General features: G+C 53.9%; 437 protein-coding genes, 4 tRNA genes, 3 rRNA genes, 1 other RNA gene and 5 pseudogenes (1 of these 450 cut by a window edge). 200 read left to right on the top strand and 250 right to left on the bottom strand.

The genetic code is table 11. From position 1 onward, the window contains the following. Positions 1-315: 315 nt before the first annotated feature. Positions 316-720, top strand: coding sequence for an MAPEG family protein (locus TURPA_RS13750; protein WP_014803907.1), 405 nt, complete (start codon positions 316-318; stop codon positions 718-720). A 40-nt stretch (positions 721-760) separates the two neighbouring features. After that, a complete protein-coding gene (locus TURPA_RS22015) occupies positions 761-2,161 on the top strand; it encodes an adenylate/guanylate cyclase domain-containing protein (protein ID WP_014803906.1) in 1,401 nt (466 codons plus the stop codon). Here the strand turns inward: TURPA_RS22015 and TURPA_RS13740 are convergent. Further along, positions 2,145-2,363: a ferredoxin gene (locus TURPA_RS13740; protein WP_014803905.1), complete on the bottom strand. Its 219-nt coding sequence runs from the start codon at positions 2,361-2,363 to the stop codon at positions 2,145-2,147. The two genes, TURPA_RS22015 and TURPA_RS13740, sit on opposite strands and share 17 nt — an antisense overlap. Positions 2,364-2,471: 108 nt before the next feature. Between TURPA_RS13740 and TURPA_RS13735 the strand changes: the two genes are divergently transcribed. From TURPA_RS13735 to TURPA_RS13715, 5 genes are all read left to right on the top strand, one after another. Then, a complete protein-coding gene (locus TURPA_RS13735; protein ID WP_014803904.1) occupies positions 2,472-3,767 on the top strand; it encodes a lysophospholipid acyltransferase family protein in 1,296 nt (431 codons plus the stop codon). Positions 3,768-3,776: 9 nt separating this feature from the next. Further along, positions 3,777-4,007, top strand: a complete 231-nt coding sequence (locus tag TURPA_RS23460) for a hypothetical protein (RefSeq protein ID WP_014803903.1) — start codon at positions 3,777-3,779, stop codon at positions 4,005-4,007. A gap of 104 nt (positions 4,008-4,111) precedes the next feature. Next, entirely contained in the window at positions 4,112-5,857 is a 1,746-nt protein-coding gene (locus TURPA_RS13725) for an acyl-CoA dehydrogenase family protein (RefSeq protein ID WP_014803902.1), read from the top strand. Between the two features lie 45 nt (positions 5,858-5,902). Beyond that, on the top strand, positions 5,903-6,292 hold the full coding sequence (gene queF, locus TURPA_RS13720) for a preQ(1) synthase (protein WP_014803901.1): 390 nt from the start codon (positions 5,903-5,905) through the stop codon (positions 6,290-6,292). Between the two features lie 3 nt (positions 6,293-6,295). Then, the gene (locus TURPA_RS13715; protein WP_014803900.1) at positions 6,296-7,018 is read left to right on the top strand and encodes a CPBP family intramembrane glutamic endopeptidase; all 723 of its coding nucleotides are present in this window, start codon (positions 6,296-6,298) and stop codon (positions 7,016-7,018) included. On the opposite strand, the gene TURPA_RS22010 is transcribed toward TURPA_RS13715, so the two are convergent. The 6 genes from TURPA_RS22010 to TURPA_RS13685 form a co-directional block, all read right to left on the bottom strand. Further along, on the bottom strand, positions 7,019-8,896 hold the full coding sequence (locus tag TURPA_RS22010) for a PP2C family protein-serine/threonine phosphatase (RefSeq protein WP_157210503.1): 1,878 nt from the start codon (positions 8,894-8,896) through the stop codon (positions 7,019-7,021). Between the two features lie 104 nt (positions 8,897-9,000). Beyond that, positions 9,001-9,117 (bottom strand): 5S ribosomal RNA (gene rrf, locus TURPA_RS13705). A gap of 91 nt (positions 9,118-9,208) precedes the next feature. Continuing rightward, positions 9,209-12,391: ribosomal RNA gene (locus TURPA_RS13700) — 23S ribosomal RNA — on the bottom strand. A gap of 578 nt (positions 12,392-12,969) precedes the next feature. Beyond that, positions 12,970-13,042, bottom strand: a tRNA-Ala gene (locus tag TURPA_RS13695). Positions 13,043-13,083: 41 nt separating this feature from the next. Then, positions 13,084-13,156, bottom strand: a tRNA-Ile gene (locus TURPA_RS13690). 296 nt (positions 13,157-13,452) lie between these two features. Then, a 16S ribosomal RNA gene (locus TURPA_RS13685) occupies positions 13,453-14,970 on the bottom strand. The 16S, 23S and 5S rRNA genes sit together here with 2 tRNA genes alongside, the layout of an rRNA operon. A 550-nt stretch (positions 14,971-15,520) precedes the next feature. Here TURPA_RS13685 and TURPA_RS13680 point away from each other — a divergent pair. Beyond that, positions 15,521-16,183 carry a TrmH family RNA methyltransferase gene (locus tag TURPA_RS13680; protein WP_014803898.1) on the top strand — a complete coding sequence of 221 codons (663 nt, stop codon included), beginning with the start codon at positions 15,521-15,523 and terminating at the stop codon, positions 16,181-16,183. A 34-nt stretch (positions 16,184-16,217) separates the two neighbouring features. Here TURPA_RS13680 and acpP read toward each other — a convergent pair whose 3' ends face one another. The 12 genes from acpP to TURPA_RS13620 form a co-directional block, all read right to left on the bottom strand. Continuing rightward, positions 16,218-16,460, bottom strand: coding sequence for an acyl carrier protein (gene acpP / locus TURPA_RS13675; RefSeq protein ID WP_014803897.1), 243 nt, complete (start codon positions 16,458-16,460; stop codon positions 16,218-16,220). A 158-nt stretch (positions 16,461-16,618) separates the two neighbouring features. Continuing rightward, positions 16,619-17,362 carry a 3-oxoacyl-[acyl-carrier-protein] reductase gene (gene fabG, locus TURPA_RS13670; protein WP_041949370.1) on the bottom strand — a complete coding sequence of 248 codons (744 nt, stop codon included), beginning with the start codon at positions 17,360-17,362 and terminating at the stop codon, positions 16,619-16,621. A 106-nt stretch (positions 17,363-17,468) separates the two neighbouring features. Beyond that, a complete protein-coding gene (locus TURPA_RS13665; protein WP_014803895.1) occupies positions 17,469-18,398 on the bottom strand; it encodes an alpha/beta fold hydrolase in 930 nt (309 codons plus the stop codon). 46 nt (positions 18,399-18,444) lie between these two features. Next, positions 18,445-21,168 carry an adenylate/guanylate cyclase domain-containing protein gene (locus TURPA_RS13660; RefSeq protein WP_014803894.1) on the bottom strand — a complete coding sequence of 908 codons (2,724 nt, stop codon included), beginning with the start codon at positions 21,166-21,168 and terminating at the stop codon, positions 18,445-18,447. Continuing rightward, positions 21,134-21,655 (bottom strand): hypothetical protein, encoded by a 522-nt coding sequence (locus TURPA_RS13655; RefSeq protein ID WP_014803893.1) that lies wholly within the window; start codon positions 21,653-21,655, stop codon positions 21,134-21,136. The genes TURPA_RS13660 and TURPA_RS13655 overlap by 35 nt, the downstream gene beginning before the upstream one ends. Positions 21,656-21,710: 55 nt before the next feature. Then, positions 21,711-22,229 (bottom strand): lipocalin family protein, encoded by a 519-nt coding sequence (locus tag TURPA_RS13650; protein WP_014803892.1) that lies wholly within the window; start codon positions 22,227-22,229, stop codon positions 21,711-21,713. Positions 22,230-22,310: 81 nt separating this feature from the next. Next, positions 22,311-22,874, bottom strand: coding sequence for a hypothetical protein (locus tag TURPA_RS13645; RefSeq protein ID WP_014803891.1), 564 nt, complete (start codon positions 22,872-22,874; stop codon positions 22,311-22,313). After that, the gene (locus TURPA_RS13640) at positions 22,871-23,449 is read right to left on the bottom strand and encodes a hypothetical protein (protein ID WP_014803890.1); all 579 of its coding nucleotides are present in this window, start codon (positions 23,447-23,449) and stop codon (positions 22,871-22,873) included. Before TURPA_RS13640 ends, TURPA_RS13645 begins: the two co-directional genes overlap by 4 nt. 19 nt (positions 23,450-23,468) lie before the next feature. Continuing rightward, positions 23,469-24,260 (bottom strand): substrate-binding domain-containing protein, encoded by a 792-nt coding sequence (locus TURPA_RS13635; protein ID WP_014803889.1) that lies wholly within the window; start codon positions 24,258-24,260, stop codon positions 23,469-23,471. After that, positions 24,257-26,008, bottom strand: a complete 1,752-nt coding sequence (locus TURPA_RS13630) for an NADH-dependent [FeFe] hydrogenase, group A6 (protein WP_014803888.1) — start codon at positions 26,006-26,008, stop codon at positions 24,257-24,259. The genes TURPA_RS13635 and TURPA_RS13630 overlap by 4 nt, the downstream gene beginning before the upstream one ends. Then, positions 25,996-27,828 (bottom strand): complex I 51 kDa subunit family protein, encoded by a 1,833-nt coding sequence (locus TURPA_RS22595; protein WP_014803887.1) that lies wholly within the window; start codon positions 27,826-27,828, stop codon positions 25,996-25,998. The genes TURPA_RS13630 and TURPA_RS22595 overlap by 13 nt, the downstream gene beginning before the upstream one ends. Next, complete coding sequence (locus TURPA_RS13620) at positions 27,825-28,286, bottom strand: NADH-quinone oxidoreductase subunit NuoE family protein (RefSeq protein ID WP_014803886.1); 462 nt, start codon at positions 28,284-28,286, stop codon at positions 27,825-27,827. Before TURPA_RS13620 ends, TURPA_RS22595 begins: the two co-directional genes overlap by 4 nt. Before the next feature lie 105 nt (positions 28,287-28,391). Here TURPA_RS13620 and TURPA_RS13615 point away from each other — a divergent pair, with 105 nt between their 5' ends. Genes TURPA_RS13615 through TURPA_RS22000 form a run of 4 tightly spaced genes read left to right on the top strand, consistent with a single transcriptional unit; the run spans position 28,392 to position 32,573 of the window. Further along, positions 28,392-29,795: a trigger factor gene (locus TURPA_RS13615; RefSeq protein ID WP_014803885.1), complete on the top strand. Its 1,404-nt coding sequence runs from the start codon at positions 28,392-28,394 to the stop codon at positions 29,793-29,795. A gap of 7 nt (positions 29,796-29,802) precedes the next feature. Beyond that, positions 29,803-30,651, top strand: coding sequence for a M23 family metallopeptidase (locus tag TURPA_RS24150; RefSeq protein WP_281054936.1), 849 nt, complete (start codon positions 29,803-29,805; stop codon positions 30,649-30,651). Positions 30,652-30,654: 3 nt separating this feature from the next. Continuing rightward, on the top strand, positions 30,655-31,659 hold the full coding sequence (gene hemB / locus TURPA_RS13605) for a porphobilinogen synthase (protein WP_014803883.1): 1,005 nt from the start codon (positions 30,655-30,657) through the stop codon (positions 31,657-31,659). Beyond that, the gene (locus TURPA_RS22000; RefSeq protein WP_014803882.1) at positions 31,656-32,573 is read left to right on the top strand and encodes a 50S ribosomal protein L11 methyltransferase; all 918 of its coding nucleotides are present in this window, start codon (positions 31,656-31,658) and stop codon (positions 32,571-32,573) included. The genes hemB and TURPA_RS22000 overlap by 4 nt, the downstream gene beginning before the upstream one ends. Positions 32,574-32,651: 78 nt before the next feature. Here TURPA_RS22000 and TURPA_RS13595 read toward each other — a convergent pair. The 3 genes and pseudogenes from TURPA_RS13595 to TURPA_RS13585 form a co-directional block, all read right to left on the bottom strand. Next, positions 32,652-34,163: pseudogene (locus TURPA_RS13595) on the bottom strand (FMN-binding glutamate synthase family protein); the annotation flags it as partial. Positions 34,164-34,287: 124 nt separating this feature from the next. Continuing rightward, positions 34,288-35,532, bottom strand: coding sequence for a homoserine dehydrogenase (locus TURPA_RS13590; RefSeq protein ID WP_014803880.1), 1,245 nt, complete (start codon positions 35,530-35,532; stop codon positions 34,288-34,290). 4 nt (positions 35,533-35,536) lie between these two features. Next, the gene (locus TURPA_RS13585; RefSeq protein WP_014803879.1) at positions 35,537-35,956 is read right to left on the bottom strand and encodes a type II secretion system-associated lipoprotein; all 420 of its coding nucleotides are present in this window, start codon (positions 35,954-35,956) and stop codon (positions 35,537-35,539) included. Between the two features lie 158 nt (positions 35,957-36,114). Here TURPA_RS13585 and TURPA_RS13580 point away from each other — a divergent pair, with 158 nt between their 5' ends. The 4 genes from TURPA_RS13580 to TURPA_RS13565 all read left to right on the top strand — a co-directional run bounded on the left by TURPA_RS13580 (position 36,115) and on the right by TURPA_RS13565 (position 38,965). Continuing rightward, positions 36,115-36,780 (top strand): FecR family protein, encoded by a 666-nt coding sequence (locus TURPA_RS13580; RefSeq protein ID WP_014803878.1) that lies wholly within the window; start codon positions 36,115-36,117, stop codon positions 36,778-36,780. 61 nt (positions 36,781-36,841) lie between these two features. Continuing rightward, the gene (locus TURPA_RS13575; protein ID WP_157210502.1) at positions 36,842-37,135 is read left to right on the top strand and encodes a hypothetical protein; all 294 of its coding nucleotides are present in this window, start codon (positions 36,842-36,844) and stop codon (positions 37,133-37,135) included. A 56-nt stretch (positions 37,136-37,191) separates the two neighbouring features. Further along, positions 37,192-37,893 (top strand): hypothetical protein, encoded by a 702-nt coding sequence (locus tag TURPA_RS13570; RefSeq protein WP_014803876.1) that lies wholly within the window; start codon positions 37,192-37,194, stop codon positions 37,891-37,893. Then, positions 37,877-38,965, top strand: coding sequence for a divergent polysaccharide deacetylase family protein (locus TURPA_RS13565; protein WP_041948523.1), 1,089 nt, complete (start codon positions 37,877-37,879; stop codon positions 38,963-38,965). Before TURPA_RS13570 ends, TURPA_RS13565 begins: the two co-directional genes overlap by 17 nt. Here the strand turns inward: TURPA_RS13565 and TURPA_RS13560 are convergent. After that, the gene (locus TURPA_RS13560; RefSeq protein ID WP_014803874.1) at positions 38,892-40,442 is read right to left on the bottom strand and encodes a hypothetical protein; all 1,551 of its coding nucleotides are present in this window, start codon (positions 40,440-40,442) and stop codon (positions 38,892-38,894) included. The genes TURPA_RS13565 and TURPA_RS13560 overlap by 74 nt on opposite strands. After that, a complete protein-coding gene (locus TURPA_RS13555) occupies positions 40,439-41,176 on the bottom strand; it encodes an EI24 domain-containing protein (protein ID WP_014803873.1) in 738 nt (245 codons plus the stop codon). The genes TURPA_RS13560 and TURPA_RS13555 overlap by 4 nt, the downstream gene beginning before the upstream one ends. 95 nt (positions 41,177-41,271) lie before the next feature. On the opposite strand from TURPA_RS13555, the gene TURPA_RS13550 reads away from it, so the two are divergent. After that, the gene (locus TURPA_RS13550; RefSeq protein WP_014803872.1) at positions 41,272-42,162 is read left to right on the top strand and encodes a prolipoprotein diacylglyceryl transferase; all 891 of its coding nucleotides are present in this window, start codon (positions 41,272-41,274) and stop codon (positions 42,160-42,162) included. A 3-nt stretch (positions 42,163-42,165) separates the two neighbouring features. Beyond that, a complete protein-coding gene (locus TURPA_RS13545; RefSeq protein ID WP_014803871.1) occupies positions 42,166-43,068 on the top strand; it encodes a hypothetical protein in 903 nt (300 codons plus the stop codon). A 17-nt stretch (positions 43,069-43,085) separates the two neighbouring features. Here TURPA_RS13545 and TURPA_RS21995 read toward each other — a convergent pair whose 3' ends face one another. Both TURPA_RS21995 and TURPA_RS13535 read right to left on the bottom strand, forming a co-directional pair. Continuing rightward, positions 43,086-43,643, bottom strand: a complete 558-nt coding sequence (locus TURPA_RS21995) for a nicotinate-nicotinamide nucleotide adenylyltransferase (protein WP_014803870.1) — start codon at positions 43,641-43,643, stop codon at positions 43,086-43,088. 8 nt (positions 43,644-43,651) lie between these two features. After that, entirely contained in the window at positions 43,652-44,911 is a 1,260-nt protein-coding gene (locus tag TURPA_RS13535; RefSeq protein ID WP_014803869.1) for a glutamate-5-semialdehyde dehydrogenase, read from the bottom strand. 106 nt (positions 44,912-45,017) lie between these two features. Between TURPA_RS13535 and TURPA_RS13530 the strand changes: the two genes are divergently transcribed. Next, positions 45,018-46,307 carry a SurA N-terminal domain-containing protein gene (locus TURPA_RS13530; protein ID WP_014803868.1) on the top strand — a complete coding sequence of 430 codons (1,290 nt, stop codon included), beginning with the start codon at positions 45,018-45,020 and terminating at the stop codon, positions 46,305-46,307. A 32-nt stretch (positions 46,308-46,339) separates the two neighbouring features. On the opposite strand, the gene TURPA_RS13525 is transcribed toward TURPA_RS13530, so the two are convergent. Genes TURPA_RS13525 through TURPA_RS13515 form a run of 3 tightly spaced genes read right to left on the bottom strand, consistent with a single transcriptional unit; the run spans position 46,340 to position 50,411 of the window. Continuing rightward, positions 46,340-48,625, bottom strand: a complete 2,286-nt coding sequence (locus tag TURPA_RS13525; RefSeq protein WP_014803867.1) for a PP2C family protein-serine/threonine phosphatase — start codon at positions 48,623-48,625, stop codon at positions 46,340-46,342. Then, positions 48,622-49,878 carry a hypothetical protein gene (locus TURPA_RS13520; RefSeq protein ID WP_014803866.1) on the bottom strand — a complete coding sequence of 419 codons (1,257 nt, stop codon included), beginning with the start codon at positions 49,876-49,878 and terminating at the stop codon, positions 48,622-48,624. Before TURPA_RS13520 ends, TURPA_RS13525 begins: the two co-directional genes overlap by 4 nt. A 17-nt stretch (positions 49,879-49,895) precedes the next feature. Next, positions 49,896-50,411 carry a hypothetical protein gene (locus TURPA_RS13515; RefSeq protein WP_014803865.1) on the bottom strand — a complete coding sequence of 172 codons (516 nt, stop codon included), beginning with the start codon at positions 50,409-50,411 and terminating at the stop codon, positions 49,896-49,898. 123 nt (positions 50,412-50,534) lie between these two features. Between TURPA_RS13515 and cysK the strand changes: the two genes are divergently transcribed. Further along, the gene (gene cysK / locus TURPA_RS13510) at positions 50,535-51,458 is read left to right on the top strand and encodes a cysteine synthase A (RefSeq protein WP_014803864.1); all 924 of its coding nucleotides are present in this window, start codon (positions 50,535-50,537) and stop codon (positions 51,456-51,458) included. A gap of 88 nt (positions 51,459-51,546) precedes the next feature. Here the strand turns inward: cysK and TURPA_RS13505 are convergent, their stop codons facing one another. From TURPA_RS13505 to aroA, 10 genes are all read right to left on the bottom strand, one after another. Continuing rightward, positions 51,547-52,296 carry an enoyl-CoA hydratase-related protein gene (locus tag TURPA_RS13505; protein WP_014803863.1) on the bottom strand — a complete coding sequence of 250 codons (750 nt, stop codon included), beginning with the start codon at positions 52,294-52,296 and terminating at the stop codon, positions 51,547-51,549. Between the two features lie 16 nt (positions 52,297-52,312). Continuing rightward, positions 52,313-53,956, bottom strand: a complete 1,644-nt coding sequence (locus TURPA_RS13500) for a carboxyl transferase domain-containing protein (RefSeq protein ID WP_041949362.1) — start codon at positions 53,954-53,956, stop codon at positions 52,313-52,315. A gap of 23 nt (positions 53,957-53,979) precedes the next feature. After that, the gene (locus TURPA_RS13495) at positions 53,980-55,938 is read right to left on the bottom strand and encodes a KUP/HAK/KT family potassium transporter (RefSeq protein WP_014803861.1); all 1,959 of its coding nucleotides are present in this window, start codon (positions 55,936-55,938) and stop codon (positions 53,980-53,982) included. A gap of 81 nt (positions 55,939-56,019) precedes the next feature. Continuing rightward, positions 56,020-58,002, bottom strand: coding sequence for a KUP/HAK/KT family potassium transporter (locus tag TURPA_RS13490; protein WP_014803860.1), 1,983 nt, complete (start codon positions 58,000-58,002; stop codon positions 56,020-56,022). Then, complete coding sequence (locus tag TURPA_RS13485) at positions 57,986-58,531, bottom strand: TlpA family protein disulfide reductase (protein ID WP_014803859.1); 546 nt, start codon at positions 58,529-58,531, stop codon at positions 57,986-57,988. The genes TURPA_RS13490 and TURPA_RS13485 overlap by 17 nt, the downstream gene beginning before the upstream one ends. Then, positions 58,531-59,328 (bottom strand): SDR family oxidoreductase, encoded by a 798-nt coding sequence (locus tag TURPA_RS13480; protein ID WP_014803858.1) that lies wholly within the window; start codon positions 59,326-59,328, stop codon positions 58,531-58,533. The genes TURPA_RS13485 and TURPA_RS13480 overlap by 1 nt, the downstream gene beginning before the upstream one ends. Before the next feature lie 6 nt (positions 59,329-59,334). Further along, positions 59,335-61,134, bottom strand: coding sequence for a DUF4350 domain-containing protein (locus tag TURPA_RS13475; RefSeq protein WP_014803857.1), 1,800 nt, complete (start codon positions 61,132-61,134; stop codon positions 59,335-59,337). Position 61,135: 1 nt separating this feature from the next. Then, positions 61,136-61,867: an ABC transporter permease gene (locus TURPA_RS13470; RefSeq protein WP_014803856.1), complete on the bottom strand. Its 732-nt coding sequence runs from the start codon at positions 61,865-61,867 to the stop codon at positions 61,136-61,138. Continuing rightward, complete coding sequence (locus TURPA_RS13465) at positions 61,864-63,525, bottom strand: S1 RNA-binding domain-containing protein (RefSeq protein WP_041948520.1); 1,662 nt, start codon at positions 63,523-63,525, stop codon at positions 61,864-61,866. Before TURPA_RS13465 ends, TURPA_RS13470 begins: the two co-directional genes overlap by 4 nt. A 153-nt stretch (positions 63,526-63,678) precedes the next feature. Continuing rightward, positions 63,679-65,667 carry a 3-phosphoshikimate 1-carboxyvinyltransferase gene (gene aroA / locus TURPA_RS21990; RefSeq protein ID WP_053332199.1) on the bottom strand — a complete coding sequence of 663 codons (1,989 nt, stop codon included), beginning with the start codon at positions 65,665-65,667 and terminating at the stop codon, positions 63,679-63,681. Positions 65,668-65,786: 119 nt separating this feature from the next. Between aroA and TURPA_RS13455 the strand changes: the two genes are divergently transcribed. From TURPA_RS13455 to TURPA_RS13425, 7 genes are all read left to right on the top strand, one after another. Beyond that, entirely contained in the window at positions 65,787-67,436 is a 1,650-nt protein-coding gene (locus TURPA_RS13455) for an MFS transporter (RefSeq protein ID WP_014803853.1), read from the top strand. A gap of 134 nt (positions 67,437-67,570) precedes the next feature. Next, entirely contained in the window at positions 67,571-68,512 is a 942-nt protein-coding gene (locus TURPA_RS13450; protein ID WP_014803852.1) for a ribose-phosphate diphosphokinase, read from the top strand. A gap of 17 nt (positions 68,513-68,529) precedes the next feature. Further along, the gene (locus TURPA_RS13445; RefSeq protein WP_014803851.1) at positions 68,530-69,165 is read left to right on the top strand and encodes a 50S ribosomal protein L25; all 636 of its coding nucleotides are present in this window, start codon (positions 68,530-68,532) and stop codon (positions 69,163-69,165) included. Positions 69,166-69,190: 25 nt separating this feature from the next. Continuing rightward, positions 69,191-69,820, top strand: a complete 630-nt coding sequence (pth, locus tag TURPA_RS13440) for an aminoacyl-tRNA hydrolase (RefSeq protein WP_014803850.1) — start codon at positions 69,191-69,193, stop codon at positions 69,818-69,820. A 7-nt stretch (positions 69,821-69,827) separates the two neighbouring features. Further along, the gene (locus TURPA_RS13435; protein WP_014803849.1) at positions 69,828-70,976 is read left to right on the top strand and encodes a PP-loop family protein; all 1,149 of its coding nucleotides are present in this window, start codon (positions 69,828-69,830) and stop codon (positions 70,974-70,976) included. Then, positions 70,973-72,016, top strand: a complete 1,044-nt coding sequence (locus TURPA_RS13430; protein ID WP_014803848.1) for a glycosyltransferase family 9 protein — start codon at positions 70,973-70,975, stop codon at positions 72,014-72,016. The genes TURPA_RS13435 and TURPA_RS13430 overlap by 4 nt, the downstream gene beginning before the upstream one ends. A gap of 279 nt (positions 72,017-72,295) precedes the next feature. After that, positions 72,296-73,597 carry an OmpA family protein gene (locus TURPA_RS13425; RefSeq protein WP_041948518.1) on the top strand — a complete coding sequence of 434 codons (1,302 nt, stop codon included), beginning with the start codon at positions 72,296-72,298 and terminating at the stop codon, positions 73,595-73,597. A gap of 1 nt (position 73,598) precedes the next feature. Here the strand turns inward: TURPA_RS13425 and TURPA_RS13420 are convergent, their stop codons facing one another. After that, complete coding sequence (locus TURPA_RS13420) at positions 73,599-76,559, bottom strand: ankyrin repeat domain-containing protein (protein ID WP_014803846.1); 2,961 nt, start codon at positions 76,557-76,559, stop codon at positions 73,599-73,601. Then, positions 76,556-77,857 carry a peptidoglycan DD-metalloendopeptidase family protein gene (locus TURPA_RS13415; protein ID WP_014803845.1) on the bottom strand — a complete coding sequence of 434 codons (1,302 nt, stop codon included), beginning with the start codon at positions 77,855-77,857 and terminating at the stop codon, positions 76,556-76,558. Before TURPA_RS13415 ends, TURPA_RS13420 begins: the two co-directional genes overlap by 4 nt. Positions 77,858-77,977: 120 nt before the next feature. Between TURPA_RS13415 and TURPA_RS23110 the strand changes: the two genes are divergently transcribed. The 5 genes from TURPA_RS23110 to TURPA_RS13390 are packed head-to-tail and all read left to right on the top strand — an operon-like array spanning position 77,978 to position 81,182. Continuing rightward, positions 77,978-78,430, top strand: a complete 453-nt coding sequence (locus tag TURPA_RS23110; RefSeq protein ID WP_014803844.1) for a Spy/CpxP family protein refolding chaperone — start codon at positions 77,978-77,980, stop codon at positions 78,428-78,430. Between the two features lie 15 nt (positions 78,431-78,445). After that, positions 78,446-78,940 (top strand): RNA polymerase sigma factor, encoded by a 495-nt coding sequence (locus TURPA_RS23105; RefSeq protein ID WP_014803843.1) that lies wholly within the window; start codon positions 78,446-78,448, stop codon positions 78,938-78,940. A gap of 8 nt (positions 78,941-78,948) precedes the next feature. Next, complete coding sequence (locus TURPA_RS13400) at positions 78,949-79,221, top strand: hypothetical protein (protein ID WP_014803842.1); 273 nt, start codon at positions 78,949-78,951, stop codon at positions 79,219-79,221. Continuing rightward, positions 79,214-80,011 carry a 4,5-DOPA-extradiol-dioxygenase gene (ygiD, locus tag TURPA_RS13395; protein WP_014803841.1) on the top strand — a complete coding sequence of 266 codons (798 nt, stop codon included), beginning with the start codon at positions 79,214-79,216 and terminating at the stop codon, positions 80,009-80,011. Before TURPA_RS13400 ends, ygiD begins: the two co-directional genes overlap by 8 nt. Positions 80,012-80,021: 10 nt before the next feature. Further along, positions 80,022-81,182: a GNAT family N-acetyltransferase gene (locus TURPA_RS13390; RefSeq protein WP_014803840.1), complete on the top strand. Its 1,161-nt coding sequence runs from the start codon at positions 80,022-80,024 to the stop codon at positions 81,180-81,182. A 5-nt stretch (positions 81,183-81,187) separates the two neighbouring features. Here TURPA_RS13390 and TURPA_RS13385 read toward each other — a convergent pair whose 3' ends face one another. Next, positions 81,188-83,290: a cyclic nucleotide-binding domain-containing protein gene (locus TURPA_RS13385; protein WP_014803839.1), complete on the bottom strand. Its 2,103-nt coding sequence runs from the start codon at positions 83,288-83,290 to the stop codon at positions 81,188-81,190. Positions 83,291-83,380: 90 nt separating this feature from the next. On the opposite strand from TURPA_RS13385, the gene TURPA_RS13380 reads away from it, so the two are divergent. From TURPA_RS13380 to TURPA_RS13305, 16 genes are all read left to right on the top strand, one after another. Continuing rightward, positions 83,381-85,222, top strand: a complete 1,842-nt coding sequence (locus TURPA_RS13380; protein ID WP_014803838.1) for a mechanosensitive ion channel family protein — start codon at positions 83,381-83,383, stop codon at positions 85,220-85,222. A 70-nt stretch (positions 85,223-85,292) separates the two neighbouring features. Continuing rightward, the gene (locus TURPA_RS13375; RefSeq protein ID WP_014803837.1) at positions 85,293-85,514 is read left to right on the top strand and encodes a tetratricopeptide repeat protein; all 222 of its coding nucleotides are present in this window, start codon (positions 85,293-85,295) and stop codon (positions 85,512-85,514) included. Between the two features lies 1 nt (position 85,515). Next, the gene (locus TURPA_RS13370; protein WP_014803836.1) at positions 85,516-85,881 is read left to right on the top strand and encodes a bactofilin family protein; all 366 of its coding nucleotides are present in this window, start codon (positions 85,516-85,518) and stop codon (positions 85,879-85,881) included. Next, entirely contained in the window at positions 85,881-86,801 is a 921-nt protein-coding gene (locus TURPA_RS13365) for an alpha/beta fold hydrolase (RefSeq protein WP_014803835.1), read from the top strand. The genes TURPA_RS13370 and TURPA_RS13365 overlap by 1 nt, the downstream gene beginning before the upstream one ends. Further along, positions 86,798-87,598, top strand: a complete 801-nt coding sequence (locus TURPA_RS13360; protein ID WP_014803834.1) for an SDR family oxidoreductase — start codon at positions 86,798-86,800, stop codon at positions 87,596-87,598. The genes TURPA_RS13365 and TURPA_RS13360 overlap by 4 nt, the downstream gene beginning before the upstream one ends. A 14-nt stretch (positions 87,599-87,612) precedes the next feature. Beyond that, positions 87,613-88,083, top strand: a complete 471-nt coding sequence (locus tag TURPA_RS13355; RefSeq protein ID WP_014803833.1) for an ankyrin repeat domain-containing protein — start codon at positions 87,613-87,615, stop codon at positions 88,081-88,083. Between the two features lie 65 nt (positions 88,084-88,148). Beyond that, positions 88,149-89,618, top strand: coding sequence for an FG-GAP repeat domain-containing protein (locus TURPA_RS13350; RefSeq protein WP_014803832.1), 1,470 nt, complete (start codon positions 88,149-88,151; stop codon positions 89,616-89,618). Next, positions 89,572-90,891, top strand: coding sequence for an aminotransferase class V-fold PLP-dependent enzyme (locus tag TURPA_RS13345; protein ID WP_014803831.1), 1,320 nt, complete (start codon positions 89,572-89,574; stop codon positions 90,889-90,891). Before TURPA_RS13350 ends, TURPA_RS13345 begins: the two co-directional genes overlap by 47 nt. Then, positions 90,888-91,655 (top strand): energy transducer TonB, encoded by a 768-nt coding sequence (locus TURPA_RS13340; protein WP_014803830.1) that lies wholly within the window; start codon positions 90,888-90,890, stop codon positions 91,653-91,655. The genes TURPA_RS13345 and TURPA_RS13340 overlap by 4 nt, the downstream gene beginning before the upstream one ends. Positions 91,656-91,657: 2 nt before the next feature. Then, a complete protein-coding gene (locus tag TURPA_RS13335) occupies positions 91,658-92,419 on the top strand; it encodes an ABC transporter ATP-binding protein (protein WP_014803829.1) in 762 nt (253 codons plus the stop codon). A 5-nt stretch (positions 92,420-92,424) separates the two neighbouring features. Beyond that, entirely contained in the window at positions 92,425-93,720 is a 1,296-nt protein-coding gene (gene guaD, locus TURPA_RS13330) for a guanine deaminase (RefSeq protein ID WP_014803828.1), read from the top strand. 1 nt (position 93,721) lies between these two features. Further along, on the top strand, positions 93,722-94,771 hold the full coding sequence (locus tag TURPA_RS21985; RefSeq protein WP_014803827.1) for an HhH-GPD family protein: 1,050 nt from the start codon (positions 93,722-93,724) through the stop codon (positions 94,769-94,771). A 123-nt stretch (positions 94,772-94,894) separates the two neighbouring features. Beyond that, entirely contained in the window at positions 94,895-95,995 is a 1,101-nt protein-coding gene (locus TURPA_RS13320) for a ferredoxin reductase (protein ID WP_014803826.1), read from the top strand. Between the two features lie 17 nt (positions 95,996-96,012). Further along, positions 96,013-97,182: a fatty acid desaturase family protein gene (locus TURPA_RS13315; RefSeq protein ID WP_014803825.1), complete on the top strand. Its 1,170-nt coding sequence runs from the start codon at positions 96,013-96,015 to the stop codon at positions 97,180-97,182. A 1-nt stretch (position 97,183) separates the two neighbouring features. Continuing rightward, on the top strand, positions 97,184-97,549 hold the full coding sequence (locus tag TURPA_RS13310) for a hypothetical protein (RefSeq protein ID WP_014803824.1): 366 nt from the start codon (positions 97,184-97,186) through the stop codon (positions 97,547-97,549). A 4-nt stretch (positions 97,550-97,553) separates the two neighbouring features. Beyond that, complete coding sequence (locus tag TURPA_RS13305; RefSeq protein ID WP_014803823.1) at positions 97,554-98,051, top strand: hypothetical protein; 498 nt, start codon at positions 97,554-97,556, stop codon at positions 98,049-98,051. Here TURPA_RS13305 and TURPA_RS13300 read toward each other — a convergent pair. The 13 genes from TURPA_RS13300 to TURPA_RS13250 all read right to left on the bottom strand — a co-directional run bounded on the left by TURPA_RS13300 (position 98,048) and on the right by TURPA_RS13250 (position 110,525). Continuing rightward, positions 98,048-98,695: an HAD family hydrolase gene (locus TURPA_RS13300; RefSeq protein ID WP_014803822.1), complete on the bottom strand. Its 648-nt coding sequence runs from the start codon at positions 98,693-98,695 to the stop codon at positions 98,048-98,050. The genes TURPA_RS13305 and TURPA_RS13300 overlap by 4 nt on opposite strands. Continuing rightward, positions 98,692-99,030: a c-type cytochrome gene (locus TURPA_RS13295; protein ID WP_014803821.1), complete on the bottom strand. Its 339-nt coding sequence runs from the start codon at positions 99,028-99,030 to the stop codon at positions 98,692-98,694. Before TURPA_RS13295 ends, TURPA_RS13300 begins: the two co-directional genes overlap by 4 nt. Next, entirely contained in the window at positions 99,027-99,218 is a 192-nt protein-coding gene (locus tag TURPA_RS13290) for a hypothetical protein (RefSeq protein ID WP_014803820.1), read from the bottom strand. Before TURPA_RS13290 ends, TURPA_RS13295 begins: the two co-directional genes overlap by 4 nt. A gap of 23 nt (positions 99,219-99,241) precedes the next feature. Continuing rightward, positions 99,242-99,415: a hypothetical protein gene (locus TURPA_RS23100; protein WP_014803819.1), complete on the bottom strand. Its 174-nt coding sequence runs from the start codon at positions 99,413-99,415 to the stop codon at positions 99,242-99,244. Beyond that, entirely contained in the window at positions 99,412-102,543 is a 3,132-nt protein-coding gene (locus tag TURPA_RS13285) for a type I restriction endonuclease subunit R (RefSeq protein WP_014803818.1), read from the bottom strand. Before TURPA_RS13285 ends, TURPA_RS23100 begins: the two co-directional genes overlap by 4 nt. 14 nt (positions 102,544-102,557) lie before the next feature. Further along, positions 102,558-103,988 carry an ATP-binding protein gene (locus tag TURPA_RS13280; protein ID WP_014803817.1) on the bottom strand — a complete coding sequence of 477 codons (1,431 nt, stop codon included), beginning with the start codon at positions 103,986-103,988 and terminating at the stop codon, positions 102,558-102,560. 96 nt (positions 103,989-104,084) lie between these two features. Beyond that, a complete protein-coding gene (locus TURPA_RS13275) occupies positions 104,085-104,321 on the bottom strand; it encodes a hypothetical protein (protein WP_157210501.1) in 237 nt (78 codons plus the stop codon). 114 nt (positions 104,322-104,435) lie between these two features. Further along, a complete protein-coding gene (locus tag TURPA_RS13270; protein ID WP_014801227.1) occupies positions 104,436-105,485 on the bottom strand; it encodes an IS481 family transposase in 1,050 nt (349 codons plus the stop codon). 26 nt (positions 105,486-105,511) lie between these two features. After that, on the bottom strand, positions 105,512-105,670 hold the full coding sequence (locus TURPA_RS23455) for a hypothetical protein (RefSeq protein WP_157210500.1): 159 nt from the start codon (positions 105,668-105,670) through the stop codon (positions 105,512-105,514). Then, a complete protein-coding gene (locus tag TURPA_RS21980) occupies positions 105,671-106,303 on the bottom strand; it encodes a hypothetical protein (RefSeq protein WP_157210499.1) in 633 nt (210 codons plus the stop codon). 103 nt (positions 106,304-106,406) lie between these two features. Then, entirely contained in the window at positions 106,407-107,606 is a 1,200-nt protein-coding gene (locus tag TURPA_RS13260; RefSeq protein ID WP_014803815.1) for a DUF6161 domain-containing protein, read from the bottom strand. Further along, positions 107,603-108,790 carry a restriction endonuclease subunit S gene (locus TURPA_RS22585; protein ID WP_174269954.1) on the bottom strand — a complete coding sequence of 396 codons (1,188 nt, stop codon included), beginning with the start codon at positions 108,788-108,790 and terminating at the stop codon, positions 107,603-107,605. The genes TURPA_RS13260 and TURPA_RS22585 overlap by 4 nt, the downstream gene beginning before the upstream one ends. Continuing rightward, positions 108,774-110,525: a class I SAM-dependent DNA methyltransferase gene (locus TURPA_RS13250; RefSeq protein ID WP_014803813.1), complete on the bottom strand. Its 1,752-nt coding sequence runs from the start codon at positions 110,523-110,525 to the stop codon at positions 108,774-108,776. The genes TURPA_RS22585 and TURPA_RS13250 overlap by 17 nt, the downstream gene beginning before the upstream one ends. A gap of 421 nt (positions 110,526-110,946) precedes the next feature. On the opposite strand from TURPA_RS13250, the gene TURPA_RS21975 reads away from it, so the two are divergent. Next, positions 110,947-112,359 (top strand): transposase, encoded by a 1,413-nt coding sequence (locus TURPA_RS21975; protein WP_157210498.1) that lies wholly within the window; start codon positions 110,947-110,949, stop codon positions 112,357-112,359. Positions 112,360-112,814: 455 nt separating this feature from the next. Here TURPA_RS21975 and TURPA_RS13235 read toward each other — a convergent pair whose 3' ends face one another. The 5 genes from TURPA_RS13235 to TURPA_RS13215 form a co-directional block, all read right to left on the bottom strand. Next, positions 112,815-113,102: a hypothetical protein gene (locus TURPA_RS13235; RefSeq protein WP_014803811.1), complete on the bottom strand. Its 288-nt coding sequence runs from the start codon at positions 113,100-113,102 to the stop codon at positions 112,815-112,817. Position 113,103: 1 nt separating this feature from the next. Then, the gene (locus TURPA_RS13230) at positions 113,104-113,379 is read right to left on the bottom strand and encodes a BrnT family toxin (RefSeq protein WP_014803810.1); all 276 of its coding nucleotides are present in this window, start codon (positions 113,377-113,379) and stop codon (positions 113,104-113,106) included. 148 nt (positions 113,380-113,527) lie between these two features. Continuing rightward, positions 113,528-116,248, bottom strand: coding sequence for a helicase-related protein (locus tag TURPA_RS13225; RefSeq protein ID WP_014803809.1), 2,721 nt, complete (start codon positions 116,246-116,248; stop codon positions 113,528-113,530). A gap of 219 nt (positions 116,249-116,467) precedes the next feature. Next, positions 116,468-117,004: a hypothetical protein gene (locus TURPA_RS13220; RefSeq protein WP_014803808.1), complete on the bottom strand. Its 537-nt coding sequence runs from the start codon at positions 117,002-117,004 to the stop codon at positions 116,468-116,470. Positions 117,005-117,032: 28 nt separating this feature from the next. After that, positions 117,033-119,285 carry an ATP-binding protein gene (locus TURPA_RS13215; RefSeq protein ID WP_014803807.1) on the bottom strand — a complete coding sequence of 751 codons (2,253 nt, stop codon included), beginning with the start codon at positions 119,283-119,285 and terminating at the stop codon, positions 117,033-117,035. A gap of 184 nt (positions 119,286-119,469) precedes the next feature. Here TURPA_RS13215 and TURPA_RS13210 point away from each other — a divergent pair, with 184 nt between their 5' ends. The 4 genes and pseudogenes from TURPA_RS13210 to TURPA_RS13190 all read left to right on the top strand — a co-directional run. Next, positions 119,470-120,411, top strand: coding sequence for a tyrosine-type recombinase/integrase (locus TURPA_RS13210; protein WP_014803806.1), 942 nt, complete (start codon positions 119,470-119,472; stop codon positions 120,409-120,411). A gap of 313 nt (positions 120,412-120,724) precedes the next feature. After that, on the top strand, positions 120,725-122,206 hold the full coding sequence (locus TURPA_RS21965) for a transposase (protein WP_157210497.1): 1,482 nt from the start codon (positions 120,725-120,727) through the stop codon (positions 122,204-122,206). Continuing rightward, positions 122,203-122,496: an HNH endonuclease gene (locus TURPA_RS13200; RefSeq protein WP_014803804.1), complete on the top strand. Its 294-nt coding sequence runs from the start codon at positions 122,203-122,205 to the stop codon at positions 122,494-122,496. The genes TURPA_RS21965 and TURPA_RS13200 overlap by 4 nt, the downstream gene beginning before the upstream one ends. A gap of 555 nt (positions 122,497-123,051) precedes the next feature. Next, a pseudogene (locus tag TURPA_RS13190) lies at positions 123,052-124,276 on the top strand (IS3 family transposase); the annotation flags it as partial. A gap of 104 nt (positions 124,277-124,380) precedes the next feature. Here TURPA_RS13190 and TURPA_RS13185 read toward each other — a convergent pair. Together TURPA_RS13185 and polA are read right to left on the bottom strand one after the other, a co-directional pair. Further along, positions 124,381-124,462 (bottom strand) — tRNA-Leu (locus TURPA_RS13185). A 66-nt stretch (positions 124,463-124,528) separates the two neighbouring features. After that, positions 124,529-127,393: a DNA polymerase I gene (gene polA / locus TURPA_RS13180; RefSeq protein ID WP_041949345.1), complete on the bottom strand. Its 2,865-nt coding sequence runs from the start codon at positions 127,391-127,393 to the stop codon at positions 124,529-124,531. A 90-nt stretch (positions 127,394-127,483) separates the two neighbouring features. Between polA and TURPA_RS13175 the strand changes: the two genes are divergently transcribed. Both TURPA_RS13175 and TURPA_RS13170 read left to right on the top strand, forming a co-directional pair. Beyond that, a complete protein-coding gene (locus TURPA_RS13175) occupies positions 127,484-128,467 on the top strand; it encodes an alpha/beta hydrolase (RefSeq protein WP_014803801.1) in 984 nt (327 codons plus the stop codon). 32 nt (positions 128,468-128,499) lie between these two features. Then, on the top strand, positions 128,500-128,940 hold the full coding sequence (locus TURPA_RS13170) for a hypothetical protein (RefSeq protein ID WP_014803800.1): 441 nt from the start codon (positions 128,500-128,502) through the stop codon (positions 128,938-128,940). A 170-nt stretch (positions 128,941-129,110) separates the two neighbouring features. Here the strand turns inward: TURPA_RS13170 and fliN are convergent, their stop codons facing one another. From fliN to TURPA_RS13155, 3 genes are all read right to left on the bottom strand, one after another. After that, positions 129,111-130,178 (bottom strand): flagellar motor switch protein FliN, encoded by a 1,068-nt coding sequence (fliN, locus tag TURPA_RS13165; protein ID WP_014803799.1) that lies wholly within the window; start codon positions 130,176-130,178, stop codon positions 129,111-129,113. Positions 130,179-130,228: 50 nt separating this feature from the next. After that, complete coding sequence (locus TURPA_RS13160) at positions 130,229-130,765, bottom strand: flagellar basal body-associated FliL family protein (RefSeq protein WP_014803798.1); 537 nt, start codon at positions 130,763-130,765, stop codon at positions 130,229-130,231. Positions 130,766-130,871: 106 nt separating this feature from the next. Continuing rightward, complete coding sequence (locus tag TURPA_RS13155; RefSeq protein ID WP_014803797.1) at positions 130,872-131,072, bottom strand: flagellar FlbD family protein; 201 nt, start codon at positions 131,070-131,072, stop codon at positions 130,872-130,874. A gap of 90 nt (positions 131,073-131,162) precedes the next feature. Here TURPA_RS13155 and TURPA_RS13150 point away from each other — a divergent pair, with 90 nt between their 5' ends. After that, the gene (locus tag TURPA_RS13150; protein ID WP_014803796.1) at positions 131,163-132,545 is read left to right on the top strand and encodes a YncE family protein; all 1,383 of its coding nucleotides are present in this window, start codon (positions 131,163-131,165) and stop codon (positions 132,543-132,545) included. Here TURPA_RS13150 and recN read toward each other — a convergent pair. Next, positions 132,542-134,317 carry a DNA repair protein RecN gene (gene recN / locus TURPA_RS13145; protein WP_014803795.1) on the bottom strand — a complete coding sequence of 592 codons (1,776 nt, stop codon included), beginning with the start codon at positions 134,315-134,317 and terminating at the stop codon, positions 132,542-132,544. The two genes, TURPA_RS13150 and recN, sit on opposite strands and share 4 nt — an antisense overlap. Before the next feature lie 117 nt (positions 134,318-134,434). On the opposite strand from recN, the gene TURPA_RS13140 reads away from it, so the two are divergent. The 6 genes from TURPA_RS13140 to TURPA_RS13115 all read left to right on the top strand — a co-directional run bounded on the left by TURPA_RS13140 (position 134,435) and on the right by TURPA_RS13115 (position 140,123). Further along, positions 134,435-134,833 (top strand): hypothetical protein, encoded by a 399-nt coding sequence (locus tag TURPA_RS13140; protein ID WP_014803794.1) that lies wholly within the window; start codon positions 134,435-134,437, stop codon positions 134,831-134,833. Positions 134,834-134,902: 69 nt separating this feature from the next. After that, positions 134,903-135,928 carry a phosphate acyltransferase PlsX gene (gene plsX, locus TURPA_RS13135; RefSeq protein WP_014803793.1) on the top strand — a complete coding sequence of 342 codons (1,026 nt, stop codon included), beginning with the start codon at positions 134,903-134,905 and terminating at the stop codon, positions 135,926-135,928. 2 nt (positions 135,929-135,930) lie between these two features. After that, positions 135,931-136,293 (top strand): aspartate 1-decarboxylase, encoded by a 363-nt coding sequence (gene panD, locus TURPA_RS13130; RefSeq protein WP_014803792.1) that lies wholly within the window; start codon positions 135,931-135,933, stop codon positions 136,291-136,293. 74 nt (positions 136,294-136,367) lie between these two features. Further along, on the top strand, positions 136,368-136,832 hold the full coding sequence (locus tag TURPA_RS13125) for a hypothetical protein (RefSeq protein WP_014803791.1): 465 nt from the start codon (positions 136,368-136,370) through the stop codon (positions 136,830-136,832). Between the two features lie 5 nt (positions 136,833-136,837). After that, positions 136,838-138,376, top strand: coding sequence for a hypothetical protein (locus TURPA_RS13120; RefSeq protein WP_014803790.1), 1,539 nt, complete (start codon positions 136,838-136,840; stop codon positions 138,374-138,376). Between the two features lie 163 nt (positions 138,377-138,539). Next, complete coding sequence (locus tag TURPA_RS13115; protein ID WP_041948514.1) at positions 138,540-140,123, top strand: LamG domain-containing protein; 1,584 nt, start codon at positions 138,540-138,542, stop codon at positions 140,121-140,123. A 23-nt stretch (positions 140,124-140,146) separates the two neighbouring features. Here the strand turns inward: TURPA_RS13115 and TURPA_RS13110 are convergent, their stop codons facing one another. Next, a complete protein-coding gene (locus TURPA_RS13110; RefSeq protein ID WP_014803788.1) occupies positions 140,147-140,998 on the bottom strand; it encodes a hypothetical protein in 852 nt (283 codons plus the stop codon). A gap of 182 nt (positions 140,999-141,180) precedes the next feature. On the opposite strand from TURPA_RS13110, the gene TURPA_RS13105 reads away from it, so the two are divergent. Further along, positions 141,181-141,831 (top strand): thiamine phosphate synthase, encoded by a 651-nt coding sequence (locus TURPA_RS13105; protein WP_014803787.1) that lies wholly within the window; start codon positions 141,181-141,183, stop codon positions 141,829-141,831. Here TURPA_RS13105 and TURPA_RS13100 read toward each other — a convergent pair. The 3 genes from TURPA_RS13100 to lptC are packed head-to-tail and all read right to left on the bottom strand — an operon-like array spanning position 141,828 to position 144,722. Further along, complete coding sequence (locus TURPA_RS13100; RefSeq protein ID WP_014803786.1) at positions 141,828-142,508, bottom strand: type 1 glutamine amidotransferase; 681 nt, start codon at positions 142,506-142,508, stop codon at positions 141,828-141,830. The genes TURPA_RS13105 and TURPA_RS13100 overlap by 4 nt on opposite strands. Before the next feature lie 43 nt (positions 142,509-142,551). Continuing rightward, positions 142,552-144,156, bottom strand: coding sequence for a murein biosynthesis integral membrane protein MurJ (gene murJ, locus TURPA_RS13095; protein WP_014803785.1), 1,605 nt, complete (start codon positions 144,154-144,156; stop codon positions 142,552-142,554). After that, positions 144,156-144,722: an LPS export ABC transporter periplasmic protein LptC gene (lptC, locus tag TURPA_RS13090; protein WP_157210496.1), complete on the bottom strand. Its 567-nt coding sequence runs from the start codon at positions 144,720-144,722 to the stop codon at positions 144,156-144,158. Before lptC ends, murJ begins: the two co-directional genes overlap by 1 nt. A 149-nt stretch (positions 144,723-144,871) precedes the next feature. Here lptC and TURPA_RS13085 point away from each other — a divergent pair, with 149 nt between their 5' ends. From TURPA_RS13085 to TURPA_RS13060, 6 genes are read left to right on the top strand one after another with little or no spacing between them, the layout of a single operon-like run. Then, positions 144,872-145,360, top strand: coding sequence for a hypothetical protein (locus TURPA_RS13085; protein WP_041948513.1), 489 nt, complete (start codon positions 144,872-144,874; stop codon positions 145,358-145,360). Positions 145,361-145,387: 27 nt separating this feature from the next. Then, positions 145,388-145,600, top strand: a complete 213-nt coding sequence (locus TURPA_RS13080; protein WP_041948512.1) for a hypothetical protein — start codon at positions 145,388-145,390, stop codon at positions 145,598-145,600. 34 nt (positions 145,601-145,634) lie between these two features. Further along, positions 145,635-146,633 (top strand): alpha/beta fold hydrolase, encoded by a 999-nt coding sequence (locus TURPA_RS21960; protein ID WP_014803782.1) that lies wholly within the window; start codon positions 145,635-145,637, stop codon positions 146,631-146,633. Positions 146,634-146,680: 47 nt separating this feature from the next. Further along, complete coding sequence (locus TURPA_RS21955) at positions 146,681-147,757, top strand: glycosyltransferase family 4 protein (RefSeq protein ID WP_157210495.1); 1,077 nt, start codon at positions 146,681-146,683, stop codon at positions 147,755-147,757. 21 nt (positions 147,758-147,778) lie between these two features. Further along, a complete protein-coding gene (locus TURPA_RS13065; RefSeq protein WP_014803780.1) occupies positions 147,779-148,711 on the top strand; it encodes a glycosyltransferase family 17 protein in 933 nt (310 codons plus the stop codon). Between the two features lie 5 nt (positions 148,712-148,716). Further along, positions 148,717-149,073, top strand: coding sequence for an antibiotic biosynthesis monooxygenase family protein (locus TURPA_RS13060; RefSeq protein WP_014803779.1), 357 nt, complete (start codon positions 148,717-148,719; stop codon positions 149,071-149,073). Here the strand turns inward: TURPA_RS13060 and TURPA_RS13055 are convergent. From TURPA_RS13055 to TURPA_RS21950, 3 genes are read right to left on the bottom strand one after another with little or no spacing between them, the layout of a single operon-like run. Beyond that, complete coding sequence (locus tag TURPA_RS13055; protein WP_014803778.1) at positions 149,039-149,914, bottom strand: glycosyltransferase family 9 protein; 876 nt, start codon at positions 149,912-149,914, stop codon at positions 149,039-149,041. The genes TURPA_RS13060 and TURPA_RS13055 overlap by 35 nt on opposite strands. After that, a complete protein-coding gene (locus tag TURPA_RS13050) occupies positions 149,892-150,758 on the bottom strand; it encodes a glycosyltransferase (RefSeq protein WP_014803777.1) in 867 nt (288 codons plus the stop codon). The genes TURPA_RS13055 and TURPA_RS13050 overlap by 23 nt, the downstream gene beginning before the upstream one ends. A gap of 2 nt (positions 150,759-150,760) precedes the next feature. Then, positions 150,761-151,513: a class I SAM-dependent methyltransferase gene (locus TURPA_RS21950; RefSeq protein WP_014803776.1), complete on the bottom strand. Its 753-nt coding sequence runs from the start codon at positions 151,511-151,513 to the stop codon at positions 150,761-150,763. 99 nt (positions 151,514-151,612) lie between these two features. On the opposite strand from TURPA_RS21950, the gene serA reads away from it, so the two are divergent. Together serA and TURPA_RS13035 are read left to right on the top strand one after the other, a co-directional pair. Beyond that, positions 151,613-153,202: a phosphoglycerate dehydrogenase gene (gene serA / locus TURPA_RS13040; RefSeq protein WP_014803775.1), complete on the top strand. Its 1,590-nt coding sequence runs from the start codon at positions 151,613-151,615 to the stop codon at positions 153,200-153,202. An 8-nt stretch (positions 153,203-153,210) separates the two neighbouring features. Continuing rightward, on the top strand, positions 153,211-154,287 hold the full coding sequence (locus TURPA_RS13035; protein WP_014803774.1) for a hypothetical protein: 1,077 nt from the start codon (positions 153,211-153,213) through the stop codon (positions 154,285-154,287). 18 nt (positions 154,288-154,305) lie between these two features. Here the strand turns inward: TURPA_RS13035 and TURPA_RS13030 are convergent, their stop codons facing one another. The 4 genes from TURPA_RS13030 to TURPA_RS13015 are packed head-to-tail and all read right to left on the bottom strand — an operon-like array spanning position 154,306 to position 157,717. Beyond that, positions 154,306-155,475, bottom strand: a complete 1,170-nt coding sequence (locus TURPA_RS13030) for an MFS transporter (RefSeq protein WP_014803773.1) — start codon at positions 155,473-155,475, stop codon at positions 154,306-154,308. Continuing rightward, on the bottom strand, positions 155,472-155,984 hold the full coding sequence (ispF, locus tag TURPA_RS13025) for a 2-C-methyl-D-erythritol 2,4-cyclodiphosphate synthase (RefSeq protein WP_014803772.1): 513 nt from the start codon (positions 155,982-155,984) through the stop codon (positions 155,472-155,474). The genes TURPA_RS13030 and ispF overlap by 4 nt, the downstream gene beginning before the upstream one ends. Before the next feature lie 54 nt (positions 155,985-156,038). Further along, a complete protein-coding gene (trpB, locus tag TURPA_RS13020; RefSeq protein ID WP_014803771.1) occupies positions 156,039-157,376 on the bottom strand; it encodes a tryptophan synthase subunit beta in 1,338 nt (445 codons plus the stop codon). Between the two features lie 14 nt (positions 157,377-157,390). Then, positions 157,391-157,717, bottom strand: coding sequence for an STAS domain-containing protein (locus TURPA_RS13015; RefSeq protein ID WP_014803770.1), 327 nt, complete (start codon positions 157,715-157,717; stop codon positions 157,391-157,393). Between the two features lie 162 nt (positions 157,718-157,879). Between TURPA_RS13015 and TURPA_RS21945 the strand changes: the two genes are divergently transcribed. From TURPA_RS21945 to rbfA, 4 genes are read left to right on the top strand one after another with little or no spacing between them, the layout of a single operon-like run. Further along, positions 157,880-158,443, top strand: a complete 564-nt coding sequence (locus TURPA_RS21945; protein ID WP_053332192.1) for a ribosome assembly cofactor RimP — start codon at positions 157,880-157,882, stop codon at positions 158,441-158,443. Between the two features lie 21 nt (positions 158,444-158,464). Then, the gene (gene nusA, locus TURPA_RS13005; RefSeq protein ID WP_014803768.1) at positions 158,465-159,868 is read left to right on the top strand and encodes a transcription termination factor NusA; all 1,404 of its coding nucleotides are present in this window, start codon (positions 158,465-158,467) and stop codon (positions 159,866-159,868) included. A gap of 33 nt (positions 159,869-159,901) precedes the next feature. Then, positions 159,902-162,115: a translation initiation factor IF-2 gene (gene infB / locus TURPA_RS13000; protein ID WP_014803767.1), complete on the top strand. Its 2,214-nt coding sequence runs from the start codon at positions 159,902-159,904 to the stop codon at positions 162,113-162,115. A 54-nt stretch (positions 162,116-162,169) separates the two neighbouring features. Continuing rightward, positions 162,170-162,721, top strand: coding sequence for a 30S ribosome-binding factor RbfA (gene rbfA / locus TURPA_RS21940; RefSeq protein WP_014803766.1), 552 nt, complete (start codon positions 162,170-162,172; stop codon positions 162,719-162,721). Here the strand turns inward: rbfA and TURPA_RS12990 are convergent. Next, positions 162,713-163,405: an SDR family NAD(P)-dependent oxidoreductase gene (locus TURPA_RS12990; protein ID WP_014803765.1), complete on the bottom strand. Its 693-nt coding sequence runs from the start codon at positions 163,403-163,405 to the stop codon at positions 162,713-162,715. The genes rbfA and TURPA_RS12990 overlap by 9 nt on opposite strands. Positions 163,406-163,629: 224 nt before the next feature. Between TURPA_RS12990 and TURPA_RS12985 the strand changes: the two genes are divergently transcribed. Next, a complete protein-coding gene (locus TURPA_RS12985) occupies positions 163,630-164,163 on the top strand; it encodes a hypothetical protein (RefSeq protein ID WP_014803764.1) in 534 nt (177 codons plus the stop codon). A gap of 30 nt (positions 164,164-164,193) precedes the next feature. After that, positions 164,194-165,228, top strand: a complete 1,035-nt coding sequence (locus TURPA_RS12980; RefSeq protein WP_014803763.1) for a serine/threonine protein kinase — start codon at positions 164,194-164,196, stop codon at positions 165,226-165,228. A gap of 25 nt (positions 165,229-165,253) precedes the next feature. Here the strand turns inward: TURPA_RS12980 and TURPA_RS21935 are convergent, their stop codons facing one another. Beyond that, a complete protein-coding gene (locus TURPA_RS21935) occupies positions 165,254-165,712 on the bottom strand; it encodes a truncated hemoglobin family protein (protein WP_014803762.1) in 459 nt (152 codons plus the stop codon). Positions 165,713-165,795: 83 nt separating this feature from the next. On the opposite strand from TURPA_RS21935, the gene TURPA_RS12965 reads away from it, so the two are divergent. Both TURPA_RS12965 and TURPA_RS12960 read left to right on the top strand, forming a co-directional pair. Beyond that, entirely contained in the window at positions 165,796-166,674 is an 879-nt protein-coding gene (locus tag TURPA_RS12965; protein ID WP_014803761.1) for a sterol desaturase family protein, read from the top strand. A gap of 8 nt (positions 166,675-166,682) precedes the next feature. Next, positions 166,683-167,705: a hypothetical protein gene (locus TURPA_RS12960; RefSeq protein ID WP_157210494.1), complete on the top strand. Its 1,023-nt coding sequence runs from the start codon at positions 166,683-166,685 to the stop codon at positions 167,703-167,705. A gap of 3 nt (positions 167,706-167,708) precedes the next feature. Here the strand turns inward: TURPA_RS12960 and TURPA_RS21930 are convergent, their stop codons facing one another. From TURPA_RS21930 to secG, 6 genes are all read right to left on the bottom strand, one after another. After that, positions 167,709-168,374, bottom strand: coding sequence for an energy transducer TonB (locus TURPA_RS21930; RefSeq protein ID WP_014803759.1), 666 nt, complete (start codon positions 168,372-168,374; stop codon positions 167,709-167,711). 89 nt (positions 168,375-168,463) lie between these two features. Further along, complete coding sequence (locus TURPA_RS12950) at positions 168,464-170,710, bottom strand: TonB-dependent receptor family protein (RefSeq protein ID WP_014803758.1); 2,247 nt, start codon at positions 170,708-170,710, stop codon at positions 168,464-168,466. 250 nt (positions 170,711-170,960) lie between these two features. After that, entirely contained in the window at positions 170,961-171,548 is a 588-nt protein-coding gene (locus tag TURPA_RS12945) for a cytochrome b/b6 domain-containing protein (RefSeq protein ID WP_014803757.1), read from the bottom strand. 179 nt (positions 171,549-171,727) lie between these two features. Next, complete coding sequence (locus TURPA_RS12940; protein ID WP_014803756.1) at positions 171,728-172,189, bottom strand: hypothetical protein; 462 nt, start codon at positions 172,187-172,189, stop codon at positions 171,728-171,730. 71 nt (positions 172,190-172,260) lie between these two features. Next, the gene (gene glpX, locus TURPA_RS12935; protein WP_014803755.1) at positions 172,261-173,217 is read right to left on the bottom strand and encodes a class II fructose-bisphosphatase; all 957 of its coding nucleotides are present in this window, start codon (positions 173,215-173,217) and stop codon (positions 172,261-172,263) included. A 5-nt stretch (positions 173,218-173,222) separates the two neighbouring features. After that, complete coding sequence (gene secG / locus TURPA_RS12930; RefSeq protein ID WP_014803754.1) at positions 173,223-173,615, bottom strand: preprotein translocase subunit SecG; 393 nt, start codon at positions 173,613-173,615, stop codon at positions 173,223-173,225. Between the two features lie 137 nt (positions 173,616-173,752). On the opposite strand from secG, the gene TURPA_RS12925 reads away from it, so the two are divergent. Genes TURPA_RS12925 through TURPA_RS12915 form a run of 3 tightly spaced genes read left to right on the top strand, consistent with a single transcriptional unit; the run spans position 173,753 to position 175,704 of the window. After that, positions 173,753-174,181, top strand: coding sequence for an OsmC family protein (locus tag TURPA_RS12925; protein WP_014803753.1), 429 nt, complete (start codon positions 173,753-173,755; stop codon positions 174,179-174,181). 11 nt (positions 174,182-174,192) lie between these two features. Beyond that, entirely contained in the window at positions 174,193-175,380 is a 1,188-nt protein-coding gene (locus TURPA_RS12920; protein ID WP_014803752.1) for a trans-sulfuration enzyme family protein, read from the top strand. 9 nt (positions 175,381-175,389) lie between these two features. Next, positions 175,390-175,704: a hypothetical protein gene (locus TURPA_RS12915; RefSeq protein WP_014803751.1), complete on the top strand. Its 315-nt coding sequence runs from the start codon at positions 175,390-175,392 to the stop codon at positions 175,702-175,704. Here TURPA_RS12915 and TURPA_RS21925 read toward each other — a convergent pair. From TURPA_RS21925 to TURPA_RS12885, 6 genes are all read right to left on the bottom strand, one after another. Beyond that, positions 175,679-176,899: an SAM-dependent methyltransferase gene (locus tag TURPA_RS21925; RefSeq protein WP_053332190.1), complete on the bottom strand. Its 1,221-nt coding sequence runs from the start codon at positions 176,897-176,899 to the stop codon at positions 175,679-175,681. The genes TURPA_RS12915 and TURPA_RS21925 overlap by 26 nt on opposite strands. Before the next feature lie 73 nt (positions 176,900-176,972). Beyond that, positions 176,973-178,463, bottom strand: a complete 1,491-nt coding sequence (locus TURPA_RS12905) for an alginate export family protein (protein ID WP_157210492.1) — start codon at positions 178,461-178,463, stop codon at positions 176,973-176,975. Between the two features lie 152 nt (positions 178,464-178,615). Continuing rightward, the gene (locus tag TURPA_RS12900; protein ID WP_014803748.1) at positions 178,616-180,214 is read right to left on the bottom strand and encodes a SulP family inorganic anion transporter; all 1,599 of its coding nucleotides are present in this window, start codon (positions 180,212-180,214) and stop codon (positions 178,616-178,618) included. A gap of 20 nt (positions 180,215-180,234) precedes the next feature. Then, entirely contained in the window at positions 180,235-180,786 is a 552-nt protein-coding gene (locus TURPA_RS12895; protein WP_157210491.1) for a hypothetical protein, read from the bottom strand. A gap of 82 nt (positions 180,787-180,868) precedes the next feature. Next, positions 180,869-182,059 (bottom strand): proton-conducting transporter transmembrane domain-containing protein, encoded by a 1,191-nt coding sequence (locus TURPA_RS12890; protein ID WP_014803746.1) that lies wholly within the window; start codon positions 182,057-182,059, stop codon positions 180,869-180,871. Further along, positions 182,056-184,662 carry a DUF2309 domain-containing protein gene (locus TURPA_RS12885; RefSeq protein WP_157210490.1) on the bottom strand — a complete coding sequence of 869 codons (2,607 nt, stop codon included), beginning with the start codon at positions 184,660-184,662 and terminating at the stop codon, positions 182,056-182,058. Before TURPA_RS12885 ends, TURPA_RS12890 begins: the two co-directional genes overlap by 4 nt. Before the next feature lie 527 nt (positions 184,663-185,189). Between TURPA_RS12885 and TURPA_RS21920 the strand changes: the two genes are divergently transcribed. Continuing rightward, positions 185,190-187,361, top strand: a complete 2,172-nt coding sequence (locus tag TURPA_RS21920) for a SpoIIE family protein phosphatase (RefSeq protein ID WP_014803744.1) — start codon at positions 185,190-185,192, stop codon at positions 187,359-187,361. Between the two features lie 3 nt (positions 187,362-187,364). On the opposite strand, the gene TURPA_RS12870 is transcribed toward TURPA_RS21920, so the two are convergent. Continuing rightward, positions 187,365-188,318, bottom strand: coding sequence for an alpha/beta hydrolase family protein (locus TURPA_RS12870; protein ID WP_014803743.1), 954 nt, complete (start codon positions 188,316-188,318; stop codon positions 187,365-187,367). Between the two features lie 107 nt (positions 188,319-188,425). On the opposite strand from TURPA_RS12870, the gene TURPA_RS12865 reads away from it, so the two are divergent. Together TURPA_RS12865 and TURPA_RS12860 are read left to right on the top strand one after the other, a co-directional pair. Next, complete coding sequence (locus TURPA_RS12865) at positions 188,426-189,514, top strand: MBL fold metallo-hydrolase (RefSeq protein WP_014803742.1); 1,089 nt, start codon at positions 188,426-188,428, stop codon at positions 189,512-189,514. After that, positions 189,514-190,701 (top strand): DUF8084 family protein, encoded by a 1,188-nt coding sequence (locus TURPA_RS12860; protein ID WP_014803741.1) that lies wholly within the window; start codon positions 189,514-189,516, stop codon positions 190,699-190,701. Before TURPA_RS12865 ends, TURPA_RS12860 begins: the two co-directional genes overlap by 1 nt. Here the strand turns inward: TURPA_RS12860 and nusB are convergent. The 3 genes from nusB to TURPA_RS12845 form a co-directional block, all read right to left on the bottom strand. After that, positions 190,679-191,209 carry a transcription antitermination factor NusB gene (nusB, locus tag TURPA_RS12855; RefSeq protein ID WP_014803740.1) on the bottom strand — a complete coding sequence of 177 codons (531 nt, stop codon included), beginning with the start codon at positions 191,207-191,209 and terminating at the stop codon, positions 190,679-190,681. The two genes, TURPA_RS12860 and nusB, sit on opposite strands and share 23 nt — an antisense overlap. Before the next feature lie 2 nt (positions 191,210-191,211). Next, on the bottom strand, positions 191,212-191,688 hold the full coding sequence (ribH, locus tag TURPA_RS22580) for a 6,7-dimethyl-8-ribityllumazine synthase (protein WP_014803739.1): 477 nt from the start codon (positions 191,686-191,688) through the stop codon (positions 191,212-191,214). 30 nt (positions 191,689-191,718) lie between these two features. After that, positions 191,719-191,791: transfer RNA gene (locus tag TURPA_RS12845), tRNA-Ala, on the bottom strand. 114 nt (positions 191,792-191,905) lie between these two features. Between TURPA_RS12845 and TURPA_RS12840 the strand changes: the two genes are divergently transcribed. The 8 genes from TURPA_RS12840 to TURPA_RS12805 all read left to right on the top strand — a co-directional run bounded on the left by TURPA_RS12840 (position 191,906) and on the right by TURPA_RS12805 (position 203,522). Further along, positions 191,906-192,556, top strand: coding sequence for a hypothetical protein (locus tag TURPA_RS12840; RefSeq protein WP_014803738.1), 651 nt, complete (start codon positions 191,906-191,908; stop codon positions 192,554-192,556). Then, positions 192,553-193,311 carry a FecR family protein gene (locus tag TURPA_RS12835; protein ID WP_014803737.1) on the top strand — a complete coding sequence of 253 codons (759 nt, stop codon included), beginning with the start codon at positions 192,553-192,555 and terminating at the stop codon, positions 193,309-193,311. Before TURPA_RS12840 ends, TURPA_RS12835 begins: the two co-directional genes overlap by 4 nt. Before the next feature lie 28 nt (positions 193,312-193,339). Then, positions 193,340-194,836 carry an alginate export family protein gene (locus TURPA_RS12830; RefSeq protein ID WP_014803736.1) on the top strand — a complete coding sequence of 499 codons (1,497 nt, stop codon included), beginning with the start codon at positions 193,340-193,342 and terminating at the stop codon, positions 194,834-194,836. Between the two features lie 7 nt (positions 194,837-194,843). Further along, on the top strand, positions 194,844-196,496 hold the full coding sequence (locus TURPA_RS12825) for a phytoene desaturase family protein (protein ID WP_014803735.1): 1,653 nt from the start codon (positions 194,844-194,846) through the stop codon (positions 196,494-196,496). Positions 196,497-196,686: 190 nt separating this feature from the next. Continuing rightward, on the top strand, positions 196,687-197,478 hold the full coding sequence (gene whiG / locus TURPA_RS12820) for an RNA polymerase sigma factor WhiG (protein WP_014803734.1): 792 nt from the start codon (positions 196,687-196,689) through the stop codon (positions 197,476-197,478). Between the two features lie 46 nt (positions 197,479-197,524). Then, the gene (locus tag TURPA_RS12815) at positions 197,525-198,346 is read left to right on the top strand and encodes a ribosomal RNA small subunit methyltransferase A (RefSeq protein WP_014803733.1); all 822 of its coding nucleotides are present in this window, start codon (positions 197,525-197,527) and stop codon (positions 198,344-198,346) included. A gap of 89 nt (positions 198,347-198,435) precedes the next feature. After that, positions 198,436-200,925 carry a cyclic nucleotide-binding domain-containing protein gene (locus tag TURPA_RS12810; RefSeq protein ID WP_014803732.1) on the top strand — a complete coding sequence of 830 codons (2,490 nt, stop codon included), beginning with the start codon at positions 198,436-198,438 and terminating at the stop codon, positions 200,923-200,925. 134 nt (positions 200,926-201,059) lie between these two features. Continuing rightward, positions 201,060-203,522 carry a TonB-dependent receptor gene (locus TURPA_RS12805; protein ID WP_014803731.1) on the top strand — a complete coding sequence of 821 codons (2,463 nt, stop codon included), beginning with the start codon at positions 201,060-201,062 and terminating at the stop codon, positions 203,520-203,522. A 68-nt stretch (positions 203,523-203,590) separates the two neighbouring features. On the opposite strand, the gene TURPA_RS12800 is transcribed toward TURPA_RS12805, so the two are convergent. Genes TURPA_RS12800 through TURPA_RS12790 form a run of 3 tightly spaced genes read right to left on the bottom strand, consistent with a single transcriptional unit; the run spans position 203,591 to position 206,672 of the window. Further along, positions 203,591-205,672 carry a hypothetical protein gene (locus tag TURPA_RS12800; protein WP_014803730.1) on the bottom strand — a complete coding sequence of 694 codons (2,082 nt, stop codon included), beginning with the start codon at positions 205,670-205,672 and terminating at the stop codon, positions 203,591-203,593. 15 nt (positions 205,673-205,687) lie between these two features. Further along, positions 205,688-206,176, bottom strand: coding sequence for an NUDIX domain-containing protein (locus TURPA_RS21915; RefSeq protein ID WP_014803729.1), 489 nt, complete (start codon positions 206,174-206,176; stop codon positions 205,688-205,690). Continuing rightward, positions 206,166-206,672 carry an acyl-CoA carboxylase biotin carboxyl carrier protein subunit gene (locus tag TURPA_RS12790; RefSeq protein WP_014803728.1) on the bottom strand — a complete coding sequence of 169 codons (507 nt, stop codon included), beginning with the start codon at positions 206,670-206,672 and terminating at the stop codon, positions 206,166-206,168. The genes TURPA_RS21915 and TURPA_RS12790 overlap by 11 nt, the downstream gene beginning before the upstream one ends. Before the next feature lie 108 nt (positions 206,673-206,780). On the opposite strand from TURPA_RS12790, the gene TURPA_RS12785 reads away from it, so the two are divergent. Further along, complete coding sequence (locus TURPA_RS12785) at positions 206,781-208,460, top strand: ABC1 kinase family protein (RefSeq protein WP_014803727.1); 1,680 nt, start codon at positions 206,781-206,783, stop codon at positions 208,458-208,460. A gap of 32 nt (positions 208,461-208,492) precedes the next feature. Here the strand turns inward: TURPA_RS12785 and TURPA_RS12780 are convergent, their stop codons facing one another. From TURPA_RS12780 to tuf, 35 genes and pseudogenes are all read right to left on the bottom strand, one after another. Continuing rightward, positions 208,493-208,891 (bottom strand): hypothetical protein, encoded by a 399-nt coding sequence (locus TURPA_RS12780; protein WP_157210489.1) that lies wholly within the window; start codon positions 208,889-208,891, stop codon positions 208,493-208,495. Between the two features lie 46 nt (positions 208,892-208,937). Next, positions 208,938-209,960 carry a Holliday junction branch migration DNA helicase RuvB gene (ruvB, locus tag TURPA_RS12775; protein WP_014803725.1) on the bottom strand — a complete coding sequence of 341 codons (1,023 nt, stop codon included), beginning with the start codon at positions 209,958-209,960 and terminating at the stop codon, positions 208,938-208,940. Next, positions 209,960-210,337, bottom strand: a complete 378-nt coding sequence (acpS, locus tag TURPA_RS12770; protein ID WP_014803724.1) for a holo-ACP synthase — start codon at positions 210,335-210,337, stop codon at positions 209,960-209,962. Before acpS ends, ruvB begins: the two co-directional genes overlap by 1 nt. Before the next feature lies 1 nt (position 210,338). Beyond that, entirely contained in the window at positions 210,339-213,032 is a 2,694-nt protein-coding gene (gene alaS / locus TURPA_RS12765; protein WP_014803723.1) for an alanine--tRNA ligase, read from the bottom strand. Positions 213,033-213,162: 130 nt separating this feature from the next. Next, positions 213,163-213,669, bottom strand: a complete 507-nt coding sequence (rplQ, locus tag TURPA_RS12760; RefSeq protein WP_014803722.1) for a 50S ribosomal protein L17 — start codon at positions 213,667-213,669, stop codon at positions 213,163-213,165. Between the two features lie 21 nt (positions 213,670-213,690). Next, a complete protein-coding gene (locus TURPA_RS12755) occupies positions 213,691-214,668 on the bottom strand; it encodes a DNA-directed RNA polymerase subunit alpha (RefSeq protein WP_014803721.1) in 978 nt (325 codons plus the stop codon). Between the two features lie 18 nt (positions 214,669-214,686). Continuing rightward, positions 214,687-215,316: a 30S ribosomal protein S4 gene (gene rpsD / locus TURPA_RS12750; RefSeq protein WP_014803720.1), complete on the bottom strand. Its 630-nt coding sequence runs from the start codon at positions 215,314-215,316 to the stop codon at positions 214,687-214,689. A 14-nt stretch (positions 215,317-215,330) separates the two neighbouring features. After that, on the bottom strand, positions 215,331-215,744 hold the full coding sequence (gene rpsK, locus TURPA_RS12745) for a 30S ribosomal protein S11 (RefSeq protein ID WP_014803719.1): 414 nt from the start codon (positions 215,742-215,744) through the stop codon (positions 215,331-215,333). A 15-nt stretch (positions 215,745-215,759) separates the two neighbouring features. After that, on the bottom strand, positions 215,760-216,143 hold the full coding sequence (gene rpsM / locus TURPA_RS12740) for a 30S ribosomal protein S13 (RefSeq protein ID WP_014803718.1): 384 nt from the start codon (positions 216,141-216,143) through the stop codon (positions 215,760-215,762). A 2-nt stretch (positions 216,144-216,145) separates the two neighbouring features. Continuing rightward, on the bottom strand, positions 216,146-216,262 hold the full coding sequence (gene rpmJ / locus TURPA_RS22575) for a 50S ribosomal protein L36 (protein ID WP_014803717.1): 117 nt from the start codon (positions 216,260-216,262) through the stop codon (positions 216,146-216,148). Further along, a complete protein-coding gene (map, locus tag TURPA_RS12735) occupies positions 216,259-217,071 on the bottom strand; it encodes a type I methionyl aminopeptidase (protein WP_041948510.1) in 813 nt (270 codons plus the stop codon). The genes rpmJ and map overlap by 4 nt, the downstream gene beginning before the upstream one ends. 1 nt (position 217,072) lies before the next feature. Then, a complete protein-coding gene (locus TURPA_RS12730; RefSeq protein WP_014803715.1) occupies positions 217,073-217,657 on the bottom strand; it encodes an adenylate kinase in 585 nt (194 codons plus the stop codon). Next, complete coding sequence (secY, locus tag TURPA_RS12725) at positions 217,657-219,033, bottom strand: preprotein translocase subunit SecY (protein ID WP_014803714.1); 1,377 nt, start codon at positions 219,031-219,033, stop codon at positions 217,657-217,659. The genes TURPA_RS12730 and secY overlap by 1 nt, the downstream gene beginning before the upstream one ends. A gap of 3 nt (positions 219,034-219,036) precedes the next feature. After that, on the bottom strand, positions 219,037-219,537 hold the full coding sequence (gene rplO, locus TURPA_RS12720; RefSeq protein WP_014803713.1) for a 50S ribosomal protein L15: 501 nt from the start codon (positions 219,535-219,537) through the stop codon (positions 219,037-219,039). Next, positions 219,534-219,716, bottom strand: a complete 183-nt coding sequence (gene rpmD, locus TURPA_RS12715; RefSeq protein WP_014803712.1) for a 50S ribosomal protein L30 — start codon at positions 219,714-219,716, stop codon at positions 219,534-219,536. Before rpmD ends, rplO begins: the two co-directional genes overlap by 4 nt. Before the next feature lie 101 nt (positions 219,717-219,817). Then, positions 219,818-220,393, bottom strand: a pseudogene (rpsE, locus tag TURPA_RS12710) (30S ribosomal protein S5); the annotation flags it as partial. Between the two features lie 9 nt (positions 220,394-220,402). Continuing rightward, positions 220,403-220,789, bottom strand: coding sequence for a 50S ribosomal protein L18 (gene rplR, locus TURPA_RS12705; protein ID WP_014803710.1), 387 nt, complete (start codon positions 220,787-220,789; stop codon positions 220,403-220,405). A gap of 11 nt (positions 220,790-220,800) precedes the next feature. Beyond that, positions 220,801-221,343 (bottom strand): 50S ribosomal protein L6, encoded by a 543-nt coding sequence (rplF, locus tag TURPA_RS12700; protein ID WP_014803709.1) that lies wholly within the window; start codon positions 221,341-221,343, stop codon positions 220,801-220,803. 6 nt (positions 221,344-221,349) lie between these two features. After that, complete coding sequence (rpsH, locus tag TURPA_RS12695) at positions 221,350-221,742, bottom strand: 30S ribosomal protein S8 (protein WP_014803708.1); 393 nt, start codon at positions 221,740-221,742, stop codon at positions 221,350-221,352. A gap of 7 nt (positions 221,743-221,749) precedes the next feature. Further along, positions 221,750-221,935 carry a type Z 30S ribosomal protein S14 gene (locus TURPA_RS12690; protein WP_014803707.1) on the bottom strand — a complete coding sequence of 62 codons (186 nt, stop codon included), beginning with the start codon at positions 221,933-221,935 and terminating at the stop codon, positions 221,750-221,752. Between the two features lie 13 nt (positions 221,936-221,948). Continuing rightward, a complete protein-coding gene (rplE, locus tag TURPA_RS12685) occupies positions 221,949-222,518 on the bottom strand; it encodes a 50S ribosomal protein L5 (RefSeq protein WP_014803706.1) in 570 nt (189 codons plus the stop codon). A 2-nt stretch (positions 222,519-222,520) separates the two neighbouring features. Then, a complete protein-coding gene (gene rplX, locus TURPA_RS12680) occupies positions 222,521-222,865 on the bottom strand; it encodes a 50S ribosomal protein L24 (RefSeq protein WP_014803705.1) in 345 nt (114 codons plus the stop codon). Positions 222,866-222,871: 6 nt separating this feature from the next. Further along, positions 222,872-223,264, bottom strand: coding sequence for a 50S ribosomal protein L14 (gene rplN / locus TURPA_RS12675; RefSeq protein ID WP_014803704.1), 393 nt, complete (start codon positions 223,262-223,264; stop codon positions 222,872-222,874). A gap of 27 nt (positions 223,265-223,291) precedes the next feature. Further along, positions 223,292-223,573 (bottom strand): 30S ribosomal protein S17, encoded by a 282-nt coding sequence (gene rpsQ / locus TURPA_RS12670; RefSeq protein ID WP_014803703.1) that lies wholly within the window; start codon positions 223,571-223,573, stop codon positions 223,292-223,294. After that, positions 223,570-223,800 (bottom strand): 50S ribosomal protein L29, encoded by a 231-nt coding sequence (gene rpmC / locus TURPA_RS12665; RefSeq protein ID WP_014803702.1) that lies wholly within the window; start codon positions 223,798-223,800, stop codon positions 223,570-223,572. Before rpmC ends, rpsQ begins: the two co-directional genes overlap by 4 nt. Positions 223,801-223,849: 49 nt before the next feature. Then, the gene (gene rplP, locus TURPA_RS12660; RefSeq protein WP_014803701.1) at positions 223,850-224,260 is read right to left on the bottom strand and encodes a 50S ribosomal protein L16; all 411 of its coding nucleotides are present in this window, start codon (positions 224,258-224,260) and stop codon (positions 223,850-223,852) included. A gap of 7 nt (positions 224,261-224,267) precedes the next feature. Next, positions 224,268-224,945: a 30S ribosomal protein S3 gene (gene rpsC, locus TURPA_RS12655; RefSeq protein WP_014803700.1), complete on the bottom strand. Its 678-nt coding sequence runs from the start codon at positions 224,943-224,945 to the stop codon at positions 224,268-224,270. Position 224,946: 1 nt separating this feature from the next. Further along, positions 224,947-225,285: a 50S ribosomal protein L22 gene (gene rplV, locus TURPA_RS12650; RefSeq protein WP_014803699.1), complete on the bottom strand. Its 339-nt coding sequence runs from the start codon at positions 225,283-225,285 to the stop codon at positions 224,947-224,949. A gap of 12 nt (positions 225,286-225,297) precedes the next feature. Continuing rightward, entirely contained in the window at positions 225,298-225,585 is a 288-nt protein-coding gene (rpsS, locus tag TURPA_RS12645; protein ID WP_014803698.1) for a 30S ribosomal protein S19, read from the bottom strand. Next, complete coding sequence (rplB, locus tag TURPA_RS12640) at positions 225,585-226,427, bottom strand: 50S ribosomal protein L2 (protein ID WP_014803697.1); 843 nt, start codon at positions 226,425-226,427, stop codon at positions 225,585-225,587. The genes rpsS and rplB overlap by 1 nt, the downstream gene beginning before the upstream one ends. A gap of 8 nt (positions 226,428-226,435) precedes the next feature. Beyond that, positions 226,436-226,720, bottom strand: a complete 285-nt coding sequence (rplW, locus tag TURPA_RS12635; protein ID WP_014803696.1) for a 50S ribosomal protein L23 — start codon at positions 226,718-226,720, stop codon at positions 226,436-226,438. 7 nt (positions 226,721-226,727) lie between these two features. Then, positions 226,728-227,423 (bottom strand): 50S ribosomal protein L4, encoded by a 696-nt coding sequence (gene rplD, locus TURPA_RS12630; protein ID WP_014803695.1) that lies wholly within the window; start codon positions 227,421-227,423, stop codon positions 226,728-226,730. Between the two features lie 11 nt (positions 227,424-227,434). Next, complete coding sequence (rplC, locus tag TURPA_RS12625; RefSeq protein ID WP_014803694.1) at positions 227,435-228,061, bottom strand: 50S ribosomal protein L3; 627 nt, start codon at positions 228,059-228,061, stop codon at positions 227,435-227,437. A gap of 35 nt (positions 228,062-228,096) precedes the next feature. Next, positions 228,097-228,405, bottom strand: a complete 309-nt coding sequence (rpsJ, locus tag TURPA_RS12620) for a 30S ribosomal protein S10 (protein ID WP_014803693.1) — start codon at positions 228,403-228,405, stop codon at positions 228,097-228,099. A gap of 8 nt (positions 228,406-228,413) precedes the next feature. After that, the gene (gene tuf / locus TURPA_RS12615) at positions 228,414-229,619 is read right to left on the bottom strand and encodes an elongation factor Tu (protein ID WP_014803692.1); all 1,206 of its coding nucleotides are present in this window, start codon (positions 229,617-229,619) and stop codon (positions 228,414-228,416) included. A gap of 645 nt (positions 229,620-230,264) precedes the next feature. Between tuf and TURPA_RS12610 the strand changes: the two genes are divergently transcribed. Next, positions 230,265-231,737, top strand: a complete 1,473-nt coding sequence (locus TURPA_RS12610; protein ID WP_014803690.1) for a flavin-containing monooxygenase — start codon at positions 230,265-230,267, stop codon at positions 231,735-231,737. 39 nt (positions 231,738-231,776) lie between these two features. Here TURPA_RS12610 and TURPA_RS12605 read toward each other — a convergent pair whose 3' ends face one another. Next, a complete protein-coding gene (locus TURPA_RS12605) occupies positions 231,777-233,756 on the bottom strand; it encodes an Ig-like domain-containing domain (protein ID WP_014803689.1) in 1,980 nt (659 codons plus the stop codon). A 209-nt stretch (positions 233,757-233,965) separates the two neighbouring features. On the opposite strand from TURPA_RS12605, the gene flgG reads away from it, so the two are divergent. The 12 genes from flgG to TURPA_RS12545 all read left to right on the top strand — a co-directional run bounded on the left by flgG (position 233,966) and on the right by TURPA_RS12545 (position 243,808). Continuing rightward, a complete protein-coding gene (gene flgG, locus TURPA_RS12600; protein ID WP_014803688.1) occupies positions 233,966-234,766 on the top strand; it encodes a flagellar basal-body rod protein FlgG in 801 nt (266 codons plus the stop codon). Positions 234,767-234,783: 17 nt separating this feature from the next. Beyond that, positions 234,784-235,401, top strand: a complete 618-nt coding sequence (locus TURPA_RS12595; protein ID WP_169314420.1) for a flagella basal body P-ring formation protein FlgA — start codon at positions 234,784-234,786, stop codon at positions 235,399-235,401. Further along, positions 235,398-236,084: a flagellar basal body L-ring protein FlgH gene (locus tag TURPA_RS12590; RefSeq protein ID WP_014803686.1), complete on the top strand. Its 687-nt coding sequence runs from the start codon at positions 235,398-235,400 to the stop codon at positions 236,082-236,084. Before TURPA_RS12595 ends, TURPA_RS12590 begins: the two co-directional genes overlap by 4 nt. Continuing rightward, positions 236,081-237,175, top strand: coding sequence for a flagellar basal body P-ring protein FlgI (locus TURPA_RS12585; RefSeq protein ID WP_014803685.1), 1,095 nt, complete (start codon positions 236,081-236,083; stop codon positions 237,173-237,175). The genes TURPA_RS12590 and TURPA_RS12585 overlap by 4 nt, the downstream gene beginning before the upstream one ends. A 132-nt stretch (positions 237,176-237,307) precedes the next feature. Beyond that, complete coding sequence (locus tag TURPA_RS12580; RefSeq protein ID WP_014803683.1) at positions 237,308-237,742, top strand: rod-binding protein; 435 nt, start codon at positions 237,308-237,310, stop codon at positions 237,740-237,742. A gap of 61 nt (positions 237,743-237,803) precedes the next feature. Further along, positions 237,804-238,613, top strand: a complete 810-nt coding sequence (locus tag TURPA_RS12575; protein WP_014803682.1) for a tetratricopeptide repeat protein — start codon at positions 237,804-237,806, stop codon at positions 238,611-238,613. Between the two features lie 10 nt (positions 238,614-238,623). Next, positions 238,624-238,989, top strand: a complete 366-nt coding sequence (locus TURPA_RS12570; protein WP_014803681.1) for a PilZ domain-containing protein — start codon at positions 238,624-238,626, stop codon at positions 238,987-238,989. Between the two features lie 10 nt (positions 238,990-238,999). Further along, positions 239,000-239,899, top strand: a complete 900-nt coding sequence (locus tag TURPA_RS12565) for an ABC transporter permease subunit (protein ID WP_014803680.1) — start codon at positions 239,000-239,002, stop codon at positions 239,897-239,899. A gap of 1 nt (position 239,900) precedes the next feature. Continuing rightward, entirely contained in the window at positions 239,901-240,668 is a 768-nt protein-coding gene (locus TURPA_RS12560; protein ID WP_014803679.1) for an ABC transporter permease subunit, read from the top strand. Between the two features lie 57 nt (positions 240,669-240,725). Further along, positions 240,726-241,652 (top strand): deoxyribose-phosphate aldolase, encoded by a 927-nt coding sequence (gene deoC, locus TURPA_RS12555; protein WP_014803678.1) that lies wholly within the window; start codon positions 240,726-240,728, stop codon positions 241,650-241,652. Between the two features lie 63 nt (positions 241,653-241,715). Beyond that, positions 241,716-242,636 carry an LpxI family protein gene (locus TURPA_RS12550; RefSeq protein WP_014803677.1) on the top strand — a complete coding sequence of 307 codons (921 nt, stop codon included), beginning with the start codon at positions 241,716-241,718 and terminating at the stop codon, positions 242,634-242,636. Between the two features lie 2 nt (positions 242,637-242,638). Next, positions 242,639-243,808, top strand: a complete 1,170-nt coding sequence (locus TURPA_RS12545) for a multiheme c-type cytochrome (protein ID WP_014803676.1) — start codon at positions 242,639-242,641, stop codon at positions 243,806-243,808. Here TURPA_RS12545 and TURPA_RS12540 read toward each other — a convergent pair. Next, positions 243,805-245,451 (bottom strand): SH3 domain-containing protein, encoded by a 1,647-nt coding sequence (locus TURPA_RS12540; RefSeq protein ID WP_014803675.1) that lies wholly within the window; start codon positions 245,449-245,451, stop codon positions 243,805-243,807. The genes TURPA_RS12545 and TURPA_RS12540 overlap by 4 nt on opposite strands. A 129-nt stretch (positions 245,452-245,580) precedes the next feature. Here TURPA_RS12540 and TURPA_RS12535 point away from each other — a divergent pair, with 129 nt between their 5' ends. The 5 genes from TURPA_RS12535 (at position 245,581) to TURPA_RS12515 (ending at position 250,174) form a co-directional block, all read left to right on the top strand. Beyond that, complete coding sequence (locus tag TURPA_RS12535) at positions 245,581-246,546, top strand: IS30 family transposase (protein ID WP_014801511.1); 966 nt, start codon at positions 245,581-245,583, stop codon at positions 246,544-246,546. Between the two features lie 117 nt (positions 246,547-246,663). Next, entirely contained in the window at positions 246,664-247,014 is a 351-nt protein-coding gene (locus TURPA_RS12530) for an ArsR/SmtB family transcription factor (RefSeq protein ID WP_014803674.1), read from the top strand. A gap of 59 nt (positions 247,015-247,073) precedes the next feature. Then, complete coding sequence (locus TURPA_RS12525) at positions 247,074-247,829, top strand: electron transfer flavoprotein subunit beta/FixA family protein (RefSeq protein ID WP_014803673.1); 756 nt, start codon at positions 247,074-247,076, stop codon at positions 247,827-247,829. A gap of 25 nt (positions 247,830-247,854) precedes the next feature. Beyond that, positions 247,855-248,802, top strand: coding sequence for an electron transfer flavoprotein subunit alpha/FixB family protein (locus TURPA_RS12520; protein WP_014803672.1), 948 nt, complete (start codon positions 247,855-247,857; stop codon positions 248,800-248,802). Positions 248,803-248,812: 10 nt separating this feature from the next. Next, a complete protein-coding gene (locus TURPA_RS12515; RefSeq protein WP_014803671.1) occupies positions 248,813-250,174 on the top strand; it encodes a thiolase family protein in 1,362 nt (453 codons plus the stop codon). A 77-nt stretch (positions 250,175-250,251) separates the two neighbouring features. On the opposite strand, the gene TURPA_RS12510 is transcribed toward TURPA_RS12515, so the two are convergent. Next, a complete protein-coding gene (locus tag TURPA_RS12510) occupies positions 250,252-251,052 on the bottom strand; it encodes a dienelactone hydrolase family protein (RefSeq protein ID WP_014803670.1) in 801 nt (266 codons plus the stop codon). A 44-nt stretch (positions 251,053-251,096) separates the two neighbouring features. After that, entirely contained in the window at positions 251,097-251,513 is a 417-nt protein-coding gene (locus TURPA_RS21910; RefSeq protein WP_157210487.1) for a fibronectin-binding protein, read from the bottom strand. Between the two features lie 129 nt (positions 251,514-251,642). Here TURPA_RS21910 and TURPA_RS12500 point away from each other — a divergent pair, with 129 nt between their 5' ends. Then, entirely contained in the window at positions 251,643-252,917 is a 1,275-nt protein-coding gene (locus TURPA_RS12500) for a DEAD/DEAH box helicase (protein ID WP_014803668.1), read from the top strand. Here the strand turns inward: TURPA_RS12500 and TURPA_RS12495 are convergent, their stop codons facing one another. From TURPA_RS12495 to TURPA_RS12485, 3 genes are read right to left on the bottom strand one after another with little or no spacing between them, the layout of a single operon-like run. Continuing rightward, entirely contained in the window at positions 252,918-254,012 is a 1,095-nt protein-coding gene (locus TURPA_RS12495) for a phosphatase domain-containing protein (protein WP_014803667.1), read from the bottom strand. It abuts the gene before it with no gap. Between the two features lie 12 nt (positions 254,013-254,024). Further along, positions 254,025-255,017 (bottom strand): inorganic phosphate transporter, encoded by a 993-nt coding sequence (locus TURPA_RS12490; RefSeq protein WP_014803666.1) that lies wholly within the window; start codon positions 255,015-255,017, stop codon positions 254,025-254,027. Further along, on the bottom strand, positions 255,014-255,661 hold the full coding sequence (locus tag TURPA_RS12485; protein ID WP_014803665.1) for a DUF47 domain-containing protein: 648 nt from the start codon (positions 255,659-255,661) through the stop codon (positions 255,014-255,016). The genes TURPA_RS12490 and TURPA_RS12485 overlap by 4 nt, the downstream gene beginning before the upstream one ends. 112 nt (positions 255,662-255,773) lie before the next feature. Here TURPA_RS12485 and hisB point away from each other — a divergent pair, with 112 nt between their 5' ends. Genes hisB through TURPA_RS12470 form a run of 3 tightly spaced genes read left to right on the top strand, consistent with a single transcriptional unit; the run spans position 255,774 to position 257,761 of the window. Next, a complete protein-coding gene (hisB, locus tag TURPA_RS12480; RefSeq protein WP_014803664.1) occupies positions 255,774-256,376 on the top strand; it encodes an imidazoleglycerol-phosphate dehydratase HisB in 603 nt (200 codons plus the stop codon). Between the two features lie 24 nt (positions 256,377-256,400). Continuing rightward, positions 256,401-257,024 (top strand): imidazole glycerol phosphate synthase subunit HisH, encoded by a 624-nt coding sequence (gene hisH, locus TURPA_RS12475; protein WP_041949309.1) that lies wholly within the window; start codon positions 256,401-256,403, stop codon positions 257,022-257,024. Then, positions 257,021-257,761 carry a 1-(5-phosphoribosyl)-5-[(5-phosphoribosylamino)methylideneamino]imidazole-4-carboxamide isomerase gene (locus tag TURPA_RS12470; RefSeq protein WP_014803662.1) on the top strand — a complete coding sequence of 247 codons (741 nt, stop codon included), beginning with the start codon at positions 257,021-257,023 and terminating at the stop codon, positions 257,759-257,761. Before hisH ends, TURPA_RS12470 begins: the two co-directional genes overlap by 4 nt. On the opposite strand, the gene TURPA_RS12465 is transcribed toward TURPA_RS12470, so the two are convergent. From TURPA_RS12465 to cutA, 3 genes are read right to left on the bottom strand one after another with little or no spacing between them, the layout of a single operon-like run. Continuing rightward, complete coding sequence (locus TURPA_RS12465; RefSeq protein WP_014803661.1) at positions 257,749-258,540, bottom strand: hypothetical protein; 792 nt, start codon at positions 258,538-258,540, stop codon at positions 257,749-257,751. The genes TURPA_RS12470 and TURPA_RS12465 overlap by 13 nt on opposite strands. A gap of 24 nt (positions 258,541-258,564) precedes the next feature. Beyond that, the gene (locus TURPA_RS12460; protein ID WP_014803660.1) at positions 258,565-259,449 is read right to left on the bottom strand and encodes a histone deacetylase family protein; all 885 of its coding nucleotides are present in this window, start codon (positions 259,447-259,449) and stop codon (positions 258,565-258,567) included. Then, positions 259,446-259,766, bottom strand: a complete 321-nt coding sequence (gene cutA / locus TURPA_RS12455) for a divalent-cation tolerance protein CutA (RefSeq protein WP_014803659.1) — start codon at positions 259,764-259,766, stop codon at positions 259,446-259,448. The genes TURPA_RS12460 and cutA overlap by 4 nt, the downstream gene beginning before the upstream one ends. A gap of 156 nt (positions 259,767-259,922) precedes the next feature. Here cutA and thrB point away from each other — a divergent pair, with 156 nt between their 5' ends. From thrB to TURPA_RS12440, 3 genes are all read left to right on the top strand, one after another. Further along, positions 259,923-260,897 carry a homoserine kinase gene (gene thrB / locus TURPA_RS12450; RefSeq protein ID WP_157210486.1) on the top strand — a complete coding sequence of 325 codons (975 nt, stop codon included), beginning with the start codon at positions 259,923-259,925 and terminating at the stop codon, positions 260,895-260,897. Between the two features lie 94 nt (positions 260,898-260,991). Beyond that, positions 260,992-261,804 (top strand): aldolase/citrate lyase family protein, encoded by an 813-nt coding sequence (locus tag TURPA_RS12445; protein ID WP_014803657.1) that lies wholly within the window; start codon positions 260,992-260,994, stop codon positions 261,802-261,804. Between the two features lie 58 nt (positions 261,805-261,862). Further along, positions 261,863-262,921: an NAD(P)/FAD-dependent oxidoreductase gene (locus TURPA_RS12440; RefSeq protein ID WP_014803656.1), complete on the top strand. Its 1,059-nt coding sequence runs from the start codon at positions 261,863-261,865 to the stop codon at positions 262,919-262,921. A gap of 66 nt (positions 262,922-262,987) precedes the next feature. Here the strand turns inward: TURPA_RS12440 and TURPA_RS12435 are convergent, their stop codons facing one another. From TURPA_RS12435 to TURPA_RS21905, 4 genes are all read right to left on the bottom strand, one after another. Beyond that, a complete protein-coding gene (locus TURPA_RS12435) occupies positions 262,988-263,911 on the bottom strand; it encodes a hypothetical protein (protein ID WP_014803655.1) in 924 nt (307 codons plus the stop codon). 36 nt (positions 263,912-263,947) lie between these two features. After that, a complete protein-coding gene (locus TURPA_RS12430; protein ID WP_014803654.1) occupies positions 263,948-266,617 on the bottom strand; it encodes an efflux RND transporter permease subunit in 2,670 nt (889 codons plus the stop codon). 1 nt (position 266,618) lies between these two features. Then, complete coding sequence (locus TURPA_RS24010) at positions 266,619-269,006, bottom strand: acyl-CoA dehydrogenase family protein (RefSeq protein ID WP_245536789.1); 2,388 nt, start codon at positions 269,004-269,006, stop codon at positions 266,619-266,621. Positions 269,007-269,113: 107 nt separating this feature from the next. After that, entirely contained in the window at positions 269,114-269,524 is a 411-nt protein-coding gene (locus TURPA_RS21905; protein ID WP_014803652.1) for a hypothetical protein, read from the bottom strand. Between the two features lie 122 nt (positions 269,525-269,646). Here TURPA_RS21905 and TURPA_RS12410 point away from each other — a divergent pair, with 122 nt between their 5' ends. The 7 genes from TURPA_RS12410 to TURPA_RS12380 all read left to right on the top strand — a co-directional run bounded on the left by TURPA_RS12410 (position 269,647) and on the right by TURPA_RS12380 (position 275,279). Next, positions 269,647-270,324 carry a DsbA family protein gene (locus tag TURPA_RS12410; protein WP_014803651.1) on the top strand — a complete coding sequence of 226 codons (678 nt, stop codon included), beginning with the start codon at positions 269,647-269,649 and terminating at the stop codon, positions 270,322-270,324. After that, the gene (locus tag TURPA_RS22565) at positions 270,318-270,953 is read left to right on the top strand and encodes a transposase (protein WP_014803650.1); all 636 of its coding nucleotides are present in this window, start codon (positions 270,318-270,320) and stop codon (positions 270,951-270,953) included. Before TURPA_RS12410 ends, TURPA_RS22565 begins: the two co-directional genes overlap by 7 nt. Positions 270,954-271,340: 387 nt before the next feature. Next, positions 271,341-273,788, top strand: a complete 2,448-nt coding sequence (locus TURPA_RS12400; protein ID WP_014803649.1) for a TonB-dependent receptor plug domain-containing protein — start codon at positions 271,341-271,343, stop codon at positions 273,786-273,788. Positions 273,789-273,833: 45 nt separating this feature from the next. Continuing rightward, on the top strand, positions 273,834-274,052 hold the full coding sequence (locus TURPA_RS12395; RefSeq protein ID WP_014803648.1) for a ribbon-helix-helix domain-containing protein: 219 nt from the start codon (positions 273,834-273,836) through the stop codon (positions 274,050-274,052). Then, on the top strand, positions 274,049-274,417 hold the full coding sequence (locus tag TURPA_RS12390; protein WP_014803647.1) for a type II toxin-antitoxin system VapC family toxin: 369 nt from the start codon (positions 274,049-274,051) through the stop codon (positions 274,415-274,417). Before TURPA_RS12395 ends, TURPA_RS12390 begins: the two co-directional genes overlap by 4 nt. A gap of 44 nt (positions 274,418-274,461) precedes the next feature. After that, positions 274,462-274,890 (top strand): DUF4399 domain-containing protein, encoded by a 429-nt coding sequence (locus tag TURPA_RS12385; RefSeq protein WP_041948504.1) that lies wholly within the window; start codon positions 274,462-274,464, stop codon positions 274,888-274,890. Between the two features lie 14 nt (positions 274,891-274,904). Further along, positions 274,905-275,279 carry a DMT family protein gene (locus tag TURPA_RS12380; protein ID WP_014803645.1) on the top strand — a complete coding sequence of 125 codons (375 nt, stop codon included), beginning with the start codon at positions 274,905-274,907 and terminating at the stop codon, positions 275,277-275,279. 98 nt (positions 275,280-275,377) lie between these two features. On the opposite strand, the gene TURPA_RS12375 is transcribed toward TURPA_RS12380, so the two are convergent. From TURPA_RS12375 to TURPA_RS12355, 5 genes are all read right to left on the bottom strand, one after another. Further along, positions 275,378-276,433, bottom strand: coding sequence for an alpha/beta hydrolase (locus TURPA_RS12375; RefSeq protein ID WP_157210485.1), 1,056 nt, complete (start codon positions 276,431-276,433; stop codon positions 275,378-275,380). A gap of 16 nt (positions 276,434-276,449) precedes the next feature. Then, the gene (locus tag TURPA_RS12370) at positions 276,450-276,986 is read right to left on the bottom strand and encodes a hypothetical protein (RefSeq protein WP_014803643.1); all 537 of its coding nucleotides are present in this window, start codon (positions 276,984-276,986) and stop codon (positions 276,450-276,452) included. Positions 276,987-277,061: 75 nt separating this feature from the next. Next, positions 277,062-277,613 carry a carboxymuconolactone decarboxylase family protein gene (locus TURPA_RS21900; RefSeq protein WP_157210484.1) on the bottom strand — a complete coding sequence of 184 codons (552 nt, stop codon included), beginning with the start codon at positions 277,611-277,613 and terminating at the stop codon, positions 277,062-277,064. 43 nt (positions 277,614-277,656) lie between these two features. Continuing rightward, the gene (locus tag TURPA_RS21895) at positions 277,657-278,229 is read right to left on the bottom strand and encodes a TetR/AcrR family transcriptional regulator (RefSeq protein WP_014803641.1); all 573 of its coding nucleotides are present in this window, start codon (positions 278,227-278,229) and stop codon (positions 277,657-277,659) included. A gap of 88 nt (positions 278,230-278,317) precedes the next feature. Continuing rightward, entirely contained in the window at positions 278,318-281,833 is a 3,516-nt protein-coding gene (locus TURPA_RS12355; RefSeq protein WP_014803640.1) for an HAD-IC family P-type ATPase, read from the bottom strand. A 160-nt stretch (positions 281,834-281,993) separates the two neighbouring features. Between TURPA_RS12355 and TURPA_RS12350 the strand changes: the two genes are divergently transcribed. Continuing rightward, positions 281,994-282,977: an HpcH/HpaI aldolase/citrate lyase family protein gene (locus tag TURPA_RS12350; protein WP_014803639.1), complete on the top strand. Its 984-nt coding sequence runs from the start codon at positions 281,994-281,996 to the stop codon at positions 282,975-282,977. A gap of 404 nt (positions 282,978-283,381) precedes the next feature. After that, positions 283,382-283,756, top strand: coding sequence for a hypothetical protein (locus tag TURPA_RS23450; RefSeq protein WP_014803638.1), 375 nt, complete (start codon positions 283,382-283,384; stop codon positions 283,754-283,756). Positions 283,757-283,914: 158 nt separating this feature from the next. Here TURPA_RS23450 and TURPA_RS24340 read toward each other — a convergent pair. The 3 genes and pseudogenes from TURPA_RS24340 to TURPA_RS12325 all read right to left on the bottom strand — a co-directional run. Beyond that, positions 283,915-284,124: pseudogene (locus tag TURPA_RS24340) on the bottom strand (GNAT family N-acetyltransferase); the annotation flags it as partial. A gap of 528 nt (positions 284,125-284,652) precedes the next feature. After that, positions 284,653-286,443, bottom strand: coding sequence for an AIPR family protein (locus TURPA_RS12330; protein ID WP_014803637.1), 1,791 nt, complete (start codon positions 286,441-286,443; stop codon positions 284,653-284,655). A 73-nt stretch (positions 286,444-286,516) separates the two neighbouring features. Next, positions 286,517-287,254, bottom strand: a complete 738-nt coding sequence (locus tag TURPA_RS12325; RefSeq protein WP_014803636.1) for a HesA/MoeB/ThiF family protein — start codon at positions 287,252-287,254, stop codon at positions 286,517-286,519. Positions 287,255-287,371: 117 nt separating this feature from the next. Here TURPA_RS12325 and TURPA_RS12315 point away from each other — a divergent pair, with 117 nt between their 5' ends. Further along, positions 287,372-289,363: a S1 family peptidase gene (locus TURPA_RS12315; RefSeq protein WP_014803635.1), complete on the top strand. Its 1,992-nt coding sequence runs from the start codon at positions 287,372-287,374 to the stop codon at positions 289,361-289,363. Between the two features lies 1 nt (position 289,364). On the opposite strand, the gene TURPA_RS12310 is transcribed toward TURPA_RS12315, so the two are convergent. The 5 genes from TURPA_RS12310 to moaCB are packed head-to-tail and all read right to left on the bottom strand — an operon-like array spanning position 289,365 to position 293,095. Beyond that, a complete protein-coding gene (locus TURPA_RS12310) occupies positions 289,365-289,799 on the bottom strand; it encodes a molybdenum cofactor biosynthesis protein MoaE (RefSeq protein ID WP_014803634.1) in 435 nt (144 codons plus the stop codon). Beyond that, a complete protein-coding gene (locus tag TURPA_RS12305) occupies positions 289,800-290,042 on the bottom strand; it encodes a MoaD/ThiS family protein (protein WP_014803633.1) in 243 nt (80 codons plus the stop codon). Further along, positions 290,039-290,953, bottom strand: coding sequence for a GTP 3',8-cyclase MoaA (locus tag TURPA_RS12300; RefSeq protein ID WP_014803632.1), 915 nt, complete (start codon positions 290,951-290,953; stop codon positions 290,039-290,041). Before TURPA_RS12300 ends, TURPA_RS12305 begins: the two co-directional genes overlap by 4 nt. Further along, on the bottom strand, positions 290,947-292,161 hold the full coding sequence (locus TURPA_RS12295; protein WP_041949301.1) for a molybdopterin molybdotransferase MoeA: 1,215 nt from the start codon (positions 292,159-292,161) through the stop codon (positions 290,947-290,949). Before TURPA_RS12295 ends, TURPA_RS12300 begins: the two co-directional genes overlap by 7 nt. Positions 292,162-292,177: 16 nt before the next feature. After that, complete coding sequence (moaCB, locus tag TURPA_RS12290; protein ID WP_014803630.1) at positions 292,178-293,095, bottom strand: bifunctional molybdenum cofactor biosynthesis protein MoaC/MoaB; 918 nt, start codon at positions 293,093-293,095, stop codon at positions 292,178-292,180. Between the two features lie 182 nt (positions 293,096-293,277). Here moaCB and TURPA_RS12285 point away from each other — a divergent pair, with 182 nt between their 5' ends. Continuing rightward, positions 293,278-293,901: an ACT domain-containing protein gene (locus tag TURPA_RS12285; RefSeq protein WP_157210483.1), complete on the top strand. Its 624-nt coding sequence runs from the start codon at positions 293,278-293,280 to the stop codon at positions 293,899-293,901. 9 nt (positions 293,902-293,910) lie between these two features. On the opposite strand, the gene TURPA_RS12280 is transcribed toward TURPA_RS12285, so the two are convergent. Genes TURPA_RS12280 through TURPA_RS12270 form a run of 3 tightly spaced genes read right to left on the bottom strand, consistent with a single transcriptional unit; the run spans position 293,911 to position 295,941 of the window. Further along, positions 293,911-294,630: a hypothetical protein gene (locus tag TURPA_RS12280; protein ID WP_014803629.1), complete on the bottom strand. Its 720-nt coding sequence runs from the start codon at positions 294,628-294,630 to the stop codon at positions 293,911-293,913. A gap of 9 nt (positions 294,631-294,639) precedes the next feature. After that, on the bottom strand, positions 294,640-295,491 hold the full coding sequence (locus TURPA_RS12275) for a 2,3,4,5-tetrahydropyridine-2,6-dicarboxylate N-succinyltransferase (protein WP_014803628.1): 852 nt from the start codon (positions 295,489-295,491) through the stop codon (positions 294,640-294,642). 3 nt (positions 295,492-295,494) lie between these two features. Then, positions 295,495-295,941: a hypothetical protein gene (locus TURPA_RS12270; RefSeq protein WP_014803627.1), complete on the bottom strand. Its 447-nt coding sequence runs from the start codon at positions 295,939-295,941 to the stop codon at positions 295,495-295,497. Between the two features lie 171 nt (positions 295,942-296,112). Between TURPA_RS12270 and TURPA_RS12265 the strand changes: the two genes are divergently transcribed. Further along, the gene (locus TURPA_RS12265; protein ID WP_053332184.1) at positions 296,113-297,621 is read left to right on the top strand and encodes a M16 family metallopeptidase; all 1,509 of its coding nucleotides are present in this window, start codon (positions 296,113-296,115) and stop codon (positions 297,619-297,621) included. Between the two features lie 2 nt (positions 297,622-297,623). Here the strand turns inward: TURPA_RS12265 and TURPA_RS12260 are convergent, their stop codons facing one another. The 13 genes from TURPA_RS12260 to TURPA_RS12200 all read right to left on the bottom strand — a co-directional run bounded on the left by TURPA_RS12260 (position 297,624) and on the right by TURPA_RS12200 (position 311,080). After that, a complete protein-coding gene (locus TURPA_RS12260; RefSeq protein ID WP_014803625.1) occupies positions 297,624-298,529 on the bottom strand; it encodes a tyrosine recombinase in 906 nt (301 codons plus the stop codon). A gap of 38 nt (positions 298,530-298,567) precedes the next feature. After that, positions 298,568-299,884, bottom strand: a complete 1,317-nt coding sequence (locus TURPA_RS12255) for an MFS transporter (RefSeq protein ID WP_014803624.1) — start codon at positions 299,882-299,884, stop codon at positions 298,568-298,570. Beyond that, positions 299,884-300,615 (bottom strand): hypothetical protein, encoded by a 732-nt coding sequence (locus tag TURPA_RS12250; protein WP_014803623.1) that lies wholly within the window; start codon positions 300,613-300,615, stop codon positions 299,884-299,886. The genes TURPA_RS12255 and TURPA_RS12250 overlap by 1 nt, the downstream gene beginning before the upstream one ends. After that, positions 300,581-301,837 (bottom strand): SAM-dependent methyltransferase, encoded by a 1,257-nt coding sequence (locus TURPA_RS12245; RefSeq protein WP_014803622.1) that lies wholly within the window; start codon positions 301,835-301,837, stop codon positions 300,581-300,583. Before TURPA_RS12245 ends, TURPA_RS12250 begins: the two co-directional genes overlap by 35 nt. After that, entirely contained in the window at positions 301,834-302,589 is a 756-nt protein-coding gene (locus TURPA_RS21890; protein ID WP_014803621.1) for a DUF1365 domain-containing protein, read from the bottom strand. Before TURPA_RS21890 ends, TURPA_RS12245 begins: the two co-directional genes overlap by 4 nt. A gap of 2 nt (positions 302,590-302,591) precedes the next feature. Beyond that, positions 302,592-303,845: an NAD(P)/FAD-dependent oxidoreductase gene (locus tag TURPA_RS12235; RefSeq protein ID WP_014803620.1), complete on the bottom strand. Its 1,254-nt coding sequence runs from the start codon at positions 303,843-303,845 to the stop codon at positions 302,592-302,594. Continuing rightward, entirely contained in the window at positions 303,842-304,630 is a 789-nt protein-coding gene (locus TURPA_RS12230) for a MerR family transcriptional regulator (RefSeq protein WP_014803619.1), read from the bottom strand. The genes TURPA_RS12235 and TURPA_RS12230 overlap by 4 nt, the downstream gene beginning before the upstream one ends. Continuing rightward, complete coding sequence (locus tag TURPA_RS12225) at positions 304,627-305,652, bottom strand: SAM-dependent methyltransferase (protein ID WP_014803618.1); 1,026 nt, start codon at positions 305,650-305,652, stop codon at positions 304,627-304,629. The genes TURPA_RS12230 and TURPA_RS12225 overlap by 4 nt, the downstream gene beginning before the upstream one ends. Before the next feature lie 43 nt (positions 305,653-305,695). Further along, entirely contained in the window at positions 305,696-307,330 is a 1,635-nt protein-coding gene (locus TURPA_RS21885; RefSeq protein WP_014803617.1) for a serine hydrolase, read from the bottom strand. Further along, positions 307,327-308,838, bottom strand: coding sequence for a S41 family peptidase (locus TURPA_RS12215; protein ID WP_157210482.1), 1,512 nt, complete (start codon positions 308,836-308,838; stop codon positions 307,327-307,329). The genes TURPA_RS21885 and TURPA_RS12215 overlap by 4 nt, the downstream gene beginning before the upstream one ends. A gap of 12 nt (positions 308,839-308,850) precedes the next feature. Further along, positions 308,851-309,387: a hypothetical protein gene (locus tag TURPA_RS12210; RefSeq protein WP_014803615.1), complete on the bottom strand. Its 537-nt coding sequence runs from the start codon at positions 309,385-309,387 to the stop codon at positions 308,851-308,853. Between the two features lie 116 nt (positions 309,388-309,503). Beyond that, a complete protein-coding gene (alr, locus tag TURPA_RS12205) occupies positions 309,504-310,628 on the bottom strand; it encodes an alanine racemase (protein ID WP_014803614.1) in 1,125 nt (374 codons plus the stop codon). Beyond that, positions 310,625-311,080 carry a nucleoside deaminase gene (locus tag TURPA_RS12200; RefSeq protein ID WP_014803613.1) on the bottom strand — a complete coding sequence of 152 codons (456 nt, stop codon included), beginning with the start codon at positions 311,078-311,080 and terminating at the stop codon, positions 310,625-310,627. Before TURPA_RS12200 ends, alr begins: the two co-directional genes overlap by 4 nt. A 77-nt stretch (positions 311,081-311,157) precedes the next feature. Here TURPA_RS12200 and TURPA_RS12195 point away from each other — a divergent pair, with 77 nt between their 5' ends. Beyond that, complete coding sequence (locus TURPA_RS12195) at positions 311,158-311,763, top strand: TetR/AcrR family transcriptional regulator (RefSeq protein WP_014803612.1); 606 nt, start codon at positions 311,158-311,160, stop codon at positions 311,761-311,763. Next, positions 311,760-312,464: a tetratricopeptide repeat protein gene (locus TURPA_RS12190; RefSeq protein ID WP_014803611.1), complete on the top strand. Its 705-nt coding sequence runs from the start codon at positions 311,760-311,762 to the stop codon at positions 312,462-312,464. The genes TURPA_RS12195 and TURPA_RS12190 overlap by 4 nt, the downstream gene beginning before the upstream one ends. Before the next feature lie 195 nt (positions 312,465-312,659). Here the strand turns inward: TURPA_RS12190 and TURPA_RS12185 are convergent, their stop codons facing one another. Beyond that, complete coding sequence (locus TURPA_RS12185; protein ID WP_014803610.1) at positions 312,660-313,163, bottom strand: Lrp/AsnC family transcriptional regulator; 504 nt, start codon at positions 313,161-313,163, stop codon at positions 312,660-312,662. A 124-nt stretch (positions 313,164-313,287) separates the two neighbouring features. Here TURPA_RS12185 and TURPA_RS12180 point away from each other — a divergent pair, with 124 nt between their 5' ends. The 3 genes from TURPA_RS12180 to TURPA_RS12170 all read left to right on the top strand — a co-directional run bounded on the left by TURPA_RS12180 (position 313,288) and on the right by TURPA_RS12170 (position 314,639). Beyond that, positions 313,288-313,572, top strand: coding sequence for a hypothetical protein (locus TURPA_RS12180; RefSeq protein WP_014803609.1), 285 nt, complete (start codon positions 313,288-313,290; stop codon positions 313,570-313,572). Between the two features lie 68 nt (positions 313,573-313,640). Continuing rightward, positions 313,641-314,102, top strand: coding sequence for a VOC family protein (locus TURPA_RS12175; protein WP_014803608.1), 462 nt, complete (start codon positions 313,641-313,643; stop codon positions 314,100-314,102). Positions 314,103-314,108: 6 nt separating this feature from the next. Next, a complete protein-coding gene (locus TURPA_RS12170; protein ID WP_014803607.1) occupies positions 314,109-314,639 on the top strand; it encodes a metal-dependent hydrolase in 531 nt (176 codons plus the stop codon). Here TURPA_RS12170 and TURPA_RS12165 read toward each other — a convergent pair. Next, a complete protein-coding gene (locus TURPA_RS12165; protein WP_014803606.1) occupies positions 314,623-316,035 on the bottom strand; it encodes a COG3014 family protein in 1,413 nt (470 codons plus the stop codon). The two genes, TURPA_RS12170 and TURPA_RS12165, sit on opposite strands and share 17 nt — an antisense overlap. After that, positions 316,029-316,613, bottom strand: a complete 585-nt coding sequence (locus TURPA_RS12160) for a putative lipoprotein (RefSeq protein WP_014803605.1) — start codon at positions 316,611-316,613, stop codon at positions 316,029-316,031. Before TURPA_RS12160 ends, TURPA_RS12165 begins: the two co-directional genes overlap by 7 nt. A gap of 103 nt (positions 316,614-316,716) precedes the next feature. Between TURPA_RS12160 and TURPA_RS12155 the strand changes: the two genes are divergently transcribed. Both TURPA_RS12155 and TURPA_RS12150 read left to right on the top strand, forming a co-directional pair. Then, the gene (locus TURPA_RS12155) at positions 316,717-317,364 is read left to right on the top strand and encodes a DedA family protein (RefSeq protein ID WP_014803604.1); all 648 of its coding nucleotides are present in this window, start codon (positions 316,717-316,719) and stop codon (positions 317,362-317,364) included. Next, on the top strand, positions 317,361-318,005 hold the full coding sequence (locus tag TURPA_RS12150; protein WP_014803603.1) for a TetR family transcriptional regulator: 645 nt from the start codon (positions 317,361-317,363) through the stop codon (positions 318,003-318,005). Before TURPA_RS12155 ends, TURPA_RS12150 begins: the two co-directional genes overlap by 4 nt. A 14-nt stretch (positions 318,006-318,019) precedes the next feature. On the opposite strand, the gene atpC is transcribed toward TURPA_RS12150, so the two are convergent. The 11 genes from atpC to TURPA_RS12095 all read right to left on the bottom strand — a co-directional run bounded on the left by atpC (position 318,020) and on the right by TURPA_RS12095 (position 327,643). Next, positions 318,020-318,442 (bottom strand): ATP synthase F1 subunit epsilon, encoded by a 423-nt coding sequence (gene atpC, locus TURPA_RS21880; protein ID WP_014803602.1) that lies wholly within the window; start codon positions 318,440-318,442, stop codon positions 318,020-318,022. 31 nt (positions 318,443-318,473) lie between these two features. Then, positions 318,474-319,865 (bottom strand): F0F1 ATP synthase subunit beta, encoded by a 1,392-nt coding sequence (gene atpD / locus TURPA_RS12140; RefSeq protein WP_014803601.1) that lies wholly within the window; start codon positions 319,863-319,865, stop codon positions 318,474-318,476. Positions 319,866-319,875: 10 nt separating this feature from the next. Beyond that, positions 319,876-320,742: an ATP synthase F1 subunit gamma gene (atpG, locus tag TURPA_RS12135; protein WP_014803600.1), complete on the bottom strand. Its 867-nt coding sequence runs from the start codon at positions 320,740-320,742 to the stop codon at positions 319,876-319,878. A 26-nt stretch (positions 320,743-320,768) separates the two neighbouring features. Further along, positions 320,769-322,295 carry a F0F1 ATP synthase subunit alpha gene (atpA, locus tag TURPA_RS12130; RefSeq protein ID WP_014803599.1) on the bottom strand — a complete coding sequence of 509 codons (1,527 nt, stop codon included), beginning with the start codon at positions 322,293-322,295 and terminating at the stop codon, positions 320,769-320,771. A 19-nt stretch (positions 322,296-322,314) separates the two neighbouring features. Beyond that, on the bottom strand, positions 322,315-322,926 hold the full coding sequence (atpH, locus tag TURPA_RS12125; protein ID WP_014803598.1) for an ATP synthase F1 subunit delta: 612 nt from the start codon (positions 322,924-322,926) through the stop codon (positions 322,315-322,317). Beyond that, positions 322,923-323,441, bottom strand: a complete 519-nt coding sequence (gene atpF, locus TURPA_RS12120) for a F0F1 ATP synthase subunit B (protein ID WP_014803597.1) — start codon at positions 323,439-323,441, stop codon at positions 322,923-322,925. Before atpF ends, atpH begins: the two co-directional genes overlap by 4 nt. 25 nt (positions 323,442-323,466) lie before the next feature. Beyond that, the gene (atpE, locus tag TURPA_RS12115; RefSeq protein ID WP_014803596.1) at positions 323,467-323,697 is read right to left on the bottom strand and encodes an ATP synthase F0 subunit C; all 231 of its coding nucleotides are present in this window, start codon (positions 323,695-323,697) and stop codon (positions 323,467-323,469) included. 20 nt (positions 323,698-323,717) lie between these two features. Then, positions 323,718-324,740 (bottom strand): F0F1 ATP synthase subunit A, encoded by a 1,023-nt coding sequence (gene atpB / locus TURPA_RS12110; protein ID WP_014803595.1) that lies wholly within the window; start codon positions 324,738-324,740, stop codon positions 323,718-323,720. Next, on the bottom strand, positions 324,737-325,021 hold the full coding sequence (locus TURPA_RS12105) for a hypothetical protein (protein ID WP_157210481.1): 285 nt from the start codon (positions 325,019-325,021) through the stop codon (positions 324,737-324,739). The genes atpB and TURPA_RS12105 overlap by 4 nt, the downstream gene beginning before the upstream one ends. 126 nt (positions 325,022-325,147) lie before the next feature. Continuing rightward, entirely contained in the window at positions 325,148-326,818 is a 1,671-nt protein-coding gene (locus tag TURPA_RS12100; protein ID WP_014803593.1) for an EAL domain-containing response regulator, read from the bottom strand. A gap of 6 nt (positions 326,819-326,824) precedes the next feature. Then, entirely contained in the window at positions 326,825-327,643 is an 819-nt protein-coding gene (locus tag TURPA_RS12095; RefSeq protein ID WP_041948498.1) for a hypothetical protein, read from the bottom strand. A gap of 133 nt (positions 327,644-327,776) precedes the next feature. On the opposite strand from TURPA_RS12095, the gene TURPA_RS12090 reads away from it, so the two are divergent. Continuing rightward, positions 327,777-328,346, top strand: a complete 570-nt coding sequence (locus TURPA_RS12090) for a hypothetical protein (RefSeq protein ID WP_041948497.1) — start codon at positions 327,777-327,779, stop codon at positions 328,344-328,346. Positions 328,347-328,366: 20 nt separating this feature from the next. On the opposite strand, the gene TURPA_RS12085 is transcribed toward TURPA_RS12090, so the two are convergent. The 6 genes from TURPA_RS12085 to TURPA_RS12060 all read right to left on the bottom strand — a co-directional run bounded on the left by TURPA_RS12085 (position 328,367) and on the right by TURPA_RS12060 (position 337,502). Further along, entirely contained in the window at positions 328,367-328,966 is a 600-nt protein-coding gene (locus tag TURPA_RS12085) for a glutathione S-transferase family protein (protein WP_157210480.1), read from the bottom strand. A 79-nt stretch (positions 328,967-329,045) separates the two neighbouring features. After that, a complete protein-coding gene (locus TURPA_RS12080; protein WP_014803589.1) occupies positions 329,046-329,942 on the bottom strand; it encodes a hypothetical protein in 897 nt (298 codons plus the stop codon). 123 nt (positions 329,943-330,065) lie between these two features. Next, positions 330,066-331,496, bottom strand: a complete 1,431-nt coding sequence (gene lpdA / locus TURPA_RS12075; RefSeq protein ID WP_014803588.1) for a dihydrolipoyl dehydrogenase — start codon at positions 331,494-331,496, stop codon at positions 330,066-330,068. 54 nt (positions 331,497-331,550) lie between these two features. After that, positions 331,551-333,215, bottom strand: a complete 1,665-nt coding sequence (locus TURPA_RS12070) for a phytoene desaturase family protein (protein ID WP_014803587.1) — start codon at positions 333,213-333,215, stop codon at positions 331,551-331,553. Positions 333,216-333,256: 41 nt separating this feature from the next. Beyond that, positions 333,257-334,336 carry a hypothetical protein gene (locus TURPA_RS12065; protein ID WP_014803586.1) on the bottom strand — a complete coding sequence of 360 codons (1,080 nt, stop codon included), beginning with the start codon at positions 334,334-334,336 and terminating at the stop codon, positions 333,257-333,259. A gap of 1 nt (position 334,337) precedes the next feature. Further along, entirely contained in the window at positions 334,338-337,502 is a 3,165-nt protein-coding gene (locus TURPA_RS12060; RefSeq protein WP_014803585.1) for a SpoIIE family protein phosphatase, read from the bottom strand. Positions 337,503-337,581: 79 nt separating this feature from the next. On the opposite strand from TURPA_RS12060, the gene TURPA_RS12055 reads away from it, so the two are divergent. The 6 genes from TURPA_RS12055 to TURPA_RS12035 all read left to right on the top strand — a co-directional run bounded on the left by TURPA_RS12055 (position 337,582) and on the right by TURPA_RS12035 (position 343,247). Then, positions 337,582-339,489 carry a D-arabinono-1,4-lactone oxidase gene (locus TURPA_RS12055; RefSeq protein WP_041948496.1) on the top strand — a complete coding sequence of 636 codons (1,908 nt, stop codon included), beginning with the start codon at positions 337,582-337,584 and terminating at the stop codon, positions 339,487-339,489. Next, the gene (locus TURPA_RS12050) at positions 339,482-340,528 is read left to right on the top strand and encodes an AraC family transcriptional regulator (RefSeq protein ID WP_014803583.1); all 1,047 of its coding nucleotides are present in this window, start codon (positions 339,482-339,484) and stop codon (positions 340,526-340,528) included. The genes TURPA_RS12055 and TURPA_RS12050 overlap by 8 nt, the downstream gene beginning before the upstream one ends. A gap of 72 nt (positions 340,529-340,600) precedes the next feature. Beyond that, complete coding sequence (locus TURPA_RS12045; RefSeq protein WP_014803582.1) at positions 340,601-341,560, top strand: NAD-dependent epimerase/dehydratase family protein; 960 nt, start codon at positions 340,601-340,603, stop codon at positions 341,558-341,560. A 10-nt stretch (positions 341,561-341,570) separates the two neighbouring features. Further along, positions 341,571-341,714 (top strand): hypothetical protein, encoded by a 144-nt coding sequence (locus TURPA_RS23445; protein WP_157210479.1) that lies wholly within the window; start codon positions 341,571-341,573, stop codon positions 341,712-341,714. Positions 341,715-341,730: 16 nt separating this feature from the next. Next, positions 341,731-342,273, top strand: a complete 543-nt coding sequence (locus TURPA_RS12040; RefSeq protein ID WP_014803580.1) for a DUF1697 domain-containing protein — start codon at positions 341,731-341,733, stop codon at positions 342,271-342,273. Positions 342,274-342,365: 92 nt separating this feature from the next. After that, entirely contained in the window at positions 342,366-343,247 is an 882-nt protein-coding gene (locus tag TURPA_RS12035) for a sterol desaturase family protein (protein ID WP_014803579.1), read from the top strand. Between the two features lie 3 nt (positions 343,248-343,250). On the opposite strand, the gene TURPA_RS12030 is transcribed toward TURPA_RS12035, so the two are convergent. Continuing rightward, entirely contained in the window at positions 343,251-343,706 is a 456-nt protein-coding gene (locus tag TURPA_RS12030; protein WP_014803578.1) for a WG repeat-containing protein, read from the bottom strand. A gap of 141 nt (positions 343,707-343,847) precedes the next feature. On the opposite strand from TURPA_RS12030, the gene TURPA_RS12025 reads away from it, so the two are divergent. Genes TURPA_RS12025 through TURPA_RS12010 form a run of 4 tightly spaced genes read left to right on the top strand, consistent with a single transcriptional unit; the run spans position 343,848 to position 346,190 of the window. Beyond that, on the top strand, positions 343,848-344,033 hold the full coding sequence (locus TURPA_RS12025) for a hypothetical protein (protein WP_014803577.1): 186 nt from the start codon (positions 343,848-343,850) through the stop codon (positions 344,031-344,033). Positions 344,034-344,043: 10 nt separating this feature from the next. Then, a complete protein-coding gene (locus TURPA_RS12020) occupies positions 344,044-345,183 on the top strand; it encodes an iron-containing alcohol dehydrogenase (RefSeq protein ID WP_014803576.1) in 1,140 nt (379 codons plus the stop codon). Next, positions 345,184-345,612, top strand: coding sequence for a hypothetical protein (locus tag TURPA_RS12015; protein WP_014803575.1), 429 nt, complete (start codon positions 345,184-345,186; stop codon positions 345,610-345,612). Between the two features lie 29 nt (positions 345,613-345,641). Beyond that, positions 345,642-346,190 carry a hypothetical protein gene (locus tag TURPA_RS12010; RefSeq protein ID WP_157210478.1) on the top strand — a complete coding sequence of 183 codons (549 nt, stop codon included), beginning with the start codon at positions 345,642-345,644 and terminating at the stop codon, positions 346,188-346,190. Positions 346,191-346,193: 3 nt separating this feature from the next. Here TURPA_RS12010 and TURPA_RS12005 read toward each other — a convergent pair whose 3' ends face one another. The 4 genes from TURPA_RS12005 to TURPA_RS11990 all read right to left on the bottom strand — a co-directional run bounded on the left by TURPA_RS12005 (position 346,194) and on the right by TURPA_RS11990 (position 350,908). Next, positions 346,194-346,613, bottom strand: a complete 420-nt coding sequence (locus TURPA_RS12005) for a GFA family protein (RefSeq protein ID WP_014803573.1) — start codon at positions 346,611-346,613, stop codon at positions 346,194-346,196. Positions 346,614-346,669: 56 nt separating this feature from the next. Then, positions 346,670-347,839 carry a glycoside hydrolase family 130 protein gene (locus tag TURPA_RS12000; RefSeq protein ID WP_217157563.1) on the bottom strand — a complete coding sequence of 390 codons (1,170 nt, stop codon included), beginning with the start codon at positions 347,837-347,839 and terminating at the stop codon, positions 346,670-346,672. 89 nt (positions 347,840-347,928) lie between these two features. After that, on the bottom strand, positions 347,929-350,223 hold the full coding sequence (locus TURPA_RS11995; RefSeq protein WP_014803571.1) for a glycosyltransferase family 4 protein: 2,295 nt from the start codon (positions 350,221-350,223) through the stop codon (positions 347,929-347,931). A 76-nt stretch (positions 350,224-350,299) separates the two neighbouring features. After that, positions 350,300-350,908, bottom strand: coding sequence for a class II aldolase/adducin family protein (locus TURPA_RS11990; RefSeq protein WP_014803570.1), 609 nt, complete (start codon positions 350,906-350,908; stop codon positions 350,300-350,302). 56 nt (positions 350,909-350,964) lie between these two features. Here TURPA_RS11990 and TURPA_RS11985 point away from each other — a divergent pair, with 56 nt between their 5' ends. Continuing rightward, the gene (locus TURPA_RS11985) at positions 350,965-352,140 is read left to right on the top strand and encodes a glycosyltransferase family 4 protein (protein ID WP_083847792.1); all 1,176 of its coding nucleotides are present in this window, start codon (positions 350,965-350,967) and stop codon (positions 352,138-352,140) included. A gap of 4 nt (positions 352,141-352,144) precedes the next feature. On the opposite strand, the gene TURPA_RS11980 is transcribed toward TURPA_RS11985, so the two are convergent. Continuing rightward, a complete protein-coding gene (locus TURPA_RS11980) occupies positions 352,145-352,966 on the bottom strand; it encodes a DUF3108 domain-containing protein (protein WP_041948493.1) in 822 nt (273 codons plus the stop codon). A gap of 212 nt (positions 352,967-353,178) precedes the next feature. Between TURPA_RS11980 and TURPA_RS11975 the strand changes: the two genes are divergently transcribed. Continuing rightward, a complete protein-coding gene (locus TURPA_RS11975; protein WP_014803567.1) occupies positions 353,179-355,539 on the top strand; it encodes a C1 family peptidase in 2,361 nt (786 codons plus the stop codon). A 60-nt stretch (positions 355,540-355,599) separates the two neighbouring features. Next, on the top strand, positions 355,600-356,040 hold the full coding sequence (locus TURPA_RS11970) for an acyl-CoA thioesterase (protein WP_014803566.1): 441 nt from the start codon (positions 355,600-355,602) through the stop codon (positions 356,038-356,040). Between the two features lie 21 nt (positions 356,041-356,061). On the opposite strand, the gene TURPA_RS11965 is transcribed toward TURPA_RS11970, so the two are convergent. Further along, a complete protein-coding gene (locus TURPA_RS11965; RefSeq protein ID WP_014803565.1) occupies positions 356,062-356,823 on the bottom strand; it encodes a hypothetical protein in 762 nt (253 codons plus the stop codon). Positions 356,824-356,869: 46 nt separating this feature from the next. On the opposite strand from TURPA_RS11965, the gene TURPA_RS11960 reads away from it, so the two are divergent. The 4 genes from TURPA_RS11960 (at position 356,870) to TURPA_RS11945 (ending at position 359,541) form a co-directional block, all read left to right on the top strand. Further along, entirely contained in the window at positions 356,870-358,288 is a 1,419-nt protein-coding gene (locus tag TURPA_RS11960) for an aldehyde dehydrogenase family protein (RefSeq protein WP_014803564.1), read from the top strand. Then, positions 358,285-358,557 carry a DUF1905 domain-containing protein gene (locus TURPA_RS11955; RefSeq protein ID WP_014803563.1) on the top strand — a complete coding sequence of 91 codons (273 nt, stop codon included), beginning with the start codon at positions 358,285-358,287 and terminating at the stop codon, positions 358,555-358,557. Before TURPA_RS11960 ends, TURPA_RS11955 begins: the two co-directional genes overlap by 4 nt. 73 nt (positions 358,558-358,630) lie before the next feature. After that, entirely contained in the window at positions 358,631-359,224 is a 594-nt protein-coding gene (locus TURPA_RS11950) for a hypothetical protein (protein WP_014803562.1), read from the top strand. A gap of 8 nt (positions 359,225-359,232) precedes the next feature. Beyond that, on the top strand, positions 359,233-359,541 hold the full coding sequence (locus tag TURPA_RS11945; RefSeq protein WP_014803561.1) for a hypothetical protein: 309 nt from the start codon (positions 359,233-359,235) through the stop codon (positions 359,539-359,541). Here the strand turns inward: TURPA_RS11945 and TURPA_RS11940 are convergent. Together TURPA_RS11940 and TURPA_RS11935 are read right to left on the bottom strand one after the other, a co-directional pair. Beyond that, positions 359,538-360,734: an EstA family serine hydrolase gene (locus TURPA_RS11940; protein WP_014803560.1), complete on the bottom strand. Its 1,197-nt coding sequence runs from the start codon at positions 360,732-360,734 to the stop codon at positions 359,538-359,540. The two genes, TURPA_RS11945 and TURPA_RS11940, sit on opposite strands and share 4 nt — an antisense overlap. A 58-nt stretch (positions 360,735-360,792) precedes the next feature. Then, complete coding sequence (locus TURPA_RS11935) at positions 360,793-361,032, bottom strand: glutaredoxin domain-containing protein (protein WP_014803559.1); 240 nt, start codon at positions 361,030-361,032, stop codon at positions 360,793-360,795. Positions 361,033-361,153: 121 nt separating this feature from the next. On the opposite strand from TURPA_RS11935, the gene TURPA_RS11930 reads away from it, so the two are divergent. Continuing rightward, on the top strand, positions 361,154-362,092 hold the full coding sequence (locus TURPA_RS11930) for a hypothetical protein (RefSeq protein ID WP_053332183.1): 939 nt from the start codon (positions 361,154-361,156) through the stop codon (positions 362,090-362,092). A gap of 25 nt (positions 362,093-362,117) precedes the next feature. Here the strand turns inward: TURPA_RS11930 and TURPA_RS11925 are convergent, their stop codons facing one another. After that, positions 362,118-362,966: an alpha/beta fold hydrolase gene (locus TURPA_RS11925; RefSeq protein ID WP_014803557.1), complete on the bottom strand. Its 849-nt coding sequence runs from the start codon at positions 362,964-362,966 to the stop codon at positions 362,118-362,120. A 96-nt stretch (positions 362,967-363,062) separates the two neighbouring features. On the opposite strand from TURPA_RS11925, the gene TURPA_RS11920 reads away from it, so the two are divergent. From TURPA_RS11920 to TURPA_RS11910, 3 genes are read left to right on the top strand one after another with little or no spacing between them, the layout of a single operon-like run. Beyond that, the gene (locus tag TURPA_RS11920) at positions 363,063-363,437 is read left to right on the top strand and encodes a response regulator (protein WP_014803556.1); all 375 of its coding nucleotides are present in this window, start codon (positions 363,063-363,065) and stop codon (positions 363,435-363,437) included. Then, positions 363,434-366,121, top strand: a complete 2,688-nt coding sequence (locus TURPA_RS11915) for a 7TM diverse intracellular signaling domain-containing protein (RefSeq protein ID WP_014803555.1) — start codon at positions 363,434-363,436, stop codon at positions 366,119-366,121. The genes TURPA_RS11920 and TURPA_RS11915 overlap by 4 nt, the downstream gene beginning before the upstream one ends. A 9-nt stretch (positions 366,122-366,130) precedes the next feature. Continuing rightward, the gene (locus TURPA_RS11910) at positions 366,131-366,706 is read left to right on the top strand and encodes an RNA polymerase sigma factor (RefSeq protein ID WP_014803554.1); all 576 of its coding nucleotides are present in this window, start codon (positions 366,131-366,133) and stop codon (positions 366,704-366,706) included. A 19-nt stretch (positions 366,707-366,725) separates the two neighbouring features. Here the strand turns inward: TURPA_RS11910 and TURPA_RS11905 are convergent, their stop codons facing one another. Next, positions 366,726-367,460, bottom strand: a complete 735-nt coding sequence (locus tag TURPA_RS11905) for an arginyltransferase (protein WP_053332182.1) — start codon at positions 367,458-367,460, stop codon at positions 366,726-366,728. A gap of 27 nt (positions 367,461-367,487) precedes the next feature. Between TURPA_RS11905 and TURPA_RS11900 the strand changes: the two genes are divergently transcribed. Further along, entirely contained in the window at positions 367,488-368,489 is a 1,002-nt protein-coding gene (locus TURPA_RS11900; RefSeq protein ID WP_014803552.1) for an aspartate-semialdehyde dehydrogenase, read from the top strand. 5 nt (positions 368,490-368,494) lie between these two features. After that, positions 368,495-368,908: a cytidine deaminase gene (locus tag TURPA_RS11895; protein ID WP_014803551.1), complete on the top strand. Its 414-nt coding sequence runs from the start codon at positions 368,495-368,497 to the stop codon at positions 368,906-368,908. Positions 368,909-368,984: 76 nt separating this feature from the next. Here the strand turns inward: TURPA_RS11895 and TURPA_RS11890 are convergent, their stop codons facing one another. Together TURPA_RS11890 and prmC are read right to left on the bottom strand one after the other, a co-directional pair. Further along, a complete protein-coding gene (locus tag TURPA_RS11890) occupies positions 368,985-369,884 on the bottom strand; it encodes an alpha/beta hydrolase family protein (protein WP_014803550.1) in 900 nt (299 codons plus the stop codon). A 98-nt stretch (positions 369,885-369,982) separates the two neighbouring features. After that, positions 369,983-370,837 (bottom strand): peptide chain release factor N(5)-glutamine methyltransferase, encoded by an 855-nt coding sequence (gene prmC / locus TURPA_RS11885; RefSeq protein ID WP_014803549.1) that lies wholly within the window; start codon positions 370,835-370,837, stop codon positions 369,983-369,985. Positions 370,838-370,950: 113 nt separating this feature from the next. Between prmC and TURPA_RS11880 the strand changes: the two genes are divergently transcribed. Next, positions 370,951-371,823 carry a M23 family metallopeptidase gene (locus TURPA_RS11880; RefSeq protein WP_014803548.1) on the top strand — a complete coding sequence of 291 codons (873 nt, stop codon included), beginning with the start codon at positions 370,951-370,953 and terminating at the stop codon, positions 371,821-371,823. Positions 371,824-372,100: 277 nt separating this feature from the next. Next, positions 372,101-373,195, top strand: a complete 1,095-nt coding sequence (dinB, locus tag TURPA_RS11875; protein ID WP_014803547.1) for a DNA polymerase IV — start codon at positions 372,101-372,103, stop codon at positions 373,193-373,195. 47 nt (positions 373,196-373,242) lie between these two features. Here dinB and dnaB read toward each other — a convergent pair whose 3' ends face one another. From dnaB to dapA, 5 genes are read right to left on the bottom strand one after another with little or no spacing between them, the layout of a single operon-like run. Then, positions 373,243-374,589 carry a replicative DNA helicase gene (dnaB, locus tag TURPA_RS11870; RefSeq protein WP_014803546.1) on the bottom strand — a complete coding sequence of 449 codons (1,347 nt, stop codon included), beginning with the start codon at positions 374,587-374,589 and terminating at the stop codon, positions 373,243-373,245. A gap of 41 nt (positions 374,590-374,630) precedes the next feature. Then, positions 374,631-375,956: a UDP-N-acetylglucosamine 1-carboxyvinyltransferase gene (murA, locus tag TURPA_RS11865; RefSeq protein ID WP_014803545.1), complete on the bottom strand. Its 1,326-nt coding sequence runs from the start codon at positions 375,954-375,956 to the stop codon at positions 374,631-374,633. A gap of 53 nt (positions 375,957-376,009) precedes the next feature. Continuing rightward, positions 376,010-376,303, bottom strand: coding sequence for a hypothetical protein (locus TURPA_RS11860; protein WP_014803544.1), 294 nt, complete (start codon positions 376,301-376,303; stop codon positions 376,010-376,012). After that, entirely contained in the window at positions 376,300-377,115 is an 816-nt protein-coding gene (gene dapB, locus TURPA_RS11855) for a 4-hydroxy-tetrahydrodipicolinate reductase (protein WP_041948492.1), read from the bottom strand. The genes TURPA_RS11860 and dapB overlap by 4 nt, the downstream gene beginning before the upstream one ends. Before the next feature lie 35 nt (positions 377,116-377,150). Continuing rightward, complete coding sequence (gene dapA / locus TURPA_RS11850; protein WP_014803542.1) at positions 377,151-378,062, bottom strand: 4-hydroxy-tetrahydrodipicolinate synthase; 912 nt, start codon at positions 378,060-378,062, stop codon at positions 377,151-377,153. Positions 378,063-378,194: 132 nt separating this feature from the next. On the opposite strand from dapA, the gene TURPA_RS21875 reads away from it, so the two are divergent. From TURPA_RS21875 to TURPA_RS11825, 5 genes are all read left to right on the top strand, one after another. Beyond that, positions 378,195-379,886 (top strand): peptidoglycan DD-metalloendopeptidase family protein, encoded by a 1,692-nt coding sequence (locus TURPA_RS21875; RefSeq protein ID WP_014803541.1) that lies wholly within the window; start codon positions 378,195-378,197, stop codon positions 379,884-379,886. Positions 379,887-379,959: 73 nt separating this feature from the next. Next, positions 379,960-381,591 carry an FAD-dependent oxidoreductase gene (locus TURPA_RS11840; RefSeq protein ID WP_014803540.1) on the top strand — a complete coding sequence of 544 codons (1,632 nt, stop codon included), beginning with the start codon at positions 379,960-379,962 and terminating at the stop codon, positions 381,589-381,591. Between the two features lie 59 nt (positions 381,592-381,650). After that, the gene (locus TURPA_RS11835) at positions 381,651-382,673 is read left to right on the top strand and encodes a hypothetical protein (RefSeq protein WP_014803539.1); all 1,023 of its coding nucleotides are present in this window, start codon (positions 381,651-381,653) and stop codon (positions 382,671-382,673) included. Between the two features lie 22 nt (positions 382,674-382,695). After that, complete coding sequence (locus TURPA_RS11830; protein ID WP_014803538.1) at positions 382,696-383,526, top strand: hypothetical protein; 831 nt, start codon at positions 382,696-382,698, stop codon at positions 383,524-383,526. Next, the gene (locus TURPA_RS11825; RefSeq protein WP_014803537.1) at positions 383,523-383,966 is read left to right on the top strand and encodes a hypothetical protein; all 444 of its coding nucleotides are present in this window, start codon (positions 383,523-383,525) and stop codon (positions 383,964-383,966) included. The genes TURPA_RS11830 and TURPA_RS11825 overlap by 4 nt, the downstream gene beginning before the upstream one ends. A 27-nt stretch (positions 383,967-383,993) precedes the next feature. Here TURPA_RS11825 and obgE read toward each other — a convergent pair whose 3' ends face one another. The 3 genes from obgE to TURPA_RS11810 all read right to left on the bottom strand — a co-directional run bounded on the left by obgE (position 383,994) and on the right by TURPA_RS11810 (position 385,835). Beyond that, positions 383,994-385,202 carry a GTPase ObgE gene (gene obgE, locus TURPA_RS11820; RefSeq protein ID WP_014803536.1) on the bottom strand — a complete coding sequence of 403 codons (1,209 nt, stop codon included), beginning with the start codon at positions 385,200-385,202 and terminating at the stop codon, positions 383,994-383,996. Then, the gene (locus TURPA_RS11815) at positions 385,195-385,554 is read right to left on the bottom strand and encodes a type II toxin-antitoxin system PemK/MazF family toxin (protein WP_014803535.1); all 360 of its coding nucleotides are present in this window, start codon (positions 385,552-385,554) and stop codon (positions 385,195-385,197) included. Before TURPA_RS11815 ends, obgE begins: the two co-directional genes overlap by 8 nt. A 62-nt stretch (positions 385,555-385,616) precedes the next feature. After that, positions 385,617-385,835: an AbrB/MazE/SpoVT family DNA-binding domain-containing protein gene (locus TURPA_RS11810; protein WP_014803534.1), complete on the bottom strand. Its 219-nt coding sequence runs from the start codon at positions 385,833-385,835 to the stop codon at positions 385,617-385,619. Positions 385,836-385,942: 107 nt separating this feature from the next. Between TURPA_RS11810 and TURPA_RS11805 the strand changes: the two genes are divergently transcribed. Continuing rightward, the gene (locus TURPA_RS11805) at positions 385,943-386,305 is read left to right on the top strand and encodes a cysteine rich repeat-containing protein (RefSeq protein WP_014803533.1); all 363 of its coding nucleotides are present in this window, start codon (positions 385,943-385,945) and stop codon (positions 386,303-386,305) included. A gap of 135 nt (positions 386,306-386,440) precedes the next feature. On the opposite strand, the gene TURPA_RS21870 is transcribed toward TURPA_RS11805, so the two are convergent. The 7 genes from TURPA_RS21870 to TURPA_RS11775 form a co-directional block, all read right to left on the bottom strand. Further along, on the bottom strand, positions 386,441-388,141 hold the full coding sequence (locus TURPA_RS21870; protein ID WP_014803532.1) for an InlB B-repeat-containing protein: 1,701 nt from the start codon (positions 388,139-388,141) through the stop codon (positions 386,441-386,443). A 189-nt stretch (positions 388,142-388,330) separates the two neighbouring features. Further along, positions 388,331-388,870 (bottom strand): hypothetical protein, encoded by a 540-nt coding sequence (locus tag TURPA_RS11795; protein ID WP_014803531.1) that lies wholly within the window; start codon positions 388,868-388,870, stop codon positions 388,331-388,333. Positions 388,871-389,168: 298 nt separating this feature from the next. Further along, entirely contained in the window at positions 389,169-389,327 is a 159-nt protein-coding gene (locus TURPA_RS23440) for a LuxR C-terminal-related transcriptional regulator (protein WP_157210477.1), read from the bottom strand. Next, the gene (locus tag TURPA_RS11790; protein WP_014803529.1) at positions 389,299-391,872 is read right to left on the bottom strand and encodes an Ig-like domain-containing domain; all 2,574 of its coding nucleotides are present in this window, start codon (positions 391,870-391,872) and stop codon (positions 389,299-389,301) included. Before TURPA_RS11790 ends, TURPA_RS23440 begins: the two co-directional genes overlap by 29 nt. Then, positions 391,869-392,915 (bottom strand): hypothetical protein, encoded by a 1,047-nt coding sequence (locus TURPA_RS11785; protein ID WP_014803528.1) that lies wholly within the window; start codon positions 392,913-392,915, stop codon positions 391,869-391,871. Before TURPA_RS11785 ends, TURPA_RS11790 begins: the two co-directional genes overlap by 4 nt. A gap of 188 nt (positions 392,916-393,103) precedes the next feature. Next, on the bottom strand, positions 393,104-393,784 hold the full coding sequence (locus tag TURPA_RS11780) for a response regulator (RefSeq protein ID WP_014803527.1): 681 nt from the start codon (positions 393,782-393,784) through the stop codon (positions 393,104-393,106). A gap of 49 nt (positions 393,785-393,833) precedes the next feature. Then, a complete protein-coding gene (locus TURPA_RS11775; RefSeq protein ID WP_014803526.1) occupies positions 393,834-395,618 on the bottom strand; it encodes a sensor histidine kinase in 1,785 nt (594 codons plus the stop codon). Positions 395,619-395,819: 201 nt separating this feature from the next. Here TURPA_RS11775 and TURPA_RS11770 point away from each other — a divergent pair, with 201 nt between their 5' ends. From TURPA_RS11770 to TURPA_RS11750, 5 genes are all read left to right on the top strand, one after another. Next, the gene (locus TURPA_RS11770; protein WP_014803525.1) at positions 395,820-396,695 is read left to right on the top strand and encodes a hypothetical protein; all 876 of its coding nucleotides are present in this window, start codon (positions 395,820-395,822) and stop codon (positions 396,693-396,695) included. Between the two features lie 22 nt (positions 396,696-396,717). Further along, positions 396,718-397,548 carry a hypothetical protein gene (locus TURPA_RS11765; protein ID WP_014803524.1) on the top strand — a complete coding sequence of 277 codons (831 nt, stop codon included), beginning with the start codon at positions 396,718-396,720 and terminating at the stop codon, positions 397,546-397,548. 108 nt (positions 397,549-397,656) lie between these two features. Continuing rightward, a complete protein-coding gene (locus tag TURPA_RS11760; protein WP_014803523.1) occupies positions 397,657-399,444 on the top strand; it encodes a hypothetical protein in 1,788 nt (595 codons plus the stop codon). After that, positions 399,441-401,258, top strand: coding sequence for a hypothetical protein (locus tag TURPA_RS11755; protein ID WP_157210476.1), 1,818 nt, complete (start codon positions 399,441-399,443; stop codon positions 401,256-401,258). The genes TURPA_RS11760 and TURPA_RS11755 overlap by 4 nt, the downstream gene beginning before the upstream one ends. Before the next feature lie 40 nt (positions 401,259-401,298). Next, positions 401,299-402,462, top strand: coding sequence for an ankyrin repeat domain-containing protein (locus TURPA_RS11750; protein ID WP_014803521.1), 1,164 nt, complete (start codon positions 401,299-401,301; stop codon positions 402,460-402,462). Positions 402,463-402,464: 2 nt separating this feature from the next. On the opposite strand, the gene TURPA_RS11745 is transcribed toward TURPA_RS11750, so the two are convergent. Together TURPA_RS11745 and TURPA_RS11740 are read right to left on the bottom strand one after the other, a co-directional pair. Then, a complete protein-coding gene (locus TURPA_RS11745) occupies positions 402,465-403,583 on the bottom strand; it encodes a multiheme c-type cytochrome (RefSeq protein ID WP_014803520.1) in 1,119 nt (372 codons plus the stop codon). A 118-nt stretch (positions 403,584-403,701) separates the two neighbouring features. Then, positions 403,702-404,343: an SH3 domain-containing protein gene (locus TURPA_RS11740; RefSeq protein ID WP_014803519.1), complete on the bottom strand. Its 642-nt coding sequence runs from the start codon at positions 404,341-404,343 to the stop codon at positions 403,702-403,704. 258 nt (positions 404,344-404,601) lie between these two features. On the opposite strand from TURPA_RS11740, the gene TURPA_RS21865 reads away from it, so the two are divergent. The 4 genes from TURPA_RS21865 to TURPA_RS11720 all read left to right on the top strand — a co-directional run bounded on the left by TURPA_RS21865 (position 404,602) and on the right by TURPA_RS11720 (position 409,070). After that, a complete protein-coding gene (locus tag TURPA_RS21865) occupies positions 404,602-405,441 on the top strand; it encodes an MORN repeat-containing protein (protein ID WP_053332181.1) in 840 nt (279 codons plus the stop codon). Next, on the top strand, positions 405,438-406,706 hold the full coding sequence (locus tag TURPA_RS11730) for an ankyrin repeat domain-containing protein (RefSeq protein WP_014803517.1): 1,269 nt from the start codon (positions 405,438-405,440) through the stop codon (positions 406,704-406,706). Before TURPA_RS21865 ends, TURPA_RS11730 begins: the two co-directional genes overlap by 4 nt. Before the next feature lie 112 nt (positions 406,707-406,818). Next, a complete protein-coding gene (locus TURPA_RS11725; RefSeq protein ID WP_014803516.1) occupies positions 406,819-408,096 on the top strand; it encodes a hypothetical protein in 1,278 nt (425 codons plus the stop codon). A 212-nt stretch (positions 408,097-408,308) separates the two neighbouring features. Beyond that, positions 408,309-409,070, top strand: coding sequence for a hypothetical protein (locus TURPA_RS11720; protein WP_014803515.1), 762 nt, complete (start codon positions 408,309-408,311; stop codon positions 409,068-409,070). Between the two features lie 7 nt (positions 409,071-409,077). On the opposite strand, the gene TURPA_RS11715 is transcribed toward TURPA_RS11720, so the two are convergent. The 5 genes from TURPA_RS11715 to TURPA_RS11695 form a co-directional block, all read right to left on the bottom strand. Further along, positions 409,078-409,665, bottom strand: a complete 588-nt coding sequence (locus TURPA_RS11715; protein WP_014803514.1) for a hypothetical protein — start codon at positions 409,663-409,665, stop codon at positions 409,078-409,080. A gap of 273 nt (positions 409,666-409,938) precedes the next feature. Next, an RNA gene (gene rnpB, locus TURPA_RS22560) (RNase P RNA component class A) lies at positions 409,939-410,367 on the bottom strand. A 155-nt stretch (positions 410,368-410,522) separates the two neighbouring features. Next, positions 410,523-411,371, bottom strand: a complete 849-nt coding sequence (locus TURPA_RS11705) for a flagellin N-terminal helical domain-containing protein (RefSeq protein WP_014803513.1) — start codon at positions 411,369-411,371, stop codon at positions 410,523-410,525. A gap of 378 nt (positions 411,372-411,749) precedes the next feature. Beyond that, on the bottom strand, positions 411,750-412,595 hold the full coding sequence (locus TURPA_RS11700) for a flagellin N-terminal helical domain-containing protein (RefSeq protein WP_014803512.1): 846 nt from the start codon (positions 412,593-412,595) through the stop codon (positions 411,750-411,752). 425 nt (positions 412,596-413,020) lie between these two features. Next, positions 413,021-414,130 carry a hemerythrin family protein gene (locus tag TURPA_RS11695; protein ID WP_014803511.1) on the bottom strand — a complete coding sequence of 370 codons (1,110 nt, stop codon included), beginning with the start codon at positions 414,128-414,130 and terminating at the stop codon, positions 413,021-413,023. Between the two features lie 127 nt (positions 414,131-414,257). Here TURPA_RS11695 and TURPA_RS11690 point away from each other — a divergent pair, with 127 nt between their 5' ends. The 3 genes from TURPA_RS11690 (at position 414,258) to TURPA_RS11680 (ending at position 416,402) form a co-directional block, all read left to right on the top strand. Next, positions 414,258-414,941, top strand: coding sequence for a DUF2461 domain-containing protein (locus tag TURPA_RS11690; RefSeq protein WP_157210475.1), 684 nt, complete (start codon positions 414,258-414,260; stop codon positions 414,939-414,941). Positions 414,942-414,982: 41 nt separating this feature from the next. Continuing rightward, positions 414,983-415,459, top strand: coding sequence for a hypothetical protein (locus tag TURPA_RS11685; RefSeq protein WP_014803509.1), 477 nt, complete (start codon positions 414,983-414,985; stop codon positions 415,457-415,459). A gap of 100 nt (positions 415,460-415,559) precedes the next feature. Continuing rightward, positions 415,560-416,402, top strand: coding sequence for an LEA/WHy family protein (locus TURPA_RS11680; protein WP_014803508.1), 843 nt, complete (start codon positions 415,560-415,562; stop codon positions 416,400-416,402). 27 nt (positions 416,403-416,429) lie between these two features. Here the strand turns inward: TURPA_RS11680 and TURPA_RS23790 are convergent, their stop codons facing one another. From TURPA_RS23790 to TURPA_RS11645, 7 genes are all read right to left on the bottom strand, one after another. Then, entirely contained in the window at positions 416,430-417,434 is a 1,005-nt protein-coding gene (locus tag TURPA_RS23790; RefSeq protein ID WP_169314419.1) for a hypothetical protein, read from the bottom strand. A 13-nt stretch (positions 417,435-417,447) separates the two neighbouring features. Next, positions 417,448-418,353 (bottom strand): hypothetical protein, encoded by a 906-nt coding sequence (locus TURPA_RS11670; protein WP_014803506.1) that lies wholly within the window; start codon positions 418,351-418,353, stop codon positions 417,448-417,450. A gap of 2 nt (positions 418,354-418,355) precedes the next feature. Then, positions 418,356-418,889: an RNA polymerase sigma factor gene (locus TURPA_RS21860; protein WP_014803505.1), complete on the bottom strand. Its 534-nt coding sequence runs from the start codon at positions 418,887-418,889 to the stop codon at positions 418,356-418,358. A 115-nt stretch (positions 418,890-419,004) separates the two neighbouring features. Next, the gene (locus TURPA_RS11660; RefSeq protein WP_014803504.1) at positions 419,005-420,282 is read right to left on the bottom strand and encodes a tetratricopeptide repeat protein; all 1,278 of its coding nucleotides are present in this window, start codon (positions 420,280-420,282) and stop codon (positions 419,005-419,007) included. Continuing rightward, positions 420,283-421,788 (bottom strand): PP2C family protein-serine/threonine phosphatase, encoded by a 1,506-nt coding sequence (locus tag TURPA_RS11655; protein ID WP_014803503.1) that lies wholly within the window; start codon positions 421,786-421,788, stop codon positions 420,283-420,285. Positions 421,789-421,794: 6 nt separating this feature from the next. After that, positions 421,795-422,130: an STAS domain-containing protein gene (locus tag TURPA_RS11650; protein ID WP_014803502.1), complete on the bottom strand. Its 336-nt coding sequence runs from the start codon at positions 422,128-422,130 to the stop codon at positions 421,795-421,797. Beyond that, the gene (locus TURPA_RS11645) at positions 422,127-423,062 is read right to left on the bottom strand and encodes a hypothetical protein (protein ID WP_014803501.1); all 936 of its coding nucleotides are present in this window, start codon (positions 423,060-423,062) and stop codon (positions 422,127-422,129) included. The genes TURPA_RS11650 and TURPA_RS11645 overlap by 4 nt, the downstream gene beginning before the upstream one ends. A 122-nt stretch (positions 423,063-423,184) precedes the next feature. On the opposite strand from TURPA_RS11645, the gene TURPA_RS11640 reads away from it, so the two are divergent. Beyond that, the gene (locus tag TURPA_RS11640; RefSeq protein ID WP_014803500.1) at positions 423,185-423,898 is read left to right on the top strand and encodes a PspA/IM30 family protein; all 714 of its coding nucleotides are present in this window, start codon (positions 423,185-423,187) and stop codon (positions 423,896-423,898) included. A 10-nt stretch (positions 423,899-423,908) separates the two neighbouring features. Here TURPA_RS11640 and TURPA_RS11635 read toward each other — a convergent pair whose 3' ends face one another. Beyond that, positions 423,909-424,703 (bottom strand): TrmH family RNA methyltransferase, encoded by a 795-nt coding sequence (locus TURPA_RS11635; RefSeq protein WP_169314418.1) that lies wholly within the window; start codon positions 424,701-424,703, stop codon positions 423,909-423,911. Positions 424,704-424,744: 41 nt separating this feature from the next. Here TURPA_RS11635 and pyrC point away from each other — a divergent pair, with 41 nt between their 5' ends. Together pyrC and TURPA_RS11625 are read left to right on the top strand one after the other, a co-directional pair. Next, positions 424,745-425,794, top strand: coding sequence for a dihydroorotase (pyrC, locus tag TURPA_RS11630; RefSeq protein WP_014803498.1), 1,050 nt, complete (start codon positions 424,745-424,747; stop codon positions 425,792-425,794). Next, positions 425,791-426,579: a DUF2490 domain-containing protein gene (locus tag TURPA_RS11625; RefSeq protein WP_014803497.1), complete on the top strand. Its 789-nt coding sequence runs from the start codon at positions 425,791-425,793 to the stop codon at positions 426,577-426,579. Before pyrC ends, TURPA_RS11625 begins: the two co-directional genes overlap by 4 nt. On the opposite strand, the gene TURPA_RS11620 is transcribed toward TURPA_RS11625, so the two are convergent. Both TURPA_RS11620 and TURPA_RS11615 read right to left on the bottom strand, forming a co-directional pair. Further along, a complete protein-coding gene (locus TURPA_RS11620) occupies positions 426,576-427,580 on the bottom strand; it encodes a 2-oxoacid:ferredoxin oxidoreductase subunit beta (RefSeq protein ID WP_014803496.1) in 1,005 nt (334 codons plus the stop codon). The genes TURPA_RS11625 and TURPA_RS11620 overlap by 4 nt on opposite strands. Positions 427,581-427,591: 11 nt before the next feature. Continuing rightward, a complete protein-coding gene (locus TURPA_RS11615; protein ID WP_014803495.1) occupies positions 427,592-429,454 on the bottom strand; it encodes a 2-oxoacid:acceptor oxidoreductase subunit alpha in 1,863 nt (620 codons plus the stop codon). 172 nt (positions 429,455-429,626) lie between these two features. Here TURPA_RS11615 and TURPA_RS21855 point away from each other — a divergent pair, with 172 nt between their 5' ends. Then, a complete protein-coding gene (locus tag TURPA_RS21855) occupies positions 429,627-432,719 on the top strand; it encodes a hybrid sensor histidine kinase/response regulator (protein WP_014803494.1) in 3,093 nt (1,030 codons plus the stop codon). Between the two features lie 4 nt (positions 432,720-432,723). Here the strand turns inward: TURPA_RS21855 and TURPA_RS11605 are convergent, their stop codons facing one another. Further along, positions 432,724-433,188 carry a TIR domain-containing protein gene (locus TURPA_RS11605; RefSeq protein ID WP_041948483.1) on the bottom strand — a complete coding sequence of 155 codons (465 nt, stop codon included), beginning with the start codon at positions 433,186-433,188 and terminating at the stop codon, positions 432,724-432,726. Between the two features lie 98 nt (positions 433,189-433,286). Between TURPA_RS11605 and sqr the strand changes: the two genes are divergently transcribed. The 7 genes and pseudogenes from sqr (at position 433,287) to TURPA_RS11565 (ending at position 443,401) form a co-directional block, all read left to right on the top strand. Then, the gene (gene sqr / locus TURPA_RS11600) at positions 433,287-434,522 is read left to right on the top strand and encodes a type III sulfide quinone reductase, selenoprotein subtype (RefSeq protein ID WP_014803492.1); all 1,236 of its coding nucleotides are present in this window, start codon (positions 433,287-433,289) and stop codon (positions 434,520-434,522) included. 66 nt (positions 434,523-434,588) lie between these two features. After that, on the top strand, positions 434,589-435,161 hold the full coding sequence (locus TURPA_RS23885) for a TusE/DsrC/DsvC family sulfur relay protein (protein ID WP_014803491.1): 573 nt from the start codon (positions 434,589-434,591) through the stop codon (positions 435,159-435,161). Positions 435,162-435,214: 53 nt separating this feature from the next. Beyond that, positions 435,215-437,620 (top strand): annotated as a pseudogene (gene ppsA, locus TURPA_RS11585) (phosphoenolpyruvate synthase). A gap of 148 nt (positions 437,621-437,768) precedes the next feature. After that, on the top strand, positions 437,769-439,379 hold the full coding sequence (gene aepX, locus TURPA_RS11580) for a phosphoenolpyruvate mutase (protein ID WP_014803490.1): 1,611 nt from the start codon (positions 437,769-437,771) through the stop codon (positions 439,377-439,379). Continuing rightward, positions 439,380-440,534 carry a phosphonopyruvate decarboxylase gene (gene aepY / locus TURPA_RS11575; protein ID WP_014803489.1) on the top strand — a complete coding sequence of 385 codons (1,155 nt, stop codon included), beginning with the start codon at positions 439,380-439,382 and terminating at the stop codon, positions 440,532-440,534. It abuts the gene before it with no gap. Position 440,535: 1 nt separating this feature from the next. Beyond that, positions 440,536-441,612: a pyridoxal-phosphate-dependent aminotransferase family protein gene (locus tag TURPA_RS11570; protein ID WP_014803488.1), complete on the top strand. Its 1,077-nt coding sequence runs from the start codon at positions 440,536-440,538 to the stop codon at positions 441,610-441,612. Between the two features lie 4 nt (positions 441,613-441,616). Further along, positions 441,617-443,401 (top strand): phosphatase PAP2 family protein, encoded by a 1,785-nt coding sequence (locus tag TURPA_RS11565; RefSeq protein ID WP_014803487.1) that lies wholly within the window; start codon positions 441,617-441,619, stop codon positions 443,399-443,401. Here the strand turns inward: TURPA_RS11565 and TURPA_RS11560 are convergent, their stop codons facing one another. Then, positions 443,402-445,321 carry an LTA synthase family protein gene (locus TURPA_RS11560; protein WP_014803486.1) on the bottom strand — a complete coding sequence of 640 codons (1,920 nt, stop codon included), beginning with the start codon at positions 445,319-445,321 and terminating at the stop codon, positions 443,402-443,404. 120 nt (positions 445,322-445,441) lie between these two features. Here TURPA_RS11560 and TURPA_RS11555 point away from each other — a divergent pair, with 120 nt between their 5' ends. The 6 genes from TURPA_RS11555 to mutS all read left to right on the top strand — a co-directional run bounded on the left by TURPA_RS11555 (position 445,442) and on the right by mutS (position 453,009). Next, positions 445,442-446,689, top strand: a complete 1,248-nt coding sequence (locus TURPA_RS11555) for a DUF2157 domain-containing protein (protein ID WP_041948482.1) — start codon at positions 445,442-445,444, stop codon at positions 446,687-446,689. After that, positions 446,679-447,227, top strand: coding sequence for a GDYXXLXY domain-containing protein (locus tag TURPA_RS11550; RefSeq protein ID WP_014803484.1), 549 nt, complete (start codon positions 446,679-446,681; stop codon positions 447,225-447,227). Before TURPA_RS11555 ends, TURPA_RS11550 begins: the two co-directional genes overlap by 11 nt. A gap of 66 nt (positions 447,228-447,293) precedes the next feature. Continuing rightward, entirely contained in the window at positions 447,294-448,058 is a 765-nt protein-coding gene (locus TURPA_RS11545) for an enoyl-CoA hydratase/isomerase family protein (protein ID WP_014803483.1), read from the top strand. 113 nt (positions 448,059-448,171) lie between these two features. After that, a complete protein-coding gene (locus TURPA_RS11540; protein ID WP_041948481.1) occupies positions 448,172-449,719 on the top strand; it encodes a peptide-binding protein in 1,548 nt (515 codons plus the stop codon). A gap of 31 nt (positions 449,720-449,750) precedes the next feature. Continuing rightward, a complete protein-coding gene (locus TURPA_RS11535) occupies positions 449,751-450,425 on the top strand; it encodes a phosphoribosylanthranilate isomerase (RefSeq protein ID WP_041948480.1) in 675 nt (224 codons plus the stop codon). A 121-nt stretch (positions 450,426-450,546) separates the two neighbouring features. Continuing rightward, positions 450,547-453,009, top strand: a complete 2,463-nt coding sequence (gene mutS, locus TURPA_RS11530; protein WP_425358590.1) for a DNA mismatch repair protein MutS — start codon at positions 450,547-450,549, stop codon at positions 453,007-453,009. A gap of 22 nt (positions 453,010-453,031) precedes the next feature. Here the strand turns inward: mutS and TURPA_RS21850 are convergent, their stop codons facing one another. Beyond that, positions 453,032-453,904 (bottom strand): fibronectin type III domain protein, encoded by an 873-nt coding sequence (locus TURPA_RS21850; protein WP_014803479.1) that lies wholly within the window; start codon positions 453,902-453,904, stop codon positions 453,032-453,034. Positions 453,905-454,124: 220 nt separating this feature from the next. Here TURPA_RS21850 and TURPA_RS11520 point away from each other — a divergent pair, with 220 nt between their 5' ends. Beyond that, a complete protein-coding gene (locus TURPA_RS11520; RefSeq protein WP_041949271.1) occupies positions 454,125-454,412 on the top strand; it encodes a 4a-hydroxytetrahydrobiopterin dehydratase in 288 nt (95 codons plus the stop codon). 41 nt (positions 454,413-454,453) lie between these two features. Here TURPA_RS11520 and TURPA_RS11515 read toward each other — a convergent pair whose 3' ends face one another. The 6 genes from TURPA_RS11515 to TURPA_RS11490 form a co-directional block, all read right to left on the bottom strand. Beyond that, positions 454,454-455,740, bottom strand: a complete 1,287-nt coding sequence (locus TURPA_RS11515; protein WP_041948479.1) for a hypothetical protein — start codon at positions 455,738-455,740, stop codon at positions 454,454-454,456. 55 nt (positions 455,741-455,795) lie between these two features. After that, positions 455,796-456,551 carry an outer membrane lipoprotein-sorting protein gene (locus tag TURPA_RS11510; RefSeq protein ID WP_014803476.1) on the bottom strand — a complete coding sequence of 252 codons (756 nt, stop codon included), beginning with the start codon at positions 456,549-456,551 and terminating at the stop codon, positions 455,796-455,798. A 12-nt stretch (positions 456,552-456,563) separates the two neighbouring features. Beyond that, positions 456,564-458,336, bottom strand: a complete 1,773-nt coding sequence (locus TURPA_RS11505) for an ABC transporter permease (RefSeq protein ID WP_014803475.1) — start codon at positions 458,334-458,336, stop codon at positions 456,564-456,566. A 1-nt stretch (position 458,337) separates the two neighbouring features. Next, positions 458,338-459,861, bottom strand: a complete 1,524-nt coding sequence (locus tag TURPA_RS11500) for an ABC transporter permease (RefSeq protein WP_014803474.1) — start codon at positions 459,859-459,861, stop codon at positions 458,338-458,340. After that, positions 459,858-460,568, bottom strand: a complete 711-nt coding sequence (locus tag TURPA_RS11495; protein WP_014803473.1) for an ABC transporter ATP-binding protein — start codon at positions 460,566-460,568, stop codon at positions 459,858-459,860. Before TURPA_RS11495 ends, TURPA_RS11500 begins: the two co-directional genes overlap by 4 nt. Before the next feature lie 368 nt (positions 460,569-460,936). Further along, positions 460,937-461,373: the 3' portion of a hypothetical protein gene (locus TURPA_RS11490; protein WP_014803472.1), read on the bottom strand. The gene runs 1,600 nt beyond the window's last position; the window shows 437 of its 2,037 coding nt (coding positions 1,601-2,037); the start codon falls outside the window, past its right edge — the gene reads right to left on this strand; the stop codon is at positions 460,937-460,939.

Raw genomic sequence — 461,373 nt, 5'->3', positions numbered from 1 at the left:
GTCCAATCCTGCCGTAAACCAAAAACGCGTCGAAATTGATCGACCCGTTGGGACTGCCCGGCAGGTCGAAATGTTCGACATTCCAGTACCACGATGAAACGACGAAATTCAGGAAAAGCGGGCCTAAGCCCGTTCATAGAGCGATTTACGCTTCGAAAATCGCGGAACTTTTCCTGAAATTCGTCGTTTTGCGACCTGCCGCGCAGCCCCGTTATTCGGTGCGACAGAATGCCGCAGCGAATAACGGGTAGTTTTAAGCGCTAGATCCTGCTGAATTTTGAATGTACTGCTTAAGGGCAAACCCACCAATAGGCTATGTTACAAAACTTCCCCATACTGTACTATCTGCTTGGTTCGACGCTTCTTTACTGGCTGATGCTGCTTTTTGCCAGCCTGTCGCATTCGCGCGGTTACACGATTGCGGGCTTTCTGCTGGCGCTCGGCAATCGCGACAACATGCCCGAACGAACTGCATTTATGGCCAGGGCCGACCGGGCCGCAAAGAATATGGGCGAGAATCTGCTCATATTTGCGATTGTCGCCCTGGCATCGGTGAGTGTTGGCGGGCAGCGCGACCTGGCCCTGCTCGGCGCACAGATATTCTTGTTCGCCCGCCTGGCCTATTGGCCGATCTACCTTGCGGGCATAAAATACGTGCGCACGGTGGTGTGGGGTATCGCTCTGGCGGGCGTAGGGTTGGTCGTAATTTCCATGATTTGATCCTTAGGCCGGCTGCTGCTTCGCGGCACAACACGCCGAGATGAAACTGCTCGCCCCAAAAAGCTGGCCACTCTTCTGGCCAATACCGATCGAGCATTACGATCACGTTAAGAACATTCTGACGCGTGAGCTCTTTTGGAACGTTCGCCTGGCGTTAAGCGGCCTTGGAATCGCAATAGCGCTCTATTATTGGTTGCTTTCGCGCGAGACCTCACTGGCGGGTCAGCTGAACATGATCGTAACGCAGGGCTTGGCCACTGCTGCTATTCTTGCTTACTTTATCTTCGGCGAAAATCTTGTCTCTCCGATTCGGCTCCGCATGGTAGTGGCTTCGGCGCTGGCGGCAACCTCTGGTGCCGTACTGGGACTGGGTCTTTATCTGCAGCTGCCACTTGTTCGTGACTTTTATAGCCTCACGACCATATTTACGATGATCGTAGGTGTGACAGGCGCGGCATCGTTCACATTCACGGTGAGCCCGCTGACCTTTTTGTGTTTCACCCTGCCCTTTGCGCTGCCTGCTTTCGTTTGGCTCTGGCGCTCTGCCCCCGGTATTGCTGGGCAGGTTCTGATAGCGATGGTTTTACCCTATTGCACTAGTATCTTCTTTCTGGTTCTGAGGGAATACCGCAGGCGAGTTAACCTCATACTCACCGAATTAAATCTGAAAAGAGAACAAGAACGTTCAGAAAGCCTTCTGCTCAATATTCTTCCGTTCGATACGGCGCAAGAACTGAAGCATCTCGGCAAGGCAGTACCGGTCGAATATGAGAAGGTTACAGTTGCCTTCACCGACTTTGTCGGCTTCACGCGCATCGCCGAGAAGCTATCGCCGCGCGACCTCATCGACGAACTCGACCGATGCTTCAGCTATTTTGACCAAGTGACAGAAAAATACGGGCTTGAAAAACTGAAAACAATCGGCGATAGCTTCATGTGTGCCGGTGGTCTGCCCCGAAAAAACACCACGCACGCAATCGACTGTGCCCTGGCTGCTCTTGAAATACAGGCTTTCATGAACCAGATGAAACAAATTAAGCACAACCAGGGGCTCGATTACTGGGAGCTGCGCCTCGGCATGCACACGGGCCCGCTCGTTGCAGGCGTTGTGGGCGAGAAGAAGTTTGCCTATGACGTCTGGGGCGACACAGTGAACACCGCAAGCCGCATGGAGTCGTCAGGCACAGCAGGCGCAATTAACATATCGCGCCCCCTTTACGAAGAGCTGCGTTTTCTGTTTACGTGTGAGTTTCGCGGCACGGTGAATGCGAAAAATAAAGGTGATCTGGAAATGTATTATTTGCGCGGCATTCGCCGGAAATTTTCGGTCAACGGCGAAGGACGGGTACCCAATGATCGCTTTCGCGAAATCTACAGCCGAATTGAACGGGGTGCTAAACTGGTACCGCGCGCAGGCCGAAAGACTACTCTTTCCACTTAATGCATTCGCCAGGGCAATCGTCTATCGATTCTTGAATTTTCGCGTAATCGGCCTCGGGCACTTCTGCATTGTTCACGTTCGCGCCGCTGTTGTGCGTTTCGGCGAGGTCGTCACTATCGAGGCGAAAATAGCTCGGATGTGTATCTGCGCAGAGGCTGCAGCTCGTACAATCGTCTTTCACCACGTGAACTATTTTGCTCATACAGATAAATTGTGAAAATAAAACACTCCGTCAAGTTTTTGTGCCTCGGGCTTTGCCCAACCCCGCGACAAGCCTTGACAACGCAAATGCTCAACACCATGTTTACCAATGCGCCTTTTTATACCCCCTGTCGAAAACCGCTTTATTCCGTGGCTGGCATCGAAACTCTATTTTCCGCTGCTCGCCGCGATGCAGAATATTCGCGAAGTGGTCATCAAACCCGAAGACATCGAGCAGCTGAGAAAATTCAAATCTGAAAGGCTGCTCTTCTTCACGAACCACCCTTCGACTGCTGAACCACCGCTCGTGTTTTACCTCGGGCGCTTGCTCGGCCAGCGCTTCAAGTTCATGGCCTCGCGCCAGGTCTTTAACTGGCAGGGTGGCGCGATTGGGTGGTTTATCCGGCGCATCGGCGCCTATTCGGTCATCGCCGGCGTGCCCGACCGCGATGCGATGAAACTCACCCGCAAGATTCTGAGCGAACCCACCGGCAAGCTCGTGATTTTCCCCGAAGGTGAACCCACCTCAGGTGAAGTCGATACGCTGATGCCATTTCAGCCGGGCGTCGCGCAGCTTGGGCTCTGGGGTCTCGAAGATGCACGCAAACTCGACCCGAACGCAGATATTAATGTCTGGTACGGATTTATGAAGTTCATCATCATTTCGCCGCGGGAAAAAATTCTGCACGATCTGAACAAGTCTTTGGTGAAAATTGAAAAGAAAATCGGCATTGCAGATCTGAACAAAGACAAACATTTGCTGCACCGGTTTCTGACCGTCGGCCGCTACCTGCTCGAAAAGGCCGAAAAAGACTTTGCTGTCACGCCAGAAACGGACAAAGGTTTTGACTTTCGCATCGGGCGCGTTCGCCACGCGATGCTCGACCGCCTCGCCGAGAAACTGCAGGCAGCAAATTACGACAAAAAAGAAGACGCAATTCGCAAATGGCGCAGCCTGTTTGCCCTCGTCGAACTGCACCAATTGAAATACCCAGACCCCAAACTGCCGAAGCTGAGCGCCAAGACCATTAAAGAGGCGCACAGCGACGCCGTGCAGATCTTTGACTTCATAGTCATGAAACGCGACTATATTCTTGATAATCCGACTCCCGAACGGCTTTACGAATGGCTTGACCGCTACGAATCTTACCTTTTCAAAAAGGTACCACGCGCACTCGGTGGCGTGCCCTCTCACCTGCCGAGGCGCGCACACATTCTGTTCGGCAAGCCTTACCAGCTTTCAGAACTCGTGACCGAAAACCGTCGCGACCGCAAGGCAGCCGTCGAAAATTTCACGAACAAACTACGCGCTGATATGCAGAAGCTGCTCGACGAAGCGCAGAGCCTCACAAAGCCGCTTTTCCCCGCAGAAGAAATACTAGCGGTTAAGTCGCGAATACAGTAAGTTGATCATATGAGTTCTCAATCCGCCTCGGCTGCACAGGGACTCAAGACTTGCAGCTGCGGTCACAATCGTCACCACCCTCTGGTGATTCGCAAGAACAAATACTCGCGCTGGGGATTTTTTGCTCTGCTGCTCGGCATATCTGTAAAACCAATCTTTGCGCGCTACCAGTGTACAAAGTGCAATGAACTCTTTGACGAGACCTCTGACCCGGTTGAGCTCAATAAGTACCTGATGTGAAGCGCGCCCCAGACGCTGTGGGTAGCTGCGCAAGGCATCTGCCTTGACGGCGTGTTTCGCCCGCAGAATAGGTCGAAAATTATCGACGCGTCTTCGGAGGACACATGATTCAGAACAACTATTTCGACAACAATGCAGATTTGCTCTTCACAGTTGACCATTTTGTCGACTGGGCGACGATTATTCCGCTCAAAGAAGAAGGCTTCAAAGATGCGGCCGAATATAAGGCGACGGGCGACAAGCACCTCGAATACGCCCCTGCAACTGTCGAAGAAGCACTGGAAGGATACAAAGCTGTTTGGCAGCAATCGGGCGAACTCGCCGGCATCGAAATCGCCGGGGCTGCCCGCTCGATGGAAAAGCACGGTCTCAAATTTAATAACGGCAAGGTGACGTTTCCGCCCGAGACGATTAAACTCATCGATCTGTTCGCTGGCTCAGGGCTGCTCGGCTATTCTATGGGCCGCCACCATGGTGGGCTGAACATGAACCTCACCGCCTCATCAATCGTCATGGAACTGGTTTCGCAGGCTGATTCTGCCTTTGGTATCACGCTCGGTTGCTTTAACCTCGCAGAAGTCATTGAGCGTTTCGGCAGTAAAGAGATGACCGACACCTGGGTGCCGAAGATGTCTGCCGGCGAGGTCACAGGCGCAATGGCGCTGACTGAACCCAATTACGGTTCAGACCTCTCGCGTGTGATGACCCGCGCAGTCAAAGACGAACAGGGGGTCTGGCGCCTCACGGGCACCAAGCGTTTTATTACCCACGGCTGCGGCGTCGGCGACCGCCCCAGCGTCATTTTGACGCTCGCGCGCTCAGGCGGCGCTGGCGCAAAGGGTTTGTCATTTTTTCTCGTGCACAGCTCAGAAATTGAGGTTGCGCGCATCGAAGAAAAGCTTGGCCTGCATACTTCGCCCACCTGCGAAATCGTGTTCGAAAACAGCAAGGCTGAACTGATCGGCGAAGAAGGCCTCGGCCTCGTTCGTTATGCAATGGGCATGATGAACGGCGCACGCATGGGTATTGCCGTACAATCGCTTGGTATCGCACAGGCAGCGCACGCCGAAGGCCGCAAATATGCTTCAGAGCGCGTACAGTTCGGCGCCACGATCGACCAGCTGCCGGCCGTGAAGCGCATTATCGAAGACAACGAAGCACTCTGCCAGGGCATGCGGGCGCTTGTCTATCGCGCCTGCGAAATTGTCGATAAGTACGACGGCCTCTCAAACAAGCTGCTGAAAGAAACCGGTGACGAGCGCGCGGTGCGCAAGAACGAAGAAGTTGTGCGCCTCGACAAACTCGCAAAACTTCTCACCCCGACTGCGAAGCTCTTCTGCTCAGAAGAAGCAAACTTCGTTGCCTACCACTCGCTGCAAATTTTTGGTGGGTCAGGTTATACCGAAGAATATGATATCGCCAAAATCTACCGCGACGCCCGCATCTGCACAATTTACGAAGGCACAACACAGCTTCAGGCTGTTGCCGCAATCGGCGGCATCGTCGAAGGTCTGCGCGAGGGCGGCTTTCTCATGGCGCACCTGCGCAGCGAAATCGGCCGGCTCAGCGACAGCAAGACGGCAGCCGCACTGACGGCTGACGTCGAAGCCCTGGCGAAACTGGTACCACAATACAAAGAACGCACCGAAAAAGAAGCCGTTTCCATCGACATGGTGGCGGCATTCTCGCGCATCTACGTTTCGATATTGCTGGCGCAGCAGCTGCAGATTGCCAAAGAGAAAGGCCTCAAAGAAATTGCCGAATCAAAAGCGAAGGTGTTTCCCCATTTTCATGTGATGAGCCGACGCTACCTGGCAGGCCTTACCGTGACATTGAGCGCGGCCGCTTAAAGAAAGAATGCCGGCATCGCCACGGTGCCGGCAACGTTAAAACAAATGGCTGAAACAGCGTACGAAGGGCGGCAAGGGCATATTCGGGCACTCGACCTGCCCAAAATCGACGTGTTCGAAAACATCTACCCTGACCGCGACTACAATATCAGGTTGGAGTTTCCCGAATTCACAGCCATTTGTCCGAAAACAGGTCTGCCCGACTTCGGTGTGGTCACGATCAACTATTCACCTGACAAATACTGTCTCGAACTCAAATCACTGAAAGAATATTTTCTCAGTTACCGCACTGTCGGCATTTTCCATGAGAACGTTGTCAACCGTGTGCTCGACGACATCATTCTCGCGGCTGATATGCGCAGCGCCGAAATCAGCGTCGTTTACAATCCGCGCGGCGGCATAACGACCACGGTCTCACGCAGCTACTCGCGCTAAGAGATGCAGCCTTCTGCCCTGCGTCCTCTTTGGCTGCGCTATCTCTCGATTCCGCTTTATCTCATAGCTGTCATGCTGCTGACACGCGCGATCATCTCGCTGCAGGGCCGGTTGATACCCGCCGCGACCATCTCGACCACAACCGGGATTGGCTTTATGGCATTGATGTACAGCGTCATCGCCCAAATGGTGGCTTTCTTACTGCCGGCACCCCTGCTTCTCTATTTCACAGGTGGCCGTAATTATACCTATCGCAAGACTGATTCACGCTACCTGGTTATTGCCTGTGCGCTGATTCTGCTCGTGATGGTATTGTTCAGCCTGCTTTACGCGGTACTCGATACCAAACCCAGCCAGCTCGCTTATCTGGATATGAAAGACATCCTCAAAAACCGCGGAGCCTTTCTCGTGCTGACCTCAGTCGTCGTACCAGCCTACGAAGAATGGGTATTCAGGGGCCTCTTTTTCGGTGTTCTCGTTACTGACTCTGAGCGCAGCCGCGACAGTGTGATAGCGGGGCTTTTTGTTTCTTTGATTTTTTCCGCTGTGCACGTAGAAGGAGCACACAGCCTCACGGCGCTGCCGCCCATATTCGCGATGTCACTCGTTTTGCACGCAATGACATTTCGGAGCGGAAGCCTCTGGCCGGCCTTCTGTGCCCATTCGCTGCAGAACCTGCTGGCCGCTTCAACGATGCTCGCTGCTGCCGCAAAAACTCAGGGCTGATCAGGCTGCGAGCCGCAGGTCAACGACGACACAGCTCGAATCGTCGTCGTGGTTCATCGAAGTCTGCGTGGCGTGTTGAATATCGCGATCCAGGGCAGCCAGAAGTTCTGGCGGCGCAAGCTGACCAGACTTCAGCAAAAAATTTTCGAGCCGTGCAACAGAATACGGACGCCCCTGAATCGCCCCGGCTTCAATAACGCCATCAGAATAAAGAAATAACCGTGAGTAATCGTTCATGCTGAGTTCGGCTATTTCATACGACATCTGCGGCAAAAAACCGAAGAATTTACCCTTCGGCTTCACCTTTTCAAGCCCTTGTCCGTCGCGGCGAAGAAGGTATATCGGCGGGTGGCCGGCCTGAGCGAAGAGTATCTTGCGCGCCGAAAAATCGAGCAGGCAATAAGCCGCTGTTACAAACTGCTCTTGCAGATGCGGGTACAGCGCGGCATTCATCTTTTGCATTAACTGGGCCGGGTTTGCAGCATTCTCACGCTGCTGCAAAAATACCGTATTGAGTGTGTTCACCATGAGCGCAGCGGCGATGCCATGCCCCGAGACATCTGCAATCAAAACACCGGTTACGTTCTCAGATATTTCATGAAACCCAAAAAAATCCCCGCCAATTATTTTCATGGGCTTGAACAGCGTTTCGATCTGCAGGTTCGCATTGCTTATGCTGCGGCGCGGCAGCGCGAGATTCTGAATCTGCGCAGCCAAAGACACCTCTTTTTTCCAGTCGCGCAGTTCTTCTTTCTCGAACGCAGACCGCTGCAAACGCTGGGCAAGAGCGAGGGCCACACAGATGACAGTCACAAGAAAACCTGCATCCGCAAATTTATATTGCGTGGCAGAATAAAAATAGAAAATAACGTCATTGAGTACCGCGACACCATAGGTCAAAAGACCAATCAGAACCAGCTGCGCGCCCTCGATATTCTGTCTCACGCCTTGTATCGCGCCGAAAATCGCAAACGCCAGCGACAGAGCCATAACCGTCACACCAAACGGCAGACCGACATTTAAGTATAACGGAATAAACACCGGAAAAGCAGCAACAGTGGCCAAAAACAACGCCATCGCACTGCCATACCAATATGCGAGCCGGCGAATCACCGGATAATGCAGCTGAAAATACCGCAGGGTAAAACCGGTGAGTGCAAACGGAAATGCTGCCACCAGTAGGTGTATCAGCGCCGCGTTAAAAATGAAATCGTTCCAGAGATAATAGCCAAGTCCATTCATGCCCAAGATATGCGCTGACATCGCCAATGACAGCAGCACATAATGCAGATTGGCGCGACGATAGTGCTTATCAGACACAAGGGCAAAATGAAAAATGGCAATCATGAACATGGCTGCCGATAAGAAGGCCGTCATCAGAAAAATGAAGTTATACTTCTCTTTTATCGCCTCAAGACCACCGAAGTAGATATGCGAATTGCCATAAAGCCCACCGCCGCCATGAAAGCCAGTGATATCGAGGGCCAATTCTTGCCGCAAACCCGCACGAAGCAACTCTGCTTTCACCGGGTACCACGAAAATGCCTCTGATGAATTCTGCGGATATCTGAATGCGGGCGATACTATTCCTTTGTCGGCGATCAGTTGGCCGTTTAGCGAGATACGTACCGCTGCCGAAACCGGCGGGAGAATAATCGCAAAATCACCGGTGCGCAATTCTGCAGGTATATCGATCGCCAGGCTAAAGCGCCCGTTGGCGACATTCTTGATGCCCTGCAGGCGCCATTCTTTATCGACGCGTAATTTGTGTGTGTCGGGGCCTGACGAAAACTGCCAAAAACCACGCAACGAAGTTGCGCCGCGATCAGCTAACCGTATTTCAGCAGTTTCGATGAAAGCAAATATGGGTGTGAGCACGAATGGCAGAAGCAAAAAACGGCTCACCACGCGGCAATGCAATCAGGTTTGCGCGCAAAGTAAACAAAAATTTTAAAACAACCCTTAAACGCACGACAACCCAAACCTGTGCGCGTCCTACTCTCCCGGGCTCCGAAGAACCGAGTACCATTGGCGATGCAAGTCTTAACTTCCGTGTTCGGGATGGGAACGGGTGTGACCCTTGCTCTATTGCGCACAGATTTGGGTTGTCGTTAATTTGATTTCGAATATGGTATCTCGAAGGGGGTTGTTAAGGGGGCGTAGCCCCCTTAAAATCATTCAGAGCATAATATGGTCAAGCCTCACGACCGATTAGTACTACTTGGCTCACAGGTTAACCCTGTTTACACCTATAGCCTATCAACCTGGTAGTTTGCCAGGGGTCTTCAGGATGGGGCGAACCCCACCAGGGAAATCTTATCTTGAGGGAGGCTTCCCGCTTAGATGCTTTCAGCGGTTATCCCTTCCGAACATAGCTACCCGGCGTTGCAGCTGGCGCCACAACCGGTACACCAGAGGTTCGTTCATCCCGGTCCTCTCGTACTAGGGACAAGTCCTCTCAAATTTCCAACGCCCACAGTGGATACGGACCGAACTGTCTCACGACGTTCTGAACCCAGCTCGCGTGCCGCTTTAATTGGCGAACAGCCAAACCCTTGGGACCTGCTCCAGCCCCAGGATGCGACGAGCCGACATCGAGGTGCCAAACCGCGTCGTCGATATGGACTCTTGGACGCGATAAGCCTGTTATCCCCGGAGTACCTTTTATCCGTTGAGCGATGGCCCTTCCATTCGGAAACCACCGGATCACTAAGCCCGACTTTCGTCCCTGCTCGACTTGTAAGTCTTACAGTCAAGCTCCCTTATGCCTTTACACTCTTCGCACGATTTCCAACCGTGCTGAGGGAACCTTAGGGCGCCTCCGTTACTCTTTGGGAGGCGACCGCCCCAGTCAAACTGCCCGCCTGACATTGTCCCTGACGTTGCTTTTATGTTCGAACCGGAGCCTTAGATAAATAATACTCGTTAACTCTTATCCTAAAAAATTTAGAAACAGAAGATTGTGAACCCAAGCACACGAGGTGCGAGGGCTTGCGCCGCTCACGGATGAGCGTTAAGCGCAGCTTTATCCTATCCAAGGCTCTTGTCGTCTTTTTACGAATTTGGCCGGCCAAAGGCCGGACAAATTCGAACACAAAAGTAACGCCAGGTTAGGTTTTCAATTTCGTAAGGGTGGTATTTCAAGGACGACTCCATCACGGCTAGCGCCGCAACTTCAAAGTCTCCCACCTATCCTACACATACAAAGCCGAAAACCAATGCCAAGTTACAGTAAAGGTTCACGGGGTCTTTCTGTCCCACTGCGGGTAGGCAGCATCTTCACTGCCACTACAATTTCGCCGAGATCCTCGTTGAGACAGTTCCACAGTCGTTACACCATTCGTGCAGGTCGGAATTTACCCGACAAGGAATTTCGCTACCTTAGGACCGTCATAGTTACGGCCGCCGTTTACTGGGGCTTCGATTCAATGCGTCGCATTACTGCTAACATCTCCTGTTAACCTTCCAGCACCGGGCAGGTATCAGCCCCTATACATCCACTTACGTGTTTGCAGAGACCTGTGTTTTTGGTAAACAGTCGCCGCGGACTCTTTATTGCAGCCCCTTCTCGCTTGCACGATAATGAGGCACCCCTTCTCCCGAAGTTACGGGGTTATTTTGCCGAGTTCCTTAACGAGGTTTCTCTCGCGCACCTGAGGATTCTCTCCTCGCCCACCTGTGTCGGTTTAGGGTACGGTTTAGTTCAAGTGTCACTTAGAGGTTTTTCTAGGCAGCATAGAATCAGAAACTTCGTGAAACCCGAAGGCCCACTCGATATCAGCTTTCAGCTCAACGACCGGATTTACCTGATCATCTCAACGCCTACGACCTTATACAGCCATCCATTAGGCTGATTCCCTATCTTCTTGCGTCACCCCATCGCTCAAACCACTTAAACTAAGCCCTGGAATATAAACCAGGTTACCATCGACTACGCCTTTCGGCCTTGCCTTAGGAACCGGCTAACCCGCAGCGGAGTTACCTTGCTGCGGAACCCTTGGGCTTACGGTGTGACGGAATTTAACCGTCATTTTCGCTACTCATGCCTGCATTCTCACTTCCTACCGCTCCAGCACTGCTCTCGCTATACCTTCGCCGCTGTAGGAACGCTCCTCTACCACGCCAACATTGCTGCTGACATCCGAAGCTTCGGTACTATGCTTAGATCCGTACATTTTCGGCGCCCAATCGCTCGATTAGTGAGCTATTACGCACTCTTTAAAGGGTGGCTGCTTCTAAGCCAACCTCCTAATTGTCTGTGCGATTGAACATCCTTTATCACTTAGCATAGATTTAGGAACCTTAGCTGTCGGTCCGGGTTGTCTCCCTCTCGCCAATGAACGTTATCACCCACTGACTCAGTGCTCGACTCTAACGTTGTGGTATTCGTAGTTTGCCTGGGTTTGGTAACCGGGTAAGGCCCCTAGCCCAAACAGCGCTCTACCCCCACAACGAAACATCGAACCCTGTACCTAAATACATTTCGAGGAGAACCAGCTATCGCTGAGTTTGATTGGCCTTTCACCCCCAGCCTCAGTTCATCTCAGAATTTTTCAACATTCACGAGTTCGGACCTCCATGGCGTGTTACCGCCACTTCATCCTGACCAAGGCTAGATCACTCAACTTCGGGTCTAAAGCATGCAACTTAAATCGCCCTATTCAGACTTGCTTTCGCTTCGGCTCCGGGACTTCAATCCCTTAACCTTGCTGCATACAGTAACTCGCAGGCTCATGCTACAAAAGGCACACGGTCACCCTTGCGGGCTTCCATACCTTGTAAGCGTACGATTTCAGGATCTATTTCACTCCGCTCTCGCGGTGCTTTTCACCTTTCCTTCACAGTACTTGTTCACTATCGGTCACTACCTAGTATTTAGCCTTACGAAATGGTCTTCGCAGATTCCCACGGAACTTCACGTACTCCGTGGTACTCAGGTACTGGCTCAAAGATCACACATGTTTCAGATACGGGGCTATCACCCGCTATGGCGTGTTTTCCCAAACACTTCTCTTACATGGCAATTTGGTAACTTTGCAGGTCCATTGAGGTGAACCCATGCCAGCCCTACAACACCAATGTCACAACGCCCTCAAGCTTGACATAACACCGGTTTAGGCTCTTTCGCGTTCGCTCGCCGCTACTAACGAAATCGTTTTTACTTTCTTTTCCTTCAGGTACTAAGATGTTTCAATTCCCTGAGTTTAGCCACTCCTTGCGGAGTTTATACGGTTTTGCCGTACAGAGTTTTCTCATTCGGAGATTCCCGGGTCAAAGCTTGCTTCCAGCTCACCGGGACATATCGCAGGTAACCACGTCCTTCATCGCCTGGTAGTGCCAAGGCATCCTTCGTACGCCCTTAAATACTTGACCATATTATGCTCCCTTCGACTCACTGAGTCGAAGATCTGTTATACGATCTTTTTGACACTTAATTCTTTTCCTCATATAGATACGATGGCTCGGCCATTCGGTCGGCGCTCGCGGGCATCGTGCCCGCGCCGACTGAACGACATCCTGTCGTATCAATGCGCGTTATTTTCTTAAATCTTCTTCAAAATTGTGTTGGATCAACAAGCAACGCTCGCGCGCCTCTTATTAATCCTCTACCCATATTCGTTGTCAAACTTCACTGAATCATCTCTATGATTCGGTGGTTTAGCTATGCTCGCCGTTAGGCGAGAGTACCTAAACAAGTAAGGTGAAGATAAGCTCTTCGACTTACTTGCTCAGGTTACGCTGTGGAGCATAACGGGAGCCGTCGCTTCGCGCCGGGCCTTCGGCTGCGAACCGTTGACTCGCCTGCGGCGTCCGCCGTTCCGGCGGCTCCAGAATGCAAACCTGGCGCTCTCCCAGCTGTGCAGTGGCGTTTCTACGAAATGCCTTTGCTCTGTCTTCGGTGCTAATGCTCCGCGTTTTCAATGTAACTTTAAGTCTTTACTTAAAGTTTGTGGAGCATAACGGGATCGAACCGTTGACCTCCAGAATGCAAATCTGGCGCTCTCCCAGCTGAGCTAATGCCCCTTAATAGGTATCAGCTCCGTCATCGGTGCTAATATCCCATGTGCGCCTGGCTAGAGTTGAACTAGCGACCCCTCGCTTATCAAGCGAGTGCTCTAACCACTGAGCTACAAGCGCATTATTGCTTGAAACTCTTAGTTACAGTCTCATCGCCAGCGACCGCTCGCTTATCAAGCGAGTGCTCTAACCACTGTGAGCGTCTTCGCTCTCTGGAGCGAAATGCGCAGCATTTCGCGGAAGTGCTACAAGCCCTTCGGCTTATATCTTCGCAGCGATAGCAATCCGCACTAGGTGCTACAAGCTCTACTTTTCAAAGCCCTATGGCCTTCGATCTGTTCTTCAAAAGACGGATAATGTACCTTGAGTCCCAAGGGAAATTCTTGCGAATCTTCTTGGTTCAACTGGTTTCCTTTTAAGGAGGTGATCCAGCCGCACCTTCCGGTACGGCTACCTTGTTACGACTTCACCCCCCTCGCCGAATTTACCTTAGCGACCTGCCTCCTTGCGGTTGGCAACAGCCTCTTCGGGTACCTCCAACTCGGGTGGTGTGACGGGCGGTGTGTACAAGGCCCGGGAACGTATTCACCGCAACATGCTGATTTGCGATTACTAGCGATTCCGACTTCATGCAGTCGAGTTGCAGACTGCAATCTGAACTGAGACCGGCTTTGTGGGATTTGCTCCACCTCGCGGCATTGCGTCCCTCTGTACCGGCCATTGTAGCACGTGTGTAGCCCTGGATATAAGGGCCATGCTGATCTGACGTCATCCCCACCTTCCTCCGGTTTGTCACCGGCGGTTTCTTCAGAGTGCCCAACTTAATGATGGCAACAGAAGATAGGGGTTGCGCTCGTTGCGGGACTTAACCCAACATCTCACAACACGAGCTGACGACGACCATGCAACACCTGTGAATCTGCCCTTGCGGGAAGGGGTATCTCTACCCCAGTCAAATCCATGTCAAACCCAGGTAAGGTTTCTCGCGTATCGTCGAATTAAACCACATGCTCCACCGCTTGTGCGGGCCCCCGTCAATTTCTTTGAGTTTCACCCTTGCGAGCATACTCCCCAGGCGGTATACTTAATGCGTTAGCGACGTCACTGATGGCGTTGAAACCACCAACAACTAGTATACAACGTTTACGGTGCGGACTACCAGGGTATCTAATCCTGTTTGCTCCCCGCACTTTCGCTCATGAGTGTCAGTTACGATCCAGATAGCTGCCTTCGCCATTGGTGTTCCTCTCGATATCTACGCATTCCACCGCTACACCGAGAATTCCGCTATCCCCTATCGTACTCAAGTTCGCCAGTTTTGGAGGCTGACTCTGGGTTGAGCCCAGAGATTAAACCACCAACTTAACAAACCACCTGCGAGCCCTTTACGCCCAATAATTCCGAACAACGCTTGCCCCATACGTATTACCGCGGCTGCTGGCACGTAATTAGCCGGGGCTTCAGACTGGTACCGTCACTCTACGCCCTCAACGAACGTAGTTCTTCTTCCCAGTCTACCGAAGTTTACAACCCGAAAGCCTTCATCCTTCACGCGGCGTCGCTGCGTCAGGGTTGCCCCCATTGCGCAAGATTCTTAACTGCTGCCTCCCGTAGGAGTCTGGCCCGTGTCTCAGTGCCAGTGTGGCCGATCATCCTCTCAGACCGGCTATCCGTCGTAGCCTTGGTGAGCCATTACCTCACCAACAAGCTGATAGACCGCAGGCTCATCTCGAAGCGACTATTGCTAGCCCTTTAACATCTCTGTACTATGCGGTATTAGCCCCGGTTTCCCAAAGTTGTCCCGCTCTTCGAGGTAGATTCCTACGTGTTCCTCACCCGTCCGCCACTCCCTGTATTGCTACAGATCGTTCGACTTGCATGTTTAAGACGCGCCGCCAGCGTTCGTTCTGAGCCAGAATCAAACTCTCCATTATAGTTTAATCAAGGCATCGCAAGCGATGCCTTGATATAAAACGGTGTTTGATTGACCCTTTAAACTGTCGCTGGACAGTTTTTGTCATTCATCATTGTTTGCGCGCCAAGTGAATTGGCGCGACTTTTGCTCAAGGTTCTTAAAGAAATTTACGAAGTCCTTGCGTCTGTATTGCTACAGATTCAAGCTTCATAACAATTTTCTATCATTATCCGTCTGTCAAAGAACAGATCATTCAGCTGCGCCAAACGCGTCTGAAGGTTCGCTAGAGACGCCGTAGGCGTCGTTAGCGGAGAGCCAGTTTGTGAACGCTCAACAGAGCGTCAACTAAATTGAAGTTTTTATGTCCCGAGATTAAGCATCTGCCGGTGGGCCCTAGGCCTTGTGGCAATGCAGTGAGGCCGATTACGGGCTCACCGTGATGAGGAGTATAGCCATTATGCGCAAAGTCGGCAAAAAGAATTGCAGTTATTATGTCACATCAGCGCCTTGAGACGACAGGGAGACATTTAAGGTTGACAGAGCTGCAAAAATGCCTGCCAATTCGGCACATGGTGACGGGTGACGGTGATGCGCGATTCTTAACTGAAAAGCGCCGCGAAAGATTGCAGGCCGCGCTCGCAAACCGCACGCGCCGCCTCACTGTTCTGCTGGAAGATATTTACGACCCCCTGAATGCCAGTGCAGTCTTGCGCACCGCTGACGGTCTGGGCATACAGGATATTCATATCGCCGAGAACCGCCATGCCTTCAATGCGCACGCAAAGGTTGCGGGTCGTGCGGCGAGCTGGCTGACGATTAAAAAATACCGCGAAAATTTCGCGAACACCAAAGTCGACTTTCGCATCAAGCCAGAGGGAGTGCAGCATTCCACAGCAGCCGCATTCGCCGCGCTAAAAAAAGATGGTTATACGGTGCTCGCAACGAGCCCACGGGGTAGATCCACCCCACTACGCGAACTCGACATCACGAAAAAATACGCGATTGTATTGGGCAGCGAACATTGGGGCCTCAGCGACTGGGCAATCGAAAACGCCGATGCTGCGATTGCGCTGCCGATGCTCGGGTTTACCGAGAGTTACAATATTTCTGTCACGGCCGCGATGATTCTTTTTTATCTGAGCGATCGTCTGCGCTCTGAGACTGTTGACTGGGGACTTAGCGAAGAAGAGAAAGAGCAGCTCTGGTCAGACTGGACCAGGCTGAAAAGATAGCCTGCCCAACCTGAGTCGGGCAGGCCAGCACAAATCAAGAGTGTTCTTCGATGTACTTCTGTACGTCGCCGACTGTCTGGATTTTTTCAGCGTCTTCGTCAGGAATTTCGATACCGAATTCCTCTTCGAGAGCCATGACGAGTTCCACTGTATCCAGTGAGTCTGCGCCGAGGTCGTCGATGAAGTGTGACTCGTTGGTCACTTCGCCTTCGTCAACTCCGAGTTGCTCAGAGATGATTTTTTTTACTTTGCCCATGATTTCTTCTGTTGAAGCCATTTGGGTCTCCTTTTGGGGCGGATTGAAAACGCGCAGCGTTTTCCCGCCCCAAAAGGAGCGGGGGGATTACTTAAGGGGCTTCGCCCCTTAAGATCCCCGCGTTGCGAGAACAAGTTCGTCCCGTATTTTATTTTGCCATAATTTTCATATTATCAAAATTATAGGCCGGCTAGTCCGCCGTTCACGTGAATGCACTGCGCGGTCACGTACGCGGAGAGGTCAGACGCGAGAAACAAGATGACTTTGGCGATGTCATCGGGTTCTCCAGGTCGTTTGAGAGGGATTGCGGCGATCATCTGCTCACGCAATTTCTCTGGAATTTTATCAGTCATGGGGGTTTTGATGAACCCGGGGGCGACCGCGTTGACGCGAATGCCCATCGGTGCGAGCTCTTTGCCGAGCGCATAGGTAAAGCCGAGCACGCCGGCTTTTGAGGCGCTGTAGTTAGCCTGGCCGGGGTTACCGCCTGCTGCTATCGAGCTGATGTTGACGATGGCACCTTTGCGCGCCTTGCGCATGTGGTTCACTGCCGCATGCGCGCAGTTGTATGTGCCGGTAAGGTTGATGTCGATGACTTTCTGCCACTGGTCGGGCTTCATGCGCAGAAACAGGCCATCCATAGTGATACCGGCGTTATTGACCAGAACGTCGATTTTTCCCCATTTTTCGACGGCTTTGTTCGCGAGCGCCTCTGCCTGATCATATTTTGACACGTCGCAGGCCATTGAGATTGTCTCGACGCCCATTTTGGCGATTTCTTGCGCCGTCTGCTCGGCAGTTGCCGCGTCGATGTCGGTTATGACAAGCTTAGAGCCCTGCGCGGCAAATTGCTCGGCAATACCGCGACCAATACCGCGCCCAGAGCCCGTTACAATGACCACTGCGTCTTTCAGGTCTTCAATCACCGTCTTCATAGGCCAATATTTGCCCCTGAATCATTGCGGCAACGCTTTGCGGCACCCAATGGCTAGCATAGTTCGGCAGATACAGAAATGTGAGATATCCCCCTTAATCTTCGATGCCCAGAAAACTCAAAATGGCCCGGTTTGCTTTGTCTTTTTCATCGACCGTGGGTATATGCCCCGATTTGGCGAAAGAGACGAATTTCGCGCCCGGTATCGCAGCACGAACGCTATCCGCATGAGCATAGGGCACTACCTGGTCGTGTTTACCCCATAATAACAGGGTTTTGATCTTGCGACGGCCGACGCTTTCATAGGTGGATTTCAGATCGGTCAGATTCATGTGCCGCAGGGTTGAGACAATTGCATCGTCGTAACCGGCAAAATCGGTCTGGATAAGCCCTGCCGCCTCAACTGCGGGCGGCACGCTGCCGGTAAAATTCAGCGGCAGTGATTTCGCCATGGCCTTGCGTGCAAGAATTCGGCCAGCATAGTCGCCGATGACGGGCAATTTCACGAGCCTCGCCGCAGCAGGCATTGGCATGGGAAAACCCGCCGGGTCGATGAGGATCAATTTTTCTACACGATCAGGGTAACGGTCGGTAAACTGCACCGAAATGGCGCCGCCCATCGACAGCCCGCAGAGCACGAATTTTTCGCTGCCGATGAGCTCATCAGTGAGTTCTTTGAGCTGACCGACAAAGAGGTCGGCACTGTATTTTACCGCGGGGCGGTCTGAAAAGCCCCTGCCGTAGAGATCGTAGCGCAGCACCTTAAAGCCCGCCGAAACCAAGGCGCGGTACGTGTTATCCCAGATTACTGAGGGTATTGAAAAACCATGCACCAGCACGACCGCCTGCCCTTCACCCTCACTGTATTCGAACGCCGTTTTGCCCGCCGACAGCGCGATCGACTTTTTGCCGAATTTCACGCGCGCTTCATCGTTCATCGGCGGTTTGCCGACGCGCAGCCAAACATAGTGGCACCACATCGAAATCAGCAGGGCGCTCAAAAGCCAGTAGAGTTTTTTTCGCATGCGCAACACCGGCCTGAAGCCGATGCGCCGTCAGTCACATTACGTTCTATTTCGTCGTGCGGGTATAGACGCCGTCCCAGTCAGGCGGCGGCGGGCTTGCCTTGTATGCTTCACAGCGCTGGATCAACTGTTCAGACGACTTATCTGCCGCATTGCGCAGTCTTTGCGCTTCTTTAAAGAAGCCAATCGCGCTATCCCAAGATCGTTGCAGGTACGCGTCAAGGCCCTGCTCATAGCGTTTCGCAAAATCAGCAATGAGCGCAGGCTCCTGGCCCTTGGGGCAGATAATCTGGTAAAGCGTCACCGGCGTGGTTTTGCCTTTGACCCGCACGACATCGAGCCTGCGCGTGAAAATGCGATCTTTGATCTGCGCGTAAACGGCATCTGTTGCCATAATGGAAACGCCATAATCTTTGCCGGCAGCTTCAAGACGCGCCGCGAGGTTGACCGTGTCGCCCATCATCGTGTACGATGCAAGGGCGTCGGTGCCCATAAAGCCGACTTTCGCAAGCCCGGTGTTGAGACCGATGCGAAACTTCATATTCTGTGCTTCGGGAATATAACGGTTCTGCGCTTTCCATTCTTTACGAAGTTCGACGAGCTTCGCCTGCATCTCAATCGAGGCCATGACTGCCTTATAGGCATGGTCTTCAACGTCTACGGGTGAATTGAATATTCCGACGATCGCGTCGCCGATATATTTATCGAGTACACCGTCATACTTTTTCAGAATGATCGTCATCGCCGAGAGGTATTCGTTGAGCAACGAGGCCAGTTCGGGCGAGGTCAGTTTTTCTGAAATGTTTGAAAAGGACGCAATATCAGAGAAAAACGCCGTGATTTCTTTTTCACTGCCGCGCTTGAGTGCGGCCAGGTCTTTCATGGCCTCGGTCACCACCACCGGATCGATCATCGACCCGAGAATGCCCTTGATCTTTTCACGCTCATTGAGCCCGCTCACCATCGAGTTCAGCGCGACGGTGAGCGTACCGAATTCATCGTTGCCGCCGTGCTCAAATTCAACCGCGAGATTGCCCCGCCCCACTTCTTCTGCACTGCGGATAATGCGTTTGATCTTCTGCACCACCACACCTGAGATATAAACCGCCAGAAGAATCGAGATGAGGCCGATCACGATCGCCGAAATGACAACCTTGTTGCGGTTGGTATTCACCAGCGCCACGCCTTCGGTGCGGTCAACCAGCGTACGCATAATGCCTGTCAGGTTATCTTGCAGAATGCCAGCCGCCAGTGTCGGTTGCCCGTCGCTGAACATCGGTTTGCTGTCGAGGTCCCATAAAATGGCTTCGGCCTCGCTGCGCGATCTCGCGATCTGTCCCTGGCTATAGAGGCGCTTGAGTGCCGGCGGCGCGGTTTCGCTGCGCGCCGAGGCCACCCATTTGCGCAGCTCGGCCCAGCGACGGCGCATGGCATCGCGGTCTTTGGCGACCTTATTGTACCGCTCGATCTCGGTTTCGTCGTTGCGGTAGCGCAGCAGAATCGAGTCTTCCCATGCCGAGTCGCGCAGAGTTCGCCACGCTTCAGCGCGCAAGTCTGTGATCTCAGGGTCGTTGCCCGGCGGAAAAGCGGCATCGATCGCCGCAGCACGTTCGGCGACAAGCGCAGTGTACTTTTTGTAGAGTGCGACGAAATCGTGATCGGTATAAGGCGGCCTCGGCGGTTTGAGCTCCTTCAGAATTTTTAAGCGGGCCTTGAGTTGCTGCGCGATTTCGGCAATACGCGCCGCAATTTCGGCGTCTTGCTGCATGAGCCGCTTCGCTGCATTAGAGGATTTTCCCGGTTCGAGCAGCGTTCGCGCCCAGAATGTTGAATTCGGGCGCTGAAAGAGCGGTGAATATAGCGTTTGCAGCTCAAGGCCCTGCCACTGTAGATTAATTGCATCTGAAGTGATTTCGCGCTGGGGAGCCTCAACGAGCCGCGTGTAGACCAGCCGCAGATTCGCGTCGAGTTCGGGCGTAGAAGTGAGTTCGCTGAGCGGCCCGGCCTTGCCGAGCAGGTTGGTGTCAAACGAAGGCTCGAGCCGGTCTTGGCCTTCAAGGTCTGTGACGGGAAAAGTCTGAATTCGAAACAGTTTTTGTTCAAGGCCCGCGTCTTCGATTACCTTGCGCTTCGCCGGAATCAGAATCGCCGCGAGCTTGCTGTCAAGGTTGGCACGCAGCTTAATCAGCTTCGCGGGTTCGGGCGTGTCGACAATGCTGCGCGCGATGCGCTGCAACGACTGCCACTGCGCGTTTGACAGCGCAGTCCCGGTATAGACAGCCATCTGCTGGCGAATGCGATTTTCAAGCGAACGCAGCTCAGATTCGTTAAGATATTTCGAATAGAATGTATCGACCCGGTAACGCACTTTCTTGCTGCCGAGCGCGCCGAACAGGTTCGTCTTGAAGAGTCCGAGGTTTACCTGTTTATCTTGCTGAACGACCTTCTGCGTCTGGTAGACCTTTAGCGCCTTTTTCTGTTCGGCGATCTGCTGTCTGAACTCTTCAATTTTGACGAGGTTGTGCGCAATGTTGTTGAGCTCTATGACGAGTAAGGATATATAGCGCTTTGAGATGGCAGCCTGTTTCTCATAACTCTCAGTCAGAATCGCAGTCTGCTGCCTGACCGTCGTAAAACTTAAGATCAGAATTGTCAGCGTAATGAGGCTGCCGGTAAAGAGCGCGAGCTTGGCGCGAATACCCGAGACGAAAATATTGAGAACTTTGCGCAGCACGTCAGTCAATCTCGTAGCTGTATTCGCAGTGCGCATGGCCGCGCGCCATCGTCACATGCACTTTGTGGCGAGTGCCTGGCACCAATTCTTTGAAGAGCTCTTGCCCTGCCGCCTCGCCCACGTGGCAGATGATTGTTGCACCTTCACGGCTGCGAAAGGGGCACGTATGCACGCGTCGAACAACACGCTTGTCGTTGATATAAAAATCGTCGCCGTAGATACCAGTCATGTTCTCGGCGAGCCGGGTTGCCTTCAGCGTGTCTTCGAGCCGGTGCTCGCCTTCGCTGCGGGCCAGAGTGAAGAACGGCCGCAGCACCTTGCCGGCGAGGCTTCCTGTTAAACGGGCGATCGATTCGAAAGGCTGCTCGGTCGCTTCACCGAACGCGCGGCGCGCCAGCATCAGGGGTTCGGCCCATGAACCTGCGATCGCGCGCGAGATTATACCCTGCACACCCTGCCTAAACCAAAGGTCGTCAGGCTTTTTTTTCGCGGCGGCGAGCTCGGTATCGGTTATCAACCCCATAGGCAGCGGAAATTGCGATGCAGCGGGCAAGGCGTAAAGTCGATTAAATAGCGTCTCAGTTTGGCCAGCGCTGTGGCACACGCTCGATTTTGCCCACATCGTAGCCGTTGTCAGCGAGAAACTTTATCATCGCGGCATAATCTGTTTCGCTGATCTGCGGGGTGCGCGCCATTATCCAGACATAATCGCGGCTAGTGCGCCCGATTACCGTCTGCGAATAATCTTCTTTCAGATAGCTGATCAGAAACTCGCTCTTGAACGGCCAGAGAAACTGCATTTTCCACTCGGCATTAGAGACACGATCGACAACAAACCCTTTTGGGCTATAGCGCTTTGCTTTACCTTCAAAACCATCGGCGCGAAAAGTGAAGACCGTATCGACGTCACCGTCGGCATTCAGCGAATATTCTTCGATCGCATTGTGTGCGCCCTTCTCGATAAACGTGGGTATATTTGCGATGACATACCATTTTCCCATGAACCGCGGCAGATCGACCTTCTGCACCTTCGGCATCGGTTGCGGTGTCGCGCAGTGCAAGGCAAAAAGAAATAGAGCAGGATACAGCCGTTTCATGCGCCACGCTTCCCGGGTGAAAAGCCGGCGGCAAGCACCACGCGTTCTTGCTTTGGACACGAAACCAGGCGCAAGGCCTTTTCAGTCGTTTCTTTTCAACCGCCAGAATTTTCTGAGTGCGCGCCAGCGGCGTCTGAGCCACGATTTACGCCGTGTCTTAAACCGCAGCCACGATTCGCGTATGTTTAGTCTGAGACGGAGCAGGTGCTGGTAGACTGCAGTCGATTTCAGACGTTCATAGATCCTCATCTTAAAGAGGGTAATACGCTGATAAATTTTTGCGAACCATGAAAATTGTAACAGTTTTGGCTTTGTCAGCTTGAAAATGCGGGCAACGAGTGCGGTGCCGACAATTTTTGCCGCGACCATCGTCAGAACACCCAGCGCGACGTGGCCACCTGAAACGAGCCAGAGTGCGACAAGCTTGACCGGAAAAAGCAGCACTGTCGGTACCAGAAAAACGGCGAGCGCGCCGGCTGGCGGCAGTCGCACGACAAAGGCTTCGAGCTGGTGAAATACCGGGAGGTGGCCGAGGTACTCTGCGAAGCGCTGAAGGTCGTCCCACAGCCAGTCTTCGAGCAACACGACGACTGCCGCAACTGCATAGAGCGGTGCGGTGATGACGCGCTTGAGAAAGTCTTTCAAGTGCGCCGTTTCAGCACGAGGCTGAATGCCAGAGCCTGTTGCATAATGCCCAGAGCTAAAAAGCCATGAAACCAGTTTTCATTCATGATACCGGCTGTGACGCCTGGCTTACCAAAAACAAGACCTGCGACCGAAACGCAGACAACGCTGATGCCAATCAAGAGCGGCAAACCGCGATACAATTTTTGAAATCGAATTGCCGCGAGAAGCCATACAAGCTGCGCGGCTAACCCGGCGAGCAGAGCATAGAGTGGCGAACCGATCAACAAGAGCGCCGGTAGCAAGAGTGCGGCAGCTGCCAGTAACCAAAACCGCCGTCCCCTGACCTCTTCTGCGGTCAGAAAAAAGCCCGCCGCGATCGCCGGCACGCCATATACAGATGCCAGCGCCGACGCCCATTTGTGCAGCTGAAGAAATTCGGGAAACCAGGCATATCGCAGCGTGCCGACTGCGGCAGCGCCTGCAATCAGCAAAAAGCCGAGCGGCGCCAGAACGTCAGATATGCGGTGCTGCTGCGAACGCGTGAAGGCATAGAATGCAGTCGCGCAGACCAGAAAATCAAAGAGAGCGAGCATGTGGTGCGCTGAAGGTCGCTCACAGAGAGTCGAGTATTTTACCGTAGCGGCTCTCAAGGCGTTCGGCCTCGGCGGCTTCGGGTAGCGAAAAAATGACGTGAGGCAAAGCGCTCAGAATAATTTCCGCTTTTTGTTCAATGGCCGCCGCGACGCGCCGAGCGCACACTTCGTCTGCCATCGTCAGTTTCAGAACCGCGCGGTCGATATCGGACATCAAGTCACCGGCAACGGAGCGATCGCTGCGGCAAAAGCATGAGACCTGGGGTGTCATCACGTCGCCAAATGCACTGGCCCAAAGCCCGGCAAGGTCGCCGAGCCGGTGCGCCTTGCCAGCCTCGCAGAGCAAGGTGGCCAATGGCTCAGGCAGCACTGCAGCCGCGGCATTACCCTGCTGCAACCGCCCGAGTATTTCGGGAATCTCACCGTTAACAAGTTCGATCGTACGCTGCGGGGCCAGCTTTTTGAACAACGCCCGCACCTGCAGATCCAGTGGGCTGCCGGTAAAGGGCAGCAGTAGCTGGCCATCGTGATTTACAAGTGAGGAGAAATCACGAATCTGAGCGTCGCGCACCAGCAGAGCCGATAATCCCCATATGTAGGTGCAGACGCGCTTCAGGGGAGCGCCACCACTAAACCGCTGCGTTTCGGTGTAGCCCGTGCAGAGCAGATCAACTTCAGACTGCGCAAGTGCGGCAAGCGCCGAGTTATGGTCAGTAAAAAATGCGAGCTGGTATCTGTCAGGAAAATCATGCGCGAGCAGCACAAATGGTGCGGCAGCGAAAGAACGAGGCGCGAGAATTCTGCGCATCATTTCTTGTAAACCGGCCGCGCATGGTATGTTGTATGCAAGAGCCGGTGCGCTTTTTCTGAAAGAGGTTTCTCCAGAAACTCATTGTAAACCTGCTGCACTTCGGCGTTGTCGTGCGAACAGCGCACAGCCTTGTCGCGGTCGTCGGCGAAGAGGCCCTGCATTCTTTTTTTGCGAATCGCATCGGTGACGCGATAGGGCTGGCCGCCGCCACCGATGCAGCCCCCTGGGCAGGCCATGACCTCGATGAAGTGATAGGGAGGTTCTTCACCCGTGGCTTTGGCACGACGCACCCGCTCGAGCACCTCGCCGACATGCCCGAGGCCATGCGCCACCGCGATGCGAATTTCTTCTTGCGCGATCACGACTTTAGTCTCTTTAATACCCTCAAGGCCGCGAATTTCTTCAAAGACGAGTTTCGGCATCTTTTCGCCGGTTAAAATAAACTGGGCGGTGCGCAGCGCCGCCTCCATAACGCCACCGGTTGTGCCGAACATCGTGCCAGCGCCCGAATAGCTACCTAAGAAGCTATCTGCTTTATGGTCTTGAAGATGACGAAAGTCGATGCCTGCCTGGCGTATCATGCGTGCGAGCTCGCGTGTGGTCAGCACCACATCGACGTCTTTGAAACCCGAGGCGAACATTTCGTGGTCGCGGGTTATTTCATACTTCTTGGCCGTGCACGGCATAATCGAAACCATTCGCATACCCGCAGGGTCGATGTTCATCTTCTGGGCATAGTAGGTTTTCGCCAGCACCCCCATAATCTGCTGCGGCGATTTGGTCGAAGAAAAGTTCGGTATAAAGTCGCTGTGCAGCTTTTCCATATAGTCTGTCCATGACGGGCAGCACGAGGTAATGAGCGGCAGTTCGCGCTTGCCGTGTTTGAAGCGCTCGACAAATTCGTTCGCCTCTTCCATGATTGTCACATCGGCCGAGAAATTTGTGTCGAAGACCGCATCAAACCCGAGCCGGCGCAGAGCCGCGTAGAGCTTGCCGGTGAGGTTTGTGCCTGGTTCGTAGCCAAACTCTTCACCGATGGCGACGCGCACCGATGGCGCAATCTGAACAACGGTGAAGTTCTCTTTACCCCGCAGAAAGTTCCATGCGGTTGCCGTCTCGTCGGCCTCAACGATCGCGCCAGTGGGGCAATGCGCCGAACATTGACCGCACATGACACACGGTGATTCGGCGAGCAGAATATCACCTGCAGGTGCCATGCGTGTCTGCATACCCCGGCCCAAAAAAGAAAGTGCGTGCACGTTTTGCACGTCTTGACAGATGTGTACGCACCGCCCGCACTTGATGCACTTGTCAAAATCGAGTACCAGAGAACCAGTTGAGGTATCTTTGCCGAGGCCCGAAAGCGCATGTCCCCAAAGGTCTTCACGAATGCCGAAGTCGGCGGCGAGCGTCTGAAGTTCGCAGCTCTGGTTGCGGCCGCAGCTAAGGCATGTATTGGGGTGGGTCGAGAGAATGAGCTCGAGAACGGTTTTGCGGATTTCGGTAATTTCACCGTCATGCGTCGTGATGCGCATTCCCTCTTCTACTGGTGTCGTGCAGGCCCGGGGCAGACCGTGAAGCCCCTCAACGCGCACGATGCATAGTCCGCACGCGCCGTTGGCGACCAAATCGGGATGTTTGCAGAGCGTGGGTATCTTGACCTGAACCGCCTGTGCGGCGTCGAGCAGCGTGCTGCCCGGCTTCACAGCGATCTTGATGCCATTGACTTCAACGGCTATTTCAGGCATGCTTCATACTCCGGGTGAAAGTATTTGAGTGTCGCAAAGAGTGGTGACGGTGCTGATTTTCCCAAACCGCAGAGCGAAGCACTCTGCATCGCGTGCGCAATCTTCTCGATTTGCGCGAGGTCGTCGTGCGATGCGTCATGTGCGAGCAGTTTGTCATAAAGCCGTTTCAGTTGAAATCCCCCTATGCGACAGGGTGCGCACAGCCCACATGATTCGTCAGTATTGAAACCGAGATAAAACCGCATCAGCTCGACCATGTTGACATCTTCGTCGAGCACGATCATGCCGCCAGAGCCGATGATCGAACCAAGCGCCGACATGTCTTCGTATGTGAGGGGCGTGTCGAGCAGCTGCTGAGGGACAAAACCGCCCGAGGGCCCCCCGGTCTGCACAGCTTTGATTTTTTTCCCGGTGGCGATGCCGCCGCAGAGGTTCTCGACAACTTCGCGCACGCTGGTGCCGAGCGGTACCTCGACGAGCTGCGTGCGGCGTATTTTACCAGAGACGGCGAAAAGTTTCGTGCCCTTTGATTTGCCCTCGCCGATGCCAGCATACCATGCACCGCCGCGCACCAAAATTTCGGGCACGGTGGCGAGCGTTTCAACATTGTTGATCGTCGTCGGCGCTCGGTGCAACCCACTGACCGAGGGGTAAGGCGGGCGGGGGTGCGGACTGCCGCGTTTGCCTTCGACCGACGCAATGAGCGCCGTCTCTTCGCCGCAAACATAGGCGCCGGCACCGAGGCGCACGCGCGCTTCGAACGAGAAGCTGCTGCCGAGAATATTTTTGCCGAGGTATCCCGCTGAAACAGCTGCATCGATCGCTTTCTGCACGCGCGCCGTCGCCAGTGGATATTCTGCGCGAATATAAAAGTAACCCTGGTTCGCGCCGGTGGCAAGCCCGGCGATGATGAGACCTTCGAGCACGCAGTGCGGGTCGCCCTCGAGCAGACTGCGGTCCATGAACGCGCCGGGGTCACCCTCGTCGCCGTTGCAGATGACGTATTTTTCGTCAGCCGTTTCGGCTGCGCTCAGCTGCCATTTTTTACCCGTTGAAAAACCTGCGCCACCGCGACCGCGCAGTCCACTGGCCAGAACTTCGTTCACGACTTTTGCCGGTGACATTTGTAAAGCCCGTTTTAGTGCAGTGTACCCCCCTGCAGCCTCGTAAGCCGCAATACTTTCAGGGTCTACCAGACCACAATTGCGGCTGGCAATGCGCAGCTGCGCGGCTTCTTTAACGACAGTGCCCACGTCGGGTATTTCTCCCCTTCGCACCATTGCGACCGCGTGCGCGATGTCATCGCGAGCGAGGTCGGCGAGCATTAGCCCACCGGGAAAGAACTGCAATGCGAAGCCGCGGTTGTAAAAACCGAAATCCGCAACTTCGATAATTTCTGTCTCTGGCCCGACGCAGGCCTTGAGTAGCGCGACCAGATCTTGATCGCCGTGCTGCTGCGTGTCGGCGCAAACGATACTCGCGACCGCCTGAGGCAATTCATGCCCCGGCGAGCGCGCGCCCAGCACCACATATTCATGCACCGAATTTGGCGCGGGCATACGCCCTTTTACTACAAACTCTTCAAAGATCTGCCTGACGTTTTGCCTGGTTAACCTGCCGAAATGCAGATGCGGCCTGCCCTCAATGAGAAATTCTGCCTGCGCATCGGCGTAGCACATGCCGGGCGTGCCTACCGCTATGACTTTGATCTCGCTGTACTTTGCCGTGAGCTCGCGAAGTTCGTCGAAAACGGCTGCAGCTCCGGCGGCAATGCCGCCTGAATCGAGCGCGACACGAATGAGGCCGCTGGGTTCTTTCATGCCTGCAGCCTGCCAAGTTCGGCGAGCATCTTTTGCGTTTTTTCTTCGTCGAGGTGCGTGCAGATGCGCTTATCGGCGAACGCCAGCGGGGCTAACGCGCAGCAACCGACGCAGCGCACCTCGCTCACGGTTATCTGCGGGTTCGCTGCTGCGTGTCTGCGCACAGCTTCGAGCACCGCTGTGCTGCCCGCGAGCCAGCAACTCGTGCCATGACAGACCACAACGTTGTGCTGCCCCGCCGGCGCCGTGCGAAAATAATGGTAGAACGTGATAACCTCGTAGATTCGCGCCAACGGTATGCCGAGCTTCTCTGAGAGCACGAGAGCCGACTCGCGCGGCACATAACCGTGCGCATCTTGAATCGCGTGCAGTATCAGAATGAGGTTGTCGGGTTCATCGGTGTAATGCTCCACCAGAGCCGCGACCTCTGCAATTGTCTTTTCCGCTGCCGCCGGCATTGGGGCATTCAATACAAGACCAATATATCCAGTAAAGCGAATAGTGCAGATTGGCACTAAGGCCCCTTAATTGACGGGGTGTCTCAAAATCGCAAGTTGCCGGTTATGCCATCTATATCGATCAGCCGCGAGTCTGAAACCCGCGTCAAAGCTGACATTACCGTAAACTCAGAAGAAATGAGACCTGCTGAAGAGCAGGCGCTTAAAAAAATCGGCTCACAGGCTGAAATCAAAGGCTTTCGCAAGGGCAAAGCCCCTGCCCACTTAATCAAAGCAAAGTTCGCCTCTGACATCAGGCTCGAGACCCTGTTTGGCCTCGTCGACCAGCACATCGGCGACGTCGAAAAGAAGATTGAAGAGCGCGTTTACCGCCTCGTGCGCATCGAAGATGTGCAAGAGAAAGGCGACAAGCTGTCGTTCGCGGTGAAAATCGACCTTTTCCCGTACGTCAAGGTCGGCAAACTGAAAGCCGCCCAGATGACGCGCCACTTTGCGAATATTGACGAAAGCGACATCGACGCCGAAATCAAAGACCGGCTTGTGCGCTACGCTGAATATCCCGACAGCGACGCGGCTACGGCAACGGCAGAGAAAAACGACAAACTCACAGTCGACTTTGAGATCTGGGTCGATGACGCGCCTTCGGGCGAAGTGAACAAAGACTTCGTGTTCGATCTCGGGTCGGGCACGCTGAGCCGCGAACTCGAACAGCAGATCGCCGAGCGCAAGGGCAAAGTCGGTGAGGAGTTCAAACTCAAAAAAGACATTCCCGCACAGCAGGACGGCGCCCCGCGCAGTTATGAGATCATCGCGACCATAAAGAAGATACAAAAGCCCAAACTGCCAGAACTCACTGATGCGTTTGTTGCCGAGAAGTTCAAAGGTTCTTCAACAGTTGCAGAACTGCGCGCGCGCGTTCGCACCGACCTCGAAAAGCGCTTTAATATCGCGCTGGTCCGTTCAGAAACCGACAAAGCGCTGAAGGCACTCGAAGAAGGCGCACAGTTCTTTCTGTCAGAAAGTTTCGTCGACCAGAAGCTCGAAGACTTTCTCAAAGAGCGCAACATGGACAAAGCCGAAGTCACCGGCCCACAGCTCGAGGGCCTCAGAAAAGCTCTCGGCGACCGTGAAAAGCCAGGCCTCTTGATGCGCCAGCTCATCAACGATGCCGAGAAGTACCACCAGAAGAAGAACAAGACTGACGAAACATATATTGGCGCGTTTAAGCGCTATATCCGCGAAGAAATAACAGCATTCGAAGGCCAGAATGAAAAAACCGATGCGCTGCTTGCCGAACTCGATGCGACCGTAGACAGCATGATAGCCGGCGAGAACCGCCAGTCTCCCTGGGAGTCTCTGGTATCGTCGTACCTGACCGTCTTTAGCCGTGATTTTCTGTTTCGTTATTTTGACGACGAAGGCATTGTCAAGAAGGGCAAGAAAATGCCGTATAAAGAGTTGTCAGAACAACTCGCCGCGTCAGCACCGGCTGAAAATGCAGGTGCCTAAAAGAAGCATGCTTTACCGAGCGCTGCAAATCGCGGCGCTACTTCTGCCGGTTGCAATTCACGCCGGTGCGAACCCTCACAGCAGCTGGCAGATTATGGCCGAAAAGGCACAGCAGCTGCTCGAACCCACCGAAGTTCAGATTGACAACAAACTCATTCAGACCTACCAGGGTTACGCCGGTGTGTGGATTACGAGCGGCGCAAATGTGGCGCTCAAGAAAGTCTGCCGTGACGGCATCTGCGACATGGGGCTTTTTCGCTCGATCAACGAACTCGCGAACGACCAGAAATATCTAAAACGGTCAGGGCTGTATTTTCTGCCCTACGCTGCTGCGCAGCTCGCAGCCTTTAAAGAATCTGGCGTTGAGAGATTGCGCCTGCAACTCAAGAAGGGCCAGTACCTCTGGCCGGTCATGGGCCTGCGCATCACGAGCCGCGTGGGCTCGCGCTGGGGTAAACTGCACGGCGGCATTGACGTTGCCGCAGCGCGCGGCAGCATCGTCGTTGGCGCCACCGAAGGCACGGTGATGATCGTGGGTGATCAGGGTGCATATGGTCATTGTGTGTTCGTCGAGAACCACGACGGCACGGTTGCCTGGTATGCCCACCTGACCGAATCGTATGTCAAGACCGGCGACAAGATCGCGCGGGGCCAGATCGTTGGTATCTCAGGCAATACCGGCCGTTCAACCGGCCCCCACCTGCACTTTGAAATGCGCACGCAACAGGGTATCATTCTCGACCCCGAACATTTCTTTTTTCTCCCTTATGAAGAGCACCTGAAGCAGGCACTCGAATACGAAAACGACCTTGCCACGCGCAACAAACTTGCTGCCAAACCCGGCGAAAAACTTTAGCCCATGGACACCCGGCCGCGACGCACGTACCTGAATGAAAGGCCACGGCGCAACAGAAACACAGCAGGCATTCGCGCCCTCGCCCGTGAGAATTTTGTCCGCGTCGACAAACTAATCGAACCGCTTTTTCTCATCGACGGAAATTCCAGAGCCGAACCCATCAGCTCAATGCCCGGCATCAACCGCCTCAGCGAAGACAAGGCGCTCAGCCACATTGAAAAATCGCTGGGCCTCGGTATTTGCAGCTTTATTCTGTTTCCCGCGGTTGATGATGCGCTCAAAGACAAGCATGCGTCATATTCATACCGCAGCGATTGTTTTTATCTGCGCGTAATTCGCGCGATAAAGCAGCGTTTTCCCGAAGCGGTTCTCATTTCTGACGTCGCGCTCGACCCTTACAGCAGCGATGGCCATGACGGCATCGTGCGCGACGGTAAAATTCTGAACGATGAAACACTCGAAGTTCTGGGAAAAATGTCGCTCGCCCAGGCCGAAGCCGGCATCGATATCATTGGCCCCTCAGACATGATGGATGGCCGCGTGGGTTTTCTGCGTGAAGCCCTCGATACCGCAGGCTTCACCGAAACCGGCATCATGTCTTATACCGCCAAGTACGCGAGCGCCTTCTACGGCCCGTTTCGTGATGCTCTCGCGTCTGCCCCCAAGTTTGGCGACAAAAAAACCTACCAGATGGACCCTGCGAACGCGGCAGAGGCACTGCGCGAAGCGCGCCTCGATGCGGCCGAAGGTGCAGATTTCTTAATGGTCAAGCCTGCATTGGCGTATCTGGATATTATTCACCGGGTAAAAGAAGCTACCGATTTGCCCGTCGTGTGCTACAACGTCAGCGGCGAATACGCAATGGTCAAAGCTGCCGCCGAGAAAGGCTGGCTCGACGGCGATAAGGCCCGTGACGAGATGCTGCTCGGGTTTTTTCGCGCCGGCGCCGATGCAGTGATAAGCTATTTCGCTCACGAGTTCGCCGCCCACAGGGCGGCTATCTCGTGAGCTATATCACTGCTGTCTTCTGGCAGATCGAAATCAACGCGCCGAAAGAGCATGCCGCAGAAATTGAAGAATTTTTTCTGAAATCGGGCGCGCAGAGCACTTTTGAATTGCTCTATGAAGAAGGCCGCACCTCGAACCTGATAGAAGACAACACGCAGCTTTTCTTTTTCTTTGCCGAAAATTTTCCCGCACGGGCTTTCGCACCGATGGCACTCGCGACCCTGGGTTTCGCCGACCTCGAGTTCAAAATCTCTCAGGTACAGTACGCCGACTACCTGAAAGAATTCGAGAAGTCATTTCGCGCTTTCGCGCTGACGCAAAAAACGGCGCTCGTGCCGCCTTGGGATGCAGAAAATGCCGATATCGGCCCCGGTTTCAAAAAACTCTGGCTGGTGCCCGGCATGGCGTTCGGCACGGGTAAACATGCCACGACGCAACTCATGGTCGAATTTATTGAAAAGACCATAAGGCCGAGCGACACCGTGATCGATATTGGCAGCGGCTCGGGTATTCTGGCGATTGCCGCTATGCTCTGGGGGGCTGCCTCTGCGTGGGGCGTCGACGTCGAGACGCTGGCAGTCGAATCCGCCGCGGCCAACAAGACCCTCAACGAAGAGCGCCACGGTGCGGCGTTTGCATGTGAATTCGCCGTAGGTGATTTTTCGACGTTACACGAGCGTACCATCGACCGGGCGAACACGGTGTTTCTGGCAAACATTCTGCCGAATATTTTCGAAGCGAATGCCGCAGATCTGAAATTTGCCCTCGCGAACTGCCGTGCATGGGCCCTTTCGGGAATACCTTCGGCACAAGAAGAGTCGTTCACCGCCTTTCTGAAAACGATTGCCCCAGGCTCATTCGAAATCCGCACGAAAGAAGACTGGCAGATTTATTTCTGTCAGAATAGTCTGTAGAGACACGCTCGGGTTATATGGGGGACGCGCTTTAAGCGCGCCTCTACGCCAGTAAATTTCTTACGCCACCAGCTTCGCCATTCCCGGAAAGACGACCTTGTCGCGCCTGTACTCAAGCACCTCGGTCAGGGTCTTGAAGCGGTTAAGGCCTGAGCTGATTTCAATATCTTCACCCGTAAACTGGCTGGGGTGCTCGTAGCCCGCCGCGTGGGCAAGCGACAATAATTCTTTTCTGAAACCCTTGATATAGCGAGCTGCGCGGTTCGTCTTATCGTCGACATCGAGGCCCCGCTGTAGCCACCAGTTCTGCGTCGCGACTCCCGCAGGGCAATGGCCATCATGGCACTTCTGTGCCTGAATGCAGCCGATCGACATCATCGCCTCGCGGGCGACGTTGATGAGGTCGCAGCCCATCGCGAGCGCAACCACCGCACGGTCGGGAAAACCCAGTTTGCCCGAGCCGATGAAACCGATGCGCTCAGAAATTTTCTGCTTCTGAAAAATCTGGTATACGCGCGCAAACCCTGTCTTAAATGGCAGAGCCACGTGGTCGGCAAAAGTGAGCGGTGCGGCACCGGTGCCCCCCTCGCCACCATCGATGACGATGTAGTCAGGCCCTTTTTTCGTCTGCTTCATGCGCTGCGCGAGCTCTTGCCAGAAATCAAGTTCGCCGATCGCGCTTTTGATGCCTACGGGCAGGCCCGTCGCCGCTGCAATGCGTTCGACGAAACGAATCATTTCATCGACCGTCGAAAATTCAGAATGAAAGTTGGGAGATATACAGTCTTTGCCTTTTGCAACCCCGCGAATCGCGGCGATCTCTGCAGTCACTTTTGTGCCCGGCAATATACCGCCCTTGCCTGGCTTTGCGCCCTGCGAGAGTTTAATTTCGATCATGCGTATCTGCGGGTTCTGGTCGACTTTCTCAACCACTTTCTCTAGTCGAAAGCCGTGCTCGTCGCGGGCGCCAAAATAACCAGTACCAATCTGCCAGACGACATCGGCGCCGCTCGTGTGGTAAGGGGAGAATCCCCCTTCGCCGGTGTTGTGCCAGCAATGCGCCAGTTTTGCCCCCTGGTTGAGAGCGCGCACTGCATGGTCGCCCAGCGAACCAAAGGACATCGCTGAAATATTCACGATCGAGGGGGGCCGCCATGCCTTGGGGCGTTTGTGCGACTCACCAATGACCTTGAGGCAGGGTATCGCCGACGGGTCGTCATGGATAATCACCGCCTTGGATTCAGGGAAAGGGAACACCGCATGCTTGATAATCGGGTAACCCGCTTCGTAAAGCTGTTCGGTGGTACCGAAACCAAAGTTGCTGTTCTGCCCTTTTGAGGTCGCATATACCCAGCGCCGTTCGGCACGGTTGAACGGCATCTCTTCTTTATCATTGGCAACCCAATATTGCCGAAGCTCGGGCCCGATCACTTCGAGCATATAGCGCAGACGACCCACTACCGGAAAGTTATGCTGTATCGTGCGCTTTTTTTGCGTCACATCTTTAATCGCCACGAGAAGAAGAAACACACCGAGAGCGCTGAACACGGTTTTTACCGGATGTTCTGAAATCCACTGCAATATTTCCATAGCGGCAAATCTACAATGCGAGACGAGACGCGCAAGTGATTTATGCAATTGGGCGAATGGCTAGACCCGGGTTTCAGACCCACGGGCACCCGATTGCGGGCAAATGATTCGGTAAAGCAGGCTATCAGCCCAGCACCGGCAAATAGACATGGTGCAGCACAATACTCTTTAGCGCATGAATTTCTTTGAGTGCCTTATAAAAACCGGAGCGTTTCTGTGCATGCGTATGTATCACGATATCCACTTCACCGGCCGCGACAGCGGAGTGATCTTGATGCACTGACGCAATCGAAAGCGCGTTGTTGCCGAGAATCTGCGCGATCGCCGCGAGCACGCCGGGCTGGTCTTTGACTCTGAGGCGCAGGTAAAACGCCGACGTAGTGTCGGCGATATTGGCGATCGGCAGATAGGTTTCAATTTTGCGCACCGGCACCGGGCTCGCCGCGGCGAGCTGCAGTTGAATCAGGTCAGAATAGACAGAAAAAGCAGTCGGAAACTTACCCGCGCCTTTGCCCATGAAGAGATGTTCTGCCGAATATTCGCCGTGAAACAGCAGTGCATTATTCTCGTACTCGATGTCATAGAGCACGTTCTGCTCGCCGACGAGGGCCGGCGTCACATGCATATAATGCTGGCCCTGAATCAGATTATACTCCGCCACGAGGCGAATGCGGTTATGAAACCGCTCAGCCCAAACGACGTCTTGCGCTGAAATTTCAGTTATGCCGCGCACTGGAATATTCTTGGCTTCGACCCATTCGCCGGTGATCAGCGAAGTGAGCAATGCGAGTTTCTGCTGCGCATCGTAACCACCGACATCAAGCGTCGGGTCGGCCTCGGCGAGCCCCTGCTTCTGCGCAGCTTCGAGCACTTCGCCATAGCTCAGGTGGTCTTTGCGCATGCGCGTCAGAATGTAGTTCGTGGTGCCGTTCACGATGCCCATGAGGCGCGTGATGCGCTCGTGGCGAAAGATTGTTTCAATATTGCGCACAATTGGTATCGCGCCCGCAATGGCTGCCTCGAAGGCGATGGTGCGCCCGTGTTCGGATGCAAATTGAAACAGCGCGTAACCATGTTCTGCCAGAAGCGCCTTATTTGCGGTAACGACATTCTTGCCGTTTTCGATGGCCGAGCGGACCACATACAGGGCGTCGTCGATGCCACCCATCAGTTCGACAACCGTGTCGATACTCTTGTCTTTCAGAATCAAGTTCTTGTCATCCGAAGCCTTGATGCCGGCGAGAAGTTCTGCCTTTCGCGCATAGCTGCGGTCGACCACCGCGACAGCTTCTATCGCAGGCTGCCGCTCGCGCAGAATCTGCAAGAGACCCTGACCAACCGTACCTAGACCGAAGATTCCGACGCGCATGGTTCTAACGGCCGCGGCGGCCGGCGGGTTTTGCCGCTTCACCCGGTGGCAGCTTGCCGGTATGCTCTTCAACCAGATCGGCAATGCGCTTTCGCAGCAGCTCTTCGCTGAACTTCTTGTCGGGAAAATCACCCTCGAACATCTGCAGAATGTTCTTGCCGTTGGCTTCTTCGCGCGGCTGCGAATAAGGGTATGCGTATACCGAGACATAATCGCCGGCTGTCTTGAAGAAGATTTTCACGCGCGCGCCCTTGTTCAGGCTGTCAAAATTGCCAACGTCGATGCGGTCTTTGACCACATAGATGCCCTCGTAGTCTTTGCTAATGCGCTGCACTTCTTCTTTGCGCACAAGTTTGCTGCCGCATGCGGCGACGAACGCCAGAGCCAGCAAAATAAACATATTGTAGACAGGCCAGCGAAGCATTCGTTCGGATGCAGATCGTTTTCAATACGTAAACAGATTTTCAGCATTCGCAGCTAAAAACAGATGAGCCAGAACGACCGTGGCAAAATTGTGATTGCCCTCACGTGGTGCAGGCCGAGCCTGCTGTCAGGGTAATCAAATTCCCCAGGGGAGATATTATGCAGTCAAAAAATCTATTCATCGCTGCCGTGGCTTTATTCGGCACTCTGAGCCTCGCCGCTGATGCAGGCAAACTGACCTTTGTGTCGGGACAAGTCGAAATTCATGACGGTAAGAGCTGGCAAAAGGCCGCGCTCGGCGCTCTGGTCAAAGAAAACGAAAAAATCCGTACGGGCAAAAAAGGCACAGTCATTATTAGCCTCAAATCGGGCGCTGCGCTGAAGCTCAAATCGGATTCACAGATTATTCTGAGCGCTGTGGGCGCTTCGACCACTATAGACGTCGAAAGTGGTTCTATTTTCTCAAAAGTCGGCAAGCGTCAACCGGGACAGACTTTTCAAATTCGCGCGCAGACGATGGTTGCGGCGGTTCGCGGCACCGAATTCTACTTTGCTTTCGGCAAGAAGAAATCAGATAAAGCCGACCTGTGGCTCTGCGTGAACGAAGGTCAGGTAAACGTCGTCGACACCTCAACCAAAAGTGACGTCAACGTGAACGCCGGCGAAGGTATTGTTATACCCAGCTCTAAACCGATTCCGAAGCCCAAAGCGTATGCGTGGACGAAAAAGCTCAACTGGAACATGGATGCACAGAAAGGCGCCGTCGAAGACACAACCGACCTCAAGGGTGCCTACAAAGATCTGCTGAAGCACAACTACGACTGACTTTATTCGGCCGGGCTCTCAATTCACCACAGCCCGGCGCCGATAGAGAGTGAAGATGAACGTGCGGATTTCCCATATATTCGTTATTCTTACTCTGCTCGCAATCGGCTGCGCGAAACCGAAGCTCAGCGTTCAGCCGTGCGATCTTGATCTGGGCTACTCTTCAAACAAGATGCACCTCGCCAACGTGCAGTTTCTCGGCGAAGACCGGTCGCACGACTGGTTTGAACTCTACCAGAACCTTGAGGCGCGGCGTACCAACCGTGCGGCTGCCGGCTGTATACCGCAAAACGAGACTGCCACGATTGAGCAGACCATTGAACGGCGCGAGCACTCGCTGAAGCACCTGCGCTGAAGCAAAATTCATCGGTTCATTTGATTCGGGCGCGCGCGCGGCCGATGATATAAGGGATGCGCCCCTGGCGAGCCATACTCGTAACCACCACCTTATGTCTCTTTGCGGCACAGACTCTGCACGCGGTGCCCTATACGTGGCAATCGAAGAACGGCGAAGCCGGTTTTGAACTTGATGTTCCCGAAGCGTGGCGCCTGCGCGAGTCGGTCAAGCGCAACGGGGTCATCACGCAGTTTCGCCGGCGCGATGCCCGCATCGAAGTGCGCAGTTTCGTCGGCAAAGATAAATCCGAATTTTCTGCCATTGTGAATCAGAAAGCGGCAAGGCTGGCGAGTGAATTCACCTTTGTTCGCCTCGTCGACGAACGCAATTCAAAATACCGTGAAGACCTGCATCTGTCGGTGTGGGAGTTCAAATCGAAAGGCAAACTCTATCGTGATGAAACCGGCATCGTGCTCGCCGATGCGGGCCCGGTTGTCGTATCGTGCGTCGTGCCTGCCGAAAAATACGCCGAGCTGCGCACCCACTGCGATAATGCCTTTTATTCTCTTTCGACAGGCGGCAGTGCACCGGCAGCCAGCAGCCAAAGCAAGGCCGATGCGCTTGCCGATTGGGCCCGCATCTACTACGTGAACATGCCTGGCAATCTGCCCGTACTCGCACCTGAGGCAGTCATGGGTACACAGCCTGCAAAAGCTGAACCCGCAAAAATCAACTATGACGAGAATTACATTCTACCCGATGAAAACAATAAATAAGCGCCACCCCTTCTGCTTTCTGGCCGCGGCTGCGATGCTTGCCATCGCACCTGTCGATTCGCCGCTGGGTGCTGAAACGGCCCGATTGCAAGAAGCGATCACTGAAACCGTGGCCGATCTTGAAGCGCTTTGGGCCGAAGAAGCCTGCGAGACAGTCATTGTCAAAAAAAAGGGCCACCCGCTTGCCACGGTTGCCTGCAGCGGAAATTTTGACAGGGCACAGCGCGCAAAATTTCTCGATGTGCTTTTTAAACATGCATTCGTTTTGCAGACCGAATCGTACCGCCTGCGACCGCAGCATGGTATGTATCTCTACAAGACTCTGTTTGGCCGGCGCGTGGTCTATTTCAAGCTTTTTGTTCGTAACGCGAATGACCTGTGGCCACGCAACCCGGTTGTCGGTCACCAGGTCGCACTTTACATACAGAACCTGCGCTCGCTCTCTGACCTGGTAAAGTGGCGCACTCTCGGTGTGCCGCTGAGTTTTGGCGTAACGCTCGGGCGCAGCGACACCGCCGCGATTTCTGAAAAGCTGAAAGAGTACCGCGAAGAGGTCTACCTCGCCGTGCCGCTCGAAGACGAAAATATCGAAGTTGCCGACGGCAGTCTGCTGACGATCAGCGACGCCTTAACACCCGAAAAACTCGACGAATATCTCAAAGACATCGATGAAGAGGGCGTTCAGGGTATCAGCCCGCTCTACTGTTCGCGGTTCTGCAAGAACGTGCCGGCGCTGCGCGCTCTTTTCGCGGCGATGAAAGAAAAAAACGGCGAGCGCGAGCTCACACTCATCGACGCAGACGCGCATACCGAGTCATCATTCTATCAAACGGCGCGCATTATGAACTTTCGCACCTTCAGGGCATACGTAACCTCACCCGATAAGGGAAACTTTTGCCAGGCGCTCGACGCGTTTCTGGCCGAACAAAAAGGCAGCGCCTCTCGCATAATGGCGGTCGACGCAGCCGACGCCGAGGCGTTTGCCTGCGTGAAAAACATTACGCGCCGCGAAGCGCAGTCTGCGGATTTTGTGAAGATTTCGCAGATGTCGGTGACGAATCCTTTCCGCTGAGCAGAAACACCTCAAGCAGATAGTTGCCGTCAGCGAGCGGCCGCAGCTGAATCTCGTAGCCATCGGGCAACCGGTACTTCACCTGCCCCAACGGCCAAGTGCCGCCTGCGCCATTGCCATGGCGCACTGAAAAACCCGCCTCAGCTAGTTCTATATCCACAATGCCGCCGAAATCGACGAGTTCGCAGCCAAACGGATTATCGACGGCGGTCAGGTGCAGCCGCGCGCCGTGCCGAATCGTGAGCGATGCGCTCGTCTGCCTTGCCGGCGGCATATTTTCGCGCGCGAGTTTTCTGGCGCGCAGGCGACCAATCTGGTGCAGCAGAAGCCAAATCAAGGCGATGAGGGCGATGACCGCCGCGATGAGCAACAGAAACAAGCCCTGGTATTCAGACGGGTGAGAGAGGGCATAGAGCGTTTCGGCGAGCCAGCTGTGCTGCGTGAAACGCACCTCACTTTTAGCCACCTCGATTGAACCGGCCAGTAGCTGCAGCGTGCCCCGAAAATAGGCCGTACCCGAAGAGCGAATCGCGAGTTCATGGTGCGCGGTCAGTTCTTTCGGCTGCGGTAAGAGAAAGTTAGCCGCAGCCGGCCTGCACCGCGAAGCCTTGTCGCAGTCGATTCTGTCGCCCTGAAAAAAGAAATCAACCGGCTCACTTAGGCTCTGCGGCACGAGCTTCAGGTGCAGCGGCGCGGTAATGAGCCGATCGCTGCTGAGCGTCACGCGCAGCGGCTGCGCCTCGTTCCAGACTGAAAAGCGCCCGTCGTCTGCGCTGAGAGCGACATCGGTTCGCGCGATGCGCAGCTCGGCAAGCGTATGGCCACCCGGTGCGTCAATACAGACATGCTGGCCCAGGTATGCGAGTTGTTTTGTGTCGCGAAAATTCAGCTTCAATGAGGATACACCCCATTCCAGCGGGCTTTTGGTCTTTGCGCCATCTGCAGACATCGCCGAGGCGACACACACCGCCCGCTGCCATTTTCCCTTTTCGAGGCTGACCGGCCGCGCCTCGAGAAAATGCAGGTTCAGGTTGCCCGCATAGTCAACGCCGGTCAGCTGTGCGAACTTGCGCCAAAGTTCGCCGCGCGGGTAAAGCCCTCTCGGCATTGCGGCATATTCGGGCGCGTCGTTCTCGACCATAAACGAGATTTTGCCGAGCATGGTGAACCATTCGGGAGACTTAATCAATTTGCCGATGTCAGAATCGCCCGGCCAGCGGTCTGCGCCCAGATAGATACCACGGTCAGATTCACCCAGTTTCGAAGCAGCCTTCGCTGCGTTGCCAACCTGCAGAAAATCTGAGACATAGACGAGGTCAACTTCTTGCGCACTCGTCAGCGGAATAAACTTGTAGAGTACTTTTTCATGCACGCTGCCGCGCAACCGTTCGTCCAGAAACAGGTGCAGCTTTGCCTCAAGCCGGGCCGTCAGCGACACAGCGAGAAAGCAGATTAGAGCGAGACTTTGTTTCGTCACCTTTGCTGCTTTGAGCTTTCTGCGAAAATGCGCGTCGCGGCAACCACACACAAGATCGGGGTGAACACAGCGCCGACTATCGGCACAAAAAGAAATACATGCGAGAACATACCGACGCCAACCGAAATCGCCCGGTAACCTTTCGCCATTTCACCAAATTCACGCGGTTTACCGAGCATCTCAAAGACATAGTCGAAATATGAGCGGCCGACAAAATAGCTCGACGTAAAAAAGTTGAGTATCGGCTGCAAGGGCCCGGTAAAAAGCAGCAGAAGCGCGAATATCGACTGCACCACGAGAATTTTCACGTTATACACTATCGACGAGAAGATGAAACCGATGAGTTCAAGGTTGCTGATTTTGATGGTGGTAACACCCTCTTTCGCGAGAATTTTTTCGACCAGCGGAGACAAAAACGGAATCACAATAATTGAGAATAACGCCATAAAGACCCGCAGCAGAAAAGTGAAAAAGAAATAGATGATCACGAGTTTCATGACGAATTGTAATCCTGCTATGAGAAATTGCAAGAATTGCGGCCAGTCGCTCACGTCGAAGGCGAGTTTATCTGAGATGTAACCCAGCAGATAGACCCAGACGAAAAAAGCCATCGCAACCACAATGGCGAGTGTGAGCAACAGGGGAATTACAGCGAAACCCCAGAGTTTGTTGTCAGACATGTAGCCGAAACTACTGAGCGGAGCGCTGAAGCCCCGTGCAATGCGTGCAAACATGCACTCAGGAAAAGTAATCGGTCGCCTCGACGTAAAGTCAAATTCGACGCGACCCTAAGGGATTGACGATGCGTTTTTCATCGCAGCAGTGCCATATGCTTAAACGTCTCAAATTTCTCGTCTATCTTCTGCCGCTCGTACTGGCCGCCTGCACATATAAAGAAGGTATGCTCAAGAGCACCATCGTTTCGTGGGCGCAGGTTTCGCCCTACGGTATTACCATGGCGCTCGCGTTCTATTCGGCCTTCTTGCTGATCGAACGCGAGTTTCCGCGTGTGGGGCTCAAGGTGCAGCTCGGCGACTATATTCTGCTCGCAGGTGTCGTCGGCGGCATCGTCGGCGCAAAAATTGCATATGTAATTGAAATCCGCAATACACCCGAGTTCATGCAGGGCACGCTCATGTCGCACCTGTTTTCGGGCGCAGGCCTTACCTGGTACGGTGGTTTTATTCTCGCGAGCAGTCTCATCATCTACATTCTGCGCCGAAACAAGGTAAATATTCTGTTCGGTATCGATCTGCTGGCACCGATGCTGGCGCTCGGTTACGTTTTCGGCCGGGCCGGCTGCATCTTTTCGGGCGACGGCTGCTACGGTGGGCTTTGCACAATGAACTGGCCAGCTCCGTTTTGCATGAGTTTCCCGAATGGTGCTGCAAGCTGGTCTGAATGGCTCATGAAACACAGCGACGGCAACCCACTCGCAACCGCGATCAACACCCCGTTTTTTGAGAGCGCATTTTCGTTTCTCTGCTTTGTGTTTCTCTGGTCCGTGCGCAAAAAGGACTGGCCTCTCGGCGCGAAATTCTTTCTCTATCTCTTTTTGCACGCGCTGTTTCGCTTCTCGATCGAGTTTATACGCCTGAACCCGCGCGACGTCTTTGGCGTTTCGCAGGCACAGTTTATTTCAATCATTCTGATGCTACTGTCGATGGGTTATGTCGTTTTCGCCTTTGTAAAGAAACCCGCGATGCTTAAGAACGGCTGACGTATGCCAGAAGATTTCGCCCGCAACGATAGCGCCGAAATTCTTCTGGTCTACCGCACAGGCGGCATTTTGGCGATCGACCAGCGCAACATTGCGCTGCTCGCACGCGTCGTGGCGAAGGCAACGCGCCCCATCAGCGCCGAAATTTTCTATCACCTGCCCGCGCGGCTCAGCGACTGGACCCAGCCCGCGAACGGCGTGAGGTATACACGCCTTAAAAACGCGGGCGAATGGCCACTCGCAGAACGCATTGCGCGCCAGGCAAATACGACGGTCATCGTTTTTGATGCCAGCCTGCTCATCGCCGCGCAAGATGTCTGGCATCTGGTCGGCTATGCGCAGCAGCACGCTCAGGTGCTGTTGATGCCGAGGCGCGTGGCGCGCAACCCGCATGAGCCCTTGTCTGGCTTTGCGATGCGCGAAGCACGCCTGCACCTGCAGCGCACCGTCTGGAATCGTGTTACCGACGCTTCGGCGATGGCTGTTTTATCGCCGCGAGAATCGGCGCGCAGCGTGCGTGCCCAAATTACCTACGCTGAGATTTTAAAGCAGGGCGCCGAGGCGGATCTGTTTGCGTTCTATGGCAATAGCCGTGCGGTTTCTGCGCGCCAATCGGTGCGCTGGCTGGCCACCACGTCGAGGACTATTGCTGCATATCGTCACTGGAAGGCGCATGGGGCGTTTGCGTCGGCTTATTCGCAGAAAACCCCGGTCTTTCATGTGGCGCAAATTGCCGTCTACGCGGCGACACTGCTCTGCCTGGCTGCCCCGGCGGCGGGAGCGATCGTTTTTGCCTTTGCCGTGGCGATTACTCCTACCTACTTTCTGACGAACCTAAACCTGCTGAATCCGCTGCAAACGGCTCGCCGCCTCGCGGCGCGGTTCTGTCTTTATTTCGTCGGTTAACCCTAGAGCGGCGGCGCTTAACGCACCGCTTCGGCGATTGCAAGCGCCGCTGCGAACCGGGCTTCGGGCCCGAGTGCCATTAGCTGATCACGCACGGCAGTCGAAGATTCATCGCAAGAAAAATCTGTAATCTGCTCATAGCGCAGATTCGGTAGATTGCTGATAGCAGAGCCCTGCCGCGAAAAAATGACGAAGCGATAGGCCAACGCAATGTCTGTGTACCGGTGCCAGCGCGGCAGCTTTTCAGCCTGGTCGCCACCAATGACGAGCACAGGCTTTTCATCGCAATATTTGCCGAGGGCCTCGAGCGTGTTGATTGTATAATGCGGTGGGGGCAAACGGCGTTCGAGCACCGAAAGTGTAACCAGGCCCGAAACGATCGCGTCGGCAAACATGACCCGCAGCAGATGAAAGCGCTGCCGGTAGGTGAAAGCTTTTTCTGCGCCGCGCAGGGGTGCCATGGGTGCCGGCATCACGATTACTTTCGCTTTCGGCGATGCTGCGAGCAGGTGCGACACGATCGCACGGTGACCCGCATGCGGTGGGTCAAAGGTGCCGCCAAAAAAATAGGTCATCTCGCCTTTCAGGCGCGCACTTCACCAGAACCGAGCGCCACGTAGCGCGTCGTCGTGAGATCTTTGAGGCCCATGGGCCCGCGCACATGCAGTTTGCCGGTGGCGATACCAACTTCGGCGCCGAGACCGAACTCGCCGCCATCGTGAAAACGGGTCGAACAGTTTACAAATACAGCGGCAGAATCGAGCGAATCGATGAACCGCTGCGACAGTGTATAATCATTCGTGATGATGGCCTCAGAATGTTTCGAGCCATATTGCAGAATGTGCTGCACTGCTTCGTCGAGATCGTGCACGGGCCTTATCGAAATCGCAAGGCTCAGGTATTCATGGCCAAACCCCAGGTCGTTCACAAAAGGTTCTGCGCTCGCACCGTTCGCCGCTGCCCAGGCGATACCAGCCGGGTTGCTGTGCAGTTTCACACCCTTTGCCGTGAGAGCTTTTAGTAATTCTGCTGCATGCGGCCAGCCGCTGTTAATGAGCAGACACTCCGCCGCGTTGCACACGCCGGGCCGTTGTGTTTTCGCATTCAACACAATGTCGATCGCCATCTGCAATGGCGCGTCTTTTTCGATATAAATATTGCACACGCCTTTATCATGCTTCACAACGGGTATGAGGCTATTTTCCGTGACGAACTGAATCAGTGCTTCGCCGCCGCGCGGCACCACGAGGTCTATCTGTCGCACGCAGCGCACGAGGTCGACAATCAGCGCCCTTTCGGTTTTTTCGATCAGCTGCACTGACTCAGCGGGCAGGTCATGCGCTTTGAGTGCCTCATGAAACAGGTTCACGAGCGCGCGGTTGCTGTGTATCGCCTCTTTGCCACCACGCAGAATCACTGCGTTGCCCGATTTCAGGCAGAGCGCACCGACATCGGTTGTAACATTGGGGCGCGATTCATAGATCATCGCGACAACACCCAACGGGGCGCGCACTTTGGTAAGTCTGACGCCGCTCGTGAGCGTGCGCCCTTCAATGACTTCACCTACCGGGTCGGGCAGAGCAGCAATTTCGCCGAGAGCCTTGCTCATCGACTGCAACACCTTATCAGAAAGCGTCAGCCGGTCTACCAGGCTTGCATCGAGGTTTGCCTCGCGGGCATACGCAATGTCACGGGCATTTTCGGCCTGAAGTTCAGAGCGCTTTTCGAGCAGCAGGCCGGCGAGGGTCTTCAAGACCGCATTTTTTTGCGATGTTCTGGCGACGCGCAGATCTTGCGAAACTTCAAGGGCATTATCGGCTATTTTGTGTATGTATTCGTTCATAGTCAGATCGGAATTCAGACGGAGTTTAGCGGCACTGCGTCATGAGAACCTGCTTTGCAGGCTTGAATTCAGTTTGCTGAGGTAAATCAAAAATCGAGACTGGCGAATGTCTGAATCTAAATCTACCCTCAGGGAAAAAATCGTCAAGGCCGGCACCTGGGCGTTTCTGGTATTTATTCTTATAATCATCGTCTTTATGTTCGGTATGCCCGACGTACTGGGCACGAAATCAAAAATCGACGCATACAACGCAGCCAAGGTGGGCAGTGATTATCTTACCAAAGGTGAAGTTTCTGAATACCAGAAACGCCTCGAAGAGCGTATGTCTCAGAATATGAAAGGCCTCGACGAGAAAAGCCGCAAAATGTTCGAAGACATGACTCGTGGCCGCGCGCTCGACGAAGCGATTGACCGCAAGGTCTTCACGCAGCTGCTCTCGCGCGCCGGTTACGTACCCGCAAGTTCGACCGAAGCGCGTGTGCTCGCCAATTTTTACAAGAAACAGTTTTCAGAATACATTGTGAACGGCAAACTCGACACCCAGCGCCTGAACGAATTTCTCTCTCAGCGGCGCATGAGCCTCGACCAGATTGGCAGAAACATGCTGCAAGAATATGGCCCTGCGAAAGCCTATGAGATGCTGCAGGGGGCGTCGTACGCCTCTGATTTTGCCACGCTCGACGAACTTCAGTTTGCAGCGACACAAAATTCATACCGCATCATCGCGATCGACGGGGCGGCACGCGACAAAATTCTGCGCGGTAAATTCAACCCGAGCGAAGCAGATATTCAGAACAAATTTAAAGTCGAATTTTTAAGCAAAGACCCCAAAGCCGTGCTCGATAATTCGAAACGAGAAACGATCAAAGCTTCGCTCTTCAGCGAGAAGCGCCAGGCGCTCGAAAAAGAATTCACACAGAGCCTCACAAACGCCTCTAAAGCAGGCATCGGTCAGGTGGCGGCTCTCGCAGCAGCGAAGGTCATCGCAATTGACGATGCCGGCCTCAGCACCGACCTCGACGGCAAAAAAGGCAAAGATAACGCAAACGTTGCACTTTCGCCGCTGCAACAATCGGATATTTTTATGCGCCAGCGGCTTTCGGCCCCGGTAGGTCAGGTCGTAGGCCCGGTGGATGCAGGCGGTTCTGTGTACTTCTTTGCCGTGGTGAGCCGTAAGTCTGTCGCGCTGCCGCCGGCCGCCGACTATGCAAAACTACAGACCAAAGCCAGCGATGAGGTGGCGAAAATCAAGACGCTGCCAAAAGATGTGTCATTCGAGAAAACGGCGGAAAATTCGGGTAAAACCAACTATGCGCAGCTCTTAACGGCTGCGCTCGAAATTCACCGCAGCAATATTCGCATCATACGCTACAACCAGACCGAAAAGGCAGAGTAGTCGCAGGTTGACTGATTCAGTCAGCTTCTAAATCAACTTTCACGGCGCTCATTGGCCTCGATGATGATGAGCGCCAGATCATCACTCTCTTGCCCTGAAGAGGTATAACCTTCGATGCGCTGGCGCAAGAATGCCAGTTGTTCTGCCGCGGGTTTTTCAAGCGACGACTCGACCCAATCGAAGAATTTTTTCTGACCGAGAATTTTTCCTGACTTGTTGAATACATCGAATGCCCCGTCTGAATAGAGAATCAGCCTCACCTTGCCAGCAGGCAGAGTGAGAACGGACTCGTGGTAGGTATTGGCGATGACTCCAAGAAGACGCTGGCTCTCTTCGAGTTTAATAAGGCCTTTCTCGGTATAGAGCAAAGCCGGATGCTGACCGGCGTTAATGTAGCGTAACGCCAATGAATCCTCATGAAACACCATCTGCAAGGCAAAAAGCGTGATGAATTCATTACCGCGGTAATTCTCAGCCAGGTAGGCATTCAGACCGCCGAGTGCATCTTTCAGGCTGGCTTTGCGGTCTGCCAGAGCACCCCTGAGGTAGGCACGCGCAAAGGCGACCAGATAGCCGCTCGATATGCCGTGGCCGCTGACATCACCCAGCAATACCACGAATGTCTGCGGGTCGATCTGCAGCAGATCGACGTAATCGCCTGTCACACTCTCGTACGCCCTGCTGTAAGACCAGAATTCAAAATGTTCAAATTTGCGGTGGCCCGGTATAACGCGCTTCTGAATGCGCGCGCTGTAAGCGAGCTCACGTTCGCGGCGGCGCAGCTTCACATTCTCGATCAGAAAAAGGTAATTTTGAATCAAAACCTCTGCCTCACGGATTACCTGGCGCATGAAGCGCACATCTTCACGGTAGTATGGCATATTTTCGCGCCGCTCTGAGATCATGATGCCGGCCTTGAATTTATTCATGCCGATAACCATGAATGCGCCCCTGCCCTGCAAGAAGTCACGCACCGGCCCGACAAAAGTCTGCGTCAGAACCGCGTAGCGGCTGCGGGGTACCCAGGTTCGGGCCTGAACCCAAAACGGGTCGTCGTCGGGCAAATAGACAATTTTGTCGCTGTCGCTGTCCCAGTTCGTGAATAGATCGCGGCTCATGACGACCTTTACCCAGTAACTGCCAAGCCCCTCGGTGAGGGAACCGGCAAGCCTTTCGATAAACTGCACGGCACGGCCGGGGTTTGCAATCTGCTGCGAACTCTGCAGCAAGAAATTATCGAGCACTTTACGCCGCGAGCTGCTGTATTGGTCGAGCGAGGTTAAGAGCGCAGTGCGCAGCGGATCGATCAGCAACAAAAACAAGCCCAGAAGCCAGATATGCCCGGCGCGGGTCATTTCGCTCTGGTAGATCTCTCCCAGGCTGAAGCCGATGGTGAACCAATAAAGAAAGCCAAAAAAAGCGAAATACATGAAGCGCACTGCCGCAAGGCTGATCGGTACATGAAAGCTGACCAGACCCCACCGCAGGCTGAGCGTCAGAAAAATGATCGGAAAAAGAGCGGGCAAAAAGAAGAGCGCGTTGTAGTTCACATCAACGCGTACCGGAAAATAATACAGCATGAAGAAGAATGCGGGCGGCATTGCGACTGCAAAAACCAGTGAAATATTGAATATGCGCTCGGCCCAGAGTTTTTTTCCCAGGCTCTGCTTTTCTTTATCCATTTCGGCCCGAATAAAGAGCGCGGCGCAATAAACGAAGGTTGCAGAAAACACCACACCCAGAAGTTTTATGAAGAATATTTCGGCCTCGGCAGAATTCACCGGATAGAAGATAGACATCGCCAGAGAGAATAGCAGAACCGCAGCATAGAGCACCCCTTGCGTCGCGAGCGAATAGACGCTGCGGTACATATAAAGAAAGGGCCCGATAATCAGTATGTTGAATGTCAGAAAAAAACTACCGGTGACGCGCAGGGTGAAGTAGTCTACAAAGAGCAGAAGGTATGTGCAGACAAACAGCGAAAACAAAATGTAAGCGCGCTCGAGGCGGCGCACGCGTGAAAAGATGTACAAGAAAATTCCCGTAAACCAGAAGAAGAACGCGCCGGCATAGATCGGCAAGAGCGCCTGCACGTATCGCAGCGTACCCGGCGGGCGCATGACCATCGGCTCATTGTAGGGGCGCAGGTACATCGCGTCAGACGGCAGATCGAAAGCCAGCGGTATCAACGCCAATGAATGCTCGGTTGTGAGAATTCGCGGCTGGCGCGTTTCTATGAGTTTTTTAACGGCCCCGACCTGCAGCACAAAAGCCACCAGCAGTGAGGCGAATGCAGCCCCCCAGAAAATGCGGCTCACGCGCGGCCCCCTGAAATCATGAGCAGCGGGTATTCACGCATACTCAGAATTACCTCTTTACCGGGGTAAAGATCGAACGCGCCCGAAGGCTCAAAGCCCCTGATGCCGAGCAGCCCGTTTTCTTTGATCCATGTCCAGCCGCTTTGGTCGCGGTAAGCCAGGTGACTGCCAAAAGTTATCAGCCGCAGCCGATTCTCGGCAGAATGAAACCCCACGAGAAAGCCCTCGAGCACGATCGCGCCGTTTTCATTTTCAACCAGGCTGCGGTTCATTGCAGAGGCAAGCCCTTCGACGTTGGTCTGGTTGCGGCAGAGTGAATAAAAATACCCCTGAGCTGAAAAAAGCTGCAGCGCATTACTGCGCGTTGAGGCGACATTCAGCCGCAGCAGCATTGCAAAATAAATGGCAGCACCGCCCTGCTCACCCGAACCCTGCGTGCAGCCAAAGATTGCGGCGAAGTGTTTCTTATCCCAGGCGGTGTCGAGCTTCTGTATGGCGAATGTACCTGCCTGGTAGTGTGAAACTCCGCTCAGGTGCCGTTCGATTCGCTCGGCGAGTTTAAACTCTTTCTTCAAAAACTCGCTGCGCGGTACTGTACGCTCAAGCTGTTCGTTCTCAAGCGCGAGCCCAATGCGGTGGGCCGCGTGGTCGATCAGCGGCAGGCGCGCCCGGTCGAGAATATCGTTAAAACCGATAAGACCGATGAGGCGGTCGCGAAACATTACCGGGGTGATGAACTTCACCTTGCGCGATTGCATATAATTTTTTAGCGGAGTCGAAAGGCTGCTGATCGCACGGCTCGTTTTGTCGGCGGCGATTTCGTCCCGAAACGCATCGGTGAGCTCGTCGCGCAGGCGCATCTTACGGGGTTTTTTACCCAGCGCGAAATAATAGATGAAATCTTCGTTATCAAAAACGAGCAGCCGCAACCTGCCGATACGCCAGGCACGAATGAGCCAGCTGAGAAAGTCGAGCACATCGCCGAGACGGGTGATGCGCGACACGCGGTTATCGAATGAGACGAAACTTGCCTGCGTTGAATAGCGTGCCCCAAGCCCCATGCGCGAGATAATAAAATCTTTAACGGGTTGGGCCACGAAGATATGCACGAACAGAAACGCGACGACGACGACCGGCAACTCGTCACGAAACTGCGAGATGGCAAATATCGCCGCCATGAGCGAAATGATATTCACCCCCAACGAAAGGCTAATTGCCCACCAGGGTAGAGACCGTACACGCTGCCAGAACATGAAAATCTTGTTGCTGGTTAAGGCTCAGGCCAGCGCGCGAGGCGCTGCTCGGCAAGCGCCCACTTCGCCCTTTGGGGTTCACTCAGAATTTCGAGGCCCTTATGGTAGCGTGTGCGGTGGTCTTGCAGCCACGCGCGCTTTGCAGTTTCAAATTCACGCACATCTTTTGCCAAGAGGCGCAGGTCGCCTTTAATTTCGTTGAGCGCCAGTTTAGCCTTTATGGATTCTTGCATCAGCCGCAGCCGGTCTTTCTTCACAGTGCAGATTTCTGTGCACTCGCGCGCCGCATTCTGCAGCGCGAGCCCCTGCGCGGCAGTCAGGCCGAGGCTCTGGCGATTGGCGGCAACGAGGCCGAGATCGGCGTAGACTTCTTCTCTGGTTTCGCGCACAAAGTAGTACGATTGAAAAATGCCGCAGCGCAGCGGCTGGTCGGTAGAAAAATCGAAATCCTCCCTCTTATCGAAACGGCATGCCGAAAGCGCGAGAGACAGCAGTACAACATAGGGGGCGGTGTATATTCTCGCCGGGAGCATTACATACACCTTTGCCCGCCGTTGCGGCGTATGTAAACAATAAAGTCAAAATCCGCACGCTAAATCTGAAAATCTGCGGCCTTAAACACTTGCCGCAGCGTCTGAAAGGCGCAATTCGGGTGCATGAAATACAAGAGCATGACCGAAGCAATCGGCAACACCCCCCATTTGCGCATCAATAAACTTTTTTCTGCCGACGCAGAAGTCTGGGTGAAGCTTGAGCGGCAAAACCCCGGCGCCAGCATCAAAGACCGCATCGCGCTGGCGATGATCGAAGACGCCGAACGGCGCGGTATCTTAAAGCCGGGCAGCGTCATTATCGAACCGACTTCGGGAAACACGGGCATTGGTCTCGCTCTCGTTGCAGCGGCGAAAGGTTACAAGCTCACGCTCGTGATGCCTGAGAGCATGTCGGTTGAGCGTCGCGCGATTATGGCTGCTTATGGCGCAAGTTTTGAACTCACGCCCCGCGAAAAGGGAATGAAAGGCGCAATCGAAAAGGCAACGGAGCTCGTGGCTTCGACACCCAACTCATGGATGCCGCAGCAGTTCGAAAACGAAGCAAACATCGAGGTTCACCGCAAGACTACAGCGCAAGAAATTCTTCGCGATTTTCCCGAAGGTGTCGATGTGATGATCACCGGCGTGGGCACGGGTGGTCACCTCACAGGTGTGACAGAAATTTTGCGCCAAAAATGGCCCAACCTGCAGGTTTATGCTGTTGAACCTGCTGCCTCGCCTGTGATTTCAGGCGGTCAACCCGGCCCCCACCCGATTCAGGGCATCGGCGCGGGCTTTATTCCCAAGAACCTCAAGAAAGATCTTCTGACCGGTGTGATTCAGGTGACCAAAGAAGAAGCATTTGAATATGCCAAACGCGCAGCGAAAGAAGAAGCGCTCTTTATCGGTATTTCGAGCGGCGCGTCGCTTGCCGCAGTCGCCAAGAAAATTCCCGAACTGAAAAAAGGTTCGCGCATTCTCACTTTCAACTACGACACAGGTGAAAGATACCTGTCAATCGAAGGCCTGTTTCAGTTACCATCGTAATTCGCCATGCTTCGACGAGCTCAGCATGACAATTGTCACCCTGCGACGCAGTCTCTGCCTGCAGAGCCTGTCGAAGGGTGAAGCCATCCTATTTTTTAGACTTTTCTAGAAACGTCTTCATGCGCGTTTGCGCGTCTTCGGTTGACCGCAGCTTGGCGAGTTCGTGTATCAGCTGATCGCGGCTCATGGGTTCAAAATTTTCGTATGCGTGCATCAGCCGCTTGGCGCTGCGCTGCGCCTGTTGGCCGGCTGACATAAGGCTCTGGCACAGCCGGTCGACAGTCTCATTCGCATTGCTTTCGCTCACAATTTCTGCAATCAGACCACTGCGCAGCGCCACCTGCGCGTCGAATACTTCGGCAGAAAGAAAATACCTTTTGGCAAACGCATTCGTCGTCTTGCGCAGAATATAAGGTGAAATCACAGCGGGTATTATGCCCATCTTCACCTCTGAAAAACAGAACCTCGCATTATCTGACGCGATGGCGATGTCGCAGGCAGCGAGAATGCCAAGCCCGCCGCCAAAAATGTTACCCTGCGCGTAGGTTACCGTCGGCACCGGCAGTTCGTAGATGAATTCAAACATGGCCGAGAGCTTCTTCGCATCGTCGCGGTTCTGCTCTTCTGAATAGCCTGCCTGCGCGCGCATGTAGTTGATGTCAGCCCCCGCGCAGAAAGACTTGCCGTTGCCGGTGATGAGCACCAGCCGCGCCTCTGCTGGTATCGATTGCAGCGCCTCGCCGAGCGATGCAATCATCGCGGCGTCAAACGCATTGTGTTTTTCGGGTCGGTTCAGCGTCACATGCCAGATTTGGCCTTCAAGTTTCTTTTCAATCATAATGAGGATCTATCCCTTACATGCGGTAGACGGGCTGTACAAAACTCTTGAGAGGCCTCATCGAAGCTGCTTCGAGCGCCAGGCGCAATACTTGCCGCGTTTCTGCCGGGGTAATGACGCCGTCATCCCACAGGCGGGCCGATGAATAGTAGGCACCAGACTGCGCCTCAAATTGCGCCGAAATCTTCTTTCTGATCTCGGCAAGCTCTGCTTCAAGCTTCGCCTTGTCTGTTTCTTTGCCGCTCTTTTTGGCCTCGGCAATCGCGGATTGCTCCCTTACGATTGCGAGCACACCGGCAGCTTCGTTACCCCCCATGACCGAAATGCGGGCATTCGGCCACATGAATAGCATGTCGGGTGAATAGGCGCGGCCGCACATGCCATAATTGCCAGCCCCGTAAGAACCGCCGATGATCACGGTAAACTTTGGCACGTTCGCATTCGAAACGGCGCTCACCATCTTCGCGCCGTCTTTCGCGATGCCGCCCTCTTCGTATTTTTTGCCTACCATGAAGCCCGTGATATTCTGCAGGAACACCAGCGGTATTTGCCGCTGGCAGCATAACTCGATAAAATGCGTGCCCTTGAGCGCCGACTCTGAGAACAGCACGCCATTATTGGCCAGAATGCCGACGCGAAAGCCGCCGATAGAGGCGAAGGCACAGACCAGCGTCTTGCCATATTCGGCTTTGAACTCCAAAAATTCGCTGCCGTCGACAAGTCGGGCAATAATTTCTCTCACGTCGAACGGCTTGCGGCTTTCGGCGGGTATTATGCCCTGCATTTCGGCGGGCGAATACACAGGTTCGGCAAATTCGGTGGAGCGTGTTCTGGCAAGCTGGTTGGTCTCTGGGCGTGGCAACGTGCTGATAATGCTGCGGGCTTTTTGCAGAGCGTCGAAGTCATCGATCGCATAGTGGTCTGCAACGCCCGATCGGCCGGTGTGCAATCTCGCGCCGCCCAGGTCTTCGGCAGTCACCTCTTCGCCGGTGGCCATTTTGACGAGCGGCGGCCCTGCAAGAAAAATCGTACCGTGCTTTTCGACAATAATCGTTTCATCGCACATCGCTGGTACGTACGCGCCGCCCGCAGTGCAAGAACCCATGACAATCGCAATCTGCGCAATGCCTGCCGCTGACATGCGCGCCTGGTTGTAGAAGATGCGGCCGAAATGATCACGATCGGGAAAAACCTCGTCTTGTTTAGGCAAAAACGCCCCGCCACTATCGACCATGTAGACACAGGGTAACCGGTTGAGTTCGGCGATTTCTTGCAGGCGCAGGTGTTTTTTCACCGTAATCGGATAATAAGTGCCACCCTTGACAGTTGCGTCGTTCGCCAGAATTGCAACGAGCCGGCCGTGAACATAGCCGAGGCCCGCGACGGCGCCTGCACCGGGAATGTCCTCACCGGGGTAGAGATCAAGACCTGCAAATGCGCCCAACTCTAGAAAAGGCGAACCTTCGTCGATCAGCCCCTTGATTCTGTCCCGGGCAAAAAGTTTGCCGCGCTCGGTATGGCGCTTCAGCGCAGCAGAGCGGCGCTGGGGTGAAGTCTGCTCAAGCTTCTGCGCATGCAGATTCAGGTGCGCTGCATACGCCTCGGCATTCGCCTTAAAGTCTGCGCTGTTGGCAGAAATGCGGCTCTCGAAGGCGGGCAGATTCATTTCGTCGATGATTGGCATCAGGTCAGTCTCTCCAATTGAAATTCGCGCGGCTTCGACACAATCAGGGGCACTCTTTCTATCTCAACTATCGATGTATCGAGCCCGAAGGCCTTTTCTTCTGTTGGACACAGCAGTTTAAGCATTTTATAGAAAGTCGTCACAACACGTTCGTACACGTTGAGCTGGTTATCATGGCTTAGCACGCGGTCGAAGATAATAAATCTGAAATCACCAAGAATATTCTTTTGGTTAAGCGATGCGTAGCGGCTCGTGATATCGACTATACCCTCTTCGACCAGCGCAGAGACGGCTTTGCGAAAGAACTGGTTGATGCGCGGCTCGACTCGAAAGCCGAGTTTGAATTCAATACGAATGACGTCGTTCGGCACGAGCACGTCGACCTTGTATGCCATCGTATAGGGTTCATCGGTCACGTCGACGTGCACGAACCAATAGACATCGGCACGTTTGGGCTGTTTAAAAAACAGCGAGTAGATGACCTTCCATTCGATTTCTGTCGGATTATTCGCCGAAGTGAGATAAACAAGATTCGTCGCGTATTTCGGCACCGAGGTATCGTAGCTGAGTTCGTGCAGAATATCAAAGTAATCAGATAAGGGCACAAACTCGACCAGGCGGTTTCTGATCTTGCGTGCGGCGTACCAAGACCACATGATGAAAAAGATTGCCGAGCCGATGACCAGAGTTACCCAACCCCCATGTGAAAACTTTTCGAGATTCGCGATCAGAAATGCGATCTCCACGCTGATAAATCCGAAAAAGGCGGTCATGGGCACCAGAAACGTTTTTGCGCGCACGGCCAGAAAAACAGTCAGCAGAATGGTTGTCATCATCATGTCGAACGTGATGGCCATGCCGTAAGCGGCTTCCATGTTTGCGGCGCGGCCAAACCAGAGCGTTACGGCAATACAACCAAACCAGAGCAGCCGGTTGGCGCTCGGCACATAGATCTGGCCTTTCAGATTCGAAGGATATTTGATACGAACTTTTGGCCATAGGTTCAGCCGAATCGCCTCGGCGATCAGTGTAAATGCGCCGCTGATGATCGCCTGCGAAGCTATCACGGTTGCAATCGTGGCGACGAGAATACCCACAGGCAGAAACCATGACGGCATCAGTGAATAAAAAGGAGTTAGGCCTCCCTGTGTTCGGCCGTTGATATCGAGTGACTGCCCCGAGATCGAGAGCAAGAAAGCCGCCTGCCCGGCATAATTCAGCAGCAGTGCAAGCTTGACAAATGCCCAGCTCGACCGTATATTTTTTAATCCGCAATGCCCGAGGTCTGTATAGAGCGCCTCGGCACCGGTTGTACAGAGAAACACCGCACCGAGAATCCAATAACCTTGCGGATATTCAGCAAGCAGGTGGTAGGCATACCATGGGTTCGCGGCTTTCAGAACCCAGGGGTTGTGGACCAATTGTCCGAGACCCAACACGGCGATCATACCAAACCACACAAGCATGATCGGCCCGAACCATCGGCCCACAATGTTGGTACCAAATTGCTGAAAGACGAATAATGCGGTGAGTATAACGACGACGATCTTGACCGTCGGTATGCCGGGTACGAGCGCTTCGAGGCCTTCGACAGCCGACGAAACAGAAATGGGCGGCGTGATCATGCCGTCGGCGAGCAGCGCGCATCCACCCACAACGGCGGGCACAATCAGCCAGCGGCTGCGCCGGCGCACGAGTGTAAAAAGGGAGAAGATGCCACCCTCGCCGTGGTTATCGGCACGCAGCGTCACCGTCACGTATTTGAGCGTGGTGACAAGCGTGAGAGTCCAGAATATGCACGATAACCCGCCCAGAATCAGCTCTTCGCTGAGCACCCGGGTGCCCGCTATCGCAGAAAACACATAGAGCGGTGATGTTCCAATGTCGCCGTAGATAATGCCGAGCGCGACAATCAGGCCCCCGAAAGAGATACGATGGTGTGAACCAGAATTTTGCATCAGCTTGTGAGTTGCGTTTTTCAGTTCATGCGCCGGCGATCAGTTCGCTGTGAATAACATTTACCCGGTTACAAGTCTAATTCATGACGCCGGGGGTTTATCAGAAGAAAGCTGAATATCGAGGCTGAATTCGCGGGGTTTTGAGACAATGAGCGGCACACGCTCAACCTCGACGATGGATGTGTCGAGCCCGAAGGCACGTTCCTCACCGGGGCACATGGCTTTCCACAGGCGGTGCAGTGACGTGACGATTTTTTCGTAAAAATTCAGCTCGTTGTCGTGCGTCAGCACCCGGTCGAGCACAACGAAGCGAAAGTCGCCGATGATATTTTTCTCGTGCAGCGAAGAGTAGCGGCTGGTGATGTCGACTATACCCTTTTGCACGAGTTCGGTCACCACCTTTCTGAAGTACTGGTTAATGCGCGGCTCGACGCGAAAGCCGAGCTTGAAGTCGACGCGAATGACATCGTTCGGTACCAGCACGTCGACGGTGCACGACCGTGTGTACGGTTCGTCGGTGACGTCGACGTGAACAAACCAATAGATATCCGCACGCTTGGGCTGTTTGTAGAGCAGCGAATAGATAACTTTCCATTCAATTTCATATTTGTTGTTCGCCGAAGTCATGTACACGAGGTTTGTCGCATGCTTACCTATCGAAGAGTCGTGGCTCAGGTCATGCAGCGTGTCGTAATATTCTTCGAGACGAACAAATTCGACGTAACGATTGCGAATCTTGCGCGCCGAATACCATGACCAGATTACGACGAAAAATATCAGGCCCATGACGAGTGTCACCCAGCCCCCGTGAGAAAATTTACCGAGATTCGCGATGAGAAATGAAACTTCGATACTGGAAAATCCCGCCAGAGTAAGCGCGGCAATCGGCCACCGAACCCCTCGCGAAAGCAGAAAGACTGTGAGCAACAGGGTCGTCATCATCATGTCGAGAGTGATCGCCAGCCCGTATGCGGCTTCCATGTACGCAGCCTTGCCGAAAAACAGGGTCACGCTGATGCACCCGGCCCAGAGCAGACGGTTGGCGCTTGGCACATAGATCTGCCCCTTGAGTATCGAAGGATACTTAATTCGTACCTTGGGCCAAAGATTGAGGCGAATCGCTTCAGCGATCAGCGTAAACGCACCGCTGATAATCGCCTGAGACGCAATGATTGCCGCGATCGTCGCGATACCGATGCCGATCGGCAAAAACCAGTGCGGCATCATCGAATAGAACGGCGTGAGACCGAGCCAGGTTTTGCCGTCCGCGGTCAGTGTTTGCCCGGCGAGGTCGAGCAACAGAGAGCCCTGGCCGAAATAGTTCAAGAGCAACGCGATTTTCACAAACGCCCAGCTCACGCGAATATTTTGCCGACCACAATGCCCAAGGTCGGTGTAAAGCGCTTCGGCGCCGGTGGTGCAGAGAAAAACGGCACCCAGAATAAAAAAACCCTGAGGATAGTTCACGAGCAGGTGCCATGCATGGTAAGGGTTCATCGCCACCAGTACATGCGGGTTGCGCGACAAATGCCATAGACCCAATACCGCGAGCATGCCAAACCACACTAGCATGATCGGCCCGAAAAAACGCCCGACAACATTGGTGCCGAACTGCTGCACGAAAAAGAGCAGCGTGAGAATCACCAGAACAATTTTGACGGTCGGTATACCCGGTATTAGGTAATCAAGACCTTCGATCGCCGACGACACCGAAATCGGCGGTGTAATCATGCCATCGGCGAGCAGCGCGCAACCGCCAATCACCGCCGGTATCAGCAGCCACCTGCCACGGCGGCGCACGAGAGTGAAGAGCGAGAAGATGCCGCCCTCACCTTTGTTGTCGGCGCGCAGTGTGACGATGACGTATTTGATCGTCGTGAGCAGGGTCAGAGTCCAGAATACGCATGAAAGAGAGCCGAGTACGAGTTCTTCAGATACTTTGCGGCCACTGAATATCGCCGAAAGAACATAGAGTGGCGATGTGCCGATGTCGCCATAAATGATGCCAAGCGAGACCAAAAGCCCCGCGGCAGTGACCTTGTGGTGTTTAATGCCTGATTCCACCCGTTACCTGCTCGAGCTGATCAAAAGTAATTTCGCTGATGTACTTACGGTCAAGCTGCCACCGGCCCGCCACGCGCTGAAAAACAAACGTCTCGGGAAAACCTGTCACACGCCAGCTCTTCAGCTGCGCCGCCTCTGCAATATATTGAGGATATCCCAGGTTAAACTTTCGGCTAAACGCATTCAGCTCTGACACAATTTCGTTCAGCGTCACTGCGCCCTGTGCAGGTTCTTTGTCTTGTGCCACAGCGCGCAGCGACGAACCCACGGCGACGAAGCGAAGATTTCTGGCGGCCGCGTATTTCTGCGCGAACGCTTTGAGCGCCGGCACTTCTTTCTCGCACGGCGGACAATCGGGGGCGTAGAAATTGAATACCACGGTCTGCACTTCAGGTGCCACAGACGCGAGACTAAATGAGCCATCGCCGGCGAGGGCTTTAAAAGCCTGCTGTTCATCGACAAAAGTTTCTTTGGCTTTGCAGGCCGAGAGCAGCGAGCATAATACGAGCGCTGCAAAGAAAGATCGCATCAGGTAACCTTCGCCTTGCGGATTACCCGCGCGAACAAACCGGGAAAAAACCGATGGAGCAACACGGCGAAGCGTTCTTTGGGGCCGGCAATGTAAATCTCATTCTTGCCTCTGACGATACCCGCGAGCGCCCGCTGCGCGCACTCTTCAGCACTGATGCCCACAGATTGCCCCGTATCCATGGTGCCCTGCTTCTTGCCCGAGCCGGTGCGCGCATTCAGCGACACATTCGTTTTGACAAAACCAGGGTAGACAATGCTCACCTGAATATTCTCTTTGAAGTTTTCTGCGCGCAATGCCTCATAAAAGCCACTCAAAGCGAATTTGCTCGCCGAATACCCAGAACGATACGGTGTGCCAAACTTGCCGGCAACGCTTGAAATGGTGGCGATTGAGCCCGACCTGCGGCTACGCATCGACGGCAACACGGCAAGAGTGAGCGAGATATTACCGAAGTAGTTCACCGCCATGATTTCTTCATAGACCTGAATCTGGGTCTCGGCGGCAAGCGATCGTTGGCTAATGCCGCCATTATTGATGAGAAAATCGATTTTGGAGAACTTTTTTAATACTGTTTTAACTTCAGCGTCGAATTTTTTGTACCGGCTCAGGTCGAGCGGCAGAATCAGCGAATTGGCTGGTGTGAGGCCTGAATCCTTCACAACCTGCACAAGCGCCGCTTTGTCGCGTGCTGAAAGTACAACATTGGCGCCGTGCCTGGCCGCCTCGGCGACGAGGGCTTTGCCGATTCCTGAACTTGCTCCCGTGATCCAGACTGTTTTTTGAGCAAGCTGCATTTGCGCTTATGCTTCCCGGTTTTCGGTCAGGCGCCGTTTTTTGTTGCGCACCACAATGTAGCCCACCAGAAGAATGAGCCCAGGGTAGATATACAAAAACAAGTGAAAAATGACCGTGTCTTTCGCGCCGGTGAGTTTCACTTTTTCGTCGTCATATTTGCCGGCAACAATGCCCGTCAGCTTTTCGTCTTCGGCGAGCCAGGCGATCGTGCGCAGGGCTAACTCTTTGTTCTGCTGCATGTCGATGTAGCGGTTCACCATAAAATCAGAATCTGTCAGAAAAATAAGCCGCCCCGAATTATTTTTCGCCTTCGCCGCCAGACCGATCTTAAAAGAAGCGAGCGGTTCTTTCTTGTCGTCGCGCATACCGTTTCTGATCGTATCAACCCAGCTCGTGAAATGGCTGAGCACAAAATAATTGATGTCATAGTCGGCATTCGTTTCGCTGCCGGTTTCAAAATACCCTGCACCGGGAAAAACCGTCAGTTTGCGTTCTTCAGGCCGCTTGACAAAAGGCGCTGTGATCGCGTGCTCAGAATAGTTCGCCGACTGCAGCGTGGTCTTACCGGGGGGCAGAGCATAGTCGCTGTGCAGGCGCTCTTTCGCAAGTTTCACCTTCAAAGGGCCGAGCAAGAAGCTGAAGTCTGCCGCCGATTCAGGGTCGACTGCAACCAGAATCTTGCCACCGGCATCAAAATATTTCTTGAGCTGCGTTTTCTCTGCCAGCGTGAAATCACGGCGCGGCCCGATAATCAGAACAGCGTCGGCCTCAGGCATCTTGCCGGGAAACCCTTCTTGAGGAGTCAGCTGTTTCACGTGGTGGCGCAGCGCGCGCAGATTTTCATCGAGTATCGCGATGGTATCGTCGGCAAAAGGACCTGAAACCGATTTTTCTTCATGGCCCTGGCTGTAATAGATGTTCTTGCGCTTGCCGCTGATCTGTAGAATATTGCTGACGAGCTCACGCTCAAAACGCTTGATCGCGTCTTCGTCGAGAATCTCAAAGCGCGTCGAGCGCGGCCCCTTGCCCGCTTCGGTTTCGGCGGCTTCGAGAAGAATGGTGCCAATGCGATCGACCTTCTTCTCATCAGCCAGATTTTTTTCCCGCAGCGGATCGATAAACGTATAAGAAATTTTTGCATTCGCTGCCGCAGCGTCGCGCAGCATCAGCTCGACATCTCGGTACATCTCGCTAAAAAATGGATAGAACGCGGTAACCTTAATCTCGCCGTCGATGCCGCGCAAGAGCTCGCGGCTGTCGGCTGAAAGCGAAAAGCGGCGCATCAGCGTCATGTCGACCGAAGCCGGCCGAATGTGCGCCCAGTAATTGAGCGCGACCAGCAACACCAGAAGACCGCCGCCCGTGACGAGTGCCTGCGTCGCGCCCCGGGCTTCGGTCTTCACTGCCATTGAAAGCAACAGGGTTACGATCGCGGTGGCAAAGCCTGTAAAATAAAGAATCTGCAATATCTGCCTGAGTCTCTCATAAAAAGTCTGAACCGATTCGCCCGCGACCTTCTGCCAAACTGCATCTGCCTGCGCGGTATAGAAGAACACGGCTGCGAGCATGAGCCAGTAGGCAAGCTGCAGAAGTCTGAAATGACCGTTTTTCTTATCTGCGCCTTTAAACGTCGTGTAGAGCAGCACCCCACAACCGACATAGAGCAGCGCCGCGAGAAAAAGCAGCATCAGGTATGCGAATGATTTGCCGCTGAACCCCGAGGCGACGTAGAAGAGCAACAGAACGGCGAGCAGCGCTGCGTTCAGTTGCTGCTTACCCAAATTGATGAGCTTTTCCACTGTCATGTCAACGCCACCTGCGCGATGCCAGCACCATCGACGCTGCGTACAGATAAAGAATGATGATGCTGAAATAGAAAAGCATATGCTTCACTGAAATCACGCCCTTCTCAAAATCCATAAAGTGCACGTAGAAACTGAGTTCTCGCAACACGCTCTTTAGCGGTTGGTCGATAAAAGGAGAAAAAAAACCAAGCAACAGAAAAAACACCAGATTCGCGGCGGTCATGAGAGCCGCCAAAAGCTGCGTCTTGGTGAGCGATGAATAGAAGGTGCCCATGGCCGCCACCGCAGCACCAATGAGCAGCACGCCGAGAAATCCGGCTGCGACATGCCCGAGGTTGCTGCCCCCAAAAACCACGACGAGTAAGGCGATCGGCAATGTCACCACAGCCTGCACCACCAGAAAAAGCAGTGCAGAAAGAAACTTGCCTGTGACAAGCTGCGCTTCGCTGATCGGCGAGGTGAAAAGCAGCTCGATCGTGCCGTTCATTTTCTCTTCGGCAATGAGCCGCATCGAAATCAGCACGCCCGTGATCATCGTCGTGCCCGAGAGCATGTAGAAAATGCGCTGCAACGCCAAAGTTGAAGTGCTTTCGTGGCGAATGTATGCGTAGCCCCACAGAAACGCGAGGCTAAACGAGATACTTAAGATGAAATACGCCAGGGGTGATTGAAAATAACTTTTGAGTTCGCGCCGGCAAATCTGCCAGACGACGGTCAAAGGGTTACGTTTCACGACACCAGGGTTTTCAGGTTGGCAAAGGGGCTCGTTGTCTCTGCCTTATTGGTATTCTCTTTTTCGAGGTATTGTCGCATTTCGATTTTCTCGAGCGCGTACGTTACGTCTTTAAGCGACAATGAAATCTTGCGGCTCTCGGGGTCAATGCTCTTGATGACTGCCTTGACCGGCTGGCCTTTGGTGAAGGTCTTCTTGTAGGTAGTCACCTGCTCTTTTTCCATCGTAGAAAGGTGTGCGAGACCTTCATAACCTTCATCAAATTTGATAAAGATACCGAAGTCGACGATGCCCGAAACGGTACCTTCGATGACGGTACCGCGTGGGTATTTGTCGCGCAGCTTTTTGTAAGGGTTCGGCAGCGTGTGGCGAATCGAGCACTGCACCTTGCGGTCTTCAGAGTTAATTTCGATAACCTTGAATTCAATCTCGTCGCCGATTTTATAGGTTTTTTTCGGGTCTGGTGCAGGTTCTGTCCAGCCGATGTCTTCTTTCTTGATTAAACCGTCGATGCTGTCGGTGATCGCAACGAAGATACCGGTATTGGTGAGGCCACGAATTTTGCCCTTCATGGTTTCGCCGATTTTGATTTCGGTGCGAATGGTATCCCATGGGTTGGCATGCAGCTGGCGCAGCCCGAGCGAGATGCGCTTGTCGTCTTTGTTGATACCAATAATCTTGGTCTCAACTTCTTGCCCTACTTTGAGAATTTCGTTCGCGTGGTTGACCTTGCGTGTCCAGCTCATCTCGGTGATGTGCAAGAGGCCTTCGAGGCCCTGGCCGAGCTCTATGAATGCACCGTAGTTCGCGACGAATGAAACCGTGCCCGTCACTTTGTCGCCCACTTTGAAGCGGGTGAGCACCGTTGACCATGGGTCGTCGGTCAGCTGCTTGAGGCCAAGCGACAGGCGGTTGTTCTCAGGTTCGATTTCCAGAACGCGCACGGTCACTTCTTGACCGACTTCGAGTTTATCTTTTGCGCTGTCGGCTTTGCGCTCCCACGTCAGGTTGCTGCGGTGCAGAAAACCCTCGATGCCCTGAACGTTCACAAAAACACCCGAGTTGGTGTGCTTGGTCACGATGCCCTGCACGCTGTCGCCGATGTGAATTTTGTTGCCGATGTCTTTCCAGACGGTAGCGTTCTGCTCGTCTTGAAAAATCTTGCGTGAAACTGTGCCCGACTTGCGGCGCTCATTGAGCTCGGTAATTTTGACGAGGTATGTCTGGCCGATGATGCTGACTTTTTTCGCGCCACGGTCACGCGGCCCGAGAAGGCCCACCGCAGTATGCGGCAGAAACATAAAGACGCCTTCAACATTCACCATGTAGCCATCGCGCATTGAACGCTTAATGAGTGCATTTACCGGCACTTGTTTTTCAAATGCTTCTTTAACAACTTCCCAGCCCTTGCGCAATTCGAGTTCGCGCTTCGAGAGCAAAACGAGGCCCGTGTCGCGGTCATAAGAGCGCACGAGCGCCTCGACTGTTTCGCCGACTGCGGGCTCGGTATCGAATTCACGAATGCCGATGCGGCCTTCAGATTTGCCACCCATGTCGATGATCGCAAATTCAGGAGTAATGCTGACGATCTTGCCGCTGACTTCTGCGCCTGAGCGAATATCTGCCACTTCTGTGTCAGTCTTAAAAACGTCTGCCATTGAGACGTTGCTGTCTTGGAAAAGAACCTTACGCGTTGCCATGGAAAACCACCTTATTCACCGGCCGCAATCTGACGCCCGGCTGCTGCGCCCCGGTCGTCGGCAAACACCCAGGCTGATGACTATACAATCAGCAAGTGGCCGCCGACCCGTTTACATCCGTGCACAACGGATATACGCGAGCATTATATCTGCCACTCGCTCCTGAGTTCGAGACGACGTGTCAATGAAAATGGCCTCATGGGCCGGCCTCAGCCCCCCAAATTCGCGATTTTCGTCGTCGCGGTCGCGAGCTTCAATCTGCGCCTGCACTTCATCGAGGGTAATGCCCGCCTGTTTCTGTTGAAATTCTGCCAGGCGGCGTGCCGCGCGCGTGCGGCTGTCGGCCGTCAGAAAGAACTTATAGGCCGCATCGACAAAAACATCGGTGCCCATGTCGCGGCCGTCGGCGACGAGTGAAAACCTGCTCGCGGCATCGACTAAAACTTCGCGCACCCGCTCGCGCAGGTAGCGCGCATCGGCAACGGGCTTAATGCGGCTCGCAATTTCGGGCGAACGCAGCTCATCGCCGAGTTCGCGCCCGGCAGCATAAACGTGCTGGCGGCCGTCGCTACCAAAAGATATTTCAAGGGGGATCTCAGAAAGATACGTCTTGAGCCCGCTGTTCGCTTCAATCGCTGTCGCCCAGTCACCGCTGCCGCCGAGCTGGCGAAATTTTTCATAGCCTGCCCAGGTAAATGCGCGATAGAGCGCGCCCGAGTCGATCTGGTTATACCCCAGCGCCTTCGCCACCATGTACGCAACTGTCGATTTGCCCGAACCTGCCGGGCCGTCGATGGTGATCACCTCGATCTTTTTGTGATCGGGCATCTTTCCCGAGGTCACAAATTGCAGTTTCTCGTAAAAAGAGGGAAAGCTCGTCTCTATCCACTCTTTGCCGTCGATCTTGAGGCCACCGCCGCCCGCAAGATTCGCGACTTCAAACGACATGACGATACGGTGATCCATGTGGGGTTCAATGGTGCCCGTAAGCCTGCGCTGTGGGTCGCCGGCAAGTTCGAGTCCGTCGTCGAATTCGGTAACAGCAACCCCGCACGCCTGCAGATTCTTCACCATGATGCCGATGCGGTCTGACTCTTTGACGCGCAGTTCTTTCGCGTCGCGGTACGAGAACCTGCCCGAAGCAAATGCCCCGGCAATCGTCAGCACGGGTATCTCGTCTATCAGTGACGGAATACTCTCGGCCGGCAGCTGAATGCCTTTGAGGCGCGACGAACGCACCATCACATCGCCACCCTTTTCGCCACACTCATCGCGCTGCGGCAGAATTTCAATCGCTGCCCCCATGTCTTTGAGTGCAGTGAGATAACGATCTCGAAACGGATTCAATAGCACACCGCGGAGCACCAGTTCGCTGTCAGGCACTAGGCTTGCCCCCACAGCAAAAAAGGCTGCTGAAGATATATCTCCCCATATTTTATATTCACGCGGCGCGGGCACCTGCCCCGCAGGCACGCGAATGGTATTGCCTTCACGCAGAACCTGCACTCCCGCGAAGCGCAGCATGTTCTCGGTGTGGTCGCGCGACGGAATATTTTCTGTTAGCGTAAGCTCAGCACCCGATGCGAGTGCAGCAAGCATCACTGCAGACTTCACCTGCGCCGAGCCCAGCGTTTCGGTAAATTCGACTTTGTGAATTTTCGTGCCATGAATGCGCACGGGCAGGCAGTCGGTATCGCTTAGCCACTCAAATTTTGCCCCGAGCTTCTCGAGGGGCGCCAGCACGCGGCGCATCGGCCGCTTTCTGAGACTCGCATCGCCATCGATCACGGCGCTCACCCCTTCGAGACCGGCGACAAGGCCCATGATGAGGCGAGCTCCCGTGCCAGAGTTGCCGCAATCAATCACGGTCTCTGGAGACCTGAGAGTTTTTAATCCCCCCGATTCAATGCGAAAGCTGCGGGGGCCCGTTTCGGTGACACGCGCACCGAGCGCCTGCATCGCCTTCAGCGTGTTCATCGTGTCGCCCGCATCGAGAAAATTCGAAATCGTCGAAGTGCCGCTTGCGAGCGTCGCCAGAATCGCAGCCCGGTGCGACAGAGATTTGTCACCGGGAAAAGTCAGGGTTCCGCGCATCGGCATGCCTCCTGAAAAAACAAAAGAGAGAGGCCGTAAAGAGCTAACGGTTTACGGAAATGCAGAATGCCTGAGCGAATCGGAGTTTACGGCGGCGCTATGGCAGGGTGCACCGGTCACCCACCATGAGCCAGAAGAAAAAAACCAAACATGCGCCGATGACACGCGAAGAGAAACGGGTGATATTCGCGGCATCGCTCGGCACAGTGTTTGAGTGGTACGATTTCTATCTTTATGGTTCGCTCGCGGGTATCATCAGCAAACAGTTTTTCTCGGGCGTCAATGAAACGACCGGGTTCATCTTTGCCCTCATGGCATTCGCCGCGGGCTTTGCCGTGCGCCCGTTTGGCGCGATTGTTTTCGGCAGGCTCGGCGACCGGGTGGGCCGCAAGCACACTTTTCTGATCACGATTCTGATCATGGGCATATCAACCGCACTCGTCGGCGTTCTGCCATCTTATGCGACGATCGGCGTGACGGCGCCCATTGTGCTCGTTTCGCTGCGGTTGCTGCAGGGCCTCGCGCTCGGCGGCGAATATGGCGGGGCCGCCACCTATGTCGCCGAACATGCCCCTCATGGCCGGCGCGGTTTCTATACGAGCTTTATTCAAACGACCGCAACCCTAGGCCTCTTTCTTTCTTTATTGGTAATATTAGGATGTCGCAGCCTCTTCAAGGCTGACTTCGATGTCTGGGCCTGGCGCATTCCGTTCTTGCTGTCCATTGCCCTGCTGGCGATTTCGGTCTATATTCGTTTGCAGCTCTCTGAATCCCCTGTCTTTCAGCGCATGAAGGCAGAAGGCAAGACATCCGCCTCACCCTTGAAAGATGCGTTTGCAAAATGGAAAAATTTGAAAATTGTTCTGTTCTCGCTGCTCGGCGGCACCGCGGGCCAGGCAGTGGTTTGGTATACCGGGCAGTTCTACGCGCTCTTTTTCTTATTGCAGATATTAAAAGTCGAAGCAGAAACGGCCAACCTGCTGATCGCGGGCGCGCTCTTAATCGGCACGCCGTTCTTTCTCTTCTTTGGGGCCCTCTCAGACAGGGTCGGACGTAAACCCGTTGTTCTGCTCGGCTGCCTCATTGCTGCGGCGACCTACTTTCCGATTTTTCATGCGCTAACTCAATATGCAAATCCCGCCCTCTACAAGGCGGCGCAGCAGAGCCCGGTCACGATTTCAGCCGACCTAAAAACCTGTAGCTTTCAGTTCGACCCGGTCGGTTCGGCGAAGTTCACGAGCGGCTGCGACGTCGCGCGCTCTGTACTCGCGAAACGGGCCGTAGCGTATCGCACAGAACCGGCGCCGCCAGGTTATGCTGCCAGCGTCAAAGTCGGCACGCAAGAGATTAGCGTGCGAAACGGCGGCAACCTCGGCACGGCGGAGTTCAAAGAGCACTTCGCAGCGGCAGAAAAAGAAATCGGCGCGGCAGTCACAGCGGCCGGTTATCCGCTCAGGGCCGACCCGAGTAGAGTCAATATCCCCATGGTGCTGCTGCTGCTTTCGCTGCTCGTGATCTACGTGACGATGGTCTATGGTCCCATTGCCGCATGGCTCGTCGAACTTTTCCCGACGAACATTCGCTACACTTCTATGTCGCTGCCCTACCACATCGGCAATGGCTGGTTCGGCGGATTTCTGCCGACCGTCGCCTTTGCGATGGTGGCCGCCACCGGCGACATCTACTACGGGCTCTGGTACCCTGTAGTCGTTGCGGCGGCGTCTGCGGTCATGGGCATCTTCTTTTTGCCCGAGACGCACCGGCGCGAAATCTGACGCAGTCTGGCAGAACCTGGCCGCCCGCCCGTCAGGCCGGCACCCGGCAGACATGCAGGGTGCCTGAAATAGTTTACAGCGTGTCTGAAAACCACAATCTAGCCGGTACGGTCCGTTGGCCGGCGAAAAATCTCATGGTCGAAGCTGAACTCAAAGTACTTGCTGGCCGGTCGAACCCGGGCCTGGCACAAGAAATCGCCGATTCGCTGGGCATTAAACTCGGCGGCATTGAGTGCAGGCGATTCAGCGACGGCGAAATTTCGGTTAAGATCTCAGAAAATGTCCGGGGCTCCGACGTATTTGTCATTCAATCGACGAGCAACCCCGCAAACGACAACCTGATGGAGCTCATGCTGATCGTCGACGCGCTGCGCCGCGCCTCGGCCCGGCGCATTACGGCAGTTATACCCTATTACGGCTATGCCCGGCAAGACAGAAAGGTCGAACCGCGCGTGCCGATTTCGGCCAAAGTTGTGGCCACCATGCTCGAAGCGATTGGCGTGAAGCGCATTCTTTCGATGGACCTGCACGCGAACCAAATTCAGGGCTTTTTCGAAATACCCGTCGATCACCTGTTTGGGGCGCCCATTCTGGTGAAGTACTTTAAAGAACTTGCGCTGGGCGAACTCGTGATTGTATCGCCCGATTCGGGCGGTGCAGAACGCGCGCGGTTCTTCGGTAAGCAGCTCGGTGCCAACATGGCGATTATCGACAAGCGCCGCGAACGCGCGAATGAAGCAGAAGTCATGAACATTGTCGGTAACGTTGAAGGTAAAAATTGCCTCCTCATCGACGACATGATCGATACTGCAGGCACAATCTGCAAGGCGGCGATTGCCCTCAAAGAAAAAGGCGCACTGAAGATCATCGCGGCGGCAACGCACGGCGTGCTTTCGGGCAATGCAATACAGAACCTGATCGGTTCACCCATCGACGAGGTCGTCGTTACCAACACATTGCAAATTTCTGACGAGAAGCGTTTTCCGCGTATGCGCGTGCTCTCTGTCGGGGCCATCTTTGGCACCGCAATACAGCGCATTCACGAAGAGCGTTCGGTCAGCTCATTGTTTCTATAAATCAGCAGGAGAATAAAATGGAAAAGGCAACACTCAAGGCTCAAAAGCGGGATGGCAAAATCGGCGGCAAGAATCTGCTGCGTGCGGGAATCATTCCTGCTGTGATCTATAACCACGGTAAGAGCGAAAATATTCAGATCTTCGAGAAAGACACGCGCAAACTGTTTGCACACGGCATTTCAGAATCGCGCCTCATCGACCTCGATATCGACGGCAAAATCGAACAGGTCTTCGTTAAAGACTACCAGTCGCACCCGGTCAATGAAATGGTTCAGCACCTCGACTTCTACCGCGTTTCGCAAGACGAAAAACTGCGCACGCGTATCGCGGTTCACGTCGAAGGCAAGCCCGAAGGCGTGAAGAACGGTGGCGTTCTCGAGATATTCCTGACCGAAGTACCATACGAAACGTACCCAAGACACCTCACAGAATTTCTGACAATCGACATTTCGCATCTCGACATCGGTGGTTCGATTCACGTCAGCGACGTTCAGCTGCCACCTGAGAGTAAAATACTCATGGATCCACAGACGGTTATCTGCCACGTGACGCATGCTGCTAAAGAAGAAGAGGCAGCACCTGCGGCTGCTGCAGCACCAGCAGCAGGCGCTGCGCCTGCTGCTGCGGCGAAAGCAGAACCTGCAAAGAAATAAACAGGGTATCGCATCCGCTGACTGAATGGCGCTCTCGAATCTAAAACTTGTAATTGGTCTCGGCAACCCCGGCGACCGATACATGAATAATCGCAAGAACATCGGCTTTAAAGTTGTCGATGTTCTCGCGAACAACACCGGCATTCAGATTAAAACGAAGAAAAAAAAGTCGCTGCTCGGCCAGGGCGACTTCGAAGGCCATGACATCGTGCTCTTGAAGCCACAGACCTTCATGGATCTCTCAGGCGAAGCCGTGCTCTACATCGCTTCGTTTCTGCGGGTGCAGGTTGCCAATATCATCGTCGTGCATGACGACATCACGCTGAAATACGGCGAAGTTGTCGTTGCGCAGGGCCCGCCAGAAATACCGAACATCGGCGTCGAGTCGATCGCGCGCGGCCTTAAGTCTGACAAGTTTGTCCGCATTCGCATGGGCGTTGGCCCGGTCAAAATTCGCGGCAAAGAATTTCCGAACCCCAAAGAAAACGAAATCAAAGCCTTCATGCTCTCTGACTTCACCCTCGAAGAGAATATGAAAATCATCGAAGTCATCAACGACGCCGAAGCGGCGCTGCGTTCGATACTGACGCAAGATATCAAAGACGTACTCGCGCGCTTCAAACTCGGCGCAAAATTCTCCAAGAACAACGCCTGAGGTGCCGATGCCACTCGAGCAAGGCCTCGCAGTGCTAACCCGCGCCGCTCAGGGACACAGCAATATCGTCGTGGCAATCTCAGGCGGCGCCGACAGCTTGCTCGCGCTCGACCTGTGCTGCAGCATGGCAGCGTCTCAGAAAAATCTACGTGTGATTGCCTGGTACCTGCACCACTATGCCGGTGAAGTTGAACCCGAACGCCAGAGGGTGCTGCAGCTGGCGGCTGAACACGCGCGCGTGGCAACCTTTGGCAGATTCAGCCTCGTCGTCACCAACGCAAATATCGACCGAATTCGCCGACGGCTGCGCACCAGCTGGGAACACGCTGCGTCGCTGACGCGCCGCCGTCGTCTGCGACTCATTGCACGTGCATTGGGCGCCAATGAGCTTTCACCAGCTCCGGTGGTGACGGGGCATAACCGAAGCGATTACTTTGAAACCGTGAGCCTCAGAAAAGAGCGCCAGATACCCGATAATGCCCTGCCCCAAGAATCTTTCACCGACGCGATTACAGGGTTTATACGCCCGCTCGCCCAATGCACGCGTGAACAGATTCGTGAAATCGCTCAACGCGCCGGCATCCGATGGTTCGAAGACCCGGCGAACGACGATATGGCGTTCGCGCGCAACCGCATTCGCCGCGAAATTCAGAATGAATTCATACCCGAAAACAACGCGGTGCCGGCACTGCCTGAATTTCATCGGGTCAGCAGCCGAGAATATCGCCTTGCGGCGCACGATTTTGACGCGCTGCAGCCAATGATGCAGGCACGCACCGTTTTTACAGCCTGCAGACGCCTCGGCGTTTCACGCCGGTTCACGCGCAACCACTTTGACCGCGCGCAGAATCTTCCGTTTTCGCTACCCCCGTTTTTTGCGCACCGTGAGACACAGGGCCAGCAAGAGCTTGTCATTTTTCGCCGCGGGCTTGCAGAAAAACTTCGGCCAGCACAGAGCGACCGGCCCTTTATGCGCGGCGACAGTATCACGCGCAGTGTGAAACTCAGCACCCCTTATGGCCACAAGTCGGTCGCAAAAATCTTCAGCGAGCAGAGGCTCTCGCCCCGGCAGCGCCGACAGACGATTGTCTATCTGAACAGCCAGTCTCAGAAACATGCGGATCTCATCGATTTCTACGAGGCGACCCCGCGATGAAACTGCGCCGCATTCAATACCCGGGTAAGACGCTGATTGTTTCAACAGGCGACCCGCGTTACCAGCTCTTCGCCACATATTTTCTCTCGCTCTGGCACAGGCGCTTTAATGCCAAACCCGATTTTTTTGCTGTCGGTAAAGAGAAGGCACTGCCCCTCTGCGAAGATTTCTCGTACCCGAGCGATCTGCCCGAAAAGTTTTTGAAACAGTGGTTTTTTCTGCTCGCACATAAATACAAAACCGTTGTCTTTTTGAACCCAGACCCGAAGGCCGACCGGTCACTGCGCTGGGCCTGCCGGCTGGCAGGGGTAACAAACCGCGCAGGCTTTGCGCCGTTACGCTCATGGACGCCGCTCAACCATAGCCTGCCGTACAATGCAGAAAACCACCACTTTGTTCACCAGCTCAAGATTTTCTTTGAGCATCTGAGCGGCGAAAAAGTCGCTGACTGGCAAATGCCCCGGCCGCCCGAGATCGGTGATTCTGAGGCTAGCGGCAACGTTCAGGGTTTAATCGCGATGGACCTCGCTGATGCGGCGACCGAACACCTCACCCCGCAGCTGCAGAAACTTTTGAATCTGATCACGCGCAGCGAAAGCTGTACTTTGGTGATACGGAGCAGCCGGGGTGAAGGTGACACTCAGGCAGCAGGGATAAAGAGCTATGCGAAGAAACTGAGCGCGTATATGACCGAGCGCGCAATTGAAAATACGCAGCTCGTGCTGAATCCCCCTGTTGAAAAATTGCTGCCGCTTGCGGCCGGCGCCCTGTGGGTGACAGGCACTGACGCCGAGCTTCTGAATCTTGCGGCGTTTTCGAGTGTGCCGAGCCTCAGCCTCTTTGGCCCGCTCAACGAGCGCGTCTGGCAGCCATTTTCAACCCGCGCGCGGGCGCTGACGGGTGAGTTTGCCTGCCGGCCCTGCACGCCGTTTCCCGGTGAGGTCATCTGCAAAAACCCGAACGCGTGGCAGTGCATGCGCGATCTCAGCGGCGAACTCTGGGCGGCAAGCCTCAGCGCCCAGTTGCGCCGCGCGAAATGAACCAAGGCTACGCGGCAGATCGCCTTATTCGATATTTTAGAGCTAAAGCAAAACGACGAAATTCGGGAAAAGCGGGCCTCAGCCCGTTCATAGAGCGATTTACGCTTCGAAAATCGCGGAACTTTTCCTGAAGTTCGTCGTTTTGCGACCTGCCGCGTAGCTCAAGATGGCTGATGTGACATAATATGCTTGCCTCGGTACCCCGATACTGGGCGCATGGGCCGGGGATGCTTAAATTGCCGACCAAATGTATGGCCTGCAACGTCTAATGGGTAAAGAATGAAAGCCGGCCGACGGTGGGGATCTTTCGTGTTTCTGCTGGCGTTTGCCTTAGGCAGCAGTGGCGCTGCAGTTGCCGCAAAACCAGCGACGCGTTCGGGTGGCAAGCCCGAGAAGAAACCCACGCCCGATGTTTTGGCCGAAGGCGAGGGCAAAGTTCTGCGCTGGCATTTTGAGAGCGGCGAAATTCTCGAGCTTAAGAAATTCTCAGAACAGGTGATCAAAACCGGGGCAACCTCTGAGAAACGCTCGGTGTTTCACCGGGTGTTGCTCGAAACGCGCGCAGTCGACGCGGCGCAGGGCTACCAGCTCGAAGGCACCTTCACAACCCTGGTGCGCGGCAGCGGTTCAGACAGCCCCTTTACCGAGACTGAGCGGCACAATGCAAGTTTTTTTCTGACACCCGCCGGTATGTTCACCGTGCCGGCAGGGCAATACATGCCGAACATACGCTCGGTGCCGACGTTTTCTGAAACGCGGGACCCCGCGCTCAAAGACGAAGCTGCGATGGAACCGGGTACAACCTGGGAAAAACCCGGCGCAGAAGTCATGCGCTTCACCGACCTTGTGACGGTACCTTTCAATGTGCGTTACGAATACCGCGGCCTCGAGAATGTCAAATCGCAAGACGGAGAGAAAAATTGCCACAAGTTCATCGCCAACTATGAGCTCAATTTCGGCGACGCCGAACAGGGCGGGCCGCGTGTATTTGGTTATGTAACCTCAATCTGGTTCTGGGACTCGGCGCAGGGTATACCCTACTACGCGCAAGAAGACTATAACGTGATTATCGTCAACGAAGCCGGTATCGCGAACGAATTCAAAATCAAAAGCCGAAGCTACTACCGTAAATTTCAGGCGCGCACCGACCCCGAAAAAATAACGCTCGCCGAGAAACTGCGCGAAGAATTGGTCACCGAGAACCCGCAGATTTCGGTGCGTGTGACAGATCATGGTGTCGCCATTTCCCTGCCCGATGTGTTTTTCGACACCGACAGCGCGAGCCTGAGCAGCGACGCCAAGTCGGTGCTAAAGCAGATCGGCAAGCCGCTCGCTGCGCTGAAGAACCGCCACATACGTGTGCGGGGGCACACCGACAGCACGGGCGATGAGAAATATAACCAGCAACTTTCAGAGAAACGCGCAGCCACCGTAGCAGAGTACCTGATCGACAAGGCCGACCTGAACCCCGACACGCTGAGCTACGAAGGGCGCGGGGCCCGTGACCCGATCGCCGACAATTCGATTGCTGACGGTCGGGCAAAAAATCGCCGCGTCGAAATTATTCTGCTGGATAAATAGTTTATTGCAGCACGCCGCCGTTCTTGTCGATGCGGCGCAAGACGACATCGGGATTTTTCTTATCGTTTGTCTGAAACGCAAGCGCAGACACACCTCTGCTATTGACGCGCATCTCGACGAGCTGCATCGCCGCCGCGGGAAAAAGCCTCGTGAAAAGCCGGTGCCCCGCGGAATCGCTGCACATCACGTAAATATCGGTATTCTTGCCCGGCGTCGAGTGCGCCTGCCCGTGCAGTGCGCCGGTCGTTCGGCCTGCGATGCAGACATAACCATCGCTCGCGGATATTCTTTCGACGCTAAGGTTCTCGTCGCCGGCGAAATTGCGGGTCCAGCGCGGCGATCCTTCACTATCTTCAGCCGCAAGAGAAATACCGCGCCGGAATTGAAGACGGGTGAAATCCCCCGCGTAATATCTTGTGCCAGAGGGTGCGAGCGCAAGCTGCCTGAACGAACGCGCTTTGGTCAGCCGGCCGGTGGTTTTGCCCGTTTCAGCGCTAAAAATCTGGTTCTGCGCCATCAGGGCAATATTACCATCGGCCATCACCTGCATTTCGCTGAAACGGTCGCTGCGGGCAAACTCGGCAGCTTCGAGCGCACCGGCCGAGCTAAGGCGCCTTAAAGTGCGCCTGCCCGAAAATTCGACGAGCGCGAAAACATTGCCTTGCGCATCTGTGGTCACCGCGTGCACGAGCGACCTTTGGCAGCTGCCGGGTTTGCCCCAGGTATTCTCCCACCGGGGGGCAAGCGAGCTGTCGAGCTGCATCACATAGACAACAAGGTTCTGGCCCGGTTTACATTTTTTGTCTTCTGCTCCATCGATTTCGCCGGGCCTTACGCCCGCGATCACGACACCGTCGCCTGAGGCAGCGAGCGCCTGCACGTTCTGAAACTCTTGCTGCGCCCGCACGCGCAGGTCGTCATCGAGGCGAAAGACTCGGGTTGTGCTGCCCTGCGCGCCGGCGGCAAAAAAATCACGCCCCGCGGTGCTTAGCCGAATAATGCGGTCGGGTTCAAGACTTGTCAGCATCGGCTCAACGCCGATGGCATAGCTTGCTGCCGGCAAATTGGCCGCAGCAATCGTCTGCCAACCGACGCCCTGCGCGAGATCGTATGGTGTGCGGCCCGAGGCATTGCGCACCGTCACCGACGCGCCGAAATTCACCAGTGATTCGAAAAGCTGTTGCGCACCCTCGAGATCAGGGTTGTTATCTTTGACTGCGGCAAGGTGCAGCGCGGTATCGCCCGCGTTATTCTGAAAGTCGCTGTGCTGGTAGCCGAGCACGAGATACAGCCACTCCTGCAGTTCCTGGTTTTTGATTCTGCTGTAGCGGCTGCTGAGCGCCAGCTTGTGCAGCAAGGTATTTCCTTGCAGGTCTTTCGCTTCGCTCTGCGCACCGGCTTTCAGAAACGCATCGGCCATCTTGAAATTCTTGCGGTTGAGGGCGTATGCCAGGGCATTGTTGCCGTACCGGTTCGTCGTGTTGATATTGGCCCCGGCTTTTTTCAGCACCGTCAGAAGCTCGACGGTTTTTCCGTTCACCGCGCCCGATTTGGCAATTTCCATCATGAGCGGAGTGTTACGGCCTTCGTCGCTGAGCGAAACCCCGAGGCCGATGAGTGCGCGTGTGGTTGTGGGGTCTTGCCTGCCGATCGCCACCGAAAGCGGCGTATCGCCTGCGTTGTTCTTCAGCTCGAGGTTCGCGCCCCGGTCTTTCAGAAGTTTCAAGATGCCTGTACCGCCCGAACGCGCCGCGAAATGCGCGGCGGTGTTGCCGCTGTCGCCGGTGATATTGATGTCGGTGAATTTTGCAGCGACAAGTTTCATCGTGCCGAGCTGGTTTCTTTGCGCCGTAGTGTGGATAACGAGATTACCCGTTTTGTCGCGCACATTAAAATCGGCGCCCTTTTCAAGCAGGTCATTGACCTGTGTGTATCGACCCGATTCAGACTGATCAAACAGCAAGGGGCGTCCGCTCGCCGAGAGCGTATTCGGGTTTGCCCCTGCATCGAGCAGCGCGCGAAAAAGTTTCGCCCGCGCCGGGGTTAACCGCGCCATAATGTTCTGGTGTGTGATCTGCAGCAGGGTTTTGCCCGACGCATCACGGCTTTCAACGGAAAGGCCACGCGAAAGTAACACCGGCAACAGGTCGGGCACCGTCTGTTTGACGACCATGATGAGCGGGCCATTGCCTTCGGCGTCGGCGATGTTCAGGTTTACACCGTTTTCGATCGCAAACTTGGCAAAGACATTGCGCTCTTTTCGGATCATCTCGATCAGCAGGGGTAATCCCGATTTTTCATGCGTGGCATTGAGGTTCGCGCCGGCTTTGGCGAGAGCTTCGAAAGCCTTGATCTGGTTCGTGTCGTATGAAAGCCCCAAAGGTGCGTTAGGGGTCGCGTTCACATTCGCCCCGGCGGCGATGAGACTATTTAAGTAGTCAATCCTGCGCAGCTGCACTGATTTGGCGAGCGGCGATAGGCCCTCGGCATCGTTGCGGTTCAGGTCTGCACCTGCCTTTAAGAGCGCTTCAAAAACGGGTTTCTTGCCGAGCTGAACTGCCAGCATGAGCGGCGTCTGCCCCTTATTGTTGACGGCGTTCTTGTCGAGCCCCCGTTCGAGCGCAGCTGCCAAAACAGGCAGTGGATTTCGGGCTTTCATAACACCGTGCAGGCAGGTGCTGCCGTCGCCGTCTTTCGCGGCCAGATCTGCCTGCACTTCGACAAGCCACTGGAACGCGGCGAGATTGCCTGCTTCGCAGACGAAGTGCAGCGCGCGTTTACCCTTTTCATCGGCCGCGTTCGGGTCGACCTGGCCTGAAGCATGTGCCTTCTGCGCGGCCTTCAGATTCGAACGCCGCATCGCTGCGAGAAAATCTTCTTGCGGCCCGGCGAAAAGCGGAGAGGACAGAATTACTATCGCAGCTGCGCTGCGATAGTAATTCTGCAATGTCTTTTTACTCATGGCTCTTGCGCGTCCTGCGCTTCGGGAAACGGCACATATAAATCAGGATTAAAATGGGTATCATTGTAATTGGTGCGCACTTCAAAATGCAGGTGGTTGCCTGTCGAGTTGCCGGTGGTGCCTACTTCGCCGATCACCTCGCCGGCTGTCACGCGGTCACCCGTCTGTTTATAGCGTTTGCGTTGGTGCGCATAGTACGAGACAAGCCCGTTTTCATGGCGTACCACGGTCAAAATACCATAGCCTGTGTGATCGTTCTGAACCTCAACGACGCCATCGCCGGCTGCGTAAATTGGAGTGCCACCTGAAGCAGCGAGATCGACGCCAGTATGAAACGACGGCACCTTGCTGATCGGGTGCGTGCGGCCGCCATATTTGCTCGTTCGCCGGTAGCTCGATGGGTCGAGTGGCAATATGAACGGTTTGTCGAGACTATCTGAGCTCATCGTATAACCCGAGCTCGATAAAAATCCTCCGTAAACCCAACCATCGAGACCGTCTGCCTGCACGCGCACCCAAACCGATCTGAGGCCTGCAAGATTTTCCCAACTGGACTGTCGTTCGACAATGCGCACGCTTTTGCCCTGGCGTATGCGCCCGATGACCGTGCCATATGCGCTCGGCTCATCGCGCACGCCGAGGTATGGGGGCTTTACGGTTTTCGAATTACCATTCATGATGTGGTTCGGGTCTTCTTTGGGTTCGTTTGCCGGGCCCACACTCTCAGGCCGGGGTTCGTCGCTGAGATAGCCTGAGAAAACCCAGCCTTCAACCTCGTCGAGGGCCCTCACTCGGGCCCATTTGGCTGCGCGCCCGTCGATGTAGTCGTCGCTGTCTGACAGCTCGAGCACACTCACCTGCGTGTTTCTGACCAGCATGCCCACCTCGCGCGCGTTGCGGTCGGGATTCACGCGGACATACAGCGCATCGGCGGTCACATAAGATTTCTTTTCGATGTCGCGAAACGCAATCGCAATTTCAGGCTCAGCCTGAACCTCTTTTGACAGCATGCCGAGCCTCACAAAACCCTCGCGCCCGTCTGCGGCCCTGATGCGTACCCATGCCTGCGACAGGTCGGTGAGTTCAAGCGCCTCTTCGGTATAAACAACCGTCACAACCTCATTGATCGCCAGATTTTTCAACGGCTTGCCAGATTTTTCAGAAGGCGCCGAAAGCATCGGAGTGTACTGTTTCACGTACACCTTGCCCGCAGCAGCAAGGGGGATTGTCACCAGCAAGAAACCCGCGACGACTGGCGACAGCCGGCGCGGCAGTTTTTGCAAGAAGTAAATCGGCATATCTGCGGTCGTTTATACGGGAGAAAAAACGTAAAGCGCTTTTGGAACTTTTTATTATATTATGGGTCAGCAGAGTTATCAGGGGCCGCAATTCACCCCTGAAGGAGACTCAGAAACCATATGACATACACTCAAAATACCCTGCGCCGCGTGCTGATCGTACTCGGCGCGATGACTCTACTCACTGCGGCGGCCTGCCGCAACTGGAAACACAAATCGCCCGAAGAGCGCGCCGAATGGGTGACGAAGAAAATCACAAAAGAGCTCGATCTGAACGACAGCCAAAAACAGACGCTGGCCGCCATTAAAGCCGACCTGCTTGCGAAGCATGCAGCCGAAAAAACCGAGCGCGAAGCGCAGTTGAAGCAGTTCACCGAACTGATGCGCAAAGACACGATCGATCAGGCGAAACTGACCGAGCTCAAGAAGAAGCACCAGCAGATGCGTGACCGGGCAGAAGAACAGTTTCTCGCCAAAATTGTTGAATTTCACAAGGTACTGACGCCCGAGCAGCGCAATAAATCTGCCGACCTCTTGCAAAAGCACATGAGCCGCTTCATGGGAGAAAAATAGTCCCCGACACCCACGATGGAATTCGCGCAGATCATCGAAGAAACGAGAAAACCGGTACTGGCGGCGATTCGCCGGTACCTCGATTCCCGCTTTGCGTATGCAATTGACGATGTCGCGCAAGAGGTCTACATCAGGGCCTACCGGGCCCTGAAAAAAAACAGACTCGAAGACGATACGAAACTTCGGTCATACCTTTATACCATTGCAAAAAATGAATCGCTGCGCATGAACCAGCGCTGTAAACGTGAAGAGACGAAAGCCGAAAAGTTTCTCGCGGCAAAAAGGGAAAAACTGCGCTACAGCGAGGCGACGGCGCCCGAAAGTTTTGACGAACGCGATGCGCTGGTTGAAGCTCTGGCAACGCTGCCAGACCATTACGCCCGGGTGGTCGAACTGACTTTGCTCGGCTTTTCTGCACGCGAAATCGTCGACAAACTGGAAATTAAACCTGGCACGGTAAAGTCCCGGCTTTCCCGCGGCCTGAATATTCTGAAACAAAAACTGGCATGAGGCAACCGATGAGAAAAAACACGAACGACAACATGAGCCGGGCAATCGCCGAGCGACTGCAAAGCCAGAGATGGGCCGAATCGATCGGGCAGAAGGTTGAAACCGAGCGCCGCTTGCGCGCGCGCAGCCGCAGCCGCCTGTTTGTCGCCATGTGCCTCTTTGTCGTTGCAGGTTTTTTTACCGCTGACGAACTGCTCGATGACGACAGCGACGCAGAGAATATGTACACAATGGTCGAACAGGTAACCTTCTCAGACTTTTCGGGCCGCATCGTTGAATAACAGCAACACCCGGCTTCCCGCTTTGTTCATCGGCCATGGTTCGCCGATGAACGCGCTCGAAAAAAATGAATTCACAGCAAGCTGGCAGGCAGTGGGCGCTGGCCTAAGTGGCGTACGCGCGATTCTTGTTGTTTCGGCGCACTGGCTTACACCCGGCACGCAGGTCACCGCGATGGAGCAACCGCAGACGATTCACGATTTTGGCGGCTTTCCGAAAGAATTGTTTGCTGTGCAATACCCTGCACCGGGGGCCCCGGCAATTGCCGATGAGCTGACCGCGCTGCTACAGGCCACAGCACCGGTGCGCAAAAACTTTAACTGGGGTCTCGACCACGGCGCGTGGAGCATTCTCGTGCACATGTTCCCCGCTGCAGACGTGCCGGTTCTGCAGCTCAGCATCGACGCCGACGCGACGCCCGAACACTATTTTGCTATCGGCAGGGCGCTCAGGCCCCTGCGCGAACAGGGCATTCTGATCGTCGGCAGCGGCAACATTGTGCATAACCTGCGGCTGGTCGACTGGGCGCGCCTCGGCGAACGCAACTTTGCAGCCGATTGGGCACGCGAGGCGATGGATATTTCTGGTAAACTCCTGCGCGATAAAGACTGGCAAAGCCTCATCGCTTATGAGAAACTGCCGCAAAGTATGCAACTTGCCATCAACAGCGCAGAACACTATTTTCCCCTGCTCTACATTCTGGGCGCGGGTTACGACGATGATCCCGTGAAGCTTTTCAACGATGTTGCCGTCGGCGGAGCTCTCTCGATGACCAGCCTGCAGCTCGGCTGAAAGCCCCCCCGTGACCAGCCAGGTCTTTACCTCGATTGCGGCGATAGACGCCGAAAAATGGAACGCGCTCGTTGAACCGGGAAACCCGTTTATGCGGCACGAGTTTCTGCTGGCGCTCGAAGAAACCGGGTGTATCGGCCCGAACCTGCCATGGCAACCGAGATTTGTCGTTGCAAACCAGGGTGACGCATACCTGGGGGCGGTCGCCGCTTTTGAGCGCAGCGACTCTTACGGCGAATATATTTTCGACTGGGCATGGGCGAACGCATACGCCGAGGCGAGGCTGCCCTATTACCCCAAGATCACCGTTGCCGCCCCCTTTACACCGGCGTCGGGGCGCAGGTTACTGCTGGCCGATGCCGCTGACAATGAAACGCTTGCGACCCTGGTGCATGCCCTCGACCAGACGGCGCATGATCTCGACGCGTCGGGAATCCACATGCTGTGCATGACCCGCGACGAGCAGAAAGATCTCGCGGACTTTGGCTACATGCCGCGGCTGACGCACCAGTACCACTGGCTCAACCGCAACTTCTCGAGTTTCGATGATTACTTGAGTGTCTTGCGCGCGCACCGCCGCAAAGAGATCAGGCGCGAACGGCGAAAATGCGCCGAATTGGGCCTCAGAATCGAAACCCTCGCAGGTGACGCAATTTTGCCGCGGCATATCGACGCCATTTACGTATTTTATGCGGCAACGTATGCGCGCAAATGGGGCTCACCCTACCTTAACCGCGAAACCTTTCACGCACTACTGCGCCGCATGCGTGAGAATTTAGTACTGGTGATCGCGTCTGAAAACGACCGCGAAGTTGCAGGTTCGATTGCTTTTCGCAGCGACGACAGGCTTTTCGGTCGTTATTGGGGCGCAAGCGGCCATTACCCTTACTTGCATTTTGAGTTGTGTTTCTACAGCCTGATCGAATACGCGATTCGCGAGAAAATTGCCATTTTTGAAGCTGGGGCGCAGGGTGAACACAAATTTCAACGCGGGTTTACCGCAATGCCCGTCTACAGCGCGCACAAACTTTTTGATCGGGGTGGCAGTGCAGCAATCGGTGAATATCTGCGGCGTGAGCGGCGCGCAACCGCCCGGGCGATACACGCGTACCGTTCGGCGTCACCCAACAAAGACGAACCGCAATATCTGCCTGAACCAGAAGACCGTTGACCCAGTCAGCTCTCGAAACTACCTTTGCCGATGAATTCGCGCAGAATCGAAGTCGAAGGCACATCGTCTGGTGCGATCGCCACGAACTGGTCGAGCATTTGCCGCAGCCGAAACGCGGTCGCATAAGACTCATGCGACCCATGCACCTCGAGCAGGTAGCGGTCGGCAAAAACCTTGAGCACTGCAAGCTCATAGACTAAAGAGGTATCAAAGACGGCATCGGCCTGCCCCACATACGGAAAAATATACTGTTGCTCGCCTGCGCGTACGTCGCTCCAGCGGCGAATATTGTCGTGAGTCGCAAAGCCGCGCTGGCGGCGGTCGCGCACAATGCGGCGAATCAGCCTTAGATCAGAAGGATTAATATGACTCACGAGATCGATCGGCAGTGTCAGCAGCGGCTGAATAAAAATTCTGAAGATATTTTCAGCCGGCAAAACCTTTTCGAGCAGCCCCGGGTTGAGACCGTGAATACCCTCGAGCACCAGAAGTTTACCGGGGGTTAGGCGAATGCGCCGACCGCCTTCGCTGTCGCAGATGCCGGTACGAAAATCGTATTTCGCGGTCGCGACTTCTTTGCCGGCAAGCAGGCCGTCAAGATGCTGCGCCAGTAATTCAAGGTTCAGCGATTGCAGGGTTTCATAGTCTTTTTCACCCTTGGCATTCAGGGGCGTGTCTTCGCGGTTGCGGTAGTAGTCGTCGAGCGAGATACCTTCGGGAATAAAGCCGTTGATGCGCAGCTGAATCGACAGCCGGCGAATAAAGGTCGTTTTGCCCGACGACGACGGGCCTGCCACGCAGACAATGCGGATGTTCTTTCGTGCCGCGATGGCGTCGGCGAGCTGCGCCAGACGCTTTTCATGGTAACCTTCGGCTACGCGAATCACCTCGCTCACACGGCCATCGACGCAGGCGCGATTCAATTCGCCCACGCTCGAGAGGCTAAACGAGTGCAGCCACTGGCCGCTCTCTTCTGAAAGTTGTGCAAAGGGCTCAAAGCCCCGTGGCACTTCTGAATCCTCGCCGGAAAGCAGAATGAGCGAATTGGGGCCGGTCTTGATCTGAAAGTCACCGATGAGACCCGCGTGCGGCAAAAGCGGCCCGTTATAAAGTGCGTAAATTTTTCCGCAGGTGACAAGCGGTGTCGTCAGTGAGCGCGCACCTTTCAATAGCTGCACGGCATCGCTTTGGCGGTGTTTGCGAAAATAGCTCAGCGCCTCGTCGATGCTCCACCATTCTTGCCGAAAATCGGCGCGTTCGGCGATCAACTGCCGAATGCGCCGCGTGAGTTTGTCGGCAACCTGCTGCAGGGTGAGCGCTACCTTACCTTCTATGTGCATCCACTGTGCGCCGCCGACGGCAAAACCCAGCTTCAGCGAGAGCGGCGGTGAAAATTCATGAGCCGCTTCAACAATGAGAAGCGCGAGCGAATGGCGCAGCACACGTTCGCCCTCCCAATGTTCTGCCGTGAGCGGCTCGACGTGCACGTCTGAGAAAAGCTGAGCGTCGAGCGAGGTGACACGGCGATCGACGAGCGCCGCTACCACGGGTGAATTGCCGATTTTTTCGGGCAGCACCTGAGCAAGCTCTGAGCCTGTTTTTACCTCGATTTCAGTTTTGTCTTCGCGCGTTAACGTGATCGTCGCCTGGCGCGGCAAGGAGCGTTGGTTGAGCAAGAGGTGCAGACTCTCGGTGCGATCGACGAGCTGGCGGCCAAGCGTGATAATGAGACCCGACATGAGTTTGACGGCAATCGCCGGGTGCGCAGCCTGCAGATCGTCGAAGCGCAACCTGCTCAGCTTTGCGACGACGAGTTTTGCCTCGGCGACGATCGTTGCCGCGCGCGGCCGGTGCGCAATGAGGGCGAGTTCACCGAAGTGATCGCCTTCTCTGATTTTGCCGAGCTCGAGCTCGCCGCGCCGCATCATCGCAGAACCCTCGACAATGAAATACATGTCTTCTGATTCGTCGCCATATTCGATAACGCTGGCGCCGGCGGGTATGACCAAGACCTCGAGAAACGGGGCGAGCGTCACCAAATCGGTTTCGTTCAGCGCGGCGAGGGCCTTAATGTGGCGCAGGTTCATGGCAACAGTCGGCGAATGCATTGGTGCAGATGGTCGGTCAAACCGTTAGTCAGAGAAATATCCATATCTTTTATTTTTTTACACGCTGTTGCGTTCAAGGCGTTGTGCTCAATGCGGCGGATTTTTCACTTTTTGGCGACGGTCGCCCTGATTGCGCTCTTGGGTGCCTGTCTCGAACCACGGCTGAACCGGCAAGAACATGCAGGCAAGATTGAAAAACTGAAGCTCATCGAAATGACACCCCCCGCATGGGCGCGCCACCATGCCGACATGCCGCAGTTTACCAACGAGCAACAACGCATGACGCTCGCGTGGCTTACCGACGGCAAGGTCGAGCTAAACCCTGAGCAGCAGAAAAAAGACTTTGAATACATTCATTCGCTCGACCAGTTGCTCGATTCGGGTGAAGCCGACGACAAGGCCCGCGTTCGCCTCGACGTGGCGCTTCAGCCCGGTGACATCGTCACCCCGACACAGCTCGAGGTTTTCTGGGGAAATGTGGCCCCCAAGATTATTGATTCGCTTTCACCCGACAGCAAATTTTCGGCCTGTGAAGGCAAAATTCTTACGGCGTTCGAGGCGAACCGGTATTACATTCTCGACGGCCACCACCGCTACGTGGCCTGCATGTTTCTGCGGCGTTATGCCGGGCGCGCCGAAGATTTCAAAAAGCGCATTGGCAAGTTCGAGTTCTATGAAGACCGCAAAATCTATGACCTGCTCGCCAGCGACACGCAGGCGAAGACCCGGGTATTTCCAGAGCTAAAGGTCGACGTCATCGACGGTAACCCGCAGGGCATTGCACGCGCGCTGTTTGAAATGGCGAAGCTCGGCCACGGCAGATTCGCCAAGGCCGAAGACGCGCCGGTTGGCAGCGAGCATTTTGTCTACCTGCGCAATACAATGCTCTTCGACAATTCGCTGATGCAGTGGTTGTTTTTCGCGGCTGTGGTACTTGCGTCGTTTGTCTTCAGCCGCATTCTGGTCTTTATTCTGCGCGCGAGGTTGAAGCACAGGGGTGAAAGCGATTCGCAGCGCGTCTCGGTGACCGAACTCATTGTACAAACGCTGCGCAAGTACATCTATTCAGTCGCCTTACTCGCCTTCATGAAACTCGGCCTGCCGGTTCTGACGGTACCGCAATCGGTGATCGCCGCTGTTAGCTCAGGCCTCACCGTCGCAGTCATTTGGCTCATCACGGTTTTTGCCTCGCGCCTTTTCGGCAACTTCATGCTGGGCTGGCAGGCGCGCCTGCGGGAACGCGAACACGAGGCAGAACTCGCGCATCTGTTTCCGCTGCTGATACGCGTCGGTAAACTTCTGATCTATATGCTCGGCATTCTGTTCATTCTGAACAGGGTCGGCTACAATCTCTATTCGGCGATCGCGGGTTTAAGCGTTGGCGGTTTTGCACTCGCTATGGCGGGGCGCGAGGCGGCAGGGCACATATTCTCTGGCATCTCGCTCTATCTCGACAAGGTTATTAAAGAGGGGGATTATCTGCTGCTCCCTGAACCGATCAGCACCTGGGGGCGCGTCGAGCGGGTGGGTATACGTTCGACACATATTCGCACCAAATATAACTCGATGCTGATCGTGCCCAATTCGATTCTCGCAAACACACAGGTCAATAATGTTTCAGCCGGTGGCCGCAAGCGCATGTTTCGGGGCAGCATTCTGCTCGCGCATACCACCTCGTCGGCGGCGGTGAGCGCTGCAATTGATAAGATGAAAGCCATTATCGCGGCCACCCCGCATACGCAAGACGGAGACGTGCACTTTATGCGGTTCGACGCGTTTGGTTTCTATATCCGCATACAATACTTTGTTGAGCCTTTTTTTCACTACCACGACACGGTGCATTCGATCAATACCGCAATTTTAGGGTACCTCGAGCAACAGGGCATTCGGCCGGCAGTCAACCTGCAGTCGATTGTGGATAGAGGCACCTGACGGGCCATTTTACCCGGCGGCGCAGTTTTTTTTAGGGTTTACATCCCCCCTTTTATCTCTACTAACGCCCATGCTCTCTGAACAAATGCAACAGGTTCTCGCCGCTTACAACGACGGCCTCGCCCTATACAAAAAGCGCGAGTTCAAGATGGCGGCAGAAATGTTCAAAAAAGCGCTGGCGATCAAAAAAGACGACGGCCCCTCACAAGTTTACCTCGAACGCTGTGAACATTTTATCGAAGAACCGCCTCCCGCCGATTGGGATGGCGTGTATGTCATGAAGACGAAATAAAATGGCAGCAAAAGAATCACGCCGGCGTGGCGAGGCAACCGTATTTGCATCGGGCAGCGCCTTTAAGGGAAATCTGCAGTTCGCGCGCCCGTTAAAAATTCAGGGAAAATACGAGGGCGAAATCAAGGGCACCGACGCACTCGAAATCGGGCCGCAGGCAAAAATTCAGGCGCATATTGAGGCGACGCATGTCGTCGTGTTCGGGCATGTGACGGGTAACGTCGTTGCGACTGAAAAGGTCGAACTGCGCCAGGGTGCGACGCTGATAGGCAACATTCGCGCGCCGAAGCTCGAGATCGACGACGGTGTCATTTTCGAAGGTCAGTGCGAGATGAAACAGAACGCGCAGCTTGAAAAAGCGAGCTGATGCAACAAATCACACTCACCGCCAACGGTCTTTCTCACCCAGCGCTGAAAATGGGCGAAGGCAAACGCCTCGCGCTGCTGCTGCACGGGTTTCCCGATTCGCCGCGCACCTGGTCGCGCCTGATGCCGAGACTCGCGGCTCAGGGTTATACATGCATCGCGCCCTACATGCGCGGTTACTCACAGCTGAACACACCACCTGAATTGCTGACCGACAGCTCGGCGACGATACAGATCGCCGACCTCGCAGCAGACGCGGCGGCGCTGGTCGAGGCTGCCGGTTTTCAAGATGCGCTGCTCATCGGGCACGATTGGGGGGCGATCACGGCTTATGCGGCGGCAAATCTCGCTCCCGACCGATTTCATACGCTCGTGACGCTGAGTGTGCCCCACCTCGGCACGTTTCTGGGCAACCTGTGGAAGCACCCGCGCCAAACCGTGCAGAGTTGGTATATTCTCTTTTTTCAGCTGCGCTTTGGCATACCCGAGCGGCGCGTGCTGCAGGGTCACCTCAGATTCATCGACGAACTTTGGCAGAAATGGTCGCCAGATTTAGCATCTGACAACGAAGCGCTCGCGGCCGCAAAAGAAATTCTTGCCGACGAACAACTGCTGCACAACGCACTCGCCTATTACCGGGGAATGCTCACCCCATCCATCGACGAATTTGCCCGGTATAACGAGAGCAGAGAACTATCGTTTGCGAAAATTCAACAACCGACGCTGACGCTGACCGGCAGCCACGATGGATGCATTATGCCCGAAATGTTTGAAGGCATGCACATGTCGGTAGCGGCAGAGTTTACTTTACGCATTCTGCCGCTTGCAGGGCACTTTCTGACTCTCGAAAGCGACGAACGCATCGCGGCAGAAATTGTGAAATTTACCGAAAGCCTGCACACCATGGAGAAAGCGATATGAAAGATATTTCAGGTAAGGTTGTGATCGTGAGCGGCGCAGCCGGCGGCATTGGCCAAGAACTCGTCAGCCGATTGAGCAGCGCCGGAGCCATTGTGGTCGCAACCGATGTCGATGAAATTGCCCTGCAAAAGGTCAGCGCGATGACACGCGTTCAGGCAGTTGCCGCCGATGTGCGCAAGAACGAAGATTGGGAGAACGTCTTTCACCGGGCGGCCGCGCTGGGCCCCGTCTACGCGCTCATCAACGCAGTCGGCGTGCTGAAACCTGGCTACGTCGACGCTGTGACGCCGAAAGAAATCGATTTTCATATCGACATAAACGTCAAAGGTGTAATGCTCGGCTCGGCGATCGCAGCACGCGAATTCAAACGCGCCGGCACAGGCCACATCATTAATATTGCATCGCTCGCGGGTGTCGCGCCGATACCGGGCATCTCGCTCTACAGCGCATCTAAATTTGCCGTGCGCGGCTTCACGCTCGCGCTCGCCGCAGAACTGAAAGAGTTTGGGGTCTTTGTCACCGTCGTCTGCCCCGATGCAGTCAAGACCCCGATGCTCGACCTGCAAAAAGACTACCCAGAAGCAGCGCTGACTTTTTCGGGCAATACGCCGCTCACCGCGGGCGACGTGGCGGGTGCAATTTTCGAAACTCTGGGCACCGATACGCCCGAGGTGACGCTGCCCTTCTGGCGCGCAATTTTCGCAAAGACCGCGAGCGCACTGCCGGGGCTCGCGCCCATGCTGATCGACACGCTGCGCCGGGCAGGCCTTGAGAATCAGGCCAAATACCAGAAATAAATAGAGAGGTTCTCATGCTTTTCAGAAAGATTCTAACCCTTGCAGCGGTTCTTGCCTTCGCAGCGACCGCGTGTTCATCTTCGCAGAAAAAAACCTTTGCGACACCTGCTGCAGAGCTTGTCGATGCTGCAGAACGCGGCGACGAAAAGCGCCTGCAAGAGCTCAGGTCGCAGGGTGTGAACATCAATCAAAAGAATGAGAACGGCTATACCGCGCTTATGGCTGCAGCTGAACGCGGTCAGCTGAACGCAGTCGCGCAGCTCATTGCGGCGCAGGCAGACGTGAATACGACCAATAAATTCACATGGAACGCGCTGATGCTCGCCTCAGTCAATGGCCACACAGAGGTAGCCCGCGCACTCGTGGCTGCGGGTGCGAACGTAAAATATATTACCGCGAATGGCGAAACGGCGCTTTTGCTGGCTGAACGCGGCAAACATGCAGAGCTGGCACAGCTGCTGCGCAGCGCAGGGGCGCGCAAGTAATCAGGCTGGCTGACCTCACCCGCCGCGCACCGGCGCTGCTGTTTCTGGTCGTTGGCGCGACTTTAATGTGCGCACGGGCACGCTTTTCAGAGTTTCGCCAAGAAAAACTCAATGTCGATCGCGCAGCGTTGCGAACCGGGCGCGCGGCGGCAGAGACGCACTGCGGGCAATGCCACCTGGTGCCACTACCCGAATCGATGTCGCAGCCCAACGCTGCATATATGCTGGCCTATATGGGGCTCTTTCTCGGCATCGATGCTTCGAGGCAACTCGACGATGCCGAAAAGGCGCATTTCAGGCAGCGTTATGAGCTGCTGAAGTCGCAGAAGCAGATTGCTTCTTCGGCGCAGGTCACGCCGCAGACCTGGCAGGCGCTGCGCGGCTATTATCTGGGTCTTGCGCGTTATCCTTTTGTTTCGGGTGAAAAGGCATTGCCGCTTGAACAGGCGCCGGTTGAATTTGCCGATCAGGGTGTGACGCTCGTCAAGGTGCTTCAGGGCGGCGGCATCGCCGTGGGCGGGGGCATTTCGGGAACACTCTTCGTGCTCGGCAATGACCTCACGATCAAAGCCAGAATATTGCTCGATTCGCCGCCCGTTCACCTCGAAGAGCGTACGGGCAAATGGTATGTGCTGACTCTCGGCAGCCTTTTGGGGGCACTCGGCGCAGAAAGCCGTTCGTCGCTCTACCGCATCGACCCCGCCACTTTTTCGGCCACGCGCCTTGTCACAGGCCTGCCGCGCGCTGCGCATTTTCTGATTGGCATGACAAATGCTGATGCGGTTCCCGATTTTATCGTTGCGGGTTTTGGCAGCGTCACCGGCGGCGGGCTCGTGCTGGTCGAGAGCGCCGGCAATAGCTACCAGCATAAGGTGCTGAGCCGCCACGATTCGTTCGTCAGGCTTGCGAAGATTTCTGAACGCGATCAACGTATTGAGTTTTTCGCGCTTACCGCGGGCGCGCGCGAAGAGCTGCTGTATATTCAACTCGAAACCGGCCAGGCACGCGAACGCGTGCTCGAGGCTTACCCCCCGCACCTCGGTTCTGTCGGCCTCGAATTATCAGACGTCGACGGCGACGGTAGAGATGAGCTGCTCGTGCTGAGCGGTGACAACGCCGACTCGGGCCCATACAATGAGGCAAAACCTGATCAGGGTTTGCGCATCTACACGCACGATAACGGGCAGCAGCTTAGGCAAGTACACTTTGAATCACTGCCTGGCGCGCTGACGATGTCTGTCGACAAATATGAGGATAAACAGCGTATCGTTGTGGCACGCTATTACTCCGACCCGCTGGCCAAACAAGACCTGACCGTGCTCACACTGAGAGCCCCCTTGAAATTCGAGCGCAGCCACTTTACACTGCAATCGCGCCCGACCGTGCTCGCGCTGCTGAAATCAGATTCGACCCCCGGGTATCTTCTCGGCAGCGGCAATTTTCCGATACTCGCGCTGCAAGACGAAAAGCCCGTGAGCCGTTCATTCAATGGCCCTGTTCTCTCGGTCGTCAGGCCGAAACTGGGCAATCGCTGAAAAATTCATTATACTGTTCGTGTACATGAGTCACTCTCTCAGGGATAGTTTCCCGTTCTTTCAGGCAAACCCGGGCCTTGTCTACCTCGACTCAGCGGCGACCGCGCTGAAACCCCTGCCGGTCTTGCAGGCCCTGCAAGAATACAACACCAACCAGTCGGTCAACATACATCGCGGTGTCTACCGGCTGTCGCAGCTTGCGACCGACACGGTCGAAAGCGTGCGCGCCAAGACCGCGCGCTATTTGTCTGATGCCCCCGACGCACTCGCGGTTTTTGTTAAAGGCACCACCGAAGGTTTCAATTTGCTGGCGCATGCGCTCACCTCGCCCGAATCAAAGCTGGCCGATTTTTTCCCGGCTTATCGATCAGACAAACCGCCGGCAATTCTGCTCAGCGAAAGCGAGCACCATGCGAACATTGTTCCGTGGCAGGTCGCGGCGAAGCGCAGCGGTTACAAGCTGCTCTACCTCAGGGCCGATGCCGATGGGTGTCTTGCGAGCCAGAGCGCCGAAGTCGCCGGGCTTTTCGATTCTTACGCAATCCGCATCGTTTCGCTGAGTCTGCAGTCGAATGTCACCGGTATCGTGCACGACCTGTCGGCGGTGCGTGAACTGGCCTCTCAACATGGCTCGGCGTTCATTGTCGACGCGGCGCAGGCGGCGGTGCATGTGCCGGCAAAAATCAAGGCAGTGCAGCCTGATTTTACCGTTTTTTCGGGGCATAAGCTCTTCTCAGCAACCGGTGTCGGCGCGGTTGTAGGGCGTAAGCCGGTGCTCGATGCGTGCGCCGTTTACCAGACCGGCGGCGGTATGATTGCACTCGTGGAACACGAAGCCTCGACGTATCTTGAGGCGCCGGCGCGCTTCGAGGCAGGCACGCAGCCAATCGCCGAAATATACGCCCTGGGAGCCGCGATCGATTTTGTCGCTCAGCACGCGCGAGAAATTCACGACACCGATGAGCGACTGCGCACTTACGCCGATGAGAAGCTAAAGACGCTGGGTGTTCGTGTATTCGGCATGAGCGCCGGCACTGCCCGTTCGCCCATCTATTCTTTTGAAGTCGCCGGGGTGCACGCGCACGACACCGGCACGCTGCTCGACGAGCAAGATATCTGTATTCGCGCCGGCCACCACTGTTGCCAGTTGCTCATGCGGTCTCTCGGGGTCGCGGCGACGGCGCGCGCGTCGTTCTCTGTCTACAATACCGAAGACGATGTTGACAGGCTCATCAGCGGAATTGAATATGTTAAGAAGATATTCCGCAAGTGACACAGGCCTACCCCCCAATTCTGCATCCCGAACGGAGAGCCTTTGCGCTCTCGCTGGCGTTGCACGCCCTGCTCTTTTTGCTGATTGCCCTGTTTGCTGATCTGCGCTTTAACGAGACGCTCAGCGTCAAGATCGTCACCGACGCGCCGCAGCGGCTGCAAGAAGTAATCGAAGACGAACCGCAAGAAGAATTAACGCGCCCGTCGCGCACCTCAGGCAAAAAGGCCACCAAAAGAAAAGACGCCGCCGGTTCAACCGGCAGTAAACGCAAGGGCAAGACGACGAGCCAAAGCGATACGCATACGCTCGCAGACCCCTGGTCGCAGTACGAACAAAAGATGCACTCGCGCGCAGGTCGCGGCAACGAAGCAGGTTCGAATGCGCGTACCGAAGCGACCAAATGGGGCACCGAAAAGACCGGACGCAGCGATAAACGGGGCGAATCAGAAAATGTAGTGATACCCAAGGGCGACAGCAGCGCAGCAACCCGGTGGCGTAAGGGTGCTGCACGCCGCCTCATCTCGATGCCCGCGATCGAATACCCTGAGAGCGTGCGCAAGAAATCGGGCCAGGGTAAGGTAGAACTTCTGCTTGAGGTTGATGCGCAGGGCCGCGTCGAAAGTGTCGAAATTCTGAAATCGTCGGGCATCACGCGGCTCGACATCAGCGCACGCAATGCGTATCGCAACGCGATTTTTTCGCCGTCGCCGTCGGGCGAAACGGCGACGGGCGTGATTGTTGTTACCTTTAAAATGCGGGATTAACCATGCAAACGAATGCCGTGTCGGTCAACAACCTCTCGCTCACCATTGATGGCAAACCCATTCTGCGCAATATCAGCTTTGACCTAAAACCCGGCGAGACTTTAGTGCTCATGGGCAAAAATGGCTCGGGCAAAACGATGCTGCTGAAAACATTGGTCGGCCTCTTCAGACCGCAGAGCGGCAGCGCCGAAATTCTCGGCAAGAATGTACACCGTCTTGCGCACAGCGAGCTCGATGAACTCAGGCGCAGTATCGGCTATGTGTTTCAGAAATCGGGCCTCTTTGACTCGTTACACGTGTGGCAGAACGTCGTGTTTGCCCTGCGCCGTTTTTCAGACCTGGACGACGATGCGCTGCGCGCGAAGGCTACCGAATGCCTCAACCGCGCGGGGCTCAAAGACGTCGAAGACAAGTTTCCCTCAGAGCTTTCAGGCGGCATGCAAAAACGTGCCGGTATTGCGCGCGCGATTGCGATGGACCCGCAGATTCTGCTGTTCGACGACCCGACAGCAGGTCTCGACCCGGTTCTGACTGATGCGATCGCCGAACTCATCAAAGGTATTCAGCGAAACCTTGGCAGCGCGGCGATTGTCGTTGCGCACGACTTCAATCTTGCGTATAAACTCGCCGACAAGATCGGCCTCGTGGTGTCGGGAGCGCTGCACGGTATTCTCAGCCGGGATGAATTCAGACAAACCAGCGAGCCCTATTTTGAACAGTTTCGCGAAGGTAAGCTCACGGGGCCGATTCCCGTGATCGAATAGCGACGATGCAAAAGAAACGCGGAATCATCTCGGCATTTATCAATCCGCAAGCTGACGGCTCGCTTGCATTCGTCGAGCGCGGTTGCCTGCTTTACGACGAACACGGCAAGATAGAATACTTTGGCGCTGTGCCTTCGGCAGACACGATGACGGGTTATGAAGTTCTGCTGCGCGAGCGACATGTCACGCTGCCGGGTTTTATTGATCTGCACACGCATTTGCCGCAATATGAATTTGCCGGTCAGGGCGCTGAGGCGCTTTTGCCTTGGTTAAACCGGTATACTTTTCCGCAAGAGGCGCGCTTCAGCGATGAACGCGTGGCCGAACTGCAGAGCCTAAACTTTTTTCAGACCTCGATCATGCACGGCACGACCACGACCGTCGCTTACCTCTCGTCTCACGCGCGGGCGGCGGAGATAGCGTTCACCGAAGCCAGTCGAGTCGGTATTCGGGCCTATCTCGGCCTCACGCTGATGGACCGCAATGTGCCCGCGGCGCTTATCACAACGCCCGCAGATGCAGAACGGGATATGCTGCGCCTGATTGAGAGGTGGCACAAGCGGGGACTCAATGAATTTGTCGTCACGCCGCGCTTTGCAATCAGCTGCAGCGCAGATTTGCTGGCGCTCTGCGGGCGTATCAGCCAGGCACACGACACTTTTCTGCAAACGCACATCAGCGAAAATCACGATGAAGTCGCTGAGACAGCGAAACTTTTTCCCGAGGCGGAGAGTTATGCGGGCGTTTACGATCGGTATGGCTGCCTGCACGCCAAAACGCTGCTCGGGCATGGCATTCATTTGAGCGATAACGAGCGGCAATTGATAAAAGACCGGCAGAGCGTGGTTGTGCACTGCCCGGTATCGAACAACTTTCTGGGCAGCGGCATTCTGCCCTACCAGAAGTTTCGCGGTGAGCAGCTGCGCCTGGGCCTCGGTACCGACGTGGCTGCAGGCTATTCGTTGTCGATGTTGCACGAGGCAAAGGCAATGACTGAGATGGCAAAACTCAGGGCACACTTCGACCATGCGGCCTGCGAGCTATCGGTTACCGACGCCGTTTACCAGGCAACACTCGGCAATGCAGCCGCACTCTCGCGGGCGCATGATTTGGGCAGCTTCGAGGTCGGCAAATCGGCCGATTTCTGCGTTATCGACGACAGGCGCTGCGACACACTGCAAGACGAAGAAAAAAACCACTATGCCAGCCTGCCTGAGCGCCTGAACCGCATCGTCTACCGCGGCCATAGCAGCATGGTCGAATCGACCGTGATTGCCGGCAGTGTCGTCTACTCGCGGTGACATGAAACCCCTTCTCGACCGTCTGGGCAAGTGGTACGAAAAAGAAAAACACGCGTACGAATTCAGAAAAAACAGAACCCCTTACCGCACCTGGATCACCGAAATTTTTCTGCAGCAGACGCAGATAGCCGCGGGCAAAGACAAACTGAAATTCTTTCTGAAGCGGTTTCCCGGGGTAACTGAGCTCGCGCGCGGGCCCGAAAGCGATGTGCTCGCTGCGTTTCGCGGCATGGGTTATTATTCGCGCGCGCGTAACATGTTCAAAGCAGCGGGTTACATTGCCGCGAACCATCAGGGCATTATGCCCGTTGCATATGCCGAACTTTTGAAAGTGCCCGGCATCGGCCACTATACAGCCGCAATCATCGCATCGATTCACAACAACGAAGCGATTCTGGCGAATGATGCCAACCATGCGCGCGTGCTCTCGCGTCTTTACGAATTACCGCATGAGGCCAGCACGCCCGCGTTTCGTGACGCAGCCGCACGCGCAGCGGCGCCCCTTTTCGCCGGCAAGATGCCTGCCGGTGATGTCAATGAGGCGCTGATGCAATGGGGGCAGACAATCTGCAAAAAACGCCCGCGCTGCGAGCTCTGCTTCGCAGTCGACCTCTGCGCCGCCCACAAGAGCGGCAATGTAACAGCATACCCAGTAAAGAAAGAACGCGAGCAGGCGCTCGACGTGCTGTGGATCATGCAGGTTCACCGCAAGGGTGATAAATACCAGGTCGTGGCGAGCGGTCGCAACTTTCCGTTTCTCAGAGGTGAACTGTTGTTTCCGGGCTTTCTAGCGCTGCCGCCTGAGATGCAAGAGAGATCCTCACCGGAAAAAATGTCTGCCGCTACGCGCCAGAAGCTCATGCGCCTCGCGCACCCGCTGCCGGTCGATTTTCGCCACGCAATCACGCGCTACCGCATAGCCGTGAAACTGATTTACGTGAAAGAGGGCGTCGCAGGGGGCGAATACCTGACGCTCAGCAGCCTCGCGGCCCGCTGCCATTCGAGCCTGATGCAGAAAGCCCTCAGGCGCCTGGATAAACTGGAGTTCTGAAAGTTTTGTTTCGTGACTCTGCAGCAAACCGCAGGTTTCCGCAGAGCCCCTAAGTCGACACAAACGTCAACTTTGAGTTTACAAACTAACGCCGTTAGATATAGAGTCCGCCCGAGGCGCACCATGCAAAATCGAAACCCTGTGCAACGAATTCTGGCGAAGTTCACGAACCTCTTCACCTACCCGCTCACGAGCTCGCACTATACCGAACTCATGAACCCGTTGTGGTCAGATAACGCGATCAGGGCGCGGGTTGAAAAATTCTGGGACGAAACCAAAGATGCGCGCACGATCACGCTGAAGCCCGGGTCGGCGTGGCGCAGCGGCCGTGCGGGACAGCACGTGCGCATTGGCCTCGCGCTGGGCGGCAGAGAATACCACCGCACCTACAGCATTTCGTCGCCGCCCGAACGCGAAGACGGCTGTTTTACAATTACCGTGAAAATTCTCGAAGGCGGCAGACTGTCGCGCCATCTTGTACGCAATCTGAAGGTCGGCGACTATGTTACTGTCGGTCTGCCGCAGGGAAATTTTCATTTGCCCGATGCCGGAGCGATGAAGCTACTGTTCATTACCGCCGGCAGTGGCGTCACGCCGGTTCGCAGCATGCTGCACTCGATGCTCGAGCTCGAGCGCCGACTTGACACGGTGCATATTCACTACGCGCCGCATGAGTACGACGCGATCTTTGGCAACGAACTTCAGGCTCTTCAGCAGCGCTTCACCGAGTACAGGTATGTTCCCATTTACACGCGTAAGCTCGGCAACGCAGCCCGCAAAAAATTTCACTTCAGCGCCGGGCAGCTCGCGAAACTCTGCCCCGACTGGCGTGACCGCGATGTTTATGCCTGCGGCCCGCAAGACCTGCTCGCTGCCGTCAAGACCCATTACGGCAAGATGAAACGCTCTGGTCAACTGCACATTGAAGAATTTCGTGCCCCGCTCGCAGCCGTGCCCAAATCGGCGCGCGGCGGCACCGTGAAGTTTTCGCAGAGCAATATCGAAGCCAAGGCCGATGCTGCCACGAGCCTTTTGCGCGTCGCAGAAGATGCAGGGCTCAACCCGCCGCATGGCTGCCGCATGGGCATCTGCCACACCTGCGACACCACGCTCGTATCGGGATGCGTGCGCGACCTGCGCGACGGTAAACTCATCAGCGAACCCGGCGCGAAAGTGCAGACCTGCGTCATGGCGGCGCATGGCAAATGCGAAATTCATCAATAACAACAAGGAGCCAACGTATGAAAACCAAAAGAAACTTTCTGCACCTGAAACCGCACGAGGTTGAAGAATTCGGCCGCGAGATGGATGCAATACGCGATGAAGTTTTTGCCGACCGCGGCGAACGCGACCGGCGCTATATCGTGAAACTGATCAAGACGCAGCGTTCGCTCGATCTCGCAGGTCGCCTCATCATGTACCTTTCGCTTGTATTCGTTCCGCTGTGGCAATTTTCTTTCGCGAGCTGGGGCGCCGCAATTACCCTGCTTCTTCTGGGCGCGGCAACCCTGGGGCTCGGTAAGATACTCGAAAACATGGAAATCGCGCACAATGTGCTGCACGGCCAGTGGGATTGGATGAAAGACCCCAATATACAATCAAACACCTGGGAATGGGACACCATGAGCCCCTCTGACCGCTGGATGCACTCGCACAACGTCGTGCACCACACATGGACAAACGTCATCGGTAAAGACCTCGATGTCGGTTATGGCATCATCCGCGTGACTGCCGACCAGCCATGGGGTGTACGCTACATATTGCAGCCTGTCTATGCGTTCTTGCTGATGGTGCTTTTCGAAGAAGGTGTTGCGCTGCACGAGCAAAGCCTGATCGATGTGCTCGAAAAGGGTAAGCCTGTACGTGAGATCATACCGCAACTGAAGCACATCGGGCAAAAGGCGTTTAAGCAAATCGTAAAAGATTATATCATGTGGCCGTCTGTCGCCGCACTCGCGGCCTGGGCTCTCGGCGCCAACGCGCTGATCGCGTTTTTGCTCGTCGCCGGTGCGAACGCGCTCGCGAACGTAATTCGCAACATCTGGGCCTTCATAATCATTTTCTGCGGGCACTTTCCCTCGGGCGTGGCGTACTTTCCGAAAGAGCAGCTCGAGGGCGAAACCAAAGCCGAATGGTACCTAAGGCAGCTGCATGGGTCGGCGAACATCGGCGGGGGCAAACTCTTTCACATTCTTTCGGGCAATCTTTCGCACCAGATTGAACACCATCTGTTTCCCGATATGTGCAGCAACCGCTACCCTGAGGTAGCCCCGCGCGTGCGCGCGCTCGCCGCGCGTTATGGGCTCAGCTACAATACGGGTTCGCTCGCAAGACAATTCGGCTCTACCGTCTGGAAAATTGTACGTCTGTCGATGCCGGGCGGTAAGTCGCAGACCATTGCGAGCGCCTGAAATGACGAATACAGTGCTATCGGTATTGGCCGCTCTTTTCGCCATCTCTACGGGGCTCGCGCTGCACTATTATCTGAGCCTGAAAAAGTCACTGCGTCTGGCCGAATCTGAGCTTGATGAGCTGGCGAAAATCATGGGTAAAAGACCAGACCAGCGGGCCGATTCAGCAGAGCCCTATATCCGCATGATTGTCGAGGTCAAAAACCCGATCGCGCTCGCACACCGCGAGTCGCCGGTGTCGAAGCTCGCTTCGGGCACGGCCCCCAATCTGGTGATCAAGAAGGTCTATGAGCAGGTCGTCGCACAGACGAAAGAGCAGCTGCGCGAGAAAAACGTTGAGGCTGAAGTGAGCATCGTCGTTCTGTAACACCATGAGCGAAACGGAGCTTTCACTGATCGCAGTCTGCATCGCCCTTACAGGCATCGGCATGACCTTTTTTGCCATTTTGGGCCTTCGCCAATCAGAGCAAAGATTGCGCGCGGTTCGCCTTCAGGCTCTTGCATTGCGCCTGCAGCTGCAAACGCGCGAACTCAATAAGACGCTGATTGCCGAAAATGCTAAACTCGTCGCGCGGGGCATTGACCAGGGTTCGCTCTTTATCGAAACGGGACACCGCGTCGTTTCAGAGGTGACCTTTGGCCTGCTGCGGCTTTTTCCCGCGACACGTGGCCGGGCGCAGCAGATAAAAGAAACGCACAACGCCATCAGCCAGGGCATCTACGGGGCGTTTCGCGAAATCAACCGCCATGTCGGTGGCTCAATCGCCGAGGGCATCAAGAATTCGAAAGCACCCGGCAAGAAGTTAAGCGCAGGCCTCAGCGAAAAACGCCGCAACCGAAAAGCCAGAAAGACACGAAGCCAGAGCTAGTTGAACACGGCGGGCCATGCGGTGAGGTCGGCGATTACCTCGTCGGCTTCGCTGAGCTCGTCTGCTGAATACGCTCCCGTTGCGACCGCGACGCATCTCGCGCCGGCCGCGCGCGCGCACGCAATATCATTTGGAGTATCACCGATAATCGTGATTTCGACGTGTTCGCCGAATTTAGCGCTGATTTGCTCACGGGCATAAATACCCAGATCGGTACGAACCGCATGGTCGTCGCCGTAAAATCCAAAACCGAAGTTCTGCCAAAGACCCGCGAGCTTCAGTTCGCTGCCTCGGCGCGTGTTGCCGGTAAGGAGCCCGATGTGTATTCCACTTTGCGAGGCAAATTGCCGCACAAGCTTTTCGGCTCCCGGCAATACGAGTGCGGGTTTCTCGGCGAGATTTTTCCCGAGATAGTCATGGTATAAATTTGCGAGCGCGCTGATAGTCGTCTCGTCGTGCGGCAGCCCCTTTTCACTCAGCGCGCGGCGAAAAAGCCCCGCATCTGTCATGCCCGCAAAATCGCGCGTCTGCCACGCAAGCTCGTATTGCAGAATTTCACTGACAGCGCGCCGAAACGCCTTGCCGCCCATTCCCTGCGCCGAAACCAGAGTGCCGTCGATGTCGAAAAGATAGACGTGTTTCACAAACTTTCGATGTGCCGCACGAGTGCCGCGATTTCAGCGTCAGTCAAATGGCCCTTGAAAGGCCGCATTTCAGTTCCCTTGCCCTCGGCGATCGTTCTGGCGATACCCGCGCGCATCTTGTCGCCGCCGAAGAAGAAACCCATCTTCATGCCAAACGTACCAAATTTTCGCATTCCCTTATCGGCCCACTCAGCCGGTGGCTTACCGTCGACGCCATGGCAAAACGAACAGGCCGCCAGCCAGATTTCGGCGGCGCGTGCGTCGTCTTTCGTCTTTACCTGTGCTGAAGTGCAACTAAGCAACAGAACGAAAGGCATTGCGAGAAGGTATTTCATGTTTTTTTTCCTTTGAGTAGCGCATCGAGCTTTTCAGCCCATTCGGCTAGCATTTCACGCGCTTTGCGAAACTCGTCGGGGTTCTCGGCTTCGGCCCGCTTGTCGAGCTCGGCCCAGGCATCGACGATCGAGGCAGCGAGGTGGTCTTCAGGCGGTTTTGGGCCGGGATTTTCTTCGGTTTCAGGCATCGAATGTCAGGTCTGAGTTTGGCTCACTTTTCTGAAGAATTTTGAGCCGCAGTCACAGCACCCTTGCGTGAATATTTTGCGTAGCGGGCATATTTTTCGATCAGCTTATGAGTATCTGGCAGACTGGTGTAATTGCCTGACTCATAGGCGGCCAAGATTGCCTTTTCTTCAGCGGTGAGTTTTGTGTTTTCCATCATGCCACCGCCCACTGCTCAGATAATCTCTCCACCTGCTCAAGTACAGTCTCGACAGCCTTCTCTTGCTTGTCTGGCGGATAGCCACTCTGGCGCAGAATGCGCTTCACGACGGTTCGCAGCTTGGCCCGCACGTTCTCACGAACCGTCCAATCGATAGAGACGTTTGCTTTGATCGATTTAACGAGCTCGCGCGCAATCTCGCTGAGAACCTTGTCGCCCATGATTTTCACTGCCGAGTCGCTTACCTCAAGAGCATCGTAAAAAGCCATCTCGTCTTCTGTCAGGCCGAGTTGTTCTCCGCGGGCATGGGCGTCACGAAGTTCTTTCGCGAGCTTGATCAGTTCTTCGATCACTTGTACCGTCTCGATTGCACGGTTCTTATATTTCTGTATCGCATCTTCGAGCATCTTAGAGAACGAGCGGGATTCAACGACGTTGCGTTGACCACGGGTTTTGATTTCGTCATTGAGCAGACGGCGTAATAGTTCGATAGCCAGGTTCTTATGCTTCATGCCCTGAATTTCCATGAGGAACTCATCGGAGAGAATACTGACATCGGGCTTCTTAAGCCCGGCCGCCCTGAATACATCAATGACCTCATCTGAGACCAGTGCGCGGGAGATAATCTGCTGAATTGCCCGGTTCATATCCTCTTCGGTCCTGGCCTGTCTTGTTGTGGGCTTGGTCAAAACAGCTTTGATTGCTTGAAAGAATGCGACATCCTCGACAATTTTCTTTGCTTCATCATGCGGCATCGCCAGTGCCATGGCATTTGTTAGCTCTGCGACATGCTGAATCAGCCGCTCTGCACCATCTTTTTGGGATAGGATATGTTCTTGAGCCAGAGGCATGATGCCCAAACGTTCTGCAGGCGAACCACTCTTGAATTTAGTCCAGTCGAAGCCGTGGAATAGACCGCAGCAGATTTCATATTTCTCTAGCATCACGGCAACGGCATCGTCCTGGTCGAATGTGGGCTTACCTTCGCCGCCACTGTCGGTGTAATTGGCTAAGGCAGACTTGAGGCTGTCAGCAAGGCCAAGGTAGTCGACAACCAAGCCACCTTTCTTATCTTCAAACACCCGGTTAACGCGGGCTATGGCCTGCATCAGGCCGTGGCCCTTCATCGGTTTGTCGACGTACATGGTGTGGGCGCACGGGGCATCGAAGCCCGTCAGCCACATGTCCCTGACAATGACGATCTCAAGAGAATCTGCTGATTTCTTGAAACGCTTTGCCATGTCTTCACGGCGCTGTTTACTGCGCACATGGGGTTGATACTCAGCCGGATCACTGGCCGAGCCCGTCATGATAATCTTGATTGAACCTTCGGCGTCATTTTCGCTGTGCCAGTTTGGGCGAATCTTGACAATTGCATTGTACATATCGACGCAGATGCGACGGCTCATACAGACAATCATAGCCTTGCCTTTCATGGCTGCCTTTCTGCCTTCCCAATGGCGAACAATATCTTCAGCAATCAACTTTACCCGCTTAGGCGCACCGACCAGTGCTTCGAGCTGAGCCCAACGCGATTTCAGCTTCTCTTTTTTGAGGTCTTCTTCGCCCTCTGTCACCTCTTCAAAGTCAGCGTCGAGCTTCGGGCGTTCTTTCTCATCGAGTGCAATCTTGGCGAGACGGCTTTCGTAGTAAATCCGCACTGTGGCGCCGTCTTCGACTGCCCGTTGAATATCGTAGACCGATATGTATTCACCGAACACTGCGCGTGTATTCTTGTCTGATAACTCAATCGGCGTGCCGGTAAAGCCGATGAAACTGGCGTTGGGCAAAGCGTCGCGCATATGCTGAGCGAAACCATAAGTGATCTCTTTGCCTTCAACCTGGCCACTGGCACCTTTGACGTCAACCACGCGTGCACCGAAGCTATACTGGCTGCGGTGCGCTTCGTCGGCAATCACCACGATATTGCGCCGGTCTGAAAGTAAAGGGTGCTTCATGCCCTTTTCATCAGGAAAGAACTTCTGAACAGTCGTGAAGATAATGCCACCTGATGCTACCTTGAGCTTTTCTTTCAGGTCATCGCGGTTCTCTGCCTGTGTCGGGTTTTGCCGCAAGATTTCATGGCAGCGCGAAAAGGTACCGGCCAGCTGGTCATCGAGATCGTTGCGATCTGTAATGACCAACACTGTCGGATTTTCCATCGCAGCGGATTGCACGACACGCCCGGCATAAAATGCCATGGTGAGGCTCTTACCTGAGCCCTGGGTATGCCAGACCACACCAATTCGACGGTCACCGTTGGCACCCGTTGCTCTCACGGTCTCAGCCAAGGCGCGGTTGACGGCATGAAACTGATGGTAGCCAGCAATCTTCTTGATGACTTCACCGCCATAATTGTCTTCATAGACCACAAAGTAACGAATCAAATCAAGAAATCGGCGCTTTTCAAAAACGCCCTCGATTACCACCTGTATACTGAGCTTACCACCAGAAATCAGTTTTTCGCTTTCAATATATTTCCATGGCATGAACCTTGATTCATCAGCAGTCAGGGTACCCAGTGTTGTGGCATTGCCGTCAGAAACGACCATTAGTTCGTTGTAATTAAACAACTTTGGAATCTGGGCCTTGTACGTTTGCAATTGTCTGTAAGCATCCGCAACTGTTGGTGCCCCAACCATGTTTTTTAGCTCAAACACTACCAACGGCAAACCATTTAGAAAAACAATGATGTCCGGCCGCCGATGGTACGGCTTGGCAATGATCGCGAACTGGTTCACCACCAGCCAGTCGTTGTTCTCTGGCTTCTCGAAGTCTATGATCTTGACCGGCTCTACGCGCTCATCACCGTTCTTGGAATAGGACACGCTGATGCCGTCGGTAACGTAGCGGTGAAAGGTTCGGTTGTTGATAAGGCAGGTCGGGGCATCCATACGCATGAGCTGCTTGTGCGCTTCATCGATGACTTCAGTGGAAAGCGTCGGATTGATTCGCGCAAGAGCATCGCGTATTCTGCCTGAAAGAACGACTTCTTCAAATGATTCACGCTCGGCTGCCGGTTCGCCGGGGGCGATGGTGGAACCGTGAATATGAGTATAACCCTGCTCCTTGAACCATTGCAGCGCTGCTTGTTCGAGCAGATCTTCGTTGACTTTTGCGGTCGGCATGGTCGGTTGAGGCCTTATTCTTCGGTCATTTCTGATTTGCCAAGCCAATAACAGGCCAGGGGCGCTGGAACCTTGAGAATCTCGATGTCGTCAATCTTCAATACACCAAAGTCTGATAATTCTTTCGTTATCACATAACCCCGCGATACTTTCTTCTCTTCACAGAATTCGATAATGCCTTGCAGGTCGCGGGCAGTAGTATGCGTGCTACGGTATTTGACCTCAAAGGGAATCGCCCGTCCGTCAACCTCGGCGATAATGTCAACTTCGAGTTCTTTCGGTTTTTTTGACCGCCAGTACGAGAAGCCTATAGATCGTGCGTAATACCGGGCGAAGACATGGCGAAAAAAGGCCGTCTCGACACTTTTACCGAGCAGGCTTTCGTCGGTGTCGATTGCCTTGCCCTTCATGAGCACCGCATGCGAAATCGACGGATGCGCCAGGTACATCTTACTCTTGCCCCTTATGACTTCTTTTCCGTAACCGTGTGGCTTCAATTTGTAGATCAGGTGAGTCGATTCAAGCAGATCAATGAAGCTACTCACCGTCGGTTTCTTGAGCTCGAGTCGCTGGCAAAGCTGTGTAATATCGAGAATACCACCTTCTGTCATGCACAGATAGAGAAACACCTGCTCGAGCTCCAATATGTTGCGTACACCATAGAGTGCAGTCATGTCGCGCTTGAGCACTTTATCGACGATGTCTTCGCGTAGTAATTTTTGTGCTGTATGCAGATTCGACACTGTCGCTGTTTCAGGAAACCCACCCTGCAAGATATATTTATGAAAAAGCGCAGTCAGCGCATGCGCTCGCGCCGAAACCGTGCCAAATTGATTTTCGGGCCAGTCGAACAGCGATTGCAGCGTCTTAACCGTTGGTAATCCGACTTTATCATGATGCGTAATCTTCAAATACTCATAGAACGAGAGCGTTGCCAGTTCGACCGTATGCCAGCGGCCGACACCCGATTCGAGATTGTCGCGATTCAGCGGCGTCGCCGAACCAGTCACGGCGATGCGACGGTTGCCGGTAAAATCGACCTGGTGCTTCAGCCATACCTGCCAGTCTTTGGTGTACTGTATCTCATCGAGCAAGAGGTACTCTGTGCCTTCTTGCAGCGTTTCAGCCTCTTGCCACAGTTTGACCAGCTTCTCGAGGCCGGTCAGCTTCAGCATCGGATGATCAAAAGAAGCGTAGAGTATATTGCTGGGCGGCACGCCTTTCGCCAACAGCGATTCAACGACCTGCAGCAACAAAGTCGTTTTGCCAATTTGGCGGGCACCGCTCACCAACACCGCTCGCTTTGAGGGCGGGTGCATCAGCCAGTTCTCGATTTCCTGATAAGCTGCCCGACGCCACTTGAACAGGCCCGACGGCGGCTGCCCCTGCCACCACGGGTTCATTTGGCGTAGCACATTCAGGACTTCATTTTGGTCGAGAATCATGACCTATCTGCTTAAATATACATATTAAGTAAAGTATAGTTTACTTATTTACCACATTTATGCTCGTTTCAAAGAATTTCAGCCAAAGATGAGAACTCATACTATCGCCATCCGCAATAGGTTAAACCCGTTTTCATTGAGGTATTTGCCGTATTTCTCAGTCTTGTCGCCCTTGTCGGTCTTGGGCAGTGAGAGGCTGCGCTTTCCCACATGCTTGCCAGACTTATTCTGTACGCAAAGGCCGGTCAGTTCCTGAGAAGGGATTATCCAGTATGCATTCGTCCGCTCGGTATAGAAAATGAAGTACAGGTTCTTTCGCGGCTTGAAAGTCATTGCAGCGAAGAAATTCCATTGTTTCGCATCACGAGACCGGGCTTTGATTTGGATGTCAATGTAGGTGCTTTCATTGAGTTGTAAAAGTCTGAACTTGACCTGACACACCCATTTTCATGCTGTCTGTAATTTCAAATCCAGCATTTTGTCTTTCGCTATACTGAGCGAGTCTTTGAATGTTGCCAGAGGCGTTTTGCCGAAGCAATATTTCCCCTGATGAGTGCGCTGCGTGTTGTAATCGTAAATCCACTCATCAAGGTCTGCCTGCAATTGCTCCAAAGAAGTGTAAACCTTCTTTCTGAATGCAACATTGTAAAACTCATTCAATATAGTCCGGTGAAAGCGCTCACAAATGCCGTTCGTCTGCGGGCTCTTGGCCTTGGTTTTTGTGTGGTCGATATTCTCCAAGGCCAGATACAGCTGATAATCGTGCTCTTCCCGGTTGCCACAGTACTCGCTGCCACGATCGGTCAGAACGCGCAACAGCGGAATCTCATGCTCGTCAAAAAACGGGATGACTCTGTCGTTAAGCATATCGGCTGAAACCAGAGAATTCTTGCGATCATAGAGTTTCGCAAAAGCGACTTTCGAATACGTGTCGATGAAGGTCTGCTGATAAATTTTACCCACACCCTTCATATTTCCCACGTAAAACGTGTCTTGTGACCCCAAATAACCAGGGTGCTCCGTTTCAATTTCACCGTGACTTTCCTTCTCATCTTTTGCGCGTTCGAGCGCAACCAATTGTGCCTCGGTAAAGATCCCCTTTTCCTGAGCCATTCGCGCTTCAAGGTATTTCAGCCGTTTTTTAAACGTCGCAAGATCATGGCGCAGCCAAACGCCGCGCACGCCAAAAGGGGAGATGATGATACCTATCTTGCGCAACTCGTTGGACGCCCGAACCTGACCGTACGCGGGGTATTGAAATGCAATTTCCCGTACCGCTTCCTCGACCTCTGGAGCTACACGATTTTTCAGCAAAGGCTTCCTGCGGCTGATCTCCTGCAATGCGAGCTCGCCACCCTTGTCGTAAAGCTCCTTAAACCGGTAGAAACTGTCTCTTGAGTAACCGAAAACCTTGCAAGCTTTCGATACGCTGCCCAGCTGCTCTGCCAGTTTCAGCAGACCAACCTTGTTCTTGATAATTTTCTGTTCTGTCGTCATAAACACTCCTTTTTGTTAAGAGAGTGTCAGATAAAGTAAAAACTATTACAATTGAGCCGCACGATACAATCAATACCCTGGTCGTCGACGAGGGTCATATAGACATCGAAACCACGACGCAACAACTCGGCGACCGCCATGTATTCCTGGCGTTTGCCGTAGGATGCAGTGTCGCGGTAATTCATCTATGACACCTCACGATATTCAACGGTATTGCGCTTCATTGTGATTATTAATTCGGCAGCGATCTGACGCACCATCGCAAGATGAATGTTACCTTCTATTTGATAAGTCTCTCCATTGAGACTTTTGAAGAAAAAACCCGCTGATGGTTCGCGAATAAGCTTTGCATATGCTGTGCTCAGCTTTGCGTCTACATGTGCGCCACCGTCCTGATCGGTCACCATAAGGGTTATCAACATACGAGATATGTGTCGATCATCCCTTTTTAGGTGCATACTTAAATCAATGCCTTTACCTGTGCGAACATAGTGTATGATGTCATCCTGCCACCAATCTGCAAACTGTATCCAATTCTCCTCCCGATCAAAACCGCTGAGATCGACCTGAGGGGTCATCTCGATATTCTCACGTGAGAAGTTATATGCCAGCAGACCAGAATTATTGAGCGGTACACTGTTTGGGCCAAGATGCCGAAATGAACTTGAGGTAAGAAATCGCCATTCATTCATGCCAAAATGCTTCAAGAGTGCGGTTTGATTGCCGGTCGTATGAAGCAGCTTTCGGAGTACTACGGCTATATTTTTTGATTGGTATTGCTTGCCTTGATCATAGCCAGTGCACGCATCCTCAAGCATGTTTATTTGCTCCGTGAGAGCGTCCCTGAATTCGTCTGGTGTACGCGGCACTCTGCTCAGATGGCGCCCCCTATAGCCCGCTTGGAACCTTCATGTGCGGCGATCAGGGATGCCCTTGCTTATTCGGCCTCAAGGTCTCCATGACATTTGCTGGCATTGTCGGCCCTGCATCATTCTTGAGTAACCCGGTATCAGAACGACTGAACAAAGATTGCATAACGACACCTCTTTCTGATTCTTGAAGCGCGCCATTCTTCAGCATCGCGAGGTAGAAGTAGGTCAGTTGAGCCCTTTCTTTCGCATCGCGGGACAAATGAAACGAGCTAAGTGCCAACTTTACCGTAAATTGTATCGCATAGGCAAATGTTGAAACGACAATGGCAGAAATGATCGTGCCCTTAATATTCTTGCTCGTCCAGAACTCCTGCGTAAGCTCATACAGCACCGGTGGATTGTAGAGCATTGCAACCAGAAGCCCGATAAATACCCCACTAATAGCCGCTGCCCAATTGCGCCAATTGTACCCCTTGCTTTCATAGCTTTTGGCTAATTCGCTCCAATACCTGGCCGGTCCCTTTAGACGAAGGTATTCTTCGTAGGTCTTACTTAGATTCTCAAACCTATCATTCTGCTCTCTGAAGTGCGCATCGAAGGCAGAAAATCTTTCAGAAGCTGTTTGATCAAATGCTTGGGCCTTCTCTTGGTTTCTAGCCTTGTAATCATCAATTTGGCCCTCTGCCCTTGCGAACATTGCCCTGAATGTCTCGTCATATGACTTAACTTGGTTTTCAAGCTTACCCACGACACTAGTCGCAGTGGCATCAATTGCCCTTGAGCCATCACGAAACCAATGAGCCTTTAGTACGCCCAGGAACATATCAAAATTGCTCAAAAGATTTCGATCAATCTTCCTGGCAAAATAGGCGTACATACCGCTGGCTACCTGCCAATTCTCTGCATATTCTGCTGCAATCAGTTTGCCCAAGACCGAGTCCGACTGAACAACGTTTACCGGTGCGGCACGTATCTCATCCAAGATCGAGCGTAAGTTGGCCCGAGCGGCATCGTATTGTTTTGTGGCGAGCTGATTTGCAAGGTCTGCAAATGCATTATGAAGCTGAGCATACCGATTCGCAATATAAGAGACCTCGCCATTGACGTACGGTCGCCAAAAGTCCGCTTCGCGTTTGAGGTATTCACCAAAATTATCAATATGGGCAAAGTGCATAAGAGAGGTTTCGCCCACCCGGCTTATCGTGGGATTCAACGACTTGAAGAACTCATTAAACTCTTCGACAGTCACACCACGCCCCCCACAAACCTCTCCGCATCCTTCACCCGCAACTCGCCCGAGATGAGCTTGGGGAGAAGAGTGTCGCGGAGCTCGGCCAAGGTAGTAATTTCACCTTTCAATGCGTTGGCTCTTTTAAGGTAATGGCCAACTATTTCACCAAATCTGGCTCCCAGTGGATTATTGGGCAATATGAGTTTCATATTGCGAGCGTCGGCTTGAGATATGAATGGTTGCGCCGAGCCGCGGCGCGGCCACTTGTCCACGCCAAGCGTTGAATAATAAAGATATTCAGTTGAAATATTCGAATCTGTTGCCCAGAAAACCATGGTGTTCTTGATGCAAGACCATTTACCGTATGCAAGTATTGTCTGACCCGAACCGTTCCCAATCGCGCTGACGACGATTCCCGTTCTGTCAAAATCGAAGTACGGCAAAAAACCATCTTGCCCTTTAGCGCTGTAAGCAGGGTAGCCTGTCTTGGTGTACGCACTTTTAGTAGTATTGGTGTCTCCCCAATTCAAGTCTGAACATTCCCCCAACTTCCCAACCCTCCACCCCTTCGGAATTTGCCCCAACGCCGAATCCTCAAACTCCCCCGGAAACAGCGCATCAATCTCAGACGGCAACCCCGTCGGTTGCCCCGCCTGCTTCTTGCGCACGGGGTCGAAATCGACGAACCATGATTTGAACAGCGCCCGCGCCATCGCTTCGAGCGTTGCGTTCATCTTGCGGTTGAGCTCGACCTTATCGTCGAGTGTGCCGAGAATGTGGGCGATGGCGCGTTGTTCGGCGAGGGGTGGGAGTCTTAGTTGAAGTCTCCGGAGGTCATCTATAGTAATCTGAGAAATTGATGTACCTGAATCAAGGTAGCGTAGCGTATCTTGCTTGAATGCATAATAAAAGTATTCCGGAATGCAAACTTGTCTGTCGAGAGTTATTGCGATACTTAAGTTTGTAAGCCAACATTTGTGTTTGGTTAGCTTTACGTCGCCTGTGCCGCCAACCCCACGTGCAACGACAATGATTTCACCCTTGTCAGTATTCCAATCTGGGTAGTATCCAACGATCCGATAACCTGAGAATACGGGATATCCAGTGGCAGTCAGCAGTTGCTTATCTGGCATCTTCCCGTACCGAAAAGTTGCAAAATCATCCAGCTTAACAGTGTTTGTTGTCTCAGCCAACAAATCCAAGCTCCTTCAGATTCTTCTTTATGACAGTATCCAGTTTTTCACCCTCTGCCATCTGCGCATAGAGTTGCTGCGTCAGCCGTTGCATCTTGTCTTCAAAGGCTTCATCATCCTCTTCGACATCCTCAGCGCCAACATAGCGTCCCGGCGTCAGCACGTAGTTGTGTTCGCGTATTTCATCCAGTGTCGCACTCTTGCAGAAACCGGGTACATCCGCATACTTTGCCGGTGCTTCGGCTCCGCTCAGCAACCGGCCTTCGGCGCTCCCCGAGCGGAGTCGAGGGGAAGCCGAAGTATCGCCACGCCATGCGTGATACGTGCCTGCAATCTTCTCAATATCTGCATCCGTCAGCTCTCGGTGCGCCCGATCGATCATCGCGCCCATCTTGCGGGCATCGATGAACAGCACCTCGTTTCGCCTGTCACGATACTTGCGGTCACTGAGCGCAGTCGAAGTGCCGCGCTTGTCGCGTGTCAGAAACCATAGGCACACAGGAATCTGCGTCGAATAGAACAGCTGCCCTGGCAGGGCAACCATGCAATCCACCAAGTCGGCTTCGACGATGGCCTTGCGAATCTCGCCTTCGCCCGATGACTGCGAGCTCATCGAACCATTCGCGAGCACAAAGCCTGCCTGACCCGTCGGCGACAGGTGATGAATGAAATGCTGCACCCAGGCAAAGTTAGCATTGCCCGACGGCGGTGTGCCGTATTGCCAGCGCACATCTTCGCGCAGGTGTTCGCCACCCCAGTCAGAATCATTGAACGGCGGGTTTGCCAGCACATAGTCTGCCTTGAGGTCTTTGTGCTGGTCATTGCGAAACGTATCAGCCCACTGCTGCCCGAGGTTCGAGTCGATGCCGCGAATCGCGAGGTTCATCTTGGCGAGCCGCCACGTGGTCGAGTTCGACTCCTGACCATAGACCGAAATGTCACCCAGCTTGCCGCCATGTTCTTCGATGAACTTTTCACTCTGCACGAACATGCCGCCCGAACCACAGCACGGGTCATAGACACGCCCTTTGTACGGCGCGAGCATCGTCACCAGCGTCTGCACCACACAGCGCGGCGTATAGAACTGGCCGCCCTTCTTGCCCTCTGCGCTGGCAAACTCTGACAGAAAGTATTCATACACCCGGCCGAGAATGTCCTTCGACTTATTCTCTTTGCGACCAAGGCCAATCGTGGCAATGAGGTCGATCAGCTCGCCGAGCCGCTGCTTGTCGAGCGCCGGGCGCGCATAGTTCTTCGGCAACACGCCCTTGAGCGATTCGTTGTCATGCTCAATCGCATCCATCGCATCGTCGAGCAGCTTGCCAATCTCTGGCATCTTCGCCTTCGCCTGTATGAACGACCACCGCGCCTCTTTCGGCACCCAGAAGATATTGTCGGCCTTGTACTCGTCGCGATCTTCAGGGTCAGCCCCCTGCGCCTGCTCAGCCACAAGCTGGTCATGCTTCTCTTGAAACGCGTCAGAAATATACTTGAGAAAGATCAGCCCGAGCACAACATGCTTGTACTCCGCCGCATCCATATTGTTGCGCAGCTTGTCGGCGGCTTTAAAGAGTGTTGCTTCAAAGCCGAGATTGGCCGACTGGGTCGGCTTGCCGACCGCTTGATTGCCTGCCTTACCGGCCTTCGCGACCGTTTTAGCAGATGCTACAGAGGGGGATTTCCCCTTGGGGGTGCTGGCCTTAGCCGATTTCGAGGCTGCAGTCTTCTTCTTCGCGGTCGGCATGGTGATGGGAGGAAATCATAATTGCTGATTGTTCAGTCAAGCAGAGTGGCTAATGTCGACTTGCAGAAATGACCGGAGGCCCCGGTTGTCGAACCTGCCGCCGCAGATTGCGGCGCCAGGGTTAAATGTACTCGAGATCTTCCCTACGGAATCCCCGCAAACGGCGAAGAAGTCTGTCCCCATAGCTGAATCAGAGCTTTACACAGAACTGACAGATCAACTATTAAACGTCTTTTACCCTAAGGAGTGCTGTGGAAAGAAGTTAACCCAAGTAGACGGAAAGCGGGACTTAATGCTACGTTGTCCCGATTGTCATAAGCAGCAGTCAAGGTTGGTAGGCACACCCCTTCACCATTTGAAACTAGGTAGATGGATGTTTGGCCTGGTATTACGTGAAATGGTAATACAGCATCCGAATGTAGTGACGACAGCTCAGATACAGAGAAGACTGGGAATAACCACTGAATCCGCATTAAGGTTAAAGCGTAGAATACAGGTATTCGCCAGTACTCATATAGAACAGATGCAGAAACGGCTGTATGAAGTCCTGGCCCAAACATTTGAAGGGTTTGATCTACCAAAAGATACGGAAGCAGACCTATCAGAATTATCAAGAGAAGTACCGATACCACAGGCGGATACAGTAGTCCTCTATAGTTGCTCACAAAGGGCAAATAAGGGCAGAAAGAGATATAAGAGAAAGGGCCAGACGTCCAGTATTTACAGGTCGCAATCGCTGGGCGGTGAACAGATGGGAACCCTGGTAAACACCTTTGGCATTAGGCAGGGACCAGCATTTTTCGACAGTATCAGTGACCAGAAGATGAATACACTGAACCCGTTGATAAGAAAGTACATGCCCCATAATACTCCGATATTTACGGACATGGGATACAGAGCATTCACGGGAAAGAACCACAGAATGGTGAACCACAATGCAAGGAGTAAGGACAAGAGGTATAAGTTCGCAAGAAACAGATGGTCAAAGAAAGGAGTAAACTGTAATGTCGCGGAAGGACTAAATGCACTGGTTAAGCAAAGCTTCACAGCCTATAGATGGATTAACCCAAAATACAGCCAACTATACCTCAATGAATTTGCCTTCATCAGAAACCTCAAGCACTTCGATATACTCGAACTGATAGAGCAAAAGAAAGAGGCAGTACCTCACAAGTACCAGGGCAGAGCCCAGGAAAACCGGACCAACCCCGCCGCACACCATAGGGCCAGCCAGAAGCCGCTGCCCGCGGCAAGCGAAAGGGCCCCGGCCGTGCGGGGATTAAATAAGGAAATGATGTCGGCTCAGGCGTCCTATCGAATCAGTGACCAAGTCCGTCAGTGGGAATTTGAGGCTCTCACGCTAATAGAGATTCAAGAACTCAACTCAAAAGCTAAGCAAGAAGCGGCTCAAAGCAAGTTGGAGGCAGAGCCTAATCCTTTACTGCGGGCTCGGCTGCAGAAACTTCAGGACACACGGTCATGCTGGATCGAGTCGAGGCCAACAAAGGATCAACGGCGTAAGCAGCGTGCATTCGAAGTCTTGGCTGAAAAGGTATGGGAGGCCCTACCTCAGGAATCGTACCTAGAGTTTCGCGAGCTTGCCGACCAACTCGAGATATCTACGCGCTCGTTTTTTCGCATTCTGCCAGTACTGCAAGGGCACGGACTCATAGAGATGCGGAGTCTCAATAGGGACACAAGATCGAAGCATGGAAAATCCTATGATATCAGGCGCATTGGTACTGTGCTGGTACCCATTTTGTACGTGATGCCCAAAGAAATGGGGCATCGTTTCGCCAGAATCTGGGAAAACCAGATAGCGAGCGTCAAATGAAACGATGGAAAATGACAGCCGGAGATTTCTATAAACTACTCAGGGAAATCCAAGATTACCGGTGCTTTTTATCTGGTCGGGAACTGCAACCTGAGAGCACGTCGATTGTCTTGAAGGTGCCAATGCACCAAGGTGGTATAAAACAGTTCGATAATATCTGCCTGGTTGACAGTACCCTGGCTACGTTGGCGCGTAGATACTCAATCGCAGAAATTCGCTCTATCTGCTTGAGTATTGCAAGGTACTCGGCAACCAAGAAACGGCTTTCACCCGCGACAGTACCGCGGCATAAAGCGGCCTGGCATCAAGCCCTAGATAGGATTTCGAATTTTAATCGGTCTCAGCAAAGCAAGGACAGAAAGCAACCAAAGCGAAGAAATTCCTGGGGGCAATGCACGACAGAAGAATTGCGAAATATTAACAAAGCGAAATAGGTCTTCTAACTAATTTTATCTTCAAGCTCCGCGTTTTTCGACAAGGCGCCCTGTGACATATTTGTGTATCAGACTTGCAACTAGAGTCTGATATGGTAATCCTTCTTGTACGGCCATCTTCTGCAAATGTTCGAGGTCATTTCCAGCTAGTCTGATATTGATACGTTTGTCTTTCTTACTAGCACTTCGTGCGTAACTTGTGTATTTCTTTATCAGCTTGCTCTGATCAGGTAAGCTTCGGTAATTCCCGGACTCATAAGCCGAAAGAATTTCGTTTTCTTCATGATCTAAGTTCAATCTCTTTTTCATGCTATTTTCCGCCCCTGTGCTTTTTAGTCGCCTGCCTGCTAGGAATGATCGTCTTCAGGAAAATTTCCGATTCCGTTTCAACAAATGGAACCAAATAGACATAATCGGTAATCTGAATGCTGAACACCTTTTGCGCTTTGTACTTGTCCTGATTTGGGTGATCAAAAACTTCAAGAATCTCACCTCGCTCTAAATAATCCACGATGTTCTCAAACGAGATACCGCGCTCATCGATAAGTTTCTGATTCTTCTCAGTATTCCATCGAATATCCTTCACCGTGCCTATATTATGACAATGTGTGCCTATTGGCAACAATTTCTGTGGTCTCACTCAGATTGAGTCACGACACGAATACATATAACTGCGGGCCACCACAGCCTGAAATTGACCCACTTCGATATCTCTCTGGTTCGTAACGGCTTCCTTAAGCGAAGAAAAGGGCACAAACTATTCGTACCTTGTCACGGGCTTCACCAAATTCACGAAGCCACACTTTTAAGCACCTTTCTTGAAAATCGTCCATAAAAGCAGGGTCCAAGTTATTCTCCATGATTGGTTCGAACCGCTTCTTTCGCAGAATCTCAAGAGGCCTACTGATTTCCTGCGGAGGGAGAAAGAATGACCCATCTGGCCTGAATAAAGCTGGGAAAATGGAACTTCTAACCGAAATGAGAAGGAACAAAGAAGGATCTTCTGCTGATCGGACTACCCTGCTGCGAAAGCCAGTGCGAATCCGCCGAATACGTTCGTGCTCAGCTTGGGGCATTTGCGCAAGATCGTCGAGCACGCTACTCGTTTCTACTTGCATCGCATTCCCAATGAAGCTCATGGCTTCGTCAAGTTCCAAGTCAGCGGATTCGAAATGTTGCAGCGCATTGCTCAGTGATTCGAGGTTAACTGCTTCATTACCCGGCGGGAATAGTACAGGCAGATTCGCGAAGGACTGGTGCTCTTTGTTACGTTTATCTAATCTCTTCAGCCAGGTTTCGCCGTGCCTGAGCTCCGCATCATACATAGTATCGGGAAGAAAATTGAAAATCAGTAGTTCCCTTGGTTCATGCCATGGGCGCATAAGCCTGCCCATGCGCTGGGCCAGTTGAAGAATAGACCATGGTAGATCATAGTTGATAAGTATTCTGGCGTCCTGCAGGTTAAACCCTTCCGATATTGCCTCTGAGGCGATCAAAATATCTATACGATTTTCTTTTATTTTCTGATAAAATTCGCCCGTTTCTTGATTTGGCTGGATTTTATCGTTCGCTATCGGGGCAAAAAAATCCAAGACGTTATCTAGATCATCTGGATCTAAATCTACCGTTGAGCGTATCACTAACGCGGGAAATACTTCGGATAGAGCCTTTGTCAGTTCCTTTGCAGTCTCCTTGTATATGCAAAAGATCACCATTTTTTCACCGGCATGCTCACGAACGATTTCCGTCAATCTTGAAATCTTTTCGTCCGGTATCTTGTTGATGCGATGTAATAGAGCAGCGGCAAGCACGGTAAGCTGTTCCTGCGCTTCGAATCGCATCTTGTCATAGCCGCCTTCTCTGCTAAGCTTATCGAGTGTGACCTTTACTTGTGCAGCCGACGAGCAGAATTGATGGAGAAGCCGCGCTTCAAAAAGATAGTCTATTTTCCCGGAATTTCCAGCATCGGCAAATAGATCACTTTCGTACTCACTGATTATCCGCTTGCGTAGTAGATTACTCTGCTTTAGTTCTTTCAGAAAGCTGTTATAGGCATTGGCATATTTGATGGTCTTCAGGTGAATCTTTTCAGGAAAAAAAAGACGGCGATCATTCCCAAATTCGACATAGCGACGGCCATTTATGTCGGTATGGCTAAAGTGTTTAATAACCGTCGGCGCTGTCAATACTGTACACGGCGCAAGCTCAGCGAGATCTTTGGGGGTATTTATGTTCCATTTCTTTCTGGTTTCAAAGAATTCTCCTTTAACCAGATGGCGAGGCAACAGTTTCAGTTGATTGTTTATATCTTGAACATCGCGGCTATAGGGAGTTGCAGTCAGCAATAGTACCTGGGCCCCCTTTTTTACCGCAGAATCAATGCGCCTGTGTCTCAATCTTGAATCTTTCTTACTGTCTTCATCATTGCGCATGTGATGGCTTTCGTCCAGGATAAGCAACACCCCGTTCAGATTGTTCTTGAGCTCATCATCCAACAATAGCGCTTGCCGGTATCTCTTCCAGTCATCCATGGATAGGATCTGGTAAGAGAATTCGCGACTGGAGACTCGTGCTGAACGCATAGCCTTCGACCACATGTCTTTCAAACCAGCCGGCGCAAAAACCATGACCGCGTGTACCAGGTCCCTAGCTCGCAGAATAGCAACTGTGTGAGCAGCAATTATCGTCTTGCCTAGCCCCGTTGATGCTACAAGAAACGCTCCTCCGAAATCAGTTACTCCCCTGACTAAGCGCGAGATTATTGGCTTCTGGTACATTGCAGGACTGGGTAAGTTTCCCGAAAAACTATCATCGGGCATACCGTAGATTTCCAGGAGTGCTCGGCAATACACTTCATTCGGAGAGCGAAGCTCCAGTATCTCTTCTAGGGCCTGAATAAATTCAGCTGTTAGAGATTCTGCTTTGTCGAAATAATCGTCAAACTGATCTACGAAGTATTGGACATCATTCTTTTCTGAAACCAAGTAGCCGGCCTCCCGACTGATTTCCAACCCGTTTCTGGTGAAGTTAGCCGAGGTAACTACAACACCCAGATTATCTGCCATGTACAACTTGGCATGGTGGTACAAATACCTAACGTCTATTGAAGATTGTGGTCGCTTGGTAGTAGATAACTTAATGATTAGCCGGCCACCACGAAGTGCGGTAAGTAGTTGTTTCAGAACCGTTGGGTGCTCTTTCAAACCACCAGCGTGAAGCTCTTCGAAAAATTCCCGTAGAAGATCTCCCACGCGATCTGCAGCCCCCTCTTCGCGCCCCACAAGCAGACGCACGGTCTTCTGCTCGAGAATTTCGGCAAGCAGTGCCCATCCGGTAGGCTCGAAAAAGGCGGTCGCGATTCTTACAATCTTGGCATCTTTTAAGCAACTTATTACGGCGGCCTTTGCCATTCCAGAACCGAAGAATCGCTGGGAGTTTGGTACAATCTCGTCCATTGGTCTTCTTTTATCACAGCGTGATTCGTATGATCACCCCAGTGAGTTAATGTTAACTACCGGATAAAGAACCCATGCTGCCAGTATCTGGTCAATTGCAAATCTCATGCCGGTGCCCACTCGAGGGTCGCCTATTGGATGGTGGTACTTTAAGCCTGAATTCTTCTGGGACGCCAGTCCACGGCCGGACTTCGACGATATAAGTATCTTACTGAATGACTAGAAATTTTCGAGAATATATGCGAAGTGCGCCTCTTCTATGAGAGCTGACACCTCCGCGATACTGTTCGTATCCAGATCCAGCCTGCGATCGAGTAAGTGGTGCAATTGGCAATAAATATAGACTAGTTCAGCATCACTTTGATCATACACGTCCTCAACTTCGGTCGATGCAAACTCCATGGTTTCCCGGAGTATGTGTTTGATGAGCTTCTTGCTGAAAATAGTCTGAGTACCCTCGGCTTCCTGCCTAAGATGCATGAGTATTCGAAGGTGCAGTGGCGCAAGAATTCTCAATCTGTCCGTTACAAGATACGCAGCTTCATCGGCCACCCACTCAATGCTCAAACTTCTGTTTGTTACCACTGTGTGCTGACTGAAGATTTTGCAGAGTTCCTGTCTATGATAGAGGCCTGAAAGAACGTTTCGTAATTCTTGGATGTCTACATGAAGCCCGTGCATATGCTTAAGAGCTGGGTAAAGCTCATCGAGCGCAGAATTTTCACCTGCGACAATGAAGATGTTTTCACGAACCATATGACAGGATATTTTTTGGACGCATGTTCTAAGAAACAGCAGAGAAACCGATCTGCTTACGTTGATCGAAGCCTATGGCTTGCTGCGTACAGGCTTGCCGCAGGTGACGCTCCGTGATTTCAGATGCCGCATCAGAGAGAGCAAGGTACATAGCTGATATCAAGCAGTTCTTAATCTGCCCGCCAGTAAACTGGTACTCCTGCGCAAACCTGCGCCAATCGATCGCCCCAGAAACTGGAGCCTTAGACGGGACGGTATTCTTCCAGATTTGTTCCCGAATTTTGGCATTTGGTTCTTTGAAATCAATACGGAACAGGATACGTCTTTCAAGCGCCGTATCTAGTTCTTCTTTCAGATTGGTTGTCATGATGAGAATTCCGTCAAAAGTCTCGAGGTGCCTCAGGAAAATATTCATGATATTCGACTGAGTACGCGAGGCCTGTCCGTCACGAACTGTGAGCAGAGATTCACACTCGTCAAAGACTACCACCTCGGATTTGCCCTTGAGCTTCTGAAACATTCGGAGTACATTATGCTCTGTGTCGCCATGCCACAAACTGAGTAAACTGGCGAATTCTATGGTCCGCACAGGCAGCCCCAGTTCGGCGGCAATGCCGTACGCTGCTGCCGTTTTGCCTGTACCCGAAGGTCCGTTAAACAAGGCGCATAGACCTGTACCGTGCGCGAACTTGTCTGCAAAGCCCCATTTTCGCCAGATTTCGTCTCGCTGGCGACAAGCTGTCAGGAGAACGTTGATTTGTCGCGTCACGTCTGTGTCATAAGAAAGAGCTCGAAGGTCATAGTTCTCATGGTACGCGATATCCTCACCTGACAGCACTTCGTGACCTGCTCGACGCTGCTGTTCTGCCGCTTTTTCTAAATCAGATTGCGTAATTGCTGGTTTTTGTGGCGCTCTGTCTACCGCCATGGCTGCTGCGATTAAAACGGCGTTTTTGATTAATCCTCCAGTAAGCTCATATTTTTCAGCCAGGTAGCGAAAGTTGATGTGACCCATTAGACGTGTTTTCCGCGAAATATGCGCACGCCATATTTGCTCACGTGCAATCGCGCCTGGTACTTCGAATGTCAGCGTATGTAAGATGCGCCTGCGCATCGCCACATCCATGTCATTAGGCTTGTTCGTGGCAAGTATCACGATGCCGTCAAACTCCTCTATGGCCTTAAGCACATCTGTAATCTTGCTATCCCTGAAGTGGCTGCTCCCTAATAATCTTTCGCATTCATCTAAAAAGAGAATAGCATCCTGTACTCTCGCCTGAATCAATAACGATCGCAATGCAGGCGCAGAATCAAGCCTATCCAATACCTGATTCACATCTGCCGTGATCACTTTCTTCTGAAGTCGCGTAGCGAGCGCATGCGCGAACATCGTCTTTCCCGTACCACTCTTCCCCTGAAATAGAATAGTCGTGGCGAGCCCATAGCTCGCAACACGATCATAGCCCCATTTCTGGAGGCGCTTTCTCGTAGCTGTATGGTGGCAGACTAGCGAATAGATTCGTTCCTTTTCTTCTTCAGGGAGAACAACACTCTCCCACGCGATTGGCCTGCTCCCCAGAATACCATAAGCCATGTACTCTTCTTCCAGAAGGCTCGCTCCCAGAATCATATTAAACACATCACCGTGAATCAGAACCGCTGCCTCATCGTTTGAATTCTGCCGCATATATAGCAGCTTCTTGCCAATCGGAGAATGCGTTGACCGCATATACTTTTTGAATTCAATTCGCTTCTTGAATCCCAGAGCGTATATATCTGCCAGCTGACCGAGACTTATTTCATAGTTGTTCAATTTCAGCATGAAGACTATCAAGAGTATCTCTGCATCACGCTTTTTCAGCTTCTCTCGCTGAATTATCTGAACATACCCTGGTATAAACTGTGACAGGTTTAAACGTTGCCGGATTTTGATATCTAATGCCTGGTTGATCTTTCTTGCTGCAGTCAATGCATCGGGATTATAGAACAGAAAATCATGCGCCAACGATTCATATGCAGTTATGCTTGATGATGCTTTTTGTGACGCGCTCATTAGAATAAACTTCTGCGCTTGGTATTGTAACATTTCCTCGAGGTAGTCAAGATTCGTTGGATAAAATCCTGTCTTGGAAGAGACGCGGAACAATCGTGCGAATGCTTTCTTCTGCTTATGCTCTAGACGCTCGTCATTCTCAGATATCGGGTACTCGTGCTTAATGGTCCCATCCAGAAGTTCATCGATCTCAGCTTGGCTCAGTGGCCCGCTCGGATTGATGTTCATTGCTCCCTCCCTGGTGCGCACGTGCTACGCAAGATGCAGAAGTATCGAAACCCGTGTGTTGAATTCTCATACCATCGAAAAACATTTCAGGCAAGCAGTTTTTGCCCCCACAGAACACATTGGTATTCTTGCCCGGCCGAACGAATTACCACCCATTTACCCCATAACTCCCATTTTGCGGTAAATGCCAGTTCTGGAGCTTGACAGTTTCGAGATTCGCCCCTATTCTATTGCGATGAGCGCTATCCAAGTACCTAATCATGCTGAGAGAACCAACGAGTTGATAGCAGTGCTAAACCTGCCGCGCAACTACCGCTGGCAGATTCAAGATTTTCTGCGGTATTGTGAAATCCGCAATCTACCTGTTGATGCCTTCAGTTTTCGCAAGGCTGTTGATGACCTGCGCGAGAAGGTACGCAACCACCAGGTATCGGCCGCCAAGTTCAACTTATTTGTCGCAGCCAATCGGCGACTTATCATCAAGAGCATGGAGATGCAGAATGCATCAGCCATTGATATATTCGCAGTAACGAACCTCTTGCGCGAACCAGCAATCAAGATACCGCGCTCGAAAACCGAAACAGATGTCCTGACGATTGAGGAGATCGAAGTCCTAAAGCGCTTCGCTACGGCGAGGGGATCACTCATTATCGAACTTCTACAGATAACGGCATTGCGAATTTCTGAGGCGCTTACTTTGTCTGCCAGGCTTACCAAGCAGGGTTTGTGCTACCGCGGCTCGGTACTGGGAAAAGGGCACAAGATGCGAGATGTCTACCTTCCTGAAGACCTCTACCACCGCATTTCATCAGTTTTTAAAGGGGAATCACTCCTTTTTGAGACGCGCCGCGGCAATAGACTCGATCGACATGGAGTACTCAAAATGTTGAAAGTTGCAGCCCATAAGGCAGTAGCTGCAGGAGCTGCGGGGGCTGAACTCTTGGAAAAGGCCAGACTCCACATCTTTCGCCATACTTTCGCAACGAACGCACTGAGCAAAGGCATAGACCTATACACGTTGGCTCAGTACATGGGGCATAGCCAAGTCCAGACCTTGGTGGACTTTTACGTCAAGAAGCGCCCGAATGCCGAGACAGTGCTCAAAGTCTACGAGCATGTCGCGTAGGCCAAAGAAAAATGTCTACTCCATCACGGCACCTGTACGAGCCACTAGCCTACGAGCGGGAATCTACGAGGCTATGTGAATCTCCCTCACTACCCACACAAATCCCAGTTACACCCCCAATCAACCATTTAACCGCCGCTCCATCCCCGGCGCCCAGGCATACACTGACCTGGCCATAAATCTTCTCAACAACCTCTACCCCAAGACCTGCCCTACCTGCCGAATCCCCCTAACCAAATCCATCTCCACCCGCGCGTATGTGATCCGCTGCCCAACCTGCCACTACCAAGGCTCCAGGTACGTAGGAACACCATTGGCTGGGCTAAAAATTCCGCTGTGGATGTTTGGCTGGGCCCTTAATGAAAGTCTGGAGCGATACCCGAAAGTTTTAACTGCATCAGAAATCCAGAAGCGCCTGGGTGTTGCAAAGAACACCGCCACATTAATTAAACGCCGACTGCAGTTGTTGGCAGCAGAACATTTGCCGAAGCTCAATGCGCGGATTTACCAGGACCTGGAAAAGAATTTAGGCAACGTGAATTTTCCAAGAGAAGATGATAAGGACCTGTCTAAAATTATTGCTGGGAAAGCCATTCCGCAGGTTGATACTTGTGCGTTGTACTCCACTTCGTCCAGGGCGAATGGAGGCAGAAAACGCTGGAAACATGGGGGTTTAACGGCCTCTATATACATGTCTGATAAATTAGGCGGGGAGCAAAAAGGAATCCTGGTCCAGACCCTGGCCTGGAAAAACGGACCAGTAATCTACCAGTCAGTGCCCGACAACCGGGGTGAAACGTTGCGCCCGATGTTGGATAAATACATCCCAAAGAACGTCCCGGTGTTCACCGATGAAGGGTACAAGTTCTACTATCGCATAAATAAAAATCATAGAATGATAAACCACAGCTTGAAGAGCAAGGACAAACGCCATAGATTTAGTAGGGAGAGATGGTCGCGCCACGGAATTAATACGCAGTGCGTTGAAGGGCATAACCGGAATTTGAAACATAACTTTGGATCCGGGTATGGGTATATCAAGCCGAAGTGGAGTCAGTTGTATTTGGATGAGTATGCTTTTTGGCGTAACGTCAGGTATTATGGGTGGGAGGCGTTGCTGGTGGGCGCTGGGTCAGAGGGGCGTGGGGCGGGTTCGGGTGGTGGGGAGTTGGGGAATTTTTCCGCGCAAACCACATCACGCGGCGAAGCCGCGTCTGTGGGCTTTGTGAGGAATAATTATCCCCGTAAAACTTCCAAGATCTCAGAGAGTCTCCCTCAACATTTCTATCAAGCACTAACTCTTGAAGATCGGAAGGTCAAATCGCAACCACTCTATCGCAATCGCAGAGATCAACGTATCCAAGCTCTCCTAAAAACGGACAGCTCAGGCCTACTCGCAGCAGCTCTCAAAGAGTTCTCTGAGTTCTGGCCAGGATCCCAGGACTTCCAGAGAGCAAAGCAAAAACAGTACGCACATATCGCAGCAGTGCTTTGGGAAAACTTACCCGGTGAAGGCTGGTGTTCGTTGTCAGAAATGCTCGATGAAATTGACATTGATCGCAAGAAGTCGTATAGAATTCTCCGGAAATGGTTTGCCCTCAATCTTATTGAGCTTATTGATCGCTCAAGCCCTACGGCTGTTAATCTTAAATACGAATTCGACATCCGTAAGAAACAGCCGACTTTGCCTGATCTGCTCTATGTTTTAGATCGGAGTAATTTGAAAGAATTTAACGCGAATGCACGGACACTGATTCCTAAGACCTACGTCCCAAAGAAAGCGAGACAGAAATGAGCGAGAATTACAAATTCACGGCTAAAGATTTCTATGCATTGCTGGAAAAGCAAAAGTACACCTGTCCGCTAACAAACCGGGAATTAACCCCTGAGAGCACTCGGGCTGAATTAATCATTCCCAAAGAGCGCGGAGGACAAAACGCTTTCGAGAATATATATCTGGTGGACCGGGACGTAGCCAAGGTTAAGCGATCGATGTTAGAAACCGAGATCTTCGCTTTAGCCCTGGACATAGTGAAGTCTATGGGAAGAAAACGGGGATACACGCTCCGGAAAATAGCAAAGTGAAATTCCCAAAGTACAAAGCCCTCGGCCTTGTGAGTCTATTCAATATTCGCATCAGTCGATATGACTTTCTGGATGCACCCCGGAAAATCTTGATCACCTGGGGAGGATGTGCTGCCTATAACTCAAATCGGATTGAACGAATTGGAAAGCTGCCATTAATATCGCCGGAAATCACACCTTGGCGACATTACATACTCCACGAAGTCAGCTACTTTACCAACCGGGTGAACGTCTATTCAAACCGATGGCAAAAGGCATATGAGCGGTGTTATTTGGCCCTAAGTAAGCTTAAAAGGGCCAGGAGTATGGCGACCTATAGCCTCTGGAAAGTAAGGGCGTATACAGAAGGTTCAAGACTTGGAATCAACTTAAAGCGTGATATATCTTCTGCAAAAGCCAATAGCTCGCCGAGTACATGGGACGAGAACTTCGAGCTTAGTGCATGGATTCTCCGACAAAAACCGCCGCCGGTTAAGACTTATGTAAATACTTGGTGTAGCGACCCCCTAAATCACCGGACACCTTATCCTGCTCCTAAGACATAGGAGTAGTGATATGAATAATGATAGTACTAAGGCTAAGGTAGAGTTAGTCACAACCGTCCAGCGGCGGCGCAGATGGTCGGTCGCGGAGAAACTGGAGATTCTGGTAGAGGCCGAACAGCCCGGTATGAGCATGTCGTATGTGGCCCGAAAACATGGAATCGCAGCGACGCAGATTTTCAAATGGAAAAAGCTGAAAGAGGCTGGCGCTCTGACGGCTGTTGGCAGCGAAGAGGAAGTATTGCCCGTATCGCAGGTCAGGCAGCTCCAAGAGCGCATCCGTCGGCTGGAGAGCATTTTGGGTCGTAAGACGGAAGAAGTTGAAATCCTCAAGGAAGCCGTGCGTATTGGACGCGAAAAAAAACTGATCTCGCACAAGCCATTGCGCGGCATCGAGGGTTTCGAGTGAATCAGGTAGCGGATGTATTGCGCGTATCTCGATCCAACCTCTATGAAAGCTTGAAATCCTCACGACGCGGAAATAAAACCGACCAGACGGTAGATGAACGAGTACTGCCGGAAATCCGACGCATCTGTGATGAAAGACCGACTTACGGGTATAGACGCGTGACAGCAATGCTCAACAAAACCCTTGAAAAACAAGGCTTTTCACGCGTGAATAAGAAGCGCGTCTACCGATTGATGAAGGTGCACCAGTTGCTGCTGCAAAAAGTTGCAAGCCGTCGCACCCTTGTGCATGATGGCAGAATCATCACGGCGAAAAGTGACGTGCGCTGGTGCATGGATATATTTGGCGTGCTTACCTGGGATGGCACTCACGTCTGGGTGGCGTTTGTTCTGGATTGCCACGATCGGCAAGTCATCAATCACTTTAGCAGCACCGTCGGCATCGACGGTCTGAACATTCGCGACATGCTGCTCGGTGCAGTCGAAGAGCGCTTTGGCAAGGCTGAATGCCCACACACCATTCAACTGCTCAGTGATAATGGCCCACAATTCACGAGCCGTGAAACGGTTCATTTTGCATCTTCCATCGGCTTTCAAGTCTGCACGACGCCTGCCTATAGCCCTGAAAGCAACGGTATGGCCGAAGCATTTGTGAAAACATTCAAGCGCGATTACGTTTACATAAATCGCCTTGAATCCGCGTGGAAAGTAATGCCGCAGATTTCAGACTGGATGTATGACTACAACCATCATGCGCCCCATAAAGGCTTGAAGATGCGTTCGCCGGTTGAATACAGGAACCTAATGGCAGCAGGTTAAGCTGTCCGGTTTTCGGGGGTCACTGCACCCCGCCGCACACCATAGGGCCAGCCAGAAGCCGCTGCCCGCGGCAAGCAAAAGGGCCCCGGACGTGCGGGGATTAAATAAGGAAATGTACTCGAGGGGGGACTTGAACCCCCACGGATTACTCCATACGCACCTCAAGCGTACGTGTCTACCAATTCCACCACCCGAGCTTAGGTTTTGCCTTGGGTTGCCGAAGCAACCCAAGGCAAAACCTAAGCTTAAAACAGCCCGTCAAGCTATCCTTTACATTCGTTCCAGTTGCGGCCGAACGCGCCCGAGGTTTTCAGCGGCACCTTAAGTTTCAAGACGTTCTCCATTTCGTGTTTTGCCAGCTTTTCGAGCCTCGCCTCTTCGCCCGGCGCAACCTCGAACAGCAGTTCGTCATGAATCTGCAGCACCATACGCGATTCGAGTTTCGCGTTGAGGATTTCCCGCTCAATGGAAATCATGGCCTTTTTGATCAGGTCGGCCGCCGTCGATTGTACCGGGGTATTGATCGCCAGGCGCTCGGCGGCCTCGCGCACAAAGCGGTTGGCGTTCTTGAGGTCGCCCAAAGGGCGCCGGCGCCCGAAAAGATTTTCGGCATAACCTTTCTCGCGCGCCGAATCGATCACCTTTTGCATATAGATTTTGATTCCGGGAAAGGCCGCAAAATAATTCGCCATAAGTTCTTTAGCTTCGCCACGCGTGATGCTCAGGTTGCGCGCAAGCCCAAACTCGGTGACTCCGTAGACGATCGAGAAATTGAGCACTTTTGCCTGCGAGCGAAACTCGGCGAACTCGCCAATGGCTTTCATCTTTTTGAGATCCGCCTGGTCGACGTCGAAAACAACTTCGCGCCCGGGCCCGTCGAACTTGCCGCTCTTGGGGTTGAAGCGCGAACGGAACAGCATGTACGCGGCGCGGTCGTGAATGTCTTCGTCGTTCTTATACGCGGCGATGAGGTTCGCGTCTTCTGACACATGCGCGAGAATGCGCAGTTCAATCTGGCTGTAGTCGAGGCTGAGCAACTTGCGGCCCTTCGCGGCAACGAACGCCGCCCTGAGGTTTGCGCCCTCTTCGCCTTTGACCGGAATATTCTGCAGGTTCGGGTCGATGCTCGAAAGCCTGCCTGTCGCGGCAGTCACCTGCGAAAGCGACGTGTGCACACGCCCGGTCGTTTTGCTGACATGCCCCGGCAGCGCCTCAACGTAAGTGCTGAGAAGTTTTGTGTAAAACCGGTATTCCAGAATAGGAGCGATCACGGGGTGCGCGTCTTTTAACTCTTCGAGCACGCTCTGGTCTGTCGACATCGCACCTTTTTCTGTCTTGCGGCTCGATGCGATTTGCAGTTTCTCAAAAAGAATCGTCTGCAGCTGTTTCGTCGAAGCGATGTTGAACTCTTCGCCTGCGTGTTTGTAGATCTGCTTTTCTGCCGCCGCAATTTTTTTCTTATAGACCTTTGCAAGTTCGGCGAGGTGCGCCGCGTCGATACAGATGCCGGTGTATTCGATGTCGGCCAGAACTTTGGCCAGCGGAACATCGATTTCATGGTAAACCTGCACGAGCTGCATTGATTCGACTTTGGGCAAGAGAGCATCGCGCAGCGCCAGTGTCACCTCTGCGTCTTCGCATGCATAATGGCTGAGGCGATCTAACGGCACTGTCCCGATCGGCATGCGGTTCTTGCCTTTGCCCACGAGTTCGTCAAAGCTGACAGTCTTGTATTGCAGATAGTCTTCGGCGAGATCGTCCATATTGTGCCGGCGCACGTTAGGGTTAATGAGGTAAGAAAGCAACATCGTATCGTCGGTGTAGTTTTGCACTTCAATGCCCGCTCGACGAAAAACCTGCAGGTCGAACTTGATATTTTGACCGATTTTTTGAGCTTTCTTGTTTTCGAGAAACTTCTTGAGCGGTTGCAGCATTGCAGCTGCTGCGTCGGCATCGGCATAGTCACCGTTGAGGCTCGCTTCGCCGCCATTCGGCAATGCCACATAGGCGCTGTGCAATGCCTTACCCTCAAACCACCCGAACGAGACACCGAAAATCTCTGAGTCATGAATCTCTAACCCGGTTGTCTCCGTGTCGACGCAGACCTGGTCGAACTTCGACAGGCGCTGCAGCAGTTTTTCAAGTTCTGCGACGGTTTTGACTGTAATGGTATTCTGGCAAAAATTACGCACAGGTATTTCAGCTGCTGGCGCTGCCTTGCCTTCGGCAACCGCGCCGCCCTTGAGAATTTTTTCCCATTCGCTGGCCACGGTATTAAACCCGCGTTTGCGAAAAAGATTCGCACCATCGGGAGAAAGGTTCAGCACCAGATCGGCGGGTTTCACCGGCAGCGCGATATCTTTGCGCAGCGTCACCAGAGTCTGCGAGGTATAGGCATTATCGCGGCTGGCTTCGAGTTTTGCCCTGAGTCCGTCGGGTTTGACCTTTTCGATATTCTTGTAAATCTTGTCGAGACTCTTGTAATCAGCGATCAGCTTCGCCGCGGTTTTTTCTCCCACACCTTTGACGCCAGGCACGTTGTCGGCGGTGTCGCCGACAAGCGCCATGTAATCGGGTATCTGCTCGCGCGTGACGCCGATCTTATTCTTTACCCACGCCTCATCGACCTCTTCAAACTCGGTGACGCCTTTCTTGGAACGCAGCATGACCACATTCTTGTACAGCATGTTATAGAGGTCTTTATCACCCGACACAATTTCGATATGGTCGAACTCATCTCGGTGCTGCTCGATCAGCGACGCAATTGTGTCGTCGGCCTCGGCGCCCTCGATAATCAGCGGCGGCAGGTGCAGGTCTTTCGCGATCTGCTGCACGTCGTCGATCTGCCGCCTGAGCTCGTCGGGCATCGGTGGCCGGTTCGCCTTGTAGTCGGGGAAAAGTTCATAGCGCGGGTTGTGCTCACGGCCCGGGTCAAAGCACAGGGCCACGTGCGTCGGTTTGCGGTCTGCGATGAGCCTTGCGACCATGCGAAAAAAACCAAAAACCGTCTCGGTCGCATTGCCCTGCGCGTCGGTCAGATTCTGCCCCGCAAATGCAAAGTGCGCACGGTAGGCCATCGCATGGCCGTCGATAATGATGAGACTGGTTTTTGGTTTTTTGGATTTCATAAGTAACGCGTTATCTGCAGCACCCGCAATCTGCGGGCTGCAGATCACAAATAATGCTCGCGTTTCATGCAAGCAAGCGCAAATAGGTTCATGCGCAAGCTTATCGTTACCGTGACTCTGGCGGCAGGGGCACTATTTTATGGCCGCGCCTATTGTAAGCGCGCCGATCTGCAATACAGCTACAAACCACAGGTAACGGCAAAGACGTTTGAAGACTTTGCCGAACGCAACCGTAACTTTTCGCGCGCCATTGGTGTTGCCGATTATAATGCAGAAAAACTGACAATCCACAACCCAGAGAACAATGGTCTGGCATTCTTATACCTGCACGGGTTCGGCGCAACGCGGGGCGAAGGCGAGATGGTCGTCGAAGAGCTCGCCGAAAGCCTGAGAGCGAACGCCTATTATGTGCGTCTGCCCGGCCATGGCCTCAACGCCGACGCGCACGCGGCAGCAACTTTCGACCAGTACCTGAACACCTGTGAAGAAGCGCTGCTGCACATGCCTCTGCTCGGTAAGAAAACCGTGATCATCGCGAGCAGCACCGGCTCGCTGATTGCAACCTATCTCGCGCACAAGCACCCGAAGCTGATTCACGCCGCGGTACTGACCGCCCCCCTGTGGGATTTCGGAAACAAAACAACCCGGCTGCTGAATTTTCCCGGTGGACTCGAACTCGGCCAGCTGGCTCTCGGCAAAGAGCGTGATGCCCGCTGGAAAGAAGACCCCGAAAAGCGCCAGCATGGCGACTATTACAAACATTGGCTCGCGAAACAAAAGTTTTCTGCAGTTGTGAACCTGAACAACCTGCGCCGCTATATTGTCGAACCCGACAGAATCAAGAACCTCGAACCTGCAATCATGGTGATGGTCTATTTTAAAGATGAAAAACACTACGACGACACCATCGACATCAAGGTCATTCGCGAGTGGTTGCAGGTGCCCGGCAAATCGCAAAAGAATAAGCTGGTCGAAATCGCCGATGGCAACCATATTCTGCTGAGCGAATTCGTGCGCACCGACAAGAAGACCATTATCCACGAAATCAGCACTTGGCTTGAAGCCATGAAGTGATTTCTGAGTGAAGGCATATACCTGAAGTGCCTATGAAACCCGCTCTGTTGACGCTTCTGTTATCGATTGCTGGCTGCGGCACGAGCATACCCTTCGACCAAGAACTCACGCTCAAACGCCCGACAGGCCTCAACGTCGTGGCGCTTTCGGGCAGGCGCATGCAGGTCGAATATTACGTTCAGAACCAAGAAGACACTTTCGACGGTTACAACCTGCTCATTTCACGCGTGAGCATCGGCGACAGTGAAGTTTTTACGCAAGAGCCACTGATTATAAACGGCAGCGTACCGACATTTTTACATTCGAGCAGCGAGTTTAACGTCAGTGCGTTGCGCACTGTGATCATCGACCGGCTGACGAATGTGCTGCCATTTGAAGTCGGCACCACATATTTTTTCAGAATACAGGCGCATTCGCGCAAAGGTGTACGGTCAGAAGGGTCGAATGAAGTTCAGGTCACGGCGTTGCCTTAGAAATATTTTGGCTGTGGGCTGGTAATTTCCGCTAACTGCGCAAAAAATCCGCAGGCGCTGCAGTTCGCCAAGGCGAACTACACGCGAAACGCTTCGCAACCTGATGCTCAGGTTGCGAAGCTGCCCGCGGATTTTTTCGGGCGAAGCGCCCGTTCGCTTGTTATCGAAAATTACCCACCGGCCATTCTCGCCATGCGTTCTGCAGGGCCGACGATGTCGGTTACGCGCACGCCGAAGTTTTCGTCGATGACCACAACCTCGCCACGGGCGATGAGTTTGCCGTTCACCAGAAGGTCGACGGGCTCACCGGCGAGTTTGTCGAGTTCGATAATCGAACCTTCACCAAGTGATAGAATTTCTTTGACATACTTTTTTGTGCGGCCGAGCTCAACCGTGAGCGCCATCTGAACGTCGAGCAGCAGCTCGAGATTCGGGGGCAACTGCGCCGCGCCGCTGCCCTGCTGCAAACTCGGAAAGTTGATCGGGTTGACCGAAACTCCGCCGCCCATGCCGCCACCGCCGCCGCCGGCCGCGCCGCCAAAATCCATATCAAAAGCAGCAGCCTGCGGCGCGCCGGCCGAACGGTTGGCTTTTGCCCAGCGCGAAGCCGAACCTGCGTCGATGTAATGCGTCATGCGCGAGCCAGGCATGCCTTCGACCGCGATGTTGTACGAAATCTTGACGATGCCGCCCATGAACTGCGGTGCATCTGCCGGTGAAGCGAAGAGCTTCATGTCTGGCATCGACGGTGACAGGGATTCGTTGAACTTGCCCCCGAGACCGTTTGCGATCGACGACACTATACTCTGCGAAAGCTCTGACAGCGTCGAAAGGTGCGCATCGTTAATTTCGCCACCCTCGTCGGATGCGCCCATCATCGTCTGCGCTATGCGGCGTGCGATATCTTTCGGGAAAACGAGCGCGGTTTGTGTCGAGCCCATCGAAATTTCGGCGATGACGCCACCTTTGGGCAGCTCGGCAGCAATCTGCGCCGGAGTGATTTCGTCGACCTGTGCGTTTGTGATCTGCACATTCTTGCCGACCATTGCACCGGCCTGCGACCCGGCAACCTGCATTGCGTCATTGAACGCGTCAGCCAGAAGTTCGCGTTCGGTTGGCGACAGCCCACCACCGTCAGACACAGCCGCGCCACCGCCTTTGCCGGCAGGGGCCGCCATGTCATCGGTGCCCATCAAGAGGGCATCTATTTCTTCTTGTGATAATGAACCGTCACCCATTTGTTCCTCCGTGAGAGGTTGTGGCAGGGCTTCGCCCCGCTACAACGTTGCTAGCTGACAACCAGCTGTTCAAACATTACCTCTGAGATCTTGCCGTCACGCAAGATCATGTTGATCTGGTTCTTGATTTCTTCACCCAGATTCAATTTTTGCAGCGGTGTAAAAAGTTCGTCTTTGCGCTTACCGCCTAAAATGATGTTAATGATGTGTATCATCTGTGGCAATCGCTTGGCGAGTTCGGCGTCGAGCATCTTGTTGAGTTCGCCTTCGTAACCCAGCGTGATTGTCGCCTGCGCATAGTGCGCCTCGTCGGTATCGGCAGTGTTTACACGAAATTCATGCTGTATCTTAAAAATAGCCGGGGGCGCGCTGGGGGGGGCAATCGTGATACTTTCGGTCTCTTGAAAGTCAGCATTCTTGTAATATTTCGCGACCATGACCGAAATTACAAACATCAGCGCGAGCGCGATGAGGCCTGCGACTACCCAGATAAGAATCGTCACGATGCGTGAACGACCAGAACTTATCGGGGCGGCGACACTATCTTCACCGCCGTCATCCTGGTCTAAGTCTTCTGCGTCTGCCATGTCGTCTCCTATCACGCGCCGCCGCCTTGTGGCAGCACGTGAAATAATGTTTTTTTAAGGGGTTGCGCGTTGCTACGCAACGCTCACCCCTTAACATCCCCGCGAGCTATTCTACCCGGGTCTTTTCCGCGAAGATCTGCCGGTTAAAGGCAACGATCTTCTCGAGCATCTCTGCCGTGCTTTCGCGCACGACGTATTTCGTGCCATCGGTGAGCTTAATCACCGTATCGGGCGTCGCCTCGAAAATCTCAATGAGATTATGGTTCAGAAAGAAGACCTTTCCGTTGAGGCGTGAAAGCTCGATCATGGCTCTTATATTATGTCGGATTTAACAGAAAAAGCGTTGAGCGTTTAATTTTTGCCTCGTCCGCGCGAATTGCGGTTTCGCTTTTACCGCATGCGCCGCCCCGTTACCCGCAGCCTGAAGCCTTTTTACGCTGCAGCCCTTCTTGCGGGAGTAAATCCTCATTATATTCACGCTGAACCGCCCAGGGTCTATGCCTCGCGGCCGGTCGCCGTCACCGCCACCTGTAACCTGCAGGGTGATGTCAAAGATTGCAAAGTCCGCTTTTTGCTGCAGCCGTTCAAGGGGGTGCAGCTGGCGCTCGGCGGGCAGAAGGTACCTGCCCGGTTTTCGAATGCCGATAAGACGCTTGCTGAGACGAATGTCGTGCTGAAGGCACTGCCTGCCGGTCTCGGCACTGCCGAGATTGTGGCAACGCACCCCGCAACCGGCAGTAACCGGGTAATTGCCGTCACGCTCGCGCAGGGGCAGCCTGCCGAGGTGCCGCTCGTGGCCCTCGACGTGCCTTCTGCTCGCCACCGTTTCGTGCGCCGCATTGCAACCGGTAAACAGCCGAAGAGCGCGATGTTCATTTCGCCGACGCGCGTCGTTTTGCCGCTGCTCGACGACAACCACAGCGAAGTGATCGACATCTTAACGGGCCAGGTCACCCGGTTAGAACTGCCGGCGAAATATGCCAAACGCGGCGGCTTTGTCGAAAGCGTGGTCGTGCCGACGCGCGGTGAATTCTGGGTGAGCCAGATGCAGGCCGCCGCGATTCACCGTTTCGCAATCGATACCCTCGAATACCGCGGCACTATCGACCTGACCGGTTCATGGACCAAGGTGCTTGCATACGACACCGTGCGCAACCTCGTCTACGCCAGCAACTGGAACAGCTCTGACATTTCGGTCGTTTCTGTCGAGAAGCTCAAAGAACTGAAGCGCATCAAGATGTCGGGTGTGCCGCGCGGCATGGCGTTCTCAAACGACGGCTCGACGATGGTTGCAGCCATTTTCGGCGGCAAGAGCGACAGCGACCGCGCCGGGCGCACTGTGACGATCGATCTCGAAACACAAAAGGTAACCAGCACGATCACGACAGGGGGGGCGAGCCGCCATGCGATTCGCCTCAAGAAAGGCTCGAACCTCTTTGCCGTGTCTGACATGGCGCGTTCGCTGATTTATTTTATTGAGGGCTACAAGAAAACTGACGAGTTGCGCGTATTCGCAAACCCGAACACGATCGCTGAATCACCCGACGGTAAGTACCTCTATGTTTCGAGCCGCGGCCACAACAACCCGAAGTCATACCTTATTAAGGGACACGAATTCGGCAAACTCAACGTCATCGATTCACAGACGCACAAGATGATCGAACAGATCGAAGCCGGCAACCAACCCACCGGGCTCGACGTCTCACCCGACGGCAGGTACGTTGTTCTCACCGACTTTCTCGACCACGCGATGCGGGTTTACGAGCGTGTGGATTTTTAGTCAATCTTCTGCGACAGCAGCGCCTTCGCGTGCGTCAGCGCCGATTCGGTGATGTTTTCGCCGGCGATCATGCGCGCGATTTCTTGCAAGCGCTGCTCTTTCGAGAGCCGCGTGATGCGCGTGCCGTCTTCTTTGTGTTTTGAGACCTTGAAGTGGCGTACTTCGTCAGGTGAAAGCCCCGCAATCTGGTGCAGGTGCGTGATGACAATGACCTGAGAAGCGAGAGACAGGCCTGCGAGCTTTTTGCCAACTGCTTCGGCAATGCGCCCGCCTACCCCTGCGTCTACTTCGTCGAACACCATGGTATAAACCGGGTCGGTTTCGATGATGACCTTCTTGAGCGCGAGCATTATGCGGCTCATTTCGCCGCCCGAGGCAATCTTGCGTAAGGGGCGCAGCGTATCGCGCGACGACGACGCCATCAGAAACTCGACGATGTCGAGCCCAGTGGGAGATATAACGTACTTTTTATCGGGCGATGCAGCCTGCGTCACTGTGCCGTCATCTGCGTATTCCCACCGGATAGAGACTTTGATATGCGTCTCTTCCATGCCGAGCGCCTTGAGCTCTTGCTGAACTTTCTGCTCGAGTTCGAGCGAGGCGAGGCGGCGTTTTTCTGAAAGATAAAGCGCCTTGTCTTTCATCTGTGAGTTTAAGGTTTCTATTTCTTTTCTCAGGCGCGCCTCTTCGCCTGAAGAAAGTTCGATGCCCGTGAGTTCGTTGCGCGCCTTCTCAAGGTAGGCTTTGGCGTTTTCGAGACCCTTTGCGTAGTCGGTCTCTTTCGCCCCCGTGGCTGCAGCACCGCGGCTGCCATATTTACGAGCGAGAGACTGCAAAAGGCCGATACGCTCGCGCATCTCTTCGAGCTCCTCAGGGTTCAGTGAATAAGACTCGGCCTTGCTGCGCACCTGACGTGACACTTCTTCGAGCACATAATAACTCTCTCTGAACTGGTTGAGAATTTCACCGAGCGACTCGTCGTACTGCGAGTCGGCCTCGAGCATGCGTTCGATCGAACCGCCACGCGAGACGAACCCGCCCTCGCCGCTCAAAGCCTCGTAGACGGAGTTCAGGTCGCTCACCAATGTCTCGGCATTTGCGAGACTCTTTTCTCTTGCAATGAGTTCTTCAATTTCGCGCACATCGTCGATGCGCGCCGATTCAAGCTCGCGAATTTCATGCTGCAGAATATCGAGGCGACGCGCTTTATCGTCTTCGCTGAGCGTGACACTCGAGAGTTTCTGCCGCGCCTCTTCACGCGCCCGGTGCAACTTGCGCATTTCGGCAACGAGTTCGCCGAGATGTGCGTAGCGATCGAGTATCGCGCGGTGCGAATCGACGGTCAGAATATTCTGGTGCTCGTTCTGGCCGTGAATATCGACAAGAAATTTGCCAATCTCGCGCAAGATGGCCGAGGGCACCTGACGCGAATTGACAAAGCTGCGGCCTTTGCCTTCGATGCTGATTTCGCGGCGTACGATGAGGCTGCCTTCGTCGTCGTCGAGCCCCTGGTCGGCGAGAATTTGCCTCAGCGCTTTGGCTCCCGCGCGGGTATCGGGGGGCATCGCAAACGCTGCTTCTACCGTCGCGCGCTTGGCGCCCGAACGGATCATGTCGGTGGTCGCCTTGTAACCGAGCACCAGAGACAATGCTCCGAGAATAACTGACTTACCTGCGCCGGTTTCGCCGGTGATCAGGTTGAGGCCCGAACCGAATTGAATATTCAGCTCACGAATGAGGGCGAAATCTTTTACCGTCAGTGATTCGAGCATAGTCCCGGGGTCGTAGCGACACAGCCTGCTGCGTCTCTACGACCCCGGCGGTGACGACGACGGCGCGAAAAGGTTTTTTCTGGGTTCACGTGCTGTTCAGGTGCGCATTTTAGACGCGTGCGCTTTCTCGATATTGACCTCGACCGACCCGACTTTCAGACTTTGCGGGCAGCGCAAGAGCTTGTCGACGACAACCAGCCGATTCTGTTTCCCGGCGAGGCCGGTATCGTGCTGGTGATGCGATGGTCGTCTGCGAACAGGCAGGCGATGATGGCAAGGGCAGGCACCAGCGGTAAAGCAGTCCTCGCGCTCTACGTCGCCGAAGATTTTGACCTCACCGCATCGGCCGGCTATGGAATTCCAGTGCAGATGGCAGACGTCACCAAAAACCGAGCCTACCATACACTCGTGCAGCTTTGCGATTCGCCGCTGATCGCGATGCCCACCGAAGATACGCGCGAAGAGGCGGCTATCGCCCACCCCGAGGTTGAATACGCCTTCTGGCCGCTGCGTTGATCCATTCGGGTAGCCGAATGCCAACTTGAAACCTGCTTGGCAAGGTGTCTGAAACTGCAACTCGAGCGTATGTCTGCGGGCACATCACCCGACCTCTGGATGGCCGTCGACGCGATGAGCGGCGACCATGGCCCCACCCCGCTCGTGTCTGGCACCGTTAACGCAGCGCGCGAACTCGATGCTCACGTGCTGCTCGTCGGCGACGAAAAAATTCTGAACGCTGAGCTCAGGCGCCACGGCTACAGCGGCCCGAATATTCGCGTGGTGCACGCCTCTGAAGTGATCACGATGGAAGACTCGCCTGCAATGGCCGTGCGGCAAAAAAAAGACGCGTCGGTAAACGTTGCAGCCCGGCTGGTTGCATCTGGCGAAGCATTGGGATTTTTCTCTCCCGGCAATACCGGCGCCTCAATGGCGGCGGCGCTCGCCCACATGGGCCGGCTGCCGGGAGTCAAGCGGCCCGCCATTGCCACCCCGATACCGCGCGAAGATGGCGGCGCGACAGTGCTGCTCGATTCGGGCGCCAATGTCGACTGCAAGCCCGAATACCTCGTGCAATTTGCGATCATGGGTGAAGTTTACTCGCGCGAAATCATGGGAGTGATAAATCCTAAAATTGGCTTAATCTCTAACGGCGAAGAAGATACCAAGGGCAATGAGATGACGCTAGCGGCGCTCAATAAACTGCGCAAGCTGCCGTATGACTTTGTTGGTAATGTCGAAGGCCGCGACCTCTATGGCACGGGCAAGCCCGTGCACGTGGTCGTCTGCGATGGGTTTGTCGGTAATATCATGCTGAAGTCGATCGAGGGCCTCGCGAAGACGATCTTCTCAAGCCTCAAAAAGAATATTAATGCTTCGGCGATTGCGCAGGGCGGCGCGCTGCTGATGAAGCCTGCTTTTTTGGCCGTCAAGAAACGAATGGATTATGCTACATACGGTGGGGCCCCGCTTTTGGGCGTCGCCGGTGTCTGCATTATCGGACACGGCTCTTCGAGCGCGAAAGCCGTGCGCAACGCAATACGCGTCGGCCTCGAATTCGGGCAAAAGAGCGTAACGCAGCGCATCGCAGACAACATTAAGAGGTTCGCCTAATTATGCAAATATCACTGCTGAGAGCAAAAGTTCACCGCGCCGAAATCACCGACGCGAATCTCTTTTATGAGGGTAGCCTCACACTCGACGAAGACCTCATGGACGCCGCCGGGCTCATGGAATATGAAAAGATTCACGTGGTGAACGTCAACAACGGCGCCCGCCTCGAGACCTACCTCATCAAAGGCAAACGCGGCGGCCACGAGGTCTGCCTCAACGGCGCCGCCGCCCGCCTCGGCCACCGCGGCGACAAAATTATCATCATCGCATACGCACAGATGACCCCCGAAGAAGCCAAAGGTTTTCAGCCGAAGATCGTTCTTCTGGGCGAGGGTAATGTGATTCAGAAGATTCTGCCGGTCTGACCGGTGCAGCGGGCAAGTCTAACCTGCAGCGCAAAAAAGCTCGCCAAATTGCCGACTTGGCTGAGGTTGAACCCATGCGCGCTGAAAACAGAATACCCAACAACGAAGGGCTCGCCGGCGATCACCAGACACGTGCGGAGTTCTTGCGAAAAGCAACTATCGGAGTGACCTCGGTCAGCCTGGTATACTGCCTTCTGGCGTGTGCCAAGAGCGACGAGGCGAACGGTGCTGAAGGCAAGAATTTCTCGGGGTCGCTGACCCTGACAACGGATCAGAAAAACACACTCGATTCGCAGAAATTTCTGAACCTCGACGGCCTGATCGTCACGCTCGATGGCACAACTTACCGCGCGTTTGGCAGGCGCTGCCCTCATGAATCTGGCGAAATCGTCGCGCAATCGGGAACCTCGATGCAGTGCCAGCGCCACACCGAACAGCTCTACGGCGCCACTGGCGTTGGCAACGGCGCCCGCACGAGCGCAAGTCTTGTTTCTTATACCGTTACGAATAATGCCGGTGTTTTAACGATCACTGGCTGAGCGCGATGCACCTGAAGCCGGCGGCGAAATTTCTTGTCTGCGCCGCGCTTCTCTTTTCGCTGCAGGTTCATAGCTTACCGCTCTATACGGCGAGAGAAGGCAGGCAATGCGACAGCTGCCATGCTTACCCTTTTGAAACGGACAAACAGCGTGCATGGCAAGATCCCCCGCTTGCAGAACGCAAATGCAACATGTCTTGCCAGGGCTGCCACACCGACCCCGGTGGCGGCGGCATGCGCACTGCAGCGGGTAGATATCTCGGGAGTTCGACGCTGCCGATCTGGGAATCAGAAACCCGCCCATGGCATGACCGAGACCGCAATCTCGGTGCCCTGATTGCCCGCATAAAGAAGCCCGCAGAACCGGCCGCTTTACCACCGGCTAACGCCACTGTCCCTCAAAAAGTCGAGCCGGCGCAGGCGACGAAGGCAGACAAATACCGCACGCACGGCCTGCCCGCAGACTATTTTCTCTACGACCCGTTCGTCTATGGCACACCGTACGGCGCGGCCCCGGGGGCAAACAAATATGCCCCCGAATACGGAATCTATGGCAAGCTGAACGCACGGCCACTGCTGCAAGTGGGCGGCGATATGCGCCTTGCGTACCTGAAAACAGATACACGCGAAGCATTTTTCCCGATGCAATTCGATCTCGGTGCGCGCGTTCAACCGGTGCGTAACTTTTCGGCTGCCGCTACGCTGGGACTTGTCGGGCGTACCGATGAATTCACCACAGGGCGCCCCCGCCGCGCCGACGAAATGTATACGATTCGTAACGCCTACCTCATGCTGCACGAACTGCCTTACCAGCTTTATCTGCGCGGCGGTATTTTTCAACCGACGTTTGGCCTTCGTCAAGAAGACCACACGGCGTTCGTGCGGCGAAATTTCGAGATGGATCTCAGCCGCAAATACAGTGCAGTCATGGGCCTCGAAGCGGGCCTTGCCGCGAACTACCCCTACCTCAATGTTGCCGTCTTCGCCAATAACGGGGGCCAGCGCATCGGCGATGCAGCGCAGAATTTCGTGATTAATCCGCAGGGGTTCGGTGCGTCGGTGGCCGCAGGCTGGCGCGACCTCGCGTATGGCTTGGGTGCGTCGGCAATGATGAAAGAGCGCGCGCGCGAATATGGCGGCAATTTGCGCGCAGTCTCAGTTGACGGCTACATCAACCCCGGGCGTTTCTGGTTTAGGCACCCGCTCACCATTATGGGCGAATTGGCGGTCGGCGAATACAGCGGTGCTTTTGCGAACCGGCAGTTTTATGCCTCATTTATTGGCGTGGATTACCTGCTTTTTAGCGGCATCAACCTGAAAGTGAACCATCATTATTACGTTGCAGACACCGCGCGGCGCGGTACGGCCACGGGTCGTTATGGTTTCGGTATCGAATTTACACCCCTCAGCTGGTTCAAGCTGCTGGTAGAGTACCGCCTCGTGTGGATAGGCCCGGCCGGCGGCGCTACCGACGCTTCATTTGCCAACCCGCTCGATAACCTCAGCGACAAGCAATGGATAATCATTAGCCACGCCTATTTCTAAGAGGCGCAGATTAGGGCATAAGTATGCCAATTCCGTTGTCGCGCAAATGTGTCTCGCACCGTCACAACAGCGTATGCGTCGAACGAATAAATCACCGACTAAAGATTCGCGGTCTGCCCCCAAAATGCTTGGCAATCTGTATATAGACACCCAAGCTGGCCCTATGTCGAAGAAACTGCGCAACACCAGCATGTGGGTACTTGCCGCCCTCTTAGGGCTGCTCGCCGCCAACTGCTCAAAGCCCGTGCCAGGCGAGAAAGAGATGCTGGGCAAAATCAAGGGCAAGGCAAGCCTACGCCTCGCCGACGGGTCGACAATTTCACAGCCGGGTACTGACGAATATAGCCCATATCTGGTTAAACTGAGTGACGGATATCTGGCACTGGTTTTTGGTTCGAACCAGGGTGGATTGCATGACTTATACGTTGCGAAATCGACAACTGCCTTTGACGGCGAGTTCTTACCTTTCTTTAACACGCCGCAAAAAATCACCAGCGGAATAGGCGCGGGTTCAAAAATCTCATTCGCAGCGAAGGCCTCAGGGACAAATGTGGTCGTCTACGTGAATTATACGGGTATAAGCTCCGCGACAGTCGACCCCACAAACCCCGGTTCGTCATCTTTATCACCAATTACAAATAACACTGCCACCGTTGGCCACACAATCATTGGCATCTCAGGCGATGGAAATAAACTATTTTCAACGGACGGATCGGGCATCGGGCATTCATTTGACCCTGGTGGTGCAAATGTCACGCCGTTCGGCTACGGTATGGATAATGCAACGTCAGCAACGCAGGTCAGGCAAGAAAATTCGGGTTACGAAGACGCAATTATTGGGGTCTTTTACGGTTCGACATTTGCTGCCGCTGGTCAGCAATACTTCGGCCCGATTTTTGACCTCGACACATCGCTTGCATTCAGTGGCCTTTCCATTACTAGCATGTCAACGTTCAACGCCGACAGCGCCGCAAATGATCTAGTGCTATTTTCTGCGTTCGATTTTTTCGATGGGTTCACCGAAGATCTTTATGTCATCACCAGCCACACTTCGAAAGATTTGTGGGATTCAGCCGGGTTTCTTGGCTTAGACTTTTCTGCTGCGTTGGCCCCACCACCAGACCACTGGTTCGACATGTTTGCACCGGCGACGTCTTGCCCAAATCTCGGTTTTTCTATGACACCTTGGAGTGCAATCTGCACAGCTATTGGTGATTCAAGCACGGGCTCTTACGACGGCACCGAGGCTGGTGAATTCGACGGCTCAACATCGAACATGACTATCTTGGGCCAAGATCCGGGTAATTTTTTCACGATTGCCGCCTGGGTGAATATCACCAGTGTTACCGCCTGTAGTACCAGTTGCGTTATCGTCGCCAACTCGGGGCTTGGTGCCAGCACAGATGGCTTTCGACTTTATGTCGATGCGACCGGCGCAGTGAATTTCGAAACCGGAAATGGGACGCTCAGCTTGGCGATTTCTACCCCTGGAGGCCTGATATCAGATGTCACCTGGAACCACGTGATGATCAGCGTCGATCGCCTCAGCGGTTTGGCGACGCTTTATGTCAATGGCTTTGAAGAAGGCACTACAAACGCAATTCGAACAGATTTCAATACAAACGCAACGCTCACGTTCGGTGCACCCGACGGTGGTGCGAATCCGATTACAGGATTGATGGATGAAATCAAGATATATAATTTTCCGGTTGATGCTACCTTGGCTCAGCTAATCTACTACGAATAAAGCTCCTTCACTCAATATTCGACTTACCCCGCAGCATACTCACATCTGAGCCGCTGCGGGGCTCTTTTGGGCTCGACACGGGCAGAGGCTGAGCGCGCGCCGGCAGACGGCTTCGAAAGGGATAAATCCACCTCACTGAACTTACCGTCTTCGTCGATGTAGCAGCGTATCGTGTCATCTTTGTAACCGATGCCGAGAAAGCCGTCGCGCGCGGCGATAGAGAGCCGCAGATCGGCGTGAAAGCCCGTTGCCCACTGCCATTCGGCGATCGGCCACAGCTCATAACTAAACCCCTGCTTCCATTTGCCTGCGCTGAAATAGTTGTGCCCCGATTCGCGAAATTCGAGTGGCTGCCGGTAGCTGATAACGAGGGTGTTCTCGCCCTCGGCAAGATCTAAAGTCTGCAACGCGGTCTGCAGCCGCGCCAGAGACTGCGGACAATGCGGGCACGACTTTTGTTGCGAAGAGAGCGGCGCGGGTTTACTCGTGTAGGTTTTGCCTGCGAGCTGCCACGAGATTTCAGATGTTCCCGAATAGACGAAGGCAAGCTGCACGCTCAACGCCTGCGAACGAATGCGGTATGTGACGCGCGCTGAGCATGCTGCGTCGGCAAAGAATGTCAGGTTGACGCCGCCCGTGTATGCGGCCGGGCAATCGAATTCGAGGCTCTCAGAGAGCACTTCCATTTTCGCGGCAGAGACCGATTTGAGCGCGCTCGCGCCGCGTTTGATCATGACTGGGGCGCGCATATTGGCGTACAGGGGTAGCGCCAGAAGAAGAATCAAAAATATTTTTCGCATCATACATCCTTTGGGCAGATTGCAGCTTACCTCGGTCTGGGTACACATGCCGATGGCTTCGAGCACCTCAGCCATCGGCGAGCCTGTTGCAACGAACCATTTGCTTCGAGCGCATCGTAAAAACGAGACCACGCCGCAACGAACGGCTTATTTTGTGCGCTAAGCGGTCGCTGAGGCGCTCGAAGCGAACGCCCTTGCGACCAGCCACCTAAGTGCTTTGCAACCTGCCTCTCTCTGGTATTTCACCAGACATCCATATGCACGCAAGCGGTATTTTATCCGATCAATATCACCTCTACCTTATCTGCGACGGTGAAACCTGCGCAAAGCACGGTCTGACTACCGCTGATTTTGTCACCGGCGCAACCAAAGGGGGATGCAGAACGATACAATACCGGCATAAGGGTATTTCGGCGCGCGAGTACGAAACGAATCTTTTGCCGCTGATAGACATATGCCGCAGCGCTGGCACGAGCCTTGTGGTCAATGACCATGCTGGGCTCGCAGAAAAGTATGCACTGCCGCTGCATCTGGGGCAAGAAGATGCGCTGCCTTCTGGGCTGACCGTGCCTTACGGCAGATCGACGCACGGTTTTGCCGAACTCGCCCTCGCGCTCAAAGCCAAACCAGCGCCTGCGTACATTGCGCTCGGCACCATGTTCCCCAGCCCGACCAAGCCTGATGTCGCGACCAACCGGCACGTGGTCGGCGAATATCTGACGCGCACGTCGTTACCGCTGGTTCTGATCGGCGGCATTACGCTCGATAATGTTCACGAGCTGCCCAAACACGAACGTGTTTACTTTGCTGTAATTGGTGATGCGTTTCGGTTCGGGGCTAGGAAAGAGGGCATTGAGAAGTTCGTGCGCCTTTTTGCCCATGAATTAATTCATGGGCAAAAAGGCTAAGACCATTCGCGTTGCCAAGTATTCAACAGAGCGAACAAATTCGTCTTGAGAGACACAAACGGCATATCAGCCGAGGGTGGTACGAGTTTATCCATATTCTCGAATTTGTGGCGCAGGCCCTCGTACCACATTGTATACCATTCCAGTGAAAGTTCGTTGTGAAACTGCAGGCCGAGAGCCTGCTTGTAGGTGAAACCCTGGTTTGCGACAAGCTTGCCGCTGAACAGGTGAGCGGCACCTGCCGGGAGCGTAAAGTTTTCGCCATGCCATTGAAAGACATCCCAATCTTCGACCGCCAGCTTTCCAGAGGCAAAGAATGGGTGCGCCGATACCGGCGAGACGCGGTCAAACCCGAGTTCAAAGGCAGATTGCGCAACTGTGCCACCGGCCACCTTTGCAATTGCCTGTGCGCCGAGGCAAACACCTAAGACCGGCCTCTTCGCCTGCACGAAATCAGCGGTCAGCGCAAGTGACGTCTGCATGAGCTCACTGTCGTCATTGACCGACATGGGCCCACCCATTGACACGAGCGCGTCGTATGCCATGAGCGCATTCGACGGTGGGCGCTGCTTTGCGAATAGGTTCACATAGAAATGCGAGTGTCCGTTTAGTTTCAGCCATTCGGCAATAGTGCCGAGACCTTCTTCTTCTTGATGGCGAAGCACGATAAAACGCATGAGGATTCTTACTTGGCACGCCCGTTGGCGTGCCAAGTAAGAATTAGAATGGCAGACGTCGCCGCAGTCTGGTCAAAAATTCCGTCAGCACATGCGCCTCGGCTATGTGCGCCACGCGCGCAAGAGCTACGTATGCCGCCATAGCCACAGGTATCGCCACTGCGAGTTGCAACAAAGCCCGCTCGGGAAAGACATACTGGCGCAGCGCCACGAGCAAACCTGCGAATACCAGGTTCACGGCAAAAATACGCGCCAGGTCTTGCAATAGCGTAATGGGGGAGCGCAGAACCTTGCCCCGCAGCAAAACGACGATGTAAATGAGAACTCCACACCATGCTGCAATGGCCGAGCCTGCAGCAAGACCGCCGTGCAGCATCGACTGCATGAGAAAGAGACTTAAAGCGAAATTCATGACAAGCGCAACGGCCGTGATGATCGCGGGGGTATGTGTGTTCATGCGCGCATAGAGCGAAATAGTGAAAAGTTTCTGCAGCGAATACGCGAGAATGCCAGGGGCATAACACATCAGCGCGAGCGCCGTGACTTCGGTCGATCGACCGGTGAAAGCGCCACGCTGAAAGATGACACGCACAATCGGCTCGCTGAAAACCATCAGACCGGCGACCGCGGGCAATAGAAAGAAGAAGTTAAGCCTCACCGAGTAGGCAAGGCTGCCTGAGAACGTCTCGCCTGTTGCATCAGTTTGGTAAATTTTCGAAAGCTGTGGCAGGCTGGCTGTCGCAACCGCGACGCCGAAAACACCGATCGGCAGCTGAATCAGGCGATGCGAATAGGTGAGCGCAGAGATCGCTTCAGGCACGCGGTCGCTGAGCGACGTCGCGAGATACACGTCGATGAGCTGGCCAACTTCTTGCATCGACGCTGCAAAAACTGCCGGTAGCATCATCGAGCCCAGAGCCTTTAACGCTCCGTGCTTCAGCGAAAAACTGTAACGCGGTGCCAGGCCGCGGCGGTGAACGGTATAGATCTGAAAGGCCACCTGAGCGACTGCCGCCGCGAGGGTCGCGATTGAAAATACGTAGACAGAAGTCACGTCGAAGGCGCCATGCGTCAGGCGCACCCAAGCGGCATAAGCGCCGAAAAACACCAAAATAACAATATTCAACAGCGCCGGGCCAAAGCTCGCTGCCCAGAATATCTTGTGAGAATATTGTATGCCCATGTAGAGCGATGCGACGCTCATCATCACGAGATAAGGGAAAAGCAACTGGCTGAGGTTTATCGTGAGTTGCAGCTGGTCGGCCGGCATGTGTTCGCTCGCAAGCAAGAGCGGCATAAGATAGGGCAGCGCAAAGATCACCACGCAGGTAACCAGCGTCATGGTAATCGCAACAAACACAATCACGACGCCTGCAGCCTCGCGCGCCTTATTCTCACCCTCGGCCGCGTAGCGGTTGTAGAGCGGCACGAATGCCTGCGACAGCGCACCTTCGGCAACCAGGTTGCGCAGCATGTTGTTGAGGCGAAAGGCAATATCAAAGGCAACAGACAGCGGCCCGGTACCGAACGCATATGCCTTCAGCATATCGCGCAACAGCCCAAGCACCCGCGACATCGAGGTGAAGAGCGAAAAGATCGAAGAGTTCTTCAGCGTCTCGCGGTTATGCGACTTCTGTTCGAGCGACACTAAAAGCCACCACTGCCCGCACCGACACCGCCCTTAAAAACAGTTCGGCTGAGCGAGCGATCGGTCACAATACCGCGCGTGCCGGTGAGCACGTTGCCAGAACCATCTTGCACCGTGACAGGTACGTTTGAATAAAGCGAGTTTTTGGCTTCGTCCCAGAAAAGCTCTTGCGTTTTGAGCTTTCGGCCATGCGGCGCTTCGACCAGAACGTCGCCGCGAATCGTCATGAAGCGGTTGCCCTGCTCCATCTTGCACTCTTTGGCAGTAATGATCGTCGCCTTGCCGAAGTCTTTCGACTTGCGGTTGGTTTCGAAATATTCAATTCGCAGATCGTAGAGGTGTGTTTCATCTTTCACCTGCACAATATAACCCTGCTGAGCTGCCACGCGGTAGAGCATCGACCCTTTGCGAAAAGCCTCAGCAGTGAAATTTCTGAGCGTGGCATCGGCGCCGCGCACAAGATCGCTGTGCGCCAGTTCTGGTACAAACTTTGATTCGCCCCGGCAAGCCAGGGCAGCACCGACGACGCACGATAAAAGAAAGAGGTGTATATGACGAAGTCTCACAGCGGCTGGCACCGATAAACATATCTCGCGCGCCGGGTAAACAGAAATGCAATCGCAAAATTACAGTGACCTTCGGTTCCGCAAGCAGAGGCGAAGCCTGCGTGGCTGAAAATAGTTGGCAGGCTTCGTCGCAGACGCCCCTTGCCCTCATGAAACGCATCTTGGCGCTGCTCGCTGCTCTCTGCCTTACGGCAACGCTCATAGCTGCCGGCACGAAGAAATACCGGGGTGCCTGGTTCGAAGTGCACTACCCCGCCGGTTTCAAGATACAGAATTCAATACAATCGAGTGGCATGCCGCATGAATTTGACAGCGCCTTTTTCGTCTCGCCCGATGGCCTGGTGAAATTCTACATCTTCTCACCGCAATGGGCAGGCGAGACGCCCGATATCGCCGTCAAACCCGAACTCGAAACAGAAAAAACTGAAAAGACCGAAACTACCGGTGGCTTCAAAAAGCGCTGGTACACGATTTCGCCACGAAAGCAAGGCTTCACCCGGTCGTATGTCGAGACAACCAATGAAGACGGTACAATCCGTTGGGTGATCGGGATAGAGTATGCAGATAAAAAGGCTTATGAAAAATATCAATCCTCATATCTCGCGTTCAAGAAGTCGCTGAAGCAGTTTGCGGATTGAACGGGCTTTCGCCCGCTTTCCCGAATTTTGCCATTTAGCCCTGCCAGTGATGAGACCTTTACCCAGGCGCGTGGAATTTCGTGGGCCCAAAATCTGATTTGCATATCGGGCACGACGGAAAATTCGCAAGCCTCGCAATTTTCTGCGAAAATTGCTGCTAAAGCGGCGAAACGCCTGCTTGCGAATTTCCCGAGCCCACAAAAATCACGCGCCATTGGTGAACAAATGTTCAAATTTTAACTTTGCAGACTGAACACCAAAAAGACGGTGGGTAATGGCATTGGCGCAGACTTTACCCTCACCCGATTCGGCACTGGTTGATTTCGATTTTCTGCTGCAGACGCTCTATACGAAACTTTTGCCAGAGAGCCTGCGCTGGAACCTAGGCGAAAATCTCTACAACACCTATATCGGCGTGCGCCGCAAAGCGACGGGGGCACGGCTGGGCAGCGCTTTTTTGGGAGATATCACCGTCAAATATCTCGAATGGGGGCGACCGCAACTGCCGAAGCTTCTGTTGCTGCACGGGTTTGCCGACAGCAAAGACGGCGTTCTGCCATACGCCCATGCCCTTTCGAAAAGGTTTCACGTCATCGCACCCGACCTACCGGGCTTCGGCGACAGCGAAAAGCCAGCGCGTGTCACCTACAGCCTCGACCAGTTTGAAACCTGGGTGACGCGTTTTGCCGACAAAATGCACTTTGACCGGTTTGTGCTCGCAGGGCATTCGCTCGGGGGCGCCATTGCCGCTGAACTTTCGGGCAAGATTCCGGGGCGGGTGCAGCGGCTGATTCTCATTTCTGCTGCGGGCCTCGTGCCCACGAATGACGGCGATAATATTTATGAGCGCATTCTCAACGGCCACAACCCGTTCGAAGTTTCTTCGTATGAAGACTTTCGTGACTTCTTCAATCTGATTTTCTCTGACCCGCACAAGGCCCCGCTTCCGGTGAAGAACTATCTCTACATGAAGTTCGCGGCGAACCGCAAATGGTACCATAAGATATTTCTCGATATGATGGGTGATATTTCGAGCGAAGAATACATCGAAATGCGAAAGCAAGAACAGATCAAGAAGTTTGAGGCAATTCGCACGCCGACGCTGGTTGTCTGGGGCAACTACGACGGTTTTTTTCCCGAATCGATCGGCAGCTGGATGCACCGCACGATTCGCGACTCGCGCTATGCGCTCATCGACGGGGCCGCCCACATGGCACCGATGGAGCAGTCTGAGAAACTGGCTAAGTTGACGTTGTCCTTTCTGAATAGCTGATACCGATGGAGTGCTTTGCACTCCATCGGTATCAGAAAAAACACCCTGTGCTCGTCTACTGGGACGCCAACGCGCTCGCATCGGAACACGCTACCGGCATTGTTGTCTACGGCGCGAACCTCTTGCGCGCGCTGCAGCAATACGACGACCTCGAATTCACGGGACTCATTAAGCTCAGCCGGCTCAAGCGGCGCCATTTCATCAAACGCCATGCGGATCTTAAAATCAAGACTTACATTCCTCCGTTCAGCGACTGGTGCCTCAGCCGCAAGGCGGTCTACCACGGCATCGATTTTAAAGTTCCCAACACACGCCGCCTGCCACGCGTCGTGACCGTGCATGACCTGAGTGTTTTCGAAACCGGCCTCAGCGACCCGCGCTTTCAGCAGCGCGGCATGGACAATAACCGCTACCTGATCAACAAACTGAGGCCTGAACGGATAATCGTGCCGACAGAATTCGGGCGCGAGCATATGCTTCAATTTTTTCCCGAAGCGCATGACCGCATCAGGGTTATACCACACGGAGCTGACCAGGTGCTGCAGCTTGCAGACACCCCGGCACAAAAGCTTCCCGGCAATCTTGAGCCGGGAAATTTTATCCTCTGCCCCGGTTCGGTCGAAGAAAGAAAAAATGGGGTGAGACTGATTGAAGCCTTTGAAAATGCGCGCGGTGCAAGTTCACAATTGCTGGTATTCGCGGGGGGCCAGGGCTTTAACCATGAAGCCGTTTATGCACGTGCGAAGGTATCACTGGCACGCGACCGCATTTTTTTTCTACGCGGCTTAAGCTCGGCTCAGCTTGTTGCGCTCTATAAGAACGCACTCTTCACAATTTACCCTTCGGTGTTTGAAGGTTTTGGCCTGCCGATCGTCGAAGCCTTCGCGCTAGGCAGTCCCCTGATCACCAGCAATATTGGTGCGATGGCCGAAGTTGCGGGGGCGGCCGCGCTGACCGTTGACCCGTATTCGGTTGCCGCGATGCGCAGTGCGATCGACACTCTCGCGACAAACTCTGAACTATGCCGCTCGCTCTCGGAAAAAGGGAAACTCCGCGCAGCGCAATTCACCTGGCAAAAAGCAGCAGCGGCCACGCGAGATGTTTACCTGGAACTTGCAGCCTGATGACCGTACTGAGGCAAATGCATGAGCAATAAAAGAACACCGCGCGTGTACGATATGTTCCCGTTTTTTAACGAACTCGAACTGCTCGAGATACGCCTGAACGAGCTCGATCCGGTTGTGGATATTTTTATTCTCGCCGAAGCGCGGCATACCTTCCAGAAAAAACCGAAGGATCTTATTTTCGAACAGAATAAAGAGCGCTTTACAAAGTTTTTGCCCAAGATCAGGCATGTGGTTGTCGACGAACTGCCAGGTTTCTTCTACAAGTGGCGTCGACCCGATGCCTGGGTAGTGAGCGACTACCAGAAGGGCCAGGTTGTGCGTGGCCTCTACGATGCTGGCCCGGGTGACACGGTGATCTTTTCAGATGTCGATGAAATACCCAAAGCGGCGGCGGTGCGTGAAGCCGCAGGCAAACCCGGTGTCACTGTGTTTGAGCAGCGCCTCTATGCGTATTATCTGAACAACATCTGCACCGACTACGACACGCACGGCATCGAGTGCGTCGCGCAGTACAATGCCCATGGCCTCGGCTGGTGGCGCGGTTCGGTGATGCTGGATTTTAACAGTTTCTGCGAGATTGGTAAATCGATCAAGAAGATGCGCCTGCTGCACGACCTGCCAGAATCCAGGGTACAGGGGACAGCAGGTCCCGTGGTCACGCGGCCGCACGCAGGCGGCTTGAGTGTGACAGTTGCGCGCGATGCCGGCTGGCATTTCACCTCGATCGGTGACGTAGAACGCATCGCGCTCAAGCTCGAATCGTACGAACATTCTGAGGCCAACACAGACGAGAATAAGAACCCGGCCTCGATGCGCCAGCGAATCAAAGCGGGCAAGAGCATCTTTTTGGATAACAAGAGTATGCACAAGCTTGTGCCCCTCGACCAGACATTTCCTCAATACCTGGTCGAGAATCGGGAAAGGTTCGCGCACGTACTGGCGACGCCTTAAGAATCATGGATCGTTTCGCGCAGACGCCAGAACCTCCGTATTTCGCGGTTATTTTCTCAAACCAGCACAGCGATCAGCTCGCAGAATACGAACAGGTTGCCCGCCGCATGCTTGAACTGGCAACAACGATGGATGGCTTTCTGGGCGTTGAATCCACCCGCGATGCGTCGGGATTTGGCATTACGGTTTCTTACTGGCGCGACGAAGAAGCCATCGCGGCCTGGAAGTCGCATGCTGAACATGCGGTGGCGCGGCTGCGGGGTCGCACCGAGTGGTACAAAAACTTTCACCTGCGCGTGGCGAAAGTAGAACGCGCGTATTCGCTGGCTAACGCAGAAACAGGCGCTCGTAAGCTGCTGTAACCTCTTCAACGCTGGTCGATTTTTCTGTGAAGAATTGCGTGTGGTCTGCCTTCTCAGGCCGGTACAGGCGTATATTCTGCGGAAAGGTGAACCAGAGTGAAATGATCGGCTTGCCCGAATACGCGGTGACTTCCCAGCACCAGGAGTTTGTACCGATCAAACCTTTGACTCGGGTCAGCAATGCAATCGTCGTGCGCAATGGCAGGCCCTGCGCCGAAATGATATTTTGACCGTCTACCTTCAAGCCGTACTCCTCGCCCTCGGCGCCGAACAGCAGCAGGCGCTCACCTTTGCGCTGCAGGTAATCGACCAGCGCATGCCATTTTTCCTGCGGCCAGTAACGTTTTTCGTCAAACGCGCCAGCATTGCCGCGCGTGGTGATCGGGTGAATGCCGAGCGCTTCGCCTGCTTTCAGGTTGTTTCTGCGCAAAAACTCATCGGCTGCTGCATGGTCTTCGGGAAATAGTTCGGGCATAAAGGGTTGCTGTAGCGGGTAGCGCAACGGGTACTCGTCGGGAGTCCAGCTTTCAACGATGTCACCGGGCACCGCGATGCTGCGGATCTTTTTCAAAACCTTTTTTTCGAGCCGCGGCGACTGCCGGTCGTAGCCGTAGAGCAGCCTCACGCCATAAACGCGGCGGTCGGGTAGCAGCAGCTCGGCGATCATTTCCGGTATCTTACGAAATCCGCCGACGTGAAAATAGACGCGCGCATTTGGGTGCAGCTTCAACAGGCTGTCGAGGCGCGCGAGGTAGGCCAGCGTGTCACCGATGCCGCAGCGAATGAGAATATGAATGTCGATCTTGTCGCGCTCGACCTCAGGCTTTGTGAATAATGACATCGCTCGTGTTCTCCTTGCTGCCTGCAATCCCCTGGTTGCAGTATTGGTAATCGTTTCCGGGGATCAAAACCTTGTAATAATTCTCGACGGCAACCGGGTCGGGGCTCAGCATCTTGTGGTACAGGTGGTACTGTAACGCAATCGAGCGTGACCCAGAAATTTCAGCACCACTGTTGCGCGCGCGCACGAATAGGTCGCCGTCTTCACCCCAGTAGTGCTTATACTCTTCATTGTAACCGTTGATTTTCCTCAGCAGAGTATTGCTGATCGAAAAATTCGAACCCAGAAGATCGGGCACTTTGTCGCGCCCGAGCAAGCGACGCAGCCACGGCGTCGAGATGCGCACTGCGCGATTGGGGTCTTCGACATCTTTTTTCAGCGCAGCCTTGACCAGCCGCCATGGTAAACCATGGTTCAACTGAGTGGCATTTTCTTCTGTATAGGTCAGTGTCACTGCAGGGCCGAGGTTAACCCGGCGCCCCATGAACAGCAAATTGTCAGACGCGTCGTGCTGCCTGACATGGTCTTCGACGAAGCGGCGGTGCGCCACCGTGTCATGGTCGACGTTAACAACAACGGGAAACTCGGCCGGGTCAAGCGTGCGCCACACATGGTTCACAATCTGCGCCTTACGGTAGCCGACATCGGGGTGCCAGAAGTGCGTAATAGGCTGCGGTAGAATCTTTCGATACTGATCTATCTTTGCCTTCGTGTCTGGCTTCGATCCGTCATCGGCGATAAAAATTGCGAAGTTTTTGTAGGATTGATTCTTGTAAGAAGCCAGGCAAATACCCAAAAACGCCGGATTATTATAGGTAACTATGACGACCGCTGCCCGTTTCATGGTCACAACCGCTTACGGCCAACGACGACAAATGAATCGGTACGATCGATCACGCGTTCATCGCAATAAACAATTTCTAGGCCAAGGTATTCGAGTGCTTCTTTAATGTCGGCGGCAATCCAAACGTGGTGGTGAATCGAACCTGTGCGCGCAAGGTCGGCTGTGGGTACATGCCGGTAATGCTCAGGTATGCCCCCGGCCTTCGTGACGTTCTGAATCCACTCTTCTACGTGCGTGGTATCATCGTCGGGGATATTCTTCTGGAAATCTTCGATTAGATGCGCAAGCGGCGTTCGCTCTCGCAAGCGGTCGTTCGTGCGCTCTTTGTGCGGCAGAAAGAGAATCAGGTGTCCGCCGGGCCGCAGAACGCGATTCCATTCGGTGAGCGCACGCAGTGCATTGCCAATATGCTCGAGTGTATGCTCGCTGAGCACGAAGTCAAATGTTTCATCGGCAAAAGGGATCGCCGCCGCGGGGAAATAGGTCTGCGCAATCGACCGGTGATTGCCATGCGATTCATAGCCGTCGGCGAGCAGGGTTCGCGAAACGGGCGCAATCGTGCGCGCACCGACGCCGATTTCGAGTCCCTTACCATAAGGAGGGGATGAATATCGGGTCACCAGCGATCGACTGAATGGCCGGCGTAGGTGTTTCTGAAATTGCTTGTAAATGGCCTTTGCACCCCGCTCTCGCCAGAGGCCCTTGAAGTAGAACCAATATTCAAACCGGGGAAATTTAAAGTCATTTAGTTGCATCGGAATTTTGCGGCCACCCAAGCTCCGGGCATGCCCGGAGCTTGGGTGGCCTATTTTATTTACGCCACGTCGCAAAGCACATTTAGGGTGGGTTACCTTATGGCAAAGCCTAAAATTCTCATCTCTGACAACCTCGACCAGGACGGCGTCGACATACTCAAGGCCTCAGGCCTCTTCGAGATCGATTACCGCAAGAAGACCAGCCGCGAAGAGCTCGAAGCCGTGATACCCGAAGTCGAAGGTCTCATCATTCGCTCGGCGAGCAAAGTCGACAAGGCCCTAATCGAAAAGGCATCTAAGCTAAAGGTTGTCATTCGCGCGGGTGTCGGTGTCGACAACATCGATATTCCGGCGTGCTCACAGAAGGGCATCGTCGTCATGAACGCCCCGGCGGGAAATTCAATTTCGACCGCCGAACAGGCAATCGCGCTCATGTTCGCACTAGCTCGCAAGGTGCCTCAGGCGCATGCGTCGATGAAAGATAAGAAATGGGAAAAATCAAAGTTTCAGGGTTCGCAGCTCACAGGCAAAACGCTCGGCGTCATTGGCCTCGGCCGCATCGGCAAAGAAGTGGTGAAACGCGGTAAAGGTCTGCAGATGCAGGTTCTCGGTTTCGACCCCTATATTCCGAGTGAGCACCTGACCTCGCTCGAAATTGACCTGGTGCCTATCGACACGATTCTCAAACAGGCGGATTTCATAACCGTACACACCCCGCTCACTGATGCGACCCGGGGGCTGGTTAACGAAAAAAATCTTTCGCTGCTCAAGCCAGGTGTGCGCCTCATCAACTGCGCGCGCGGCGGCATCTACGACGAAGCGGCGATCGCCAAAGGTGTCAAAGAAGGCATCATCGGTGGCGCAGGTCTCGACGTCTTCGTCGAAGAACCACTGCCCGCCACTTCGCCGCTGTATGACCACGAAGATATCGTTCTGACTCCTCACCTCGGGGCATCGACTGACGAAGCGCAGATCGAAGTTGCAAAAGAGACGGCCGAATCCATGGTCGCGTATTTCAAGAACGGTGTCGCACGCAACTCGCTCAACTTTCCCACGATCGACCCCACTTCGATGGACGCACTCGCGCCTTGGTTCGAGCTGTGCGAGCAAGTTGGCTCATTTGTCGGCCAGGTGATGAAAAGCCCCATAAAAGATATCGAGATTTCGTATCGCGGCGGCTTCACAGAACTAAATCTGAATCCGCTCGAGATTGCCCTGACAAAAGGTTTGCTCTCGGTCGCGATGGGTGACGAGGTCAATCTCGTGAATGCGCCGCTGCTCGCGAAAGAACGGTCGATGCGCGTTACCGCACGCAAGGTTGAAAAAACCGAAAAAGAAGTTTCGATTCTCGAAATGACGGTTTACGATGAAAAAGAGCGCCTCAGCCTTAAGGCCGCTGTCGGTGCGACCGGTGGGGTGATCACCGAGCTCAACGGCAACGCGATAAAACTGAAACCCGAAGGTTATTTGCTCTATGTTCTGAATACCGACACGCCGGGCGTCGTCGGCAAACTCGGCACGCTGCTCGGCGAACACAACATCAACATCTCGAGCATGGAACTCTCGCGCGGCAAGAAGGGCGGCGAAGCGCGCACTTTTCTGGGCCTCGACGACGAAATATCGAAGTCTCTGCTCGAGACAATTCGGCAGAAAGAATTTATTGTTGAAGCGCGGTTCATCAAAATTTAACCGCAGCTGTGGCCGGCACACAAGAACCAGAACGTTCTTCGAGGCTCGGCCGTTTTTTTCACCGCATCGCCGATTTCTTCGACCGGCTGAGCGGTGAGGGTGCTGCACCGCGGGCCGGCTCGGCGGGTCAGCGCATATCGCATTTTCGAGGGTCAACAACCGAAGTTGACGTTTTCACGTTCGGCATGCTCGCGGTGGGCATTCTTGTTCTCGGCACGGTAATTCACGGCTGGGGTTTCTTTCTATACAGCGCGATTTTTGCTGCAGTTTTTAGCGGCGGCGCCTGGCTGATATTCAAGTCGCGTGGCTTTGAATCTCACGTGCGCAGCGCCCTGCTGTGTCTGGTGCTTGCATTCGCGCTGCCGAGCGCCAGCGCGAGACTCATGCCGCTCGCGGCGTTTGCCATCATCTGCATTGCACTCGTTCTGGTACTTTTAGGCCGATGGCGCACGACAGGCGAAAGCATCAGCGCGGCGGCGGTCATTCTGTTCTGTTTTATGTCATACGATGCGTTCAGCGCCATCATCGAGAACCGGCGCAATGCACTGCTGCAGATCGAAAATTCTGCAGGCATAGACTGCAGCTATCATGGTGGTCGCACGGTCTGCAGCACGGGTGACGTGGCTTTTCACGTGCCCGAATTCTGGCAGAGGGGCAGCGAAAGCAACCTCATCGCCGATCTCGCAAATATTGCCGATCTGCGTGTCTTTGTCGACAGCGCGAGTGAAACCCGAATGGCCTTTGTTGCCTTCAAGGCCATGCCTGCCGAGCTTAACCAGGCGCTCGCGAATTACTTTTATACCCAAAAGGGTTTCTTGCGCAGCCGCGGCCTGAAAGGTGAACCATTGACACTGCAGCAGGTCATGCGCAGCCGTGACGCAGAACTCTATGCACTACATTACACCTCGGCAAAGCGACCCGAATATCTCGGCGAAAAGCAAGAATCGCACGCGCTGATTCTTCTGCACACCCCCAACGCGACACGCCCCACAGGCCGTGACCAGACGTGGCTCTTCATCATCGACGGCCCCGACCTCGCCGGGCGCGAATTTCTGCTGCACCGCATTGTCAGCGGATTCCACTAAAGCCGACCGCCGGGGTGGCTACGCTGCCTTGTTGGTTGGCCGTTGCTTGCCGAGAGAATAACCCGCGACCGCCAGCAAGGCAACCAGCGGAGCCGACCAGAGGTTTAGCACCTGCCAGCCGGCAAAATGGTGTAATGCACCGGTCATCGCAATTGCAGCGGCAGTGCCACCCGCGATGACAAAATCATTGAGTGCCTGCGCGGCGCTCTGGTGCTCAGGTTCGACGAGAGTCGTGAGTAGCTGGCTCGCCGAAACGAACAGAAAGTTCCAGCCGATGCCGAGCAGAATCAGCGCAGACATGAATGTCCAGTAAGAAGGTGGCTGAAAATTGATGAGAATACAGACGCCGTAAAGAATCGCGCCAGAGATCACAATGCGGCGAACGCCGAAGCGGTGAATCAGATGGCCGGTAAAAAAAGAAGGCACGAACATGCCCAGAATGTGCGAACGAATCACCTCGGTCGTCGCTTCAAAGCCGAGATGGTGGTGGTGCATCGCCAGCGGTGTCGCCGTCATGATCATCGCCATCACCACGTAAGCTCCCGCGCCCAGAAAAACCAGCGTCAGAAAACGGCGGCTCTGCAACAGGTGCCCGAGAGAATTTCTGACTGCCGCCGGCTTTGTCGTCGGCGGCCGAAACCTGACGAAGAGCAGCAGAATGAGCGCCAGGGCAAAAAGAGGCAGCAGCAAGAGATATCCCCCTGCGAAGCCATGCTGCGGCACCAGGGTATATCCCCATTTTGAAAGGTAGGGGCCGACGATGGCAGCGACCACGCCACCGGTGAGAACATAAGAGATCGCGCGCGCACGCCACTCGCTGCCAACGAGTTCGACGGCGGCAAAGCGCAGAAAATTGGCAAATGCGAGAGTTGCACCCATCAGCGCGGCCCCACCGATGAACCACGCAAAACTCTGCTCTGTGATGCCGATGACCGTGGCGAATGCTCCGAATGTGCCCACGACGATTGCCCCGACAAAACCCGCCTTACGACCGTAACGTGCCATAATGAGTGACGCGGGTATCGTGATAAGCAGCATCACGCTGATCGAAACCGACGCTGGCCACGTTGAAAGCGATTCATTCTGCGTGAGCGCCAGCGCCACAAGCGAGCCTGTCGTGGTCAGGTGAATATTTGAAGATTGCAGAATCGCCTGCGCAAGCGCGAGCAGAACAATATACGGGCTCATGTTGCGGGTACGAGTAAGACGATTGCCTGGCAGACGACGGCGCGCCCTTCGCCCACGGCATCTTGTTTTTCGTTGGTGCGCCCTTTGACGCTCACCTGCGACTTCGACGCGCCCAGCAAGTCGGCGAGCGATTCTCTGACCACCTCACGCACCGGCGCGATGCGCGGCAGTTCACAAATTACATTGCAGTCGACGTTGCCGATTTTGTAACCGGCGGATTGCATACGTTCTGCCGCAAAGCGCACAAAGTCAGAGCTTTTTCTGTGACGGTTCTGTTCATCTGACGGGGGAAAGTAGTGGCCAATATCTGCATCACCAAGTGCGCCGAGAATCGCATCGGTCACGGCATGCAGCAGCACATCGGCGTCAGAATGCCCGACCAGCGAAAACGCCGCATCGATTTTGACTCCCCCCAACCAAACATGATCGCCCGGCCCGGTTTTGTGTATATCGTAGCCGAGTCCAATGCGACAGGACGTCGCTGGGTTTGACGCTGTCACTGATGACATCTGTGCGGCGAACCGATTTTCATATATGCGGCCGGCGAATAATCGCGCCAGCGATTATTCGCCGGCCGCTACCACTTTCACTGTCGGAACCGTATTGAACTGCGGTGCGGCAGGCGCGTCTTCGGGCAGTTCAGGCTCTTGCGGCAGCGCGAGCAGGCGTTCGACCTCTTGCACGTCTTTGTCGCCGCGACCCGAAAGACAGATCAGAATCAAAGGATTCTTTTTTCCCTGCTTGCGCAGATCGGCGATGTAGTTCTTCGCAGCGGCGACGGCATGCGCCGACTCGAGCGCGGGAATGATGCCCTCTTCTTGCGCCAGCTCTTGAAACGCTTCGAGCGCGGCCTTGTCGCGCACAGCAACGTATTCGGTTCTACCTTGTTTCAAGAGATATGCATGCTCAGGCCCCACACCGGGATAATCAAGACCCGCTGATATCGAATGCACGTCTTGCACCTGGCCATCGGGAGTCTGAATGATGTAGGTCATTGCCCCCTGCAGCACGCCGGGTTTGCCGGCGGTAAGCGAAGCCGAATGGTTACCGGGGGTCAGCGCGCGGCCGCCGGCTTCGGCGCCGATCAGCTGCACCTTCGTGTCTTTCAGAAATCCGTAAAACATGCCGAGCGCATTTGAACCACCGCCGACGCATGAAAATACCGCCTGCGGTAACCTGCCTTCGGCTTTCAAAATCTGCTGGCGCGCTTCACGGCCGATCACCGATTGCAGCGTGCGCACCATTGTCGGGTAAGGGTGCGGACCAATCGCAGAACCGATGAGGTAATACGTGTCATCGACGTTTTTCGCCCAATCGCGCAGCGCTTCATTGACCGCGTCGCGCAGCGTGCCGTGTTCGCCGCCGACTCCAGAAACTGTCGCACCGAGAAGCCGCATGCGAAAGCCATTCAGCGCCTGGCGCCTAAGGTCTTCTGAACCCATATAGACATGCGCGGGAATCTTCATCAGCGCCGCCGCGGTCGCTGTCGCAACACCGTGCTGCCCTGCCCCGGTTTCGGCGATAATGCGCTTCTTTTTCATCTTTTGCGCGAGAAGCGCCTGCCCGAGTGTGTTATTGATCTTGTGCGACCCGGTGTGCAACAGGTCTTCGCGCTTCAGATAAATCTGCGCCTGGTAGCGCTGCGACAAATTCGCCGCGTAGGTCAGAAGCGAAGGGCGCCCGGCATAGTCATTGTATAGCCCGAGCAATTCTTTCTGAAATTTTTTATCGTTGCTGAATTTTTTCCAGGCTGCGCTCAGCTCATCGAGCGCGGGAATCAGCAGGTCAGAGACAAACCTGCCGCCAAATTCGCCAAAATACCCTTCGGGGATTTCAATTTTCTTACTTGCTTCAGCTTTGGGCTTGGCTTTCGCCTTTGCCGGCTTTTTCTTTGCTGCCATAGATCCTCGGTTTGTCAGAAATCTTCTTCGGCTTCTTCGAGCGACGCATAAATCTCGAAGACTTTGTCGAGCATGGTCACCTGCAGAAGGTTGAGTACTCCCGGCTCGGTCACCACAAGCCGTAGTTCGCCGTGGTGGGCACGGCACAATTCAGAAAAACGTGCGAGCACGCCAAGCGCCGAGCTGCTCAGGTGCTCAACGCGGCTCAGATCGGCGATAACCTTGTAAGTGCCTTTGTTTCCCAGGCTTGCCAGATTATCTTCTAATTCATAGACGTCATGCGGCCGAATGGCGCCTGAAAAGGCGAGAATAGCTACGGGGCGATCGGTCGTGGGTTCCATGGTGCGTCGCTGAACGACATTATGTCACATCACGGGTACGGGTCAAGCATATAATGAGGATTTAGCGCAGTTCTGTGCAGTAGTGCGCTTCTGGGCCTGCGCAGCAAACCCGCCAACTAACGATAGGTTTGACAGCATGTCTCTGCGCTTACTTTTGGATAGTTGAAAAGTGGCGAATGCCGCTTTTTTTTTGACATGAATATCGCTGAAATTACAGAACAAAAGGTCACAGAATGCGCGAAGGCTGCGTTGCCGCCAGAACTCGCACTGCACAAGATCGCTTTTTTTCATACAAAAGGCAATACGCGCATTGTAATCGACCTCGATAAAGAATCTGACCCGCATGGTTCAGTTAATATCCGCGATTGCGAGACGTATGCCCGCGCGCTGCGCGACGCGCTCGACGAAATGGAGAAAGCGAGCGGCATTAATCTGAACTATTCGCTCGAGGTCGCTTCAGCCGGCGCAGAACGCGAGCTGAAGTCACTCGCCGAAGTGAAACGCTTCAGCGCCTTGCCGGTCAACGTCACCTTCGTTGCCGAAACGGGCAAAACGCTCTCAGAAATTCTCAAGACCGAACAGATCGAAGGCGAATACGTGACCTTCAACGTCGCCGACTGCAAGGCAAACCGCAAGAAATACACACCCAAAAAACTCAAGAGCCTGCCGACCCACCGGGTAGCATGGCACGATATCAAAAAAATCAGACTGCACCTCGACGTGTAGCAGAAGAACCCAGGAGAGAAAATGGCAAGAGCAAAAAAAGTCGTCGCGGAAAAAAGACGTTCATTCTTTGAAGATATTCAGCAGGTTACCGCCGACAAGGGCTTTGACAGACAAGAAATACTCGAAGTTGTTGAGGCGGGCCTCATCGCAGCGTATAAACGTAAATACCGCACGACTGAAAACGTCAGCATCGTCATGGACAAAGAAAAAGACGACGTGTACGTCGTCGCGCGCCGTGTCGTTGTCGATAACGTTGTTTTGCCTGGTATGCAGATTCATATCGACGATGCGCGCAAGGTGAAGCCCGACGTACAGATCGGCGAAGAACTCGACATCGTCGAATATCCGCTTGAATTCGGTCGCATAGCTGCGCAGACGGCGATGCAGATCGTTTCGCAGCGCCTGCGCCAGCTCGAACAGAACAAGGTTCGCGAAGCGTATGAAGACAAGATCGGCGAAATCATGAACGGTTATATTTTGCGCAAACGCGGCGATACGGTTTATGTCGACCTGGGCAAAGTTGAAGCGATTATGCCGGTAAAGCACCAGATTCCCAAAGAGCGTTACCGGGTTGAAGACAAGATCAAAGTTCTGCTGCATTCTATAGAACAAGACAAAGGTGGCGGCCCGCTGCGCGTCATCGTTTCGCGCGCCGACCGCATGTTCGTGCAGAAATTATTTGAGAAAGAAGTCCCCGAAATTTTTGAGAAAATCGTCATCATCAAGACGATTGGCCGAATTCCCGGCGAACGTTCAAAAGTCGTCGTGACTTCAGAACGTTCAAACGTCGACCCTGTCGGCGCCTGCGTCGGTGTGCGCGGCGTGCGCATTCAGGCAATTGTGCGCGAGCTCGGCACCGAGCGCATTGACATCGTCGAATATGCCAATGACCCGCGTGAATTTATCACCAACGCGCTCACCCCGGCTCAGCCCAGCCTAGTGAAGGTCGACCCGACATCGCACGAAGCGCTCGCTGTGGTACCCGACAAAGATCTCGCAATCGCGATTGGCCGCGAAGGCACGAACGTGAAGATCGCATCGTACGTGACTGGCTACAAGATCGATGTCAAATCTGAATCGCAGTTCTCTGCAGAAATGGCTTCGCCCGAAGCGCGCAAGCGTCTCGATGAAATCTTCGAAGTCGCCGCACCGGTTGAAGAAGTCGAAGAAGAAACCGGCACTCCGCTCACAGCGCTGCCGGGTCTCGCACCGCGAATTATCCGCATACTTCAGGATAACAACATTCGCTACATCGAAGACCTGGTTTCGATGGGCGAAGAAGACCTGATACAGATCGAAGGTATGGGACGCGCAACAGCAAAGCGCATCATGGAAATTATTTCTGAGAACGTCGAGTTCGAAGAAGGTGAAGAAGAGGTAGAAACCACAGAAGGGCAAGAACTTGACGCTGAGCCAAAGGCTTGATTCACGTCTATTGACCTATAGTGGAAAGCGCGCATGGCAGAAAAAATTAAACTAACGCCCAAGAAGATTGTTCTCAAAGGCAATTCTTCAAAAGACTCAATCGCGGGCAAAATCAGCGCGCAAAAGGTACAACAAGACCAGAAGCGCGAAGAAGAACGCAAGGTTCAGCCCGAGCAGCCGCAGGTTGCCGCGCAAAAGCCTGCAGCGACCTCAGCCCCGGCCACCGCCGCACCGAAACGCCCGGCCGAGCGCGTGCCACCAAAACCCCGAACCGTGTTCGTACAAGACGAGCGGCAGCCCAAGACCGAGGCAGAAGAACGCGAAGTCAAGAAAGGCCCGAATGTTAAACCCGGCGCAGACAAGAAGAAATCGAACCTGCGCGAAGACATTCTGAAAAAAGAAGAGCATAAAAAATTCTTTATTGGCCAGAAATCGCGCGAACGTGGTCGCCCCGAAGCCACGCAGGCGACTTCGTCTGTACCATCGCGCATCAAAATTACCGAATTTGTTCAGGTTGGCGAGCTGGCGAAAAAGCTCAACGTGCGCGCGCCTGAAATTATCGCAAAACTGATGCAAATGGGCGTTATGGCGACCATCACGCAGTCGATCGATGCCGAGACGGCGACCCTGCTTTCTGCCGAATATGGCTGCACGGTCGAAGTAATTTCACTCTACGAAGAAACACTGATACAAGAAGAAAGCGATGAGGCTGCAGATCTCGTGCAGCGCCCACCGGTGGTCACGATCATGGGCCACGTTGACCACGGTAAGACCAAACTTCTCGACGCGCTGCGAGAAACCGATGTCGTCGCGACTGAAGCCGGCGGTATCACGCAGCACATCGGTGCGTACCAGGTCACGCGTCCGAAAGGGAAAATCACCTTTTTGGATACACCGGGTCACGCAGCCTTCTCAGCGATGCGCGCACGCGGTGCACAGGTTACCGACATTGTCGTACTGGTTGTCGCAGCCGACGACGGCGTCATGCCACAGACCGAAGAAGCAATTTCACACGCGAAAGACGCCAAAGTGCCGATTATCGTCGCTGTAAACAAGATCGATAAACCTTCAGCAAACATTGATCGCATAAAGCAAGACCTGGCGAAATTTGAAATTCTCTCTGAAGACTGGGGTGGCACAACTCCCTTCGTGCCTATTTCAGCATTGCAGAAGTTGAACCTCGACAAACTCGAAGATGCGATTCTCGCGCAGGCCGAAGTCATGGAAGTCACGGCCAACCCGAAGAAACGGGCAACCGGCACGGTCGTCGAAGCCAAACTCGATCAGGGTCGCGGCCCCGTGGCGACGATACTCGTGCGTAACGGCACGCTCAAAATCGGCGACGCATTTGTGGTAGGCCTTGAAGGCGGCAAAATTCGGGCGATGTATAATGACCGCGGCCAGTCTGTCAAAGAAGCAGGCCCTGCAACGCCTGTTGAAATTCTGGGTCTTTCAGGTGTGCCGAATTCGGGTGACATTCTGAACGTGATGGCAACCGAACGCGAAGCGCGTGAGATTGCCGACAAGCGCCAAGAACTCGCACGCCACCAGCAGGCGCAGCAGGTTAAGAAAGTTAAACTTGAAAACTTCAACGAGACGATCGAAGAAGGCAAAGTCAAAGAATACAAGGTCATCATTAAAGGCGACGTTCGTGGCTCTGTCGAAGCACTTACCTCTTCACTCGAAAAACTCTCGAGCGACGAAGTACGCGTGCGCGTGATCATGGGTTCAACCGGCGAAATCAGCGAGAGCGATGTGATGCTCGCTTCGGCAGCGAAAGCGACAATCATCACTTTCAATGCCCGAGCGAACGCGAAGGTTCGCGATGTTGCTTCGAAAGAAGGCGTCGAGATCAAGAACTACAGCATCATCTACCAGGCGATCGACGACATGAAACTCGCCATCGCCGGCCTGCTTTCGCCCGATATTTCAGAGCGTGTCACCGGTGAAGCCGAGGTTCGCCAGGTATTCAAGATTTCTGGCATGGGCACCGTGGCGGGCTGTTCGGTCAGATCAGGATTTCTAAAGCGCGCAAATGCAATTCGTGTGATACGCGACGGCTCGGTCGTGCTGACAGGGTCGCTGAAATCGCTCAAACGCTTTCAAGATGACGTCAGCGAAGTCAAAGAAGGCTTCGAATGCGGTATACTGATCGATAATTTCAACGATCTGAAAGTCGGCGACATCATCGAAGGTTTTGAGAAAGTCGAAACGCAGAGAACGTTTGAAGAAATCGGCAACAAGTAATTGCCAGCTCGGCAGCGCATTGCGCTGCCGAATTGGCAAGCACACAAATAAGCCATGAACGACATTAAGCGCCTACGCCTGCAAAACCAGATTTTTCGCCTGGTCGCAACTTACTATCAGAAAATGAGCCGTGGTCAGGATGACCAAGGGTTGGCGCTCGACACGAGGTCGATCGACGCGGCAACCACAGGCCACGATGGCCAGAGTCTGACGCTGGACACGCCTGCGGTGCGACAAGGCGAAGCCGAGTCACCGCTACGGAGCACAGTCGAACCGATGTCTGTCGAGGCGGCAGACCGAAAAGAGACCAGCACCCCAACCAATCCGTTTCAACACGCCGACACAACTTCGTTCACACGGCAGGTCAAAGACTACTGCACCTTCACGCGCTGCGAGCTATCACCCGACGGGTCGTTTGCGAAAATCTTCGTGAGCATCTGGGGCGATGAAAAAGACCAGCAGCAGACGATGAAAGCGATTAAGCGACTGGTGCCGGGCATGCGTTCAAGCATTGCCAAGAACATACGCATGCGCGTGATACCACAGCTGGCTTTTGTGCAAGACCATTCGTTCGAAAAGGGCGATCAGGTTGCGCGCCTAATCTGAGCCAGTCACCCCGGGTTTCTTATAGTAGCGCCGCGCCGCAATTGCCTTGAACACGAAGGGCAACGACGAAAGCAGACGCACCATCACGACCATCGGCGTCGCAACGAAGCCTACATGCACAGTGGACGTCACAACTCCAGTACCCTGCAAATCGAGTGTCAGGCACTCCATAAAGCGCGACAGGCCGGCCTTGGGAGAAACATAGCCAGCGGCATCGGGCAGCGCGCCAAAACCCGCGAGAGAACTGATCGCGACAACATGCCCCCTGCCCCGCGCGATCATCGCCGGGAGAAGCGCCGTGATGGTAGCAATCGCTCCCATAAAATTCGTCTGCAACGCTGGTTCAACGGCCCGCCATGACCAGGAGGGCTCTCTGCCAATGCCCACCCCGGCATTCGCAATCACTAGATCGATGCCGCCAAATCTTTTGTCCAGCCGGGCGAGCTTCAGATCCAGGCCTTTTGTCTGACTGACATCGAGTTTCACGGCGGTTGCACTAGCCCCGGTGCTGCGGATTTCCATAGCTATACGCCTAAGCTCCCCAATGCGCCTTGCCGCCAGTACCACGTGAATGCCTTGCACTGCAAGGCGGCGCGCGAGGGCTTCACCGATGCCACTCGACGCGCCGGTGATTATGGCCGTGCGCCAAGGATGGCGAACAGCCTGTGGATTTTGCGGGTGCATACCGTGAGGTGTTGCTTGCGACCCGGCGGTCAAGCAGATTGGTCAGGGTACTGGGCTGATTGCGGCTGCCCCAAATTCACAACGCAATGCGACAGAAATATAATAAAAAACTGTGCACCGCATTAAAGGCAGAGTAAGTGGTCTTTAGAATGCGAATACGAGCCCGAAAGCAGCAGGTCTTGCCAGCGGCGCCGGCGCCAATCGCGTTGCCGCTTCGTTGGCTTATGATCTCCTCACTTTTTTTATTGTTTGCTGCATGCGGTAAGAAACCCGAACCAACACCGCAGGGCTGGCTGGTCAATGGCCAACCGGTTACGTCGGCGCAAAACATAGTTCTTTCGGCGGGCAGCTCGCTTTATCTGCCAGAAAGGTTTACGGTTGAAGCGGCGGCAGATACCGTTGTGCGCGTCACCGAGCCGAAGCCGGGCATGTTTCATATACATTTACTCTATGGCACCGCAATGCTGCAGCAGAACGACGCCGCAACGGTTGTAACGGCTCAAGTTGACGCCCGAATCTTAAGACTTCGCTCTGCGCGGTTTTTGCTGCAGAAGAAAGCCGCCGGCACGAAATTATTTGTGCTCGATGGTGCGCTCGATCTTGAGACTGCCGGCAACAAGACAGAGCTCGCCGCTCAGGGCGAGAATTATTCTGAGTTTAGCCCGACTGGCGCTAAGTATTCAAAGGCCGCCGCGCGTGATGCGGTGAAATACTTTCCCGAATTTGTCAATTTTCGCCGGCTTGTCGCCGCGCGCTGATGACAGCACCTGCACTCGCCGCCGGGGCCCATGCAACAGAAGCGCGAAACGGATTATTTTTACCAGCTGACCCCTGACGAAATAATCGACGCAGTCATCAAACTCGGGCTTGAACCTTCGGGCCATATCTCACAGCTGAACAGTATGGAGAACCGCGTGTTCGACCTGCGCCTTGAATCGGGCAAGCACATCGTCACGAAATTCTACCGCCCTGGCCGCTGGAGCCGCGAGCAGATTCTCGAGGAGCATGCGTTCTTGTTTGAACTCGCTGAAGACGAGATACCGGCGCTGGCGCCGCTGAAGTTCGATGGGCAAAGCCTCTTCGAAGAGCAGGGAATTTACTTTGCAATCTGGCCGAGAACCGGTGGCCGTGAACCTGAAGAGCTGTCAGAAATAGATCTGCAGATTTTAGGCCGACTGCTCGCGCGGGTACACAATGTCGGCGCGTCGGCGAAATCTGAAAGCTGCAGACCTGCTTTCAATTCTGACCGCTTCGTGCGCGAGCCTCTCGAAGTTTTGCGCGAGAAACATTTTCTGAAAGACAACCATGCGCTCGAATACGCAGAACTCGCCGAGCGTATCGCGCACCACTACGACGTGCACCACGAAGAGCTGCCGCTGCTGCGCATTCACGGCGACCTGCACAAGGGCAATATACTGAACGGCAGCGAAGGCTGGTTTCTGCTCGACTTCGACGACTCACTCGTTGGCCCGGCGGTGCAAGATGTCTGGATGCTTTTTCCCGGCGATGAAAACCTGAATGCGCATGCGCGATCGGTATTTCTCGCGGCTTATCGCGAGTTTCGCCACTTCGAAGAGCGGTGGCTCGCGCTCGCTGAGACCCTGCGCGCGATGCGAATTATTCACTATTCAGGTTGGATAGCCCGCCGCTACGACGACCCTTCGTTCACCTCGGCTTTTCCCGATTTTGCCAGCGACAGCTACTGGCAAGAAGAGATCGGCATTCTGCGCGATATCTGTGCGTCGATGGGTGACAGCTACCCGATTGCCGACACGGGCGAAGCCCTCAGCAATAAAGATTTCTTTTTTGATTACGAAGATTAGATTCCCGCATGCGCGGGAATGACCGTTAAGGCCGGGGGCTTCGCGAAGTAACCCCGAGGTGCAGAAAGTATGCGGTGTGGGTGAAAAAGTCTATCATACGAGACTTTGAATCGGCATCGATTTCGGTTACTGCGTCCAATGCGTTCTGCATGTGGTAAACCCAACGTTCAGTCGCTTTGAGTGACATATTGAATTTGAGATGGCGCATGATGAGCGCCGGGTGGCCCTTGCGCTCAGAATAGAGCGGTGGCCCGCCGAGTCGCTGCATGAAAAATTCCATCTGGTTCTGAATCGCCTCTTCGATTGTGCTGTTTTTGAAGATGTTGCGAAACCACTGCTCTGTATCATTGAACACACGATTGTAGAATTCGTGGCTGAGTTTCTTGAATGTTTCTGGCCCAAGCCGCTCGTAGAGGTTCACTGCGTCGATTCTGAGCGCGCGGTCGCGGCCGATGCCGGTCAATCGTTCAATTTCAGAATCCATAGGGTGCCAGACTTTTTTCTCTCTTTACGCCATCAATAAACCTGGCGGCGGGTCTTGCAGCGCCCCGACGAAGATGCGCTGCTATGCCCTGGCAACAGACAGCAGTCTTAACTCTCTTAACGGTCAATGCTCTCGTGCTCGGCGAGTGGCTGCTTTCGCTCGCATTGCGCCAGCGCGTCTACAGCCTGACAGGCACGCTCACGAACGTCGCCGACTATACAATCTACCTCATCATAGCCGCGATCTACGGGTATACAGAATACCTGCTGATCGTCTGGCTACAGCTCGAGTTTGCGGTGGTCAGGCTCAGGCCCACAGGGTGGTACTGGCTGCTGCTGTTTCTGGCCGACGACTTCTGCTTCTACTGGTTTCATCTCCTCAGCCATAAGCTCGGCATTTTGTGGATGTCTCACGTCGTGCACCATTCGTCGAATGAGTTTAATTTATCCGTGGGCCTCAGGCAAACCTGGCTGCCCTTTTTGGGTATGGTCTTCTGGTTGCCGCTCGCCTTTGCCGGCTTTGCTCCCGCGCATATTTTGGCGGTTCAGGCTGCGTCGCTGACCTACCAGTTTCTGATGCACACCCAGTTGTTGAATCTGCCGCGTGCCTTCGGACTCATATTCAACACGCCTTCACACCACCGGGTACACCACGGCATGAACCCCGAATATCTCGATAAGAACTTCGCCGGCGTGCTGATTATCTGGGACAAGCTGTTTGGTACTTTTGCAGCCGAAAAGACCGCTGTTGATTTCGGCATTCATGACCCCGCGCCGCGCGGTGAGATCGTAGCTGTTCAGCTTTGGGGGCCATGGCAATTTCTGCGTGGCCTCGCGCGCCGGCCGGCTTCTCCAAGACCGTATTCAGCACAGAGAACATCCGCATTGATTGCGGTCATTCTTCTGTTTGCGGCGCTGGCGCTGTTTGTGTTGGCGATTCTAAAGCCAAGGTGGTTTCTATGAATTGTTGTTTGAAGCTTCGCACAGGTATCGCCCTGTGCATTTTGTTCACGGGCGCAGGCTGCACGAACCCGGTGCGACAGCTCGAACGCAAGACCATTCTGCGGCGCATGTGGTCGCTCGCAAGTTTTGCGGGCACGTACACTGAGACAGGTGTCGCTGCAAAACCGCAGACCACACAGATTAGCTGGCGTGCTGAACCGGCTGCGGTTATGACCAAAGCGACGCAGACGGGTGACACGTTGCAGTATGCGAAGGGCACACTTTCGACGTATTTTCCAAAGACTGCATTCGGTATACGCTACCGCAACCTGCGAGAGCTCACGGCGGCTGAACAGATGCAATGGCTCGAACGCGAATATGACTGGCATGTGGCACTCTATGACATCAACCAGATCGATGATAGTTTAGTCGCCGGGCAAAAGACAACCGGCGTCAGGTATTTTCCGAATTCAGACTTTGCCAAATCGCCTTTTAGCTTCGAATGGCGCGCGGCAGTACAGGCCGATTATGCGTTTGCGTTAGAAACTGCGATGTACAACAAAGAAGGCTCAGAAAAGTACCGCATCCGTTTTGACCGCGTGGAGTTTCAAAAACCGCTCAGCGACAGCGACTTTGTCTTTCGGTATCCCGCAGGCACGACGATCGCCGAATACGATTTTGCCGACAAACCTGTATCACCATCAGCGGCGAAAGCGGCAGCGAATTTCAACTTTCGCCTGCCGCAAGAAAGCGAGATTTTCAGGCTCAGCAAAATTGTTCGCGCAAAAGGGATAATCCCCGCCTTTACCGCGTATTACGAGCAGCTGCCTTACCAGACGTATTACACGCAGGTCAGGGATTATGGCCTGAAGCTCGTGCCCGAACGGGGCCTGGTGATCGAAGGCAAAAAACGCGAGCGAACAGGCGCACGTAAATACCGCGTCAATTTCTCCGGTGCGTTTCGTTCGGTTTGGTTTCTAGAGGGCGGGGTCTACCACACCATCGTCACGTCGATGCCGCTCAGCGAAGTGCTCGAGTGGCTCGACGCCTGAGGCCTATCGACCCTGGCGCGAAATACCAAAACTGATAGGGGCGCGAAATACCATGCGGTTGTCACCCCGGTGGCGCAGAATCTGCGCGTACTCAGCCGGCGGCGCGGGAAAAGGCTGGGCGCGCCTGACGATATCAAGAGCGGTTTCATCAAGCAATGAGACGCCGCTGCTGTTTTCGAGCGCGAGCTGCATCACATTACCCGCCGCGTCGAGAACCATGCGCACTACCGGCTGCCCCTCTTGGCCTAATTGCCGGGCGCGCTGAGGGTAATAGCGCTGCCTCTCAATTTTTGCCGCGAGCTGCATTTCATAACTGACTTTGAGCGCCCGCTGCTCGCCGGTAAGGTCGATTTCAGCGTTACCAGACCGCTTTGCCGAACTCTGCGCTGCATTTTTGCGCACTGTGGCGTTTGGGGTAATAACCGTGTGTTTTTTCTCGAGCTGAACGCTGTAGAGCACTACGGGCTTATCGGCCGGGTTTTCTTCAACAAGTGCCGGCGCTATGGCCAGCGCCAATACAGGCATAGTGTGGATTGCGAGCGATATGACAAATGCTCCGCTGAAGCGGGGCTTAGCGGCAAGTACCGGGGCCACCGGCGCACTTTTTTCGTCGCCTGCGGCTGCAGGGAAAGGGAAGTAACGGAATAGTGCAGCGGCAGCCCGTGACATCGTTGGCTTAGACTGAAAATCATTCTCAGTCTGTCAAGCCTTTCACCACACCGGCAGGCGGGCAAAAGGCCCGCACGCCGGTGACTTTGTCAAAATTTTACCGTTACGCCAGCCTGAAACAGGCGAGGCGTGCCGGGCAGAATGCCGCGGGTACGGTCGGCAATATACATCTTGTCGGTCAGGTTCTTCGCCGTAAAGAACAGCGTTGCCCCCCACGGCTCATACGTATAGTTTATCGCGGCATTGTAGATAGCATATTCAGGAATTCGCCCTGCTTGCCCGTTCGCCGTGGGTGTTTCTGTATTGAGCTCATCGGCAAGCATTGCGCCAACGAAGACCTGCTCAATGCGCATATCGAGCCCGATCGGGTGCGAATAGCCAACGCTCGTCGTGATGCTGTGCTCAGGGGTATAAGGCAGGCGATTGCCCGAAACCGAAGTCGTGCCGCTGAAGCGGGTTCCCTCAAAGCGGGCGGTGGGCAGCCACGTGTACGCTGTGATCAGGTAAAAATTATGCTTCATTTTAAGCAATTCGCCGGTGGCAAGCTTAAGGTCAAATTCACCACCCTGCTGCAGCGTCTTGCCGCCATTGGTGAGAGTTGCGCCGGCACCACCGGCCACGCTCGCAGCGACAATCTGGTTTGAAAAATCCATGCGAAAGTACGTCGCTTCTGCTGAGATGCCCTGGATAATTTTTGTTCTCACCCCTGCCTCGTAGTTGACGCTGCGCTCTGGAGACAGCTCAACCGAAAGACCCGTTGTGTTGTTGATAATATCTTCAACTCTCGGCGGCGAAAAACCCTTATGGACTCCGGCGAAAAATGTCGTTCGGTCAATGGGGTTAAAGTTGAGGCCGACGCCGGGAATAACTTCGGTCAGATTGGTGTTCCCCTGCACACCCTGGCCACCGTTTTCGACCGTCTGTATCTGCCGGTTAGTGCGCGCGAGGCGTATATGCTCTACGCGTACACCAGGTGTTACACTGACGTCTTTATACTTGAATATGTGATCGACGAAACCCGAATAGGCATCGGTGAGGCGCAGGTTATTCTCGACCAAACCGCCGTTCGTTGAAGTGCCCGCGGTTCGCGAAAGCGGAAAGTCACCGTTCATTTGTTTGCGGTCCTGAATTTCGTAGTGAGCGCGCAGACCAACGTTGAACTCTTGCTTTTCGCCCAGCAGATTATAGCTGCTTTTCAGGCGCGGTTCTACGCCATAGGTGTAATAGTTGCGTAGACGACCTTCGTTTCCGCAAGTGGTGTTTAGGTTTGCCATACCACCGCAATTCACTGCGTCAGCCGAATCATTTGGCCTTTGGCCAGAGTTGCTCGATTGCCGCCACCAGTCGCGAGTGAAATAGGCACCGTAAAGCGAGGTGACAAGCTCGGTTGCGGGGGTAATCTGCCAGGCATGTTGCACTGAGCCCCCGAGTCTTTTTGCTGTCATCTGATCATTCTTGAATGGATTCTGCCTAGCGTCTTGTTCAAACTCTGACTGCGTCAGACCAGAATAAGTAACCCGTGAATCTTCAGTGTAGACATTCGCCTTGGTGGTGAGTGTATGTTTATCACCGGCGAGCAATACATTCTTTAGGTTGAGATCATTGATGGTGCTGAACGTGTTGTCGCGGGCACCCTGCCCTTGTTTTCGTGTGTAGTCGACCTGAAAGCCAGCGTTACCCCAAAAACCACCGTAACTCAGGTGGCCATTGAAATAAGATCGATTGCCCCCCGTGAGTGTAATCTTTCCGCCTGGGTCTTTGGGTGGGTTGGGAGTTATGTAATTCACGACACCGCCGACTGTTTGCGGCCCGAATCGCAGCTGCCCCGCCCCTTTCAGCACCTCAATGCGCTCAAAGCGTTCGAGTGGCGGGTGGTAATACGATGCATTATCGCCATAGGGAGCATAGCTCAGAGGTATGCCATCTTCGAGCAGCAGAACTTTTGTCGATCGCGTCGGATTTAACCCGCGAATGCCAATGTTGGGGCGCAGCGAAAAGCCCTCCTCATCGCGCACATTCAGACCGCTCACTTTGCGAAGAGCCTCAGTCGTCGTGAATACGCGTGCGGATTCGAGATCCTTCTTTTCGATCACCTGACCTGACCCCGGAATATTCGCCAGATTCTCTTCTTCGCCGATGACCTTGACGGCGGGCAGAGTCTTGACTGTGGTCGCGCTGGCCTTGGTTGCCTCTGGCGCTGGTAAAGTCGCAGGCGCTGCAGGCAGATTCGCCGCTGGCTCAGCAGCAGTTTTTGCGGCCGCCCTGGCCGGTTTCGCCTGCGCAATCAGCGCACCCGGCAACATGCCCACGAGGACAATAATTAGAATCTTTCTCATTCTCATCTCCACTGAAATTGATATTGATAACAATTATCAATTATAAATTACTGAACAGGCTGAAAAGTCTTTTTCTTGTAGAGAACATTAGGGCTGCGCGGCATGTCGCCATATTCGAAATTTTAGAGCCATCGCAGAACGACGAAATTCGGGAAAAGCGGGCCTCATCCCGTTCATAGAGCGATTTGCGCTTCGAAAATCGCGGAACCTTTCCTGAAATTCGTCGTTTTGGGACCTTCCGCGCCGCCCCTCAGCTGCCGCGAATCATACGGGAAATGAGGCCAGCCGAGCGGCTTTTATACTCGGCAGCGATGACCCCCAGCAAGTGCAGCGGCACGAAAAGCAGCATGCCCCAAAGCGCGAGCTCGTGAGATTCTTCGACGAGCGATACCACGCTTTTCGGCAACTGCAGCGAAGCGCTGAACACCATCGTGAGGCCCGTGAGGCTCAAAAACGCGGCAAAGGCATAAAATACGCCGTAACCAACACGCTGCATGCGCCGCTCGTTTGCAGCGAAACGTTCGTTGCTGCGGCTCGCCGAACCGCGCAAGCGCAGTACCAGACGCCACACCAGCAAGGCCGCGAGCGCAAAACCGAAATAGACGTGCCAATCCCACATGCGGTCGCGCATCGCTTTGGCAATTTCGTCGGCGACGGCTTTGGTCACGGGGGTGCCCGCCGCTGCCGTCTTTTCTTGTATCAGAGAGGAGTTCGTGCGATACGCTAAAAACGTCTTACGCAAGAGCACCGTCAGCAGAATTGCTGAAATCGCAACGAAGTTGAGCCAGTGCCAGATTCTGAGGCCCTTCGGGTATTCGTGATTTTGGGTCGATGCCATGGTTGATCAACCGATCAAAAGATGCTGCGTAAAACGGAAAATTCCGGGGTGTCTAAAAGTCGCCGCTCAGACGAAAACGCTGCATTTGCCTGCGGCAAATACACGCGAATCGGCCCATTCGGGCCGGTTTCCGTCTGAGCGCCGCGCCTGTTCAGCGCGGTGCGCGACTTTTAGACACCCTACCACACGGCGATTGACCGCAACTCGACCGGTTTACCACAGAAGGTGAATAGATCCCCCTGCTGTTCGAGCCGCTCAGAAAAATACGGCGCAACACCTGCGGGTACGTTGGCATAACAACCCAGACGATCATAATAGATGTATGGCGATTCGTCGTCGCTGTTTAGCACGACACGCAGCTCATCGAGCGGCACGGCGTCGAGACTGTCGAAAATCAGCGTATCGCCGTCGATGCGAAACACAGACAGCAGCGGCCCCTCGACGGTGATGTAACCCTTCTCAGCAAACTGCCTGAAAGTCTGGTAGATGTAGACACCCTTCGCATCACGAAACAGGTTCTGCTTAAAATGCGAAATTACCTTGAAGTTGATGATTTCTTTCGCGCCGGTGAACCAGCGTCCATCGCGGGCCACGCGAATATTCGTGAATTCTTCGCGCGCGGTTTCGTGCCCTGATTGCATAAGCGAAAACAAGTATGCGCGCCTCAGCGCGCATACTTGTTTTCGCAATTCAACCGACGCGCAAGCGTCGGTTAAAGATATTTCGGCTTGTAATCAAAATGATGGTGTGACTTGATCCAGCGGATCGTGCGTGATTTTGCGCGCATCACGATCGATTCGGTCACAGCACCTTTGGGATTAAAGCGCACTCCGCGCAGCATTTCGCCGTCGGTGACACCGGTCGCGCAGAAAAGTACGCTGTCGCCCGCTGCGAGTTCTTCCATAGTGAAAACTTTGTCGGGGTCAGAAATACCCATTTTGATGGCGCGTTGACGCTCTTCGTCATTGCGAAACTTGAGTTGCCCCAAGAAGTCGCCGCCCATGCATTTTAACGCAGCGGCAGAGAGTACGCCTTCGGGTGCACCACCGGTACCGAGCAGAATATCTACCGGCGAGTCATCCATACAGGTTGCGATCGCGCCTGACACGTCGCCGTCGCCGATGAGTTTAATGCGGCAGCCCACTTCACGCACCTGCTGAATGAGTTCGTTATGGCGCGGGCGGTCGAGAATACACACCGTGACGTCTTCGAGGTATTTGTCGAGCGCTTTCGCCAGGCGCTTTAGCGTCAGCGGAATCGGGTCGGTAATATCGAGCGCACCTTTCGCCGCCGGGCCTACCGCGAGCTTATTCATGTAGGTATCGGGTGCGTGCAGAAAGCAGCCTTTTTCGGCCACGGCAATCACGGTCGTGGCATTATACCCACCCTTTGCCGTGATCGTGGTGCCTTCGAGCGGGTCCAGAGCGATGTCGACAGATGTACCACCGGCACCGACCTCTTCGCCAATGTAGAGCATGGGCGCTTCGTCACGTTCGCCTTCGCCGATAACGATTTTGCCGGCTACGAGAACTGAATCAAAGGCTTTGCGCATCGCGTCGACGGCTGCCTGGTCGGCGATCTTCTCGTCGCCCTTACCCATCTGCCGGGCCGCTGCAAGCGCCGCTGCTTCGGTTACGCGTACGAATTCGAGGGCTAAGTTACGGTCCATTTTAGTCACTTGGGTGCGGGTGCCGCTGCCGCGGGTTGAGGTGCCTTGGCTGCAGGTGCCGGGGTAGCGCCATTTGCAGGCGCAGCTTTGGGGTCTGCCGCCGGGGCCGGCGTAACCACAGGTGCAATTTCTTTATTGAGCTGCTCAGCCGCCGCCTGGGTGGTGCGGCTTGATGATTTGAGGGCGGCGAGGCCGAGGCAAATCAGCAGAAAAACTGCGGCAAAACCACCGGTTATCTTGGTGAGCGCATCGGCCGAACCCGCACCGAAAGCCGTCTGAGCACCAGAGGCGAACATGCCGCCCGCGGCACGGTTTGACTGCAGCAGAATGATGATAATCATCAGAATTGACACGACGATCAGCAAAACGGTCAAAATCGTCGAAAGTATATCTACCATACGATCAAAATAAGTCGCTGAGACATGGCGTCGAGTAGAAACAAACTGAATGGGCGGGGTACGATTGTGCCGATGCGATTTCCCACCTCGTCACATAACTCTTCTTTTCTACCTATCTCCGCATCGCTTTAAGGCGCATGTCCGCGACGAAAATTACCCTCACGCGAATAGGCGAGCCGTTTCACTTTGAGGCCAAAAACGCGGCCGGCAACACCGTGCAGATCGACGCAGGGCCGGCAATCGGCGGCACGGGCAAAGGCGCACGACCGATGGAACTTCTGCTCATGGGCCTCGCCGGCTGCTCGGGCATCGACGTCGTCACGATTCTGCAAAAACAGCGGCAAACGGTAGAGGCCATGAGCGTCGAAGTCGTCGGCGAACGCGGCGAATCGCAAGAGGCAAACCCGTTCACGAATATCGTCGTCAGATTCAGTCTCGCCGGGCAAATTGAAGATCACTTTCTCAAAAGGGCGATTGAGCTTTCGATGGATAAATACTGTTCTGTCGCCAAAACCCTTGAAAAAACGGCGACGATTTCGTATGAATATGCGTTAAACGCACAATAAGGCCGAAACTCATGCAAAACTCTGGTAACCCTTATCGCGAAGAAACAAACTCGATTCGCGAGCAAACGCCGCGAAGCGCAGAGCGCGAGCATTCGGCGCCGATCTTCATGACATCGAGTTTTGTGTTCGAATCGGCCGAACAGGCGCGCGCGATGTTTGCCGAAGAAATACCCGGCAATATCTATACGCGCTTTTCAAACCCCAACACCGATGAGTTCGTGCGCAAGATGGCAGCGCTCGAGCACCTTGAAGACGGCTTCGCAACAGCTTCGGGTATGTCGGCAATCTTCACGAGCATGGCTGCGCTTTTGAAAAGTGGCGACCATGTGGTGTGTGCGCGGTCGGTGTTTGGTTCGACCCACCAGATTCTCACGCAGATTTTTCCGCGCTGGGGCATTGAATTTACCTACGTCGACATCGCCGACCAGTACAACTGGGCCAAGGCGTTCAAACCCAACACCAAAATGCTGTTTCTCGAGACGCCATCGAACCCGGCGCTCGACATCATCGATCTTGAACATGTCGGCAAAATCTGTAAACAGGCGAACGTCTTGCTGAATGTTGACAACTGTTTCTGTACGCCCGTGTTACAGAAGCCCGCAGACTTCGGCGCCGACATCGTGATACACTCAGCGACCAAATACATCGACGGCCAGGGCCGCGCGCTCGGTGGTGTTATACTCGCGCGTAAAGATCTGATGAAAGAAATTCGATTTTTCGCGCGGCACACAGGGCCAGCTCTCTCGCCTTTCAATGCATGGCTCTTCAGTAAGAGCCTCGAAACTCTTGAAATCAGAATGCTGAGGCATTCAGAGAATGCACTCCGCATCGCCGAGAAGCTGCAGGGTCACGCCGAGCTCGAGAAAGTGATTTACCCGTTTTTGCCCGACCACCCGGGTTATGCGCTTGCCAAGAAACAGATGACGCACGGCGGCGGCATCGTGACGCTGATTGTCAAAGGCGGTATCGACCGCGGCAGAAAATTCTTAGACAGTCTGCAGATGCTTTCGCACACTGCGAATCTCGGCGACACGCGTACTATTGCAACACACCCGGCCTCGACGACGCATTCAAAACTCAGCGACGCAGAACGTGCCGCAGTGGGCATTCTGCCCGGCATGGTGCGTATCTCGGTCGGCATTGAAAACGCCGATGACGTCATGGCTGATATTGAACAGGCACTCAAAGCCTCTGCATAATTCGCCCCGATGGCGCGCGTCACCGGAATTCGGCTGGGCGGCGCTAGACGCGAGGCCCATGAACTTTTGCGCAGCGAATGGGATTATATTCTGTACCAGACCGGCTTTGGGCTCGTGCTTTCGACGCTCTGCGGCAGCGTGGCACTTTACGATATCTGCATTTTACTCACGGACGACGAGAGCTTGCGCTTTCAAAATGAAGGCGAAGTCTTTCTAAAAGACCTTGCTAAACGCGTGCGCGAAGACCATGCATTCGTTGCCGAACGCCGGTTGGCAAACGCGCTTCAATGGGAATACGCTAATCAGCAATCGCCTCTGCGCTGAGGCGACTTCCCGCTGCTCTGTTTAGCGCCATGGCCGGCGCGCGCGTCGGCCTGATATTCAGCGTCTCAGCGCTAAGTGTCAGCGCGGCGCCCGAGAGCTCGGGTGCCGTCGTCCACAGGGTGACCGAAGCGCCGCGAATTTTTCCTGAAACAGGGTATTGTTTTCCATTGAGTGTGATATCCCCATAAACATTCTGAAAACGCTGCTTCAGTTTCAGCACGATGGCTTTGTCGCTGCTGCCGCTCTGGTACGTGCCCGAAAAGTTTTCAGGCATCACCCAGAAATAGACAACGCGTTTACCCTCTGAAACATATTTGAAAGTTTCGGGCAGCCAGTCGCCCATGTGCCAGTTGTGCGAGACAATGCGCGTGCCGGGCTTTAGCTCGCGAAAAAGTTTTGGTCTCAGGCGGCGGTTTACCTTGATATTGAGGTAGAGCGTGACGATTGACGCCTCAGAAATATCCATGTCGAAGAGGTTCTTGTTGACGAGCGTAACCTTGCCCTCGAGTTTTTTCTGCTTCACCACACGCTCACCGGCGGCGATGCGCATCGGGTCGATGTCGGCGCCGATACCGCGCACGCCAAATTTTTCGGCGGCTGTAATCAGAATGCGGCCGTCACCGCAGCCCAGATCGTAGACAACGTCACCCGGTTTAGGCTTCGTATAGTCAAACATCTGCTCCATCACCTCGGGTTGCGTTGGCCCCCAGATGACGTCGAGCTTCAGCCGGCCTGCCTTTTTCAGATAGGCATAGAGAGATTCTTCTTTACTGAAATAAAGCCACACGCGCTCATTACCCGGGGCTCCGCTCAGCGAAAGAATCACTTTGAGATAAGAGGCTGCGTCGTCGTGCGTGTACCTGCCCTTGTAGTCACCACGGCCGGTCTCTAAAAAAGAAAGAGCATCGCCCTTGCCCGAATGCAGCGTAAAACCCTGCGGCGCCGCTTCAAGTCGCCAGCCGCCTGTTTCACGCAAGAAATCCGCATTACCACCCCATTCAGTCGCCAGTTCTTGCCCACCGTCGAATTTATTCGCCTCGACATCGAGGTGAAAGTATTGATAAGGCCGGCTTTCAGAAAGCACCCAGAACTCACGATTCGCCTGCGCCACCGTCTTGCCTTTGGTCTCGCTCTTGCAGGCCCCCAGAGACATGAGGATTGCAGAAAGTAATGAAAGCGTGGCACGATTTCGCATACAGATTCAACGCGCGCGCCCGATACCGTGAAAAGGAGAATTACCCGCCGGCGATGAACCGGCGGCTAAGCAACTATATCAAGCCGGTTATCTGAATGAAACTCATGAACGCGTCGGCTTTGAAATCTGCGCCGCGTGCGAGGCGCACGGCATCGCCCGCGTGCAGGTAGCCGATACCTACCCAGAGCGAAACGTAGGCGCTGAACTGCTTCAGGTAGACCAGATCGAGCTCTTGAAAGACATTGCGCCCGAGCGCTACGGCACCCGTATTCGCAGCGTCTTCAGTCGAGACCCGCGCCGCTGAGTTTGTCGTCGCCGACGAATTCGCGGCGCCGCTGATCGCGTACCATGCATCTTGCGTGGTCGCCTTATTTTCGTAGAGATAGGTGAGAATAAATTCTCCCAAGAGTTTGTTCTCATAAGAGACTGAAACCGCGGGCGCGAATATATTCTTCATGCCCATATTCTCTGATATGCCGTTGAACACATTCAAATAGGGAAAGCCGCCAAAGCGCGGGCCAGGCAACGTCTGGAACGTGTCGAGTGACCCCGATGTGCGGTCGGTGGTGCCCGGCGAATAGTAGACGTGAGCACCAACGCGCATCTCATCGAGCACCTTATAGCCGGTCTGTGCGAAGAAAAATTTGCCTTTGTACGTTCGTGAATTCGAAACGACGTTGCCGGCAGTATTCGTGAAATAGACGTCAGGTGCATTGCCTGCCTGAAAGGCCGCCTCGAGTGTGATATCCCACTTGCTGCCAACAGGCAACTTGTTCGCGGCGGTTCGGTTGGTGACGCGTGCGCCAAATGTATAGAGGTTCGATTGTTGCTGCGACGAAGAGAGAGCCGTTGTACCCACGATACTTTCGGGTGACAGATGCCTGAACAGCCCGAGGCCATAGACGTCGACGACTACCATGCCCGGCTTCAGGGTATTGTAAAACCCGGCGAGGTAAGAATCGTCGTAAACCGATGTCTCGCTTGTGATACCATTTGTTCCGCTATCTTTTGAGGTACCCCGCACGAGAATCGCATCGCTGGCAAAATAGCGGGTGTCGAGTTTGACGACGAGACCATCAAAAGAGAGCCCCGTGACATTCCAGTTCGCTCCGCCGAGCATACGCTGGTCGCCATAAGCCAGCACCTGGCGGCCGACCTGTACACCGAGCCCGGTGACGCCGATGTTTGTGTAGCGTAGCCAGGCTTCGCGCACACTCGTCTCGGCGCGTGAATTGGCGTTGTCACCATTGGCAAAATAGACACCGCGGTCGTCGTACGAACTCGCATTGCCCGATTTTACGCCGGCTTCGCCGCCCCACACCCGGCTGTCCTGCAGGGTTATTTTCATTTCGACGTCGGTTGCCGGGTTCAGAAAGAACCATATCTGCGAATTCTGCGTAATGCGGTTAATCTTTTCTGGGTTTGGCGCGCTGAAGTTCAGGTTGTCACGAATTTCAGAACGCGGGCGCATATAGAACCCCATACGCAGCACACGGTTTATCCACAACTGCTGGTTTTTGCTCACCGCAACTGCCAGGCCCGGTTCAAGCAGCATTGTGCGCATCGTGTCGGCAGGCAAACCGCGCTCAACGTACGGACTGACAAAGCCTGTTTCAGCCTTTTGCTTTGGCGCTTCTGTGGCAGTTTGAGAAAAAAGTGCGGTTGCTGAGCAGCAGATTGCTGCGCAGCCGGTGCTTAAGCCTTTGACACGCACGGCTACGCCCTTCTCGCCGCAGCGGGGTGGCTCGAATACGGCTTTAAGAGATCGATGTTGCGCATCTCGAGCTGTTTACCGGCAGCCTGTTTACCATGCACCAGATCGACGAGTGCTGCCATCGAAGTGTGGTCTATGTATTCGACCCCGGCAAAATCGATCGCGACCGATTTGGTTTTTGTGTAGGCGCGCACCGAATCTGTCAACGAAAGCAGGTTGGTAAAAATGAGCGAACCACGCGGCACCAAAAGGACCTGATTTTCCGTTTCTTTGACTTCAAATTGCAGGCGAAAAAGTTCTTTGAACTTTACTCCACGAATGATCAGTACAAAAAGCTTCATCGCAAGGCCGGCGCCGATGCCTGCGAGCAGGTCGACGAGCAGAGTCACAAGCAGAGTCGTGAGAAAGATGACCAATTGCTCGATGCCAGCGTCGAACGCATGCCTGAATTCAGAAGGTCGCGCGAGACGAAAACCGACGATAATCAGAATGCCTGCGAGCGCAGCGTTCGGTATAAGGTGAATGATTCCGGGAATCATAAACAGAAAGACAGCCAGAAAAAGCCCATGAAAGAAATTTGACCATTGTGTTTTGGCGCCATTCGCCACATTGGCCGACGAACGCACAATTTCGGCAATTATCGGCAGGCCACCGATGAACCCGAGCAGCATGTTGCCCACACCGTTAGCGACAATCTCTTTGTTGAGGTTGGTCGCCCGCTTATCGAGATCGAGTTTGTCAACGGCGTTGGCGCTGAGCAAAGACTCGAGGCTGGCGACAAAATAGATGGCAAATATCACGAGCAGCGACTTACCGGAAAAAATTACTGAGAAGTCGGGACGCGGCAAGGCATCAATAATCGAAGCAGGCAAGGTCACCAGATAGTTTTCACCAAGCACAAAGTCTTTGCCCATGAAAAAGTAATGGTGCGTGTGCCGCAAGTCAAACCAGACTCCGATGAGGGCGGCGAGAACGACCGCAACGAGGGGCGCCGGAACCTTTTTCAGAATTTTTGATTTGCTGACCATAAAGACGATCATGACGACAAGCGCGGCGAAGCCAATCATAGCGATTTCAGGGTTCATCAGCGATACGCTTTGCGGCACTTCGGCGAAAAGGCCCAAAGGCGATTTTGCGGCGGGCGTGACGCCGAGCGCGATGTGCACCTGCTTCGAGATAATAATCACACCAATTGCCGCGAGCATACCGTGTATCACGTTCACGGGAAAGAGCGCTGCGTAGCGCGCAAATTTCAAAAGGCCGGTAATGATCTGCAGCGCGCCAGCGATGGTCATTGCCGCGAGAAAACGTTGAAATCCTGCTTTGGCATCGCCATCGCCCAATGAGTCGATGCCGTGCTGCACAATAACAATGAGCCCCGCGGCCGGGCCATGAATCGCAACATTCGCGCCTGAAAGCCGCGAGACGACGAGCCCACCGACGATGGCAGAGATCAGACCCGAAACGGCAGGCGAAAGCGAGCCGTTGCCGATCGATGCCCCCGCGATGCCTATGCAGAGCGGTAGCGCAATCAACGAAAGCACAAAACCTGACGTGAGGTCAGATTTCCAGAATTTTTTGAGATCGATGAATGGTTTCATAAGATAGCTCCTGTTGATGATTATTTTGCGAACGCAAGCTTGACGTAGCTGCGCATGAGCGCGAGGGCATTGAGTACAAACGCGCTGCCGATAAAAAAGGTTTCATAGGCAAACTTTTCTGCGCCGAAATGCAAAAGCAGGTCGTCGCCGAAAAACGTCGGGCTCAGCGTGAAACCCGTCATCCAGAGAATGCCCGTAAAATGCACCGTGATAGCGTACGGGTGAAGGTCAGCTGTGCCCGCATATTCAGTCGTCTGCAATTCACGCGGTACGTACATGAGCGCACCGCGCGCCAGTAAGTACCCGATCGCCACCCCGCCGAAATAGACAGAGCTGTACCGGGCGTTTTCGGGACTCAGCAGCATCGCCGAGACGCCCTTCAGCACAGCCGAGAGTGCCGTCAGCCACAAGACCCTGGCTGCATCTGTTTTCTGCCCGAGCGCCGCAAAGGCGACGAAAAGGGCAAGCAGCCCCATGACGATCGCATTGTAGACGTAAACCTCGTGCCCCAGCACGCTGCCTGAGACAATGAGCACGGCGACCATCGCGGCTGAGAGCAGAAGCAATACCATTGGCGAAAAAACTGCAGCAGCTCGGCGGGCGGCCTGCTTCGTGAGACGCCAGAAAGCTGCCATCAGCTGTTCGGCATAACCTTCAGAAAATGAAACAGCAAAGTACCAGTATTTGAACTTTGGTCCCAGTAGCCGAAACCAGAGCGTTGAAAAAACCCTGGCTCGTCATCTCGCCTTCTGATTGCTGCCTCAGGTACATCACCATCACTGAAGGCGAGGCGAGTAATTGATAGCAGCGCAGTACCGCGTTGCCGAGAAAATGCAGCATCGCGACTTGTTTAAACCCCAGCGCGAGTTCAACAAACATGAGACCGACCTGAGCAACTGAAGCATAACCAATCTGTGCCTTGACGTTTGACTGCGTCTTGAATGACACACTTGCCACCACGGCAGTTAAAAGCCCAATAGCCCCGACAAGCCAGGGTATAAAGTCGATCGCACGCCACAGCGGAAAAAGCCGAATCAACAGATAGACACCGGCGTGAATCGACAGAGCCCCATAAAAAATCGCGCTCGAAGGCGTCGGGCCTTCCATCGCGCGCGGCACCCAGAAAGAAAACGGATACTGCGCAGATTTACCCATTGCCGCGAGCACGGTCAAGAGACCAATCGCAGTGAAGAACTGCGGGTTGAGACTCACGAAGACTGCATCGATGGGCTGGTCATGGTACTGCAAAAAGAAATATTCGCTGCCGAGTTTGTGAAACAGCCAGGCCCCCATAAAAAGACCGACGTCGCAGACGCGGTAGATTGCATAAGTGCGCAGGCTATTTCGGCCCGGCTGCAATCGCACTCTGTAGAAGCCAATGAGTAAAAACGATGAAATGCCCACGATTTCCCAGCCGGCAAAGAGCATGTCGATCGTCGCGGCCATCGCAACCGCCGAAATGCCGCTGATGAAAAGAAAGAGGGTCGCAAAGAACCTCAGATAACCCGCCTCGCGGTGCATGTAACGGCGCGAGAACATGAGCACGAGCCCTGTGAGCACACCAATTAACACCTGAAAGGCCACCGAATAGTTGTCGATCAGGAGCATAAAATTGAAACGATAGTCGCCGATTTTCAGCAGGTGGCCGCAGTCGAGCTCTACCGCCTTGAGGCCGCTCTGCAGGTAAAGCCCCAGGAGCGACACAGTCAACCCGCCATTGATGACGTTCGCTGCCAGTACGATGCGCGAAACAAAGCGTTCACTGCGCCAGGGCGAAGCCACGAGCAACACCATCGCGACCAGCGGATATGCAACCAATGCCGATGAAACAAACTGCAGCGTCATGTCGCCCTGCCCTTTGCGATTGCTCCCGGCACGAGGTTTCGTCTCTGGCCCTTGAAAGCGGCGAACGAATCGGCATACTCGGGCACGGCAGCAGCGGGCAACACAATCGCCCGCAGCGCACCCCGGGTATACCAATAGTACTCACGCGCTGCGCTGTCGTACACGCAAAGTTTTACCCAGTCTTTTTGTATCCAGCCGGCAACGGAGAGATTCGAGGCGAGAACCCGTTCGACGATTTCGCGTGATTGTTCGATAATGATCAGAAGCCTGAACGGGTCGTGAATTTCGATCATCTGCTCAGGCAAACCCGAACGCAGGTCACCATCGACTCCGTTGCCGACGCCAATGAGCCCGAAAATGTTGTGCGGTAGCTTTGAACCCGCCCCATAAACAGAGTTGTCAAGCAGCGAAAAATAATACGCGAGGTTGATACCTGCGCAAACCGGAACAAACGGCGTCAGAATCTGGCTGAGAATTTCACCGCCCGGGTCGCTGTGCGGGTTGTACGAATTGAAGAACGTACGCCGGTCGAGAAAAAGATTCTCTGTCAGCGAACGCGGCGCGACAATACCCACAGAATTGGTCGCGTGCGTGTATTCAGGCCGCGGTTCAAACAACATCTCTGATCTCGCGATACATTCTTTTTGGGCGGATTCAGCGCTCTTCTGAAACGGCACATCTTCAAACCTGCGGCTGCGCTCGAGTGCTGTATTCTTCAGCGCCGTCGCAAAATTCTTTTTCAGATCTGAGAGTGCTGCAGTGTGCGTTGCGGGTATCTGATTCTCGTCGAGAAACAGAATCTCGTCCCGGGTCGTGTCGTGCAGAGCTCCGACAAAGTGTGTACCCTCAGGTATCGCTAGCCCCTCTGCGGCGAGAATCTGCCTCACGTCGGTGCGGTTTGCCATGAGAGCAAAGACACGTGCATTGGCAAGACCTGGGCGCCCCGAACAGGCACCGCAGTCATAGGCCGCAAAAAACGGATTGTTGGCGCTGCTCGAGCCATGGCCGACGATTGCGACGAGTGGCGCAAAATTCTGCCTGAGGCCAATCTGCGTTAGAACGCGCCCGACCCTCTCGGCCATCTCAGTTACCGTATAACCTTCAAAATAGCCGTCCTCAGCCTCAGCATTTTCGGGGCGTTCGTAGTGCAGCTCAGTTGCCTCTGCATGCGCTGCGAATGAATCAACCGTCGCAAAAGACCTTGAGGGAAAATGCACCGATAACCCAAGCCTGAACAGCGAAAGCAAGCCAAAAAACAGCGAAATGACCGACCCCAAGAGCACGTTGTTGCCGTGGCGGTGCCAGAAGTTCATCTCGAGTCGGCTCAGGTAAACTTTGCGTTTGCCGCGGTAGATTCCGCGCACACGATATTTCGGTGTCACCGGAACCGGACACTGTTTGATCGCAATAGCGTCAAACGGCCCCTGATAAACCATGTCGATACCAAAGAACCCCGGAGCTCCGAAGGTTTCGATCTTCTGATTTACTTCTTCAAGGTGACGGCGAATCGATTCTTCGCGGTCGTCGATACAAAAGATGGCCTGAAAATCGGCGGTGCCTGCGCGCGCAGACCTTGCACGCGGGTGTGCCGCATTCGTATCGATCGCAGCGAGCACAGCGAAATAGTGCGTCATTTCAGCTGCGTCATGCCATAGCCGACAGAGTTTTTCAGCCCGGCTCTCGTCGGGCGCACTGCCTGAGAAAAATTCTGCATGGCTATTGGCCGGTGCAAAACTCGCAGCAACGTAACCTTTGCGAATCAATGCATCGCTGAGTAGCGCGAGATAGAGTGCCACATACTGTTCGAGCGTGATGCGACGCGGGTAGTTGAGATAAGCGGGCCGCGCTTCGATCTGCGCAATGACACCCGACCAACCCCGCGCTGCCATCAGAATCTCAAGTACAAAGGTCTTCGTATCGGCCCCGCGCGGCAGCAGAGCCTTCACGGCCGACTCGACGAGCATTTGCGGTGATTCATTCTGTATGCGTTCGGCAACATAACGGCTAACCCCTGATGGGCGCAGCACCGAGAATTGCTGCCGCATCGCCTGCCAGAAATCGTCGTGGTGCAATGAAAGATTGACTGCTGCGATACCCTGGTCGAGAAAATTACCGATCAGGCGAAACAATACGGGATGAACGTCTTCTTCAAGAACTGTGTGGGTGCTCTGCGCCATGCCGTGCAGGTAGCCGGCGCTGCGAAATCCACCCCGGCGCACATCATCGTGGACCATTTCATTCAGCATCGCCGCCTTAAGACCAGACTCTGCCTCATCTTCGCCTGCGACCACAAAGTCGATCGCGGCCTCTGAGATTTCACCCTGATGATACGATCTGCGATATTCAGAAATCGATCGGTACTCGCGCGCGCCGTAAAGTGATGAAGCGCGCCGCAGTGCTTCGTGAAAAGTGAGGCCTTCGCTGCGAAATACGCCAATAATATTATCGGCTATAAAATCTTTAATCGGCCCCTGCTGCGGCAGATACCGCCTTAGTTCTTGCAATATTTCCGATACGCTTTGATTCGCTTGCGTGTCTGGCTGAGTATGGTTCATGTATCCCCCTTTGCGCGTGAGCGCAGGGCCGGTCAGAAAATCGTGCAAGCTGGTTGCGCGCGTTGAATCAGTTTGAGGTTCTGGCCGGCCGCACCTTTGGTGCCTGAAAATCGGTTACAGATGAAGGGCTGGGGGCGCCCGGGGATTCGCAGTATTTGTGACAAGATTTTGATGACGATGGTGCGTTTCGCGCAGGCTGCACGAACGCGCTGCAATAAACTGCGGCGGCCTGCCTGCAAAACCAGGCGTGACCGACGCCCCGAAAACTTCTGCGCGGCTCGATTCGGCTGACTCGGTCAGCGCTTCGTCGAGACAACTCAGCGCAGTCGCCGACTGATCAGCATGGAGCGATAGGGTATTTTCACGGACAAATGTCGAGGTGGCGATTTCAAGGTCGCCCAGAAAAACCAATGCAGCAACCGCGGCGGCAGAAAGCGAAATTATTTTGCGCACCCGGTACACTGGTTGCAAGATACCAACTCGACGCCCGGCTGGCAAACTAATTTCACTCGCTGCTGCCTGAATTCGACTGGTTTTCCCCTTTACCACGTAGTCGCGGCTGCAAATCGTGTGCCATGTCTAACCTGGTCCGGACTTTGTTCCGCTGGATCGCCTACTTCTCATCGTACGGAATCGCCGTCGCCACATCTGCCGCCATCAGCTCGATACTGGCCATCTCATTCGGGCTCTATTATGCGCGCGCGACGAATTTTCCCATGAGCGAACTCATGCTCTGGACCATAGCGGGCGGCGCTGCCGTCGCCTGGGTGGGTCACTCAGTGCAATTTGGTATTCTCAATAAAGTTGGATTTCCAGGTTTCACGCGACCGGTGCTGGCAGTAAATCGCTTTATCACTGCCGAACCGAATCTGCAGATCAGGCCCGATCTGAAAGAAGGCGAATACCACGAGCTTTTGCGCGCGCTCACTATAATTCCGCTGACCAATGCCTTCACCGCCGTGCTTTCGGTTCAGGTGATTTTCGTCGCCATTCTCGTAGCGGCCGAACTTTCGGTTAAATTCGAAACCTACCACTACGTTCAGGGTGTCATTATGGACATCATGTTTTCCTTTATACACGGCGGTTTTTGCCTCGTAATCGGTGAAATTGCGACCGGCTCGATGCGCGCAGAATGTAAGCGCATCATGTCTGAGAAGAAGATACCCTTTACTGACCGCGCCGTCACGACTGTACGTCTGAAACTTGCCTTCTTTATCACGCTCTTTCTGATCACTATCTACGTCGCTGCAACCCTCGTCTATTACAACCGCGACAACCTGCAGGCGATACTTGTGTTCGTTTTTATGGCGACAGTCGCAGCCATTCTGATGGCCTATATGATCTTTTACCTGATCTACAGCGCGCTCAAAGATATCGAAGGCGCAATGGACGATCTCAAGAGCGGCGGCTCAGGCCTCATTTTCACCAAGTCGATCGACAGCGAATTCGTTAAGGTGGCGACCGGCATCTCTGATGCGGCCCGCACGATAAAAGACTATCAGGCAAATCTCGAACAAAAAATTGAAGAGCGTACCGCCGAACTGCAAGAGAGCCTGGGCAACGTGCGCGCACTCAAGGGGCAGCAAGACGGTGATTACTTTTTGACATCCCTCTTGCTTAAACCTCTGACCGGCAACTACGCAAATAACCGCCAGATAAAGGTCAGTATCTTTATTCGCCAGAAAAAAAGTTTTGAGTTCAAGACAAAAACAAATGAAATCGGTGGTGACATTTGCCTCGCACACAGCATTCGCCTGCGCGGGCGCGACTATACGCTGTTTCTGAACGGCGACGCGATGGGTAAATCAATGCAAGGCGCCGGCGGGTCGCTTGTGCTCGGCGCCGTGATGCAGTCGATCATCGAGCGCACGAAACTTTCACCGAAAGAGCAGGTACTTTATCCCGAACGCTGGCTCAAGGCAGTTTTTCTCGAATTGCAGAAGACGTTTGAGAGTTTCGACGGTTCGATGCTGATATCCGTCATTATGGGGCTCGTCGATGAGAAAAGTGGCTTTGTCTATTTTATCAACGCCGAACACCCGTGGTCGGCAATCTTGCGCAGCGGCAAGGCGTTCTTTATCGAGAATGACCTGACGCTGCGCAAACTCGGCACGCTTGGCGTCAATATGGGTATCAAGGTGCAAACCTATGAGATGAAACCCGGCGATGCTTTTGTCATCGGTTCAGACGGTCGTGACGATCTGGTACTCGGCACAGGTGAAGACGGTAACCGCATTATCAACGAAGACGAGAGTCTGTTTCTGCGCCTGCTCGAAGAAGGCCGCGGCGACCTCGAAGCTGTCTACCAGGCATGCAAGAACAAAGGTGAGATCACAGATGATTTCTCACTGATTTCACTCACCTACCAGCCCGAAAAAGAGACCGCCGAAGCCCGGGTAGGCACCAGGCAGACCATCAGCAGGGCACGGCAGCTTGTTGCAGAAAAACAATACGAAGCGGCTAAGCAACATCTCAAAGAAGTTTACGAGGCGACGCGTGACAATCTGCACGTGGCGAGGGCTTTGGCGCACATCTGTTACAAAACCGGTGACCTGAAAGATGCGGCAGGCTACTTTGAGAGTTATAGCGAAGAGAACCCCGGTGATACTCAGGCAATAGAGCTATTGGGTTCGATTCTCATAAAACTCGGTGAAACCGACAAAGCGGCCGACGTACTGACGCGGCTCAAGATTCGCAATCCGCGCGACGAAAAAATCGCGGCGCTGCTAGCGAAGATCTATAAGTAAAGATCAGAGATCTATCCACTTCAGAATTTCGGGTAGAATTTCTGAGGCGAGCGCATCTGACGCGACCATCATGCCGTGGTCAAAATCTTTGCCGTGCCGGTTCATTTTGCCGGGCAGCATGAACCTGAAATCGGGCGATGTCTTGCGCTCGTCGCCGATGGTTTTCGCGTAGAACTTGTAGACTGTTTCAGAAGGCGCGACATTGTCGATCTTGCCAGCCAGAAAGAAGATGCGCACGCCCTTACCCTGAAGCTGCACCGTTTCGAGCGTATCGCGCCACACAGGTTTACCCGACGCATCGAACAGGTTTTTGCGCGAGGCGACGAGCTTTGCCGGCAGAGAAGCGAAGAATCGCTTGCAGAACTCTGCGGCACAGAGGTTGCCCTCTGCGCCGTCTTGCAGCGAGCCGAGGCGTTTGGTAAAAGACCCAGGATAATTATAGTCAAAGCCAGTGCCGAGAAAGAAGGCAGATTTAACGAGCATGCCCGAAATCGTCGCATTGCGCGGCGCGTCGTGCAGGTAGTGCGCGATCGCCTGACCACCGAGCGAAACACCCGCCATTACCCATGATTCATCGGTAGAATTTTTGCGAATCGCGGTCGTCACCTGGGGCAAGATGTCGCGGCCAAATTTCTCAAGCTGCGTCTGCGCCGGTATGCGCACGAGCCACACAGTGACCCCACGCGCGTTGAACCACGGAATTATCGAGGCAGTGCCCGAGTTGTAAAGCGCCTCGTCTGCGACGAGCACAGGCGAAACCAGCACGAGCGAGAATGCCGGCCCTGCGAGGGCACTGTACGTGCGCGGGAACATCGACACAGTGTAGGTGCCACCGGCTGCATCGACGGTGAAATCTCGCTGGTTTTCCCGCTCTGCATAGTTAGTCGAGCTGACCGACTGGCAGCGGGCGGCAAAAAGCGCACAGAGCGCCAGAACCAGAACGGGAAAAATCCTCATTGCGTACGCCACTCAAGTCTTTGCCGCCCGTAAACCATAAATGAACGTTCGTTCGCTCTTAGCTTTTTTGTTTGCAGGCACTGCTGCGATTCATCCCTCGACCTGACGTGCGCAGCCTAACCGCCAAGCCCGCAGAAATTCTGCAGGTCACCGACCAGATATACCGCATAACTCTGAGCCAACCGTTTTATGCGCCGAATCAGGTTTACCTTATTCGCGACGAGACGACAATGCTGATCGACTCGGGTTATGTCGAGTCGATTGGGTCGCTCGCTCTGGCGCTGAAGCAGCTGGGGCTCAGCATGCGCGAGGTAGATGTCATACTCTACACGCATCCGCATATCGACCATATCACCGCGGGACTTTTATGGGGCACCTATGCGCGGCGCACGCAGAAATGGGGTCACCACACGATGGCGCGCGATATACCCGATTACCCCGACTTTATCGATGTTTGGCAGGCAGACACCTCGCGCATATTAACGCTTGCCTTTCGCGACAAGCAGGCGCGGCAAACGCGCATTCGCAAGGCCAACGACCGCTGGGCGAGGTTTGTCAGAAGATTTGCCGAGGCACAGGATGTGCCGGGGGTCGGGCGCGACACGGATGTCAGCAGCGCGACCCAGAAGGTGACTAAACAGGGCGATCGAGCTGTAAAGCTCGATCGCCTCTTGAAAGAAGGCGATGAATTCTCTACCGGAAAACTCCGGTTTCGCATTCTCGAAACACCGGGCCACAACACCTGGCATATTACCCCACTCGAGGTGAGCCAGGGCTTTGCGTTCACCGGCGACCTGCTGATTGGCAATATTCCCGCGATCTACGACAAGCTCGATGGCAACCTTGAACTTTTTCAGCAGAGTCTTCTGAAACTTCTCGAAGAACGCAAACAGATGCCGGCGATGCGTTTTTTGCCCGCGCATGGCGACGAAATTCTGCAACCCGAGCGCGCGATCAAGATTGTGCTGAAGACGATAGGCATTCTCGAAAACGGCCTGCTCAAAAAACTTGTCGAAGGGCGTAAAGACCTGGTCGATCTCATGGAATCGGCGTTCGGCGCGCATATCGAGGGCGGCAACCACTTCATCACGGCGCTAGAGCTGCTCGAGGCGCTGCTCAGAAAACTGATGCGCGAAGGCCGTGTCGGCTCGCAGTTGTACCCCGACGGCTACGAAGAATTCTACCTCAAGCACTGATGCAAGATACGTCGACTGTTCAGCCCTTGCGCAAGGGTTTTATCGATATTCCCGCAAGCATTGTACTCTCGGCCGAGGGTATTCGCGTCTTGTCTGGATCAAAAACGGCGATTCAGCGCGTGCCGGCCCGCGGCGGGGCAAATAAAGAGGGATTATTATCGCAGGCGTTTAACGCCGCCACGGTACAGAAACTCATCATGAATTCGTATATCGATGAGCTCTATTATTCATCGACGGAGTTTTTGACCAAACGGCCGCAGATTATCAGCACAACGAATCTCATCATCTACGCGATGCTTTACAAGATGCTGTCGCCGACGCTGGCCAAGCGGGTGATCGAATCACCGGTTCTCAGAGAACACAACCGGCGCAACCCGAAGGCGGCGATTCTCGATTTCAAGTCGATTCCGCAGAAGCTGATGGACGATTTTATGGCAAAGAACCAGGCCGTACTCGCGCGCATCGAGCACGAGATGATCGATGCGGTTCTCAGCCGCATTTCAGCAGATACCAAACTTCCCGAAGAGGATAAGATCGTGCGCATGCGCAGTCTCGAAAAATTTGTGCGCTGGGTCGATAAGCGCATCTGGTATCTATATCTGATTATCTATCAGACACCGCTCAGGGCCGAGATCGAAAAAGCCTATGTCGATCTCTTCTTTCAATATCTCGACAACACGCAGATCGCCACGCACACCGGTAATCTCGTTATGGAATTTATACAAAACGCCGAGAAGGCTCATTTCGAAAGAATCATTGTCAAGAATCACCTCGCCCCGCGTGACAAGATCGATGCATACCTGCGCAACAAGCTCAACCGGGAACAGGTAGTGAAGATAGCGGCGCAGAATAAACAGCTGCTCGAAGTCACCTGGCAGTTTCAGACCGACCGCATTAACGCCGGCAAGGCGCACAACGTGAAGATTATTCTTTCGAACTACGGTCTCATCACTGATTCGACGCGCGAGGGTCTGGCGCGAAAGATGAAGACCGACACCTCGGGAATCGCGCTCGCAGATTTTTACGAAGATTCAGGCAGCGGCGACAAACTCGGCGCGGGTCTTGGGCTACTTTACAATTCGTATCTTGAAGACACCTGTCGGGAAAAAGGCATTCGCTATTTCTGCACGATTTTTCCCGAGCCACGGCTCGAAAAAACAACCGTCACGCTCGATCTGACTTTTTAGCCACAGCCGGCACGCGAATGCGAATCTTTTTTGCCGGTTGTAACGGCGCGATTTTCTTGCGTACCGCCTGCGCCTCAGGAAATTTTTCACGATAGACGTCGTCGAGAACACCGTTGACGAAGGCAACTGCCTGGCCTTCGTCGTATTGTTTGGCCAGTAAGATGCATTCATCGATGACGACGGCCGCGTCGGCTTCATTCGCCATATACAACAGCTGCGCGACGCCGGTGCGCAATATTGCACGACTGACGCCTGAAATGCGTGAGAAGTCCCAGTTGACGAGGCGGTCAGAGATCATCGTATCGATTTCGGCGAGGTGATCGAGAGCCGCGCCGATGATGGCGCGCGCGTATTCGCGTTCTTCTTCAGGCACCTCGTAGTCTATCCATGAGAACGAGTTCAGATCAGAGGCAGTCAGCGACTCTGTTTTACGCGTGTCTAACTGGAAAAGCGCCTGCATTGCGAGAATGCGGGCCTTGTGGCGCTTTTGCCGCTGCGTCTTCGCCATGGTTACAGAGGCTCCGCGAAGGCGTTCAAGAGCTCGACCAGCGACCTTGCCGCTTCGGCGCCCTTGTTCGTCGCGTCGTTCTCGGCGCGCGCGCGGGCCTGCGTGAAGTTCTCGACGGTCAGCACTGCGTTCATGACGGGTTTTTTGAAATCGAGCCCGACACGCATGAGCCCCGAAGCGCTCTCATTGGCGACAATATCGTAATGACCTGTTTCGCCGCGCACCACACAGCCGCACGCAACGACCGCATCGGCCTGCCCTGCCGATAGTATGCGCGCCGCGGCATATGGCAGCTCCCAAGCCCCGGGCACAAAAATCTGCAAAATGCCGGCTTTAGGCACCCCGAGTTCGGCCAATTGCTGGGCAGCCGCCCGGCCCAGAGAACGGGTGATATCTTCATTAAAGAGTGCAATGATAACGGCGACGCGAAGGTCGGGGTTTTTGAGGGGGGTGGAGTAATAACGGTCAGAAGCCTGCATTTTCTGTTTCTTCTTTAACTTCTCTGTTTTTGGAGGTTAGGGGAGTTGAACCCCTGACCTTCACAATGCCATTGTGACGCTCTCCCAACTGAGCTAAACCCCCGAAATATGTATGAACCGTTGCGGGGCCAAGCCCCGCAACGGTTTATACTTTTAAGACATGCCGTCAATCAGCTCAAAGTCCTTGACAGGCGCAAAAGTGTGTCTGTAATGAGACATGTTCCTGAGATTTCTGGCAATTCTGCTGGCTGTGGCTTTTGGTTCGGCGCTGGTCGCTGCGAAGCCGAGAAAACGCGCCAAGAAGCCTGCAGCCACCGCGGCCAAAGTTGAAAAAACCGAAACGAAACCGCAACCCGCAAAGGCAGAAGCCGATGACGAAGAAGCCGACGAAAAGGGCGAAAAAGACGAGCCTGAGGTCACTGCAAAAAAAGCAGAACCTATAAACACGGGCGACGAAATGGAAGCCTACCGTCAGGTACAAAACCGCAAGGTAGTCATTGTACAAGATCTGGCAGACCTGCTGCTGATGTACGAAGGTGAGTTTGGCAAATTCAAAAGTCCCGACAAGCGCCTGCAGCGGGCGCGTGAACTCGATTATATCACCTCTGGTTACGAAGCAACTGACGAGCTGACGCTTGGGTTGCTCGCGCACGCCCTGGTGAAAAAATATAACGCAGAAAGGGGCTGGCTCAACTGGCTCACCGGGTGGGAACGCTACGCCCTGCGCGATGCGCAAGAAGCGGGAATCATTCCGCAACGATCGGCGCCCAGCCACAGGCTTTCAGGCGAGCAATTATTCGCAATCATGACAGACGCAGAAGATTACGCGACCAAACGCAGCGAATGGGAAAAAGGAGATCAAAAATGAAGAATACACGAGCACTCGCAGGTTTATTTGCCTTCGCAGGCCTCATCGCGACCGATTCGCTCGCAGCGAAAGTCGTCGCAAAATTCGAGTCGATCACCGGCGCGGTACAGTACCGTGAGAAAGGCGGCAAATGGCAGAACGCAAAAATTGGATCACCGCTGAACGACAACACAGAGCTGCAAACCGGCCCCACCGGCAAGGCTTCGCTGATTTTCCCTAACGGTACGAAAGTGGTGCTGAAACCGGGTACGCTGGCGAGCCTCGACCAGTATACTACGGGCTCTTACGGCACGCAGACAAACATGAGCCTTCGGGTCGGCAGAATGAACGCCGACATCGCCAAGGTCAACGACGCGAATGTGCGCAATCACTTTCGTGTGCGAACGCCGACAGTCGTTGCGGGTGTGCGCGGCTCGAATGCAGATGTCTCGAATGGCACTTCAACGAATATTCGCATGAATGAGCACAGCATGGATGTTAGGAACGTTGCTGGGCAACAGATTCGAGTCCCTGAAGGTGGCGGATCACAGATTACTGGTAACAAAATGCTTCGAGCGGATCAACTTGAATCGCGGGAAAATACGGTGACCATGACGTCACAAGAGTCGTCAAGCGGCGCAGAGGCTGAAATGGCTTTTTTCGCAGGCGATAATTTGTTCTCGAGTAATCCGTCTGATTTTACAGATTTCATGGATTTCCTAGAATTTCTGGATTTCCTTAACGCAATCGATTCTGTAACATTTGAAAAGCTTTGACTTTCCTGCGATTTTACTGAAAATATCTATGAAACAAATTCTGAAGGCGGCCGTGACCGCTGCACTTTTCGCATTTACGACTCAAAATTTGGTGTTTGCCAATGATGAGCCAGAAGAAGAAAAATTTGTGCCCCTCGCGGAACTGAAGCCGCTCGAAAAGTTAGAGGGATTTAAGAATCGGCATACATTCCAGTATGGCATAAGTGCCTCGAATGCCTACATTAACAAGAAAGAGGACTGGGTCGACCAAAACAAAACAAATTTTATAAAGGATCAGCGCAACGGTCTATTCATCGGCAACTACCGACCCTATTTGAGATATACGTTTGAAGAGCAACATACATTTAATCTCAGGGGACGTTTTGAGTATAGAAATAACCCAAGTATTCCGAATGAGGACAGAGGGAAAAATGGTCAAGTAGTCAGTAATGGCGGCTATAGCGTTGAAATGCTTAATGCGGAATTGGATTTTGACAAGCACAAAGTCACTGTTGGCCGAGCATTCTACCGTATGGGCCGAGGTCTTTTGTTTGCGAATTTTGCGGACGGAGCCGAATATACGGGTAATTTTAGATTTCTGCAGGTTAAGTTACTAGCGGCTTATTCCGGCGAATATGCGGGTTGTACAATATCGATAGCCGGTTGCCGCACAAACGCAGATGCACCAATAAAATCAGCTGCAACTTTTGATATTGTTCCAGGTCGGCCAATCGACGCCGTCGTGCCTGCAATGGGCCGACGATACTTCGTTGGTGCAGAAATTCAATCGGCGCAGGTGTATGGTTCGAACGTGTATCTATTAGGTCTATATTCACGGGACATGAATAGAGATGCCGCAACAGCAAAGGATATAGCCGGCAAGATCTATTCCTTTGACCCGTATTACATGGGAGCGGGCTTACAGGGATACATTGGTACACCTCGTATTCGTTACTTGGCCGAGGGTATCGTGCAGAAGGGAAACACATACAATGCTAACAATGTTCAGGTGCCAGTGGATGCCTGGGCCTTTACCGCTGATCTAAACTTTTCGGCGGTAATACTCCAGATAATTAAGCCCGTATTTTCGCTCCAATACGGCTATGCAAGCGGTCGAGATTCTTCTAAGCCCGAACCCGGAAGTGCCGCTCAGTCGGGGAGTAGCAGTGTCGACAATAATTTCTACGCGTTTGGCGTCTATTCTGCCGGCCTTGCTCTTCAACCACGGTTAAACAACCTGCATATTGCCAGGGTGGGTATTCAATTTAAACCACTCTACCATTTCTATTGGGGGCGCAACCTCATGACATCTATCAAGTATTCCATCTATCAGAAAGGGAATGTAAATTACGGCATCTCGGATAACGATGCAACCCTCGCCTCGCGAGATATCGGGCGCGCGGTTGACGTACAAGTCGTTTATGACTTTCGCACCGACCTGAAGCTTTTTTACGCTTACGGTTACTTTACGCCCGGCAGCGCCTACAAAGAAGTTGATGCGAAAAACATTCACTCGCACATCGTGAGCTTAAACTTTCTCTTCTGAGGTTCCATTGGCCGAACCCCAGAGAGCCAGCGAGCCAGCGCAAGACCACTACGATTCCATCTTCATCGGCTCTGGAATCGGCACGTTGCTCGCGGCATCACTGCTCGCGCGTTACCGCGGTGAACGGGTACTGATTCTTGAGAAGCACTTCACTGCCGGCGGGTTCACGCACACCTTCAAGCGCAAGAATAAATTTATGTGGGATGTCGGCATCCACTACATCGGCGACCTCGAAGAGGGGTCGATGCTGCGCAAGCTTTTCGATCTCATGTCGGGTGGCCTGCTCAAATGGCAGAAAATGCCGCCGCTTTTTGAAAAGTTTGTGTATCCCGACCAGACGTTCAGGGTTTACGACGACATCAAACGTTACGAAGCCGATTTGGCAGAACTATTTCCCGCCGAGGCGGCGAATATTCGCCAATACTTCGAAGATATTCGCAAGGTGAATGCCTGGTTTGGCCGCCACATTTCGATTCGCGGCCGGGCGGCGTTCACCGAAAACTACGAGCAACAGTTCGCTGAGAAAGAAGGTTACAACCCGCGCCTCTCGACTAAGGCATACCTTGACCATCGTTTCAGCGATGAGAAACTGAAGGCAATTGTCGTTTCGCAATGGGGCAACTATGGCCTGCCGCCGGCCCAGAGCTCTTTCATGATTCACGCTGCCGTGGTGCAGCATTACTTTGGTGGTGGATATTACCCTCTCGGCGGGTCGCATGCAATTTTCGACTGCGTTGAACCCATCGTCGAATCGGCAGGGGGTAAGACGCTGACTTCGCACGCCGTGCAGGAAATTATTATCGAGAACGGCAAGGCAGTTGGGGTCAGGGTGCAGGCGCTGCGCGAAGCCGGCGAGCCCATCAAGACATTTTATGCGAAGAAAATAATCTCCGATGCAGGCGCGTACAACACCTATATCCGCCTGCTCTCTCACGAAGAGATACCCTTCAGGGAAAAGCTGCAGAAATTTTACCAGACCCACCCCGTTGTGAGCAACGTCACGCTCTATCTCGGGCTTAAGGGTGACCCGCGCCATCTCGGATTCGGCGGCGAAAACCACTGGATCTACCGCTCTTACGATCACGACGCGAATTTCAATTCGTCAGCAAGTTGGATTCAGCAAGGCGAGGCTGCCGGCGCTTACTTATCGTTTCCGTCGCTTAAGAATGCAGAAGCCAAATCGCACACTGCTGAGATTATTGCCTTCACAGACTACTCGTTTTTTGAGCGCTGGCGAGAGCAACCGTGGAAAAAGCGCGACGAAGAATATAAGAAACTGAAAGAGCAGATATCAGATTCGCTCGTTGCATTTGTCGACAGCCACTACCCCGGCTTTGCCGACATGATAGAATTCAGAGAGCTTTCAACCCCGATCACGACAGAACACTTTGCTTCTCACCCACGCGGCAGCATTTATGGTGTCGCCTGCGTGCCCGAACGTTTTGTATCGACCGAGGCTCCGTGGTGTAACCCGGTGAGCCCGTTTGAGAATTTGTATCTGACAGGCGCCGACGTGTCGTCGCCCGGTGTCGCCGGCGCTATGATGGGGGCCGTGGCCGCGCTGACCCAAATGCCCGGCGGCTTTAAACTGTTGGATTTAATGCGCATGGATGCGCCTAAGTCCGCACCCGCCAAGGATGGCGTCGGTGGTGCGGACTAATGCGCATGGACGCGCCCAAGTCCGCACCCGCCAAGGATGGCGTCGGTGGTGCGGACTAATGCGCATGGACGCGCCTAAGTCCGCAGCTGCCATGGAAGGCACCTCAGCTGCGGAGTGATGCGCACAGATATGCTTTGATTCAAATGAAAACACTTGACGTAGGCGTCCCAACCGAATTGAGGGTGACATAATGCCCATTGATCCCAAGAAGTACGACGAAACCGATGAGCAGACTCTTTGGGAAGAGTACAAGAAGGGCCGCGAGCCCAAGCTGCGCGAGTATTTCATAAAAAAGTACGCTCCGCTCGTGAAATATGTAGCGGGCAAGGTGGCAGTGGGCATGCCGCACAACGTCGAATTTGACGATCTGGTCAGCTATGGCACGTTCGGCCTGCTCGACGCCATTGAAAAATATGACCCCTCAAAAGAAGTAAAGTTCAAAACCTATGCGATGACCCGGGTTCGCGGCGGCATTTTTGACGAGCTGAGAAATGTCGACTGGATACCCCGTTCGATTCGACAGAAGGCAAAGCAGGTTGAGAAGATTATTCTCGAGCTCGAGAACCGTATGGGCCGCACCGCAGAAGACGAAGAAATTGCGCATGAACTCGACATCGACATCGACGAGTTTCACGAGCTGATGTCGAAGATTTCGGGCACTTCGCTGATTTCACTGAACGACGTCTGGCACGGCAACGACGAGAACGAAGAGATGGTTTTCGTCGACACGCTCGAATCACCTGAAGCCCTGAACCCTGATACCATCGTCGAACGCGAAGAAATCAAAAACATGATCGTCGAGTGCATCAAGAAGCTGCCCGACCGCGAGAAAAAAGTTATTGTTCTCTACTATTACGAAGACCTCACTCTCAAAGAAATAGGCGAAGTGCTCGAAGTCACCGAATCGCGGGTTTCACAGCTGCACACGAAGGCGATTATGCGCCTGCGCGGCCGTCTGTCGCAGATGAAGAGCCTGATGTGATGTATTCAGATTCGGATGCGGAGCATCCGAATCTGAATACAAAAAAATGATTCATCCGTCGAAGATCATCAAAGAGCTGGGTATTGCACCGCTCAAGAAGCTCGGGCAGAACTTTCAGGTTGATGTGCATGCGGTTGAGAATGTCGCGGCTTTTATAGACCCTGCAGCGCGGGTGCTCGAAATTGGTCCCGGCCTCGGCGCGTGGACAGAGGTTTTTCTGCAGCGCGGGCATGAGATGGTGCTGGTCGAAAAAGACCGAACTCTGGCACGGCGACTGCGTGAAGTTTACGCAACCAACACGAAAGTGCAGGTAATCGAGGGTGACTTTCTCGAACAGCAGATCGACGCCGAACCGTTTGCGGCGTGTAATGCAGCCATAGGCAACCTGCCCTTTTATGTAACTGCCGATTTGTTGCTGAAGATTATCTGCGACGCGCAGCAGATTCACCAGGCCCTCTTTGGCATACAATACGAAGTTGCAGAAAGGCTCGCTGCCCGCGGCGGCTCTTCACTCGCCATCGCGCTCGCGTGCCAGGGTGAAATCAGCATCGCAGGCAAGATCGGTCGCAACAGTTTTTTCCCCGTGCCTAACGTCGATGCTGCGATTATTCGATTTGAGCGCAGGGCCAATATAGCCCGCCCCCATTTGCGTACTCTGCTCAAAGCCGCTTTCTGGGGTAAACGTAAGCCGCTGCGTTCGGCTTTGGCCAAGAATCCGTTTTTCGCCGAAGATGCTGCGGCCACCGGCTGGCCCGCGCGGTTGGCCGCAATACCCGAGCGCCTTCAACCTCTGATGGCGCAGCGCGCCGACGACCTGACTGCGGCAGAATTCTGCGAACTCTACGATTTTCTGAATGCCGGCAAATAATCTGAATCTGCCACTGGGAGCAGCCGCTTCATGCCCGGGCAGCGAATACTTGACATGGTGCGGGGTATTTCACACTTGTGGAGATTCCGATGCAGACTATCGCTGAGCGCAGCGGCGCTAATCAACAGATTCCCGCGGGACAAACCATTGCGGCCAAGGGTCAGGTTGTCAAATCGCTCGTTATATTGCAGAAGGGTCAGGCAACGGTCAATAGCGTTGAAACCGGGCCGGTTGGCCAGACCATTCTGCGGCCCCTTTACACGGTCAATGCGCCGGCGGTTCTCGGTGGCGCGTCGCTTTTTTCGCAGGCACGCAGCAACCTGCAGATTGTGACGTCGGCAACCTGCGAAATCAGCGTTTACCCGAGTAACAAAGAATACCTGCTCAAGCTCATCGCGGCAAAGCCCAATATCGGGGTTTTGGCGCTGAAATCAGTCTACAAAGATCTCACCGATCTCGAAACCAAACTGGATCAGGCTGAACATGTTCGAAACCAACTTGAGGCCTATGAGCTCGGCTTTTCCATTTCGCTGAGCGCGCTTTTACCCGAAAAATTTCAAACTGAAGCCAAGGCAGACGGGGCCTTTACAGACCCGCTGCTCCCGGTCGCAAAGCGGCAGCTTGCAGATTTTTCTGAACGCGGCGGCAAAATCATCAAGCCGCTCAATATCAATTTTTTGCGCTCGGCCAAAAACCAGATTGAAGACGTGGACGAAAAACGTTTTGACTCATTGCCGACGCAACTGATACGCCGACTATTGAACCTGCCACCCGATGCTCTTAGCGTCATCGCCACCCGCGACGCGCAGCTCTTGCACACTGCTGCCGAGTCGCTGACCGAACTCATCACTGCCACATCGCGCGAAGTTGAACGCAGCCTTGCGGCGATGCAGCAATTTTTGCAGCGTATGCTTGTGGGTGACTATTCATGGCTTGCCAAATTTTCGTTGCAGGGCGAATTGATGGAGTCGAACACAAACAGCGCCGCACGCGAAGACATACTCGCGGCATGCGCATTCTTCAATGAGGGTTTCGCCGCGATGCGCGACAAGCTGCTGAGCTTCGCCGAAATTGCTTACCCACCATATTCACAGGCAGCACTGCAGAAAATACAAAAAGCTGCAAGTGAGCCAGCGGCCGCGAAACCGGCACCTGTAGCCGCCGGCTCAGTGGCGGCAGCAGGTTCAGGCGCAGACCTCAGCGAATTTCAGGGTTCACTCGACAAGATTCTGCAATGGAGCGAGACCCCCGCAGACAAAGTGGCGCAGTTTAAAAAGGACTGGGACACCCTCAAGAAGTTTAAAAATCCTCTCGATGCGTCTGACGACGACGTGCGTAAGTTGCGCCGGCGTGTGAACCTTCAGTATTGGGATGTTTTCGAGCGCGCAATTCTCAAGTACCTGAAAAAACGCGGCGATCTGCCGAAATACATGAGGCTCTTTTTCGATTACGGCTTCATGGATGAAACACAACTCGACGCCGAACACATAACCACGCTCGCGACGGCGAGCTATGGCAAAGGTGACGCCTGGCTGCCGATCTATACGATTACCGAATGGCTGGCGGCCATCTATGACCGCAAAGTTTCAACGAGTATCAGCGAGATGGGGCTTACCTTTTTTGAAACGCTGAGGCAAGACCCGGCGAACCGGGATAAAAAATGGCGCAAAGAAGCTGACCTGCCACCCGAGGTGAATTCACCTGAAGCCAGGGTGAAATTTGAAATCAAAGAGATGCTGCAGATGAACTGCCGCCTCTGCTCGGGCAACATTTCGAGCCACCTGAATATTCTCACCCGGCACCAGATTACGCAGTCGCTCGCGAAAGTCATCATAACCAAAGATACCGTGGTCGAAGAAGTGAAAAAGATTATCCAGACAGATTTTGGTGCCTTTCACCGCGAAGTTCTTTACACGAATGAGGCGATGAATATTCAGCGTGAGTTCATTCAGGTACAGATCACCCCGAATATTGTGCTCGTGCCTTCGATTGGTACAGTCATTCAGTTTTGGCAAGACCGCGAGGGCAACGACCGCATGTCGCGGGGCCGCCTGATCGGGCCGATCATGGCAACTGCCGACCTGCACATGATGCTGCTCAGAGCCATCGGCACGTACCGTTGGGAAATGTGCAAGACCACGATGGGCCCCGACTGGAACAATATTTCCGTTTCTTCGCTGACGGCCGACTACACCGACTACGTGCAGTTCTTTTACAAGAGCAAAGAACTTTCAGAAGAGATAAAAGAAAAGCTTGCCGAAGACATGAAACGATTTCGTGACGACAGGGCCCGCTTCGTGAATGACTACACGGTTTATATGCGCTTTGAATCAGAAGGTTCGCAGCGCATGAACCGGGTTTCGCGCAAAATTTTTACCAAACATGTGCCTTTTTCGAAAGAGATTCGCGAACGGCTGCTTAAACTGCCGAGCTATACCGATGTCGTGCAGAAATCGATCAATATTCGTAAGAAAAAAGCGAATGATCTGACGCCGCGCTACACGAAATACGAGCGCGAGAACAAGACGCTGCCGAAAGAGCTGATCGAAACACGCAAGTTTTACAACATGGAATACTGACGCCCGGCGTCGCAGGCACGATCATACCGGCCAATGTATATTGTGCCTGGTGACCGAAAAAACTGTACAAGGTTGCCTCGCAACCTTTGACATTTTTTGGTTTACCGCATGTCTTTTTGTTATACTTTAACCAAATGGTTAAGAGCACTTTGGGCCTGTTACTGGCGTTCTTCGCAATCGGCAGTCTTTCTGCAAACCCCGTCACGATCAGCGGCCGGGTCTTTAATGAAAGCACGGGCGAACCACTCGAATTCGGCACGGTGGTGATACCCGAAGCCAAGTTCAAATCGCGCATCAACCCCGATGGTACGTACGCGGCGGCAGTGCCGGCAGCCGGCGAATACACGGTGCAAATCAGCTCGCCTGGGCTCAAGAATCTCGTTGAGAAGATCAAATTTGAGAAGAACCTGAAGCGCGATTTCAGACTGTCGCTGCCTATCACGCGCACACAGACGGTGAAACTGCGCGGTGAACGCGATATACAGAGCCTCAGCCGCAACACACTCTCGGTCGAGCAGCTCAAAGAAACGCCGGCGACGTTCGGCGATGCAATCAATGCTCTGGCCACTCTGCCCGGCGTCGTACGACCCGGCGGTTTTTTCGGCCCGCTCGTCATTCGCGGCGCCGACGATAAAGGCAACCGCTACTTTATCGACGATATTCCGGTGCCAAATCCGCAGCACTTTGGGGGATTACAATCGATTATATCCAATGACCTGATGCGCGAAGTTGACCTCTATTCATCTGCCTTTCCTTCACAGTTTGGTGGTGCGGTCGGTGCGATCATCGACATACAAACTGTCGATGAGGTCAAAGAATTCGGCGGCGTTGTCGATGTGTCTCTTATATCCTCAAACTTTCTTTTGAGAAACAAATGGGGCAAAAACTATGGGGGTGAAGTGCGCATCTCTTCGGCTGCGCAGCAAGACGAAGCTGCACCGAACCCATTGGGCGTCATGCCGTTCAAACCGCAAAAGTCAGGCCCAACCGGCTACTGGATAACTTCAGGCCGAATAGGATATCTCACACTTCTGGTACCGCCCATCTACAAGCTGATTACCGGCAACACCATCGACCGTCTGCCCGAATATTACGACTACCAGCTGAAAGGCAAAGTGTTTCTCGACGACTCAGGCAAGCACGCACTCACTGCCCTCGTCTTCGGCAGCTACGACACGCTGAAGTTTACGCGCAACCTCACGGCAGAAGAAAAGGCCAAACGCCGCGAAGAGGGGCAAGACCCGATTCTGTCGAATTTCAACATCAGCAATGACGTGTCATCGCATAGCCAGGGTGTATATTATGAATATCTGCCTTCGAGCAAATTGCAGAACAAGCTCATTGCCTATAACAGTTATACTTACAGCTATTTTTACGCCGACCTCGGTTCGACGAGCACGATCGGCGCAACCGATGTCAAAATCTACCCGAATATTTTTGGCATAAAAGACAAAGTTAAGTTCGACTGGGCAGATTATGCGACGCTGCGTCTCGCTGCGGAATATAACCTGTTCTATTTTAAGTCGAATGGCCAGACGCAGCAGCAAACGGGAGCAACAGCGACAACCGGCCAACCCGACCTGGGCAACAGTTCACAGTTTCAGACAGTACCGGTGAATTTCAATGACCAGAACCATGTGATCTCGGCTTACGCAGAGAACAAGTTTCAGTTCGGCCCGGTGAGGTTCGTGCCCGGCGCTCGCAGTGACTTTCTCGCCCGCACCAATACTGCCACGTTTGACCCGCGGGGTCTTCTGAGCTATGAATTTCCCTCAGAGACCACGATCTCGGTCGCCGGGGGACAATACCAGTCATTTGCGCAGGTGAATACGTTTTACTTCAACCGGGTCTTCAACTACCAGCCCCAGGTCGTTGTCGCTGACTATCTGCAACCCGAACGCTCGTTTCACCGCACAGTCGGTGTTGAACAAAAGCTCGGACGCCACATTATCAAAGTTGAAGGCTTCATGAACGACTTTGACAGGCTGCTGCAGTCAGAAGATGTAAGCACCGGCCGCAGCTTTTCCAATGGTGGAGCGCTGCGCACCCGCGGTGCAGAACTTTTTCTGCGGCGTGACAAAGAAGATAAAGAAACGGAGTTTTACGGTTGGGCAAGCTACACCTACACTCAGAGTGAAAGGCGGCGGTTCGGCACGTGGGGTCGGTTCGAGAACGAGCAACCGCATTCATTCAAGCTCGTCGCGGGCTTTAAGTTCGGCGCGAATACAATTGGTGCGCAATTTCAGCTGTTTGCCGGTTTTCCCTACACGCAGATTGTAGGTGGCGCGTGTACAGTCCCTGCATACGATTGTCAAACACCAGAAACGACACGCTATTCTCCGCAGTATTCGACCGATCTCTATGGCCAGCGCTTTCCCGCGTCGCACAGGCTCGACATTCGCTACACGCGCAAGACTGCGTACAAATGGGGTTATTTCAGCTGGTATATCGAAGTCATCAACATCTACAACCAGCAGGCGCCCAACCAACAGCGCTGGAACTATAACCTTCCGTATTCTGAATCAAACCCGAAAGTGGCAGTCGCCGACGGGGCGATTACGATTATACCGTACTTTGGTCTGGAATGGCGCTTCTGACCTTCGGGCGCTGTCTAACAGGTTCCTGAAAAAGGAACCTGTTAGCAGGTTTCTTATTCAGTAACCCGCTAGAATTCGGCAAACGTATAAAGATTGCGCGAGGTTTTGCCAAACTCGCTTTCTTTGACGATAAACTTTTTACCGACGCGGCCGACGCGCTCTTCAATAAGCTTTGCGGCGCCCTGGCGGTGAACGACGGCAATACGTGTCGGGCTGAGCATAACCACTTTTTCGCCTGACTCGAGCGTGCGGCCGATATCGCTCATCAGCGACAGCTGCTCGTCGAGCTTCAGGCCAGATTCGAAAACGTACTGTGAAATCCAGGTTGCCCCGTCTTCGAGCCGGCGTATACTCTCGCGAAGCTCTTTGACCGACCACACGGCAAGGTTACGTGCGTCACCCGTCGCGGCCATCGATGCCTGATCGGCAATGTACATGTGCACGGCTGGGGCCAGCTGCCTCAGATAGGCGCGTATTGAGCTCAAAACTCCGGCGTCGGCGATTTCGCCGCCCCGCGCGGTATCGAAAAAGACGATGCGAGCCCGCAGGTAACTTTCGCTGATGCTAAAGACGTGTACGCCTTTGAGGGCTTCGCCAAATTCAGGGGGCAGACGCTTTCGAAAGTAAGGGTTCTTTTTCAACTGAGCCGTTGCTGTCACATAACCGTAGTCGGCAAAATCATTGGGTATTACAGTGTCGCGCACCAGCAAGAAGAACGTTTGTCTCAGCGACTCAGGCGCCGCATGCACAAATGCAGTTTTGAAATACGCGCCGGCCGCATCGTAGAGCAGAAGCGCAAAACTCTGGGACTGCACAGCGTCGCCCGCGACACGCAGGGCTTCTGCCAGTTCAGCCGGAGTAACGTCGTCGAAATAGAGTTCATTCAGATAGTAGAGGTACTGGTCGATCGGCGGGTACTGGTGCGCGGTTTCAAAAGCTTCGATTTCGCGGATGAGGTCGCCTTCGCCACCACCGACAGGTGCGGGCGTGGCAGGCTTTGCGAGCTCATCCATGAGGCCCCTGAGTTCGGTGCTAAAAGCCTTTTCACGCAGCTTTCGCTCCCCCTCATTCAGCCGGTCTGCCTGTGGCGCCGCCGCGACAACGCGTGCCGGGTTCATGAAGCGAAACTGCCTGCGCTCGGGCATAATGTCGATCACCAGCGGTGTGGGTTCTGCGGCGGCGGGCTTTTCGGCGCGCGCCTGGCTCAGCCGCTCTTCGATTTCAGCCTCTTTGTCAACTGACGCCACGAGCTTTTCTTTGATCGAATTATCTGATTCAGTAAGCCGCGCGAGCACCCCAATCTGCTGCTCCCTTGCGCCGAGGGCAGATTTGAAGCCATGCAGAGTACGCTCTGAAAGTTCCCGCCGGGTATAACGCTGTGCGGCAAAACCGCGCCAGAGAAAGAGCAGCGAGCCCAGAATAACGAGAATCAGCAGGTAAGTGCTGAAATAGGCATAAACAGGCGGCAGCGGATTTACTTCGTAAAGAATCAGATTCTCAGGCATTAATGCCCTGCGCACAGAGGCCAGGCGTTGGCCGCGGATTGTAAATTCACGCAGTCGATCGCTCTGCGCGGCCAGCAATACCGAAACCAGTTTCTTTTCGTCTTTATTGAAATTATCACGCGAAAAGGCGGCCGTTGTGCTCAGATCATAAGGCAGGGCAAAAAGAGACGCATGAGAATTTTTCAAATCGGGCCTCACGACCAAGACCAGGTGAGCAAGCCCCTTGCCGTCAAAATCAGTGAGTATAAATTTGCGAATCAGGGCGGTGTCTGTAATCAGATTTTTTTGCTGATAACGTTTTGAAATCCCCCTTTCGTCTGCGGTGAGGTCGCGACCCGAGCGTGCCACCGTCATAAAATTTCTGTCGAGCAGCACTGCCGATTCAACGAGATCATTGCGGGGGTTTAAGAGCACGGCATCGTTGTCTTTGCCAGGCCTTGCGCCAAGAAACCTGAAATAGTCACCGTTGGCGTTACTGCGCGCAACCGCTGCGTCAACAGCGTTCAGGTCGGCCTGAAATCTGTCGAGTCGCAGCTCGGCAAGCGCTGCCACACGCTGGCGAACGACGAAACGCTCACCGAACCAGGCAATGCCCGCAACCGCGATCAGCGCAAGCGATACGAGATACCGACCTAAGAGACTCATGCGATTTTATTCGTTTCAGGTGAGCCAACGATACCGCTGGTACACCGAAAAATCTTCACCGCGGCAAAAGGCCTTCACCTGCGGCAGGCAATCAGGAAAGAACGCAATGTCTGAGAGTGCATTGATAGGCACCCAATCGTATCCCGCGAGGGCCCCTTCGTGGTGAACCTGAATATCGCCTTCGATCGCATCGATATGAAAGACCATCTGAAAGACCTGAGTGCGCCTCGGCTCTGACGGCACTGACTCACCACAAAAGAGAAATCGGCCCACTTTAACTTCAAGACTCAGCTCTTCTTTCCATTCGCGCGCCAGTGCTTCAATGGCTGATTCTCCGATCTCTTGCCCGCCGCCCGGCAATAGATAATATTCACGCCCTGCCTTTCGGTGCTTCACCAGCAGAATCTTACCACCACGCGCGAAGATGCCCGCGATACGGTGGCGAATCGCGGGCTTTTGTTGCGCGTGGTGCGCATTCGGTACCTGTACGCGACTAGGCTTCATTATCCCCTGAGAGACGAATCAGAACTTCATCAGCCGCAACCTGCGCGCCGGCTTCGACGAGAACCTCTGAGACCTTGCGGCTGCTCGCCGCGGCGAGCGTGATCTCCATTTTCATCGCCTCTTGCACGATGACGCCCTGCCCCGGCGTAACCTGATCACCGGGTTTCACCAGAACTTTGATAATCTTTCCGGGAATCTCGCTGCGTATTTCGAGCGCGGTCGAACCGGCTGCCGACTCGTTTCGCAGTTGCGTCGCATAAAACCGGTAAAAAAAACCGTCGACGTTGACAAGCAGCTGGTTGCCCTTTCGCAAGACAGACAGCCGGTGCTGCCTGCCGTTCAGGCTCACGACCTGCGGGGCATGCGGGACAGTCTGCGCAGCCATTTCGTATTCGCCCAGAGGCTCGCCGGCAGCGGTATATCCGCCTGAGATTGTTCCCGAAGAAACCACAAAGGGAAGTTCTTTCTGCTCATGCCTGATGAGCCATCTGCGCATGGGGTATGTCGACCATCGCTTACAGGTTGGCAACTAAAAGCAATCGCTCAGGGGCAAATATCTGTTTATATCTTGACGGCCCCGTCGCCGCTGCATTTCTCAGAACGTATGCGTCGCGCCTACTATGAAATCCGCCGAATGCTTGCGGTGAATTCCATCGTCATCGACCTCTTAATCGATGTCTTTATTTCATATCTTTACCGGCCACGCGGGCTGAGGCCCCGGTCATTTTCACGCCGCTTTGTCGCCGGGTTTGTTCGCCGTATTTTCAGAAGGCCCAAGAATTTCGCGCGCTTTCCGGTGCAGTTCAGACGTACTCTTGAACGCCTTGGCCCGACTTATGTGAAGCTCGGGCAGATACTTTCGCTGCGCGACGACATGCTGCCCGAGCGCATCACTGTTGAACTGAGAAAGTTGCAGAGTCAGGTGCCGCCCATACCCTATTCAGAAGCAAAAGGAGTTATAGAGGCAGAGTTTAACATGCCGATTCGGCATATTTTTGCTGAGTTCAGCGAAGTGCCGGTTGCATCGGCCTCACTCGCGCAGGCGCACATCGCCAAGCTGCGCTCAGGACAAAAGGTCGTCGTCAAGGTGCAGCGACCGGGCATCACCCGCCTCATCAGCGACGACATCAACGTCATGCGCCGGCTCGCATTCATTATGGAGCGCATACCGAAGATACGCGACTACCGCCCCGTGCACTTCGTCGAAGAGTTTGCCAAGTATACAATGCGCGAGCTCGATTTCGCGCAAGAGGGTAAACACGCCGACATGTTTCGCGAGAATTTTGCCGAGTGGGACGACATCATGTTCCCCAAAATCTACTGGGACTATACCTCGCGCCGTGTTCTCACGATGGAGTTCGTCGACGGCATCAAGCCAGACGATCGTGAAAAACTCAAGCGCCTGGGCATCAACGGCCCTAAACTTGCAGCGCGCGGAGCGCAGGCTGTACTGAAGATGCTTTACATCGACGGCTTCTTTCATGGCGACCCGCACCCCGGAAACATGTTCATCGTCGACCGCAACAAAATCTGCCTGATTGACCTGGGCATGATCGGGTCGTTCACGCCTGAGACGCGTAACAATATGTTTCTCTACTATTACTTCATGGTGATTCGCGAATTTGACCACGCCACAAGCTATCTCGTCAAGCTGACAGAACCCGGGCGCCGCGCCGATGTTGCCGGTTTCAGGCTTGAACTCGCTGAACAGATCAAACGCTGGTCAGGTGCAGGCTTCAAAGAATATTCGCTGGGCCGACTCATTTTCGACACGATGAATATCGGTGCGAAACACCGCCTGTACTTTCACGGCGATCTTGTGCTATCGTCGAAATGTATCATTACAATCGAAGCCGTCGGTGCGATACTTGATCCGAAAATGGATCTCGCTAAAGTCTCACGCCCGATGATGGAAAAAATCTTTGCAGAACAGATGTCGCTTGCGCGTTATGGAAAGTCGATTCTGCGCGCGCTGCCCGACTACCTCGAATATGCGGAGAAAATTCCCGATCAGTTGCTGAAGACCATCGGCATGATCTCTTCGGGAAAATTTCAGGTAGAAATTACCCGGCCTCCCGAACGTGAAACGCGCGAGCGCAGCAACCATTTCAGCACAATGGGCATCATCTGCCTGTGCGCCGCAGCTGTACTGCTCGTACGCGATGACCTGATACCCGTGCAATGGAATCTACCGGTCTTTGGCGGCATTTCAGCGCTCGTCATCATGGGCGCGCTGAGCTCGCTCTTTTTCTTCAGCCTCGCGCGGCGTGCTGAACCCGAATAAGCACGCTTAGCGCCACCCAGCGCCCGAGACCCTCAAAATCGGGTGGTGAACGAGAGATATTCGGTAACCGCGCCGTTTTGCGTTCGCGTGTCTGCCTGAATCGCCTGGTAGTCGTTCATCGCAATGCCAAAACTGAAGAAGGCAGCGGTCGCAGCCACAAGCCCGAAAAAGCCCGCACCAGAGGGCGAAAACTGGCCAATGCCCGAGTCAAGGCTGCTCATGCCAGACCCCGCTATGCTGTAAACAGCGAGCGAGCCCAGGAAAGTAAAAGGATACGAAATAAAAAAGATCACCTCGCCGCGGCGAAACTTAGATTCATCGCTTTGCTGAATGCCGGTCGTATCGCCGGTATAACCCGGGTTAAGCTCAGCTGCGTGCGCCGAGCGCGAAATTAAAACCGCACAGAGTATTATGTTCAGCGCTAATTTCACACGAACCTGCCTGAGGGCAGAACCTGCAATCGCGCCGCGATGGCAATCAGGGTTCGAACAGGCCCTGCGGCCCGCCACTGAGGCCGAGGTGTTTATAAGCCTCAGGGGTAAGCATTCTGCCGCGCGGTGTGCGGCGTATAAATCCCCGGCGCACGAGATACGGTTCAACGTAATCTTCTAGCGTGGTAAGATCTTCGGCCAGAATCGCTGACAGGGGTTTGAGACCGACGGGCCCACCCTGGTAGTGGTTCGCTATGCTCAGCATAAGCTGCCTGTCGAGGCGCGTCATACCTTCTGCATCGATCTGCATTTTGCCAAACGCGAATTCAGCTGCGCCGCGATCGATTTCGTGACTCAGGTCACCGCTCTCGGCAAGCGCGTAATCCCAGACGCGGCGCAGAAGGTGCAATGCGATACGGGGCGTACTGCGCGCCCTGCGGCTCACCGAAGCGCGCGACTCTGCCGTCATGCTGATTTTCCAGATGTCGGCCGCGCGCGAGAGAATAGTTATGATATCCTCATCTTGATAGAATTCAAGATGAAAGCGAATACCAAAACGATCGCGCAGCGGCGCCGTCAGGTCACCGGGTCTTGTCGTCGCCCCCACGAGCGTAAACGGAGGCAGGGTAATCTGCACCGAATTGGCGAGCGTACCGTCGCCGACAGCGATGTCGATCGTGCGGTCTTCCATTGCGCCATAAAGGAGTTCTTCGGCAGGCGCGGGCAATCTGTGAATCTCGTCGATGAAGAGCACATCGTTCTCGCCTAGCGCGCTCAGAATTTTCGCAAGATCACCGGGCCGCTTGATATTGGGCGCCGTTATCTGCGAAAAGCGCGCCCCAGCCTCATTGGCGATGATGCGCGCAAGCGTGGTCTTGCCGAGCCCCGGCGGCCCCGAAAGCAGAACATGGTCAAGCGGTTCGCGGCGCACCAGCGCGGCCTTAAGGTAGGCAGATAGATTTTCTGCGATGTCGCGCTGGCCGACAAAGTCGGTGAGCCGTGCCGGGCGAACCTGCAGTTCGCGGTCGTCTTTTTCGAGATTGAGGTGCGGTTCAATCGGCGGCGCCATTATCCCCGTTCAAGAATGACGCAGGCGTTTGAATAATCGCGCGCATGCGAGATGCTGAAATGCACGCTGCTCACAGTCTTTGTCTCGAGCATCTCGGCGAGTTTACCCGTCACATGAATGTCTTTTTTGCCCTCGCTGCCCTTGAGGCCTACGTCGCGGTACGAAATTGTCAGGTCTCGGCGCATACCGAGAGCTTTGATAAAAGCCTCTTTCACCGCAAAGCGCGCCGCCAGGTGAGGTATCGGATCTTTCTTCTTGAGGCAATAAGAAACTTCTTCGGGTGTAAAAACACGGTTCAGAAAGCGTTCTTTATATTTGCCGAGCATTTCTGAAATGCGGTCATTCTCGCAAATATCGATGCCCACACCGACGACCATGTTATGCCTTCCCGGTAAAATACTCTGTAACCTGCGCCGCGGTTGAGCGCATTTTGCCCTGAATCATTTCTGGTTTACCGCCACCGCTAAGGCCTAATTTTGCGGGTGCCGCCTTGAGTAGGGCATTCAGCTGCAGCTGCCTAGCCGCGGCATAGGCCTGCGAAGCCGCGATCACAAAGACCGATTCATCGCCTGCTGATGAGAAAAGCAGATACAGGGCATCTGCATCGCGTTCACGCACTTTGTCAGCCAGCGCCTTCAAGTCACCCACCGTTTGGCCCGCTGCATCATACAGGGCAAAACGCAGACCACCCGGCGCTGTCTGTAGGGATGCAACAACAGCTTCGGCTATGGCTCCCGATTCGGCTCCCGAACTTGCCACCTCTTGCTTTTTGCGCTGCTTACGCAACTCGCTCAGGTGTTGCTGCACGTCGGCCGCCAGGGCAAGCGCAGATCGCCATAGTGAGGATATCGAACCTGCTGTTACCTTCGCTGTGTCGAGCGCCTGCAACCGTGAAGAGAATTTACCCGCGTCTGCAGGGCCTGCGGCAGTCAGCAGCTCTTCAATTTCAGCAATTTTTTGCCGCAGCGTTTTCACCGCAGCCTCGCCCGCGACGGCTTCGATGCGGCGGTTGCCGGCGCCTGGGCTTGACTCTTTCTGTATCAAAAAACCGGCGATATCGCCGGTGCGTGCGACGTGCGTACCGCCGCAGAATTCACTCGAAAAGCCGCCCATCTCAACAACACGCACAACATCCCCGTACTTTTCACCAAACGTCATGACCGCACCGCGTTTTTCAGCCTCTGATTTCGGCAAAACTGCCGTTGCAACCTCTGCGTTGGCCGCAATTGCGTCGTTTACCGCAGTTTCGACGCGCACCAGTTCTTCGGCCGAGAGAGCCTTCGGGTGCGCAAAATCAAAACGCAGGTAATCAGGGTGTACCAGCGAGCCACTCTGTTTCACATGGTTACCGAGTGCCTTTCTGAGTTCAGCATTCAATAAGTGCGTCGCGCTATGGTGGCGCTGCAGCGCCTCACGGCGCGCGCGCTCGACACTGAGCTGCACGCTTTCTCCCACGCTGATAGTGCCTTCGATGTCAGCCAGCAAGTGAACATATGCGTCGTGCTGTTTACGGCAATCGACGATACGCGCAGCACCTGAGGATGATTTGATGAATCCATTGTCGCCGAGCTGGCCACCACCCTCCGCGTAAAAGGGGGTCGATCTCGTCACGACAAAGACCGGCGCAGACTTATTGTCACTTTCAGCGACTGCATTCACCGCCCGATCACCGTTTAAGATGGTCACGATTTCGGCGTTTGCCTCAAGATTCGTATAACCGGTGAATTCGGTCTTGATTTCACGCGCAATGGGCAGTTCAAGAGCGCCTTTCCATGCCGCCCTGCCTCGTTCACGCTGTTTCTCCATCTCAGCCGAAAACCCTTCGGTGTCGACGGCGAGACCTTCAAGTTCAGCGAGTTCAACCGTCATTTCCAGGGGAAATCCGAATGTATCGTAGAGTTGAAATACGTCACGGCCTTCGAGCTGCTTTTTGCCTACCGATTTGCTCTGGGCGAGCAATTGCTCGAGCCGCTCGGCCCCCGAATCAAGCGTCGACAAGAATCGCGTTTCTTCTTGCTTAATGTAATCTGCGATGAAAGCAGTATTTTGCTGCAGCTCGGTGTAGAAGCCGCCGTAAATGTCGCGCACTGTGTCGCAAAGTTTGTAGAGAAGCGGTTCGCGCTGCCCCAATTTGCGCCCGAACAGCATCGCGCGCCTCAGCACGCGGCGTAAAACATAACCGCGCGACTCATTCGAGGGGAATATACCATCTGACATCGCGAAGGTCAATGTGCGTATGTGATCGGTCAAGACCCTGAGCGGTATCACGTTAGCGCCCGTATATTCGGCGGCAAAAACTTCGCCTGCCTTTTGCCTCAGGCGCATCAGCTCGTCGGTATCGAAGACAGAATCAACACCCTGCACGAGCGTCGCGAGGCGCTCAAGACCCGCCCCGGTGTCGATGCCCGTCTGTTTTAGCGGCAGATAATCGCCCTTCTGAAAATCAAACTGGTTAAAAACAAGATTCCAGAACTCCATGAAGCGATCACCCGAGCCGCCGGGTGCGCGGTTCTGCTCGTCTGTACCGAATTCTTCGCCTCTGTCGAGATAGAGTTCGCTGCACGGGCCGCATGCGCCGCTTTCGCCGGCAGGCCCCCAAAAGTTGTCTGCGCGCCCGAGCCTCACGATGCGCTCAGCGGGCACGCCGATATGCTTGTTCCAGATCTCAAATGCCTCATCATCGTTTTCGAAAATACTAATCCAGATTCTTTCTTTTTCGAAAGGCAAGAACTGCGTCGAATATTCCCAGGCAAATTCGATGGCCTCTTTTTTGAAGTAGTTGCCGAAACTGAAATTGCCCAGCATCTCGAAAAAGGAAAGGTGTCTCTTTGTTTTGCCCACCGATTCGAGATCTGTGGTTCTCAGGCACTTCTGCACTGACGCGAGCCGGGGCGCGGGGGGAGCACTCGCCCCGGAAAAATACTCTTTAAAAGGGACCATGCCCGCAGTTGTAAAAAGCAGCGTTGGGTCTTGAGCCGGCAAAAGCGAGGCACTTGGTTGGCGCAGGTGACTGCGTGATTCAAAATATTCGAGAAATGATTTTCTGATATCGTTGATAGTTTTTACTGCCATGCTTGTTACGGTTAACCTTTGGGAGAGTGCTGTTTTTCGATATGCCGCTTCAACCAGAATGCTGTTTGCCCGCGGGCATAAAAAAACGCGCCACGGGGGCGCGTTTTACCGGTTCACTGGAAACTCCGGATTACTTCTTTTTTGCTTTCTTTTCTTTTGGCTCGGCCGCTTTCTTTTCAGCGGGCTTCTTGGTCGACTTTGCCTTTCTCGCCGCACGAACCTTTGACCGGTCGTCTTTCAGCTGTGCCAGCTCTTTGCGCTCGACGAGCTGCAGAACTGCCATTTCTGATGCGTCTGAAATACGCTGGCCTACACGCAGAATGCGCGTGTAACCACCGGGCCTCGTTGCAAACCGGGGTGCAATATCATCAAAGAGTTTATGCAGAATCTCTTTGTCAGTGATAATTTTACCAGCTTCACGCAGGTTGTGTACTTTCTCGGCAGGTGACAGAGTTGCCTTCTGGTTTTCACGCGCGCGCGTGATAAGTTTCTCAGCAATTTGCCGCGCCACTTTCGCTTTCGCTACCGTAGTCGTGATATTTTCATGGTAAAACAGCGACTGCACAAGGTTGCCGAGCATCGCCTGGCGATGTCCAACTTTCTTGTTGAGGTGCTTTACTTTGTTGCCCTTAATCATGTTATCTCCGTCTTTTTGGCCTTAGCGGCCGTCACGCATACCGAATGCGAGGTTCATGTTGGCGAGTTTGCTCTTGAGCTGCAGCAGCACCTTATCTGAGTAATGCTTGCTCTTGCGCAAATCGTCTTCGTAACGTGTTACGATATCTTTGACATTGCGCATATCGAGGCTGCGCAGTACTGCAATGCTGCGAACAGACATCTCCATGTCTTCGAGCGCAACCTGCATTGCCTTCTTCAGGCGCTCATCGGTTTCATCAAACTCTTCTTCTTCGTACATCTCTTCTGCGAAGTTGATGAAAACTGTGAGGTGCTCTTTTAGAATCTTCGCCGCATAGGCCATTGCGTCTTCTGGCGAAATTGTCATATCGGTCCAGATCTCAAAGGTTACCTTGTCATAATCTGTGCGCTGGTCGACGCGCGTTTCTGTAATGTCAAAGTTAACCTTTGTGATTGGCGAGAAAAGTGCATCGATGGGGATAACACCGACTTCATCGATCATCTTTTTGGTGATTTCTGCCGGCAGATAACCGCGGCCCTTGTCGATCTGCAACGTCATCTTGAGGTTTGCATCTTCGTTCATGTGCGCGAGCACCAGGTCGGGATTCATAATCTCGACACTGTTCGACACTGCAAAGTCGCCTGCCATCAAAACACCTGCGCCCTTCTTCTCGACTTCGAGAGTGAGCGGGCCCTGGCCTTCCATCTTTAGGCGAACTCGTTTGAGGTTCAGAATCAGGCGGGTCACATCTTCTTTGATGCCGGGCATCGTCGAAAATTCATGGCTGACGCCTTCGATTTTCACGGCAACGATTGCCGCGCCTTCGATGTAAGACATCAGCACACGCCGCAGACTGTTCGCGATCGTGACACCAAAACCTTTCTCAAAAGGCTCGGCGACGAATTTGCCATAGTCAGGGCGCGTCTCGACGTGCTGAAACTCAGCCGATTTTGGGCGCTTGAGGCCTTTCAGTAAATTTTTTGGTGCTGCTTTTGCCATCTCGTGTTCTCCCCTCAATTATTTGGAGTACAATTCCACAATTACGTTTTCTTTGATCGGAATATCAACATTCTCGCGTGAAGGTAGCTTCACCACTTTAGCTGACTTGCCGTCTTCTGAGAGTTCCATCCAGTCGGCGACGAGGCCGGCATTTTTAGACATCTCTAGGTTTTCAGCCAATACCTTGTTCGACTTCAGCTTTTCGCCGAGACCGATGGTATCGCCGATAGAAACTTTAAAGCTCGGAATATCAACGCGGCGGCCGTTGACCTGAATATGGCCGTGCGTTATAAAATTTCGAGCCTGCGCGCGCGACGACGCCATACCAATGCGGTAGAGCGAGTTGTCGAGGCGGCGCTCGAGCAGAATCAACAGATTCTCACCGGTAATGCCGCGCATGCGCGATGCCGATTCAAAATAGTTGCGAAACGGTCGTTCAAGAACACCGTAGACACGCTTCACTTTCTGCTTTTCCCGCAGCTGAGTCGCATAGCCAGACATTTTCGGCTTACGCTTCGGTGGTGGTCCGGGTGGGTTCTTTCTCTTATTAAAAATACATTTGTCGGTCATGCACTTCTGACCTTTGAGAAACAGTTTCAGTCCCTCGCGTCTGCACAACCTACATGCTGGTCCAATTGCTCTTGCCATTTTTCCTCGTTACCTTAAACCCTTCTCTTCTTACGCGGCCGGCAGCCGTTATGGGGCACCGGGGTCGTGTCTTTTATGAGGCTGACCCGAAGGCCCGATGCAGCCAATGTACGAATTGCCTGCTCACGGCCTACACCTGGCCCCTTTACGTAGATCTCCACCTCATGCAGACCACGCTCACGCGCCTTGTCGAGCGCAGAGCGTGCGGCGAGCTGCGCCGCGTAAGGCGTTGCCTTGCGTGAGCCCTTAAATTCGAGCGAACCACCTGATGCCCAGGCGATTGAATTGCCATTCATATCGGTGATCGTAATGATCGTATTATTGAACGTGGCGTTGATATAGACGCGTCCACGGGGAACACGACCCTTATCTTTGACTTTTTTGCCTTTGCCTTCTTCGCCAGCTGCTTCTTTGACTTCTTCGCTCATTTGTTTCCTTTTACATTAACCTTTGCTTGGTGCAGATTTCTTGCCAGCCACAGTGAGGCGGCGTCCCTTGCGGGTACGGGCATTTGTCTTGGTTCGCTGGCCGCGCGCGGGCAGACCTTTGCGATGGCGAGAACCGCGGTAAGAACCTGTGTCGACCAGGCGCTTCATATCGAGCTGAACCTTCGAGCGCAGTGCACCTTCAACAGTGTACTCCGCATCGATGATCTTCTTGATCTTGCCGACTTCGTCTTCTGAAAGTTCGTGCACGCGCTTCGCCAGCGGAATACCCGCTTTCGTCACGATGTCGTGCGCAACTTTGTCGCCGATGCCGTAGATGTACGTTAAGCCGATAACTACGCGCTTCTGGTTCGGTAAGTCAATACCTTCGATACGTGCCATTTTTACCTCTGCCTCTGTTTATGACGCGGATTTGATTTACAAATGACGCGTATGATACCCGCTCTGCGAATGACTTTGCATTGCGGGCAAATTTTTCTTACTGATGCTCTGACTTTCATGCACTTGCTCCAACTGTCTCTAACCCCATCATCTCAAAAACGTTGACATTTGCACCTTTGGGCATCGTGCAAATGACCGGACCTGTACTCGTGACCGCAACAGTGTGCTCGAAATGAGCGCTCAATTTACCGTCTTTGGTTCGCACAGTCCACTTATCTGAATCTGTATATACATCGTACGTGCCGGCGTTGATCATCGGCTCAATCGCCAACACCATTCCGGCGCGAATTTTAATGCCGTCTTTCTTGCGGCCATAGTTAGGCACCTGCGGCTCTTCATGAATTGCCCGGCCAATACCGTGCCCCACGAGTTGGCGCACCACACCGAATCCGTTCGACTCGGCATGCTTCTGCACGGCTTCGCCGATTGCGCCGATTCGGTTATCGACTTTTGCCTCGGCGATACCCTTGAACATACACTGCTGCGTGACAGTGATCAGCTGGCGCGCCTCTTCTGTCACTTCGCCGACGGGCCATGTCCAGGCCGTGTCTGAAAAGTAGCCGTTATAGCTGACGCCGAGATCGATGCTGACCACATCACCTTCACGAATGACGGTCTTCTTGTCGGGAATACCGTGCACTACACTGTCGTTGAGACAGGTGCAAATGCATGCCGGAAAACCGTATAACCCGAGAAACGCCGGCTTCGCGCTTTTTGAATAAATATATTCACGCGCCACTTCGTCGAGGTCGGCGGTTGACACACCGGGCTTAATATGGTCTTTCAGGCGCATGTGCGTTTCAAAAGCGATCATGCCCGATTCCATAATTTGCGACACTTCTTTTGATGTGTAGATGCGTACTGCCACATCACACTCCGACCACGTTTTGAACTGCCGCAGCGATCTCTGCGGTCGTACCCAGGCCATTAATGTCGCGCAGAATCTTCTTGTCTGTATAGTATTGAATCAGCGGCTGCGTCTTCTCTTTGAATACCTGCAGCCGGTTTTTGATCGACTCAGGATTATCGTCTGAGCGGCCCTCTTGCTCTGCTCTGCCGAGCAGACGCTTCACAAGTTCTTCGTCGGGCACGGCAAAATTGATTACGTGGCTCAGCTCAATCTTAAGCTTCGCCAGAATCGAATCGAGCGCGCGAGCCTGCTCGAGTGTACGCGGAAATCCATCGAGTACGAAACCCTTCGCGCAATCGGGTTCTTGAATGCGCTGCTCAATAATGCCGATGACGACTGAATCGGGTACCAGCTCGCCTTTATCCATGTATGACTTGGCTTCTTTGCCGAGGTCAGTGCCCTTCGACACAGCCGCACGCAGAATGTCGCCCGTAGAAATCTGAACGATTCCACTGCGATCCAGAAATATCTTTGCCTGCGTGCCTTTACCGGCTCCCGGAGGACCAAGAAAAATCAGTTGCAATCTGTTTGGGGCGTTCCCCATCAACGAACCACCCGCGGACGGCCTGCCGACTTCTTGCCGCGATCCATAAAGCCGTCATAATGGCGCATCACGAGCTGGCTTTCGATTTGCTTCAGCGTATCGAGAGCAACACCTACAGTGATGAGCAGCGATGTACCACCGAAGAGGTGAATCAGCTGTGAATATTTTTCGAGGCTCCAGATTTTGATGAAGATGTCTGGCGCTATCGCTACAAAGGCAAGAAAGATTGCACCTGAGAGCGTGATGCGGTTCAGAATGCGCTCGAGCGTCTCTTCGGTGTGCGCGCCGGGACGCACGCCAGGTATATATCCGCCATTCTTCTTCAGCGCTTCGGCAATCTCTTTCGGATTGTACTGAATCGTCGTATAGAAGTAGGCAAAGAAGAGAATAAGCAGGATATAGATAATGAAGTACGTCATCGTACCGGGCGCGAGGTATTTCTGTATGGTTTCCGCAAAGCCCTGGTAACGCGAACCAAAATAGCTCGCGATTTGTGAAGGGAAGATCATCAGTGACGAAGCAAAAATGATCGGCATTACGTTCGCCGCGTTGACTTTAATTGGCAGAGTCTGGCTGGCGCCTTGTACCATGCGGCGACCGACGATGCGCTTTCCGTATTGCAGGGGAATCTTGCGCTGCCCTTCGCTTAGCAGAATCGACATCGAAATCATCGCGATGAAGAGCACGAGCAGAATAAACGCGAGAATAGGTTCTCCCTGGCCGTTGCGAATGTCGCCGAGAAACTGGCCGAGCGCGGCAGGTGCACCGGCAATGATGCCGGCAAAGATGATGAGTGAAGTACCGTTGCCGATGCCGCGCTCAGTCATGAGCTCACCCATCCACATCAGCAGAATCGTGCCCGCGGTAATGGTGAGAATCGTCATCGCTGTGAAACCAGCGCCTGGGCCGCCGGGTATCAGCATGCCTTTATTGCCCTGTAGTGCTTCAAAATGAAGCGAAGTAATATAAACCGTGATGCCATATGCCTGCAGAGCGCAGAGCAGAACGGTACCGTAACGGGTGTATTGGTTGATCTTGCGGCGGCCGAAATCGCCTTCTTTTGCCAAACGCTGCAATGAAGGCACCGCTACCATCATGATCTGCATGATGATCGAGGCCGAAATATACGGCATAATACCGAGGGCAAAAACCGAAAGGCGCTTGAAGGCACCACCCGCAAAGAGGTCGATATAGTCAGTCAGATTGCCGCTCTGGCCGCCTGCCGCTTTGCTAAAGTAATCTTGCAGCACACGAAAGTCAAGACCAGGTACAGTGATGTGCGCGCCGATGCGGAAAAGCAGCAGCATGCCAAGCGTAAACAGAATTTTCTTACGCAGATCGGGAACGGTAAAAATGGTTACGATGGCGCGTATCATGGGTTATTTTTTCGCAGGTTTCACGAGAACTTTTGACTTTTCTACAATCACTTCGATTTTTGCGCCGGCGCCTTCAGCCATTTTCTTGGCCGCTTCGCTGACTGCGTTCACCTTGATGCTCTTGCCCGCGAGGCTAAGCTGTTTGCCATCTGACTTTGCGAGCAGCTTCCAGGCCACCGTTGTCTTGGGCACCAGGCCAGCCTTCTTGAGAGTTTCGAGGTTTATATCGGCTTCGGCAAGTTTCCCGTTCGCAATGGTGCGCGACAGGTTCACGAGGTTTACCGGCGTCAGCTCTTTGCGGAATGCATTCTGAAAGCCACGCTTCGGAATGCGGCGATAGAGTGGCCACTGGCCACCTTCAAAGCGCGCAGGAATATTGCCGCCATTACGCGCAGTCTGGCCTTTACCACCACGACCCGATGTCTTGCCGTGGCCGCTACTCGTACCACGACCGACAATTTTACGGCGCTTGTTCGCGCCTGCGTTCGGTTTTAGTTCGTTCATGAGAGCTCCTCAACTTTCACGAGAAAGTCGACTTTTTTCAGCATGCCTTTCACTTGCGGAGTCAGCACGTGCTCGCGCGCCATGCCGATGCGGCGCAGACCGAGCGCAGTCAGTGTGGCCTTCTGCTTGTCTGATTTGCGAATCGCGCTGCTCGTTTGTGTTATTCTGACTTTTTTCATTGCCATTTACCTCAGGGAGCAACCGTGGGCGCAGGTGCGGTCGCCGTGGCAGCCGCCGCCAGAGCCTTGCGCTTCTCATCGCGCCGAACCTTCGAATAATTGCCAAAAAGAACCGGCAGTGGAATCCCGCGACGTGCTTTAACGTCGTCAATCGAGCGCAACTGCTGCAGTCCGTTGAGTGTCGCCTTCACGATATTCAATGGGTTCGATGAGCCAAGCGCCTTGGTCAGAATATCCTGAATGCCCGCGAGTTCGATCACGGCGCGCACCGAGTCACCTGCGATAATACCTGTACCGGGAGCGCCGGGCTTCAGCATCACCCGCGCAGACTTGAAACGGCCGATAACTTCATGGGGAATCGTATTGCCTTTCTTACGAATTTTCGTGACGCGCTTCTTCGCATCTTCGATCGATTTACGAATTGCCTCTGGCACCTCTTTCGCTTTGCCGAAACCAAGGCCCACATATGTCTGGCCATCACCGACCACTGTCAGCGCATTGAATGAAAAGCGCCGGCCACCTTTAACAACTTTAGCGACACGAGCCATGTTGACAACACGCTCTGTCAGTTCAATTGTCTGGCCGTCGATATCGAGAAGGTTCTTTTTTACGCCTTCTTTGGGGCCATTCTTCTTGCGGCCACCGGGTTTACGTCCTGATTGTTTGTTATCTTCCATATTTTACCGTCAGATGCTGACGCCCTTTTCCCTTAATGCGTCTGCAAAGCTCTTCACGCGACCGTGATACAGCTTTGCACCGCGGTCAAATATATAACCCGCATCGAGTTTAAGGTTGGCTGCCTGCATTTTGCCTACCAGAGTATGCGCCAGTTTTGCCGAAAACTCTTTATTCGTGAACGATTTCACTGCAGTTGTCTGAAGCGCCTTGTCGACCGTAGAGCATGACAACAGGGTCTTACCTGCGTTGTCATCCACAACCTGCGCATAAAGATGCCGGCCTGAGACGTGAAAGTAAATTCGCGGCTTGCCCGCGCGATTTCCCTTTCGCAGGTTCGCCCGCACACGTGCTATGCGCTTAGCTTTTTGGCGGTTTAATCTTGCTACCGATGCCATATTATCCTCTGTTATTTCTTGCTACCGGCTTTGCCAGCCTTGCGGCGAACATGCTCGTTCTCGTAGCGGATGCCTTTGCCTTTGTATGGTTCAGGTTGTTTGTATGCGCGTATTTGCGCGGCCACTTGGCCGACGCGTTGCTTATCAACACCACTGATCTTTACTTTTGTATTCTCGACAACCTCGACTGAAACGTCAGCTGGTTCTTTGAAAATAACATCGTGCGAAAAGCCAAGGCTGAACACCACGTCTTTGCCCTTCTTTTGTGCCCGATATCCGACGCCCTGAAGAATCAACAATTGCGTATAACCTGCGCTTGTACCAGTGACACAGTTTTGCAGCAATGAACGCACAAGGCCGTGCTTGGCGCGCAGGTCTTTTTCATCATTTTCACGGCTTACTTTGGCCGTCGTACCCGAGACTTCGAGTTTCAAACCCGGAAAAAACGGCGTCACGAGCGAACCCTTAGGGCCCTTCACAGTCACAGAACCGTCGGCGGCTGTCAGCGACACACCGGCGGGCAGTTCTATTGGTTTGTTTCCGATTCGTGACATATAACCTCAATATACGCGGCAGAGAAATTCTCCACCAACGTGCTGAAACTTTGCCTCTTTTTCAGAGAGCACACCTTTAGGTGTCGAAAAAATGCTCAAACCCATGTTGTTTCGCGTCGGGCGAATCTCTTTCCATGGCAGGTAAATGCGGCGACCTGGTTTAGACACGCGCTCAATCGCAGAAAAAGCGGGCTGACTCAGGTGGTAACGCATCTCGACTTTCGCCATACGCGTCGACTCGCTTTTGTAGACGACAAAGCCCTCGATGAATCCTTCGGTTTTCAGAATATTGAGAATCTTCTCACAGGTGTTATTGATTCTCACCTCGGTGCTTTCGTGTCCTGCACGGGCTGCGTTGCGCAACCTTGTTAACATATCTGCTATTAGATCACTTGTCATATTCTTCTCACCACGATGATTTGCTGACGCCTGGTATCAGGCCGCGCATTGCATTTTCTCTAAAACAGATTCGGCACATCTCGAACCGGCGCATGTAGCCATGCGATCGGCCGCAGAGTGGGCAGCGATTATATTTGCGCGCCGTAAACTTGGGTTTACGCTGCGACTTTATAAGCATTGATTTCTTTGCCATAACCGGTTCCTGTTTATTTCTTCTTCAGCGGAAAGCCAAACTTCTCGAGCAACTTTGCTGAATGCTCGGGGCCTTCTGACTGGATCACCAAAGTCACATCCATCCCGTGAATCTGTTCAACGTCATCAAACGAGATCTCGGGAAAAATAATCTGCTCTTTGATGCCAAGGCTGTAATTGCCACGGGCATCAAATGACTTGGGGCTAAGACCGTTAAAGTCCCTCACACGTGGTAGCGCCACGTTGGTCAGGCGGTCGAGAAATTCGTACATGCGGTCGCCGCGCAGCGTAACCGAAACGCCAATCGCGAGTCCTTCGCGCAGTTTGAAGTTAGAGATCGCTTCTTTGGCGCGCGTCTTTACCGGCGCCTGGCCTGTAATGGCTGCAATCTCTGCAACAACCTTATCGAGCGATTTGGGGTTCGCAACTGCGAACCCGGCACCGACATTAAGCACAATTTTCTTCAGTACAGGAACCTGCATGATCGAACTCACGCCCAGTTCTTGTTTGAGCTCGCCACGGATTTTTTCGCTGTAAAGCTTGCGAAGCCGCGGGCTTTCTTTTTTTACTGTGGTTGCTGCCATGATTAATCCAATGTCCTCTTGCGACCCGAAGCAGTTGACAGACGCGTTTTAGCTCCTGATTTGTCAGGGCCGTACGCGATTCGCGAAGGCTTCTTTTCTTTTGAGTCGTAATATTGCACGTTCGACAGGGCAATTGGCATTTCGATCTCGACGATACCGCCCTTAGGATTCTCTTGCGTGGGTCGAGCGAAGCGCTTGCGAAGATTCACGCCTTTCACAACGACCTGCTTCTTTTCGCGGTCGATGCGCAGAACCTCGCCGCGCGACTTCTTGTTCTTGCCCGCGATCACGATCACTTCGTCTTTGACTTTCAGGCGGGTCTTCACTTTTTCAGCTGCAGATTTCATTAATCCTCACAATACTTCGGGGGCCAGAGAAATGATCTTCATGAACTGGCGGTCGCGCAGTTCGCGCGCAACCGGCCCAAAGATACGCGTTCCCTTGGGGTTGTTCTGGTTGTCGATGAGCGCGCACGCGTTTTCATCGAAACGAATATACGAGCCATCGGGACGGCGCAGTTCTTTTTTAGTGCGCACGATTACAGCCCGCTGCACTTGCTTCTTATGGTCTTTTTTACCTGCCGAGTCTTTGATACCATACGCAGGTGTCGCGGCCTTGACCGCAACAACGATAATGTCACCCACACCGGCGTAGCGCTTTTTAGAGCCACCCAGAACCTTGATGACCTGCACCTGACGTGCACCGGTATTATCTGCAACTTTCAACCATGAGAGCATTTGTAACATAAGGGCCTCTTGTTATTTCCTTGGCGATCAGCCGACTTGTGGCAGTTCTTCTGCCTTGCGCATCACAATCTTCTGCAGTGCGTAGCGCTTGCGCTTCGAATGCGGGCGCGACTCTTCGATCACTACGGTGTCGCCTTCGCGTGCCTCTTTCTTTTCATCATGCGCCATGACTTTCTTGCTTTGGCGGATTGTCTTCTTGAAGTGCGCATCTTGCTTACGAAAAGCGACTTCAACGACGATAGTTTTTTCAGTCTTAGCCGAAACGACCAGGCCTTGAACCGTTTTTTTTGCTTTTTTTACTTCGCTCATGCTTTAGCTGCCTGTCCTTTTCTCTGGTTCTGCACGGTCAGAATGCGGGCGATATCTTTCTTCAAAGTGCCGACACGCGCATTGTTGGGGTAAGATGACGTCACCATGCTGAAGCGGATTTCTTGAAGTTCTTTGCGAAAATCGAGGTGATATCGCGTGAGCTCCGCATCGCTCAGCTCCGCAAAGCTGATCTTTTTACCGCTTTTTTTCTTGTCTGCTTTAGCCATGAGAGACGTCCATTTTTTGATTTTGAAACATACCGTCAAATAACATGGTCTATTTGGCCCGCTTGACGATTTTGGTCTTTATGGGCAGTTTCGAAGCCGCTCGTTGCAGCGCCTCAGACATCACTTTTTCGTCTGCACCGCCCATTTCAAACATAACTTTGCCTGGCTTGACGATTGCCACGTAATACTCAACGCTGCCCTTGCCCTTGCCCTGACGGGTTTCAGCAGCTTTCTTGGTCACCGGACGGTCGGGAAAAATACGAATCCAGACTTTTGCACCGCGGCGCACATGGCGCATCATGGCCACACGGGCGGCTTCGATCTGGCGCGCGGTAATGCGCTCGCCAGAAACGGCTTTGAGTCCGAGGTCGCCAAAGGCAACAGAATTGCCCCCCTTAGAGAACCCGCGAAGATTCAGGGTGTGAGGCTTACGCCATTTTAGTCTTTTTGGTGCCAGCATGTTCTACCTATGCCTCACGACGTTTGACTGTGTATTTGTCTTCGTCGGTTTCTTTTGCTTCGAGATAATCGCCGTTATAGATCCAGACTTTTACGCCGATCTTACCGAATGTCGTATCGGCCTCGGCAGTACCATAGTCGATGATCGCGCGCAGTGTGTGCAGCGGCACGCGCCCTTCGAGGTATTGCTCGCGGCGGGCCATGTCGGCGCCGTTGAGGCGACCTGAAACCATCACGCGCACGCCGAGCGCACCGGCGCGAATCGCTGAGCGCAGGGCCATCTTCATCGCGCGGCGAAACGCCATACGGTCTTCAAGCTGCAACGCCACAGATTCAGCCAATGCCTGTGCTGAACCATCGGGTTTTGCGACTTCGATAATTTTGACCTCGAGGGGCTTCGTCACCATCGTGCGCAGAGTTGCCTTCAGCGCCTCGATCTTCTTGCCCTGCTGGCCGATCACGAGACCCGGCTTCGTGCTGTGCAGTTTTACGTGCACTTTTTCAGGAAACCGCTCAATGCCAACTTTCACAATGCCGCTCTTGTTAAAGCGGTCTTTGATGTGTTTGCGTATCTTCAGGTCTTCATGCAATGTACTCGCGTACATTTCTTTTTTGTGATACCAAACGCTGTCCCATGTACGGGTGATTTTGAGGCGCAGGCCGACCGGATTCGTTTTTTGTCCCATGTTATCCTTCGTCAGAGAGTACAATCGTCAATTTAGAAGTTTTCTTTTGAATGCGGTCTGCACGACCACGCGCCCGAGGCATAAAACGCTTCATCAGCGGCCCGCCATCGACAAAAATCTTCTTGATAAACAGAGCACGTTCATCAACCGAAGGGTTGATCACACGTGCATTGGCAGCCGCGCTGAGCAACGCCTTGAGAATAATGCGCGAGCTCTTACGCGGAATATGCTTAAGCACATCGACCGCTTCGGGATATTCGTAACCACGAATCTCGTTCGCAACCAGGCGCATCTTGCGCGCCGACATTCTTACCTGATCTACTGAGGCTTTTGATTCCATAATTTTACCTGATTAGCCGCCCGGTGCGGATTTCTTTTTGTCAAGGCTCGTATGGCCTTTGTAAGTGCGCGTAGGCGCAAATTCACCGAGCTTGTGGCCGACAATGTTTTCATTCACATAAACAGGAATAAACTTACTGCCGTTGTGAACCAAAAACGTCATGCCAATCATTTCGGGAAAAATTGTTGAGCGGCGAGACCAGGTCTTAATCGGTTTCTTGTCGCTGGTTGCCTTTGCCTTTTCGACTTTTTTGAAAAGGTGTTGGTCTATGAACGGACCTTTTTTCAGAGAGCGAGACATTATTCACCACCTCGTGTGCGTACTTTTCGTGATACTATGAAGCGCTCAGACGCCTTGCGCTTATTGCGGGTTTTCTTACCGCGAGTTGGCTTGCCCCATGGCGTAACCGGATGACGACCACCCGATGTTTTACCTTCACCACCACCGAGTGGGTGGTCAACAGGGTTCATCGCAACACCGCGCACACGCGGTCTTTTGCCTAACCAACGCGAGCGGCCGGCTTTGCCAAGAGTAACGAGTTCGTGCTCGAGGTTGCCGACAATACCAATCGTCGCACGGCAGCGTGCGTGCACTTTGCGCGCTTCGCCTGATGGCAGTTTAATAATTACATAGTCACCATCGCGACCAGTGATGATCGCAAATGAACCTGCTGAACGGGCAAGCTGGCCACCGCGACCGAGCGTCAGTTCAATGTTGTGAATATTCGCACCGATTGGCAAGGTGCCGATTGGCGCCGCGTTGCCAATTTCGATATCGACTTTGTCGCCCGAAATAATCTTTTGGCCAACTTTAAGACCCTGGGGCGCGATGATGTATGCGCGCTCACCGTCTGCGTAGCAGACCAGAGCGATATTTGCCGAACGGTTCGGATCGTATTCAATAGTCTCAACGACCGCGGGGACATTCAGCTTGTTGCGGCGAAAATCAACGATGCGATAACGGCGCTTGTGTCCGCCACCCCGCCTGCGCACAGTGATGACGCCACGATTGTTGCGGCCCGCAGTTTCTTTGAGGTATGCAAGCAGTGGCTTGTGGGGCTCGGTCGCCGTCACTTCAGACGACTTCAGAACCGTTTTGTAACGCAGCGTTGGCGTATTGGGATTAAATCTTTTAATTGGCATGGTTTACCTTACACTCCCTCGAACAGCGCGATCTTGTCGTTTTTGCCGAGGTATACGTACGCCTTTTTACGGCGACCTGAATAGCCGACATTATATCGGTTTGCTTTGCCATCTGCGCGGCTCACCAGCGTGTTCACCTTGATCGGTGTGACGCCGAAGATTTTGCGGATTGCCTGCTTAACCAGCGTTTTGTTCGCGTTCAGGTCAATTTCAAACACATAGCAGTTTTGCGCGCGCAGCGCTTCGGCTTTTTCAGAGACCAGTGGCTTCTTTATTACGTCGTACAGGTTCATGTTTCCTCTAGAGCAGGGCCGAGAACTTCTTATCGAGTTCTTCGAGAGCCGCTTTACTGATAATCAGACCCTGATTGTAATACAGCGCGTTCGCTGCAATGCGCGATGAGCTCAATGGCTTCACCCAGGGTATGTTGCGCAATGATTTCGCATCTTTCACTTCACCGCTGGCCATGATAACCGCGACAGAATGGCGCGCTTTATTGCTGTTTGCGCGCAGTTTCTTCTTCTCGCGACCGACAGTCTGCAGCTTCGCACCTTCGGTAATTTTGCTTACAGTCTGGAACGCCGTCTTTGTTGAAGCTTTGTCGAGCTTTAATCCGTCATATACCACAACCTGGTTTGCCTGTACCTTGGCGGCGAGAATGTGCGCCATGCCGATCTGCTTCTTCTGGCGTGATATGCCGTCTGAGTAGTCGCGCGGCAGGGGCCCGAATACAATACCGCCGTGGCGCCATTGAGGCGAACGTGTTGAGCCCTGGCGTGCATTGCCAGTACCCTTCTGCTTCCATGGCTTTTTGCCGCCACCAGAAACTTCAGCTTTTGTTTTGGTCTTGTGTGTGCCCTGACGTGCATTCGCCTGTTCGGCTTTAACGACCTCCCAGATGAGGTGTTTGTTCACCTTGAGAGAAGCAATCTTGTCTGAAATTGCTGCTTCGCCAGCAGCGGAGCCTGTGTTAGAGTATACCTTAAGTGATGCCATTTGTTGAATCCTTAGTTCTGGTAGAGAAAGATCGTTGAACCTTTCACGCCAGGTATTGCACCTTTCAGCAGTACAACATTTTCATCAGGAAGAATGCGAAAGATTTCAACATTCTTCACGGTCACGTTCTTCGCGCCTTTATGGCCTGGCATACGCTTGCCTTTCTGAACTTCGCCGGGAATCTTGCGGTTACCGATCGAACCAGGGGCGCGGTGAAATTTTGAACCGTGCGTCATGCGACCACCGCCGAAGCCGTAGCGCTTAACAACACCGGCAAAACCTTTGCCTTTGCTGAAGCCAGAAACGAATATCTTTTCGCCTGGTTGAAAAACATCGCAGGTGATCGCGTCGCCTGCAGTTTTATCCGTTGCGTAGTCGCGCAATTCGATCGCTTCACGAACGTAAGCACCTGTCTTTTCTTTGGCTGCCTTTTGGTGGCCTTTGGCTGACCTCACAACCAGCTTTTCAGCGACCTTATCAAAACCGATCTGGACAGCGGAATAACCGTCTTTCTCTTTTGTTTTGACCTGCAGAACAGGGCATGGGCCTGCCTGAACTGCGGTGACGGCGACTTGTTCACCGGCATCACTCCAGACACTTAACATTCCTATTTTTTTTGCGAGCAGACCCTTTTGCATTGTTAAATCCCTTTTCTAACCTTTCTTAAACTGAATTAAGATTTTATGTAAACCATCACGCCCGCAGGAAGCTGAAGCTTCATGAGGGCATCGATAGTATCTTCAGTGGGCTCGAGTATGTCGATCAGCCGTGAATGCGTGCGCATTTCGTACTGGTCGCGTGCGTCTTTGTAGACGAACGTTGAGCGCAACACAGTGAACTTCTCGATCTTGGTCGGCAGAGGCACCGGACCCGCGATTTTCGCGCGGGTTCTTTGCACGGTACCGACAATGTCGCTAGTCGACTGGTCGAGCAGCCGCTGGTCGAACGACTTGAGTTTAACGCGTATCTTCTGAGCGGCCATTGTCAGTCTTACTCGAGAATTGTGCCTACGACGCCCGCGCCGATGGTACGACCACCTTCACGAATCGCAAAACGCAGACCTTCTTCCATCGCGATTGGGCTGATGAGTTCAGCTGTGATCGTGACGTTGTCGCCAGGGTTTACCATCTCAACGCCGGTCGGCAGATTGACCGTGCCAGTGACGTCAGTTGTTCTAAAGTAGAACTGTGGACGATACTTGTCAAAGAATGGAGTGTGGCGGCCACCTTCGTCTTTTGTCAGAACGAGAACTTCGCCTGAGAATTTCTTGTGTGGCTTCACTGAGCCTGGCTTCACGATTACCTGGCCACGCTCAACGTCTTCTTTCTTAGTACCGCGGAGCAGAAGGCCCACGTTGTCGCCCGCCTGACCGAAGTCGAGCAGCTTGCGGAACATTTCGATACCGGTAACGATGGTTTTCTGCGTATCGCGGATACCAACGATTTCGATTTCTTCGTTCACGTTCACCTTACCACGCTCTACGCGGCCAGTGCAAACTGTACCACGACCAGTGATTGAGAAAACGTCTTCAACGGGCATAAGAAACGGCTTATCAACAACACGTACTGGATCTTTCACGTATGAATCGAGAGTTTCTGCGAGTTTCAGAATCGCGCCTTCGCCGAGGTCTGATGTATCGCCTTCGACTGCCTTCAGGGCTGAGCCTGGAACAAATGGAATTTCGCCACCTGGGAAACCATATTTGGTGAGCAGGTCACGCACTTCCATTTCGACGAGCTCTTGCATTTCTGCGCGGTCGCCTTCTGGCAGCATGTCTACTTTGTTCAGAAACACAACGATCTGGGGCACACCAACCTGCTTCGCGAGCAGAATGTGCTCACGAGTCTGTGGCATTGGGCCGTCAACGGCTGATACGACGAGAATCGCTGCGTCCATCTGAGCCGCACCGGTGATCATGTTCTTCACATAGTCAGCGTGACCTGGGCAGTCAACGTGTGCATAGTGGCGGTTAGCCGTTTCGTATTCCTGGTGAGATGTTGCGATGGTGATACCGCGCGCGCGCTCTTCTGGAGCGTTATCGATTTCAGCGTATGAAACCGCTTTGTTTTTGCCGCCGAACTTATTCGCGAGCACAGTGGTGATCGCCGCAGTCAGCGTCGTTTTGCCGTGGTCAACGTGGCCGATTGTGCCTACGTTTACGTGTGGTTTACTTCTGTCAAATTTTTCCTTAGCCATTTACGTTCTCCTTAACATATAGGGCTCTGCCGCACACAGCACCCGATTGAGCCGTTACCGGCTCGCTCAGACCGTTTGGGCGACAAAGCCTCAAATCATAAAAGTTCGCACTGGTTTTGTTATCCAGGCACGTCATGGATGTCTACAGGATACCAAACGGTATTGCTGTAGGCGACCAGAGCATAGCCACCAAGTACAGGCAGTCATTTTTTGAAATTGTGTCATGGTGACAATAAAAATAGGATTTCTATGGCGAGCGGTCGTTTGCGCGAGATTCGGCTATTTACCCTTTTTTTCATGTTATGTCGCATGACGACGGCGTAGAGACTACCCTCTCACTTAAATGGCGCATCGAAGCGAGCAATCCTCATTCTGAAAACCACAGAGGGCACCGAGGTGCCCGGGGGAAAACCGTAGCAGTTGGCCGGCACGAGGTCGCGCGCAAGAGCAACTATCGCGTTTATCAAGCGCCGTATTGGCATCTGGCAGGACTTCACAATCACTGACCCTGGCTAATGAAGCATTCGCTCGAAGACGCGACGCTTTCGACAAAGTGAGCAGCTGTTCACTTTTGGGCTTTACACGATAAATTGATCTTTTTATATTTACTTGCGGGTGTTTTTTAAGACCCACAACGGAGGAAAAATGAGCAACGAACAGGTGAAAGCTGACTACCAGGTAGCGATTATTGGCGCCGGTTTCAGCGGTCTCGGCATGGCGATCAGGCTTCAGCAGGCAGGCATTCACGATTTCGCCATTCTCGAGGCGGCGAGCGAAGTCGGCGGCACCTGGCGCGACAGCAGGTATCCCGGTGCGGCGGTCGACGTGCCGAACCATCTTTATTCTTATTCGTTCGAGCAGAATCCCGACTGGACGCGCATGTTCTCGAATGCGCAAGAGATTCAGCAGTACATTCTGCATGTTGCCGACAAATACGAACTGCGCAAGAAAATTCTCTTTAATACGAAGGTTGTCGAAGCGCACTTTGACGAGGCGAGCGGGCTGTGGCAGGCAAAGACGCAAAAGGGGGATATGTTGCGTGCTCGCTTCGTTGTCGGCGCGATGGGGCCTTTTGCTGAGTCGCGCATACCCGAAGTGCCGGGTTTGAAAAAATTCAAAGGTGTCATGGCGCACACCGCGCTATGGAACTCAAGCACAGACCTTAAAGGCAAACGCGTTGCCGTTGTGGGCAGCGGTGCGAGTGCAATTCAGGTTGTGCCCGCAGTGCAGCCTCTCGCCCAACAGCTCACGGTATTTCAGCGCACACCTTCATGGGTCGTGCCAAAGGCAGACTATGAATACAGCGAACTCGAGAAGACAATTTACCGCACCCTACCGATTACGCAGAAGATTCGCCGCGCGGTGATTTATGGACTCACTGAACTGCTCGCGACTGCGATCGTGTGGGATACCCCGATGACCGACCTGCTTGAACGTATTTCGAAACGCCATATGGCGAGGGCGATCAAAGACCCAGAACTGCTGCGCAAGGTGACACCGAAATATCGTCTGGGGCGCACGCGCATGCTGATTTCGAATGACTGGTACCCTGCTCTTGCTCAGCCAAACGTTGAGCTGGTCGACCACGGCGTCGACGCGCTTACAGAAAACGGAATCGTGGCGAACGGCAAAGAATACCCGGTCGATGTCATTATCTGGGCAACGGGCTATAAGTCGCCCTCAGAAGGTTTTCCATTTCCGCTCACGGGCCTCAAGGGTCGCGACCTCAACACGTACTGGGCAAATGGCGCGAAGGCTTACAAAGGCGTGACAATTGCGGGATTTCCGAATCTGTTTACGCTCATGGGCCCCAATACCGGCCCCGGACACACATCGGTGCTGGTCTACGTCGAAGCGCAGCAGCGCTATATTGTTCAGGCAATTCAACAATGCCTGAGAAACCACATCGGCAGCCTCACCGTGCGCGAAGACAGACAAGAAGAGTTCAACAGGCAGCTGCTCGAAAAGATGAAAAAGACCACGTGGGGCGACGGCGGCAACAGCTGGTATTACACGAAAGACGGCCGCAACACGACGCTCTACCCGGGGTTTGCGACCGACTACGTGCTGAGTGTGCGCAATTTTGATTTGGGTGATTATAGCGTGAAGAGCAGCTGACCGTTACCGCGGCCGCAAAACTGTCTGCGAGCGCCAATTTCAATACGCGACGCAATAAATGGGCGAAATCGGCAGAAGCCCCAGCAGGGCGCAGGCGCCGTTACCATTTGAGCTCCAGCTCGCGCCCATTGATGTCGCACTGCCGACTACGCCTATGCTGATAACGGCATTGTCTGTCCAGTCAGAGCAATTGGCGCCCGACTGCACGCCGTTGGCAGTACCGGTAAAGGGGGTGACAGACCCGGCGCTTGCTCCGCTTTCTTCAAAACCCACGGCTGCAGTGAGAGTATTGGAGACAAAGCTCTGCAGGCTCGCCGCAACCTGCACCGAATTGCGGTTCACATAAGGCCCAATAGCGGAGAGATTGGGGGCTATTGGTAATCCGCAATTTGCCCCCAATTTACCTGAAAGCCCCAGTAGTCTGCAGATTGCGTCGTCTGCGCTCGTTGAAAGGTATGCTCTGAAGTTACCCGGCAGCGACGCCGCTGCGGCGCGTGTCATGCACGTGGCGTCTGCACCGGTCAGGCCACCGAGAGCACCGGTATAATTGGTGCTCGTGACGAAGATGGTTTTTGAGACAACCGGTGTTGCCGAGGTCTGAGAAGACGCGGTGCCTATGTTGCCCCCATTGGCGCCGGCGACAATATAGTAATATGCCGTACCATTGGCCAGACCAGTGTGCGTGTAGGGTGCAGTCACACCTGCAATCAAAGTCCCTGTGCCAATAGTGACCCCGGCAGATGTGCTGAAGTAGACGTTGTAGCTGGTAGCTCCCGATACTGTGGGCCATACCAACATGTTCTGCGAGTTCGATGAAAAGACGTTGAGCGATGCTGGCGCGCTGATGAGAATGCCGATGCCTGAGGGAGTTACAAAATCAGAAGCCAACACGTTACCAACTGCCCCGGTTACGGCAGTTGTCACCTGGACTCGATAGAGTGCCCCGGGGTTAAGTGCCGAACTGGGTGTCAGCGTCAGTATTGTATTGCCGCCACCCCATGATGGGGCATTCAAACCCACGCACGTACTGAATCCGTCGGGTGAAATTTGCACACTGCCGGTGCAGGGGCCCGCAACATTGTTAAAGGTAACCGTACCAACGGCCACGGCGTGGTTGAACGCCAGATTCAATGTCGTCGCCGGTGAAACGCTGGTCGAGCCATCGGCCGGGCTGGCAAGCGAGACTGTCAGCGCCGGGGGAGCGTCGGTCGTAAAGCCGGTCGACGTAAAATTGCCTGCGAGCATTTCGGCGCCCGCACCCGTAAGCGCCGTCGTGATGCGCACACGGTAGAGCGTGTTGTAATTCAGCGCCACCGTCGGTGTTATCGTCAGTTGCGTATCGGCGACCATGAATACATGGGACGGAAAAGCAATGCAGTTCACAAAACCGTCGGCACTCATTTGAAGACTGCCCGTACACGGACCTGCTGCCATATTGTAGGTAAGAGTCCCGGTGCTGACCGAATGCGTGAAGTTAATAATAAGCGCCGTGTTGATTGAAACACCAGTCGCCCCCTCGCTCGGCGAGACCATCGACGGTACGAGCGTGCCCGCCGGTGCAGTCGTGAAGCCGGTTGTCGTCGTGAAAATTGAACTCAAGGTTTTGCCACTCACCGCAACCAGAGACGTAAGCACGCGAACTTTGTAAGTTGTACCGTTGGCGAGCGCCGATGTGGGCGTCATGGTAAGCGACATCTGTCCACTACCCCACACGGGGGTCGTGAGGGCTATGCACGATACAAATTCATCGGCACTGACCTGTAAATTATTGCTGCCGCAGCTGCCGGCCGTCGAGTTATACGAGAGCAGACCCGTGTTGACAGTCTCGCTAAAATTGACCACGATCTGGGTGTTGTTGGCGATGAGCCCCGCACCATCCACAGGGTTCGTGCCCGTGATCGCGAACACGGCCCCGGCCTTAGAACCTGCGTTTGGGTCGAGCGGCTCGGGCCAGTCAAACCCCTTGCAAGCCAGAGCCCAAAAGAGTACAAGTAAACCGAAAAGGCGTAGAAGCTTCATGTTGCAGGCTATCCTGTGGTCAACGGCTGCTTGGCAACAGCCCCCGGTTGCCCGATAAAAAGTAGCAGGCAATGGGTAAATGCAAACCCATGAACTGCGTGAGACAAGCCATATAGGTGAACTACGATTGGCCTAACGCTATTACGACGGACCGCCGCGAAAAATCAATTTTCACTCCCCCTTTTGGTAAAAAACGCCGAAAAACGGGTATGGTACGCTCTCTCTGGACTTCTGCTACGGGCATGATTGCGCAGCAGTTTCACATGGACACGATTTCGCACAACCTCTCGAATGTGAACACGACAGGTTATAAGAAGAATCGCGTCGACTTTGAAGATCTTCTTTATCAGCACCAGGTTCTGGCAGGTACACCCTCTACGGCCGTATCGGAAATTCCGGTTGGCGTGAACGTCGGCGTGGGCGTGCGCCCTGCTGCGACACAAAAACTCTTTCAAATGGGCTCGCTGCAGTCAACCGGGCACAAACTTGACATGGCGATCTCATCTGACGTCGGTTTTTTCAAGATACTGATGCCCGACGGCACATTCGGCTACCAGCGCAATGGGGATTTCAAAATTGACTCGCGCCGGCAGGTTTTGCAATCAGACGGCTACACGCTCGAGCCGCCGCTCGTGATACCACCCGACGGCCTCATCGAAACGCTCACGATCAACGAACAGGGCGAAGTGCGTATTCAGATAGGCGACGACCAGATTCCCCGCCAGATTGGCCAGATCGAACTCTACCGTTTCGTCAACCCGGCAGGTCTCAAGGCAATCGGCAAGAACCTTTTCAAAGAATCGCCCGCGAGCGGGCCTGAGATTCCGGGCACACCCGGCCTCGGCGGTTTCGGCGGTATCTTGCAGGGCTTTCTCGAAATGTCGAACGTCAACCTGGCCGAAGAGATGGTCAACATGATCGTGGCGCAGCGCGCGTACGAAGCCAACTCAAAATCGATTCAGACCTCTGACAGCATGCTGTCGACGGCGATACAACTAAAACGTGGTTAATAGCGAAGGCGGATTGATTGGCGACATGGATAAATAACCGCTCTAGATTCCTTAGAGACGCGATCGGTTCGGCTGCGCTCACCGCAGGTAGTCGCGTCTCTAAGGGTATATTTTTATTCATGACGCTTTCTTTCGCCCACGCCGAGAGCAAAACAACATTAACTCTGAAATCCGTATTCACTAGCCCCAACGCTTCGGTCTGCCTGGGTGACCTCGTACAACTGCAGGGCATGGCTGCGCGTGAGGTTGAAAAACTCAATCGTTACTGCCGCATTGAACTTAAAGGCGAGCGCACGATATTGAACGCGAAAGAAATCGAACTGCATGCGTGGGCTGCAGGTGTGATACCCGAAAAAATTTCGGGCAGCCAGATTACGATCACCCGCGGCGCGATACCCATCGGCGAAGTGCTGGCGCATGCACCGGTTACAGACGCCCCGAAGCCTTCACAGCGCATTCGCCGCGGCAGCACGGTGAAACTTTTCTTGAAAAGCGCGCACATACAGATCGCGCGCGACGCGGTAATACTTATGGATGCTTTTCCCGGTGAAACGATCGACGTTCGCATATCGGGCACACGCAAGAACCTGCGCGCACGCCTGGTGAACGGCGAAGCAGCGGAGCTGGTACAATGAATCGCCGCCAAAACTCGCAACAAAACAAGTTTTGCGGCGAAGCCGCAAAACTTGTTTTGTTGTTAATTGTCGGCGCGTCAGCGCCGATCACGCCACAGGAGAGCCTGTGGCGTGATCAAAACCCCTACGTCGCACCGCCACGCGAGGGCGAGATCGTTGCGATTGAAGTGAACGAAAGTTTCACGCTGGTGAGCGACGGCCAGTGGAATAGCTCGCAAAAGTTTGAAACGAAGCTCGTGCCTGACACGAAGAATATTCCGTTTCTGACTAATTCGCAGCAGAGCAAATCGAACAGCAAGAGTTCGCTGAATAATTCTAAAAACCGCGACACCTACCGCTTTCAGATTACCGGCATTCTGGGCGCACGCCAGGCCGACGGTAATTTTCCTTTGCAGGCAACCAAGTCGCTCAACATCGACGGCAAACCGGTGCGCGTGCAGCTGAGCGGCATCGTCGACGCGCGCCGTATTCGCCAGGGTACAATCGAATCGCGTTTTATTGGCAACCTGACGCTGAATGTGCAGTCTGAACCGCCTTTTCCGAAAGACCAGAAGCTGAACCTGAAGCCACCCGCCGGCACCGACCCGAACTCGAAACCGACAATGACTGAGTTCAGCGACCAGCTGCGAAAAGAGCTGCTGATTGAGCACATGAAGCAAATACTGGGAGGCATGAACCAATGAGAATTGCATTCGCAATTCTCATTGGTTCGTCTGCCTTTAGCCTGGCGGCGCTAAACCTGACAGTCCGCGACATCGCGCGCATTTCGTGGCACCGCGAGAACCAGGTCTCGGGTTATGGTGTCGTCATCGGCCTCAATGGCAGCGGCGATTCGCGCTCGCAGCTCGCGATGGAAACGCTGCGTAAAAACCTCTACAACCGCGGCATCGACCTCGGTGATAAAACGCTGCAGGCGAAGAACATCGCGGCGGTTATGGTGACGGCGAATATTCCCGTGCATGCCAGACCCGGCGACCCGGTCGATGTCTGGGTGTCATCAGTCGGCGACGCGCGCGCGCTCAATGGTGGCATGCTGCTGCAGACTGCGCTCACGGGCGCAGATGGCCAGGTTTATGCCGTGGCACAGGGCCCGATCTCGGCGCCGCTGCCCCGCCCTACCGAGAATAACAACCTGCAACTCTATAATTTTTCAGTTTATAACAAGCGCATACCGCCTAACGACCGTCTGACGCAAGAGCGGCACAATTCGGCTCACATTCCTTCGGGGGCAATCATCGAAAAAGCGGTTTCGCAGCCAACGGTACTGGTTGACGATACCAAAAAGACCAAATCATCGAAGCTGTCGCTGCACAACTTTGACTTCATGACGGCGCGCAATGTCGTTGCGGCGATTAACAAGAAGTTTGCCAACACCGCAGCGCTGGCGAACGACGGTACAATTACCTTAAATATTCCCTATGCGAGCGACCATGTCGACTATCTGAGTAAGATTCTGCAGGTGAAGGTCGACGTGCCCGAGCGCACTCGCGTGGTGCTCGATACGCGCACCGGCACGATAGTCGCCGGGGGCAACGTGGCGATCTCGAGCGTCATGGTGACACATAACGGCATGCAGGTTGAAGTCTCGAATAAACAGGCCTATACCTACGGCGAAGAAAAATCGCCTGCGAATGCCGAACTAAAAGAGGGCGCAACCGTCAAAGAACTGGTGGATAACCTGAACAAACTGGGCCTGACCTCTGCTGAGATCATCGACGTGATCAAAGCAATACACGCGGCCGGCGCGCTACACGGGGAGTTAACAGTTTTATGAGAGGCGCTGACTTATACAATCTGAATATTTTCGGCGTGTCATGGTTCGACGGGCTCACCATGACAATTGTCAACCCTGCGACGAGGCTCTGCGAGTCTCTGTCTTCAGAGCCTGTCGAAGGATGACTATCAGATGAACCTAAACGCAATCGACCCTCTTCTGCTCAGCCGCAAAGAAGCCCCTCGCCCCGGCAAGGCTGATAAAGAATCAAAAGTATCGTTTCAACAGCTCTTAAACGACCTCGTGCCCAAGAACCTCGACGGAAAAATCTCGTCAGAAACCTTCAGCCGCACCCCGCGCCGCGAGAAAATTCTCGAGCATGTCGGCGGTTCACCTGAACGGAAAAAAATGCTCGAAGCGGCGCGCCAGTTTGAGAACTTTTTTCTCGAGAAGATGTTTCGTGAAATGCGCAAGAATATGGGTAAGAACGATATTCTTCACGGCGGTTCTGCCGAAGATATTTTTCAGGATATGCTGCTCACCGAACGCGTGAACACGATGACACAGACATCGTCTCTGGGTCTTGCCGAGCAGATCTATACTGAAATGCAGCGGGCGCAGAAATAGATTAAGTTAAAGAGATTTGGTAACCAAGATGGTCACCGAAACGCAGAGAGCACATTCACCCATGAAGAACTCGCTGCGTATCGTAAATTCTCTGGCAAGGCTCGCAATCTGCGTCACAGCTACTTTGTGTCTTTATGGGCAGGGTGCACCCGCAAAACCGGCGGCGGCAGAAGCGGTCAAACCAGCTGAGCCGGCCGCCACGAGTGCAACTAAACCGCAACCGGTTAGAAATCCCCCCCGAAGCGCAAACCTGAAACGCGCTGAAAAACTGTACTTTTCGAAAAAATACGAAACTGCCGCCGCGCTATTGCGCAAGATTGTCGAAGAAGAACCCGAGAATGGCCGCGCGAATTCGCTTTTGGGCGATGTCTATTACCTTCAGGGCTTTCACGAAAAGGCGCTGAGCCATCTGATGCGCGCATCAGAACTCAACGAAAACAAGGCGCCTGACCTGTTTCGTCTGGGTCAGGCATATGAAAAATTAAACAAGCCCAAAGAGGCTGTGCGTTCTTACCTCAAGGCTTATGAGCAAGACGATTCGATGAAAGAGGCATTGTTTCATGTCGGTTTCGTCTATCTGAGCCTCGAACGCAACAAACTCAAGACCATCGAATACTGGCAGCGCTTCGTCGACGAAGCGACAACCGACCCGCAGCGCGAGAAGGTTGCGACCGTTTTGAAATTTCTGCGCGACCCGAATTTCGTTTTGCCCGACAAGAACAGTCCGATTTCGCTTGAAGAGGCCCTGATGCTCGGTGGTGCGACGGGGCCTGCCGAACCCACGACCGGCGACGACAAGGGTGCCGGCCACGAAAAAGCAAAGGAGAAGAACGATGGTAAAGAACTTCTCGACGATGACTCGCTGAACTAGAATCTATACCATGCCGAATGCGAACGACCGCCGCAGCCAGCACCGGGTTACCGCCGGCGCGTACATCGAATACCGCGTAACCATCGACGGTACGCAGGTCAAAGACGCAATCATGAGCGATATTTCAGAGGGCGGCGTCATGGTGCTCGTCGAGAGTGCCGACATTGGCCGCGAACTCGTTGTCGGCGAAAGCGTCGGCGGTGAAATTATTCACGACCGCACAAAATTCAATTTTCGGTTTCGCGGCGAAATCGCCTGGATTCAGCCGCGCGATATGCGGTCGCGGCGGTTTGTCGCGCTCGGCATTCGTTTCGCACCCGGCGTGCAACTGCCCGCGCAGATTTACGCAATTCTGATGGCCGACCACGATTTCTGAGCAGCACAGCATGCCGCTGCGTCTGTTGCGTTCGCTTGCCCGCCCGCTGGGGGGATTTCTCACCATACTCGTTCTGGTCACCCTGCTGACGGTGTTTCTGCAGCATTTACGCAAGGGCACCGCAGAAGAAGCGCTCATGGGGCAACGAGGCACCGCGCAGGGCCTCGCGCTGATTACGCAGAAATCGTTCTTAACGAAACTCGCAGAGTTTGCAGCCGACCTGCCCAACATTTTCAAGTGGAAGTCTCTCAGGGGCACGCCGATCGTGCCGCAGATTCAGCACGCCTTTGCCAATACGACGCTGTTGACCGTGCTAAGCCTCGCGTTTTCGGTTGTGATTGGTCTCGGTTTGCTGGTGGTGGCAGAATTCGCACCAGCCTTTTCGCCTGCTCTAGAACGCCTCGCAACGGCGATTAACACGACACCCATATTTCTGATTGGCATTTTTTTGATCTGGCTGTTTTCATTTGCGCTGCACCTTTTGCCCTCGGGCGGTGACAGCACGGTCAAATCATTTATTCTGCCGGCGCTCGGCATTGCGCTGAAATTTGGCGCGCGGCTTTTTTTATTGCTGACCAACTACATGCGCGCGCTTGAGAAGCAGGTGTTTATTCTGCGCGCACGCGCGTACTCGCTCGGCAGCGGGCGCATTTTCATGCACAAACTCGCCAACTGTGCAATGCCCTTTGTAATATTCTGGCTGATAGAGACTGCGTCTCTGTTTTCAGGCGCCGTAATTGTTGAATCGCTGTTCTCGATTCATGGCCTCGGCACTCTGCTGCTCTTCGCGCTGCTGCAATACGATATTCGGCTGATCTTTGCCAACCTGGTCGTCATCGCGGCGATTGTCTATACGACTTCGCTGATACAGGCGGGTCTCGCCGCGCGCGAAGAGGCACTCAAGGCATGAGATGAAATATATTCGTATTTTTTCGCTGCTGTTGCTCTTCTTTGTCGTCGCCGCCCAAATCGTCTTGCCCGACGCCGAAATTCAACTCGATCATACTTTTCTACCGCCCGGTGAAGGTGCGCTATTCGGTACGACTCCACTTGGGCAAAGTGTGGCAACCCTGGTCGTTGCGGGCGCGGGCCAGACGCTCGGTATCGCCGCATCTGCGCTCGTGGTTTCCCTATTTCTGAGCCTCGCGCTCGCTGCTCTGAGCTACCTGTTGCCACAGAAAATCGCCCGAGCCTACGCGTATATCATCGATGCATGGCTTGCGATACCGGGTATATTCGTGGCCCTTTCAATCGGCTACTTTTTGCCCCAAAGTTTCTTTTCGGTAATCACGGCGTTAGTGCTCTCTGAATATGCCGCTCTGCAGAAGTTTATACTGCAACGCCTGCAGAATGTTTCGCGCAACGACTATATTACAATGGCGCAGGTGATGGGCGCGCGCAGGCAGCATGTTTTTTCGTGGCATGTGCTGCCACAGCTCGCGCGGGAGAGTGGCTACCTATTTGTGCTGACGATGCCCTCCATTGTGCTCTCACTCGCGAGCCTCGAATTTTTAGGAGTGCAGACCGGCGCAAGCAGGCTTTCGCTGGGCATGCAAATCGCCGTGTACAAAGATTATATTTTACTTTACCCATACCTCAGTCTTGCCCCCGTTCTGGCGCTGCTGCTGCTGCTCTTTGCTTTAAACGAAGCGGTGAAGCTCGTCAAAACGGAAAATTAAGCAGCTCTGCCATTTTTCTTGACGCCGCCCGCGTCTAAAAACTCCATGAGCGCAGATATGAAAGCCGTTGCGCCCACCCGCCTCTATGCCAGCCCCACTCTCGACCCCATGTATACCCCTGTAGATCAGGTCGGTGTTGAAGAGCGAGTGGCCAGATTCAAAACGCGCAGTCTCAAGAACGAAGCGAAACTGGCAGGTATTCGCCTCGCAATCCGCATGATCGACCTGACAACGCTAGAGGGCAAAGACAGCCCGGGCAAGGTCATTCAACTATGCCAGAAGGCAATGCGCCCTTCAGAGCTTCCCGGTGTGCCCAAAGTTGCGGCAGTCTGCGTTTACCCGAACATGATACCCGTTGCCAAAAAGGCACTTAAAGGTTCTGGCATCCATATCGCCTGCGTGTCGACGGCTTTTCCCGCGGCGCAGATTCCGCTCGATATCAAGATCGAAGACGTCAGGCGTTCGGTAGAGCTTGGCGCCGACGAAGTCGATATGGTTATTTCGCGCGGCCAGTTTCTGGCAGGCGAATACAACTATGTATTCGATGAGATCGCTGCGGTCAAAGAAGCCTGTGGCAAAGCTCACCTGAAAGTGATTCTGGAAACCGGTGAACTCGAAACTCTCGATAACGTGCGCCGCGCGAGCTTCATCGCCATGCGTGCGGGCGCCGATTTTATCAAGACTTCGACGGGCAAAGCGGCAGTCAACGCGACGATGCCCGTTACCCTCGTCATGCTCGAATGCATTCGCGACTACTATGACGACACCGGCATCAAAATCGGCATGAAGCCTGCCGGCGGCATTCGCACCTCGAAAGAAGCATTGCACTACCTCGTTATGGTCAAAGAAACCCTGGGCGACGCCTGGCTCGACCCCGATTGGTTTCGCTTTGGTGCCTCGACACTGCTCAACGATCTGCTGATGCAATACGCAAAACAGACAAAAGGCGGCTACCAGTCTTTGGATTATTTCTCTTTAAGTTGATCGGTTGGTGCCCTTCGGTAAGCTCTGTGGCAGAGACCCGATGACGGATCACAGGGTGACGGGATGAAACACCTCGCCATTTTTGCCGGTGCTGGCGAGTTGCCGCTTATTGCGGCGAAGAATGCAGCAAAAGCGGATATCCCCTTTACTCTTTACCACATCACCGAGGCAGAACTGAATGCAGAGCTTGCTGCAGATATTTCGTTGAAAAAGCGCGAAGTTTCTCTCGGCACTTTGGGCCAGACATTCGCCTACCTAAAAAAAGACAAGATTACCGAAGCGATTCTGCTTGGCAAAATCGAAAAGCAACGCCTGCTTCAAGATGTGGTGCGCGATGCAGAAGCAGACAGAATTTATGCAGCCGCCGCCGACCGGCGCGACGATACGCTGTTTCATGAATTTGCGCGGGCGCTCGCGTCGATGCAGATTCACATTCTGCCGCAGAAATCATTGCTCGACGGCTGTTTTCTGCCCGCAGGTGTGCTGACGCAGAAAAAGCCTGAATCCGCATCGCTGCTCGAAGACATCGAATTTGGCTATGAACTCAGCAGAAAAATCGGCAGCCTCGATATCGGTCAGACAGCCGTTGTATTTCAGAAGATGGTGCTCGCGGTCGAGGCAATTGAAGGCACCGATGCGGCGATCAGGCGCGCGGGAGAAATAATAAACAAGGGTTCGCCGACAGAGGCGCATCGTGCGCATGGCGAACCTGGCGCCTCCGTGCGCTCTGGTTCACCCCAAGATGCGCATCGTGCGCATGGCGAACCTGGCGCCTCCGTGCGCTCTGGCGTCGTCTGCAAAACTGCGAAGACTTCGCAAGACCCGCGTTTTGATCTGCCGGCGGTCGGCACACGCACTCTTGAGACAATGCACGCGGCGGGTTTGCAGGCGCTCGTGATTGAAGCCGCACACACACTCGTCGTCAACCCGCAAGAATTTATTGCGCGAGCCGATGCGCTTGGCTTGATTGTGATCGCCCGCTGAAAGTGTACGCAGGCAGCTTTAAGGTCGCTCTCGCGCTTCTTGCGTTGTCGCAGCTGCTCTTTTGCCAAAAGAGCGAGCCCACTCCCCTTTTCACAAAAGGTGTTTTTCCGCTGGTGATGCGCCCGGCTGACTTTGCCGCGCACCCCAAAACCGGCGCGGCGATGCAAAGTTCGACCGATTGTGCCCCCTGCCACGAAACTGCCTACCGTAACTGGCAGGCGTCGCGCCACCGGGTCGCGCTGACGAACGAGCTATACCGCGAAAGCCATGAGCGCGAACCGTCACCGTGGTGTGTCAACTGCCATGCACCGCTGCGCCTTTCGGGCAGCGATAGTAAACCGTACCGTGAAGAAGAAGGTGTCTCATGCCTGGTCTGCCACGTGCGCGAGGGCAAAATTCTCGTGAAAAAGTTACCGCAAACCTCCGCTGGTGGGTCGCGCGTCACCCATGCCGGGCCTGCTCATTCTTATTCGGTCGACAACCGGCTGGGTGACGAGAGGTTTTGCGAAGGTTGCCACGAGTTTAATTTTCCCACAGCGGCGACAGCGATGCGCGAAGGGCATGCGCTGCATTATACTGACCAGCCTATGCAGAGCACCGTGAGCGAATACCGCAGTTCGGCCTTCTATGGCAATGTCACCTGCAGCGGCTGCCATCTCTTTCCTTACACGCCAGACTCGCATACATTTCCCGGCGGGCATGCTATTGACCGGCTAAAGAAAGATTTACGCGTCGAGGTTGCGCGGGTGTCGCCCGGCCGAATTGCGCTAAAACTTTTTGCGTCAGGCGTCGGGCACAGCCTGCCAACCGGTGATTTGTTCAGAACTCTCAGGGTGAGAATCATCGACCCGGCAAGTAAGCTCGCAGAAGAGATCGAGCTCCGCCATTATTTTGAACCAATCGCGGGAGCCGCAAACAGCACCACTTTACCTTTAAAGCGCAGGGTGCGCGAAGAGACGTTGCCACCGCCGCAGGCAGATTATATCTCGATGCGCGAATTTACGGTCACATGGCCGGCGTCAGCAGACAGAGTCGTCACCGAACTTTACATCGACTACCTCAACCACATGAGCACCATCACGACGCGCTTGCCTCCACATATGACGCGCCCGCTGATCAAACGCGAAACGCATCGGCTCGCCCCGGCGCGGGGCGCAGATGCAAAGGGTTAGCCCGGGTTGCCGGGCAGATCGTCTGGTTTTTCGATCGGCTGAAATTTTGCACCGTCGTACCTGAGGTATGCGGGAAAACTTCGGTGTTTGGTATTGAGCGCCACTGCTTTATTTTCTTTCAGCATCTCTGCGAGGTTCTTGCCACACCGCTCGGTTAGTTGTTCGTCGCTGTCTTCGGCCGCACCACCTTCAACGATAAGATATCTGCCCTCGAGTCGCGCCGAAAGGCAGGTGTCAGGTTCATTGGAATAAGAGAAGATGGGGCTTAACCTGCCTTCGGCAATTGCGTAAACCTGTAAGAAACTTCCCGCTCGCATTTGGTATGTCTCGCTGACAACTTCAGGCGCGCCATTATTGTCGAGATCGACAAAAGAGACCTCACCCCGCCCAAGTTTACCGAGAAAGATATTCTTGCCTTCTTTGGTCTCAACGAGCAGCGAAATACGCTCGTTGACGCCGAGACAGCTGATCTTGCCATTATCTTCTGACACGCTGTAGGCGTGACCCAGAGCTGTTTGAATTGCAAGAAAACTGCGCTTTTCGCTGTCGCTGCCGCCCTCGAAAGGCAAGACTCTTGTGCATTGCAAATTGACATCGCCGCGCAGATAAGTGTTCAGATCTTTCGCCAGAGTCTTTTCGATCTTGTGAGGCTGTTTACCCGAAATCGTAAAATAGTCGCCGGTAAACTTTACGTCAGATTTGGCGATGTAATAATATTTTTGTATAAAATATTCTGGCTCAGCTTCAAAACGCGCGAGAACTCTGTAGCGATCTGTCGACTTCGTCGTTTCACCGTCAATCTCAAGAATAGCACCTTTTAAAATTTCGCTTTTTGGCTTATCTGAATCGGCCATCGGCAATGAATTCAGATTAAACGTGTCTGCGCCCACTGGTGCGCGCAGCGCTTTAGCATACTTGGCAGTGACGGTTGCCCAGCCGTGAATAAAGCGAAAGCCCACGTCTTGCAGTTGCGCGAGTTCGTCGTAGAGCCCTGCGAGCATATAACCACCGAAACAATAGCCGGTTTGCCCCTGCGCATCGCTCACGAAATACCATTCGGCCCGCTTCTTGTCGATTTCGACCGTCGACGCAGAAATCGCCAGCACCTTCAGCACCTCGCCGTTCTTAAGCTGGCGAATCACCGCGCCATTCATTGCCGGCGACTTGCGTAAGTTAACGGATGTCGTCGCCATAACGCCGGGCACGCCGACTTTATCGACAGAGTTTCCCTGCGCATCTTCAACGGTTGTGCGCTCTTCGGTTTTTTTATTAAAGACGAGAAAATTTTCGCGTAGCACCTCTTCGCGTTCGCTGACGAAGCCTTCGACCGGCGCTGCGGCCCCCGGTGCGGTAAACCTCACTTTATACCAAAACGCCGTGTCAGGCGTCTTCAGATCAGCCACACGCGTACCGAAAATGTCTACCGCCGCACCCACCGGCAGCGCCACGACCGCCTTCGCCCGCGCCTCGGGTGAGGCCTGAATCGCGATCGGCGTCTTCACCACAAAAGCAGTCGAAAGCGGTTCATTCGCCGAAGAGGCCTGCTGTGCCTCGCGTGCGCCGGCTGCCTTTTTTTTGCAGGCCGGTATTGCGGCGATGCCAGCCATCAATATAAGGAGGATTGAGAACTTAAGCTTGGTCATCAACCCTGCTCTGCTACCTCGCGCGATTCGTCGGCAGATTCCAAAACGAAGTGCGAAAGGGATAAAGTAATGTAAGGCCGCTCCCGGGTTTCGAGGTTGATTTGCGAAAAACGACCACGGAGCCCCCGGATGCGACCCTACGTTCAACTATCAAATGATGAAAGACTGCGTATAGAAGAAAGCCTTGCTGAGGGCCTCAAGGCCAGCCAAATCGCCAGAAATCTTAAGCGACACCCGAGCACTATTTTTCGAGAGATTCGGCGTAATTCAATGCCACGACATTACAGCGCGCGGTGCGCCAGAGACGAGGCGCGAAAGCGCCAGACTAATACCAACGCCGCGAAGGTTACACCAGAGCTTTGGTCAGAGATCGGAGCATCGCTCAAGTCGACGCTGTCACCAGAACAGATCGCAGGCCGCATGCGCCTAGAACGTTTCGACGGTGTCTGCATGCAGACGATTTACAATCATGTGCGCAAGAAATCCGGCACATCGAATTTTTATCGCCTGTGCCTGCGCCGCAAAGGCAAACCATACAAGCGCAAAGTGAGGATTGAGGCTGAAAACAAAGGGTTTTTTCGCATTCACGACCTGCCAGCCGAAGCTTTGACGCGACGCAAACCCGGCTACTGGGAGGGCGATTTGGTCGAGGGTAAAATGGGCACCGGGCAGATTGCAACTTTCGTCGAAAGGCATTCGCGTTACTTGCTCGCGGCGAAACTGGAGCGCAAATTGGTGACACAGTTTAACGCTGCAGCGCGCGACCTATTCGCCGACATCGATAACGAACGGCTGCGGGGTATCATTTACGATCGGGGCACCGAGATGAGTGGCTACCGCGACCTGCAGCAAGTGCTGAACTGCGGCATCTACTTTTGTGACCCCGGCTCGCCATGGCAGAGAGGTACGAACGAAAACACGAACGGCCTGCTGCGCGAGTCTTTTCCCAAAGGCACAGATTTTCGGCGCATCGACCAGGAACAGGTTGACGCAGCGCTTAAATTACTAAATAACCGACCACGCAAGCGGCTGAATTACCGAACCCCGGCCGAGGTCTACTTTCGCAGCCCTATCGCACTTCGTTTTGGAATGTAAGGTCAAATATATTACGGCCGACTTCTTTTTCCTTTTCGCCTTGTTCGAGTCATCAGACGTGGCAACGCGTCGATGAATTTCGACGCGTTGCCGAGAGGCTGGTCCAGGCAGAATGCAATGCAGAACGAGAAGGCGCTCAACGGCTTTGTACGCAGGCGCAAGACCGTTTCTGCCGAGAACATATACCTGTTCAAGACAGAGGTCTTGCGGGCATTGTCCGACGAAACCCGACAGGGAATCATCGTTCTGCTGGGCAAACACGGCAGTCTGTGCGTGAGCGATCTGGCCGCGTATTTTAACGTGGGCAGGCCAACGGTTTCGCACCATCTGCATGTGCTGAAAGGGGCCAAAGTTGTTCGTTCTGAGAAGCTGGGTAAAGAGATGCATTACTCTCTCAACCTGCGCAACATCAGACGATCGATCAAGAGCCTCGACAGAGTTCTGGACAGCATAGAAACAAGCCAATGATCCATGCCTCCCAAAGGGAGGCATGGATCATTGGTAAAAAAAGGTAAAAGGAGTAACGGATGAATACACTGGTTTTGATCAAGCAAGTGCCCGATACAGAGGCAAAAATCAACGTCGCCGCAGGCAAAATATCTGAGGCTGGCATTAAATGGACGATTTCACCCTACGACGAAATTGCTCTCGAAGAAGCAATCCGCATGAAAGAGAAATCAGGTGGTACCGTTACAGCTCTCGCCGTGGGCGATGATTCTGTACAAAACGCGCTGCGCTCTGCATTTGCCATGGGCGCAGACAACGCAATTCATGTGAAAGTCGATGGTTACCAGATGCTCGACAGTTTCGGCATCGCAAAAGCCATAGCTTCGGCGATCGAAGGCGCCGATTACAAAGTCGTGCTCGCCGGTCGTCAGGGTTCAGACTCTGACAATGGTCAGGTGCCCCTGATTCTCGCAACCCTCAAAGGCTGGGGCTGCGTTTCGTTCGCGAAAAAAGTTGAAGTATCGGGCGACAAGGCCATTATCGAATGCGAAGCCGACGGCGGCGAAGCGGTTTACGAAGCTTCTCTGCCCGTTGTAATCACCGCGAACGCGGGTCTTAACGAACCCCGTTACCCTTCACTCAAGGGCATCATGGCATCGAAGAAGAAACCAATCGATTCAAAACCCGCAAACATTGGCGCCGAAACAAAGATCGAAGTGCTCGGCTTTGAACCGCCGCCGGCACGTCCGGCTGGCCGCACAATCGACGGTGCAGATGCAGCAGCAAAAGCGAAAGAGCTCGTGAAGTCTCTGCGCGAAGAAATCAAGGCTATTTAAAAAGCTACAGGTAAAGGAGCAAAACATGGCAAAAATACTCGCAGTAGGCGAAATCGCAGGCGGAGTCTTGAGAAAGGCTTCGCGTGAAACGACGAGCGTGGGCAAGAAGCTCGGCTCGGTATCAACGGTTCTTATCGGCTCGGGTGCAGCGGCAGGCGCAGCAGAAGTTGCGAAACACGGCGCTGACACCGTGTATGTAGGCGAAATCGCCACGTACAACGGCGAAGCGTATGCAAAAGCAATCGCAGACCTCGTCAAGGCGAAGGGCTATGAAGTGGTCATTCTACCCCACTCATGGATAGGTCGCGATATCTCTGCCCGCATCGCGACACTCTTGAATACAGGTGTGATCTCAGACGCCGTCGACATCAGCATGGACGGCGACCGCGTAAAAATACGCAAGCCCGTCTACTCTGGCAAGGCGTTCGTGTCGCTCAAGGTCAAGGCATCGCCACAGGTCGTGACGATTCGCCCCAACGCTCACCCGATCGCTGAAAGCGCAGGAGCCGGCGCGGTTGAAAACATCACCGTCGATGCAGGCGCAGCAAAAGCGAAACAGGTCAAGTTCGAAGCGAAAAGCGGCTCACGAGTGTCACTGACCGAAGCCGACATCGTCGTCTCGGGTGGCCGCGGCATCAAAGGCCCTGAGAACTTTCCTCTCATCGAACAGCTCGCCGATATTCTTGGCGCAGGCGTCGGCGCAACGCGCGCGGTTGTCGATGCCGGCTGGTGCGACCACACGTTGCAGATCGGCCAGACGGGGCAGACAGTTTCGCCAAAACTCTACGTCGCGGTCGGCATCTCGGGCGCGATTCAGCACATGGCGGGCATGGGCTCGTCAAAGTACATCGTTGCGATCAATAAAGACGCAGATGCACCGATCTTCAAGGTTTCGACCTACGGAATTGTAGACGACCTGTTCAACGTATTACCACCGTTGAAAGAAGAGCTGAAGGCAGCCCTCGGCAAGTAAGGAGAAAATTATGGCAAAAAAAATGAAATTTGACCGCGATGGCGATCGTATCGTTGTTGCCGGTGCAGTGAGAACTCCCGTTGGCCAGGCTGGCTCGGCGCTCTCGGCGATGCACTCTTTTGAACTGGGTTCTTTGGTAGTCGAAGAGCTGCTGAAACGCACGAAACTCGACAAGAACAAGATCGACGGTGTCGTTGCGGGTGAAATTGGCCAGTCGTCAAAAGCGCCAAACGCCGCGCGCGTTATCTCGGTTAAAAACGACCTGCCACTGAATGCGAGTGCAGTCACTGTGGCAAACAACTGCGTTTCAGGCTACGAAGCAGTCTTTGAAGCGGCTCGCCGCCTGATCACCGGCGAGAACGATCTGATCGTGGTTATCGGCGAAGAGTCGATGTCTAACTTTCCCATCTACCTCGATGGTGCGAAGCAGAACTCTAAAACGGCAAACATCGATAAGCTCAAGGCGAACTGGGCCGAAGTGCCTAATATGCCCGACATCAAACTAATCGACGGCGTGGCAGAGGGCCTCAACGACCCCATACGCGACGCGATGATGTTTGCGACGGCAGAGATCGTGGCGCAGAAACTGGGCCTCACGCGCGAAGAGCTCGACAAGTATGCGCACGGCTCATACAAAAAGGCTTTCGATGCGCTGAGCGCAGGCACATACGACAAGTACCTGCTGCCCGTAAAATACGGCGAAAAACCAGAAGAAGTTCTGAGCAAAGACGAGTTTGTCATGGGCAAAACCGGCTTTATTGAGAAGCCTGAGCGTTTCGCAAAATCACCTGTGATCTACGAAAAAATGCCCGGTGGCCTCAAAGGTCTCTATGATCGTTTCGAAAAGTGGATTGGTAAAAAATACGAAGAGACTGCGAAACCTGTGGTGACGCTGTTCAACGCGTGCCCGCAATCCGACGGAGCCGGCGCAGTGGTACTGACTACTGAGTCAAAAGCGAAAGAACTGGGCCTGCCGATACTCGCAAAAATCAAAGGTTGGGGCTATGCCGGTGTAGACCCTGCGATCATGGGCCTCGGCATTGCATACGCAATGAAGCAGGCGCTGGAAAACACAGGCCTCAGCTGGGATGAAATCAACAAGTTTGAAATCCATGAGGCGTTCGCTGCAACTGCCCTGGGTTCAATGGTTGTGGCGCGCGACGAGTTCAAACACGATCTGGTATCACGCCTTGAAAAAGGTGATGTCAACCCGAACGGCGGTACACTCGCGATGGGTCACCCGCTCGGAGCAACAGGCATTCGTGTACTGATCAACCAGCTGCTCGACATCGAAGCTGGCGCAAAATACGCAATGGGCTCGATCTGCGCCGGCGGCGGCGTTGGCGGCGCGTTGATTCTCGAGAAACCATAAGGTTATATTGCGGGCGGTGGGCAGTGCCCAACGCCCGCAAAATAAAATGAGATTGAAAGCGGCCTTGGCCGCTTTTTTTATTTTAGAGTCTTGCGCAAGAACGAGAGCATGCTCGCCCACGATTCGAGATCAGCTTTAACGTCATATTTCATACCGAAGTGCTCTTCATGACCAACGTTTGACTTCAACGTGAAGCCATGCGTTGCGCCTGGGTGCACCACGAGCTGGTATTCGGCCTTCACCTTGTCGAGTTGGGCCCTCAGCGCCTTGACGTCTTTTTCGGGTACAAATTTATCTGCCCCGCCGTGGTGAATCAGTAATGGCACCTTGATGTTGCCAGCGTCAGCCACCAGCGTCGGAAAAGACAGCGCGGCGTGAAAGGTAACCACGCCTCTGATATCGGCCGCCATGAGAGCGGCTTCGATCGCGGCCATGCCCCCAAAACAATAGCCGATGATTGCAATGCGCGAACTATCGACTTCGGGCCGACTTTTCAGAACCTGCAATGCCGTCTCGATGCGCGACCTGAGCAGCTTTCGGTCTTTGCCATAGATGCCGCTGAGTTCGCCGGCTTCTTTGTGGTTCGTTGCGCGCACGCCTTTGCCATACATATCCATCGCGAAGGCGACATAGCCGTTTTCGGCGAGCATTCTGGCGCGCATCTGTTCGTAGTCGTCGAGACCTGTCCAGTCGTGAATGAGCAGCACGCCCGCAAGTTTCTTGTCTGTCTTTTTGGGCAAGGCCAGATAACCTTCAAAGTCTTTGCCGTCTTGCTGGTAAGTGAGGCTTGCTGTTTTCATGTGCGCCGCCGGGTCATTCTTCGGCGAACACGCGCTGAGAAACGCGGCCAGAGCCGCGTATGCTATTGGATTTTTCATTTGCGCGACACCGCCGGGTGCCCTTTGCGCGTCAATTCAATCGCTTACTGGCGGGTAAGTTTTTCCCGGCCTCGGCCGCGTTTACCCCATTTACCATTGAGAATCGCACCGCCGCCGACGATTTTGTATACCACCGGTTCTGCCTGGCCCCAGTCGACGGTCAGCACGGTTCCACTCAAAGTTCCAGTGCCTTCATACGTTTCGCTGCCAATTGTCCAGACAACGTGAAAACCTGAGGTGGCATCGCCTGAAATGACAACGCTACCCTCATATCTTGTCCCCTCTGGCGTCGAGCCCTGCACTGCATAGCTACCACCCTGAAACGCGCCGGCCGCCGGTGCGCTGCCATTGCAGTTGGGGTTCATGTGCGCGTTGGGTGCCTGACATTCTGAATAGTTCTGCGCAAAACCACCGACCGTGAGAGCCAAGCAGCAAAAAAGCATGTTGAGCGATTTCTTCATGAGCGCTGAGTGCGCCGAGGCCATGGGCCTGTCAACAGCAAGTTGCGCGCGCCGTGGTATTCTGCCAGCAGCTTCTTTGTCAATATACTGCTATGGTTTACACCCTGTCTCAGGCTCAGTTTCTGGCGGATGTCTGATTTTGAAAAATTCGGTTTCTCTGAGGCGATCACCCGCAACGTCACGCGTGCGGGCTTCAAAGCGCCAACTCCTATACAAAAAGAAGCGATACCGCACGCACTCGCCGGCAAAGATATTCTCGGTTTGGCACAAACCGGCACCGGTAAAACGGCGGCCTTTGTATTGCCGATGCTCGAAAAGCTGAGCGCACAGCCAGCGCGCAAAATTCGCGCCCTCGTCGTAGCCCCAACCCGCGAGCTGGCCGAACAGATACACCAGGTAATTGTCACCCTCGGCAAAGACACGCGCCTGCAATCGATGACCATTTACGGCGGCGCGAGCATGAACCGACAACTCGGCGAACTGCGTAAGGGTGTCGATATTGTCGTCGCCTGCCCTGGCCGACTGCTCGACCATTTGCAGAGAAAATCCCTGACACTGGATGCTGTCGAAACGCTCGTTCTCGACGAAGCCGACCAAATGTTCGACATGGGTTTTTTACCCGCGATCAAACAGATCGTCGCAAAACTGCCGCAGAAAAGACAGACAATGCTTTTTTCGGCCACTATGCCCGAAGAGATCAGAAAGCTGAGCGCGCAGATATTGCGCGAGCCGGTCAAGGTTGAACTGGCGCGTGGCCCGGTCGCGACGATCAGCCACGCACTTTACCCGGTAACCCATGAGCTGAAAACTCCGTTGCTATTGCATCTGCTCAAAGACGCCGGTGATCAGCCGATTCTCGTATTCACGAAAACGAAACACAAGGCAACCCGCCTCGCCGATCAACTCGCAAAAGCCGGTTTCACAACTGCCTCGCTGCAGGGTAACCTCTCACAGAACCGGCGCGACAGCGCACTTGCAGGCTTTAAATCGGGCAAATACCAGATTCTGGTCGCAACCGACATCGCCGCGCGTGGCATCGACGTGAACAACATCTCACACATTATCAATTATGATATTCCCGCGAGCAGTGAAACGTATATTCACCGTATCGGCCGCACGGCGCGGGCAACAAAAAGCGGCGACGCATATACTTTCGTGACCAGCGAAGACAACCGCCAGGTGCGCGAAATCGAAAAAGCCCTCGGCAAACCCATTGAAAAGCGCACGCTCAAAGATTTTGATTACAAAGGCGCGACGATTGCGCAGGTCGCAGCTCAGATTAACCGACCGCCGCAACAGACCGCAGCGGCAAAACCTGCGACCCCCGCAGCGGGCGAGAAACCTAAGGCCGCGGGCAAACCGCGCCGCAAACGTTACCAGGGCTTCGGCCGCAACCGGCGTTAGTTAAACGTGGCGCTTGGGGGCGAAGCGCAAATAGCGTTCGACCAGGCTCAAATCACGATCGGTTTCGCGCCGCATCGGCGGCAGAATCGTGTCGGGTACACGACTGAAAGTATCGAGAGTCTTCACAAAATCGCTGCGCAGATCTGAGATAATGCGCCTCGGCAACGCCAGAGGATTTCCCTTGTACACAATACGTAACAGCTTACGAGCTTCACCCTTGTCGATAAGACCGCGCCGCAGAAGGTCTTCTGTTGAAGTCGTGAACTCGGTGACACCGAACTGGTAGTTACGGATCATATCTGAAATAATGCGAAACAGCCCGGCACGGTTGATCGCTGACATTTTGTACAGAATCACCCCTGTTTGAAAGTAATTCTGCGTCGGTACGACTTTATCAGAAAGTGTCGTGTGGTAGTGAGCCGGGGTCTTTTGCTCAAGGTGAATAAAAATGCGCTTGATTGCGTCGCGCGGTTTGTATCCGCTTTCTCTGAGCCTTTTCAGGTTCTCGGCGATCAGGTCGCGCTCGTCGGGGGCAACATTCCATTTTTTGAGAATCGTCAGAACCTCGTAGTCGTCGAGCGCGCCCGAGACGATGTCGGCATAGAGCGCGTAGATCGTCGCATCGTATTCAGAATCGTCGCCAAAAAGCAGCTCTTCAGCTTTCAAAGGAAATACACTGCGCGCGTAGATGAGCGCTGCCAGCTTGAAACCGATTTTATCGATGATTTTTTTGAACTGAAACTTTTTTACGGCCGAACGCCAGTTTTTGAACAGAATGCCGTCAAATCCGACACCGTCGAGCTTCAGCTTTTCTGAAACCACCTTGTGCATGCCCTCAGGGGAACCCGAAATAAAGTAGATCGGCACCGGGGGGGCCGAACCACCCGGCCCGCGCCTCAGCTCGCGCACCACGGCAGCCACACCGGGAATGTTCTTCTTCTCTTCAGCTTTTTCGAACGGAATACGCACCAATTTTCGCAACGACTCAAAACGCGTGTCGAGGTAGGTTTTGTCGAGATCGAAAGTACAGACGTACCCATCGTATTTTGAACTGCTGCGGCGTGTACCGTAGATATTTTCGAGTGATTTCAGCATTTTACGAGATCGTCAGGGTACAAAAAGGTGTATCAGGTGATAAAACCCGAGCGCGAACACAGCGCTTATGGGTATCGTGATGATCCAAGCCCAGAAAAGTTTCACCGTCACTCCCCAGCGCACGGCGCTGATGCGCTTGGCAAGCCCTACGCCAATAATGCTGCCGGTAATAGTGTGCGTCGTGCTAACCGGTATGCCCAAAGACCCCGTGGCGAACAGCGTTACGGCTCCGGCAGCCTCTGAGGCAACGCCTTCAAAAGCAGTGAGTTTTGTGATTTTCGAGCCCATCGTCTTCACAATTCTCCATCCGCCAAAGAGCGTACCCGAACCGATAGCGACATAGCATGCGACAACCACCCATTGCGGCAATTCAGCAAGACTCTTGATGTTACCGTTCACGAGCATCGCGGCGCCGATGATACCCATAACCTTCTGTGCGTCGTTACCGCCATGCCCCAGGGAGAAAGCCGCGGATGAAATCAGCTGCAGACGCCTGAACCATTTTTCGGCCTTCTGCGGGTGCGAGTTTTTGCAGATGTGCAGCATGACGATCGAATTAAAGTACGAAACGACCATTCCGATAAAGGGCGCCGCGACAATAAAGAGCAGAATCGGCCAGATCTTCGCCATCTTGACCACAGAAAAACCGGCGTGCGCCATGGCCCCACCGGCAAAGCCACCGATGAGAGTGTGCGACGAACTCGAAGGTATGCCAAAATACCAGGTGATGAGATTCCAGGTGATCGCGGCGAGAAGCCCAGCCATGATAACATAAAGCGTGATAGCGCTCGTGTCGACAGTTTTTGAAACGGTATCGGCGACGTGCAAATGAAAAATGTAGAAAGCGAGAAAGTTGAAAAAGGCTGCCCAAAAGACCGCCTGCAGCGGCGTTAGAACCCGTGTCGATACAATTGTCGCAATCGAATTGGCAGCATCATGAAAGCCGTTGATAAAATCAAAGACCAGCGCAAGAATGACAACGGCAACGAAGAGGTCGAGCGTCATGAATATTTGATCAGAATTGTTTCGATTACGTTCGCCACATCTTCGCAGCGGTCGGTCGCGGTTTCAAGCGTCGCGAGCAGCTCTTTCATCTTGATGAGCTCGATCGCGTCTTTTTCATGAACAAATAAATACTCAATCGCCTCATTAAATATAGCGTCAGCCGCGTTCTCAAGGCTGTGCACTTTCACCAGCGACTCACCGATTTTTTTATGGTTCTTGAGATCCATCAGCAGGTCGATGGTACCGGCGAGCTCTTGAATACCGTCACGCAAGATATTTGCGAGCTTGGTGACCGCAGACGGAAAAGTGCCGATATGGTAGAGACGCATGCGGGCAGCTGCCCCCTGAATGTAGTCGGCAATATCGTCGATCGATGCGGCAAGCGCGTGCACATCTTCGCGGTCGAAAGGAGTAATAAAGGTTCGGCTGAGTTCGACAAAAATGGTGTGCGTGATTTCGTCGCCGACATTCTCTAGCCGGTCGATCTCTTCGACGAGCTTCGTGCGCTCGGCAGCGTTGTCTTTGGCAACCAAATCGCACAGAACCTTACCCATGACGATCAGGTTGTCGGTATCTTGTTTGAAAAGGGGAAAGAACGTGCGGTCTTTCGGAGTCAGAAATTTGAAAATGCTGGTCAGTGACATAAGAACCTCGGTAGACCTGAGCAGAAAGACTGCCAATACGAAAAGTATTAAACGGGCCTAAACCGTTTCGCGTTTGACAGCCTGTTTTTGTTCGGGGGCCAATCGGCCCAGAGTGTCCCGCACCGCCCGAATAGAACGCAAAACGCACGAAACCGATATCACCATGGCGCTGAACCTCGACGGCAGCGCCCGCATGACCGGCAGTAACCCCATTCCCTTTTTCGAGCACATGCTCGGCCACATCGTGAAATATAGTATGATCGACCTTGAGCTTACCCTCAAGGGCGATATTGAGATCGACTGCCACCATTCAGTCGAAGACACAGCGATTGTCATGGGCCAGGCGCTGACCGCAGCCCTCGGCAATAAAGCGGGCATTTTTCGCTACGGTTCGTTTACGCTGCCTATGGATGAAGTGCTCACCACGGTCACGATCGACCTTTCGGGCCGCCCCTATTTCGTCTACCGCGGCGAACCGCTGAAACCCATGGGAAAATTCGGCATCTATGATTCTGAACTGACGCTCGAATTTCTGCACAAACTCTCTATTCACGCCGCGATGAACCTGCATGTTCAGGTGCACTATGGTGATAACCGCCACCATATTCACGAATCGATCTTCAAGGCGCTCGGCTTTGCGCTGCGCCAGGCGGTTGCGGTCGATGCGCGCCGGGCGGGTGAGATTCCGTCGACAAAGGGGAGTTTGCTCGGGTAGCCAATGCTACGCCTCGGCTACCCGATGAGTAAGAATCCGCGTATTGCGCTTCTCGACTATGGCATGGGCAATATTCGCTCACTGCAAAAGGCATTCGAGCATTTGGGCGCAACTGCTAAGGTGACGGGTGACCCGCGCGAGGTTGAGGCTGCAGACGTGCTGCTGCTGCCCGGTGACGGGGCATTTGTGCGGGCGATGGATAACCTTCGGTCACGTGGCCTTATCGATGCCATCTATGGCGCGCACCAAAAGCAGAAGATTATCTTCGGCATCTGTATCGGTTTTCAACTTCTGTTCGAATCATCGACTGAATTCACCGGAGCAAAAGGTTTAGGCCTCGTAAAAGGAGCTATCACGCGTCTTGAAAAGAATGCCGAAGCACCCGCGATACCGCATATCGGCTGGACGACCACAGAATTCAAAGCAAAGAGCCGGCTGGGGCGGGGTATACATCCCCATTCGATGTTTTATTATGTGCACAGTTATGCGCACCGTGCAGAACATATGTATGCCAAGGCGACGACTTCTTACGGGCAGATGTTCACCTCGGTGCTTGAACACGAGAATCTTTTCGCGGCGCAGTTTCACCCTGAAAAATCTCACAACGCAGGCTTGAAGCTGCTCGCCAATTTTCTTGAGGCTCTATGAAACTGATTCCCGCGCTCGACATACTCGGGGGCAAAGTCGTGCGCCTCAAACAAGGTGACTATGATCAGGTAACGGTTTACCATGAGAGACCGATTGATCTCGCGTGGTATCTCGCCGACCATGGTGCCGAGCGCCTGCATCTCGTTGACTTGCAAGGTTCTAAAGAGGGCAAAATCTGCGAAGGCAAACTCTTCACCGAAATTCGCCGCACGGTAAATATTCCCTGTGAAGTCGGCGGCGGTATTCGCAGCAAAGACGACTTTTCATTCTACTTCGATAATGGTTTTACTCTGGCGAAAGATTTCGTAATGGTAGGTTCGCTGCCCTTTCTCGACCGCCCGGCATTCGACACAATCGCGGCAGAATTCAGCAGCTCTCTGCTCATGACCGTCGATGCATGGGGCGATGAGGTTAAGCACTCTGGCTGGCTCAAAGATTCGGGCTACAAGGTTGAGACGCTGATTCAAGAGATGTCTGCGTTGGGTGTGAAGAATTTTCTCGTGACGCAGATACGCAAAGATGGCATGATGCAGGGGCCTGATTTCGAGCTCTATGAGCGCCTGCTGCTGGCTTTTCCGTCGGTAAATCTCATCGCCTCGGGCGGCGTCAGCTCCATCGACGACCTCGAGGCGCTGCAGCGCCTTAAGCTCTATGGCGCAATCGTGGGAAAAGCCTATTACGAGGGCAAAGTTACCGCGCAGATGATACGGGAATTTCGCCTGCGTCACGCTCTTTGAAGCGTAAAACTGAATTCGCGCATCTTGCGTTCGACGTCTTTGTGGTAACGCTCGTCGAAGATCGCCTCGGCGTAGGGTTTGTGCGTAAAAATCAGCATTTCTGAGCCGTGCCATTCCATCGCTTCACCCTTTTTGTTGCGTACCCTGCCCTCGCTGAGTGCGCGTGAAATTTCGCGCGCGCCATACGGGCGTAAGTCGCGTATCAGCGCCCTGAAAAATGCCTCGCGTGCGGGGTCATAAAACTGGAATGCGCGATGAAACAAGAGCGCATCATGAAAGTATTCGGGTATATTAAAGCCGCCATAGGCGTGCGTCGCCACGACAAGATCGCGCAGAAAATGGTCTATACGATTAAAGATGCCGAGGCCTGCGACATCTTGCCCGGGAAAAAGGCCGCGCGCGCCGGCGTCGGGTTTCAGCACATGGCGCGACTGCATCCAGTCGATAAAGAGCAGGCGCGTCGCCGGCATTAGCGGGTGCCGATGCAACTTAAAGAACGAGAGCCTAAGCCGCATGTGCAGAATCTTTTCATTTTTGTAGAGCAGATAGAACCGGTGATCGCGTTCGGTGAGAAATTCGATCTCGAGTTTTACCGGGTAATAACCCCGGTTCTTTACCTCGGCAATTATTTGCGATTTTTCGAGCGCCTGCCACAACTCGGCTTCGGTGAGCGTCGAAAGAAATCGGGATTTGCCGTCGTTAAAATGTGTCGCACCCTGCAGCTCATCGGCGAAATCGATCTCTTCAAGATCTTGAAAGTCGAAACGTTTCTCTGACATGGTGCCCGACCGTGCTACGCGCGGTTACTGCCTCCCATGCATAATCTTGATCGTCTGCGCATGCAACGCGACTGTTTCAGCGATATTGCGTGCATAACCGCCGGCCGGCAATACCACCTTGGGCACCTCGGGCAAAAAATCGCGCACGGCTGCGTCGCGCGCCGCGATGCCGTCAAAGCTGAGCTGCAGACCGCCGAGCGCGTCGTCACGGTAGATATCCACACCGGCGACATAGAAAATCAGGTCGGGAAAAAATGCTGCTTTGAGTTTGTCGAGATTCTCGGCCAACAGCCGCAGGTATTCTGCGTCACCGAGGTGCGACGGCAGTTCAACGTCGTGACTGCCCGTCTCTTTTACCGGGTAATTTTCTTTCTCGTGCATCGAGAACGTATAAGAGTTTTCGTCGCCCTGCAGAAGTTTTGCCGTGCCGTTACCCTGGTGCACATCAAGGTCGATAACGGCTACCTTAAGGCCCGGCCGTGTCTTGCGCAGAGCGCGAATAGCCAGCACCGTGTCGTTGACGAAACAAAAACCCTCGGCGTGGTCGGCAAATGCGTGGTGAAAGCCCCCGCTCAGATTCGAAGCAACGCCGTGTTTGAGCGCGAGCTCAGCAGCGAGAATCGTGCCGCCCGCTGCGGTGCAGACGGCGTTGACGATGCGCTCGTCGATCGGTATTTCGGCGCGCTGCGTCTGCTCGGTGAGGCGCGCCCCGAGAAAGTCTTTCAGATAGCGCTCGGTGTGCACGAGCAGCAACTGCTCTTTGGTCGCCGCTACGGGTTCGTTCCAGTTCCAGCGGCTGAACTTGAGCGCGTCGTAAAGCTGGCGGTATTTGCCAGCTGATATGACATGCGTGTAATCACTCAGATCGTAGATCGGCGAATAGACGAGTTCAGCGCTCTTGCGGCTCACGGCTTATTGCGGCAGAATTCGCGAAACTTCTCGCTGCCAAACGATGCGCTGATGGTCGTGAGCTCTGGTATCTTATATGGGTGGCGGTGCATGATATAATCTTCGATCTTGTTGTAGTTCTCGCGCTTCGCCTTTATGATGATTTTCACCTCTTCGTCGAGGTTGATCTTTCCCTCCCACCTGTAGAGCAGGGTGGTACCGGGAAAAAGCGTACCGCTAATGATGAGTTCTGATTCGAGCATGTTCGTAATGAGCTCTTCGGCCACATCGCTGTCGTTGATTGCGGTAAAAATGATGATCTCGTTGCTTTCGGCCATAGAAGCTCTCGAATAAGACCGAGGCCTGCGGGGTCAACTGCTTTGAAGAGTGGTGCGACTACACGAAAACTCACCTGTTTTAAGAAAGAAGCGCATTCTCGTTTAGCAGCTCAGCAACCGGCTTGTCGCGGGATGCCGCATTTGAGATTTGTGCCGGTGTCGCTGCGCATCTCAGTACCTGCAAGCACCGCCAATCTCGGGCCCGGTTTTGATATCTGGGGCATGGCCCTCAATCTCAGAAATGAATTTGTCTGCGACAGGGCAGACCGTAAAGACGGCAGCATCAGGCTGAGTTTTCTTGCCGGTGATACCGGCGTCGTTTCGGCGGGTTCACTGCCGAAGAAAGTCGAAGCCGACAACCTCTTTGTCAGGGTCTACAACTACCTCATGAAGAAGGCCGGGCAGCCCCCCATCGCCTACGACGTGCGCATTATCGTCAACGTGCCATTCAGCCGCGGCCTTGGCTCGTCGAGTACTGCAATTCTGGCAGGGCTGACACTCGCGAACGAGACGCTGCGCCGCGAGCACAGCATGGCGTACCGCATCGAGCAGCTGCTCGATTTTGCGCTCGAATTTGAACCACACCCCGATAACCTCACCGCCGCAATCTATGGCGGCTGGAACCTCTGCCTGCCAGGCAACCAGCCGGCTGAAAGCGGCCCCGCATTTCTGCGCGTGCCTCTCAAAATCAGGGCGCCGGTCAAAATAGCGGGGATTATCCCCGATCTGAAACTGGAAACCCGCGATTCGCGGCAGCTGATTCCCGTCAGTATATCACGCGCCGATCTGGTTTTTCAGACCTCTCGTGTCGCAGCGCTCGTGTACCTGCTGCAGCAAGAGAGCCTTGCGCAGAGCGATGCTTTTGCCTTTCGGGCAGCCATAGAAGACCGCATGCATACCTCGCAGCGCGCCCATCTCGTGCCTGGCATGTTCGAGGTCTTTGAAGACTGGTACCGCGACGGCGCTTATGCCTGCTTCTTATCGGGCGCAGGGTCGACTTTGCTCGCTTTCTGGCCCCAGCAGGCAGATATCTCAGCCCTCGACCTGACAAAACGCCTGCGCGAAAAGAAGATTGCGGCAGTACAGCGCGAGTTTCAGATTGATATGAATGGCCTCATGGTTCTTGCCTGAGCGACCAAGCGTGAAATCACGCGACCGGGTTTGCGAATAAGCACTTCAACGAAATAGGCCTTCAGCGTTTTTGAGAACACTCCGATAAACAAACATGCGGCATAATCCCGAATTGATCGCAAACCTGCGCGCCCGGCTTCTGCAGTTAAAGCACCAGAACCACATTGTGGCGCTCAAAACCGGCACCGAAGTCGAAGACATGGATGCCGATGAAATCGCGCTCATGCGCGAAATTACCCGCCAGGTAAACGGACAAATTATGCCGCTGGTGGTCAAAATCGGCGGTCCCGAAGCGCGCCGCGATATACGGGAATGTCTGGCGATCGGCGTTGACGTGATTCTTGCCCCTATGGTCGAAACCGTCTATGCGCTGGTCAATTTTGTCGAAACGGCAGAGGCTATCATGCGCGAAACCAAGACGCAGGCAAAACTCGCAATGAACCTCGAAACCGCCACGGCAGTTAGTCACCTCGATGCAATGATTGCTACAGAAGCCTTTCGCCGCCTGGCACAGGTAACAATTGGCCGCGGCGACCTCTCGAAGAGTATGAACCTCTCGGTAGACGACGAAGAGGTGCTGCGCACCACACGCAATGTTCTTACAAAGCTTAACCGCCAGGGCAAAATGACTTCAGTAGGCGGAGGTCTCAGCGTTCACAATATTGCCAACATGTCAGAAATTCTGCCCTCTGCAAGGTTTAACACGCGCCATGTGGCGTTGAATAACACAGCCGAATTCGCCCGCGACGCGGCCCGCAACCTGACCGAAGCCCTGCATTTTGAACAGTCGATGTACGACGCGTTTGCCGTGATGAACCCTGCGCGTGCGGGCTTCTACGCAGATCGAAACCGCCAGCTTGAAGAAAGGCTTCCCATCCTGAGAATCAGCCGCACAGCGGCGATGTGATATCTCTGGGGCGGTACGCCCTCTTCTCTCTAACACTTCAGTTTCAACCGGGGTCGTCTTGTCTCAGAAACCACAACTGAAGATTGCGATCGTTGGTGGCGGCTATGCAGGTCTTGCTGCAGCTATTGAGCTCAAGGCTCAGGGCTTCGGCGGTTCAGCGACGGTGTTCGATGCGCGAAGTTTTCACCAAAAGATTACGCAATGGCATAAACTTGCCCGGGGCGAACGCGCTGCGACGTACGAATTGCCATTCGCGCTGCTCAGCCGAAGATTTCACTTTAACTTTTCGCAGCGCCGGGTCGATGTCGTAAAGCTGCTCGCGGACCCTGAACGCGAACTCCGCGGCAAATTCTCGGCCATTATCATAGCGCAGGGTTCGCACAGCCCACCTGCGCCAACAGGCGTCTGGACACTCGATGCCCTGCGCGATGACGCAATCGTACAGACCGAAGTGCAAAACACCACCGGCAAAGTCATCACGATTGTCGGCGGCGGGCCGACGGGTGTACAGTTTGCTTTCGAATTTGCGGCGCGGGGCAACCGCGTAACTCTCTATGAAGCCCGTGATCGCCTGCTGCCTACATTTGACTATTCACTCGGGCAGACAGCAGAAGCGGAGGCCAGATCAGCAGGCATTGAGATCCGCCTGAATACAGAAATTACGCAAGTTGAGCACGAAACCGTGACAAGCCGCAGCGGTGCAACCGAATCGTCGCAGCGTGCAGACCATGTTCTGTTCGTGCCTGGCGTTCGCTCGACGCCGTCGATCACCTGTGATGTATCGGGGCGGGTTGAGAGCAACCAGCATCCGAATATTTTTGCCGCAGGCGATAGCAGCTATTTCAGCGGCCGCGGGCTCAATACCAAAAGCGCGCAAGCAGCGGTGCGAAAAGGCCAGCACGTTGCGCGCTCGGTTATCGCTGCTGCGATGCAAAGGCCTCTGCCTGAATACACCTATGGTGAGCTAGGTTACTTTGTTTCGCTCGGCCCCAATAACGCGGTCGGCTACCTGCTGTCGCAAAAAACGGCGTTTTCGGGCCGCGCGGCCCTGATGCTCAAAGAAGCCACCGAGAGGCAGTACAACCTGTATCTTGCTGGTCTGCCGGTATATCCTTAAAATTTTCCAGCGGGCTTCGGAGAAATTCCGCAAGCCTGCTTTACGCGTTTCTTTCAGAGAAAATTGCTACAGCACAAGTTCGCGAATATTCTTGCCGGTAATCGCTGCAACCTGTTCTGGCAATGCAGCTTTCTTGCCGAGCGCGCGCAGCCTGAATATGTGCGCATTTTTCTTACCGGTCAGCGAATTCAGAAAAATGCCGTGGAGTAATTTCAGAACTTCGGCATAGTTGCCCGTGGTGAGTTCGCGCCCTTTTTCGGCGCGGCTGAGCAGCAGATCGGCGAAGCCGAACCTCGAAAAGCCATGCGTGAAATAAACCGGCACTCCCTCGATTTCGTAAAAATTGAAACCGGTGACAAGGTGCGTGTTGAGCAACCGGTTTGCCGAAAGGTAATTGGCGAGCCCCGCCCTCACCCCGGTCGGCGGCACAAAAAGAAAGAGGTCAGGGTCGACGATGCCGGCAAAATGTTTCGGGTCAAGAAACGCGGCGACGCTGTAGGCCATCAGCAGCGCCTCGATCTTCTCGAGCGCCGATTTTTTCTTCAGCGGTACCACAAAACGAATAAACGCCTTCTGTGAAAGCGCCCGGCTTTTTTCGCCATCTTCATAGGGCGAAAACGCAATCGCGGTGCGGGTCGCATCAGAAATGTTTCCCTGATACGCTTCGAACCAGACGTCGGCGATGGCTTTGCTGCCGAACGGCTTTTGTACAAAGCCGCGAATGGAGCTATTAGTCGCCGAGCGCGGCCCGAGCTTTAATGTCGTATCGATGCCCCAGAGAGTTCGCAGGTGGCGCAAAAGGTTGATGCTGTTGTATGCAGGTGCCTTATCATAGAGCGCCCATATCTCGGCCTTCTCTGCCGGCGCAGCGGGTTTTGCTTTGCCCTTACCGGGCTTTTCACCCGGATAAATGCCGTGTAGAAAGATATTCTCGAAAGCCTTATCTTCGAAGACCGCGTCTTGCGGAAAAACCTTTTGCGCAGCTAACATTTCTCCGCTTCGTGAACGGCAGCTGCGGCGCAAACCCTATTGAGCCTTGCGCTTTACGGCCTTTTTGGGTTTGCCAGCCGCCTTTTTCGCAGGCTTCTTCTTCGCCTGGGCTTTGGGCTTCACTGGTTTTGCCTCATGCTTCGCTGCCGCTGGCAAAGCTGCTGCAGGGCCTGTCGCAGCCAGGTGTTTGAGACGGTCTTCGCGCATGCCTAAGTAAGCAGGCATGAACACCAATGCAAAGACGAGGCAGCTGATTTCACCGATTACCGCCATAAGACCAAAAGACGCCATAGCCTGGTTCTTGGCCCATAGCATAGAACCATAACCAATAATCGTGGTCCATGAGCAGAGAAACACCGCTGACCCTGTGCTCGCGACTGCGTCGCTGATCGAGCGCTTGTGATCAACCTTATAACGATAATAGATATTGATCGCATAGTCGACACCGATACCAATGGTGATGGGTATGGTAATGAAGTTGAAGAAGTTGAGCTTCACTTCGAAAAACTGCAGAGCAGCGATAAAGGCAAACATGCCAAAGGCGAGAAAGCCATAGACGAACAATGATTCGCCGAGTTTACGAAAGCCAAAACCGATCAGCAATCCGACGGCGAGAAAGCAGATTACCGTGACGAATGGCCCCTCTTTTGACACGTTTGCCAGAATATCGATGAAGATCATAGATTCGCTGGCGAATAAGACCTTGCCCTTTTCGAGCGATGCACCCGGCGCGAGTGTGACTGTGCTGCTGATTTCATTGCCAATCTTGATAATATCGAGAATGTTTGAAAGCACTGCGTCGTTGTTGGCCGCCACAATGACGACGCGCCCAAGGGTGCCATCAACTTCGCGAAAGAACCGCAAAACCATTTCAGGTAACTCTTCAGTCTTAAACGGATCTTTCTTGAGCGCCTTAAGCGCCACAGTGCCCCACTCGCGCTCTTTGGGCGACATCATGCTCAGGTACTTGGGCAAGAACAGGCGGCGAAGGTCTTTGATAATCTCGAATTTTTCTTCTTGATTTTGCGGGTAAAACTGGTCTAGCCATCTTACCGAACTGATGAAGAGCGGCTTACCCGCTGCCTTTGCATCGGCGATTTTTTTCTCGAGAGCTTCACCCGCCTTGTGCGCATCTTCGCGGTCAAACGCGATCAGCATCGAGGCGTTAGAACCGTTGCCGAGAACCTGATGGACGCGGCGCAGGTAATAGTTTTCACTCCCAGCCCCCTCTGAGACTTTGATTGTCAGCTTTTTCAGATCATATTCAAAACGGTCTTTGCTGACATAGAGCATCGTGCCCAGAATCGATACCGGCACGAGGGCATACATGAAGTAGGTGAGAATCTTACGGTTGCGGTGAATAAGCGAAGCAAACTTGCGCGCATTGTCGCGCTGAATAAACTGTCTGATCTTATGGACATTCTGCGGACGCCATCTTTCAAACAGCACGATAAAACATGGCAGCATGACAGTGAGCGCCGCCCAGCAAATCACCATGCCGATGCCACCGATAAACCCAAACTGCGAGAACCCCCGAAAGGTTGTCACCGAAAGAATCGAATACGATATTGATGTGGCAAATGCCGCCATGAACGTTGCCGAAATTGTATAGAAAATCGAGCGGTTGAGCGCACGCTTCAGATGAACACCGTGACCACGTTCTTCGAGATAACGCGCCATTTGAATAAGCCCGAAGTTGATGCCATTACCGACGATAATCGATGCGAGAAACGCCGTCTGCTGGTTCAGGTAACCGATCTTGAAATAGGTCACGGCAAAGGTCACCAAAATGCCGACGAGAACACCGGCGCTCAGCATCGCCACCATGCGCATCGAGCGGTAATAGGCATAGATCGAAGCGAGAACCAGAAAGATCGTCAGCGCGGCGGTTTCGACTGTATCTTGCAGAACACTGGCAAAATTCTGCAGCAGCGAGACATACGTGCCGCTGAGGCCAACTTCCATTTTGGTGTGAAAGCCTTGAGGATTCAGAGCGTTTATGTCGGCCTGCAGCCGGTCGATGATCTTGCGCGCAAATTTCTGGTCTGCCGCATCGCCTGCGGGGCGAATGATCATCGCCATATTCTCCCCTGTGGCGTCGGTGAAGTAACCCTCTTTATTCACACCAAAGGGATTCTCAGACTTGTGTTTTTCGAATATTTTTTTCAGCACATTCTTGAATTGTGCATCGGGGTTACTCTCATCGAGGTCGAGCCCCACGGCGCTGAGCCGCGTCTTTTCAAGCCGCTTACGCAGAGAAGCCCGCAACTCTTTCAGCTCGTCGAGCGACAGGTAGTAAAACAGGTAGTCTTTGAAGAATTGTTCGGTATCTCTCGAATTAAAGTCAAAAAACTTTATCAGATCTTTCGGATATTTCTCGAGCAAAGCCGCATACGCATGAGCAAACTTCTTGTTTGCCTCAAAATCGGGAGAATTGATAGAGACAAAAATATTGCCTACACCCCCCGTGCGCCGGGTGGCCTCTTTGACATGCACAACGCTGCGGTCGTTTTCAGGCAAAAGAGTCGCAAAGTCGGTACGCACATCTTGAAAGAGTTTAAGAGTGAAAAAAAGCGAAACGAGCGAAACAGCCAGCACCCCGAGCAGAATTTTGCCCGGCGAATGGTAGATCGCCCACGAGAAGCCGATTTGGCGCTTTAACAGCGCCCGCCGCAGCTTCGATTGCTTTTTTTCTGGTAACTTCAATCTATACCTTCTTTGACTCAGACCTTGCCACGATGGATTTCATAATTTCTGAAGTGCCGCCGCCGATTTCAGCCAGCTTAATGTCACGGTAGAGGCGCGCCACCGGATAATCTTCAATATAACCTGCACCGCCGAAGACCTGCACTGCAAGGTTCGTCACCTCGCGCGCGTAAGTCGAGGCCATGAGTTTCAGCGAAGCAGTGCGCGCGGCGAGTTCGACGCGTTCGCCGTTGTGCATGTAGTGACTTTCATCACCCGCTTCGTCGAGCATCCACGCGGTTTCGTGCAACACCTGGCGCGCGGCCTCGTATTTGGTGATCATGTCAGAGATCATGAACGCCACAGCCTGGTGCTTAATGATCGGCTTGCCGAATGCCTTGCGCTCTTTCGCATATTTGCGGCAGTGTTGAATCGCCGCAGCCATGACGCCCACCGAATACGCGGCGAGAGCGAGGCGTTCACGGTTAAACGCCGACATGATAATTGCAAACCCGCGACCCGCGCGACCCAAGATCGCGTCTTCACCGACTTCAACTTCGTCGAAGAAAAGCTCACCCGTTGGCGAACCCTTGAGCCCCAGCTTATCCATCGGTTTACCGCGCGAAACACCTTTGGCGTGGGCGTCGACGATAAAGACGGTTTGGCCAGTGCGAATTTGTCCCCCCTCCGCCGCTGGCACCTCCCCCCGCTCGCGGGGGGAGGCCGGGAGGGGGGACTCAACGCGGGCGAGCACTAGCACATAATCGCAAATAGGCGCGTTTGTAATGTATGTCTTCGCTCCGCTAATGTAATACTTGCCGTTTTTGAAGACCGCCTTCGTCTGAATGTTCGCCACGTCTGAACCTGCGCCGGGTTCGGTAACCCCGAGCGCGCCGATTTTTTTGGTGCTGATGATGTCGGGCAGGTACTTGGCTTTTTGCGCGTCGGTGCCATGCTCTCTGAGCGGCAGACCGAAAAGGCCAACAGATGCGCCGACCGAGAAAAAGGTAGATCCGCATGCTTCGGCGAGCGCTTCTTGCATGTGCGTGATAAAATAGTACGAGCTATTCGAGCCGCCGTTCGCTTCTTCAAACATTGCGGATGTATAACCAACCTTATACAATTTCTCAAAGTGCGACCTGGGCACCTCGCCCTTCTTGTCGAGTTCGGCCGTGTGCGGTGCAATTTCTTTCTGGCAGAACTCGCGAAACTTATTGAACGCTTCTTTTTCGTCGCCTTCGAGGTCTGAGTCTATCCACAGCTCTTTCATGTTTGCCGAGATGATCGAGCGCATGACTTCTGAGGTGCCGGCGCCGAGCGTCGACAGGCGCGAGTCGCGGTAGGCCCGCTCAACGGGGTACTCATGGATAAAACAATAGCCGCCGAAAATCTGGCCGACGTCGTATGCAACTTCGACATTACTTTCGGTCGTATAGAGTTTGGCAATTGATGACTCTATCGGCGCGGGCAGGCCCTTGTCCTTTTTGATCGCGCTCTGGTAGATGAGAAGGCGCGCCGCGTCGAGTTTATAACGTGAGCGCGCAATTTTGTCTTGAATTGCCTGAAAGCGAATGATCGGCTCGCCGAACTGCTCGCGCTGTTTGGCGTAGAGTGTGCCGCCCTTGATGAGGCTGTTCATGCCGCCGAGGCCAGCGGCAACGAGCACGGTGCGCTCCCATTCGAGGGTGGCGCGGCCGACGCGCAGAAAGCCCGAGTTCTCTTCGCTGATCATGTTTTCGACCGGCACTTCCATGTCTTCAAAGATGAGTTCACTCGTGGTCGAGGTCTTCATGCCCATCTTGTTGAGTTTTTTGCCGACCGAAAAACCCTTGAAAGTTTTTTCGACGATAAAAACCGATACGCCGAACGCGCCCTTTTTCTTGTCGGTGACTGCCATGCACACGAACACGTCGCCGATCGGGCCATTCGTAATGAACATCTTGCTGCCGTTCAGAATATAACGGTCGCCTTTTCTGACCGCGCGCGTCTGCATTGAACCTGCCGCATCTGAACCTGACGAAGGTTCGGTAAGACCCAGCCCCGCAGTCCACTCGCCCGAGGCGAGCTTCGGCAAATATTTCTGTTTCTGTTCTTTGGTGCCCAGAAGCGCAATCGGCATTGTGCCAATGATAGCATGAGCTCCTAATGCTAAAGTCAAACCACCATCAGTTGAGCCCTCAGAAAACGCCTCGTGCGCGACAGAGGTCATGAGGCATGACGCACCGCTGCCGCCGTATTCTTCAGGCACCGACAGCCCCAAGAGGCCTATATCCGCCATTTTTTTCCAGAGAGTATGGTCCCACGTGCCTTCGAGGTCGCGCTTCTCGACTGAGGGGCGTATTTCGCGCACCGCAAAGTCATAGACCATATTGCGGTATTCCATCACGTCGTCGGGGAGTCGGTATTTCATGTTGCCGCGGCCTGCGGACGATTCCGTATTCTTAGCTGTCATGTCGCCAAAAACGGAATTCAATATCGCGAGACAAGAAGAATGATATTGTAGCAAACGCTACAGTGCTAAGTTTCGCGCCGCTGTGCCAGCACACGGTCAATGAAGAACGCTGCCGTCGTCTCGAAGATGCCAAAGACAAAGTAGAGGTTCTGTATCCAGGCGCCGCCGCCGATCAAGGTGACCTGCACGAAGATCCAGATGATGAGGCCAAGGCCGAAAATGCCACCGACAATGCCCGCGTGGCGGTGCCGCCTCAGCGTGAGGTAACCGGCAATTGCCTGGCCCACGCCGTTCACAGTGAACAAAATAATTCCCGGCAGCAGAAAATTGCCGAACGGGGTCGCCCTGAGCATTTCGGGGGGTGTCTGCAAAAGTCGCCCCGAAGGTTCTAGAATAAACATTGCTCCCGCGGCGAGCGCGCCAAGCGCAACGAAGAACTGCAATATACCTTGCACCCCAAACATCCAGCGGACCATGGCAAAACCTGATGCACGGGCAACTGCCGTCGAGCGTATTTTGTCGTATGCGGATTTACCCCGAAATAATTCTGCATGGTGTTTTCGAGTGACACCCTAATTCAGAATGGTTCTCTTCGCCCATGGCAGGGCTGCGCCGACTCTACTATTTCGCCGACCCGATGTGCTCGTGGTGCTACGGTTTCGCGCCCGTGTTCGACAGGCTGCGTGCTGCCTATGCGCGCGATCTCGATATTCGCCTCGTGATGGGGGGATTACGCCCCGGCACGCTGGCAGAACCGATGACGCCGGCACGCGCGCGGCTCATGCGCCAGCATTGGCGCGAGGTCGCGAAAATGACCGGGCAACCCTTTGAAGACGATATCTTCAAACGCGATGATTTTGTCTACGACACAGAACCCGCCGCGAAAGCCGTGATCGTGATGGAACGCCTCGCACCCGAACACGCTTATGACTATTACCACGAGATTCAGCGCGGCTTTTATGCTCACAGTCAAGACATCACCTCGGCAGAGGTTCTCGCCAACTTCGCGCGGCGCTTTGGCGTCAGCGCCACCGATTTCGCGGCGGCGTTTACAGGCGAAGAAGCGCACAAAGAAACCTGGGGCCAGTTCACCTTCAGTGCAAGTCTAGGCGTGAAGGGTTTTCCCGCGCTCGTGCTCGAAGAAGACGGCCAGTTCATGCTGGTGATGCGCGGTTATCAGCCGTTTGAAGAGATCAGCGTGACGCTCGCGAAGGTGCTCAAAGGTGCAGCAGGTCATAACGAGGGAGATGCCTGCGACGTTGGCGGGGAGTGCTGAGGCGTAATCGTAAATCCATTCGTCTGAAAGGCTACGATTATTCGCAGCCTGGGCATTATTTCATCACCATCTGCACGCACCAACGTGCGCATTTGTTTGGTGGTGTTCGCGGTGGCAAAATGGTTTTGAACGCGATGGGCAGCGTTGCAGATGCATGTTGGCAGGCAATTCCCAACCATTACCCCCACGTGCGGTTGGATGAATTTGTCATCATGCCGAATCATGTGCATGGGGTTGTCGTAATCGATGGTGATGACGCGGTACCACAAACAAACGCGGTAGGGGCAAAAACGGACGTGGTAGGGGCAAAAACGGACGTGGTAGGGGCACAAACGGACGTGGTAGGGGCACAAAATTTTGTGCCCCTACGCGTATCCGGGAAATCCGCCCAATTTGGTAAAATTATTTCCCGATCCATTTCAACCATCGTTCGCGGTTTTAAAACCGGTGTCACCAAATGGGCGCGCAACAACACCGATCAGCATATCATTTGGCAACGCAATTATTACGAACATATCGTGCGCGATGCAGATGCGCTGCATCGCATTCGCCAATATATTCGCAACAACCCGTCGCAATGGATTAACGATGACAATTTTCATATCGATCGATTCGACGTACCAGTGTAGCAGCTGCGCCATGGCTTTCGCGTCAAACGCTTGAATGAGGCCCCGGTAGCCGGCAAGAAAAGCTATAGGACGATTCCCCCACTTTGCATTGACGTTTTGTGACCGCAGCCGGCTATACACCCGCATCGATCGTTATGCCGAACCAGAATCCCGAACAGATTGCCCGCGATACGATTGATGCGCAGCTTGCGCGGGCGGGCAGATGCTCAGCACGGCGGCGGTTAACCTCAAAGCGGGGTTGGCAAATTTTCACGAGATTTTGGCGGGGATAACCCCTAGCAAATTTCATTAGACAAGGGTATAGTCAGCCTTACGAACATTGACGTCGTAACTAAACCTCAATAATTTCTGGTAGCCGCCACAACCCGAAACGACTTGGCCGCGTCCGTGGCAGCAGCAAAGCGCATCATCATCGGTGTATTGGCGATCACCTGCACGCCCTTATTCGCCGCCAATGAAATCGCGGTCATCGGCGAAACTGGTGAAACTATCGAATTCGGCACGGCAATTGTCGTCGAGGCCAAATACAAGGCGAATTTTGCCGAGGGCAAACTGATTCTGCCCGCGCAGAAGCCGGGCAAGTATACGCTGAAGCTCACCGCGCCCGGCCGCATCACGCTCGAAGAGCTCGTGACACTTCCCTTAAAGAAGAAACTCACGCTTGTGATGCCGTTGCAGACCCGGCGCACACAGAAGGTGCGCCTCATCACGCACGAAGAAAAGCACAACGTCGCGCGCCACCAGCTGCAGCAGCACGAATTGAAATCGGTGCCGGCTACTTTCGGCGACAACATTTCTGCGCTCGCGACTTTGCCGGGTGTCAACCGCCCCGGCGGTATCTTTGGTCCACTCATTATTCGCGGCGCACCCGATACGGCGAACCGCTATTTCATCGACGATATTCCGGTGATTAACCCGCAGCACTTCGGCGGATTTCAATCGGTCATCTCGAATGAGCTGATCGATGACATGACGCTCTTCAGTTCGGCTTTTCCCGCATTTTATGGCCAGGCGCTCGGCGCTGTCATCGACATTCGCACGATTGAGACCGTCGCCAAACCGACGGCAACCATTCAGACCGGCATTATTTCATCGAATGCTTTCTATGCTGCGCCGTGGTCTGTGTTTTCTCCCAAACTCGTTGCGCCGGCAGAGACCGCGTCTGAAGAAGAACGCAAGGCATACCAAGACGCAAAGCGCAAGGCCGAAATCGACACGGGTTTTTTCTCGATCTCGGGTCGCGTCGGTTACCTCTCGCTGCTCGTGCCGCCGATCTACAAGGTGATCACCGGCAAAGAGATTATTGCGGTGCCCGAATATTACGACTACCAATGGAAAGCACGCTGGTATCTCGGCGAACACAACCGGCACGCGGTTTCGATGTTCATCTTCGGCAGCTATGACACGTTTACGCTGATTCGCAAACTTTCTGAAGAAGAAAAAAAAGAACGTGTCGAACAGGGTGAAAACCCGGCGGCGGGCGACCTGACTGTATTTAATGATATATCCTCACATAGCCAATCGGCGACTTACGACTATCTGCCGTCAGAGAACGTGAAGATGCGCACGATGCTTTTTAATACGCTGATCTACAGCCGTTTCTACCGCGAGGCGCCGGGCCGGGCGCTCGGCACGATCGACGTCAACACGCGCCCGAACATCACAGGCCTCAGGGAAATTTTCGACATTCACTATATGAACCGCAAAGCGCGGCTAAAGGCGGGTGTGGATTATCAGCTTTTCCATTTCAACAGCTCGGGTGTGACACAGCAGCGCAAAGAAACGATACCGCAGGGCCAGACCGATTTTAACAATCCCGACCATTTCGATGTGATCAATATTGCCGCGCTCGGCCAGAACCACCAGTTTTCGGCGTACGCCGACAATCGCTTTGAGTTCGGCGGCTTTTTTATCACACCCGGCGTGCGCAGCGACCATCTGGTGCGCTCAAAAGAAACAACGCTCGACCTGCGCGGGCTCGCGGGTTACAAGTTTACGACCAACACAACGTTCGCCGTTTCAGGCGGGCACTATTCGTCTTTCGCGCAGACGAATGCGTATCGGTTTAATCAGGCTACGCGGCGCGAAGCACGCATCGTCACGTCTGATGATCTCAGAAGTGAAAAATCGCTGCACCGCAGCGCATCGATTGAGCAAGAGATCGGTTTTCATGTCTTCAAGGTTGAAGGCTTTTACAACAACCTGTACGACCTGGCGCAGACGACGACTTCTGCGCAACAGGCTGAGGGTATCTTGTACGCAAATACCGGCGGCGTGCTGACGCGCGGCGTCGAGGTGAGCTACCGCAAATCACTGCAAGAAAACGAAGACGGCTATTTCGGCTGGATAAGTTACACCTTTACCCGCGCCGATATTTCGGGCATTGCAGGCAGCTTTCCGTTTCGGTTCGAGCAGCGGCACGTCGTGAAGATGATTGGCGTCGCGCGCTGGGGCGCATGGGAATTCGGCGCCCGGTTTGAACTTTTTACGGGATTTCCCTATACCCCGATTATTGGCAGCACGTGCACGCCCGGTTACACCTGCGATGGAAATCCGACGACGACACTTTATACGCCGACGTATTCAACCGCGGTCAACAGTGCGCAGTTTCCGCTTTTTCACCGGCTCGATCTGCGTATTACGCGCAAGAGCACCTACAGCTGGGGCACATTTTCTTGGTTCGTCGAGTTCATTAACGTCTATAACAATGAACCGCAGCTACGCCAGTCGTTTCGCAACAGCGAGCCCTATCAAGAGGGACGCAACCCTCGCATTCTGGGGCCCAGCACCCCGCTCAACCTGATACCCAATTTCGGTCTCGAATGGAAATTCTAGGAAATTAGTTGACGCCTACAGTATATGCATATATCATATATACATATGAAAGCTCTGCTTGATATGGAGACAGAACAGGTTGAAGCACTTTCGCACATCTGCAAGCGCGATGGTATTTCGCGAGCCGAGGCCATACGCCGGGCAATCGACTATTATGCGGCACACACGCTGCAGGCAGGCAGCATTGACGAACACTTTGGCCACTTTCGCGGCAAGCCCATCGATGCTTTGGGCTACGTCGACTCGCTGCGTAACGACTGGTGAAAGCCGTCTTTGACACGAACATTCTGATTGATTACCTGAACGGAGAGACACAGGCGAAAACAGAAATTGCCCTGTATGAAAAACGCCTGATCAGCCTCGTCACGCAGATTGAAATTCTGGTCGGCGCCAAATCAACCGAAGACGAAGCGCAGCTCAGAAAATTCTTGAGCCATTTCGCGCTCTGCCCCGTAACCACCGAGGTCGCCGACTTCACCGTTAAACTGCGCCAGCAACACCGACTGCGCATACCCGACGCGATGATTTGGGCAACGGCTCTGGTTCACGAATGCCAGCTCGTCACCCGCAACACGCGCGACTTCAATTTGTCGCACCCTTCTATTCGTGTGCCATATATCATCAATTAGCACGAAATTCTTTACAGACTCGCAATTCTCACCAATGAGGATTTATGAAAGTCATGAAGCCGTTTGCTCTGCTGGTTTTGGTTGCCGTCATCAGCTGCAAGAAAAAAGAATACACCGGTAAAGTCTGGTTCTCTGAACCGTCAGACAAGGCCGAGGTCACCTCTCCCGTCAAATTTGGCATGCAGGTCGAAGGCATGACAGTCAAACCCGCCGGCGCGATCGAAGAAGGCACCGGGCATTTTCACATTCTGATCAATAAAGAGGCGATCGCGGCTGGTCAGGTCGTTATCAATGACGAATTTCACAAACACTACGGCAAAGGCCAGACAGAAGATACGATTGACCTGAAGCCCGGCGACTACCGCATTACGTTGCAGTTCGCAGACGGTGCGCATGTGAGCTATGGTTCGGCCTGGTCGCAGACGATTTCGCTTAAAGTCAAGGCGAAGGCTGCCGGCGGCGAAGAAGAATAGTTCTCGCTTAACGAGTGGCCCAATCGGGTATACTTTCGATCGCACTTCTAGTGCTGTCGAATATCTTCATGACGCTCGCGTGGTATGGGCACCTGCAACTGCATAAAAGCGAGCGCTGGTCTGCGCTGCCCCTCTATGGCGTGATTCTGCTCAGCTGGCTCATTGCGCTCGCCGAGTACACATTTCAGGTGCCGGCGAACCGCATCGGCAGCGAAAACTATGGCGGGCCTTTCAACCTGTTTGAACTCAAAGTCATTCAAGAAGTTGTGTCGCTGGTGGTGTTCACGGTCTTTGCGGTCTACGTGTTCAAGACCGAACAGCTGCGCTGGAACTATCTGGTGGGGTTTATATTCTTGATACTCGCAGTTTTTTTTATTTTCAAGAAGTAGTAGGTTCGCCATGGTTCGACAGGCTCACCATGACGATTGTCACCCTGTGACCCGGTTCGGGTCTCCGGCTTCGGTGCCAGTCGAAGGGTGACACAGCATCAATTTCGCTTATTCAACCACTCAATGATTTTCGGGTGCACTTCTTTGTGCGCGACCTTGCCGAAGATGAGGTCGGTATGCCCGTAGTCGTCGGCGTACCCATCTGCGCGCGAGAAAATTTCGAATGTCTTGTCTTTCGCTGCGACGCGCTCGTAGATATCGCGCACGACAGCAGGGTCTGCGAGTTCGTCGCGGCGGCCTGCAAGCAGGTAAACTGGAATCGTCACCTTGTTCAGATTCTCGCGGTAAGAGACCTTGCCGTCGGCGCTGAACATGCCGCCATTTTCTGTCATATAAATAAACTGCTTGATTTCATTCTTGCTGATGTTGTTGATCGACCGCTGCAGCAGCAGTGTTTTCACCTCGCGCGAGGTATTTTCTGAATTCAAGAAAGCATCAATAAATGGTGAATACAGCGCCTCGGGAATAAAGCTGCCCATAATCGCCCCCGGGCGCAAAGGCAATACCGGCAAGAGCGCCATGCCCCCGCGCATCGAATAGAGTTTGAACGTCCAGAGGTTGTAGGGCAGAAAATTCATCGGTGACGCGATCGCGACAAAATTGGCGACGCGGTTCTCTTGCAACGACCCCAGGCGCGCATACATAATGATGCCGCCCATGCTATGGCCGATATAGTTGATTTTCGCCGCACCTGTCTGCTGCAGCACGTACGCAATCGCAGCGTCGAGGTCGTGGTGCACGTATTCATCCATCGAATAGGTGTAGGTGTGTTTGCCGAACCAGTAACCGGTTTCACCCGCTTCGGGTCTGCCGCGCAGGTCCATCAGCCACACGTCGTAGCCGGCTTTTTGCAGATTGCTGACGAGCGAATCTTCGTTGTTCGCCTTGAAATAGTGCCGGTTTGCACCGAGCCCATGGCAGATCAACACGGGAAACTTTTGTTTCTTTGGCCCGGTCGCCTGAAAGTGTTCGATCGTGAGTTTCCAGTCGTCTTTAGTCTGCACCGCATGTTTATCGCCATGCAGCTGCACCGAAGCGCATGCCCCCATGGCAAAAGCGATGAGGATCAATAAAGTGAAAGCGACATGACGCAAGGCAATCCTCATTTTTCTAGAGATAGAAGCCCATGCGCACCCGGTATGTGGGTGCACTCAGGTCAATCGCTGTCTGGTTCGCATATTGCAGAATGTTGTAACCCGCCTCGCCGTCGAGAAAGAAAGCCCCCCAATAGTAGAGCGAAATGCCGACAACGGGGGTCACTCGGGTCGACCAGCTCGCGGCGAAGTTGGGCGCGCCGATGTGCACGAAACCGGCATCGGCACCAAGATAAATATCAAACCAGTTTCGCGGAAAAAGATGCAAGGCGCCGCCCATCATGAACGGATAATATTTGAAGTCGGTAACGGCGGTTGAAACGGGAAAACCGGCATTGCCGCGCACCGAGAAGCGGTCGCTCAGCATGAACTCGAATGCGCCCTGCACCAGATGCGCGCGTGTCGCTTCATGATTTTCTTGCGACCAGCCGATGCCGAGCTTGAGGTTATAGGCCTGCACGCCGTCGTTGAAGTCGCTGCCCATTTGGTTGGGCGCGAGCGCGGCGAGCTGTGTCGCGAGAAAAAGCGCCATTGCCGCAGAAAAAATACGCATGCGGCAAAGGGTCGATGTTGACGGTATTGTCAACTTTTTGAAACAATTAATGGCAACAGGCTGCGCCTGTTGCCATTAATTGTGTTTTAAGCTGGCGAGCGGGTTCACCGAGTTCTTGCTGATCGCCGCGAGCGACAGCAGCACCGGGGCAGAGAGTACCGCGAACATTGCTTCGAAGATTGCATTGCCTTCGGGGTTCGCTTCGCCTCGCAGACGCGAGAGAAACGCATCAAACGTGTTGCCCGACAGGTTCGAAAAGAAGATCAGCTGAATCCAGTTTTCAATGTCCTGCGCGGTTTCGGCGCCGTAGGTGTCGATGAGTTGTTGCCGGTGCATCGGCGCAGGGTTACGGTTGGTTTCAGCATAGTGGAGCGCATAGAGCAATGCCACCTTTTCTTCTTCGGGCACACTTTCAGTCGACGAACCCAGCAGCGAAGCGATCTGTTCGCCGCTGATGCCGTTCGCCGCCGCGAGGTCTGAATGCACCCACTGGCAATAGCGGCAGCGGTTGACCGAGGTTACCGCCAGCAGAATGCGCTCGCGGAATGCGGGCGAGATGCGACCGCTCGTAAATGTACCAGGCATCGTCGGCGCCGCACGCACGATGTCGGTCAGAATCTCTATCATTGATTGGGGTGTGAACACCCTTTTGCCAAATTTTCCGTTCATGTTATTTTCCCTTTCCTTTTGTTTTATGTTGCTGTAAGAGCATCTGCTTCATCGCGTTGAAGCCCGGTTCAAGATCGCGCGAGGCCGGCAGCACCTGCCCCGCGTAGAGACTGCCCGCAAGAAACAAAAAGACCGCGAGGCCGGTCTCAGAGTCGAGCCCCAGTACGCCCGACAGCCGGCGTTCGAGCTCGCTGGCCCAGCGGTTAAGCAGCTTCTGCGCCTTGTGCGGCAGAGCATTGCGCAGCATGTCCGCCGAAAACAGAAACTGCCGGCGCATGCGGTCGCAGCGGCCGAGAAAATAGTCGAACAGGCGGTCGAGCCGCTCTTCAAAGCTCGTCAGGTTGCACATCGCATCGACCACCTCGGCGGCAGAGCTCTGTGCGGTATGCAGAAAGAGCGCGCAGAAGAGCTCTTCTTTCGAGGGAAAGTAATGGTAGAGTGTGCCCGTCGAGACGCCGATGTCTTTTGCGATGTCGCGCATCGAGACGTCGGCGTAGTTGTGGCGTGAAAACGTACTGGCCGACTTTTCAAGCAGCTCGCTGCGATACTGGCGGTGGTTGACTATCTTTGGCATTTTATATCGAACGGTTGATATATAATAAAACGAGGGAGAAGTGGCAAGTATTTATTTACCTTTCCCCGGTTACAGAACCGGGGAAAGGTTACCCCAAAAACTCCAACTTATGCCCGCGCCGGCGGTAGTACTTCTTGATCTCCTCAAACGCGATGATGAGCACTGTGCCATGAAAGGCAAAGAGGTACACATGCCATGGCACGGGTTCGAAAAAGTAAACCTTACCGAGGTCAGTGTAGAAGAACGCATAACACAGCAGAAACTGAACGGCAATGCCGACGTTGATCAGCGGATTCGAAACGAAGTTATAGACCACCGGGTAGCGCTCAAAGAAAGCCGCGGTCAGGCGCAGCAGAGGCACAAAAACTTTTCGCCTGAGCGGCAGCGTGTAGTTGGCGAGGCGCATATAAAGCACGCGCAGCGGAAAGCTGACCAGCTGCAAGAACTGCGCGAAGAACGCGCGGTGCGTATCGTCGTGGTGTGCCTCTTCAAAACGGTATTGAATGTTGATGTTGAGCGTGCGGCGTTTCGGCAGGTACGAGCGCAGCGCGGCGATGCCCGCGGCCCGTGTACTTTCTCGCAAGAAGTCGCGTGAGAACAACGACGCCGAATGCGACCTCTTGCAGAGCACGTTGCCAATCTGTACGGCAATTGTCGGAAAGAAAAATGCCGTGAGCGACTGCAAATAGATTTGGGTCGCATTAGCCATGTTGAGTTTTTCAGGTGAGGCCGGCAGGTTCATCAGCGCGTTCGGCCCCTTGAGGTAGCCCATCGTCCAGGCGAAGTAATAGTACGTGGCGAAACAGCTGAACGCGAGCAGGCTACCCTGCACGAGGTATGAGCGCAAAATGAACGGCATCGACAGCAGCCGTTCGCCACGTTTGCGCGGCGGCCTTTCCATAATGCCTTTTTCGGGCGGTTCGATGCCGAGGCCCATCGCCGGTATCAGGTCGGTACCGACATCGACTGCGAGAACCCCCATGACTGTCATCACGAGCGGATAACCGGGTATCAGCATCCAGAGTATAAAGGGATACAGCTCTTGCGGGTTGCTGTTGAACACATACGAAGCAAATTTTCTGATGTTGTCGAAAATACCGCGCCCCTCTTCGATCGCTGCCACTATCGAACTGAAATTGTCGTCGGTGAGTATTATCTCCGCCGCTTCTTTGGCAACGTCGGTGCCGCGCATGCCCATCGCGATGCCGATATCGGCCTTTTTCAGTGCCGGGCCGTCGTTGACCCCATCGCCCGTCACGGCAACAATCTCGCCGAGCGACTTGAGCATCGTCACTATGCGCAGCTTCTGCTCAGGCGAAACCCGCGCAAAAACGGCCTCGCCGCTTTTCAGCACCTCACAGAGTTTTTCGTCGCTGAGGTTGCCAAGTTCAGTGCCCGTGAGAACGGTGAGGTCGCCACCATCGCCGAGACCGATTTGCCTCGCGATACTTTTCGCCGTGAGCGGATAGTCACCCGTAATCATCATGATGCGAATGCCCGCCCTGTGGCAGGCAGCGATCGCCTCTTTGACGCCGGGGCGAACGGGGTCTGAAATTGCGACGAGCCCCAGAAATATGAGATCGCTCTCGGTGTTCGCGACGTCGAACGCCGTGATGCTTTGCAGCGCGTCGTCGCTGCGCATGGCAAGGCCGAGCATGCGGTAACCCTGTGCTGCCAGTTCATCTGTTTGGCGGCGTATCTTATCGCGCTCCCGGTCGTCTAATCGGCTGGCGCCGCCCGCAGTCATGATGTGGCTGCAGCACGAGAGAATTTCAAGAGGGGCACCTTTGGCATACGCTATACGTTTACGCGTCTGCGGCTCGAGCACCACGACGCTCATGCGCTTGCGAACGGACTCAAACGGGTTTAGGTGAATGCGCTGGTGCGTGCCGGCAACACCGGCGCGCGCAGCGAGCGTCTGCAGGCAGCCTTCTGTAGGGTCGCCAATTACGCGCGTGCCGCCAGGCACCCGCTCGAGTTTGGCGTTATTGCAGATGTATGCACAATCGACGAGGGCCTTGAATACCGAATGGCCTGCAAGCTGTTCGCGCGCGACTTCGCTGCCGTTCAGCGTAAACTTGCCCTGCGGTTCATAGCCGTGACCCTCAACGAAAAAGGTTTCGCCGCCCGCGACGACCTGCTGCACCATCATCAGATTCTGTGTGAGCGTGCCGGTTTTGTCGGTGCCGATGACGGTCGTGCAGCCAAGGGTCTCGACTGAAGACAGGTTCTTGACGATTGCATTGCGCCGGGCCATGCGGGTGACCCCCATGGCGAGCGAAAGCGTGACAGTCGGCAAAAGCCCCTCGGGCACATTCGCGACGAAAAGACCGATAAAGAAGACAAACGCCTGAACAAAACTTAAGCCCGCAACGAGCCACCCCAGAAACAGAAACGTAAGCCCGATCGTGAGTGCGAGCAGCGCGATTGCGAATACCGTACCGCGCAGCTGCTTCTGCAACGGACTCGCTTCGCTCTTGATGCCGAGCGTCAGGTCTGCAATCTTGCCGATCTCGGTCGACATGCCCGTTGCGTAAACAACGGCGCGGCCATTGCCACGAATGAGTGTCGACCCGGCGAAGACGATATTGGGCAGCTCTATCCACAAAAAGCGGCCTTCGATCAGAACGGGCTGGTCAGATTTGTACCTTTTCGCCGAAGTCGATTCGCCCGTCAGAGACGAGTTATCAACCTCGACGTCGTACGCGTCGACAAGCCGCGAGTCAGCGGGCACGATGTCACCTTCTTCAAGCAATATAATATCGCCTGGCACAAGTTCTTCTGCCGATATCTCTGTGACCGCGCCGTCGCGCATGACGCGCGAGGTGCGTGCCATCATACGCTTGAGTGCGTCGACAGCCTTATCTGATTTGTATTCTTGTAGAAAAGAGAAGAAACCATTGACGATCACCACGATGAGTATCGCTGTGCCGAGCTGCGGCATATCGACGCCCGGTACGTAGCAGAGCGCTGCGGCCCCCCACAACAAGACGGCGAAGAAGCTAAAGAAATTGCGCGCGAGTTTTATGTACCAGGGAATTCGGCGGCCACGGCGCACGACATTGCCGCCAAACTCAGCGAGCCGCGCGCCGGCTTCTCGCGTGGTTAATCCTGCTTTGAGATCGGTTGCAAGTTCAAACTCGATTTGTTGTTGCGTGAGGTTGCGAAAAGAAGGTTTTGCGTGCTCTTCGCCGCGCTTCAACGCCTTGAGCACGGCAGCTGCGTCGGTGATTTCGCGCAGTTCGCCCGCGATCGCAGGCAAGACCGATGACATGCCCTGAAGCAACTGCAGTTCGTGCGCGGTTTCGCCCGCGGGCAGAGCGAGCACGAGCACGACATGAACCTTGCCACCGGCATGTTCAAGACCTTCGCGCGAGAGCCCTAGCGCCGCGATCGTGCGGCGAAGGCCGTGCACCCGCACATGCGGAATCAGCACGCCATGCTCAGCGCTCATATAGGGTGCGCGGCGCGCGTTCGCAAAAGCATCGCGCACGAGACCCAGATCGGCACCTGCGTTCGCCTCGATAAGCGTGCTGATGGCGTTTTCAACGCTACCCTTCAGAGCGAATCTGATATTCTCAGCATTGAGATGCTCGCGCAGCACGGTGCACTGCCCGCAGCGCCCGACGCTTCGTCAACGATTCATAAAGGATATTTTTGTCTTTTTTAGCCGTGCGTCACGGTTCTGAAAACGAGAGAAATAGGCGCGCCTTACCCTTCCCTTTCGTTGACGCTGTGTCTAAAATCCCGGTTTTTTCCTCATTATGACACACCCCAATGACGCCCTCTTTGCAGGCGAAAAACCCTTTCCCGTGATCGCTACCTGCGAGCATTTCGCGGGCAACGAAAAAATGATCATGAAGGCATTCAGCTTTCAAGACGAAAAAGGCCCCGTTTTTGACATCACGCAAGACTGCGAAGATGGTGCGCCCACCGGCCAAGAGAAAGACCACGCCGAGATGATCGTGCGCCTCACCAACAGCGAGCACAACAAGCACAACATGGCGGGCGCGCGTATTCACGACTACACCAGCAAGTACTGGAAACAAGACGTCGATATTCTCGTTGCCGGTGCCGGCGAGCGCCTCGCGTACATCACAATACCGAAGCCCACTGCTTACGAGCAGGTAAAAGAGATGATCGAATACATACAGGCGGCTGCGAAAAAAGCCGGCCTCAAGCGCGAGATACCGATTCACGTTTTGATCGAAACGCACGGCGCGCTGCGCGACGTCGAAAAAATCGCGACGCTGCCCTGGCTGCAGGTTATCGACTTCGGCCTCATGGACTTCATTTCGGGCCACCACGGCGCAATCGCGCTCTCTAACATGAAGAGCCCGGGCCAGTTCGACCACAAGCTGCTCGCACGCGCAAAGGCCAACTGCGTCGCCGCGGCACTCGCGAATGGCGTGGTTCCCGCGCACAACGTGACGCTCGACCTCAAAAACTTCGAACAAACCAAATCTGACGCATCACGCGCACGCAACGAGTTCGGCTTTCTGCGCATGTGGTCGATTTACCCAACGCAGATCGATGCAATCGTCGAAGCGATGAAACCCGACCTCTCTGAAGTGAAAAAAGGTGTCGCAGTTCTGCTCGCGGCGCAAGACGCTGCCTGGGGCCCGATTCAGCACGAAGGCGAACTGCACGACCGCGCAACCTACCGCGGTTTCTGGACAATCGTGCAGCGCGCACGCCTCACCGGTATCGATATCGGTGCAGAGGCAGTGAAGCGCTGGTTTAATTAATTTCGCACCATTCGTCATGCCCGCACAAGTGGGCATCTAACTTCATAACCAATAAGATGGATTCCCGCTTTCGCGGGAATGACGAAATGGTTAACTTGGCGTGTCCTTTCGCGTTTCGCAAGAAACGCTCAAGGCCGCGCTTTTCGGCTAAGCCGGGCGCTGCCCGGCACGCCGGAGACTCGTGGTGCGACGAAGCGCAGCGAGTCTCTGCCTTCAGAGCATGTCGAACCATCGCTCACGCGGTATCGCCAGCTCTTGCTCGCAAATCAAATCGGCTCCGCAGAAACCCATGACGGCTAATTGCCCAATGAACCGCTTAAACTAAGCAAGCCACACCGCACCCCGGTAATCGGGCTTTACAGACGGTATACCCGAGCCAGATTCGAGTCTGCAGGGAGAGCAACATGTTAAACGTCAAGAGCATTTGGTTTTTTACCGCTTTGGTATTGATATCTTTTTTGAATCCTGCATTCGCTGATAAAGAAATTGGTGAGAAATGCAGCATGGATATCGAATGCGGCCTCGAAATGAAATGCTCCCGTGGGGTCTGCGGCAAGAAATGTTCGATGGATATTGAATGTGGTGATTTCAAATGCAAAAATCAGGTCTGCACGAAAGAGATAGCGCACGGCATTAAGGAATGCACGATGGACATCGAATGTGGTATCGGAAACAAATGCGCCAAACAAGGCTATTGCGGAAAGAAATGTTCGATGGATATTCAATGCGGATTCAACTTTAAGTGTGTCGATGAAATGTGTACAGGTTCGGATGATTAGACGCTGCTTGCCCGTGACTCCGTGAGGCCGAGTTTTCTTCTTTGGGTCTCTGCTTTCAGAGCAGTTGCCCCGTGAGTTTTCGATTCTCTGGCTTCGGTGGGGCTACTGCACAGCAGCGGGCGACTCGCGTAACACTTGTTAGCAGCTGTACGCGCGCCCTATTTCGGTAAATTCTGGGTAATCAGCCTACCCATGCTTATGCGAGGTTCTGTCTTATAGCCACGCTTTTCGTAAAAACTAACTACTTCGGCATTATCCGATACTATCTGTAGATTGATCTTAACGCAACCCAAGTCGAATAAGGCTGCTTCGGCATGCTTTACCAATGCAGTTCCAACCCCTTTTTTCTGGTGCTTTGTCGCAACGCAGAGAGAATATAATCAACCTCGGTGACCGTCATATCGTGTCAGGATTGTACCAATTACCTCAGTTCCGTCTACCATGACGAAGAATAGTCCGCCTTCATGATGAATCTTTTTATCTATAATCAATTCAGACTTGGCCTGTGGAGAAGTATAGTTGAATACTTCATTCCATAGTGAGATTACCATATCCCTATGGGAATGGTTGTTATACGGTAAGATATTCATATAAGTAAAACTAAGCGCGTATAGCTGCTAACGCGGAATATACCTGACGCTTGGTGACGCCTCTGTCATAAATTTGCATTGTAAAGCCATTTTGCGTCACCAAATGTGCCCGCAGCGCCTGCCTGAGGAGCACAAAACAAGCATCCCGCTTGTGCGACGAAGGCATCTTTGCCGCGGAGGGCCGCGACCCGTCTTCGGGTCTCTGCTTTCAGAGCACGCGCGAAGAGTCTTCGATTCTCCGTCTTCGGTGGAGCTACGGCACCGCAGCGAGCGCAGCAGGTAAATTTTGTTGCACGCCGTTTTCTTTCATTCAGACCACGATATTGCAGTGCCTGAAAACGGAAGAAGGTTTATTTGGCTAATGCCAAGTTCACTGAGAATATCTTTTGTGATTGTATCAAGTTTCTTATTGGAAACATCTTGTTCCATTTGCTTTGAGTCTGCGAGATACCTGTTCTTGAACTTAGATATGTATTTTTGGAATGTGATCAGGGTGTCGTCAACCAGCGTTGAATTCGCAATTCGGTGTAGGCGTTGGGCAGCGTCAATGCGGATGTTTTCTTTCGATGGATGTCGGTAGTAGTGCAATAGGCCAATGTAGTAAACATGGGCTCGAACAATCGGTTTGCTGAAGATTCGCTGGGAGTGGTCATCAGAGAGCACTGGCTTTTGCAAGTAGTGCTGCAAACCTCTTTTCAGGGCCTTAAAAATGTTATGCATCACGACCATATCCTGTGGGTAGTTTTCTATGCTCGCATCAAATATCGTATCATGATTGGCTTTATTGAGGAATATTTCGGATGGCTTAGCCGCCCACTGCAATTTGCCTTTCGCAAATGCAATTATTTGGCCTAAGTCCATAACGGTTATATGCGCGTTGTTGGTGTTAAAATAGTCTTTTGCTGATTCAGCTTTCTTCATAACCGACTGAAACTTGCCGCGCTGTCGTTCGTAAAATACGCCAATGTCCTTTAAAGCTAATTCGATTGCTATGTGGATAGGGTCATTGGAGAAAAGTTGCCAATTTTCAATCGGATTTTGGCGATTGTTTGAGTTAGTTATCTCTTTAAGTTCATCATCTGTCGTCCCTGTGACAATTTTAGCTATAACTTTGATTTCTGAGAATCGCTCAAGTTTTTTCTCGTCTTTGCTAATTTCTAAACGCTTAAGAAAATTATTTGCGATGGTAATGGTTTGTGCGCCGTTAATCACATTCGGGCTTTCAAGACTAAGTTTTCGGTCCTCATCATCATGCTTTCGGAGAGCGCAGATTGTGACGCCAACATGGTAGAAGGGAAATATTTTGGGGTCAAGCCGACCCTCAACTATCGCGTCGAATGTCGCCTCCATTGGGTTCACAAGTCTGTCTTTAGATTCTTTAGTATAAGAAATGGACATGCGTACATTCTTTTCAAAGAGCACGTCGCCGCGTTGACGATAAAGGTCAATTAGGCTTGTTATCGGTATATAGGCGAGATCAAGATGGGCATCGGGTCTCAAAGAAATTGTCGAATCCTTTATCCTAGCTATGGGATACTTCTTGCGCGCTTTCTTTAAACCTGGTACCAGGCAATATTGCTCGAACCGGAGACTAATTTTTACTTTTTCGTTTAGCTTTGAAGCTAAGAGGGATTGGTTAGCATTTTCTGCTTCTACTGTGTCTTCCAGTTCAGTTTCTGAATAAGGGCTCAGTAGGACGAAATTTAGCTGCCGAATATTTGCCTTGTTTTTAGCGAACATCATGAAGAGGTTGTAAAGGCATGGATTATCGGGAATTTTTTCAACTTCATCCGTTGTAAACAGGGCCTCAAGCCAAGCTGCGGCATTAATGAGATCAGAGAGACCTCGGAGAGCTAAGGCTTTGCTTTCGCTCAATTTGCTCTGGTAAATATTCAATGTCTCGCCATCTTTCAAGAACCAGCCATCAATGCCAAAGTCATTAGAACGATTTGATGTTTGGTCAATGGCGCTATCTCGATCTAGCGATTGGTTGTTTATGAAATGCACGATAATACTAAGGTTCTCGTCAGTGCCTTCAAGAGCGTGCTTCACCTTATACTCGTTAACGGCCTTTACTATGTCTTCCTTTTTTTGCATCAGGCCTGTCTTAATTCTTACTCTATTCCTGCAACAAACAACAAGTATCTAAGAAAATGGCACACAACAACTCTCACCCACAAACCGAGCAGTCGGCTTTTTTCTCACGAATGAATTTTCTCGCTGTCTGATTCAAGCCATCGTAGACCAAAGTCTGCCGGTTTAGCACCTCGCCAGCGCCCGTAATGATTTTGATTGCCTCGAGTGCCTGCATCGCACCCATGATGCCGGGCAGCATGCCGATGACGCCTGCCTCAGCGCAGTTCTGAATCGCCTCGGACGATTCGCTGTAGAGGCAACGGTAGCAACCGGCGCCAGTGGTCGTATCAAAAACGGTGAGCATGCCTTCGAAGCGGTAGAGGCTCGCAAACACGCTTGGCTTTTTGGCCTGCACACAATACGCGTTGATCGCGTCGCGAGCCGCGAAGTTGTCGGTGCAGTCGAGCACCAGGTCGCACGCTTGGGCGAGAAACGCTGAGCGATCGGTCGTGAATTTTTCTGCTTGCGTGGCAATTGTTGCATGGGGGTTCAGGTGTAAAAGCCTCTGCTTAGCGACGTCGACTTTGGTCTGGCCTATATCCCCCTCGCCATACAAAATCTGCCGATGCAGGTTTGAGACCTGTACAACATCGGGGTCGACGAGGCCCAGATGGCCGACGCCCGCTGCAGCGAGGTATTGCGCGGCCGGGCAGCCGAGGCCCCCCAGGCCTACGATCAACACGCGGGCCGACTTCAGTTTTTGCTGGCCTGCCTTGCCGAGTTGTGGCAAGAGCAGCTGCCTTGAGTAGCGATTTGTCAGCGGGTCAGCCATTGAGAAAGATTCGAAAACACCGCGCCGGTCACGCAGCCAAGCACTATAACACTTCTGCGGGGCAGCGCAGATCAGAATTGTTTGACCAAGCAAAAGCCGGCAAGATTCTAGCCGATCATGTTTCACCCATCGCTGCCACAACCGACTGGTTTTTCAAAAGTTCTGCCGTTAATTTGCCTGTTGGCTTTGCCATCACAGGCCAATACTGAGCAGGCAGGCCCCGACCTGACGCGCACGCGCAAGGCGGTATTTGAAATTGTTCTGAAAAAGCCGACCAAAGATTCGCTGACTTATGAAGAAAAACTTCCGGTGCACCTGCTGCCTTACACCGAGCGCACCGATAAATATTATTCAGTCGGCAGTGCTTTCGCGATCAATGAGAACGAGGTAATTACTGCATGGCATGTAATCGATCTGGGGGCCGGTGGGCTAAACCGCGAACTCTTTTTGCGCGACCATGAGGGCAACGTCTCAGAAATAAACGAAGTAACAGCCTTCTCGAACCGGCGCGACTATGCAATCTTGACGGTTAAAGACAAGAAGTTTAAGCATGCGTTGAAATTTGCAGGCAAGAAGAAAATCAACGAGCGCGTTTATGCGGTGGGCAATGCCCATGGCGAGGGTATTATCAGCCGCGACGGCATATTTACCTCAGAAACACCCGAGGCAGTTGAAGGCCAGTGGAAATGGATTCGTTTCACGGCGGCCGTGTCACCGGGCAACAGCGGCGGGCCGTTGCTAAACCAGAAAGGCGAGGTTCTGGGTATTGTTCTGCGCAAGAGCCAAAATGAGAATCTGAATTATGCCCTGCCGACAGAACAGTTTTTAGGGCCAAAGCACGCAAACAAACTCGAATACCGGTATAACTACAGATTCTACAATACAATTCTTCGTACCCGCTCGCAGTATGAAAAATCGTATTCGGTGCCGGTATCGTACCGCGTTCTCGATGAGCAGATGGAGAAAGATCATCTGCAGCTTTCAGAAAAACTTCTCGCGGAATTCATGCGCGAGAAAGAACCCGAGTATTTTCCCAATGGGCCTGGCTCAGCGAAAATACTGAACAATACCTATGACAATTCGTTTCCGATGATGATTGGCCAGTCGGGCGACGGCGTCTGGACGATATTTGAACCGGAGAAAAAAGAAAAGGTCGACATGCCGGGCGGCGGGGCGATCGTCTATGGCTCGATGAGCGGCCTGTATTTTCAGGCAATGCACTTACCGAAAGACGAAAGTGTGCTCAAGTATATCTCAGACCCGAAATACCATCTCGACCAGATGCTGAAATATGTACGCTTTGAACGCGAGATGGCAGGCCAGAAAATACGCGTCACCTCTTTCGGCAGCCCGGCGCGCAGTAAAATTTATTCAGACCGTTTCGCGCGCAAATGGGTAGTCAGCGAATTCGAAATCGAATACTGCAACGAAATTCTGCTCATCTATTCGACGCCCACGCCTGAAGGCATTATCAGTATCATCGTGCGCAACAGCGCCGGCCTCGTTAAAAATGATTACGCTCCCGATGTGCGTAAAGTCGTCGATTACATCATGTTCTCGCACTATGGTCAGTTTAAATCGTGGGTGGAGTTTCTTAAATTAACCCAGTATATACCCGATGAATACAAAACTTTTCGGTTTAGCTACACGAGTGGAGAAATGCTCAACATTACTTTGCCTGAATACAGCCTGAAACTGAATGCCAAGAACTTCACCATAAACGACGAAAGCGATCTGCGTGTCGATTTTGGTTACATGATGCAGAATAAAAAACTCATCTGGCGGCTGACTGATATACAGGTCGGCGAGAACAAAAACACGGCAACGGTGGCGCAGATCTATCGTATGGCCAAGCCAGGTGAGAACACACCCGAATCTTTCATGTCAACCTGGCAAAAGCTGGCCGCGGGCACAGAACCCTATGACGGCAGCATTAAAACCGGCGAGAACAAATCAACTTCGCAGAAACCGCTGAAGGGTCTGGCGGGCACGGCCTCTGATGGTGTGCCTTACCAGTATATTCTGCGCTATATTCACGAGGGCAAAATCAGCGACGAAGATCTGCTGAAGCGTATGGCAGCCGTTGAGGCTGCCCTGAAAAAGAACTGATTTAATGATGGCAATTTTCGCCCCACATGCTCGTGCCATCGGTGAAAAATTCGCGCTTCCAGATGGGGGTTTCTGCCTTCACGCGGTTGATGATGTACTGATTTGCTGCATAGGTCTCTGTGCGGTGGCGGCCGCAGGTGATGACGACGACGGCGCTTTCACCCACCTCGAGCATGCCTAAGCGGTGCACGCAGAGCGCCGCGATTAACGGATATTCGGCAGCAGCCGCGCGAACAACCTCAAGCATATGCTTTTCGGCAAGCGGCTTATGCGCCGTATACTCGAGCTGGCTGACGTCTTTGCCATGGCTGAACCCCCGAATCTCGCCGCTGAAAATTACTCGGGCGCCGATCTGTGATGACGATGGCATACTCTTGGCCATAGCCAATACACGGCTCAGATCAATCGGTTTTTCGGTCAGCTCTGCAAGATACATTTATCCTCCGCTTGAAGGCGGCAGAATATAGCATCGCGCCCCGGCGGTGAGCAAAGTGTCAGGCGTCAGAAATGCTTCGTCTGAGGCAGCCCGTGAAACCTTCAGCCAGTCTGCGGCAAGAGCGTTCTTCTCTGTCAAGGCAGTGAAGAGCGTCGCAACCGTCGCGGCTTCACTCAGTTCGAGGGAGAGCGAATCGCCGAAGAAATCCCTGAGCTGTGCATAGAAATGGACTTCGATTTTCATCCGCCGATCTCCCGCATGACCAGTTGGCTGCCGGTAAATTTTTCAGCTTGCTTCAGCTGCATTGCCGATCTCAGCACGGCCGCCACGTCGATGCCCTCCGCGGCAAGATCATGGCTCTGCTGAGAGCTCAGGCAGCCGAAGATTCTGCCATGACTGTCGAGGCGCAGCCGGTCGCAATCTGAGCAAAATGGCAATGAAGTATTGCCGATGATGCCAAACCGGTAGCCCCCGTCGAGTTCGTAATAATGCGCGGTCGCGTGTGGTGCACGGGGCAGAGCACGAAATTCAAAAGCTGTTGCGATCACCGACAGAATGTCTTCGGCTGCAACCAGCCTTGCCGACCGTTCAGCGTGCAGGTGTCCCATTGCCATCAGTTCGAGAAAACGTATCGTAACGTGCTTACCCTTTGCCCAACCCAAAAGCGGCAGAATCTGCGAATCATTGACTTCACCGACAAGCGTGGTGTTGATTTTGGTTTCAAGGCCTGCAGCTTTCGCCGCATCAATGCCCGCGAAAACCGCGGCGGGTGAACGGCCCCCCATGACGCGAAAGATTGTTTCGTCGAGTGCATCGAGCGAGACGTTCACTGCAGAAAGTCCGGCTGCGCTGAGGGGTTTCGCCAGACGAGCCAATGCAAAACCGTTTGTGGTCAGCGATATTTTTGAGATCCCCATGGCGCTCAGCCGCGCAACCAGCGGCACAAGGTCGCGGTACAGCGTTGGTTCGCCGCCGGTTAAGCGAATTTCATTCAGGGGATTCACTGCGTGAATAGCGCTGACCCAACGGAGAAAATCTTCAACTCTTGTCTGTGCCTTTTCTGCTGGTGCTTCATGGCCTGTGACACAATAGACGCACGCAAAGTTGCAGCTATCTGTAAGGCTGAGCCGCAACTTTCGAAATCTTCTCACCATGGTAAAAACTCCACGAGTTCGCCACGGCGGATTTCTTTTTTTTCTGCGGCATGTACCGCCAGGCCGTCTGCGCCCCACCCTGCACGAATATCGCCGCTGCTGTTAAAGGCGACCAGCTCGAGTTCAGGGGTAGATTTCACCTTGCTCAGAATGCGCACCGGGAAAAAATGCTCCAATGCATCTTTTTTCTGCCGGTCTGCCGCAAGAGAAAGAGTGAGCGCCGGGCGGGGCGCCTGCCCTAAGCATGCGCGCAGAAACGGGGCAACATAAACATGAAAACACACCTGCGCACTAAAGGGATTACCGGGAATCGCGAATACCCGAGTCTTGCCCCGCGTACCGAACCACAGGGGTTTACCCGGTTTCATGGCGATTTTGTGGAACACCTGCTTTACCCGCAACTTCTGCAAAACCTCAGGAACATAGTCTGAATCACCGGCAGATACGCCACCGGTTAAAAGCACGAGATCAGAAGAGAGCGCAGCTTTGAGTGCAGTGCTGAGACGCGCTTTGTTGTCAGAGGTATGTTTTTCTGTAACGTTCAGAATGCCGAAGCGGGCGAGCATACACCTGAGCGCGAGCGCATTCGCGTTGCGAATCTGCGTCGGCCTGGGCTTCTTATTCACCGGAATAATTTCATTGCCCGTGGTGATAATCGTCACGCGCGGCAGCTTTTGCACAAGGGGTCGGTGCACGCCGAGCGACGCCAGCAAGGTCACCGAGCTCGGGTCGACCGCGCTACCCGCAAGTGCGAGCGTGCTGCCCCGCTGCAGATCTTCACCCTGGCGTGAGATGTTGTGCCAGGGCAAGATCGACTCACTGGTGAAAGATACTTGCTGCCCGGCGGTTTCGCGCGCATCTTCACGGCGAATGACGGCGTCAAAGGGTTCTGGCACGGCCGCGCCAGTCATGATTTTCAGGGCTGCTGGGGTCGCCTTCTGCCCGCCCCGCAACCGGGAAAGGTGTGCGGGTGCAGCGCCCCCCGCGAAGAGCTTTCCCACGACATCGTAAAGCTTTTCTGTTGCACACTGATCGGCAACAATTGCGTAACCATCCATCGCTGAGCGATTAAACGGAGGATAATCGCGATCGGCGCGCACATTTTCTGCGAGCACACGCCCGAAAGATCTTTCGAGCGCAATTCTTTCTGTGCCAAAGCTGCGGGCTTCGGCGAGAATCAGGGATTTTGCTTCGCTTACGCCGAGCAAGCTGCCCCTCGCCTGGTCAATGCCCACCCCCGTGCAGCATCGCATTGGCATGAAAGATTGCCGGTAAAATTGCATCGAGACTTTCGCGGGCTCCATTTGAGCTGCCCGGCAGACAGATAATGAAGCTCTTGCCGATTGAACCCGCGAGCGAACGGGAAAACATCGCCAGGGGTGTACGCTCGTTGCCGTAATGCCGCATTTTTTCCCCTATACCATCGGCGACCTTCTCGAGCAGGGGAGCAATCGCTTCAATCGCCTGATCGCGTAGCGAAAGACCGGTACCCCCCGTTACGAAAATAAACTCGACGCCTGCGGCAACCCACGCCCTGACCTGCTTCTGTATGGTGTCAATGTCGTCGGGAACAATCTTAAAGTCTGTAACATTGGCCTCGTATTTTTCTACTTCTGCCTTGATGATCTTGCCTGACGTGTCGTCGCGTTTACCCTGCGATACTGAATCAGAGCAGACCAGAATTGCGGCCGTGTGGCCTTTGCCGGTGAGCTTTTTGCGGTCTGCTTTTCCCCCCGTTTTTTCGATGAGTCTGACCCCAGAAATTTCGAGCTCATGGTCAACTGGTTTCAGCAGGTCAAAAACGGTGAGCGCCGTAACAGTTGCAGCCGTCATTGCTTCGATCTCAATGCCAGTCTTGTAAACTGTCTGCGCAAACACCTTCACCACAACCCGGGCTTTTTCGCCCGCCTCTTCGAGTACGAAGTCAATGCCCAGATGCTCGATGGGCACCGGATGGCAATGCGGTATGAGGGCAGACGTCGCTTTGGCGCCGAGAAGCCCCGCGGCACGTGCGACATCAAAAAGATTGCCCTTTGGCAGCGTATTTTCTTGAATCATTCGAAGAGTTGTCGCTGAGCAGTGCACCGTGGCGGTTGCGGTAGCAGTTCGCAGTGAAGCATTCTTTCGCGTGATATCGTTCATGGAAGCCGCATCAGTTTACGAGTTCAGTCATTGCGAAAAGAACTATATCCGACAAATTGCCCGATGCGCAAGTACGGTAGTGCTGGTCGATCGGGAATTCTAAGGTTAGCGCAGGTAATTCGTGCCTCAATCCATCGGGGTGTGGGGGAGTGAAAATGGCATGAAGTTTGCTTGCAAACTGTATGGTAACCGTCTCTGCCCAGCAAACTGCAGGTATTCGACTAACTAGTACGATGCTGGCCGATGGCAACTACAAGCTGCAGTTTTTGTTTCCCCACGACGCGAGCGGTATTCTGTATAAGGTCACTACCGTACTGTTCGCCTATGGATGGGACATATTGAGCGCCTATTCGCGCCCGAATGAAGATGCGGAAGTCGAAGACATCTTCATCGTTAGCTCAACGCGGCACGAGGCGCTGACGAAAACAGCCTGCGACACCATTCTTGAGGCGGTGCAGGAGCTCATTCAAGGCGATGTGACGCCTGATGAGTTTATCGCGCGTTACCCGGAGAAGGTACAGCAGATAAAGAATGCACGGGCGACAAAATCGGATTTCGTGTTTGAAGCGTATCCGAAGCAGCATTGCTCACGGCTCGTCGTCGAGCGGCCCGACCGACCTGGCGTCTTGATGCAGCTGACTCAGGTTCTGTACGCGCTGGGTTTGGATATTATTTCGTTCTCTGCTGAGGCAGTCGTTCAGGGCGTGCGCGATGAGTTTCTCATTAACCACTCTGATGGAACCGAAATCAGTGAGAAAGACCGTGTGTTTCTGTCTGATCTTTTCAACCAGAAGCTGACTTTCTGACGTAACTGACTAACTACGCGCAGGGAACCGCCTTTCTACGTCTGGCGTCTCGAGTCCGAGCGGCGAGTACTCGATAAACCGAGTGCTTTTCGGAGCGGATTTCACAAATTGGCATAGATTCTCACGCGATTGCGCCAGTTCAAAGCCAGTGCGGATAGCGTAACCAGCCCGAAGATGAACAACTGAGCTCTTCTTCAACATAATTTCAAACTGCCAAAGTTCTCTTGTAAGTAGCCGATTGCCCGGTGGCGTATGGTCATCAATGTAGCGGCAGTAGACCTGATTGTCAATGTAAGAGAGATCTGCTCCAAGAAGGTGAATTTCGCGCGAATCTGAACTAACGTTTACCGTGGCGGCACATGAAAGCATGACGCCGAAGACCGTGCCTGGCGAATGAAGCATCGGAAGCTCACCCGATTCTCCAGTTATTTTAAACTGACTAACTACGCGGGCTTTGGTAAACCGCAGGTTTCGCGCATTTGCACCCTGGTAGGCCAAAACAGAAAAATCTACCTCCCCAGAAATTCTGTGAATGTACATATGCCGGCGATTTTCAACCGTGAAAACACTCGCCCGCCGCGGCCGCCAGCGCCGCAGAAAACCTGACGCTATTGAGTCGCTGATAAAAAAGTGCGCGCCCCGGCGCAAGAGATCGCTGATTTCCGTATCACAATAATCGAGCGAGGGGCCAGCCCCGATCAGCGCAAACAGCCCCGCCTCTGAACTCACCCTGGTAGTTTAAACGCTCACTTCAAAATCGCGCAGCGCATTATTGAGCGAGGTCTTTAAATCAGTGGATTCTTTGCGCTGCCCGATAATGAGCGCACACGGCACCTGAAACTCACCACCGGGAAATTTCTTCGCATAACTACCGGGAATCACCACCGAATTCTTGGGCACGAAACTCTTGTAGGTCTTCGTCTCAGACTGCGACACATCGATGATCTTCGTCGATGCTGTGAGGATTACCCCCGAACCCAGAACTGCGCCGGTACTCACCTGCACGCCCTCAACCACAACACAGCGGCTGCCCAAAAATGCATGGTCTTCAATAATGACAGGTAGTCCCTGGGGTGGTTCAAGTACACCGCCAATTCCAACACCGCCAGAGAGGTGAACATGCTGACCGATCTGCGCGCAGCTGCCGACTGTCGCCCACGTGTCAACCATGGTGCCGCCGCCCACATAGGCGCCGATATTCACATAAGATGGCATCATTATGGCTCCCGGTTCAAGAAAGCTGCCGTAGCGCGCCACTGCCGGGGGAACCACGCGCACTTTTTGGGCGGCGTAATTTTTCTTCGTGGGAATCTTGTCCCAGTATTCGATATCGCCGGCATGTGAGGTCTGCATCCCCATCATTGGAAAATACATCAGAATGGCTTTTTTCACCCATGTGTTTACGCGCCATTCGTTTGTGGTGTTTTCGGCTGAATTCGGCGGGGTTGCAACCCTCAATTCGCCGCGATCGAGCATATCAATAATCGCGAGCACGGCGCGACGCGTCTCTGCCTCTTCGAGCACGCCGGGGTTGGAGTTTTTTTCTTCGTATTTCTTCTCAATCAGATCGGGCAGCTGCGTTTTGTCCATGTCTCAATTCAAGATTTTTTCTGGTTCAGCACGCAAAGTAAAATCTGCATTGTTCGTCTTGGGCCAGACCATCAGAGATTCAGTCACTATGCCGGCATTCGGATGCCAGATTGTCACATGGGTCTCATAGTTAGTCACATGAGTGTTATGCCTGTGCCGTCGCGACGCTTTTTTCCACATTAAGATCAGATGGTAAATGAGGAGCGACACACTTATGCGTAACGACGCTGCAACAAAATGAAGCGCATCATATTCAGCTTCCGTAAACCTGGTTGTCACGATAACCCGCTCACCCGGAACCCGATTGTACCGACGCGTTACGCCCCGCCGCACCTTGTGTTTGCGCATCTGCACACGCATGTTTCTGAGCGCCATGCGCATGATCTTGCGTTGCTTGCGCCTCCACTTTGCTGCGACTTGATGGGGTAATGATACGCTGGTGGTCATCATGATCGTCGCTCTCCCGGCCTTATAAATATTAAATACCAGAAAACGTCGATTTTTTCTCACACATTGCGAAAAAATAGTTAGTCAGCCCCATAGCGCTGTTCACCGCAGCCGATTTCAAGAGTCTGGTGCATGCATCATTACTGGCTGACTCCTCTAATTCTACCCCTGCTAGTGCTTATAACCAACCCAGTCACACCGATTGAAGAAAAGTTCGATATGTCAGCCTTCAGGCAGAAAACAGAGAAGAACATCCGCAAACGCACCCTACCCAATGGATTGCGCGTGATACTCATGAGGCAACCCTCTAGCCCGACGATCGCCTGCTACCTGAAGATAGGCGTTGGCTCTGCGAATGAATCATTTGATCAGGCGGGGACTGCCCATTTTCTGGAGCATTTGCTTTTTAAGGGGACTGAGCGACTTGGTACTTTGAACTATGAACAAGAGAAAGTTTATCTCGACCAAATTGAGGCCGATGGTGAACGCATAGACACACTTGAGCGCACGCTGCTGAACCCGCTTCTGACGACCAGCGAACGCCAGGCTATTGAAGACCGCATTGCCCGCCTAAGCACCCGCCTTGAAATGTGGCAAAGCCGGGCTCAGAAATTTGTCATCTCCGAAGAAGATTCGCAGGCCTATTCCCAGGCTGGTCAAATGGGGTACAATGCCTATACCACGACCGATGTGACTAACTATCAGATCAAATTGCCATCCAACCGCCTTGAAATGTGGGCAGAGCTCGAAAGCGCCCGATTTCTCAACCCCATCTTACGCGAATTCTACCCCGAACGCAAAGTGATAAAAGAAGAACGCCGCATGCGCTACGACTCGCGCCCAACATCGCTGCTCTACGAACTTTTTCTCAAAACCGCATTCGGCATGAGCCCCTATGGCAAACCGGTCATCGGCTTCGAAAAAAGTATGCACCGGCTGCGCCTGGGAGAAACCCGCGAGTTTTTCAAACGCAACTACATACCTTCGCGCATGGTCATCGCCATCGTGGGGGATCTCGAATTCGACCAATCTTTCGCCATCATCGAAAAATATTTCGGCAGGCTCAAACCCAGCAATACGCCCGAGTTTCCCCCGACGGTGTACGAACCACAGCGAGGCCGCCGCATCGCCTGGCTTGAGGCCAAAAACTCACCGGCAATGATTTCAGGCTGGGCACGGCCACCGGTGACACACGCAGACGATCGCGCGCTCGAAGTTTTGGCCCGCCTGCTCGGCGAAGGCCAGACCTCGAGGCTCGTCAACCGCCTTGTGATACAAGATAAAATTGCCGGCGATGTGAAAGTCGGTTCTTCAACCCCCGGTGAAAAACTCGATACGCAGTTTACCATTTTTGCAGATGTATTTGATGCTGCAAACTACCCGGCTGTTGAACGGGCCATCGAAGACGAGATAAAGAAATTAGCGGCTGATGGGCCGAGCGAAGACGAATTGCAGAAGATTAAGAACCGCTACGTCGCAGAACTCGTGCACACACTGCAACAAAATGCCGGCCTTGCCGACAACCTTTCTTACTATGAACTCATTCTGCAAGATTATAGCAAAATGTTTACGGCACTCGAAGAAGTAGAGAAGATCGACGCGGCAAAGATACGCGATGTCGCACGCAAATACTTCAAAGAGGCGACAAACACGACAGTCTATATCAGGCAACTCGAACGCTAAAATCAGCTTCGCCCATGCGGGTGGGCCTTACGGTAAACATCAAACAGCCGCTCTTTGGCAACCTGCGTGTAGTTCTGGGTCGTTGAGACGCTGGCGTGGCCGAGCATTTCCTGAACATGGCGAATGTCGGCGCCTGCATTCAGTAAATCGGTCGCGAACGAATGCCTGAGGCTATGCGGTGAAACACGGGCGTCGAGCCCCAGTGCATTGACGCGCTTCTTGATTAGGTAGTGTGCGCCGCGCCGGGTGAGCGGGGTCCCTTTGGCGTTGATGAACAGCGCAGGCGTATTTTTTGCCTGCCGGTACAGTTGGTCGGCGCGTACCGGCAAATATTCGCTGAGTGCCTCGCGCGCTGCTTTGCCGAGATAGACGACGCGCGCTTTGCTGCCTTTACCCATGACGGTCAGCTCTTCAGGCACAAACTCGACGCTAAACCGACCCATATCGAGCGAAAGCGCCTCAGAGACACGCATGCCCGACGAATAGATTGTCTCCCAGAGCGCCTTGTCGCGCAGCGCGGTAAAAGTGTCGCTGATACCGTCGTCGAGCAGCGCCTCGAGTTCCAGCGGCCGTAAGGGCCTCGGCAGCAGGCGTTTGTACCGCGCTGCCTTCAATGACCGGGCAGGATTTTTTTCAGTAAGTTTGCGCCGCTCAAGAAAACGAAAGAATGATTTGATAGCCGAAAGCTTGCGCGCCTGCGTGCGCCTTTCGAGCGCCTGCTCACGATTCTTGAGGCTGCCGATAAATGCATAAACATCTTCGCCGGTAATTTCGTCGTTCTGAATACCTTCGGTCTCGAGAAAGCTGAACCACTGGCCAAGGTCGCGCGCGTACGCAGCCCGGGTATTGGGCGAAGCGTTCTGCTCTGACTCAAGAAATTCAGCGAAATCGCCGGCCCACTCCCGCATAGATGATTATCGGCAGCTTTCGTTGCAATTCAGAAAATTCAGGTTGCGGTCGCGGCGCGGCGCGCTTTTGCGGCAGAGAAATAGAATACCAGCCCTGACAGCACAAAAATCGAACCAACGGCGGGCCCAAAGAGTAGCGCAATACGAAACTTGACAGTTTCATCCGGAGTAACACCAGCCTGGTAGCCAATCGCCCAGAGCAGCATGCCCGAAAGCGCAACGGCAACACCGCGCGAAGCCTTGATGCCGAATTTCCAGAGGCCAAAATAGAGGCCATCGCGGTTCTGGCCGCTTTTCGCCGAATCGATATCGGCTGCATCGGCGACATACGAATCAAACAGCAAAATGCAGCCGGTGAATATGCCGCCCAGAACAGCCGCAGCTATTGGCCCTGCCAGTTTGCCCTCTGGAAAAAACGGATAACTGAATATTGTCATGAAGCCCAGCCCGACAATGCCGACCGTGGCCGGCAGGTCTTTGCCGAACTTATCCGCGAGAGTTACCCACAAAACGACAGAAAAAGACCAAACCAAAATGAAGACGATCAGAACCAGAGCCAGCTCGTCTTCGTTCAGTTTCAGAAAATGGTCATAATAGAAGCGCGCGAGTGTCGAATTGATGGCGACGGCGATGTACGCTAAAAATCCTGCTATGAAAAGCGCCACGAAGAATCTGTTACGAGCCGCCAGCTTCAGGTCATTCAAGAAACTGCGCTCAGCAGATTTTTGCTGCTCGCTGTGCGTCGTTTTGAGCGAGAGAACGCAGACGATAACCGCTGCAAAACATATAACACCCATGACCAGAGCAATCTGCGAGAAGACCTCGTAGGGTGCGGTGCCCGTGCTGCGTCCGCTGCCCATAAACGCCGCAGGTATGACGAGTCCAAGAATCAAGCCGAAGTTGGCAAAAAGCAACCGGGCAGCGAAAATACGAACGCGTACTGCGGCATCTTTAGAGAGTTCAGCAGAAATCGCCGCGTGTGGCACCGTGACCAGGGTAATGCCTGTGTTGAGCAACAGGTTCGAGAGTAACAGCTGCACAAAGATTGCAACTGTGCCGGCAGCCGTGTAGGGAGCAAATATCCAAAAAAGCGACGGTATTATCAATACCGCGCCCGCGACCAGAAACGGTTTACGGTTGCCCCAGCGGCTTTTGAACGTATCAGAGAGCGTGCCGACATAGGGGTCCACGAAGGCATCCCAGACGAGAGCAGCGCCGGCAGCTATCGAGGCAAGATAACTCTCAATTTTCAGCACATCGGTGTAATAGATCAGCAGTTGCAGCCTGACAAAAAACTCGACGGCAAAAATACCTGATTCGGCCAGCGCATAAAGCGATAAGGGTAATATGCGCATTATTTCTCTGGATAGGTGAAAACGACGCGCACCTTGAGACTCTTGCCATCGGGGCCATTGATGTTTGAAATGCCCTCGTATTTTTTTAACCGGCCCGTTTTCGTTTCATACCAGAGTTTAATCGGGCGCACGATCTGCCGCAGCAACACGTTATCGAGCTCGAGGTTCATGCGGCAGACATCGCCAGACTCTTGCCGTGCCACACGAAAGCGAAAGTAATCGAGTTCTATGGGTACAGCAAAGAAAAACGACTTATTCGTACCTGCGCAGATCTCGTTAAAATTTTCGCGCACAAAATAATCAAAGCCACCGTCAAACACCGCAGGCGCAGGGGTTTGTATGCGTTTTTCTTTCATCGGCTCATCGGCCTTGCGCCGTGCGTAATACACTGTACCCCCTGCCTCGCGCCTGATGCCCTCAACATAACCGTCGCGCACATCGCGCAGCTCGTACGTGGGTTGCGTGCGGTTTGGCAGAAATGTGATTATTTTGCTCGCGAATTCTTTGCCGGCAGCGTCGCGGTACGATACACGCGAATATGCATGTTTGCCTTCTTTGTAGAACTCCGAATGATTCTCAGAATAAACGAATTTACCCGTCGAAAGATCGTAGGCATCTCCCCTGAATTTCAACGTGCCGGCAGTCGAGGCCGAAACCTCTACTGTCATGATGGCGATTGCGATAACTGTCGCATGTTTACAGCCTGTCGAGATAAGGTTCAACCAGTCCATTGTAATCCCCCAGTTGTTTTGTATTTGCCCGCCCTAAGACTACCTGTACATCATTGATCGCACGCTCGGCGAAACCCGCCTCGCAAAAACAGAGATAATAGACCCATTTGCGTAAGAACTTTTCATCGTACCCCATTTTGAGCAATTCTTTACGGTTCTTCTCGATGTTCTGCCGCCACCGGCGCAGCGTCGTTGAATAATGCTGGCCCATCGTTTCAAGATCGTTGAGCAACAGATCTGATGTACGGTGCAACGATTTCATGACCTCGTGATTTGACAGCAGGCACGATCCCGGGAAAATATAAATCTGTGAAAAATCGGTATTCTTCAGATATTGTTCGAACCTCGACTCGGGAAATGTAATGTATTGCAGAACGGCGAGGCCTTCGGGCTTCAACAGGCTGGCCACCTTACCGAAATAGGTGTCGAAATATTTGAAACCAATTGCCTCTGCCATTTCAATCGAGACGATTTTATCGAACTGGCCTTCAAGCGTTCTGTAGTCACAAATTCTGAGGTCGATGAGTTTCTCGAGGCGCGCTTTGCGTATCGCCTGCTGAGCATAAATAAACTGCTGTTCAGAAATTGTAATTGTCGTAATGCGACAGCCGTACTTGCGGGCTGCATAAATCGCGAAACCACCCCAGCCGCTGCCAATTTCGAGCAGATGATCGCCCTTTCGCAACTGCAGCTTCTGGCAAATCGTTTCAAACTTGCGCTCTTGCGCGGCGTCGAGCGTGTCAGTGGCTTTACGAAAAATACCGCACGAATAGGCCATGGTTTTGCCCAGCATCAATTCATACAGTCTGTTGCCGATGTCGTAATGCTCAGCGATATTTTTTCTGCTGATCTTGATGGTGTTCGGTCTGAAGAAATGTTTTATACGGTTCACAAAACCGAGAACGTTCAAAAACCAGGTTGATGCTGATGATCCCGAAAATCCCGGCATCTGTCGCGCATTGTCTGCGAACCAGCGCAGCGTCAGATTCAGGTCAGTCGTCTGCCAGGTCGCGGAAACATAACTTTCGCCAAAACCGATTTCGCCATAGAGTACGCAGTGCTTGTAAAAATAGGGATCTTGCACGGTGATTTGGGCTTCGTATCCGGGTTGGTTGCCACGCAGCGAATAGGTTTCACCACCTGCAAATGATTCGGTAATCGTCAGACTACCCTTCTGAATACGGGACAATCCATAGCGAAACAGCTTCTTGTAAAATGTCACTTCGAGCTCCTCAAATCTGCGTGCAGCAATGCTGCGTCGGTATTTTCTTTCGGATAAAACGGCACACCCTTCAGCATCAGGCGAAGGGCATACCAGTGTATCATGACGATTACGCGCGCGGTATAAAATGGAAATTTGAAAAACGCCGCCAGCAGCTGCAGGTCGGTGAGCGGCGAGCGCGTGCCACGCATTTCAGCCACCAGCTCGGCCTTGCCCTCTTTCTGCGTGTGTATGCCGATCGAGAGGCGATCAGCAGGGGCACCTAACCGCATCGCGAAATGGTGAAATGACGAAATAAAAGGCGAAACGTAGAAGTTTTTCTGCGCGTTGTATCTTTCACCCGCCCGCACCAGGTAATGTTTTTGCTGGCCAAAGGTATTGTTCACCTCGACGATCGTCGCGACATGGGCGCCATTGCGGTAGCAAAAGAAGAAACTCACCGGATTAAACACGTAACCAAAGATTGCCGGGTTAGCGAGCAGCATCACGGTGTCTGCTGTGAGTCCCGTCGCTTTTTTGAGAAATGCCAGCGCGGCGCCACGGGAAGTTTCGCTTGAATCGCGCAGCAAAGAAAAGTCGCTGCGCCTGAAGCTGTGCAACCTGCGGCGGTCGAAACCCAAAAGCCTGCTGGCATCACGACTGTCGAATCGCGAAACGTCGACGAAGAGCATGTAGCCCCTGATCGTGAACTTCTGCGGCACGGGTTTTCGCCGCTCATGAAAGATTTCGAGTGAATAAACTCCTTCTTTCATTCTCACAGCCTGCGTGCAATTGCCTCGGCCGCATTTACCGCTGACATGTAGGCATCTTCATGAAAGCCGTAGCGAAAATAACTGCCGCTGAAGAAAATATTACCGGTTTCGTTGAGTCGCGGCAAATGCGCTTGCGCTATCTCTGTCTGCTCGTCAAAGAGCGGGTGCTCATAATCAATTGTGGCGTAGATCTTTGCGGGGTCGATAATTTGAAAATCATTCAGCGACACGAAATATTTCACCGGGCCGGGAATATTCTGCAGCAGGTTCATGTAATAAACGACTGTCGATTTAAACCCGCCGGCTGAATTCTTGCCGAGCTTAAAGTTCCACGAGGCCCAGGTTTTTTTAATCGGTTGCAGAACATTCTCGTCGCTGTGCAATACAGCACGGTTCTGCTCATATTTGAATTTAGAGAGCAGCCTCTTCTGCTCGTCGCTGGGGTTCGCCAGCATGCGCAGCGACTGGTCGGCGTGCGTGGCGAGCAATACCGCATCGAACTCGTGCCGCCCTTTCGCGGTCAATACCTCAACCCTACCGCCGGCTTCGCTGACACGGCTGACTGGCTCGTTCAGGTGTACCTTGCCCTTATGCGCGGCGAGTATCTTTTTCACGTACGAGCGGCTGCCACCCACGACGTATTTCCATTGCAGACCACTGTACAGACTTAAAAAACCGTGGTTCACAAAAAAACGGGCGAACGTGCGCGCGGGAAAAGACAGCATACGATCGGGCGGGGTCGACCACACAGCCGCAGTCATCGGTACGATGTAGTTCTGCATGAAAAAATCAGAAAACTTGTTTCGCCGCAGATAATCGCCAAATGAGCCATCTACCCGCCCGCGCTCCAGATCTTTTGGCAATTGCGTATTGAAGCGGTTGGCTTCGAGTAAGAATTTATAGTAGCGTGGCGAAAGCAGATTCTTTCTCTGCGCAAAGAGCCCCGCAAGGCCGCGCGACGACCACTGCAACCCGGTCAGCGTGTTGTAGTGGGCAAACGACATATCGCTGTTCGCGTATTCGACGCCCAGGTCACGAAAAAGTGTCAAGAGGTGTGGGTAGGTCTGCTCGTTAAAAACAATAAACCCTGTATCTACGGGCTGCGTGCCCCCACCGAGCAGCGGCACGTCAAATGTGTTGGTATGGCCGCCGACATATGAACCCGCCTCAAAAATGCTGATCTCGTATCTGTCGCGTAAAAGCCATGCCGCCCCAAGACCGGCAACCCCGCTGCCGACGATTGCGAGTTTTTTCATTTTGAACCTGCTGTCTTGGCGCCACTACCGCCGATTTTGACCTTAATATGCGGAAACTTCTTGTGCACCGCGCTGACGAATTTATCGATTTCTTCGCGTGATTTGGGAATCGTCGCCGAAACATGAACCTCTTCGTAGTCGCCGTGGTTGAGCTCTTCGAAGAGCCTGTCGAAAGGCAACGCGCCGCAAAATTTTCCGCCGAGTCCCTCAGCCGACATGAGTACGAAGTGCATCATCGCACCGAGTTCATGGGCATCACCGGGAAATGCGACAAACAGGCGGTCGCCGCCCTTCTTGCGCGTAAACCGCAACGCAAGCTGAGAGAGATAACCCATAACCCAGCGCGTGAAAGCATGTTCTGTCGCGACGGTGATAAAGCCTGATTCCCAGGCCTGCCCTACCAAAACCGTCTGCGGATGCACTTTCTTCTGTACTAACGATTCAACCGAATGCGTTTGCAGATATTCGTCGTACTGCTGCGAAAAAACGCTGAAGTTTCCTTCGATCACCTTCTCTAAAAACTGCATCTGTTCGGTTGTGTAGTTAACCTGCGGAGCGATCTCGAGCAGTTTACCGCGCCCCAGATGCATAATGCCCGCAAGTTTCTTGCCATCGGCGAGCAGCCGGTTAATACCCAGCACCACACGATAGTCTTCAGAGGTGTAATACAGATAGCCGTTGTCGCCGCGCTGTGGGTCGAGAATCGAATAGCGCTCGCGCCACTTGCGAATATTCGCCGCCGGCACGCCAGTGAGTTCGCTGAGTTTTTTCGCGGTTAGTCTCATGCCTTCTCAAAGAGGTAGTGACTGACGTTCCACTCTTCGCCGCCGCGGGCACGGAAAAGCTCGGATACCGCAAGAAAGAAAACCCGCCAATAGTTAATCCAACGCGTCACGTTTGCCTCGCCGTAAACTTTCGCGAAAATGCCCTCAATCGCCTTGCGGTTCTTGTCCATATTTTGCAGCCAGTGTTCGCTGGTTAAATGGTAGTGCGTGCCTTTGAAAATGCGCTGCTCCTTCAGGCTAAAACCCTTCGAAAAATATGAAAACAGCTGGTTCGAGGGCATAATGCCTCCCGAGAAGAAATACCGCGACATCCAGTCGTCGCTCGCCTTGTCTTCGAACAGATAGGGAAACATGCGGTGCGTGAAGATGTGCACGAAAAGCATACCTTTGGGCTTCAGCCATGAACGTATGCGCCCAAACAGCTCATCGTAGTTGCGCATATGCTCGAACATCTCAACGGAAACAACACGGTCGAACGAGGCCGCCGGCTTGAAACGATTGACATCCGCCGTGATGATCTTCAGATTTTTTATGCCGCGCCGCTTTGCCTCAGAATCGATGTAAGCCTTCTGGCTTGCCGAATTGGAGATCGCCGTGATACGCGCTTTGGGAAACTTCGACGCCATATAAAGCGAAAGCGAACCCCAGCCACAACCGAGTTCGAGAATATTTTGGCCATCTGCGAGTCGCGCCATCGCGACAGTCTCTGCGAGCATCAGATCTTCAGCCTGGTCGAGTGATTCGCGGCCTGTCGGATAATAGCAGCTGCTGTATTTTCTGTTCTTGCCCAGAACAAGCGCGAAAAACTCTGCGGGAATTTCGTAATGCTGTTCGTTTGCCTTCTCGGTAAGAATCGCGATCTCAGATTTTCTCAGTGTCTCGACGAGGGCCATTGCTTTGGCCTGACCGAGCTCAATATTGTGTGCGCTGATTTCTTTGAGGCGGCGCCGGTTCAGCATACGAATGCCCCGGCGAATGATAAAATCGGGCAAAAGCCCCTTGGCGAGAAGCGAATCGATCATTGTCCAATGAACTTAATAAACCTTGGACAGATCGACAAATAATTTAATCGAGTTTTTTGGCCTCGAGGCCGTTCAGCGCGCGGTCGAGGTGCCAGGTGATTTCGCGCACCTTGTCGGTGTGCCGGTTGCCGAGTAAAATAATTGCCTGCTTCTTCTTCGCGTTTATCCAGTTGATTGAGTGGTAACCGCCGAAATTGCCGTCGTGGTAAGCGACTCCCCGATCGGGATATACATACCACCCTATTGCATACTGGTTCTGCCGCGCCTCGACAGCTGCCTGAGCCTTAAAAAGCTTTGCCTGCGACCTCGGCTTCAGAAGCTTATTGCCGAAAAGCGCGAGATCAAACCGCGCAAGGTCGTCGACTGTCGTGCAGAGCCCCCCCGGCCCTTCCGTTGCGTAGCCATACCTGAACAGCCTACCCCCTGCATCAGTCGCCGGCACAGGTGCATTTTCAGCCTTTGCACTCACGACGAAATCGGTCGCCGTCATTTCAGCTTTCGCAAATATTTCGGATCTCAAAAATTCTGCAAATGGCATTCCAGCGAGTCTCGCGACTATTTCAGCAATAAGTATATAGTTTGAATTTGCGTACACGAACTTTTTTCCCGCGGGGTTAAGCGGCTGTTTTTGCGCGGCAATCAGCGCCAGGGCATTCTGGTTCGTGAAGGGAACTGCCGGCAAGCCCAGCTTATAATAGTCTTCCAGGCCTGAGGTGTGCGCAAGCAGATGTTTCAGTTTTACGCCCTTCAAAAGGTGCGCAAGCTGCGGAAAATACGGCGCTACCGGTGACTCGTAAGAAATTTTTCCCTTTGCTTCGAGCATCGCCGCAGCCAATGCCGTAAACGGTTTTGCCGCCGAAGCGAGATACACGCGGTTTTCGGGTTTGAGTGGCTGGCCACTTTCTGCGTTTTTGCCGAAAGCTCCGCGGTAGATGATCTTGCCGTCGTCGACCACGAGCGCCGTGCCGGCAAACAAACCTTTCTTCGCATAACCGGCGAGCGTAAACTCTACACGGGCAGCAATTTCTGACCGGTCATAGCGCTCTCTGAGTGAAAGATCGGCAACGCGCCCCCTGAGCGCCGCCATGAATGACTCACCGGGGTCATGCTTTTCGGTGCGGTAGGTTTCGTCGGCCTCTTCCCATATCGGGGTGTTTTCAAAGCGCCGGTATTCTGAGTGGCCGATCAGATAGCGAATGGGAAATTTCTGCACCAGCCGGCGAACGATCAGCTCATTCGCCTCAACCTGAGCGGTCGTGAGTGACGCTTCATCGTTACCGACATTCTCAATGCCGATCGAATGGCGATTTAGGCCAATCGCATGCCTGCCGATATGATTCTCGGGCATGAGACGGTAAATGTCACCCGCCTTGCCGACGAGAAAGTGCACGGCGATATTTGCGCCGCCGGCTTTCTTGAGCTGGCTGCGGCCCGATTCCATCTCTTCATGGTTCATGTAATTAAACGAAACATCAAGCGAGTCCATGGCCGTGTAGTGCGAGACAACCATCACCGGCAGCATCTCGAGTGATTCTTGTTTCACGCCATAACGCGATTCAACATAAGCGAGCGTTTGCTGCACGCGCCATTCTGAGAAAGAAATGGGCTTGTCGCGAATGCGGTCAGTACTGCAGGCAAAGAGCCCGGCCGTCAACACGAACAGAATTGAACGTTTCACTTTTTGTCCATTAGATCTGATACGGCGTTGAGGCCCGTGTCTTTGCCCGCGACGAAGTCTGCGGCAGTTTCGACGACCGTGATGTCAGGCTTGAGTCCCCGCCCTGGTTTTTGCCCTGCGACAAGTGGGGCAAAAGCCACTTTGACCAAAGGTATCTCGAAGAGCAGACCAGAAGCGGGCAGCTTGTAAGTGAGTAAAATTTCAGCGGAGTGCCCGTCACCCGGGCTGCCCGTCTCTTCGCCCACGATCACCGCGTTTTCATTGCCGAGGCGCACGAGCCGGGCGAAATTGACGGCAGCCGAATAGGTCGCAGGCCCGGTCAGAATATAGATCTTCTTGAACGCGTGTGCCTGCTCTATCGGCGTCAGTTCGAGAAACCTTGCTTCGGTCGCGCGTGTTTCGAAGTAACCGTCTTTCATTTTATCGGCAAAAGATTTTTGAAGATGATTTTCGGTATCGCGCAGCATCGCCTCGGTAGACGCCATGCCATTAATCGCCTGAGCATACTGTTTATACGGCAGAATACGCGATCTGGCGCTGCTGCGGCTACGGTCGCCCACCGGCTTCGTGATAAACCACGTTGCCGCAGCGGCAGAAAACAGCATCACACCGCCGCGGTTGGTTCGCAGATCGATCACGAGATTTTCAACTCCCTTTGCGCGTGATTCCTGGTGTAGCAGGTTGAGGTGATTGTGCCAGCTTTCAATCGTATCGAGCTGGTTGCCGGTTGGCATAAAGGTATTGATGGCAAGGTACGCCGCTTTCAGCGACGGATTGAACATTGTGAACAGGGGTTGGCTGTGCTGCGCTTTCAGCGCAGACTTACGTGGCACGAATGGTGATGGCTCTGCAGCGGCAGTGTTGACCACAATCTCTTTCTGCCTGTTACCCGACTTGTATTGAATTTTCCATTCTGATGCGGCGCCATTCGCCATATAATAGATAAAAGAAAAACCTTCACCGATGCGGTAATCTGCCCAGCGGCCTTCGGGGTCTTTGATGCCCGCGGCCATCTCAAGCTTTTGCAGAATTTCAAGCATCGGCTTTCCGTTAATCTGCAGAATTTCTGATCCCGGCCGCAGTTCAAGGTACTCGCAATCGGCAAAAGCGCGACCCTCGATGAATTTTAACGGGAAAGGAAAAAGTGCAGTTTTAAGGCCCAGCTCTTCGATCAGCTCTGGCGAAAAGCCGAGCCCGGTATGGTCGACGTGCAGGCCCCGGTAATGTTCGAGCACACGTAGCACAAAATCGCGTATGCTGACCTTTTTTTTCTCATCAAACAGAACCGGCGGCTCTGCTGTGCCAGTTTGCCTGAACGCAGTGGCATGCGCCTCGGCGAATATCTTGTTCATGATTTTGAAATCGCTCTGTGCTGCCGTAGCGCTGATGCCCTGCCCGCGGTTTGTGTCGCCGCGGGCCGCATAAAGTACCGCGAATGAGGCGGCAAACGCGAGCAACCGGGCTGCCGTGCGCGCCCCGCGCTGCACATGGTACCCGATTGCCCGCATTTGCTTCATCGCTTATTTGCCTTTAACGAGTTTCAGAGCCCGGTCGGCCCGGCCACCGAGAGAAATCAGCTTGCTCACAAGTTCTTTGCCCTGCGCGTTCAGCTCTTCGCCCGTTGCCGGCTTCAGCGCACTCATCGCTTTCTCGATAGAATCCTGTTCAGCGCGGATTGCCTTGATTTCTGCGGTCGCACGGTTCGCACGGTCTTTCGATGTCTTCACTTTTGTAATTTTTTCGACCGTTGAGTCAATGCCTTGAAGTTTGTACTTGATTTCAAGCACGATACCCAGGTTTTCTTTCAGCTTAGCGATCGCCGCAGCAATTTTCTCGGCCTTTTGTTCTTCGTCACCGATTTTTTCCGCCTCGGCGTATATTGCCTTGGCTTCAGTCGCTTTCGCCGTCAGCAGGTTCTTGAGCGCCGGGTACTGCGTGACTGCCTCATCGAGTTCTTTCAGGTTGTGCGTCCACTGGCTGGTCTGGCCCGATACACTTTTTTTGCAGGCGCCCGCCGCCACAGCGCAAAAAGCCACCAGAATCATCATCTTTTTCATGTTGTCTCCTTAGTGATTCGTAAAAATCAGAACACGAAATACGGAATCAGCCGCCGACGTCTACTGTAATCGGCAGAAAGCGCAAAAATGGCAAAATACGACGAGTTTCAAACGGGCTAGTCGACCAGCACACGCTGTATGCGGTTGCCGAGATGAGACATGAGTTCATAAGAAAAGCTGTGCGAAAGTTCACCCCAGTATTCCAAAGAAGGTAGCCCCTCACCCAGCAGGCGAATCGGCGAGGTGCCCTCCGCGTTGCCGAGAATAATCTGGTCCATCGTCACCCGGCCGCGCAGGGGGTGGCGGCCGAAAGTGATCTGGTTCGAGAGCGCCCGCGGAATACCGTCGGCATAGCCCAGGGGCAACACAGCGACAGTCTCTTGTTCTTCGGTTACATGGTAGAGCGACGCATAAGAGATGCCGTCGCCCCGGCGCAGCGTGCGCACGCTGATCGGCGTCGCCACAAGTTCGAGCGCCGGCCTGAAGCCGAAACGCTCATTAAACTGCACCCGGTCACTTTCGCTTTGGTAATAACCATAAAACAAAATGCCGGGGCGAATCATGTCGTGGTGCGTCTGCGAAAAGAAGGCTGCACTGTACGAGTTCGCCGCATGCAGAGTTACCGAGCCACGCTCAAGCTGAAGTTCATTTATGAGTTCGTGCGAGATCCTCACAAAGTTTTCATTCTGCGCCAGCGTAAAGGGGGCCGCCTCGGGCCCCGAATGCGGAAAGTGCGTAAACATGCCGTCGATCTGCAGGTTTGGTGCGGCCTTCAGCGCAGAAACCAGATCAGGCAACTCATTCTGACGAATGCCAATGCGCCCCATACCGAGATCGAGCTTCAGGTGCACGCGCACTGTCGCGCCAGATGCGGCGGCGTTCAGTTCGTTCACTTGCCACAAGTCAGTGATCGAAGCCGAAATCTGGTGGTCGAGAATGCTCTGGATGTTGCCCCTGAAAAAACCGCCGAGGTTCAGCACAGGCTTCTGCCAGCCGAGCGCACGCAGTTCAACTGCCTCGTTGCAGTTCGCGACGCCCAGCACGTCGACGTCGTTCTTTTGAAAAACCGGAAACAGCGTCTGCAGTCCGCAGCCATAGGCATTGGCCTTCACCGGCAACAGTATCTTGCTGCGCGGTGCCAGCTGGCGAAAACGGGCGAGATTGTGGCGCAACGCGTCTGCGTGAATGCGCAGCGTTACCGGGGGCGCTGAATCGTGATTTGTCTGGGTCGAATCGATCATTGCCGGCGCATCTGAAAAAATCGGCGCAGCAGCGCTGCTGAATCCCAGTCTTCGCTGCGGTGGCGGTAAAGCTGCGGCTTGTGGTTCACATTCGGCAGCGCCAGAAGCTGTTTCAGACCCGGCGCGCGCTCTTCTTCGGCCAGAAAATGCACCGAAGCGACGCGCGAATGCACAATGGCGCCCGAACACATCATACAAGGCTCGAGGGTCGTCACCAGATGGCAGTCGATGAGGCGCTCATTCTTGACTACGCCCGCCGCGCGCTCGAGCACGCTGAGCTCCGCATGGCGCAGCGCATTCGCCGATTGCACGATGCGATTGTGGTCGCGTGCGATAATTTCATTGTTCCAGACGACGACTGCACCGACAGGCACTTCGTTCTCGGCAAATGCCAGCTCGGCCTCGCTGTAGGCGGCGGCGAGCGCGGTGCGTAATATGGCCTCTTCGAGCATACGAATTTGTCTCGTAAACCGAAGCGACTTTTTGAGACAGGCTGTCTAATCTTAGCGATTACCCGAAGGTACAACCCATGCGACAAGAGAAACGCAAAGAACTCACGCGCGAGAAAATTCTAGAAGCGGCCAAAGCCGTGTTTGCCCAGAAGGGTTATGCCGGCACAAGTATCGCCGACGTCGTTAAGAAAAGCAAACTCGCACGAGGCACGTTTTACCTGCATTTTCAAAGCGTCGAACAGGTCTTGAACGCTCTTTTGCAAGAGATTTTCATCGATATTCAGCGCTATCTCACCGACCTGCAGGTCGAGGCACTCGACCACAAGAACTTCAAGCGCGCGCTCAGCGACCTCGCAAAATCACTGCTTTCGGTATTTCAGAACCATCGCGAGACCGTCATACTGTTGCTCACGACGATGAACTCAGAGCCCAAGATTCGCGCGCAGACTGTCTGGTTTCAAGAACTGCTGCAGGCAACGATTCGGGTCATGCTCGACCGGGGTATCACCTCGGGCAGGCTCAAGAAACACGACTCTGAGCTGATGAGCTTTCTCGTTTCAGGCGGATTGCGTGAAGTTCTGTCACAATGGCTCTTGTTTGGCCGCTACAACCGTGATATCGAATCTAAGGTAGACGAGATGATTTCCATCTACATGAACGGCGTGGAGCTTGAAGAAAAATGAATTATAGAACCCTGATTTTGCTTGCACTCTTAGGCACCGCAGCGTGCAAAGAAAAGACGGCGGCGCGCACGCGTCTTGATATTCCACTCAACCAGAAGATCGACGCACTGCTTAAAGAAGCCAATGCGGCAACTGACGACAACAAAAAGGCGGCGCTCTTCGGCGAGGCCGCAGAACTGCTCGTCGATAAAGGCGACCTCAAAGCCGCGTTGAATGCAGCACGCTCTGGTGAGCGCGCAAACCCAACGCAGAAACAATGCCTGACCGCAATCGCCGAGGTGCAGCTCGCAGAAGGTAAGGTTGCAGAAGCAGCGCAGACGATCAGAGATGCACTGCAGCGCCACCCGAACCATGGCCGCGCGCACTACGTGCAGGGTAACGTCTATGCAAGCCAAACAAACTTTGCAGCTGCGCTCAAAAGCTACGCGGCCGCCGAAAAGAATACGTTCACAGACCATCGTCTGCTCATCAACGCCGGCGCCATCAACCTACGTGCGAAAAAGTCACGCGACGCGCTGAAGGTCTATGAGCGAGCGATTCAATCATACCCAGATTTGGCTGAAGCATATCTTGGCGCCGGCATCGCCGCGCAGAACGAAAAGAAGAAGGCCGACGCAAAGAAGCATTTCGAAAAATACCTGGCGCTCTCTCCGAATTCGTCAGAGGCCGGGCGCGTGAAAGTCTGGTTGAAGAATTTGTAAGCGCTTCGCTGCCAACCGAAGAATACAGATAAGTTTTCGCCGCGCTCAATCCGCAAAAGGCGAAAGCCTCGCAGCTTCCGATAGCCGTCAGGGCGCGGTTAACCGAAAAAACCGGCGGCCTCGCATTTCGTAAGACGAAATGCTGCTTAAGCGCCGAAGACGGCTGCCGCCAATTTTTTCGGGCGCCCAGACCCCTTATATAACCATCGGCAGGCGATGGGTCTTACCGCTCACCGAGAACATGTCACCGGACTGCTTGTAACGCTTTAGAAGAAAGTTGGTGCTGGTGTGGTTCACGCCTTCGATCGTTGCGAGTTTATCGGCGACGAAAAAGGCAACGTCGCGCAGTGATGGGCCGTCTACCTCAACGAGTAAATCGAACGAGCCTGAGACGAGCAGGCACGTACGCACTTCGGGAAAAGCCGAGACGCGGCGGGCGACTTCGTCGTATCCCTGCCCCTGCGCGGGGGTGACCTTGACCTGAATGACCGCGTTCACCCCAGAACTTTCGATTTTTTCCCAATTAATAATCGCGCGGTATTTCAGAATAATGCCCGACGACTCGAGTTCAGAGCGCACCTCTGCGATGCGTGAAACATCCCCCCCCACGAGCGCAGCGAGATCTTGGTTGCTAAGCAACGCATTTTCAGAAAGGGCGTTCAGAATCTTCAGCTCTTCGGTAGCGAGGGTCTTCAACATGCGTCGAAAACATGCAGACGGCGAACGCGGGGTCAATGATTTATGCAGCAGATGGGTACCTGTCGCGGTTGGCCCGCGCTTATTTCGTTGACCCCCTGTTTCGAAAATAGTTTTAGACGATAACATGAGAGAAAAAGTCTATTGCGCGAACTGCGAACATTGCCATGTCGTGCGCGTGTTCGAAGCCGACGCGAGCAAATACGTTTTGCGCGTCAAATGCTCAAAAAAACGCTGGGCGAAGCGCTCAGGCGAAGAAAAGCAATATAAATACTTCACGGTAGCACGCCGCGTCGTTTCCGATTGCCCTGACTATTCACCGATGGGCGACCCAAACCCGTTCATCAAAAACCTTCGCCGCGAACTGCCGGTGAAAGACGAAATCTACACCCTGAAAGAATCAGAGGCGTAGCCGTGATGCCCTTCGAGCACCTCAGGGCACGTCGCTTGCTGAGGCGCTCGAAGCAAGCGGCGTAATGTATGCAGAGACCCTTTAAAATACTCGGTGTTCAACAGATCGCGGTGGGCGCCCCCGACAAGGGCCGCCTGCGCAAGCTTTGGGTCGATACCCTGGGCCTCACCCCAAAGTCTGTTTTCGTCAGTGAAAAAGAGAATGTCGACGAAGATATTCTCGAGATCGGCCACGGCGTTCACGCAGTCGAGGTCGATATCATGCAGCCGATTGACCCGGCGAAAAAACCCAAAGTCGACGACCCAGCCCTCAACCATATCGGCCTCTGGGTCGACGATCTCAAAGCGGCAGTGGAATACCTGACCGCGCAGGGCATGCGCTTCACCCCGGGCGGCATTCGCAAGGGTGCGGCCGGCCACGATGTGTGCTTTATCCACCCAAAAGGCAATGAAGAATTTCCGCTCTGCGGCGAAGGCGTGCTGATAGAACTCATACAGGCGCCCGAAGACGTGCGCAAAGCGCTCGCTTAAGCCCTCGTGGCTTCGCTCATTACGCATCCTGTTGTTCCCGTTGCGATCGCGATCGCAGCAGGCAAGAAGCAGATACATTACAAGCTGCTGCTCATCGGCATATTCGCGAGCATGCTGCCCGATGCGGATGTCATAGCCTTCAGATTCGGTATACCCTATGGCCATATGCTCGGCCACCGTGGCCTCAGCCATTCGCTCGTGTTTGCAGCATTGTTCGCTGCGGCGATTGCGTATTTAAACGCATTCCAAGGGCATCGCCTGAAAGTTTTTCTGTTCGTCTTCGCCGCGACTGCCTCACACGGTGTTCTCGACGCGCTCACCACCGGGGGCAAGGGCGTCGGCTTCTTCATACCTTTCACCGGCGAACGTTATTTCTTCTCGCTGAGACCGATTGAAGTCAGCCCGCTGACTGCGCGCGAGTTTTTCACCGGCAGAGGTTTGGCAATTCTCGCCTCTGAAATCAAGGCAGTATGGTTACCCTGCGCGATCGTCGCAATCGGCGGTTACAGCCTGCGCCGCATCAAAGCCCGCGCTTAAACGCGCGCAGCGACACAAAACTCTTTTTGCCTGCCTGAATTTCAAAGGGCTGCAGATAATTTCCGTAAACAACATAGCCCGACGTCGCATCGGGCACGGTCAGCGAATATTTGCCAGGCGGCAGCCAGACACGCAGCGCCGCGAAACCCGATGGCAGCATATGCCAGCTGCGCAGATCGGGTTTGACCGTGGCTGCGACTGCGCCGCCCGCGCCCAACCCCACAGCGAGCCCGCCGAGCGCACCGACCACGCCGTCGTTATTTTTGCGAATTTGCCGCGCCAGTTGATCTGCTGCGACGGCGGCGACGACTATCTTGGTCGCAATCGATGCCACATTCTTGTTGATATAAGACGAATAGTTGTCGTTAAAGTTTTTCTGCGCCATCAGATCGAAATCAGTCAAGAGTGCAGCACCGGTGAGCTCTGCAGCCATAACCGAAAGCGGGGGCACGCCTGAGTGATCGCGCACGTCAAATTTGGGAATCGGATTCTCGGCAGTGCCCATCATGGCGATCACACCCGCCGTCGAAAGGCCTTTACCCTGCGACAAAATCGCGACGTCGATTGCAACGCGCAGTGCAAGCGCAAATTCCCGGTCACTCATCAGGTTACCCCGGCTTGCCTTGACCGCGGCCTTACCCGTCTGCACCAAAACGACGAGTTCACCCGCCTCTTTACCAGCGGGCGTTCTCACGCCCGTGTCGAGCACCGAAAATTTGTGCGCCGCGTATTTCGCCATGTCACCCGCGTCGCGCGCCCTGGCAGCCAGAGCATAACGCTCGCGCGCGAGCCATGCGCCATCGACGCCGAACATTTCGAGATTTTTATACTGCACACGCGCGTCGTTATATTGCTTCAGCTCTTCAGATATCAATGCATCGAGATACCGGGCCGCAAGCACCTGCTTGTACGCGGCATCTTCATATTTCATATCCTTGAGATCGACCTCGAGCTTTCTGAGTGTGCGCTTCGCGGCAGCGATGTCGCCGAGCAAAACCTGGTTCAGCGCGATATAATACTTGATGAGAATACGCTCGAAATTTTCGCCTTGAAATGCTGACTCGCGGTCGCTCAGCAAAAAGCCCGCGACCGAACTGCTGATGCTGGTCTTGATTTCTTCGGCCATTTCATCGGCGCGCCCGAAAATTTCATTGCTGGTCTTGAAATCCCCCTTGGCATGGTAGACGACCCCTGCTTCCATATAGTAGAGCAAACGGTCTTTCGCGTTTGAATCCTGCGCGAGCGGGGTTATACGCTGTACTGCGGTATCGATATCACCTGAATAGAAGGCCTCTTCAGCGCCGCGAATCTTCTTCGCGTATGAACCCGAGCAGTGGAAAACCAGAAATACATGCGCGAAGGCTATCGCCCTCGCGCACATATTTCGTGTTACCATCCCACGCCGCCCTTTTGGTTACGCGGCTTCTTGCGGTAGATAATCTGGTCGCTGAACACCACGAGCTGCGTTTCGACCGAGCGCATCTCAAAGTTCAGAATCTGCTCCACAATGCGCGTGCCGCCGGTCTTGAAAATATTCTCGTGAATTTCTGCCTGAATGAAGAAGTTAGGGCTGCGCATTTTGCCGGCCGAAATGCCGTTCGCCGTAGCTCCGGTCTGGCTGAACGCGATTTCAGAAAGGGCCTTCGTGCGGTCTTCAACCCTCACCGTGTAGATCTTGCCGGCGAGCAGATCGGCCACGACCCGGTTGTCGAATACATTGACGGGCAGCTGCTCAGAAGTGTCGTTTTTCGTCGGCAGAAAGGCGACAAAAATGCCCTCGGCGGGCCGGTTTGCCTGAAAGTGAGCCTGCACCTTCTGCGCCATGGCCTGCGCGGCCTTTTCGAGCTCCCCCCTGGTGAGTTCACCCGAATCTGCGGTCAGGTCTTCATTCGCATCGAGCCTCTTTGTCGTGGATGCACAGGCGCTGGCGGCCGCAAGGCCCAGAATCAGCGCAAAGCGGTATGGGGTCTTCATAGGCCCAGAATTGCTCTGCCAAAGGTTGCGGCAACACTTTCTGCAATAGGCGTTTTTGCAGATATTTATTGTCAGACCACGTGCGGTGGTAAAGTTAGTAAACATGGAGTTTATCGTTGCCGCGATTGACGTGGTTTTGCACCTTGAGCGGTATCTCGACGCCTGGTCGCTGCAGTATGGTATATGGATGTATGCTATTCTGTTCACCGTCATCTTTGCCGAAACCGGCCTCGTCGTCACCCCCTTCTTGCCGGGCGATTCCCTGCTGTTTGCCGTGGGCGCGCTTGCGGCGCGGGGCACCCTTTCACTCCCCATTATTCTCGTGAGCCTGTCAGTTGCGGCAATAGCCGGAGATACCCTGAACTACGCAGTCGGCCGTTACCTCGGGCACGTGGTCACGCGACGGTTTTCGCGCGTCGTCAAACGTGAATACCTGCAGAAAACCCATGAATTTTACGAGAAGTATGGCAATAAAACCATTGTGCTCGCGCGCTTTGTTCCCATTGTGAGAACTTTGGCCCCGTTTGTCGCGGGTATTGCCGAAATGCGATACCGCGATTTTGCCATTTTTAACGTAGTCGGCGGCATCTTCTGGATCAGCTCGATGACCCTCGCTGGTTACGCATTCGGTAATCTCGAAGTCATTCGCAAACATTTCAGCCTCGTGGTCATCGGCATCGTTCTGCTCTCCGTGATGCCGATGGTGATCGAATACCTGCGCCAGAGGCGCAAGACGAAGGCGGCAGCATGAAAAAATCGCAGCAACGCCTGAAAACCCACCGCGCACTCATGGTAGCGGCGATTAAACTCATGAGCGACGACCGCAGCTTTTCAAGCATCAGCCTGCGCGAGGTCACGCGCGAAGCGGGCGTAGTGCCTGCGACATTCTACCGGCATTTCAACGAAATGGAAGATCTGGCCGTCGAACTCGTTGAATATTGTTTTCGCCCGATGGAAAATCTCGTCGCCGGGGTTCGCGCACGCCGCCTGACAGCGCGCCAGCTCGTCTATGAGTCAGTCGGCACATTCTTACGATTCGCCCGCCGGCACAGGCGCTACTTTTTATTTCTCACCAAAGAAAGACTCGGCGGACGTGCGCGCGTACGTGCACGTATTCGCGAAGAAATTCATGACATGTCGATGATTCTCGGCCACGACCTTATTGGCCTGCCCGAATGGCAAGGTGTGCCGATCAGCATCGGCATCGAAGTTGCACGCATGATCATGGACCAGATGATGCTGATGCTCGACGAGGTGCTCGATCTGCCGCCCGGTGAAGATAAAGAAGAAGTTAAGATTATTGCCCGCGCGCGCAAGCGCGTCTGGATTCTGCTGAGGGGCGGTATATCATACAAAGAGAGATTAGACAATAAAAAGGCGCCGCAGGCTTAATACCCGCTTTTACTTCAATTAGAATTAGAAACAGCCGAGGCAGCGACGCGAGCCCGCACGCGGCGAAGCGCGATATCATGCTGCTTGCGCGCATATTGTACAGGGTTTTCTACCTGACGGTTTAAGGCTTCTTCGAGTGCCGCCTGTTCGGTTTCGAGCTTCAGCTCTTTCGGGTCGGTCGCGCCCTCGACCAGAACGATTACCTGATTGCCCTTCACTTCGGCAAAACCTGAGTCGACGACGTAGATCTCATCGCGCGAACCGGTCTGCACATGCACAACGCCTGCCTCGAGCTCTGCAACGAGATTCGCGTGCCCCCGCAAGACAGTGAATGACCCTTTCTTGCCCGGCAACCCGACTGAAACAGCCGGCTCTTCGAGCAGCTTCTTCTCAGGGGAGTAGATGCTGACAGTTAACTCGGCTGTTGCAGTTTCCATACTTTGTTTTCTCTATTCAGTCGTCGTTTCTTTATGCCATCGATTTCGCGCGTTCAACGACGTCTTCGATCGCACCGCACATATAGAAAGCCTGTTCTGGGTATTTGTCATATTTACCAGAGAGCAGCTCTTCGAATGAGCGTATTGTATCTTCGAGTTTGACGTACTTGCCCGGCATGCCGGTGAACTGTTCTGCCACAAAAAATGGCTGAGACAAGAAACGTTCGATGCGGCGCGCACGGCCTACGAGAACCTTATCGTCCTCTGACAGTTCGTCCATACCAAGAATCGCAATGATGTCTTGCAGGTCTTTGTAGCGCTGCAGAATGCGCTGTACTTCGCGCGCGATACCGTAGTGACGCTCACCGACGATTCCCGGAGAAAGCGCACGGCTTGTAGAAGTTAAAGGATCAACCGCCGGGTAGATACCCTTTTCAGAAATTTTTCGCGAAAGTACAGTTGAAGCATCGATGTGCGTAAACGCAGTCGCCGGAGCCGGGTCAGTGATGTCGTCGGCAGGCACGTAAATCGCCTGTACCGAAGTGATCGCACCTTTTTTTGTTGAAGTGATGCGTTCTTGCAGCTGGCCCATTTCAGTAGCAAGCGTAGGCTGGTAACCCACCGCCGATGGCATACGGCCGAGCAAAGCTGAAACCTCTGAACCCGCCTGTGTGAAGCGGAAAATATTGTCGACGAACAGCAGAACGTCGGTGCCTGCAAAGTCACGCAGCCATTCAGCCTGCGTCAGCGCCGTCAGCGCCACACGAAGACGTGCCCCTGGTGGTTCATTCATCTGACCATAAACGAGGCAGGTTTTATCGATAACGCCCGATTCTTGCATTTCAAGATAAAGGTCGGTACCTTCACGTGTACGCTCGCCGACACCGGCAAATACCGAGTAACCACCGTGTTGTTTTGCAATGTTATTGATCAGCTCTTGAATAATAACGGTTTTGCCCACACCCGCACCACCAAAGAGACCTGTTTTGCCACCCCGAATATAGGGCTCGAGCAGGTCGATAACCTTAATGCCTGTTTCAAAGATCTGAGTTTTCGGCTCGATATCTTCAAAACTGGGGGCCGCGCGGTGAATCGGGCGGCGTTCATCGACCTGTACGGGGCCGGCTTCGTCTACCGGCTCACCGAGCACGTTAAAGATGCGACCGAGTGATTTGAGACCAACGGGAATCGATATCGGTGCTCCCGTGTCGATAATGTCTTGCCCACGAGCAACGCCGTCGGTTGAACCGAGCGCAACAGCGCGTACCGCGCCGCCGCCGAGGTGTTGCTGCACTTCGCAGACAAGTTTTTGGCCCTGTACTTGCAATTCAAGCGCGTTGTAAATTTCGGGCATCTTGCCCTCTGGAAATTTTGCATCGAGAACTGACCCGATGACCTGGCTAACTTTTCCGGTTGATGACATTCATATCTCCTTATTGAATTGCAGCGGCGCCGCCCACGATCTCTGCAATTTCTTGCGTAATCTTGGCCTGGCGCACTCGGTTGTACTGAAGTGTAAGTGCTTTAATCATGTCTGATGCCGCGTCGGTCGCATTCTTCATTGCGATTCGGCGCGCGATCTGCTCTGAGGCGTTGGCGTCGAGCAATGCCTGATAAAAGTTCTGGCAAATCGCTTTCGGCAGCAATGACTGCAGAATTGCCTGCGGGTCTGGCTCAAAAAGAAACGGCTGTGACTTGTGACCTTTCTCACTCTCGTTAATTTCTACCGGCAGAATCGTTTCGGTAACCGGTTTCTGGTTCGCCGCGCTGAAGTATTTTGTATAAATAACGTCAATTTTGTCGACGGCTTCGAGTGCAAACTTCTCCATATAGTCTTCGGCGAATTTCTGAGCGTCGCCAAAACCCATCTTGTCGTCAATATGCGTGAACGATGCCGCATACGGAATCTTCTGATAGTTGAAGAATGAAATTGCTTTCTTGCCGATCAGGTGCACAACCACCTCGACGTTCTGCTTCTTGTATTCTTCGATGAGGGCGATACCTGTGCGCAGCACGTTGGCATTGTAACCACCGCAAAGCCCGCGGTTCGCGGTAACAATCACCACGAGCGCCCGGCGTATATGCGAATGCTTGCGCAGCAGCGGGTGGTCTGCTACCTCACCCTGCGCGGCCAAAGAACCGATCAGCTCGCGAATTTTGTCGGCGTAAGGGCGTGAGGCAACTACCTTATCGACAGCCTTTTTTGCCTTGGCCGTCGACACCAGTTCCATGGTGCGCGTAATCTTCTTGGTGTTTTGCACCGAGCCGATTCTGCTGCGTATTTCTTTCGAGGTCGCCATAGTTTTTTTGCGTCAGACCAATTCGATTAGCGAGGGTCTCCTGATTTGTTTGAAAGAAATGACTCGGCAAAATCTTTCAGCACTGAGTTCAGTTTGGCTTCGTCAGGCAGCCCTTTGGTATCACGAATGGTGACATAGAATTCGTTATGCGTCTTCTCGATAAAGTCGAGCAGCTTCGTTTCGAATTCACGAATCTGCGCCACCGGAACTTTATCCATGAAACCTTTCGTCGCAGCGTAGATTGAAATGACCTGCTTTTCACCCGGCATTGGCTTGTACTGGGGTTGTTTCAGCAGTTCGACGAGGCGCGAACCACGGTCGATCTGGCGCTGTGTCGCCGGGTCAAGTTCGGTGCCGAGCTGTGCAAACGCTTCGAGTTCGCGAAACTGCGCCAGGTCGAGTCGCAGGGTACCGGCAACTTTCTTCATCGCCTTGGTCTGCGCTGAACCACCGACGCGCGACACCGAGATGCCGACATCAACTGCGGGGCGCACGCCTGCCGCAAAGAGGTTCGGCTGCAGGTAAATCTGACCGTCGGTGATCGAAATCACGTTTGTGGGAATATAAGCCGAAACCTCGCCTTCTTGCGTTTCGATAACTGGCAGAGCAGTCAGCGAGCCGCCGCCATATTTGTCGTTCAGTTTCGCCGCACGCTCGAGCAGACGCGAATGCAGATAGAATACGTCACCAGGATACGCTTCTCGGCCCGGCGGGCGGCGCAGCAAGAGCGACATCTGGCGGTATGCATTTGCCTGCTTCGAAAGGTCATCGTACACACAAAGCGTCGCTTTGCCCTGGTTGTACATGAACTCTTCTGCCATCGCTGTGCCTGAATAAGGCGCAAGGTATTGCATCGCTGCAGGGTCTGACGCGTTCGCGGCAACGACGATCGTGTAATCCATCGCTCCGTTTTCTTTGAGCTTATCGATCACTCCCGCAACAGTTGAGGATTTCTGACCAATTGCGACATAGACACAGATAACGCCTGTACCCTTTTGGTTGATAATGGTATCGATCGCAATTGCGGTCTTGCCGGTTGAGCGGTCACCGATGATCAGTTCGCGCTGGCCGCGGCCGATCGGAATCATTGCATCGATCGATTTAATACCGGTCTGCATTGGTTCTGTAACCGGCTTGCGGCGCGCAATACCGGGAGCGATAATTTCGACAGGGCGCGTGCTCTTCGTGACGATCGGCCCTTTGCCGTCGAGCGGCTCGCCGAGTGGGCTCACCACGCGGCCGATCAGCGCATCGCCCGTCGGCACTTCGAGAATGCGGCCAGTGCGCTTAATCGTGAAACCTTCTTTGATCTTCAGGTAGTCACCGAGAATTACAACACCCACAGAACTTTCTTCGAGGTTGAAGGCAAGGCCCATGACTCCGTTCTCAAACTCGAGCATCTCACCCGCAAGGCAGTTTGAAAGACCATAGACACGGGCGATGCCGTCGCCGACCTCGAGAACCTGACCGACCTCGTCGATCGTCAGAGTCTGCCCGTAGTTCTGAATTTCGCTCTTGAGAACCGAAACGATTTCTGCTGTATTAATTTTCATTGTTTCCTCGTCGCCTTAATTATTCCGAAAATGCCTTTGAAACGTCGAACGGGTGTACTGCTGCAACATCGTGCCAGTGAATCAGGTTGCGCGCGACTGTGCCGTCGAATATGTAATCCGCGACACGCACGCTGATACCCGCAAGCAGCTCTGGATTAACCTTAACGCTCATGGTATAGTTGAGCTTTTTTGTTGCGTGAAGTCCGAAGGCGGCACGGTTCTTCTCGATTTTGTCGAGTATCGCCTGCTTCATTGCATCGTCGAGCGGTGCCGCTTCGGTATTCAGATTTTTTGCAATGAGCACGTCGACATAGGTGCGGCCCAGAATCTCGTCGACAATGTGCCTGAAAGACACGAATATCTCAGGCAAGATTCTCATTCTGCGCCGCTCGATGAGAATGAGGCAGAGACTCAGCACGGCTTTTTGCACTTTGCCTTCAAGGGCCGCAACGAATGCTTTTCGCTTCACTGCCGTGCCTAAGCCGGGGGATTGCACAAATATCGAAAACTTCTCGTCGGCGCGCAACGCGTCGCGAATGGCATGAAGATCTTCTTCTGCCTGTTCCAGATTTAGGCCTGACACCTGTGAAAGTGCCAGCGCGTAATTGTGTGCAACCTTATTGAAAATCATTTTGATGACTTCAGCTGATCAAGTTCTTTGAGAATGATATTGCGATGATCATCTTTGGACACATCGCGGTTCAGAATCTTAGAGATAATCGCAACACTGATGTCTACGACCTCTTTCTCAAGTTCTTTAACCGCTCTGACTTTCGCCTGAGAGATCTCTGCAATTGCCCTGTCATGAATTGCATCAGCTTCTTTTTTAGCGTCTGCGATGATACGGTTTTTGACTGATTCGGCGTCGCGCTTACCTTCGTCGATAATCTGCAACGCCTGATCTTTTGCAGCATCAAGGTGTTTCTTGTAATCAGCCATGAGCGATTCGGCTTGCTCCCGCAATTTGCGCGAGTTGTCGAGATCGTCTTGGATTTTCTCGTTACGTGCATCAAGCCCGTGGAGAATAGGCTTCCATGCGAAGAGCCAGAGAACAACAAGCACGAGAATGAAAGTCACCGCGGTCCAGAATACCAGACCGGGTGAAACCTTCAGAAGATCGATGCTTGTACCTGTTAAGAGTACCATGCCTTGAGCCGCCGATTCTTAAAAATCAGACTTTGATCTTGTCGAGCATGAGGAAGGCAATAACGAGAGCGAACAGAGCCGCACCTTCGATAAGAGCCGCCGCAATGATCATGGCAGTCTGAATCTTGTTCGCTGCTTCAGGCTGACGGCTGATGCCTTCAGTTGCTGCACCACCGATACGGCCGATGCCGAGAGCTGCTCCGACGACTGCGAGTCCTGCTGCGAGGCCTGCTCCGATTGCGATAATTGGTCCCATTTTTTAACTCCTTTAATCTTTTAATGCCTGTGTTGTACTTGTGAAATAAATAGCGCTGTCAGAAACGTAAAGATATACGCCTGCAAGAAAGCCACAAAGAGCTCGAGCAGATATATCGCCATAGCGCCGGCGATACTCACCGGGGCGATGAAGTAAGATTGAAACTGGAATATGAAACCGAGCAGCACGAGAATGATCATGTGGCCGGCTGTCATGTTTGCCAAAAGACGAATGGCGAGCGCAAAAGGCTTTGTGAAAAGGCCGATGAACTCGATCGGCCACATGATCGGCCAAAGCAATATCGGTATACCACCGGGAACGATGTTGCGAATAAACAAGACGCCCTGGTAGGCAAAACCTGATATCAGAATGACGAGAAAGGTGAAGATCGCGAGCGTAGCCGTTACCGCAATGTCACCGGTTGCCGTGATGCCGGGCCAGAGCTTTTCTGCCATCGGCAATGCGAAAGAATCAACATGCCCTGCATGCGCATGCACAAGCCCCGTTGCCTGGCCCGCAAACATATACAGCTCACCAAGCGAGGGTATCAGACCGAGCAGATTTGAAATTAAGATAAAGAAGAAGAGTGTCAGCAGGTAGGGCTCGTAAGGGTGTGCGTGGTGCCCGAGACTTGCATGCGCTACGTCATTGCGAATAAAGTTAACAAGCACCTCAATAAAACCGGTGAAGCGCGTCGGCTTCGAGTAAGGGTTCTTCGCGATGCGGCGCGCCGCAGGCACAAGTATCAGCACGAGCAGAAATGCCGCAATGAACAGCATTACCACGCGCTTTGTAATGGAGATATCGTAGCCTGCCAGCTCCAGCTTCCAGAGCGGAGCGTCAGAGAGGTGGTGCGCAATCGTCTCAGCAAAACTGAACGCCTCACCGTGAACTGCGTCAGGCGTGTGCGCGTCGGTATTCGCCGGCGCGTTTTGCAGTGACGGCGTTGCGGATACACCGGGCGCCGCGGTTGGCACGGGATTTGCCGACACGGCAAAAGTGCAGAAGAAACTTGTGAATAGAAGTGCTTTGAGCAGGTTCATTTTCGTAGTGCAACCAAGGCGAAGCCGAAATGCGCAGCCCACCCGGCCAGAAGCCCAAGTGAGTATGCCGTTATGTAGCTGCCGGCCCCCGGACTCGCCACGACGTAAACCGCAGTACAACCCACCAGCAGCGCCAAGAGGCGAATCGATGTCGTACCGAGGTAGACCCACCCAGCACCTTCGAGCTTTTTGAACCAGACCGCCGCCGCGAGGGCTGCAAAGACCGAGACCAAAAAACCCGTGGCAAAGAGTAGTGCAGTCTGCAAAGTCACTGCCGCCACCTTGTTAGCAACGGGAGCTTCATGATTTGGAAACATTGCGACAAGTAATTTGTGCCTTGCAGGCCAACTTTTTTCACAGTAAAATCGCCGAACTATGCGGCTCAGAAACCGCGCAACTGAGCACAACTACAGAAACTCAGGGGCCGGCCGGGCAAGATGGTATCCCTGCCAATAATCGACACCGACGCGCTTCACGTGCTCCAGCTCGGCCTGCGTCTCGACACCCTCAGCAAGAATAATAATGCCGTTCTTATGCGCAAACGCTGCGAACGCGTCGACGATATCTTGCTTGAATCTGTCGCTGTCGATGTCGCGCACCATAAGTGCATCGAGCTTCACGTAGTCGGGTTTAATGCGTGCAATCTGGTTGAGGCTCGAATAACCGCTGCCGGCATCGTCAATGGCGATGCGAATGCCCAACTGGCGAAAGAAATTCAGGTTTCGGTTGAACTCCGCATAGTTGTCGATAATTTCACGCTCGGTAATTTCGAACACCAGTCGGTCGGCGGGAAAAGGTTTATCCTGCGATAACAAGAAGAACTTGAATTCGGGCGTCAGAATCGAAAGCGGCTCGACATTGACGAAGAGCAGCAGACCGGGCGCCATGCTTGCGGCATTGCTGATCGCTGCCTGAAAACATTTAAAGTCGAGCGCAGCCGTCTGCCCCAGCTCTTTCGCGACATTGTAGAGAATCTCGGGGTTTTCGAGCGACTGCCCCTCAGGGCCTCGGCTCAGCGCCTCATAGCCCAATATGACAGATTGCCCGTTCTGTTCGCCGAACACGGGCTGAAAAAGGGTCTTCACCTGCCCGTGCCGCAGAAAGGTGCTGAAATCGCGCTTGAGCTCAAGATGTTGCGCTTCTGTTTTTCGGTGCGCAGTCCATTCTGCATCGCGCAGCGCCCGGTAGAACAAGCGAATGAAAGGCAACGATGTTTTGTGGAACATTTGACCGTAGCCGATGTTCAATACAAACTCTTTCAGAGTACGATTGCTGAAAATATACTCGAGTTCTTTCAAGAGTTTCGTCTGCAGACTCTTGATCATGATCTCCATCGTTTCGGGGTTGCTGCGGTATTTGCCTTCACGGTCTATCTGCACAATCACAATCGAATTCGACAGCGGACGGTTCATCGTGATGAAATAATCGTTCGAGATGAAGAAGCCCTCTATTTTCTGTAAAATTTCTGCGACGGCCTTCAAGAGCTGGTCAAATGCCTTCCAGCCATAAATTTCGTCGCGGTCGTGCAGCGGGCTGATGTCGAGATAGACGATCAGCACGTGCGAATCGGGGCCAAGCGCCGCACGAATTTGTGGTATCGTTGCGTAGAGCGACGGCAGCCCCGTTACCGTGTCTGGCGCATGCGCATCGATCGCCTTTTCTTGCCCGGCAATCAAGAGCTGCTGGCCGATCAGGTTCAGATTCATGCGCGCTTCGTGTGAACGAATGACGATCAGCTCGCGCGCAGCACCGAGCAGATCTTCGGTGCGATAAGGTTTCAATAAATAGTCATCAGCCCCTGATTCGACCGCGCGCACCGGGTCGCCATATGCGGATATCAATAGCACCGGCACATCTGCGCACTCAGGTATCTTGCGCACTTTTTCACAGAACTCATAGCCCGACATCAGCGGCATCACGACGTCAGAGACAATCAGGTCAGGCACTTCGGCAGCCACTGCAAAAAGAGCACTTTCGGGGCTGGTAAAAGACTGCACCTCGTATTCGGTGCTTAATATGCTCTCTGACAGCGCGAGCAATACGGGATCATCATCAACGAGTACGACGCGCTTCGCCATGCACTGCTACTTGGGGGCCGGCTCTTTTTTCTCTTCTTTAGCTGCCCCACGGTCGTCGAGTTCGCTACGAAATTGTTTACGCAGTTCATTCTTTTCGTTCTCGTCTTTAGCGAGCTCAATTTTCAGGTAGATTGCGTGCAGGCGCGCCAGGCGGTAATGCGACAGCGCTTCGGCATAGCGACGGTGTTTTTCTGCGTTCGCCGCCATCGTTAGCTGCTGATATCCGACTGAAAGGCGATGCTGGTTGCGCTGTACGACACCCGCCATGCGAATCGACTCGGCGCTGCCGCTGTTATCGGCTGCCATATCGAGATCGGCCATACGGTCGGCGCTCTCGTTCAGCATTTCTGTCGTTTTCTTGCGAAACGCTTCGCTCGCTTTGCCCATTGCAGCGGCAATATTCTCGCGATTTGTACGCAGCGTCTTTTCGGCGCCGACGTATTCCATGCGATAGATGAGCTTCAACGCGTCTTTATATTCTGTCGCTATACCGTCTGATGCACCCTTATCAACAGCTTCGGGCAGCGACGCCTGCAGCGTGTTCAGCAGCTGAATATCGCGCATGTTATCGTCTTTGAGTTTCAAGGCCTTTTCGCGTGCGTGCACCAGATCGAGGTACGTAACCTCTTTCGCCCCGCTCTTATCACCTTCTGCAGGTTTATCGCTCTTGGCCTCTGAACCGGTGGCAGTTTTCTTGGCGGCCGGGGCTGGGGCAGCTGTTGTTTTGGGCTTGACCGTACTCTGCGCGGCGAGCGAGGGCAAGGCTATCATCATGATGAGGATATATAGGTGCGAGAGTATCGGCTTCGCTGCTGCAGTCTGCATAGTCTTAGGCTTTGCCGCCCCGCTGCCAAGTCAACCAGAAAGCGAGCAGCAGACATCAGCTGTCGGCGAACGGTACCGCCAAAGACACCTGAGCGCCAATCAAAAGAGCATCGAAGCGTTCTTCAACCGCCAATTGCCCCCCGGCTGGAAATTCTCTGCCGACGAAAAGGCCCTGACTCTGCGCAGGCTGGCACCGGTCTACTTGCTGGCGGTTGCGCGCGAGGATTATCTGACGCAGTCTAAACCCGTGCTGCTGGCTCGCTCGAAAAAAGAAGGTACAAGTCGCGAATGCCGCATCAACTTTCGTGTCGAACGGCACGATGATGCGGCGATCGTGAGACAAAGGCTCAGACTTTATCAGAATATTCGCGCGGGTATAGATGAAGCTGGTACGCGTCTGAACATCAAACGGGAATGCGCCGACTATTCCCTTGAAGAATGCGCCAAGGTCAAGGGACCTAAAGGCGAGGCTGCGGCCGAATTTCTCAAGACCCGGCAGATTCTGACGCAGAAGCTCGAGCCAGCGCCGGTTTACCGCATTGGCACTCTCTACCTGTACCCGCTCAAAAACCAGTGTGTCACCGCAGCGCTCGATTGGTATTTCGTCAATGCAGATTACCCAGAAAGTATTTCGATTTTTCCCGTCGAGGCCCGGGAAGAGATTCAGATCATTTTGCGAGACCTCGAGCAGTTGCGTTTGTAGAGATGCGATTTGTTGCGTCTCTATAAACGCATTCTGGTGTGTCCGGGAATAGCTTCCATTCTGCCGAGCCAGGCGCGTATGCGGGGAAAATCCGCCAAAGAAAAACCACCCTCGTCGGCGACGTGCGTGTAGGCATAGAGCGCAATGTCGGCAATCGAGACCTGCTCTGCACCGAACCATTCATTTGTCCTAAGATGATCTTCCATGACACCGAGCGCGCGATAGCCCTTGGGTAAATTCGCTTCGTGCTCTGCACGGCGCTCTGCCAGCGTGTTGGTGATACTCTGGATACTGCGGTTGACGGCGATGCGCGGCTCGTGGTCGTACTGCTCAAAGAACATCCATTGCAGCACGCGCGCCTGCGAAAGTTTATCTGCGGGCCAGAACGAACTGCCCTGCGCAAGATAGTAAAGTATGGCATTCGATTCGGGCAGATAGGTACGGTCTTCGAGCTGCACAACCGGTACGTGGGCGTTCGGGTTCATTTGCCTGAACTCGGCAGTTTTGGTCGCGCCATACCGTGGGTCGGTTTCAATCCACTCGTGGGGGATTTTCAGATAATCAATAAGCAACCGCACTTTGTGGCAGTTGCCCGAAGAAGACATGCCGTAGATTTTCACCCGGCTACCGCCGGATGAGAGTTATTGCAGAACAATAGCATGTGCTTCGCACATGCTATTGTTCTGCGGTGTCTCGCCATTACTGGCCCACCAACGCGGCGCGGCGTGCACACTGCTCGGGCGAACCCGTGGGTGCGCTGCCCATGTATTCTTTGCAGCTAAACGTGAAGTTGGTGAGCGACTCTTTGAAGGGACTACCTTCCAGTTTGCCTTCTGCATGCAGCGCTTCGGCTTTGGTCAGCACATCGTCTATATAAGCACCCATACAGCGCAGAACCAGCGTTCGCGCCGCTAACCCACCATAACGCGCATTTTCGTGCTCGAGATTCTTCTTCTGCCACTCGCAGATGACTTTCTTTTCTTTATCTGTGTAGTTGTACATGTACTCGGGCGCGCTAAACGCCGCGTGAGCAAGGTATTCTTTCTTGGTGTCAGCCGATGCCTTCTTGATGCGGTCGAACACGCGCAGGCGGCCCTGGTACATCGACCACTTGTAGCCATCGTTGCGCGTCACATTTTCAGGGTGGCTGTCGAGCACCTTGAAGAGCGCCGCGTCTTTTTTCGTGAGTGTCGCGAGCACCGTCGTGATCTGCGAGGCATATGACGACACGTACGTTTTGTTTTGAGCCAGCCCCTTGATCAGCGTATCGACTGCTTTGCCGTTCACCAGCTTCGGGTTCTTAATCATGTCGCCCAAACGGTCTTTCATTTTATAGAGATAACTCGTCGCTGTGGCCGAGAGCTTTGCATCTTTAGAGTTGAAGGCGTTGGCGACATCGAGCAGTGATTTTGCGGTACCATCTTTTTCGAGTATTTTTTCGACTGCCTTGTCTTCACCATTGGGGCAAGCGCTAATTGAAGCATAGCGCAGATCAACAGTACATTTTTCGGCGACGGCCTTGAGCGCGTCAGAGAGCGGGGAGGCGTGGAGCGAAGTAACGAATGCGAAGAGTACGGTAAGCGTTAAGGTTTTCATGGGGCAGGCCACCCCGGCGGAGCTGGTGTGGCAATGAGATTTCGGGGTGGGTCCTCTCCCGCGGCCCCTCCCCGCTTGCGGGGAGGGGTGGCCGAAGGCCGGGGTGGGGACAATCACGGCAAATTATTGGTGTATCGCCCAGCCCCCAGCACTCTCCGCCGCATCTTTCACAATCTCAGACAGCGTTGGGTGTGCGTGGCAGGTGCGGGCGACGTCTTCTGATGACGCGCCGAATTCCATCGCGAGCGTGAGTTCTGCAATGAGCTGAGCGGCCTGTGCACCGACGCAGAACGCGCCTAGAATGCGGTCGGTCTTCTTGTCTGCCAGAATCTTCAGCTGGCCGTCGCCTTCCATCATCGCCTTCGCGCGGCCGTTCGGTTTGAAGAATGACCGGCCCACGTTGTATTCAATGCCCTTCTCTTTGAGTTCCTCTTCGCCGAGGCCGACCCATGCGACCTCGGGGTGCGTGTAGACCACGCCGGGAATCACGTCGTAGTTGACGTGGCCTGCCTGGCCGGCCATGACTTCAACGACTGCAACGCCCTCTTCCATCGCCTTGTGCGCGAGCATCGGGCCGTTGATGCAGTCGCCTATGGCATAGACACCCGGCACCGAGGTCTGCCAGTTATGGAAATCCACATCAATGCGGCCGCGCTCAGTGAGCTTGACGCCGACCTTGTCGAGGCCTAAACCTTCGAGGTACGGCTTGCGGCCGATCGCGCACAGCACGACGTCGGCTTCGATTGCCTTGCTTTCGCCAGTGGGAGCTTTCACTGTTACCACGGCACCCTTTCCTTTCGCTTCCGCTTTTTCGACTTTATGCTCAAACAAGAACTCGATGCCCTGCTGCTCGAGAATGCGCTGCGCAAGATTCGAGCCCTGCCGGTCAGCTGTGCCGAACAGCCGCGGCAGAGCTTCGACGACAGTCACCTTGCTGCCGAGCCTGCGCCATACGCTGCCGAGCTCCAACCCGATAACGCCGGCACCGATCACGACCATGTGCTTGGGCACTTTGGTGAGCGCAATCGCGTGGTCAGAGGTAATGATTGCCTTGCCATCGACTGGTACAGTGGGGAGCTCAATCGGTACTGAGCCGGTCGCGATTATGATCTTCTTCGCCTTGATGGTCTGCTCTGACTTGTCTGCGGGAGCTTGCCCTGAGCCTGTCGAAGGGTTCGATATTTTTACTTCGCTGGCGGAGACGAGTGAACCAAACCCAAGAAAGCGCTCCACCTTGTTCTTCTTCATTAAGAAGTCGACGCCGGCGCAGACCTCGGCGACGATCTTGTCCTTGCGCTTCATCATCTGCGCGACGTCCATTTTGATCTCCGCCGCCTGTATGCCATGCTCGGCGAAGCGCTTGTGCGCGCTTTCGTAGTGCTCAGACGAATCGAGCAGCGCCTTCGAGGGAATGCAACCGACGTTGAGGCAGGTACCGCCGAGGGTCGCGCGTTTTTCGATGATCGCAACGCTCATCTTGAGCTGCGAGGCGCGTACCGCAGCGACGTAGCCCGCCGGCCCGCCGCCGATAATGGCGAGGTCAAATTCTTTCATGAACGACCGTCACGGCACCGGGTGACAGAACGGAAACTCGTTTAGGACTTTGCCCTAAACGAGTTTCAACAGCTTCGGCAGATGCCACGGTTTCATGATGTGCGCACAGGTCGCAACCCCACCCATCATTGCACCGGCAATGCCCAGCGACGTCGAATCTGCACCTGTTAGGTACAGGTTCTTCACCGGCGTGTGCACCTGGCACCACGGCGACTTGTCGATGTCAAAGCGCTCGGGCACACAGGCGAGCCCGTAAATCGCACCCTGGTCGTGGCTCGTCATGTACTCGGTCGTAATCGGCGTTGAGATCTCGTAAAAATCGACCAGGTCTGCAAAACCGGGCACCCGTTCGCTGACATAGGCAATCAAAAGCTGCGCAGCGTTCTCTTTGAGCGCCTTGTATGCCTCGTCACGCTTATGCCATGGCTGTTCTTTCCACTCTGCATACTCTCCATAAGGCGCGAAGCTGATGATTTCAGCCGTGTGCCCCTCAGCCTTGGGGTCCTTGAGAGACGGCGTCGACAGGTAAGCCATCGGTGGACGCCCTGCCTTTACCCACGACGTACCCCGCCTGAACGTCTCTTCATGATCCCACGAGTCATAGATCCAGTGGTTCTCGCCTTTGAGCCCCAGCTTTGCGGGTGATTCTTTGAGCGCGAGGTACACGCTGATGTGTGAAACAGGGGGATTTCTCTTGTTAAAGTCGACAATCCGCTGCTTGAAGTCTGCCGTCTCTTCTGTCTTGAGCAATTTCACGTAAGTGTTGTATGCACCCGCGCAGGAGATAATGATCGGCGCGCTGATCTCTGACGTGGCATCGGTAACTCCTTCAGAGCCAGCGGTCACGACGGCCGCAGGGGATGCCGCCGGCACGGACGCCGTCTGTGCGGCAGCCGGGCGCAGGTTCTTCACGCGCACACCGGTGGCCTTACCGTTCTCAACAATGATTTCTTCAACTGCGTGGCTCGTGATCACCTTACCGCCGGCTGCTTCAATAATCGGAATGATATTTTCGGCAATCGCTTCGGCCGAACCGACGGGGTATGCCGCGCCGTTAAAGAAATGGTTCACCAAAATCGCGTGTATACAGAACGCACTCTGCGACGGCGGCAGGCCGTAGTCGCCCCACTGGCTCGCAACGATTGCGCGCAGCTTCTCGTCGTCGAAGCGCTGCGCCAGGTAGTCGCGCGTGGTCATCAGCGCGTACGGATTTTCTTTCTTGATCAGCGGCACCAGCCACTTGAGCAGCATCGGCAGATTCTTGCCCATCTCATTGCGCTGGAACCAGATGAGCACATCATCGACGTCCTGGAAGTAGCCCGCGATATTGTCTTTCTCTGCGGGGAACATCGCCTCGAGATCGGCACGGTAGTTTTCTATCCCGGTGCGGTGATCAAACGTTTTTCCCGGATAAACAAACTTGTCGAAGGCATCGGGCATGCGATTCCATTGAAGCTTGCCCTGCGTAATGACATCGAACACGCGGCGTATCTGCTCGCCCTCGGCAACCTGCCCGACGTAGTGCAGACCGACATCCCACACGTATTTCTTTTTTCTTTTGAAAGCATGGGTGTATCCACCTGCCTGCCAGTGTTTCTCAATAATCAGGCAGCGTTTTTTCTCCCACTGCGCCAAAAGGCTGGCTGCGGCAAGCGAGCCAATGCCTGAGCCAATAAAGATCACGTCGTATTGAGATATTTCGGTGGTGTGCGATTCCATAGACCAGCGACGGCCCCACATGTGCAGCGGCGACTGAAAAATCAGCGCTTATCCGACGCGGGGGTTTGATAATCGACGGAAAATTCTGAGACAGGCAGACCGAGGTAATTGGAGAGTTTGGTCTTATCTGACAAAATATCAGCTGGTACAGGGGCGATCTCAATTTCACCGATGTTCTGACAGAAATTTTTCGCTCCTTCTTCGGCCTGATCAAAACCGGTTTTGTCGCTCGTGCGTATTACCGGTGTAATACCCACTGCACCGGTGTTGTCGAGAACGAGAAAGCGCGCCTGCGCCGATTTATGCACATTAACTTTAAAGGAGGAGCTTTTATTCACATGACGGGCAAAAGCCCCTTTGTAGCTGACGCCGACAGAATAGATAGCAAAGGCCGCAACCTGATTACCGTCTTTGCGTTTCACGCTGCCTTTTGCGCAGGTCGCCTCGGGCACGGGTTTGTCGAAATTAAACCAGGTGTTGAGTGCGTCGATCTGGTAAACCCGCGTGCCGACGCGAAATGGTCCCTCGCCCTGAAACGACTGGTTGTGGCCGTGCAACTTCCATTGCTTGTCTTTGTTGTGTCGGTAGACCCAGAAATCGTCGCCGCGTTCAATATTCGGAAACTGCACCTCGATTTTTTTACCTGCAGCCATCTGCACTCGCTGGCCCGCGACCGTTTCGGCGTCGACTTTGAACATGCCGGCTGATTTGAAGAATTCGAGATTGCCCTGATCGTTCGTGTACGTCAGGTCAACACCCGCACCGACAAAATCGAGTGGATCGATCACTTCGGTGATCGTCAACCGCACACGGGCGGCAACCGGGCGACCACGCTCATCGGCAAACGCATTTACAGCAATCTTGAGCAGCGTGCCACGCCCAGCCGTGATGCGATTTTCGAGCGCGGGTTCGATCTCAATGATGCTGCGTTCAGGCAGAAGGCTTTTGCGCAGTTGCAACAGCGCCTTGCCCTTGTAACCCGGCAGCAGAGTGGGTTTGGCGTCGGGTAGGTAATGGTATTTCGGCTTATCTTCCCATTCAGCGGCGTGGTGGGGTAAAGAAGACACGATCAGACTCATGACTGCAAGCAGCAGAACCCGCGCCTTTACAGTCATATGCATTCTAAACGACGTCGACCACGATCAGGGTGAAGTCATCCTCATAGTTCACGGGCGTGCCAGTAAATGCCGTAATATTGTCACGCAATGCCTTACACAGGTCAGTCGCCGCCAGTTCGACGTGATTCTGAATAAATGCTTCAAAGCGCTCTTGTCCGTAGAGTTCGGGGCCTGAGCTACCTGCCTCGGTCACGCCGTCTGAATAGAGCACCACGCGGTCGCCCCGCCCGATGTTCGTTCTAGCAATCTGGTAGGTTACTTCTGGATAAATGCCATGCACTTTTCCCGAGGGTTTTAACCGTTCGATGACGCCCGACTGGCGGTGCAAAAGAATCAGCGGCGGGTGCCCGGCGCTTGCGGTGGAAACGATGCCCTGTTCGAGATCAAGGTAAGCGTAGCAGCTTGTAACAAAATTACCCTCAAGCTGCCTGTGCACAATACCATTGATACTTTCGAGTACCTGATCGGGGTGATCGGCCACCGGGCGCTGCAGGTTGATCGAGATACTTAGCATCGAAGCGATCAACGCGGCGGGTATTCCATGGCCTGAAACATCCGCAACAAACACCCCCAGATGGCGCGCGTCGATGTGCAAGAATGAATAGAAATCACCGCCAATGAGTGCCATCGGTTCAAAATCAACCGCCACCTTCCAGTAGGGACTTTGCGGCAGACTTTCAGGCAGCGAGGCCCTCTGAATACGCTGCGCGAGTTCGAGTTCTTTGCGAATATCATTCAGCTGCATCAGCTCGAGCCTCGCCTTCACCAGCGAGAGCTGCGTTTGAATGCGTGCAATTATTTCTTCGCGCGCGACTGGCTTTGGCAGATAGTCGTTCGCGCCGAGCGAAAAACCTTTCACGAGGTCTGTGCTGCTACCGCGTGCAGTGAGAAATATCACCGGTAATTCGGTTGCCGACCAGCGCTCACGAATTCTTTCGCAGACACGAAAACCGTTCATACCAGGCATCATGACATCGAGCAGAATGAGGTCCCATTTTTCCTGGCTTTGCATGAGCTCAAGTGCTGATTCACCGTCACTTGCTGTGCGAGGCTGAATTCCGATCTCTTCGAGCACCTGCGTCAACAGGCGTATATTCACCGGTTCGTCGTCTGCAATGAGTACCTGGAGACCATCGGTGGGCAGATAGTCACGCTTCAGCAGCCCAGTAGCCTCTTTGACTGAAAGCTCGCTGTGCTCCCTGAGCGCACCGGGTAACGGTTCATTGGCAGTATCTGCGATTAGGCTCGAGTCTGCGAGCGGCAGCGAAAAGGAGAACATGGCCCCATGCCCCGGTTCTGACGTGACGCTCATTAATCCACCGTGCAATTCGACCAGGCGCTTGGTGATCGTAAGACCGAGACCGGTGCCGCCGTATTGCCGTTCGATCGAAGCCTCTGCCTGTTCGAAGGCATTAAAGATCGTTTCGAGTTTAGTCGTCTCAATACCGATGCCGCTGTCGATGACTGAAATGAAGGCATTGTTACCCTGCGCTCTGGCATCGACGCGCACATACCCCCGCTGCGTGAACTTAATTGCATTGCCGATCAGATTATGCAGAATTTGCTGCAACCTGTTTTCATCGGCCCAAACCGGCGTTAGGTTACGGGGCACCAGATTCTGCAGTACTATCTCTTTTTGGCCCACCATCGGCTGAATGATTTTGAAGACGATGTCGACTGCCTGAAAAAGGCTAACAGGCCTTTTCGCCAGAATAATATCACGGTTCTTGAGCTTCGACATATCGAGAATATCATCGACGAGGCGCGCCAGACGATTGCTGCTCGCCAGAATCAGGCCAATGTTCTCTTGCGCGCGCTCAGAAAGCGCAGGCTCGTTCAAAAGCGACTCGCTGAGGCCTATGATGCCGAAAAGCGGCGTTCGCAGTTCGTGGGACGTATTCGCGAGAAAGTCGTCTTTGAGCTTATCTGCATTGCGCATCGTCTCAACGAGAATCGCCTGCGCATGCTCCTTCTCTACGTAGACCCGCTGAATTTTTATCGCCATCGCTGACGCCATGCAGACAACCACAGTGAGAAAGCCAATATCGGCAAATTTGACCGAAACCGGCAGGCTCAGGTATTGCAGCATGTCGTTGGCGAGCCCGAAACTCAAAACGGCAAAGCCGGCAGCGAGCAACCTGGCCCCAGGCATTTTGGCTCTGATACCGCGAATGGTGTATCCGATGAAAGCCAGTAAACTGAGCATGATGAAGAGCATGCCAACCGGGAGAATATACTTGATGTAAATTGCAACAAGCGGCTTGATTACGAGGTGAAGCGAGACTGCAGATAGCAGAAGATAACCTGCGATGCTGAGCGCCTGCAGCACCCTGCTTTTCTGAATATCGAAATATTCGCGAATATACCCCGCCATCGCAATTGGAAAAAAGCCGACGATCAGGTGTATCAGCATCTGGTTTACATGAAAGCTGTCGGCGAGCCAATACCCAATGCCGTTCATGCCAAGCAGGCTGCCGGCAATCGCGACGCAGAGCATCGCGAAATAGGCATATTCTTTTGATTTGCGGGCGTAGAGAAGTATAAAATGGTAAAGCGCCATAATCAGAAAAGCCGCGGCCATGAAACCGGGAATAATTACGAGTAGCATAAACCGCTCGTGTACACGGTCGGCGCGACCGAGATAGACCCAGTCGTTGCCGAACATGCCGCCCACACCGTTATAACCCACAACGCGAATTGCCAGGGTATTATCGCCCTTCGGGCGCAGCAAATCGGACGGTATAAAGTAGAGCGAGAGTTGCTCAGAGGGCCGCAATATGTTTCCAGATGCGTCTACGGTACCCTTCGAACCGATCAGTTTGCCATTACAATAGACCTCGCTCGCCGATGCGATTGGGGCAAGAATCAACGCCAGATCTGAACCCTGCAAAGGCTGACCAATGGTAAAATGCAGGCGATACCATGCATTGCCGGCATAATCAAAACCATGCATTCGCCATTCGTTCTGAACGGGAATTTGTGGCCATTCAGAGTCGGCTAAATCGGCCCGGCTATATTCGGGCTTATCTGCAGGCTGAAACCTCCATTTGCCGATGGCATGTTCAACCTGTCTGTCGCCCCCGAGATGCAGGCGTCCGTTTTCGGCGACCGCAGAGAGCGGCAAAACGGCGAGAAGAAGGCTCGGTACAAGTCGCATGGCACGCGGCATTCACGTAAAAGCAAATTCATGAGCCCTGCGTCAAGTTATTCTAAAGGTTGTTTTGCAACGCTGCGAAATCTGGTCGACAATGGCAGCGCTTAGCCAACATTCGCCGATGCAGGTACGCACAGTTCTGATTCTTGACGGTATTTTGACCATCGTTCTGGGTCCGCTTTTTTTCTTCTTCGGCAGAAACATATTACAGTTTCTGGGCTCACCGGCCGGCGATGATGCTCTGGTACTAATGCGCCTCTATGGCGGTATGCTAGTCATGAATGGCATCTTTTTTCTCGGTTCGGCCAACACGACTGACAACGCCGTGCGCAAGAGTTTTCTCTATGGAAGCCTGGTTGTTGACGGCATCTCGGCTTGTGTGCTCGCCTATGCCGCATATACGGGAGTATTTAACGGTTGGGGGTATGGCGGTGCAGCGGTGTTCGCTACGGTCTGGCTTCTCTTCTTATTCGCGCTTCTGCGACTCGACGAACTCAAAGTATTCACGATCATCGCAAGCGAAGACGATATACTCGCGGCCGTGAATCAGGCGCGCACGAAAAAAATGCAGGTACGGGTACGCGGCTCTGCGCATTCCGTCGACAAGGCAATTTTTACCGACAAATTCAAAACCTGGTTGAAGGCCGGCAACGAAATGAACCTCTACATGAGTGATTACGACGAAATCGTTGCTGTCGACCCCAAAACGCGCCGCGTTGAAGTTCAGGCGGGTTGCCACCTCGGGGCCGACCCGTTCGACCCGGCACAAAAAGCAATCTGGGAACGCAGCCTGCTCTATAAACTGGATGCGATGGGTTGGGCGCTGCCTGATCTCGGCGGCATTACTCACCAGACCGTTGCTGGTTTTCTGATGACCGGCTCATCAGGCGGATCTGTAAAGTACTCAATCGACGACGCCATCTACGCCTTTCGCTTTATCGACGGCAACGGTGAAATTCAGACTGCAAGTCGTGACCGCAACATAGACCTATTTAACGCCGTGGGTGTTTCCATGGGATTACTGGGAGTCATTTCAACCGTCACATTCCAATGCGTACCGAAATACGATATTGTCGGCCAAGAAGCGACCACGTATGATACGGGCGCTGCGATCGATCTGTTCGGCAAGGGTGACAAAGCGCGACCCTCACTGCAAAAGTTTATGACCGACACCGAGTATATGCGCATGATGTGGTGGCCTCAGAAAGGTGTACGCAAAGCAGTCGTCTGGCAGGCTAGACGTATGACCAGGAGCGATTATAATAAAGAAACAAACCCACCGAACGGCCCGGGCAAAAACCCATTCAAGCCCAAGCCCTACCTCGAACTGGGTGAAAACACCCTGCTGGCCGAAATCGGAGCAAGCCTCTTCTACACGCTGATTGGCAACCTGTCGAAACTCGGCGCACTCGGCCGTTTTCTCAACAAGCACCTCAGCTGGATTCTCACCAAGGTTCTCAATCTGTTCGTCGTGAATGACGCCGACGCCAAGCCCCCAGGGCCGCAAAAGTTCTGGGATCACTATTACAATTCGCTGCCGATGGATAACCAGATGCGCGACAATCTGATGCCAACCGAATTCACCGAACTCTGGATACCCATAGAGAAGACCGAAGCAGTGATGAACGCTCTGCTGCAACACTATGAAAAAAACGGTCTCTCAGCCACTGGCACATACGCCTGCGAAATTTATGCAGCCAAGCGCAGCAGATTCTGGCTCAGCCCCGCGTACAACCAAAACGTCGTGCGTATCGACGTTTTCTGGTTTGCCCGCAATGCCGGTAACCCTGCGAAAACTTTTTATCCGCAGTTCTGGAAACTTTTGAAGCCGTTTGGCTTTCGGCCCCACTGGGGCAAATTTCTGCCTCCCGCAGATTCCGATACGGGCCGTGAATATATGCGCCAGCAATACCCGCGCTGGGATGACTTCGTCAAGCTGCGCCGCAAGCACGACCCGCAGAATCTGTTTCTGACCAGGTACTGGCGCGATTATTTTGCCTGAGAGCTACCAGCCCACGCTGCTCATCGCCAGCATCACGCTGCTGACAGTGATGCTGCTCAGGCTCGCGCCATCTTTGCCGACTGCGCGCGGGGGCTATGCTTTTGGGCTTGTGCTTTGCAGCCAGGCTTATCTGGTGAGCTGGCTGTTGAACAGCTCGCCGATGCCGCGTGCACTGCGCATCACCCTACTTGCACTCATTGTGGCACAGCCGGTGTTTTTCTGGCTCACGGCAAACGTTCTGTTTGAAGATCGCTTTCGCTTGCGCTGGTGGCACATTCTGGCGATCGCCGGCAAATTTATCGTCGCCGGTTGCATTGCTTACGATCGTCCGCTCACCAACGTATTCGCAGGTTACAGCGCTGAAGAGCTGCCGAGGCTTTTGCCAAATTTCTTCTACACTCTGGCGTTCGTCTTCCATGCGCTCGCAGTTGTTCTGCGCACAAACCGCAACGACCTGGTTGAGCCGCGGCGCCGCCTTCGGGCCTACGTGCTTGTGGGCACGGCAGTGATTATCGTGCACGCTCTGCTTTCGGCCGCTGTTCTCAGGCCACTCAATTTCGGATCGATCTCTGACATGATTTCTCTGGGTGTCATATTTGGCGGCGCGCTGGTTACCGTGACGTGGGGTGATGTGCTGTGGCGCGACATGTTCACAGCACGTGAAAAATCCGCCTCTGCTATGAGCGATGCAGACCAGACTATCGTGGCGAAAGCGCTCGCTGCAATGGAAACCGATGAGCTCTTTCGCACCGAGGGTCTGACTGTCACGGCGCTGGCGACCAAACTCGGCGTGCAGGAATACAAACTGCGCCGGGCGATCAACAACGGTCTCGGTTACCGCAATTTCAATGAATATCTGAACTTCTACCGCATGCGGGCCGCGAAGAAGTTTCTCGAAGCGCCCGAGAACTCTGCCTACCCGCTGATTCACCTGGCGCTCGATCTGGGCTACCCTTCGCCTGCCCCCTTCAACCGGGCGTTTAAAGAAGCCACCGGCATTTCACCCGGCGAATACCGCCGGCGCGCGCACGACAACTGATGAAAGCCGCTTTACATTCTGCGCACCGCCCCCCCCCATGGCGCCCATGAACGGCCGCGAGGTACCTCGTTGATGCAGTGCCTCGTTACGGGGGGTACCGGCTATCTCGGCCGCGCGCTGGCCGAGCGGCTGCAGAATGACGGGCATCGCGTACGCATTCTCGATGTGCGTAAGGGTGACCTTTTCTGCGAATACGTTGAAGGCGACATTTTGGTTGAACAAGATGTCGAACGCGCGATGCGCGGTGTCGATGCGGTCTTTCATGTCGCTGCGATCGTCGGTTTTTGGAAAGGCAAGCGCGAATGGCAGAGGCTCGTTAACGTTGAGGGCACACGCAATGTTATGCGCACGGCGCTGCGCCTCGCCGTGCCGAAAATTGTTTATACGAGCACGATAAACACTTTCGGCTATGCGCGGTCTGAAACCGAAGTCGGCGACGAGACAACCCCCTACAATTGGGGGCCGCTCGACGTGAGCTACATGGAGACAAAACATGAAGCGCAGAATCTGGTCATCGATATGGTACGGACTTCGGCATTGCCTGCGACGATTGTGAATCCCGGCACGGTTTTCGGGGGCGCGGGTGCCGCGGGCATGAATGCGAACCGATACATTGAGCTTATTCGCGCCAAACAAATGCCGGCATACCCCACGGGCGGCACGAACTGCGTTGCACTCGAAGACGTCGTCGAGGGGCATATCATGGCGTACCGAAAAGGCAGACCTGGGGAGTGTTATATTCTGGGAGCAGAAAACCTGACGTACCGCGCGCTGTTTGAATTCATCGCCTCGGAGCTGAATGTACCTGCGCCGGCGATACCACTAGTCGAAGGCGTGACTTCGGTCGTAGCGGGTATTGCCGAAAAAGGCTTCAGTGTCTTCGGCAAAGAGCCCCCCTTTACCGGTGAAATGGTGCGGGCCTCGAGTCGTTATTCATTTTACCGCAATGACAAAGCGCGGCGCGAATTCGGTATGGTGTTTAAAGAATTTTTACCTTACCTGCAGCGGTTGATTCAGCAGAAATACAGATAAGTCGAACCGATTGAGCAATCAGAACCAGAGCGAAATGAAACCCAATGGCGAAAATATCCAAAGGCAGTCCATTCGCTTCGACATTGAAGTTCTGAGCATTGATATCTGTATCGGTGTTTTGGGCGCCGGTGCGCTCGCTCAGGCGGTTTTCTAAGCGACAAAGAGGGCAAATGCGCTACATCTCATTACTTCGTGGCATTAACGTCAGTGGCCAGAAGAAAATCAAAATGACCGACCTGAAGGCGGTGTTTGAGAAAATGAAGCTACAAGACGTTGAAACTTATATCCAGAGCGGCAATGTTGTTTTTTCGTCGCCCGAGCGGAATGCGGGTAAACTTTCAGCAGCGCTCGAGGCCGGCATCAAAAAGGCCTTTGGTTTTGATGTGAGCGTGATAATTCGTAACGCAGCGGAGTGGCAGAAGATTCTGAAATCCAACCCCTTTCTGAAGCGCGCAGAAGTTCCTGCAAAATTCATGTTTGTTACCCTGCTAAGCGAAACTGCAACTTCGGCGCCGGAAACCGCGCTCAGGGCATATTGCCGCAGTGGCGAAGAATTTGCCCTGAAGGGATGCGAGCTCTACCTCATCTACCCTAATGGCTCTGGCAAAAGCAAGTTGAATCTGAACGTTATTGAAAGGCAGCTCAATGTCACGGGGACAGCACGCAACTGGAACACCATGCTTGCGCTGGCTGAAATGCTGCAAAAAGAGTGAATATGGGGCAAAATGTATTCACAATTTTGAAATCGTCAAGGCTTTGGTGATAATCGTGTAGCGAAGCAGAAAAAAATGTGTTAGGCTGAACGATGGAAAAACAGAAATTTCTCGTCTATGCCTTTCCCGTGCTGCTCATTCTGGCGCTCGTCGAGGCGCTGATTTACCGGCGGCTCACAAAACGTGACTTCGCGTGGAAAGAGAGCGCCGCTTCGATCGGCGTTGCGGTCGGCTACCGCACCAGTGTCGTGCTCGCAACTATGGTAACAGGCGGTCTCTTTCTTTGGTTTGAGACAATTCGCCCGTGGCGATTCACCATGGATAAATGGTACCATTGGGTCGGGCTCTTTTGGGGGCTCGAATTTTGCTATTATTGGTTTCACCGCGCGAGCCATGAGGTGCGCTGGTTTTGGGCCACGCATGCAGTGCACCATTCGCCCGAACACCTGAATTTTTCAGCGGCCTATCGCCTTGGCTGGACAGGCCACATTACCGGCAGCTACTTCTTTTTCGCACCGCTCATCGTGCTCGGCTACGATGCCAAGATCGTCTTCATGATGCTCGGCATCAACCTGCTCTACCAGTTCTGGCTGCACACTGAACTGATACCCAAGCTCGGTTGGTTCGAATATTTCTTCAACACCCCGTCACACCACCGCGTGCACCATTCAACCAACGCGCAATACCTCGACTGCAACTATGGCGGCGTTGTGATCATCTTCGACCGTATGTTCGGCACATTCGTCGCCGAAGACGAAAAAGACCCTTGCCGCTATGGATTGATCACGCAGGTAAAGTCAAACAACCCATTCAAGATCGCGTTTCACGAATGGATTAAAGTTCTGAAAGACTTGCATACGTCGCGCAGCCTTAAAGATGTAGTAGGATTTCTTTTTGCAAGACCGGGTTGGCGACCCGACGGCAAGGGACTCACCACAAAGAATCTGAAGATGACAGAAACGGTGACGCCATAGGCGTCACCGTTTCTGTCGAAATACCTTACCTTTTTTGTCGACTTCGCCCCAGGTTCCGGTTTTTTCGTCGAGCCTGCTGTGTTCGCCGTCTTGAATAGTTTGGCAACCGTTACAAAAGCGCGCCCTGCCTTTCTCGAACGGAAACACGAAATCAAACTGCGCCTTGATGACTTTCTTACCGGCTTCGTTCACAAAGCCCATCTTGCCATTTTCGACGAAACGCAATAGCCCTTCTTGCACATAGTCGGGGCCGTTGTCATAGATGAAAGGCTTGTAGAGCACTCTCTTTTTACGGTTAATCGCAACCCAGCCGTCATTGGTGAGAATATGCGCTATTCCCGATTTATTGAAGGTGACTTCTTGGCCTTGGGCGATGTGGTATGCCGTGATGTCATCGGCAAGAATTGCCGTCACGCTGGCGGCTATCAAAACAGCAAAGAGAACAATTAATCTTTTCATAGGCAAATATTTTTAGCACATGTGCCACAGTCAATCATTTGAAATTCTTCCGTAGAGACGCCCTTCACAGGCGTCTCTACAGTTGCATCTGATTTGGGTGAACGCGCTTGACATCGCACGTGTAACGCCGAACGCATAGCCATGAATCAGAAACTGCTCTTTATCCTTGGTGGCTTATTCACTGCCGCAACTGCGGCAACCTATATGCTTCCTGAATTCACCAACGGCCGCGCGAGTGAAAACGAAATTCGTCCGTTTTTGTTTTCGTTTGGCATCGCTGCCGTGACGACGCTGATCGGCGCATTTACGCGCAAGAAATCAGAATAGAAAAGTCACGGTGGATTTTCAAACCACACGACGCATTGTTGCAGAACCGGGGTCGGTGAACCGCCTTGGCGCGCTGGCGCGTGAACTCGGCGTCAAACGCGCTCTACTCGTGACGGATCGTGGCATTTTTGAATCCTCATTACATACGCGTGCAACCGATGCACTGAAAATGGCCGATGTCGATTTTGTCGTCGAATACAACGTCGTCGCCGACCCGCCAGAAGGCATGGTGCTCGAAGCGGTGACGAAGGCGCGGGCGCTCAGAATCGACGGTGTCATCGGTTTCGGCGGCGGCAGCTCGATGGATGTCGCGAAGGTGATTGCGACGCTCGTGCCGTCGCAGCAGCAAATCGGCGAAATTTATGGCATCGGCAATGTGCGGGGTGCCCGCCTGCCGCTCATTCAAGTGCCAACGACTGCAGGCACCGGTTCTGAGGTAACACAGATTGCAATTATCACCACCGGCGAAACGACCAAGACAGGTATCGTGTCGCCACAACTATTGCCCGACGTTGCGCTGCTCGACGGAGAACTGACGCTCGGTCTGCCGCCGCCGGTGACTGCAGCAACCGGCATCGACGCGATGGTGCATGCAATCGAGGCATACACAAGCCGGCACAAGAAGAATCAATATTCAGACCTGCTTGCGCGCGAGGCGCTGCGGCTCTTGTCTGCGCATCTGATCACTGCCGTTCAAGATGGCACGAACCTCGAAGCGCGTTCAGCGATGCTTTACGGCGCGATGCTCGCGGGCCAGGCGTTTGCCAACGCGCCGGTAGCGGCTGTGCATGCTCTGGCATACCCACTGGGCGGGCATTACCATATCTCGCATGGACTTTCGAATTCGCTGATGCTGGCGCATGTGCTGCGGTTTAATGCCGAGACGGCGCCAGCGCCTTACGCAGAGCTCTGCGCCTCATTGCATTCTGCCAAGGCGCTGCCGGCATCAGCAGAGACTTTCATCACCGCAATCGCAGAACTCTGCGCGGCTACGGGTATCGAGCAGTCACTGCGGCAGCTAAACGTACCCCGCGCCGATCTGCCGATGCTGGCCAAAGAGGCAATGCTGCAGCAGCGCCTGCTCGTCAATAACCCAAGAGAAATCACTGAAACAGACGCGCTGCGGCTGTACGAGAACGCGTGGGGATAATTGGGCATACCTCGCCACCTGCCACTGCTGTTGTTGATTCTCGCCTGCCGCGCACCGCTCGCGGCCGACCCCGCGGGCATCATTGAGGCACCGTACCAGCCCGATTATGCAAAGGGGATGCCCGAAAGGCAGCTGTGGCGGGAAGTGCGCGAAAAGTTTCTGCGCAGCGAATACCCGAGAATTCTGAAGCGGCAAAATCTTCGCCTGAACTGCGGCACTTGCACCACAATCTACGCTGACTTTGAACTCAGCATTTCTCTCACCGGCGAACCGACGATTCGCAATCTCGTGGTCGCCAAAGCCTGCGGCAGGCCGATGGGCAAGATGCTCAGGGCGGATTTCTCACGTTACCTCGAAAATTACCCTTATAAGCCAGGTCTTTATGGCACGACGGTTCGGCTGCGTTTGGGAACAGGGCTAAAGTGCTGAAGGCCTCGACGATGTTTCGTTCTCGCCGCGTGGCAACCTTAGCTCTGATGACTCTTTTGTCATTCAGCCAAATGCCCCTCTTTGCTGAAAAGAGTTATGGGCGCGAATCATTCGAGATCGGCGTCGAGCGCTACCAGGTGGCCGCTCCCGATGAAAATGCCAACTTCTCGGGGGTCGTGCTCAACTATTTTTTCGATAACAATGTTTACGTCGGCACTAACCAGATGTCGCTTTATTTGCGGGGTGCATCGGAATACCGGCCCGATTTTCACCTCGGATTCTTGTTTCCATTCACCGACCATATCGCAGCTGAGGCGGCTATCGGCGTCGATTTTTACACGGCCCTTATTATCGCGCTGGCCGTTCTGGATGAAGACGACAGCCTCGACTACAAGTTCGCCACAAATTTTTATTCACCCTACTTTACTTTTTCGGCGGGCCTGCGGTTTGAATTCGACGCGTTTGCGCTGAAACTGATTACACAGACCCAATTTGGCGGCTATCTGCAAAAAGAGACGAGCGCCTTTAACGCCTCACTCTGGGTAGGCCTCGGCGCGGCCTACCGTTTTTCCTTTTAGCTGTTACTTTCGTTTCAGATCTTCTTCTGTCTTGCGTGGGGCAGTCAACGCCTCTTCATACCAGTCGGCCCGGCTATCCCAATGCACGTTGGCGTCGACCTTGCGCTCGTTGAAGTGCGTGAGCGAGCCCGCAGGCACGACACTCACTTTGCCATCGCGGCTGACATAGGGCACGGGCGAGCCGCAGATAGTGCAGAACGCCCGGGAAAATTGTTCTGCCTCGGGCAGGTCAAAGCGCTTGATTTTTTCTTCGCCCTGAGTGAAAACCACGTTCGCCGCGCGGGTGAAGATATTCGCCGCATGTTCGGTGCCGCTCGCGCGGCGGCAGCGTGAGCAATGGCAGAAAAAGAACCGAATGAACGGCCCCTTGACATTGTATTTTACCGCACCGCAGAGGCAGGTACCTTCGTATTCTTGTGACATGGCACAGGTCTGCAGAAATCGGCTTTGGTGTAAAGGGGATTCAGAAGCTCAAAAGATTATGGGCCATTCGCAAGCAGTAGATCGAGCAAATCACTGAGATTCGTTGTGGCAATCACTGACATGCTATCGCTGAGACCGTATGCCAGCACAAGCCGACCCGCGTGCACGAGTGAGCCACAGCTGTAAACGACGTTGGGCACATAACCCTCTCGATCACGACCTTCGGGAAAGATAAGAGGTTCTTTGAGAATGCCGATAATTTTCAGCGGATTATCCAGATCGAGTAACATCGCACCGAGGCAATAAGTACGCATCGGCCCGACGCCGTGCGTGATCACGAGCCAGCCTTTTGCAGTTTCTATCGGCGAACCGCAATTGCCAGTTTTTACTAGCTCCCATGCATGCCGCGGGCCATAAAGAAAATGCGTGTTCTCCCAGTAACGAATATTGTCGGCATACATGAGAAACAGATTCTCATCATCTTGCCGGGATATCATTGCATAGCGGCCGCCGATCTTACGCGGGAAAAGCGCCATACCTTTATTCTTTACCGCTGCGCCAAAAAGTGCGAGTGAGCGAAACGTGACGAAGTCATCTGTCTGAATCAGTCGCGGGGTAATCGCCTGACCGTTATAGGCCGTGTAAGTCGCAAAATATTGCGGAACTAGACCCGGCTCAGAAAATTTTACAAAGCGGGCGTCTTCAATGCCATTACTCTCTACGCTGAGCATCGGGAAAATAATGCGTTCGTCGAGTTGCACCTCAGCGCCAAAACTGATCTCTGCCGCGTCTTCTGTGCTATTCTTGATAATTGGCAGACTCGCGAAAGGTGATGCAGGTATAGCTGTTGCTTCGCCGTCAGCGAAAATCGTAACGGTACGAAACTCAACGGAAGAAATATGGCCTTCGCCGGTAGCCCGCAAAGACATGACAAGGCGCAGAGCACCGTCAACAAGGTTCGATTGATCCGGATGCGGCACAATCGATGGATTAAAAAGAGCTGCTGATTCTGGAGCATATTCGCCCGAGAACAGCGCACCGATGAGAAGCTGTCTCGCGCGCGACACGACACCCACCTTAACACGGCTGGTAACAAGTTCAAAGTGCTTTTCAAGCAAAGATTCGAAATCTGCATGGCGAAATGCAAAATCATTGCGGATGTCGTGCAGTTCTGTCGCGACCTCGGCATCAGAAAGCGCCATTGCCCTCTGAACAATAGAAGACACCTGACTGTCGCTCGAGGGTAAAAAAGGGCGCAGAATTACTCTCGCTGCAGTTGGCGACATGCTCAGTCGTCTTTCAAAGACCATTGTTTTCAAAGAAGGCTCACTCGCGTCGAAAATTCATGTTCTATTAAGTCGAGATCGGCCCGGGCCAGATGAAACGCAAGGGTCGACTCTGCCCCCTGGTTTTCATTCAAACGGTCTGCATGCAGACCATCACGGCAACCGCCGGTCGTTGCATCGTAGAGGCTGACCCCAAGATCGTTTCGACCCATAAACCATTCGAATGTGCGGCGGGCCGTCTGTATACGGTGTATATCATGGGTTGCGCGGTATGCCGACAGACATGCCGCAATCATGGCTCCCGCTTCGAGCGGTTGTTGATCATAAATGGCCTTCGTCTCGCCTTTTACGTAGAATCCGTTGCTGCCTACAGGCCTGAAACATCCGTTGGGTGATTTTTGCACCGACTCGAGCCAGTCGAGTGATTCAAGGCCCACGGAGAGCGCTTCTGAATCAGAATTCTGTTGCCCACTGATAATCAAAGCCTGCGAAATGCGCGCATTGTCGTAGCTGACGACATTTTCAAACCACTGCCAACCTTCTGTGGCTGTGTCTCGGTACCGTTGCAGCAATTTCTGCGTCAGGCGCGCCCTGATAGCCTGAATAGCGCTGTCGCCTGAAAATCGGTGCAGATATTCGTTGATCCCGAGCAGGGCGAAAGCCCATGCGCGCGGTGAAGTAAATGCTTCGGTAATGTAGATGGCCCGCCTGAACATCATCACGCAGAGTGTCCGGTGAGAGATATTCTGTGAACGCGCAACCCCGGTACCCGCAGCCCAGACCGCGCGCGCATGCGAGTCTTCGCTGCCGGCACTATCGCGCCATATGCGCTCATAGCTCATAAAATTGCGAAATCTGTCGCCATCGAGCGCATACCACAGATAAGCCAGATAGTTTGTTGCCAGCTTTTCCTGTGAAATTCGCATCGCATCGTCACCCAGCTCAACCAGCATGCAGGTCAAAATAAATGCTCTGGCGTTATCGTCGGTGCAATAACCCTCGGCAAAATTTGGTAAAGCAACGATTGCATGCTGTAAAATACCAGTCGAATCGGTCATACGGGCCACGTGATCTGTTCTTAGCGGCGGCACAAATTCTGCTCGGCTGTCGAGGGTCCATTCGGCGAACGCATGCCGCGGCGCCACCCGATGCTCGCTGCGCACATCTCGGAATAGCTTCAAATAAGCCCTGGCCACTTCTGACCAGACCATACGCCGGCCCGATGCATATGCGCGGGCCTGCGTCAGAGCCAGACCCGCTTCATCTTCGAGATATCGGCAGACGGCAATCGCAATAGCTGACGCATCTCTGAACGGCACGAGCTGCCCGGAATTATCGGCGAGCAATTCTTGTGCATGCCAATAAGGAGTTGAAACAACCGCTTTGCCCGCTCCGAAAAGATACGCGAGCGTGCCCGAGGTGATTTGCGTTTCGCTGATATAGGGTGTTATGTAAATATCGGTCGCCCCGATAAACTCACGCAAATCATTGCTCGAAACATATTGATTGTAAAAAATGACCTGCTTACTGACGCCAAGATCTGCCGCTAGCCGCTCGAGACTCAACCGGTATGTCTCGCCTTCACTCGCGAGCAAATTCGGATGCGTCGCCCCAAGCACCACGTAAACCACCTGCGGATGTGCAGCAATGATCTGTGGCAATGCCCGAATCGCATATTCGATGCCCTTTGCCGGTGACAAAAGACCAAAAGTAAAAAGAACCTTTTTGCCGGCGAAACCAAACTGGGCTTTGTAATGGCTCGAAGCATCGAACGGTAAATCGGGAATACCGTGTGGAATCTGAGAAATTTTATTTGCGGCAACTCCGTAAATTTCTGTCAGAATTTCAGAGCCTTTGTGCGCCATGGCAACGACGCGGTCGCTGCGGTCTAAAATTTCACGCATGACCCGACGCTGGCCTGCATCGGGTTCGCGCAGTATCGTATGCAGCGTTGTGATCACAGGCATGCGTACTTCATCGAGCAGGCCCAGCAGATGGCTGCCGGCTGTGCCGCCGTAGATGCCAAACTCGTGTTGAACGCAGAGAATATCGACCGCGCTGAAATTGAGAAAATCGGCAGCGCTGCGGTAAGATCTGAGATCTTTTTCTTCAATCTCGATACGCACGCGATCAGAATAATGATAGCCGCCGGCCCGATCATTGACCGCACAAATGAAAACTTCAGATTGTGCTGACTCGTCGGCGATCGCCTCGCTTAAATCATGTGTGAAAGTCGCGATGCCGCACTGGCGCGGAACATAATCGCCGAGAAAGGCAATTCGGGCCGCTGAAGAGTTTTCTATGGTGTAATCCAGTGCATGCAAATTTATGCTGCAGCGATTCAGGGGGTCAAAGATTATTGTATTTCAGGTATTAAACAGACATGAAGCGGAAGAATCTTCAGCGCCCAAATAGCTTTATCGCACCCTCGAGCGCCAACTCAGCCTGAGCCAAATTTGCCCCGAAAGTGATGCATCCCTCTTCATGCCCCGCCATCACAAGAGCGCGCACTTCTTTTAGATTCGTCTCTTTATAGAGTCGCTGCATTTCGCGCGCCATTGCGGGTGTGCCATAGGGTATCGACGCATTTGTCGTCGGTAAATGCTGAAGCGCGCGCCGCCACAATTCGCGCTGGTGTATATGTATGACCGCACCAATCGTCGGCTCGAGTTCGTAAACGGCCGCATGCGTCAGCGATTCTGAAGATGCCTGAACCGGCCCTCTGCATTCGACTCTGTTCTCAGCGATGCTGTAACCTGTAACTCGGGCGATATGCTCTGCACGCAGCTTCGGCAGATGGCCTGTTTGCGTGCCCGTGATAAAGAAGTGTCCGGTTTTGGGGATTCGGGCGCTCACATTACCAAAGCCGATGCCATCGGGGTAAACCCCAATGAGTCCGCGCGCGAACAGGCGGTCGCGACACGCGATGAGATTTTCAACTTCTTCGGCGTCCGGCTCAGCAGCTGGTCTGAAATCGACACGGTATTTCGTGACCCCTTCGTCGCGCATAGGGTGCACTCTTGCCCGCCCATGGCCCGTCAGGCCATAAATAGAATAAATTGCCCATGAAACAGATAAATCCTATATTATGGGAACTAAATCTCATCAGACGAGGTCTCACCGATATGCAGTACCCGATCGCGATTCTGTGCTCATCTTCAGCCTGGGGCGGCCTCGAACTTAATGTTTTGCGCTTAGCGCGCTGGTTACGCGCGGCCGGCAAAGACGTTCTGCTTATCGGCAAAGCCGAAACGCCGCTCGCCGAAGAAGCGAAAAAACACGGTGTGGATTTTCACGCGATCAGGCCAGGCTCGCGCTACTTTGACTATGCTTCTGTGAAAAGCATGCGCGACGTGGCCGAGGCGCAGGGTGTCGGCGCTCTCATCGTCAATACGAACGCCGACCTGTTCAGGGCCGTGTTAACAAAAATTCTAATGCATTCGCGACTGAAGCTCGCGTACGTGCAACACATGCAGATCGGGCACGCAAAGCGCGATCTCTACCACACGTGGCTCTACAAAAAGCTCGACGTCTGGATATCGCCGCTTCCAGGCCTCGGCAGGCAGGTTCTGCAGCTGACTCGTTTGCGGCCCGACAAACTGCGCGTAGTACCACTCGGCATCGAGCTTGAAAATTTCACGCCGCGCAGAATGAACGCACAGACGGCGCGGCACGAGCTGAATCTGCCACAAGATGCGATTATCGCCGGTGTCATCGGCAGGCTAGACCCGCAGAAAAATCAGGCGATGCTGCTGCGCGCCGCTGCGCAGCTGATTCACGAGGGGCTGCCGCTGAAGCTCTTGATCGTCGGCGCGAATACTCTCGACAACCGTTCTGATTACCAGCGCGAGCTCGAGGCACTGTGCGATGAACTGCAGATAACCGATGCAGTCCATTTTCGCCCATTCATGCAAGACCCTGCCGGTGCGTTCGCGGCCCTCGACATGTTCGTACTGACCTCAGAAAAAGAAACCTATGGCATGGTAACGATTGAAGCTATGGCCGCAGGTTTACCGGTGATCGCAACGCGCAGCGGGGGAACGCCCGAGCTCGTCGACGACGGCCAAACCGGCATCTTGTTCGAACCGCACAGCGACGACCAGCTGCGGGCGGCGCTGCGAACTCTGGTGAAGAACGCGCATCTGCGCCGACAATATGGCAATGCCGGGCGCAAAAAAGCGATGGCGCGCTTCTCACACCGGCAGCAGATTGCGGGCATGCTGAGAGCGATCGAAGCCTGATCGATTAAGGCTGAGAGTATTGCTCTAACAGAATATTGGCGACGCCGAGGTATGGCATCGTCGTCCAGATCTTTACCGGGACAAAATCAGCGTCGGCGGTTATCCACATGTCGATCTGCGACTGCGTATTAAAGAAGACATTGCCCATCGCCGGGCCTTTACCTTTCGCCTCGTCGGCGAGCGCCGAACGCACATGAATAATTTCACGCGTACCAAAAAAGGGAATGTCATTGCGCGTTTCGCGCGCCAATACTTTCAGAATTAGAGTACGCCTTGAACCTGCGGGCAGAACCGGCACGCGCAAAACCTCGCCCACCTTGGGCACGCGCCCTGTACTGCGCACATAATAAAAGGCCCCAAGCAGATCTTGATATCCCCCTGAGATGCTGACGTCTGCCGCGTCATTCGATTCTGATTTGGGCGGGTTGCTGTGCGGATAACTGAGCTCATGAAAGCGCTTCTCATTTTTTTCAACGCGCACCGAGCGGCCTGCAAAGCGAAACTTGCGGCGCTGGTAGGTGTCGCCCTGGTATGCCTCTTCGTAGGCAATCACCGGGGTGCGCGCGACGTGGTTCCATTTTGCGGCAAAAGAGCCCTGAATATAATAGATGCCGTGCATCACCGGCAGCGAGTTCACGCGCGCGTTGATCGTAATAAATTTGTCGCCTTCAGATCGCGTGCGCATCGTCACATCGCCGGCGCGAATGCCTTTCCATTCGATGCGAAAGTTCATCGTTTCGTTATAGAAACCGGGCAATTTCTGCGCCGAAATGCCGGCCGTCAGAAGCAGAACGCAGACCAAGACGCTGCGCGTGATAATTTTCATGGTCGTATGTTTCTCGTCGCCTAAGCGGGTCAAGAGATATTGGTGCAGGGTCTGCGCTGATTCGTTTTTACGGCAATTGGTTTTACTTTGGGCCTTTCCCGCGCAAGCGGGAATCTCCCTTAGTTTCATGTATATCGATGCCCGCTTTCGCGGGCATGACGTTAGTTCAGAAATTTTACTTGCGGCTTGAGAAAACAAAGCCTTTATGGGGAATGAAGCCCTTCTTTATATCTGCGGCGCTTGTTCTCGTCATGTTTACAGCAGGCGGCCCGGCATCGACAGAACCAGCCGTCGAAACACGCAACGAAGGTTATTTGCCAGAACCTCCCGAAGTTTACGATCGTATTCCTGTTTCTGATAGCGCATTCATTCGCCACCGGGGTTTACCATCGCGGGTTGATCTGGCACAATTTTTTCCGCCGCCGGGCAAACAGGGTAAGCAGGGCAGCTGCGTCGGCTGGGCGACAACGTATGCGCTCAAGAGCTATCACGAAAAACGCAAGCGCAACCATGACTTTGGGCCGCATGTACAAGAAGCCGGCGGCCGCGGTGAAAACGTGTTCTCTCCTGCCTGGACTTATAATCAGGTGAATAAGGGTAAAGACCGGGGCGCGCACATACCGCATGCGCTCGACCTGCTTGTCGAAAGGGGTGCGGTGACCTGGGCCGAATGGCCTTATAACGTGGCGGATTTCAAAAAGCAACCGACCTCGGCGCAGCTCAAGACTGCAGCGCAATACCGCGCGAAGGGCTATGAGACCGTACCCGCGCATGACACCGAGGCGCTCAAGGCAGAACTCGCTAACGGACAGCCAATGGTGATCGGCGTCAACTCAGGCCCCGACCGCTGGAAATGCTGCCGCAACGAGAGCGTGTACGATGGTTACACCGTCGCGAACAAAAATGGGCACGCGATGGTGCTGATCGGCTACGACGACAACAAGCGTTCGCCGAAGGGGCACCGCGGCGCTTTTAAGATCATGGATTCAGACGGCAACAATTGGGGCACGAACGGTTACGGCTGGGTGTCTTATGAATTTGCGCAGCAGTTCTTTTATGCTGCGTATGCTCTCAGGGACTGGCAACCACAGGGCGATGCCCCCATAGGCGAAAAGTTATCGCCGCCAAAGAATCTGCGCGCAAGCCAGGGCACAGAATCTGACAGCATCACGGTAACATGGGCGGCTTCAACCGGTGCACTCGGTTACCAGGTTCTGCGCAGCGATAGCGCCGACGGTTCGTTCGGGCAAATATCTGAAACCGCCGAGACGCATTTTAAAGATTATTCGATCGACTCAGGCAGAAACTATTATTACCGTATCGTCGCTCTGAATGAAACAGAAAAAACCAGCGCTGATGAGAGCCTTGTCGCAAGCGGCTACGCCGCCGAGCAGAAAATACTGGGGGCGGTTCAGGGACTCAAAGGCGAACTTTTGCCCAACGGCCAGATTCGCCTCAGCTGGCAGGGAGTTGAACTCGCAACGTCATACAAAGTTACCAAGGAAAATTTCGCCAGCGGTGCCTTTACCACGATTGCTACACCGCGCGGTACGACGCATACAGACATTCGCCCTGCGGCCGGGCCAAATACGTACGCCGTCATCGCGATTGGCAGAAGCGACGAAGCGCCGCCATCGGCATCGATCACCGTCGAAGGCAAATCAGGCATGCCCGGGCGCGTCGAAGGGCTGCAGGCATCTGCCGGTGTATTCGCCGACAAAATTCAACTCACCTGGACTGCCGTACCGGGCGCCGACCGCTATTGGGTTGTGCGCTTTAACGCCTCAAGCGGCCTCTGGCAAGAAGCCGGTTATGTGAAAACCAATGCATTCAGCGACTCGTCTCCTGAAGCTAAAAGCGGCACTGTGCAGGCATATAGCGTGCGCGCGATCTCGGGCATTCAGGCAGGGCCGGCGGCACTACCGGCGAGGGGTCACGCCAACACCAACGTCAACCGCACCGGTAAGCCCCCACTCGCTCCGGCAAACCTGAAAGCGACCGCAACTAAGACCGGAGTCTTGTTGCAGTTCGCGAAGGTCGCCGACGCGGCAGATTATCTCGTGTTTCGTAAGGCGCCGGGAGAAAGCAATTGGAACTTCATCGCAGCGACTAAAACCCCGCGCTTCAGCCACGAATTGGATGTTTCGGGAAAACTCTTTTTTTATGCAGTGCGGGCCCGTGGCACGAACGGCGTTGAATCAGAACTTTCTAAGCCCATTGGCTTTTCGCTCGCAACCGACAAATCGCTTTTCAAAACACGCAGCGCGCATGCTCTGCTGCCAACAGGCGCCTTAAACGGCAGTTACGCGGGCAATTTTTATGGTGCCAATGGCAAACAGGTCGACTTCACTCTCGAGATTCGTGCAGCCGGCGTCGGTTCAGAAATTCTGTTTATGCACTCGGGCAGAACTTTCAAGACTCAGGTCGCCGGCATTACCGAACCTCATCGCATTCTGGCGTCAGGTTTCGAAATCGCAGCGGCGAAGGGTAATTTCAACCGCCTCTTTATCTCGTGCCGGCAAAAGCCAGCCTGTGGCCAGCCGTTTCGTGATACCGCAACTCGTGTGAGGTAAGAAAAATGCTGCGCATCTGCCATCAACTTGACGTGTGCTTGCGGGCGCAAAGGCAACCCTATGGCTAAACCCACGCGGCCAATGCGCGACAGCTATCGCTTCTTTACCCCGATCACTACGCGCTGGTCAGACAACGACATCTATGGTCACGTGAACAATGTCGTTTATTACTCTTATTTCGACACTGTCGCGAATCTGTACCTGATCGAAATTGCAGGGCTGAAAATTCACAGCGACAACATCGTCGGTTTCGTAGTGAGTTCAGGTTGCAACTACCACGAACCGGTAGCCTACCCCGACAGATTAGAAGGGGGATTTCGGGCGAACAAAATCAGCGGCTCGTCTGTCGAATACGGCGTCGCTATATTTCGTGAAGGCCAGAACGCAGCTGTGGCCGATGGCTTCTTCACGCACGTGTTCGTCGACCGAACCACCGGGAAACCTGTGAGAATTCCCGAAGCAATTCGCACCTCGCTCGAAAAGGTGTTGGTCGAAATCTGATATTTTTCGAAACGCGGGCAGCTATTTAGCCATGCCGTTGCCATACGCCAAGAGGCCCAGTAACTGCAACGGTGAAGTAACAATATCAATCGGCACGGTTATGCCATACCAGGCGTACATGGCCGCAAGATTCAGACGGCTGCGCTCGCGCCACGCGATATCGCGCATTACAATTTCGTAATCGGTTGCGGGTGCCTGAGCAAAAGAAGTGACCTGACGCCCCTCACGCCAGTAAGCGAGCATGCCGCCAAAACTGTAGATATTGGTAAAATCCATCACGAGCACGGCTGATGGGCCTTCGCTGGCAACTACGTTATACTGAAAATGTTTCTGAAGAATTTCTGCAGCTGAGACGTTATCGCCCGGCTTCAAGAACAATATTTGGCGAAAGGCGGCGTCTTCGAGGCAGCAGGCATTCTGTTGAATCAGGTATACGGTATGCCCCGTGGGCATGCGCTCAGAAGTTTCGTAAAAACGAATGCCTTCGAATGTTGACTCAACATTGAGCCAGCGGTTTGCGCCAAGCAAAACATCACCAAATTGCAGCGTCGATTTGCCAGGCTGCACCGTGAGTTCACCTTTAAGCACCCGGTAGTTTTTGCCATCAGTGAGGCGCCGGTCAAATTCGTTTACAGCCGAGCGGTAGTGTTGAATTGCCTTCGAGTTTTTCGTGGTGAGGCAACCCGAAGAAACCAAAACGGCGAGAACCACCAGCGATAACCGTGGGTACATGAACCAGATTGGCATCTCGTGGCAGACCTGAAAGAAAAAATGGCAAGCCATGCGATGTGCTCGCCTTGCCGGCCGCTTCATCAAAAATGGCCGCGTCATGAAAGTCTTTCCCTATTACCTTGCCAATCGTGCTGTTACACAGAGCCAGGCAAAGCTTAAGATTGCCGACAAATACACGAACGCGATCTACGCCGAAGTCGCACTCGCCGATGCGCAGATAATCGATCGGGCGATTGCCGCTGCCCTCGTCGCCGAAAAACCGATGGCCGAAATGGCGCCTTACGAACGCCGTGCGGTGCTCGAGCACGTACTGACACGCGTCAATGAGCGGCAGGCAGAGCTCGCTGACCTTCTCTGCATCGAAGCGGGCAAACCTATCAAAGACGCGCGCGGTGAAGTCACCCGCCTCATGGACACCTTTCGCATCGCGATGGAAGAAGCAACGCGCATCGGCGGCGAGGTAATGCCGCTCGACATCACCCCCCGTACGAAAGGTTATCGCGGCTTCACGAAACGCGTGCCGATTGGCGCCTGCTCGTTTATCAGCCCGTTTAATTTCCCATTAAATCTCGCCGCTCACAAAATTGCCCCCGCCATAGCAGCAGGATGTCCCTTCGTTCTGAAACCGGCGTCACTGACGCCACTCGGCGCGCTCGTGCTGGGTGAAATTCTCGCTGAAACAGCCCTGCCCCCGGGAGCGTTTTCCATTCTGCCCTGCCCGCGAGACGCGGCCGAACTTTTCGTCACAGACGAACGCCTGAAGCTCTTGAGCTTCACGGGCTCTGCCGAAGTCGGCTGGGCGATGAAGGCGCGTGCCGGCAAGAAGAAGGTAACGCTAGAACTCGGCGGTAATGCAGCGGTGATTATCGACAGCGACGCCGACATTGACGCGGTGGTGCCGCGCATTGTCTTTGGCGCGTTTTATCAGTCGGGCCAGAGCTGCATCAGTGTGCAGCGAATTCTTGTGCATGAGAGTCTCTATGAAAAACTGCGGAGCCAGCTGGTTGCAGCGACCGCCTCGCTTAAGGCGGGAAATCCTCATGATGAGACCACTTTCATTGGGCCCATGATTTCAGAAACCGAAGCCCGGCGCCTCAAAAGCTGGATAGACGAAGCCGCGGCAAACGGCGCGCGCATTCTGACGGGCGGGCAGCTTGTGGGCACGATGCTCGAACCGACACTCGCCGAAGGCGTCGCGCCTGCCGACAAACTGTGCGCCGAAGAGGCCTTTGGCCCGGCAGCCGTGCTCGAAACTTTTTCTGATTTTGACGAGGCGCTGCAGCGCGTGAACCGTGGCCGCTACGGTCTGCAAGCGGGTATCTTCACCCGGGACATCCATAAAGCGATGCGCGCGTGGGATACATTAGAGGTCGGTGGCGTCGTCATTGGCGACGTGCCGAGTTTTCGCGTCGACAACATGCCCTACGGGGGTGTGAAAGATTCGGGTCTGGGGCGCGAAGGCATTCGCTCGGCAATCGAAGACATGACCGAAGTGCGGTTGCTCGTTATCAAGTGAAAGTATGGATCTATGACGGCCCCACTCCCTGGCACTTCGTGACGTTGCCTAAAAAGCTGGCTGCAGAAATCAAGGTGTTTCACGGGAATCTTGCCAAAAGTTTCGGCTCGATCGGCGTTACAGTGACTATCGGCGATACGACCTGGAAAACTTCGGTATTCAGCGACACAAAATCTGGCTCGTACGTTTTGCCATTGAAGGCAGAGGTGCGCCGCAGAGAAGGTATCGTCGCTGATCGCACGATTCAGATCATTCTCAAGATTGCATAGCCAATACCCTTGCTGGCTCAACAAATAGGTAGACGACCTGTAACTGCTCGTGCACCCGCGCTCAGGAACCCCAATGAAAGCGATTAAGATTATTGCAGCTATCATTATTGTACTGGTTAGTGTGCTCTTCGGCATGTACATCTGGCTCGGCGGATTTCGCAGCGTCACGGTGACGCGCTCTTCGTTCGGCCCGGCCGAGATTGTCTTCGCGACGCACAAAGGTGCTTACAAAAATCTCAGCACCAGCTGGAGCGCCTTTCAGAAAGAATGGCAGGCGGCAGGACTCAAAGATTGTAAGGCTCTGGCAATCTATCTAGACACACCTGAAACACCTGAAGACAAGCTCCGTTCGGTAATTGGCTGCGATATTAGTAATCTAGACGATGCCCTTAAGATGAGGCTACGCAGCATGTTACGGTATCTCGTGATTCCGAAGTCGACTACGATCGCGGCGACATTCCCTTACAAAAACCCAGCGTCTTATTTCATTGGCCCGATGCGAGTCTACCCTGCTTTCAAACAAGAGCTGGCAAAAGAGAAGATCGTGCCCCCGCTCGCGATTGAGACCTATGGCTACATGTCTGCCCCAGCGCCCGAAATGGGCTACGCTATGCCGCTCGACCTCAAGCGAGAGGACTTTGCACCACTGTTTGATGCATTCAAGTAGTACAGTTCATGATCAGGCCCCTTAGAAAGACAGCAACACCGACGATTGCACTGATCATGTGCGGTGCTCTGCTAATGCAGCGGCCGCTTGCAGCACAAAGAAAATCCTCCATTGAGCCGTATCAAAACCCGTTCGCAGTCAAGACGCATGTCGACGGCAGCCCACTGCTCATCGATGGTCGATTTGAGTTCTATATGTTTCCGGGCGCGCGCCGCGAGCGCACACCCGATCGCCAGATGACGTGCGGCGAGCGTATCGCAGTCACAACGGTCAACGTGGCGGCTCAGCTGATTCGTTCTGCAGTGAGGCGCCGTTAATTGACACACTCGTATAACGCCCGACAAAGCCGCAAGGTCTTGTCTGGCCTGATCTTGTAGTCCATCTTGTTGCAGACATAGCCGAATGACAATTTTGCTTTGGGGTCGGCGAGCGCGAGTGAGCCCCCCATACCCGAGTGGCCGAATGCCTCGACATTCGGCGAGTAAAGCCAGCGCTCTTCTTTAAGAAAGCCGAGGTTCCAGCCCAAGGGCTTCTGCAGCACAAGATCGTACCGCAACGGATTCTCTTTCGTCAGTTGGCGCATAAGCTCGGCGCCCGCAAATTGAACCTTGCCGAGTTTGCCACCGAGCGCAAAGACGTTCATCAAGGTTGCGAGCGAACGGGCATTGGCGACGCCATTCACCCACGGCAGCTCGAGGCGGCGCACCCAGGGTTCGTTGAAAATTTCAACACTCTTCGGGCCTGCCGAAGGGTTCATGTAGGCCTGTTCAATGGAATTGTTTCCTGAAATAAAGGCGCGACCAATACGCCCTTCAGTCGTCTCACCCATAATCATGTCGGGCACGAGCGCGACCAGGCGATCGACGACTGAAACGGGATATAGGGTCGCCACGCGCGTGTCGTATTCTTCTTTCAGCCCGATGTGGCAATCGATGCCGAGTTTCTTGGCGACTTCGCGCGCGAAAAACTGCCCGATAGACTCATGTGCAACCTGCCGAAAAAGTTCGGCGGCGTATGCACCCCAAACCTGAGCGCCATAACCCTGGTTGCTGCCGGGTATAAAGAGCGGCCGCTGCATAATGAGAGCATTATAGACTTTCGAATAGTTGTCGCCGAAATCAGATAAGTGCAGCGGCTTATCGACCGCATACAGCCCGGCGCGGTGCTCGAGCAACTGGCGGCAGGTAATTTCACCCTTGCCCGCGAGCGCGAAGTCGGGCCAGTAGTGCGCGACGGGTTTTTCGTAGTCAAACTTCTTGCGGTTCGCGAGAATCAGAAAACACAGCGCGGCGAGCGCCTTTGTCACCGAAAATACCGGCACAATAGAATCTTCGCGCCAAGGGTCTTCGATGTTCTTGTCTTTGAGGCCAGCCCAGATGTCGACGACCTTCTTGCCGCGGTGATAGACGCAGATCGCGCCCCCGATTTCTTGCCCGGCATCGAAATTTGCCGCGAACGCGTCGGCGAGCGGCGCAAATGGTAACGACCAATGCCCTTTGAGTTCTGCCACGCGGGCAGGTTTTTGGCATTAAGTCAGCCGTCGCGTTTTTTTGATAGAGCGCCAGAGACTAAAACGAAAGTTCACCCGTTTTGACTTTGGCAATCATGTCGGTATAGCCGCCAATAAAGTTGCCGTCGATGAATATCTGCGGCACTGTCATGTGCTGCGTTCGGGCCTTGAGCGCGTCGTATTCGGCGGGGTCGCGCTCGATGTTGATCTCGTCGTACGCAATGCCACGCGCCGCGAAAAACTCTTTCGCGCGATCGCAATATGGGCAATAACCTTTGGTGTAAATCTGTACGTTCATATCAGGATTTCTATAGCCTCAAGGTATGCGCGAATGCTGAGTCTTGCCACTTTTTTTGACACGTCTAATTTGTTTTTGCCGTAATAATTTTCAGCGTGGCGCTACAAATAACATGGGCACTATGATGAAACACCGGCACCTCGTTTTACTCTGGAGCAGCACCCTGCTCTCTTGTGAAAGCGCCCGAAATCTGCAGCCGCCAGACCTTCACCCGGGCTTCGACCAATATTGGCAGCAGGGTAAGGCAGAGCTCAGCCGCTATACGCTCACGCAGGCGAGATATGGCAACCTTAACCGTGGCGAGATGATCGTCATTACCGTCACGGAGCCGTTTAACGCCGACAAACAGGTAAAGTCTGACAGTGCGTCGGGCCAGGCAGTGCGGGCAGTCATGAAGGCGCAAACGATGCGTCGCTTCACCACCGGCATCTATGACTATGCGATCACCACCACGAGCTTCAAGCCGCTCGACGATGCAGTAACCCGGCCGGCGATGAAGATCACTTCGACTTCAGTCGACTGGTGCGGCCAGACCTTTGCGCAGTTGAATCAGGCGAAGACGGGCTACCGGGTCGAATCGCGCTCTTATTTCGAAAGCGAGGGTGATGAAACTTTTGTCGTCGGCGATGCCTTTGGCGAAGATGAAATCTGGCAGCGCATTCGCCTCGCGCCCGATTTGTTGCCCGTCGGCGAAAACAAGGTATTGCCGGCTTTGGCAGCGGCCCGGCTGAGGCACAGGCGCCTGGCAGCTGAACCAGCGAGCGCAACGCTCGGCGATTACCAGGGAAAAGATTTCTCAGGCAAACAGCTCAGAAGCTATCGCCTCGTCTATGCCCGGGGGCAAAGCCATGAAAGAAGTGTGGATTTCGTTTTTGAACGTGCCTTTCCGCACACGATCGTCGGCTACGCAGAAGAGTATGCAGATGGTTTTGTCACACCGCGCAGGCTGAAGACCGTCGCAAAGTTAACCAAAACAATGTTGCTGGATTATTGGCGTACGCATGATGCGGAGCATGAGGTACTGCGCCAACAGCTGGGCGTCACGGGTTTTGCAAATTAAGCAGCGGGTGCGAAGCCCCCGCTGCTTAATGGCACTGCAGCCAGAGTTTTAGGTTCGCAAAACACTCCACCTCTTCTTCAAGAATCGGAATGTGACCCGAAGCTGCGTATTCGTGGTACGCAGCATTCGGCATCTTGCGCGCAATTTCACGGGCCTGCCCGGGGTCGACGACTCTGTCATGGGCACCTGTGATAAAAAGTGTCGGCAATAATGAACCGGTAAGCGCAGGCCTCAGATCTGCCTTGTCGATAATTGTGAGCCATGCGCCCATCACTTCGGGAGAAATGTTCAGCATCTGCTCACGGTACGCCCTGACATATTTATCCGCATCGCGCCGGCGAAAGAAAGCCTTGCTGTCGTGTACGCCCGTCTCGAAGATATTCTTGAATGCATCGGGCAGCGAACGTATGAAGGCAAAAGGCAAGTGCAGCGCAGCGTGCAAGTTGAGTTTGTAGAGATCTTTCGCGAAACCGAGCGGTCCCCTGACCGGGCCGTGAACCACCGGCCCGATAGCGACAACGCGCTTCACAAGCCCGGGATGCAAGATGCCCAGCGCCAGCGCAACGAGCCCACCGGTTGAATGGCCGACGACAGTCACCTTCTTTTTGCCGACGATCTGTTTGATCGCGGCTGCCTGCATTGAAGCGACCTTTACGAGGTCAAAATCGTGCACATGCGCTGGCAATGTCGCAGGGTGGTGGCCGACAAGATCGAGATTGTGGCAGGTGCCCAGCGCCGCAAAATCGGCGAGCACCGGCCCCCAGAAATTGCGTACCGAACACCAGCCATGTATCAGCACAAATATTTCGGCGCCGTCGCCATAACTTTCGTAGGCGAACCGTAAATCACCTGCTTTCACTTCACGGGTTGCCATGGTGCACCAATAGCTACACGGCCGAGGTTGGGTCAATGAATTGACGGCGTTGTCATTTTTATTTTCAGCCTGTCGCCCTGTCAGATTGTAGCTGCAATGGCGCTTAAAGTGCTCATCGTCGACGACTCGCAGATTATGCGCGATGTCATGCAGAAATTTCTCGCAGGCTTTGACCTTGAAATTGCGGGCACGGCGCGCGATGGCGAAGAAGCCATTAAACTTTTTCGCGACATTCACCCAGACATTGTCACGCTCGACATCACCATGCCGCGCATCGACGGCCTCGCCGCGCTGAAAGAGATGAAGAAGATCAGACCAGAAGCCCAGGTGATGATCGTCTCGGCAATCAACGACAAGAGCGTCGTTCTGAAAGCACTCGACGCCGGCGCGGCGCTCTTCATCAACAAGCCGGTTTCGGCCGAGGCAGTGAAAACTGCCATCACGAAACTTTTGAGCCAGCGCCAGCCGTGAAAAGATTCTTTATTTTTGCTGCGGTGCTGCTGGCACTGTGGTCGTCGGCAAGCCACGCGCTAGCCAAAACAATTGTCGCCGATGGCGTCGCCGACCTGACCCGGCACAGCATCAGCGATCAGCAAGAAGTCTCACTGGACGGAGATTGGAAATTCTATTGGCATGAGTTTATACCTGTCGATGGAGCTAAACCACAAACGACGCCAATTCTGCTGAAGGTGCGGGGCACCTGGAAAGGTGCCGACTACCGGGGTCAGGCGCTGCCGGCGACAGGCTGGGGAAGTTACGAGCTCACGCTGCAGACCGGTCAGGCGCAGGGCACGCTGGCACTTCGACTGCCGAACATCGGCACTGCGTATGCACTGTTCGCCAACGGCATCAAAATCGCGCAAATGGGTCGGGTCGCGAAGCATGCCAATGAATCGGTCGCGCGCACGCAGCCGCAGGTCGTGAATCTGCCGCCTGCTGACGGCAAGAATGCCGTACACCTGGTGATGCACGTGTCGAATTTTGAAGACCGCCACGGCGGTATCTGGCAGACGGTAAAGCTCGGTCGGCCCGAGGTTCTGCAGAATGGCGTCAGCCAGAGCTTCATGGCTGCTACATTTTTATGCGGAGCTATATTGCTCATCGGCCTGCACCACATGTTCTTGTTTGCGCGCCGCCGCTCTGAATTATCGAATCTTGCGTTCGGTCTCTTATGCCTGCTGTTTGCATTAAGGCCGCTGGCCGAGGGTAACCGCTTTCTGCTCACGATGTTTGCCGATCTGCCATCGACCCTGAATTCGCGCCTGGCATACCTCACATTTTACGGGGCTGTGCCGCTCAGCGCCTGGTTTTTGAGGTTGGTTTTTACCCGGCAATTTCACCCGATCGTCTTTCGCATTATTTTGATCGTAATGCTGCCCCTCTGCCTCGCGGTGCTGGTATTGCCCCCGCGGTGGTATTCTGAAACCTTGAGTTGCGTGCAGCTGTTTTCTCTGGCGCTGATCATTTACAGCTGCATCGTTATCATTCGCGCGATTGCAGCGAGGGAGCGCGGCGCTAAGACACTGGCAGCCGGCCTGGTGCTGCTTTTTGCCGGCGCGACAGCGGACATATTGACGGTAGCAAATGTTCTTAATCTGCCAGAGCTTGCTCCCCTGGGCCTCATCGGTTTCATCATGTCGCAGTCGGTGCTATTGAGCCTTCGCCAAGAACACGCTTACGAAAAGCTTGAGATTCTCGCGCAAGAAAATACCGCGCTCATCAGCTCGATGGAAATCAAAATTCTCGAGCGCACGGCGATGATCGCCGAACTGAGCGCCGAAGGCGATGCTGTGCTCGGCGCGCTGTCAGAAGGTGTCTTTCTGATCGGCCGCGACCAGATCATTGGCAACAAGATATCGCCCAAGATTCTTGAGTTGCTCGAAGTCGACCATGAAGATCTGGTGCAGAAATCGTTCGCCGAGGTCATTTTGCAGGTTACGGGCGAAGCTCTGTCAGAAGACGCGCGCCTGTTTCTGAACGTTCTGTTTAACCCCAGCATGGACGACGAAACTGTGGAGCAGCTGAATCCGCTCAGCCTCGTGACGGTTCGCGGCTTAAGGTCGCAGCAGCAGAAGATTTTGCGATTCAATTTTACGCGCCAGCGCAAGGGCGACCGCATCATGGCAGCTTTTGCCTCGTGCCGCGACATTACGGCGGAAGAGAAAAAGCGGATTGAGATCGAAGAGCGCGAATCGCGCGCCCAGAATCAACTCGAAATCGTGCGAACTCTTTTCAGCGTTAGCCCTGAGGCCCTGCAGGCATTTTATGGCAGCATCGAATCTGAACTCGAAGATATTGTCACCGCACTTAGCCCCGACACCGCCCTCGGAGTGCGGGAGCGGCTTGAACGCGCGTACCGCGCGGCGCATACCATCAAAGGCAGCGCGCAGCTTTTCAAAGTCAATTTTATCGCCGGGCAGGCGCATGCCTTTGAAGACAAACTGCAATCCCTTTTGAAACAAGATACGCTGCAAAACCTTGATCTTTTGGGGGTCAATCTGGCGCATACAGAATTGCAGCGTGCGCTCGAAGAATTCGAAGAAATGATTCTGAAAATTCTGAACTTTCAGAAAAACGCCGGCACGATGCATTTGAACAGCATCGATATTTTACGCGAGGCGCTGCCGCGCATGGTGGCTGAAATCTGCCAGAAACTCGGCAAAGAAGCTGAGATACATTTTACCCGATTCTCTGCCGAGCTCATACCATCCCGGTATACTTCGGCACTCCGAGATGGCCTTGTGCAGTGTGTGCGCAATGCTCTTGCGCACAGCATCGAGTCACCTGCGCGCCGCGAGGCTCTGGCAAAACCCCGCACTGCACGTATTGAGATTGATGTCAGCGAAAAAGAGAACACGCTGTTCATTAAGATTCGTGATGATGGCAGCAGCTTTGACATCGAAAGAATTCGGCAGGTTGCGGCGGCGCGGCAGCTCGCCTCGCACGACGACCTGGCGCGCATGCCAGACCACGAGATCATAACTTTTATCTTTGAAACGGGCTTTAGCACTGCAGAAAGCGAAGGTTCGATAGCAGGGCGCGGCGCCGGCATGGATATCATCGCCCGCAAAATTCGGCAAATCGGCGGCAAACTTCGTATTCGCTGGGCAAAAGAACAGTTTACTGAGTTTACCTTTGTTTTGCCGAAAAAATAATGGCGCAAGATGATTCCCGCTGACCCCAACGAGATTCGTCCTGCCCCTGCAGACCGCAGCAGCACCCTCGACGCAGATTTTCAGCGCATCTACAACAAGAGCAAGAACCGGGTGCTCAACTACATCACCCGCTCGGTGCGCGACCGTGACGAAGCGCTCGACCTGCTGCAAGAGGTTTTTATCACCTTTTACGACAAATTGCCCGAGCTCGACATCTCGACTGATCGAATTGAATCGTGGCTCGTCAAAACTGCGCGCAACGTTATTCTCACTTATGTGCGCGACACTCACCGGCGCCTCACGCGTGACCTGCAAAATACGCAAGAAAGCGACACCTGGGAAAAAGACGAACAGGTCGGTAAGATCTACCAGAAAGAACTCGAGAAACACATCGATGGCTTTCTCGAATCGTTGAACGACAACGAACGCAATTTATTTATTCTGCAGAAAATTGAGCAGGTCAAATACAGCGACCTTGAGAAAATTCTGGGCGTTCCGCAGCGCACGATGAAGCGCATGGCAGCAAACCTGCTGCAGCGCCTGAAAGAACGCACCTCTTTTGACAAAGATTATCTGGAAAACTAAACCATTATCGCGAATGCGATTATTGTTTGGATTTCCAGCGAAAGCCCTGATAGACTTCGGCAGGGCCAAAATTGGCTTTGTAGCTCATCTTGGGGTGGTTTTCGAGATACAGACCGAGGTTGAGGTATTTTAGACCCAGCTTTTTCACCTGCTGTAGTGCTAACAAAATATTCAGTGTACCGAGCGATCTTTCGGGCACGTCGGGTTCAAAGACCGAATAGACGGCCGAAAGCGAATCGTCGGTAACGTCAAACGTTGCGAATGCCAGCACCTGCCCGCTCTCGCGCACAGTGAGTTCAAGCGACGATTGCGGATTCATATACATCTGCCGTATCATCGCCACCGCGAGTTCTTGCCGAATCGAAAGAATCGTCGCATCACCGAAGTTCTTATGGCGCGAAAGCTGGTACCGCACATAAAGCTCAAATTTTTCCTGCGAGGCTTTCGGCTCGGCCCACGTAATTTCGCATGCCGCGTTGCGGGCGAGCACCCGACGAAAACGGCGGCCGGGTTTGAAGCGCTCGACGAGCACGCGGTAGGGAGTGCATTCTCTGCAGCCCCGGCAAAACGTGCGGTAATAATCGGGCCCATAGCGCCGGTAGCCTTTATTCAGAATTCGGGTGATCTGCGCCTGCGAAAACTCATGGTTTTCGTCGCTCAGCATACGGTTGCGCGTAGCCCGTTCGGGGTAATAGCCGCAGGGACCTTCGGTCATGAACGAATGCACCTGGGCAGATACCGTTTCGATTTTCAACCTGTCGCGCTAAAAATTGATGAACGTATGGCAGGCAAGAATGTGGTTATCGCCGGGGCGTCGGGAGCCGTCGGTATTGAGTTCATGAGCGTTCTCGAAAAAATGAATTTTCCCGTGAACTCACTGCGGCTTCTGGCGACGAAACGCAGCGCGGGCAAAAAACTGAAATTTCGCGGCGAAGACATCACGATCGAAGAAATGACCGCGTCTTCGTTCAAAGGCGCAGATATTGCGCTCTTTTCAGCCGGCAGCTCGGTGAGCAAAGAATTTGAAAAAGCCGTTGTCGATGCCGGTTGCGTGATGATTGATAACAGCTCTGCGTTCAGAATGCGCGAAGGTACGCCGCTCGTGGTGCCTGAAATAAATCCTCATGATGCGAAAAAACACCAGGGTGTTGTCGCCAACCCAAACTGCTCGACGATCATTATGCTGATGGGTGTTTTTCCGCTTCACCAGAAGTTTCCGGTGCGGCGCCTTGTGGTTTCAACGTATCAGGCTGCTTCAGGTGCGGGTTGGGCTGCGATGGAAGAGCTCAAAGACTCGACACGCGCGGTTCTCGATGGCAAAGAATTCACTCCGCAAAAAATGCCTTACCCTTACGGCTTTAATCTCTTCTCGCACAACACCGCGATCGATGCGGCAGGTTACAACGAAGAAGAAATGAAGATGGTGAAAGAAACAAAAAAGATTCTCTCCACCGACGCAATTGCGATCAGCCCCACCTGCATACGCGTGCCGATCTTGCGCGCACACGCAGAATCGATCAACATTGAATTCGCGGGCCAGGCGCCGAGCGAAGACGAAGCGCGTGCACTCTACGAAAAGTTTCCCGGCGTGCGCGTCGTCGACGACCGCACAAAGAATCATTTTCCGATGCCGCTCGAAGCCTCTGGCGAATGGGATTGCCTCGTCGGCCGCATTCGCAAAGACGTGAGCATGCCCGAAAAGGCGCTGAATGTCTTTATCGCGGGTGACCAGCTGCTGAAGGGCGCTGCGCTGAACGCAGTGCAGATTGCGGCGTTGCTCTAGAACTCATGAAAACCAATCCATTAACGAAACAAGCCATAACTGAGCTGCGCGAACAGGCAATCAAAGCCTCAAACCAGGCATACGCACCCTACTCGGGCATTCACGTCGGCGCAGCTCTGTTGGCGAGCGATGGCAATGTCTATCTTGGCTGCAATGTTGAGAATGCATCGTATGGCCTGACGATCTGCGCCGAACGCTCGGCGGTTTCGGCGGCGATGCAGAAGGTTACTGAGAAGCGTGGCGAAATGATACGCGCAATCTATATTGTGAACAATAAGGTACCAGAGATTCCACCGTGCGGGGCGTGCCGGCAGGTGCTGTTTGAATTTGGCAAAGGTGGCATCGTCTACTTTGACGGCAAGAAGGGCATGAAAAAGATGCTGATCGACAAAATTCTGCCTGAGGCGTTTAGGCTGTAACTACCCAGGTCATGCTTCGACTGGCTCAGCATGACAAAGTCTTGTCACCCTGAGCACGTCGAAAGGTGACAGCGCCTCATGAACGGGCATTATCGAAAAGAAATTTCTTAAGCGGTTCCGTCGCCTCTTCAATTTTGCTGCCCAAATGAAACATCAGCTCAAAATGCGACGGCCTCTGGACAATAACTCTTTCGATTGGTTTGGCATTAGCTCTGGCGACAGTTGCTTTGGCGCAGGCATCTTTAATATATGGCAAGTCCCGCTCACTGCAGATCAGCAACAGCGGATTCTTCGTGGTTTTCACCCATTCAGACGGTGAAAGCCTGAGCGCATCGGCGTCGGTGATATAACCTTCAAGTGCGCGCAGCTGCATCGGCGCGATGCTCGCGACATTTTCTTTCAGCGACCAGATCGGAGAAACGAGCACAATGCTCTTGAAGCTTTCGACATTCGCATCACCCAAGAGCAGCGCACCCGAACCGTGTGCCAGAACGTGAATTTTTGCGCTATCGAAACCAAAACGCTCACCTAGAGCACCCACGCCGCGCACGAACACAGCAAAGTTTTTTGCCTGCTCTGGCAACGAGCGCGAGCGGCGCGTTTCGTTCGAGAAGAACGGTCGTGTAAAAATTCCAGGATAATGCTTCAGCTGCACAATCGCGACTGAATAGCCAAGGCGCACGCCGAGGCCACCGATGTATGCATAATTTTTCTTATTGCCGCCTTGCAGAAAGCCGCCGTGCATCACGATGAGTAGCGGTCGTTTCGCCTGACCCGGCGGTGCGAAAAAGAAATCGGCAGTGACCTCACCCACCTGCACATCGCGTGCAATCTGCGCCGAAGGCAGGCCAGTCGTCACGGGCTTGAAGCGCGCATACGATGCCTGTTCCCAAATGGAGAAGACGTTGTCGAAGATGAAGGCGAAGGTGAGCAGCGTGAGAAAAGTAAGAGTCAGTACGATATATCTCGATTTCATTTTTTCCTTTTTCGTCGCCCTTCGACACGCTCAGGGTGACGAATTGTCATGCTGCGACGCAGTCTCTGCTTGCAGAGCCTGTCGAAGCATGCGGGTAACTATCTCCACGCGAAAACAAAATGTGGACGTGCGGCCAAGTCATTACGCACTTCTACCCTGACAAAACCGTGACCGAGCGCCCAGTCGGCAACCTGCTGCGAATATCGCGGGTGGGTCTCGATTGCGAGAAGGCCTGCGGGCGCGAGATTGCCGAATGCGCAGTCGATAAGGCGACGGTGCACCTCTTCAAAGTCATCGGCCACGAGCGCGACGCGCGGCTCGCAGTCGCGCACACCGGCGTCGAGCGCGGCAAATTCTTCGGGCAAAACATAAGGGGGATTACTCACAATCACGTCGGCGTGCGGGTGCAGGCGAACGGCGCCGCTGGTGAAATCGGCATTCAGAATTTCGTATTTCGTATCGGCGCCCGCGAGTAATGCGTCGGCGTTGTGTTTCGCCACTTTGAGCGCAGGTTCTGAAATATCGATGAGAGTCAGGTGCGGCGCCTTGAGCTCGAGTGCAAGAGTTAGCCCAATGCAACCGCTGCCGGTGCCCAGGTCGACAATGTGGTTGGCTTCTTTAATCTCTGCGAGCACGTGTTCAACCAGTTCTTCGGTTTCAGGGCGCGGTATCAGCACGTCGGCCGACACAGAAAAAGGGCGCCCATAAAACTCTTTCTCGCCCAGAATGTGAGCGGTGGGAAATCCGGCTGCTTTTTTCTTCAATGCCTCACGCAGCGTTTCGAGCTCGGGGGGGGTGAGCGGGCGGTCGGGCTGCAGAAAAAGGTCGATGCGCCGCAGTTTCAAGAAATGCGCGAAGATCAGTTGCGCTTCGAGGCGGGGCGAGGCAACGAGTTTTTGTGCGAGAAAGGCCTCACCCTTGCGCAGAATTTCGATGAGGGTATTCGAAGACAATGCGACATAATTGACTCAAAGGATGCCGGGTAAACGCCGATTGATTAAATGGGGAGTGGCTTGGCGTAAGTTACCGCCCAGTCATAAATTTAACTAACAGATACCGTTATCCTATGCGTGTTTTCTACTCAATTTCCCTGCTATGGATTTTCGCAGCTGCATTCAGCGGTCTTACCAGTACGCAGGGTACAATCTACATTCGCAACCTCGCGCACACCGACCCCGAAATCAAGAAGATGCGGGCCGAAGTCACCGACAACCTGCGGGCAGTCGCCGACGGCTCGCGCCCCGAAATCAAATGGCGAAGATACCGACTCACCGGCAAAGACACTTTTTTTAAGGTTATGGCGCGCACAGTGCTCGACCACGACACGATCTCGAGTGTCAACCGCCTTGCCTCACTATGGGACTTAAACGCCGGCGCAGAGTGGCTGCTACCCAACGTACGCGGCATCGCAGTCTATGGTGATCGGGCAAAGGTCGCGAAGAAATTCAACCGCGATGCAAGCGAAATTCTGCCAATACCGGGCCACGAAAATTTTTATTTCGTGACAGGCCTGCATTTCGACGAAACCGAAAAAGAATATTTTAACCTGAAGACGTTCATTCACCCCGTCGAGGGTCGCATTACCTCGGGCTTCGGGGTGCGCAAAGACCCATTCACCGAAAAACACAAATTTCACAAGGGCATCGACATCGCCTGCAGCATCGGCACGCGCGTCGTCGCTTCGGCAGAAGGTACAGTGGTTTTTGCCGGCACCAAAAAAGGTTATGGCAAGACGGTGATTCTCGAGCACCGCAACGGGTACCGCACGCTCTATGGCCACCTGAGCAAGATACAGGTCAAGAACGGTGATAAGGTAAAACAAGGCGCGAGGATTGCCCTCTCAGGCATGACTGGGCGCTCAACCGGCCCGCATCTGCACTTTGAAGTGCGCAGGCGCGGCCAGCCAGAGCGGCCAAATTTTCATCTCGCGCGGCTTTAGTCACTCGGCGGGAACTCGCGAAGCTATAACATTGGGCGATTTTTTTCGCAATTTTCGGGGCGATTTCGCCGCGAGGCGAAAAATCGGCGTGAATTCTGGCGTCTTCGCCACTTGCAGAGCGAATCGTCACCGATTCGCGGGGGAATTTGCGCCGATTAGCGCCGAAAATTGCGGAAAAAATCGCACCAGCGAGTTCCCGCCGAGTCACTCTAACCTTTAAGCATGTAAACACCCGAGATGTTTACGTGCTCACGAAGATACATCCCGTGGATTCTCCGTGCTGGCTGCAGCGTTTCGCACTATCGTTCACGTCGACATGGACGCATTTTTTACCAGCGTCGAAATTCGTGACCAGCCCGCGCTCAAGGGCAAGCCGATCGTCGTTGGTGCCGACCCGAAAGGAGGTTCGGGGCGTGGCGTGATCAGCGCCGCAAGCTACGAGGCGCGCAAGTTTGGCGTCAAGTCGGCGCAGCCTGTGAGTACTGCATACAAACTCTGTCCCGAAGCAATCTTTCTGCCGCACCGTATCGAGCGCTATCGTGAAGTCTCAAACGAAGTCATGGAAATTCTTGGCTCTTTCAGCGAGCTTCTGCTGCGCGCATCGATCGACGAAGCGGTGCTCGACTGCACCGATAACGCCGGCGGCTTCAAGAGTTGGAAACATCTGGGCCAGGCAATCAAAAACAAGGTTCTGCAAGAGACTACGCTCACCTGCTCGCTCGGTATCGCAACCGGCACGACGATCGCCAAGATGGCTTCTGAATTCAAGAAACCTGACGGCCTGACTCTCGTTCTGCCCGGGCGCGAAGCGGAGTTTCTCGCGCCGATGCCAGTCGAAACGATTCCCGGCATCGGCCCGCGGGCACGAGAGAGCCTACACCGGCTGGGACTGCGAACCATTGCCGATTTACAGAAGGCTGAACCTCTGGTCTTGGCGACGGCCCTGGGCAGCTGGGGCAAACGCATCTACTACCTTGCGCACGGCAGTGATGACAATGAACTCGTTCTGGGTGAAGCTCGCAAATCATTCGGCGAAGAGCGCACGTACGAGACAGACCTCGACACGCTCGAAGCAGCAGAAACGGCGCTCAGAGAAATCGCCGACGATCTGGCTCTGCGCATGTCGCGCAAGAATATTTCAGGCCGTACGCTGACGCTCAAAGCCCGGGCCGCCGATTTTCAGACTATCACGCGTTCACGCACATTGCCGATACCCGTGCGCAGCGGCCCTGCCCTTTTCGAACATGCATGGGAACTGTTTCAGCAGCATATCCGCCCAGAGAAACTCAAAAACGAAAAGATACGCCTGCTCGGCATACAGATGTCAAAACTCTATGCGGCAAAACCCGGCGAACAATTGTGGTTATTTTAGGTTTGCGGGCACAAATTTGCTGCGCGTATTTGTGCCTGCAAACCAACCTACTGGGGAGGAATAGCCGGCTCGTAGTCGGTAAAGAGGCTCTTATCTGACAAGAAGGCGAGTTCGATATTGTCGCGCGGGCCACCGCGGTTTTTGCCGATGATGATCTCTGCGAGGTTCTTCTTATCTTCGGGAGCATCTTTGCCCATGTGCTCGCGGTGAATAAAGACGACCATGTCGGCGTCTTGTTCAATTGCACCCGATTCGCGCAAGTCTGACAGCTGCGGCCTGGGGTCTTTACCGCGCTGCTCAATCGAGCGGTTCATCTGCGAAAGCGCCAAAATCGGCACACCGAGATCTTTAGCGATCAATTTGATCGCCCGTGAAATCGCGGCAACTTCGTTTTGCCTGCCGTCTTGCGCGCGGTCGCGGTCTGTCATCAGCTGCAGGTAGTCGACCACGATGAGGCCAAGCTCTTTGCCCTGTTGCTTGAGCGTTCGACCGAGACGGCGGGCGCGCTGCTTAAACTCCCAGGTGGTGAGGTCGGCGCTGTCGTCGATATAAAAGTCGGTTTCGTAAATCTCTTTGGCGGTGTGGCCGAGCCGCGCCATCTCTTTGTCGCTGATGCGGCCTTTCTGCACCTTTTGGGAGTCGAGAAACGCGCGTGCGCACAAGAGGCGCAGCAAAAGCTCGAGCCGCGTCATTTCGAGCGAGAAAAACGCAACGGCTTTCGGCCGCGATTTATCCATGCTGACATTGAGCGCGATATTGAGCGCGAATGTGGTTTTGCCCATACCGGGGCGGGCCGCGATGACGATCATCTGCCCGGGCTTAAAGCCACCGGTAAGTTCGTCGAGCTTCTTAAAGCCAGAAGCCGTGCCGGTGATGCCGTCGCGCGATTCGCGCACATGTTTCAAGAATTCGAGAAACTCTTTGTTAGATTCTTTGATGTGGCTGATATTGCCACGGCTGTAACGGTCGGCTAAATGGGTCAGAGCCCCTTCGGTATCTGAAAGCACCGAATCGAGCTTGAAGCCCGTATCGCCCGCCTTCTTTTCGAGCTCACGAAAATTGATGATGAGCCTGCGGCGCAGCGCCAGATCGCGGATTTTCTCTGTGAACGTGCTGACGCCGACGAGCACGCCGAGCGACGCGATATTCATAATCGCTGCGCGGTTACCCGCACGCTCGAGCTGGTTCTTGTTTTTGAGAGCGTTGATAATCAGAATCGCGTTCGGCTGCTCGCCGCGGTCGATCTCCGCCTGAATGGCTTCATAAACCAAACGGTGCGGCTCGTAGTAGAAGTCTTCGGGCTTGATCAGCTGCGCCACTTCTTCGAAGATCGATGGCGACTGCAGAATCGAGCCGAGAACTACCTGTTCTGCTTCTTCATCAAATAACTGCACAAATCCCTCTGGGATTTGTGCAGTTATTTGACACTATCCCGTTAAATCCGTTCAATTTTAGCTCCGAGCGATCTAAGTCTCGCGTCGATATTTTCGTAGCCGCGGTCGACCTGTACGATGTTCTGAATTACCGATTCGCCTTCGGCGGCGAGTGCGGCGATCACGAGTGCCATGCCCGCGCGAATGTCGGGCGATGTCATGCGGCTGCCATAGAGTTTTGACGGCCCAATAATTACGGCGCGGTGTGGGTCGCAGAGCACAATCTGCGCTCCCATGCCCATGAGTTTGTCGGTAAAGTAGAGGCGGCTCTCGAAAAGTTTTTCATGAATGAGCACAGTGCCCGAGCACTGCGTGGCGACGGTGAGAATGATCGAGATCAGGTCGGCGGGAAACATCGGCCACGGAGCATCGTCAATTTTAGGTATTTCACCGTGCACATCGGTCTGTATCTTCAAGGCGTACGGCGACTTCATCACAAGATCGACGATCTGCCCTGACGGCGCGATACCCTTCCCTTCGCGTTCATGGTATCGCCAGTTAATACCTACCCGCTCGAACACGAACTTGATCATGCGCAGATCGATCGGGTTGACGTCTTGCACGACGAGGTCGCCGCCGGTCATCGCCGACATCGCGATAAAAGAACCTATCTCGAGATAGTCGGGGCCAATCGTGTGGTCGGCAGCTTTCAGATTTTCAAAGCCGCCGACGCCATGAATCTTTAGCATATTGCTGCCAACGCCTTCGATCGTGACACCCTGCGCGATGAGAAAACGGCAAAGCCCCTGCACGTGCGGCTCTGACGCAGCGTTTTCGATCAGCGTCACACCTTCGGCGCATGCCGCCGCCATAATCGCGTTTTCGGTACCCGTGACCGAAGCTTCGTCAAGTAAGATGGCGGTGCCTTTAAGCTTTGCCGCTTCAAGCATGTAGCCGTCGTTGAATACTTCTACCTTTGCGCCGAGAGCAGAAAGCGCCAAAAGATGTGTGTCGACCCTGCGCCGGCCGATTTTGTCGCCGCCCGGGCGGGGCAGAAAAACTTTTTTGGCGCGCGCGAGAATTGGCCCGAGAAGCGTGATCGACCCGCGAAGGCCGGCAACAAGCTCTGAGGGCAGCTCGCTCATTTTAATGTCTTTGGTGACGATGCTGTACGAATGCCCGTCTGCAAGCGTCGTGATTTCTGCGCCGACAGCCTCAACAATCTTGAGCAGGTTCTTAATGTCTTCGATTTGCGGCACGTTGCGTATCGTAACGCCCGCAGGGTTCATGAGCGCGGCGCAAAGCACCGGCAGCGCTTCATTTTTATTGCCCTGCGCAGTGATGGTGCCGCCAATTTTATGGCCGCCAATTATGTGAAACTCAGACACGACTGGTTGAACAGATTCTCGGCGAACCGCTGTAAATCAGATAATAGACCCTGTTATTCCGGGCCGTTTTCGCTCATTGTAACTGGGAAACGCGGGGCCAGAATGGCGACGGGGGCACCGATGCCGTCTTTCTCAATATTCGCCTGCGTCACGCGCCAGAATTCGTCTTTGCGGCCGTTAAAGATCGTGAAAATGGCATCAATTTCTCCTCGTTTGACAGCGCCGCGAATAATTTCAGAAAAGGTTTGATAATCCTGATCGAGATTAACCCGACAGGCACCGAAAGCCTTAAGCGATTCAACCAGCTGCCTGAGCTGAGCTTCGTTTTCAATTATTACGCTTCTCAATTCAGGCCGAGCACGTCTTTCATCGAATAAAGCCCCGGCTTCTTGCCCTGCAGAAATTTGAGCGCCGCGAGCGCGCCCGCGGCAAATGTATCGCGGTTCGTCGCCTGGTGCTTGATTTCGATACGCTCACCGTTGCCCAAAAAATAGACGGTGTGGTCACCAACGACGTCGCCGCCGCGAAGAGCCATCACCCCCACCTCTTCTTGCTTGCGTTCACCGATCATGCCTTCTCGGCCATAGAGCACATGCGATTCATCGAAGCCATACGCACGCAGCAAGCCTTCTTTTATGGTCACAGCGGTGCCCGACGGTGAATCTTTTTTAAGATTGTGGTGGATCTCCATCACTTCTGGGTCGAACCCGTGGGGCGCAAGCGCCCGACCTGCCTGTTCGACGAGGGCGAACAGCACGTTGACCCCGATCGCCATATTCGACGCAATAATCAGCGGAATTTTTGTCGCCATCGCTTCGAGCGCTTTGCGCTGCTCGGGAGTAAAACCGGTGGTACCGACAACGACAGGTGCGCCCGTTTCTGCTGCTTTGCGTAAAGACTCGATGACCGTTGAAGCGTGCGAAAAGTCGATTAATCCCCCTGAGGGAATTTTTGCTTTTGCCAACGGAACGATTTCTGCATCAAACCCGATGCCGGTCACCGCACGATAGGTTTTGCCTAGATCGGGGTGCGCCGCGTATTCGATAGGCGCGGTTAATTGCAGGGACGCAAAATTTTGCGTCCCTGCATGCGACGCCGCGCGCGTCGCGATCGCGCGCCCCATGCGGCCCAATGCACCGACGATTCCGAATTGCATCATATCCTCTTTTTGTACGGGCGGATCATGATTCGCCCCTACGAATGGCTGCCCTCAAAAACATCCATCGCGCCCGCGACGACTGCCTGCAGATGGTGCGACAGCTGCGTCATCGGCAGGCGCAGCGAATTTTGGCAAAGCCCTTTGCGCGACGCCGCGAACTTCACCGGAATCGGATTCGTTTCGAGAAACATCGCCTTGCAGAGCGGTAGCAGGCGCATGAATTTTTCGTGCGCCTCGTGTGCGTTACCGGCTTCGTACTGGCGCGTGATCGCCCCCGTCTCGCGCGGGTACACATTGGAAATAACACTGATGACGCCCTTGCCACCGACCGAGAGCACCGGCAGAATCAAATTATCATCGCCCGAAAGCAAAGTGAACCCGGCATCGGTTGCCTGAATAATCTGCGCCATGAAGCCCAGATCACCGGTGGCTTCTTTGATGCCAATGATGTTCTTGTGTTTCGAAAGCTGCACAACGGTATCGAGCGTCATGCCGACCGCCGAACGCCCGGGAATATTGTAGAGCACCACCGGCACAGTTGAGGCGTCGGCGATGCGTTCGAAGTGCGCCACAAGACCCGCCTGAACGGGTTTGTTGTAATAGGGGTTCACAGAGAGCACTGCATCGGCGCCGGCTGCAGCAGCATGGCGTGTCAGAGCCACCGCTTCGGCGGTCGAGTTGCTACCCGTACCGGCAATGATGACGGTCGACGGTTTTTTCGCCTTTGCCCACTCAATGACTTTCGCGATGACCTCGGCGTGCTCTTCGTGGCTCAGCGTCGGTGATTCGCCGGTGGTGCCGCAGGGCACAAGGCCTTCAACACCCTCGTCAATCTGAAATTCAACCAGCTTCTTCAGCGCAGCCCAATCGACCTTTTCGCCGTCGGCGGTAAAGGGGGTAATAAGCGCGGTATACGTGCCGCGCAGGTTGAGTTGTGCGCCTGCCATGGCGTACGGCCCGCGGTCGAAGACACGCCGTCAAATGGAACACTATTGCCTTTCATGGGCAAGTAGTTCTCTGCCCAATGAAAAGGATTGCAAAAACAGGCTATTGTACCACCTAAGACCATGCGTCGAAGAATGAAACTTTTGTTTCTGACAGCCCTTTGCCTCACAATAGCCACGAGTTCGCTCAGCGCCCTGTCGATTAGCGATCACTGGCAGAAGATCGAAGCGCGCACGAATGCCTCAGACTGGCAGAATGCTTACCCCCTAATACAGAACGCCATTGCCGAGTATCCCCAAGAAGAGGGCTTTCGCATTACCGAATCATGGGTTCTGCGCAATCTGAAACGCCACCGTGAAGCGGTCAGCGCGGGCAGAAAGGCCATGGCCGATTTCCCAATGTCTGCGAAGATAAAAGAAGCACTTTCTTATTCGCTCTGCGCTCTCTTCGATGAGATTTACTCGAGTGTCGGCTTTCAGAAAGACCGAGTGCCCGCCGAAGCACATGCAATTGCCGCCGATGCTTACCGCCTGCTGCCCATGGCGTGGAGCGCTACTGTCTATGGCAATTCGCTGCGAGTTCAAGGCAAGCTCGCCGAAGCGGTGAAAGTTCTGGAACGCGCTGCAAGACTCTACCCTAAAGAATCGTTTGTGCGCGAAAATCTGGCGTTTGCATATTTTGATCTGGCTGATTACGAACTCAATACGACGAAAAACCACAGGCAATCACTCGCACTGGCTAATCGCGGCCTGTTGCTCAAAGCTGGCAACGACTGGGGACTGCGCATCACAGCCTATGCCAACCTCAACCTGAAAAAGTTTGACGAGGCTCTTGCCGTCTTCAAAAACCTGCACGCGCAAAAACCACAGGATACACAGGTTCTGAATGACATGGGTTACACTTACTACGCGTACACCCAAACCCTCTGGCACAAGCGCGACAAGAGAAACCTGCTGCGCCTGCAGACCGACATTCGTCTGCTCGCCGACCAGCCAGCCGCGGGCGCCAAACATTTCGTAGGTGCCTTAAGAAACATTGCCGACGCAACTGAAGACTACCGGTCACTGGCAGATTTTCTAAAGGCGCTGGCCGCAAAACGTCCTGAACCGTTTTTTCTCGCAATGGCAGGTTCAGTGTTAAACCAGCTGCACCTGCAACTACAGAGGCAAAAGAGCCCCGAGGCTGCCCAAATACAGACCGAGAGCAACATCTATCTGCGAAGCGCAATGGCAACTTTCGAAAATCAAAATCCGTCGCGGCCGCGGCGTTCGGGCCTGACGTTTCCCCTCAAGGGCCGCGTGATGGTAGTCGCACAATTCGACGGGGGCGGCACGCACAGCGGATTTGAAAAGTATAGCTATGACTTTATGCACGTCGATGAAGCGAATTCAGTACAGCGCAAAAATGCACCTGGTAAGAAGAACAGCGACTTCTATACCTTTGGCGAGCCGGTACTGGCGGTACTCGACGGCGAGGTTGTGAACGTTGAAGACGATCAGGCTGACCACAGCGATGCGAGCCAACTACAATTCGGGCCCATGAACCATATTCAGATTCGGCATGCGAACGGAGTCATGTCGCACTATGCTCATTTGAAGAAAGGCAGCGCACGGGTGCGGGTCGGCATGCAGGTCAAACGCGGTCAGGTCATTGCAGCCGTGGGTAACAGTGGCATGTCGCACGCGCCGCACCTGCACTTTTCGGTCGTGACCGACGACTGGGTCTCCGTTTTCTACACATTCGAACAGGCCGACCTCATAAGGGCCGGACAAACAATTCGGGGTGAATCCCCCTTTCTTGTTGGCGATGTGCTGCTAAATCAATAGGCAGGCTTTTCAATACCTGCCTAAAGACCGCAAATTTCACTCGCAGCCTTAAGTTCAACTACATGCCTGACGCATGGTTCAGGTTCAAGACTCTTATGACTATGTGATAATCGGCTCGGGATTCGGCGGCTCAGTTTCGGCGCTGCGCCTCAGCGAAAAGGGCTATAAGGTGCTCGTGATTGAAAAGGGCAAGTGGTTTAAACCGCAAGATTTTCCCAAGTCGAACTGGCAGCTGCGCAAGTGGCTGTGGCTGCCCTCTCTCAAGATGTTTGGACTCTTTAAGATGACCATCTTTCGCCACGTCACGATTTTTTCGGGCGTGGGCGTCGGCGGTGGTTCGCTCGTTTACGCCAATACGCTGCCGGTACCGAAACGTCCTTTCTTTAAATCAGACAGCTGGGCGCATCTCGCCGACTGGGAAAAAGAGCTGAAGCCCCACTACGCCACGGCGCTGCGCATGATCGGCGCGGCACAGACACCCGCGCGCTTCGACGGCGACAACACGCTGAAGAGCCTCGCGGCCGACCTTGGCAAAGAGAAGAGCTATGACCAGACAAACGTCGCGGTTTACTTTGGCAAACCTGGCGTCACCGTCAAAGACCCGTTCTTCAAGGGCAAAGGCCCCGACCGAACTGGCTGCATCTACTGCGGGGCGTGCATGCTCGGCTGCACCCACAACGCCAAAAACACACTCGATAAAAATTATCTGCATCTCGCGCAGGGCCTGGGCGCAGAAATTCTGGCCACCAGCGAGGTGGTGGATGTAAAACCGATCAGCGGCGAACACGCTTATGAAATCACCTACCGTGATTCGACCAAATATTTCAGCCGCGAGGGCAAAGTGCGCGCGAACGGCGTCGTCTTCGCCGGCGGCGTACTGGGTACAATCCAACTGCTGCTGAAGCTCAAGGCGAAGAAATCGCTGCCCAATATTTCAGATCGTTTGGGTTACGGCATTCGCACGAATTCAGAAAGCCTTCTGGGCGTCACGACCGAGCGCCGCGACCTCAACTTTTCGAAAGGCGTTGCGATAGGTTCCATTCTGCACGTCGACGACCATAGCCATCTTGAAGTGGTTCGTTACCCCGAAGGTTCGGGCTTCTTCAGAATGTCGATGGTGCCTGCGGTTTTGGGTTCTAACATTTTCGTGCGCATCGGGCGCATCTTGTGGCAATACCTGCGCCACCCGGTGAAATATTTTAAAGCGATCATCGTGCCTGATTGGGCGAAATACACGCAGATCATGCTCTTCATGCAGAGCCTCGATTCGACGATGCGCCTCAAGCGCGGCTGGCTGCGCATGAAAACAGCCCTCGATCAGGGTGCCGCGCCGACATCTGATATACCCATCGCGCACGAGCTCGCGCAGAAATATGCCGACAAGGTCAAGGGTTCGGTGCATGCGCTCGCGACTGAAGCGCTCACAGGCCTCGCCAGCACCGCGCACATTCTCGGTGGTTCTTGCATGGGTGATTCACCGGCAACGGGCGTGATCGACAGTGAAAACCGCGTGTTCGGTTACGACAACATGTACATCTGCGACGGCTCGATGATCTCGGCGAATATTGGCGTCAACCCATCACTCACGATCATGGCGCTCACCGAACGCGCGATGTCGCATATACCTCGAAAAACCAAGACCGTGAATATGGTACGACAACCGGCAACCGCCAAAAAGGGCAAAGGCAAACTGGTTCGCCGCTAACCAAAACCCCGCAGGAAAAAGCTGTTGCCGTTCTGCGGGCCTGAACGCAGACTGACGGCATGCTCAAAATTCTACCGCTCGCTGCGCTCATGCTCGCCCTGCCGCTATCGGCGCAGAACCGCGCCAAAGTGGCTGCCAAAACGGCACCGGCGCCGGCAAAGGCTAACGCTGCACCTGCTCTTGAAGCGGCAAAACCCGAAGCCGCACCTGAAGCGCCGCAGTCGGCACCTGCGCCATTGCCGTTTAAAGAGCGGTTCGAAGTCTTTGCTTCATTCTCACAGGGCACCCGCCTCGTCGGCTACACCGACCCGCGTTACGTCGCGAGCGACAAAACAGACTACCTTGAATCAGCGGCGATGACGGCAAACCTCGAATTCACCGGCAAGATACCATACCGCATCAAGGGTAGCGCGACCGATTCGGTGCTGCAAGATGTCTTTGCCGGCACCGAATACCTGCGTCTTGGCGGCCAGCTCACAGGCTGGAGCATTCTGAACAGCAGCAGCGTTTCGATACCCAAGACCGGTGCGCCCCTGAACGCCGATGCCGTCAACGCGAACCTGAACGCGACCACCCGCCCGGGCATCGGTTTTTTCTTTGGCTTTGGCAAACGCGATTTTGAAATCGACTTCGGTGTGACGACCGCCCTCGCCTTCGAATACGAAGGCAATCGCACGCGGCGCGTCGTCGACGCAGCAGGCAACGTGACCGGTGCAACTGAAGAAGTGCCGGGCCGGGGACTTTTTATCGCCAATGCCTTTGTGCTGCCAACGTTTCGCATGGCGTGGGGCTCGCGCGACGATCTGCAGTTCTTTATTTCTGCAGGGCGTGAAACCTTCGAATACCAGCGCGACTATGTGCAGACTTATTTCAGATTGCCGATGGCGAGCTTCTTGAAATTTGATTTTGGCGTCGGGCTTTTCCCGAACGCGACTTTGTTCTTGCAACCGAACTTTGTTTTTGGCAACATCATGGTCGGCGTGCGTGGCGGCATCAGCCTCAATTACTACGAAAGCGAACTGCGTCGGGTTTCAATCAACGATGCTCTGTACTTTGCAATCTCGGCATCGGGTCGCTTTTAAATCACTGCAGCGGTCACCCTGAGTGTCGCGCGCAGTCCGCATCATTTTTCTGAGCGCAGCGTGCGCTGCTGCTGCCCCCGTATTCGGCGGCAAAGACATTGAAATTTCAGCGGCCTACCAGCGCGCACGCTATGTTGAAACTTTTCCCGACCCGCTCTACGTCGGCGAAACCGACTACCTCGCGGGCAGCGCATCTCAGGCAAGAGCGATGGCGCACCTTTCAGGGTTTTATATTCCGCAACTGACGCTCTCTTACCAGGCGCTGTCGGTCAGCTCGACGAGTGAAACCAGGCAAAAAAACAGCTACCAGATCAACGGCTATCTCTCTTCATACCTCAGCGCCATGGCCGCAAAAGACACGGGAGTTTTGCGGTGGCACTATGGCTTTGCGGCGCTTGTGACTTTCGGTTACCGCAGCTCGGCAGACGCGGCGGGCAATGTCTTGAGTGACCGTGCGATTGACACGCGGCTGTCGCAGGCATACCCCGCAGGCGGATTCACGCTGTTTCCGCTGGCGCCGGTTCGCTTCAGCATGACCTTCTTGAGTGGCGACGCAAATCTGCTCTATGGCTGGTTGCGCCTGCAGGCCGAATTTGAAACCGAACACCACATTTTTATGCCAGCCTTTGAAATGCTCAACCACGCCAGTTTCGGCAAAGGCCTGCCGAATTTTGTTCAACCACCGGGCGCGTTCAATATGGGTTATGCATACAAGCTCGGTGATACAAAGCTGGGTGCGCGCCTCGGCTTCGTGCTGAACTCTCGCCAGGGCTTCGAGAATGCGCGCGTCAGCTTCGGTGACAGGCTGTTATTTGAATTTTCAGTCGCATGGCGACTCAGGGTTGCAGAATGAAATCACGCCTACGAATCTTAATAGCAATCGCCTTATTCTGCGGCGGCTGCTCTTTTCAAAGTTACGTGTTGGTCATTAACCCGCACGGCGAGAGCAGGCACATCTTACTGCACCTCGAGAGTCCGCAAACCGGTACCGGCATTTTCAACACACGGGATTTCGCTTTCTATCAGTTCAAAAACAACGAGGTGGATTTCTCAAGTCATGTACCCTTGAGTCTGCCCAAGGCAGCGACGCACGAGCTAGAAATACCGGCCCGCAGCGCTCTGCGCATCGCCGTATTGCGTAACGAGATCTTTGCGAGCAGCGAGCAAAAATTTATCAACGGCAGAGTCTTTAATCTGAAGTCGCTGGTTTCGGGTGAAATTACCGTCACAAAATCGACGTTTTCATATTACTTCAAACACACACCCTTCGGTGCCGCCTGGCATCTGCCTTGATGGGTGCCGCAGAATCTAAGGCGCGGGTTATTTGCGCTTTGCCGGGGCAGCTTTGGCCGGCTTCGCCTTGACCGTACTCTTTTTCGCAGGCTTTGGCGCCTTCTTCGCCGGCTGCCCCGCAGATTTTTTCGCGGGAGGCTTCGCCGCTTTTGTCGTCTTTTTCAACGGTCTCTTCTTGGGCTTTGTCGCCGACGGCTTTACATTCTTTTTGTCTTTCAGGCTTTTCTTCTCTGCGGGTTGCTTAAGGGCAATCTTCAAGAGGCGCACGAGTTCACTGCGCAACTTCTCCATGCCTTCGCCGCTCTGCGCCGAAACGGGTATCGGGTCGAGCCCCTGCTTTTTGTAAGAAGCTATCAGGTCTTTTAGAAACTTCTTATCGTCGAAGCGGTCGATCTTGTTCAAAACCAGCAGCGCCGGTTTCTTTAAGAGCTCTGGGCTGTAACTTTCGAGCTCCGACTTGAGAATATGTAGCTCATCTTCGACGTAGGCGTTCTCGAGATCGATGACAAAGATGATAATGCGCACGCGCTCAATATGTTTCAAGAATGAAAGCCCGAGGCCGTACCCCTTTGATGCACCCTCAAGAATGCCCGGAATATCAGCCACGATGACTGGCCGCCGCACGAGATCTGAAATGACGCCGATATTCGGCGACAGCGTTGTGAAAGGGTAGCTCGCGATTTTGGGGTTCGCGTGTGTCAGCGCCTTCAGCATCGTCGACTTGCCCGCATTGGGAAACCCGACAAGGCCCACGTCGGCGATCATCTTGAGCGCGAGCAGAAATTCTTTTTCTTCGGTCTCTTCGCCAGGCTGCGCAAAACGCGGTGCCTGCCGCCTTGCGGTGCGAAAAAACGCGTTACCCTTGCCGCCACGACCACCCTGCGCGGCGACATAGGTGCCGGGCTCGGTGAAGTCGTGCAACAATGCGCCTGTCGCGGGGTCGATCACCTGCGTGCCGAAAGGCACTCTGATTATGAGGTCACGGCCTTTCTTGCCGTTGCAGTTCGAACCTTCACCGGGCAGACCGTTCTTTGCCCTGTAAGCCTGTTCTGGACGAATATGTGAAAGCGCCAAGAGCTGTTCAGAGGTTGTAAAAATCACGTCGCCGCCATCACCACCGTCGCCGCCGTCGGGACCACCGAACTCCACAAACTTTTCGCGCAAGAATGAAATTTCACCCGCACCGCCCTTACCGGCCTGTACGCGGATTAAGACTTCATCGACAAATTTATGCATTTTTTTCCAGGGCGAAAAGCTTTGCGAGATTCGCGCTTAAGGTTGCTCTGTCTTTTCGAGACAGGGCGCCAATCTTTGCAAGAATCAATGATTCATCGAGCGTGAAAATCTTGAGTCGAATCAGCGAATCTTGACTGAGCCCTGCGTCTTTGAGAGAACTCAGATGGGTATCGAGCGGCCAGGGCTTGTGTTTGCTGCTTGTGATCATGGCGAGCACGCGTTTGCCCTCGCCCGCAGAAAACTGAAATGCCGCAGCATCAGAAAGGACAACCGCTGGCCTTCGCTTCATGAAAGGCAGCTCCGTAAAGGGAAATGGCACCTTGACGACGTCGAATTGCACGAGATGATTCATCTTTAACTCGGGCCGTAAATGATTCTGCGACGTCGTTGCCGAATCATTTCCGGGAATTCTACCTATAGATTTTTATAAGCCTCTTCGTCTTCAGGCGACGCCCACTCTTCAAGCGTCGTTTCGAGCGAGCGCAAATAGGGTACATCGAAGCCGGTCGCTTTCTGGATGTACACCCGATCGTTTTCTATTGAGAATGTGACTTTGTCACCCGCCTTAAGCTGCAGCTTCTCACGCACAGGCTTAGGCAAAGTGGCTTGATATTTGGCTGTAACAGCACTCATGGCTGCATGCAGTATACCGTAATACCAGCATGGCGGCAAGAAAAAGACCGAACCCGCGTTGGCTGGCGTAATATCTTTACAGCTTAAACTGCAATAAGGAGTACTCTATGAAACAATACCTGATTCTCTCCATCGCCGCTCTCATGAGCGTTACTGCCATTTCTGCCAAAGGCGAATGCCGCGCCGACCGCGAAAAGTTCTGCGGCAATGTGATCAAAGGCAACCACAAGGGCATGTGGCAGTGCATGAAAGAGCATGAAAACGAGCTCTCTGAAGGCTGCAAGAACCACATTGCACAGGTGCGCGAAAAGAGCCGCGACATCAAGAAGGCCTGCAAGGCCGATTACAAAAAGCTCTGCAAGCAGGTAAAGGCGGGTGAAGGCCGCATCATCAAGTGCCTTAAAGAAAACGAGGTGCAGCTAAGCGACGCCTGCAAAGGCGCGCTTTCAGCCCCGGCAAAGGTAGAGTAAGAACTGTGGGCGGGGTCTCAGCCCCGCTAATCCCGGGTTTCGTGGGGCTGCTGAGCCGCGACTAACACTGAAGTTCCACTGCAGCGGCGATGCCTGCGCCTGGTTTGGCCGTGCGCGGCATACTCGCCTCTTGACCTAAAACCAGACAGCGCGCATCACTCGATTTGTGCCGTTCAGGGATACGGCAACAAAAAGGCCCTGGCCATAGGTCAGGGATACCCAAGAATTAGGTTCTGGCGCTGCTTTTGCCATCCAATTAATGCCATTGGGTGAGGTCATCACTTGATTGACGCCGTCTGTTGCTACTGCAACGAACAGGCCGTTGCCGTAAACTACGGATCGCCATTGGTTGGCTTCGCTGGCCGTCCTGCCGATCCAGTTAGTTCCGTCGCTCGAGGTCATCACGCGGTTTGTGCCAGTGTTAGCGACTGCGACAAAAACGTTGTTTCCAAAGGTTACAGATAACCATTGGTTCGCCTCTGGCGCATTTCTGGCTGTCCAGAAAATACCATCGGGAGAGGTCATTATTTGATTTGAACCATCACCTGAAACGGCGGCGAATAAGCCGTTGCCAAATGTTACTGATTGCCAGTCGTTCGCCGCGATTGCCTGCCTGGCTGTCCATATCAATCCATCGGGTGAGGTCATCACACGATTTGTACCGTTGCCAGCCACGGCAACAAATACACCGTTACCATACGTGACGGAACGCCAGGCATTGGATTCTGAAATACTATGCCCTGCCCAGGCGATGCCGTCTGCAGAGATCATGGCGGGGTTTATGCCACCAAAAGCGATAGCGACGAACTTGCTGGCAGCATAAGTGACTATCATCCATGAGGTTGCCTCGGATGCATTTTGCGGGCTCCACGTGATTCCGTCTGACGAGGTCATCACTTGATTTGTACCATTCTGCGCGACGGCGACAAACACGCCGTTCCCATAAGCTACAGAACGCCAAATATTTGCCTGCGGTGGATTGTGCGCAGTGAAGTTCCCCAGATAAATGGCATATAGATTCACATTCGCGCTTGCAATTGCGCAGGTAGTGCCAGGCGGATAGAATGTGCCTAAACCATTCGAAGCTGTATTCCACCCGATAAATGTGAAGTTAACCTTGCTCAGGTTCCCTGTGTTTGACAAGACGGTCGCGTTGGCGCCAGCTGCGTAAGAAAATGAGTCTGTTGGCGCTGTGCCCCCAGTATTGCCGTTGCCGTTGTAGGTAATTGTATAATTTGGAGTCCATTTCGCATAGAGAACTAGGTTTGTACTTCCCATTACCAGACTAGCTCCAGGTAAATAATCCGTTCCCGAACCATCAGCGGCGCTGTTCCAACCTCCAAAGACTATACTATTGTTAATCAGATTTCCCGTATTCGCTAGGATTGTCACACTTGAACCTGCGACATAGTTGTTACTATCAACTGGTAGGCTGCCGCTGGTACTACCATTTCCATTGTAGGTTACATTATAAGCAGGGGTCCAAGCAGCATAGAGAGTAACATTCGCGGAACCCATCGAGTACGTACTGCCGGCCGAATATGCAGTGCCTGTCCCATTGGCTAAGGTATTCCAACCCGCAAAGACGAAGCCAGTTTTGACGAGGGTACCGGTATTTCCTAACACGGTAAAACTGGCCCCTGCTGGGTAGTTGTTGCTATCAACAGGTACGGTGCCTCCGGTATTTCCATTACCGGCATAAAGAATCGTAAACGTTGGCGTCGCTGCGGCGGTCTGACCCGAGGTTGCTTCACCAGTATTTTTTCCGCATTGCGCCAGAAATGAGATAGAAAGCGCTATGAGGAAAGGGGCGAAAAAAAACTGTGCTGCTTTCACGTGAGCACCCTAACTTCAATCATTCCCATTGTCAATATACTTTTCTCTCTGACTGGCAGGGCAAGTGCTGAACCGACAATATTGCCGCACGAACCAACGATATACCCGACCGGCACAAAGTCCAAATCTGACCCATCCAGCGTAGATTGGCCAGCGACCTGACAGCCCTCACTTGCCGATGTCACGTATCTAGAATTCAAACGTAACGTCGTAACCGACAGAACCTGTCGTAAAACCGGGACAGGCCACGTACCAGCCCAAATTATCACCCGCTATGAAGTCTACGGTATCGGCGTCTGCAATTTGTGTCGTGCTCCCAGCTGGTATCGTGACCGCTATGGTCGTCCCGACAGAATTCTTACGCAATGTAAGTGTACAGGCTGCATCCACTGTATTGCTGGTCGGTTTAAGCGTAAAGTTCTTCACTTTACCAGCTCGCGGCATTGAAGTAACTTTTTCGGCGGTCGCCGTGCCCCCTATGCCGAAAAAACTACCCCACTGGTAAGTGTTTGCGCTATGGTAATAACCACCCCCAGCTTCGTAAAATTGAGCTGCATTTTCTACCGCAGTCTTGAGCGACTGTACAGTCTGGTTGAGATCTGCTGCTGTGAGAGTTTCCCCGGAACTCCATGTTTTTACCGTGCCTGCCACGTTGTAGCCAAATACTGCCGTACCGAAAACAACAATAATCCCTAGTCCTTTTTGAATACCTTCTTTGAATGCTTTCATATAGTCTCCTCTACTGTACTTTGCAATTGTCTATAGTTTTTGTCCCTAGCACGCAGTCTTCTTGACCAGTTGTAGCACCAGCTGCAGACGACGCTGCTGGGCTAGACTGCGAATCACTGTTGCCACAGCCGACTGCAGCGCATAGAAATCCAGCAATTAGCCATAAATTCCATCGTTTCATGTTTCCTCCGTTCTATTCAATTCAATGCCTGCTTCGTCGGTACGCACCGTTACACTGAACATGACTTTTTCTGCCATAAGACCGAGAAAAAGTCCATAGGGCATCTTGCCCTATCCCTCACGAAACCCACTTCGCCATACTCTTCAAGAAACCCAGCTTGTGCCCGGCGCGTATCGCTTCTTTCTTGCTGTTGACCTCAAGCCGCTCGTATATATTCTCGATATGCCTGCGCACGGTGTGTTCGCTCTTACCAGATCGGGCTACCGTCAGTGGCATTCACCATGGCAAAACGTGAGCGCGGTGAACCGCCGATAGAGGTAAATCCTCCCCCCATATATACAACATTGCCAACGATCAATAAGGCATAAACGTGCATATCGGCGTTCGGGTTCCATGGCGTCACGTTTCCCTCCGAACCAACGGCACCGGCATACCGGCGAACGATGCCGCCGATCGTAGTGAAAACGCCACCTGCGTGAATCTGATTACTGCCGGCCACCAAACTATAAATGCTGCCGGTAGATGCGGGATTATCGAGCAACATACCCGTGACGGCGTCAAGTCGCGCCAAATAGGTGCGCGCCCCACCGCCGATTGTCGTAAAACTACCACCCGCGTAAATTTCGGCCCCTAGTACTGCGATTGCATTGACATTTGAATCCGCATTGGGATTCCAAGACGTCGCGCACCCGTCGGTATCATTGACAGCTGCGATTCTGTTTCGCGTGACAAGGCCGGGTGTACCACAAGATGTCGTGTTGTCATTTAGTCCCGTAAAATAACCGCCGATATAGACTGTGCTGCCAGAAATACTTATCGTTGAGACTGCATCACCAGCATTTGGATTCCAGGCCAGAAGCTGTTTTGTCGATAGATCAAACGCAGCGACTCGATTGCGTGATTGGCCTGCAATAGTCGTGAAATAACCACCGGCGTAAAGCTTGCCATTGCCTGTAGCCAGTGACAGTACCGAACTATTTGCCCCAGGATTGAAGTTCAGAAGCGTGCCATCGGGCGCGATCGCAGCAAGACGATTACGAGCGGTTGAATTGATCTGCGAAAAATCTCCGCCGGCAATAATCGAATTGGCAGTTGCTGCTATCGATCTGACCGTGGAATTTGCATTCGGACTCCATACCTGCAAGACTCCGTCAGTACTAATGGCTGCAAGCCGATTTCTCACCTGATTATTGACCGTAGTAAACGTACCAGCAACATAGATTGAGTTCGAGCCGCTGGCAATGAAGAATGGGTAGTTGTTAAGATTGGGATTCCAAGCATGAACAGTACCATCTTTACCTACGGCGGCGAGGCGATTACGAGCTGTGACACCTATGCTCGTAAAATTTCCACCAACATAAACTGCACTATCAGTTGCTGATAATGCCCTCACGAGATTGTCCGCATCAGGGTTCCAGCCCTGCAACGGATTTGCACCACCTTGCGCGCAAGAGCCAGACCAGTTTGCCAGACAATTAGCACTCGCATCGACCGCCACCAACCGATTTCGGTTCGTGCCACCAGTACAAGTTGGGCCTGCATTTGTTGTGCCATAGCACGAAAAACTACCACCAACATAGACGATGTTTTCGGAAACAGAAATTGCATGTGCAGAGTCATTTAGCGTCGGTGCCCAATTCAAGAGGTTACCACTTAAGCTGAATGCGGCAAGGCGGTTGCGATTTGTACCACCTGTGCAGGCCGGCGCCGGGTTCGAAGTGTTAATGCATGTAAATGAACCGCCGACTAAGAGCGTTGCACCAGAAACTACTAGGCTATAGATCTCGTAGTTCGTGCTTGGGTTCAGATGCCCCCCTGAAAGATTTCCCGTCGCCGCATCGAGCGCCCCGAGATTTGACTGGGTGCCGCCGCCGATTTCAGTAAAGTTGCCGCCGGCAAAAATGGTTGTGCCTGAGACCGCAAGCGCCAACACCTGCCCATTGGCATTTGGGTTCCAAGGCAAGAGGACTCCACTTGTGCTAATTGCGGCTGCACGACTTCGAGCAGCGCCTGCGACAGTTGTGAAATAGCCCCCGATATATACCGCGTCACCCGAGATCGCCAATGCCGTCACAGAAAGGTCAGCCCCCGGGTTCCAGGCAGTAAGGCTGCCGTCTGAGCGTACGTGTGCCAGATTCTTACGCAGCTCAGCCCCGACCTGGGTAAAGGTGCCGCCAATATACCACCCACCTGCTCCGTCTGAGACTACGGCGCTCACCGACCCGTTAATCGGTAAGTGGTTCACACCAAATTCAATATTCCCTGTGGCTGTATTCAGGGGCACCCCACCCCCGGTCTCGACACCGACCGAGGTGAAATCACCCCCAACATAGATCACGCAGCCGATTTTGGCAATCGCAGACACGTCATTGTTAAAACCTAGTTTTGGCTGAGAGGCCTGAGGTCCGGGGCAGCTATCGGTGGAAAATGTCGAAGTAAAATCAGAGACAAGGCTATTGCCAGCCAAATCTTTTACACCCGTGCTTATAGTCAGCGTATGTTCGGTATTTAGCGATAGCCTTCCTGCCGGTGTCAATGTGACTTTGCGAGATGGCGCATCGTACAAAATAGTGCCACCAAGATTCAGACCGGCTTTCTTCAGGTAAATCGTCGCGCTATTGAGCGAGTTACTATCCATCGCTTCGCTAAAGACGATTTCAATTCGTGGTAAATCCGTCACCTGGGTGGTACCATTTACCGGCGTCACAGTCAATACACGCGGCGGTTCGAGATCTCGTTGCAATGTAACGATATCGAGCTGCGGCTTCACTGAGCACGCCAGAAAAAACAACGTTGAAACCAATATGCAACTAATTTTCATATCTTAAACCCCATACCTATATCAAAACTCAATAGGTGGCCGAAACCCGACCTGTAGAATTGAAGCCCATACGAGGAGCCGATTTCTATATATAACCATCGCGTTACCATGTAGCCTAACCGAATCCCCCCAACCGCGGTCGAAGTAATCATGCTCAACTCTGATTGATTTAGCGCTTGTCCATTCGTTGAGGCAACAGCCACCGAATTGCTATTGTATGCAAACTTCAGCATATCGTAGTTCATGCCGCCCCCGAAAAAAGGTTGAGCATAGAGTTGATTGTTCAATGGTTGTCTCCAGGTGAATCCGGCGGTTGTCGACAAGCCCAAGAGGCTCACCGGCACGGGCGAGCCATCTTGGGCAAAAGTGAAATTGTCGCTGCTGTTGCGAATCCCAACTGATACGAAAAAGCCCAAGGACTCCGAATAGATACCAAAATGCTGAAAATCAGCCATTACACTGAAGATATTCCGAAGATCAGAAGCGCCATGTTGACTGCCCGTGCTCACTGTGCGCGCTTGCGACCCGACAGGCGAGGGGGCAAGCGAACCGCGCAAAGAGAGCTGGTTTAGTTTTCTTGTCGTATCGAGAGCTTCACCTTTTGCCCAGGCCTCTTTACCCGGAAGCACGGCAGCAGCCTCATTTGCGATTCGATCTGCAATTTTCTCGACGGTCTCGAAAATTGAAGCGTCTACGACACTTTTCATTTCGAAATCTGCAATCTCCTTGCGTTCGTTCAGGTCAAGTATGCGCACTCGGGTACGTATTTCTTGCTGTGAAGACCCCCTTTTCGATTCAATAAAAAATCCACCGAAAATGGCTACATCAGGTTGGGCATTGATTCCCAGATTCATCGCTGCCGTAAAAGTATATAAATCTTCTTCCATCACAAAGTTCTGTTTTGCGACCGCTTGCCATTCGCTCTTTTCAATTTCACGGTAGACAAACTTCTCTTTCAGCCTGTTGCGCACTGCATCAGTAAGGCTAGCCTCAAGATAATCATAGTCTGTCTTCTTGAGAACATTTTTGAAATCGAGTAACATGACGCGCTTTTCACTGCGGGCAAATATTGAAGAACCACATATGGCGAAGATTATAGCAAGGCACAAGAGGCCTCGCCGTATTATTCCAATTCTGGTCATAATTGCCTGAACCGGGCGGTGTGAATCCCTATATACTCTAAAGTTCAATTTGATCGATTTAAATCTCTTCTCAACCACCAGTTTTCCCCTCACGAAACCCACTTCGCCATACTCTTCAAAAAACCTAGCTTATGCCCGGCGCGTATCGCTTCTTTCTTGCTGTTGACCTCAAGCCGCTCGTAAATATTCTCAATGTGCCGGCGCACGGTGTGTTCGCTGATGTCGAGTTCGTCGGCGATTTCTTTGTAGTCGAAGCCGAGCGCGATGTGGTTCAGAATACTGATTTGGCGCTCGGTCAAGAGATTCTGCGGCGCATCTATATCCACCTCTGCTTTACCGGGCTGCGCCTGCGCAGTGACCAGCTGTGAAATTTTGAGCGCTACGCGTGGCGTGAGCGTCGAGCCGCCCTGTAGCATCACCTTGAGCTCGGCGCAGAGCAGCCTGCGGTCGGTGTCTTTGAGCAGATAGCCGCTTGCACCATTCTGGATCGCGTCGATGATATATTCGCTGTCTTCGAACACCGTAAAGACCACGATTTTCATCTGTGGTATTTTTTTCTTGAGGATTTTTAACGCGGCGATGCCATTCATACCCGGCAGACCAATGTCGAGAATACACAGGTCGGGCAGCATCACAGGCAGTTTGCGTATCGCTAATTCTGCCGAGCCAAATTTTCCGACGCAGGTGAGCTCGGGGTCAGACTTGATCACACGTTCGAGCTCATCTGCGATGGTCTCGGTATCTTCGACGATGGCAATGCGGGCATGCATATCGAATACTTACACTGCCTGTCGGCGAATGTCTATAGGGCAGGCTGCCCTATGCCTGCCCCCTGAATCGCAGGGCAACGGTCGTGCCACGCCCCATCGACGTCAGAATCTTGAGTCTGCCCCGCAGGCGCTCGGCGCGGTAGCCGAGGCTTTCCATACCGATGTTCTTCGCTGCGAGCGTCTTTTCAAAACCGACGCCGTTGTCGCGCACGGCGAGAAATCCCCCTTGCTTGTTGATGCGCAAAGTGAAGACAATCTTGCTGGCCTGTGCATGGCGGGCAATATTCGAAATGATTTCGCTCACGGCACGTTCAATGTGGTAGGCTTCGGTAGTGCCGATTGCCTGCGCGTCGATGACAATATCTCTCTCGATTTCAAACTTTTTTGCGAGTTCGAGCCGGCGCAGCAGGTCTTCGATCGTCTTTTCGAGTTTTGCAGGCAGATGCTCTTCGGTATGCAGCAGAAACAAGAACTCTCTGATTTTGTCGAGCGTGCTGCGCAGACCCGAGACGAGCTTGCTGCTGAGTGCACTTTCGCCCTCTGACTGAATTTCTATAAGGCGCATCTGAAACTCGGTGCCGATGACATCGTGAATATCGCGCGCGATGCGTTTTTTATCTTCGAGTCGCTGGTGCTGCAGTGCATGATTTTCACCCTCGATTGCCGAATAGCGATCGCCCAGAGCAATAGAAAGAAAGATTGCCTCAAGCGCTGTGCCGACCTGCATTGCGTGCAGCGTAAAGGTATTCGACGGCAGAATCGCTGCGGTCTGCAACAGGTTGATCAGCGCGCCGCCAAGCATCGCAATCATCGCAATAGCATAATAGAAGCTGAACGGCAACTTTCCCACCGCTGAAAGAACCCCCAGCGCGAGAGAATAGATGACTGCAATCGCAACGACAATTGTGGCGATGAGAAAAATGCCCTGCGGTGCAAGAAACGGGGTCACGAAGCCCGCAACCACAAATAAGGGGTAGGCGAGTTTTATTTTGCCATACAGGCGCGGCATGCGCTGCGGCACGTTCAACACAGCGCTAAAGAAAGCGATACCGAAGATAGCGGCAGTAAACTTTGCCGCGCTATGGCTATATTTCTGCCAGAGAAATGCGTCTGGCCAGATAAATGCAAAGCCGTGGCCGAAGAGGCCCATGTACATCACCGAAATCGACATGATAAAAAGTACGTAATACAGATACATGCGCAGCCGCAAACGCAGATAGAGCAACAGGTTGAAGAGAATCATACTGAACATCAGGCCATAAAAGCCCGCATGCAGAACATTCGTGACCTGCAATTCATCGATATAATGCCTCTCTGAGTGCAGCGTAAAACCCATGCGCGTGACCAGATCAGATCGAATCGAAATCCGCAGAATTTTTGTTTCGCCAGCTTTGAACTGCAGGCGATATGCCGGTAGCGGCGCACGGTAGTCGCGCGCATAAACCGAAGCACCTTCACCCGCAACTTTTGTCGCTGCCGCTTTGTCGCTCAGCTCTTCAACGGCGACGCGTTCGGTGATCGCCAGATGGTGTTCGAGCACATAGATGCGATCGTCTTTCGTGTTGTTGCGCAGTTCAACGAGCGCCCAAAACGGCTCGGTATATAGCTGCATCTTCTGCGTGGCGGCGATGCTCTCAGCGGTGTTTGATGTGCAGCGTTCATCGTCTGGTGTCGGTAACTGCACTTTAGGCGGACAGATGCGTAATACGGTCGTCAGATCGAGTGACTCGAAACTTGGCGCCAAGTCCAGATCGGGTTTGGCGTAAAGCGCGCCACTCGTGGCTGCGGCGACCAGCAGGCATGCCAGGTATTTAGATCGGCGACTCTGTACCATAGGGGGTGACGATTTGATCCGCACCCGCGCCGGCGTCAATTCGAAATGGGAAGTTTTACGATGATGCCGCCCACCATGTCGAAATCTGACGTGGTCAACAAATTCGCGGCTATTGCCCTTTTCAACGTGATTTGTGTGCTGCGCGAATAGGGCACGCTGCCCTATGGACAATGGACCTGATATCGGCTAAGACCCTGACTGATGAAAACAACAACGATCAGGCTTATCGCTGCCGCCTTTAAGCGCAGCGAAATAATTAGCGCAAGAGGCAGGCAAGACCTAAAATTAGGATTAATCCTACTTGCCGCTTTTTTTGCCACCAATGCCGTGCATGCACAGGCGAAGGGCAAGAAGGGTAAGGCTGTTAAGGCTACCGTGGCTGAGAAACCGGCAGAAAGCCCCAGCGCCGGTGTTGCAACACCCGTGCAAGAAGAACGGACGCCAACCCGCTGGTCTGACTCAGGCATCAATCTGGGCGTTTACGGTGCCTACACAAACCCCTCGGTCACCCTAAACGGCGCGCCCGACTCTTTCAAGCTCGAAAAAGAAGCCGGGTACAGCTACGGGGCGAAATTGTCCTATCAGGTCAAAAATGTTTACAACTGGTTTACTGCATTCGACGCCTATGAGTACAAATTTTCGGGAAACCAGAATGGCCTGTCTCAGAAGTATGTCTATTCAGGCTACAAAGCAGTTGGCGGACTCGAACTTACCGGTTTTGGCATGAGCGGCCTTCAGAATCCGTCGCGGGTCAGCACCGGATTCAGTTACAGTTTGCTTATTGGCGGTGGCTTTCACTTGCCGACGAAAGCCACAGTGGAGATTGACGGCAAGGTGCTCGATCGCAGCGCATTTGTGAATACCGCCGCCGGGTTCGTCAGGTTGGGACTAAACATCTACTATGTATTCAGCGCCGGCGTCAACCTGGGCCTTGGTTATCACTACGATTGGATGGGTAGAATCGAAAAGAAAACCGACACGGGAGAAGAACACAAGATTATTAACTCCCACAACTTTCACGTGTTTGTCGATGCCCGAATACTGAACTTCGGCAGCAACACCTACGCAAGAGACTGAGAATTATTCTAACGGAGAAAATATGAAACAGCAAAAATCAAAAATAATACAGGGCGCATTGGCCATGACAATCATCGCTATTTTCGCTAACTGTATCAACCAGGGTGCGGCGATTACTTTAACCGGACGAGCAGTTAACCCACGCAAACAAGTAAGCTCGGCAGATTACGCGTTAACTGAAACTACTGTTGAGCGCATCGAGGCAATACCCCAGGCTGCAAGCGGTAACGAAGGAGTGCAAACCGGCTTCTTTACTTCAACCTCAAAGGCAGACAGTGCAGGCAACTTCAAGGTCATGGTCAGCCCCGGCAGCAGAACTTTGCTCGTAGCAACACTTAAAGATAAGCAGGTGTGGCAGGCAATGATTGACGCAAAAGACGCAGATGCGGCGCTCGGCGACGTGGTATTCGTCGACCCAAAAACAACCGTGTTTAACCTCTGCTGGTCAGCGAACGGAGACCACGATGTTCGATTGCTAAACACCTCATCGGGCTCTCATTGGGGTTTTTCTGGTACAGGTTCAACGGCCGAGGCAACGCTTGACTTTGACGTGCAGACCGCTTCAGGGTGCGAGAATATTACGTTGTTGCAGAATAGCGGAGCGAAGTACGTTTTCGCGGTGGCACGATTCAGCAACACTATAGATTTTCGCACCGTTTCGGTTCCCCAGGCAAGACTGATCACCGGCAATGGCATCACCACTGTTACAGCAAGCGCAAGCTCAACAGGTTGTGGCGCCGCCGACCGGTGGTGGGCTGCATTCTCGTACCAGAACGGGGTTGTAACTGTGCTGAATAAATGCTCGAATGACACGTCGAGCGACTCGGCGATTCCCGCGTCGATTCAAAACTAGACGAAAGTCCGCCAGACCGGCGATTGCCGGTCTGGCGGACGCAATGCTTCGCATAGGGCACGCTGCCCTATGGACTTGACGCAGAATATATTGTATGAATAATGCAATATGAAAAAACTCCCATATGTCCATTCCGTGATATTTCTAAGCCTGTTGGTAGCTTCGTGTACGAAGAAGGCGTTTACCCCCATGAAAGAGCCGGCTGTTCTGGTTGATTTGAGGCCCAGAGTAAATCAGGTAGAGGCAGTCAAGTTTATTCAAGAGCCTTTAAAAGAGGGTTACGTTGAGTGGCGTGAAGCAATGCTTAATGCAATCGAGTTAGAAGGCATCTTACACGTAAAGGACAAAGATGTCGACTTCTTGCTGTGGCAGGCGGCATGTCCTAAAGAACTAAAGTGCAACGGTGAAAAGATTTACTTACCGCTGGCTGAAACCGTAGAGTACGATGCGGCAAAAATGCCATTTGCAAAAGAAATAGTAAGGCGCAATGAAAAGGCGCATCTATATGTGGCGAAGAAAGACGAAGCGGCGGACGTGATTAAAATGCGAAACTTTTTCCACGGTGCATATGAAGAACGACCTGCAAAATTTATGCCCGAATTGATGCGGTTTTTCTTGCCGGAAAACGACGCGGAGTTTTTCCTTGTGGCTCATCGTATAGTTGAACCATATAAGTACTCAATCTATGCAACTGAGGAGAGAGAAACGCTTGGTGTTGATAACTCCCTGTGCGGAAGAAGATGGGCAGATATTCCCAAACCCGATGACTTCATCAAAAATTTTCGTACCTACGCAGAGAAACAATTTGACAGGTACCTAAAATCCAGCGTAGATAATTTCCCTTTGACGGCGCAGGGATTTGTCAAGCTCGCGGAAAGTATCGATCGAAATTGCCTTCCCGGGAAAAAGGAAAAGATTTTTCTTCGCTTATTGGAAGAAAAAAGCATTGCCATGCAGCCAGTTGATAAATCAACTTCCAACAATCCAATCGATACCCTGAGAAAAATTGCTGGTGTTGAAGACCCGGCTTTTATCCCGTCGCTCACATTTGTGCACGACCGCATAGAGGCAGGCATGGTCGCTCAGTTGAAAACTCCGACTGAAACGTATGAATTTTATGTTTCCTATATAGACGCCAGGCCCAAACAACTCGGGTTAAGGTTCATATTGCGCTTGAAACCCAAAGGAGACGTAACCCTTAAGCATGTCGAGGCACTTACCGCAGCCGCGAAAACAGAGAGAGATGCCGCAGAAACAGGACAGAAAGCGCCTCAAGCAACAGACTTTTCGTCCCTGACCGTAGATTATGAACCTGTCAAAGATTCAGACTATTTGAATATACATAAGCACTTAGAAAAAGAAGCGGCCACACTGATAAAAAAGACTGGGGAGGCAGATTTCAGCGGAAAGCTAACAAGCCGATCTCTACAGCTATTAGCCTTGAAGTATGGCGAGGGTAAACTGGATAAAACCACAGGACTTTTTTCATACGTTGTGACTTTGCAAGCTCCCGAACCATATCATACGTTCGCAAAGATGGTGAGATATACCGCTAGTGGGAGTGCCAGTGTAGGTGTGTTCGAAGGCCCCATGCACGAATCTTTCGAGGACGGCAGAACTGGGTATGGGCCTGGGGTCAAGTTACGCTGGTATGATGCGGCATCTTCTTTTTACCTGGAAGGTAGCCAGCTTGTACACGATCGATCCGGAGGTTTTGAATCTGCCGTCAAAGGGGTTTGCTTCAAGATCGGTGACCGCTTCGCCTTGACTTTTGAGCCCGCAGAACTAATCAATGCCGAGCCCAACATTTTTGTTAAGTATTTCTCCAAATATGGTTCATTTTGCAGTATCCTGTTGTTCCCCGATAAGGTTCGGGAAATGCCGAAGAAGCGATGAGCAAGGAACATGGAGGGATCAAGATGATCTTTAGGTACATAGGCAGAGACGACACTCTCAAATCCGTTCTGGTAACTTGCTTACTGACACTGGCTGCTACCGGTTGCACCAAGAAGACTTATATCGCCATGCCCGAACCGGCGGTGATTATACAGTTGAATGGCGAAAAGCCAATCGACATTCTGCAAGAGCCGCTAAAAGACGGCCGCATCTCATGGGATGAAAAAAAGGTACCCGCGATCGATATTGAAGGGGCGCTTCGGGTGACATACCAGAAAGTGGACTATTTTTACTGGCAGGTCAAGTGTCCGGCACAATTGCGATGCAATGGCGAGAAAGCGTATGTACCCATATCGATGACGAAACAATTTACTGCCAGCAACATGCCCTTTGCAAATGAACTTCAGCCGGTAAAAGATCTGCAGTTCTATGTCGCGAAAAAAGGCGACGAAGCTGATGCACTGCTGATGCGCGAATGGATGAAAAACCACAAACGTCCTCAGCCCGGAAAATACCTTCCTGACATGGCGCTGGCGATACTGGATATCCGCGATGAGACCATTCTCGAACGCCAGGACAAACTCGTACATATGTACCTGCTTTCGACTTTCCTGGCGCAAGACGCTGAAAGTATTCTAAATTATCCATGGCTGATGCGACACTATGAAAAGTACAAAGGTTATTTAAGACCGGCAGCAAAGCCCGAAGAAGCCGAGCACGCGCCGGAAAATAAGTTTCTTGCGGCTTTCGCACAACACATGCGTGATTTATACGACAGGTATCTGGCTCTGGCTGTGGAGAAATTTCCGTTGCGGGCATCGACCTTCAAACAATTGGCCGCGGAATTCAATAAGATAACCCATGTGCCCCTGGTCAGAGAGCTCATCATCGCCCGTATTTTCGAGGATAAAGCCCTTGAGCTGGACTTTTTTTCTGATGCCGAATTTGGGCGTCGCTATGCGCCTGAACATGAGGCGAAAGTGACCGTGGCTGGGAACAGCAAGATCGGTGTCTCGCTGTCTCTCAGAGATGCGAAGGTTGATCTGACTATGCATGCCGATAAGGCCGAGGCCACCGAACATGGTTTGCGTTTTTTCGTAACTGTCGAAAAAGACTACTTTGCGGGCGTAGCGGTTCCAGTATCTGCCGATACGCAGGACGCGAGTGCAAGTACGGCAGAAGCGCCGGTAACGCCACCATCGGCAGGCCCGGAGCAGAATCGAAACAAAAGCCTGGCCGCCTATTCGTATCATATCAAATTGAATCCGAAAGTTGGCGAAACATCGAAATACCTGAGCGTCACCCAGGGCATAGAGCAAGACATTAAGGAATATAAGAAAACTATATCTGATAACGATTTCGCAAACGGCATTACGCAGGAAAGCCTGTTAAAGCTGGCGATCAAATATGGCAAGGGTGAGTTTGACAAAAAAATCTGGCAATACCGTTATAAAGTTACCCTCAGTAAGGGAAAAGTCTATAATACCTTTCTGGCCATGGCAAAACATAATGCCAGTAATGGTGCGGCGAGTGACTATGATTATAGCGGCACTTTTCCGAAATCCGACGTGCGTTGGGTTCAATCGGCGCAGGACGGCGAGTACTCCTTTTCTATTTTGTTTCCTGCGCGCGAATGCGGCCGGGGCTGCGGCACGATGCCGGCACGGACGGAGTCTTGTTTCGGCAACGGCAGTGACATCGATGTCGTATTCGACCCTCGAGCGGTGCGGTCCCTTAAGGACTATGCCATCACGGTCGACTTCGGCGAGCAGCGTGGAGAATGTGCCGAAGTACTGACGCCGCGTGACAAGTAAGTCGGCATTTGCCATCCGTCTGGTATTTTCTTGCCTGCTCATGGTAGCCACTGCTTGCGCTACCAGGCAGGTTCGCCTCGAATATGCCAGAGAAGAGACAGACGCCCTAACCGACGCTGTCTGGGATAAGAATCTGCAGGCGGCACGCGCAGCGCTTGCCAAGGGGGGCGATCCGAATTATTTATATCAGGGAACGACCCCGCTGTTTTTTAAAGCGCTGAGACTCGGAACGGACTGGGCAGAGGCCTTCGCCGACGCGGGGGTTGATATCAACCTACAAGACTGGAAAAAGAACACCGCACTCATCGCCATGGTCGATCAGCGCAACCACGAGGCAATGCGCTGGCTGATTCGCCGCGATGCTGATCTCAACCACCGCAGTTTTCATGGCCATACCGCGCTGCTCCTGGCTTACATTCACGAAGATGCAACCAGCATCGCGATGCTCAAAAAAGCCGGGGCAAAAGAAGATATTTTCACGCATTCGGTTTCGGGTAACGCAGAAGGTCTGCAAGAGCGCGTGCGTGCAGGTGAAAGCGTCAATGAGTACAGCTCATATGGCATACCAGCACTGGTCTATGCCGCCGGCTTCGGCCGAACCGAATGTGTTCGTATGTTGCTGAGCCTCAGTGCTTCGGTCTCCGTTTCAGATCGCGAAAATGGCATCACACCAGTCATGGCTGTGGTGATGTCTGATATCCCCAATAAAACAGAAGTCTTGCAGCTGCTGGCAAAGGGTGTCCCAAATCTGAACATAACCACTGCTGACGGCGAGCGACCCATTGTCGTCGCCGCGAGGCGGCAAGAAAATGAGGTCGTGCGGCTGCTCGCCGAACTCGGTGCCGACGTCAACGCGCGCGACGAAAAGGGCGCGACGGCGCTCTCGTATGTCACCGACGCTGCAACAGAAAAATTTCTGCTCGCGCGGCGCGCAAAATGCGGCGACCCCAAACGGTTCACCTGCGGCCGCGGCGGCAGGCGCACAGAAAAAACCAAGGTGATCGCCGCCGACGGCCTTTATCTGCGCGACGCACCATCAATCGAGGCGACGAAGCTGACATTAATGAAAGCTGGCGCCACGGTCATCATTCTCTCGCGTGCGCCGGGCAAAGACCACGAGCACCACGACGGCCGCACCGGTGTGTGGTGCCGGGTCAGGTTCAGGGGGCGCGAAGGTTATGCGTTTAGTGGGTTTTTGGAATAACGTCACCACTTCGCCGCATCGCACGGGCCGGCGTAGAGAACATTGTGATGAATTTTCTCGGGTAACGTGAACTTCGATGCCTTGTGTTCGAGACCACCCTGGCGGCGATAGACAATCTCGCAGCGCAAGTCCCGCGTTTTGGTTTCGAAGATCACCCTATCGGCTGCCACGAGTGTGCCCGGGTCAGGCCTTAACACAGAATCGGCGACGAGGCTGCGGTCGATGACCCTGACCTGCTTACGGTAGTCTTTGCGAAAGAGTTCTTCACCTGTACCGCTCTTTACATAAAGAGAAAAAATACGCAACAGATCGCCCGTGGGGAAATAATGACCCAGATTTTCGAGGCGAATATCGAACGTGATGCGCCGGCGATCGTCGTGGGGTGATGACACGATCTTGTACTTGAATACCGATTTGAGATCACCTTTGGGGTGCAGACTATGGTCGGTTTTCTCGAAGTGGCAACTGTAACAGGCGACGCGCCGGTCGGCCACAACCTCGCGGTATTCCTCTACCGTGTTCTGCATCGGTATCGAATTTTCATAAACCGGCCACGGCTCATGGTGGCTGACAAAATTAAACTGGTGGCAACCTCCGCAATACTCTTCGTCGCCGAGCCGGGTATCGACATAGAGCGGGTGAAAGAGTTTCGACTCGTCGCGTTTCTTTGCGTTACGGGTGTAAATTTGCCCGTCTTTCATGTGGCAGACAACACACGAGACGCCGGCATGGTGCAGGCCCGGCTCGTCTTTGCCTTCGACGCCCAGCTTCTCAAGCGGGGTTCTATCGCGTTGCCACAGTGGCCCATGGCAATTTACACACCATGCGGTTTTTTCCAGTTTGAACGCGGTCTGAAAGATGGCGTTTGAAAAGGCCCGCGCATGGTTGGCCTGTTTCCAGGTGCGAAATACCTCGGCGTGGCACATCGAGCATTCTTCACCCGTCATGACACGGGTGTCGGGTATGGAAGGCTCACTGGGGATAAACCCCGGCGCGACCGGGTGCACACCCTTGGAGAATTTGCCCGCGTTCGTGCCGACGAGCATATAGCTGACGGGGTTATGGCAGCCAATACAATCACCGGATAGCTTGCGCAACCCGGGATGCGTCGAGCGGTTCATAAGCAGAGCGGTGCCGCCGCCCGCAAGCAGCAAGCTGGCGGCGGCGAAATAGGCGATGGTTCTCAGAGTGGGCTTGATTTTCTAGGCACCTTTAAACCAAAACGCGACACGGAAATCGCTAGTTACATTGGATATCACTATCCTTGATGCTACCACCGTTGGCCGTTGCTAAGATAGTTGCGGCAGTAATTCTGCAAGTCTCTCTTACCGTTTCACAAGTGCCACAGTCTCCTCGCGAACCGGGGCAGTTTCGGTACTTCAGAACAAAGGTAACGCCATCTTCAGTAATATCTTCATTCGCTGTTGCGGCGCGCGCGCAGCCCATGTCTGTGCCATAGATAGAGAGCGAATTTGAATCTTTCATTGCAAAATTGTTGTTGAAACTGAGCGATTTGAAATGATCGACTACAGAATTTCCTGATGAACTATTTTCATCGTCTGCTTTCACAACCGGACTGAACCAAGACAAGAACCCACCAAACACCCAACCCGTCTTGCCTTGCCACGAAACTTTCGTCCACTTGCCTTCGGTCTTGTCGATCGTGAAAGATTCCGGCTTTTCTTCGAGCTTCTGCACCTCTTGCCTGTATGGTATCGTCAGCATTTTCTTGCCCGTGGGCGAAGGCTCTTCGCGCATGTTGAGACCGTCTTTGACGGCGACGTAGCGAATGCCCGTGTCGGTGACTTTTGGCTTGCAGGCGGTGGCCATCAGGCCCAGAGCTGCCAGCGTGGTAGCTATCAGTAAAGTTTTGGTTTTCATATCTTATTGTTACTCCCTATTCGAGCGTTTGTCCATAGGGCATGTTGCCCTATGTTGACTCCTCTCGCAGTCTGCGTCGACCTGACATTTCTTCAGGTAAAGTCAAGCAACACGCGTTTAGCCTGCCAGAACGGTATGCATCCTCATTTCTTGTTGGGCACCCATACCGAGGCATGATTTTTTGGGGTATGCAAACGCCCCGCGCATAGGGCACCATGCCCTATGGACATTCGCCTTAATCTCGTTTATAGAAAGCTTATGAAATACACGAAAACGAACCAAATGAGATTTTTATTGCTTTGTATCGCTTCGCTTTTGCTCGTCGATTGTTCGGCCAGAAACGCCCAAAGCGAGACGATGGCAACAACACCCGTCAAACCTGAACCGATAAAGACCTCGTCGCGGGTCGTTTATGCAGCCATCAATCGAAGTTTACCAGCGCTCAATGACGCATTGGCAGCGAGGGAAAACGTAAATGCCACAGATAATTATGGCAGAACGGCAATAATGTACGCAGCAATCTACGGAGACATGGATATGATCAAGCGCCTGATCAAGGCTAAAGCTGATTTGGCGCTCAGAGACAAAGAAGACAAAACGGCCGTAATCCACGCGCATATGGAAGGTCATCACGAAGCCATGACCTACCTGCATAAAGTTGGGAAAAAAGCCTACGGTTATTGGACTATAACGAAACCTTTGCCAATGTTGGGCGACCGTACCTACATCGGCGGGCTATACTTTAGCCACCCAGACGGCAAAGGTGTACTCACCACAAAACAAGCGATTTATAAAGCCGAATTCAAATTGTATGAGTTGCATGGTTTGGCTGAGATTGAATATGCAAGTGGCAGTAAATTCGTGGGCATGTACAAGAATAATAAACGAAATGGCAAGGGTACGTACACAAGCAGTCAGGGCTCGTACAGCGGTGATTTTAAAGATGACAAGTATCACGGCAAAGGGGTCGAAACCTTTCCCGATGGCATTAAGTATCAAGGCATATACAAAAATGGCGAACGCCATGGGCCCGGCGTCTACACAACTCCCGACGGGCGTATTGATATTGTCGAGTATGTAGACGGCAAACGTAAGTGAAGTACACGACCACGGCATTTAGCGCGCGCCACCAGCACCATGCCAGACGCTTCGCGGCGCTCTTTGCCGCAGTCGTCATTGCCGTTTCAGCTTTGCTCGCCGTAGCCTGCAAATCGGCCCCGACCATGCGCACGCGCTCTGGTTCACCGCACCAAGAAACCGAAAAGCTGCGCGAAGCGCTTTATGCAAAAGATTTTAATGCCGCGCGAGCAGCGCTTGCCGCGAATGCCAACCCGAATGAATCGTATCCTCAGAATAAGCCGTGGCTTTTTATCGCGCTCGAACATGGCCTCGATTGGGCCGAGCTGTTCTATGAAAACGGCGCCGATCTCGAAACCCGGAACAGCTCTGGCTTCACTGCCTTGCTCGCTTTGACCGACAATCGCAAGCATAACACGATGCGCTGGTTATTAAAGCATGGCGCTGATGCAAACCATGTTGGCAATGGGGGATTCACCGCTTTGCTGCTAGCCTATATACACGACGATGCTTTGGCTGTGAAAATTCTGAAAGATGCCGGGGCACGCGAAGATATTTTCACGCACTCGGTCTCTGGCAATGCGGCCGCGCTCAGAGATCTGCTCGCCACCGGCGCTGACCCAAATCAGCTCAACTCCGGCGGCAGATCAGCCCTGAGCTATGCCGCTGGCTTCGGCAGGGCAGACTGCGTCAGGGTGTTGCTTGAATTTCGCGCGCACATCAACCACCGCAACCCCCATCATGGTGGCACAGCGCTCTTGAATGCCACCAAATCAGATTTGCCGAATAAGATCGAGATTCTGAGCACCCTCATTGCCTCAGGTGCCGACGTCAATATTCCAGACCACCACGGCATAACCCCGCTTATCTCCGCCGCTTTTCGCCAGGACAACGATGCGGTAAAATTACTCGTCGAATCCGGCGCCAAGGTCAATGCTAAAACGCAAAGGGGGGCCCGCGCCCTATCTTATACCACCGATGCCGAAACAGAGGCACTGCTTCTCGCTCGGGGTGCAAAGTGCGGCGAAAAGCCTCGCTTCACCTGTGCGCGCGGCGGCAAACGCGCTGAAAAGTCGAAGGTCGTCGCCTCTGACGGCCTCTACCTGCGCGATCAGCCGTCGATTGAAGGCAAGAAGCTGGTGCTGATGCCCGGCGAGGCCACAGTCACAATTCTTTCGCGCGCCCCCGCACGCCATCATGAATGGCAAGACGGACTCAGCGGCGTCTGGTACCGTGTGAGATACAAGAAACTCGAAGGCTACGCATTCAGCGCGTTTATCGAATAGCGACTGCATAGGGCACGCTGCCCTATAGACTTTTTTAGAATTGTGAAGTAGTGGAAAACATCAGCGCGTCTTCGTCGTTTCGTTGTTACGAAGAGCGCAAGGAGTAATTACAATGAAAAGAATCTCAATTTGGATAACACTCATGGTTTTCATTCTGGCTTGCAGCCAGGGGGGTGGAGGTTCAGGCTCTGGAGGCACTTCCGGTACGCCCAGCGGCGGCACCACCACGCCCGCTTCAACTGCCAAATGGACCACGACCGAAAGGTACCACTGCGCAACTGGGCTGACGGGTTTTGACACATGCAATTCTTTGCACGGATTCACTGGCAACGGCAACTACTACATTGCCTATAGTGCCCGAACCGTCAGCGGCTCTAGCCGATTTGCGATCGATTTGTTGAACAGCAGTTTCACAAAGGTCGGTGACTTCGCGGCGGTATTGCCAGGAGCGACAACGAGCGTCTATTACACCCTGATGGATACCAACCACGACAATGTCATCTTCCATTCATGGGCAGGTTTAGGTACGGGCGTTTCCACCGTTTATCACGTGAACATGGCTACATTGACGATGACGCCGATAACTCTGCCGACGACGGGCATCAATGCAACCACGCTCTTCTTTCCAATATTGTTTCACGATCACAAGCTCTACGGCATGGCCCAACGGCTCAGCGACGGGAAAGCCTTGCTTTACGTCATCAACCTGACAAACACCGGGGCACCGACCATCAGTGAATTTATGGGCCTGCATGATAACACAACGAACACTGCAAACTGGCGAAACACGATTCCCGATTCGCAGATTCGCTATTCGGTAAAATTTATCGGTGTCATCGGTGACCTGATTATTTTCTCGCCTCACTCTTCCACTGACGTCAACGGCGACGGCATCAACGAACATTCGGAGATTTACTGGGTAAACAAGCACGACAACACCAAGGCCGGACATTACAATACTGGAAATGTCGGCATCCAGACTATCCGGTTCACGCAAGATGAAGTCTATTACAGCTATGTGGCTTCACCTCAATACAACTGGAAAAAAATCTCGCAGGTTGGCACAGGTGCAGCAGCTACCGGACAGCAAACAGAAGTGTTTCCCCTTTCCGCAAGCTCGCCCACCGGTATGCAGTACCTTAATAGCCGTCTGGTTACGGGCGATCTCTCCGAAAACTTCAGGGAAATCGACACCACAACATATACTGTAAAAACCAAGCAGTATCCAAAAGGTTCTGGCACCCCATCGATTTCGTGGTCTCTCATATATGCCTGCTCACAATCGTGTCAAGGCAATGCGGCGAACTATAATCCCAGCACCCTTACCACTGGTTCACGCTCATTTGCGAGGGCCGACAAAACTATGCAGGAGATTACATTTCACGAATAGACTGATTTCTATAGGGACACTCCGCCCCAAGCAAACGGTTGCGATAAGAGTTCCCTGAAAAATGGCCTGCTAGCGTGTTGCAGGCTGCCTCTGACTGCGGCAGAGATTTGAGACCTTGCGTACATTTCCGGGAAACACACAGTGTTTCCCGGGGACTTTTCTCAACTGCCAACTCAAGCTTTACAAGTTATTTCTGCTGACCTCGATGGGCCATGCGCGCATTCATCGCGAGAGGTTTCATCACTCTCACACTCACCTTTTCTCTCTTCGCGCAAAACCCGTTCATTGACGTCGCGTTCGGCAGTTCGCCCGATGCGATTCAGGCCGCAGCAAAAGACGTGTCAAACCCGCAAAGCTGGGATGAAACTGCGTTTGAAGTTATAAATCCCCCTTTTGTTCTATTTAATCAATTTAAGCCAGCGAAATGTGTGTACACGTATTTCAAGCAGCGGCTCTACAGTCTCAGGTGCGTGTTTGCGCGCGAACGGTTCGAGGCGCTCTATACGAACCTCGTGGTGCTGCGCAAGGTGCCCAAAGACCGTGATTTCGCAAAGGGGGATAAATCAGCCACATGGTATGGCGATTATAAAGACGACCGATTTGCAGATGTGCTGAACATTTATCAGTTAGGCGCAGAGACGGTCGTCAACTACAGCGATGAGACGCAGAAAGATTTTCGTTTCTCCGATCTGTTTCGTGGCATGACGCCCTGGCTGATTCTGGCATTAGTCGGCCTCTTCGCGGGTTATCTGGTGTTCGGCTGGCTGATGACGAGCAAGTGCCCCAAATGTAAAACGCGCAAACTGAAAGTGACCGGCAAATCATATGACAACGCGAAAGATTACGACCCTGGCATTTTTTCACGCGACGTGCACTGGGACGAAATCTACCACTACAAATGCGCCAACTGCGGTTATGAAAAAGACGACGTCTACAGCAGTTTCTGGAGCTGGCGCCGCGATCAAGGCGAATAGCGGGCGACTAGAGTCCCAGTAATTTTCTCATCGGTGTGTAGGCGTTCGGCAGCCATGACAGAATGCCAATGGTGAACGCCGTGTAGAGCAGCACGATTTTTTTGCGCGCGACCATGCGCCCTCTTGCCTTCTCTGCCCAGACAAAGTAGCTGAGGCAGCCGAGCGCAAAGAACCACTCGATCAGTATGGCAGCATAGGGAAATCTGCCGTAAGAATTGAGTCCCACTTTCATCGAGTCGGGCCCGAGCAATTCGTGTTGAAATCCGACTATGATATCTGACCAGACATGCAAACAGGTCAAAAACGCTGCGCCCAGTGCGAGCTTCTTATTTTTCCAGATGAGTTGCACCAGCAAGAACACGACGCCACCCAGAATCAGATTCGGTACGACATTGTGGCTGTACGTCATGTGCACGTCGAGGTTGTTAAAAGTCGCATCGAGAATTGAGTCGGGCTTAGTTGGTTCGACGCCGACGAGAGCCAGCACAAGCCATAAGAACTCGGCGAGGTTGGCGGTCAGCAAGAGCAACCAGAACGGCGCTTGTGGCAGATGCGGGCGCACCAAAAATGCGGATGCATAGTGTCCAAGTACCATTTACGACTCCTTCATGACTTTTTGCAGAAACACAAAGAAGCCGATGTAGACCGCGATCAGAACCCAGATGAGTGATGAAGTCATGCCCGATGTACCAGTGTGGCAGCGGGCGCGTAAACATAAAAAAATCCGGGGTTGTCTAAAAAGTCACCGCTCAGACGAAAACGCTGTATTTGCCTGCGGCAAATTCACGCGAAACGGCCTATTCAGGCCGGTTTCCGCCTGAGCGCCGCGCCTGTGCAGCGCGGTTCGTGGCTTTTTAGACAACCCCGGATTAACGACATTCATAAGCCGGATTCTGTCCCGGAGATTTCGTAAGAACGAAATATCCTTTGGCAACCATTTGTCTTGTCTGCGGGTTATACCCCGCAGCTCTTCGCTTTCTACCCGCTGCACGATTTCGGCTGGGGTCAGCCGGGCCGAAACCCTGAAGAAATCTGCAGCTGCTCGAAATTGCACCAGGGGGAGTTTACCCTGCCGCAAACCTCTCGGCCGCGCGGTGCGCTCTTACCGCACCTTTTCACCCTTACCTCAACTGAGGGGTGTTTGCACACCCCTCAGTTGAGGTGGTATATTTTCTGTGGCACTGTTCATGCGTTTCGCTGCGTGAGCAGCGTTAGCTCCAGATCTCTCTGGCCCCGTACCCCGTGGTGTCCGGACTTTCCTCTCTTAATTAGCTTTTGCGGTGGCGTGAAACACCACCGCAAAAGTATCATCTCTGAGCGGTTGCTCCTGTCAGCGTTCATTCTAAACAAAAAATGCTAAATATGCCAAAAAAAAGCCCGGCTACCTCAATAAAGAGGAAACCGGGCACCGTGTTCGCGGTCTAGGTTGCCCTAAAGCAACGCTAGATCCGTTTAATCACGGCCGAGCAGGCGCATCACGCTTGCTGCTTTTTGGTTCGCCTGGGCAAGCATCGCCGTACCACTCTGCTGCAAGATCTGGCCCGAGGTGAATCGAACCATCTCTTCGGCCATGTCTGCATCGCGAATGCGGCTTTCTGACGCCTGTATGTTTTCATAAGCGTTCATCAAGCCCTTCGCAGACATTTCAAGCCTGTTAGAGTAACTTCCCAGATCGGCCCTTTGCTTCAGCAATTTGCCTAACGCCTCGTCGACCACGCCAATGAGGTCATTGGCCTGTGCCGCCGTCGACAGCGACTCTGACGCACCGTTTTCCTTCAGTTTGAAGGCGGTGGCGGTCATCGTGCCGACGAAGACGCGTTCGCGCTGGTGCATGTTGGCTCCCATGTGAAACCACATCGACGCTGTCTTTGAGGTTCTTGCATAGTCACCGAGCAGCACCTTGAAGCGGTTGAACTCAGCCTGCGACGCGATACGATCTACCTCGTCGACGAGCTGAGAAATCTCAACCTGCATCATTTGCCTGTCTTCTGCCGTGTAGATACCGTTGGCCGACTGAACGGCCAAAACGCGTACCCGCTGCAACAGATCGCCGAGCTGGTTCAAATAACCGTCGGCTGTCTGTACAAAGCTGATACCGTCTTCGGTATTTCTTTCTGCCTGGCGCAATCCCTGCACCTGAGTTCTCAGTTTTTCTGAAACGGCGAGACCCGAGGCATCGTCGGCTGACTTGGTGATTCTTTCACCTGAAGCCAGACGTGCGATGGTCTTGTCTGTTTCCCATTCATTAAACTTAAGAACCCGGTGTGCATTGATTGCGCTCAGGTTGTTGCGAATGATCATAGACACTCCTTTGTCTTTATTTGCAACTACGTTGCAAATAAAGGTAGAAGTTAAAGGGGTACTGCGTACCCCTTTAAAACCCCGCCACTTGCGAACGCAATTGCATAGAGTGTCTGTTGATCGAGACTTCGCTGCTGCGGCATCCTTGCTGCAGCAGCTCCATCACTCGCGTGACGGGTCTCTCCCAATCAGACACCCATTTCGCAGCGCGGTGCGCTGCGAAATGGGTGTCTGTCAAGACCCGTCGAAATCAAATTCAGTATGACAAACACGAAAAGGCAGCCTGTGCTGCCCTTGCGTTTCGTTCGGCTCGCGCCGAACGGGTTATGCACGATTTGCTCACGCCTGCGGCGTCAGCAAATCGTGCGCTAGTTCCCGTTATCGAAGCAAAGCCAGCACTGATTGTGGTTTTGCGTTGGCTTGCGCCAGCATTGCCGTACCACTCTGTATCAGTACCTGGTTCTTTGTGAACTTCGTCATCTCTTCTGCCATGTCGGTGTCGCGAATACGGCTTTCAGATGCCTGAATGTTCTCATAAGCGTTCATGAGGCCTTTTGCTGCGTGCTCGAGGCGGTTGAAGTACGCGCCGAGGTTGGCACGCTGCTTATTCACCTGATACAGCGCTTCGTCGGTGAGGCCGATCATGCTGTTCGCTTTCGCTGCAGTTGAAATCGACTCGATACCGCCAGCCTGTGTACGCAGATTCAGAGCTGCAGCTGTCATAGTTGTGATGAACACACGCTCACGCTGGTGCATGTTGGCACCGATGTGAAACCACATAGAAGCTGTCGCTGAAGTGCGGGCAAAGTCGCCCTGCAGCAGTTTCATGGTGTTGAATTCTGCCTGAGATGCAATACGATCAACTTCGTCGATCAGCTGAGACACCTCAACCTGCATCATCTGGCGGTCTTCGGCGGTATAGATACCGTTTGCAGACTGCACACCGAGAACACGAATGCGCTGCAAGAGTTCGCTGAGCTCATTCAGATAACCTTCGGTTGTCTGAATCATGCTCATGCCGTCTTCAGCGTTGCGTTCTGCCTGGCGCAGGCCGGCCACCTGAGTGCGCATTTTTTCTGAAACCGCAAGCCCCGATGCGTCGTCGCCGCCGCGGTTGATGCGCATGCCGCTCGAAAGCTTCTCCATGCTCTTGCTGGTCTCTTCGTGCTGAAACTTCAGCACGCGGTGCGAGTTAATCGCACTCAAATTGTGATTGATAATCATAAACCCTCCGTTGTTTTTATCAACACCTGCGGGGCTCTGTCCTTTTCGCGACAGGTGCAGAACCCATTACCAAGCCTTCCCTGGCTTGCTGCCCCGACCCACCGGGAAAGGCCGGCAGGCAAGAGCGGTGTTCAGGCAAAACAAAGCAGCTTTCTGCCCTGCTCTACCACTTGAGTCTATCTACGGAGTTTAGGTATAGAGATGTGGAGTTAAGTTGATGCTAACTCATGAAACCTGAGGCAATCTGAGCAAAGTTAACGCAATTTTAGGCCTCTGTTTAATCCTATTTATCATTTTTTTTGCAATTTTCACCCCTAATGGTAGTTTCGTCAGAATATTTTAGAGCTTGATGCATTTTTGCGAAAAATGCGAAAAAAAGCAAAATGAGGATCTACCCCGAATCTAAACCCGAAATTCGATAGAAATCAGCGCGCCGCGTTACCGGTCACGTACTGGTAGAGCAGAATCTGCGCTTTCTTGAACTGTACCTTTTTCTCGGTGATGAGCTGCTTCGAGATCTGTAACGCCCCGGCGTTTTTCTCGCGGCACAGCTTCGCAAATTTGGCGTCTTCGATGAGAATGTGCGAAAGCAGCCATTCTTTGAGATCTTTGACCAGAAGCGTGGCGGCGCTGCGGGTGCCGGTGCCATAGTCGGTGTTGTGCTCTTCGATCGTTTTGACGAACGCTGCGTGCTGTTTCTTGTGACCGGCGCGGGTTTCAAAACCGAGTGATTCCATCATCGCCTCTTCAGCGGAGAAATGTTCGTGCACGTAACGCTTCACCTCGGGCAGCATCTCGCCCAAAAGGTGCGCACGTTTTTCGTACCCCTCTTTCAGAGCAACCTCGAGCTCGACAACCATCTTGATCAGCCACAGGTGCTGCATGTCGATCATGGGCACATAGAGCCGAATCGAATAACTGCGCCACAGGCGGCGAATCTCGGCGAGCACAACATCTGAAACACCCGGCACAATCTCATTGTTTTGCGTGATCGCCGCATGCAGCTCAAGCTGCTGGTCACTCAGCACAAACTCAGAACCTGACGCGACGACGGTCTGAAAGTAGCCATTCGCGTCAAAACCGGCCTGGCGCAGAAAGTTGCAGTAGGCTATATCTTCTTTCTTGATATGCTGCACGAGCCAGTTCTGCAAGAACTTGCCGAGGTTTGCCGCATTTTCTTCTGACCTGGCGGCAAGGTTTTGAATATTCGCGACGAAGTTACTGTGCTGCTTTTCGTGCGCAGCCTCTTCGGGGTATTTCGCCGCAGCGAAGAGTATTTCTTCAGCACGAAAATGCGTCTGCGCATATTTCACGCATTCTTTCAGAACTCCGTCGACCTGCTTCTGGTCGCGCGCTGGGGCTTTCAGCAGCTCTTCGAGGTGAAAAATCAGAGCGATCAGCCACATGTGCTGCGCGTCGAGCAAGTCGATGCCCATGGTGAAATCGTGCTCACGCCAGAAGCGGCGCATTTTCGCGACGACGTCGCCGCTGACCTGAAACTTTATGTTCTCTGTTTCAATCGCCAGCGGACTCATAGCTGAGACTTTTTTTGAGCAACGAGACGTCAAACAATTATAGACTTAATAGTCTTTAATTGTTTGACCCCTGCCCCGTTTTCTCGATTGTGATTGCAGCCGAATGGTCAGAAAAACTGCTGTTCCCGTGAAACAGAGCGATTTCAACTTTCTCAGGTCCCTCGCAAAGAATAATGACCGCGATTGGTTCACCGAGCATCGCGAAGAATTTGAGACTGCGCAGAAGAATTTTCTCGAACTCGTGGCAGGGCTCATTTTCGTGCTCAGCGAACATGACGATTCGGTATCGAACATCGACCCCAAAAGCTGCCTTTTCAGAATCTACCGCGATGTACGCTTTAGCAAAAACAAAGCCCCTTACAAGACGCACCTCGCCGCGTTCATCTGTGCCGACGGAAAAAAATCAGACATAGTACCCGGCTATTACGTGCACGTCGAACCCGGCGGCAGATCGCTTTTCGGTGCCGGCTATTACCGGCCGGCAAAACCTGTACTCGCCGAGCTGCAGAAAAACATCGCCTCACCCTCAAGCCGAATCGTGAAACTTCTCGCTGACAAGACACTGCGCAAGGCTTTTCCCGATCTCAGCGACGACGACAAGCTGGCGCGGGTGCCGCGCGGCTTTGACAAGAACCACCCGCAGGCAGAACTTCTGAAATTGAAGCATGTATTCTTGCTGACCAGCCTCAGCGACCAGACAATGGTGAAAAAGACTGTATTGCAAGATCTGGGCAAGCTTGCTGAACCGCTGTGTCGATGGAACCTGACACTCGCCGAAATCGGGGCATTGCACAAGAGACGGCAAACCTGACAAATCACTTTACATCAAGCAACGGTCGGCTACAAAAGGCCATGACAAAAGCAGGATTAACCACGATCTCGATCATATTCGCTTCGGCGCTGCTCTTCGCGCAGAATAAAGCAGACGATATTCCCGTGAGCGATTTGCCCGCAGACGTGAAAGCAGTGGTCGATGCCTATGCAAAGCTGCTGAAAGAGAGCAAAAGCATCGACGAAGCAGCGACCGCGTTTAGGCCCCTCGCCGGTGGCTCGCTCGTGAACGATAACGGCAGCCTGACCTCGAACACGGTCCAGTTCGGCTTTAAGAAAGACTACAACAACTTTAAGCACTACCAGTATCCGGTGGTGATTACCCGCGTGAACAAGACGATCTCGCGCGGCGAAGGTTATGGCCTGCAAAAGATTGCCGGCCCCCGCTACAAAATCTGGATAGCGAAAGACGACCCTGCAAAGGGCATGCCTGCGCCTGTCTCGATTATTGCTCCCGAAGGTGGCGCCCCGCGAATTGTGAACGTGGGTAGTTTTTAGATGCGATAGAGAACCAAACCGCTTACGCGGTTACGTTCTCTATCGCGCCTGGTAAATGCAAAAATCTTGACGCCCCCTTTCACGTTTGGGGCAGTCGGCGATGCGACGAAAAATTTGGGCTGCGCTGGCAGTTTTTTCTGTTTTCACCTTCACCTCGTGCGCTCTTCTGCAAGGGCGCTTCAGCGAATTTACGCCTGATATTTCATTGAAAGAAGTTAACCTTCGAGGTTTCGATTTTGAAGGCGCTGACCTCGAATACATCTACACGATACGCAATAAGGTTGGCTTCGGTATCACGTTCAATAAACTCGCGTTTCAGATCAGTGTAGACGGCAAGCGTATGGTCGACCTGCAGAACGACAAGAATGTCGTGATCAAGGCGAACGACAGCACAAACTTCACGATTGTGCAGCGTGTGCGTTATGTCGAAACGGTTGAAGCCATTTTCGATTTTGCGAAGAAAGATTCGGTGAATATTGGCCTTACCGGTGCCGTCGGTATCTACATCAACGACCTGGTCGGGTCTATCAACGTGCCGATCGAAGCGTCGAAAGTGGTGCCTGTGCCCAAGTTGCCCCAGGTGCATTTCGGTTCACTCGATTTCGAGCGCATGAACATGGCGAATCCGTTGAACCCACAGGCGACGTTCTCGCTGAAGTTTAACGTGCGCAACCCGAATCCGTTTGCGATGAAAATACCCAAGATTGAATACGACTTCACCGCTGCCGGTACCCGCGTGATCAACGGCGTCAAAAATGACCAGCAGCTCGCCGCTCAGGCCGATTCGACGGTCACGATTCCAGTGAATCTCTCGGGCCGCAATGTAATAGAACTCGCTCCGAAATTGCGCGACCTCAAGACCACCGACTACCGCTTCACCTCGGCAGTCGAATTCGCCGTCATGGAACAGACAGTTAGCCTGCCGTTTTATTATCCTAAGTGATTTGGCTGGTTTTTGACCGCACAGCGGTCAAAAACCAATTTCTGCACCCAGAGTTATTGAAATTATCTGAGGGTTCTGCGCGGGACTCTTCAGGGCTCGCTCAAAATCGGCAGTAAAACCACCTGGTATTGCTGAGCCGTTTTGAAGCGTGCCGTCGAAGATACGATCGTAAAAGACCCGATAATAAGCGGCGCCGAGCCTTAAGCGCAACGATTCAGAGAGACTATATGAGTATGAAAGCTGGCCTTGCAGGGTGAAAGCCGATGTCTTTCCCGCAGCTGCGGCGCTAGCGGGAAAAGGATTCGTGGGTGGAATAAACCTAAGATCAAGGTTTGCCTCATTTAACGAATACCCTGGTTGAACCTCGAGGCGAATATCGTGGGCACTCTTTTTAGAGCCTAGATTACCGAGCAGCGAGACGACCAACGATGGCGAAACAAAAACCGACGCATGCGCCGCAGTCGCCTCATAATCGGGGGGGGCGCCGGGTTGTGGCACCGTCTGCACGAGCACATGGCGGTAGAAGGCCGTCGCAACACCCACGCCCCAGATGGGGGAGAAAGTGTAGTGCCCGGTCAGCTGGGCCCCAAAGGCACCGGCGGCAAATGCCTGATCAAAACCGGGTGGCCCATCGGTCGAAAGCCTTTGAAATGTTGAAAAACCGTACATGCCTGACGCAGCAAAAAGCCACGTATCGCGTTTTTCGGCTTTATCATCAGTTGCTGTACTGGTTGGCGCGTCGGTACGAATCGTACGGCCGTCGTCGGTCAAGAATACCGATGTCTTGTCGTCTTGTGCCACGAGTCTCGCCTTAACCGTCTGGTCTTTATACTTCACATCTTGCAGCTCGATTTGTTTTTCATCGAGAATAAGCTTGCTGACATTTGCCTTGGCAATCTGTAGTTTGCCATAAGGGCTTTGAAAGATATAACGGTCTTTGCGCTCTTGTAGAATGCGCCCGCTGATGACATCTCCGTTTTTTTGCACAATCACCGTCGCCATGAGCGCGGGAGTACATACCAGCAAAGCCAAGAATATCCGCATTTTAGTTCACCGCGATGTTTAGAATATCGCTCTCGCGCACCGTCATTCGACCCGCTGAACTTTCGAGAACCACCTTACCCTGCGATGTCGCGACAACTTTACCAGAAAGCCTGTCACCATTCTTGAGTTCGACGGCCACGCTCTTGCCCGCAAGGCGTGCATAGCGTGAAACGGACTTCGGTTCTTCGACTGGCTTCGCTGCCTCGGGCAGATCTCGTTCGATAGGTTGTGCGCCGACCACAGCGGCAAACGGAGCCGCAAGTTCACGCGCGCGCCACGATTTCGCTGCGGCATCAAATTCCATAAGCCGAATTTTGCCTTCGGTGAGGCTGACTGCGGTTCCCGTTGGGGAGATTTGAATGGTAAATGCAGTGCCGAGTGGTTCGAGTGCACCGCCGGGAAATATAAACTGCGTGCGGCGCTCTAGTTCAGCATGCTGCAACGTTACTGACCAGTTACCGGTTTGCAGAACAATCTTGTCGGCATTGCCCGAGATGCGCTCGATGCTGCCGCCGCTCACCGATTCGATGCGCAGGCCACGGGCAACAATCACGGTGCCTGCTTTCTGCGGCTGAACAGCGGTAATTTCAACCAGGGGCACCTGCAACGGGGCTGTCGCGCGGTTCATAAGAAAGAATGCACCGCCGATTGTGGCGGCAAGCGCCACCGCAAAAACCGGGGCCGCAGGCGTTGACATGAACTCTTTTAATCTCTGCAAGAGCGTGGGCGCCCCGGCACCTGCTGCGATATTCGCCTGTATGCCCTGCCAAACGGCAGCCGGCGGCGCCTGATCAATTTTTGACCGCGTCGCGCGCACGGGCGCCTCTGCCGCAGAGCCCGGCCTTGGGGTACCATTCTCTTCTTGCAGAAATTGGAGTATGTCATTTGCCAGGTCGTTTTTTTTCATCGTTAACCCTGCAGTGCCTCTACGGCATTCAGCCAGCCTCTGCCGCGCAATTCTGCGCGCAGTTTCGTCACAAGTTTTTCGATATCGCGGCGAATCTGCCTTTCGCTTTTCTTCAGTGCAACGGCGATTTCAGCCTGGGTGAGGCCAAGATACCAGCGCATTTCGAACAACTCACGCTCTTTTGCGGCGAGCGTGCCCACCGAGTCTTGTAATGCCTGCATGAGTTCACGGTCGCCCGCGTCACCTGGCGCGGCATCGGCGGCCAGGTTTTCAAGCAGGGCGTCGCCACCAGCGTAGCGCTTTGCGAAAGCCGATTCATGAAAAAGCTGATGCCTTGCAATCTGGTAAAGATAGGCTCGCGCATTGGCTATATCCGCCGAACGGCTTAACCGAACGTAGAGACGGGTAAAGGATTCCTGTACAATATCTTGCGCCAGGTCGGCGCCCGCTTTTTTTACGAGATAGCCGTACAAACGGGCCCCCTCGCTGTTAAAGAGGTCGCGCAGCAATTCATCTGGTTCTTTTTGCCGTGCCACCGCACCGCCAGAATCTGATCGAGCATAGCTCGCACAACAATTTTACAGGGAACAAGCGGCTGGCGACACCGATTTTTTGCTATACCCCTGCCCATAAAGGGAAGAGTCTGCCGGTTCATTTACCGGACACGTTTTCTTGTGACGAGATGTCAGAACGGGGAATGCGCAGACGCCCGCTTTCATTGACAATCACGACGTGTGTGGCATTGCTTGCGGTGAGGCGACCGGTAATCACTGCACCGTCATGCGTTCTGACGCGCACGGTGCGAACCAATGCTGCCACGGGCGGCGCACTTTGTGTCGCCAGAATCTGCCGGTAAACTGCCTCGCCGGCAAGGCTCGTGTCAGTGGCGTTTGCACTCTGGCCGAGCTGGCCGATAGCCGCCAGAAAGCTCGTGTCGCCGAAGATTTCAGCGCGCTTGGTCGCCGCTTCGGCCAGGCGCCTGTCGTTGCGGTAGACCGACCCCATGAGCAAAAGTCGCCGGTTGGCGAGCTGAGCGGCCCCACTTTTCGGTGCCAGGGCGAGCGTGCGCGCATATTCTTCTGCTGCGGCCGCGAATTTTCCCGGACCTTCATAAACCCGGCCACGCAAATAATGATAATCCGGGTCACGACGATTCTCGGCAACCAGGAGTAACGCCTCTAAACTTTCTTTATAGGCCAGAATGCCATAGAGAGATTCGGCGCGGCGCCGCGCGCTCGCCAGGCGCACGGCCTGCGTGCGCTGTTTTTCAAAAGTGTCAAGCCAGGCGATCAGCCGCGCAGCAAGGTGTTGATTCTGCGGCATTGAGGATTTCAGCGTCGTTTGCCATTCTGCGCGTGCCAACGTGTATTCACCCAAAAAGAAAAGACAGTACCCGGCGTGCAACCGCGCAAAGTCATCAACATCTGCCCGCGTGTCGCTGCCGATAACTTTCTTGAACGTGACGAGTGCCTCGGCGAAGTATCGCCGCCGTTCAAGATTATACCCCAAGGTCAGCAGATCGACGCCATTTGCAGCGTAAATATGAGCAGGCGGATCTATACCCGCGAGGCGTTGCAGCGCCGCTATGACCCGGCGCACCAGCTGTTCTGGCACGGTCGGGCCGCCAGCTTGCGCAGCTGGTTCGGCATGTTCACCGAAAGCGGCAAGATTCTGCAGTTCCTGTACTGGCAGCGATTGCGGCTTAAAATATCTGCCGTTCTGGGACTGCTCGGCCTTCAGTCGCACCAACAGGTCTGAAGCATCGACTGCGCTTTCCCGCAGCGACAAGGCGTTTAGCCTGAACTGCAGCTCATGGGTCTGCACTTCAGTCGTGTAACGCAAAAAGCTCAGCGCCGCTACCAACGACAGTAAAGCCAGCGGCAGCATAACCGCATGGTAAAACGAAGGTCTGTAAACGGGACTCTGCATCTAGATGCGTGCGATACTGAGCAGAGTCACGTCGTCTTCAATTGCCTTTGGGGAGACTGCCGACTGCCATTCAGTCTCGATTGTTTTGTGCATCTCGATCAGGGGTTTGGCCGCATGTTCACCGGCCAGCTTCGCGAGCCGTTCGAGACCAAATGCCACACCCTGACTGTCACGTGTCTCGGTAACTCCGTCAGTGTAGATCAGCAGCCTGTCGCCCGGCGCAAATGTTGCTTCACCATTGTGAAAATCTGCTCCGCCGAGCGGTGCAAAACCGACACTGAGCGATGTGGGGTCTAAGAGTTCGCACATGCCATTTTCTTTCAGCAGCAAAACCTGTGTGTGCGCAGCATTGCAGTAAGTCAACTTTCCTTCTTGCGAAATAACGGCGTAAAAAGCGGTGAGAAAATTGCCGGTCTTCTGCAGGTGCAACGAAAGCTCGTCGTTGACATGAGCCATTGCCAGCGCCGGAGTCGCGTGTTTCTGCACAGCTTCTGCAAATGAAATTTTCGCCATCATGGTTAAGAGCGCCGCCGGTACACCATGGCCCGACGCATCGAATTGCAAAATGCCTGTTGCGCCACCGGGAAGCTCAAAAACATCATAGAAGTCGCCTGAAACCCGGCCGACCGGGCGATAGGTTGCAACCCACTCGATAGTTTTGCCTGTACCCGCCTCTGGCAGAATGCTGCGTTGAATCTCTTCGCCGAGAATCAGGTCGCCTTCAAGATCGAAATTAGCCTTTTCGAGGCGCAGAAGGGTATCTTCGAGCACGCGCGTTTTGTCGGCGAGCGCGTCTTTCATCTGGTAAAACGTTTCGGCCAGATTATCGATTTCGTCAGCACGACCAACTTCTTTATACTCACCTGAAAAATCGCCTGCGGCAAGCTTCTGCGAGGCACCCTCTAGCGAGCGCAAGCGTCGAATAATGACCCGGTAAACAAAAAGCGCAAGAACTGCCTGCGCCAAAAGCGTCACCGCGAGAATGACCAGAGCAAGGTGCATCAGCCTCTGAAATGATTCACGCAATGAGGCAAGCTCGAGCGAACAGGTGAGCACGGTATCGGCTACCCCCTCGCCCGTCGCCACAGGCACAAAAAGATTTGCGGTAAAATCGGTGCGATTGAGGTCGGCAATAAAAAGTCTGCGTTCCGATTCATAAAGGCGCAGCGCCTTGACGACCTGCGGCATGAGCGGCGCCGCCAATTTTTCGTCGCCTCGGTTGATACCGCAGCTTTTTAGCCCTGGTAAACCCTCAGCCCGCAATTTCTGCACCAACGGCCCGGCCGATACGTCTTTTAGATTCGCCAGCATCATCGGCGAACGTAGCTCATGCGCGATACGCAGCGCGGAGTTTTCAGCCATCAAGAGCCCATTGCGGCTAATGAGATCAATTTGTCCACTGCCGATCAGAATATAGATGAGAGAGATATCGAGCGCCGTGATCGCAAGAAAGACAGAAAATATCTTGGTGACAATGGAGATTCTGCGACGGCGACCAGCTTGCACGCGTGGTTAATCCTTCAAGGCATCGCCGAGCGTCGCGTAGAGCCGAATAACGTGTGAGAAACCCAGAAGGTCGTAAATTTTTTTCACCTCGTCGTTCGGTGCCGCAACGCGTATCTCAAAGCCCTTTTGTTTCAAAAGCGAGTGCGATTTTACAGTGACACCGATACCTGCCGAGCTGATGAAGCTGACATGGCTCATATCCAGAATAATGCTGCATGAGGGGTTCTGCGTTTCCATGTCGAGTTCAAGCTTCAGCACGGCGCTACCGGCGGTGTCGAGGCGACCTTCAAGCTGGTAGATCAGGTATTTATCGTTGCTGCGCTTGTTGATGCGTATGCTCATGGTTGTCCTTTCTGTTGCGGTGCTGTCGTTTTTGCGGCACCACCCGTATTCAATTTTACCCGATGCCAGAGGTTGTGCCGTTCTATGAAGCGGTACATCTTCTCTTCAATCGCATCGAGCTCGCTGCGGTAGGGCAGACTCAGATCGTCTTGAAAGGTGATAACATACGTTGTGATACCCCGCACTGCGGTCTTGATGTCCGTTTTTTCGACAGCGCGGGCGATCGCCTGAAACAGCCTCACGGCCAGGCGCGACCGCATATCATGCCTGAACGCGGCATTGTCGGCGACGATCTTGTCGATAATTTCGTCGACTTCAGCGCGAAATGCAACTTCGGGAAAATTGCAAAACCTGCCCGTGAATTGTGCGAGCAGATAACTCAGCTGTGCCTCATCGCCTCTCGCGTAAGCGAGCTCTATGCGGTTATAGAGCTCGCGCGCTTCGGCGTTGAGCGCCTGACGCTGGTTGGTCGTCAGAGAATGCGACACAACGACGTGCACGTCTTCATGCGCATCGAACACCTTTTCAATGCCCGTCATCACCTCTTGCGAGACAATCGACTGAAGGTTCTTGAGCGGCCATTCATACGCCTTGAAAAATTCGTAGGCAAACGTTGTTTTGCGCAGTGCGGCTTCACCCTGCAGGTCGAGTAGAAATGCATTCAGGGTACTCACAAGCGGGTGGTGATCGGCCTCAAACGCATGGGCGTGAAATAGGTGCTTGTAGATGTTCGAGGCGATGCGCCATTCGCGCATTTTTCTCTGCGCCTCGAGGCTTTTCGCCAGGTCACCGCGTGGCTCGGTATCCCGGGTGCCGAAATACATCTGCAGCGGCTGCATGATGTGCTCTTCGGCCACGGCGAAACCTTTTTGGTGCGCCCATTTCAGCAGCAGAATAAAGTTGTCGATTTGGTGCAGGGGTATCTCTTGCATCTCTCGGCTCGCCGCCAAAGCATGCAGATTCGCGCCCGGCCTTAACGAGACAAGTAGATTTTCCCGGCCAGAAACTTCTATAAAAAGACTTGCCCCGCGATTGGGCCGAATGACCCTTACCCATGAGTTTATGGCAACGTTTTAAGCGCGCACTGCGCTCCATTTTCGGCGGCTGGGTTTCTGAAATGGAAGATCCCGCTTTGATTCTCGAACAGAACATTCGCGACATGCGCGATAAGATACCCAAGATGAACGAAAATATCGCGATGCTACGCGCGAACGCAAAGCTCGTCGATAAAGAGAAACAGAAGCTCGAAGGCGAACAGGCGAAATTGATCGCAAACGTGAAGGCAGCGATCGGGCAGAACCGCGAAGACATCGCTGCTGAATACGCGCTGCAGCTCGAACACAATAAGGCGCAGGTGGCAAAACTTGACCAGCAGCTGGCGCAGGCTAACGCCGCGGCAGAAAAAGGCGAACAGGCCAAGGTGGCTTTCATGAAAGAACTCGACAGAAAAACCAAAGAAGCTCTCGACGCGATTGAAACCGCAAAGCGCGCGAAGTGGCAGAAAGAAGTCGCCGACACTATGGAACAATTCACCGCGGGCGGCGTCGACCACACACACGACGAAATGGTCAAGCGTATCGAAAAAGAGAGCGCTATGGCCGAAGTGAAACTCGATATGGCGGTCAGCAAAGGCGACAAGGCGAAAGAGGCGATTGAAGCCGATGCCGAAAAAATTCGCGCCGCCGAACTCGTCAAACAGTTCAAAATCGAAATGGGTGTCAGCGATTCAGGCGGTTCAACCCAGCAACAGACCGGCGTTAAAAATTGATTGAATGAAATTACTCTGGCCGAAGGCCAGAGTAATTTCGCGACATTTTCTCAAGACAAAGGGCGGCGGTCACTGAAACGTTCAGTGACTCCACGCTGCCAGACCCCAAAATCGTGAACTTATAGCCACAACCGGCGACAAAAGCTCCCGGCAGACCCTCTTCTTCGTTGCCCAGGCATGCGACAACGTGCGCCCTGCCAGCGCGCACACAGATTGATTCAAGCGAAGGTAACCTGCCCTTTTCGGGCCTGACCGCCGCAGCGCACCACCAGCCCAGCATTTTGGCCCGCGAAAATAAATCGTGGGCATCTTCGTACACATAACAGTGCGTGAGTGAGACGCCGCCTTCAGCAACACGCCAGGCTGACGCAGTCATTGCCGCGTCATAAGATTTGCGGCTGAAGATGACGTCGCGCACTCCAAAGAAGGCCGTTGTGCGTAATATGGCGCCAACATTGTGCGGATTTTTAACGTCATGCAGACACAGCGTGCTGTGCGAAAGCTCGAGCCCTTCAAGACGCAGCGGCTCGGGTGCATGAATCACCGCAGCAACACCCTGGTGGTGTGAGGTATCGGTAATCTTTTTCAGCTCGGCCGGTGTAACCAGGCGGTAGATCTTGCGCTTTTGCGAAAGATATCTGCAGACTTCTGCAAACCGGGGTGCGTTGGTCTCATCGAAAAACAGACGCTCGATGCGCTCAGGTGCCGCCGCAGCCAAGGCACGCACGGTCGATAGGCCGCAGATCGTCAGCAGGTTATTCTGCACCCCGGAATGTTCGCATTCGGCTGATGCAGTGGCGCGCACTTTTGCACTTGTAGGTGTGTTTCGCGGGTCATTTTCGCTGCATGCCTGCAGCCGCCGGTACCACAATCACGATTATTCAGCCCGACGACTGGCACCTGCACCTGCGCGACGGTGCAGCCCTGGCCGCAGTTCTGCCGCACACCGCCGAACGCTTTGCGCGCGCAATCGTCATGCCGAACCTTAAACCGCCGGTGACGACAGTGGCCGAAGCGATGGGCTACCGTGAACGCATTCTCGCCGCGCTACCTGCGGGCCTGCAGTTCGAGCCGCTGATGACTCTGTACCTCACCGCCAACACGACGCCTGCCGAAATTCGCCGTGCCAAAGCGAGCGGCATTGTGCATGCGGTGAAACTCTACCCTGCAGGTGCGACGACCAACAGCGAAGCCGGGGTGAGCGCGCTCGCCGCAATATATCCCGTGCTTGAGGCGATGCAAGAAGTTGACTTGCCCTTGCTCGTTCACGGTGAAGTGACGGATGCCAATGTCGATGTATTCGACCGCGAAAAAGTTTTTCTGGAAACTGAACTGACGGCGATCATCCAGAAGTTCCCGACGCTGCGTGTCGTTTTCGAGCACATTACTACCCGCGAGGCGGCCGATTTTGTCGAAGCGGCGGCTGGCCGCGTCGCTGCCACAATCACCGCGCACCATCTGCTCATGAACCGCAACGAACTGTTTGCCGGTGGCATCAGACCGCACCACTACTGCCTGCCGGTGTTGAAGCGCGAAGAGCACCGGCAGCGGCTCGTCGCAGCGGCAACTTCGGGTAGCAAAAAGTTTTTCATCGGCACCGACAGCGCGCCGCATGCAAAACACACCAAAGAAAACGCCTGCGGCTGCGCCGGCATGTACACTGCCAACGCAGGCATTGAACTCTACGCAGAAGTTTTCGACGCAGCCGGCGCGCTCGACAGATTGCAGGGTTTCATGTCAGAATTCGGGCCGCAGTTTTACGGTCTGCCCCTCAACTCGAAGTCTGTCACCCTGATCAAGAAACCCAAGGCAATACCCCATGAATTTCCATTCGGCGATCAGACCATTGTACCTTTGCGCGCCGGCGGCCAAACCGAATGGCAAATCGTTTCATGAGGATCTATAGATTACCCTTTGCCAGACCGCTCGCGGCGTTCTTGCTCGCCGCTCATATCAGCCAAAACACGGCGTATGCAGTTAACCGCACCGATGAAGTCAGCCCGCAGGGCTGGCTCGGTTATATCACCTCGTACCGCCTGAGCGAAAAGAATTCGCTCTGGAACGACTGGCATTACGTACCGACATCCTTCTTTTTGTCGCGGCATGGTTTTACCCGGCACCTGAGCCAGCAGGTGAGCGTCACCGGCGGTTATGCGTGGGGCTACCTCACGACCCCCGGTTCGGGATCAGACAGGCTCGACCGGTTTGAACACCGGCCGTGGGCGCAGCTCTTGATGCACCTGCCGCTCAGCACCAAATACACGTTCAGCCACCGCCTGCGTTACGATTCACGGTTCAGACAGAATGTGGCGAACGGCGAAACCGAATCGGGATTTGTGTTTAACCACCGCATTCGTTACATGATTGCCTTTCGCCGACCGATTACGGGGCTCAAACTTTTCAATGAGGCGCCGTTTTTTGTTGTGGGTAACGAGGTGCTCTTGAATTTTGCGCCGCAGATTACCGGCAACCAGCTCGACCAGGTTCGCACCTGGTTCATGCTCGGCTACCAGGTGAACTCGATGACGATTCAAACAGGTTACATGTACCGTTACGTACCTGCATCCACACCTGCGACATTCTACCACTACCACACGGCAACGCTGTGGGTGACGCAGACGTTCGGCTCAGCGAAGGCAGCCGAAACAGACCACGACGATTTGCTACACAGAGATCCCTAAGTTACTTGCCAGGTTTCGCCGGCGGCGAGCAGCTTGCGCAGATCGCCACGACCCTTTTTGGCGACGACGTTCTGCACCTGCTCTTCGACATCTTCTTCGTAGATGCTGCGCGCCTGCTTGAAGAGCACTCCGAACGGTACCGGAATGCCGTTTTTGCCGCCAACCGCTTCGAATGTCTGTAAAAAATGCGGATCGCTCTCGTTATAGACAGCTACCTGATCTGGGTTATCGACCGCCGACACGACTTCGAATGTGCCGTGGTTGAGCTTGAGGCCTTTTTCGTTGTCTTTGCCGAATAGCATTTTCTGGCCGTGCTCGACAAAGATCATCGTGTTGTGGCGGTTTTCTTTGCCAACGACCGGTTCAAAAACTTCGTCGTTGAATATCACGCAGTTCTGCAGAACTTCGACGAATGAAGTGCCTTTGTGCAGATGCGCCTGCTTCACCGTTTTTTCCATGTGCTTCATGTCTTTGTCGTACGTGCGCGCGAGAAACGAACCGCCTGCACCGATCGCGAGGCGCAGCGGCGAAAACGGCGTGTCGAGCGACCCGTCGGGAGTCGATTTCGCAACTGTACCCTTCGCGCTCGTGGGTGAATACTGGCCCTTCGTCAGGCCATAGATTTCATTGTTGAAGAGCAGAATGTTGATGTCGAGGTTGCGGCGCAAAATGTGAATCAGGTGGTTGCCCCCGATCGAAAGCGCATCGCCGTCGCCCGTGACCATCCACACTGAGAGGTCGCGGCGCGTGAGTTTCAGGCCCGAAGCAATCGCCGGCGCGCGGCCGTGAATCGTGTGAAAGCCATAGGTGTTCATGTAATAGGGAAAACGCGACGAACAACCGATGCCCGAAATGAACGCGATGTTCTCGCGCGGTATGCCGAGTTCGGGCATCGTCTTTTGCACCGCGGTCAAAATACCGTAGTCGCCGCAGCCGGGGCACCAGCGCACCGTTTGGTCTGAAGCAAAATCTTTTTTTGTGAGTGTAGCTGTTTCTGCCATTTTTGCGATCCTTATTTTTTCAGCGTGTCGATGATGACCTGTTCGAGTTCTTCGATGCCGAAAGGTCTGCCGCGCACCTTGTTGTACTGCGTCGCGGGCACGAGGTATTTGCCGCGAATGAGGAGCGCGAGTTGTCCCATGTTGAGCTCGGGTATCAAGACCTTTTCGAACGAGCGCAGTACCTTTTCGATGTTACGCGGAAACGGATTCAGGTATTTGAGGTGTGCGTGCGAGACGCTGAACCCCTGCGAGCGTACCCGCAGCACCGCTTCGCGAATGGCTCCGTACGTCGAACCCCAGCCGAGCACCAGTAATCCCCCCTTTTGTTCGGGAAAGGCTGTGAGCTCGGGAATAAAATCGGCAATCTTGTTGATCTTCGCCTGGCGCAGATTCACCATTTTGTCATGGTTATCAGGGTCGTAGTTGATGTTGCCGTTTTCATCTTTTTCGATGCCGCCGATGCGGTGCTCGAAGCCCGGCGTGCCGGGTATCGGCCAACGGCGCGCGAGCGTTTCGGGGTCGCGCCCATAAACCTTGAAGCCTTCGCGCGATTCGCCTCTTTCAATCTTGTTCGTTTCGATCTCGGGCAGGTTTTCCACTTCGGGTAGTTTCCATGGTTCTGAGCTGTTGGCGATGTAAGCATCTGACAGAAGAAAAACCGGAGTCATAAATTTCAGCGCGATGCGCGTCGCCTCGATAGCTGCATCGAAACAATCTGATGGTGAAGCGGCTGCCACGACCGGCACCGGGCTTTCACCGTTACGGCCGTAGAGCGCCATCAAGAGGTCGGTCTGTTCGTTCTTCGTCGGCATGCCGGTCGAAGGGCCGCCACGCTGCACGTCGATGATCACCACCGGCAGTTCAGTCATCACCGCGAGGTTAATCGCCTCTGACTTCAGCGCGATGCCCGGGCCCGACGAAGCAGTGATGCCAAGCGAGCCGCCGTATGAAGCGCCAAGCGCAGCGCAGATGGCTGCGATCTCGTCTTCGGTCTGAAAAGTTTTGATGTTAAAGTTTTTGTACTTCGCGATCTCATGCAAAATGTCTGACGCGGGAGTAATCGGATAACCGGCGTACAGAGCGGGCAGTCCCGAAAGGTCGGTCGCCGCGACGAGACCGAGCGCCAGCGCCGAGTTACCGGTGATGTTGCGGTAGGTTCCCGGTTCGAACTTCGCTTTGGTAATTTCGTAAGAGACGTCGAATAGTTCTGTCGTTTCGGCGAAGTGGTAGCCCGCTTCGAGAACCTGTATATTTGCTTTTGCGAGGTGCGGCTTTTTTGCGAATTGCTGTTCTAGCCACTTTTTCGTTTTTTCGATGTCGCGCTGGTACATCCAGTACGTCAGGCCCAGGGCAAAAAAGTTTTTGCAGCGATCGATTTCTTTGGTGGTCAGGCCCGACTCTGCAAGAGCTCGCCGTGTCGATTCGGTAATCGGCGCGGCGATCAGCCGGTATTTTTCTTTAAGCGCCTCGTCGTCGAGCGGATTCGATTTGTAATCGACCTTGGTCAGATTTTTTTCATCGAACTCGTCTGAATTGACGAGCAACACTCCGCGCTCGCGCAGGTCTTTGAGGTTCGCCTTGAGAGCTGCCGGGTTCATCGCCACGAGCACATCGACCTTGTCACCAGGCGTATAGATGTGATGATCGCCGAAGTGCACCTGAAAACCTGAAACGCCCGCGGTCGTACCCTGCGGCGCGCGAATCTCAGCGGGAAAGTCGGGAAACGTCATCACGTCGTTGCCGGCAAGCCCGGTCACAGAGGTGAACTGTGCACCGACGAGCTGCATGCCGTCGCCCGAGTCACCGGTGAAGCGTACGGTCGCGCCGTGCAAGGTCTTTTTCGATTTTGCGGATTGAGTAATTTCTGCCTGCATTTGCCCTCGAGGTTTATTTGGGCCGGGGCAGCGTTGCCGCCCCCGGCCGCGTGATGTGAGAGCGATTTTTGAGGTGGCGTCGGCGCGCAAACTACAATTAACAATTAAAGAGAAAACGACTTGCAGCGCTGAGTACCCGGCCCCCTAATTGCCCGCTGCCTTTAGACTGCCTATGAGCACCACACCTGAACCCCTAAGCTCCCCCCCGGCGAAAAAGGCATTCGACAGCGTCGAGGCGCAACTCGGGCATTTCTTGAACATCTCAGGCACACCAACGCTGGTCAAAGACAGCGCGTCGCGCATTCTGATCGCGAACGATGCCGCCTGCGAAATTCTCGGAATGCAGCGCGAGGCCATCATCGGCAAGGTACTCATTGAAGAATTGCCGGCCGATGAAATTGAGCATTTTTTACGCATCGACCGCCTCGTGCTCGAGACGGGTGTGCCACATACCTGTGAAGAGAAACTCACCGGTGCCACCGGAAAAACGCACACAGTTATCACCACTAAAACCCGGCATGTTGACGATCAGGGCAAACGCTATCTGGTGGTCGTCTTTATGGATATCACTGGGCAGAGACAATCGGCCGACCGCGTGCGCTTTCAGGGCCAGATGCTCGATGCGATCGGGCAGGCAGTCATCAGCACAGATACGGCAGGGTTTATTACCTACTGGAACCATGCAGCCGAAGAGATTTATGGCTACAAAAGTGAAGAGGTCATAGGCCGCCCCATTTATGAGGTCACTGTACCTCAAGCCTCTGATCAGCAGGCGCATGAAATTATGCAGCAGCTCGCCGCAGGCAATTCATGGTCGGGCGAGTTTGAGGTTAAGCGGCGCGATGGCACGACTTTTCTCGCGCAGGTATTGAATCTGCCGATGACCAATACTGAGGGTGCACTCATCGGCATCATGGGCGTATCGGCCGATATCACCGAAAGCAAAAGCGCCCGGGAGGCAAAGCGCCTCGCCGACCAGATGCTCGAGAAGGCATTTTCTGCTTCACCCGTCGGCATGGCGCTCGTTGGCCTTGACGGCAGATTTTTGCGCGTGAACGCCGCACTCTGCCGCATCGTCGGCATGACCGAAGCCGAACTCACAGCTACAAACTTCCCGGCGATTACACACCCCGACGATGTTGCACGCGACTCACAGGCGTTGCGAGACATGCTCGAAGGCAGGCGCGATAGGTACTTCACCGAAAAACAATACCGCCATAAAGACGGCCACTGGGTACCTGTTCAGCTCAGCGTCTCTGCGGTGCGCAGCGACACAGGTTCACCGCTGCAGTTCGTGTCGATTATGCAAGACATCACCGACCGCAAGCGTGTCGAAAATGCGGCGCGGTTTCAGGCGCAGCTCTTGAATGCGATCAGCCAATCGGTCATAGGTAACGACCCGCAGGGCAATATCACGTTCTTGAACAAGGCAGCAGAAGAACTCTATGGTTACAGCGCGCGCGAGGCCATCGGCATGAGCGTGATAGATTTAACAATGCCCAAAATGTCGCATGAACAGGCGCAAGAGATTCTGACGAGGCTCGCGAAGCGCGAGCCTTGGAGTGGTGAATTTCTGGTGACGCGGCGCGACGGCCGTACATTCATCGCACAGGTTCACAACGCACCGATTACCGACCATGCCGGTAAACTCATCGGCATTATCGGGGTTTCGTCAGATATCACCGAACGTAAACGCGCAGAAACGGAACTTCGGCGCACAAGCGAGTTGCTCGAACGCACGGGAGCCCTGGCCAAAACCGGTGGCTGGCAGGTCGATCTCGAGAGCATGAAGCTGACCTGGACACAGGAAACATTTCGTATTGCAGAACGGGATAGCGCAGTTGAACCTGCGCTCGACGAAGGGATCAATCTCTTCGCGCCCGAAGCGCGCGACACGATCGCAAAAGCTGTTGAAGCCGCCATGACCGAAGGCACTCCTTATGATTTGCAACTGCCGATTATCACCGAAAAGGGCAGACATAAATGGGTGCAGACGCAGGGTTTTGCTGAAAAGAAAGACGGCAAGGTGATCAGAATCTACGGCACTTTTCAGGATATCACCGCAGCGAAACTTGCCGATGAAAAGCGCGAGGCCCTCGAAACGCAACTGCGGCAGTCTCGGAAATTACAGGCGATCGGCACACTCGCTGGCGGCATTGCACACGACTTCAACAATATTATCGCAAGCATACTCGGCAATGTCAGCCTTGCAATTGATGAAACAGACGAGAGGTCTGAAGCACGGCACTCGCTGCGTGAAATTGAGAAATCCGCGGCGCGCGCAAGGGCGCTCGTTCAGCAATTGCTGGCCTTTAGCCGGCAGCAACCGGTTGCCCGGCGCAACACCTTGATTGCACCGATTGTCATCGAGGTGGCACGTCTCATCAAATCGAACTTACCCGAGACGATTCAGCTCGTGACGGAAATCAGAAACCCGGCGGCGGTAGCGCTCGTCGACACGACGCAAATTGAACAGGCGCTGCTCAATATCACCACGAACGCCATGCAGGCGCTGCAGGCTCGGCCTGGAAGAATCGTTCTGGTGCTTGAAACCGTCACCATGACCGACGATCTGCGCGAACGCCACGTGCAATTGAAGACGATCAATACCGGCACCGCGTGCACGCGCATTGTCGTCGAAGACAACGGGCCTGGCATCGCGGCAAACACTCTCGAACGTATTTTCGAACCGTTTTTCACGACCAAGGGCGTGAACGAAGGCACGGGACTCGGCCTATCGGTTGTGCACGGCATTGTTGAAGCACACCAGGGCGTAATGGTGGTTGAAAGCGAACCGGGGGTGCGCACTGCGTTTTCGCTCTATCTCGTCAGTGGTGAAAAAACAGCTACCGGGCCTGATGAAAATCATGCAGCCACCAAAGCCGGCGAAAAACACGGTGGCCACATAGTGTTCATCGACGACGAAGAGTCGATGGTCAGGCTCGTGAAGATCTATCTGCAGCGCCTCGGCTATCGTGTCAGCGGCTATATGCACGCCGAAGATGCACTACAGGCTCTGCGCGAGAACCCCGACGACATCGATCTCGTCATCAGCGACTTCAATATGCCCGGAACCTCGGGCATTCAGGTAGCCAAAGAGGCGCACAAGATTCGCAGCGATCTGAAAGTTGCGCTCGCCTCGGGCTACGTCGACGAATCGATGAAGGCACAGGTTGCGAGTGCCGGCATCGAACTCATCATACCCAAAGCCGACGGCATGGAGCTATTCTGCAATACGGTCGAACTCTTGCTGAGCAAGAATTGACGCCTTAATCGTCATCGTCTTCTTCTTCATCGTCTTCAAATCTGTCGATAGCAGCATCGATCTCTGCCTGAATTCTCTGAAAAGCTGCTTTGGCATTGCCTGAAGCAAACGGCACATAAATCACTCCACCCAATTCTTCAATCTCTTGTGCCCCCTCTTCTTTCATCACGAGCACATTCTCGCGACCGAACGACCCCTGGCAAAAGCCGATCTCATGGATAATTTTCGCGCGCGAACGGGCGGCGCTTTCTTTCGCCGTGAGCATCACGATCGCAAAAGCACACTCTTCTGTGAGTTCTTCGAGCTTTTGTATGTCGGTTCTGCCAGGGGCGAGCGACCCGGCGTAAGGCACAACCTCGTGCGCAAGCTTTTGCTCGATAAATTCGGCAACTTCGTGCCACGAGCTTTCTTCGCCATGCGCCAAAAAAATTGTCAGATAATATTCTTCAACCTCGGCTGATTGGGGCATAGTCCGAGAAGTCGCGCTGAGAGGCCCGACGTCAAGGCAATTTGGCGTGGCTATCAAAATGTGATTGCTCACCATGAGCCGAGGCGCAACACCGGCGCATGAAGCAGGTAGTGATTTTGGGTGGCGGCACGGGGGGCAATATTCTCGCGAATCGCCTGCAGAAAGACCGGCGCAGCGTGCGCTTCGATCTGCAGATCACTGTAGTCGACCCCGAAAAAGATCACCTCTATCAACCCGGCTTGCTGTTTCTACCTTTCGGATCAACCACGCGTGAAAAGATTATCAGACGAAAACGACAACTGCTGCGCAAAGAAATCAGACTCGTCGAACAGTCGGTGACAAGCCTCGACACGATTGCCCGAACCGTGACGCTCGCCGACGGCTCGCTCTTGCCTTATGACGTGCTCGTTGTCGCAACCGGTACGCGCATAGCTCCCGAAGAAACCGAAGGCCTTACCGGTGAGGGCTGGTTCAAAAACCGTTTCGATTTCTACACACTCGAGGGTGCAACCCGCCTGCAGGCGGCGCTGCAAGAGTTTACCGGGGGGCACCTGGTCATCAATATTGTCGACGTGCCGATCAAATGCCCCGTGGCACCGCTTGAATTTGCATTTCTCGCCGACGATTATTTCAAACGCCGTGGCATTCGAAACAAGGTGAAAATTTCGTATGTCACTCCGCTCGATAACGCGTTCACCAAACCTGTGGCAGCGAACGTCTTCAAGAATCTGCTTGCAGAGAAAAATATTGACCTCGTCACTGAATTCAACACCGGCCGCGTTGAAAATAACCAGATCGTTTCATGGGACGACCGCACGGTCGATTTTGATCTGCTCGTCACGGTACCACTGCACAACGGAGCAGAATTTATCAAGAACAGCGACATCGGCGACGATCTGGGGTTTGTGCGCGTCGACAGCGCTACGCTGCAGAACCCGATGCACAAAGAGATTTTCGCGCTCGGCGATGCTACAAGCGTACCCGCCTCAAAGGCGGGTTCGGTTGCACACTTCGAATCAGAGACGGTGCATGAAAATATTATGCGCTTTCTTGCCGGCGACGAGCCGCTCGCCGATTTCGACGGCCATTCGAACTGCTTTATTGAAACCGGTGCGGGCAAAGCGGCGTTGATTGATTTCAGCTATGAAGTAGAGCCTCTGCCCGGCAGCTACCCTTTGCCGTTCTTCGGCCCGCTGCGCCTGCTCAAGGTAACGCGGCTGAACCACTGGGGCAAGCTTGCGTTTAGGCTTATCTATTGGCACCTGATGCTGCCCGCACGCTACCTGCCGATCAGCAGGCATTTTTCGCTGCGCGGCAAACAGAACATAACATAGACACCCGGGTATTTATAGTCGACAATTTGGTCGACTATTTTGGGTTGTCGCCCAAGGAGCTATTCTATGCCGCAAAAGACTTTGGGTACAAAAACGGTCGAGGTCGACGATCAGGGTTTTCTCAAGAACACCGCCGATTGGACAGAAGAGCTGGCTAGGCTCTTCGCCGCCGACATCGGCATCAGCGAACTCAGCGAAGGCCACTGGAAAGTGGTGAAATTCATGCGCGAGCGTTACCTGAAGAATGGCGACTCGCCGTCGATTCGTACGCTGGGCAAAGAATCGGGAGTCAACACCAAAGAACTGTATGCCCTTTTCCCGAAAGGGCCGGCAAAACTCGCGGCGTATGTTGCGGGCATACCCAAATGGCTGCACATACCCACTTGGATTGGCGGCATTCCAGGCATGTCGGCGCTGGTTTCGTGGCGCATGCGTAAATCGATCGAGTCGCTCGACATACCACCGATCGGCGAATTTCTCGAGCTGATTCATGACTCTGGGTGCGGCATGTATGCATGCAAAGCAACGGTCGACATGTTCAAAATGACCAAAGCCGATTTTGTGTCGCCCGTCGACGACATCATTACCGTGGGTGAATTCTATGAGAAGGCACAAGGGGGAGAGATAATTTTCACCTGACTTCTTCGAAACTTTTAGCGGCGCGCTGCCCAAACGAAAACAAAGGAGATCTCATGCCTGCGAATCAATGGATAATCCCTTTCAGTAAAATACGCATCGAAGACGTCGGCATCGTCGGCGGCAAAAATGCGTCTCTCGGCGAAATGTTTCGTGAACTCAGCAGCGCGGGGGTGCGTGTACCCGATGGTTTTGCGGTCACAGCAAATGCATTTCGCGAATTTTTCAAAGAGACCGGCCTCGATAAAAAGATCAGAGAAATTTTTGAGGGACTCGATTCACAGAATATAGAAAATCTGCAACAGCGCGGGCGCGCAGCACGCGAGGCGATACTTGCCGCAGAGATACCGCCTGCGATTCGCCAGGCGATACTCACTGCATATGCTGAGCTCAGCAAAAATAAGCCCGGTGGTGTCGACGTGGCCGTCAGATCGAGCGCCACGGCAGAAGATTTACCCAACGCCAGCTTTGCCGGGCAGCAAGAAACCTACCTCAATGTACACGGCGACGTGGCGGTCATCGGTGCCTGCAGACGCTGCTTCGCTTCGCTTTTCACCGACCGCGCAATCTCTTACCGCCACGACCAGGGCTTCGACCATTTTCAGGTCGCGCTGTCCATAGGTGTGCAGCTGATGGTGCGCTCTGACCTCGCCGCGTCGGGCGTGATGTTCTCAATCGATACCGAAACCGGGTTCAAAAAAGCAGTGCTCATCAGTGCGGCATATGGTCTCGGTGAAAATGTCGTTCAGGGTGCGGTGAACCCCGATGAATTTCGCGTCTTTAAGCCGACGCTGCTCAAGGGCTTTCGACCGATCTTGCAGAAAAAGACCGGCTGAAAAGAATTCAAAATGGTCTATGACGATGGCGGCGGCAAGCTCGTCAAGAATGTGCCGGTGAGCGAAACAGAGCGCGCGGCGTTCGCGATAGGCGACGACGATATTCTGACGCTCGCGCGCTGGGCTTGCACGATTGAAGAACATTACACAAAGAAGCGCGGCAGCTTCTGCCCGATGGACATGGAGTGGGCGAAAGACGGCAAAACCGGCGAACTGTTTATTGTCCAGGCGAGACCCGAAACCGTTCAATCGCAGCGCGACTTCACACACCTCGAGGTTTATAAGCTGAAAGAGACCGGCAAGGTGCTGGCAAGCGGCAACAGCGTCGGCCAGCGTATCGCGACCGGCGTGGTGCGCGTCGTAAAATCGGCGGCGAATCTATCGCTTGTCAAAGACGGCGATATTCTGGTCACTGATCGCACCGACCCCGACTGGGAACCTGCCATGAAAAAAGCGGCAGCGATTGTCACCAACCGTGGCGGCAGAACCTGCCACGCAGCGATCATCAGCCGCGAGCTCGGGTTGCCCGCCGTTGTCGGCGCGTTGAATGCAACCGAATCACTGCGCGACGGCGAGACTGTTACGGTCAGTTGCGCAGAAGGTGACACCGGGCATGTCTATGCCGGTGCGCTGAAATACGAAAAGCAGACGCTCGACTTTTCGAAAACTTCGAGACCCAAAACCAAGATCATGGTGAACGTTGCAAACCCCGACGAAGCCTTTCGCGTCAGCCAGATACCCAACGATGGTGTCGGCCTGGCACGTATGGAATTCATCATCAACAGCTTCATTCGTGTGCACCCTCTCGCCCTCGTGCACTACGATCGCATCACCGACCGTAACCTCAGAGACACCATCGACCTGCTGACGGCCGGCTATGCAGATAAACAGGCATTTTTCGTCGACCGCCTCGCACAGGGTGTCGCGATGATCGGCGCTGCATTCTACCCCAATGACGTCATAGTGCGCATGAGCGATTTTAAGTCGAATGAATACGCCAACCTCATCGGTGGCCGTGAGTACGAACCCGTCGAAGAGAACCCGATGATTGGCTTTCGCGGCGCCTCGCGCTATTACCATGAAAAATACCGCGAGGGCTTCGCACTCGAGTGCAGGGCGATGAAAAAAGTACGCGAAGGCATGGGGCTGAGCAATGTGAAGCTGATGATCCCTTTTTGCCGCACGGTTGAAGAAGGTAAAAAAGTTATCGCCGAGATGGAAAAACACGGTCTCAGGCGGGGTGAGAACGCGCTCGAAATCTATGTGATGTGCGAGATACCCTCAAATGTCATTCTCGCCGACGATTTTTCGCAGGTATTCGACGGTTTTTCCATCGGCTCGAACGATCTGACACAGCTGGTTCTCGGGGTCGACCGCGACTCAGAAATCGTCGCGCCGATCTTTAACGAACGCAACCCTGCCGTCACGGCGATGATTGCCAATGTCATCAAGGCGGCGCGCAAGCGCGGCCGTAAAATCGGTATCTGCGGCCAGGCGCCGAGCGATTATCCCGAATTTGCCGAGTTTCTCGTGCGCGAGGGTATCGACAGCATCTCTCTCAACCCCGATGCAGTGCTCAAGACCACTGCGCAGATAGTCGAGGTCGAAAAAGCTCTTGGGCGCTGAAATACATCCTATCGTATAGAATGAGGATTCACCCCGCGAGGCCGCCAATGGGCCTGCTTAGGCTTTCTCACCTGTCTCTGATTTTTAATTTGACCTGTTGAGCATCGGGGCCGATGCGCACAGACCTTCTACGGAGACTCCCTTTATAATGCTGAAAAAGACCACTCAACTCAAAAATATGCTGCTGTCGTCAGAACTCGAATTTCTGATGGAAGCGCACAACGGCCTCAGCGCCAAGATCGCCGAAGAAGCCGGGTTTAAAGGCATCTGGGCGAGCGGCCTTTCTATTTCTGCCGCGCTCGGTGTTCGCGACAATAACGAAGCCAGCTGGACACAGGTTCTTGAAGTCACCGAGTTCATGAGCGATGCGACGAAGGTGCCGATTCTGCTCGATGGCGACACGGGTTACGGTAACTTTAACTCGATGCGCCGGCTCGTGCGCAAGCTCGAACAGCGCGGCGTTGCAGGCGTATGCATCGAAGATAAACTTTTTCCCAAAACTAACAGTTTCATCAACGGTTCAGAGCAGCCGCTCGCCGAAATCGCAGAATTCTGCGGCAAGATCAGCGCGGGTAAAGATGCGCAGACCGATTCTGACTTCGTCATTGTCGCGCGCGTCGAGGCATTTATTGCAGGCTGGGGGCTCGGCGAGGCGATCAAGCGCGCTGACGCATACCGCAAGGCCGGCGCCGACGCAATTCTCATTCACAGCGCGCTCAGAAAACCTGATGAAATTCTCGCGTTTCAGAAAGAATGGGCAGGCCGCAGCCCGGTCGTGATTGTGCCGACGAAATATTACGCGACGCCGACCGAAGTTTTTCGCGATTATAAATTCTCGATCGTGATTTGGGCCAACCACCTGATGCGCTCTGCCATCACCGCAATGCAGCAGACGGCTGCAACGATCTATAAAGACCAGAACCTGCTGAACGTCGAAGAAAAAGTCGCTTCGGTCGGCGAAGTTTTTCGCATTCAGGGTGCCGACGAACTCGAAGACGCCGAGAAGCGTTATCTGCCGACAACAGCCGCGCCGGGCGCCATTGTACTGGCGGCGTCACGCGGCGAAGAACTGGGCGATCTCACCAAAGATATGCCGAAGGCAATGGTTGCAATTGGCGGCAAACCGCTCGCGCAGCACATCGTCGACAGCTACCGCAGCGTCGGCGTCAAAGATATCACGATTGTGCGTGGCTACAAAAAAGAAGCTTTTAATCTATTGAATGTCGACTACGCCGACAACGATAACTTCGCAGGCACGCAAGAGCTCGGCTCGCTCGCAAAAGCGATGGGCAAGATTCAGGGCGAGGTATTCATTTCATATGGCGATGTGCTTTTCAAGAAATACATTGCGCAAGAGCTCATCGACAACAAGGCAGACATCGTCGCGGTTGTCGACTATGACTGGCAGACGAGCCGCAACTCGGCCCGTTACGCTGACTACGTTTCGTGCAGTGAACCACAATCGACCAAAGCGTTTTACCACGAGGTGCGCCTCACCGGTATCGGCAGCGATATGCCAGAAAACAAACGCCATGGCGAATGGGCGGGCATTATTCGGCTCTCGGCAAAAGGTTCTGCGATCGTGCAAAGCGTGCTGACTGAATTACAAAAAGACAAGGCATTCAACACCCTGCGCATGTCTGACCTGCTGCGTACGATCATCGAAAAAGGCCATGATGTGCGCGTCGTCTACACTTCGCGCGCGGGCTGGCTCGACATCGACAACCTCGAAGACGTTCTCGCAGGTGGTAGTTTTTAAATGATCAAAGCATCGACATTCATCGAAGAAGCGAAGGCTGCGGGTTTTTCGCTCTATACCGGAGTTCCGTGTTCTTACCTGAAGCCTTTCATTAACTATGTCATCGACGCTCCCGACCTCGATTATATCGGCGCAACCAATGAGGGCGATGCAGTGGCCATTGCTGCCGGCGCTGAAATAGCCGGCCGGCGCAGCGTCGTCATGTTTCAGAACTCAGGTTTTGGCAACACGGTCTCACCGCTGACATCGCTCAACATGATCTTCAAAATTCCGTCGCTCGTGATTACGACGTGGCGCGGCGAACCGGGCGGCCCTGCTGACGAACCGCAGCATGAGCTGATGGGCCAGATCACGGGCGAACTGTTTGACCTGATGCGCATTCCGTGGGAGCTTTTCCCGTCAGAAGAAAGCGAAGTGAAACCCGTGCTTGCACGGGCAGTCGCACACATGCAGAAAACGGGAACTCCTTATGGGTTGATCATGAAAAAAGATGTGGTCGCCCCGCATGCGTTGACAACGCGCGCCGGCAATAAACCGCAGGGCGCGATCAACGCGCGGCCCGCGGCGTGGCAAGATGCCGCCTTGGCGCGACCAACCCGTGGTGAAGTGCTCGCCGAGGTGCAGAAACAGGCGGTGAAACCCCACGCAGTGGTGGCCACAACCGGCTTTACCGGCAGGGCGCTCTATGCGCTCTCTGACCTTGAGAACCAGCTCTACATGGTAGGTTCGATGGGTTGTATTTCAAGTTTTGCGCTGGGTATCGCGCGTGCGAAAACTGACCGCAAGGTGATCGCGCTCGACGGCGACGGTGCATACCTCATGCGCATGGGCTCGGCGGCGACGCTCGGCTTTGAGAGGCCACAAAACCTCGTGCATGTTCTGCTCGATAACGAAGTGCACGACTCTACCGGTGCGCAGGCAACGGTTTCGGGTACAGCTGACCTAAGCCTCGTCGCGCACGCGTGCGGCTACCCTCAGGTCTATCGCTGTGCGACGATCGCTGAATTTGCGGCGCAGCTAAAGCAGGCGCTCGCTGGCAATGAGCTGACTCTGATACACATTAAAACGGCGCCGGGCGAGAACCCGAACCTACCGCGCCCCAAAGTCACGCCTGTTCAGGTGGCCGAGCGCTTTCGCCAGTATCTGCAAGGCTGATATGAAACGAGAAATTCTTCTTAACCCGGGCCCGGTCACCCTTTCAGATCGCGTGCGTGCTGCGCTGCAGCGCAGCGACCTCTGCCACCGCGAAAAAGAATTTGCATCGCTGAGCCTCGAAATTCTCGAAATGATCGGCAAGATCTATCCGCAAGCCAAGGATTTTCGCCCTGTGCTGCTCACGGGTTCTGGCACCGCTGCAGTCGAAGCCATGCTGCAAAGTTTTGCATCCGCATCAAAAAAGACGCTCATTGTTGCGAACGGCGTGTATGGCGAGCGTATGGCGACGATGCTCACGAAACAGGGCAAACCTTTTGAACTCATCAAGGGCGAATGGACTGAGGGCCTGAATCTGAAAGCTGCCGAAGCGGCTCTGGCGGCTTCGCCAGGTGCGTACTCGGCCGTCGCGACAGTACACCATGAGACGACAACCGGGCGCCTGAATGATATTTCACCTCTCGCAGCCCTCGCCGAAAAATTCTCAGTGCCGGTTCTGGTCGATGCTGTCTCAAGCTTTGCGGCAGAAGACCTTGATTTTAAGAACGTGCTCGCCGTCGCGGCAACCGGCAACAAATGCGTACACGCAATACCCGCGATTTCGTTTGTACTGGCACGCACCGATGTTCTCGAAGCGGGCAAAAGTGAAGCGCGCAGCCTCTACCTTGACCTGTTTGAATATTACAAGGCGCAGAAGACCGGCTTTTCGCCGTTTACGCAATCAGTACAGGGCATCTATGCTCTGCACGAGGCGTTGCGTGAATTTTTTGATCTCGGTGGACAGAAAGCACGCCTCAAGACGTACCGCGATCGGCGCGACAGTGTGCTCGATACGCTCGCGGCAGCAGGCGTCAAAACCCTGATTGATCGCAGTGCCTTTTCGTCATACCTGACCTCGTTCTTGTTGCCCGAAGGCCGTGACTATGACGCTTTGCACGATACGTTAAAAGCCGAGGGTTACACGATCTACGCCGGCCAGGGCAATTTTTCGGGTAAAATTTTTCGTATTGCCGTGATGGGCGACATCAGAACTGACGAGATGAACAAACTGCTGCAATTACTCAAAGACTTCTTCAAATAATTTTATGAGCACAAAAGCTGTCGCGAAAGGTGAACACCTGCTGTCATTGATGACAGATTTTCCGAATAAGTTTATCTATTATCCGCTGGCGCATCTGCTTTATTTCCCGGTAGCTCATACGCCGGTGACGCCGACGCAGATTACGATCGCTCATATACTCTGCGCGATCGCGGGCACGGTGTTTCTGATACGCGGCGAGCCCGGCGACATTCTGATTACCTTTGTGCTCTTTCAGGTTCGGGCGATATTCGACTGCCTTGACGGCACGCTCGCACGCCGCAAGAACATGTCTTCTGAAATTGGCCGCATCATCGACAATCTGGGCGACGCAATCGGATTTCTCTGCCTCATGTCGGGTTTTACCGTCTACTTTTTGCGCTCTGGCCGCTTCACAGGGCTTGAAATTTTCGCACTCATCTTTCTCACCGTACTCGTATCGGGAATCATGGCGCAGGGCACCGACTTTTACCGGCGCAAATTCTCGTATGCGCTGAGAGAAGACCGCGATATTATTTCAGAAGAGATCAGCCGCAAGCACCACGTACTGCGCGCAGGTGGCGGTTCACCATTGCTGTGGTGGGGTTATGCCAACGACTGGTTTCAGATCTTGGTTTTTGCCCCGGCCTCGCTGCGGCACTTGCGCCAACATATTCGCAGCAGCCAAAAACCCGAAGAGTACCGCTACGACGTCGAGAAAATCAGAACAAATACCGATAGCCCCAGACTCAAGCTCGCGATGTTTATCACCGCAATGATGTCGGGCGACAATGCTGTATTCGTCATCACTTTGGGCCTGTTGACAGACAAACCCGAATATGGCCTTTATGCGAACCTCGCCTATGGCGTCTGTATGCTCGCCATTGCAGCTATCACGATGAATTACTTTTTTCACCGTAAAGCCGAACCGGCACGAATCAGTTGCATCGCGCTGCTGCTCGCCATTTTCTTACCCGCAGAACTGGCGTCACAGGCGACAGCGACCCCGTCAAAACCCAGCGGGGCCAAACTGCACTTCTTTTCAGGGTTGTGGGATAACGTCGCCGACACAGTCTGGGGTTCACCCACCAATATCGCCGCATGGTTTACGGTAGCCGGCTCGACCAGCATCATCGTCAACACCGATCTCGACCGCAACATCAACAATGCTGTCGGCAGAAGCCCGGTCTGGTCGCGGCCGGTGGATGTCGGCTTCTTGCAGGTCGGCAATTTTGTCGCCGCGGTGCCCCACACTGTGCTTTTTGTTCACGGCTATTTCTGGGGCACGCACGAGGCAGCTGCAGCCGGGGCAGCAGGCCTTCAGGCGCTCGGTATCAATGGGGGCATCGTTCTTTTCTGGAAATGGGCCGCGGGCAGACCACGGCCTGTATACGATGCGCGCCTCGATGACACTCCGCGCGACAAAGAGTTCAATTTCAATATTGCCGAACAGTCGGTGACCTCAGATCGCTGGCGCTGGCCCTCAGGCCACACTTCTTCGATGTTTGCGATGGCAGCTTCGTTTCATGGGTTTTATCCCGACAAACTCTGGCTACACCTGATTACCTACCCCCTCGCCACGATTATGGGGTTCGCCATGATCAACGGCCAGTACCACTGGACATCTGACGTCACCGCCGGGGCGATTATCGGCACGGTATCGGGCTACACCGTCGGCAGAAACTTCAGGCGCATGTACAATAAGTCGCAGGGTGACGTGACAACGAGCGCCGACAAAAAGAAACTCGAATGGTATGTGATGCCCCGCCAGCAAGAAGGCGGCATGGGCCTTGCCGTCAGTGCAGTGTTCTGATCACTCTGCCGGTGCGATACGATTCTTGCTGATACTGTCTGAGACTGCATTCATATACGAAAACCATTCGCGAATCTGCGGCTGAATTTCGCTTTGCCGTGCCGGCAACAGGTTGCGTGAGAAATCCTCATCGTTTTGAATATCATAGGCACCCAGTGCTGCTTCACGGTTCACCATCACGGCGGTATTGCCCGAAAGATAGCCCATGCTACCGTCGAGATCGATGATAGCCCAGGGCTGGGTTGCTTTACCCCACAGAGATTTGCCCATGCTCGCGTGCCTGGTATCGACCGACAGCATCGAAATTAACGTCGGCAGAATATCGAGCTGCGATGCGAGAGTCGCATTTTTTTCTGGCTTGAGAAAACCAGGTGCGTAAAACGTCAGCGGAATTCTGTACTTCGCAATGACGCCGTTCTGCGTGTAGGTGTGGTCAGCAGTGATGATAAATACCGTGTTCATGAAATATCGCGATTTGCGCGCGCGCTCAAAAAATTTGCCGAGTGCGAAATCAGAATAACGCAGGGCATTAAAGTGTGGCGCGCGGGCGAACCCTTTGTAGAATTCTTTTTCTGCATAATCGTCGGGCAGCTTGTATGGGTGATGCGGATGCAGACTCGGCACGATGGCGACGAACGGCTTTGTTTCGGCATCGAGAATTTCGTGCAGGCGCGAAAAAGTGTGGTGATCGTAAATGCCCCAGACGCCGTCTGATTTGTCGAGGCCAAGGCCCAGATTCTCGCGAGTGATAATTTTTTCGAAACCTGCGACCTGCATGTAAGTTGAAAAACCCTGCGCGCCGGCCTTGTATCCGGTGACAAAATAGGTCGCGTATCCCTGCTCTGCGAAAATGGAACCCATGCCACGCTGCTTGTTGTTGGCATATGACGAAGTTGTGTAGGGTCTGCCGAACATGCCGACGATTGAGCTCGCAATCGTCGGTATCGCGGTAATCGAGCGGTTGCCAAGAGCAAACGCGTTCGTGTAGTTCAGCGAATCAGCGGCAATCGCGTCGAACACCGGGGTAGCTTTGCGCTCATTGCCAAACCAGCCCAGATCTGCGGCCGACCAGCTTTCCATTATGAAAATGACAACGTTCTTCTTTAGGGATTTTGCCGATGCGGGCGCGCTTTGCCGGTAAAACGTGTAGTCATCGCGCAAAAACTTCTCTCCCTCAGCGACAAACATTTTGCGCACCTGCTCAACGGGCAGATCACCCTGGGCACGATTGGTCGGCATTGCGTCACCGGTGTAAGCTAGCTTAACCGTAGCAAAGACGGGGTTCAGCGTTACATTGCCCCAAAAATAATCGCCGACGACGAACGCATGCGTGACGTTGAGCGGGCGCCCCTGCAGGCCACCGCGAATCGCGATGACACCACAGAAAAGCAGCAAAACGGGCAACAGCAGGGTCGCGTAGCGACCCAGCTCGGGAGCAGCCTGACGGCTTTGCCTGCGGTACATCAGGTAAAACGGTAGAGATCCGACGGGAAGGCCAATAAGAACATAGAGCGCAGAGCCCTTCAGAAACGACCAGAAATCTTTGAATGAGGCGAATACGGCGACAAATTCAGCAGCCGCGCGGCGGTGCGCAATCGAATAGAAGACCAGGTCTCCGAACGTAATGGCAACCCAGAGAAAATGCAGCACCAGAATCAGAATCCATACCGAGCGGCGCACCGCATTCGGCAGTCGCGGCAGTGCGAGCACAAAGAGCGGCAGCAAGAAAACGATGGCAAAAGCCGCGAGATCGAATCGTAACCCGGCTGCGAGCGAACGCACGATGGCTGGGGTATCCCACCTGACTGCTTCATTGCTGAACAAAAAGAGAAAACCCAGTCGCCCCAGGTTGCTGAGCACCAAAATGACAACGAAAATACGCAGCATCGGCGCGAGGCGCAGACGCAAAGACCCGGACATAAACCCGCCTGCAACGGCGAGTGGCGCTGTAAAGCCCGGAGTCTCTTAAGAAAGGAAACTTGTGCGGCGCCTGAGATTGCGATTGCCTTTTCAATGCGGTCGGGCACCATGGCGGCAGCCATGAATTTCCATAAACTCAAAGCCGAGGTCGCCGCGTGGGTCGATGAGAAGATCATCAGCACATCTCAAGCCGAGCAGATTCTCGCCCGTTACAGCGCGACTGTACCGGCTTATAAACGCATGAGTTTCTGGCTGCAGTGCCTCGCCGCAACTCTGGCCGGTTTAGCGCTGCTACTCGTGATTTCAAAAAACTGGCAGCACCTGAACTGGTTCGCACAGTCGTCGATCACACTGGTACCGCTGATTGCCGCACAGCTGTGGGCCGTCTTGCAAGAGCGTAAAGACAATCACCTGGGCGCAGAACTTGGTTGGTTTCTGGCTTCGCTCGCTCTGGGTGCCAACATCATGATTCAGGCGCAGATATTTCATATCAGCGCGTATTACCCGAACGGTGTACTTTTCTGGGTTATGGGCATTTTGCCCATACTCATCTTTCGCGGCAGCCATATCAACTACCTGCTCGCCGCGCTGTTGTTTTTCGTGTACCTCGTCATGCAGCTCGACCACCACCAGTTTTCTGTGCTGTCATTTTTGCCCCTCGGCACGCTCGCCTGGTTTGCCTGGTCGCTGCAGCGAGTCACAACACTTGTGCCGTTGCTGGTGATCATCTACATGTTCTTGCTGACAATTCTCGCTCATTGGCAAATGGGTTCTACCGGCATCAACTGGGAACTCGCGATGATTCTGTTTTCGGTCGCGTTGATTCAGCAGTTTACCCGCATCACGGGCGACTGGGCACGCCGCCTTCTTTATTTGAGTTTCGGATTTACCGCGTTCATCAATATTTTGCTGACCTTCAGATTTTTTGCCCACGAGGCCACGAAACATTCTGCCTCGGTCGCGGCATGGGTCATGGCAGCGGTGGCGATAGCCTCCATTGCTCTCTACCGCAGGTCACTCAGAGAGCCGCAGCTGACCTGGCTCATTGTCGCGAATATTGCAGCGACGGTCGTCACGCTGCTCGCACAGCGCGCGTTGCCCGTAACCGAAGGCCACGAAGGGTATTACCTCGTGCGCATCGCCGCAAACATCGTCTACCTGGGCTCGGTCGCCGTGCTGCTTTTTCGGGCGATCGCCATACGCGAAAAGCCGCTCTTCATGGCAGCTGTCATGGCCTTCTTGCTGTGGACTCTGATTCGTTATATCGATCTGTTTTCGAATTACCTGATTACCGCGCTGATTTTCGCGCTTTCGGCAGTGGCACTCGTTCTGCTCAACAAGCTGTGGGAGAAAAAATATGAAAACTAGAATAATTCTGCTCGTCACTCCCTGGCTGATTCTCACCGGCATGGTTCTGGGTGCGTACCTGCCGATCTACCGCGGCGACAAATATCTGCTGCCGGTGAAGCCGCGCGACCCGCGCGATTTTTTCAGGGGCAACTATGTCGATCTGCAATACGAGTTCAGCACGCTCACAGCGTCGGCGATCAAGATCAGGCTGCACCCCGAACGCGAGTACCGATTCGGCGACAGGCTCTACCTTGAATTCGAAAACCGTGAGGGAAAATTGCGAGCCTTATCGCTCAGCGACAAAGAACCGGCAACGAAGACAATCCGCCTGAAGGTGCAACCGCGCTACACGCTCAGCGCAGCGAATAAGACGCTTGAACTCGCCAGCGGCCTCGAATCGTTTTTTGCTCCGAAAGAAGCCGCCGAAGACTGGGAAAACGCACTGCGCCAGGGCCTCGTGTATGCCGAAGTCGCGATCGACAGCGGCGGCAACGCGCGGCTGGTGCGGCTCGTCAAGGCGCCCGCGCCCAAACCGCTGGCTGACGAGCCAGAATAAGCCCGCACTTTTAGTTGTCCGCCTGTTCGTTTTGCTCCCTTTGCGCCATGTGCAGGGGCAACAGCGATGATTGAAACACGCGTCGAAAACCACATCGGCTATGTGTCGCTCACCCGCGCGCCGATGAACCTCATGGATATTCCGTTCATGCAGGCGTTCGCCGAGGCGCACCGAGACCTCGAAAAGAACAGCGAAGTCTGGGGGGTGATTGTGCATTCGACCGTCGACGGCTATTTTTCCAACGGTCTCGACCCCGCGATGATGCTCAGCCGAGACACGCAAGGCCGCGCCGAAGTTTTTGAGGTGCTGCTGAAAATGGTGCTCGAAGTTTATGCGTTCTCAAAGCCGCATATTTCGGCCATCGAAGGGCATGCGATGGCAGGCGGCGCCGTGCTGGCGATTCTTTCAGACTGGCGGTTCATGAGCCGCGAGAAGAGCCGCATTTCATTTTCTGAAGTCGCCGTCGGATTGACAATACCCAAGGCGATCATTAACCTGATTGAATCGGCTACCGGCCCCGGATCGCTACGAGAAATTGCAATGCTGGGTTCGGCAATTAAGTCGACCGACGCTGTGCGTATGGGCCTCATCGACGAGGTGTTCGACAACGGCACAACCTTAAAAGAGGCGGAGCGATACCTCAAACGCGTCTTTGAACTGCCACTCGCGTCGGTACGCTCAGTCAAACAAATCTTGCGCGCTAACAACCTTGCGGCGCTCAAGGGCCGCGAGGGACTCGAAACACTGTCATCATTTGTTGGTGCCGAGAGTTTCGTCGAAGGCCTCTCGGCCGTGCGCGACAAGCGCCGACCGAAGTATAAGAATCCATGAAAACTTGTCCCCACCCCCTTCCCCTCCCCGCTTGCGGGGAGGGGCGCAAGACCCGCCTCCCCCGCAAGCGGGGGAGGTCGGGAGGGGGACATTCAGTTATGCGAGCCTGCGTATTGGTTCTCATTCTTCTCAACGCAATTAGCTGCCACAAACACAGCTACGATCTAGAACCTGCGACGATACGCTTTCACCTGCCGCAAGACCCTATTCTGCTCAACCCGGTAATTTCAGAAGACGCTTACTCGAATGTCATCTGCACACGCATCTTTGAAAGCCTGCTCGAGCGCGACCGTAAGACGCTCAAGATGAAAGGCCAGATCGCTGAAAAATGGACGATCGGCGCTGACAAGCTGACCTACACGTTCAACCTGAGGCGCAATATTCTGTTTCACGACGGTAAACCGCTGACTTCGGCCGATGTGCTCTTCAGCTACAACATGATGATGAGCGAAAAAATTCCGAATGCGCATAAAAAAGTCTATTACAAAGATGTGCTTTCGGTAAGTGCACCCGACTCGCAGACGGTTGTCTTCAAGATGAAAAAGCCTTACGCGATGGCACTCGAACACCTCGGTGGCTTCGAGGTAATACCGCAGCATGTCTACTCCGTCGGCGACTTCATGAAAGACGAACGCAATCTGCGCGGGCCCGTGGGCAGTGGGCCGTATACTTTCGGCGAGTGGAAAACCGGCCAGCGCGTTGTGCTGAAACGATTCGATAAATATTGGGGCGAAAAGCCCGAGATCGATAAGATCGAATTCACAATCATCAAGAATGATGCCGTGGCGCTGCAGGCGCTCAAAAAAGGTGACGTCGACAGCTATAACCTGCGCCCTTTACAATGGACAAGGCAAACAAACTCAGAAAAGTTTCAGCGCGAGTTTGAAAAGATCAAATACCTCGCAACCAGCTATCGTTACGTCGGCTACAACATGCGTAAGCCGCCCTTTAACGACAGGCGCGTTCGCCAGGCAATGGCACACCTGATGGACCTGGAGCGCGTCAAAACCACGATTCTCGAGAATCTGGCCGAAGTCACCACGGGCCCTTTTTTACCACAGAGCCTGCAATACAACAAGAGCCTCAAGCCGCTCGAATTTAATCCGCAGAAGGCAATTGCCCTGCTGAAGGCCGCAGGTTATGCGCAAGACAACAACGGCCTTTTCGCGAAAGACGGCAAGCCACTCGAAATTGAACTGATGATTGCTGCCGGTGGCGGTTTCGCCGACCAGTTCGCTTCAGTGGTCAAAGAAGATTTTGCGCGCACGGGCATTACCCTGAATCTGCGCAAGCTCGAATTTCAAACAATGCTCACGAAAATTAACCAGCGCGATTTTCAGGCCGTGATGCTGGGCTGGTCGTCGGGCATCGAGTCTGATCCGTTTCAATTGTGGCACACCTCGCAGCGTGAGAAAGGCCACAACTTTACCGGGTTTGGCAATGCTGAGAGCGATGCCCTGATCGAAAGCGCGCGCCTCACGTTTGACGACAAGGCCCGTAACGCGATCTACCACCGCTTTCACGAATTGGTCTACAACGAACAGCCCTACACCTTTCTCTACACGAGTTATGCTCTGATCGCGGTAAGCAAACGCTTCACGAATGTGAATGTCTACCCTCTCGGCCTCGATCTGCTCGAATGGAGGATTCGCCACGAATAAAGGGCTGCGCTCTTTATTCCTGGCATCTTTCATGAAAGTCAAAATCTGCGGCTTAACCCGTGTCGACGATGCACGCTTCGCTGCCGATGCCGGCGCCGACTTCTTGGGTATAGTCATGGCCGAATCGAGCAAACGCCGCGCGACGCATGCACGGGCCAAAGAAATTCTTGCGCTTGAACTAAACCAGCCTCGCTACCTGGTCTTTGGTTACGATAGTGCGGATTTCATAAGCGAGACTTTCAATTTACTGGCACAAACCGGCACGCGCCTGCAGATCATGGCCGACCATCCTGAGCTTGAACGCCTGTTAAAACTGGCTTCACCCGAAAATATTCTACCCTCAATTTCTGCTGCTGAGAAGGTAGAGGCTGATGAGATTGCAGCATGGGCACAACACCCACTGGTGCTGTTTGATTCACATAGAACAGCGCGCACCCTTCGAGCACCTCAGGGCGCGCAACCGGTTGCGGGGGGCACAGGTAAAACGTTCAACCCGGCGAACGTCGCCGGCATTACCCACCCATACCTCTACGCAGGTGGCCTCACTCCCGAAAACGTGGCGAGCATCGTGGCACAGGTAGATCCTCATGGGGTTGATGTGGCGAGCGGCACCGAAGCCTCGCCCGGAATCAAAGATGCGGACAAGGTGCGGCGGTTTATCGAAAACGCCAAACGTGCAGCGCAGATGCTGCAGGTGCAGCAATGAATGTGAGTCTCAGCGGGGGTTGCAAAGGGGGTAGCGCAGCTATCCCCTTTAGTATTTCGAAAATAAAAAATTTGGGAGACCGAGCGTGAGCGAGGTCGACCAGAAGAACCTGGATACTCCCATGATGCGGCAGTTTCTTGAAATCAAGAAACAATACCCCGACGACATTCTTTTCTTTCGCATGGGCGATTTCTACGAGATGTTTCTCGAAGACGCGGTTTATGCGGCGCGGGTGCTCGATATTGCGCTGACGCGCCGGCAAGACAAGGTGCCGATGTGCGGCGTACCGTACCATTCGATGAGCCAGTACGTGCACCCGATTCTCGAGCAGGGTCGACGCATTGCGATCTGCGAGCAGCTCGAAGACCCGGCTGAAGCGCAGGGGCGCATCGTGAGACGCGGTGTGACGCGCATTCTGACTCCTGGCAGTCTTTTTGAAGAAGCGCTTATCGACGGCAAAGATTCACGCCGACTCTGCGGCGTTACCCGCGGCAAAGCGTATTGGCAACTGGCGATCATTGAAGTGGCAACCGGGCAAATCTGGTTCGATCGCAAAGACGATGAGACAATGGCTGAAGCGCTCGCTGCATTTGGCATTCGCGAGTGGGTTGCACTCGACGCCGAGGCGTTTACACCTCCGGCCGCAGGAATTTTACAGACCCGGCGCTACCCGGTGAATGACGAAGCCTTTCGTGCCCGGGTGCTGAAAGACGCGCTGCAGACGAAGAATCTCGCCATTTGGGAGCTCGACGTTGAAGAAGCCTGCGCGCTTGCGCTGGCACTCGCATACTTACGGGAAATTTCTCCCGTCTTGAAAATGCACTGGTCATCGCCGCAGCGCGAATACCGCCGCAAGTCAATGATTCTGGACGCGTCGACCCTGCGCACGCTCGAGATTCTCGCCAGCGCTGAAGGTAAGCTCAACCCGAGCCTCATGGGCCTTTTCGCGCACTGCCAGACTTCGGCGGGTTCGCGCCTGCTCGCCGGTTGGTTATCGCGCCCCTCTGCCGACCACGCAGAAATTGAAGGCCGTCACGACGCCGTTGAAATTCTCGCGAAACACAATGCTTACCGACAACTGATAACGGCAGAGCTGCAGAACGTCGCCGATCTCGAACGTGTGCTGACGGGGCTCAGCAACAACCCCACGGTGAGGCACCTCGGTCAGGTCGCTGCCACGTTAAAGGCGATCATACGCCTGCAGAAGATTATCGACGACAATCGCATGGCGCCGTTTCTGAGTCGTGGCTGGCAAGACCTGCGTGAGTTTCCTGTCGAACTGCTGCAATTTCTCGAAGAGGCGATTCTCAGTGAAAATTTACCGCCGCTTTTAGACAGCCGCCGTTTTGTAAAACCCGGCTATATGCCGCTTCTCGACGAGTTTATTGAACTCAGCCAGAATGCCGTTAAACACCTCACCGATTATGAAGAACGGCAAAAGACCGAGCACCAGATCAACACGCTGCGCGTGAAGCACAACAACGTGCTCGGTTACTTTATCGAAATTTCGAAAGGCCAGGCGAACAAAGCACCCGAACATTTTGCGCGCCGGCAGACGCTGACAAACGCAGAGCGCTACACGACGGCCGAGCTCAAAGAACTTGAAACCAAAATACTTTCAGCCGAAGAAGAAGTGCTGCGCATACAGAAGGGTGTGTTTGAAGATATTCGCGGGCAGGTGCTCGCCGCGGCCGACCAGCTGAAACTTTGGGCCGAGAGGCTCGCGCGCCTCGACGTGCTGCTCGCTTATTCGCACACTGCGGTCATTCACCGCCATGTCAGGCCACGCATGACAACCGAGAAGACCCTCAGCGCCGAATCGCTGCGACACCCTGTAATCGAAGCCTATTTTCGCAGCGAGATGTTTATACCCAACGATGTGCACCTCAACAATACCGACCGCCACCTCGCAATCATTACGGGGCCCAATATGGCGGGCAAGAGTACATACATAAGGCAAATCGGCATTATGCAAATCATGGCCCAGGCCGGAGCGTTCGTTGCGGCGACTTCGGCGACGCTGCCCGTGGTCGACCGCATCTTCACGCGCATCGGCGCGCAAGATCGTTTGTCTCACGGAGAGAGTACGTTCTACGTCGAAATGGCAGAATGCGCGCGCATTTTTCGTAACTTCACGGCAGACTCACTGATATTGCTCGATGAAGTCGGACGCGGTACATCTACCTATGACGGCATCTCCATCGCGCAGGCGATGATTGAATCGCTAAACGACGCCAAAACCGGCCGCCCCAAAACCCTGTTTGCAACACATTACTCTGAACTCGCTCACCTGATTTCACAAGAACGCGGCATCGCCGGGCTCACTGTTTCGGTTGTCGAAAAAGACGGACACGTGGTGTTTATGCGCAAGATTGTTGAGGGAGTCGCCGAAAAATCGTTTGGCATTCATGTTGCGCAGATGGCAGGCATGCCGAAAGCCGTGACGGAGCGAGCGGCGCAAATTCTCAAAGATCTCGAGAAGAAGTCGGGAGTGATCGTCACCAGCGGTGCGGCATTCGCACAGCCAAAAACAGACGGGCGAAAAAAGAAAGACACACAAGAGCAAGCCGGGCTTTTCGGTTAGCCCGATACCCGGTGGCTCACACCTATTGCTGCAGGCAATAAATGCGCAGTGCACTGGCACAGTTATCGCTCCAGCCAGCCGAATACCACCAGTTATTGATATCGTATGATGTGCCGTAGAGCGTGCCGATGCCGTCGTTTGTCGCAAGGGTAAGATCTTGGCAGCCGGTATTGCCGGGTGGGTCTGTCGCAAACACACCACCTGTCGTCGTTATTGTGCGCGCGGTCGTTGAGGCTGTAATTCCCGTCTCGTTATACGCAACGCCCGTGCATATGGCATTGCCCGCACCGCAGTTAACCGCACCCCCATCTCCGTTCAGCAGGTTGTAAAGGCTTGTCTGAATCGTCTGGCCCTGCGTGTTCTGCACGGGAGTTGCGGCATCAAATGTTGGCGCATAGGGCAAACCACAGTTTGCCGATTTCTTGCCTGAAAGCCCCAGAATGTTACATGCGGCGTCTGTCACCTGCGTCGAAATGTACGCCCTGAATTTTCCCGGCAGACCTGCGGCTGTGGCCAGGCTCTGGCAATTGGTGTTCGCGCCGGCAATGCCACCCATATTGCCTGTATAAGCGGTGCTCGAAATGAAAATCTTGCGCGCAGCCGTTGGCATTGCCGACACTTCTATGGAAAGTGCGCTCTCAGCACCGGCGTTGGTTGCTGCCACAGCATAATAGAGCGTGACGTTATTCGTGAGGCCAGTGTGCAAATAGGGGCTGCTCGCAGCCGCGAGCGCCGTAGCGGTGGCCTTCGTGACACCAGGCGTCGATGAATAGTAAATTAGGTAACCTGTGGCGCCGTTGACTGTTTCCCAGGTCAGTTGCACCTGCCCGTTAAAATTGACGGCGAGAATAGCCTGCGGAATACCCGACGCAGCGGCCGCAGCATCTTTTGCCATGCTGTCGGGTGGCCAATTGAAGTTGCTGCACGCCGAAGCTGCACAAAGGCAAATTGCGGCTACTCAAGAGCGTGAATAAACCGGCTTGAGACGATTCATCGCGGTCAAGGACTGTATGGGTGCCGATAATCTGTCAATTGCTTTTGCCACCGATGTCAGGTTGTGGCTGACATCAGTCTCTTCTGCATTGACCACCGATGACAACCTGATTTTCTGCCGCATGCAACTCTTGAACAACGAGCAGATGGTGACCGCGCTCAAACAACTGCATGGCTGGCATCTGCATGAAGGGGCACTCTCGAAAGACTTTGTGTTCAAGAATTTCAGCGAGGCGTTTGCATTCATGACGCGAGTTGCGCTGATTGCCGAGAGGCTCGACCACCACCCCGACTGGAACAACACCTATAACCGCGTGCATATCACGCTCATGACGCATGATAAGGGTGGGCTCACGAAGAAAGACACCGAGTTCGCCGCGGCGATTGAGACAATTCTTGAGCCGGCATAAAATTGCAGTAAGCTTTTGAGCGATTCCCTAACGGGAAACGCTCAAAAGCTTACTCGTGCCGAAAATTCGGTGTACCACCCTAAACCGCTGACCGTATATTCGCCATTCGGCCTGCCGGTAAAAATGTTGTTCTGCCAAGTAAGCGTCAGGTTAAAGAGCGGGTTATAGGTGAAGAGCTGCGAAAGAATCATGGTCTTGTCGCTGAGGTTGCTGAGCGCATTCAGACCGAGAGTCAAATCTTGCACAAAGAAACGTGCGTAAGTAACAAAGAGGCCCGCATAGTGCATACCATAGAAGTTAGGGCGGTAGAGGCCGTTCTGCACGAAGTACGCGCGTACCAGTGGGTTCTGCTCAAACACATTTTCTTTATAGCCGGCGCCGTTGTAAAAATATTCGAAGTTGATGCCTAGACGGTCGGCGACGTCGAAAACCTCGAAGCTCCGCCCGAAACTGAGCACGCCTTTGAACACGTGCTGCTCGCGCAGCTGGTAGGTTACCGGCAACAGCGGGTTGAAAGTGTTGGGGTCGATACGGTAAGCGTTGTCGCCGTAGGCATACGTAACCTCGGCTCGCCAGTCGAGCGTCAGAAAACGCGTACTCGCTTCGGCAAGCCATGTCGGTACCTTGCGCTGGCCCATGATCACACCCGTCGCAACCTCGGCACGCCTGAAGGCGACTTCGGCTTTGAACGCCTGCAGCATGTCTTCAGCCCGGTTGCTGCGACCGACGCCGGTGAACGAATAGAAGTTGAGGCTACTGCCGATCGGAACGTGCGCGCGCAGGCCGTACGTACCCTCGCGAAACTGGAACGCGTCGGTGGCACTGCGCAGCTCGGCGTTGATAACATCAGAAGGATTCCAGAAGAATCCACGTCCCCACACGAGCACCTGCTTACCCGCGCGAAAATACACCGCGCGCGCGATGTTGGTATCAACGAAGGCCTCAGTAAAACGAAAGTCATAATAGACAGTCTCATTCACACGCGTGGTCGCACCGGTGGTAACGTCCTGGAAGGTGCGCTGTTCGCTGCGGCCCTGTGCATAGACATTATTGACCACGTTGACCACGGCCTTGGTGCTGCGGCGCGCGCGGGCCTCGAGCAGCATGTTGGTCTGTATCTGGTTATTCAGGTTATTTTGCGCCGTCGACGCGTTGTTACCTGTCAGCCAGTCGCGGTTCATCGAGTAAGAGTTTCGGCTGTTGATTGCGCCGGAAAAAGAGACCGATTCTTTGTCGGTAGAATCCTGCAGTTTGTCGTCGGTCACCTTTTCAACCGGTGTGACGGTTTCACCTTCGGAGAACAACTGGTTTTCATCAATTTTATCCACTTGCGCGTACGCGCAAGTGGATAAAATTGAAAACACAAATAAACTCCGCCGCACGCTATTTACTCAGGTTCTCGAGGTAAGCCTTCGTGAATATCTTCGAATCGAGCTTCTTGAGCGAAACACCCGAGATTTCGAGCACCGTCTTGTTGCCCTTTTCGAATTCATCGACGAACATACCTTTGAGCAAAATGTACTTCCCCTCGATCTGCGTGTACTTGATGAAGTACGCCGTCTGCATGAGCGTACCGGATAGTGAATACGACTGCACCTTCAGCTGCAGGTAAGTGCCCTGCTCGACCCAGTAGACCTGTTTCGGGTAGGTGACGTCACGCACCTTGGCCACCACGGTAAACTTCCACACCTTCTTGTTGCCGAGCATTTCTTCGGTAATGTCTTCTTTGCCGTTGGCATCGACGTATGGCTTGTAGAGTTCGGTGGTTTTTTTACGCTCGAAGTCGCCTGCCTTGGTGTCGGTACCGTTGATGCTCTCGTCGCGGTTGATGTGCTGGAACGTGCGCGTGTTCTGCCGGTACATCCAGAAGTTGTTGCCGGTACGCAGGTAGCCGTTACCCTTCTCTGACTGCGGGGCGGTTGTCACCATGAGGAACTCGTCACCCTCGTCGCGGCGAAAGAACAGTGTTTCAAAGTTCTTCACGCCCTGCCCGACCTTCTGCTGCGTCAGGGCAACCTTTGCAGAGAAGTCGCTGATCTGCGACATGCGTTTGTCGATTTCCTGCAATATGGCATTCACGCCTTTGGCGTGAATGCCATATTGCGTGAAGAACAATACCACAATGATGTATTTTTTCATATTTTCTCCTGACTACTCGAAGTGTCTCAAAGCCTCAGCTGGGTCGAGCTTGGCCGCTCTCCTTGATGGAAAGTATGCGGTCGCGGTAGACACCAGCAAGATCATCACGATATTCCGCAATATGTCACCGGCCTGCGGCAGAAAGTAGAGCTTCTTCTGGCTCAAGAAGATACCCAGCACGCTCTGTGTTTCGATACGAAACGAAGACAGTACTGCCATCACGATGAATGCCAGCACCACGCCCGTCACCGCCGAAAAGAACGCGAGCTGAAAAGTCTCGATCAAAAAGATGTTGCGCACATCGCCCGAACGCACGCCGATCGCGCGCATCGTGCCGATTTCGCGCGTGCGCTCACGTATGGTCATGCGCAGGGTGTTCACAACCCCGGTCAAAATGATCAAAAAGAGTATCAGCACGGCAATGAGCGTGATGAGGTTGAGCGCTCCTTCGAGCTCAAGCACCTGGCTTGCGCTCTCGTACATCGTGCGCACATCTATCGCCGGCCCGTAGAAGTTTGTCTTGCGCAACTCTTGGTTCTTCTTCATCAAGTCATCGCCGGTCGAAGTGCGCGGCAGCACTTTGAAATCAGGAGCGAGCACGGCCTTCCATTCGGCACTGAGACTTTCAGCACCCGGTAGCACGCGCACTTTTGGCAAATCTCCGAGATAAACACGGTAAAACCCGGCTTCGGGTAGCCAGGCATTTACGGCCGGCGGAGCGTCCTGTGCGGAAAGAACAGCCGCGATATTGAAGGTTTGCTCGACGGGTTCTCCACTATGTATCGACCGGTAGCGCAGGACTACAGAATCACCTTCGCTGACTGCCAACGCTTCGGCGAGACTCTCGTTCAGCGCTACCTGGTCAGTGTCGCGATCTTTGAACCAATCACCCGCGGTGAGTGTGAAAGACTTTTGTACCTGTGGAGATTTCGCAAATTCCTGGGTAAATCCCCCTACTGTAACCGGCGCACTTTTCTTACCTGCCACAAGCTCACCGCCGATCGCGGCCACCTGCGGCTTCAGCAGGCTGTGCAGCTTGTCGGCCATACGAATGACCGAGCGCGGCGAATCGAACTTCTTGAATGTCACCTGCAGCGACCCTGTTTCATTCGCGCGAATACCGCGCAGGTCTTTGAGGTTCTTTAGCGGCAAGAAGAGTGCGCCACTTTCAAACATGCTCTCTGATTTAAGCAGCATCACGACGGTGAACCGCGCGCTCTGTTCCTGCCCGCTCACGGTCTTGAGCCGCATCTTAAGTGTATCGAGCAGTTTGATATTGAGTGCCTTGGCCTTATCGGCAAAAACCGCGACTGGATTTTCGTACTGCGGCGAAAGCAGGTCGGCCACGTTGCCCTCGACCGCGCGGCTCACCAGGTACTCGGCATCAGCTGAAGTAGCAGGGTCAGCTTTCTCACCGAGATCGACAGGAACCACGATCACGTTTTCGCCCTTACCCACACCGATCGCGCGCGAGAACACGGCAACATTCTCGGCAACCTCGCGAATTTCGGGCAGGTTGGTCTTGAGCAGGTTAAGGTAGAATTCGCGGTCGCGTATCAGCAGGTTCTGCGCCCGTGCGCGCTCAATCACCGCGAGTTCGAGGTGGCCGGTCATCTGCACGACAATCTTGTTCAGCAGCGTGTCGGTGATGCCGCTCGAGAACGCATTGGCGACCACGAGGATCATGGTACCGAAAGCAAGGGCTACACCCAACAGCATGTTGCGCCGGCGCTGGCGCACCAGGTTGCGAAACGCGAGCGAGAAGAGGAGTTTCAGGCGTTGCATATCAATCCCTCGAAATGGCATCGAGCGGTGTAATGCGCCGCGCGACAATAATCGGATAAATCGCTGCCATGACTGTAACCCAGGCGAGCTCCGCCACGCCGAAGACAATGTCGCCGGCGCTGAGGTATGGCGCGAACGTCTTGCCTCCGAAGAGCAACTGCAGAATGTTGTTTTCTGCGGTAATTTTCATGGCCTTGAGCACCGGCACTGCGAGCGAACCCAGGACAATGCCGGCGCCGCCGAAGAGCAGCGCCAGGCAGGCGGTTTCGACCAGGAACATCCAGGTCACAAAGCGCTTTTGCGCCCCCACCGCGCGCATCATACCCAGCTCGGCAGTGCGCTCGAGCGCCGCCATCGAGAGGGTGTTCATGATGATGATGATCGCGACAAAGAAGATAAAGAAGACAAAACCGATGAGCGCACCGCGTATGATACCTGCCATGTCGCCCAGCTGGCCAATGGCCTTCTGCCAGGTCACCGCCTGCGCGGGGGCCTCCGCGGCCTTGAACGCAGCGTTGAGTTCGCGCACGCCCTTGTCGATGTCATAGCCGTCTTTGAGTTTTACAAAAACGACGTTGTATGCCCCCGCGTCGGTGAGCACCTTCTGCGCGGCGGATTTCTGTTTGAGCTTTTTCAGACTCTTCGAGATTTCAGCCTTGCCGACGTTTGACGACACCACGGTTGCTTCATTGAAGAGGGCATCGAGGTTTTCGCTCTGCGCCATGAGCGCCTTGGTATCGGCCCTGATATTCTGCGCAGCATCGCTCGATGTCACCCACTGGAAACATTCGCGAAAAGTTTCGATGTCCATGATGTTGAAGAACTTCCAGTAGTCGTCGAGAAACTCGTAGCGCACGATACCCTTGATGTCGGCGCGCACATCGAACGCCGTCGAATCGCCCGAAGCACCCATGAGCACGAGCGAATCTTTGACGATCATCTTGTCGCGGTACTTCTTCGCCTCGTCGGAAAAGTTCTTTTCTTCGAGTGCAAAACCCGCAGGCTTCAGCCAGATATTCTGGTCATTGAAGAAACGCGTGCGGCGCCCCTGGCTCACCAGCATACCGCGCTCCTCAGGGCCAAGCAGCTTGCCCTCGACGAGCTTAACGTTTTCTTTAAACATAGCGTTGTAGGCAGGAAAGTCGACGCCCAACAGCATCGCGAAGTCGATATCGCCCTCTTCGGTGAGCACGAGGCTAAAGCCACGGCCCGCTGGCACGTAGCCGGCAATCTGCTGCTGGCCCGTGAGCACACCCTTGACCCGGTCGAAATGTTTAATCAGGGCGATGTCCTTGCCCATCGGGGTGAAGAGAATATTAGGATTTTCCTGCGTGTCGGAAATCACGACGATATGCCCGGTAAAACGCTCGACGATGTTTTCGCTGAGGCCGCGGTTCATGCCGCCAATCACGGCATTGCCGAGCGTCATGATCAGCGCTCCCAAAAACAGAATCGCTCCGATCACCAGGCTCTTGCCCTTGTGGCGGAGCAGGTTGCGTGCCGCGATGGTGAACGCGATCTTCATTTTTTTCTTTTTTTCGTGACGGGCTTGTCGGCCACGACAAGCCCGTCACGAATTTTTACAACATGGCGAGCATACTGCAGCACGTCGGGGTCGTGCGTCGAGAATACAAACGTCGTCTTATGCTGTTCATTCAGTCGGCGCATCAGTTCGAGAATCTTGTGGCCCGTGTCTGAATCGAGGTTGGCCGTCGGCTCGTCGGCGAGCACGATCTTGGGGTTGGTCACGAGCGCACGCGCAATCGCGACGCGCTGCCGCTGCCCACCCGAGAGCTCCGCCGGGCGCTGCTTCAGCTGTGCGGTCAGGCCCACCTCTTCGATCAGGTGCTCGGCACGCTCTTTGATTTCAGCTTTCGAGAACTTGTTATCTTTCATCAGCAGCATCGGGAACTCCACGTTCTCGAGCACATCGAGCACCGGGATCAGGTTGAACGTCTGGAAAATAAACCCGACCGTGTAAAGGCGCAGGTCGGTGAGCGCATCGTCGCTCATCGTCGTGATGTCCTGGCCTGCAATTGAAACCTTGCCGCTCGTCGGGCGGTCGATACAGCCGATGATGTTGAGCAGAGTCGTCTTGCCGCTACCCGAGGGCCCCACCACCGAGAGCAGGTCACCCGCCTCGACCGCGAAGTTAACACCCTTGAGCGCGCTGACCGTGGTTTCGCCGAGCGGGTAATCTTTGCGAACGTTGGTCATCGAGATGATATGCATAGTTCTCCTTTGCGGCGGTGCGGCGGATTTCTCGCACTGCTACGGATTTCCATAGCAGCTATGGAAACTCACAGCCACGCGTTACCGCAGCTGGTTGGCTAGACACCCCGTAGAACAGTTTTTAACCATTTGGTTAACATCTTATTGACCGACGACAGCCGCTGCGGGTTCCCGGCTGTCGGCTTAGCAGGTTCCGGAAATACTCCCTGACCGGGCGTTGCCCGGCCGAAGGCCGGCGCAGACGCCGCGATTTCGTACCGAAATCGCTCGCAAAACGGCCATATATGGCCTGTCTGCAGCCTTGTTCGGTTTCCGGAACCTGCTTTTGGCTCCTTTTTCAGGAGCCTGTTAGGCGAAGGCATTTACCCTTACGTGGCCTTGGTTCCACAATACCGGCAAACGCGGGCACCGTTCAGCACCGAGACCACTCCCCCGCAAGATTGGCATGAATTGGCGCCGGCCTTGGCACGAAAGAGCGAGCGTTCTGTCAGCGTGTTGTTGCGCCGGTCGTAAACCGCGTCGAGCTCACCCGAGGACGTGAGGTAATGCGCGAGGTTCATTGCATCGAGTTCGCTCGCGCGCAGCCGGCGGGCAAATTCAGTAAGGGGGATGTACTTTTTTTCTGCAAGCCACTCGCGTATGCGGGCTAAATCCAACTGCCCGAAAAAGAATTTGCTGCGCGGCGACATCAGCGCGCGCAGCGCAAAGATGGGCCAGACGAGAGGGGCGAGAGTTGCAAGCACCGCCGAAACCAGGGCGTAACCCTTACCGGAAAGCAGCCGGGTCGCGAGTGCGGCAAAGCCAC

Source organism: Turneriella parva DSM 21527 (assembly GCF_000266885.1).
GTDB lineage: Bacteria > Spirochaetota > Leptospiria > Turneriellales > Turneriellaceae > Turneriella > Turneriella parva.
Note: the sequence above shows the minus strand (reverse complement) of the source record. Positions and strands in the feature narration are given on the sequence as shown.

What these genes read in the sequence shown, in the direction of transcription:
- TURPA_RS13750 (WP_014803907.1), top strand. Translation starts at nt 316, where the DNA reads ATGTTACAAAACTTCCCCATACTGTACTATCTGCTTGGTTCGACGCTT.
- TURPA_RS22015 (WP_014803906.1), top strand. Translation starts at nt 761, where the DNA reads ATGAAACTGCTCGCCCCAAAAAGCTGGCCACTCTTCTGGCCAATACCG.
- TURPA_RS13740 (WP_014803905.1), bottom strand. Translation starts at nt 2,363, where the DNA reads ATGAGCAAAATAGTTCACGTGGTGAAAGACGATTGTACGAGCTGCAGC.
- TURPA_RS13735 (WP_014803904.1), top strand. Translation starts at nt 2,472, where the DNA reads ATGCGCCTTTTTATACCCCCTGTCGAAAACCGCTTTATTCCGTGGCTG.
- TURPA_RS23460 (WP_014803903.1), top strand. Translation starts at nt 3,777, where the DNA reads ATGAGTTCTCAATCCGCCTCGGCTGCACAGGGACTCAAGACTTGCAGC.
- TURPA_RS13725 (WP_014803902.1), top strand. Translation starts at nt 4,112, where the DNA reads ATGATTCAGAACAACTATTTCGACAACAATGCAGATTTGCTCTTCACA.
- queF (WP_014803901.1), top strand. Translation starts at nt 5,903, where the DNA reads ATGGCTGAAACAGCGTACGAAGGGCGGCAAGGGCATATTCGGGCACTC.
- TURPA_RS13715 (WP_014803900.1), top strand. Translation starts at nt 6,296, where the DNA reads ATGCAGCCTTCTGCCCTGCGTCCTCTTTGGCTGCGCTATCTCTCGATT.
- TURPA_RS13680 (WP_014803898.1), top strand. Translation starts at nt 15,521, where the DNA reads ATGGTGACGGGTGACGGTGATGCGCGATTCTTAACTGAAAAGCGCCGC.
- acpP (WP_014803897.1), bottom strand. Translation starts at nt 16,460, where the DNA reads ATGGCTTCAACAGAAGAAATCATGGGCAAAGTAAAAAAAATCATCTCT.
- TURPA_RS13665 (WP_014803895.1), bottom strand. Translation starts at nt 18,398, where the DNA reads ATGCGAAAAAAACTCTACTGGCTTTTGAGCGCCCTGCTGATTTCGATG.
- TURPA_RS13660 (WP_014803894.1), bottom strand. Translation starts at nt 21,168, where the DNA reads ATGCGCACTGCGAATACAGCTACGAGATTGACTGACGTGCTGCGCAAA.
- TURPA_RS13655 (WP_014803893.1), bottom strand. Translation starts at nt 21,655, where the DNA reads ATGGGGTTGATAACCGATACCGAGCTCGCCGCCGCGAAAAAAAAGCCT.
- TURPA_RS13650 (WP_014803892.1), bottom strand. Translation starts at nt 22,229, where the DNA reads ATGAAACGGCTGTATCCTGCTCTATTTCTTTTTGCCTTGCACTGCGCG.
- TURPA_RS13640 (WP_014803890.1), bottom strand. Translation starts at nt 23,449, where the DNA reads ATGCTCGCTCTCTTTGATTTTCTGGTCTGCGCGACTGCATTCTATGCC.
- TURPA_RS13635 (WP_014803889.1), bottom strand. Translation starts at nt 24,260, where the DNA reads ATGATGCGCAGAATTCTCGCGCCTCGTTCTTTCGCTGCCGCACCATTT.
- TURPA_RS13630 (WP_014803888.1), bottom strand. Translation starts at nt 26,008, where the DNA reads ATGCCTGAAATAGCCGTTGAAGTCAATGGCATCAAGATCGCTGTGAAG.
- TURPA_RS22595 (WP_014803887.1), bottom strand. Translation starts at nt 27,828, where the DNA reads ATGAAAGAACCCAGCGGCCTCATTCGTGTCGCGCTCGATTCAGGCGGC.
- TURPA_RS13620 (WP_014803886.1), bottom strand. Translation starts at nt 28,286, where the DNA reads ATGCCGGCGGCAGCGGAAAAGACAATTGCAGAGGTCGCGGCTCTGGTG.
- TURPA_RS13615 (WP_014803885.1), top strand. Translation starts at nt 28,392, where the DNA reads ATGCCATCTATATCGATCAGCCGCGAGTCTGAAACCCGCGTCAAAGCT.
- TURPA_RS24150 (WP_281054936.1), top strand. Translation starts at nt 29,803, where the DNA reads ATGCTTTACCGAGCGCTGCAAATCGCGGCGCTACTTCTGCCGGTTGCA.
- hemB (WP_014803883.1), top strand. Translation starts at nt 30,655, where the DNA reads ATGGACACCCGGCCGCGACGCACGTACCTGAATGAAAGGCCACGGCGC.
- TURPA_RS13590 (WP_014803880.1), bottom strand. Translation starts at nt 35,532, where the DNA reads ATGCGCGTCGGAATCTTCGGTCTAGGTACGGTTGGTCAGGGTCTCTTG.
- TURPA_RS13585 (WP_014803879.1), bottom strand. Translation starts at nt 35,956, where the DNA reads ATGCTTCGCTGGCCTGTCTACAATATGTTTATTTTGCTGGCTCTGGCG.
- TURPA_RS13580 (WP_014803878.1), top strand. Translation starts at nt 36,115, where the DNA reads ATGCAGTCAAAAAATCTATTCATCGCTGCCGTGGCTTTATTCGGCACT.
- TURPA_RS13570 (WP_014803876.1), top strand. Translation starts at nt 37,192, where the DNA reads ATGCGCCCCTGGCGAGCCATACTCGTAACCACCACCTTATGTCTCTTT.
- TURPA_RS13565 (WP_041948523.1), top strand. Translation starts at nt 37,877, where the DNA reads ATGAAAACAATAAATAAGCGCCACCCCTTCTGCTTTCTGGCCGCGGCT.
- TURPA_RS13555 (WP_014803873.1), bottom strand. Translation starts at nt 41,176, where the DNA reads ATGTTTGCACGCATTGCACGGGGCTTCAGCGCTCCGCTCAGTAGTTTC.
- TURPA_RS13550 (WP_014803872.1), top strand. Translation starts at nt 41,272, where the DNA reads ATGCTTAAACGTCTCAAATTTCTCGTCTATCTTCTGCCGCTCGTACTG.
- TURPA_RS13545 (WP_014803871.1), top strand. Translation starts at nt 42,166, where the DNA reads ATGCCAGAAGATTTCGCCCGCAACGATAGCGCCGAAATTCTTCTGGTC.
- TURPA_RS21995 (WP_014803870.1), bottom strand. Translation starts at nt 43,643, where the DNA reads ATGACCTATTTTTTTGGCGGCACCTTTGACCCACCGCATGCGGGTCAC.
- TURPA_RS13535 (WP_014803869.1), bottom strand. Translation starts at nt 44,911, where the DNA reads ATGAACGAATACATACACAAAATAGCCGATAATGCCCTTGAAGTTTCG.
- TURPA_RS13530 (WP_014803868.1), top strand. Translation starts at nt 45,018, where the DNA reads ATGTCTGAATCTAAATCTACCCTCAGGGAAAAAATCGTCAAGGCCGGC.
- TURPA_RS13520 (WP_014803866.1), bottom strand. Translation starts at nt 49,878, where the DNA reads ATGTTCTGGCAGCGTGTACGGTCTCTACCCTGGTGGGCAATTAGCCTT.
- TURPA_RS13515 (WP_014803865.1), bottom strand. Translation starts at nt 50,411, where the DNA reads ATGCTCCCGGCGAGAATATACACCGCCCCCTATGTTGTACTGCTGTCT.
- cysK (WP_014803864.1), top strand. Translation starts at nt 50,535, where the DNA reads ATGAAATACAAGAGCATGACCGAAGCAATCGGCAACACCCCCCATTTG.
- TURPA_RS13505 (WP_014803863.1), bottom strand. Translation starts at nt 52,296, where the DNA reads ATGATTGAAAAGAAACTTGAAGGCCAAATCTGGCATGTGACGCTGAAC.
- TURPA_RS13495 (WP_014803861.1), bottom strand. Translation starts at nt 55,938, where the DNA reads ATGCAAAATTCTGGTTCACACCATCGTATCTCTTTCGGGGGCCTGATT.
- TURPA_RS13485 (WP_014803859.1), bottom strand. Translation starts at nt 58,531, where the DNA reads ATGCGATCTTTCTTTGCAGCGCTCGTATTATGCTCGCTGCTCTCGGCC.
- TURPA_RS13480 (WP_014803858.1), bottom strand. Translation starts at nt 59,328, where the DNA reads ATGCAGCTTGCTCAAAAAACAGTCTGGATCACGGGAGCAAGTTCAGGA.
- TURPA_RS13475 (WP_014803857.1), bottom strand. Translation starts at nt 61,134, where the DNA reads ATGACAGTGGAAAAGCTCATCAATTTGGGTAAGCAGCAACTGAACGCA.
- TURPA_RS13465 (WP_041948520.1), bottom strand. Translation starts at nt 63,525, where the DNA reads ATGGCAGACGTTTTTAAGACTGACACAGAAGTGGCAGATATTCGCTCA.
- aroA (WP_053332199.1), bottom strand. Translation starts at nt 65,667, where the DNA reads ATGCCGATGCGCGGAACCCTGACTTTTCCCGGTGACAAATCTCTGTCG.
- TURPA_RS13455 (WP_014803853.1), top strand. Translation starts at nt 65,787, where the DNA reads ATGAGCCAGAAGAAAAAAACCAAACATGCGCCGATGACACGCGAAGAG.
- TURPA_RS13450 (WP_014803852.1), top strand. Translation starts at nt 67,571, where the DNA reads ATGGTCGAAGCTGAACTCAAAGTACTTGCTGGCCGGTCGAACCCGGGC.
- TURPA_RS13445 (WP_014803851.1), top strand. Translation starts at nt 68,530, where the DNA reads ATGGAAAAGGCAACACTCAAGGCTCAAAAGCGGGATGGCAAAATCGGC.
- pth (WP_014803850.1), top strand. Translation starts at nt 69,191, where the DNA reads ATGGCGCTCTCGAATCTAAAACTTGTAATTGGTCTCGGCAACCCCGGC.
- TURPA_RS13435 (WP_014803849.1), top strand. Translation starts at nt 69,828, where the DNA reads ATGCCACTCGAGCAAGGCCTCGCAGTGCTAACCCGCGCCGCTCAGGGA.
- TURPA_RS13430 (WP_014803848.1), top strand. Translation starts at nt 70,973, where the DNA reads ATGAAACTGCGCCGCATTCAATACCCGGGTAAGACGCTGATTGTTTCA.
- TURPA_RS13425 (WP_041948518.1), top strand. Translation starts at nt 72,296, where the DNA reads ATGAAAGCCGGCCGACGGTGGGGATCTTTCGTGTTTCTGCTGGCGTTT.
- TURPA_RS13420 (WP_014803846.1), bottom strand. Translation starts at nt 76,559, where the DNA reads ATGAGTAAAAAGACATTGCAGAATTACTATCGCAGCGCAGCTGCGATA.
- TURPA_RS13415 (WP_014803845.1), bottom strand. Translation starts at nt 77,857, where the DNA reads ATGCCGATTTACTTCTTGCAAAAACTGCCGCGCCGGCTGTCGCCAGTC.
- TURPA_RS23110 (WP_014803844.1), top strand. Translation starts at nt 77,978, where the DNA reads ATGACATACACTCAAAATACCCTGCGCCGCGTGCTGATCGTACTCGGC.
- TURPA_RS23105 (WP_014803843.1), top strand. Translation starts at nt 78,446, where the DNA reads ATGGAATTCGCGCAGATCATCGAAGAAACGAGAAAACCGGTACTGGCG.
- TURPA_RS13400 (WP_014803842.1), top strand. Translation starts at nt 78,949, where the DNA reads ATGAGAAAAAACACGAACGACAACATGAGCCGGGCAATCGCCGAGCGA.
- TURPA_RS13385 (WP_014803839.1), bottom strand. Translation starts at nt 83,290, where the DNA reads ATGCATTCGCCGACTGTTGCCATGAACCTGCGCCACATTAAGGCCCTC.
- TURPA_RS13380 (WP_014803838.1), top strand. Translation starts at nt 83,381, where the DNA reads ATGCGGCGGATTTTTCACTTTTTGGCGACGGTCGCCCTGATTGCGCTC.
- TURPA_RS13375 (WP_014803837.1), top strand. Translation starts at nt 85,293, where the DNA reads ATGCTCTCTGAACAAATGCAACAGGTTCTCGCCGCTTACAACGACGGC.
- TURPA_RS13370 (WP_014803836.1), top strand. Translation starts at nt 85,516, where the DNA reads ATGGCAGCAAAAGAATCACGCCGGCGTGGCGAGGCAACCGTATTTGCA.
- TURPA_RS13365 (WP_014803835.1), top strand. Translation starts at nt 85,881, where the DNA reads ATGCAACAAATCACACTCACCGCCAACGGTCTTTCTCACCCAGCGCTG.
- TURPA_RS13360 (WP_014803834.1), top strand. Translation starts at nt 86,798, where the DNA reads ATGAAAGATATTTCAGGTAAGGTTGTGATCGTGAGCGGCGCAGCCGGC.
- TURPA_RS13355 (WP_014803833.1), top strand. Translation starts at nt 87,613, where the DNA reads ATGCTTTTCAGAAAGATTCTAACCCTTGCAGCGGTTCTTGCCTTCGCA.
- TURPA_RS13350 (WP_014803832.1), top strand. Translation starts at nt 88,149, where the DNA reads ATGTGCGCACGGGCACGCTTTTCAGAGTTTCGCCAAGAAAAACTCAAT.
- TURPA_RS13345 (WP_014803831.1), top strand. Translation starts at nt 89,572, where the DNA reads ATGGCCCTGTTCTCTCGGTCGTCAGGCCGAAACTGGGCAATCGCTGAA.
- TURPA_RS13335 (WP_014803829.1), top strand. Translation starts at nt 91,658, where the DNA reads ATGCAAACGAATGCCGTGTCGGTCAACAACCTCTCGCTCACCATTGAT.
- guaD (WP_014803828.1), top strand. Translation starts at nt 92,425, where the DNA reads ATGCAAAAGAAACGCGGAATCATCTCGGCATTTATCAATCCGCAAGCT.
- TURPA_RS21985 (WP_014803827.1), top strand. Translation starts at nt 93,722, where the DNA reads ATGAAACCCCTTCTCGACCGTCTGGGCAAGTGGTACGAAAAAGAAAAA.
- TURPA_RS13320 (WP_014803826.1), top strand. Translation starts at nt 94,895, where the DNA reads ATGCAAAATCGAAACCCTGTGCAACGAATTCTGGCGAAGTTCACGAAC.
- TURPA_RS13315 (WP_014803825.1), top strand. Translation starts at nt 96,013, where the DNA reads ATGAAAACCAAAAGAAACTTTCTGCACCTGAAACCGCACGAGGTTGAA.
- TURPA_RS13310 (WP_014803824.1), top strand. Translation starts at nt 97,184, where the DNA reads ATGACGAATACAGTGCTATCGGTATTGGCCGCTCTTTTCGCCATCTCT.
- TURPA_RS13305 (WP_014803823.1), top strand. Translation starts at nt 97,554, where the DNA reads ATGAGCGAAACGGAGCTTTCACTGATCGCAGTCTGCATCGCCCTTACA.
- TURPA_RS13295 (WP_014803821.1), bottom strand. Translation starts at nt 99,030, where the DNA reads ATGAAATACCTTCTCGCAATGCCTTTCGTTCTGTTGCTTAGTTGCACT.
- TURPA_RS13290 (WP_014803820.1), bottom strand. Translation starts at nt 99,218, where the DNA reads ATGCCTGAAACCGAAGAAAATCCCGGCCCAAAACCGCCTGAAGACCAC.
- TURPA_RS23100 (WP_014803819.1), bottom strand. Translation starts at nt 99,415, where the DNA reads ATGATGGAAAACACAAAACTCACCGCTGAAGAAAAGGCAATCTTGGCC.
- TURPA_RS13285 (WP_014803818.1), bottom strand. Translation starts at nt 102,543, where the DNA reads ATGCCGACCGCAAAAGTCAACGAAGATCTGCTCGAACAAGCAGCGCTG.
- TURPA_RS13280 (WP_014803817.1), bottom strand. Translation starts at nt 103,988, where the DNA reads ATGATTCTCGACCAAAATGAAGTCCTGAATGTGCTACGCCAAATGAAC.
- TURPA_RS13275 (WP_157210501.1), bottom strand. Translation starts at nt 104,321, where the DNA reads ATGACTTTCAAGCCGCGAAAGAACCTGTACTTCATTTTCTATACCGAG.
- TURPA_RS13270 (WP_014801227.1), bottom strand. Translation starts at nt 105,485, where the DNA reads ATGACGACAGAACAGAAAATTATCAAGAACAAGGTTGGTCTGCTGAAA.
- TURPA_RS23455 (WP_157210500.1), bottom strand. Translation starts at nt 105,670, where the DNA reads ATGAATTACCGCGACACTGCATCCTACGGCAAACGCCAGGAATACATG.
- TURPA_RS21980 (WP_157210499.1), bottom strand. Translation starts at nt 106,303, where the DNA reads ATGCTTGAGGATGCGTGCACTGGCTATGATCAAGGCAAGCAATACCAA.
- TURPA_RS13250 (WP_014803813.1), bottom strand. Translation starts at nt 110,525, where the DNA reads ATGCCGACCGCGAAGAAGAAGACTGCAGCCTCGAAATCGGCTAAGGCC.
- TURPA_RS13235 (WP_014803811.1), bottom strand. Translation starts at nt 113,102, where the DNA reads ATGAAAAAGAGATTGAACTTAGATCATGAAGAAAACGAAATTCTTTCG.
- TURPA_RS13225 (WP_014803809.1), bottom strand. Translation starts at nt 116,248, where the DNA reads ATGGACGAGATTGTACCAAACTCCCAGCGATTCTTCGGTTCTGGAATG.
- TURPA_RS13220 (WP_014803808.1), bottom strand. Translation starts at nt 117,004, where the DNA reads ATGGTTCGTGAAAACATCTTCATTGTCGCAGGTGAAAATTCTGCGCTC.
- TURPA_RS13215 (WP_014803807.1), bottom strand. Translation starts at nt 119,285, where the DNA reads ATGAACATCAATCCGAGCGGGCCACTGAGCCAAGCTGAGATCGATGAA.
- TURPA_RS13210 (WP_014803806.1), top strand. Translation starts at nt 119,470, where the DNA reads ATGCCAGTTCTGGAGCTTGACAGTTTCGAGATTCGCCCCTATTCTATT.
- TURPA_RS13200 (WP_014803804.1), top strand. Translation starts at nt 122,203, where the DNA reads ATGAGCGAGAATTACAAATTCACGGCTAAAGATTTCTATGCATTGCTG.
- polA (WP_041949345.1), bottom strand. Translation starts at nt 127,393, where the DNA reads ATGAAATCCAAAAAACCAAAAACCAGTCTCATCATTATCGACGGCCAT.
- TURPA_RS13175 (WP_014803801.1), top strand. Translation starts at nt 127,484, where the DNA reads ATGCGCAAGCTTATCGTTACCGTGACTCTGGCGGCAGGGGCACTATTT.
- TURPA_RS13170 (WP_014803800.1), top strand. Translation starts at nt 128,500, where the DNA reads ATGAAACCCGCTCTGTTGACGCTTCTGTTATCGATTGCTGGCTGCGGC.
- fliN (WP_014803799.1), bottom strand. Translation starts at nt 130,178, where the DNA reads ATGGGTGACGGTTCATTATCACAAGAAGAAATAGATGCCCTCTTGATG.
- TURPA_RS13160 (WP_014803798.1), bottom strand. Translation starts at nt 130,765, where the DNA reads ATGGCAGACGCAGAAGACTTAGACCAGGATGACGGCGGTGAAGATAGT.
- TURPA_RS13155 (WP_014803797.1), bottom strand. Translation starts at nt 131,072, where the DNA reads ATGATCGAGCTTTCACGCCTCAACGGAAAGGTCTTCTTTCTGAACCAT.
- TURPA_RS13150 (WP_014803796.1), top strand. Translation starts at nt 131,163, where the DNA reads ATGCGCCGCCCCGTTACCCGCAGCCTGAAGCCTTTTTACGCTGCAGCC.
- recN (WP_014803795.1), bottom strand. Translation starts at nt 134,317, where the DNA reads ATGCTCGAATCACTGACGGTAAAAGATTTCGCCCTCATTCGTGAGCTG.
- plsX (WP_014803793.1), top strand. Translation starts at nt 134,903, where the DNA reads ATGTCTGCGGGCACATCACCCGACCTCTGGATGGCCGTCGACGCGATG.
- panD (WP_014803792.1), top strand. Translation starts at nt 135,931, where the DNA reads ATGCAAATATCACTGCTGAGAGCAAAAGTTCACCGCGCCGAAATCACC.
- TURPA_RS13125 (WP_014803791.1), top strand. Translation starts at nt 136,368, where the DNA reads ATGCGCGCTGAAAACAGAATACCCAACAACGAAGGGCTCGCCGGCGAT.
- TURPA_RS13120 (WP_014803790.1), top strand. Translation starts at nt 136,838, where the DNA reads ATGCACCTGAAGCCGGCGGCGAAATTTCTTGTCTGCGCCGCGCTTCTC.
- TURPA_RS13115 (WP_041948514.1), top strand. Translation starts at nt 138,540, where the DNA reads ATGTCGAAGAAACTGCGCAACACCAGCATGTGGGTACTTGCCGCCCTC.
- TURPA_RS13110 (WP_014803788.1), bottom strand. Translation starts at nt 140,998, where the DNA reads ATGGCTGAGGTGCTCGAAGCCATCGGCATGTGTACCCAGACCGAGGTA.
- TURPA_RS13105 (WP_014803787.1), top strand. Translation starts at nt 141,181, where the DNA reads ATGCACGCAAGCGGTATTTTATCCGATCAATATCACCTCTACCTTATC.
- TURPA_RS13100 (WP_014803786.1), bottom strand. Translation starts at nt 142,508, where the DNA reads ATGCGTTTTATCGTGCTTCGCCATCAAGAAGAAGAAGGTCTCGGCACT.
- TURPA_RS13085 (WP_041948513.1), top strand. Translation starts at nt 144,872, where the DNA reads ATGAAACGCATCTTGGCGCTGCTCGCTGCTCTCTGCCTTACGGCAACG.
- TURPA_RS21960 (WP_014803782.1), top strand. Translation starts at nt 145,635, where the DNA reads ATGGCATTGGCGCAGACTTTACCCTCACCCGATTCGGCACTGGTTGAT.
- TURPA_RS13065 (WP_014803780.1), top strand. Translation starts at nt 147,779, where the DNA reads ATGAGCAATAAAAGAACACCGCGCGTGTACGATATGTTCCCGTTTTTT.
- TURPA_RS13060 (WP_014803779.1), top strand. Translation starts at nt 148,717, where the DNA reads ATGGATCGTTTCGCGCAGACGCCAGAACCTCCGTATTTCGCGGTTATT.
- TURPA_RS13055 (WP_014803778.1), bottom strand. Translation starts at nt 149,914, where the DNA reads ATGTCATTATTCACAAAGCCTGAGGTCGAGCGCGACAAGATCGACATT.
- TURPA_RS13050 (WP_014803777.1), bottom strand. Translation starts at nt 150,758, where the DNA reads ATGAAACGGGCAGCGGTCGTCATAGTTACCTATAATAATCCGGCGTTT.
- TURPA_RS21950 (WP_014803776.1), bottom strand. Translation starts at nt 151,513, where the DNA reads ATGCAACTAAATGACTTTAAATTTCCCCGGTTTGAATATTGGTTCTAC.
- serA (WP_014803775.1), top strand. Translation starts at nt 151,613, where the DNA reads ATGGCAAAGCCTAAAATTCTCATCTCTGACAACCTCGACCAGGACGGC.
- TURPA_RS13030 (WP_014803773.1), bottom strand. Translation starts at nt 155,475, where the DNA reads ATGAGCCCGTATATTGTTCTGCTCGCGCTTGCGCAGGCGATTCTGCAA.
- ispF (WP_014803772.1), bottom strand. Translation starts at nt 155,984, where the DNA reads ATGTCATCAGTGACAGCGTCAAACCCAGCGACGTCCTGTCGCATTGGA.
- trpB (WP_014803771.1), bottom strand. Translation starts at nt 157,376, where the DNA reads ATGGCAGCAAAGAAAAAGCCGGCAAAGGCGAAAGCCAAGCCCAAAGCT.
- TURPA_RS13015 (WP_014803770.1), bottom strand. Translation starts at nt 157,717, where the DNA reads ATGGAACCCACGACCGATCGCCCCGTAGCTATTCTCGCCTTTTCAGGC.
- nusA (WP_014803768.1), top strand. Translation starts at nt 158,465, where the DNA reads ATGGCAAGAGCAAAAAAAGTCGTCGCGGAAAAAAGACGTTCATTCTTT.
- infB (WP_014803767.1), top strand. Translation starts at nt 159,902, where the DNA reads ATGGCAGAAAAAATTAAACTAACGCCCAAGAAGATTGTTCTCAAAGGC.
- rbfA (WP_014803766.1), top strand. Translation starts at nt 162,170, where the DNA reads ATGAACGACATTAAGCGCCTACGCCTGCAAAACCAGATTTTTCGCCTG.
- TURPA_RS12990 (WP_014803765.1), bottom strand. Translation starts at nt 163,405, where the DNA reads ATGCACCCGCAAAATCCACAGGCTGTTCGCCATCCTTGGCGCACGGCC.
- TURPA_RS12985 (WP_014803764.1), top strand. Translation starts at nt 163,630, where the DNA reads ATGATCTCCTCACTTTTTTTATTGTTTGCTGCATGCGGTAAGAAACCC.
- TURPA_RS12980 (WP_014803763.1), top strand. Translation starts at nt 164,194, where the DNA reads ATGCAACAGAAGCGCGAAACGGATTATTTTTACCAGCTGACCCCTGAC.
- TURPA_RS21935 (WP_014803762.1), bottom strand. Translation starts at nt 165,712, where the DNA reads ATGGATTCTGAAATTGAACGATTGACCGGCATCGGCCGCGACCGCGCG.
- TURPA_RS12965 (WP_014803761.1), top strand. Translation starts at nt 165,796, where the DNA reads ATGCCCTGGCAACAGACAGCAGTCTTAACTCTCTTAACGGTCAATGCT.
- TURPA_RS21930 (WP_014803759.1), bottom strand. Translation starts at nt 168,374, where the DNA reads ATGTCACGGGCTGCCGCTGCACTATTCCGTTACTTCCCTTTCCCTGCA.
- TURPA_RS12950 (WP_014803758.1), bottom strand. Translation starts at nt 170,710, where the DNA reads ATGAGAAAGATTCTAATTATTGTCCTCGTGGGCATGTTGCCGGGTGCG.
- TURPA_RS12945 (WP_014803757.1), bottom strand. Translation starts at nt 171,548, where the DNA reads ATGGCATCGACCCAAAATCACGAATACCCGAAGGGCCTCAGAATCTGG.
- TURPA_RS12940 (WP_014803756.1), bottom strand. Translation starts at nt 172,189, where the DNA reads ATGCAATCAGGGCACGAAACCGCGCGCGAAGAATTCACGAATATTCGC.
- glpX (WP_014803755.1), bottom strand. Translation starts at nt 173,217, where the DNA reads ATGGACCGTAACTTAGCCCTCGAATTCGTACGCGTAACCGAAGCAGCG.
- secG (WP_014803754.1), bottom strand. Translation starts at nt 173,615, where the DNA reads ATGGTAGATATACTTTCGACGATTTTGACCGTTTTGCTGATCGTCGTG.
- TURPA_RS12925 (WP_014803753.1), top strand. Translation starts at nt 173,753, where the DNA reads ATGTCCGCGACGAAAATTACCCTCACGCGAATAGGCGAGCCGTTTCAC.
- TURPA_RS12920 (WP_014803752.1), top strand. Translation starts at nt 174,193, where the DNA reads ATGCAAAACTCTGGTAACCCTTATCGCGAAGAAACAAACTCGATTCGC.
- TURPA_RS12915 (WP_014803751.1), top strand. Translation starts at nt 175,390, where the DNA reads ATGGCGCGCGTCACCGGAATTCGGCTGGGCGGCGCTAGACGCGAGGCC.
- TURPA_RS21925 (WP_053332190.1), bottom strand. Translation starts at nt 176,899, where the DNA reads ATGCGAAATCGTGCCACGCTTTCATTACTTTCTGCAATCCTCATGTCT.
- TURPA_RS12905 (WP_157210492.1), bottom strand. Translation starts at nt 178,463, where the DNA reads ATGCGCACAATGCTGCTTGAACCGGGCCTGGCAGTTGCGGTGAGCAAA.
- TURPA_RS12900 (WP_014803748.1), bottom strand. Translation starts at nt 180,214, where the DNA reads ATGAAACCATTCATCGATCTCAAAAAATTCTGGAAATCTGACCTCACG.
- TURPA_RS12895 (WP_157210491.1), bottom strand. Translation starts at nt 180,786, where the DNA reads ATGGTATTGCTTCTGCTCTCAGCCGCGATGGTCGCCGTGCTCATTGTC.
- TURPA_RS12890 (WP_014803746.1), bottom strand. Translation starts at nt 182,059, where the DNA reads ATGACGCTGCAGTTTGTTTCATCGGCATTGGTTGCATATCCGCTGGTC.
- TURPA_RS21920 (WP_014803744.1), top strand. Translation starts at nt 185,190, where the DNA reads ATGTCTAACCTGGTCCGGACTTTGTTCCGCTGGATCGCCTACTTCTCA.
- TURPA_RS12870 (WP_014803743.1), bottom strand. Translation starts at nt 188,318, where the DNA reads ATGAGGATTTTTCCCGTTCTGGTTCTGGCGCTCTGTGCGCTTTTTGCC.
- TURPA_RS12860 (WP_014803741.1), top strand. Translation starts at nt 189,514, where the DNA reads ATGCAAGATACGTCGACTGTTCAGCCCTTGCGCAAGGGTTTTATCGAT.
- nusB (WP_014803740.1), bottom strand. Translation starts at nt 191,209, where the DNA reads ATGGCGAAGACGCAGCGGCAAAAGCGCCACAAGGCCCGCATTCTCGCA.
- ribH (WP_014803739.1), bottom strand. Translation starts at nt 191,688, where the DNA reads ATGCAGGCTTCTGACCGTTATTACTCCACCCCCCTCAAAAACCCCGAC.
- TURPA_RS12840 (WP_014803738.1), top strand. Translation starts at nt 191,906, where the DNA reads ATGTTCCTGAGATTTCTGGCAATTCTGCTGGCTGTGGCTTTTGGTTCG.
- TURPA_RS12835 (WP_014803737.1), top strand. Translation starts at nt 192,553, where the DNA reads ATGAAGAATACACGAGCACTCGCAGGTTTATTTGCCTTCGCAGGCCTC.
- TURPA_RS12830 (WP_014803736.1), top strand. Translation starts at nt 193,340, where the DNA reads ATGAAACAAATTCTGAAGGCGGCCGTGACCGCTGCACTTTTCGCATTT.
- whiG (WP_014803734.1), top strand. Translation starts at nt 196,687, where the DNA reads ATGCCCATTGATCCCAAGAAGTACGACGAAACCGATGAGCAGACTCTT.
- TURPA_RS12815 (WP_014803733.1), top strand. Translation starts at nt 197,525, where the DNA reads ATGATTCATCCGTCGAAGATCATCAAAGAGCTGGGTATTGCACCGCTC.
- TURPA_RS12810 (WP_014803732.1), top strand. Translation starts at nt 198,436, where the DNA reads ATGCAGACTATCGCTGAGCGCAGCGGCGCTAATCAACAGATTCCCGCG.
- TURPA_RS12805 (WP_014803731.1), top strand. Translation starts at nt 201,060, where the DNA reads ATGGTTAAGAGCACTTTGGGCCTGTTACTGGCGTTCTTCGCAATCGGC.
- TURPA_RS12800 (WP_014803730.1), bottom strand. Translation starts at nt 205,672, where the DNA reads ATGAGTCTCTTAGGTCGGTATCTCGTATCGCTTGCGCTGATCGCGGTT.
- TURPA_RS21915 (WP_014803729.1), bottom strand. Translation starts at nt 206,176, where the DNA reads ATGAAGCCTAGTCGCGTACAGGTACCGAATGCGCACCACGCGCAACAA.
- TURPA_RS12790 (WP_014803728.1), bottom strand. Translation starts at nt 206,672, where the DNA reads ATGCGCAGATGGCTCATCAGGCATGAGCAGAAAGAACTTCCCTTTGTG.
- TURPA_RS12785 (WP_014803727.1), top strand. Translation starts at nt 206,781, where the DNA reads ATGCGTCGCGCCTACTATGAAATCCGCCGAATGCTTGCGGTGAATTCC.
- ruvB (WP_014803725.1), bottom strand. Translation starts at nt 209,960, where the DNA reads ATGGCGCCGCCGATTGAACCGCACCTCAATCTCGAAAAAGACGACCGC.
- acpS (WP_014803724.1), bottom strand. Translation starts at nt 210,337, where the DNA reads ATGGTCGTCGGTGTGGGCATCGATATTTGCGAGAATGACCGCATTTCA.
- alaS (WP_014803723.1), bottom strand. Translation starts at nt 213,032, where the DNA reads ATGGCAGTAAAAACTATCAACGATATCAGAAAATCATTTCTCGAATAT.
- rplQ (WP_014803722.1), bottom strand. Translation starts at nt 213,669, where the DNA reads ATGATTAAGGGCAACAAAGTAAAGCACCTCAACAAGAAAGTTGGACAT.
- TURPA_RS12755 (WP_014803721.1), bottom strand. Translation starts at nt 214,668, where the DNA reads ATGGCAAAAGCAGCACCAAAAAATTTACTGAAAGGCCTCAAGCGCCCA.
- rpsD (WP_014803720.1), bottom strand. Translation starts at nt 215,316, where the DNA reads ATGGCAAGAGCAATTGGACCAGCATGTAGGTTGTGCAGACGCGAGGGA.
- rpsK (WP_014803719.1), bottom strand. Translation starts at nt 215,744, where the DNA reads ATGAGCGAAGAAGTCAAAGAAGCAGCTGGCGAAGAAGGCAAAGGCAAA.
- rpsM (WP_014803718.1), bottom strand. Translation starts at nt 216,143, where the DNA reads ATGGCACGTATCGAAGGTATTGACTTACCGAACCAGAAGCGCGTAGTT.
- rpmJ (WP_014803717.1), bottom strand. Translation starts at nt 216,262, where the DNA reads ATGAAAGTCAGAGCATCAGTAAGAAAAATTTGCCCGCAATGCAAAGTC.
- TURPA_RS12730 (WP_014803715.1), bottom strand. Translation starts at nt 217,657, where the DNA reads ATGGGGAACGCCCCAAACAGATTGCAACTGATTTTTCTTGGTCCTCCG.
- secY (WP_014803714.1), bottom strand. Translation starts at nt 219,033, where the DNA reads ATGATACGCGCCATCGTAACCATTTTTACCGTTCCCGATCTGCGTAAG.
- rplO (WP_014803713.1), bottom strand. Translation starts at nt 219,537, where the DNA reads ATGAACGAACTAAAACCGAACGCAGGCGCGAACAAGCGCCGTAAAATT.
- rpmD (WP_014803712.1), bottom strand. Translation starts at nt 219,716, where the DNA reads ATGAAAAAAGTCAGAATAACACAAACGAGCAGCGCGATTCGCAAATCA.
- rplR (WP_014803710.1), bottom strand. Translation starts at nt 220,789, where the DNA reads ATGGCATCGGTAGCAAGATTAAACCGCCAAAAAGCTAAGCGCATAGCA.
- rplF (WP_014803709.1), bottom strand. Translation starts at nt 221,343, where the DNA reads ATGTCACGAATCGGAAACAAACCAATAGAACTGCCCGCCGGTGTGTCG.
- rpsH (WP_014803708.1), bottom strand. Translation starts at nt 221,742, where the DNA reads ATGACAAGTGATCTAATAGCAGATATGTTAACAAGGTTGCGCAACGCA.
- TURPA_RS12690 (WP_014803707.1), bottom strand. Translation starts at nt 221,935, where the DNA reads ATGGCAAAGAAATCAATGCTTATAAAGTCGCAGCGTAAACCCAAGTTT.
- rplE (WP_014803706.1), bottom strand. Translation starts at nt 222,518, where the DNA reads ATGGCAGCAACCACAGTAAAAAAAGAAAGCCCGCGGCTTCGCAAGCTT.
- rplX (WP_014803705.1), bottom strand. Translation starts at nt 222,865, where the DNA reads ATGAAATCTGCAGCTGAAAAAGTGAAGACCCGCCTGAAAGTCAAAGAC.
- rplN (WP_014803704.1), bottom strand. Translation starts at nt 223,264, where the DNA reads ATGTTACAAATGCTCTCATGGTTGAAAGTTGCAGATAATACCGGTGCA.
- rpsQ (WP_014803703.1), bottom strand. Translation starts at nt 223,573, where the DNA reads ATGAGCGAAGTAAAAAAAGCAAAAAAAACGGTTCAAGGCCTGGTCGTT.
- rpmC (WP_014803702.1), bottom strand. Translation starts at nt 223,800, where the DNA reads ATGGCTAAAGCAGACAAGAAAAAAAGCGGTAAAAAGATCAGCTTTGCG.
- rplP (WP_014803701.1), bottom strand. Translation starts at nt 224,260, where the DNA reads ATGCTGGCACCAAAAAGACTAAAATGGCGTAAGCCTCACACCCTGAAT.
- rpsC (WP_014803700.1), bottom strand. Translation starts at nt 224,945, where the DNA reads ATGGGACAAAAAACGAATCCGGTCGGCCTGCGCCTCAAAATCACCCGT.
- rplV (WP_014803699.1), bottom strand. Translation starts at nt 225,285, where the DNA reads ATGGAATCAAAAGCCTCAGTAGATCAGGTAAGAATGTCGGCGCGCAAG.
- rpsS (WP_014803698.1), bottom strand. Translation starts at nt 225,585, where the DNA reads ATGTCTCGCTCTCTGAAAAAAGGTCCGTTCATAGACCAACACCTTTTC.
- rplB (WP_014803697.1), bottom strand. Translation starts at nt 226,427, where the DNA reads ATGCCAATTAAAAGATTTAATCCCAATACGCCAACGCTGCGTTACAAA.
- rplW (WP_014803696.1), bottom strand. Translation starts at nt 226,720, where the DNA reads ATGAACCTGTACGACGTAATAAAGAAGCCACTGGTCTCTGAAAAAGCC.
- rplD (WP_014803695.1), bottom strand. Translation starts at nt 227,423, where the DNA reads ATGGCATCACTTAAGGTATACTCTAACACAGGCTCCGCTGCTGGCGAA.
- rplC (WP_014803694.1), bottom strand. Translation starts at nt 228,061, where the DNA reads ATGCAAAAGGGTCTGCTCGCAAAAAAAATAGGAATGTTAAGTGTCTGG.
- rpsJ (WP_014803693.1), bottom strand. Translation starts at nt 228,405, where the DNA reads ATGGCCGCTCAGAAGATACGCGTTAAACTCAAGTCGTTCGACCAGCGG.
- tuf (WP_014803692.1), bottom strand. Translation starts at nt 229,619, where the DNA reads ATGGCTAAGGAAAAATTTGACAGAAGTAAACCACACGTAAACGTAGGC.
- TURPA_RS12610 (WP_014803690.1), top strand. Translation starts at nt 230,265, where the DNA reads ATGAGCAACGAACAGGTGAAAGCTGACTACCAGGTAGCGATTATTGGC.
- TURPA_RS12605 (WP_014803689.1), bottom strand. Translation starts at nt 233,756, where the DNA reads ATGAAGCTTCTACGCCTTTTCGGTTTACTTGTACTCTTTTGGGCTCTG.
- flgG (WP_014803688.1), top strand. Translation starts at nt 233,966, where the DNA reads ATGGTACGCTCTCTCTGGACTTCTGCTACGGGCATGATTGCGCAGCAG.
- TURPA_RS12590 (WP_014803686.1), top strand. Translation starts at nt 235,398, where the DNA reads ATGAATCGCCGCCAAAACTCGCAACAAAACAAGTTTTGCGGCGAAGCC.
- TURPA_RS12585 (WP_014803685.1), top strand. Translation starts at nt 236,081, where the DNA reads ATGAGAATTGCATTCGCAATTCTCATTGGTTCGTCTGCCTTTAGCCTG.
- TURPA_RS12580 (WP_014803683.1), top strand. Translation starts at nt 237,308, where the DNA reads ATGAACCTAAACGCAATCGACCCTCTTCTGCTCAGCCGCAAAGAAGCC.
- TURPA_RS12575 (WP_014803682.1), top strand. Translation starts at nt 237,804, where the DNA reads ATGAAGAACTCGCTGCGTATCGTAAATTCTCTGGCAAGGCTCGCAATC.
- TURPA_RS12570 (WP_014803681.1), top strand. Translation starts at nt 238,624, where the DNA reads ATGCCGAATGCGAACGACCGCCGCAGCCAGCACCGGGTTACCGCCGGC.
- TURPA_RS12565 (WP_014803680.1), top strand. Translation starts at nt 239,000, where the DNA reads ATGCCGCTGCGTCTGTTGCGTTCGCTTGCCCGCCCGCTGGGGGGATTT.
- TURPA_RS12560 (WP_014803679.1), top strand. Translation starts at nt 239,901, where the DNA reads ATGAAATATATTCGTATTTTTTCGCTGCTGTTGCTCTTCTTTGTCGTC.
- deoC (WP_014803678.1), top strand. Translation starts at nt 240,726, where the DNA reads ATGAAAGCCGTTGCGCCCACCCGCCTCTATGCCAGCCCCACTCTCGAC.
- TURPA_RS12550 (WP_014803677.1), top strand. Translation starts at nt 241,716, where the DNA reads ATGAAACACCTCGCCATTTTTGCCGGTGCTGGCGAGTTGCCGCTTATT.
- TURPA_RS12540 (WP_014803675.1), bottom strand. Translation starts at nt 245,451, where the DNA reads ATGACCAAGCTTAAGTTCTCAATCCTCCTTATATTGATGGCTGGCATC.
- TURPA_RS12535 (WP_014801511.1), top strand. Translation starts at nt 245,581, where the DNA reads ATGCGACCCTACGTTCAACTATCAAATGATGAAAGACTGCGTATAGAA.
- TURPA_RS12530 (WP_014803674.1), top strand. Translation starts at nt 246,664, where the DNA reads ATGCAGAACGAGAAGGCGCTCAACGGCTTTGTACGCAGGCGCAAGACC.
- TURPA_RS12525 (WP_014803673.1), top strand. Translation starts at nt 247,074, where the DNA reads ATGAATACACTGGTTTTGATCAAGCAAGTGCCCGATACAGAGGCAAAA.
- TURPA_RS12520 (WP_014803672.1), top strand. Translation starts at nt 247,855, where the DNA reads ATGGCAAAAATACTCGCAGTAGGCGAAATCGCAGGCGGAGTCTTGAGA.
- TURPA_RS12515 (WP_014803671.1), top strand. Translation starts at nt 248,813, where the DNA reads ATGGCAAAAAAAATGAAATTTGACCGCGATGGCGATCGTATCGTTGTT.
- TURPA_RS12510 (WP_014803670.1), bottom strand. Translation starts at nt 251,052, where the DNA reads ATGAAAAATCCAATAGCATACGCGGCTCTGGCCGCGTTTCTCAGCGCG.
- TURPA_RS21910 (WP_157210487.1), bottom strand. Translation starts at nt 251,513, where the DNA reads ATGAAGAAATCGCTCAACATGCTTTTTTGCTGCTTGGCTCTCACGGTC.
- TURPA_RS12500 (WP_014803668.1), top strand. Translation starts at nt 251,643, where the DNA reads ATGTCTGATTTTGAAAAATTCGGTTTCTCTGAGGCGATCACCCGCAAC.
- TURPA_RS12495 (WP_014803667.1), bottom strand. Translation starts at nt 254,012, where the DNA reads ATGCTGAAATCACTCGAAAATATCTACGGTACACGCCGCAGCAGTTCA.
- TURPA_RS12490 (WP_014803666.1), bottom strand. Translation starts at nt 255,017, where the DNA reads ATGACGCTCGACCTCTTCGTTGCCGTTGTCATTCTTGCGCTGGTCTTT.
- TURPA_RS12485 (WP_014803665.1), bottom strand. Translation starts at nt 255,661, where the DNA reads ATGTCACTGACCAGCATTTTCAAATTTCTGACTCCGAAAGACCGCACG.
- hisH (WP_041949309.1), top strand. Translation starts at nt 256,401, where the DNA reads ATGAGTAAGAATCCGCGTATTGCGCTTCTCGACTATGGCATGGGCAAT.
- TURPA_RS12470 (WP_014803662.1), top strand. Translation starts at nt 257,021, where the DNA reads ATGAAACTGATTCCCGCGCTCGACATACTCGGGGGCAAAGTCGTGCGC.
- TURPA_RS12465 (WP_014803661.1), bottom strand. Translation starts at nt 258,540, where the DNA reads ATGTCAGAGAAACGTTTCGACTTTCAAGATCTTGAAGAGATCGATTTC.
- cutA (WP_014803659.1), bottom strand. Translation starts at nt 259,766, where the DNA reads ATGGCCGAAAGCAACGAGATCATCATTTTTACCGCAATCAACGACAGC.
- TURPA_RS12445 (WP_014803657.1), top strand. Translation starts at nt 260,992, where the DNA reads ATGCGGCATAATCCCGAATTGATCGCAAACCTGCGCGCCCGGCTTCTG.
- TURPA_RS12435 (WP_014803655.1), bottom strand. Translation starts at nt 263,911, where the DNA reads ATGTTAGCTGCGCAAAAGGTTTTTCCGCAAGACGCGGTCTTCGAAGAT.
- TURPA_RS24010 (WP_245536789.1), bottom strand. Translation starts at nt 269,006, where the DNA reads ATGAAATACCGACTCCCCGACGACGTGATGGAATACCGCAATATGGTC.
- TURPA_RS21905 (WP_014803652.1), bottom strand. Translation starts at nt 269,524, where the DNA reads ATGGTCCGCTGGATGTTTGGGGTGCAAGGTATATTGCAGTTCTTCGTT.
- TURPA_RS12410 (WP_014803651.1), top strand. Translation starts at nt 269,647, where the DNA reads ATGGCAGGGCTGCGCCGACTCTACTATTTCGCCGACCCGATGTGCTCG.
- TURPA_RS12395 (WP_014803648.1), top strand. Translation starts at nt 273,834, where the DNA reads ATGAAAGCTCTGCTTGATATGGAGACAGAACAGGTTGAAGCACTTTCG.
- TURPA_RS12385 (WP_041948504.1), top strand. Translation starts at nt 274,462, where the DNA reads ATGAAAGTCATGAAGCCGTTTGCTCTGCTGGTTTTGGTTGCCGTCATC.
- TURPA_RS12370 (WP_014803643.1), bottom strand. Translation starts at nt 276,986, where the DNA reads ATGCGTATTTTTTCTGCGGCAATGGCGCTTTTTCTCGCGACACAGCTC.
- TURPA_RS21900 (WP_157210484.1), bottom strand. Translation starts at nt 277,613, where the DNA reads ATGATAGAGATTCTGACCGACATCGTGCGTGCGGCGCCGACGATGCCT.
- TURPA_RS21895 (WP_014803641.1), bottom strand. Translation starts at nt 278,229, where the DNA reads ATGCCAAAGATAGTCAACCACCGCCAGTATCGCAGCGAGCTGCTTGAA.
- TURPA_RS12350 (WP_014803639.1), top strand. Translation starts at nt 281,994, where the DNA reads ATGACACACCCCAATGACGCCCTCTTTGCAGGCGAAAAACCCTTTCCC.
- TURPA_RS23450 (WP_014803638.1), top strand. Translation starts at nt 283,382, where the DNA reads ATGTTAAACGTCAAGAGCATTTGGTTTTTTACCGCTTTGGTATTGATA.
- TURPA_RS12330 (WP_014803637.1), bottom strand. Translation starts at nt 286,443, where the DNA reads ATGCAAAAAAAGGAAGACATAGTAAAGGCCGTTAACGAGTATAAGGTG.
- TURPA_RS12325 (WP_014803636.1), bottom strand. Translation starts at nt 287,254, where the DNA reads ATGGCTGACCCGCTGACAAATCGCTACTCAAGGCAGCTGCTCTTGCCA.
- TURPA_RS12315 (WP_014803635.1), top strand. Translation starts at nt 287,372, where the DNA reads ATGTTTCACCCATCGCTGCCACAACCGACTGGTTTTTCAAAAGTTCTG.
- TURPA_RS12310 (WP_014803634.1), bottom strand. Translation starts at nt 289,799, where the DNA reads ATGTATCTTGCAGAGCTGACCGAAAAACCGATTGATCTGAGCCGTGTA.
- TURPA_RS12305 (WP_014803633.1), bottom strand. Translation starts at nt 290,042, where the DNA reads ATGAAAATCGAAGTCCATTTCTATGCACAGCTCAGGGATTTCTTCGGC.
- TURPA_RS12300 (WP_014803632.1), bottom strand. Translation starts at nt 290,953, where the DNA reads ATGGTGAGAAGATTTCGAAAGTTGCGGCTCAGCCTTACAGATAGCTGC.
- moaCB (WP_014803630.1), bottom strand. Translation starts at nt 293,095, where the DNA reads ATGAACGATATCACGCGAAAGAATGCTTCACTGCGAACTGCTACCGCA.
- TURPA_RS12285 (WP_157210483.1), top strand. Translation starts at nt 293,278, where the DNA reads ATGGTAACCGTCTCTGCCCAGCAAACTGCAGGTATTCGACTAACTAGT.
- TURPA_RS12275 (WP_014803628.1), bottom strand. Translation starts at nt 295,491, where the DNA reads ATGGACAAAACGCAGCTGCCCGATCTGATTGAGAAGAAATACGAAGAA.
- TURPA_RS12270 (WP_014803627.1), bottom strand. Translation starts at nt 295,941, where the DNA reads ATGATGACCACCAGCGTATCATTACCCCATCAAGTCGCAGCAAAGTGG.
- TURPA_RS12260 (WP_014803625.1), bottom strand. Translation starts at nt 298,529, where the DNA reads ATGCGGGAGTGGGCCGGCGATTTCGCTGAATTTCTTGAGTCAGAGCAG.
- TURPA_RS12255 (WP_014803624.1), bottom strand. Translation starts at nt 299,884, where the DNA reads ATGCGCATATTACCCTTATCGCTTTATGCGCTGGCCGAATCAGGTATT.
- TURPA_RS12250 (WP_014803623.1), bottom strand. Translation starts at nt 300,615, where the DNA reads ATGGACTGGTTGAACCTTATCTCGACAGGCTGTAAACATGCGACAGTT.
- TURPA_RS21890 (WP_014803621.1), bottom strand. Translation starts at nt 302,589, where the DNA reads ATGAAAGAAGGAGTTTATTCACTCGAAATCTTTCATGAGCGGCGAAAA.
- TURPA_RS12235 (WP_014803620.1), bottom strand. Translation starts at nt 303,845, where the DNA reads ATGAAAAAACTCGCAATCGTCGGCAGCGGGGTTGCCGGTCTTGGGGCG.
- TURPA_RS12230 (WP_014803619.1), bottom strand. Translation starts at nt 304,630, where the DNA reads ATGAGACTAACCGCGAAAAAACTCAGCGAACTCACTGGCGTGCCGGCG.
- TURPA_RS12225 (WP_014803618.1), bottom strand. Translation starts at nt 305,652, where the DNA reads ATGATCGATTCGCTTCTCGCCAAGGGGCTTTTGCCCGATTTTATCATT.
- TURPA_RS12215 (WP_157210482.1), bottom strand. Translation starts at nt 308,838, where the DNA reads ATGCGGGCAATCGGGTACCATGTGCAGCGCGGGGCGCGCACGGCAGCC.
- TURPA_RS12210 (WP_014803615.1), bottom strand. Translation starts at nt 309,387, where the DNA reads ATGAAAAAGATGATGATTCTGGTGGCTTTTTGCGCTGTGGCGGCGGGC.
- alr (WP_014803614.1), bottom strand. Translation starts at nt 310,628, where the DNA reads ATGATCGATTCGACCCAGACAAATCACGATTCAGCGCCCCCGGTAACG.
- TURPA_RS12200 (WP_014803613.1), bottom strand. Translation starts at nt 311,080, where the DNA reads ATGCTCGAAGAGGCCATATTACGCACCGCGCTCGCCGCCGCCTACAGC.
- TURPA_RS12195 (WP_014803612.1), top strand. Translation starts at nt 311,158, where the DNA reads ATGCGACAAGAGAAACGCAAAGAACTCACGCGCGAGAAAATTCTAGAA.
- TURPA_RS12190 (WP_014803611.1), top strand. Translation starts at nt 311,760, where the DNA reads ATGAATTATAGAACCCTGATTTTGCTTGCACTCTTAGGCACCGCAGCG.
- TURPA_RS12185 (WP_014803610.1), bottom strand. Translation starts at nt 313,163, where the DNA reads ATGTTGAAGACCCTCGCTACCGAAGAGCTGAAGATTCTGAACGCCCTT.
- TURPA_RS12180 (WP_014803609.1), top strand. Translation starts at nt 313,288, where the DNA reads ATGAGAGAAAAAGTCTATTGCGCGAACTGCGAACATTGCCATGTCGTG.
- TURPA_RS12175 (WP_014803608.1), top strand. Translation starts at nt 313,641, where the DNA reads ATGCAGAGACCCTTTAAAATACTCGGTGTTCAACAGATCGCGGTGGGC.
- TURPA_RS12165 (WP_014803606.1), bottom strand. Translation starts at nt 316,035, where the DNA reads ATGGTAACACGAAATATGTGCGCGAGGGCGATAGCCTTCGCGCATGTA.
- TURPA_RS12160 (WP_014803605.1), bottom strand. Translation starts at nt 316,613, where the DNA reads ATGAAGACCCCATACCGCTTTGCGCTGATTCTGGGCCTTGCGGCCGCC.
- TURPA_RS12155 (WP_014803604.1), top strand. Translation starts at nt 316,717, where the DNA reads ATGGAGTTTATCGTTGCCGCGATTGACGTGGTTTTGCACCTTGAGCGG.
- TURPA_RS12150 (WP_014803603.1), top strand. Translation starts at nt 317,361, where the DNA reads ATGAAAAAATCGCAGCAACGCCTGAAAACCCACCGCGCACTCATGGTA.
- atpC (WP_014803602.1), bottom strand. Translation starts at nt 318,442, where the DNA reads ATGGAAACTGCAACAGCCGAGTTAACTGTCAGCATCTACTCCCCTGAG.
- atpD (WP_014803601.1), bottom strand. Translation starts at nt 319,865, where the DNA reads ATGTCATCAACCGGAAAAGTTAGCCAGGTCATCGGGTCAGTTCTCGAT.
- atpG (WP_014803600.1), bottom strand. Translation starts at nt 320,742, where the DNA reads ATGGCGACCTCGAAAGAAATACGCAGCAGAATCGGCTCGGTGCAAAAC.
- atpA (WP_014803599.1), bottom strand. Translation starts at nt 322,295, where the DNA reads ATGAAAATTAATACAGCAGAAATCGTTTCGGTTCTCAAGAGCGAAATT.
- atpH (WP_014803598.1), bottom strand. Translation starts at nt 322,926, where the DNA reads ATGATTTTCAATAAGGTTGCACACAATTACGCGCTGGCACTTTCACAG.
- atpF (WP_014803597.1), bottom strand. Translation starts at nt 323,441, where the DNA reads ATGGTACTCTTAACAGGTACAAGCATCGATCTTCTGAAGGTTTCACCC.
- atpE (WP_014803596.1), bottom strand. Translation starts at nt 323,697, where the DNA reads ATGGGACCAATTATCGCAATCGGAGCAGGCCTCGCAGCAGGACTCGCA.
- atpB (WP_014803595.1), bottom strand. Translation starts at nt 324,740, where the DNA reads ATGAACCTGCTCAAAGCACTTCTATTCACAAGTTTCTTCTGCACTTTT.
- TURPA_RS12100 (WP_014803593.1), bottom strand. Translation starts at nt 326,818, where the DNA reads ATGGCGAAGCGCGTCGTACTCGTTGATGATGATCCCGTATTGCTCGCG.
- TURPA_RS12095 (WP_041948498.1), bottom strand. Translation starts at nt 327,643, where the DNA reads ATGCAGACTGCAGCAGCGAAGCCGATACTCTCGCACCTATATATCCTC.
- TURPA_RS12080 (WP_014803589.1), bottom strand. Translation starts at nt 329,942, where the DNA reads ATGAAAACCTTAACGCTTACCGTACTCTTCGCATTCGTTACTTCGCTC.
- lpdA (WP_014803588.1), bottom strand. Translation starts at nt 331,496, where the DNA reads ATGAAAGAATTTGACCTCGCCATTATCGGCGGCGGGCCGGCGGGCTAC.
- TURPA_RS12070 (WP_014803587.1), bottom strand. Translation starts at nt 333,215, where the DNA reads ATGGAATCGCACACCACCGAAATATCTCAATACGACGTGATCTTTATT.
- TURPA_RS12065 (WP_014803586.1), bottom strand. Translation starts at nt 334,336, where the DNA reads ATGCATATGACTGTAAAGGCGCGGGTTCTGCTGCTTGCAGTCATGAGT.
- TURPA_RS12060 (WP_014803585.1), bottom strand. Translation starts at nt 337,502, where the DNA reads ATGCCGCGTGCCATGCGACTTGTACCGAGCCTTCTTCTCGCCGTTTTG.
- TURPA_RS12055 (WP_041948496.1), top strand. Translation starts at nt 337,582, where the DNA reads ATGGCAGCGCTTAGCCAACATTCGCCGATGCAGGTACGCACAGTTCTG.
- TURPA_RS12045 (WP_014803582.1), top strand. Translation starts at nt 340,601, where the DNA reads ATGCAGTGCCTCGTTACGGGGGGTACCGGCTATCTCGGCCGCGCGCTG.
- TURPA_RS12040 (WP_014803580.1), top strand. Translation starts at nt 341,731, where the DNA reads ATGCGCTACATCTCATTACTTCGTGGCATTAACGTCAGTGGCCAGAAG.
- TURPA_RS12035 (WP_014803579.1), top strand. Translation starts at nt 342,366, where the DNA reads ATGGAAAAACAGAAATTTCTCGTCTATGCCTTTCCCGTGCTGCTCATT.
- TURPA_RS12030 (WP_014803578.1), bottom strand. Translation starts at nt 343,706, where the DNA reads ATGAAAAGATTAATTGTTCTCTTTGCTGTTTTGATAGCCGCCAGCGTG.
- TURPA_RS12025 (WP_014803577.1), top strand. Translation starts at nt 343,848, where the DNA reads ATGAATCAGAAACTGCTCTTTATCCTTGGTGGCTTATTCACTGCCGCA.
- TURPA_RS12005 (WP_014803573.1), bottom strand. Translation starts at nt 346,613, where the DNA reads ATGTCACAAGAATACGAAGGTACCTGCCTCTGCGGTGCGGTAAAATAC.
- TURPA_RS11990 (WP_014803570.1), bottom strand. Translation starts at nt 350,908, where the DNA reads ATGCGCGACGAAGGGGTCACGAAATACCGTGTCGATTTCAGACCAGCT.
- TURPA_RS11985 (WP_083847792.1), top strand. Translation starts at nt 350,965, where the DNA reads ATGAAACAGATAAATCCTATATTATGGGAACTAAATCTCATCAGACGA.
- TURPA_RS11980 (WP_041948493.1), bottom strand. Translation starts at nt 352,966, where the DNA reads ATGAAAATTATCACGCGCAGCGTCTTGGTCTGCGTTCTGCTTCTGACG.
- TURPA_RS11975 (WP_014803567.1), top strand. Translation starts at nt 353,179, where the DNA reads ATGAAGCCCTTCTTTATATCTGCGGCGCTTGTTCTCGTCATGTTTACA.
- TURPA_RS11970 (WP_014803566.1), top strand. Translation starts at nt 355,600, where the DNA reads ATGGCTAAACCCACGCGGCCAATGCGCGACAGCTATCGCTTCTTTACC.
- TURPA_RS11965 (WP_014803565.1), bottom strand. Translation starts at nt 356,823, where the DNA reads ATGGCTTGCCATTTTTTCTTTCAGGTCTGCCACGAGATGCCAATCTGG.
- TURPA_RS11960 (WP_014803564.1), top strand. Translation starts at nt 356,870, where the DNA reads ATGAAAGTCTTTCCCTATTACCTTGCCAATCGTGCTGTTACACAGAGC.
- TURPA_RS11950 (WP_014803562.1), top strand. Translation starts at nt 358,631, where the DNA reads ATGAAAGCGATTAAGATTATTGCAGCTATCATTATTGTACTGGTTAGT.
- TURPA_RS11945 (WP_014803561.1), top strand. Translation starts at nt 359,233, where the DNA reads ATGATCAGGCCCCTTAGAAAGACAGCAACACCGACGATTGCACTGATC.
- TURPA_RS11935 (WP_014803559.1), bottom strand. Translation starts at nt 361,032, where the DNA reads ATGAACGTACAGATTTACACCAAAGGTTATTGCCCATATTGCGATCGC.
- TURPA_RS11930 (WP_053332183.1), top strand. Translation starts at nt 361,154, where the DNA reads ATGATGAAACACCGGCACCTCGTTTTACTCTGGAGCAGCACCCTGCTC.
- TURPA_RS11925 (WP_014803557.1), bottom strand. Translation starts at nt 362,966, where the DNA reads ATGGCAACCCGTGAAGTGAAAGCAGGTGATTTACGGTTCGCCTACGAA.
- TURPA_RS11920 (WP_014803556.1), top strand. Translation starts at nt 363,063, where the DNA reads ATGGCGCTTAAAGTGCTCATCGTCGACGACTCGCAGATTATGCGCGAT.
- TURPA_RS11910 (WP_014803554.1), top strand. Translation starts at nt 366,131, where the DNA reads ATGATTCCCGCTGACCCCAACGAGATTCGTCCTGCCCCTGCAGACCGC.
- TURPA_RS11900 (WP_014803552.1), top strand. Translation starts at nt 367,488, where the DNA reads ATGGCAGGCAAGAATGTGGTTATCGCCGGGGCGTCGGGAGCCGTCGGT.
- TURPA_RS11895 (WP_014803551.1), top strand. Translation starts at nt 368,495, where the DNA reads ATGAAAACCAATCCATTAACGAAACAAGCCATAACTGAGCTGCGCGAA.
- TURPA_RS11890 (WP_014803550.1), bottom strand. Translation starts at nt 369,884, where the DNA reads ATGAAATCGAGATATATCGTACTGACTCTTACTTTTCTCACGCTGCTC.
- TURPA_RS11880 (WP_014803548.1), top strand. Translation starts at nt 370,951, where the DNA reads ATGCGTGTTTTCTACTCAATTTCCCTGCTATGGATTTTCGCAGCTGCA.
- dapB (WP_041948492.1), bottom strand. Translation starts at nt 377,115, where the DNA reads ATGATGCAATTCGGAATCGTCGGTGCATTGGGCCGCATGGGGCGCGCG.
- dapA (WP_014803542.1), bottom strand. Translation starts at nt 378,062, where the DNA reads ATGGCAGGCGCACAACTCAACCTGCGCGGCACGTATACCGCGCTTATT.
- TURPA_RS21875 (WP_014803541.1), top strand. Translation starts at nt 378,195, where the DNA reads ATGAAACTTTTGTTTCTGACAGCCCTTTGCCTCACAATAGCCACGAGT.
- TURPA_RS11840 (WP_014803540.1), top strand. Translation starts at nt 379,960, where the DNA reads ATGGTTCAGGTTCAAGACTCTTATGACTATGTGATAATCGGCTCGGGA.
- TURPA_RS11835 (WP_014803539.1), top strand. Translation starts at nt 381,651, where the DNA reads ATGCTCAAAATTCTACCGCTCGCTGCGCTCATGCTCGCCCTGCCGCTA.
- TURPA_RS11825 (WP_014803537.1), top strand. Translation starts at nt 383,523, where the DNA reads ATGAAATCACGCCTACGAATCTTAATAGCAATCGCCTTATTCTGCGGC.
- obgE (WP_014803536.1), bottom strand. Translation starts at nt 385,202, where the DNA reads ATGCATAAATTTGTCGATGAAGTCTTAATCCGCGTACAGGCCGGTAAG.
- TURPA_RS11815 (WP_014803535.1), bottom strand. Translation starts at nt 385,554, where the DNA reads ATGAATCATCTCGTGCAATTCGACGTCGTCAAGGTGCCATTTCCCTTT.
- TURPA_RS11810 (WP_014803534.1), bottom strand. Translation starts at nt 385,835, where the DNA reads ATGAGTGCTGTTACAGCCAAATATCAAGCCACTTTGCCTAAGCCTGTG.
- TURPA_RS11805 (WP_014803533.1), top strand. Translation starts at nt 385,943, where the DNA reads ATGAAACAATACCTGATTCTCTCCATCGCCGCTCTCATGAGCGTTACT.
- TURPA_RS11795 (WP_014803531.1), bottom strand. Translation starts at nt 388,870, where the DNA reads ATGAAAGCATTCAAAGAAGGTATTCAAAAAGGACTAGGGATTATTGTT.
- TURPA_RS23440 (WP_157210477.1), bottom strand. Translation starts at nt 389,327, where the DNA reads ATGCCACTGACGGTAGCCCGATCTGGTAAGAGCGAACACACCGTGCGC.
- TURPA_RS11790 (WP_014803529.1), bottom strand. Translation starts at nt 391,872, where the DNA reads ATGAAAATTAGTTGCATATTGGTTTCAACGTTGTTTTTTCTGGCGTGC.
- TURPA_RS11785 (WP_014803528.1), bottom strand. Translation starts at nt 392,915, where the DNA reads ATGTTACTCGATTTCAAAAATGTTCTCAAGAAGACAGACTATGATTAT.
- TURPA_RS11780 (WP_014803527.1), bottom strand. Translation starts at nt 393,784, where the DNA reads ATGCATGCCCGCATTGCCATCGTCGAAGATACCGAGACCATCGCAGAT.
- TURPA_RS11775 (WP_014803526.1), bottom strand. Translation starts at nt 395,618, where the DNA reads ATGGTACAGAGTCGCCGATCTAAATACCTGGCATGCCTGCTGGTCGCC.
- TURPA_RS11770 (WP_014803525.1), top strand. Translation starts at nt 395,820, where the DNA reads ATGAAAACAACAACGATCAGGCTTATCGCTGCCGCCTTTAAGCGCAGC.
- TURPA_RS11765 (WP_014803524.1), top strand. Translation starts at nt 396,718, where the DNA reads ATGAAACAGCAAAAATCAAAAATAATACAGGGCGCATTGGCCATGACA.
- TURPA_RS11760 (WP_014803523.1), top strand. Translation starts at nt 397,657, where the DNA reads ATGAAAAAACTCCCATATGTCCATTCCGTGATATTTCTAAGCCTGTTG.
- TURPA_RS11755 (WP_157210476.1), top strand. Translation starts at nt 399,441, where the DNA reads ATGAGCAAGGAACATGGAGGGATCAAGATGATCTTTAGGTACATAGGC.
- TURPA_RS11750 (WP_014803521.1), top strand. Translation starts at nt 401,299, where the DNA reads ATGGTAGCCACTGCTTGCGCTACCAGGCAGGTTCGCCTCGAATATGCC.
- TURPA_RS11745 (WP_014803520.1), bottom strand. Translation starts at nt 403,583, where the DNA reads ATGAACCGCTCGACGCATCCCGGGTTGCGCAAGCTATCCGGTGATTGT.
- TURPA_RS11740 (WP_014803519.1), bottom strand. Translation starts at nt 404,343, where the DNA reads ATGAAAACCAAAACTTTACTGATAGCTACCACGCTGGCAGCTCTGGGC.
- TURPA_RS21865 (WP_053332181.1), top strand. Translation starts at nt 404,602, where the DNA reads ATGAAATACACGAAAACGAACCAAATGAGATTTTTATTGCTTTGTATC.
- TURPA_RS11725 (WP_014803516.1), top strand. Translation starts at nt 406,819, where the DNA reads ATGAAAAGAATCTCAATTTGGATAACACTCATGGTTTTCATTCTGGCT.
- TURPA_RS11720 (WP_014803515.1), top strand. Translation starts at nt 408,309, where the DNA reads ATGCGCGCATTCATCGCGAGAGGTTTCATCACTCTCACACTCACCTTT.
- TURPA_RS11715 (WP_014803514.1), bottom strand. Translation starts at nt 409,665, where the DNA reads ATGGTACTTGGACACTATGCATCCGCATTTTTGGTGCGCCCGCATCTG.
- TURPA_RS11705 (WP_014803513.1), bottom strand. Translation starts at nt 411,371, where the DNA reads ATGATCATTCGCAACAACCTGAGCGCAATCAATGCACACCGGGTTCTT.
- TURPA_RS11700 (WP_014803512.1), bottom strand. Translation starts at nt 412,595, where the DNA reads ATGATTATCAATCACAATTTGAGTGCGATTAACTCGCACCGCGTGCTG.
- TURPA_RS11695 (WP_014803511.1), bottom strand. Translation starts at nt 414,130, where the DNA reads ATGAGTCCGCTGGCGATTGAAACAGAGAACATAAAGTTTCAGGTCAGC.
- TURPA_RS11685 (WP_014803509.1), top strand. Translation starts at nt 414,983, where the DNA reads ATGACAAAAGCAGGATTAACCACGATCTCGATCATATTCGCTTCGGCG.
- TURPA_RS11680 (WP_014803508.1), top strand. Translation starts at nt 415,560, where the DNA reads ATGCGACGAAAAATTTGGGCTGCGCTGGCAGTTTTTTCTGTTTTCACC.
- TURPA_RS11670 (WP_014803506.1), bottom strand. Translation starts at nt 418,353, where the DNA reads ATGAAAAAAAACGACCTGGCAAATGACATACTCCAATTTCTGCAAGAA.
- TURPA_RS11660 (WP_014803504.1), bottom strand. Translation starts at nt 420,282, where the DNA reads ATGCAGAGTCCCGTTTACAGACCTTCGTTTTACCATGCGGTTATGCTG.
- TURPA_RS11650 (WP_014803502.1), bottom strand. Translation starts at nt 422,130, where the DNA reads ATGAGCATACGCATCAACAAGCGCAGCAACGATAAATACCTGATCTAC.
- TURPA_RS11645 (WP_014803501.1), bottom strand. Translation starts at nt 423,062, where the DNA reads ATGCAAGAGATACCCCTGCACCAAATCGACAACTTTATTCTGCTGCTG.
- TURPA_RS11640 (WP_014803500.1), top strand. Translation starts at nt 423,185, where the DNA reads ATGAGTTTATGGCAACGTTTTAAGCGCGCACTGCGCTCCATTTTCGGC.
- pyrC (WP_014803498.1), top strand. Translation starts at nt 424,745, where the DNA reads ATGCCTGCAGCCGCCGGTACCACAATCACGATTATTCAGCCCGACGAC.
- TURPA_RS11625 (WP_014803497.1), top strand. Translation starts at nt 425,791, where the DNA reads ATGAGGATCTATAGATTACCCTTTGCCAGACCGCTCGCGGCGTTCTTG.
- TURPA_RS11620 (WP_014803496.1), bottom strand. Translation starts at nt 427,580, where the DNA reads ATGGCAGAAACAGCTACACTCACAAAAAAAGATTTTGCTTCAGACCAA.
- TURPA_RS11615 (WP_014803495.1), bottom strand. Translation starts at nt 429,454, where the DNA reads ATGCAGGCAGAAATTACTCAATCCGCAAAATCGAAAAAGACCTTGCAC.
- TURPA_RS21855 (WP_014803494.1), top strand. Translation starts at nt 429,627, where the DNA reads ATGAGCACCACACCTGAACCCCTAAGCTCCCCCCCGGCGAAAAAGGCA.
- TURPA_RS11605 (WP_041948483.1), bottom strand. Translation starts at nt 433,188, where the DNA reads ATGCCCCAATCAGCCGAGGTTGAAGAATATTATCTGACAATTTTTTTG.
- sqr (WP_014803492.1), top strand. Translation starts at nt 433,287, where the DNA reads ATGAAGCAGGTAGTGATTTTGGGTGGCGGCACGGGGGGCAATATTCTC.
- TURPA_RS23885 (WP_014803491.1), top strand. Translation starts at nt 434,589, where the DNA reads ATGCCGCAAAAGACTTTGGGTACAAAAACGGTCGAGGTCGACGATCAG.
- aepX (WP_014803490.1), top strand. Translation starts at nt 437,769, where the DNA reads ATGCTGAAAAAGACCACTCAACTCAAAAATATGCTGCTGTCGTCAGAA.
- aepY (WP_014803489.1), top strand. Translation starts at nt 439,380, where the DNA reads ATGATCAAAGCATCGACATTCATCGAAGAAGCGAAGGCTGCGGGTTTT.
- TURPA_RS11570 (WP_014803488.1), top strand. Translation starts at nt 440,536, where the DNA reads ATGAAACGAGAAATTCTTCTTAACCCGGGCCCGGTCACCCTTTCAGAT.
- TURPA_RS11565 (WP_014803487.1), top strand. Translation starts at nt 441,617, where the DNA reads ATGAGCACAAAAGCTGTCGCGAAAGGTGAACACCTGCTGTCATTGATG.
- TURPA_RS11560 (WP_014803486.1), bottom strand. Translation starts at nt 445,321, where the DNA reads ATGTCCGGGTCTTTGCGTCTGCGCCTCGCGCCGATGCTGCGTATTTTC.
- TURPA_RS11555 (WP_041948482.1), top strand. Translation starts at nt 445,442, where the DNA reads ATGAATTTCCATAAACTCAAAGCCGAGGTCGCCGCGTGGGTCGATGAG.
- TURPA_RS11550 (WP_014803484.1), top strand. Translation starts at nt 446,679, where the DNA reads ATGAAAACTAGAATAATTCTGCTCGTCACTCCCTGGCTGATTCTCACC.
- TURPA_RS11545 (WP_014803483.1), top strand. Translation starts at nt 447,294, where the DNA reads ATGATTGAAACACGCGTCGAAAACCACATCGGCTATGTGTCGCTCACC.
- TURPA_RS11535 (WP_041948480.1), top strand. Translation starts at nt 449,751, where the DNA reads ATGAAAGTCAAAATCTGCGGCTTAACCCGTGTCGACGATGCACGCTTC.
- mutS (WP_425358590.1), top strand. Translation starts at nt 450,547, where the DNA reads ATGATGCGGCAGTTTCTTGAAATCAAGAAACAATACCCCGACGACATT.
- TURPA_RS21850 (WP_014803479.1), bottom strand. Translation starts at nt 453,904, where the DNA reads ATGGCAAAAGATGCTGCGGCCGCTGCGTCGGGTATTCCGCAGGCTATT.
- TURPA_RS11520 (WP_041949271.1), top strand. Translation starts at nt 454,125, where the DNA reads ATGCAACTCTTGAACAACGAGCAGATGGTGACCGCGCTCAAACAACTG.
- TURPA_RS11510 (WP_014803476.1), bottom strand. Translation starts at nt 456,551, where the DNA reads ATGAAAAAATACATCATTGTGGTATTGTTCTTCACGCAATATGGCATT.
- TURPA_RS11505 (WP_014803475.1), bottom strand. Translation starts at nt 458,336, where the DNA reads ATGCAACGCCTGAAACTCCTCTTCTCGCTCGCGTTTCGCAACCTGGTG.
- TURPA_RS11500 (WP_014803474.1), bottom strand. Translation starts at nt 459,861, where the DNA reads ATGAAGATCGCGTTCACCATCGCGGCACGCAACCTGCTCCGCCACAAG.
- TURPA_RS11495 (WP_014803473.1), bottom strand. Translation starts at nt 460,568, where the DNA reads ATGCATATCATCTCGATGACCAACGTTCGCAAAGATTACCCGCTCGGC.